Here is a 461,373-nt window from a genome sequence, read left to right as displayed (position 1 = left end):
TATGTTAAAAACTAATAAACATTGCTTTCAGTGAGGTTTGTCTTTTATTAGTAAATGTTGAGTTTATTAAAAGTAATAATTTGTTACTTATTGATGCTAAGTTAAAATAGGCGATTATACTAGCTTAGTCTTGCAATAGCGTATAGTATTAAGTCATTATAATTGACAAATATTATTATATTAGCTAACGTGTTCTTAATAATGTAATTATTAAAATACATGAAAAGTAAACCTGACTGGTTAAAAGTTAAGATGCCTCAAGGTGAGGTTTTTAATAAAATTAGCAGTTTAATGAAGCTTTATAAACTTAATACAGTGTGTGAAGAAGCTGCTTGCCCAAATATTGGTGAGTGTTGGAATAAGCGTCATGCTACAGTTATGATTTTAGGATCTGTATGTACTAGGGCATGTGCTTTTTGTAATGTTGCAACAGGTACTCCTGAGAAGTTAGATATTCATGAGCCTGAAAGATTAGCTAATGCTGTTAGTGCTCTTAAGCTTCAACATATTGTGATTACGTCTGTTGACAGAGATGATCTTCCTGATGGAGGTGCTGAGCATTTTGTTAAATGTATAGATGAAGTAAGAAAAAGAGATAGTAATATTACAATAGAGATTTTAACTCCAGATTTTTTAAATAAGCCACATGCAATAAATATTATCTCTTCATCTTTGCCTGATGTGTATAATCATAATATAGAAACAGTGCCTAGGTTATACGCTAAAGTTAGACCTAGAGCTAGATATTTTCACTCTTTGCATTTGCTGAAGATGATAAAGGAAAAAAATCCTATGGTATTTACTAAATCTGGATTGATGGTAGGGTTAGGAGAGTGTAAGGAAGAAGTATATCAAGTAATGGATGATCTAAGGGCAGCTAATGTTGATTTTATTACTATTGGTCAGTATTTACAACCTACTGCAAAGCATATCAAGGTAGATCGTTATGTTACACCTCAAGAATTTGATCACTATAAATATATGGCTTATGCCAAGGGATTTTCCATGGTTGCTTCAAGTCCATTAACTAGATCATCGTATCATGCTGAGGAAGATTTTGAGCAATTAAAAAAAAACAGGTTGAAGATAAAGCTTGCTAGTATGCAATAGTTATTTTTTGCACTTATAGCTCAGGTGGATAGAGCGTTACTTTCCGGAGGTAAAAGTCGCAGGTTCAAGTCCTGCTAAGTGCATTTTTGTTACATATTTATAAAATTATCAAGTTATATTAAGTGGATACCATAAATGAGTATAAGTGAATTTAATTTATAATTTACTTATAGATTATGTATTTTAAATAAGTGTTAGTTAATTAATTATTAAATAACTTAGTATAGCAGTTGCAAGTTCAAGTGTATAATTTAACTTTAATTATTTTTATTTGTCCATCTTTATGATTATATAATTTGTAAGATTTATTTTAATGTACAGATAATATTTATTGCAACTAAATTAAAAAAATTAACTTTTAAAAAATAAGAAATGATTAAGCATGGTACTAAAAAATAAAATGATCAAATTTTTTTTTGATAAAACTAGCTATTGAATTTAATATTAATAATATGAGTAGTAATGCTATAATTGCAATAGCAGATAATTTAACAAATTCTGTACTTGAATTATTAGACCAAGTATATATTTGTACAGGAAGGGTTGTTGTTGGATCAAGAAAGTTTTGCGGTAAATCAACTATAAAAGCCACCATTCCGATCATAATTAAAGGAGAAGATTCACCTATTATCCTTGCAATGCTTATTATAGTGCCTTGTATTATTGTAGGTAATGCAATAGGGAATAAATGATGCATTATTACTTGCATGTTTGATGACCCTAGTGAAAAAGCAGCATCTTTAACAGATGTAGGTATTGCTGTAAATGCTTGTTTTGTTGTTATAATCAAATTTGGTAACATCATTAATGATAATGTCATCCCTCCTGCAAGTGATGAAGCTCGTGGTATGTTGAAAATGTTAAGGTATACTGTAAGGCCTAGAACACCAAATATAATAGATGGTACTGATGCAAGGTTATTAATGCTGATCTCAATTATAGAAGAGATTTTATTCTGTGGTATTAATTCGTGTAAGCATATTCCGCTCATAATACCTACTGGTAAGGCAATTACTAAGCATACAATTATTGTGAATAATGATCCAATTAATGAGCCTATGATACCGGAATTTTCTGGTGATTTAGAATCAGCTTTGCTAAATAGAGCTAAGTTAAAGCTTTTTTTTATTTTGTTTTCGTTTGTTAATTTATCAAGAATTTTACTATATATTTTGTTATCTTTTGTGCTTTTATTAATAAAGTCACTAGACAGGTGAAGCCATATTTGAAAATTACTTTTGTGTGGATATTTGGTGATAAAATTTGCTAACTCATAATGTGCGGTATTACTAACGATATTATAAAGATCTTTTTTATTTTTTACGTTATTAAGGTCAATTATACTTGTAAACATTTTTTCTAAGGAATTATGGATGTATTTTATACAGTGACCCCTTAGTTGTGCCTTGTTTATATTATGATGACTTATATGAATTGGCAATAAAATTTTTGTTGTTATGAGAGCATTGTATCCATTGCTCACTATGCTACATATGATCAATACTAATATTCCTATAGATATCCCTAATGCAAACATGGATAGGAATGAAAGTAAATTATCTTTACGATTTTTTAAAGAGATACGAGAAGTAATATGGCGAGACTTTAACAGCTTACCTAATCTTTTCTGTACTTGAATGTTGTTATTTTTTATAAAAGTACCATGTTTATATATATTACGATTTATTATTTTACGCATTTAAAAAAATTTGTAAAAATAATTTATTTGATATAAATAATTTGTTACTTAATACAACTTTATTATTTTATTATGAGTAATTAGTTGAGATTTGAATTTGATGTCAGTGTGGTAAAGTACATAATATCAATAAATTATTAATTTAACTAATTTTTAGGTTTAATATACATAAGTTCATTATTGGTTATTAGATTATGATAGTAAATTTATTGGGGTCCTAAGCATTATTGATGATAGATATGATCTGTGTGTTGGTTTAAGTAGAGTAAATTTCGTTTTTATGCACTATTTAAGCAATATGTGGTATATATATTTTTAATGTACAAATAATTGCTTATATAATATATACATATTTTTAGTATATAAGTAAAATTATAATCTGTATTAGTAAAATTACTAAGGACAGTAATATGCATAGTAACATGTATTTAGTTCTTGTATATTATAAGAATAATTTTTTATTAGGAGGTTTTAATGTTTGATTTGATGCCACTACCTTATGATAATTTAGAACCTTATATTAGTGCTAAAATTTTAGATTATCACTATAATAAGCACCATAGAGGATATGTAAATAATTTAAATAAGTTGGTGCAAGGTACAGAGTTTAAGGATTTATCAAATGTAGATTTAGAGGATATTATAAAGCGTTCTTACAATAACGGTGCTAAAGCAATATTTAATAATGCTGGTCAAGTTTGGAATCATGATTTCTATTGGCAATCCATGAAAAAATGTGGCGGGGGAGAGCCAGTAAAAGAATTGTCAGATAAAATTAATGCTGATTTTGGTAACATTGAAGAGTTTATAAATATTTTTTCTATAAGTGGACAAAGTCAGTTTGGTAGTGGTTGGACGTGGTTAATATATGATATGAATGATGATAAATTAAAAGTTACAAGTACTTCTAATGCCGAATCTCCTTTATTATTTGATAATCAGTATCCATTAATTACTATGGACGTTTGGGAACATGCGTATTATTTAGATTATTTTAATGTTCGAGCAAATTATATAGAGGTTTTTTTAAGAAATCTTATTAATTGGGATTTTGCCTTACAAAGATTACAAAATTGTTTTGATAAAAAAAAGTAGGTAAGTAGTTTATTGTGTATTATTGTATTACCTGGATGAGTTAATATTTTGATAATTTTTTTTTGATAAGCTTGGGCTGTACATGTTGTAAGTTATGGTTTATGTATGTCAGGTAGTGTAAAAGCAGATCAGTTGTTTAAAGGTTTAACTAGGCCAACAATGCTTTTTGGTGTAAGCTACACATTTGCTATATTTAATTTTATGATTTGTATTATGATATTTATGTATAGTAATGATTTTAGAGTTCTGTTGATATTAGGGCCTAGTATACATGGTATAGGATATTTAGCTTCTTCAAGAGACCCGCTATTCTTAGATTTGTTTATGATTAAAATGCGCAAATGCAGCAAGTGTCTTAATCGCTTCTATCATAATGCAAACTCTTATGATGTAATATAAATGTTGAAATTGGGTGCAGTAAAGACAAGAAAAAAAAATGTTATATTAAGAGAGTATCACGCGTCTAATTTTATTCCTTATTTAGAATATTGGAATGATACGACCTTAGTAATGAAAGATGGATCAATGCTGAAAGTCATTAAATTATCGGGTTATGCATTTGAAACTGCTGACGATGATGATTTGTCAATCCAGAATTCGATTCGTAATCAAATGCTAAGAAGTATATCTTCGTCATCTTTTGGATTATATTTTCACATAATTAGACGAAGGAAGAGTGCGTTTATAGAGGAATTTGCGAAAAGTAAATTTTCTAATAATTTTGCTAATTATGTTAACTTAAAGTGGAGAGATAAGCATTCCACTAAGCAGTCTTTTACTAATGATTTATATATTACAATAATAAGGGAAGTAGGAAAAAAAGGTACAGAATTTATATCTTATTTACTGCAAAAATTTGGAAAAGTATCACAAGAAAATAGGGAAAATGATTTACGTGCTATTTATGAGGACTTAGATGAAGTTACGAATAGGATTGTAACAAGTTTACGTAATTATTTACCAAAGGTGTTAGGTATAAGAGAAAGTTCTATGGGTGCGTTTTCAGAAATAGCAGAGTTTTTGTTACAGATTGTAAATTGTGGTACTATACACAATGTTTCTGCTGTAGCAACTGATATTTCAAGATATTTGCCTATGCACAGGTTATATTTTGGCCATAAAATGATACAAATTATTACACATAATGAATCAAAATATGCAGGTTTAATTAGTTTAAAAGAATATGGTCAAACTACTTCAGCTGGAATGTTAGATGCATTTTTGCAATTGCCTTATGAATTTATTATTACGCAATCTTTTCAATTTACAAATAGGCAAAGCGCTATTACTAAAATGCAGATCCAACAAAATCGTATGATACAATCTGCAGATAAGGCGGTGTCTCAAGTTATGGAAATATCTCAGGCATTAGATGATGCTATGAGTGGTAGAATAGCATTTGGATTACATCATCTAACAATTTTATGTATAGAAAGAAATATCAAAAATCTTGAAAATGCACTTTCTTTAGTAGAAGCTGAATTGTTAAATTGTGGTGTATATCCTGTAAGAGAGAAGGTAAACTTAGAACCAGCATTTTGGGCACAGTTACCTGGTAATTTTGGGTATATAGTTCGTAAAGCGGTTATTAGTACATTAAATATGGCAGGTTTTGCATCTCAGCATAATTATCCTACTGGTCAGAAGTTTAATAATCACTGGGGAGAAGCGGTTACTGTATTTGATACAACTTCTGGAACTCCATTTTTCTTTAATTTTCATATTCGTGATGTGGGGCATACAGCAATTATTGGTCCTACAGGAGGTGGTAAGACAGTATTAATGAATTTTTTATGTGCTCAGGCGATGAAGTTTTCTCCTAGGATTTTCTTTTTTGATAAAGATCGTGGTGCTGAAATTTTTATTAGAGCGTTAAATGGAGTATATTCAGTCATAGAACCTAGAAGTGTTACGGGATTCAATCCTTTGCAAATGGATGATACTCCGGATAATAGAACATTTTTAATGGAGTGGATAAAATCTTTAGTTTCTGTATTTATGGATAAATTTACATCTGAAGATATAGAGCGTATTAATGATGTTATTGAAGGAAATTTTAGGCTTAGAAAAGAAGATCGATTATTGAGAAATTTAATTCCTTTTTTAGGATTGGAAGGTCCTGATACTTTAGCAGGGTGTATGTCAATGTGGCATACTAGAGGCTCTCATGCTGCAATTTTTGATAATTATGAGGATTCACTAGATTTTACAAAATCAAGAGTTTTTGGATTTGAAATGGGTAATTTATTAAAGGATCCTATAGCTCTTGCTCCAGTACTTTTGTATTTATTTCATAGAATCAGTATTTCCTTAGATGGCACGCCATCTATGATAATTTTAGATGAAGCATGGGCTTTAATTGATAATGAAGTATTTGCTCCTAAAATCAAAGATTGGTTAAAAGTATTAAGAAAGTTAAATACTTTTGTTATATTTGCTACTCAAAGTGTGGAAGATGCAAGTAAGAGTGCAATAAGTGATACTTTAGTCCAGCAAACAGCTACTCAAATTTTTTTACCAAATTTAAAAGCTACAAGTGCTTATAGAGATGTTTTTATGTTAACTGAGAGGGAATATACGTTAATAAAAAATACAGATCCTAGTACAAGGTTTTTTTTAGTTAAACAAGGAGTTAATGCAGTTGTTGCAAGGATCAATTTGAAAGGATTTGAAGATATAGTGAGTGTTTTATCAGGAAGAGCAGAAACAGTGTTAGTCTTGCATGAGATAATACAAGAAGTTGGTGATGATCCTAATGTTTGGTTACCTATTTTTTATGAAAAAGTCAAGAATGTTTGAAATTATACAATGTTATATTATGTTAAATATTAATAGTATTTATAGTATATGTTATCAATTTGTATACATTGTAATTATTAATAATCAAAAAAGAATATATATTTTATTAAATAATTCATACTATTTATCTATTTCTTATAGGAAGGTTAATAATGTTTAAAATCACACAATTAACCGGATTATTTATAATGATAATAATTATTATGGGGATATGTCAATATGTGTGTGCCAATGTTACAGATAGTAAAGAGGTAATTTATAGAGATACATTGGCAAGTAATCCATATTGTGGAGGTAGTCATACTTTTGCACGATATGGGCAATATGCAATGTTAGCTTCTATTGGTAGTGGTATAAGTGGAAAAGTATTAATAAATGCAGGTGCGGCAATATCAGCTACTGGTTTTGGAGCTGCGATTGGTGCAAAAATGATAGCATCAGGAAAAGCATTAATGGTAATAGGTGTTATAGGTATAAATGCTGCGTTTGCATCCCAAACGTCTTATTTTGTTTGTAATTGGAGTTTTGTACGTCATCCAGTACTGAGATTTGAAGAAGGGGATTTAGATGGGCCACCAGGGGGTTATAAGGAATGTATAGATCCTATGATTGATGGACATCGAGTATCATATAAGTCTGAATGTGATAGGGAATTTCGTAATAAGGATGAATATTTTCAATGTATTGCTCCAGGAAAAAGTGTAGAAGAAGGGTTAAAACATGAACCAATGTGTCCGAGTAAAAAATTTAAGAAAATAGATGGGTATTATTGGCCGAAAAACCGGATATCTAGCTCTCCTTATATAGAAGTTTGCTACCGATTGCCAATTGGTAATTTAAGATTAGATTATTTGTTAGTTAGCGATATTACTAAGGCAGTAATTGCGAGAGCGAATGGTACTTATTTAAGAGAGGCAGATTATGGAAGTGATGTTGTAAAACATGCAAAGCTTGTATATGGTGGTGGTGTACAATGTGCAACATTAAAGGCTGGTGAAGAACGATTACTTCATTCAATAGTTTTTAGAGCTATAGAAAAAGATGATAAAATTTGTGTATATGGTGTAAAAGCATCTGGAATACCATTGATACCGCAAGTAGAAATTGGTTGTCATATGCGTCCTAATTCTCCTCCAGCACCAATGTGTAAGGATTCAAAACCTAAATTTAATGCTGAAAGAAAAATTATAGGCTATGATAATTCAATGTGTTATAGTTGTTATATGGCAGATGTTTGCCGTGGAAAAGCTAGTGTTATATCTAAATCTCCTTTCCCTGTAACATCTGTAATTGTAAATTGTATAAAAGAATCATTAGATAATATATTAACAGGAAGATGTGCTACTTCTAATAACGTGCCTGCGTCTATAGTTAACTCAAAAGTTGGATTTTTAAAGGTTGCTCAAGATAAGTTGAAAAAGACAGTAATGGCAGCATTAGTATTAGCATTAATTTTATTTGCAATAAAAGCATCTTTAGGAGGTTTACAAAGTCCTGCTGAATTGTATATGTTAGGCATTAAATTTGCGCTTGTAGTTTATTTTACTCAGAGTAGTGCTATGTCGCATTATTATAATGAGTTAGTTAAGCTGTCTATTGGATTGTCAGATATAGTGTTACAAGCTGGAGGTAATCCTACTATATGTAATTACGATCAATCAGAATATCCTAAGAATTTTAGGTATCTTGTCCCATGGGATAGGTTGGATTGTAGAATGATGTTTTATTTTGGTAGTCAGCTTAATGGCGGAACAGGTACTGGTCTTATTTTAACATTGTTATTATCTGCCGGAATGCTAATTGTAGCAGCATTGATAAATGTAAAAATAATTGTATGTGTTGTAGCATTTTTTGCGATTATGATGATAATTTTTATTGTAATATGGGCGATATATGTATTTTTATTATCACTTATAGCGTTAACAATCTTGATATTAATTTCTCCTTTAATAATTCCCATGACTTTATTTCAGGCAACAAAAGGATTTTTTGATGGATGGATAAGACAATTAATGACTTATACATTATATCCTGTGATACTATTTGCATTTTTATCATTAATATTTACTGTTTTTGATAACTTATATTTTGAAGACTTACAATTTGAAAGATATGATGTAAAAATGCAGGATTTAAAGAAAGTTAGTTTTAAATTAAAAAATCCTAAAGCTTGCGATACAGAAGAGAATGAAACTAACTTAGCTTGTATATTATCAAATATGAAATTTATTACGCAGCCATTGTTATTTGGAATTAACGTTAATGTTCCTGATATTCCTGGTAGTACAAAAATGATATGGACTAAAATAGGAATGTTTGTACTTGTAGGATTTTTATTTTATCATTTCTTATCATCTATATCTTATATTGCAGCAGAGCTTGCAGGAGATCCAAGGGCAGGAATTACCGGCGCTTCTGCAAATCCAAAAGAAATGTTAAGTAAAGCTGCTACTCCAGTTAAGGCTATAAGTAGAATGGCATCTGATGCTCAGATGAAAGCTTTTAATAAGATTGGTAATGCAATGAGGAGACGAAGAATGGGAGGTGTTTCATCAAAAGGTGAAGATGAGGTATCAGGCGGCAGCTAAGGTACTTTGTAAAAATGTGTACAATAATTTATAAATATATTAACAAATGATTTTGTAATGTTATATTTAATAATTTTCTTAACTATGTCTGTTAAGAATTGATAATACTATGCCACAAGTTTTTAGTATTGTTTTGTTTAGTAATTTTTTTATATCGTAACTGGTAATATGTGTATAAGTGTTAAAAGCTAGTGGTATTATACAAAGTGGAGTTAATGTTTTGTTTAGTAGTTTTTTTTAATAGTGTAGTACCATATGTCTAAGCGTTAACTGATATGTGCCAGAAGTTTTTAATATTGTGTTTAGTAGTTTTTTTATATCGTAATTGATAATATGTGTATAAGCGTTAAGAGCTGGTGGTATTATGCCAAAAATTGTTATATTAGTGTTGGTTTTTTTGCTTTCAGGATGTGGATATCATGGCTGTATATCACAAAATGATGTGTTTTTTGATACAATAAAAACTATTATTCCTGCTAAGTTAAGAAAAAGTGATAATAATCAGTTAGGTTTATGGGTGAAAGCGGACGCGGCTGTAAAAGCAGGATCTAATATTGAGCTGAGAATTAGTCCAGTTGGATTAGATTTTTGTCAAGATGCGCATGCTTCTGTAAAAGTTATGCCTGATTACACAAGTAATGACAGTGAAGCTGCTGTATCAATAAATTTTCCATATAATATAATGAAAGGAGAAAAAATTTATTTTTTTTTACAACCTAATTTATCAGGAAATATTACAAAAGAAATATGTGAAGGTGGTTGTGATGGTGAAATATGTGTTTTAAATGAAAAATTATGCAAAGAACAGAAAATTAATACAGAATATTTTGTAAATATTGGTATAGAGAAAGGTAAAAATATAAAAAATAGTAGATTTACTAATATGCTATATCCTGTAGATGATAAAGGATCAGTACTTCCGGATTGGGTTGATAATTATCCACTATATATTCTTTATGATAATAGTTCTACTAGTACTATTCCGGATGATACAGATTATAGCAATACAAATTTGCACAGTGATGAATGGTATATTTGTAATAGTGCTGATGAATATGTAGAGAAGGAGAAGGATAGGTTAAATGCGTTAAAGAGCCAATTGACACAAGATGCATACAGTGTGTTAACAGGACGGTACAAAAAGGTATTTGAAAAATACAAAAAAATATATGATGCATATACTGTGAATGCAATGTGTGGCAATATATTCTCTTTAGAATATCCTTCTATAACAAAGCCGTACTATTTTATTACTTTAACGTCCAATACGAAGCAAGTTGTCCAAAATCATCAAAAATTTGATGTCTTACCACTTGTAAGATTGAAATTAAATGGTCAAGTTGTTAATAATGATAAGACTTTTGATTTTGAAGTTACCAATAAGTTTGCAAACGTAAAAGAATACTTGTTAGTAAATTATGGATATGAATTTAAAGATGATATAGTTTTTAATGTTGAGAATTATAATCATAGATATGATATTAATCGCAATATAAAAAATACAACATCGACAAATAATTCAGTAAATCCTCATACAATGTTGTTAACTGTAGAAAATCAGTACAACTTTACTAAAATATCAAAACTAGCAGGATCGTATGATATTCACATAGTTAAAGATTGTAGTGCTCATATAAAGGATAGTTTATATTATGTTATATCTAAAGATATACCTACAATGTATCCAGGTGATAAAGGTACTACAAAATTAGATTTTATTAATAATAATATTATCAATATTCCTATAAATCAATCGGGAGATTTATATTATGCGGTAAGGGATAATGGTGATGGGTATGATAATAATGTTGGGTATTTTGAAATTAGGACTGTTGTGCCTAAAAACATTCCACAAATTATTTCATATGTTATTAATTGGGTAAAAGATCAAGTTTACGTGGCACTATATTCTACTGATAAACACAATTCTCATAGTGCAATACGGGTAATATATGACAATATCACTCATAATGGTTCGTTTATAAAAATGGTAAATGCATTACTGACATTGTATCTATTAATTAGTGTGTTATTTTTCATTGTAGGATTTTCTAGACTTTCATTATTTGATATTTTAGTGTCAGTAGTAAAAATAAGCATAGTAATTTATGTTCTTCGTCCTAATAGTTGGGTTTTCTTTAAAGATCATTTGTTTGATTTATTTATTAATGCTCCTTTAGAGTTGATTCGCATTATGACGGGAAATCAAGGTGGAAGTTTTGAATTTTTAGATAGCTTATTATATAGGTTTTCATTCAGTCAAACATGGATGCAAATATTATCATTATTGTTTGCAGGTCCAGTAGGATGGTTATCATTATTTTTAGTTTTATGGGGATTAGTTACGTTAATATGGTGTATATTGATATCAGTGATTACATATTTAATTTCTATTGTAGCGATAGGATTATTATTATGTATAGCACCTTTTTTTATTATTTGTATTTTATTTAGGCGTACTAAGGCAATTTTTGATGCATGGATTAAGGCATTATTGCAAACATCTATGCAGCCTATTATTATATTTGCTTCTCTTGCATTATTAGTACAAGCAATACATAACATTATATATGGTATGTTGAATTTTCAAGTTTGTGATACATGTGTATTAGATATTTCATTATCTCATGGGGTACATTTTTGTTTAATTGAATTTTTGTTACCAATGGGATTTTCTCCAATATCTAGTTTTAACGAGAATATAAGAGATGTTGTAAATAATGGTAATGTACTGTTTATAGGGATACCGGCTGCATTTAGTAATATCATTATGTTTGTAATATTATCCCATGCAATGAAGAGCTTTATTGGTATTGCCGGAGAAATGTGTACTTCTATTTTTGGGTTATTTTCAAATTTGTCATCAGTTGCTGATGGAGCAACAGAGAATCTTTTGAGTTTTGTTGGGGGAGGTAGGCAATATAGTATGGATATAGCGAGATATAAAATGAGTAGTAAAATGTATAGTAGAGGAAGCGATGGTAGTCGTGATGATGGTCCTTTCTCACAGTTATCTCCAACTAGTTCAAATGTTAAGAGACCGCAATCGGCAGTACAAATACCACAAAGACCTCCATCTAGTTTTACAGACTAATAGGACAAAATATGAAGCAATTAATAAATTTATTGTTAATTTTTTTGTTAACTGGTTGTGGGGTGAACTGTATAGAAACGGGTCAAGGATTTAGCAATAGTTCTGTTGAAGTAAAAGTTCGAGTCCCTCCTGAGGGAGCAGATAGAAAAAATCCTTCTACTTATTGGATTAATACAGGTCGTACAATTTCTGCCTCAGAAAGGGTTGTACTTAATGTTACAAATACAATAAATTTATGTCCTTATGATACCAATGAATCAAAGGAAATGGATGTTTCTGTGTTATTAACATCAACTGGTAAAGCTATTCCTATTAAAGCAATGCAAGGTGACTATTTAAGATTTTCTTTGGGGAGTACAGATATAGATGTAAAGGATTGTAGCAAGGAATGGCTAGATAGCAAAAAAATAATATATTACTCTGATGATGAATTTTTTAGAGATAAAGAATGCAATACTCCTATTTTAGCTAAAGACATATGTAATAGTGGATTATCGTCTTATTTTATAAAAAATGAAAATCAATGTCAAGCTGTTGATAATATTATACCACGCTTAAAAGGTACTACAATAAAAATATATTCAGATAATAGAGTTTTGAATACAAAAAATAGTAATAAATATTCTCAGTTTAATGCTGATTATGATTTGTGGGTTAAACCAGGAGAGAAACTTGCTGCTGTAAAGATCAAAAAAATTAATGATTACCCAAATTGGATAATAAGTAAATATGCATATGATGCACGTTCTTTCTCTACAAAAAAATTATCATTAGATGAGTTAAAAAAAAGCTGTAGTTTGTTAAAAGGAGATTATACTAACTTCTTAAAGAGTAGTTATAAAGATGTATTTTTTCCTGGTCAGTTTACACAAGCAGTGATACCTCCACAATTGCAATATTCCAATAATATGTATAAATCAGATCCTTATGCTTATTATAATCATTTGCCTAATAGTAAAGGATTTTTTGTTAACGATGATGATTATGTTAAAAAATATGATGAGATAATTAAAAAATTCACTGATTATCAAAATAGTATAAAAAAAACAATAAAGCATGATACTGATTATCAAATAATTAAAAACATTATGAATAATTATACTGGTTATGATATTAACTGTAATTGTGGTATGATATGCAAACCATCAGATTCAATTAATAGTCCTAGTTGTGTTAGATCTGTATTAAAAGTGTTAAATGATAAGGTTATATGTCCTACTACTGAAGAAAAAATTTTAGATGATATTAGTCAAGGGAATGCTATACAAAATGTTAATCTGAGTAATAGCTATGACATTCTTGGGGGGTTTTTTGTAGTAATTTCAGCAGATGATAGTTTACGCTTTAATAAGGATGGTGGTTCTACTATTTCAAACACGTTTTATGAGAATACTAATGCTTCTGAGTCTATAAAGGATTATAGTTTAAAATTAAATCATAATTATAAAATTAAAAATCCAGTACCTGCACAATCGTATATTAAGGGTATTATGAGTGTACCCGGAAATAGCTTAATAGGTAATTATACAGTATTTTGGAATAGAATATGTACTGTTGAATCTGGGGAAAAATTATTTATGTATATAGGAGATAGCTCTCCTACAGAATTTCCTGGCAATTCTAATGAACATTTTGAGTTAAATACACAAAATACAAAGACTAAGGGAATATATGAAATTAATGTTGATAATCCACCAAAGTCTGGAACTATTTATTTAGGTGTGAAGATTGATCCGCATTATGATGATCAGTTTAAGGAACCGAAATATCTTCAGGATAATTATTATTCAGTAAGACTATTTTTTTCTACATGGGAACCACATTTATCTAATTTATTTTCTAAAATTAAAGGTGCACTTCTATATATATTGTATGGTGTAGATGGTAACGTTGATGATATACCTTCGGCAATACAAAATGCCAAAAAATTAAATAAATTTGGAGCTATTCAGCTTATATACAGTCATCATACAAAATCGTCTTCATTATGGGGAGCGATTCAAGCGTTAATTACCTTATATATAATGTTTTCAGTTTTTGGATATCTTATAGGTGTTATAAAGGTAACTAAGTATGATTTAGTTGTTAGAATAGTAAAAATGGCAGTGATTTTGATGTTATTTTCTCAAAATAGTTGGCAATTTTTTAGCGAACACTTTTTCTCATTATTTATTATAGGTGTTACAGATATTATAGGGGCATTTAATGGTTATTTAGATGGAGATAGCTCTTTTAAGTTTCTTGATTCAACAATGGGAGTATTGTTAACAGGGGAAACTTGGCTCAGATTTATTTCTTTACTTGTGGCAGGACCTGTAGGCTGGATGATATTTATTGGTATTATATGGGCATGTATTTCATTTTTTGTATGCATTATTGAAGCAATGATAATGTACTTATTTTCTATTGTTGCTGCTGCATTTTTAATTACATTGGCTCCATTGTTTTTTGCTTTTCTTTTGTTTCAGCTTACTAAAACTCTTTTTGATGCTTGGATAAAAATGTTAGTGAATTTTTCTTTACAACCTATAATTTTATTTGCTGCTTTGGCATTTTTAAATCAAGTATTACTAACCAGTTTATATAAAATTACTGATTTTTCTGCATGTAACAAATGTTTTTATGGAATAAAGTTTCCTTCAGATGATGCTGATGAAGCACCTATAGATATATGCTTAATATCTTTTATGTTACCTGTTGGTTATTCTAATGATTTATCTATTAATGAGAGAGTAAGAGAAGGACAATCTAGACATAATGTAGGGTTTTTAGGTCTTCCATTTGAACTGACATCGGTATTGATTTTAATAGTTATTGGTAATGCTATGAGAGCTTTTCGTGGCTTATCAGAGGCTATGGCACATTCAATTTCTGGTAGTATTTCTGGAATTAGTACCAGTGTTCACTGGGCTACTCAGTCTTTATTGTCTACAGTAGGATTGGATCAGGAGACACAGAATATTATTCATTCAGCTCGTCGAATGGTTAATAGTAACGTTGGGGCAGATCTTGATATTAGAAGAAAAAGTAGTGATAAGCCGTTACATTCTAGAGAAGCAGATAATGATAAAGAAAAATGTGATGTTGATGGGGAAGACACAGTATCTAGCAATGTAAGGAAAAACGATGCTACAAGTGGTAGAGAAGTGCCTGTTGATTCTGAAGATGCAATATCTAGTGATGTAGGAGATGCTAGTGGTAGAGCAATACCTGTTAATGGTGAAGATACAGTATCTAGTGGTGTAGGAGATGCTAGTGGTAGAGCAATACCTGTTAATGGTGAAGATACAGTATTCGGTGGTGTAGGAAATGTTAGTGGTAGAGCAATGCCTGTTGGTGGTGAAGACGCAGTATCTAGTGGTGTAGGAGATGCTAGTGGTAGAGCAATACCTGTAAATGGTGAAGACACAATATCCGGTGGTGTAGAAAATGTTAGTGATAGAGCAATGCCTGTTGATTGTGAAGATATAGTATCTAGTGATATAGGAGATGCTAGTGGTAGAGCAATACCTGTTAATGGTGAAGATACAGTATCTGGTGGTGTAGGAGATATAGATGGTGATGGTATATATGGTAAAGGTGAGGTTCACACACTTATGGAAAACGATGATGAGAACGATAACGAAAATGTAGGTGTAAATGGCGATAAAAGCAATGTTAATGTAGAATTGTTCAAGGAAGATAATAATAATTTAAGCCAATTAATTAATGATTATGAAGGTAAGGTAGAGAAATTGTCACGAAGTGATGATGCATCAAGAATTGATAAATTGAGTAAAGATGTTGATGAAGTTTTAAACAGTGATGGTAAAGATGATAAGTCTTGAGGCTAAAATTATTTATGATAAATAGTTTAAATATTGGCTATAAATTTATTTTTTTGAATTTAATATTATTATGCTTAATATTAGCTTCGTGTTCAAGTGGTGAATCTCCTACATATAAGTGTATTGCGGCCGATCATTTTAGCTCAGAAAAATCTCTTACTGTTAACGCTTATTATGATCCAAATGATGATGCAAGCTTTAAAGCTAATGATAACTCTTCAGGTAGAACAATATCTGTAAGAAATCCAAGTCATACAGTTAGATGGAAAGATACAGGATTTGTTACAGATGGTACGACAATTGTATTAAAAACATTGGGTATGTGGACTGCGTGGGATAAGGATTATAAGAAATTTACTCCTATAAAAAATATAACCGCGGGGTTGGTAGATGTTAATAAAGATAATCCGATATATGATTCTATTGTTCCTATGGATAGGATATGTGGTCCATATTATCCTATTACAAAGAAGTTTTTTAACAATAGTTGCACAATAACATGTGCGACATTTGATCAGAAAGGTACAGATGAACTTTCAGGGAAATATGGATCTCCTTGCTGGTTTAAAGATGGATATGGGGCATATTTACTTTTAAGACGAGATAACGATCCGGATCCTAATGAGACTCTTAATATTATGAGATATCCTATCTCTCCAATAGTTCATATAGGATATCAATCTTCAGATATTGGAGGTATTGGAAGTTATTCATCGGATGATAAAGGTATAATAGATAATAAGTGTAACAAAGTACATTTAGAAAAGGGGTGGAAAATATATGTAAAAATAATGGACACCTATTATTATGATAATGCGGGAGGATATGAAATAAATTTTATAAGCGGTGTTAAGAAAGCAAAAACTTGGTCAATATTTGAGAGTATACGTAAAGAAGTAAGACTACGATTAGATAAAACTGGAGAACAAATATTTAAAAAAATAATAAATAATGAAGTTTTTAAACATCTAGTTTTTAGTGTATTGACATTATTTTTAGTATGTTCAGCTTTGGCATATATATTTGGAATGGTACAAAGTCCTTTACCTGATGTAATAGTTAGAACATTGAAAATATCATTAGTAGTATTGTTAATCTCTCCTGGCAGTTGGGATTTTTTTTATAACCATTTGCTTGCTTTTTTTATAAAAGGTGTTGATGAGATTATTGCAATTATTAATAGTTATTCAGTTGCTTATAGGGAAGATGCTCCATTTGCATTTATTGATGAGATGATTAGGGATAAAATCTTTTCTGAAATTGTTTGGACAGTGAAAGTCAGGGCATTAATTATTGCAAATTTTGTATCAATATTCTTTGTAGTGATTGTTATATTTTCTGTGATATTTTATGTATTTTTATGCATGTATGCTTTTGTTATTTACATGACAGCATTTGTTGGCATTACATTTTTGATAGGGTTAATGCCAATTTTGTTTATAGGGATTCTTTTTTCACAATTGAAAAGTCTGTTTGATGGGTGGCTGACTCAGTGTATAAGTTTTGCGTTGCAATCGATATTAATGTTTACTTTGATTGCAATGTTTGGTGCGCTAATTATGAATTACTATTATCGTATTTTTGGGTTTACGGCTTGCTATAATGAATGGTTAAATTTTAGATTATGCTTTACAGAGAATAGCTGCATATTTGATGTTCATGTCTTTAATTGGACGCCTGGTCAAAAATATGATACAGTAGTTATTGGCTTACCGATAAAAGGTAGTTTTTCTCGAGATTATAAAGATAAAGATCAAGATTTCAGCGGGAATGCAAGATATGTATTTACAGGAGGAGGAGCAGTTATTAGGGTACCTCCTGATTATAGAACAACAGATTTTCGCTATGTAGATTATCCTTTTTTTGATCCAGATACTGAAAGTAAAGGTGTTCCTGGAGGAGTTACAGTTAGTGATAGTAGCGTTTTTGTGAAATTATCACAACTAATTAATTCTTTGGTTGTGGCGACGAGTAACTATTCAATATCTAGATTGTCGGTATTGATAGGAAATGAGCTTGATAAATTAGTAAATAAACAAGAAATTAGTAACGAGAGTAGGAATAAATACATGTCGTTACTTAATACACATGTAGTAAATGGTAGAATTGATAAAGATGCTATCATAGGGTATTTAATTTCTGAAATTATAGGTAGTTCAGCAATTACAGCTACTTCTCAAGAGAAACTTAATGAACAGTATGATTATAACATTATTAAAGGTATAAAAAATGGTGATTTATTAATATGGACTGAAATATTTGGTTTAATGATTGTATCATTTTTGATATGGCAAATGCGTGCTTTTATTCAAAGTTTAGCTGTTTCTTTATCAGGTGGTAGCATGATGTCTCAGACAATAGCTGGGATGTATGATAGTGGGTTTACAAAGATTTTTTCAGGTATTCCATTGATTGGGGGGGTAATTAGTAAAATTGATCAAAGTATTGATCAGTTGAGAATTATGGCAAGGATGAAGGTAGCTAGTCAAGTTAGTGATACAGTTAATAGAATACCTTTGATGATGAGATATGGTTTTGGTGATAAAGTAGGTACGGCGGTTGATGTAGTTGGTGGAGCAATTAAAGCAACTAAAGCTGTAGGTGATTTTTTAACTTCTGAACCACATTTAAAATTTGAGGCTTCAAGACTTAATTACATGCGTGCATTTGTTGGTGCTCATCTTGGGTTTTCACCATTGCAGGCGATGAAATATTTGGGTATGCATACTATAGGTAAGTTGGCTGGGTATAGAGAAGGTAATTTAATATATAATATTACTGAAGATCGTAGAGCATTTTTAGATAATTTAAGAACCTTAACAATGGGGGCACCAAAATATCAGCCTAGTCCTTATATCCCTGAGAAAAAAGATAATAATAATGAAAAACCTTCTAATCAAATAAAAAGGGATGATAGTGCTAATAATAACAATAATAACAATAATTGTAATGATTTAGAAGAGAGTGGACGTGATGAAGTAACAGGTGATAGAGCTAAAATTAATGAGCCATCACCAGATTATGATCAGGATACAGTAACCCAAGGTGAAAAACTTGATACTGTTAAAGATGTATTCCATAAACTTTCTCCTCAAGTAAAAAGGGATAAGGAGGTTAATGATTTTGTTGATGAGCATGGTAATATATATCTTAATGATAATAACATTAAGGATGCGTGTAAAGGACTCTCTGAACTAAAAAGGATGTTGGATAGTACCACGGATGCTGGGGCTAGAAGTTGTATACAAAGTGATATTTTTAAATTAGAAACAGCATTACGTGATAAATTAGGTAATGATTTTGATCAAGTGATTCGTGATTATGAAAGTGATGATAATATTAATTATAATGATATTAGAGATGAAATGCTATATGCAGTGAATCAGGCTGAAAGACTTGATACTGTTGAAGATAGATTTCATAATTATAGTGATTTAGAAGAGGGAGGACGTGATGAAGTAACAGGTGATATAACTAGAATTAATGAACTACCACCAGATTATTATGAACCATCACCAGATTATGATCAGGATGCAGTAACCCATATTGAAAGACTTGATACTGTTGAAGATGGGTTCCATAGTTATAATGATTTAGAAGGAGGTGGACGTGATGAAGTAACAGGTGATTTAACTAGAATTAATGAACCATCACCAGATTATGATCAGGATACAGTGACCCACATTGAAAGATTTAATACTACTGAAGATGGATTACATAGTTATAATGATTTAGAAGAGAGTGGACGTGATGAAGTAACAGGTGATAAAACTAAAATTAATGAGCCATTACCAGATTATGATCAAGATGTATTGACCCACATTGAAAGACTTAATACTACTGAAGATGGATTACATAGTTATAATGATTTAGAAGAGAGTGGACGTGATGAAGTAACAGGTGATAAAACTAAAATTAATGAGCCATTACCAGATTATGATCAAGATGCATTGACCCACATTGAAAGACTTAATACTGCTGAAGATGGATTACGTAGTTATAATGATTTAGAGGAGGATGGACATGATGAAGTAACAGGTGATAAAACTAAAATTAATGAGCCATTACCAGATTATGATCAGGATGCATTGATCCACATTGAAAGGCTTGATACTGTTGAAGATGGATTCCATAGTTATAATGATTTAGAAGAGGGTAGACGTAATGAAGTTACAGATGATGGAACCAAGATTCCATTAGATGGTGATTTAAAATCGGATTATGAAGGAGGGACTACTTTTGTAGACCAAGCTTATACTGATAAAAATGATGATGTACAAGTTAAAGAACATGATGAAGCGATAGGTGATGGAACCAGGATTCCATTACCAGATCATGATGCAGTAAGTCAAGATGAAAGACTAGGTAATGTTGAAGATAAGTCGAGTAGCTATAGTAGCATAGAAGATAATAGAGATGAAAATGTTGTTAGTGGTATGCCTTATAGTATGCCTGATAATAAAGGAGAGAGAGAGCATGATGAAGTATCAGATAATAGAAGTGAATTAGATGGCGATGTAAAATTAGATAGTGATGTAAAATATGAAGTAGCTGGTAGAGGTAAAATTGATGAATCAGATTATTATGGATCAGTACCTGATGATAGTTTTATAGAGCAAGCTTCTACTGATAAAGATGATGTACAAGTTAAAGAACATGATGAAGCGATAGATGATGGAACCAAGGTTCCATTACCAGATCATGATGCAGTAAGTCAAGATGAAAAACTAGGTAATGTTGAAGATAAATCGAGTGGTGATAGTAATCTAGAAGAGAATAAAGGTGAAGATGTTGTTGGTGATATGCATCATAGTATGCCTGATAATAAAGGAGAGAGAGAACATGATGAAGTATCAGATAATAGAAGTGAATTAGATGGCGATGTAAAATATGAATTAGCTGGTAGAGGTAAAATTGATGAATCAGATTATTATGGATCAGTACCTGATGATAGTTTTATAGAGCAAGCTTCTACTGATAAAGATGATGTACAAGTTAAAGAACATAATGAAGCGATAGATGATGGAACCAAGGTTACATTACCAGATCATGATGCAGTAAGTCAAGATGAAAGACTAGGTAATGTTGAAGATAAATCAAGTGATGATAGTAATCTAGAAGAGAATAAAGGTGAAGATGTTGTTGGTGATATGCATCATAGTATGCCTGATAATAAAGGAGAGAGAGAACATGATGAAGTATCAGATAATAGAAGTGAATTAGATGGCGATGTAAAATATGAATTAGCTGGTAGAGGTAAAATTGATGAATCAGATTATTATGGATCAGTACCGGATGATAGGGCTACTTTTATAGAGCAAGCTTCTACTCATGAAAATGATGTACAAGTTAAAGAACATGATGAAGTGACAGGTGATGGAACCAAGATTTCATTAGATGGTGATTTAAAATCGGATTATGAAGGAGGGACTGCTTTTGTAGGCCAAACTTCTACCGATAAAGATGATGTGCAAGTTAAAGAACATGATGAAGCGATAGATGATGGAACCAAGGTTACATTACCAGATCATGATGCAGTAAGTCAAGATGAAAGACTAGGTAATGTTGAAGATAAATCGAGTGGTGATAGTAATTTAGAAGAGAATAAAGGTGAAGATGTTGTTGGTGATATGCATCATAGTATGTCTGATAATAAAGGAGAGAGAGAGCATGATGAAGTATCAGATAATAGAAGTGAATTAGATGGCGATGTAAAATATGAATTAGCTGGTAGAGGTAAAATTGATGAATCAGATTATTATGGATCAGTACCTGATGATAGTTTTATAGAGCAAGCTTCTACTGATAAAGATGATGTACAAGTTAAAGAACATGATGAAGCGATAGATGATGGAACCAAGGTTCCATTACCAGATCATGATGCAGTAAGTCAAGATGAAAAACTAGGTAATGTTGAAGATAAATCGAGTGGTGATAGTAATCTAGAAGAGAATAAAGGTGAAGATGTTGTTGGTGATATGCATCATAGTATGCCTGATAATAAAGGAGAGAGAGAACATGATGAAGTATCAGATAATAGAAGTGAATTAGATGGCGATGTAAAATATGAATTAGCTGGTAGAGGTAAAATTGATGAATCAGATTATTATGGATCAGTACCTGATGATAGTTTTATAGAGCAAGCTTCTACTGATAAAGATGATGTACAAGTTAAAGAACATGATGAAGCGATAGATGATGGAACCAAGGTTCCATTACCAGATCATGATGCAGTAAGTCAAGATGAAAAACTAGGTAATGTTGAAGATAAATCGAGTGGTGATAGTAATCTAGAAGAGAATAAAGGTGAAGATGTTGTTGGTGATATGCATCATAGTATGCCTGATAATAAAGGAGAGAGAGAACATGATGAAGTATCAGATAATAGAAGTGAATTAGATGGCGATGTAAAATTAGATAGAGATGTAAAATATGAAGTAGCTGGTAGAGGTAAAATTGATGAATCAGATTATTATGGATCAGTACCGGATGATAGGGCTACTTTTATAGAGCAAGCTTCTACTCATGAAAATGATGTACAAGTTAAAGAACATGATGAAGTGACAGGTGATGGAACCAAGATTTCATTAGATGGTGATTTAAAATCGGATTATGAAGGAGGGACTGCTTTTGTAGGCCAAACTTCTACCGATAAAGATGATGTGCAAGTTAAAGAACATGATGAAGCGATAGATGATGGAACCAAGGTTACATTACCAGATCATGATGCAGTAAGTCAAGATGAAAGACTAGGTAATGTTGAAGATAAATCGAGTGGTGATAGTAATCTAGAAGAAAATAAAGGTGAAGATGTTGTTGGTGATATGCATCATAGTATGCCTGATAATAAAGGAGAGAGAGAACATGATGAAGTATCAGATAATAGAAGTGAATTAGATGGCGATGTAAAATTAGATAGAGATGTAAAATATGAATTAGCTGGTAGAGGTAAAATTGATGAATCAGATTATTATGGATCAGTACCGGATGATAGGGCTACTTTTATAGAGCAAGCTTCTACTCATGAAAATGATGTACAAGTTAAAGAACATGATGAAGTGACAGGTGATGGAACCAAGATTTCATTAGATGGTGATTTAAAATCGGATTATGAAGGAGGGACTGCTTTTGTAGGCCAAACTTCTACCGATAAAGATGATGTGCAAGTTAAAGAACATGATGAAGCGATAGATGATGGAACCAAGGTTACATTACCAGATCATGATGCAGTAAGTCAAGATGAAAGACTAGGTAATGTTGAAGATAAATCGAGTGGTGATAGTAATTTAGAAGAGAATAAAGGTGAAGATGTTGTTGGTGATATGCATCATAGTATGTCTGATAATAAAGGAGAGAGAGAGCATGATGAAGTATCAGATAATAGAAGTGAATTAGATGGCGATGTAAAATATGAATTAGCTGGTAGAGGTAAAATTGATGAATCAGATTATTATGGATCAGTACCTGATGATAGTTTTATAGAGCAAGCTTCTACTGATAAAGATGATGTACAAGTTAAAGAACATGATGAAGCGATAGATGATGGAACCAAGGTTCCATTACCAGATCATGATGCAGTAAGTCAAGATGAAAAACTAGGTAATGTTGAAGATAAATCGAGTGGTGATAGTAATCTAGAAGAGAATAAAGGTGAAGATGTTGTTGGTGATATGCATCATAGTATGCCTGATAATAAAGGAGAGAGAGAACATGATGAAGTATCAGATAATAGAAGTGAATTAGATGGCGATGTAAAATTAGATAGAGATGTAAAATATGAAGTAGCTGGTAGAGGTAAAATTGATGAATCAGATTATTATGGATCAGTACCTGATGATAGTTTTATAGAGCAAGCTTCTACTGATAAAGATGATGTACAAGTTAAAGAACATGATGAAGCGATAGATGATGGAACCAAGGTTCCATTACCAGATCATGATGCAGTAAGTCAAGATGAAAAACTAGGTAATGTTGAAGATAAATCGAGTGGTGATAGTAATCTAGAAGAGAATAAAGGTGAAGATGTTGTTGGTGATATGCATCATAGTATGCCTGATAATAAAGGAGAGAGAGAACATGATGAAGTATCAGATAATAGAAGTGAATTAGATGGCGATGTAAAATTAGATAGAGATGTAAAATATGAAGTAGCTGGTAGAGGTAAAATTGATGAATCAGATTATTATGGATCAGTACCGGATGATAGGGCTACTTTTATAGAGCAAGCTTCTACTCATGAAAATGATGTACAAGTTAAAGAACATGATGAAGTGACAGGTGATGGAACCAAGATTTCATTAGATGGTGATTTAAAATCGGATTATGAAGGAGGGACTGCTTTTGTAGGCCAAACTTCTACCGATAAAGATGATGTGCAAGTTAAAGAACATGATGAAGCGATAGATGATGGAACCAAGGTTACATTACCAGATCATGATGCAGTAAGTCAAGATGAAAGACTAGGTAATGTTGAAGATAAATCGAGTGGTGATAGTAATCTAGAAGAAAATAAAGGTGAAGATGTTGTTGGTGATATGCATCATAGTATGCCTGATAATAAAGGAGAGAGAGAACATGATGAAGTATCAGATAATAGAAGTGAATTAGATGGCGATGTAAAATTAGATAGAGATGTAAAATATGAATTAGCTGGTAGAGGTAAAATTGATGAATCAGATTATTATGGATCAGTACCGGATGATAGGGCTACTTTTATAGAGCAAGCTTCTACTCATGAAAATGATGTACAAGTTAAAGAACATGATGAAGTGACAGGTGATGGAACCAAGATTTCATTAGATGGTGATTTAAAATCGGATTATGAAGGAGGGACTGCTTTTGTAGGCCAAACTTCTACCGATAAAGATGATGTGCAAGTTAAAGAACATGATGAAGCGATAGATGATGGAACCAAGGTTACATTACCAGATCATGATGCAGTAAGTCAAGATGAAAGACTAGGTAATGTTGAAGATAAATCGAGTGGTGATAGTAATTTAGAAGAGAATAAAGGTGAAGATGTTGTTGGTGATATGCATCATAGTATGTCTGATAATAAAGGAGAGAGAGAGCATGATGAAGTATCAGATAATAGAAGTGAATTAGATGGCGATGTAAAATATGAATTAGCTGGTAGAGGTAAAATTGATGAATCAGATTATTATGGATCAGTACCTGATGATAGTTTTATAGAGCAAGCTTCTACTGATAAAGATGATGTACAAGTTAAAGAACATGATGAAGCGATAGATGATGGAACCAAGGTTCCATTACCAGATCATGATGCAGTAAGTCAAGATGAAAAACTAGGTAATGTTGAAGATAAATCGAGTGGTGATAGTAATCTAGAAGAGAATAAAGGTGAAGATGTTGTTGGTGATATGCATCATAGTATGCCTGATAATAAAGGAGAGAGAGAACATGATGAAGTATCAGATAATAGAAGTGAATTAGATGGCGATGTAAAATTAGATAGAGATGTAAAATATGAAGTAGCTGGTAGAGGTAAAATTGATGAATCAGATTATTATGGATCAGTACCGGATGATAGGGCTACTTTTATAGAGCAAGCTTCTACTCATGAAAATGATGTACAAGTTAAAGAACATGATGAAGTGACAGGTGATGGAACCAAGATTTCATTAGATGGTGATTTAAAATCGGATTATGAAGGAGGGACTGCTTTTGTAGGCCAAACTTCTACCGATAAAGATGATGTGCAAGTTAAAGAACATGATGAAGCGATAGATGATGGAACCAAGGTTACATTACCAGATCATGATGCAGTAAGTCAAGATGAAAGACTAGGTAATGTTGAAGATAAATCGAGTGGTGATAGTAATCTAGAAGAAAATAAAGGTGAAGATGTTGTTGGTGATATGCATCATAGTATGCCTGATAATAAAGGAGAGAGAGAACATGATGAAGTATCAGATAATAGAAGTGAATTAGATGGCGATGTAAAATTAGATAGAGATGTAAAATATGAAGTAGCTGGTAGAGGTAAAATTGATGAATCAGATTATTATGGATCAGTACCGGATGATAGTTTTATAGGACAAGCTTCTACTGATAAAGATGATCTACAAATTAAAGAACATGATGAAGCGATAGATGATGGAATCAGGATTCCATTACCAGATCATGATGCAGTAAGTCAAGATGAAAGACTAGGTAATGTTGAAGATAAATCGAGTGATGATAGTAATCTAGAAGAGAATAAAGGTGAAGATGTTGTTGGTGATATGCATTATAGTATGCCTGATAATAAAGGAGAGAGAGAACATGATGAAGTATCAGATAATAGAAGTGAATTAGATGGCGATGTAAAATATGAATTAGCTGGTAGAGGTAAAATTGATGAATCAGATTATTATGGATCAGTACCTGATGATAGTTTTATAGAGCAAGCTTCTACTGATAAAGATGATGTACAAGTTAAAGAACATGATGAAGCGATAGATGATGGAACCAAGGTTACATTACCAGATCATGATGCAGTAAGTCAAGATGAAAGACTAGGTAATGTTGAAGATAAATCGAGTGATGATAGTAATCTAGAAGAGAATAAAGGTGAAGATGTTGTTGGTGATATGTCTCATAGTATGCCTGATAATAAAGGAGAGAGAGAGCATGATGAAGCGATAGATGATGGAACCAAGGTTACATTACCAGATCATGATGCAGTAAGTCAAGATGAAAGACTAGGTAATGTTGAAGATAAATCGAGTGGTGATAGTAATTTAGAAGAGAATAAAGGTGAAGATGTTGTTGGTGATATGCATCATAGTATGTCTGATAATAAAGGAGAGAGAGAACATGATGAAGTATCAGATAATAGAAGTGAATTAGATGGCGATGTAAAATTAGATAGTGATGTAGAATATGAAGTAGCTGGTAGAGGTAAAATTGATGAATCAGATTATTATGGATCAGTACCGGATGATAGTTTTATAGAGCAAGCTTCTACTGATAAAGATGATGTACAAGTTAAAGAACATGATGAAGTGACAGGTGATGGAACCAAGATTCCATTAGATGATGATTTAAAATCAGAGTATGAAGAAGGGACTGCTTTTGTAGGCCAAGCTTCTACTAATGAAAATGATGATGTACAAGTTAAAGAACATAATGAAGCGATAGGTGATGGAACTAAGATTCCATTAGATGGTGATTTAAAATCGGATTATGAAGGAGGGACTACTTTTGTAGGCCAAGCTTCTACTGATAAAGATGATGTACAAGTTAAAGAACATGATGAAGCGATAGGTGATGGAACCAGGGTTCCATTACCAGATCATGATGCAGTAAATCAAGATGAAAGACTAAATAATGTTGAAGATAAATCGAGTAGTTATAGTAGCATAGAAGAGAATAGAGATGAAAATGTTATTAGTGGTATGCCTTATATTATGTCTGATAATAAAGGGGAGAGAGAACATGATGAAGTATTAGATAATAGAAGTGAATTAGATGGCGATGTAAAATTAGATAGAGATGTAAAATATGAAGTAGCTAGTAGAGGTAAAATTGATGAATCAGATTATTATGGATCAGTACCGGATGATAGGGCTACTTTTATAGAGCAAGTTTCTACTGATAAAGATGATGTACAAGTTAAAGAACATGATGAAGTGACAGGTGATGGAACCAAGGTTACATTACCAGATCATGATGCAGTAAGTCAAGATGAAAGACTAGGTAATGTTGAAGATAAATCGAGTGGTGATAGTAATTTAGAAAAGAATAAAGGTGAAGATGTTGTTGGTGATATGCATCATAGTATGTCTGATAATAAAGGAGAGAGAGAACATGATGAAGTATCAGATAATAGAAGTGAATTAGATGGCGATGTAAAATTAGATAGTGATGTAAAATATGAAGTAGTTGGTAGAGGTAAAATTGATGAATCAGATGATTATGGATCAGTACCAGATGATAGTTTTATAGAGCAAGCTTCTGCTGATAAAGATGATGTACAAGTTAAAGAACATGATGAAGCGATAGATGATGGAACCAAGGTTACATTACCAGATCATGATGCAGTAAGTCAAGATGAAAGACTAGGTAATGTTGAAGATAAATCGAGTAGTTATTATAGTAGCATAGAAGAGAATAGAGATGAAAATGTTGTTGGTGACATGCTTCATAGTATGCCTGATAATAAAGGAGAGAGAGAACATGATGAAGTATTAGATAATAGATTAGATAGTGATGTAAAATATGAAGTAGCTAGTAGAGGTAAAATTGATGAATCAGATTATTATGGATCAGTACCGGATGATAGTTTTATAGAGCAAGCTTCTACTGATAAAGATGATGTACAAGTTAAAGAACATGATGAAGTGACAGGTGATGGAACTAAGATTCCATTAGATGGTGATTTAAAATCGGATTATGAAGGAGGGACTACTTTTGTAGGCCAAGCTTCTACTAATAAAGATGATGTACAAGTTAAAGAACATGATGAAGCGATAGGTGATGGAACCAGGGTTCCATTACCAGATCATGATGCAGTAAATCAAGATGAAAGACTAAATAATGTTGAAGATAAATTGAATAGTTATAGTAGCATAGAAGAGAATAGAGATGAAAATGTTGTTAGTGGTATGCCTTATATTATGTCTGATAATAAAGGGGAGAGAGAACATGATGAAGTATTAGATAATAGAAGTGAATTAGATGGCGATGTAAAATTAGATAGAGATGTAAAATATGAAGTAGCTGGTAGAGGTAAAATTGATGAATCAGATGATTATGGATCAGTACCGGATGATAGGGCTACTTTTATAGAGCAAGTTTCTACTGATAAAGATGATGTACAAGTTAAAGAACATGATGAAGTGACAGGTGATGGAACCAAGGTTACATTACCAGATCATGATGCAGTAAGTCAAGATGAAAGACTAGGTAATGTTGAAGATAAATCGAGTAGCTATAGTAGCATAGAAGATAATAGAGATGAAAATGTTGTTGGTGACATGCATCATAGTATGCCTGATAATAAAGGAGAGAGGGAACATGATGAAGTATCAGATAATAGAAGTGAATTAGATGGCGATGTAAAATTAGATAGTGATGTAAAATATGAAGTAGCTGGTAGAGGTAAAATTGATGAATCAGATGATTATGGATCAGTACCAGATGATAGTTTTATAGAGCAAGCTTCTGCTGATAAAGATGATGTACAAGTTAAAGAACATGATGAAGCGATAGATGATGGAACCAAGGTTACATTACCAGATCATGATGCAGTAAGTCAAGATGAAAGACTAGGTAATGTTGAAGATAAATCGAGTAGTTATTATAGTAGCATAGAAGAGAATAGAGATGAAAATGTTGTTGGTGACATGCTTCATAGTATGCCTGATAATAAAGGAGAGAGAGAACATGATGAAGTATTAGATAATAGATTAGATAGTGATGTAAAATATGAAGTAGCTAGTAGAGGTAAAATTGATGAATCAGATTATTATGGATCAGTACCGGATGATAGTTTTATAGAGCAAGCTTCTACTGATAAAGATGATGTACAAGTTAAAGAACATGATGAAGCGATAGGTGATGGAACCAAGATTCCATTACCAGATCATGATGCAGTAAATCAAGATGAAAGACTAAATAATGTTGAAGATAAATCAAGTAGTTATAGTAGCATAGAAGAGAATAGAGATGAAAATGTTGTTAGTGGTATGCCTTATATTATGTCTGATAATAAAGGGGAGAGAGAATATGATGAAGTATTAGATAATAGAAGTGAATTAGATGGTGATGTAAAATTAGATAGAGATGTAAAATATGAAGTAGCTGGTAGAGGTAAAATTGATGAATCAGATGATTATGGATCAGTACCGGATGATAGGGCTACTTTTATAAAGCAAGTTTCTACTGATAAAGATGATGTACAAGTTAAAGAACATGATGAAGTGACAGATGATGGAACCAAGATTCCATTAGATGGTGATTTAAAATCGGATTATGAATTAGGGACTGCTTTTGTAGGCCAAGCTTCTACTAATGAAAATGATGATGTACAAGTTAAAGAACATGATGAAGTGACAGGTAATGGAACCAAGATTCCATTAGATGATGATTTAAAATCGGATTATGAATTAGGGACTGCTTTTGTAGGCCAAGCTTCTACTAATGAAAATGATGATGTACAAGTTAAAGAACATAATGAAGCGATAGGTGATGGAACCAAGATTCCATTAGATGGTGATTTAAAATCGGATTATGAAGGAGGGACTGCTTTTGTAGGCCAAGCTTCTACTAATGAAAATGATGATGTACAAGTTAAAGAACATAATGAAGCGATAGGTGATGGAACCAAGATTTCATTACCAGATCATGATGCAGTAAGTCAAGATGAAAGACTAGGTAATGTTGAAGATAAATCGAGTGGTTATAGTAGCATAGAAGATAATGGAGATGAAAATGTTGTTAGTGGTATGCCTGATAGTATAGGCAGTAATAATAAAGATAAAAAAATTAGTGAATTATTGAAAGTGCAAGAGCAATATAAAAATCAAGATGAGAAGCAAGAACAAGAGTATGATGAAAACTATAATAAGCAAGATTTTAATGTAAAAGATAATATGTTAAATTTTGAAAGACAACTTCAAGATTTACAAAAAGTAGATAATGTGTTTATTGATTTAGATTCAATGAAGAATTCTAAAGATATAAAAAGTACTTTTTCAGATGAGTATGACTTAAAAGGTAAAAATAAATCTGATTTAAAAAGTAAAAACGATTCTAACTTGAAAGGTAAAAATGAATCTGATTTAAAAAGTAAAAATGATTCTGACTTAAAAGATAAAAATGAATCTGATTTAAAAAGTAAAAATGATTCTGACTTGAAAGATAAAAATGAATCTGATTTAAAAAGTAAAAACGATTCTAACTTGAAAGGTAAAAATGAATCTGATTTAAAAAGTAAAAATGATTCTGACTTAAAAGATAAAAATGAATCTGATTTAAAAAGTAAAAATGATTCTGACTTAAAAGGTAAAAATGAATCTGATTTAAAAAGTAATAATAAATCTACTTTTGTGGAAAGTTCTAGCAAAAAAAGTAGTAGAGGAATACTAGAACAACAAAATATTTATAATATGCAACTTAATGATAATTTAGATGTATCTAAAAATTTAAATCTAAAAATTTATAAAGGATATAATAAAGATCATAAAAAAAATAATAAAAATAATATATCAGATAAAATTATTATGATTAATGAAAAGATAGAACACTTAAAGCAGAAAAAAGAAAGTATTGTAGACAGTAAAGAATTAAAAGTTATAGAAGAGGAAATAAATAGATTATTACAAGAAATTCATTTATTGTCAGGTGATAATATAAAAAATTAGTATTTAACTTCTATTAGTGGTATATTGTTACAGCTATAACTTTGATGATTATCAACAGAACATGGCAGGTAATCAGTGTTAAATCTTACTAGTACATCAAATTCATATTCAGCATGAATAGGGGCTTTATTATTTGGTGGTACTAAGAATTTTATTTGACCGTTATAAGAGTTTATTGTGTATTGGTCATTTTGTAAGATATTGTTAACATAAATTTTTACTGTGTTAATGATAGGTTTGTTTATGATACGTGTGTATGAGTTATTCCCTATGGTGTAAACTTTTATTAATTGAAAATCTTTTTGTGTTCCATTGCCTATACCTATACATTGATTAATGCCCTGATAATCTGACCAGTCTTTAAATCGGAAAGGGATTGCTTTACCTTTATGGGCATAAAAAAACTCAATTAAATTTGATAATTGTATATTTGATTTTATGCCATATACAACATTGTATTTGTTTCGTGGGTAACATCTATTTATTTTCCGTTGCTCATGTCCATTGTAACATTCTATAATACTTGTTGAAAATTCTGGTCCACCAATAGAACCATAAGATATATCTTCTGGGAATCTTGCTTCGCTAAATAACATTTGATTATAGTATAGGGAATGTAATGATTTTATATAATTTTTAATGTTAATGTAATCAATAAATACGATATATATATAATATTGTATTTAAGTAGTTAAAAATCATCCATTATGTAAAATGCATTTGTTGTTCAAATTATTTTCAGTAGTAATTAAACTGGCCTTATAAATTTTGCTATAATGAGAAAACTTGGTATAATTTGAAATTTTTAGAGCATTATTTGTTGATGTTTGAAGTAAAAATACATATTGTAGCTGTACGATTATAAATAGTATTGTTGATAGGTTAGTATTATTACAAAATCTGTGTAATTTATATATCTTAATTTCTGGTGATATATCTTTCAATATGTGTAAAACTGTTTTATATAAGAATTGTGATCTTTAACATAGTTATCATATGATATTTTTTGTTTTTGTACCAAATTTATATTGATTTCTACAGTTAGCATAATTGTATGATAATTGACTAGATTACTTCAATTTTACTATATTAACATTAAATGTCCTTAATTAATTTAACTAATAAATTATTCTTTTACATTTAATAAAGACTTCTTAGTAACTCTAACATCAGTTGATAAGTTAAATAGTCATTATTTGTGATAATAATTAAGTAAAGGTACGTGAAAAAAGTATCTTATGATTAAGATATATAATATATAAATATTAGTTTATTTGTGTATTATACTTTTTTATTGGTAGCATTGACATTAAGTGGTTTATGTTTTATTGGGATAATGAAAATATTATAAGTGCAGTTAATGGTAAAGCTATAGGTAACGGGTGGGTTTGTAAAGGGAAAATTTCAATTGATACTAGAACTTTAAAACCTGGAGATATATTTGTTGCTATAAGAGGTAAAAATTTTAATGGACATGATTTTGTTCATGAAGCTTTTTACAAAGGTGCTGTTGCAGCAATTGTAGACTGTAAATATATAATCTATGATACCAACTATTCACTAATAATAGTACATGATGTGTTGAAAGCTTTACACGATATGGCATCTTTTTATTTAAAAAATTTGGATGCTAAGATTATAGCGATTACCGGAAGTTTTGGTAAGACTACAACAAAGTGTATGTTACAGCAAGCATTATCGCACTATGGTAATACATATAGTGATAAAGGTAATTTTAATAATCATATAGGTATGCCGTTATGTGCACTAAATGCTCCTTATAATAGTGAATTTATTATTTTAGAAATGGGTATGAGTAATTTTGGAGAAATTAACTTATTATCTAAAATTACAAATCCTGATATTTCAATTATTACTCATATTTCACCTGCACATTTAGCAGCATTTTCTTCTGTTGATGATATTGCAGTTGCAAAATCTGAGATATTTTATCATACGAAGAGCAATGGTATTGTTATTTTGAACTATGATGATAATTATTATAGTAAATTATATAGTGCTGCAATTCAACATTGCAAAAATTTTAATATAGTAAGTTTTGGCAAAAATAAAAATGCAAATGTATTTTTATATACGATTAAAGATTTTAATAAAGGGCTTAAAGAAGTTGTTATTAATTGTAATGGCAATATAATTAAGTGTATTGTACAAGAGTGCATGTTGCGTTTTTTATATTCAATACTAATTGTAATAGCGGTAGTTAATAGTCTAAAATTAGATGTCTATAATATGTATAGTGCACTGAGCAATTTTCTTCCTATTAATGGAAGAGGAAGGGCGCATTCTCTTAATCTACAAGGAAAAAACTTTATTTTAATTGATGATGCATATAATGCGAATCCTGCTTCTATGATTGCTGCACTGCACAATTTATATAAATTGAATGGTATTACTAAAAAAATTGCAATTTTAGGTGATATGCTAGAACTTGGTAAGTATAGTGTGATGTATCATAAAGGATTGATAGATTCTATTATTAATAGCAAGGTTGATGTTGTCTATACAGTTGGTTTTTATATGCAATATTTACATGATATTTTACCTGCAAATATCAAAGGTATACACTTTCATGATTATAAAGCACTTATGAGAAAAGTATTACTTATTATTGGTGAGGGTAACGCTGTTCTAATTAAAGGATCTGCGAATACAAAGTTGTCTGTAGTTGTCCAATATCTATTGGAGATTTCAAGTATTGCTAATCTATAATAAGTTACATAAATATGTGGTTATCTTAATCTATATATTGTGTAAAAGTGGGTCTTTTTATAAAGTAGTAGTTTATATATTTTAGCTATATTAATGTGTTAAGAAATACGTTAATATAGTTGTATTTTAACGTTAATTCTCTTATTTGGTTAAATCTCTATTGATTTTAAAATTTTGTCAATATAGGTACTAAATAAGTATTCAGTTTTAATTTCAAGAAATTCCTAACTATTATGTAATGCATTATATTGTTTGCCAGTGTTAATTAAGATAGTTATATATTTTTTTATGTAAAATAACTGACGTTATGTAATAAATGAGAGGTTTTTACATGCTATGCTATAATGATTTATATTAATTTCTTATCTAATGAGATATATTTACTGCTATATGTGATAATAATTTTTGTATTCAACTACAAATAACAGAAGTTAGCTTATTTAAAGTATTTAATTTTGTTAACTATAATAACAAATTATAACATCTCTTTATAAAAGAACTATAGATGCTCATAGTTTTACAAATCAATATTTATTAACACTGTTTTTAAATATTAATAGCCTCGTCTATTTCTTTTTATGGTATTGTTAGTAGTGAAAGCATTCTTATAACATTATTACTTGCTACACATAATAACGCTTATGCTGTAAAGCTTTTTTTACTAAGGTGGCAACTGATGATATTTTGTAACTTTATTTCTAACATTATCAACATATATCTTTTACTTCTTCGAATTATGGAAACTGATTGAATAGGTGTATAAGTTTATTTTTAATAAATACCACTGTTATAACATAGAGGGATTACATAGTCACAATTTAATATACAAAAGATCTATTATCTAGCAGCTAAGGATTTCATAGTTTTAATAATTCATTTATAACTGAAATATGCAATCATAATATATCTATCGTTATAGTGATAAAAGTATATACTATAAACTAAACTTTACTATGCTGTGTTCAAGTTTACAGTGTACTATAAATTGGTAGGCATTATTTTTTATAGTTATATACCTGTAGAACCGAATCCATTACTACCACGATTAGTATTGCTGTCAAAGTTATCAACTTGTTCCCAAGTTACATGCATAACAGGAGATATTACCATTTGTGCAATTCTATCCATGTGATTTATTGTATATTCTGTATCGCTAAGATTAATTAATATAACCATTATTTCTCCGCGATAATCCGCGTCTATTGTACCAGGTGTATTTAGAATAGTAATACCAAATTTTAATGATAACCCTGATCTTGGTCTAATTTGTGCCTCATATCCGCTAGGAACTTCAATTGCTATACCAGTATTAATACATGCTCTTTGGCCTGGGCTGAGTGTTATAGGCTGCTTAATTGCGGCATATAAATCAACACCAGCACTATACTCTGTTGCATAAGAAGGCAAGGGCAATGTACATTTATTATTTAACTTAATAATTTTTATTTTGATCTTGTTAATAAGAGTACCGTTGTTTTGTTTTTAATGTAAGCTATTATATTATACTTAATGTACTGAGTCAATAAAGTGAAGAAGCATAAAAAATATTAAGTAAAATGTCTAGTACATAATATGCTATTAAAACGATAGATGATGTTATAATAGTTTTTAAATAGAAAGAAAGAGTATTTATTCTTAAGTTAGTAGATATATATATTTTTTTTTATGATGGCATTTATATTTTTATATAAAATGAAGTGTTAGAGTCTTGTATAAGATATGAACAATATTTAGGAATTTTTTGGTAACATTTGTAGTTATGTTTTAGCTATTGAGTTTATGTAATAATATATATAACTAGAGTTATAAGGTGAATATAAATTAATTTCAATGCTATAGTTTTATAATAAAGTAAATGTAATGTATATTTGTTACTTAGTTCTTTGTAAATTATAAGATAGTATATGAAATTATTTATTGTGGCGATAGCTTTAAATTTATTAATTGTTATTTTTGAATGTATTAGATTCAGTTGATGCGATGTGACCATATATAACAAGCTATGAATAACAAAAAAAGAACATTGTGTTAGATTAAGGATGTATGTTTTTTGGTAACTTAAAAATGATATTTTCTTGTATGCCACCCATTGTTGATACTTTAATGTGAAAGTTTAATTTAAGATAATTAATCACTTGCTTAATAAGAACATCTGGTGCAGAAGCTCCTGCGGTAATGCCAATTTTTTTGACGTGCTGAAACCAATCTAAATCTATATTATTGTACGAATCTATTAAAAATGACTTTACATTGTAAGATTTTGCTAAATCTAATAAACGATTTGAATTTGAACTGTTTTGACTTCCTATTATTATCATAAGATCAACATTTTGAGATAAATACCTTACTGCATTTTGTCTGTTTTGGGTAGCATAGCATATATCTTTTAAATTGGGTCCCTTAATGGTTGGAAATTTTTGTTTTAATGCTTCAATAATAGATTTAGTATCGTCTATACTAAGAGTTGTTTGAGTAACATATGCGACATTAGGGTCTGTTATTTGTATATTATGTACATCTTGAACATTTTGTACGATTGTTACATGATTGCTTATTTGTCCGCTAGTACCCTCAACTTCACGGTGCCCTTTATTTCCAATTAATATAACTTTATAACCTTCTTTGTCATATTTTTGTACTTCTAAGTGCACTTTTGTTACTAAAGGACAGGTTGCGTTTATAACATGGATTCTTTTTTGTTTTACTTCTTCTATAGTTTTCCTTGATACTCCGTGAGCACTAAAAATTAGTATTGAGTCTTGTTCGACTTGATCTATTGTATCGATAAATATTACTCCTTGTTTTTTGAAATTATTTACTATAAAAGAATTGTGCACAATTTCATGCAATACATAAATCTTTTTAGTATCCTTATAGTGGTTAATAACTAATTCTACAATTTCAATGGCTCTTCTTACTCCAGCACAGAATCCCATAGGTTGAGATAAAATTATTTCTATGTGATGGTTTTTGTTATTTATATGCATAAAACTAAATATCGTGTTTATTAGATAAGTATTATTTGATTCAATTATATTTAGTGCATGAAACCTTGATTGTATAGTACAATATTTTATTGCCTAAGAGTATTTTAATGTTTTATACTTGTTAATCAAAAATTTTCTTACTTGAAATTATTATAATGATTGTAATAGAAGTCACAGGTTAATTTTATGAATTTATGCAAACAGTAATTATAAGCTAAACTGCAAAAGGTGACTTTGTATTTATTTTAAACATAATAATATTGTAGTAAATTTGTCTTAAACATGTGAATGATTTTTAATGTACGTAGCGTATATGAAAGTAAAATTGTTACTTATATATTTACTTTTAATAAATGTAAATATTGATCTTGTAATATGTAATATTTTTTTTATCACTTATTAATACTATAATAAGTATATAGTTACTTTCACATATTACACATATTAAGATTGATTTAGTACAATTATCTGATAATTGTATCATGCTTTGATATTGGCTAGAAGTTGAAGAATAAAGCTCAACTTGTATTTTATGCTATTATAAAAAGCAAGTATTGACGTTTAATATAAACAGGTTATTTCTTTAAGTTATGTAAGTTATAAGAATTGATTTATATTTAATATCTAGATAATGTTGATTTAGTTGTATTTTATAGGTGTTACATTATTTTTAGAATTGGCTTTTAGCATATTTATGAATTTATGAAAGATATAATATGAATCATACGGGCCTGGTGCACCTTCAGGGTGATATTGTACTGAAAATACTGGATAATCAGTGAATTTCATTCCTGCTATTGTTTCATCAAATAATGAGATATGTGTAATTTTTATATTATTTGGAAGACTTGTTTTATCAACAGCAAATCCATGATTTTGACTTGTAATTTCAATACGATTATCTTCTATATTGTAAACTGGATGGTTAGTTCCTCTATGTCCGTATAGCATTTTTTTTGTTTTTGCCCCTGAAGCTATAGCAAGTAATTGGTGTCCTAAGCATATTCCTAGAATTGGTATATTAGATTTTATTAAAATATTGATTTGCTTAATAATATTTTGTGGAATATCAGCAGGATCTCCTGGACCATTTGATATGACTATACCTTGAGGAGATGATGATAGTACTTTATTAGCAAAGTCTCCTACAGCAGCTACTACCTTTAATTTACAATTTAGTTTTTCTAAATGCGATAATATCTTATTTTTTACTCCAAAATCTATTACTGATACATTGTGCAAGTTTTTTATACTTAGTGACTCGTTGTAGTTATTGTATACTAAGGATTGTTCTATTTTAGTAATAGCGTTTTTTGCTGTTTGTTGTAATTCTTTTATATTTAATAAGTTAATATCATTAAAGTGATGTATTATGCCATTTTGTGATCCGTGGTTGCGTATGTGTATAGTTAAAGCTCTGGTATCAATTCCAGATATTCCAGTAAGATTATTAATTTTCATCCATGAATTTAAATTAATGTAAGATGTTATGTGAGAGTGTTCTGATATCTCTCTCACAATGATTCCTTTTGCTAATATTGTACTATATTCATTATCTATATGATTAATACCTACATTACCAATATGAGGAAATGTAAATGTAATAATTTGATCTGTGAATGATGGATCAGTTATTGTATGCTGATATCCAGTAATTCCAGTAGTAAAGCATACTTCCCCAATAGTATCATTTTGTACCCCTATTGATTGACCACAAAAGTATCTTCCGTCAGATAATACTAGCACAGCATTGCGATAATTTTGCATCATATAAACATCATTAATATTCTAGATATAAGAATTATACTAGTGTAATACTTTTAAATCTATTATATATTTACTTATTATAATGATTTAAAGGCATAATTTATATATGTTATTATATATATGCATGGTAAAGTTGAGCAATATGCGAAATTATAATAATTAACATATCACACAAATTAGCATAATGCCATTGGTCTTTGTAGTATCAACAAATATGGAAGTAATAGATGTAACTTATTAAAAATATTTAGATGATAGCTTAGCACAATCTTTTTATGAAGTACCTATAAAATTTAATGTATTAAAAAAAAATCGTAACTTATGCATTATAATACTAAGTAATCAACTTTTAGTCATAGTATTTATTCTGTAATATACTTTATGATATATGTAAATAATAAGTTTATAGTTTATGTACTAATTATCTTAAGAGCAATATTTGGTTTGTAATGTGTTTTATATACTTAAGATAGTAATAAGATCAGTATATATTTTGTAAATACAATTTTCTTTCTTTATTATGTATCATTAAAAAAAATAATATGTAACAAAAGTATTTATTAATATATAATACATAATTGTATTATAAAAATTGATGTTAGAAATAGCAATTGTTGGATTACCAAACGCTGGTAAATCAACTTTATTTAATAGATTAGTTGGTAAAAAGCTTGCTATAGTGAGCAATATTCCCAATGTAACAAGGGATAGAAGGGAAAGCTATGTTGACTTATGTGGGTTAAGGTTTAAAATTATTGATACGGGTGGAGTTAATGGCAGTATTAAATTATCGCACTTAATTATTGAACAAGTTAAATTAGCAGTAGAGTCTGCTAATGTTATATTTTTTGTCGTTGATTCTAGGGTAAATTTTGATGAAAAAGTTACAATTTTTGCAAAGTGGTTACGAAAGTTAACAAGTAAGCCTATAATACTGATTGCTAATAAGTGTGAAAGTAATAAAAACTGTTATCCAGTAGACTATTTAGAATATTTGAATTTTATTGGTCCAGTGTATATATCAGCTGAACATGGTTTAGGTATGGCAGATTTATATGATGCTTTGACTTCATTATGTGAAGAAAGTGACTTTGAAGGTGAAAGAGTTAACACTATAAAAGTTTCTATAGTCGGTCAGCCAAATGTTGGTAAATCAACTTTAATAAATACTTTTTTAAATGATAATAGGTTAATTACAGATAGTGAAGCAGGTACTACTCGTGATTCTATAGATGTAGATTATGATTATAAAGGTAGAAGATTTACATTAGTTGATACTGCTGGAATGCGTAGAAAATCAAAAGTAGTAGAGAGTATAGAAACTTTTTCTAATAAGTTATCTATATCGTCAATTGCAAAATCAGATATTGTAATTTTAATAGTTGATTTTGTTTTTGGAATTAGTCAACAAGATTTATCGATTGCTGAAATAGCTATACGTAAAGGCAAAGGACTTATTGTAGCATTAAATAAATTGGATTTAATTGATACAAAAGTAGAAAGAGAAAGATTAAAAAATATTATTCAACAAAGTAATAAAATTGATTTTAAAGTTCCAATTATAGAAATTTCTGCTCTTAAAAATATTAATTGTAATAAAATACTTGATAAATGTTTAAATCTTTATAGTAGTCTTACTAAACGTATTAATACTGCAGATCTTAATAAATGGTTATCTATAGCAATAAACCACCATTCTCCGCCTTTGTATAAAGGAAAACAAGTTAAATTAAAATATATTACACAAATTAGCGTGATGCCATTGGTGTTTGTAGTATCAACAAATATGGGAGTCATAGATGTTACTTACCAAAAATATTTAAAGAATAGCTTAGCACAATCCTTTTTTTATGAAGTACCTATAAAAATTATATTTAAAAAAAATCATAACCCATACATTCATAATACTAAGTAATCTACAATAGATTTATATATTTGTGTAGTATGTATACTCAATTATATGTAAATGTATTAACTAAAAATAGGGTTATTTAAATATTTTTAAGGTATTTAGTTATGTGCTAGGCAATTGGTAACATGATGTTAGCGTATTGCTAATAGGAAACATGTGCAATGGAGATCAAAACGAAACTTTTTAAGAATCTTTTATGTAGGTAATATACATTTATATTTCTTGTATTAAAGATTTTCCTGTCATTTCTAGTGGTTGCTTAATTTGTAATAATTCTAGTATGGTAGGAGATACATCACATAATCTACCGTCTTTTAAAGCAATTTTTTTATTATAATTGCATATTATAAATGGTACACTATTGGTAGTATGTGCTGTATACGGCATTTTATTTTTTACGTCAAACATCTTTTCTGCATTTCCATGATCGGCAGTGATAACTAATATATAGTTATTATTTTTAACAGATTCTAATACTTTACCCAAGCACTTATCAACAGAAGCAACCGCTTTTCTTGTTGCTTCAATATTTCCAGTATGTCCTAACATGTCAGCATTTGCATAATTTACTATAATAAGAGAGTATTTTTTTAAGTGAATATTACTTATTAAATGATCTGTGACTTCGTATGCAGACATTTCTGGTTTCAAATCATATGTTGGTACTTGTGGTGATGGAATAATAATTCTTTCTTCATTTTTAAAAAATTCTTCTCTACCGCCATTAAAGAAGAAAGTTACATGTGCAAATTTTTCAGTTTCAGCAAGTCTTAGCTGAAATAAGTTATGATTTGATATTATTTCCCCTAGAGTATTTTTTATGTTGTATTTAGGAAATAAACAAGGAATATTAATATTTTTTGAGTATTCTATCATACCTAAGATATTATCTATATGAATGTGCTTGCGAGGTTTAATACTATTTGTGATCATGTTGATTATTTGTATTACTCTATCGCTACGAAAATTTGTTATTAATATGCCATCATTATGATTAAGACCACAGTAATCACCTATGATTGATGGTAATATGAATTCATCTGTGATTCCAGATGCATAGTGGCTATCTATTGCTAATATTGCATTATTATATTTTTTGCCTTCAGAAAAAGCTATAGCATTATAGACTTTTTCTGTTCTGTCAATACGATTATCTCTGTCCATTGCATAATAACGGCCGCTAATAGTAGCAATATATACATTATTATATTTGCAAATATGCTCATTTAATATGTTAATATATTTTTTTGCTGAGGATGGAGGAGTATCTCTTCCATCTAAAAATGCGTGTATAAATATTTTTACGTATGATTTTGTAAGTATTGTTATGAGGGTTAGCATGTGGCTTTGTAAGGAATGTACACCTCCATCAGACAATAGCCCGATAATATGGCAAGCACCTTTTTTACTTTGAATTTTTTGTATAAATGATAGTAAGCTACTATTTTGTGCAATGTTATGTATTTCAGTGTTAATTCTATGTAAGTCTTGTAATACAATTCTACCGCTACCTAAATTTATATGTCCAACTTCTGAATTTCCAATTTGTCCTTTTGGTAACCCGACATCTATACCACTTGTTATTAAATTGCTTTTAGGATATTGTGAAGTAATATAGTCCCAGCACGGCTTATTAGTGGTGCCAATAGCATCGTATTTGTTATTGTTTCCATTACCCCAACCATCCAATATACATAAAACCACGCTATTACTTACCATAATTATTTACTGATTTGAGTATATGATTATTTATATCATGTAAGAGTTTATAGAGTAAATATTTTTTATCTATAGTAAATTTTACTGTATTGTATAATATTTTATGCACCTTAGTTATGTATTATACATTTGTTTATAGCATTGTAATACTTAAGAAATTATTTATTACATTACATTGCATATAATTTATTATTAATTAGAACAATATACTAGTTATTTATTATATGCTTTAGTAGAACAAAATAATAATTTTTTTATTAATATTAATATGGAAATAACATTTCTAATTTAATATAAAAATATAGGAAGGTAGTGAAGGATGTATAAGTATTTATATATACAAAAAATGATATAATGCTAGTGATAAATTGTAGGTTAAAAATTAATTTTTTATCAAATTTCTAATATTTTATAGTATTCAATGGTTATTAAGTTGCTAATTTTATTAAGATTGATTTAGTACAATAAATTGTACACATTATTCATTTTAGGATGAAGTTATGCAAGCGTAAGATGTTTTTTTTTCAAAGAAATATATAAATAGTTCTTTATACTGTTGGTAAGTTTTTCTTATTAAAGGTTATATAAATAATTGATTATAGTTTATGATTAATTAAAATATATAGCAATATTTACAATAAAAACTTTAATATATTTTATTGTTATATAATGTATTTAATTTAAATCTACGTGGTGGTGTATACTTGTGCCTTTATCAAGTAAATAAAATAGTTTACGTTCCTTAAATATTAAGCAATTATCATTATTAATGATGTGAGATGTTATAAATAATGCTATTGAATTTATAGCGAAGCTTTTTTTTATTTAATAATTAGTTGATTTATTCAAATAAGTTAGTTAAGTATTATGAATTGAGTTTTTTATTGTAGCAAAGATGCGGTTCTTAGCAATATTATTTTTTATGTTTTTATATTTCATATTCAATGATGCATTTTGCAGGGAAGTTGGTAAAATGAATTCATCATTGCAATTAGAGAAAGATATTTCTTCTTTAGCCGTTGGAAAACCTGAGCATTTAAACCTAAGTTTTAATTTTAATAAGGTAAAAACATTTTTACTAAATGGTAAAAAAATTGCTTCTAGTATTGCTACTAGTAATGGGATTGTTATTTTAGAAAATACAGGTAAATTATATTATCTAAATGGTAAAAACCCAAATGATATTTTATGGAATGTCAGTTTAACAAATTCACAAAAAATATATGGAGGGGGGCTATCATATGCTTTTGATAAGTTATTATATCCTCAAGGAATTATATTATGTATAGTAGATAATGTGCTTTATGGTGTGGATGTTAGTACTTCAAAGATAATGTGGAAGCAAGTTTTAAGAAATATTGTTGATGGAAATCCTGTTGTAATTAATAATGGAAAAAATGTTGCTGTATTAACAGTGGATAATTACTTATTTATTTTTAATGTTAGTGATGGACAATTCTTATGGTCCTATCAAGGTGCTTTATCAGATATAAAAAAAATGAGTTCATTATCTCCAGCTTTTAATGTTAAAAATGATATTTTAACGTTATTATTACCTAATGGTAACGTTATAGCTTTGAATTCTTATAATGGAGATAAACTATGGGATTTAGTGTTGAATAAAGAGAGCTTTAGTCTTGTCGATGATATTTCAATTACACCAATCACTGAGGGAGATGAACTTTTTATTGTAAATTATGATCATGATTTAGTGAGTATTAATGTACTTTCTGGGCAAGTTAATTGGGTAGAAAAGTTGAATGTTAAGGTTGTTTCTCCAATAATTAATAGTAATATTTTTATTATTACTAGAGATAACATATTAGTTGCATTTAATGTTAAAAATAAAACTATTATGTGGAAGTGTAACTTATTAAATAAGGTAAGAAAAAATTCTGGGTTTAGGAAGCCGAATAAGTGGTTTTCACCTATTTTAACAGGTAATAAAATATGGGTGTTAAATGATAGTGGATACTTGTTAAAAATTGATTCTGCTTTAGGGGTTATAGAAAAAGTTAGTAATGTTCCTAAGCCATCCTATGAACCAATGATTTTAAATTTTTCAATGTATTTTATAACAAAAGGGCATGGTTTAGCAGTTATTTCTTAAGTAGTGGTGTAATGATATGGAAAAATATGATGTTATTGTAATTGGAGGCGGTCCTGGGGGTTATAAATGTGCAATTCGTGCAGCGCAATTAGGATTAAAAGTTGCATGCGTAGATAAAAATCGTTTATTAGGGGGTACATGCTTAAGAGTAGGATGTATACCTTCGAAAGCATTATTAGATTCTTCGTATAAATACTATAGTGCTAAGCATAATTTATCAAAATATGGAGTAGTTATTGACAATGTAAAATTTGATTTACATAAAGCAATGGAGATTAAAGATAAGGTAGTGCAGGATTTAAGTAATGGGATTGAGTTTTTACTTTCTTATAATAAAATTAAGAGGTTTTGCGGTACTGCAAAGATATCATTAATATCGGCAGATAGCTTTACTATAAAAGTGAATGATGAGAAAGGTGAATATCAAGAAATTACATCTAAAAATGTAGTCATTGCTACGGGGTCTCAGCCTTCTGCTTTGCCAAATGTTAATATTGATGAAAAAGATATTCTATCTTCTGATTCTATTTTAAGTCTTTCTAACCCACCAAAAAGATTAGCAGTTATCGGAGGAGGGGTGATAGGTATTGAAATGTCATCAGTATGGAGTAGGCTAGGTTCTGAAGTAACAATTATTGAGTGTTCAAGCCAAATTGCTGCGAGTATGGATAGTGATATTAGTAAGAGCTTGATGAATTCTTTGAAAAAATCAGGAATAAAATTTCAAATGTCGTCTAAAGTAACATCTGTGCATTATAAAGATAAAGGGCTTGTTGTAGAGTGCGAATCCTTAATAGATAATCAGGTTACTATTATAGAGGTTGATAAAGTACTTGTTGCTGTTGGAAGAAACCCATGTACTGAAAATTTGATAGAATTATATGATATAGTAAAGGATGATAAGGGGTTTATTGTAGTTAATGATAAATTTGAAACTAATGTTAAAGGAATATTTGCTATAGGGGATGTTATTGGCGGAGCAATGCTTGCTCATAAGGCAGAAAAAGAAGGACATGTTGTTGCTGAATTAATAGCGGGGTATTCTTCTTATATAGATTATGAAATTATACCTAATGTGATATATACACACCCTGCTGTAGCATCTGTAGGTAAAACCGAAGATTATCTCAAAAGTATAAAGTATGATTATAATGTTGGAAAAAGTAATTTTTCGGCTAATGGTAGAGCTAGAGCTACTGGTGAAGACGAAGGTTTTGTGAAAGTTTTAACGTGTAAGAAAACAGATGCTATTATAGGTGTGCATATTTTTGGAACATATGCTGATACCATGATTAATGAAGTAGTAGTTGCTATGACTTATAAGGCATCATCTGAAGATATTTATCATATTTGTCATTCTCATCCTGATGTAAACGAAGTATTTAAGGATGCGTGTGAAATAGCATTTTTAAAGTATAAAAAATAAAACGTTAATATTTTTTAATGTAAGATGTATTATTATTGGTATTTGTTGTCGTTACTGAATTACATTGTACTGTAGAATTTAGAAAAGCAATTTTATGTTATAACGGTGGCATTATATAGTGTTTAGGTATGTCTAAAGTTATATATGCAACAACGTTATGTGATTGTGAAATAGGGATAGTTTTGTTGCGAATTGCTATATTATGTGAAAAAAAATAGGTTTTTAATATAATATGTGAAGTGAGTATATGAGTATTTTAAAATGTATCTTAAAATTAAAGTTACAGTATAAGATTGTATTACTAGTATTAGCAGTGAGTATTTGCTGGGTTTGTAGTGGGATATTTGTATATCGAAGGCCTGAAATAATAAGCTTTTCTGAAAGTATTCCTTCCGTGCGTGTGAAAAAATATTATTCTCAAAATAAAGTAGTATATCGTTCTGTAGTAGGTGAGGTAAATGCATTACAGCTTGCAGAAATTACTTCAGAAGTTAGTGGAAAAGTTACAAGCCTTTTGATTAATAGTGGGGATGCAGTTAACAAAAATGCAGTAATATTAGCAGTAGAAGAAAATGATAAAGCAGAACAATTAAAGCAAGCACAGGCTATATTAAAACAAAGACAACTTGAGTATGAGGTTTCGCGGGCATTATATAAGAAGGGCTATAGATCAGAAGTGCAGGATAATGCAGCTTTTGCTGCTCTTCAATCAGCTTATGCAGATGTTAAAAAAGCACATATTAATTTTAATAATACGAAAATAAGGGCTCCCTTTACAGGTTATGTAGATAAGGTTAATGTCCAAGTTGGAAGTTTTGTTAATTTTGGGCAAGTGATTGCAAAAATAGTTAATTTTAATCAGTTTAAAGTTGTAGTAAATGTTTCTACTAAGGATGCAGAAATGTTACAACTTAATTCGTCATCTAATGTTATATTAAGTAATGGAAAAGTATTTAAAGGGATAGTAAGTTTTATTAGTAAAATTGCAAATCCACAAACTAAGACTTATACAGTTGAAGTTACAGTCAAGAATGATGAAAATCATTTTGTTACACAAGGAATGATGTCGAATGTTGAATTATTAGTAGGTCAATTTAAAGCTCAAAAAGTTTCATCCTCTTTATTAAGTTTGAATGATGCAGGAGAAATAGGATTAAAAATTGTTAATGATGATAATACAGTTGAATTTATTACAGTTGAAATTATTGATGATGATTCATATGGTAATGTGTGGGTTATAAATCTTCCAGAAGTTGTAAATTTAATTATTTTAGGACATGAATATTCTAAAGTTGGTACAAAAGTTCATGTTGTTACATAAAATATACTCTTAAATAAGTTTAATTTATGCTTATTATAGTAGGAAATTATTGCAATAAATTTAAATATTTTTTGTAAATAAATGTACACTAAAGTCATGGAAAATTACAAGTTTGTTTTGTAAGAATTATAAATATTATCTATGTAATTTATTTTAGAGTATCTGTTGCTATTTGATAAAATTAATATGACTATAAGTGAATAACTTATCTTTTTTAATAGCATATAATATCGAGATTTTAAAAGGTATTGATATTATTTAACGGTACAAAACAAAGTAATAAAACCGTATTGCGCTTTTGTAAATATTACTATATAATGATGCTATTAATTTTTTTGATAAAATGGTGGCTGTAAAAGAAGGAATTATAGAAGTTGAAGGTATAGTAGTTAAATTATTGCGTGATGCGACTTTTGTAGTAAAGCTAAGTGATGGGCACGAGATTATAGCTCATGCTTCTGGTAAAATACGTAAAAGTAAGATACGTATTTTAATGCATGATAAGGTGTTAATGGAAATAAGTTCTTATGGTATTGATAAGAGTGGAGTAGGTAAAGGTCGAATTATTAGGCGGCTTAAGGTTATAGATTAAACATTACAAATGATAAAAATTAAAAATTTAGTATTGGCATCTTCATCACATCAGCGCATTAACTTATTAAAAAAAATAGGTGTATTGCCTGAGGAGGTGATATCTTCAGAAATTGATGAATCTTACTATAATAAAGAACTTCCTAAGGATTATTCTATTCGTATCGCAAAAAATAAAGCTGAAAAAATTAAAGTGATACGTCCAGATAAATTTGTATTAAGTGCAGATACTATAGTATGTTGTGGGAGGAGAATATTGCTAAAAGCAGAAAATCAGGAACAAGCTATAAAATATATGAAATTGCTTTCTGGTCGTAGGCATCGCGTATATACTACAATTTGTTTGTATACGCCTGAAAATAAATTACATGTAAAAAATGTTGTAACAATTGTAAAATTTAAGCGTTTATCCATGAAGGAAATAGATTATTATATTCACTTAAAGCAATGGTACGGGAAAACAGGAGGATATAATATACAAGGTTATGCAAGTGCGTTGATTATGTGGATTAAAGGCTCGTATTCTGCAATTGTAGGTCTGCCTTTGCATGAGACTTATTGTCTTTTAAGTAATTATTTTGATTTAAAATATGCTTTTGATAACTAATAAAATAATAATGTGAGAAAACAGGTAGTACAATATACAAGTGCGTTGATTATGTGAGGTAAAGGATTATATTTTGCAGTGTATATGGGGGAGATTATGCGATTGCGCTATAGCCATGTACATATACGAAATAATATATATACTATAAAAAAATTAAAAGTGTAAAAACATATAATGATAGTTCATGTGCTTAATTATTATACTAGCTAATTTGTATAATATTATTGCCTTTGAGTGATTGTGTTACTTAAATCTTGATAATAAAAATATTACTTGTTAGTATGTAATAGTGTTGTAGTTATTATTGAACTATAGTGCTAATTCACACATGGCTGTAATAATGGTCCTGTTTACAGGGATAGCTATGGAGGTTTAACTATTATAAAATTAAAGGGAGTTATAGATGTTTGATTTGCCAGATTTTACTATACGAGATTTGATAGATGCTGGTGTTCATTTTGGGCATAAGACAGGCCGTTGGAATCCAAATATGGCACCTTATATATATGGTGTGCATAAATATAAAGATATTCATATAATTGATTTACAAAAAACTATAATTCTTTTTAAGAAGGCACTTGAGGTGTTGTATGATGTAGTGTTAAAAAGAGGTAGAGTGTTATTTGTGGGAACAAAAGTTCAGGCTTCTAATATTCTTGCTGAGGAGGCTGTACGTTGTGGGCAGTATTATGTTAATAATAGATGGTTAGGAGGCATGTTAACTAATTGGGAAACTGTTTCTTCATCAATTAAAAAGCTTGTTTATTATGATCAATTACTTAATAATCAAGATAATAAATTTACAAAAAAAGAAATTTTGCTTTTTGAAAAGGAAAAGGCAAAGCTACTTAAGTCTTTAGGTGGGATTCGTGAAATGGGTGGGTTACCACATATTTTATTTATTATTGATGCTAATAAGGAGCGCATAGCGATTAAGGAAGCGAATAAATTGAATATTCCTGTGGTAGCAGTCTTAGATACAAATTCTGATCCAAGAGGGATAGATTATCCAATTCCTGGTAATGATGATGCTGTAAGATCTATAGATTTTTTCTGTAGAATTGTTTCTGATACCATATTAAAAGCTATACATTCTGATTTAATTAATTCTGGCGTTAATGTTGATGATATAAAAGATTTTTCTGTAGAAAAAAGAGATACTTTATTGAAAAATAAGTTTAGATCTAATAAAGGTGCCAATGTCAACAAAAGCGATGACAGTTTAGTGCTAGAAGATAATAAGCGTGATGACATAAAGGAATAGGTAAAATTATGAAAATAGATATTAATATTGTGAAAAAACTGCGTGATATTACAGGTGCAGGATTGGGAGCTTGCAAGGAAGCATTGGTTGCGTGTTTAGGTGATATAGAAAAAGCTAAAAATTATTTAAGAGAGAAGGGAATATTAAAAGCTTATAAAAAAGCACATAGAGATGTAACTGATGGGTTAGTTGCAATTAATATTGATAATAAACAAGGATCTATAATACAATTGAATTCAGAAACAGATTTTGTAGCACGTAATCAAAAATTTCAAGACTTAGCATTGAAGCTTGTTGAGTTAGTAAGGATATATAAAGTAGAAGAAGTAACAGAATTTTTAGAGTGTGATTATAGTAATAATGTGAGTATTAACTCAGAAATTATGAATAGTATAGCTATTATTGGTGAAAATATTAACTTAGGTAGAATAGGTTATTTAAATGTAGAAAAAGGAGTAATAGGTGGATATGTACATAATTCTATCATGGGTAATGTTGGAAAAGCTGCAGCAATTGTAGCTTTAGATTCAGATGCAGATGAAGTAAAACTTAAGGATTTAGCCAAAAACATAGCTATGCATATTGTTGCGGCAAAGCCGGAAGCTCTGTCTATAGAACTTTTAGATAAACAAGTTATTGATCAAGAGTATGATATCATTGCTAAGCAAGTGGGTATGCTTGATAAACCTGAAAATGTAGTAAAAAAGATAATTGAAGGTAGAATGCAGAAATTTTTTGAAGAAGTAGTGTTATTAGAACAAATATTTGTAATAGATGGTAAAACTAAAATCAATGATCTTATAAAGAATAAGGAATTAGAGTTGAGATGTAAGATTAATATAGCAGGGTATAGATTTTTTGCTATTTAAGTTTATATTTATATAGAGTGTAATTAAAAAGATAATTAAGCATGGATATTACGTCTTCTATTTCACTAAATAAGAATGTAATAAATAGCTTTTCTAAAGGTAAGTTTGTAATTTCTAATAGAGTTTATTATAGTTCTTGTATTGTTTCTCAAGATGAGGTTGTTCTTTTAAAAGAGTTGAGTTTTGCGAATATAGGAGAAGTGATAAGTGGTATCAATAATAGTTTTAACGTGATATTAGTTGGGACTGGAAAAGAATGTATTTTTTTACCTAAAGAGCAGCACAATAGTTTTTATAATCTTGGATTAAATGTTGAGTACATGTCTACAGCAGCTGCTTGCCGCACATACAATGTTTTATTATATGATGGTAGAAAAGTGTGTACGGTGTTAATGGTGTTATAAATTATTATGTTAGAAGCCATATCTGAAAGATTTTTTGTTAATGCTTTTATAGCGATAATAATTATTAGTATGGTGACGGGACCTTTAGGGTCTTGTATGATTTGGCATAGGTTTTCTTATTTAGGTGATAGTATTGCGCACTCATCTTTTCTAGGGATAGCTTTGGCAACTATATTTCAAATAAACATACTGGTGAGTATTTTACTTGTAGCAATAGTATTAGCTATTTTAATGTCTCTAAATTTTGACAAAATATATTCTACTGATGCAATGTTAAATATTATCACGAATGTAGTGATGTCAGTAGGAATAGTATTACTATCATTTGTATCTTTTGTGAATGATGATATTATCCATTCATTGTTTGGTGATATATTGATGATTAGTAATAGTGATCTTAAAAAGATGTTTATTACTGCTATTGTAATTATATCGGCAGTAATATATAGATGGAGAAGTTGGCTTCTTGTTTCTGTTAGTCAAGATTTATCAATATCTAATGGAATAAATGTAAATATTGTCAGATTAGAATTTTTAATAGTATTATCCATATTTATTGCTTTTTATACTCAATTAGTGGGAATACTACTTATTACTGCATTTTTAGTGATTCCTGCAGCAGGAGCAAGGTTGATTACATCAACGCCTGTACAGATGATAATAGTTGCTACAGTTATTTCTATTGTATCAGGGATTGTAGGACTTTTATTGTCTGTAATACTTGATATTTTTCCAGGACCTTTGATTATTATAGTATCTTTTTTATTGTTAGTAGTTATGTTTTTTATTAGAAGATTAAATATCTTTAGAACGTGAGCTTTAAATTAAGAAAATAAGGTGTTTTTTGTTAATTTAAATATAAACAAGTGTTATTTATCTATAATGAAATAGTAATTAATAAACATTAATATCTTATAATTTTTGTTATTTATTAAATTTATAACTAGAAAGCAAATTATCAAATTGATTTAATTTAAATATAGTAGGTATATTAATCTAAGGATTAATTATATAGAAGTATTATTATATATAACTTGCGATTAATAAAAATGATAAAAGAGGACTATCAATACAATTAAAGTTAACTTATTAACAATGATTTTTTTTTATGTAGATGTTTTGCGTTGTACAATACAAGCTTGTATTAATATATGTTAATGGAATATTATACTTATTTTAGTATAAAACTTGCATTAATTCATCATAGGTGTAAGATGAAAGTAAATTAGAATTATAATATGTATGAAAAATTTTTTATGGAATAAACTTATAATAAGCATAATTTTTTATGTAATGTTGAGTATATTGCTTTATTGTATTTATAATACACAACGTTATGAGATTATTATAGTAAGTGTATTGCTTGGAATAGGTGTATTGCTTTTTGTTTTAAGTTGTTGTGCAAGGCAACGCAATAATACAGTAAAAAATAAGAAAAAATGTCAAGACACTATCTGTAAAATTAAGGATATGGAACTTAGGATTTTTTTTATTAAATCTCAAGTAGAAGATCACTTTACATTTTTTTCTTATTTATATAGTGCTATTCATGTAGATGAGTCATTATATATGACTAGGAAATGTGTGTTACAAAAAGATGTAAATTATATATTATTTAAACGAGTAATTATAATTAGTGTACTATTATTAATAGCATTATTAAAATATTTTATAGCGACTGAAATGTTGAAAAATTATATAAGAGAATTGTTTATAACTTATAATATTCTCCTTTTTATATGTATTATCATAGGATTAAGTGAGCTTGTTTTTAATTTAGATAATATTTTACGGACTAATTCAAAAGAGAAGAAAAAGTATGATGATCAATATAAATTACTATCTAAGCAGCTTTTGGTAATAGAGAAAGATTATAAAAGGTTAATGAGTAATATAAATTGTTATAATCAGGAGTTTAATAACTGTAAGAATAAATTGGGTTTTAGGTTAAATGGCAAACAAGATCAAATAAAACAAAATATTTTATTATATGAATTGCAGCATAGATAATAAGTTTTTTTACTTGCTGTATATAGAATAAAATATGTAAATGATGATAATATTCAATTACATATTTTTTAAGTGAAAAAATTAAAACTCATAAATATTTTATATTTGCTAATTTGTGAAGATATGTAAGGATATGATTAAAAAATTATTGGATTATGATAAAAAATTGATTTGTTGAAGAAATTTTTACTTAGGCGGTTACTATATAGTTTATGTGGTTTAATGTGAATATTTATGATATTTCTTTGATTAATGAGGAAATGATTAATTGTATATTTAACAATGTATTTGGATTGTAGAGGTAGAGGCATTGCTATGATAAAAAAGTTTTTTTTTATTTTTATAGCATGTTATTTAATATTGCAGCCTTTAGATAGGACTTTTGCAGATTTAGATGATAATGATTTTGATTGCGTATTAATAGATGAAATAGTTTCTAAAATTAAGGAAAAGTCAATTAGAAATGTTAATAATAAAATTTTATTGGAATATGCTATTAATGGTATGTTATCTAATTTAGATCCATATTCTGAATATTTAAATGCTGAAAAGTTTTCTGAAATGCAAATACATACTAAAGGTGAATTTGGAGGTATAGGAGTTGAAATTACAAAAGATAACAAAGGAATAAGGGTAGTTTCTGTACAAAATAATACACCAGCTTTTGACTTTAATATTAATACTAATGATGTGATTGTATTGATTAATGGCGAAGATACTAAACAAATGTCATTGCAAGAGGTTATTAGAAAAATTAGAGGACATGTTGGTACCTTTGTTAATTTAGGCATTAAAAAGTATAATAAAGTAATCAATTTATCTATTAAAAGAGCATTAATTAAAATACGTTCTGTAGATGCAAACATTATTAATGATGATATAGCTTATATAAAGATTTCTTGTTTTGATGAAAATGTTGCAGATGATGTACAGCGATATTGGAAATCTATGCAAAATAATAATATAAAAGGTGTATTGTTAGATTTGCGCAATAATCCCGGCGGACTTTTAAGTCAGGCAATAACCATATGTGATTATTTTTTAAGCGAAGGAAAGATTGTTTCAGTTCGTGGTCGTGATAAAGCAAAGGAAAAATATTATAACGCTAGTAAAGGTGGAATTTTTGAAAGTTTTCCTACAGTTGTACTGATAAATGAAAATTCGGCTTCTGCTTCAGAAATTATTGCTGGAGCTCTTCAAGATCATAAGAAAGCAATTATTGTTGGTAAAAAATCTTTTGGTAAAGGTTCTGTGCAAACAGTAATTCCTGTAAAAGGTGGAGGTGCAATTTGTATAACAAATGCCTTATATTATACTCCTCTGAATCATATAATTCAAGATAGAGGAATTATTCCTGATATACAAGTTAATAATATAGCAATGAAAAAAAATACAAAGATATTTGCACAAGTATATAGTGATACAGATTATCAATTGGCAAATGCAGTTAATATATTAAGAAAGATTATTATGCAAAAAAAATAATTTCTAATTATTGTATTAATATAATATTTCATGTAAGATTTTATATAGAGGTTAGTTTCATATTCTTGATTATAAGGTTATTTAATATGAATACTATAAAAAATGTACTTTAGTAATAAGTGTATGTTAACTAAGCAAATAATATTTTATAATAAATTTATAAAATAATGCATGATTTGAGTAAATTATCTTTTTTTTTATATCATTTACAGTACAATATAGTAAATATGATAAGTTGATAGTTAAAAGGGTTTCTATGGATGAGTGTGAAGGAATTAAGTAATGTTAGTATTGAGAATAAAGAATTAAAAAGGAGAGATTTTTTAGGATTAACTGCTCTTTTTATGTCTATAATGGGGCTATTTTCGTTTATTTATCCTTTAATTAAGTCGTTAAGTCCATCTGCTGAAGTTGTAGCGCAATCTACAGTTGAGGTGGATTTATTAGAAATTAAGGAGGGTAAGACAAAAGTTGTAAAATGGCAAGGCAAGCCAGTTTTTATACGAAGGCGTACTAAAGAAGAAATTAAAGAAGCACAGATGATTAATCTTAATGATCTACGTGATCCGCAAACAGATCAGCAGCGTACTCATGCAGGAAAAGAGGAATGGTTAATTATATTAGGAATTTGTACTCATCTTGGTTGTGTCCCTGTAGAGGTAGAAGGAGAAAAAAAAGGATGGTTTTGCCCTTGTCATGGATCAAAATATGATATATCTGGGAGAATTCTTAGTGGACCTGCTCCTATTAATTTACTTGTTCCTGATTATTATTTTTCCAGCAATAATACTGTTGTTATTGGTAAAAAAAGCGGTGATTTTGTGTGAAGGAAGTAATAAATGTCTAATATAAGTAATAAGGAAGACATTAAAGGAGAAGGAAAAGGGATATTGGCATGGATAGAGTACAGGTTGCCAGTAGTCTCTTTTTTAAGAGAACTTGCTACATATCAAGTACCTAAGAATCTTAACTATGCTTGGAATTTTGGCTCTTTAGCTGGGGTTGCATTAATTTTACAGATTATTACTGGCATATTTTTAGCTATGCATTATACACCTCATGTTGATCATGCTTTTGATAGTGTTGAGCATATTATGCGAGATGTGCATTATGGTTGGTTAATACGCTATACTCATGCTGTAGGGGCTTCTTTCTTTTTTATAGTGGTTTATATTCATATATTTCGTGGTTTATATTATGGGTCATATAAAAAGCCTAGGGAATTAGTATGGTTTATAGGTATTTTTATATTTTTTTCAATGATGGCAACTGCATTTATGGGATATGTTTTACCATGGGGGCAAATGAGTTTTTGGGGTGCAACAGTAATTACAAATTTATTTTCTGCAATTCCATTAGTTGGTGAAGAAGTAGTACAGTGGCTTTGGGGTGGTTTTTCTGTTGATAATCCTACACTTAACAGATTTTTTGCATTGCACTATTTAATGCCTTTTGTTATTGTAGCTCTTGCGGGGCTTCATGTTATTGCATTACATAGGTTTGGTTCAGGTAATCCTTCAGGGGTTGAGGTAAAATCAAAAAAGGATACAATACCTATTTATCCTTATTTTATTATAAAAGATGGTATAACTTTTGGGATATTTTTGATATTATTATATATGTTTATATTTTATGCTCCTAATTACTTAGGGCATCCGGATAATTATATTGAAGCTAATCCTATGGTTACTCCAGCTCATATAGTACCAGAGTGGTATTTTCTGCCTTTTTATGCAATGTTACGTTCTATCCCTAACAAGCTTATTGGCGTGATTACAATGTTTAGTTCTATTGTAGTGTGGTTTTTGCTTCCTGTGTTAGATACATTTCAAGTAAAGAGTGGTAAATATCGTCCTGTTTTTAAAGTGTTTTATTGGATTTTTGTGGTTAATTTTTGCTTTTTGGCGTGGTTAGGTGGGCAGGAAGTTAAAGATCCATTTATTACATTAAGTAGGGCTTCAACTTTATACTACTTTTCTTATTTTTTTATTATTCTGCCTGTGTTATCTAAGTATGAAATACGTAAAAAATTGCCTAATACATTAAGTGAATCTGTGCCGGAGATGAAGTAAATGTTTTTAAGGTTATTGTTGCTTTTTATGTTGTTATGTTGTCGTGCATATTCTGAGGAGTTTCATGCTGAGAATCCTACTTCACGTGTTTGGAAATTTAATGGTATGTTGGGATCATTTGATAAGCGTTCAATACAGCGTGGGTATCAAGTGTATAAAGAAGTTTGTTCAGCTTGTCATTCAATGAAAAGAATAGCATTTCGTAATTTGCAAGAGATAGGTTTTTCTGAAGAAGAGGTAAAATCAATTGCTAGTTCATATCAAATTAAAGATGGACCAAATGAAGTAGGAGAAATGTTTGAAAGATCTGGTGTGCCATCAGATTATTTTCCTGCTCCATTTCCTAATAAAGAAGCTGCAATGGCATCTAATAATGGTGCATATCCTACAGATTTATCTTTAATAATAAAGGCAAGGCATAATGGAGCTAATTATGTATATTCTTTATTAACAGGATATAAAAGCACTAAACCTGATGTGAATGGTTTATATGAGAATGTATATTTTGTTACAGGAAAAATATCAATGCCTCCTTCGCTTTTTGATAATGTAGTGAGGTATACTGATGGCACTGAATCTACAGTTAGTAATATGGCTCATGATGTAGTAAATTTTTTACAATGGGCAGCAGAGCCTGAAATGGAAATTAGAAAAAAATTAGGGTTAAAGGTTATTCTATGTTTAATTATTATTACTATATTTATAGTATTAATTAATAAAAAATTATGGAGTAAACTTTATAAGTAATAACATACTTGTGGATTATTATCCTATACAGTTAGCATGAGAAATCTTTTTATCAGTTAAATTAGATAGTAGGTAGGTTTTTTCATTAAGGAGTTTTATAAATAAATATCTACACTAGTCACTATAGATAAATAGAGTGTTTATCAAAATTGTTAACTTTATAATAATTATTAAAAGTAGTGAATTCAAGTTTAAGATATTGCTAATTTATTATTAGATAATTTTTAATTTAGTAGAGAATCTTAAGTTTTATTATTTGTGATTTTCTATTTTTACTTACTTTGGAATCATATACTAGTATTTGTTTATGTTATAAGATGATTTATATCTAAAAATCTTTTTATTATGTTTGTTTTACATGCAAAGTAGCTAAATATAAATTTTAGTTTCATAAAATTTAAAAAAATTAAAAAAGCGGTCTAAAACAAATTATTTTTACTTTTATCTTAAAAATATAGGATAAAAATTAAGAGTATTATTTAATTTGGAGTATCTATTTACCTTATTGTTTTTTATATGACGAAATATTTCATATTGTGTGTTGCTAATATATTATGTAGATTTTACATGTTATTTATTGATTGTGACATATATCTAGCGTTGGTGTACGGTCTGAATTTATAGTGAATTTATAGTGAAAAATTTAGAATTAATCTAGTGTAATTTATAATATTGATACTTAATGACTATGTTTTACATAGCTTCGATTATAATTAATAATTATAACATGATAAATATGTGATAAATTATTTTACGATATAGGGGAAGGGCATTATAGATTTATAGTACTAGTTGTTAATTAATGAGTTTTATCTTAAAAAATTTGTTAATGATGTTAATTTTATATATGAATTATTTTTATTAATTTATAGATTGACAATTATCAATTTATAGTATAGCACATTAGATATAATATATACTATTAGGTGTACATGAGATTACTTATATTAGTTTTTGTGTTATATAGTATTTTTTTAGGTGAAGTTTTAGCGGATAGTAATTTAGTTAGCAAGCTGAGCATTGCTCAAGAATCAGGTAAAAAAGTATATTATCCTAAAAGTAATTTTTTTATTAATGGTCAAGTATTGCTTTATAATTGGTTTTTAGGGGCACGTGATATACATAATAATGACATTCAAAGCTTAAAGGTAGATTGTGACGTTATAGCTCATTTAAAAATAGAACAAAGCAGTTTGTCTGGAGTACTGTATGGTGCTAATTTTCAAGTATTTGCTCCTGCAGCTAAAGATAGTATTTATGGAAAGAACAAAGCACTTGTAAATCAAGGTAGTGATATTTTTTTTATTACACCTTATGGAAAGTTTTCTATGGGATATCAACAAGGGGTAGAATCTATTATTAGTAGAGGTCAGGGTTTTGGTGATTATAACAAAGGTGAAGATAGTACGCTTATTAAGTACAAGTTAAATGAAATAAATGACTTGCTGAATGTAGGTATTAAGTCTTGTTATAATACTAGAGTAATAGTATATCCTATGTTGTATAGCGAAGGTCTTTTTTATATGAATCATGCTAGGTGTATGAGTAATAAACCTGGTATTTCCAGTGTTCATTATACATTTGAAGATGGTAAAAATTTTATTAATAATTTGCCTTTTAGATTATCCTATTATTCTCCGAATTTTATGGGATTGAAGTTTGGTTTCAGTTATTCTCCTACAGGATATAATAAAAATATTTTTAGTACTAAAGGAATGTTTTTGAGGAATATAACACTAAAAGGAGATAGTGATAAAGTAAATATAAAAAATATAAAATTGAAGACATTAAACATCGAAGAAGGAAATGGTGAAAAAAAGGAAGAATTACAATTACAAGAACAACAAGAAGTTAGCAATAACAAAAGAGGAGATGTTGTTACAAATCATGGGAAGGCAGTTATTACTGGTAATAAATCGGAATATATTGCAGTATATAATGATAATATAAGTTATATGGTTGGTGCTTACTATAATCATATTATAAGTGGAGTTGCATCGTATGATTTTATTTTTAATAATGATTTAAAATGTCAATTCGCTATTTCTGGCGAATATTCTAAAGGTGAAAATTTTCATAAAATGTCATTTAGTGACTTATTAAGCGTAAGTATTTCTAATAATATTAAGTTTTTTGACAAGTTAAAATTGTATGGAATATATGGGTATTTAGGTAATTCTGGTAATTTGTATTATAACAAAAAAAACAATCCTTTTTCTTATTATTGGCTAGTAGGAATAGGATACGAATATAATTCTTTATATATTAGTAGTTCTTATTTTAATAGTAGAAAATTTAATAGTAGTGTTAATACTATGGGAATGTTTAAGGATTTCAGTGTAGGTATAGATTACAAATTGCATCAAAATAATAAAGTAAGCTACAGTATATTTAGTTATTATCATCATATTATTTTAAATATTATGAACATTAATACTGCAGTTAATGATAATTTAATTAAAAATAATGTTGTTTTATTAGGTGTTAAGTTAATTTTTTAGTAATGGATAATATGTATTTTGATGTAATATGCTTAACAGATTTTTTATATGGATTAATGCCTGTTGTAATGTATTTTTTAGTGTGTTTATTTAGGTGGTTTAATTATGAGGGGTTATATAGCAGTTTTTTTTTTAGTTTTGTTGTTATGTTATAATGTTGTTTCTGCTAGGCAGATGGACTATGATAATGGGCTAAAAAATGCTAAAAATAATCAATGTGTTAATTTTCAAAAAATTAAAAAAGTAATAAAAAGTGATAAAGGGCGTGTTAATGCTCGTGGTCAAGTATTATCTTATGCCTGGATTAGAGATCAAAAAGCTTTAGGAGAAGAAGTTGAGGAGAATATAGCATTTTTTGATTGGGGAATAACTTATGATACCGTACTAAATTTAGATCTTGTATCAAAAAGAAGTAACTTTGGTGTTGTAGGTGCAAGTTTACAATTGTTAATGCCTATGTCTCAAGGTAGAACAGGCAGTCTCATTTTTATTAATAATGATTATGGAAAGTTATCATTTGGGTATCAAGCAGGTGTAGAATCGAATATAAAGGTGGATGCATTTAGTATAGCTGTAGGAGACACAAGTGATGCATGGGTAAAATATATAAAATATTTTGCACATCATTCTGAAGATATTCCTTTTTATTTGCCTTCAGGTTTGTATAGCGAGACTTTATCTTCTGATAATGAGAATGGTATTGTTAGGTTTTTAAGTACTACTAAAGGGTTTATGCATAGTTTACCATTTAGGATATCATACAGCTTTACAGGATTTTCTAATATGATATTTGGGGTAAGTTATATGCCGTTGGGCTATAAAATACAAAACAACTCAGGGTATGATATTACCAGTATTACTAATACTAGTAATATATTAATAGAAAATTTGCAACTTGGTTTATATAAATTTGTATCACAACAACAACCAAGCATATTACCAGCACGTCTTACAATTTTAGAGAAAATACAACTTAGAGGTGATGCTATTAATAAAGTTGATGTAGATAATGATGCAAATAGAATACAAAACGTACATGCTCTTACTACGAAATATATTGTAAGTCCATATAAAAATGTTATTAGTGGAGGTTTGTCATATACATATGACATTGCCAGTACAAAAATTGTTACTTCTCTTATAGGTGAATATGCAAAATCTGAAAAAGTTAGTGATAATTTAAATAGTGATATAATAGAATTAGAATATTACGACTTAACAGGAGTAGCGGCTGGGGTTAATGTTTTATATGATAAATTAAAATTGGGTTGTGCTTATGGATATTTGGGTAAATCTGGAATTATAAAATATAATTTTTTAGGAAAGAAATATTTAGATTTTATTAGTAGTGGCAATAATAGTTATTATTGGAATTTTGGTGGTAGCTACGAATATAATGATTTATCTTTAAGTGTAACTTATTTGTATTCTGTTACAAATAGTAATTATATTACTAATAAAATATTTGATGTATATTTTTTAAAGGATTTTACTGTAGGATTAGAATACATGTTGTATAACAATAATAAGGTGCATTGTAAATTGTTTAGTAACTATCATGTTTTTAATCTATTACAAAGTACTGAGATATTCTTTGATACTAATGCTGTTGATGATGTAGAAAAAGATGTGGTTAAATATAATGGAGTTGTTTTTCTATTAGGAGTTAAAGTTGAATTTTAGAATATTTGGGCTTGATGAAATCGGTGTATTTAACTTTTATAGGTAGTTGTATTTTTTAGTTTATAAAGTGATATTATGATTTATAGTTTTGCTTAACTTTTTTAATTATTTGATGTTATAAAGTGAAGTGTAATTTACTTTCGAATGGTGAATTATGATATATAATTTTTATTAGTAATAAAATACTTAATGAATTAAATGCTTTTTCAAAATTATTAGTGTATTTTTTTGCTATAAATTTGATATTTATCTATTAGAAAAAAAGTTTATTTAAAAATATCTTACTATATCTGAGAAATTATCGTGAATCTATCTCTTGATATAGTTTACAATAGGATGAATATGTATGCAGTTATTTAGATATGCTTATATTATATTATTTTAAGTTTAATAATAGATATTTTTATAAATTTATAGTTGCATATATTTTTAAATATTTATAATCTAACATTATATTATTGTTATAAATTAGCAATGACCCTTTTAAGGGGTAGAATTTTATAATGAGTTTGATGGTTTTGTTTATGAGAATTTTTTTTATTGTTTTTATGCTTATATTGCTATGTAAGGAGGGTATTCTTGCAAAGCAAAATTATGATAAAAATAGCGCTCGGGAGAATTATCAGCAATTGCGTAGTGCAGTGAAGAATCAGAATAGTAGGATTAGTGTTTATGGTAATGCTTTATCATATATTTGGGTTACAAATAATAAGGACTACAGCGTAAGTGATCGTGTAATTTCCTACTATAGCAAGTATCGTTATAACTCAAATGCTAGTTTAGATAGTTGGGGTATAAATAATGATGCTTTATTAAGCGTTAGTATTATATCGAAGGAAAATAATGATAGATTTGTATATGGAGCAATGTTTCAGCTATTAATGCCTGCAATGCGGGGTAGAGTTTTTTATAGTAAGTTATCTAATAAAGGAATTATAGGATTTATAAATTCTCCTCATGGTGACTTATCATTTGGTTATCAGGAGGGTATAGAATCTGAAATGAAGGTCGATGCTTTTAACATAGCTGCAGGTGATCAAAGTATAGGATGGTCAAGGTATGTAAGTGGATTTTTTGTTGTACATGATGTTTCCGTAGTAAATAATATTCCTTGCTATTGGTCTTCAGGATTATATAGTGAAAATTTATTTCGTAGTAATGGTAATTTTATTATGGAAGATGGTATGCTTGACGACAGGGATTTTATCAATAGCTTACCGTTTAGAATTTCTTATAAATCTGTAGATATTTTTGGTTTAAAATTTGGTATTAGTTATTCACCATTAGGATATAAGGAAGATTTGCTTTCACAAAGGAATTTGCGCATTGTTAGTGCTTATGATAACATTTCACTAGGAAGTCTTGCCAATAAAGATATGATTGTTAACACAGTAAATTCACAATCATCAAGACAAAACAATAAAAACAATAAACTAACAGTTACAAAAGGAGTAAATTATAATGTTACAGCTGATATAAAAGAAGTAGATTTGTTGAGTGCTGACACAAAAGAGATTGTTAGTGGATTAATTAATAAATCTGTAAGTTCTTATAAAAATATTATAAGTGGTGCTATATATTATGATTATAAAATCAATGATGTTAGGTTTATTACTTCTATTGTGGGTGAGTATGCAAAGTCTGATAATTCAAAATATTATGTTCTGCATGATTTAGTAGGGATTGCTTTAGGAACAAATATTGATTGTGGTAAGTTAAAGTTTGGAGCTGCTTATGGTTATTTAGGTAAATCTGGTATGATTAATTACTATTATTATGATAATCAATTATTAAAATATGTACCTAGTGGTCATTCTTATTATTGGGATGTGGGTATAAGTTATAAATATAATAACTTGTTAATGAGTGCTGTATACTTTAACTCTTCATATGGCGGCTACAATACTACAACAAATAATTTGTTATCATCAGAAGATAAACATTTTTTAAGAGATTTTAGTGTAGGATTTGATTATGCTGTATATAGTAATAATAAAACACATTATAAATTGTTTGCTAACTATCATTATTTTATTATAAATCAAAGTATTTCTGCAGCAGAATATGTTCTTCAAGGAGGTATTTTTTTATCAGGAATAAAGTTAGAATTTTAGATTGTTGGATGTAATTTGTTAATTGAGATATATATAATAATATTATAGTTTTTATTAGTTACATGAGGATAATGGTATTTAAATTAGAAAAATAATGTTATGTAGAGGAATAAGCTTTTCTTCTTATTATATGGTTTCATATGTAAGTATATATATTTTACCTCTCTGATAATTTTGTAAGTAGTTATTTTTTAAGCTTTTATGGTCCTTTTTATGCTTAGATGAATTGATGGTGAAAAATTATTTATTAGTATTAAAGCATAATAATATGCAATGTTTTTTACTTATAAATATTGCTAATTTATGAGACAACTTCTTTTATAATCATATACTTATAAGTTCATATTGTTAATAAAAATTCTAAGTTTTTGCTATATAGTAGTTTTATTTTTATGGTCTCTAATTTTATTAGAAAGTTTTTTGCAAAAGTTATTATATATCAATAATTGTATTTATCGTGATATATTTATATCACATAGTTGTTAAGTAAGTAACTATTGTATTTTTTTGTAACAATACTGCTAATATTTTTTAATAGGATATTACTATCTTTATTTATAAAAAAGTATTTAATATAACTGTTTGTGTAAAGCAAAAAACTATAACATATATTTCTTAATTATGAAATAAGATAATCTTAGTCTAAGAATTTTTTTTATATTAGGTTTATTTATAAAAATCTTTTTAAGATTTTTATGATGTTTTTTATTTTTATTAATGTGAGTTTGTATAAAATATATACTTTAAGTAGTAATTATGTAGTTAGAATACAATTTTTTTTATTTTATTTCATAATTTTTTATGTAATAAACAAAATTTATATTTACATTATTGTTTATATCCTATATATAATTTCATTAATATACTTTATAAAGTATATTTTTGTGTGTTATCTTGGGTATATTATGAAAAATCTCTTTACAATTTCTGCTTGTATGTGCATGTTTCTGTCAATATATGAATGTGCTTTTGCAAAACATAATGGTAATAATGAATGTATAAAGTGTCAGACATTACAGAATGTTTCTCAAGATTACATGAAATATATTACTATTAGCGGAAAATTAATGTCTTATAATTGGTTTATAAAAGATAATTTTAATAATAAAAATGTTTATGAATATAATTTTGATAGTAATTTTGAAAAATGGGGAATAGATAGTAATGGAATGTTAGAAGTAAACTTAAAAAAGTATGATACTAATATTCTTTATGGAGCAAAATTCCAAATATTAATGCCAATAACTAAAGGTAGGATTGTAGCATTTGCTGATACTCCCTATGGTTATATATCACTAGGATATCAAGAGGGTGTTGAATCTGAAATGAAGGTGGATGCATTTGATATTGCTGCAGGAGATGCAAGTAGTGAATGGACAAGATATATAAGGCATTTTTTTCCAGTACATAAAGGAGTAAATAATATTCCTTTTTATCGATCTTCAGGATTATATAGCGAAAATTTATTTCGTAATAATGGTAATTATTTTTCTACAGATTTTAATTTAAATGAGAACGATTTTTCTGGTTATTTGCCATTTCGATTTTCTTATAAATCTTTAAATTTTAATGGATTAACATTTGGTATAAGCTATTCTCCAAAAGGTTATAAAAGTGATTTTTTGCTGAATGATGTTATGGGTGTTATTAATGTAATGGGCGATGTAGATGATAGTAATAGTGATTATGGGATAGTATATCGCTATAGAGATGTTTTTGCTCCTTTAAATAATGTTGTTATTAGTCCATATACTCATATTATTAGTGGAGCAATATCTTATGGTTATAAAGTCAATGATATCAAGTTTAATGCTTCAATGATTGGTGAGTATGGAAAATCCATTACTGCAGATAATGCAAAGTTTATGGCTAGTAAATATGTAAACCTTTCTATTAATAGGGCTCATAATATGTACATTGATGAACCTGCAAGTAAACATGACCAACTTTTTAATGAACAATATATGGCTGAATATGTAAAGAAATTTCTGAATAAATATATGGATGAACGATACCATAAGTTGCATAATTTAACAGGAATAGCTTTAGGAATAAATGCTCAGTATAAAAATCTTAAATTAGGAGCTGCCTATGGTTATTTAGGTCAATCTGGTGTTATAGATTACAATGATAAATTTAAGGATTTAGTAGATGTAACGCAGTATTTCCCTAAAAACCATGCTTATTATTGGGATGTAGGTGCAAGTTATCAATATAATAACTTATTATTGAGTATAACTTACTTTAAATCTTTTTCTTATAATTATTATTATGATAATTTTAAACATATATTGTATAGGGGTAATAATTTCTTGAAAGATCTTGGTATTGGTATTGATTATACTCTTTATACTACAGATAAGTTAAATTGTAAAATTTTTACTAATTATCACTATTTTAATACAAATCAAGATTATCGTCTATATTATATAGATGATAGTAATATTGAAAAAGCTAATATTAATAAAGGCAGTATTATATTGTCGGGTATTAAAATTGAGTTTTGATAAAGTAGGTTTGTAGTATGGTAAATTATTAAGTGATATTATAGCAATATAATGATAATATTAGTTTATACTAATGCTTGGTAAGTAAGTTATATATTATGTAATAGTAAAATTTGTAAAGCATATCAGAATGCTTCAATAAATATTAATATTATATGTATTAATTGACTTATAGAATAAGCTGTAATTATGTTATAAATAATAAAAATTGTCATTATTAAAGAGTAAGTATAGGGTTTATTGCTTTTATGTTTTTGACTTATTGAAGAGGATGGATATTTAAATTTTTACTTTCATAATGATTTTTTAAGCTAATAAACTCTATACTTTATATTTGTAAAGTGCTTTAGCATATTAGAATTATCAGTATTTTATAATTTACTTTTTTTATAAAAATAAAAATAGCACTTTTGTTGCTGAATAATTGAGAAATGTAAAGATTTTACATTAGTATATTGAAGAATAATTAGAAACTCGATTCAACGAAAAATGTCATTTTAATTAGCACTATAACATATAATATAGTAGATATTATTTTATAATCTTATATTGCTAATAATAGCATGAATTATATATCCTAAAGAATATTAAGATATATCCTATAATAAGTATGTATTTTTAAATTATAATATATTTTTATTATCGTAAAATGTGATAATGATCTTGTTTAATATTGTGCTGAATAAGCATATTATTGAGAATATTTTTTATTATAACACAAATATTTTAATAAGACATATGTTATAGCTAATTTATCCATTATTTCCTTTATAAAATTATTCATTTATTGACATGTCATATTATTTATGATTTAACATAATAATTAATTTTAATATATTTAATTCACTTAGGTAAATGTATGAGGAAACTTTCTTTGTCTACTGCTTTAGTATCTTTATTAATGCTTTATAGCATCGAAGAGGTACTGGCGTGTTCTAACTGCACGAAAGAACATAAGAAAGGTTTAATACATAGTGAAAAAATACATAGCAATAAATACCCTTTTTTTAAGATAGGAGGAGATTTTTTATCTTATGGATGGGTTGTTAATCAAGAAGGTAATGATCCTGTAATATCACCTTTTCAAGATTATTCTCGTGGATATGGTGCAATGATAGATGGTACATTTAGTATAACAGCAGAAGGTCAAAATAATAATCTAGGAATTTCTTATGGATTTAATGTGGAGTTTGATACTCCTTATATTAAAAAAAGTGACTTTACTGCTTCAACTGCAATAAATAATAGGGGAACTAAATTATTTGTAAATACTGCTTATGGTAATTTTACTATCGGATATCAAAAGGGTGTCGATTCTATTATGAAAATAGATGCCTTTACTATAGGTACAGGAGATAATGGCAATTCTTGGCTTAAATATGTTAATCTAAGAAATGAATTTTTTGCTGGTTATAATTTTGGCGAGAAAAATACTGATGAATATATAAAAAATGCTTTTTATTTGCCTACAGGGTTATATATGGAAGGTTTATTTGATGGCATGAATAGATTTTCATATAATCATTATAAATATCAAAATAGTGGTACACTGATTAATTCTTTACCATTAAGAGTATCGTATATATCTCCAAATGTGTTAGGTTTTAGTGTTGGTATAAGTTATTCTCCTTTTGGGTATGATTATTCTTCTGTTCTTAGAGCTAATATTAATAATAATAGTTCATTATCTCGTAAAGCGAAGGATGATGTTGTAAAAGTACTTATTAATTATGATATCATGGAAAAGATTACTAATATGGTAAAAGATATAACAGACTATGAAGTACTTAATGTAATAGAGGGTAAACTTATGAATCTTGAAAAGTCAATACAGGATGTTAGCAGATATACTGTAACTCACCAAGACAAAATTGAATATGATGTTTTAAACATTATCAAAGATTCTTATGAACAAGATAGAAGATTATTGATACAAGATTTACATAATAAGGATTATGATTATGATTATAACTTAAGAGAAAGCATATCGAATATTATAGAAAATATTACTAGGAAGATGAAAATTCATCGTGGCTTTATAGCTCCTATATATGATAATATTGTAAATTTGGGGTTAACCTATAAAGTTAATTTACGCGATGTAAATATTCAAACATCTATTACAAGTGAATATGCACATTTTAAGAGTATACAAGAGCAAAATAATGAGTTTGTAATAATGCCTAACATAAAAAGTATAGCAGTTGGAGCAGTTGCTAATTATAAAACAGCCAAAATTGCTGCTTCTTATGGTTATTTAGGAGAGATTGATAGTATTGTTGGTAAATATGAATTTAATGCGATAGAGGAAAAATTTTTATACAATGATAACGGTGTTATTTTAGGTTCTTCGTACTTTTGGACTGTAGGAGCTAGTTATGGTTATAAAGGAACTACTGTAAGTACATCTTATCGTAAAAGTGTTTATGGCGCGGAGAATAGATTGTATGATATTGGTGCTGGAGTTGAATATACTTTTTCTGAAATTTTATCTAAACTTCAATATAAAATCTTTGCAAACTATCATTATTTCACAGCTCATCAAAAGTTGCATGATGATTATAAGCAAGGGTCAATCTTGCTTATAGGTATGAAGTGTGAATTTTAAATATAATTTAATAGATGAAATATCCTTTATTGTTTTTGATAGTGAAGGATATTTTTCTCTGGATTGATAAATTATATTTTTGCTGTGTTCAGAATTGTTAATTTAAAGTTACAATTTGGAAATAAAAATAAGGCTTTTTTACTAAGATCATTATTGGTAAAAATTAATGCTTTTATATTAACTATTATCACTAAATAGTATTAGTGTAATGTTATACAAAATTATTTATTGTATTATATTAGTATTTATAAACTTTGTAAGTATTTGTGTTTAACATCTTTACGTGTGCTATGATTGTAAAATTAAGAACATGTTTTATAAGTATTACATTTTTATATGTGCTAAAAATCTATAATAGTTAGTTATGTGTTTGATTTTTAGGTTAACTTCTTTACAGAGTTGTATCAATAAACGCTGTATATTGAATGGAATATATTGCATGTTACGTTGTTAATTATAAATTTAGATAATGAAATTATTTTAATACCTTATGTTAAGGACTTAAGTTTATATTTGATAATATAATTTAAGTTTTGAATTTTTGTTTTTTTAATATACATGTTTTTATATTAGTTTTTGTGTATTACATATAATATCTGATTCATTATTGCTATAAGTTTTTTTATTTTTATAAGCTTATACTTAATATAAAGCTTATTTAAATATTTTAAAATATGCATTATGTTTATTATTATAGATAATAGGTTCTTATTCCTGTGAAATAGCTTTATTATTTCTCTTATTATAAACTTGTATTTTCTTGATTTTACTACATTTATATTGATTTATTATACATTATAGTAAGAACTGTGTATATAACTAACTTTGCGCAAAAATTTAAAAGTTAATTTTTTACAGCTATATTGCATTTTTGTTCATAATAATAAGCTATCTTAATAGCATGTATCATGATATGTTAAAGGAGGAATCATAACAAAAGTGCTGAGTAAATAGTTTTTATATTACTTTTTTATTATGCATCTAATATTATTATTTGTTGATATTGTACTAATTTTGAATATGTAGGTAAGGTATAAAAATCTGAGCTGAACTAAATAATAAGAAGTACGATGATGTATCATGTCATAAAAAAAGAATTTTTTTATTTAAGATAAATCATATTTTTTAGCAAAGTAATAATCAAATCTACGGGTTTTATATGAGTTTGTCTGCAATTTATATAAATTTAGAAATCATGTAGTCTTATATTCTTTTGGTTATTTTAATACTATATGTAGTGATGCATAAAAATTTTGACTTTTTTTAAGAATTTATTGATATAAGTGAGTTTAATAGTAAAACACATTGTGTATGTAGGGGTTTATTATATATAAATTTACTATTTATATGATTTGTAGGCTTTTTGTATTTAATTTAATGCTTATTTTTGTGGATAATGAAGTAGGAAAACGGATTATTTGTAACAGTGAAAGATTTTTTACTATTTATAGTACTGATATAAAAAACTTAATATGTAAATCTATGTTACTTAACATATGTTTAATGCAGTTATGGCACTTATTATTTTCTTGCAATACAATATACCAATTAAGACAATATTTTTTTTAAATTTGACTAATGATTTTAAATTAGAATAGCTTATTTAGTAATAGAGGTCATTATTATTTCAATTGTAGGGTATTGTAATTTTAAAGTTTGTATATAAATAACTATCATGGGTTTAGTGAATAATTGTAAGTTATACCTTACGTGATAATATTTAATATTATAAATAGATGCTATTAAAAAACTTATATCAAGTGTTTTTATGCTACTTATCTTGAGTAAAATTACTATGATATCATTTTTGTTATAATGTGTTGGGGGGGGGGTGAGGTATCCATGGCCGTGGTTACATGTAAACATGTTGTAAAATTAGCACTAGGAGGCGTGCTTGCGGGTTTTTCAGTGTTACTATGACTATTTTGATTGTTTTCACTTGTGGCATATATACTGTTATGTTGTGGCATTAACCAAGTAAGATCTCGTGTAATTTTGAAAAAACCTTTACAATTAAAGTTATGCATTATACGTTCATTCTTATAATATGCATATATAATATTACTTTGCTGATTATTAGTTAGGATATATATTAATTTATTATATAAGCTTTCATTAGATTCTTGTAATTTTATTATTGTTTCATTGCAATTTTGTAAGTTTTTACACATAAGAGCAGGGATTGATATACATGCTAGCCATACTAGTTCTGGATATAAAACTTTTAGCCCTAATAATTCTAATACTTTATCTAACATTGTCGAATCATTTTTCACAATTGTACTACAAAAATGATTTGCAGCATCATATGCTGCACGTATAACAGAATTATTTTTTTCTGTAGAGACAATTACGGAAACATCTAGTAATTTATTGTCAGCAATATCTTGACCCATTGCATATCCGATATGATTATTTACAATAATTTTTCCAATTTGTTTATCTGTAGGTAAAATATCAAAATCAAAATAAATTGCTGGACCAGCCTCTATTAGCATAAGAAGGCGTGCCATATCTATTTTCCAAGCAAAAGGAATCTTTCTATTATGAAGATATTTAAGATCATATTTGTATGAAAATACTTGTATAAAATCTATTACTTCTATATTGTTTTTTCCACCTTTATTGGGATCGGAAAGGTGGTTTAACATTGCTATTTGTTGTCTATTTAATCCTGTTGATACATAATATAGTTTTATTTTTCTTTGTGGTTCTTTTATTGCCCAGTTTAGCAATCTTTGCTTGTAAGGATATTGCTGATTATTAGGTAAAGGAAGTTGATTTTCTTGTAATTCTGAAGGATTTCTTACCATCCAAAACATTAAAATTGGAGCATTTTCTGGTAAATACGTATGTAACATTTATTTTCACTTTATCTATTATAAGTATATAGTAATTATCCAATGTGTTAATGTAAATAAAATAATAAAAAAATTGTTTTTATAGTAAAATTTTGTTACATAGTAATATTACCATGTTTAGATCAGTTATTTTACTGCTTTTAATGTAAATACTTGATGGCAAATTTAGATGCTCTATGTATGCGGTAGGTAGAATAATCTTTATTCTAGAATATTTTATATATAAGCTCAGGTTATTTATAAATACTATTTGTGCTATAAGTATCCACTTAATATATATTTGATATTTATTAATTGTGAAGGCAGCTTATTTAATGTGTACTACTAACATATCATAATTAAGCTTATTATGCTATTCAAAGTTTTATATGAAAACTTGCATCTTTAACACTTTAATTATGTAAATTAGCCAAATAATATAATATTGTGTATATAGTTGCATATAAGGTAAGTAGATTAGAAATATCATTAAATTTTCTGCTTGCAGGAAATAAGTTTCAAACTTTTAATACTATCAAATTAGAACATCATACATATTCTAGCTTTATAAAGGAAAGCTAAGTGCTGTATATGCTATTATCTTATCTAGTTGTATTATTTTCATTTTACAATCTGATATTTTTGAAGCAGCAATAACGTTAATTCACACAGACCTGCTACGTTTTCTTACAAGGTGTAAGAATCTATCTTTGATATTACTGCATTATTGATTAAATCTATTACATATTGATATAAACGCGTATAAATCAGTTTTATTAGCAGATGTTGCTAGTGCTATTACATAACGTACTATATATATTATGTGTGTGTGGCATGTTTGTACTATTTGATAAAACTATGGAGTAAAATTTAGTGTATTATCGTGAATATATAAAAATGCTTGTTGAATAGTATTTTTAGTGGATATGTATTTATAATTTATACGTTAATATTTTTTATTATTAGTAATAGCTTATTGAATCATAGTTAGTAAATATCAATAAGTCTATAATGCAGTATTTTTATGAGTGTTTTAATTATTAATGTAAGCTTTAATAGCATTTTGTATCGAAAGTAATTTAAAAAATATGTAATAATACTGGATTATTATGGATATATGATAAATTAAAATAATTTTTGTATTATATTTTTAATAAATGCTTAAATAATGAAAAATTTGATCCTTTCTATACATTCATTTTTTTGAAGAATTACCATGATATCGAGTATGCTGGGAGCATTCATTTTTCCAGTGATTGTTGCACGTAATATATGATAAATATTTTTTAATTCAATATTTTTTGTATATGATAATTCTTTAATTGATGCGAGTATGTGGTTTTTTTGCCAGTCATCAATTTTTGATAAATGTTGGGCTATTAAAGGTATTATTTTGATATTTAAATGAATAATATTTTGTGCTTCTTGATTTATGGTAATAGGTATGTCCTCTATATAAAACAGTGAATCTTTAGCTAGGCTTACTAAGTCTTTTGCTCTTTTTTTAAGTTCAGTTAATCCCTTTAATAGGTAGTTTTCCTTGTGTAAAGAAAGATGTAGTTTAAATTTATTTTCTATGATTGGGGTAAGCATTTTTAATATTTTTTCATTATCTGTAACACAGATATAATGACTATTTAAAAATTGTAGCTTTTTATTATCTAATCGTGATGGGGATAATCCTATGTTTTTGATGGAAAACCATTTAATTGCTTGCTCAATGCTAATGATTTCATCATTTCCATGGCTCCATCCCATTTTTAGAAGATAATTACATATTGCTTCCGGTAATATTCCTAATTTTTTATATTCATGGATACCTAATGCCTGCTTTCTTTTTGAAAGTTTGTTACCATCTTCACTATGTATTAATGGGATATGAGAGAAGTGAGGAATATTCCATTTTAATGCGTTATATATTAATAATTGTCTTGATGTATTAGTGATATGATCAGCACCTCTTATCACATTAGTAATGTTCATATCATGGTCATCGACTACTGCTGCTAAAAGGTAAGTTGGAGTATTGTCAGATCGCAGGATAACCATATCATCCATTTGTTCATTATTAACAGTGATGGATCCATATACCCCATCAATGAAATTTGTTATGCCATCAATGGGGCTTTTGAGACGAATAACTTTTTGTATGTCTTGATGGTATTTTGTATTTTCTCTCCATGGGCAATTATGCCTATAATATAGGCCTTGTTGCTTAGATTGTTTTTTTTGTTGCATTATTTCATGTTTTGAGCAGTAGCAGTAATATGCTTTATTTAATGATACTAAATGCTGTGCTATATTAATATATCTATGTATATTTTGTGATTGGAATAGAATATTGCCATCGTGCTTTATATTTAGCCATAATAAGTCATCTAATATTGATTGCACTATAGATTGTGATGACCTTTTGGTGTCTGTATCTTCAATTCTTAATAAAAATTTTCCATGATAATGTTTAGCAAATAACCAATTAAAAAGAGCAGTACGAGCTCCTCCTAAATGTAAATACCCAGTAGGGGAGGGAGCAAATCTTGTAATTATTGTATTAGCCATAAAATTTTGTGATCATAATATAGGATTATTATAACACTAAAGAGACTAAATTTAAGATTATTTATATAACAGATTAAAATTAAAAATGATAACTACGATTTACATAAAATCTATAATTAATAAGCTAATTAATTATATAGAGTTTGTTAATGAAAATGATAATGTATATACTAATATTATCTATTGATAATAGTTTTTTATAATAAATCTTATAGTAACTCTAAAAAGTTTTATTAAATAACCGAATTTATTTTGATGATACCATCAAAATCAAAGTAATAGAAAATTATCTAGTATTAAATTTTGTAAACTTTATTATTGTATTAGGTGTTTTGTTTACTATTAGAGACAGGAATTAATATAAAATTATTTGTATTAACTACCTTATATTTTGTATTCAGATATATTAAGAGGAAAAAGTCATAAGGTAATATTTGTAATTGTGTATTTATGTCAATGCTTAATCGTGTTGTAATGGGGAGGAAGATAAGAGTTGAATTGTACACTATTATTTTAAATATTATTGCTATTTAGCTTGTAGCTTAAGTTTTGTAAAGTCAAGTAAGGCTCGTGTTATAGTAAAATTGTAGCAAACATAAAACTCTTGCATAATTATTGTACTATTACCATTATTATAATACATAAATAATATGTTATTGATATTGTTTTTTAGTTTTTAGAATATTTATAATTTCTTTTATGTAAGCTTTTTTTAGAGTGTTGAAGTATTTTTATTATTTCTTTTGTTTTTGTAGTTTAGTACATTTAAGAGCAAGGAGTTTACACACATGCTTATTTACGCTAATTAGGGGGTGTTTCTTTCTAGGGTTATAGTAGATATAGTTGATATCTTGTCATCTTACTAGATGTTTTTGCCATTAAAACATGAGTATGGGGATTTTCTATAGTATTTTGCAGTAACATGCTTAATTATTATTTATAAGTGCTACCTAATTGTATTATAAATACTGCGTTTATGTAATTATGGGGAGTGATTATACAGGTTATTGAAGCAATATTTGAGATTGTGCATTTACATGAAGACTTAAGCATGTTCTAAAATATGTAGGAGGAGAAGGGGACGACGTTGAATTTGTTGGCAAGTTAATTGATAATTTATTTGTGGTAGTGTGTTGTTCTGCATTATTATTCTCAATATTGTTGTTATTTATATCATATATATTAAGTTTTATATTAAGTATCTGATTAAGCCAAGTAAGATCTTGTGTTATAGTAAAATTACCACAAACACGAAACTCTTGTATGATTATTGTACTATAATCAGTATTATATATAGATAATGCATTATCTATATTTTTTTTAGTTTTTAGAATATTTATAATTTTTTTGTATAAGCTTTTTTTAGAGTATTGGAGTATTTTTATTTCTTTATTATATTTTTGTAGTTTATTACACTTAAGAGCAGATGTTAACATACATGTTGTCCATACTAGTTCATGGATTATGAACTCTTGAGCGTATAACTTTTTACTCAAGGTGTATATAATGGATTTATTTTCTTTATCGAGATATTTTTTGATAAAGTAGCTTACAGCTTTGTAAGCTGCTTGTATAGTAGGGTTGTTTTTTGTTGTAGATACGAGTATAGAAATATCTAGCCATGTTTTGCAATTAATGTGCTCACCCATTGCAAATCCTATGTTATTATTTAAAGTAATTTCTCCAATTTTTTGTTGTGTAGGTAAAATATCAAAGTCAAAGTAAATTGCTGGTCCTTCTTCCATAAGCATGATAAGACGTGATATATCTATTTTCCAAGTAAACAGAACTCTTGTATCATAAAAATATAGAGTATTGTATTTATGTGCAAATTTTTTCATGAAATCTATTATTTCTATATTGCTTTTACCGCCTCTATCAGGATTAGAAAGGTCATGTAACATTTTTATTTGCTGTGTATTTAACCCAATTGATATATAATATAATTTTATTTTTCTTTGAGGCTCTTTTGTTGCCCAATTTAGTAATCTTTGTTTATAAGGATATCTTTGATTGTTAGGTAGGGGTAGTTGGTTGTTTTGTAATTTTGAAGGATCATGTACCATCCAAAACATTAATATTGGAGCATCTTCCTTTAGTATTGGTAACATATTATCCTAACTGCTATGAATGAGTATCACCTAATTATATTAGAAATACTGCATTTATGCAAATGTAGGTAGTGATTTATGCTATTAAGGTAATTTTTGTGATTGTGTATTTACATAAAGACTTACGCATGTTATGACGCTAGTAGTAGGGGGGGGGTGGTAAATTTATCAATGGGTTCATTACTAATTTGTCTGTGATGTTCTTGCTCTGTATTACTAACTTTAATTGTTGTTTTATTATTATCGTTAGTGTATATATTTTTATTATTAAGTTCGCTTATCCAAGTAAAATCTCTTGTTATAATGAAGTTACCATATGCACAAAATTTTTGTGTAATTATTGAATCATTATCCTTATATACAGATAAAATACTTTTTCTATTATTTTTTGTGCTAAGAATATTTATAATTTTGTTGCATAAGCTTTCATTAGATTTTTGTAGTGTTGTTATTATTTGATTACAGTTTTTTAATTCGTTGCATGTAAAAATAGGAATTGACAAACAAGTTATCCATACTAGTTCTGGTGCCATATTTATTTCTATGAATTTTTTGTAATCTGAGATTTGATGTATTACTTGATTACAAATATAATTTGCAGCATGATAAGCTGTACGTGTAAAAGGATTATCTTTTATTGTTGATACAAGAACAGAAATGTCAAACCATTCATCTTTATAATAGTCATTAAGATTGTATTTACCCATTGCAAATCCTATGTTATTATTTACAGTAATTTCTCCAATTTTTTTATCTGTAGGTAAGATATCAAAATCAAAGTAAATTGCTGGTCCTTCTTCTGTGAGCATAATAAGGCGCGATATATCTATTTTCCAGGTAAAAAAAATGTTTTTATTATACAAATATTGAATATCATATTTATGTGCAAATTTTTTTATGAAATCTATTATTTCTATATTGCTTTGACCGCCTCTATCAGGATTAGAAAGGTCATGTAACATTTTTATTTGCTGTGTATTTAACCCAATTGATATATAATATAATTTTATTTTTCTTTGAGGCTCTTTTATTGCCCAGTTTAGTAATCTTTGCTTATAAGGATATCTCTGATTATTAGGTAGAGGCAGTTGATTATCTTGTAATTTTGAAGGATCTTTTACTATCCAAAACATTAGTATGGGAGCATCTTCACCTAATATTTGCGGTAACATATTATCTTAACTATTATTTATAAGTACTATATTAATAGTACAATAAATACTGTATTGATGTAAATATCAATATTAAAGTATAGTTTGTATATAATAAAAGTATATATGAGGCAGTATTAATAGCTGTAAACATAAAGGGAAAGAATAAAATATAATGCTATATTGCATTGAGATTTCTTAATGAAACGTATGGTAAAATACCTATGTGTAAAACTTATGCGCAAAAATTTTAAAAAGTAAAGAGGAATTATTTGTAGTTATATTGCTTTATTTTTGTCTGGTAAAATCAGTAAATATACTTATAAGCTCAATAATAGGATAAAGTACTAGTGAGATTATTATTAAATTTTAAGCTATAAGATGGATATTTACTACTTTATATTATGTAGCTTTTTAAGTATTATATATTAATACTTGATTTTGTATAGTATGTATATACACTATGTTTAAGTGCCGTTACCAAGAATTGAACTTGGGTTTCGTCATTACCAATGACGTGTTCTACCTCTGAACTATAACGGCAATAATTATAATTGTAGTTTTTTGCTATGAGTAAGTCAAAAAAAATAAAAACAAGTGATAGGAAAAAAAATTTATCATCTGCATTAAAGGCAAATATTACACGTCGTAAAAATAAAAAACGTAACATGCAGGATGCCTGAATTACCTGAAGTTGAGGTTATAACTCGTTTTTTTTGTGGTAAAATTTTAAATAAAAGTGTGCTTGATGTTATTATTCATAGAGCAGATTTACGTATACCTGTGGGAAAAAATTTTAGGGATTTAGTTCTTAATCAAAAAATTTTAAATATTTATAGAAAAGCTAAATATATTATTATTTTATTAAGTAATCATCAACGAATAATAATTCATTTAGGTATGAGTGGAAAGTTATTTTATACTAAAGATTATAAATTTAATACACATGATCATATTGTATTTGTGTTGAATGATAAATCTTATGTTACTTTTAATGATGCGCGTAGATTTGGATTAGTGGCAATTTTTGATGATATGCAATATGTAAATTTTTGTAAAAAATTTGGAATAGAGCCATTGTGTAAAGAATTTAATGCACATTATTTATCACATTATTTAACTAGATGTAGTATTAAGTCTTTGTTGATGAATAACAAAATTGTTGTTGGTATAGGTAATATATATGCTTCAGAAATCTTATTTAAGGCACGTATACTACCTTATAGGGTTGCAGATACTCTTTCTTTTAATGAGTGTATTCAAATCACACAGACTACTAAAGTAGTACTAGATTGTGCTATAAAAGCTGGAGGATCAACAATTAAAGATTATATTTCTCCTATAGGATTAAGAGGATATTTTCAAGAGAATTTTATGGTTTATGGAAGAATGGAGCAGCCGTGTTATTTATGTAAGTCTTCAATTCAAAAAATAAAGCAAAGTGGTAGAAGTACTTTTTTCTGTTATAAGTGTCAGTTTTAGCATGTTATTTTAATAAGTTTAAATTTAGTATTTAAATTGTATTAAGTACTATTGTCGCCTCTGTATTGTTATAAAAATGAATATATTTTTAAGTTTATTATTTTGATATTTTATAAAATTTTATGAGAAAAAACTATATCTTGTGAAAAAAAATTAATAAAGATCCAGTATGTATTAGCGATGGATGTTTAAATATGTGTAATAAATATTTGTAAGGTTTATTTAAGTTGATAGCTTGTTTTATCAAGGATGCCATGATAAGTTTACAGTAAAATTTTAACTTTTTATAAGCATTTATTGATGTAAATGAATTTATTAATTTAATATATAGTTAAATTAACTGTATAATTACACTTGTTTTGTTATTATTATAATTTTATTATCATAAACTTAATAATTAACTGGATTAGTTTTATGACTAACCGATTTATATTTAATTTGCTTTGTTATATTTAATGTATAATGAAAGATATTGTACTTAACTTAGTTGTATTACTATGTAAAATTTCTATAAATATTTGACTATAAAGTTATAAATTTTTATTTTTCTAGCATTTTATTTCTTAATAATTATATTGCAGGTTATTTGCTTGGTATTTATAGATTTTGAATATCACTTAATGATACTTAACTAGATAATTATAGTTTACTTTTATTAAGATACCAATGTGCTTATATTGATTATATTTTAATAATTTACTTGATGAAAGTTATACTTTCTTATTTAAGTTGTATTCTTAATTGTCGTTTTACTTTAGATATAGAAAATAATATTCTTCTATTATAAAGTAATAATTATTTTTTTTTATAATGACACTTAATTAAATAATAGTTTATTTGTTGTGTTAAAATGTGGTAAGATAAAGGTTAATATATATTAAATTTACATTATAAAATGCAATGGATGTTATAGTATTAAAAGAATTAGAAAATAAAAAGTTAAGTCTTAGAAAGGGTGGTGGGGAATCTAAAATTGAAAAACAGCATGGTAAAGGTAAATTAACTGCAAGAGAAAGGTTAGATATATTGCTTGATAAAGACTCATTTCAAGAGTATGGAGTTTTTGTTGAGCATAGGGCTGTAAATTTTGGCATGAGTAATGTTAAAACTTTTGGAGATGGAGTAGTTGTAGGTTGTGGAAAAATATACGGTAGAACAGTATGTGTTTATTCTCAGGATTTTACTGTATTTGGAGGTTCATTAAGTGAAGCAAATGCTAAAAAAATTTGTTATATAATGGATATCGCAGCAAAAATAAAAGTGCCAATTATTGGGATTAATGATTCAGGTGGTGCGCGTATACAGGAAGGTGTAGATTCTTTATCAGGGTATGGAGAAATTTTTCAGCGTAATGTTAATATGTCTGGAGTAGTGCCTCAAATCTCATTAATTATGGGGCCATGTGCTGGAGGGGCAGTATATTCTCCTGCTCTTACAGATTTTATATTTATGGTACGAAATAGTTCTTATATGTTTGTTACTGGTCCTGATGTTATAAAAAAAGTAACATATGAAGAGATAACACAGGAAGATTTAGGAGGAGCAAAAGTTCATACTTGTCAGACTGGTGTTGCAGATTTTGCTTTTGATAATGAAATTGATGCACTATTGCAAATACGAAAATTTATATCTTTTATACCTTCACATAATCAAGATTTTTCAAAATTTATTTCAACTACTGATTCTGTATTTAGAGATGATGATTCTTTGAATTACTTAATTCCTAAAGAAAGTAATATTTCATATGATATGTATGAATTAGTACAAAAGATATGTGATGAGGGTATATTTTTTGAAATAAAGCCTGATTTTGCAAAAAATATTATTGTGGGATTTGGTAGAATTGGTGGAAATGTTATTGGTATTGTTGCAAATCAACCTAAACACTTGGCTGGATGTTTAGATATTAATTCATCAAGAAAGGCTGCAAGGTTTATACGTTTTTGTGATGCTTTTAATATACCAATAGTAACATTAATTGATGTTCCTGGATTTATGCCTGGTTCTCATCAAGAGCATTCTGGAATTATAACACATGGTGCAAAATTATTATATGCATATGCAGAAGCTGTAGTGCCAAAAATTAGTGTGGTAGTACGTAAAGCCTATGGAGGTGCATATATAGTAATGAGCTCAAGGCATTTATGTGGTGACGTAAATTATTCTTGGCCTAGTGCTGAAATTGCAGTAATGGGTTCTGAAGGGGCTGTTGAGATAATATTTCGTTCTGAAAATGATCCAAATAAAATTGATAAGTTAGTAGAAGAATATCGTAACAAAGTTGTTAATCCTTATGTTGCAGCTTCACGAGGCTTTATAGATGATATTATTATGCCATCGAAAACAAGAAAGTATTTATATAATGCATTAGAATTATTAAAGAATAAGAAAGTAGATAGAGTTTTTCGAAAGCATGATAATTTACCATTATGATTACTTCTAATTGTAAAAAATAATATTTATATTTTAAAAATTTATAGCCAATTACATATACTTATTTTGTAGAAATGAAGAAATAATGGAAAAATAATTTTTTGATAAAGTTATACAGTATTTCTATTAGATTTTTTAATTTAAGTTGTCTAAATGTTATAGAAGTGTTTTTATTGCTATATGATGGTGATGAATATAGGAAATGATACATTTAAAGAGTTAAAGAGTAAAAATTTAAAGAGGTATTGTATTTGTAGAAAGATTGCAATGTTATAGTGAATAGAGTTTGTGGTAAAAAAACTTTATAGAATTTTTGTTATTGTATAGAAGCATAATTTATAATTATATAAGCTGAATTTATTTGAAGAGTAGCTATTATGATTTATTATTTGATTTAAGATAGATATTGTAATGATTTTGCTAATATAATGCAGTAATAACTATAAGCTCAAAGTATTTGTATGTTAAGTGACTGGTGTGCGTATCATTTATAAAATATTAACTAGCAGTATAGCATTCTTTTAATCTTCGAGCTTCATCTTCAGCAATTAAAGCGTTGATAAATTCATCAAGATCTCCTTCTTTGATTATATAGTCAAGTTTATATGAAGTTAAGTTTATTCTATGATCTGTAATTCTAGATTGAGGAAAATTGTATGTTCTAATACGTTCAGATCTATCACCAGAACCTATTTGGTTTTTACGCATTGCAGATACAGTATTAGTTATTTTTTGTTTTTCAATATCATATAATCTTGCTCTTAAAACTTTTAAAGCCTTACTTTTGTTTTTATGTTGGGATTTTTCATCTTGTTGAATTACTACAATTCCGGTTGGTATATGGGTAATTCGTACAGCGCTATCAGTAGTATTAACTGATTGTCCTCCAGGTCCACTGGAGCGATATACATCTATTCTTAAATCTTTCTCATCAATTTTTAAATCTATATCTTCAACTTCAGGCAGTACTGCAACTGTTGCTGCTGAGGTATGTAGTCTTCCTGAGGATTCAGTCTCTGGAATTCTTTGTACTCTATGAACTCCGGATTCAAATTTTAGCCTTGCAAATACATTATTTCCACTGATACACAAAGATACTTCTTTATAACCTCCTACACCAGTGGTTGATATATTTATTTGTTCAATTTTCCAATTTTTTTTTTCTGCATACTTTGTATACATGCGATATAAATTGCAAACAAATAGCGCAGCTTCTTCTCCTCCTGTACCTGCTCTAATTTCTAATATTGCATTGCGCGAATCATCTTTGTCTTTTGGCAATAATGATAATGTTAATTTATGTTTTAATTTAGGTAGTTGTTTTTGTTTATTTTGAGATTCTTCTTTTGCAAGAGCACGAAGCTCAGGATCGTTATTTGCTAGTTCTTCTAAATCTGAGATTTCTTTTTTTAAAGCATTATATTGATCTAAGACTTCAATTATGGATAATAAGTCTGAATATTCTTTTGATGCAGTAACAAACTCTTGAGCACTTAAAATGCTAGGATTGGCTAGCTTATTCTTTAGTTGATGGAACTTCTTTGATAATTCTTCTAGATTATGTTCAAAACTCATAGCTTTATGGACTAAAAAAGGTTATTATGTTATTAAAGTTATTATAATGCTAGCGCTTTATCTTAGCACTGATAAAGTTAATTGTAAAATCTTAATTATAGCAGTAATTATTTTGAATATAGTTAAAGTAAAATTTTAAATGTTAGATTGTAAATTTATTGTTGGGGCTACTAATAAAAGCTCTTTTCCTGATTCTTTAGTACCGGAGACTGCAATTGTTGGTAGGTCAAATGTTGGAAAATCTAGTTTAATTAATGCAATAACTAAAAATAAAAAAAGTGCAAGAGTATCATCATTACCTGGTTGTACAAGACAGCTTAATTTTTATTTAATTAATAAGGGATCTATGATGCTTGTTGATTTACCGGGATATGGTTATGCACGAGTAAGTAAAAACTTAATTATTAATTACATTAGTCTTATGGAGTATTACTTATTAAATAGGGAAACTTTACAAAAATTAATATTGCTTATAGATTCTAGAGTAGGAATGAAGGAAATAGACTTAGATTTCATTAATTGGTTAGAAGTTCATAAAATATTTTATTATGTAGTTTTGACAAAAATTGATAAAGTATCATGTAAGGAATTATCTGATGTTTTATGTGCTGTAAAAGATAGATTACTAGGATTAAGTTATGTTCTTGATCCAGTAATGGCTGTTAGTAGTAAAGATAGGAAGGGAATAAAAGAGTTAGTTTGTAACATGATAAAGTGATCTGAATAATCAATGTAAGTATTGGACAATGTTATATAAATAATAAAGGAGGTTAACGAATGGGAGTTAGTTTATGAAATTACAAAATATTTCAAATGATAAGTATAAAAGAGTAGAATTAAATGTTGAGCAATTTAATAAAAATGATGAGTGGTTAAGTAAAGCAAAAATTTTATCAGAATCTCTTCCATATATACAGCAGTTTTCAGGCGAAACGTTTGTCATTAAATATGGTGGGGCTGCTATGATAGATGAGAATTTATCAAAAAGTTTTGCTCATGATATAGTTTTGTTGAAACAATTGGGTATTAATCCAATAATAGTCCATGGAGGAGGTAATAAAATTAATGAGGTTTTAACAAAATTTGGTAAAGAAAGTACTTTTATTAATGGCTTAAGAGTTACAGATGCTGAGACATTAGAAATTGTTGAAATGGTATTATGTGGTTTGATAAATAAGAATATTACACAGTTGATAAGTCAATCAGGAGGTTACGCTATTGGGTTAAGTGGAAAAGATGCTAATTTAGTAGAAGCAAAAAAAATTTGTTGCACCTTTAAAGATAATCAGTCAAATAATATTGAAAAAATTTTAGATATAGGTTTTGTAGGAGAACCTAGTGAAGTAAATACAGATTTATTGTTTTTTATGGAAGAATCTGATTTTATACCTGTGATAGCACCTATATGTAGTGGTGAAAACGGTGCGACTTATAACGTAAATGCTGATTTAGTTGCTGGAGCGATTGCTAATGCATTATCTGCAGCAAAATTAATTATTTTAACAAATGTTAATGGTATAAATGATAATAATGGAAAATTGCTTTCTGAAGTTTCAGTAAATGAAGCTGAAAAGTTAATATACAATGGTGCTGCAAATGAAGGAATGGTTCCAAAATTACAAGCGTGTGTTAAATTTGTTAAAGAAACTTGTGGATTAGCTCATATTATTAATGGAACAATACCCCATGTGTTATTATTGGAGCTATTTACTATACATGGAACAGGTACTATGATACTAGACTGTGATTCACATAATGATTAAACTAAACCTAGGTGTTAATTAGTTGGTAATAATAAGTTTTTGAGGGTTGCTATTTTTTTGAAATGGATATTGCTTTGGTATTAAAAAATGTAATTTGTTTATATAAATCACGAAGGCAAATGTATTTTGCTAGAGCTTAAAATTATTATAGATGTTGACATCATAAGTTACCTAATGTTGGAAAATTAAGTTTTTTATTAAGGTCTAAGTTCTAAGCAAAAGTTGCTAATTATCTTTTTATAGTATTAACCACATTTGAGCAGCACATATAAATAGCAATAAATTAATACAAATACTATTATGTATTGAAAAAATTATGATATTGCTCCATTTAATGAATTGTCTTTAAAATAGCATTATGCTTATTAAGTGTACTTATGAGAGTTTAAAACTCTGTAATGATACGTTGCTTTTTAAGCAGTGATTTTTTAGTGCCTAATATAATGTGAAATTACAGATTAACTTATTATTATGATTTAAAAATTTCTATTATATATTATAACACATAAATATATTTTATAGATATGAAAGTAATTGTGCTGTAATAAGGAATTTTTTGATAAATAAAGGAGGTTGTATAACATAGAAGAAGACTAATTTTGGATGCTAAATCATTTGTCATTATATTAATAGTGTGTATTTTTTTGGATATTATTTAGAATTGGTATTCTAGTTAGTGTTCAATGTTATATAAAATTAGTATGCTTTAGTTATTATAGGCAGAATGTGAGTTTAATAATAGTCATACTGAATAATAATGCAAACGTATATTGGTTGTTAATTAGATTGTTGTAAGACATCGTTAGGATTAGATTTGATCTTAATAAATATATTCTTTTTATAAGGAAGGTTTAACTTATGATAACAAAGCAAGAAAAAGCTGCTTATTGGTTTGAAAAATTACAAGATAATATTATTAATAAATGTTTATCTATAGAGAAGGATTTTTCTGATTGTAAACCCATTGTTAGTACTAAGAAATGGGATAGAAATGGTGGTGGAGGTGGAAAATATATAAGAATTTATGGAAAAGTATTTGAAAAAATAGGTGTAAATTTTTCTAGAGTGCATGGTAAACTTGATGATATTTTTGCTGGTGAAATACCTGGAGCGCTAAGTAATGAATGTAATTTTTGGGCTAGTGGTATTTCTGTAGTAGCACATATGTGCTCTCCTTTTGTTCCTGCAATACATATGAATACTAGATTTATTTGTACTTCACAAAGTTGGTTTGGTGGGGGTATTGACCTTACTCCTACATATTACAATAAAGAAGATGAACTTTTTTTTCATGAAGCTTTACGTAAAGTATGTGACAACTTTGATTTAGAATATTACCCAAAATTTAAAAAACAGTGTGATGATTATTTTTTTTTACACCACAGGGAAGAGTCTAGAGGTATAGGAGGTATATTTTATGATTATCTTAATTCAGGAAATTGGGATCATGATTTTACTTATACTCAAGAAGTGGGTAAATGCTTTTTAGAAGTGTATCCAGTAATAGTGCGTAAAAATATGTACAAAAAATGGACAACAGCAGAGCGAGAATTTCAATTAATAAAGCGTGGTCGATATGTTGAATTTAATTTACTTTATGATCGTGGAACAAGATTTGGTATTATGACACATGGTAATCCTGACGCTATTATGATGTCAATGCCTCCTTTAGTAAAATGGGAATAAGGTATTTTGTAATGTTGAGATAATTTATATTAATAAGTAAAATTGGTTTTTTATGAAAGATGTATTGAATAAGTTAAAGATTCCTATAGCTATAGGATTTGCTGTATTAGCTTACTATGTTCATAGTGTATGGGTTTTTAACTGTGCAAAAGTGATAGGAGATATTTTTATTAATTTGTTGAAATTAGTTAGTTTACCTGTAGTATTTTTGTCTATTATTACTGCAATTTCCAGTTTAAAAAACGTAGTACAAATTAAAAAGCTGTTAAGAAAAATTGTTTTTTATACTCTTTTTACTACTATTTGTGCATCTACTACTGCTCTTATTATATATTTAATAGTAAATCCTTCAGAACAAAATAAAGCATTAAATTTGCTACATAGTGTAGAAATAAATAGTGAAGGTTATTTATCTTATTTAATATCAATAATGCCACATAATTTTGTTAAAATCTTTTTAGATAATAATATTGTTGGATGCATTATATTAGCATTTTTAATAGGAAGTGGAGTTATTGCAATTCCTAATGAAAAACGTGAAATTTTACATAAAATATTTTCTGCATTATTTGATACCTTGTTGGAGATTGCAAAATTAATATTAAAATTTATGCCGGTGGCAGTTTGGGCATTTATTACAACTTTTTTATTTTCCATAAAAAGTGCGTACGATTTTTCTAATATAGTAAGGTACATTATATGCATAGTGTCAGCAAATTTTATTCAAGCATTTATAACATTACCATTGCTAATGAGGCTTAAAAGTATACCTGTAGTTAGTACTGTAAAGGGCGTAATGCCAGCTTTAATTGTAGCATTTTTTTCTAAATCTTCTACTGCTACATTACCAACTACCATTGATTGTGTAAATAATAATCTTAAAGTTTCAAGCAAGTTGACGTCATTTGTGTTACCGATATGTACTACAATTAATATGAATGCTTGTGCAGCTTTTATACTGACTACAGTTTTTTTTGTATCTGAAATGAATCTACATAGTTTTTCTACGTGGGAAATGTTTTTATGGATATTTATTTCTACAGGTGCTGCTATTGGTAATGCTGGAATACCAATGGGGTGTTATTTTATTTCTATGAGTTGTCTGACATCAATGAAAATACCAATTAATTTAATGGGAGTAATATTGCCAATATATGCTATAATAGATATGTTTGAGACGGCATTAAATGTATGGTCAGATGTTTGTGTTACGAAAATTATTGATAAGGAATATAAAGGTGAATTATAGTTATTTTATCTCTATTATATTATTGGAAATAAACGTAAAATTCATACTAAGTCATTATAAATGAGCTATAACCATTTTAATAATAAACAGATAGATGATTGTATAAGAGTAATCAATAGTTTGTATTAATTGTATTATTGTGATTTAAGCAAGATGTTAACAATGGCTTGTAGTGTAATGTCTTACATTAACTATATAAATTTAGTTTAACTTTTTGTAATAGATAAATAAATAGATATATTGTAGAAATTGTATATCTAGTGCAAGTTTGATATCGAAAAAGTTATTGTATGATTTCTTGATTATGCATGTATTTTCTTAATACATATGGAATTGAAATAGAGCCATCTTTATTTTGATAGTGTTCTATAATAGCAGCAATTGTTCTACCTATTGCTAGTGCTGATCCATTTAAAGTATGTACAAATGTACTTACTTTATTATTATTACAAACTGTAACATATTTTGTATTCATTCTTCGTGCTTGAAAATCTTTGCAGTTAGAACAGCTAGAAATTTCTCTGTATTTATTTTGACATGACATCCAGACCTCTAGATCGTATGACATACTTGCAGAAAATCCCATATCTCCAGTACATAAAAGTACTACTCTATATGGTAGTTCTAATCTTTGTAAAATGGTTTCTGCAATTTTTACCATTCGTTCTAATTCTTCTTCTGATTTATCTTCAGCAACTATACTTACTAATTCTACTTTATTAAATTGATGTTGTCGTATTATCCCTTTGGTATCGCGTCCTGCACTTCCTGCTTCAGAGCGAAAACATTGAGAAGCAGCGGTAAATCTTAAAGGAAGATCATGTAACGGAATAACTGTATTTGATACTAAATTTGTTAATGCAACTTCACTGGTAGGTATTAATCTAAAATTATTTGTAGTTTTAAAAGAGTCTTTGGAGAATTTTGGTAATTGACCAACGTTATACATAGTAACTTCATTAACAAGTATAGGGTGAGATATTTCAGTATATCCAAATTCCTGAGTATGTGTATCTAACATAAAATTGACTAAAGCTCTGTCCAATTGTGCTAGTTGATTTTTTAAAATTACAAACCTTGAGCCGGATAGTTTAGCTGCTTGTTTAAAATCCATTAAATTTAATTTTTCTCCTATTTCATAATGAGTTTTGATTTGAAAATCAAAAATTTTCGGTTTACCATGTTTTCTAATTTCAATATTATGAGTCTCATCATTTCCGATAGGGACTTTAGTGTCTGGAATGTTTGGAAGATTGTTGAGAATGTTATTTAGTTCATTACTAGATTTTAGCTTATTATCTACTTCTTTAATTTTTGTTATAAGCTCTTTTGATAATTGTATTTGTGTTTCACAGTTAATATTATTACCTTTTAAAAGCGAAATTTCTTTTACAATTTTATTGTGCTCTCTTTGTAATTCATATAATTGGGTAAGTAATTGTTTTTTTATGAAATCTAGTGTAATAATTTTATGAGCAATTTTTGCAAGATTGCGGCTTTGCATTGCATTATCAAATTTTTCAGGATTACTTCTTATAAAGTTTATATTATGCATATTTTTTAAATGTTAGAATGATATAATTTTTTTATTTTGAGAAATTATTATAGCAACTTGCATTGCATTATCAAATTTTTCAGGATTACTTTTTATAAAGTTTATATTATGGCATACTTTTATGAAATTATAATGATATAATTTTTTTATTTTTAGATATTATTCTAGCAACTTGCATTGTATTATCAAATTTTTTAAAATTACAATTTATAATTGTTTATATACGCATACTTTGATAAGTATTAGAATGATATAATTTTTTATTTTATATTATAGCAGTTTGCATTGCATTATCAAATTTTTCGGGATTATTTTTATAATTGTTTATATATATGCATACTGATATTTAGGATAAATATTGGAGTTATATAAATAGATTTTTTATTTTTATAATATTATTTATAGTATTTTAGGGGCGTTTAAAGTAAGGTGTAATGAGTATTGTAGTAGCATTGCTTATAGAAGGGGCATTAATTATTGTTATTGCATATTTACTTGCTTTAAAAACCCGAATTTCTAAAGTTGATTATGAAGTTTTGAATACTAATAAAAAATTAATGGATGAGCAAATCAAAAGGATTGAAAGTGAAAATTTATGTTTAAAATGTGAAAATGATTCTTTGAAAAAAGAATTGCAAAGTGTTAATAATCAGTACATTGTAATGGAAATTGAAAAAAAGAATTTAGAGAGTAATTTTCATGCGTATAAAGTTGACTTTGTGCAAAAAATTGATGACAAATACAGATTACACTTTGAAAATTTAGCAAATCGCATTTTTGATGAAAAAACGGATAAGTTTAATAGAATATCACGAGAAAGTTTAAATAATATTCTTGATCCTCTTAGAGATAGTATACAAGCATTTAGGCAAAAAATAGAGACTACATTTATTGAACATAATAAAGATCAGTTTTTATTGAAAAATGAAATACAGCGTATTGTTTTGGCTAATGAAAAAATTACTTTACAGGCTGAAAATTTAGCTAATGCATTAAAAGGTGAAGTAAAAATTCAAGGTAATTGGGGTGAAGTAATATTAGAAAAAATGCTAGAAGATTCTGGATTGCGTAAAGATCAAGATTACAAACTACAAAGTTCAGGCATGAATTTGAGAGGAGAAGAAGGTAATAGGCAATATCCTGATGTTATTATTCTTTTGCCTGAAAATAAACATGTTATTGTAGATTCAAAAGTTTCTTTAACTCATTATGAGAGATATTGTGCTGAAAAAATAGAAGTATCAAAGGTAATGCACTTAAGGCAATTTACTGCATCTTTGAGATTTCACATTAATGCTCTTGCTGAAAAAAAATATCAAAATATTGATAATTGTAATACTCCAGATTTTGTATTGATGTTTATTCCTATAGAAGGAGCATATTTTCTTGCTATTCAAAAAGATATGACTTTACATGAATACTCTTGGAGCAAAAAAGTAGTTATAGTTTGTCCTTCAACTTTATTTGCAACTCTTAAGACAATAGAATCTGTATGGAGGTTGGAACGACAAAATCGTAACACTTTAGAAATAGCACGTCAGGGAGGCGCACTGTATGATAAAATAGTAGGATTTATTACTGATATGCAGAAACTTGGTAAGCAAATTGATGTTGTAAATAGTGTTTATAGTGATACTATGAAAAAATTATCAGAGGGACACGGTAATATTTTATCTCGTACTCAGAATTTAAAAACTCTTGGGGTAAAAGCTTCAAAGAAGCTGGAATGTATAGAGTAGAGATTATATAATTATGTTCAATGTATAAATTTAAGAATTTGAAAAGATATTTCTAAAGGATTTTTTGCTATAAAAAATTTATAGTTATGTAATACATATAATTATTAAAAATTTTACTTTTTTTTATAAGACAATTAAGATAACATTATGATATGCTAAAATAGCTTTTAGGTATTTTTTAAGTTAGCGCTATAAACAGTAGCCGTTATATTACTAAAATGATAAATTAATGCATTGAATTAATTACAAATGTTTATTTAAAATTATTTAATTTTTACAAATTATTAAAAATTATATTATGTAAAATATGTGTAGTGATTTTGATAGTAATAGCCTTATTGTTTATTAAAGGTGCTTATATTATTATGTCTAGCAAATGTTATTATCTGAAAAAGTGTAAGTAGTATATGAGTTTTTTAATAAGAAAACTTTTACTATTTCGTAACATGTAGTAAATTTAAGTGCTATTTTATAACTAAATTTTTATCATTATATATATAAATTATAAATAGCAAAAATTAGTAATAGCAAAGATTATATAGTTTGAAGCAATGAAGAAGCTATGTACGAAAATAAGGAGCTATAGGTATAAAATAGCATATTTATGCTGATAGTTTCAATATTGAAAAGGTAAAAAGGTTTATTATAATAATCTATTTTGTATGTTATTAAATAAATTGATGAAATTATAAGGAATTAATTCTGTAATATTTTTTGTATATTTTTAGAAGTATTTTACGTAATAATGGTAATATTATTATATAGTTAAAAGAAGTGTTAAATAAACAAACGTGTAGTTGTATGATAATATTGTGATGAATTATTAATAAATTTAATAAGGGGTTATGTTATATAAAGATTCTAATATGTAAATTCATACCATATAATGTATTTTATATAGCTTTCTGTATCTATATATAGATGCTAAGTTAAAAAAGGTTTTTACATTATAAATAAGTGCTTATACTTAATACAATTATAATTATTTATTATTATGATTTTACATGTTTAAAGTGTATGTTTAACGTTTTAATAAACGGAAAGGCTGTAAGTATATGCAAAAATTTAACAAGCAAAAATATTTTGATGATGCTCTAGATTGGTATTGTGATCAATATTTATTTTGTGCTACAGAAAGATCATGGTTATTTGGCATTGTATTAATCTTACTAGTATTTCTAGTTGCATTAATGATTAATATATATTCTTTGTTTCCAATAAAAAAAGATTTTACTTTTATAAAATATTCAGATCGTTATAGTGATGAATTTTCAAAAATAAAAAAGTTGAGCCATAACAATGAAGAAAGTGAAGAAGTACTTCTTGCAAATTATCTTGTTGGTCAATATGTTAAACGATATGAATCTTATTCTAACGTTGAGCTAGATAACCAGCTTAATTTTATAAAGAATAATTCTTCAAGGAAAGTATTTTTAGCATTTAAAGATGCTATAGAATTTAATATTATACAGAATTTGATTCCTAAATATCCATCTAAGGTTGTAGAAATAGAAACTAATATTAAAAATGTAACACTGTTAAAAAAGGGATCATCATCATTGAGTGGTGCTATAATTAAAGCTCATAAAAAATATTTTGTAAGTGGAGCTGTAGTGAAGTCACAAACTTTTACAGTACAAATTAATTTTTCTTTATCTAATATAAAAATGGCTGTATCAGGTGTTATGCCATTAGAATTTACTGTGCATAGTTATAGATATGTAGATTAAGTGATTATGGAGCTGACACATAACCTATATATAATTTTTAGATTATATATAATGTAATTATTTACTATGTAGATAGTTTTTTTATACAGGAACATAAGGCAAATTTTGTGTTAGATATTTATTTTGAATGCTAAGCCATTTATTTGGAGATCATTATAGAAATAATTTTAATGTTACCTATTTTTACATGACACATTATTATTTATTAAAAATTTATGTTATTAAGATGGCTTCTTTTATGTTGAAAAGATATACCTTAATATTTGATGATTAGTAAGTTAATTGCTTATAATTATTTAGGTCAATCTGGTGCGTAAATTTTTTGCATATTAGTTGTATTGAGCATAATATTTTGTAAATTTTCTAATTTAGGTTAGTATTAATATGTGTTTGGATATGTTCAATAAGTTTATTGCGGTTGTTAAAGAATGTAGCAGTAGAAAGTTGATTTTTAAACCAAGTGTATTGACGTTTTGCGTACTGACGAGTATTTTTTTGAGCAATTTCTATTGCTTGCAAAAGGCTTATATTACCGTTTAAGTATTGTATTATTTCTGGTACTCCATGAGCTTTCATAATTGGTAAATTATGGGATAGGTTAAGAGATAGTAAATATCTTACTTCTTCTATTGCAGAAGTATTTATCATATTTATAAAACGTTGATTAATTTTTTTATATAATTGTTCTCTATTAGGAAGTAATACATATACGTGATATTTATTAAATAAGGGATGACGTTTAGTTTTTTGCCAAGTAAATATTGATGTTCCAGTTTGTTCAATAACTTCAAAAGCTCGTAATATTTTATGAGTATTGTTTGGATGCAAATTATTTGCTAAATAATCTTTTTTTATGAGTAATTGATAAAATTCTTCTTTTCCTAAAGCTTCAAATAATTTTCTAGTTTTATGCCTAATTTTAGGGTTAATTGAAGGTATTAGTGATAGTCCATTAATTAAGCTGCTAATGTACATACCTGTACCACCTGTAATGATAGGAAGTAAGTTTTGATCCCATGCATGTAATACTTGTTTTTTTACATCTTGTAACCATAAACCAACAGAATAATTATATTCTGGAGAGACATATCCATATAATTTGTATTCAACATATTGATTTATAGTTGGTTGATCTGTTATAGTAGGTACTCCCTGATATATTTGTTTTGAATCGCAATTTATAATGACACAGCGATGATTATAAGCAATTTCTAAACAAATTTTAGATTTACCAGAAGCTGTTGGTCCAGTAATTACTAATATATTGTGCATTTTTTAATATTTGATTATGGATATAAATAATATATAACGTTATCTGTTTATAAGAAAAGCGTTTGTTATGATATTTTATATGATTATTCTTATGAAGTATAAAATAGGTTGTCAATATCATACATGTTATTTATAGAGTTGATTTATATTGTGTGTTATGTAATGTGAAGGCAATTTTTTTGAATTATGTTGTAATATTAGAGAATTGTTATTAGTAAATGTAGCTATCAGTTTGTTATTGTATTAAGACATATGTTGTTATTAAAGTTGATTTTTTAATGTTATATTTTAATAATTATTAATAAAATAATATATTATAGTTTAAGTAATGCTAATACAAATTGATAAACAATATTTTTTATGGTGAATTATTATAAAATAAGGAACATGATTATGAAGTAATTGTCATATATATGTAAAATATGAAAATTTAGCCTGTAGAGAATTTTTGTGTGTTATGGCATTTTTTTTATTATTAAAGGAGCATTTATAAGATGCTTCAGTTATATATTAGTTATAATATGGAGAATATATAAAGTTAATGATAACTTAACTAATAAAATCAATAATAAACATTTATCATTGTAAATTACATATATAAAAGATAAAACTTATCTTTCTTATAGTTATATTGTGCTTGCATAGTTATATGTCTTATTTTGCTGAGGTATGAGTAAAATATTTGTTGTGTAGCTTTAATTACTAATAAATTTTTTGAAATGTAGATATAATTTCAATTTGTGTTTAAAATTGTAGTAGTGTAAGTTATGAAAAGATTTTTTAATCTACTATAAATTATCAGCAGTTAGTAACTTTTAAGTTGTATCTGTTTTTATGTTATTCTTGGTATGATTAAGATAATGTTCACTCTTTAAATTTATAATTTAGGTAATAAGATTACTGAAATGTTATTGAACTCTATTGTAGCACGTGATATGGTAGTGGTGTGATAATTATTCTACAATAATAGCTAATTGTGATAGGTGATTAATGTCATGACAGATCAAAATGATACTTCTCGAGATAGCTTTATTTCAAAATTAAAAAAAATGGGTTCATTTACTGAAAAATTTAAAAATAGTGAAAATTCAGCTTCTAATAATCAGTTTTTAAATTTAGTAGAAAAAAACAAAAATGAAGGAGCATTTTCTGATAGAAAAAGTATTGTAAGAAAAAGTAAGGCAAATAGGGAGAGTTTTGCTGACTCTGCAAAAAAAAGTAGAATAGATTGTTTATTTCTTGTACGTGGTAAAGATAAAGGAAGATTTGCGTGGCATTATGTACTGGTTGATAAAAATAAGCGCGAAATGTTCCTTGCAAAAAGTAAAAGTGGTTCTATAGATGTTGCACTATATGGTCAGATACTATATTCTGGCTGGGGAGAAAATCCTCCAGAAGAGATTGTAAAGAAAATAGAAGATGAATATGGTGGTTCATAATTTAGTTTAATTTTTTATATTTTTTTGTTTTACAATAAACTATTAAGAAGTAGCTAATGTTTGGTGAAAACTGTATATTAAGAGGGTATTTGTGCAAATAAGAAGGGTAGCAATTTTAGGAATTGATCTTCCTAGTCAACATGTAGCAAAGTTTATGGCAAATATAGGTATATCAGTAGCACTTTATTATACAGATGATAAGGATGTATTATATCAAGATGTGGTAGATAATATAGGTTATCCCATTCAAATAAATACTTTGGAAAACAATATTGATAGCTTAAAATTTGCAGATTTGATAATTGATTCAATGACCAACTCTGTAAAGGATAAGTGTTTATTATATAATAAAATTGTTGAGTACATTAATATTGATACAATTATTGCTTTAAATAGTACAGTAATATCATTAAGTACGTTATGTGATAAGCTATCATCAAAAATCTCTAAAAGATTAATTGTAGCACATTTCTCTTACATGTTTAAAAATTCAAATTTAATAGAATATGTTGTGCACTCTGGAAATTCAGGAAATGTATTAGCAGTATTTCGGGAATTTTGCGAAGGTAAATTAAATAAAAAAGTGATACTTTGTAATGATATTGCTGGATTATTGATTGATAGAATGGGGTATTTTTGGATTATTATTTCTTTAATAAATTCTTATAATTTTAAAATAGATGTAGATATTGTAGATAGGATAATAAATGAACATATATGTAATTCAAAATTAGGAATTTTTAGATTATTAGATAGTATTGGATTAGATATATTTATATTAAAATTAAAAGAGTTAGTTAGTATTATATCAAAAGACGATCTATTGTTTGTAGCTTATACTCAAATACCTGAAATTATTTTTCAAATGATATCTGATAAAGTAACAGGGTACAATGGTCTTAATGGGGGGTTTTATCGTAAATATGATACATATAATGGTAATGTAAATCAGACTTTAGATTTATCAACAGGGCTGTATAAAGCAGAAAATGTAGATTATAATGTAGATATTTTGCGTAATAGCAAATATAAAAATTTTATATGTTCAATATTATCAAGCATTTCTACTTATGCAGTATACATTGCAGAAGTGACCAGAAGTGATATTTTAGTAATTGATGATATAGTTAAGTTAGGGTTTGCTTGGAAAAATGGATTGCTTGAGCTTTCTAATAGATTTGATATTTGAATGTATTTAAATTACGGTAAGTATGAATCACTGAAAAAGTTAATATTTTATAGCTATTAATAAATATTGTAAATTATTTGAGTTAAATCATTTTTAAGATAAAAAATTACTTTAGTATATATATATTACATGGTGATTATGTTAAATGTGGTTAATTGAGAGAGTAGGATTGTGATTTATTAAAATTTTCATCTATGTTAAAAATAATAAGCATTTGAGTATTATATTGTTAATTTATTAGGAAATATTTGATTAATGAGGTTGTTACATTATTTAAATAAGAATGATTGTAGGCTATTATTAATTCTGCTAAAGTTATAATATTTTTGTTTATAAGATATTTATGTAATAAAATATGCTAAAAGATAGTGATAAAATTTTTACAAATCTTAATGGTCATGACAGCCCTTATTTAAGTGCTGCCAAAAAGCGTGGTACTTGGAGTAATATAAAAAAAATATTATCATTAGGTTCAGAACGCATTATTCAAGAAGTAAAAGATTCAGGATTACGTGGAAGAGGTGGAGCAGGCTTTCCTACAGGTATGAAATGGAGCTTTATGCCAAAAGTTAGACCTAAAAATCAATGTGCATATTTAATAGTTAATGCTGATGAGTCAGAACCTGGAACATGTAAAGATCGTAACATAATTAGGTATGAACCTCATAAAATTATAGAGGGAATATTAATAGCAAGTTTTGCAATGAATGTGAATACTGCTTACATTTATATTAGAGGAGAGTTTTATAATGAATATTTAGTGTTATTTCATGCGTTAGAAGAAGCATATAATAATAATTTAGTTGGTAAAAATGCATGTGATTCAGGCTATGATTTAAATATTTTTATTCATAGAGGAGCGGGAGCATATATATGTGGGGAAGAAAGTGCACAATTAGAATCTTTAGAGGGACGGAAAGGAATGCCAAGATTGAAACCACCATTTCCTGCTGCTGTAGGATTATATGGATGTCCAACTACTATAAATAATGTTGAAACTATTGCTGTTATTGGAGATATTTTAAGGAGAGGTGGGAATTGGTTTGCTTCTCTTGGTAAGCCAAATAATACGGGAACAAAAATTTTTTGTATTTCTGGACATGTTAATAATCCTTGTAATGTTGAGGAAGAGTTAGGAATTAGCATGAGAGAATTAATAGAAAAGTATGCAGGTGGAGTACGAGGAGGATGGGATAATTTGTTGGCTGTAATTCCAGGTGGATCTTCTGTTCCTATGTTGCCAAAATCAATATGTGATGATGTTAATATGGATTTTGATTCTTTAAGGGCTGTGCAATCTGGCCTAGGAACTGCAGGATTAATTGTTATGGATAAATCTACAGATTTAGTTGAAGCTATAGAGAGATTATCTCATTTTTATATGCATGAATCTTGTGGACAATGTACGCCATGTAGAGAGGGTACTGGATGGATGTGGAAAATCATGAGAAGAATGGTTAATGGAAATGCTAATTATGAGGATATTGATTTATTACTTAATATTAGTACTCAAATAGAAGGGCATACTATATGCGCATTAGGTGATGCTGCTGCATGGCCTATTCAAGGATTGTTAAGACATTTTAGACATGTTGTTGAGCGTAGGGTTGCTAATTAGGTGGAAGTCTAAGTTTTTGGTATAGTTCTTGAGTTTTTTATTTTAAATGCGTAAAAATTTTGTTTGAGAGTTGTTAAACATAAATGATCATATAGCTTAAACCATTTTAAAAAATATTTATGCTGTGAAAATAGTGATATATAGAATTGTAATTCTATTAAAAAAAGACTAGGTTTATATAGAAAGAATTATATATTTAATTATATATCTTTAAAAAATTTAATAATTTGTATGTGTTAAATAAGTAATAAGAGGAAAGGCTAAAACTTATGCTTCTACTTAGGATTTATAAATATCAACGACCTATGAATACTTACTTTAAGTGATTTGATGATATTATAAATTTTATTAGTATCAAGTGTATTACTTAAATGTAAGAATAAAATTTAATGTTGCAATTATTAGATATACATGGATATTTGCTTTGTTATATTTATTTAAAAAAGAATAATAATTAAATATTATATATAAGAAATATTTTATACTAATTACTGGTAATATGTAAGTTATTTTAGGTTGGATTGTTTTATTTTATTTTATTTTATTTTATTTTATTTAATACTGCTTTAGTGTTATGCTTATTGAAATATCCTTGTCAATTGGTAATGTTTGATCTACTATTAGTGAGTAATATGTAGAGTGTGATGTATAAAATCATTATATAAGTGATACTTTATTATTGTTATTATTACAATTGCTAATATTTTTTCATATGTTATATTTTTTATTGGCAGTTTATCCGAGTCTCAGTACTCTAATGATTTATTTTTTGTTTTACTTCTTTTCATTTTTTTTAATCGCTTCTGCTATTACAGTAGTCATGTCTTCAAATCCTGTATATTCTGTATTGAGTTTGATTCTTACTTTTTTTATATCTAGTACATTATTTATATTACTAGGAGCAGAATTTATAGCAATGTTAGTTGTTATAGTATATGTCGGAGCAGTGGCAGTATTATTTTTATTTGTTGTTATGATGATAGATACTAATTATTCTAGAATTAGACAGGGATTTGTTAAGTATTTTATTATAAGTTTAATGTGTGGAGTAGTATTTTTTATTGATATGGTATTAGTTATTCAAAATTCTCATATAAGAAGTGATGTTGTTAAAAATCAAGATATTAACATGGAAAATATGTTTATTATAGGTAATGTGATATATACAGATTATATGTACGTATTTCACTTATCTGGTATTTTACTTTTAATTTCAGTCACTGCTGCATTAGTGTTAACACTTCATCATAAGGATGATGTATATAGGCAAGATGTGTATAAACAAGTATCTAGAGATTCATCTATCAGATTGGCAGATCCTGAGTTTTTACAAGGAGTTAAAGATGAAGATATTGATTGATGCTGGTATTACTTTAAATCATTTTCTTATTTTAGCGGCTATATTGTTTACTATAGGAATGTGCGGAATTTTTATTAATCGTAAAAGTATTATTACTATATTGTTGTCTATAGAACTGATGTTATTAGCTGTGAATATAAATTTTGTTGCTTTTTCTGTATATCAGGGCAATATTTTAGGGCAAGTATTTACTATATTTATTTTAACTGTTGCAGCAGCAGAATCTGCTGTAGGACTTGCAATAATTGTTGTGTACTTTAGGAGTTGTGGTAATATTGATATTGATAAAGTGAATACAATGAAAGGATAAGTTTGTACTTACTATGATATATATATAGTGTTGGCAAATTTGTTAAAATGCGTTATTTTTTGTTTAAGTAAATTTATCTTAAGAAAATTTTATGATTGCTATTGAACTGCTATGTGTATTTTTACCTTTAGCAGGTTCTGTTTTATGCAAATTAATAGATAATAGATTATTTGTCCAAATATCTTCTTCATGTTGTGTTATAATTTCTTCTATATTAGCGTGGTATTTGTTTTTAACTTTTCAAGAAAGTTATAATGTAGATATTATGACTTGGATTCATATAGATAAGCTACAGGTAAATTGGTCTATTTATATAGATCGGCTGACAGTAATGATGTTAATGATAGTGACCACAATATCTTCAGTTATACATTTATATTCAATTGAATATATGCATCATGACAAAAGTGCGGTTAGGTTCTTTTCTTATTTGTCATTATTTACTTTTTTTATGCTAATGTTGGTTAGTAGTAATAATTTTTTACAACTTTTTTTTGGTTGGGAGGGAGTAGGATTATGCTCTTACTTATTAATAGGATTTTGGTTTCATAGGGCATCTGCTACTAAGGCTGCAATGAAAGCATTTATTATTAATAGGATAGGTGATTTTTCCTTTATACTAGGAATTTTGTTAATTTTTATAGTCTTTAATACGTTAGATTTTGTAAAAATATTTAGTTATGTAAACTCACATACAATTGATTATATTATTAACATATTTGGTTATGAAGTTAATGCAATTCATATAATTTGTATATTGCTTTTTATTGGTTGTATGGGAAAGTCTGCACAAATTGGATTACATACTTGGCTTCCTGATGCAATGGAAGGTCCTACCCCAGCTTCTGCTCTTATTCATGCTGCAACAATGGTTACGGCTGGTGTATTTCTTGTTGTTAGATGTTTTCCTTTATTTGAGGTATCTCAGTTTTCTCGTGAGTTAATACTATTGGTAGGAATGGTTACATGTTTTTTTGCAGCTACTGTTGCTATTGTACAAGACGATATTAAGAAAATAATAGCTTATTCAACGTGTAGTCAATTAGGATATATGTTTATTGCATGTGGAGCATCGGCGTATAATATGGCTATGTTTCACTTAATGACTCATGCATTTTTTAAGTCTTTACTATTTTTATCTGCTGGAAATATTATTCATTCAATGAATGGTGAGCAAAAAGTGAGTAATATGAGTGGTAATAGTTGGAAGAAAGTGCCATTTACATATTTATTGACATGGATAGGTTCTTTGTCTCTTGCTGGAATATTTCCATTTGCGGGATTTTATTCTAAAGACTTAATTATTGAAAGTAGTTATCATGTGAATATTTTTAGCTTTATTATTGGAAATATAGTCGCATTTTTAACGTCTTATTATTCTTGGAAGCTAATTATTACAGTATTTCATGGATCAAAACCTGAAGATAATTCGGTTCATGAATCAAAGTATATGATGTTAATACCTTTATTGATTTTAGCTATAGGATCTATAAGTTCTGGTATATTAGCAAAAGATTTTATTAGTATGGGTGATTTTTGGAAAGATAGTATTATAATTTTTCACCATCAAAAAGTTGGATTATTTATAGAATATTTACCTGTTATTCTCAGTATTATGGGAATTGTAGCGTCATATTTAATTTACTATTTTCAGTATTGTAGGGACTTGAATTTAAAAGTATTATATAATTTTTTACATAATAAATGGTATTTTGATAAAATATACAATCACTTAATTGTGGTACCAATAGAAAGAATATCGGGTATCTTATGGATCAATATTGATAAAAAAGTTGTTGATTATTTTTGTTTAGGTGGTATTACTAAGGCGGTAGATTTTTGCGCAAAATGTGCTACCAAAATTCAAACAGGATATATTTTTGATTATGCTTTTATTATGCTAATAGGCTTAATAGGGATTGTAATGTACTTTATTTATAATAATATAGGGTTTTAAAAATAGTGATATTTTTAATGATTATTTTTCCTGTTGTAGGAGCAATATTTTTATCGATAGTAAGATTTAAAAATGATTCTTTATCCGTAAAGATAATACCTTTATTCATTTGCAGTATAGTGCTGGTTCTGAATATAGTATTACTTTTAAAATTTAATTATGATAAGTCAGGATTTCAGTTTACTCAACAGCTAATAGATAACCTAGCTGTAGGATTAGATGGGATATCTATAGTATTTGTCTCACTTACTACTTTTTTATTTTTTATATGTAGCATATTTATTTTAGATAGTAAATTTCAAAAATTACAACCATTTTTATCATTATTTTTGCTTCTTGAAGGATTAATTATATGTGTTTTTGTATCACTGAATATTATTATGTTTTATGTATTCTTTGAGGCTGTACTTATTCCTATATTTTTTATTATTGGAATTTGGGGTCATCAAGATAAAGTATATGCGGCTTTTAAGTTATTTCTTTATACTTTATTTGGATCATTATTATTTTTAGTAGCGATAATATACATATATGTATTTACTGACGGAGTTACTAGTATAGAAAAATTAAGTGTCATTCTTTCTCATAAACTTACTATAAATGAACAGAAGTGGTTGTGGTTAGCATTTTTTTCTTCTTTTTCAATAAAAATTCCAATGATTCCTTTTCATACTTGGCTTCCTAATGCTCATGTACAAGCTCCTACTATAGGGTCAGTAATACTTGCAGGTATACTTATAAAAATTGGTGGTTATGGATTTTTAAGATTTTCTTTGCCTATGTTACCGGAAGCTAGTATCTATTTCTCGAAATTTATTGTAATTTTAAGCATCATAGCATTGATTTATACTTCTTTAATAGCATTTGCTCAAAAAAATATAAAAAAACTTATAGCATATTCTTCAATAGCACATATGAGCTTTATGACAGCTGGCATATTTTCGTTTAGTGAATATGGAATTTTAGGTTCTATTTTTCAAATGGTTAGTCATGGACTGATTTCTTCTGCATTATTTTTATCTGTTGGTATGATATATGATAGAGCACATACTTTAGATATAGATAAATATGGTGGACTAGCATTATCGATGCCAAAGTTTTCTTTTATGTTTATAATTTTTAGTATGGCTTCGGTGGGTATACCAGGAACTTCTGGATTTATTGGTGAATTTTTATCTATTTTAGGTATTTTTCAGAGTCTAAGGTTTGTTACAGCATTTTTTGCAATAGGTATTATATTAAGTGCAGTTTATATGTTGTATTTATGCAAAAAAATAATATGGGGGCAGCATAGTAATGTTATGATAAATGATATAACTAAAATAGAGCTAACGCTTTTAAGTTTTTTAGCTATATTTATTGTATTCTTAGGATTGTGTCCTCACGTTGTTTTAGATTATTTAAGATTACCAGTTCAACAATTGTTAGTGGACAAATTTTTTTGATACCTTAATGGTAATAATATGTATTGGAATGATTTTTTGTATATTATACCTGAAATTTTTTTGATTAGCTCTTCTTTGATCTTGTTGCTATTAGGAATAAAATTTGACAAATTGCTAATACACGTATTCTCTATGGCGAGCATATTTATCACAATAGTTTTGTTAGTATATAAATTTCATATTTATGAAGTTGTAATTTTTAATTCACTATTAAAATCAAATTTATATATTTGGCTGTCTAAAATTGTAATTTTAGGCTTAAGTGCAGTTATTTTATTAATGTTTTTAGTATCAAAACAAGAATATTGTTATGAATTTTCAATAATGATTTTATTTGTAGTATTTGGATTTATAACACTTATTGATGCAAATAACTTACTGTCGTTTTATCTATCATTTGAAATTCAAAGCATATCTTTATATGCATTAACTTGCTTTAATAAGCACTTACCTAAATCGTCAGAAGCGGGTATAAAGTACTTTATATTAGGTGCATTGTCTTCTTGTATTATGTTGTATGGAATATCTATGATATATGGATATTCTGATAATATAGGTTTTAATGAATTATCAAAATATTTTTCTCAAAATGAGAATGTACCTTTAGGGGTAATATTAGGAATTATTTTTATCTTAATAAGTTTTTGCTTTAAATTATCTGTGGCACCATTTCATATCTGGACTCCAGATGTTTATCAAGGTAGTCCAACAATTGTTACAGCATTTTTATCAATAGTGCCAAAAGCAACATTTATTTTATTGTTTATTAGAATATTAAATGAGGTATTTTTTAAGTATGTTATTCATTGGCAACAAATATTGATTTGCGTATCAGCAATGTCTGTGTGTATTTCATCATTTGGTGCAATTAGGCAAAATAATCTAAAGAGGCTTTTTGCGTATGCAGCTATAGGACATGTAGGGTATATGCTGGTAGCAATATCTATGTTTACTAGTAGTAGCATGGTTGCATCTGTATTGTATTTAATATTGTATTTAATTATGAACATAGGGATATTTGCTGTGTTACTTCAATATAAGGATAATGATTGTGATATATCTTATATAACTAATTTATGCAGTAGAAACCCATTGATAGCTTTTTGTATGACAATCATTGTACTATCTATGGCTGGTATACCACCATTAGGTGGGTTCTTTATTAAGTATGATATATTATTAAGCTTAATTGAAAATGATTTTGTTGTACTGGCAGTGTTATTTGCATTAATGAGTGTTGTTGCGTGTTATTATTATTTGCGGATTGTAAGAGCTATGTATTTTGATTCAAGTAATAGCACATGTGTATATGATTTGCAAAATAATGGTTTTTTGGTCATTTTATTTATCTCTGCTGCAGCTAATTTGTTTTTTTATATATATATGAATTATCTGAAAGGTTTTTTAGGTTATTTGTTTGACTTTTATTTTTTTAAATAGATAATGCTTACACATGAGATTAATCATTAACATATAGTGAAAAAAGTTTCAATATTTGGTTCTACTGGTGTAATAGGTCAAAAAGCAGTGCAGATTTTATTTGATAATCCGAATGATTTTACAGTGGAGGTGTTAACGTCAAGAAAAAATGTACAGTTATTAGCTTTGCAAGCTAGATTAATCAATGCAAAAAAAGTTGTGATTGTTGATACTAATTTGTATAAGGAATTAAAGGACTTGTTATCTGGTACAAGTATTCAAATTGAGGCTGGAGAACAAGGATTAGAAATGGCTAGTTCTTTAAATGTAGATTGTGCAATAGTAGCAATTGTAGGTATTGCAGCATTATGTTCTGTAATGAATTTAATAAAATTTGGTGTAAATACTATAGCTTTAGCAAATAAGGAAAGTATAGTATGTGGAGGGCAGTTATTACTTAATGAAGCAAAAAGACAAAACATAAATATACTACCTATTGATTCAGAACATAATGCTATTTTTCAGATACTTCATAATAAAAATTATATAGATAAGGTTACGTTAACTGCTTCAGGTGGGCCATTTTTATTTTTAAATTATGATGAAATGAAGAATATTACTCCTAAGGATACGTTACATCATCCTACGTGGAAAATGGGTAAAAAAATTTCTGTTGATAGTGCTACCATGGTGAATAAGTCTCTTGAAGTAATAGAAGCTTATTATTTATTTTCTTTAAATCCTTGTAAAATCGATGTTATAATTCATCCTGAAGCAATAATACATGGAATGATTTCTTACGTAGATGGTTCATCAGTAGGATTAATGTCAGTACCTGATATGAATATTCCTATTCTTTATACATTATATTGGCCGGAAAGAAAATTTTATAGCAAAAAATTAAATTTGGCATCTCAGGGCAAATTAACATTTATAAAACCTAACATTCAGCAATTTCCAGCATTAAAATTAGGATTTGATGTTTTAAAGTCATCAAATTATCATGCAAATAGTATTATTATTAATGCAGCAAATGAAATTGCTGTTAATGCGTTTTTAAATTTTAAAATAGGATTTCTTGATATTGTTGATGTTATATACAAAACATTAGATAAGATAAGTTATGGCAGTGTAAATTCTTTATCATCAATTATTGAATGTGACTTATTTAGTAGAAGGGTTGTTGAAAATATTATTAATAACTTTAATAAATTGAGCTGATGTTTGTATGAAACTTTTTTTTAAAATTTGTGTACTAAATATGTATAATACGTTATATCTATTATTTAAAAATAATGTTGGTAAGGTATGCATGTATGATATTCTGTTATTGATAGTTTAAGTATATTTTAGTAGTGAGTATTTTGGGATGATCAGGATTTTTTTTACTCTTAATAATATAAATGGAAAAGAGAGGGATTTTTCTTTAAATTATATACTAAGTATAAATAATCTAGTATATAGAGTATGTGATAGTTAGGGTGCCGCATGTTTAAGTATAATACTTTATTGTTAATCATTATTATGATTTTTATGAGCTCTTGTTTTAAAAGCTCTATGTTACATTTTAGCAAAAAATATACTCCTATATATAATCCTGGTGGTGAATATTTTAGTGCTGATCAAGATTTTTTTAATTCTTATAGTGTGTATAAAAAGAGAAGAGAAGCTTTTTTGCAAAAGGATGTAGCTAATAAGAAGCAAGGTAATAAATTAAATGATAAATCGTCTCATGTAGTAATGGGTCGTTTACAGGAGTACGGATCTACTGACTTAAGGGATTCTATGATAAATAGTGGGGGCGTTGATTTATCTCAGGTCAGTGGTGCAAAGTTTATCGAAATTGATAATCAGAACGGTAAAATTGAGGGGGATAAAAGTCATTTGCATTCAGTGCAATTAAAAGATGACAAAACAATGAAAATTAGTAATGTTAAGCAGGAACATAATAAAGTAAAAAATGTTGTAAAGAAATCTAAAAATTTAAATACTAATAAGGTAACAAATGTTAATGATCAGAATAAAAAATTAAATAATATAGCTAAAAATACAAAAAAAGAATTAAAAATAATAGATCAGAAAGGTAAGTCTTCTGGTCAAAATTATGCTTATAAAAATGGTGTGAAAGGTATTAATTTAGATACAAATGAAGTACGTGATAGTAAGATTGCTAATTCTAAAATTCAACAACATACCAAAGTAGTAAAAAAGTTAAATAAAAGCGAGAATCATGATAAAAAGAAGGAACTTTTTGCCAATAATGCAGGTGATGATTTAAATATAAAATTTGAGAATTATAGTAAAAAGCAGGGGCTAAAAGAAAATTTTGATTATGTGGTACGCGGGAAGGAGTCTAGTCAGAAAAAAAATGTTACAGGTGATAAAAGCGTGCAAGGTAAACATAAAGTTAAAAATTTATCAAATAATTCATCTCAAATAGTTAATAATTTAGAAGTAAAGAGGAACCAATATGATAAAGATAAAAAAAATTCTGATAAGATGAAAAAAATTCAGTCTCATGTTAGTAGTAATAGAAAATTACATGATAATAATGACAATGTATTACCAGGACAACAAGGTAATAAGAGAAAGGTAAGTAATAATTCTGATAATCATAAAAATCAATCACTGAATAGTACTTCAGCAGAACAAAATAATAAGAAAAAGGTAAGTAACAATTTTGATAATTACAAAAATCAATTACTGAATAATAGTTCAGTAGAAAAGAATAATAAGAAAAAGGTAAGTAACAATTTTGATAATTACAAAAATCAATTACTTAATAATAGTTCAGTAGAAAAGAATAATAAGAAAAAGGTTAATAATTCTGATAATCACAAAAATCAATTACTTAATAGTACTCCACCGGAAAAGCAAAATAATAATGGAAAGGTAAGCAATACTGGTAATAACAAAAATCAATTACTTAATGAGAATTCTAATAGTAAAGATGCAAAAGATATGCTTAATAATGATAAATTTAGCACTTTGTATGATGATGCAACAGATGATAATGATGAGCTTTTTGATGTAGAAAATAACTATGATAATGATTATACTATTCAATATATAGATTAATATTTTTATAACTTATATAATGGCGAAGTTGTTTATCATAGACAATTATATAAGGAATTAATATGAAGTTTTCTTGTGAGAGTATCGATGATTTTTTAGATAAATTTTATGATAATAGTATTGTTGTAAGAAAAAAGACACATGAAGTAAAAGTAGGAAATGTATCTATAGGTGGAGAAAATCCTATAGTTGTACAGTCAATGGCATTAGGTGGTTCTGATGATGCTAATAATGCTCAAGAAGTTGTTGAGTTGGCAAAAGCAGGATCTGAGTTAGTTAGGGTAGCTATAAATTCTGATAAAGCTATAAAAGCTATACCTTATATCAGAGACCAGTTGGTAAAAAACGGTTTTGATAGCAAAATGATAGTTGGTTGTGGTCAATATGAAGTTGCAAGGCTTTTAAATGATTATCCAGAATGTGCTGCTGCCCTTGGAAAAATACGTATTAATCCGGGAAATATTGGATTTGGAGATAAAAGAGATAAAAATTTTGAGCAAGTTATAGAATATGCTATTAAATATGATATTCCTATTAGAATTGGAGTAAATTGGGGTAGCCTAGATAAGCACTTACTTTCGGAATTAATGGATAAGAATGCTGCTTTAAGTAATCCTAAACCTGACTATTTTATATTAAGAAAAGCATTAATTATTTCATCATTGTTTAGTGCTTATCGTGCTGAAAGTATTGGATTACCTGCAAATAAGATTGTGGTCTCTTGTAAGAGTAGTAGTATTAAGGATTTAATATATATATATACAGCTTTATCTCAATTATCTAACTATGCATTACATTTAGGGCTAACAGAAGCTGGTTCTGGGCTTAGTGGAATTGTTAGTAGTGTAGCAGGTATATCACCGCTTTTATTAAGAGGAATAGGTGATACAATTCGTGTATCGTTAACATCTACAGCTATAGAATCTCGAGTTAATGAGATTAAAGTCTGTCAAGAAATTTTGCAATCGATAGGATTGCGTTATTTTTCAGCTCGGGTAACTTCTTGTCCAGGATGTAATCGTACAAATCCTCTATATTTTCAAAAATTAGTGACTGAAGTTAATGATTATATATCTGAGCGTATGACGACTTGGAAAGCTAATTATCATGGAGTCGAACATATGATTGTAGCAGTTATGGGATGTATAGTTAATGGCCCAGGTGAAAGTAAGCATGCTAATTTAGGTATTAGTTTGCCTGGTAGTGGAGAAAGGCCTGTTGCTGTAGTATATGAAAATGGGAAGAAGCTTTGTACCATACAAGATAAAGAAAATATCTTTACTAAGTTTAAGGATATTATAGATAGTTATGTTGCAAGACATTATAATAATTAGTAGTATTTTTATATATATGATATCACATAATGCGTAAAAACGAGAAAGGTGAAATGCGTCTTTCAGAACATTTTGCAGAATTAAGAAAAAGAGTATTAGTTAGTTTTGCTTTTTTTTGTATTATGTTTTGTATTTGTTATTTTTTTTCTGATAAAATATATAATTTTTTATTAATTCCTTTGATAGAACTTGAAGGAGATAATAAAGATTTTTCATTAATATATACAGCTTTAACAGAAGCATTTTTTGTGTACTTAAAAGTAGCAGTAATGGCAGCATTATTTTTTTCTATTCCTGTTTTTATATGGCAGTTTTATATGTTTTTAGCTCCCGGATTGTATAAAAAAGAGAAATTTATATTATTACCGTATTTAATATCTGCACCTGTGCTTTTTACTGTTGGAGCAGCAATAGTATATTATTATATTTTTCCTCTAGCATGGAAGTTTTTTATTGCTTTTGAGAATCTTGATGCTTCAATAGGAGTTCCAATCGAATTTATGCCATCAGTGAGTGAATATTTAGATTTAGTACTACAGCTTATGTTTGCTTTTGGAATGGCATTTCAATTACCAGTTATTTTGACTTTGTTAAATAGGATGAAAATAGTATCTGTAAAAAGTTTAGTAAATAAGCGTAGATTTGCTATAGTTATAATATTTACTGTCGCTGCTATATTAACTCCTCCTGATGTTTTAAGTCAAGTGGGATTAGCTATACCTATGATTTTATTATATGAAGCTTCAATATTAGCGTGTAAATACATAGAAAGAAATTATTGATTTTCTATACTTACTGTAAATTACATAATTTGGTATTATTGATTTTATAAGAATATTTTTTGATACTTAGAATAAATGTAGCTGTGCACAAATAACAAAGGTATTTATGAGAACAATTTCAAGCTTTTTTTGGGAAAAAAATAGACTTACATTGCTTTTATTAATATTGTTTTTGTTTCTTGGATTATATTCTTATATTAAGATTCCTCGGGAAAAAATTCCTGAAATTAAAGTTCCTGTTATATCAGTTAGTACGTCATTACAAGGTATATCTCCAGAAGATGCTGAAAAATTGCTAATATTGCCTATTGAAAAAGAAGTTAAATCTATTGAAGGTGTAGAAAAGATGACTTCAATAGCACAAGATGGTGTAGCAAGTGTTATGTTAGAATTTGCTTCGGGATTTAATCATAAAAAAGCTATGGAAGATGTAAGAGCAACATTAGAAAATATACGAGCACGTCTGCCAATAGGAGCTACTTCTCCTCTGGTTCATGAGGTAGATTTGAGTTTATTTCCAGTATTAAGTATCGGTTTGGTAGGAGATATTCCGGAAAGAACACTATTAACAATAGCACGTGAATTACAGCATAAAATTGAACCATTAGATAATGTTTTAAGCTTAAAGATCATGGGAATGCGTAAAGATATACTTGAAGTTATTATTTCTCCCGATACAATTAACATGCATAATTTACATGTAGAAGAAGTTTTGCGCGCAATTGCGCGTAATAATGTATTGATACAATCAGGTAATTTAGAATCTAATATAGGGAAGTATACATTAAATATAGGAGGTTTATTAAAAAATTACCAGGATGTTATGAATATACCAATTAAAGTTCATGGTAATTCTGTTATAACAGTTAAAGATATTGCAACAGTACGTCCAACTTTTGAGAGTGTTAAGAGTTTTGCTAGAGTTAATGGTAAGCCATGCTTAGTATTAGAAATTTCAAAAAAAGCTGGAAAAAATACTATAGAAACAATACAGCAAGTTAAGAATCTTATTAATAATGTAAAGGATTTTTTTCCGAAAAATTTATCAATCATTTACTTACAAGATCAATCTTATGAAATATTAGATATTTTGAATGAATTACAGAATACTATAATTATTTCAATTTTACTTGTAGTAATTGTAATGATGATATTTATGGGTGTGAGAATTGCTATTTTAGTATCTTTGTCTATACCTATATCTTTTTTACTAGGCATTACAGTAATGTATTTTATGGGATGTACATTTAATGTAGTAATTTTATTTTCTCTTATAATGGCAGTTGGCATGCTTGTTGATGATGCAATAGTTATTAATGAATATGCTGATAGAAAAATGATAGGTGGATTATCCAAAAGAGAGGCTTTTCAAAGAGCAGCTTATGATATGTTTTGGCCAGTTGCATCTGCAACTTTAACAAAATTGGTAGTGTTTATTCCTTTATTATTTTGGCCAGGGGTAACTGGTGAATTTATGAAATATATTCCAATAGCTTTGATAACGACGCTAACAGGTTCTTGGATTATGGCTATGATATTTATGCCTGTTTTAGGATCTATTTTTAGTAAACCTTCCGTATCTAGTGTAAAAGATGTAGAAAAAATTAATGCGATAGAAAGTGGTAATATTGATAAATTAGGATTATTTTTTCAATGTTATGCATATATATTAGACAATGTACTTAATTATCCTAAAAAATTTATTTTTATAGTTACTACTGTGTTGTTGATGTCAACAATAGCATATTTTTATATTGGTCCAGGAGTAGAATTTTTTCCAAATATTGAGCCAAGTATGATTGCAATTAATGTTAAAACTGATAGCAATTTGTCTGTTTATGAAAAGTGTAATATAATTAAAGAAATAGAAGAAAAAATTTTGAATATTAATGGTGTCAAATTCTTTTACTCTAAGGTTGGTAACATTGGCTCTGGTGAGGAGAAAGTTATTGGAGCAATTCATATTGGATTGCAAGATTGGAAATTTCGTCGTAAATCAGCAAAGATATTAAAAGATATTCTTCATTTAATAAAGGATATAAAAGGTATTATTGTTGATATTGAAGAAGAAAAAATGGGTCCTAATCGTGGAAAGCCGATACAAATAAGCTTAAGTTCTTATAATACAGAATCTATAAATCCTGCAGTTACAAAAGTTACTTCTTTAATGACAAAATCTTCAGGATTTACTGATGTGTTAAGTGATAGTGATTCATTGGAAATAGAATGGAGAATTGATATTGATAGACATAAAGCTGCAATATTTGGAACAGATGTTGCTATGATAGGGGAATTTCTTAAAATGATTACTGATGGTGTAATACTTAGTAAATATTATCCAAATAATTCAAATGAAGGGGTAGATATCATTGCTAAATTTACTAAAGATTATCGACGCCTTAGCACTCTCAAGACGCTTTTGATTAATACAATATATGGACCTGTACCTATTGAAAATTTTATTATTAAGAAAGCTTTTTATAAAGTAAAAAAAATACAACGAGTTGATGGATTGAGAGCATTAAATATTTCTGCTAATTTAGAACCAGGATATTTTGTAAATGAAAGGATACAATACTTAAAAAATAAATTAAAGGAAAATTGGGATTCAAAAGTATTAGTTAATTTTACAGGAGAAATAAAAAATCAGAAAGATTCCGTGCTTTTTTTAATAAAGGCATTTATTGTTGTAATAGTATTAATTGCTATAATTTTAATTATTGAATTTAATAGTTTTTATTATGTATTTATCATCATGACAGCAATTTTCTTATCAACTACATGTGTGTTTTTTGGATTTTTATTAACTTACAAAGTTTTTGGGGTGGTAATGGGAGGAGTAGGAATTATTGTACTTGCAGGTGTGATAGTTAATAACAATATATTGTTGATAGATGCGTTTTGTGTAAATTTAAATAGTATTACAACAAAAAAAGAAGCTATAATAAAAGCAGCTTTATCAAGAATAAGACCAATTTTGTTAACTGTAATTACAGGAGTGTTAGGATTATTACCTATGATTTGTAAGGTTAGTATAGATTTTTTGCATCGTGATGTTTTATATGATTCACCATCAAGTCAGTTATGGGTTGAATTATCAACAACTATATCTGTAGGATTAATATTTGCTACGGTAATTACATTATTTTTTACGCCTTCACTTTTAATGATTAGTAAAATTAAGGAAAAATCTTGAGGTTATACGTATTAGTGTATTTATAAGATTAATTAAAAATTAAAGGTATTATGTATTAGATATTGTTTAATATTGATGTTTTTTTATGTGAAAAAACATCTCTGTATGGAGAAATATCTTGACTAAAATTGAAGTTATAATATAAACTGCTATGGCGGATTTATATGAGTATTATACTTTTAAGTAGGGTATCGTTACATTAGTGTTGCGAGTGGTTTTTAAGGATTATTATGGTTAATTTGTATAATTTTGATAATTTGGAGCTAGTAAAGGTAGCTAAAGATGTTGCTGAGCAGAAAGGTCTGGATTTAGATGTTATAATGAAGGCAATAGAAGAAGCTATACAGGTAGTTAGTCATAATAAATATGGTAATTGTAAAATTAAAGTAGTTGTTGATAGGAAAACAGGTGTAATATCAGTTTATAGACAAGGGTTAGTAGTTGATAGTAAAAACTTGCGTGATTTTAGTGAAAATTTTAATATTCCTTTAAATGAATTGACTAAATATAAGTTACTTGATTTATCGGAAGCGTTGTTGACAAAAAAAGATGCTAAAATAGGTGATGTTATATTAGAACCTTTACCTTTAGTAGACTTAGATTATAATTCTGCAAAGGTTGCAAGGCAAAAGATAGCACAAGTGATTTTAATGCAGGAGCGTAAAAAGCAATATGAGGAATTTAAAGATCGGGTTGGGGATTTAGTATATGGAATTGTAAAAAGGATAGAATATAATAATGTTATTGTAGATCTTAATGGGAATGAAGGTTATTTACCAGCTTATAATATGATTAAGGGTGAGGTATTTCGTCCAGGTGATAGATTGAAATCACATATTGAAAGTGTAAGGCAAGAAAGTGTAGGTCCACAAATTTTTTTATCTAGAATTAGTAAAGGGTTTATGGAGCAATTATTTAAGCAAGAAATACCTGAAGTATATGATGGAATTGTAGTAATCAAGTCAATAGCAAGGGATCCTGGGTCTAGAGCAAAGGTAGCTGTTTTTTCAAATGATAAAAATGTCGATCCAGTTGGTGCTTGTGTTGGTGCGCGAGGTGTAAGAATACAAAATATTATCTCTGAGTTACATGGAGAAAAAATAGATGTGGTGTTATATTCATCAGAGTTAGCAAAATTTGTAATTAATGCAATTGCTCCAGCAGAAGTAATTAAGGTTATTATTGATGAAGATGCTGAAAAAATAGAGCTTATAGTTCCTGAAAATCAAGTAAGTTTAGCAATTGGTAAGTATGGTCAAAACATTAAGTTAGCATCTGAATTAGTGGGATGGAAAATTGATGTTATAGGTGATGAAACAGAATCTACAAGAAAAGCGAAAGAGCTTAGTGTAGGTGCAAAGGTATTTATTGAAGGATTGGATGTTGAGGAAATTATAGGACAGTTGTTGGTTGCTGAAGGGTTTTTAAGTATAGAAGATATAGATCAGGCCTCAGTTGATGATATTGCAGCTATTGATGGATTTAATGATGAGATTGCGGTAGAGTTAAAAAAGAGAGCATCGGAATGTTTATTACGTAAGCGTGATAATATTACTAAAATATTGAAAGATTTATCTATTAGTGAAGATATTATGTTGTTACCATTTTTACAAATAGATGATATTATTAAGTTATCAGAAAATGGTATAGAAGATATGGAGGATATTGCAGGGTTATGTACGGATGAATTTTATGATATGATTCCTAATATTCAACTCAGCAAAGAACAAATTGATTCTATTATATTAGAGTCTCGTAAAAGAGTTGGGTGGGTTTAGTTTTTTTTCTAGGTATACATATGAATGATGTTAATAAAGTTGATAATAATGAATTACCTAGTAAAGAGCGTACTACATTAAAACTTAGTGATAAGCTTAAGATTAATGATCTAAGTAATAAGTTTTCATTAAAAAAATCTGTTACAACTATTGAGGTTCGTAAAAGTAGAAAAAAAGGTAATGTCATAACTGAAGGTTATTCTATAAATTTGCAAGATGGAGAGTCAAATTCTTTAACAGTACAAGAGCAAATTTCACGTATTAATGCAATTCATAATGCTACTATTTTCAATAGAGCTGATAATAAAAAAGCAAACGATAAAGAGTCAAATACTGTAATTGATGATCGTGATGTTTTTGATTTACAGGAAAATGAATTACAGCAAGATATAGGGAATAAGATAGGTGATATAAGTAGTGATGATAATATAGAAAGATTAGAAGAAAGCACTAATAATATAGTGCAAGAGAAGGATGTTAAGATTGAAAGTGAAGAAAAGAAATTAAAAAAATATGAAAAAGATTATGATGAGAAAAAAGGTGGAGTCAAAAAGTCTGATTCTGGTGATTTATATAGTAAACATACAAAGTTATTGATAGAAGAAGCTTTAGAAGAAGATAGTGAGAAAAATATTAATAAAGTACGTGTTAAATGTAAAAAAAATAAGTTTAATCAGTTATCTAAAAATAATAAGGTTCAACGTAAAGTTATAATTCCAAAAAAAGTCACAGTTCGAGAATTAGCGAAAGCTATGGCAGAGAAAAGTAAGGATGTTCTTCAAGTATTATCACAGATGGGTATGAGCTTAAAGTTAGATGATGAGTTGAATTCTGATCAAGCTTGTGATGTAGTATTAAAGTTTAATCATATATATAAATTATCTACTGATTCTTCTATTGAAGATAGTTTATGTGATAATTCTGATAATTTAGAGTTACAATCAAGACCTCCTGTTGTAGTTGTTATGGGCCATGTTGATCATGGAAAAACAACTTTATTAGATGCAATACGTAAATCAAATGTTGTACAAAAAGAATTTAAAGGTATAACACAACATATAGGGGCATATCAGATAGATGTTGATGGTAAGAAAATTACTTTTATTGATACTCCTGGGCATGAAGCATTTTGTTCTATGAGAGCTAGAGGAACTAATATTACAGATATTGTAATATTAGTTGTTGCAGCAGATGATGGTATTATGGTTCAGACTATAGAATCAATAAATCACGTAAAAGCAGCTAATGTTGCCATGATAGTTGCAATTAATAAAATTGATAAACACGATGCTGACATTAATAGAATTACGAATGATTTGTTACAGCACGGAATTATCCCTGAAGAATTGGGGGGTGATGTAATGCTTATTCCTGTATCAGCAAAGACAGGAGAAAATTTGGATAAATTAAAATCTAGTATATTATTAATAGCAGAGTTATTAGAATTAAAGGCAGCTTTTAATTGTAAAGCTCAAGGGGTTGTTATAGAGTCTAGAATTGATAAAAGTATGGGAATTATAGCTACTGTAATTGTTCAAAAGGGTACTTTGAAAAAAGGTGATATAGTTGTTGTTGGAAATAATTCTTATGGCAAAGTACGCGTTATTTTAAATGATAATAATGAATTACAAAAGGAGGCATTGCCTTCTATGCCAGTGCAAGTACTAGGGCTTAACAACGTACCTAATTCTGGGGATAGGTTTATTGTTGTGAATTCCGAAAAACAAGCAAAAGATTTGTTGAATTATAGACATAAGAATATGTTACAGGAGGAGAGTGTTAGGGAAACGTTGTCGCTTGAAATGTATCAGGATTTGCCTTTCAATAAGAAGGTAGAGGAATTTAATGTAATATTAAAATGTGATGTTATGGGTTCCATAGAAGCAATATCGTACTCTATTAACAGTATTGCTCATGAAGAGGTGAGACTTAATATTTTGCATAGTGGGGTAGGTAATGTTGTAAAGTCTGATATCATGTTAGCGGAAGCTTCTCGTTCATTAATTTTAGCTTTTAATGTAAACATGGACTCTCAGGCAAAAGAATTGGCAAAGCAAAAAGGTATTGAAATACGTTGCTATAAGGTCATTTATGATATAATAGATGATGTGAAATGTATATTAAATGGCATGCTTAAGCCATTACAACAAGAAGTTCAAGTAGGTACTCTAACAGTAAGACAGGTGTTTTCTTCTGGAAAAGGTGGAAGTGTTATTGGTTGTTATGTAACAAGTGGAATTGTTAAGAAAGGGTCAGCAATTAAGTTACTACGTGGTGGTAATGTAATTTATGAAGGTAAAGTCAAGGCTTTAAGAAGGTTTAAAGCTGATGCAAAAGAGGTAAGTTGTGGATTTGAATGTGGTATATTAATAGGTTATGCAGAAATTGCAGTAGGTGATATAATACATGTTTTAGAAATTATTGAAGAATTAAGGGAAGTAAAATAGTGTATCAGCCTATAAGTTATAGAAATTTAAAAGTTGCTTCAGTGTTAAGTAAAGCTATAATGCAGCTTTTTATAAAAGAATATAGCGACTTGGGTCGTATATTAAGTGTTTCTAAGGTTATAGTAAGTGAAAATACTAGGGATGCAACGGTATTGGTTGTTATTTCTGATAGTTATTATGGTGATATAGATGTCATAAAAGCATTAAATGCTGCTTCTCATATTATTAGAAAATCAATATTTAATTATGTGAAGTTGCGCTATGTACCTAGATTATATTTTAAGTTAGATTATAAATTTGATCATTTTACTAAAATAAATCAAATGTTTATAGGTGAAAATTTTAATACTAGTGATTTATCATTGTAATAATAGTATTAAAATATAATGCAGTACATAAATAGGATATAATTTAGTTTTATGTTAATAATAGAAGTTATTTTGTTAATGTTAGATTAATGTTGTCCATATGTGTTAAAAATTTATACTTATGTTCATATGTTATGATTGTTATCAAGTTATAAGGTATGTTATATTATATTTAAGTATAAATTTCATATATGACTATAGTAATTTGGAAGTTCGTTTTTTAAGAATACTAATAATTTCTATTGTTAATGAAAATGCAAGCATAGAATATAAATAATTATTAGATATTTTTATATTGAATCCATGTAATATTAAAATAATTCCAAGTGTTGCAATAAATGTAGTAGCTATAGTTTTGATGTTACTGTATGCATTAATGCATATTATTACTTGTTTTGATAAAAACACTATTATAATCATAGATAATATTAGTACAATTCCAATAAGAAAAATGTTATCTGTAATTCCTATAGCTGAGATTATAGAATCTACGGAAAATGTTAAGTCTAGCATAATAATTTGTAGAGTAGCAGTGAAAATGTTAAGTTTAATATTTGAAGGTTTTTTAATTATATTGCTGGAAAAGATATCCATATATATTTCTTTGATACTCTTATATAGTAAAAATGTTCCACCTATTATTATAAGTAAATTTGAATATGATATTTTGATACTAAATATAAGAATGAAACTTTTATTTTGTGATAATAGCAATGAAGCGCATAATAGCATAGCCATACGACAGATTAATGCAATGCTAAGTCCTAGGATTCGTATTTTATTTTGTAAATTGTTGGGTAATTTTGCTATTACTATAGAGATAAATATTATATTATCGACTCCCAAAATTACTTCTAAAGCAAGCAATGTTAGAAACTCAATTATATTATTATAAAGCATAGGAAAAAATAGATAATTACAATATTTTGTTAACTTACTATTTGTAAGCATGAGTATCAATTTTTATTTTCAATATATTTTAATTCTTCAATGCTAAATTATAATTTATGTATTTAATAGGTAGTATTAGTGTTATCAAAAAATCTTGAAGCTAGTTTACATAGAGCACTATCAATAGCATTAGATTTTCACCATGAGTATGCTACTCTAGAGCATCTATTATTGGCATTGATAGATGATGCGGATGTAAAACGTGTTTTATTTTCATGTCGTATTTCAATTGATAGATTAAAAACTACAATAATTAATTTTTTAAGATATGAAACTCTTAATGTGATTAACAAAAATATAGTAGAAGTTAAGACTACCTCTGTTTTTGAAAAGGTAATACATAGGGCAATTATACATGCTCATACTACTGGAAAAGGAGAGATTAATGGAGCTAATGTTTTAGCAGAAATATTTTCTGAAAGAGATTCTTATAGTGCATATTTTTTACATGAACATAATGTTAGATATTCAGATATAATGAATTGTATTTCTAATAATGTATATCTTGATAATTTAGATGATCATAATGAATTTATACGAGATTTTAATAATAATAATAAATTAACAAATACATTTTCTCATATAAGCAGAGAAAATGTAATTAAAGATAATGAAAGTTTGGAAGCATATTGTATTAATTTAAGTGATCTTGCTGCTAAAGGGAAGATAGATTATGTAATAGGTAGGCATTATGAATTAGAAAGAACTATAGAAGTGTTGTTACGGAGAAGAAAAAATAATCCATTATATGTAGGAGATCCCGGTGTAGGTAAAACTGCAATTGTTGAAGGACTTGCCTTAAAAATTATAGAGGGGAATGTTCCTCAACAGTTAAAATCTGTTAATATATATTCATTAGATATGGGTGCTTTGTTAGCAGGTACCCGTTATAGGGGTGATTTTGAAGAAAGAATTAAACAGGTTATTAAGGCAATAGAAAATAAAAAGGATGCAGTTTTATTTATTGATGAAATTCATACTATTATAGGCGCTGGATCTACAAGTGGAGGATCATTAGACGCTAGTAATCTACTTAAACCAGCTTTAGCACGTGGATTATTAAGATGCATCGGAGCTACTACTTATAAAGAATATAGTAATTTTGAAAAGGATAGATCATTAGCTAGACGTTATCAAAAAATTGATATAGAGGAATCTTCAATTGATGAAACTATAAAAATACTTGATGGTATAAAATCTTACTATGAATTATATCATAATGTGCGTTATACGAAACAGGCTATTACATCCGCTGCTGAATTGTCAAATAGGTATATAGCGGGAAGAATGCTTCCTGATAAAGCTGTTGATGTAATTGATGAAGCCGGAGTATATTGCAAGTTGAATAATTCTAACAATAAGCTTGTTACAAGTAGTGATATTGAAAACATTATTTCAAGGATTACAGATATTCCTTGTAATTATTTGTTTGACAATGATATTCAGAAAGTGAAAGATTTAGAAAAAAATTTAAAAGGTGTAATTTTTGGACAAGATAATGCGATTTCACAGCTTGTAGGTTCTATTAAAATAGCAAAAGCAGGATTAAAAAATCATAAAAAACCACTAGCTAGTTATTTATTTTCTGGTCCTACTGGAGTGGGAAAGACAGAATTGGCTAAGCAATTAGCAGAACATATGGGAATGAAGTTTATTAGATTTGATATGTCAGAGTATATGGAATCTCATACTGTTTCTAGAATTATTGGATCTCCTCCTGGGTATGTTGGATATGATCAAGGAGGATTATTGACAGATCTAGTTATGAGGCATCAGTATAGTGTTTTGTTACTTGATGAGATAGAAAAAGCTCATAAGGATATATATAATATATTGTTACAAATTATGGATTATGGATATCTAACTGATACGTATGGTAAAAAGGTAAGTTTTCGTAATACAGTAATTATTTTAACAACTAATGCTGGATCGGATGAATTTAGTAAGAATATTATTGGCTTTCATCGTGATAAAAGTTTTAATATCGGTAATGATAATAAAATTATAGAAAAGATTTTTTCTCCAGAATTTTGTAATCGACTAGATTCAGTTATATCGTTTTCATACTTAAGTTCGGATGTCATTGTTAAAATAGTTAATAAGTTTATTTTACAATTGAAGGAGCAATTACTAAGAAAGAAAGTAACTGTTAATATAGATGAAAAATCTTTATTATATTTGGCAACAGTTGGATGTAATAAAAATTATGGTGTAAGAAGTATTGAAAATATTATTTCACAAAAGATAAAAAAGTACTTAGCAGATGAAATATTATTTGGACGATTATCTTATGGAGGAAAAGTAAATATTATCTTTGATGCTAAAAATGAAAGCTTTATATATAATTTTCCTGATAAATATGATGAACCAGTAAACAATAGGTTAGCGTGAGTTATTATTATATAAAAAACTTTTTTATCAATAAGTTATTGATTATTTAGATATATGATTATAAATTTAATTGATATTCTTATTAAAAATTAAAGAAACTTTATGTTAAATAATTATAAGTCTGTTTGTAATTTAGCAATTATTGCTCATGTTGATCATGGTAAAACTACTCTCTTAGATAATATGTTAAAGCAAAGTGGTACATTTAGAGATAATCAAGAGGTTGCTGAACGTGTAATGGATAGTAATGACTTAGAGCGTGAAAGAGGAATTACTATATTGGCAAAGTGTACTGCAATTATGTGGAAAGATAATAAAATTAATATTATTGATACTCCAGGTCATGCAGATTTTGGAGGGGAAGTAGAAAGGGTATTATCTATGGCTGATGGCGTATTATTACTTGTTGACGCTGCAGAGGGGCCAATGCCACAAACTAAATTTGTACTTTCTAAGGCACTTAAAGCAAATTTATTACCAATTGTTATTATTAATAAAATAGATCGCCATGATAATAGAGTTAATGAAGTTTTGGATGAAATATATGAGTTATTTATTAATTTAAATGCAACAAGTGAGCAATTAGATTTTCCAATTTTATATGCATCAGGAAGAAATGGATGGTGCATTAAGGATTTATCAGATGAAAGAGAAAACTTAGTACCATTATTTGAAGCAATACTGCAACATGTTAAGCCTATGAAGTATGATTATAACGCTCCATTTAGTATGTTATTAACGTTATTAGAGTCTGATAAGTTTCTTGGTAGAGTGCTAACTGGTAAAGTATATCAAGGAGTTGCAAAAATTAATTCTCCAGTTAAGGTTTTAAATTTAAAAGGAGAGGTAATTGAATATGGTAAATTAACTAAGTTACTATCCTTTGCCGGTTTAAAGAGAATTCCTGTTGAAGAAGGGAAAGCTGGAGATATTATAGCAATTGCAGGACTTGAGAAAGCATCAGTTGCAGATAGTATTGTTGATAATGTTGTTACTATTCCTATTAAGTCTACTCCTGTTGATCCTCCAACAATGGCTGTAACTATTAGTGTAAATGATTCTCCTTTTGCTGGAACAGAAGGTACAAAATTGACTTCTACTGTAATAAAAAATAGATTATTAGCAGAAGCTGAAACTAACGTTGCAATTACTGTTAAAGAAACAGAAAAAGGTGATGCTTATGAAGTTGGAGGAAGGGGAGAGCTTCAATTAGGTGTTTTAGTGGAAACTATGAGAAGAGAAGGCTTTGAATTATCTGTATCTCGTCCTCGTGTATTAGTAAAGAAAGAAAATAATCAAATTCTTGAACCTGTTGAAGAGGTTGTAATAGATGTAGATGAGGAGTATAGCGGTGTTATTATGGAAAAGCTTAGTTTTCGTAAAGGGGATATGCAAGATATGCGCCCATCAGGCAAAAATAGAGTAAGAATGGTATTCTTAATTCCATCACGCAGTTTAATAGGTTATCAAGGAGAGTTTCTAACAGATTCACGTGGGACAGGTATTATAAATCGTTTGTTTTATGGTTATTGTCCTTATAAGGGTAATATTCCAGGTAGAAATAATGGTGTTTTGATTTCTACAGACAAGGGGGAAGCAGTTGCATATGCAATTTTTAACTTACAAGATAGAGGAATAATGTTTATTAAACCTCAAGATAAGGTCTATGCAGGTATGATAGTTGGATTGCATAATCGTGACAATGATATTGAAGTGAATGTTTTAAAAGGTAAGCATTTAACTAATGTTAGAGCTGCAGGTTCAGATGAAGCTGTAAGATTAATTCCTCCTAAATTGATGACTTTAGAAGAAATGATAGCATTTATTAATGATGATGAGCTTGTGGAATGTACACCAAAGTCTATTAGGATAAGGAAAAGATTTCTTGATTCTAATGATCGAAAACGTGCTGCTAGGATTAAAGGACAAAACTCATTTGTATAATATGACATATAATAAAATTAAATTTTTTTTTAGGCTTCTTAATTACCAAATTTTTTTAGGCTTAATTACCAATGCTCTAAAGAGTCTTGTTGTTTATAACATTTAGCTTTTTAAATAAATTTATTAACAAAATTCAACGTAAATTTGTTTGAAATATTTAATAATTCAATAAAAAACTAATAATCCTCTTAGGAAAAAACTTGTTATTGAATAAGGTAATAGTTATGTACATATATGTTACTTAAGAAAAAGTAGGTTAATATGCTGAGTGTGTTTTGATTTTTATACTCGTAATTTTCAATGTCAATATTAAAGTAAAATTAATATTTTATCGTAATTATATATGAAATACTTTAAAGAGGATTAAGTGTCTCAAATTTTAGAAGATATTATTGAACTAAAGATGCATATTATTTATATAATAACTAAAGAAATAGAGTACTTACGTACATTTAATTTTCATGAATTTAGAGCATTACAGGTTATAGAAGGAGATTTGCTTATTTTATTAAATAATAAATATAATAAAATTAGAAACAATAAGAACATTATATTATATTGTACAAATGAAAAAACTATAGAAATATTGAGTATGCTGTGCATAAAATTTGACAAATGTTTAATGGTAAAACATAATATTATAGATAAATATTGTTACGTTATTTAGTGTTTATAAATAAAAAGCTAATAATAAATCCGATTCTTTTTTATTCTTAAATCTATAGCTTTTTCCCATATTTGCCCATTATATAGTAGCTTTTTTTTATTGTACATAAGTTCTTCTCTTGTTTCTGTGGCATACTCAAAATTTGGTCCTTCTACAATAGCATCCACTGGACATGCTTCTTGACAAAAACCACAATATATGCATTTAGTCATATCTATATCATAACGTGTAGTACGGCGACTACCATCAGATCTTTCTTCTGCTTCTATAGTGATAGCTTGAGCGGGACATATAGCTTCACATAGCTTACATGCTATACAACGCTCTTCACCATTGTTATATGTACGTAATGCATGTTCTCCACGAAATCTAGTACTTAGTGGACCTTTTTCAAATGGATAATTTAAAGTGACTTTACGTTTAAAAATATATGTTAACGTAGATAACATTCCCTTGATATTAATAAGTAAACTATTTAATAATTCAACAAAAAAACTAATATAACGTTTATTATTCATAGTAATAAGCTTATTATATAAAAAAATATACTATTTAATTAAATGAAAAATCCTTTCTTTCCTAATAGTAAAAGGTAGCCAACTATAATCGCTTTTTTTAAATGAAAGTGCGACTATTAATGCTTTTCCTACAATATTCTCAATAGGAATGTACCCTACTTCTGTAATGAATCTACTATCTCTTGAGTTATCTCTATTATCACCTAAAACAAAAACATGTCCTTGTGGTACTGTGTACACGGGGGTGTTATCTAGTGAGCTATTTTTTACTTCATCTAAGATTTCATATGTTTTTCCGTTGTACAGAGTTTCAACATAACGACTTATTGCTTTATTATCATCACTATCATCTATAAAATCGCTTATTGCTTTATAGTGCATCTCAGAATCATTGATGTATAAGCGACCATTTGTAATTTGTATCTTATCTCCTGGTAATCCTATTACTCTTTTTATAAAGTTAATGCCTGTTTTATAAGGATTACGAAATACAATAACATCTCCGGCTTTTGGTGCATTATAAGCAATTCTTCCATCAAATATCGGAAGGGAGAAAGGAAATGAATACTTACTGTAACCATAACTGTACTTACTAACAAATATATAATCGCCCTCTAATAACGTACTTTTCATTGAGCCGGAAGGTATATGAAATGGCTCAAATGCTAAACTACGAAATATTAACGCTATTAACAAAGCAAAAAATAAAGTAGAGATAAACTTTAATATAGAAAAATCTTTTTTTGCCATTATATACCGGTAATTTTATTATTAAATATTATATAGAAAAACTATTTCCACAACCACATTTAGACTTTGTATTTGGATTATTTACTATAAACCCTGATCCATTTATATCTTCTACGTAATCTATTGTAGCATTTTTTAGAAACTTATTAGAATGATTATCTATTAGTACTAACGGATTTCCATAATTATCTGATATAACAACATTTGACTTGCTAGAACTTCCTCCATCAAGTTCATCAAACTCATCTTCATTTTCATCTTCATCATAATATTCGTCGTCATCTTCTTCTTCGATATCATCATCTGAGAAGTTATTATTAATTGAAAATTTATATTGGAACCCTGAACAGCCTCCACCTTCAACCGAAACTTTAAATATAGATGAACTATTCTCTTGGTGTATTAGTGATTTTATTTTGTTAATAGCATTGTCAGTTAAAGTGAGGCTATTATTTTTTAAATTTGACATAGTTATCACCTCAAGTTAAGTTTATATTTGGATTGTAGCATAAATTTTATATATGTCAAATAACATTGATATGATTTCTTATGCATCTCATCCACTATATACTAGGGGTAGAGTTTATAAAGAGTCAGAAGATAAATATCGGAGTTGTTATCAAAGAGATCGTGATAGAATAATCTATTCAACTGCATTTCGTAAATTGCAATATAAGACTCAGGTTTTTCTGAATTATCATATTGGTGATTATCATAGAACAAGATTAACACATAGCTTAGAAGTTGCTCAGATAGCAAGATCATTATCTAGGAGATTGAAGTTAAATGAAGATCTTGCAGAAGCAATATCGTTAGCCCATGATTTAGGACATGCTCCTTTTGGTCATACAGGAGAGGAAGCATTAAATTTTATAGAGGAAAATGACTTTAAATTTGATCATAACGTTCAGGCATTAAGAATATTAGTATTGTTAGAAAAGAAATATATAAAGTTTGATGGATTAAATTTGTCATGGGAGATGATTGAGGGATTAGTAAAGCATAATGGACCTTTGAATATTATAGATCAAAATAAAGACATTCATGAATTTATTATGGAGTGTGATAGCATTTATAATTTAGAACTAAACAAATTTCCTACTTTAGAGGCACAAATAGCGTCTATTTCAGATGATATTGCTTATATTATGCACGATATTGATGATGGATTAAGAGAAAATATTTTAATTATAGAAGAATTACTGACATTACCTTTGATAGGTAGAATATTAAAAAATAATATTGATGCTAATAAAGATTATCCTCGTAAATACATTATTCATGAGTCTTTACGTAAATTTTATAGTATGATGATAGATAATGTAGGTTTACAAGTGGAAAATAATCTTAAGAAGTATAATATTGTTGATCAACACGATATTAAAAATTCTGATATTCCATTGGTAAATTTTTCTTTAGAATTTGATTTATATGTAAAAGATATAAAGTCCTTTTTAAAAAGGAGGTTATATCGACATGATGAAGTAAATAAAGTAAGAGATAAAGTACAGTATATAATACAAAACTTGTTTAAGGCTTATTACCAAGAAATAAGCTATTTACCATTAGATTGGCAGGACAAGATATTAATGTATGGTGAATTAAAAAGGTATAAGTCTATGGTTCTTTGTGATTTTATATCTGGTATGACTGATCGATTTGCAATACAGGAGCATGAAAGAATTTATGGTAGTACTGTTATATAAATATGTAACTATATGCTTTAAGTAATATTATGAAATTTGACATATCAGCAAAATTGTAAGTGAGTTTATGATATTTAATATATATATGTTCTTTCAATATTATTTTTGATTTTATATAGGTAAAATACTAAAATATATGTGTGTGTATAATCATTATTGATTGTAGTATGTAGGTGGATATAGAGCACATTATTAAATTATTTATTATGTTATAATCGTAAATTTAGTGTTTATTTGTAAAATTAAAATTATACTTTGTAATTTTTTTTTTAGGGATAATAACTAGTGAGTGTGAATCTTTAAAAGAAAAATATTAGAGTTTTAAGAAATAGCTTTTACTTTTTTGTACAATGTGATTATTTATATTATGTTAGTGTTTTAACTAAAAAAGGATAAGGTTTTATTATCTGTTGATTTATGTAATAAAGGTTTATATACAGTATTATAAGAATTGAATATGAACTACTAAAAAGTTATTAGATGTTATTCCATTATATGAACTTTTGGGAAAAAGAGAAGTATTTATCCACATTCCTGATTGATGTGAAGTATAATTAATATCAGGGATGTCCATATGTTTTATTTGTACGTACAAGTTAAAGATTCTACATTGTAGTTAAACTTAACATTATTATTGTATTTCCTTCACTATAGTAAATTTTACACTTATCATTCTGTATTGAACAATCCTAGATTGTTAAACCATAATGTAGAAATTATGGGACAATGACATATGCCACTAGGATCAATCTTAAAAGCTATGTTTATACTTTCTGGAATATAGGGAGGGAAGTATTAGATTAATAAGTATTCTTTATAAGTTATGCCTCAGAAGATACAAAACAAAACTTTTGTGATGTTGATAATAATACAAATTGTTCTAATAATAGTGAAGTTAATCCTGGTGTAAAAAACTACATAAGCTTTTTAAGGAGGAAGTGATTTAATCATCAAAGAAATTAGAAAGATGGAAAAGGAAGCGAGATTAGATAAAAAGGTTGTGAAATTAAAGAAAAAGGTTGTGATATTAAGGGAATGTGGCATATTGAATAATGATGAAATTGCGATAATAATGCTCGACTATAATGATAAACATGTTATTAAATATGAAAAATCACATAGGAAAGCTAATTAATAGCTTTGCGAAGCTGTATGATAATGATAGGAAAGGAGATAAGATATATTAGTGAAGTAGAAGTTGTTATGCCAGAAGAAATTATCATGTGCTTATAATGTGAAAAATGGAGGATATAGTATTCTTCAGCTAGGATTAAAGCAAGTGTAAATGATCCAATAGAATTAATGCTAAAGGGATAGGTGAGGGGGAGATATTAGAGTTTTTTAATCCCTTATCTTAGATAAGTTAACATGCTGTTTATCTTATAATGTTAATAATATTTCATTTTTAACTAAATTTAATGATAATATTTATTTTTTGAAGATTAATTTATTAAATATAAAAAAACTACTACATCATCTATTATTAATGCATTATATTCAAAAATTTATTAAAAAACTTCGTAATGCTCTTTGATTACATATATACTTGAATATTATATTAAAAATAAGTTCTCTTGACAGATTATACATAATATATTACACTATAATTGTAAATTTGATAAGTGTGTGATAATGTCAGAAGCTATAGTAATTAAAATACAAAATACTTCAAGATCATGTAATGAAGTTATAACGTTACCTTTTCCAGTATATGATTCTGTTTATGACGATATAAATTTCGACGATATATACAATAGTCATTATAAGTATTTGTTTCGCATTAATAAAGTTGTCGCCAATAGCACGAGTAGTAATGCTCAAAATTATGACGACGTTGCAGATGATAGAATATGCTTTATGTGGAAGTGTAAATTAGTTAGTGATAAATTGACGATAAGGTACAGTGGTAGAATTTTGACTAGTGATAGTAATACTATAAATGCATTAAATGCATATATTGCAAACAAAAATACATCTTGTGTTAAGGTAAGTATAAAGCGTGAAAGTTGTTCTGCAGAAGATGTGCTTTCTGCTTATGAAAGCTTTGTAATTACGGAAAGCTCTTCTCAAAAAAATGAGGTGAACAACACATATCAGGGTAAATCTGATGTAGTGTGTGATATGTCAGAAGCTATAGTAATTAAAATACAAGATGTTTCAAGATTATGTAATGAAACTATAGCGTTACCTTTTCCACCTTATAGTGTATATGATTCTGTTTATGATAATATAAGTCTCAACGATATATACAATAATTGTTATAAGTATTTTTTTAACATTAATAGAAGTATCGGCAGTAGCAGTGCAACAAGTAATAGTACGCAAGCTGCTTATGACGACGTTGCAGATGATAAAACATGCTTTATGTGGAAGTGTAAATTAGTTAGTAATAAATTGACAATAAGGTACAGTGGTAGAATTTTGACTAGTAATAATAATACTATAAATGCATTAAATTCATATATTGTAGGCAGCAATGATTTTGGTGTTGAATTAAGTATGAAGCGTGAAAGTTGTGCAGAAGATGTGCTTTCTGCTTATGAAAGCTTTTCAATTGTAGAAAATGAGAATAAAAAAGCGAGCAACAACACGGCATCACAAAATAATAATGATCAGCAAGTGATTGTAATCAGCAGTAACTCCAGCAACATAGCAAAACAAAAAAAACAAGAAGTAATATCTCCTCCCCTCCCTTACATCTCTACTATGTCTAGGCTTAAACATATTTTATGTTCATGTGTGTATGGGGGGGGGGAAAAAGGTAACAGTCATAAAAGATAAAAATAATGTTGTATTAGAAGTATGATGAAAGTGTGAATATATGAAAATTGTAGGAATTATGATCTTAGGTCAATTATCTATCTAGTAATATCTCAGTTTAATGGGGCATTAGTGTCAGGTAATTTAATATTATTATGAAGCTTTGTAAGATTGTATATGATTGTAAGGCTGTATTTATATTAATAGTAAAATTAAAAAAAGTTAATCAAATTTAATTTTTAGCTGCATTTTATACAAGTATTTTGTATTTTTTTATATATTTAATAGTATATGATGCGTAAGGTTGTGTTATAATTATTACAAATTAAAGTGTTTATAGATTTAAGAATAATATCAGGTAATTCCTGTCAAAATTATATAAAAGTGAGAAAGGCGTGGATGTGATAGGTGATAAATATACTGAATTTGAAGTGTCTGCGGGTTCTAGAGCACAATTTTTTATGTATGATGGCGTTAATAGTACCTCAGTAATGTTTGGGGATATAAAACTATATGAAGAAGATGCAGAGTGTATTTATTATTATCAATCTGTTGATGATGGTATATTAACTACTCGTACGGTAAATTATAAAAATATGCGATTTTTTACCATTGAGCATGATCCTGTATACTTTACTGTAAAAAAATATGAGGAGTCATTGTCGGACTCACCAGATAGTTGTGGTAGTACTATTAATTATGGTAATGCCATGAAGCCCATGCCTATAAGGATTAGAAATCAACTTTTAAAGCTTTATAATTTTGACCGTAATACTGCTGTTCGGTTATTTGATGATGATGAATGGTTGAAAGAGCTTTATGTTTCTGAACTCTCTAATGATCTTGGAAAGTGCATAAAATCACTTAGGAAAACGGCGGATGACTTATTTAAGATTAATATGCAAGGTATAGCTAAAAAGGATTATTTGATGGATAATGGGTTTATTAGTTATAAAGCTGTGGATGTTGGATTATTAATATCACATGTGCCAGTATATTCTTTTATGAAAAATGATAGTATATCTTATACGAGTGCAAATATTTTGTATAAACCTGCATATTTTTATGCACCTATGACGCCACCTATGTATGCTACTATAAAAGTTACGTCTATTATTAAAAGTTATAGTGTTAGTATTTTTTATAGCCCTACACTTTATTATGAGTTTATATATGGAGAAAATGATATTGATGTTAAACAAAAACAGAATAATGCAAATATATTAAATAGTATTATTACGAACTTAAAGCTGATGATTCAATATGTAAAAAGCTTTATAAAGAGTATTATTAATAAGTTATGCGTTATGTTGAATTATGGCATAACTGTTATTGAGAAGCAATTGCTGAAGAGGAATGATAAATTGATTGTGAAAGGTTCTGATATATCAAATAAAAATGTTGAATTATTAAATGATACTATTAACAGTGAGAAGGTACAAAGTGCTAAAGTAGCACATAATATACATGATGTTGAAATACAATGTTGTCATAGCAATAAAACAATAGGAATTACTAAATATTAATCTAGAAAATGAATATCAATTAGGTTGAATTGGTATTTAGATATTGAAAAAAACTAATCATTATAGTTGATTGTTAATGTATAGGTATAGAATTTATTATTAAATTGTTATTAGGAGGTAGTAGAGTTAAATTATAAAGTAATAAGCAAATAGATATACAAGATGATTTATCAATTGATTTATCGTATGGAAGTCAAAAAATAAATTTTAATGGATTTGATTTAGTTTAATGTAAAAAATAAGTTTAATTATTATGTAATGTTAGCAAGAAATATGTAAGTATTAATCCTTATTTTTCTTGTTATTTTATGATACATGTTATTCTTAAGATGCTATGTAAATATGGTCTTTAATATTTATTTACACGAATTGATCTTTAACATTCTCATCTTTTTTTTTGTATAATTTTATTATTTTAAACTGTAATCGTAACATAACCTTACACATAATATACTATTAAGTATATAAAAAGAAAATATAAAATATTTGTATAAGATGTAGCTAAAAAATTAAATTTGATTAACTTTTTTTAATTTTACTATTAATATAAATAGGTACTTTTAATACTGGTAGAATGTTCTTTTTTCTTATAATCTATTACATTTTTATACTATTTTACAATGACCTTGTTGATAACTATTTATAAAAGAATTTTTAGAAATAATTTATTAATTTAAAACTCATTTATTTAATGAGAAGTCATAATATTGTTATACAATAAGTAAGATGTATATCCATGTTAAGTAATTATGTCATGATTGATTAGTAATATAATTATATAATAATTTTATATATATTATGTTTTTATTGATATTATAAGTATATTTTTTTAATACTAATTTAATATATTAGTATTATTATAGTAGTATAGATTAATATGTTTTTACAATTGAGTTGTTAATATAGTTATATTGTTTATGTTAAGATAATTTAGGTATCTTTTTTAAGTTTATTGCATATATTAATTGTGATTATTGATATTATATATAAAAAGTAAGTGTGTGTTTAGCAAGCGATTGAATTTACTTTAAAATAGATAAAATAAAAGAAAGTTACGAAATATTTTTTATAAAAATTAGTTTTTCTAATATTAACAATAAGTATTTGTTATTGTATAAGCATATATTTTAAGTAGTTGCTTATAATTTATAAGCGTTTTTATCAATAATGTTGTAGCGAGGAATTATTAATAGAAATTGTTAAATGCAAGAATTTGTATGAAATATTAGTATATTTAAGTACATAAGTGGGAATTTTACGATACAAGTGAAAAGTGTGTAATTTATACATGTAAATATCATTATTATTTTAAATATTTTAGTTTCTTATTGAAAGAGATGTACATTAGTTAAGATTGTTATTGGTATGCAATAACTAAATTACATGACTGTAATGTAAAAATTAACTATGGTAGCAAAGCTGCCATATATAAAATTTTTTTTCTATGATATGGTATTACTATGAGTATAAAGATAAAAATAGGCGCGAACAAGAAGTCTGTTCATGATAGATTAAAAATTAATAAGAATCGTAGGGTAAAAGATAATATTTATACTGATATCAAAAAAGGCAATGGAAATAAGGATGCTCAGAATGGTAGTAGTAAGGATGTTATCTATTCTAACCTTAGTTTTTTAAGTAAAGATAAAGGTGATAATAATGATAAATCTGTTAGCAGCAATGGTGTAATATATTCTGATGTAGCAAATACGCTACGTGGTGTACCTAAAAAAGGAAGCAACGAGCTCTTTACAAAAGAAGGAAGTAAAGAGGAGAATATTTATGATGATATAAGTATTAAAGAGAACATTGATGCTAATAATTTTAATGTTAATAAGAAAAAGAAAGCTGCTGAAAGTGTAAAAGGTAATACTCATAATGATAGTAGTAAAGATATTATCTATTCTAATCTTAGTTTTTCAAGTAAAGATAAAGGTGATAATAATGATAAATCTGTTAGCAGTAATGGTGTAATATATTCTGATGTAACAAATACGCTACGCGGTGTACCTAAAAAAGGAAGCAACGAGCTCTTTGCAAAGGAAGGAAGTAAAGAGGAGCATATTTATGATGATATAGGTATTAAAGAGGACATTAGCACTAATGTTAATAAGAAAGAGAAAGCTGCTAAAAATGTAAAAGGTAATACTCATAATGATAGTGGTAAAGATATTATCTATTCTAATCTTAGTTCTTTAAGTAAAGGTGATAATAATGATAAATCTGTTAGCAGCAATGGTGTAATATATTCTGATGTAGCAAATACGCTACGTGGTGTACCTAAAAAAGGAAGCAACGAGCTCTTTACAAAAGAAGGAAGTAAAGAGGAGAATATTTATGATGATATAGGTATTGGAGAAAATATTTACGTTAATAGTTTTGATATTGATAATAAGAATGCTGTTAAGAGTGATAAGAATTCTATTTATAATGCTTTATTAAAAGCAATGAACAAGTTATTTGTGAAGGAAGAAAGTAAAGAGGAGAATATTTATGATGATATAGGTATTGGAGAAAATATTTACGTTAATAGTTTTGATATTGATAATAAGAATGCTGTTAAGAGTGATAAGAATTCTATTTATAATGCTTTATTAAAAGCAATGAACAAGTTATTTGTGAAGGAAGAAAGTAAAGAGGAGCATATTTATGATAATATAGGTATTAAAGAGGATATTAGCACTAATGTTAATAAGAAAGAGAAAGCTGCTAAAAATGTAAAAGGTAATACTCATAATGATAGTGGTAAAGATATTATCTATTCTAATCTTAGTTCTTTAAGTAAAGGTGATAATAATGATAAATCTGTTAGCAGCAATGGTGTAATATATTCTGATGTAACAAATACGCTACGTGGTGTACCTAAAGGAAACAACGAGCTCTTTGCAAAGGAAGGAAGTAAAGAGGAGCATATTTATGATAATATAGATATTGAGGAGCATATTTATGATAGTATAGATATTGAGGAGCATATTTATGATGATATAGGTATTAAAGAGGACATTAGCACTAATGTTAATAAGAAAGAGAAAGCTGCTAAGAATGTAAAAGATAATACTCATAATGATAGTGGTAAAGATATTATCTATTCTAATCTTAGTTCTTTAAGTAAAGGTGATAATAATGATAAATCTGTTAGCAGCAATGGTGTAATATATTCTGATGTAACAAATACGCTACGTGGTGTACCTAAAGGAAGCAACGAGCTCTTTGCAAAGGAAGGAAGTAAAGAGGAGCATATTTATGATGATATAGATATTGAGGAACATATTTATGATGATATAGGTATTAAAGAGGACATTAGCACTAATGTTAATAAGAAAGAGAAAGCTGCTAAGAATGTAAAAGATAATACTCATAATGATAGTGGTAAAGATATTATCTATTCTAATCTTAGTTTTTTAAGTAAAGGTGATAATAATGATAAATCTGTTAGCAGCAATGGTGTAATATATTCTGATGTAACAAATACGCTACGTGGTGTACCTAAAGGAAGCAACGAGCTCTTTGCAAAGGAAGGGAGTAAAGAGGAGAATATTTATGATGATATAGGTATTAAAGAAGAAAATATTTACGTTAATAATCTTGATATTGACAATAATAAGAATGCTGTTAAGAGTGAGAAAAATTCTATTTATAGTGCTTTATTAAAAGCAGTGAGCAAGTTCTTTGCAAGGGAAGGGAGTAAAGAGGAGCATATTTATGATGATATAGGTACTAGAAATAATATTTATGCTAATAGTATTAATAATGATAATAAAGCTGTTAAAAATAATAATGTAAAAAAAGGTAGTAATGGAAAAATAAATACTGTTTACGCTACTTTAAATCTAGATAGTAATAAAGACTCTGTTTATAGCGTTCTTAATAAAGAAATAGCAAATAAATTTGCTAACAAAGAAGGCAATAAAATAGTGCAAAAGCTTTTTAAGAAGAAAGATAAGGAAAGTAAAGAGCATATTTATGATGATATAGGTATTAGAGAAAATATTTACGTTAATAATCTTGATATTGACAATAATAAGAATGCTGTTAAGAGTGAGAAAAATTCTATTTATAGTGCTTTATTAAAAGCAGTGAGCAAGTTCTTTGCAAGGGAAGGGAGTAAAGAGGAGCATATTTATGATGATATAGGTACTAGAAATAATATTTATGCTAATAGTATTAATAATGATAATAAAGCTGTTAAAAATAATAATGTAAAAAAAGGTAGTAATGGAAAAATAAATACTGTTTACGCTACTTTAAATCTAGATAGTAATAAAGACTCTGTTTATAGCGTTCTTAATAAAGAAATAGCAAATAAATTTGCTAACAAAGAAGGCAATAAAATAGTGCAAAAGCTTTTTAAGAAGAAAGATAAGGAAAGTAAAGAGCATATTTATGATGATATAGGTATTAGAGAAAATATTTACGTTAATAATCTTGATATTGACAATAATAAGAATGCTGTTAAGAGTGAGAAAAATTCTATTTATAGTGCTTTATTAAAAGCAGTGAGCAAGTTCTTTGCAAGGGAAGGGAGTAAAGAGGAGCATATTTATGATGATATAGGTACTAGAAATAATATTTATGCTAATAGTATTAATAATGATAATAAAGCTGTTAAAAATAATAATGTAAAAAAAGGTAGTAATGGAAAAATAAATACTGTTTACGCTACTTTAAATCTAGATAGTAATAAAGACTCTGTTTATAGCGTTCTTAATAAAGAAATAGCAAATAAATTTGCTAACAAAGAAGGCAATAAAATAGTGCAAAAGCTTTTTAAGAAGAAAGATAAGGAAAGTAAAGAGCATATTTATGATGATATAGGTATTAGAGAAAATATTTACGTTAATAATCTTGATATTGACAATAATAAGAATGCTGTTAAGAGTGAGAAAAATTCTATTTATAGTGCTTTATTAAAAGCAGTGAGCAAGTTCTTTGCAAGGGAAGGGAGTAAAGAGGAGCATATTTATGATGATATAGGTACTAGAAATAATATTTATGCTAATAGTATTAATAATGATAATAAAGCTGTTAAAAATAATAATGTAAAAAAAGGTAGTAATGGAAAAATAAATACTGTTTACGCTACTTTAAATCTAGATAGTAATAAAGACTCTGTTTATAGCGTTCTTAATAAAGAAATAGCAAATAAATTTGCTAACAAAGAAGGCAATAAAATAGTGCAAAAGCTTTTTAAGAAGAAAGATAAGGAAAGTAAAGAGCATATTTATGATGATATAGGTATTAGAGAAAATATTTACGTTAATAATCTTAATATTGACAATAATAAGAATGCTGTTAAGAGTGAGAAAAATTCTATTTATAGTGCTTTATTAAAAGCAGTGAGCAAGTTCTTTGCAAGGGAAGGGAGTAAAGAGGAGCATATTTATGATGATATAGGTACTAGAAATATTTATGCTAATAGTCTTAATATTGAAAAAGATAAGGATACTGACTTGAGTTTTATTGATAGGCTTAAAAAGCTTAATGGAAAAATGAATATGGGCAGTAAAGTCAAAAATAGTTTTAATTTTAATCCTGAAGAGAATAAACTTGGCAAATTAAATGAAGGCATGGGGCATGATATTACAGGAAATATCGATAACATTGATAATAATTCAAAAGATACTATGGAACTTGTAACTGGTAAACAATCTAATAAATTGAGTATAGATGACGATCTTGATCCAGATGATATAAGAAGTTTACATGATGCTATTGACAATAAAGATTTAGAGTCCATTAAGTTATTACTTAAAAATGAAGATCTTGCAAATGCAGTTAGGAATACTATATTAGATTATGCAACTTGTGATTATGATGATATCTGTAGTGATGAAATATTGAATGTATTGATTGAGAACGGTGCAAACTATAATGTTGTGTGTAATGATGGTAATACTTTATTAAGTCGTCTATTATTAATAAAGGAATATTCTTCTATAGGAAGAACGCTATTGAAAAATTCACAAACTGATCTTTCTATATGTAATGTACAAGGGAATAATATTTTACAGACGTTACTTGTTGCTGGAGATTATGAATCACTATCGTTAGTTATAAACACAACATCAAGTAGTACTTTGAAGAGTCTATTATTGCAAAAAGATTCTAGATCTGGAAATGAGAATTTTCTTTCACATGCAGTAGCAATACTTAATTCTGAGCCTAATAATGAGCAACTTAGATCAATAGTAAATCAAGTTATGGATTCTACTGGATTATCTGGTGCTATAAATGACGTACAAATAAATCATAAAGAGAATAAAATTGGCAAATTAAATGAAGGCATGGGGCATGATATTACAGGAAATATCGATAACATGGATAATGATTTAAAAGATACTACAGAACTTGTAACTGGTAAGCATAGTAAATCTTTATTGTTAAATATAATAAATGCTGTGAAGAATCTTGTTGAAGATGTGAAACTTGATGTATTTGCAATCTATGTTATGATAACACGGAGGATAGGATTACTTAGAACAAATGTTAGTCCAGTTGCTGTGGAAGAAAGAGGGTCTTATAATAAATTGAGTATAGATGACGATCTTGATCCAGATGATATAAGAAGTCTACATGATGCTATTGACAATAAAGATTTAGAGTCCATTAAGTTATTACTTAAAAATGAAGATCTTGCAAATGCAGTTAGGAATACTATATTAGATTATGCAACTTGTGATTATGATGATATCTGTAGTGATGAAATATTGAATGTATTGATTGAGAACGGTGCAAACTATAATGTTGTGTGTAATGATGGTAATACTTTATTAAGTCGTCTATTATTAATAAAGGAATATTCTTCTATAGGAAGAACGCTATTGAAAAATTCACAAACTGATCTTTCCATATGTAATGTACAAGGGAATAATATTTTACACACGTTACTTGTTGCTGGAGATTATGAATCACTATCGTTAGTTATAAACACAACATCAAGTAGTACTTTGAAGAGTCTATTATTGCAAAAAGATTCTAGATCTGGAAATGAGAATTTTCTTTCACATGCAGTAACAGCACTTAATTCTGAGCCTAATAATGAGCAACTTAGATCAATAGTAAATCAAGTTATGGATTTTACTGGATTATCTGGTGCTGTAAATGATGTACAAATAAATCTTAAAGAGAATAAACTTGGCAAATTAAATGAAGGCATGGGGCATGATATTATAGGAAATATCGATAACATGGATAATAATTCAAAAGATACTATGGAACTTGTAACTGGTAAACAATCTAATAAATTGAGTATAGATGACGATCTTGATCCAGATGATATAAGAAGTCTACATGATGCTATTGACAATAAAGATTTAGAGTCCATTAAGTTATTACTTAAAAATGAAGATCTTGCAAATGCAGTTAGGAATACTATATTAGATTATGCAACTTGTGATTATGATGATATCTGTAGTGATGAAATATTGAATGTATTGATTGAGAACGGTGCAAACTATAATGTTGTGTGTAATGATGGTAATACTTTATTAAGTCGTCTATTATTAATAAAGGAATATTCTTCTATAGGAAGAACGCTATTGAAAAATTCACAAACTGATCTTTCTATATGTAATGTACAAGGGAATAATATTTTACAGACGTTACTTGTTGCTGGAGATTATGAATCACTATCGTTAGTTATAAACACAACATCAAGTAGTACTTTGAAGAGTCTATTATTGCAAAAAGATTCTAGATCTGGAAATGAGAATTTTCTTTCACATGCAGTAGCAATACTTAATTCTGAGCCTAATAATGAGCAACTTAGATCAATAGTAAATCAAGTTATGGATTCTACTGGATTATCTGGTGCTATAAATGACGTACAAATAAATTCTAAAGAGAATAAACTTGGCAAATTAAATGAAGGCATGGGGCATGATATTACAGGAAATATCGATAACATGGATAATGATTTAAAAGATACTACAGAACTTGTAACTGGTAAGCATAGTAAATCTTTGTTGTTAAATATAATAAATGCTGTGAAGAATCTTGTTGAAGATGTGAAACTTGATGTATTTGCAATCTATGTTATGATAACACGGAGGATAGGATTACTTAGAACAAATGTTAGTCCAGTTGCTGTGGAAGAAAGAGGGTCTTATAATAAATTGAGTATAGATGACGATCTTGATCCAGATGATATAAGAAGTTTACATGATGCTATTGACAATAAAGATTTAGAGTCCATTAAGTTATTACTTAAAAATGAAGATCTTGCAAATGCAGTTAGGAATACTATATTAGATTATGCAACTTGTGATTATGATGATATCTGTAGTGATGAAATATTGAATGTATTGATTGAGAACGGTGCAAACTATAATGTTGTGTGTAATGATGGTAATACTTTATTAAGTCGTCTATTATTAATAAAGGAATATTCTTCTATAGGAAGAACGCTATTGAAAAATTCAAAAACTGATCTTTCTATATGTAATGTACAAGGGAATAATATTTTACATACGTTACTTGTTGCTGGAGATTATGAATCACTATCGTTGGTTATAAACAAAACATCAAGTAGTACTTTGAAGAGTCTATTATTGCAAAAAGATTCTAGATCTGGAAATGAGAATTTTCTTTCACATGCAGTAACAGCACTTAATTCTGAGCCTAATAATGAGCAACTTAGATCAATAGTAAATCAAGTTATGGATTTTACTGGATTATCTGGTGCTATAAATAATGTATTTGACATGGAATGTGACGTACAAAATATTGGTGTACAGAAAAGTTTATTGAGTGCAAATAGTAGTAGAGCGATGCAACGATAATTATTTATAAAAAAAACTTGCTAAAAAATATGGTTTAGTATAACGTTATAATACTACTTTTCGCGGGGTAGAGCAGTCTGGTAGCTCAACAGGCTCATAACCTGTAGGTCGCTGGTTCAAATCCAGTCCCCGCAACTTTTTATTGTTTAAATTTTCTTATTATATATTTATATATAAAAATTGATGATTTTATCATAATTCTATATATTTTTTGCTGCAATGTACGATTTATATATAAAAATTAAATAATGTTATTTAACATTATTGAGTTTATTATTTGTACATGAAAAATGTTTTTGCTTATAATGTTTATTAGCTTAGTGTTAAAAGAGAAAAGTATAATTTTTAATTGCTTAATTTAAGTGACATAATTTATTATGATGTGTTAAATTATATAATCTAAAGTATTATTGTTAATTGGTAACTCTTTTTATAAAAATACATGCACTATTATCTTTTGTAGTAGTAGAATAGTATTCTTTTGTATTTTGTTGCATTGATGTAACTAGTATGTTGTCAGTTAAAGTTTGCTGCTTTATATAATCTTCCCAATCTTCTATAGCTTGATATAATTTACTATTGTCGGTTTGTATAATAACGGAAATGTGGTCATTAATTGATAAATTGTTATCTTTTCTTAGTTGTTGTATGAATCTTATTATATCTCGCGCTAATCCTTCAATAATCAAATTATCAGTTAATTTACTATCTATCAACACAGCACCTATTAATGTATTGTTAAAAATAATAGGAGAAGCATAAGAATTATTGATAGTAAACTTTATTTCATATTCTTCTTGATTAAGAATATGATGATCATCATATTCATCTCCAATTAATAATTGTTTGTTTTTAAGTAATTTCCATTTTTTATTTTTTATTAATAATATAAGATCTTTTACTTTATTTGGCATTCGGGTTCCTAATAAAGGAAAATTTAACTTTATATTAAAAGTTGCAATGCTATCAATATTTGTATTACTTATGAAGGTTTTGATATTAGTTTCATCTAATATTAGATTTTGATATTCAGTAGGTAAATCTAGTAGCTTCTGACAATTATATGGAAATATAGTAATTTTGCTAAGAGGTTGCCTAATTCTAATATTGTGAGTATTTCTAAGTGATAATACGATATTGCATATTTCCATTGATAATTTCATATACTGCATATTATTTGAGTGTAATGCCGTAAATTTAAAAGGATTGCTATTAGGAAATTTTGATAAATGTATAGAAGCTTCTTGGTTGAAATTTAGCTTTTGCCAAATTGACTCTGTGATCATAGGTAAGAATGGTGCTGTAGATTTTAATATGTAAAATAATACGGTGTATAATGTATTATATGCATTTATCTTATCTGCATTTTTATGTGATGACCAAAATCTTTCACGACATCTACGTATATACCAATTATTTAATATGTCAAAAAATTTTTTAATATATTCGCATGATGATTTAGTATTATATCCGCACTGTGTATTGATTTTTTCCATAGAATCAAATATTGCTTGTACTGTATTGATACATTCATTTATTATATAAAGATCCATGATATTGTTTACTTGATCAATATGTTCTATGATACTTGCTTTAATTTTATCGGCATTAGCATACATTGTAAAAAAACTATAGCTATTCCACATAGGTTTAATAACATTTTTTAATACATCGCGTATCATTAATCCTTCTTTATCTAATAACATTTCACCTCCCATTGATACAGGGTGGGATAACATTAAAAACCTCATAGCATCTGCGCCATATTTTTCAAAAATTTCTAAAGGATTAGCATAGTTATTAAGTCTTTTTGAAAGCTTTTGACCTTTTATGTCTAGTATTACACCATGACATATACAATTATTAAATGGGTGAACATTGAATATGGCAGTGGAAAGAACAAATAAAGTATAGAACCATCCTCTAGTTTGGGCTATGTATTCAGTGATAAAGTCTGCAGGAAAGTTATTGTCAAACCAATCTTTATTTTCAAATGGGTAATGAACTTGTGCATACGGCATTGATCCTGATTCAAACCAGCAGTCAAATATATCAGGTATGCGTCTCATCATTGATTTTTGAGTTGGATCATCTGGATTAGGACGTGTAAGATTATCAATATATGGACGATGTAAATCTTCACAATTTAAATCAAAATCTTCTTCTAATGCTTTAACATTAGGGAGTATCTTTTTTATAGATCCATAAACATCTATTCTAGGGTATTTAGGATCATCAGATTTCCATACCGGTATAGGTGTTCCCCAAAATCTGTTGCGTGATATTGACCAATCTTTTATTCCTTCAAGCCATTTACCAAATTGTCCATCTTTTATATGACTGGGTATCCAATTAACATTTTTATTTAATTGAATCATTTTTTCTTTTATCTTTGTTACTTCTACATACCAAGATGACATGGCACGATATATTAAAGGCGTATCAGTGCGCCAGCAGTGTGGATAGCTATGTAAATATTGTTCAGTTTTAATCCATGATTTTTGTTCTTTTAATTTTTGAATAATGATATCATTTGTATCAAATACATGATAATCTGCTAAATCCTTCATTATTTTTGTAAATTTTCCATTATCTTGAATTGGGCAAATTGTGGATAATAACTCCGATACTTTACCACCAACATCTGGTATATTGTGTTTTTTACATAATATGAAATCTTCTTCTCCAAACCCCGGGGCAATGTGTACAATACCTGTTCCTTCTCCTTCAGTGACAAAGTCTGCATTTATAATATAAAAGGCGTTTTTAGAATTTTCAAAGTAAGGTAACAGTGGCTTATATGGTAAAAATACTAAATCATTACAATCAATATTATCATTATATAACTGATATTGTATATTATATTTTGTACAATAATTTTTAAAAGTATCAAGATAACTTTGAGCAAAAATATATACTTCTAGATCAATTATTATAGCTATATACTTGATATTTTGATTAATAGCAAGTGCAAAATTAGCAGGTAAAGTCCAAGGAGTAGTTGTCCATACTAGCATTTTACATGATGCTATATTATCGCTAATAAATTTTGGCTTTTGTAATAACTCAAATATTACAGTAGTAGCTTTACTTACTTTCTCTCTATATGCGTTATCAATTTTAGTTTCAAAGTTTGATAAAGGGGTTTGACATGCCCAACTATATGGTACTACCCTTATAGATTCATAAATTAAGCCTTTATTCCACAATTCATGAAAAGCCCACATGACAGATTCCATGAAAGACGTATCCATAGTTTTATAGTCATTATCAAAGTCAACCCATCGACCTTGTCTATTGACATATTTTTTCCACTCTTCAGAAAACTTCATGACTGATTTACAACAATATTGGTTAAATTTTTTTATACCAAATTTTTCAATTTCAGATTTGCCTGATATATTAAGCTCTTTTTCTGCTAGCATTTCAGCTGGTAAACCATGACAATCCCACCCAAATCTTCTTTCAACTCTAAATCCCATCATTGTTTTATATCGTGCTATAGTGTCTTTGATAAATCCTGTAAGCAGATGTCCATAATGAGGTAATCCATTTGCGAATGGAGGACCATCATAAAATACAAAGTGCTTACCTTTTGGACGATTATTTATTGATTGTTGAAAGGTTGCATTATCTTTCCAATATTGCAATATTTCTTTTTCTATAGTAGGAAAGTGTGGATTGTTATTGATGTCAGGATAGTGTTTGCTCATAAATAAGTACAATATAATGTGGTTATGATTATTATATACTTGTATTAAAAAATATTGTATAAATAAAAAGTTTGTAATAGCAAATATATTTATGTAAGATAGCAGGTTAGCTATATGTGTATGGTAAGTATATGAGTATACAAATAGGGGATATTGCTCCAATATTCCAAATATTATTGGATGATGGAAAGCGTATTACTTCTGATTTTTATAAAAATAATAAAAATATAATTTTATATTTTTATCCTAAAGATAATACTCCAGGATGTACAATGGAAGCGGAAAATTTTCGGGATGCTTATGAAGAAATTTCTTCATTAGATACTATAGTAATTGGTGTATCTAGAGATAGTATGAAGTCACATATGAATTTTAAAAAAAAGTATCAATTACCTTTTAACTTAATTGCTGATATAGAATCTGATGTAGTACAAAAATATAATGTTTTGATAGAAAAAAGTATGTTTAATAAAACATATATGGGAATAGATAGATCGACATTTTTAATTGATAAGGCAGGAATAGTAAGAAAAATATGGCGTAATGTTAAAGTTACTAATCATGTTTCTTCTGTTATTGAAGAGATAAAGCAATTAAAGTTATAATATTGCTTTATTTTCATGTGGATATAAGGTGTTGTTCTTATAATTAAATTACTTAATAAATTTGAACTATCAATTGATTATAGAATATTATAAATAAGTGTTGCTTATGTAATGTGTATGTAGTTAATATAGCTTTTATATGTTAGTAGTTTTTATAAATAGCTACAGAGATAGTATATTATTAATGCCCTTAACGTTGTATAAGCTTTTATTTATAGTATAATAAACAAAAAAAGGTTAGCATATATTAATTCTATCCTATTTTTGTGATATAAATTATATGACTATAAAAAATTACTTTTTCAATATTATTACTATGTAAATAATTTATAAAGCAACATTTATAATTTTAATTGTTTTAATATCTTCTGTATATAGGGTCGTTGTATCCTCCCCCCCCCCGCAGCCTCTTGGTTTTGTAACTCCAATGTTTGAATGTTTGTATTATCAAGTTTACTATTGATAATTTTGACAACATCTTTTGTAAATTTATAAGATATTATTGTATTATAGTTATGTTGCTTTGCTATAATATGAATTAATATTCCAACCATTATAATATACTTTTTATTGGTATTCATCTCAGTAAATTGCTTGTTGTTATTCATTTGAATAAATGATTGCTGTAACTTTGAGAAAAGTTTTTTAGATGCTTCCTTTAAAAATTTATTACTAGAAATTCTAGGTTTACGATAATGGTGTTCTGCTATATCATTTAGAAAGGTATGATTAATTAAAGGCCTACGTATATTAGAATTCATTGTAGCGAATTTAGTAGCTTCTTTAATTTTAAAAGATAATTTATCTAATTGATGAAGGGAATTATATATTACAGCAGCTGTAGCAGCATCTTTTACGATATCAGCAAATAATTGTTGATAATATATCTTTGAATGTGTTTTAATTATATGATCAATTGCTATGTGATTTTTCAACAGAACAAAGTATCCGTATAATATATTATTATTATTGATATAGTTAAAGGATGAGTTCTTATAATAAAAGAATTTATTGGTTATCAGACATGGTGGACTGAGGTTAACGTGTCTAGATATAGCATTACATATATTGGATTGAAGCTTAAGTGGCATATGAGCAATTTTGGTAGCATGACGTATAGAGATAAGCTTGTTATTTTTATTTAAAGTTTTGTAATGTGAATTAATACTAGCAGCAATGGCAGCTCTTTGTGCTATTAAGAAAAACTTATGTTTATAATATTCACCTGTAGCAAGTTTGTTAGCTTTTTTTATTGTAAGTGGGTTGTCATTTTTAGATTTATTATAAATTAAAGCAGCTGTAGAAGCTTGTTTTGCTATAGGTGTGAATTTTTCTGTGTATAATATATTAACTATAGCATTTCTAATATTAGGGTGCATATTAATAATTTTACAAGATTCGTTAATTGAAAATGTTCTCGATGAAATGGTAGTTCTATCATTTAATGTCTTGGCAAGATTGTAAATTTTAGCAGTTTCAGCAGCTTCCTGAGCAATCATCTTAAATTTTTGTTTCGTATTTTGATTATATTTTACTTTAAATGATACTTTATTTATAAAATCACTAAGAATATTAAGAAATATAATTCGAGAAATAACAAAAAACATTACAAGCAATTCTTTCATTTTTTATACCATATGCTAACACACACTATATTAGTTGTAACATATAAGGTAATATGATGCTACTAAAAAATTAACCTAATTTTTTATAAAGATATCTTTAAGAATATATTTTGCAGTAATAAGGAGCTTTTTATAAAGCTTTGTTAAGATTTGTGACAATTAACTTATTTTGTGATAAAGAAAAAAGCTTTTTTATAACTTTACTTATGGTGCAGTAACTTTTTTCTTGATTTAATTTATAGAGTTATTTTTTATAAAAAGAAAATAGTAGGTATTTGATGTGATACATGCTTTGGCGAAACTTTATTTAATGTTTTGCATAAAATGTTGTTTACTAAAATAGTTTTTTTAAAGAGATAATCATAATATAAATACTTTATAAAATTTATTTATATTTTTAGAAAATGATAAATATGATGCATCAAAATTAAGATGCAAAAGTGATATATATATATATTAGAACATAGATTTTACATCTTATTATTGTGACCATAATTGATTGCGGCTATAGAAATATAATTTATGATATGTATATAGGTGATAAAAATTATCAATGCACTGTATTAAACATTGCTTTTATTCTTAGTAAATATGTTATCTGGAAATATTGAAATTATCGCTTTTTAAAAAGAATAGATAATGTTACATAGTTGGCATATTTTTATATATTATTAATAATAATTTTTAGAAAGAAATGCCATCATTTCTATGACCATAAAATTTTTTTGATATTTATAGGTTAAGGAATATAGTTATTTTTTGTTAAAATAAAGCACTTATTTAAATGTAATTTATGTATAGTACTTAGTAATAGTAATCATATCAATACAGTTTTTAAAGTAGTGTAATTTGGACTTTATAAAATACTATGGTAGTTTTTTTATCAAAAACTACAGCAATGCTTATATAGTATTTTAAATATGTTTTTGGTAAAACTAAGTAATATTATACTTTATCAAAAAAGCTTAATTATGGTACTATTGCAAAGTAGTGTATTTAAATTTTTATAATGATGATAGTATGAATTGTAATAGAAGTAGGAATTTAAAGGAATTGATTTTATATAAAAATTATGTTGCTAGCATTTGTGCTATATTTAATATAGCTTATATGCTTTATGTTTAAATATATAAAAAAAAAGAGATTAAAAAATAAAGTTCTACATATTAAGTGCTGAAGTATTTTATATAATATAGTTATTTGCTTGTAATATTGTGTTATATAGCATTTATAAATGTTATAATATGTTTAATAATTGTGCTTTACGTTTTTAAGTATGGATAAAAAAAAAGAAATTAAAATTAGGTTATATACGCATTTTAAAATTTCACTTGGTATTAAAGTTATTCTTGAAAAATTTCAAATACACTATGTTTATTATGTTATGAGAGCTAAGCTTTTTGATAAAGTTAGGCTATTTAATGGAAAAGATGGTGAATGGATTGGGGAAATTACTTTAATTTCTTGCAATTTTATAGAGATTACTGCTGTACAATTAATAAAAAAACAATATGTAACTCGTGATTTAACTTTATATTTTGCTCCTGTTAAAAGTGTGGATATGAGTAATATAGTACGACAGGCAACAGAAATGGGTGTAACATCTATATGCCCAATTTATACAGAATATACGGTAGTAAAGAATGTTAACTTAGAAAAATTTAGAACGTGGGCTATTAAAGCATCAGAACAGTGCGAGCGACTTGATGTGCCAAAAATAATGCCTATGATTAGTTTTATAAAATTAAAAGAATTATGTTTACAAGGTAAAGAATATATAATTTGTGATGAAACAGGGCAAGGTAAGTCACCTAATGAGGTATTAATGGGAAAGAATAATGTTGCTGTAATCATAGGACCTGAAGGCGGATTTTCTCATTATGAATTGGAATTTGCGAAAAGCTTTTGTAATAGTATGTCCTTGGGTTTAAGAATTTTAAAAGTTGATACTGCAATTATATGTGCATTATCATATGTTAATGAATATTATAATTTAATATGATACGTGATATTGATCGCAAGAAAAATACTTTAAGACAAAAATATAGGTTGTTACGTAAAAGTATTAGTAATCCATTTGAATTATCATCTTGGTTTATGACTAATTATATTAATAACATACTTATGGATGATAATTTAATTATTGCAGCATATATTCCTATAGATGGTGAAATAGATGTATTACCTTTAATGAAGTATTTGCAAGAACGTGGACATATTATAGTAATACCAGTAATAAGTAGACAAAGTAAAGTATTAAAATTTCAGAAATGGAATATTGAAGATAATGTTGATTTAATTCCTGATATAATGATTGTGCCCATGATATCTTTTGATAAAAAATTGAATAGACTAGGTTTTGGAAAAGGGTATTATGACCGTACAATTAATTTTTTTAGATCACACTTTAAGTGTAGATTTATTGGTGTTGCTTATAATATACAGTATTGCTATGAAATTCCGATAAATAGTTATGATCAAGCATTAGATTGCATAGTGACAGAAAATAGGATTTACTCATTAATTTAAGAGTTATCCTAGGATGAGACAAATGCTTGGCACTTGTTAGTCTATGAATTTTGAACTACAATACTTAGGTATATGGAGATCATAGGGCGCATGGTAGATTATTAGTATACAAGCTACTTATCTGAACTTATGCTCAAATTGCATTTTTTACACATAATCCAAAACACTGAGAATAATTATTGCTAATGCTAATTGTTATTTTAGTGCTACTATTGAATTGTAGCTAGTATATAAAAATGCTTTAAGCTTTTTGTATTATTAAAGACTGTATCTGGATTGAATTAATGTTTAATTGTGAATAATATAATTAGCATCATGGCTTAACTAATTTGTGAACCAAATCTACATTGGGCTTGTAAATCTTGAACTTCAACATTTGAAGGGGGGGGGGAGTTAATATATAGGTATGGCTGATTTTGAGTATGCCAGCTATTATCTGAACCTATGTTCAAATTGCATTCTTTCGCATGTAATCCAAAACACTGCGAGTAATTATCTACTTTTAGCTGTGATTTTAGTGTTACTACTGAGCTACCATAACAATGTAAGAATCCTTTAAGCTTTTTTTGTAATTCTTTGATGTCAAAGACCTTATCAATAGGTAATTTAGTGTTTATATTGTCAAGAATGAATACCATTGTGGCTTCACTTAATGTATAGACTAAATTTACGTTATATCGTAGATTGTTTTTTAGCTTCTCAAACTTTAAGATATAATACCGCATCATAATATTATATATTGTACTAGCAACCATGTTATGAGTATGTGCTACTGCAATAACTGAATTTTCTAAACGTGAGTTTGTTATTCTTAACATAGAATATCCTAGGGAGCCAATTTCAATTTCCAGCCTTTTATTGTTAAGTGGTGTTATATCAAAATCACAATATAATGATGGTGCATCTTCAAGTAACATTATAAGCCTTAGCATATCTATTTTCCAAGCAAAAGGAATTTTTTGATTATTGAGGTATTGAAGATCATATTTTTGTGAAAATTTTGCATTTAAGTCTATGACTGCAATATTATTCCTTCCGCCTTGTTTTATATCTGTTAATGCATGCAATGCTTTGACATGCCCCTGTTTTAATCCTGTAGAAACATAATATAATTTTATCGTACGTTGAGGCTCACTATCTGCCCAATTTAGTAATCTTTGTTTATATGGATATTTATCATTATTTGGAAGAGGCAACTGATCATTTTGTAGTAATGTAGGATCTTTCACCATCCATAGCATTAATATTGGTTCATTATCAAGTATATACATTGTTTTATATAGCTTAGCTTTATACTTTATATGTTATATGTATTTATATTACATACATAAATACGTATATTATACAAGTTAAAATTGTATTAAAACAATGTAAAGAATGTATTTTTATTTATAGTTAGATACTTGTACATTATTGTGAATTTTACATTCAGAGTTATTAGAATTATTATGTATTTGATGCTAGTAAGTGACGCTTAAGCTATATCTGATTGAACTTAAATATTGAGAGTAATTTTTTATTTTTATAACTCTAGTGGTTTGTAGTAAAATCTTTTACTAGCTATATATACTAAATTTTCATTTGTGTATGGTTATCTAAATATAAAATGAATGCATCATGGTGTTGTGTATATTGTATGGAAAATTATGTTATGAGTATTTGCTACTTCAATAACTAAGTTTTCTAAACGTTTGTGTGTTATTTTAACATGGAATATCCTAAGAAGCCAATTTTGATGTTAAGTTTTTTATTGTTAAGTGGTATTATATCAAAATCACAATATAATGATGGTGTATCTTCAAGTAATATTATAAATCTTAGCATGTATATTTTTCAAGCAAAAGGAATATCCTCATTAAGTATTGAAGGTTTTTTTGTAAAAATTTTGCATTTAAGTCTATGACTATAATTATTACTTCTGCCTTTATCTATCTGTTGATGTATGCAATGCTTTGATATTGCCTTGTTTTAACCCTGTAGAAACATAGTATAATTATAATATGTTGAGGCTTAATATTTGCTCAATTTAGTAATCTTTGTTTATATAGATTTTATCATATTTGGATGGGAAGTTGATTTTTTTAAGTAAATGTAGGGATTTTTGATCATTTATAGCGTTAATAAGGTAAGTAGTGTATGCATGTTTGTATTTTATAAATAAATCAAAATGTAGCTAATTATGTATGTAGCTAATAAATTATATTGATAATGATGTAACTAGATAAAACGTGGTTATATAAATCTTATATGAACTGCTATAATAACTATTATATGAGCTTATGATGTAGTTTTATAGTGATTATAAATTACATATTAAACAAATTTTTATAAGAATAAGCATTATTACATATGTATCAAAGGCAGATTGACAGTTTTTTATATAGAGAATTTTCTGTTTATGATAGGATAATCTCAATTATTTTCGAAATAATAGATAGTAATATAAAGCTATATTATGATGTAGAATAAGCGATTAATAATCTTATGTTTTTCATATATTTTATAAAGAAGTGCTTTATATAATATCAACTAGGTATTTTTCTAATACAGTTAATTTAAATAAAATAATGTACTTTTAATAAAGATAGGATAGAAGATCCATATCTTTATTATGGCGTTATGAGAATAAGTATACTTATATTAAAGTGTTACTTTAAGTTTATTAACTTATATTACTGAGTAATTTGATTATTATATGCAAATACTTGAAGCAATAATATTTCAATATAAGACAAAAAATTTAATTGACTATTTTGTATGAATTTAGTTATTATTCCATAAATTCCCGTGTTAACCCATATTTTACCATATTAAGTGATAATATTTTATTATGAAATTATTTTTATCTACGTATTATAACAAAGTTGATCTTAAAGGTAGAGTATCAATACCTGCGTCGTTTAGATTAGTGTTAGAAAACGAAAATTCTGTATTATCAGGATTAATTCTAAATAAGTCTTATTTAAACGATTGTATTGAGGGTTCAAGTATAAAGCGTATGGAAATGTTAAATGTTAGTATTGAAAAAATGAATATATTACCTGAAATACAAGATGCACTTTTTACATTTTTATTGGGTAATAGTGTTAATGTATCATTTGACCCAGATGGAAGAGTAATAATACCTAAAAAGTTGCTTTCTGAAGTTGGAATTAAAGATCAAGCTATTTTTGTAGGGAAAGGAAGAATTTTTGAAATTTGGAACCCTGATAAATTTGAAAAATATAAAGAAAAAATGATAAAAATTGTTGAGTCTGAAAAAGATAAAATATTTTTGAACAAGTGGTAGATATGCATATTCCGGTTTTATTGAAAGAAATGATCAATATTTTATCTCCTCAAGATGGGAAAATATATGTGGATGCTACTTTTGGGGTAGGGGGATATAGTAGGAAAATATTACAATCTGCTAACTGTAAAGTATATGCTATTGATCAAGATGTGGCTGCGGAAATTTTTTATAATCAGTTGGCACAGGATTTCCCTGGGAGAATTAGTTTTTGTAGAGATAGATTTAGTAGAATTAAGAATATCATTTATGATTTTAATATTGATAAAGTTGATGGAGTTATTTTTGATTTAGGAATGTCTTCAGTTCAACTCGATGATAGTAGTAGAGGATTTTCTTTTATGAGAGATGGGCCTCTTGATATGAGAATGGATACTTCTTCTCCTGTAAATGCTGAAGTGCTGATTAATACAATGAGTGAAGAAGATATGGCAAATATTATTTATCTTTATGGAGGGGAAAAATATGCAAGGAAAGTTGCAAGAGCTATTGTCAGTGCTAGAAAAGAAAAATTGATAAAAAGTACAAGAGAACTTGCATCAATTATAAGTTCTGTTGTTCATCGTAGTAGATTTAATAATATTGATCCTGCTACTAGAACTTTTCAAGCAATAAGAATATCGGTTAACGATGAGTTAGAAGAATTAGAAAAAGGTTTAAAATCTGCATCTGAAATATTAAATTCTGATGGTAAGATAATAACAGTATCTTTTCACTCATTAGAAGATAGGATTACAAAAAGAGTTTTTCAATTTTTGTGCAATGATATTAAAACATTTAAATTACTCAATAAAAAAATTATCAGGCCTACATTAGAAGAACTTAATAATAATCCAAGATCAAGATCTGCAAAGTTACGTTCAATATTAAAGTTATAAGGTATATTATGAAATATAAATTAATATTGTTTATATTTATATTATGCTTAAGTGTTATTGGCTTATTTAAGATTAAGTTTTATGTTCAAGGTATGCAAAAATCTTTACTTAAAATTCAAAAAGATATTATAAAAGTGAATGCTGAAATTAATGCATTGCAAGCCGAATGGAATTATCTTAATCGTCCTGATAGATTGACAGAACTTGCAGCAAAATATTTAAAACGTAATAGCTATATTGTATTAGCAAAGCAAGTTAAAGGTAATTTTTTTAATGAAAGTGTAGTTGCAAGTGCTAAATTAAATAATAGAAAATAATAGTCTTTTAATATTCTTAACCATGTAGTTACTATTTATAAACTAGATTTTATATTATTAGATTGAAAATTATTAACCTTAATCTGATAGTGTTTGCCATATTTATGATGCGGTTTTATATTTTAAATGTTTTATGCATTTTTAATATTAAATAATTTTACTATTATATATTAAATTTAAAAATATTTTATAACATTATAACTATTAATAGTTAACCATTTTATGGTATATATTTATAACATGATTCACATTGTAAATAATTAATGTCATTATAATTGTATAGCTTCTTTCATTTTGTTGATAATTATGTACTTTATTACTTATATGAATTAGTATTATATGGATCAAAGGTACTAACAGAGTTAGGATTATTATCCTTTTTATGAATAAACTTATGCATTATATTTAATATAGGATTAATGTTATCATTAAAGGACAAAGTATAAACTTCCTTTTTAATGTGGTTTTGTAATATTTCTTGTTTTTTCTTTATTTCTTCTGTATTTAATAAATCGCATTTGTTAAGTATTACAAATTCTTGCTTAAGAAGCAATAAATTATTATAGAGTTTTAATTCTCTATTAGTACACCGATAAGCATCAATTATGTCATTCAAAGTACAATCTATTAAATGGAGCAATATTGTGCATCTTTCAATGTGTTTAAGAAATCTATCTCCTAATCCAGCACCTAAATGAGCATTTGCAATTAATCCAGGTATGTCTGCTAATGTTAATTTATCGTTGTTTATATGTGCTACTCCTAAATGTGGTTTTAATGTCGTAAAAGGATAATTCGCAACTTTTGTTTTGGAATTTGTACATCTTGATAAAAAACTTGATTTTCCAGCATTAGGTAAACCTATGATTCCTACATCTGAAATAATTTTAAGTTTTAGCAGAATGCATTTTTCTTCACCATGTGTTCCATAAGTAAAGTATGTAGGAGCTCTGTTAGTAGAACTTTTATAATGTGAATTACCTATCCCTCCTTTACCACCTTTTGCTATAATAAATTTTTGATTGTAATCTTTTAGATCCACAACAAGATTGTTACCGCTTTCATCATATACTTGGGTTCCTAGTGGTACTTTAATAATTGTGTGTTTACCTGATAATCCATACTTATTGTTACCAGAGCCATCTTTGCCATTTTCTGATTTTATATGCTGTTTATATTTTAAATGTAATAATGTATTGAGGTGGCTATCAGTTATTAGAATAATATCTCCTCCATTACCACCATTACCTCCATCGGGACCACCAAACTCAATAAATTTTTCTCTGCGAAAGCTACTACATCCGCTACCACCATTTCCAGCTTTTAGGTATACTTTTGTTTCGTCGATAAAGTTCATATTTGGTAATTATATATTGACGAAGTACCTAAATGCTCCTCTATACGTAATAATTCATTATATTTTGCTAAGCGCTCTGACCTAGATAAAGATCCAATTTTAATCTGACCGCAATTTGTTGCAACTGCTATATGTGCAATGGCAACATCCTCTGTTTCCCCTGATCTATGAGATATAATGACATTATAATTGTATTTTTGTGCAAGCGCGATTGCATTAAGAGTTTCAGTTAACGTGCCAATTTGATTAGGTTTTACTAAGACGGCATTTGCCATATTTTTTTTAATTCCATTTTTAATAAGATTACAATTAGTAACGAATAAATCATCTCCTACTAATTGAACTTTATCTCCTAATTCTTTAGTGATATTTTGCCATCCTTCAATGTCGTTTTCTGCCATTGCATCTTCTATTGATGTAATAGGATACTGAGTAATAACATCTTTATAGTAACTGATTAGCTCTTGACTAGTTGATGTGTGATTTGCAAAATTATAGGCATTATTATTATAGAATGTTGATGCTGCAATATCTAATCCTAATGTAAAATCTTGATAAAGTTTGTATCCAGATTTTTCTATAGAATCAATCATAATATCAAATACTTCTGCGTTTGTTTTAATATTAGGTGCAAATCCTCCTTCATCACCTACATTTGTATTATAATTTTTTTTACGTAGTATTTTTTTTAGATTGTAAAATACTTCTGCTGACATTTTGACGGCTTCTTTGAATTTTGCAGCGCCAGAAGGTATAATCATGAATTCTTGAAAATCTAAGTTGTTATCTGCATGTAATCCTCCATTTATTACATTAATTAATGGAATAGGCATTGTTTTTGCAATTTTTCCACCTAAGTATTGATATAAAGGAATATTTAAACTTGCTGCTGCAGCATTGGCAATTGCTATGGAAACACCAATAGTAGAATTAGCACCTATCCTAGATTTATTGCTAGTACCATCTATTTTAATTAAAAGTTTATCAATATCTTCTTGAGAGAAAGCATTCATTTGTAATATATGATTGGTAATTTCAGAGTTAATAATGTCTACGGATTTTGTTACTCCATACCCACAGTAGTAATTAGGATTACCATCTCTTAATTCTGTTGCTTCAAATTTTCCTACAGAAGCCCCAGATGGTACAGAGGACCTTCCTACTGCACCATTTGATAACATTACCTCTACTTCAACTGTTGGATATCCTCTACTGTCAAGAATTTCCCGTGCAAATATTTTTGTAATAGTAACCATAATTCTATAATTCTATTTGTATTTATTTTAATTATAGTAACTATAAGAAGTTTTTATAAAAAGTAAAATAATTAGTTTGTTATTATAAATATATAGTATATTGTACTATGAATCTTATAGCAATTGTTGAATATCTGCTTGATAATTAATTTTTAATAATACTATTGACAGATTGTTTCATATTGATCAAAATTCTTTAATAAACTTGAGAGATTTATATGTTTGCTATTATTGAAACTGGTGGAAAGCAGTACAAAGTAAAAGAGCAGGATGTTATTAAAGTTGAAAAAATTAATCATGATGTGGGTAATCTTATTACGTTAGATAATGTTATTGCTTTTAATAGTCAATGTAATCAACTTTCTTATGTAACAAAAGTTTCTGTAATTGCTGAAATTATTGAGCAATGTCGTAATAAAAAAATTATAGTTTTTAAGAAAAAACGTCGTAAAAATTATAGAAGAAAAAATGGTCATAGGCAGTATATGACAGTTTTACGTATTACTAAAATAGGTGATAATGTGGAGTAATATATGGCTACAAAAAAATCAGGTGGTAGTTCCTGTAATGGGAGAGATTCCAAGGGTAGAAGATTAGGGGTAAAAAAATTTGGTAGTGAAAAGGTTATACCTGGTAATATAATAGTACGTCAAAGAGGTACAAAATATCATCCTGGTAAAAATGTTGGTATAGGTAAGGATCATACCATTTTTTCTAAAGTATCAGGTTTTGTGTATTTTAGAAAAGGTGCTTTAAATAGAACTTTTATTGATGTTCTTGAAGAGAAAAATGCTGTTTAATTTTAAGTGGGTCTGTAGCTCAGGTGGTTAGAGCGCACGCCTGATAAGCGTGAGGTCGGAAGTTCAACTCTTCCCAGACCCACCAATTTTTAGTAGTTAATTTTTAGTAAATAAAGGTGTGTTATCCTTCGATAAGTAGTTTGATGGCAAGATATAAATTATTGATAGATATTATGTTATTATAAATACGTTCAATTTGATTTTATATGCTATAGCTAGTATATTGTTTTTTTATTAGTAATAAAAATGCCCATAATACATAGGTTTATAGTAAAATTACTCGATATTGATATCTTAAGGAAATAATTATGATTATTACTAAGAGATCACAATTATATAAAGTCTTGTTAAGAAATCTCATATATGAGATATGTAATTTTTTTAGTAGTATACGAATTCTTATTAATGATGTTAATAAGCGAGGATTATTGTTTTATGCAATGCTTATATACAAGATTATACTTAATATTAACAATGATCAGTGCGAAAGGTTTATATTTGATCACATAGTAATAAGTGATTTGAGAGTTTTTAGAGGCGTGGCTAAAGAAATAAATGTAAAATAATTTTTTTAAACTTTCAAGATATTAGCTTAGAGCAGAAAATATTAATAATAGGACGTATATTTTCAGTAATTGTTGATATAACAAGCAATCATATAACCCTTAAGAAAGTAAAAATACTACTTTTTTATAGTAATTTTTTTAAGCATCAAGTTATGCCAGAAGGACATTTACCTTTTATATATAAAATATATTTAAAAGAAGAATATTAATATGCAGGTAAAATGTGATATACATTATATGTATGGTATTTTTGATAAGCTAAAATAATATACGAATTATGAAAAATCATTGTCAAACTATTGGAATCAAGATTTTAGAATTTTAAAATATACAGTATTGTTATACTAGGTAACTAGTGTGAAATAATAAAAATACAAAAACAATTGGTGTTTTGCATATTAGACGATATACAGGTACAAAAAAAGCAATATTATCACTTCAATATGTATTATCTACTTGTATTTAAATGTTAATGATGCTTACTTATATCATCATAATCAAGTATTTTTTCTAATTTTACAGTAGGGTGACTAATAGTATAATAGTTTATAACAATAGGCATCAACAAGAAACTGCTAGTAAAAGAAAGGTCAGTATGCAACAAATTGCTGCTTTAAATACTGCACTTTTGAGATTGAATATTCAGAAAGTTTATGCAGTGATCTTGATTTAAAGAATAGTGATATAAAGAGGTAAAACCAAATACATTGCAATCAATAAAAATAGCTTGAATCATTTATTTGTATACTATGATGTGCTTTATTTGTTAATTATCCTAAAAAATATTATTATAATATCTTGTTTAAGTTATTGCATAATTATCTTATTTGTTTTATTAGCGTAATTACTTAGTTAATTATAAATAATTATTTTAAACATGATGTAAAATAATACAATTGGATAAAAGAATTCACTCTACTTTAGAAGAGTTTTTTGCAAATATAACATAAGTATATTGCTACGTTATGCAATAACAATACCAGGGCATGTTTTGTAATATACTACCTTTAGCTGTTTATGTGTTTTTATGTTGTGTAATATTATAAAAGGTATTACTGAAGATGCTGGGGGTATATTTTAATGTAAATAGTATACAGAAAGATTTTGTATGTTTGTTGCAGCTTATTATTAACCAATATTTATTGGGTAGTAAGCGAGTTCTATAGTTAAGTTACTTATGTTTTTTGACCAGCAAAAATATACAGCAATGCTTTTAAGAAAAATGGTTTTTGACAGATGTTATTAAAATAATTGATATTTTATAATATAACTAAACAATGAAATGGAGGCTTATTATTTTTTTATGTACTTGGGTGGATAATATATTAAAAATATAGATAATTTATTAAAATTTTAAAACTAAAAGTAAAAAAAAAGTACATTGAAAAATTTTCAAAATATGTAGAGCATAGAATTGTAAATTTGTAGTAAAGATTACTTGAAATGGTATAAATTTTAGTTACCTATATTAATAATATTTTAAGGCATGTAACATGTATTGTTACATTGTGAATGTATTAAGTAGAATGTTTTTAGTGCTTATTAACTTGACTGATATCTGAAAATATTGAATTACTATTATGTTTTTGCAATTCTGTATTAGGTGGGAGTAAATTAGTACTAAATGCATCTTTATACATTTCTTCACGTAGTTTTGATAGTGTACTTTGTGATACAAAGTGTGTTGTATGAAATACACTTTTTGTATTGCAATTTATATTGTTATATAAATTGTTTTGTAAGTTAACATTTGTATCTATAAAAGGTGTGTTATCGCATGATAGAAGTTCTCTATTACAAAATTGGGTATGCATTGTAATAAAAAGTAATATGTCAATATCGCGACAATCATGATAAAAGTATAAAATATCTTTTACTTCTTTGAATAATTCATCTTTACTTAAACGTATCATGAATTTATATGCATTATGGGCCACTATTATTGGCATTATAGTGCAAGCATATGTAAGATAAGAAAATGGATTAAAATTAATATTTTGTTGTGTATTTAAAAAAGAAAATATCATAATCTTTGTAAGTTGCTTTAATGCTGTATTATAAATATCTGTATTTTTTATTGATTGAGTACTTTTACTGGTTATTAATGAATATTGATCAAGAAAGTACTTTATTGAATGATATGCTGTTTCTATTATATAGTGATTTTTTGTGTTTACTACCATTACAGAAGTATCCATTATACTTGTGTTATTAAATTCACGTAGTATTATTTTGCATTCTACGTTATTATCGTATATTGGTACTTTTCCAATAGGAGTGTCACAAGGCTTAATATTAAAATCAATGTAAATTCCAGGTGCACATTCACGCAATATAATAAGACGTGTTATATCTCTTTTCCATATGAAAGGAAAAAGATCATTATCAAGATACGTAATATCATATTTAGCTGTAAATTGTGAGCAAAAATCTATAATCTCAATATTCTTTTGTCCGCCTTTATTTATGTCAGTTAATTCATGTAATTTTTGTATATGTGTTTCCTTTAACCCTGTTGAAATATAATATAGTTTTATTTTTCGCTGAGGTTCTTTTTGTGCCCAATCTAATAATACTTGTTTATGTGAACTTTGAATAGGGAATTGATCCTCTGATATGGATGATGGATCATTTATAGCCAATAACATAAATATTGGTACATCTTCTTGTAAATAATTTAAAATTTTAATAGGCATGTTTTTCTAAAGTTAACAAAATAAGTAGCATCATCAAAATTAAGGAAAGAATATTTATAAATAAAAAAGTGTTAAATATTTATATTATTATATATTATATATGTAATATTATCAATTTTATATTGTAGTGTAATTATAGGTATTTTTTTAATATCTAATAAAAAAAGATTAAATTATTTATTAAATATTTACATGTATTAAATTAATAGGTGAGTTTAGCTTTTTATATCATTATTTTGAAAAATAATAAATACATGATTAAATCTTTGGAAGCTTGGCATTTCCATTGAGTGATATGTCAGTTGTGTATTGAAATGAGTAGTATTATCAACTTAATTTTTATGTGCAAATATATAGCTTGCTATTTTATATACAATCATTTTTTATCTTCTTGATAGAAATGTATAGAAAAGATATTACAGAGGATGATTTATTATAAAGTTATATTTTTACATGTGCTAAGTTGTGTAGTATTTGATATATTATAATTAGTATTAGGGAGTGGTGAATCATTATTTTTATTATATAATAATTTATTGCAATTATTGATAATATAAGATTCATCTTTATTGAAAATATCGCTTTTTTTTGTATTGCATACTACACTATTAACAGTGTTGTATAAAGCATTATCACTTGCATTCCAACTAAGATCCATAGTTATATTAAACGATTTATTATTGCAAGAAAAATATTTTTCAAAATTTATATCGTTTATAACAGTTAATAATAACTCATTGTACTTATCAGTGTTACAATATAAGTATTCTTTTACTTTAGAAAATAATTTTATTATTTTGAATAATACATTTGGTTCTACTTTATGTTTTACATAATTGTATGCAAACATAAGCGCTATTACATTAGCAATATATACATGTTGAAGAAATGGGCGGCATTTTACATACTGACATTGATTTGTGAAAAATCTAATAAATTTTATTAATTGATAAAATAGATTACTATGAAGCTCTATGTTCTTTTTATAATATATCAAAGTGCTTGAGTTATAATCAAGAAAATCTCTGATAACTTCATGTACTACATGTAATATGTAGTGATCTTTACTGTCGATAATTATTATAGAATTTTCCATTTGTATTTTATTGAATAATATATCTTGACTAAAGGATGACATATATCCTATGTTATTCATTATAATATGTCCAATTTGGGTATCACTAGGTAAGATATCAAAATCGATATATATTGCTGGTGCATCTTCAATAAGCATAATAATTCGTGCAATATCTATTTTCCAGGTAAATGGAATTTTATTATTATGTAGGTATTCACAACCAAACTTTTTTGAAAATTTAGCATTAAAATCTATAACTTGAATATTTTGTTCTCCACCTTTATTTGGGTTTGTTAAATCGTACAATTTTTGTAAGTGTTGTTCTTTTAACCCTGTTGATACATAGTATAACTTTATTTGTCTTTGAGGCTCTTTTTTTGCCCAATTTAGTAATCTTTGTTTATATGGATATTTGTCATTATCTGGTAATGGAAGGTGATCATTTTTTAGTAGTGAAATGTTTTTAACCATCCAAAACATTAATATTGGTACATTATCAGGTATAATTTGATTTTTATTGTTTAATGGTCTTCGAGTAACGTGATTATAAATATATGCAATTTTAGCAACTTCTTTTGCTATAGAAGTTATTTTTTTCTTATATAATAATTTCATCATAGAATCTATTACTGCATTTCGTGCTCCAGGACTCATTTGAGAAATTCTATGGGCATCTTCTATAGATAAAAATGATACATTTTCATTTAATTGTTTAGTTAAATTACAAATATTAGCAATATTAGCAACTTCTTTTGCTATAGAAGTTATTTTTTTCTTATATAATAATTTCATCATAGAATCTATTACTGCATTTCGTGCTCCAGGACTCATTTGAGAAATTCTATGGGCATCTTCTATAGATAAAAATGATACATTTTCATTTAATTGTTTAGTTAAATTACAAATATTAGCAATATTAGCAACTTCTTTTGCTATAGAAGTTATTTTTTTCTTATATAATAATTTCATCGTAGAATCCGTTACTGCATTTTGTGTTCCCAGGAATCATTTCGGCAATTCTATGGGAGTATTGGATAAGTAAAAATAGTATGTTTTCATTTGATTATTTATTATATTTAAAAGTACTAATAAAGTGTGCATAGTATTTTCCTTTTTTCTTTTCTAGCATAGACTTGCAACTTTATACTTGACATATTTTTCTCCTCCATAAATATAAATAATATTTGCCATATCTTTGTATGAAAATTGCTTATGCACATACTTAATAAACGATATTATGTTTTTTAAATTATGCAAGATTGGCTATTGAAAAATTCATAGTACTTTAATATGCTAAAACATATAACAATAATAACTTTTAAGTATATATTAATTATAATTTATTATTGTATTATTTTTCTATATTTTTTTTATAAATTTATGATATAAGTAACTAATTTTGAATAATATTATGTATGCCTTGAAAACTTAGGCAGTCAGCTAGAGTTAATTTTATAATTACGAAATATAATTTAATTAGACATAACAATATAATGATATTATATAGTGGTGTGGATTATTTTGTAAAATACTACCTTTCAAAAAATATTACTTTACTTGAAGTTTTTATGGGGTTCTACTCCCTTTGTGTATATTATTAAATGCTTTTACTTCAGTTAAGGTTATATTATGCAATGCCTCCTCCCCCCCCCCGTTTTTAATATTGAATGTAACTTTGCAGATCTTGATCTTGGATTATTATTAAGTTCTTCTTTATGATTAGCAAGTCGTGAATTTATTATTTTACAGGCAGCATCAGCAGCTTGCCTTGTTATCATAGGAAAGCACTTTTTATAATATTGCTGATAAGCATATGTTAATAACGAATTATATTGTAGACTGATATCTTTATCGGCAATATCATAAGTAATAGCAAGGTTATTTATTTCATAGCTTATTATAATTGCTAGTGCATTTATATCATTTTTACATTTATGTAGCATTATATTAGTAAAATTTTTATCATTCATTTTTTTGTTATAAAACATATTTTCAATCTCATATTCTATTTGGAATATTTTAGCATGACTACGTATAATACTACGAAGGAGACAAATGGCAGTAGTCAATATTATAGTATTGCTAAATTTCATAATATGTAGGGTTTTTGCAATATCATCGGTAAAGTATTTAGCGTCACTTTTACGACAAAATGGCAATAAAGTATGATATACTTTACTAAGTTCACTGGCACTATATTTATTATTTGAATTAGACTTTAAATATGCAGCGTATAAAAATAATGATTTGACATATTTATATGATATTTGACATAGAGTTTGCATAATTTACCTAATTTTATCAATGCATTCCAATTATTATAAATAACTTTATTAATAGTATTTTAAATTATAGGGCAACATTTCATTTGATACTATCTTGTATTATTGTTTACAATATTTTTTTCAATGAACACAAATTTTTTTATGCAAAATTTATGCTATTTAATTTTTTATCTAATGATAAATCTACAATTTTTTTGAAAGTACATTGTTAATATAGAATTAATTTTTTAAAAGTTATACTTAAGTGTAGGATTATTGGTGCATCTTTATAAGATGCAGTACTATAAAATTTCAAAAATAGCTATAATTAAATATTAGGCGCATAAATTACAGAGAATAAAATTTACTTATTAATTTTAAACTTAATCTTTTATTTGTTTAATTTAGTGTTGTGTATTCATGTTTTCAGTTTATATATATGATATTTGAAGATGTAATAGCATTAATTAAGATTACTTATTTGTAACATAAAAAAGAATATTTTATTAATGTGTTCAGAAAAAAGGAACAGGATTGGTGAATTATCATCTATTTTATTTGTGGCAATAATAAAGCTTGGAATTATAGTTGTTTTATACTTAAGTATTATGCCATGTAATATGTTTATGAAATGTGATCTAAAAAGATGTATGATATTGAGAATTTATATTGAAGTATTATCTAAAATAGAACATAATTGTGAAATCTAAGTATGGAGAGGTGGCCGAGAGGCTGAAGGCGGCGGTTTGCTAAACCGTTATACAAATAAAATTGTATCGAGGGTTCGAATCCCTCTCTCTCCGCTCAAAAATAATTTTGTATTTTATAAATTTTTATAACAAAGTTATTTTGCTTGACGATGTGGGTCAAACATATAAAGATGTAATTTAATATTAGGAGAAAAAAATGAAAGTTGTAGGTTCTTTAAAATCTGCTAAAATACGTGATAAAGATTGTAAAGTAATACGTAGAAAGGGGCGTATATATGTTATAAATAAAAAAAATCCTAGATTTAAGGCACGTCAGGGATATTAGTTCATAACTGTTAAGTCTATATTAATATAAGTATGTTAATACTATATTAAGTGATAGTAGGGGTGTATTATCGTAAAGTTTTCTTTTATTACTATAAGAAATTATAGAAGTAGTAAATTTATTTATTATGCTGTGGTACTATTTATACTGGTCTTAATTTTTTATTTTAACATTCATGCTCTAATTGGTAATAGAGGTATTATTACTTTAATTAAATTATATAAAGATATTGATTATCATTCTTCTGTTTTAGAAAAAGCACTGAATTTAAAAAAACAACTAGAACATAAGAATAAGCTTTTACAAGAAAAAACATTAAACTTAGACTTACTAGATGAACAAACACGTAGTATACTAGGTTATGTTGCAAAAAATGAAATTGTTGTGATACTAAAACCTCAGTAATTACAAATTTGCCGCATTTTTTTATATGATTTATCAAATCCTAATAGAGAGTAAGAATCTTCTATTTTTTTATTTGACGCAGAAATTCCTTTTACAACTAATGATAATCCTTTTTTCATAGAATTTACAATTTTTGCATCAATGTTTATATTTTCTGCCCAGGCTACATCATTTTCAATTATTGATAAATAATATATTTTTTTATGATCTATTATTAACTTTATAGGATTTTGTTTATATTTTATACCTGAAGATACACTGACTTCATCAAGTATTTTACTAATATAAGTTATCATGAATACAGAATTACTTTTTTTACCGTTATTAATAGGATAAGAAAGCAAATAACACAATTTTTGTCCATCTTGTAAAGCTGTATACACACTCCAATCTTTGTTTTTTTCGATAAGTTTTATATTACTAGCACCTTGTAATACAGAAGCAAAACAGTGTGTATTAAAGGTAAGTAATATTATTATAATAAGGTATCTATTAATTAGCATGTAGTTTTTTTTTATTAGTTTGAATAAAAGATTTTATTTTATTAAATGAGTGTAATTCAATCTGTCTAATCCTTTCCTTTGATACATTATATTTTGTACTAAGTGCTTCTAAAGTTTCTGGCTTATCAATTAATCGTCTTCTTATGAAAATATCACGGTGTCTATCTTTTAATGATAATAAAGCTTTTTGTATTAGTGATTCTTTAATATAGTTTTCTTCATTAGTATGATACATAACCTCTTGATTTGGGCTATTAGATGGAATTATATCTTGAAGTTCAACTTTATTATTACCATCATGATTATCAGTAAAAACTAACCCATTGAGAGATACATCTCTATTATTAAAAAACCTATTCATATGCTCAACTTCTTGTTCTGAAGTGGAACACTCATTTGCTATAGCTTTTACTTCATCTAATGTCATATTATTACGGTATAGTAGCTTTTTCTTGAATTTTCTTAAACTAAAAAATAACTTTCTTTGTGCTTGGGTAGTGCCTATTTTAACATATGACCATGATTTTAATATATAGTCTTTTATAGAAGCTTTAATCCACCATATTGCATAAGTTGATAATCTAAATCCAAGGTCAGGATTAAATTTTTTTACAGCTTGCATTAAACCTATATTACCTTCCATAATCAGCTCTATAAGTGGTAGCCCATAGTTTTTAAATCCCATTGCGATTTTTATTACTAATCTTAAATGGCTAGTAACAAGCTTATGTGCATCAGCAACTGTGCCATTATTATACCAATTTCTTGCTAATCTTTCTTCTTCTTCAGCAGATAGCATGGGAAAAGATTGAACTTGACGAATATAATATAGAACATTTTCAGAATTAAGAGAAAAGAATACAGATGATGTTAGCATAAATTCTACCATTTAACTCCTACCATTAACATTAGCACATATTACACCGTACACTATAATAAGTATATAGGAAATTTTCAAGATGTGAATTCAAAATTATTGTGGTATAGGTTAATAAATTTTAAAAATTTAAGTGTATTATATATGGTAGAGATAATCGTGGTAATTAATTATGAGTATTGTAATTACATGTAGAGGATTTAATATTACTGATAGTATAAGGATCTATGTGGAAAGTGCTGTAAAAGATCATATTATAAAATATTTTCAAGATGAATTGATAATTAAAGTTAAGGTTGTGTTATCAAAAGAAGCATATTTTTTTAGTGCTAGTATAAATATTTATGATAACAATAATGAATTTATAAAAATATTAAAAAGTGCAGAAACAGCTTATAAGGCTATTGATAATGCTATTACACACTTAAGTAATAAGTTAAGTAAATATAAAAATGAAAAAATAAATAAATATCGTAAAAGTAAGTTACTAACTTGTAATCAAAAAAAATATCAAAGCTATTTATTTGATAATATTAAAAGTGGTAATAATGGTAATAATAAAAATGTAAAAGATTTTCCTTTGATTATTGAAGAAGATACAAATTTAAAAGCTATGTCTGTTGGTGAAGCAGTTGTAGAAATGGAAACAATGTCTATTCCAGCTTTGTTATTTATTAATGCACGCACCAATATGGTTAATATGATTTATATGAGAGATGATGGTAATATAACTTGGGTAAATACATTAAGATGTAATAAAATTTCTTAAAAGGTCATTAAAGGTCATTTGTAACGAATATAAATTATTAATAAAAATATTAAAAATTAGTTGTTATTATAGTAATTTAACGGTAAAAATATTATTAATATACATAAAAATAGAAAATTATTATGAGAGTATTATTATTTTTAACCATTGTTAAAATATTATTATTATTATTAAGTATACCACTAATTCGAAAATTATATTTAACTAATATATATAAAAAATTTTTATATTTTAATTATTGTATTAAGTTATATATTTATCAATATATAAAAATATTAAGAATTTTTTTTATAAATTAAGTTAATCAAATAGTATTTTTTAATTTACATAAGTTAAATTATTTGATTATTTTTTAATAAAATTTGATATATTATTAATAATGACAAATTATTTTTTAATAATATATTAATATATTTATTCTATAACTTGTGTGTACAAATGTAAATTTTTTTGGATATTTTAATGAATCAAGAGTTAAAAAACAGACTACATATAGCAATAAAAAATGATAATTGTGAAGAAGTTTGTAATATTTTTAGTACAATAAGTAAAAAAGATATTCCTGAACTTCTTTTTAGTACTATAGAAGGGAGTAGTATATTAGATTATATCTTAGATAATAAGCTGAGTGTAAAAATATTTCGTACTTTTGTTGGATACTATGATAACTTAAATTATGCTCATATAGAAGGAAAAGAAGACCATATAATTTTTTTGGCAATTAGAGCGGGATTAGATTACTTTGAAGTATTAGATGATCCAGAAATATCAAAGCAATTGCATTGGAATATTGAAAATAATCGTCATAGTAATCCGCTGTTATATGCTTTAAGTTTAGGTAAGCAAGGATCCGATATTACAAGTATGCTTGATATATTATATAATCGTAATCCATCATATATATATCATGTTAATAGTGATCAGCAAAATATGTTGCATGTGGCATCATTATTGGAAGGTAACTTTCAATGGTGTTTAAGCAAGTTAAACAAATTATCAACGTCTGAAGCTAACTTATTATTAAATGCTGTTGATACTCAAGGTAATGTTCCGTTAATGAATGTAATGAAAGATAAACCGTTATATGAAATATTTAAAAATATTCATCAAAAATTTCATGTAGATGCTTTGTTAGGACGTAATAAAGATGGTGTTTCTGTTATAAATTATGCAATAAAAAAAGGGGATCTTTCATTTTTAAATTTAAATAATATTGAATATTATGATAATAAAGAGATAAAAGATGAGATTTTAGCATCTATAATTCAATATGGTCGATTTGATGATGTGAATGCTAGTAATCATTCTGATATTGCATGTGAGTACGATAATTTTATAAAAGAATATTTTTGTAATAACATTGATTACAAATATAGTATCTTGTTAAAAGATATAAGCAAGGATGATGATAAGGTTTTTTGTTTTTTTAAAGAACAGTTAAACAAAGGTAATATATCACATAGAATTTTAGTAGATTATGCAGCTGAAGTGAATAATAGTAAATTCATTGAAGATTTGATAAGTGCTAATGGAAACTTTGAGGATTCTCTGGATATTTGGACTCCTCATATAATAAAATGCAATTTACAATTTGCTCAATCTGTAATTAGAAACAGTGGTAGAAACCTAAAAGATATATTTTTCTACCGTTCTAAGTTATCACCATATATTATGGAATGTTCTCCTGATATTTTGCTATACGTTATACAAAGCATTTGTACTTCAAATAATCAAAATGATATTTATGCGCTTAAAAAAGGGCTTAGAAGTTTATCACATGTACCGTTACTTGAAAACATAATCACTTCTAATTTAATAAATACAAAAAACCTTTTATTATTTTTGAAGGACATAGAGTCGAAAGAGATATTTTCTGATATGTCAGATAAAATAAAACATGCTATGCATCAAATAGTCTCACAAGGTAATATGGAAAAATTTAATACTCTGATAGATTATGATAATGATTTACTGTATATAGATAATCTCATAGATATTGCGTTAAATGCCGGGCATGTTAGCTTAGGCACTTATATAATTTCATTACATAAAAATAATGTTAATGAAATATTACAAAATGCACTTCGAAGTAATAATATTCTTAATCCTAAAGATTATGATCGTTTAAAAAAATCTGTGCTTAATGTGCTGTATTATGGTATGGAGTTTGAAAAATCAACTTTTCATAAAATTGTTAAGTTATTATCACAAGCAGATAGAGATATTGTATTAAAATATTCAAAAAATAATTCTAAGAAAATTGCAGAAAATACTCAAAAAATTAATTCAAGTATTCCTAAGAATAATACATCTATTCAAGTTTTTAAAGATAATATGAACAAGCTTTATAATCCAAGTAATAAATATACAGAACTAATTAATTTTAATGAACCTATAGAAGTATTTAAAGAAAAGTGTGAAAAGAATTTTAAATCACCGCAAGATTATACTTTATGTGATGATAATGGATTTGATATATTAAATTATGTTGCTACTTATGGAAATAAAGAACATTGGGATGTATTAGGAAAAATATATAAAAAGAATAATAAGTATAACTTCACATTTAAAAGCTGTTCTTATTTAGGAAATCCTTTTCAGTGTGCCATTATGAAAAATAATACTTCTATAATTGATCATATGCTATCGCAACATAAAAATGAGCATAAATTTTTGCAATATGGAAGAATGGAGAATAATATTCTTCATGCAGCTATTTTAGCTAAAAACTATAATTTTATTCACAATATATTTCAAATATATAATGATGAATTATTAAAAAATTATGTTTTGAAATTTTTTGGCAAAGATGCGACTAATAATTTTATTAAAGCTTTATTAAAGAATAACATTTATAATGATAGTCCTATTACTTTATTAATAGATAATAAATGTCACCATTTATATGGTGATTTATTTAATTATCTAAAAAAGGTAGATACACAGAATTTAAAGCAAGTTCTACTTGATTATAATTTTAAAAACGCAATAGTAAGATCACAGGATCCATATCTTATTACTCAATTATTTTATTTACAAGAGTGTTACAATAATCGTGCATTGGATAAAGTAAATTTATTAGGTAATGAAGCTGATTTATTAATTCAAGCATTTAAAGAAAAAAGAAAGGATTCTGCTTCTCATATTCTTTCTCAAGTTGAGCGCTATAGTAAAAGTGATAAAGAACTAGAAGGGCTATTATATAAATATTTAACAAAATTATTACAAGAAAATTTTTATGATCGAACTTTATTTGCTAAGTATATTAAAAGATTAAGCAGTACAAATATTCAAAATCTTGTACAAACATGTATGAAAACTGACAATTTGGAGATGTTAATTGATATAGACAAATCAAAATTAAGGCTTAATAAGAATATACCAATAGACCTATTACAATTAATCAATAATAACTGCATTAAAATTTTAAATTTTGCTATACAATCTAGTGATTATATGGCAGGTGTCGATTCTATTATTCAAAATGGTAATCTGGATATTAATAAGTTAATAAAAAACAAATATTCGGAAGTGTTAGAATTATTAATTAATCGAGGTTTAAAAGTAAGTTATACTCAATTTGCAAATATTGCTAAAGCAGGGATGAATGATGTATGCTATGCTATTTTGAGAAGGCATAAATATAAATTATCTGCAGGTACTTTATTACATGGCATAATTTTATCAAATAACTTTAGTGTGATAAAAGATATTGTGTCACATAATGAAAATCTTATAAATAATGGGTATAATGGTAATGATTTTAATTATACAAAAGAGTTAAATAAATTAAAAGAAATTAATAAAAATGTGAAATTTAATAGAGGATGGACATTATATAAATTTGCATTAGAGAATAAAATAGATGCCTCTATATGTAATTTTTTAAGTAAATATAAAATACGTAAATCTTTACAGCAAAATTCTTCTATTGATCAAGGTGAGTTTATAGATAGTAGTGCTATTGAAGAAGTTATAGAAAACATGCCAAGTGCTTCTGAAGTAGAAGCTATACAGCCAAATCCAGTAAGTATGGCTCAGCACACATTAGATGAAGGAGCTGCTAGTAATGGTGTAAGCGCTACACTTGATCCAGAGTTACCGCAATTAAATAATACAGCTCAGCATAAACTTAAAAGGGTAGCTAGTTCTTCTGATGTAGGGGCTACACAACCAAATAATCCAGTAAGTATGGCTCAGCACATATTAGATAAAGGAGCTGCTAGTAATGGTGTAAGCGTTACACTTGATCCAGAGTTGCCGCAATTAAATAATACAGCTCAGCACAAACTTAAAAGGGTAGCTAGTTCTTCTAATGTAGGGGCTACACAACCAAATCCAATAAGTATGGCTCAGCACATATTAGATGAAGGAGCTGCTAGCAATGGTGTAAGCGCTACACTTGATCCAGAGTTGCCGCAATTAAATAATACAGCTCAGCACAAACTTAAAAGGGTAGCTAGTTCTTCTAATGTAGGGGCTACACAACCAAATCCAATAAGTATGGCTCAGCACAAACTTAAAAAGGTAGCTAGTTCTTCTGATGTAGGCACTATACAGCCAGATCCAGTGTCGCTGAATCCAGGTGCTATAGCTCGGAGAATGATTGATAAGAGGTTTTATCTTATTGACGAACCTAAGGAAGAGATCTTCAAAGCTTTAAAAAAACTTGTAGAAGAAAACATAAATGCAGATGATATAAGGTTAAATTTAAATATAATCAATGTGTGTATGTCTAGGATGGAAGACATCGATAACATTACGTTTACTAAACTTAATGATAAACTTATACATATTTTGCAGTATATAGTAAATGATTTTGTAGATGTTAAGGATCAACTATTGTCTATCGATTATGGATATTTAAAATCTATAAATGGTAAATTATATCAGTATACTCCTTATATAATTCCATCATTAATTAATCATAACAAGAAGATAGACAAAGAATTAATAGATGGACAAGAAAACAACTTAGAATTATTACGACAAAGAAGAAAGCAACTACATAAAATCTTAGGACTAATTAATATACAAAATGAGGAAAGTAAAGAACTACTAAATATAGGAAAAGTTGTTTCTAATTTTCAAGTACAAGTGCTAAAAAGTTTATATAAACTTACACAAGAAGAAAGTGATATTAATATAAAGTTCCATTTAAATTTAATCTGCATGTATATGACTGTCATTAATAAGATGGATATTAATTTATTTAATAGTTTTAATGCAGAAGTTATAAAGATATTTTCTGTTATAAATAACATTCCGAATGTTAGAAATCAAATATTATCTGTTGATAGCGAATATTTTTCTTTATTAAATCTAAAAATGTTATTTGCAGACAAAAAAGATGTTAAAGCGCTATTATTTTGTAATGATAAAGTTGTGCTATCAGAATTACTGGAAATTTTTGAGGACTTCGAACATTCATACAGTGGTACCGATTTGAATGATTTAAAACGTTCATATATTGGTAAGAACTTCGAATATTTATATAATAATAACGATGCAAAGATTAATAAGAATTTTTATGATGCATATGCAGATCAATTTATAGCACTAATTGATGAATGTGTACGTGGATATAAAAAAGATAATTCTTTTAATGATGAAATAAATAATGAAATTGTATTTAGATTAAGAAACCTGATGGATAAATTTCCAATTGTAAGAGAGAAAGTATTATCCAGTGATAGCGCATATTTAAAGTCTATAAAACAAAAATTGACTGATTCTAAGTCAAAAATACCTGTAAGAATGTTTACAGGGGTATCGAAAATTTTCGGTGTTAAAAATTCACAAATACTAGGTAATATCAAAAATATTTATAAAATTTTTGATCAGATAATTACAAATTTACAAGATCTAGAAACAAATAATTTGGATAAAACAAAGGAATGCTTGCATAATATTATTACAGATATGAATACACTTAAAAAATTAGATAGTGATATTTTTTATACATTTTATACGCAAGCAGCTGCACCTAGGTTAATAGATATTGTAAGTAAATATCCAGAAGTAAAGAAACAAATGTTGTCATTTAATAGTAAGTATTTTGAAGTCATAAATCAAAAATTAAGTGATAACAAAAGGAGTAGTATATCTTCTAATATAGAAGAGTATCATAGAATAAGAGTACTAGTACTTAAGGATTTAAGTACACTAAAAACGTGTAATTATAACACTGGAAAGAAATATATTGATTTAATTAATGTATATATGACTGAATTAAAGGAATCAAATGGTACTTTATTTGATAAGTTTAATAAAGAAGTTGTGAATATTCTATATCATATGATAGATGACAATTTGGAGATTAAGCGTGCATTACATGATAGTAATAGCGAATATTATATATTAGTTAAGCAACAATTAGAATCTATCAATAATGTACAAAAAAACATACTCAGTAATATACGTAATTTAAAAATGCATCCTAATAATAATGAATATGTAGATAAATGTTTACATAATATTATTGTAAATGCAAATAAACTTAATAAGTTATTATTAAATGATAGTATTTTTTATACATATTATTGTCAAAAGGATATATTAGAGTTAAAAGGTATAGCAGAACAATATCCAAATCTAAGAAAACAAATATTGTCTAACAATAGTCAATATTTAAAACATATAAAGGACATTATTAAAGGTAATTTTTTTGTTATTACATCTTCTAATAAGCAAAATAGAGCACAAGATACTTCATTAAGTTCTTATGGTAATGCATCTTATAATCATCCTGCAAATACATTATCTGATATGTACGAAAAGACTCGTAAAATAAAAAAAGTAGTATTTAATAATTTAAGAACACTAAGAACGTGTAATAATGATCAAACAGTAAGGCAACATATTAGTGTAATTGCTTCATATATGACTGAATTAAAAAAATTAAACGCTAATTTATTTGGTAAGTTAAATAAAGAAGTTGTGAATATTCTAGATGATATTGAAAATAATAATTCAGGAATTATACGTGCATTACATGATAATAATAGCAAATATTGTATATTCATTGAGAAACAATTAAACTATATTAATAATATACGAAAAAACATACTCAGTAATATACGTAATTTAAAAATGCATCCTAATAATAATGAATATGTAGATGAATGTTTACATAATATTATTGTAAATGCAGTTATACTTAATCATTTTGTGTTAAATGATAAGTTGTTTTATGAATATGATTGTAAAGAAGATATATTAGAATTAAAGCGTGTAGCAGAGCAATATCCAAATCTAAAAAAACAAATATTGTCTCGCAATAGCTACTACTTAAGGCACATAAAGAACTGTATTAAAGGGGAATCTTCTGTTTCTCATGATCACAATAAAGTAAAAGATATTGCATTAAGTCCTTCTGACAATGGGGAATCTTCTGTTTCTCATGATCATAATAAAGTACAAGATAATGCATTAAGTCCTTCTGACAATAATGTAGATGCACAAAAAATAAAAGAATTTCTATTTGCTGATTTAAATGAATTACGCAGTATTGGTAGGATTAAGGATGATTATATAATGTCCAAACATATGTCAAAGATGAATATGTATATGGGTAAATTACATGGTCTGTTACGCAGTAATGAACTTAATCAGTTTAATAAGGAATTTGCGGGTGTACTATATATTATAGCAGATGAATTTCCAGAAATAAAAAACCAAATATTATCTAGTGATAAACAGAATGACTACGCTTTACTAACGCATGAGTTAAAGCATATTTATAAACTAGAAGGAGAAATGGTTCACTACATATCTATGTTACAAAAGCATCATGCAAACACTACATTTGTACAAAAATATTTAAATAGTATTGAGATAAATATAAATCAACTTGATGAGTATGGTGTACAATTAAGTAATGCATCATTTATGTATAAAGAAGTTATATTAAAATTAAGAAGTTTAATAATTAAGCATCCTCACATAAAAACACAAATATTATCTCATTATAATAAACATTTATCTTTTATAAGATCATACATTAGTAGTGATATGTATACCAGTGAATCTTTTCAAGTTGATGATGGACAAGCTCATGCTGAGTCATTGCCTTCTAGTTTACAAACATCTCAAGTTGGTGCACAACAAGTTGATGATGGACAAACTCATGCGGAACCATTATCTTCTAGTTTACAAACACCTTTACCAATAGATAGAACGACTGACCCTATTGCATTAGGTCCTTCCGCGAGTGATGAAGATAAAGCTTTTGAGTCGTCAAGAATAAAAGAATTGGTGTATGCTCATTTAAAAGAACTACGAAATAGTGATAGTAATAATATCATATACAAACATATGTTGAAAATGAATGTGCATATGATTAAATTGCATCTTATATTAGATAGTGATGAATTTATTCAATTTAATAAGAAAGTCACGAATACTCTATATACTATAGCAAATGCGTTTCCAAAAGTAAAAGAACAATTATCTAGTACTAGACAGGATGACCACAAGTTCTTAACACAGAATTTAAAGTATGCTTATAAATTGGAAGAAGAAATAACTAATTCTATATCTATGTTACAAAAGCATCATGAAGATGCTGAATCTGTACAAAAACATTTACATATAATTGAGGTTAATGTAGGGCTGCTTAATAAGCTTGGTATATCATTTGATGATAATAAATTTATTAGTAAAGAAGTGATATTAAAATTAAGTAACTTAATAATTACGCATCCTAACATAAAAACACAAATATTATCTCATGATGGTAACCATTGTAATGAAGATTTAAATTTCTTAAGATCATGCATTGGTAATGATACATTACCAAGAATGCAGGTTAATAATAGACAAGTTCATGCGGAGTCATTACCTGCTAGTGCACAAGCAGAATCACCAACAAGTAGGGTAGGGAATAATAAACGAAGCTCTATTGATAATGAAATAGTAGTAGGTGATTTAGCGGAAAAAATAGATCGTCATTTTTGTGATTTTATACATGATTTTAACAGCAATTATGCTAATAATCCTAGTGTAAGTGTTGATGTATGTAACTCATATCTAAAAAGATCTTTAATGTCAAGTTATCAAGATATGTGTGAGTTGGAACATTTAAATAATAAAGTATTTATAAAATTACAAAAGAAACTTTCAAAGATGTTATCTGACAATAACATACTTAACTATAATGGAAACTATATTAGGAAAAGTAAGGACTATCAATTATATGAATCTCTAATAAAATATGGAGTATTTGATAATTATCCTGGATTCATGGCAGCTATATGTATTGATGCAGGTATAAAAGATAATGCAGGTACCTATGAATTTATAAAGTTACTTGCAAGTATACATGAGTTGAGTGGTAATTCATTACTTAACGTGCCAAAAGCAACGTATTGTACAAGAGAAAATGTACAAGGATTATCAGTAAAAGAATTGATGAAGTACTTGTATTCTTCCTATTGCAATAATGCAGATGTAATGCAAATGTTGAAAATAATTCATAAAGAAAAACTTGATGATAATATTTTTAAATCTTCAAAAGAAGATAGAATTTTGCATTTAGCAGATTATGTTAAATCTATACTTGTTAATGTCAAAGATAATTATGTAGTATATGATTTCTTAGAAAAAAATTATATAGAAAATCAAGGTGATAAAGAAAAAATATTAAGTCATGTTTTAGATAAATTCAAGCAGGATAAAGACATAGACAATATTGGTAAATTTTCTTTATTTTTTGAAAGCAAAGTTAATGCTATTGACAGTGGTTGTTTCGCAAATCCAAATAGTGGATACGTTGCAGTAGCAAGACGTTTAATAAAGAAATATCTGAGTGAAGGATGTAGCGAAGATTTTATGCATGAACTCAGTGAGCATGATAATTTATTACAAGTGCAATGTATAAATGGCAAATCTATGTTTGAATATATATTATTGCGCAATGATAAAGAAACTCTTTTAAAACTTGTAGAAAAAAATATATTAAGTTCAAATGCTCACTCATTAAATACCTTAGTCAAATTTATTATTGAGTATGATTCATTATGTGATGACATGATGGTCAATTTATTTGAAAGTCTTTTGAAAAAATATCACAACAATGATATATCATACCTTTATGATATGATAAGTAATATAAGATCTGATAACGTAAACGTAGCACGAATAAAGAGTATTGCTGATGATAAACACGCATCAGATATTGCACATGCGCAAAAATTAAAAGAACATTGTGCTGATTATAAGTCAGTAATGAATTACGTAGACAACAACATTCTTCAGCACAATACTTTAGTTCTTAATAATATTTTTACAAATATTCTTCTTAATCAGGAAGATTCATTACGTTCTTTGCGTGAAATAATGAGTAATGATGAATATCATGTTATTGCTAAATCTTTATTAGTTACAGATATAGAAGGAAATAATATGTTACAGAAGCTATTTGCAGAAATTGCAGATAGTAATTCTACTGACCATGACCATAATAATAAGCTAAAAGCTCTAGAGAGTATTTGTAGTACAATAATTGACTGTTTATCTAATAGTTCTAGAAATAACAAGGAATTGTTGCAGGAAATTTTCTATAAGAATAGAAACTTACGTGGAGAAAATACTATAGAAAGTATTAGTAAGTTTTGTGACTGTTATGAAATTTTCTGTAAATTAGAAAGTAGATTAACACCAGATGTCATATCTAAAAATTGTAATCTTAACGCAATGTTTATCAATGCTTCAGGAACTGGTAATGATAAATTACAAACTCATATTTTAAATAAGTATGCTCTTGTTCCAATTATTCATAAAGATAAATCTTTTGGAATATCTTTGCATAATGCTGTTATGTCGGGAAATATTCAATGTGTTATCAATGTACTTAACACAGGACTAGATATTAATTGCCGTGATAATGATGGAAATACTGCATTGGAAGCGTTATTGATTAATATAAAAGATAAAAAACTTCCTTTAGATAGATATTATCACATGATAAAATTTTTGATATCTCATGGAATTGTTTTGCATACTAAAATGGATGATGACGATTTTTCTCCTCAATCTAAAGCATGTGATTTAATTGATAAAATCACAAAAGATAATGATTATATTTTGGATTATAGGAAGAAATATCACAATTTAAAGTTAGAAATTATTGATACAATAAAAGGTAGTATAAATCATGATAGAAGGAGTGAGTTAGATTATCATGTTGATTTTTGTGGTACAACAGTAAGTACATCAATAAAAAATGGTAAATTTAGAACTACTACAGCACTAAAAGATAAGGTTTTTACAGATAATCATCTTAATATTATTAAATTTAATTTTAATAAAGATAAAGGTTATGTACGTAAAATTGATGATAATAAGAGGGATTATGTTGTTACCAGTGGAGTAGTGAATTTAAAATTATTATGGCAACCAAAAGATCCTCAAAATGCAGGTGTTCAGAAAGTTAAAGTTATCATAAGAGAAGATGGAAGTATATCAGTAGATGAGAAATATTTAAAAAGTTGTGGATTTAATGGACAAAAGTTAAATTTTAACAATTGTAGAATATATGTTGGAGGTTTAAGTTTAAGTCAGGCTCTAAGTAGGGGTAGATGGAAAGAAGTTGATAATCCAGCTAAGAGTAAAGAACATGCTAAAGAATTGCTTATGGATAAAAATCTAGACACTGTTTTAGATGATATTGTTAATCAACCATCTGTGTTATCTGCACCTGCTAACAATGATAATCCATCAAATGTTAGACAACATGTTGATATAGGCTCTAATGGTGGTGATACAAGCACTTCTGATTTACCTATAATTACCAGGTTAAACAGTATTTCAGATAGTGAATCTTATATAACTGCAAGCAATAGTTTATCTGAACATGGTACCACTGCTTCTCACAGAGCAGGTGTATCCTTCGAAACTTTATCAGATAGATTAAGTATATTAAGCAGAATGCAAACTGACATTGAAAAATTGGAAGAGAGAAGTCCATTAAATACAGAGCAACCTTTTAAACATAATACTGACTTTCATAGTAATAGTGCAGCTACACCTGAGTTACCTGCAATAACAAGGTCAAGTAGTATTAAAAGTATTGATGATCTTTATCCTGGTAGTTTAAAAAGTGATAGTGTATTAGGTAAAAAACAAGATGGTGCAGCTGGTAAATCAGAAAATAGTAAAAATGTTGTATTAGATGTAAACAAAAAAACTAATACACAACCTAAGTCACCTGCAATACCACAAGATAGTAATATAACATCATCTGATAGAAGATTAGGTATATTAAGCGGAACACAAGCTGACATTGAAAAAGCTGACATTGAAAAATTGGAAGAGAAAAGTTTATTAAATACAGAGCAACCTTTTAAACATAATACTGACTTTCATGGTAATAGTGCAGCTGATAAATTAGGAGAGAGTACTGATACACCTGATTTACCTGTAATACCACAAGATGGTAATAGAATATCATCACTAGATGTTATAGGTGAAAAACAAGATGATGCAGCTGGTAAATCAGAAAATAGTAAAAATGTTGTATTAGATGTAAACAAAAAAACTAATACACAACCTAAGTCACCTGCAATACCACAAGATAGTAATATAACATCATCTGATAGAAGATTAGGTATATTAAGCGGAACACAAGCTGACATTGAAAAAGCTGACATTGAAAAATTGGAAGAGAAAAGTTTATTAAATACAGAGCAACCTTTTAAACATAATACTGACTTTCATAGTAATAGTGCAGCTGATAAATCAGGAGAAAGTACTGATACACCTGATTTACCTGTAATACCACAAGATGGTAATAGAATATCATCACTAGATGTTATAGGTGAAAAACAAGATGGTGCAGCAGCTGAGTTACCTGCAATAACAAGGTCAAGCAGTATTAAAAGTATTGATGATCTTTATCCTGGTAGTTTAACAGATGATAGTTCATTAAATACTGGACAATTTACTGCAAGTGATAATGATAGAACATTAAGTGATGTACAATCTCTTACATCTACAAATAGTATTAATGATTATTATGAAACTGCAAGTGATGATGATAGAACATTAAGTGATGTACAATCTCTTACATCTACAAATAGTATTAATGATTATTATGAAGATGAAATGAGCTTGAGAACAAGGTCAAGTAGTAATGTTTCCATGATAAATAATGCACTATTAAATATGTTATTAAGTGTAGATAATGCAAAAAATTACTATTATTTAGTCAGTAATGATGTACTACATAGTAGTGATGCTATATCCAAAATTATAAATAAAGAAGATATCGATTTAAAAAATATAATTGGTGCATTTGAAAGAAGTATTATAACATTAAGACAAGTAGAACGCGATACTAAAGTATGGCAAGATAGTCAAGAAAATATTACAATACATAAGCACAATGGAACAATATATAATGTTTATCATAAAATTTGGAGTACTATAGATCAAAGTCATAAGGAAATATTGAAAGAGTATGAAAATAATGTAAAACAGCTTTTTGAAGATGTTGTACTTATAACTCATTCTGATATTAAAATAAATTTACCGTTACTTTACAAAGCAGTTGAAAATTTGAGCAAAAATATAAATATAAGTAATTTAAACGCATATGAGAAATTGATGGCGTGTCAAGTATTGTTACAAGAAAGTGCTGAATTTCATGATATGAAGATAGTAAATCCAAAGTTAGATCATACCATTATAAAATCTTTGGTAGATAGTGTTTCTTCCATTTACGGTTATCGTGCACAATATAATTCACAGTATGAAGTTAATGACTTGACATTAAGAGAATTTATTTATAATTCTCAATTAAGAAAATATATTGTTGATGATAATGTTGTTCAAGATAAGTCTTACTTAGAGAATAGTAGCGATATTGAAAAATTTCTAAAAGATTTAAAACAACGCATGTTATTAGAAGATTTTACAAGAAATACATTTGTAACAATAGAAAAGGATGATAATAATAAGTTAAAAATAGATATTAATAACCTATCTGATTATGATGTACATGTTGTACAAGAGCTAAATGAATGCAAAAGTCTTGTAGAAAAGTTTTCTAGTGATATACATTATTCGCAATTAAAAAAGATAGAGATTCATCCGTATAATTTTATTAAAAGCGTCAATAATGTGTTAAAACATCATAAAATTGAAGAATGTGAAAATAGTCCGAAAGCGCGTTTAATATTAATTAAGCAGATAGTTAATACAATGTCTTTATATGAAAATCATGATATTATAGGTATAACAAAGCATAAGCCAGAAATTTTAAATGAATCATTTAATACTGTATCAAATGAAGATATTTTAAATAAGATCTCCTCAATTTATGGTTATAATGTTAATTTGCATATGCAGCATGATGCTAACAATTTACAATTAGCACAATGTATAGGTATGTATATCGATAATGATCCTATTATTAAAAATGATAGTTATTTAAAAGATAGTTTTTATGTTGAACAATATTTAAAAGCACAACATGTACACTTCAAAGATTTTACGCGAAAGGAAGAAATAACAATAGATGTTGATAATGATAATGTAAAAGTCAAGATGCATAACTTATCTGATTATGATGCTGCTATAACAGAAGAACTAAATAAATGTAAAGATACTGTAGAAAAGTTTTCTAGTGGTGTAGGCAATCTAAATTTATATAAAGTAAGTACTCATCCGTATTATTTTAAGAAAGTTGTTGACGCAATATTAAGAGATAAAAATTTAAAAAACTTTAAAAATGATACGGAAATACGTAAAAAATTAATTGAATGCGTATGTAATATTATTAGTGCTGATCAACAGCTATTACTTGATGATAGTACAATGCATGCTATAAAATTAATAACTGTTTTATCTCATAATTATGATTTAGGTGCTCAATTAAATTATAATGCTATTCTTGATAATAAAATTATCCCTAATGAGATAGTGCGTTCTATTAATGATTTACTCCCTAATAGACCTTTTGATCAAAAAGAGTCGGAAGTTAAGAATTTACAACGCCATTATGAGGCTACATCAGTACTATTACAACTTAAAAATTTAAATATAATAAGTGATTTTAGAAATAAGGAAGTTGTTTTACTTAGTAATAATACTAATGAAACTTTAAACGTGATATTTCCTAATTATAATGATAAAATATTACGTAATAATATGTTAACTTGTAAACGGATAATCTCTCAACTTTTAGAAAAAGTATACATAAACAACTTACATGGAGATATAAAAATCCATCCATATCTACTATATAAAGCAATTGACAAGCTAGTAATACAAAATAAAGATATAAATCTAAAAGATGTAGATGCAAAAAAATTATTAACTAATATTTTACTACACTGTAAAGTATATCCTGAAAGTTATCGTATATGTAATAAAGAAGTTGATTTTATCCAAAATATAAGTTCCACTGTTGTTACTAAGGTGAAAAATTTTGCCATGCTAATGTTTAATCCACAAGCTAAACTTGCAAGCACAACTGAGAAAGCAAAAGTAGATGCAAAGTTAAAAACAAAGACATGTGCAGAAACAAGAGAAGAAGCAGAGGTAAATGCGCAAATAGGTAACGCAGAAACAAGTACAAAGTTAAAAACAAAAACATGTGCAGAAGCAAGAGAAGAGACAGGGGTAGATGTACAACAAAAAGATAAAACACAAAAAGTAGTGGAATTAAATAAAGCAATGTCACAATTTTCTAGATCTGTATCTGTAGATGGACAAACAACAGATAAAAATGATAGTATTTATACCAGAGGTAGTAGGTCTTCTAGTGTAAGAAGCAAGTAGATCACAAATAGTATATAATGGTGAATTTATAGTAGAAATATACTAGGAAATAGTTAATCTGATTTAGGTAGTTAATGAATAAGAGATAATATTGTTATCTGTATAACTACCTTTATCATAAATCTTCGTTTCTCCTAAGCAATATACACAAGTCTACAGTTTTTTCTTGTAAAGAAAGGATATTATTTCTGTGGTGCGGATAATACTAATTTAAACTTAATTTTCAGTAAAAACAAGTAGTACATATAACAATGGTAAGTTTATATTTTTTAAAAACTATTATATTAATAAAAAATGCCAATTAATTTTGAATAATATTAAAATCTCATAAAAGCCATTGTTATTTTTTAAAAATTCCGCTATATAAACTATTATATGGTAAGTAATATTTATATATCACTTAGGAATTTAATTGAGTTGATTTTGTAATAATTTATGGCGAATTTAAAGGCTCTTACTTTACGTATAAAAAGTGTAAAATCTATACAAAAAACTACAAAGATAATGCAGACAATATCTGCATCAAAATTTCATCGTGCTCAGCAAAAACTTAACGTTGCTAAAAATTATAATAACGAATTATCAAAATTAATAACTGCTGGATATACTAATAAAATTCAATCTTATAATAAACAAGCAAGTACTTTAATAATAATATTATCTTCTGATAGAGGGTTATGCGGTAATTTTAATTATGTAATAGTACAATTTGCTAGTAACTATATTAATGATCTAATTAAAAAGGAACAAAATATAAAATTGATATTTATTGGAAAAAAAGCATATGAAATCATGCAGAAAACTTATGCTGATAATATAATAAAAGTTTTACCTCAAGTGAATAGTACATCAGATTTTTACTTTTTTAAAAACTTTTTATATCGCGCAAATGTAAATATCTCACAATTTGATTATGTTGAAATAATTTATAGCAAATTTTATAATGTAATGTTACAAAAGCCTGTTTTACAAAAAGTGCTACCTTTTACAAATGATAATAAAGACCATGGTTCGTATGAATATAACTACGACCCTGATCATATGACAGTTATTAATAAACTACACAGAAATTATATTATGAGTTTACTTTATGTGGCATTTTGTGAAAGTATTACTAGCGAAAATTGCGCTCGTATGATAGCCATGGAATCAGCAAATTCAAATACAAAAAATATGTTAGATAAATTGGTTTTACAGTATAATTGTTTAAGACAAGCTTCCATCACAACTGATTTAATAGAGATTATTAGTGGTTCTGAAGCGTTGAATTAAGCAATTTGGTATATAATATGACAAATAAACCTTCTGATTATGATGCAGAAATGGCAGTAAAAATGTTAATTTCATGGATAGGTGACGATCCAAATAGAGAAGGGTTACTCAATACTCCTAAAAGAGTATTAAATTTTTATAAAAAAATGTTTAAAGGCTATAAATGTAACTTAGAAAATGTAAGTGTTACTAGTAAATTACTTAACAGCTGTTACAGTGATCTTATCATATTAAAAAATATAGATTTTACATCTTATTGTGAGCATCATATTGTACCTATAAAAGGTAAAATCAGTATAGGATATTTACCAGATAAACTTATATGTGGTATAGGTAAAATTATAGAATTGCTAAACATTTTTACTAAAAGATTACAAATACAAGAAAATTTAACTATGCAAATAGCTGAATATTTAAATAAATTGTTACTTCCTAAAGGGATAGCAGTTCTTATTGAAGCAACACATGAATGTATTGCTTGTTGTGAAGAATATGATAAAAATAATTTAACGTTACAAACAAATTATATGTTAGGTATTTTTCAAGATGATCTTAATATAAGAAAAGAGTTTTTTAATCGAATAAAAATATAATAAAATATGGTAAAAATATTGAATAATTACTTAAATATTGCAGAAGATGCTATAAAAATTATCAAAAATAAAGGTGTGGATGGTGATATTATTATATATGATAATAATTCATTAAATGTATCACAGAGATTACTGAAACTTGAAGAAATTTCTTATTCTAATAATACACAAATTGGTATTAGGGTTATTGATAAAAAAAAAGTATCATGCGTATCATCAAATGATATGAATAAAATTGACGAGCTGATAGATATGGCCATAGTCATGGCTAATTCTGCTCCAGAGGATCCTCATGTTTCTATTGCTTCTTTAAATAATGATGATTCTTTAGAAATAGAAAATTTAATGTTGTATGATGATATAAATGTAAACGTTGATCAAATAAACTCTTTATTATACAAAATGGAAGATGCTGCCTTGTCTTACGATAAAAAAATTGTTAATTCCGAGGGTGCATCTTTTTCAAAAGTTAATAGTAATGTTATACTAGCTACTTCAAATGGATTTATGAAATCGTATAAAAAATCCTATACTTCTGTTTATATATCTGTAATTGCTGCAGAAAACAATAAAATGGAGGTAGATTATAATTATTTAGTGAAGTGTCATTTTTGTGATATTCAAAATCCATATAAATTAGGTAAAGAATCTGCAATGCGTGCATTAAGAAAATTAAATGCTAGAAAAATCAAAACTTGTAAATTACCTGTTATTATTGAAAATAGGGTAGCAAGTACATTATTACAAAGTTTTGCTTCTGCAATTACAGGAGATTCTATAGCAAATAAAACATCTTTTTTATCTAATAGTATGCATACTAAAGTTTTTTCGAGCAATATTAATATTATTGATGATCCATTAATAAAAAAGGGGCTTTCTTCTTATCCATTTGATGGGGAAGGAATATGTGGTTATAGAAAAGAGATAGTAAAAAATGGAATAATCAATAGCTGGATTTTAGATATGTATACAGCAAATCAATTAAATTTAGTTACTACAGGAAATGCCATTAAGCGTAGCAATGCTGCAGTAATACCAGGGGTAAGTAATTTTTATATTCAAAACGGAAATGTTTCTGTAGATGATTTAATATCAGATGTTAGTAAAGGAATTTACGTTACTGATCTTTTTGGATTTGGTATTAACTTGACAACAGGAGATTATAGCCAAGGTGCTTTTGGGTTTATGATAGAAAATGGAAAAATTACATATCCAGTAAATGAGATTACTATTGCTGGAAATTTAAATAATATATTTCAAAATATGTCAGTAGCAAATGATTTAGTTTTTTTTAAATCTATAAATTCTCCTACATTAAAAATTCATGAAATGACAGTTGCTGGAAGAGAATAAACAATTGTAATAATATACATTAATAGTTATGGAAAAATTAAAAACATTTTATAGTGTTGATATAGCAATAATTGGTGCAGGTCCTGTAGGGTTATTTACTGTGTTTCAAGCGGGTATGCTTAAAATGAGTTGTTGTGTCATTGACGCTTTAAAAGAAGTAGGAGGGCAATGTACAGCTTTATATGCGGAAAAACCAATATATGATATACCAGCTTATCCTATTATTACGGCACAAAAATTAATTCATAATTTAGTTAAACAGTCAAATCCATTTAGACCCGTATACCTATTAGGAGATATTGCAGAAAACATAATTGAGAACGCTGATCATTTTTTAGTGGTAACTCATAATAATGTTGAGATAAAGTGTAAAGTTATTATCATTGCTGCTGGAGCTGGAAGATTTGGACCAAATCGTCCCCCCTTAAATAATATTTTAAAATATGAAAATAAATCTGTGTTTTATCACGTAGATAAGTTATCAGATTTTTACAATAAAAACATTATAATTGCAGGAGGAGGAGATTCAGCTGCTGATTGGGCCGTAGAACTAGCAAAAGTTGCCAAAAAATTATATATAGTACATAGAAGAAAAGTATTCCGCTGTTCTCCAAATACTATGTCATATTTAGAAAATTTATCACAAATTAAAAAAATAGAAATAATTACACCTTATCAACTTAGCGGTATATTTGGGGATCAAGGAATACTAAGTCATGTAACAGTAAAAAATATTATTACAAATGAAGAAAAAATTATTTATGCAGATGTATTATTACCATTTTTTGGTATATCTGCTAATCTTGGACCAGTACTTAACTGGGGTATTAATATTGAAAATTTTCATATACCAGTTACTCCTTCAACATGTAGAACAAATCGTGATAGGATATATGCAATAGGAGATATAGCTTCATATCCAGGAAAATTGAAATTAATATTAACAGGATTTTCAGAATCTGCAATTGCATGTCACGACATATATCGTGTTATATTCAATACTCCTCTAAATTTTCAATATTCTACTTCTAAAGGAATCCCTAATAATATCTAATATAAATTCTAGAATATTATATTTCAGAATTTGCACATGATACGTACTAAAAAATACATAATATATATTATGGAAAATATACTTAATGCGCTTGCAGCCATGCGCTCATGCGCTAAATATATTTATATATAAACAGCTATTATTTAATCTTTTGTGCAGCTAATATATAATTAACTGATATGTCTTTTGATAAATACCATTTATTATTTATTACGTTAAAATTTATTCCTGTGATATCTTGTACTATAATATTATATTGTAATAATATATTTGCTATTTCTGAAGGTTTAACAAATTTTGTCCATTGGTGCATATTTTTAGGCAACCAACGTAAAATATATTCTGCAGCTATTATAGCAAGTAACATTGATTTGATAGTTCTATTTAATGTAGATAAGAACAATATACCATTATTTTTTAGCAATTTGCATGCGCTTTGCATAAAAACAGGTAAATTATTTACATGTTCTACTACCTCCATTATGGTAATTATATCATAACACTCATTAGTCTTTGCTAAATCTTGAATATCAATACATCGATAATTTATTTGTAGATTATTTTTCACAGCATGATTTCTTGCAATATTGATATTATTTTCGCTTGGGTCTATACCAAATATATTATTAATACCTAACCTTGACATTGATTCTGAAAATATACCACCACCACAACCAACATCTAATAAAGAAAGTGATGATAATTGACAGAAAATATTATTAAGATGATTTGTTACATAATATACCCTTAAAGAATTTATTTTATGTAATAATGAAAAACTACCATTTTCGTCCCACCATTGATCAGAAATTTTAGAAAATTTTTCTACTTCAGATTCATTAATTGTTGTCATAATTTTCTAACTTTTTTATTCTTTCTGCATGCCTACCCGAAGAAAATTCAGTAATTAGAAATTGATAGGTAATTGCTTTTGCATCATCATCATTAGTATATCTTGATCCCAGGCACAGTACATTTGCATTGTTATGCTCTCTTGCTAATTTTGCAAACATTATGCTATGACATAAAGCTGCTCTTATTTTTTTATAACGATTTGCAGCAATACTCATTCCTATACCTGTTCCGCAAATTAGTATACCACAACTTTGTTCATCATGAGAAACATAATATACCACATCTTTAACATAATCTGGATAATCAACTATAGCATCATGGATAACACACCCATAATCTTTAACTGCACAACCTAAGCTTTGTAAATAAGAATTGATTACAAGTCTTAATTTTACACCTGCATGGTCAGAAGAAATAAAAACTTTTTTTAATATTAGCATTATAACTCCATATATAAAAACCAAGCATAACAACATACTTTTTTTATATTTTTAAGTCAAATAAATATAAGATAAGTAATTTTTAAGTTAAATTACTATAATATTTTCAATTTTAACGATAAATTTTCTCTTTACAACTAAACTTTAAACTGTAATACTTGCATTAGTTACTTATAATTAATTGTATTACAGTTATCAATGAAAAATGCAAAAAATATCATACGTTATACGTTAAGTTATCTAAATAACAATAAAGCTTATGTTGCAGCTTTTAAAAAAAATGTTGTAAAAGCTTTTGAGTTAAATCTTATAAAAGAAGATCAGTTTAATTATATGAATAATTATGCAGCGCAATTAATTATGCAAATTGAATTATATGAAAATTTATTTTCAGATATAAAAAAGAACTATCATTTAAATTAAAATGAAATTTTGTTTTTAGTACAATATTTTTACTTTCACTTATTAAATAACTTTTGTATTATTACATACATCAAAATGTCAAAAATTTAGTTTAACAGTTGTAAAAGATTTTTTATTAACTTTATAGAATTATTAAAAGTTTCTTTTTCACTTTGTAATAAATCTAATTCTATAACCTTCTCAATACCATTTTTTCCTATTATAACAGGTACCCCAACAAATAAATCATAAACTCCATATTCTCCATTTAAATATGCAGCACATGATAGTATACGTTTTTTATCATAAAGGTATGATTCAAGCATATATATTGCAGAAGTAGCAGGAGCATAATAAGCTGAACCATTTTGTAATAACTTAACAATCTCTTCTCCACCTTTACGTGTTCTTTGAATAATATCATCAACGTCAGACTGTGTAATTATATTAAGCTTTATCAAATCAGTAATAGGTATTCCTCCAACTGTTGAGTACCTAATTAAAGGTAACATAAGATCCCCATGACTTCCTAATACTAAAGATGATACATTTTCTACAGAAATATTTAAATGTTGAGCAATAAAGTAAGAAAATCTAGCAGAATCTAGTACTCCTGCCATACCAACAACCATATTAGAAGGCAAATTAGACTTTTTATATAAGTGCCATACCATAGCATCAAGCGGATTTGTGATAATTATGACAAAAGCATTAGGAGAATACTTTTGAATCTGTTTTGCTATATCTTCAATAATGCGTGCATTAATATTTAGTAAATCATCGCGGCTCATGCCGGGCTTTCTTGCAATTCCGGCAGTAACAATAATAGCATCAGAATCTCTAATTTCTTGATAATCGCTCGTACCTAGAATATCAAAACAAAATCCATTAACTGCAGAAGACTCAGATATATCTAACGACTTTCCTCTTGATAATCCTTCATTTATGTCCAACATAACTATATCACCTAATTTTTTTTGATTTATTAAATAAGCAAGAATCCCACCAATATTACCTGATCCTATAAGAGAAATTTTTCTACGACTTATCATTTTAATACCTAATAATGAAAAAATATTTGTTAAAAAAAAATTGTACTTTAGTTTATATAATGTATATTTTAGCTCCTAAGCCAAATAGTGCAAGAGGCTTATGAATTTTTATATGGCATTTAATAACATTAGGTTCTTTTTCAAGGAATTTTTTTACTTCTTGTGCCATGTCTTCCAATAGATCATAGTGATGAATATTGATAAAATTTATAATATTATTTACAATTGTTTTATAATTGACAAAGTTATCATTCGTATAATTGACAGATAATTTAACATCCATAATTATTTGCTGCTTAACAACTTTTTCCCATGATGAAAATCCTACTTTTGCATAGATCTTCAAGTTTTTAATGTAAATCATTGCGCTATTCACTATTTTTTACCTGGTAAGATAAACAACATAAGTATTATACATTATATCAATTTATGATAATGCTAATTAATACAAACTATAATGATTTTTTTACTTCCTTGCTCAATATTTAAATATTTCTATAGAGACTTATATATATATTATTATGTAATAAAGGGGTTTATTACGCTAATAATGTACATACAACTGGAGCATGATCAGATGGACACTCTAAATTCCTAATTTGATCATTTATATCACAATGTAACAATTTATCAGCTGCTTGAGGAGATAAAAGTAAATGATCTATTCTCATGCCTTTATTTTCATTCCACGCATTGTTTTTATAATTCCACCAGCTAAATTTTTGATTATCATTTATAATGCGAAATGCATCAAAAAATCCTAGATTAAGTATTGAACGAAATTTAGCTCTTTCATTCTCATGAAAACATAATTTCCCGTTTAGTATTTTAGTACAATATACATCTATCTCTTCAGGTGCTACATTATAATCTCCGCCAATTATTATAATTTTTTCTTTATTTAACAAATTTAACATACGAAACTTTAACTGATCAAAAAAATTCAGCTTATATGTGAACATTTCAGAATTAACATCTTGTCCATTAGGAATATATACACTTGCTACTACAATTTGCATATCGTTGTAGCTAATAATGGATTCTATATAACGAGCTTCATCACAACTATATGAACCAATACTTTCCACAAATGTATTATTAATTGTAAAAATATTACTTTTTATATCAATTGCCTTATGTTTTGTAATAATTGCAACACCATTTCGTGCTTTTTGTCCATGTATATAACATTGATACCCTATAGACTCCAATTCTCTATAAGGAAATAATTCATTTATACATCTCAACTCTTGCAATAGAATCACATCTATATTATTTGCAATTAAATAAGAACATAAGTGGTTAACCCTTTTTCTAATAGAATTAACATTCCATGTTGCTATTTTAAACATTTTGATAAATACCATTTATTATTTAATTACGTTAAAATTTATTCCTGTGATATCTTGTACTTATAATTATAGTTATATACTATGTTGAATATAAAGAATTTATATCAATAAACGTATGAGTCAAGTCACAAGTCCAAACAACTGCCTTTTTATTTCCATAATTCATATCAATTAAAATACTAATTTCACTATTTTGCATATGATTTTTAATATAATTTATATTGCAATTTTCACATAATATGCCATGCTTTAATATAAATTCACCTCCTATTTTAATAGATATTTGCTTCTGATCAAATTTTTCGCCAGCTTTACCTAAAGCCATAATTATTCTTCCCCAGTTAGGATCCTCACCTGCTATAGCAGTCTTTACTAACGGAGAATTTGCAACAGAAAATGCTAATTTTTTAGCTGCTTTTTCTGATGTCATATTCTCAACACTTATTGTTATAAATTTGTGTGCACCTTCTCCATCTTTTACAATTAAATGCGCCATTTCTACCATTAAATCTTTGAGCGCTACTTTAAAATCATAAATGATACTGTCATTATAAGAAGTCACCTGAGGATTTTTTACAACATTGGTTGCAAACATTAATACCGTATCACTTGTTGACATATCTCCCTCAACAGTGATACTATTGAAAGATACATCTGTATATTCATTTAACAATTTTTGTAAAATTTTCGGACTAATACTTGCATCAGTAAATATATAACCTAACATAGTGGCCATATTTGGTGCAATCATACCTGATCCTTTACAGATACCATTAATTGTAACACTTACACCTCCAATATTTGTTTGTTTAGTCACCATTTTAGGATAAGTATCTGTAGTCATAATTGCTATTGCAGCTTCTTTCCAAGTTGTAGAAGTCATTTTTTTTTCTGAATTTATAATAACAGATTTTATATTTTCAGTTGGCAGAACGCGTCCTATGATTCCAGTTGAAGAAAAATATACTTCTTGTGGTAGACAAGAAAATTCTTTTGAACATGCATTTACAATTTCATGCACTGCTTGATCTCCTTTATCTCCTACTGCAACATTAGCATTTCCAGAATTCACTATAAGAACACTTGCGTATCCATGTGGAATTATACTTTTACAATATTTTATATTACTACCTGCAGTGTAGGAAGTAGTAAAAACCCCTGCAACACTACTACCAGGTTGTAATCTTACGATTAAAACATCATCTTTACCAGAAGCCTTAATGTTCGCACAGATAGATAGCATTTTTACACCCTTAATTTCAGGCATTTGCGGAAAAACCTTTGGTGCAAGCGGAGAAATAAACGTCATAACTTTACTAATTATTTAGTGATTTATTGTAGAAAAGTAATGGTGTCATATTTTTATAACTTAATCAAATACAATCTTTGATTAAAAATATTCTTAATTTAAATTTCTTATACTTTATAAAGAAGGATAATTTGGTCATTATCTCAATTTTATTATGAGTCATCACTTATTATGTTTTTTGTGCTTGTATAATTTTCCCTAATAAATGAAATACAAGTAAGTATCATTTGAAAAAATATTTTTTTACTTGGGAATATAAAAATAACCTTACAGACTATTAAAGTATAAACACTAAGCCCATATCTAATCCGTATGACCTTAATTCAAAATTTAAAAAGTGATATAATACACTATTGCCATATTCATCATATATAGAATTTGTTTGATATTTCCAATAATTCTTAGAAAAATTATACCCTAAATAAACTTTAAGCTTTCTGTTTAAAAGATATGAAACACCTGCATTATATTGCATGACGATGCCATAGTGATTACCAATTTTACTTTTTAGGCCATAATATTTTAATACTTCAATAACACCAATACCACATCCCAAATAAACACTGACCTTATCATTAACAGGATATAAACTATATATATTATATATTAAAGAGATCTTGTTAATTGTTAACATATCTTTAATTTTAAAAAGAGAAAGCTTTTTACTATTAATATTAGTCATAATACGTATTATATTACTTTTTTCTTCATCAGATATAGAATATAATTCTGGAAAAGTGCTTGTGTAATGCAGACCTAATTCATGATAAAAATTATTTTTAAAATTAGTTCCTATTATTATATAAAAATCTTTACCACCCTTTTCGTAGCGAAAATATTGTGACTTTAAAGAATCCTGATAATTAAAATTATATACATAACCTAGTTTATAATATACTTTTGAGGGCAAATAACCAAAAGCTTTATTGTAAAATATAGCAATAAAATAGATTAAATATACGAAAAAATACATAAATATAGTTAATAAATTAATAATTTATTAACTATCATAGATTTAATACTGATTCAATAGAAAATATAAATTTCATGTTTTGAATTAAAGCATTATAAAATCAATTCAATTCCTATAACGGATGATATAAATTTGGGAAAATCTTGTTTTAAAATTTTAAAATTTTCCAAAGTAAATTTATATTCTATATATATATTAATACTATTAGTTATTTTATAAATAATACCTGCAGAAGCATATGATGTTAGTACATTATTTTCCGTATTATGTAATATTACATCTACAATCTTATTAAGATAAGTTCCTACACCTACATATAAGTTTAAATTGTGAATATATAGGAGGTTATTTAAATTCCAATATATATTCAAATATGTATTATATTTATAATTTAAATTTAATTGCAATAAATCAGTGGAATTAACAATATATAAACACCCTAAATCAATTCTCAAAAAATTAAAACTCTTTATTGCATGCATATGCCTTAAACCAAAATGAATATTGTATTTTGTTTTGTCATTTTGTTGTATATCTTCTATGTTAAATATATCATTGTTCTGTCTGCTACTACTGATATATAAATTACTAAAGCTATTCATATACGAGTCATCTTGTATACTTAAGTCTTTTGCTAGTGATACAGAGTGATACATTAATATTAATAATACTACTGTTATATATAAATAATTACTCATCCTCATACAATCAATCCAATATATAATACTGATATTATATTCTAAAATCGGTATTATTTTATTAAACTTATGGTATTTTTATTAAGATTATTTAATGCTTGTGGTAGTATTATAAATGTATTATAAGTTATAAAAAACTTATTTAATATTTATGAAAAAAATAGTATTAGCATATTCTGGAGGTTTAGACACTTCAGTTGCTTTAAAGTGGCTACAAGAGACCTATAATTGTGAAGTTGCTGTTTTCACAGCGGATATAGGACAAAATGATGATTTTTCTTCTGTATATAAAAAAGCATCTTCCTTAAATGTTAAAGAAATTTTTATAGAAGATCTCAAAGAAGAATTTGTACGTGATTTTGTGTTTCCGATGTTTAGGGCAAATACTGTATATGAAGGATATTATTTATTAGGAACAGCAATTGCAAGACCCCTTATTGCAAAACGTCAAATTGAAATAGCAAATTTAATAGGCGCTAATGCTGTTGCACATGGTGCTACTGGTAAAGGAAATGATCAAATAAGATTTGAATTAGGATATTATTGTCTTAATCCATCAATAAAAATTATTGCACCATGGAGAGAATGGAAATTTTTATCAAGAACTGATTTAATACAGTATGCAGAGAAACATAATATAGAAGTTCCTTTAGATAAATTAAACGAGCCTCCCTACTCTATTGATGCAAATCTATTACATACCTCATATGAAGGAAAATTATTAGAAGATCCAAATATCTCGCCAAATTATAGTATGTTAACCCGTTCGGTCATTCCAGAGTTAGCACCAGATATACCAGAATATCTAGATATTACCTTTAAAAAAGGTGATCCAGTTGCTATAAATAATATTTCTTTATCTCCAGCAGCTTTATTAGATCAGTTAAATAAAATAGGGGGCAAGCATGGTATTGGCATTATTGATATAGTAGAAAACCGCCACATAGGAGTAAAATCACGTGGTGTATATGAAACACCTGGAGGAACAATATTACTTCATGCGCATCGTGCAATAGAAAGCATCACCTTAGATAAAGAGGCAGCTCATTTAAAGGATGAAATTATGCCTAAATACGCAAAACTAATATATAACGGCTATTGGTGGACAATTGAGCGTAAAATGCTTCAAGCATTGATTGACAAATCTCAAGAAAACGTTAATGGTACTGTATGTCTTAAATTATATAAAGGATCAGTTTTAGTTGTAAAAAGGCAATCAAGTAATAGTTTATACTTTCAAAATTTAGTAAGTTTTGATAATAATAGTAACTATAACCACAAGCAAGCAGAAGGCTTTATAAAAATAAGTGCTTTAAGATTTACTTCAAACGATAATATATAATTAACTTATATTTATACAAAATATTTAATAGTATTAATTGATTAAATTAGTGCTGATATTTACCTATAAATCTTATATATTAAAATAATAAACATTTAAATATTTAAATCATAATTAAAAATCTATTAATACATAAGTATTACTTACCTTAATAAAAAAGCGTTTTAATTTTAAAATGTCTAATATTATCAAAAATTTACTAATAAATCTATATAAATGTACACAATAAAATATTCAAAAATAGTAAATATATATTTTATAATATCGTTTATAGAATATTCTATCACTAATAGTTATATTAAAAAATAATGATTATGAAATTCAATTTACATGAAAAGTTTATAAAATTAAATTTTAATAACAATCCTTGATTATTAGTTATTATAATTAAATTCATATGATACTCTTTGCTGCACTTAATATCTTAATAAAACTTTAATAGAAAAATATGCGATAATATGTATGTAATATCTCATATAAAAATTTTTAAATAATTTAATTAACTTCAAATCTGAAAAAGATAATAAATTGCTACAAATATATTGAATTATAGAGAGATATAAATATACCTTGTTGATAATGAACTTAATTTATATTAAGATTTTATTAAATAAGAGCTTGATTTAGAAAGAATTAACAGATACCTTATATTGAGACAATATTATTTTATATATTAACTAATAAAGCTATAAAATAAGAATTTTAAAAAAAATATTAATATTTATGAAATAATAAAGTTAAAAATACAGTACAAACTAAAGTAAAAATGCCTAATGTTTTTACTAAACAAAAATTTTTCAACATAAATATTAATAGTAGTAAGAACGTTTACATTTTTTTTATTGATTTAACACACAATAAGTATTTATCTTCTCTATAAAAATTCAGCATATACAACATATTTTTTTCTTTGTATAAACAGCAAGTATATTTATAAATACAACAAAATACTAAAAATTATAGGAAGTACTTTTATTAATTTTTGTGTTTAGTACGTTCGCCTTATATACGCGAATATATACCAAAACTACTAGATAAACTTTTGTATAACCTATTAATTTACGCCTATAATTTCGCATTAGTTATTGTTGGATTGTTAGTAAATTAAAATTTGTTTTATAAAATACAAAAAGTCACTTAATACATTAATCTCTAATAATAATTTTAAAAATATTAGTATATCTGAATCAAAACGTTGCATAACCTACATATTTGAAAAAAATAAGCCGCAAAATATATGCATCATCCAAATATGATAAAACATCTTCAATTACCAATATATATTATAAACTCACAGCGTTGCAAATCCTAAATATAATCTCATAACATTGTATAATTTTTACTTGAAATATTTCATCATCAAGGGTAAGTTATAACCTATAATTTCTTCGTTCCATAGACTACTAACAGTTTTTTTATAATTCCACTTCACGTTTTTTTTTATGTTGCGCTAAAAAACATTACATAATTATATATTTTTTTTCTATTGATTTTTTATATAATTAATATATTAATTTATTTACTATTTAATAAGGAGAAATTATTTATGTACCCATCGTTACCGTCAGATAATAAGCTGGAATCCTTGGTATATAAGATATGCAGTTTATGTAACATGTCATGTAGTAACTTAATAATTAAAAACTCTAATAGTCTTGATTTCACCCTTAAACTAATTATCAAAATAGAGCACGAAATTAAAAAACATGAACATCTTATAACAACCCTGCATCAAGAGATTATAAATAATAATAAACTTAACTCAGAAGATGTTAAGACTTTCCTTTATTTAAGAAGGCACTTTTTATCAATTTTAAGAAACATGGCTGATCATGGTATAGAAATAAGCTTATCAATTAATTATCAACAAGACATTTGTAAATTTTTACAGACAAAAAAAGCTATACATGAAGGCAAATTTCGGTATAACAGATTGTTAAAGCATTGTATTCCATATTTATCAATATATGATTATAATACGAAACACTATCTTTTTTGCAAAGATCTTCATAATGATTCTATTATAGGCAATAATAGAAGTTTTATCAAAAATAATATTGATGTGATGCGTAATGAATTAGACATAATATCATTCACATGTGGTAAACTTGTAATAGAAAAAGATAAAGATAATGATTTGATAGAAAAACAAAACTTCACACACGCAATGTATCATACATTAAAAGTATTAGATGCAGATATTAAATATATTTATAAAAGTAGAATATTAAGAAATGCCAGTATTGTTTTATTAACAATTTTTATATGTAGCACATCTATTTTATCATATTTATATATAAGTTATGATGCAAAAAAAGTTGTGTTGCATGCATTTGCTTTATCATCTTTAATATTGCTATCAGTTCTTATTGCACTACCTATATATTACATTACTATAGAACGTCACCAGCGTAAAAAATCACTTGATGGAATAAAAGAATACCTAAAAGATAATGAAAAAGATTTAACACCGTTAAGTGATTTAATAAATGATCATGAACCTAGTGAAACTATATCTTTTAATACTACAACATCTTTTGATGCTACAATATCTCCTGATACAACGTCTCTTGATACTACAATACCTCTTGATGTTGCATCTACTACAGCTGTAAAGTCTCTTGCTGCTGAAGCATTAACTACTGCCGAAACATCTCTTGCTGCTGAAGCATTAACTACTGCTGAAACATCTCTTGCTACAATATCTACTGCTACTACAACATCTCCTACTGTTACAACATTTCCTGCTGCCACAACATCTCCTACTACAACATCTACTGCTACTATAACAGCTCCTACTAATACATCTACTGCTACTACAACAATATCTCGACTGCTTTAACATCTTGCTACTGGAACATCCTACATGTTGGACCACAAATATATTTTCGTGGAAAACTACGTTCAATTAAGACGAAAAAAAAGATATAAATTCAATAATATAACTGCATTGTTGTATTTATTACTATAAAAACTAATCGCAGGTTATAATACCTATTACTACAAATAACACTATATAAAATAAGTTATAAATCCTTATACAATCCATCTTTTTAACAAAACATTAAAAACCAGTTAATATTAAATAAAAAAATTATGATATTTAATAAGGCTGAAATACAGTAGTAATGCCTCTACTATAAATAATCAAACAGATAATTAATTTAAAAAATAATAAATTACTAATAAAGTATAAAAAAACTGTTAATATTTGTTACACATAATTATTTACCATTAAGAAAATAGTATTTAAATCATATAATGTAAATTACTATTGTATTAAAATTTTAACATAATAATAAATTACAAAAGCTATATACTAATTCTCACTACAAATAAAGTATTACTTGTAGTTAATGAAAAAAAATATTTTAAAATACTTGGTACCATAATAGTAAATATATTATATCATCTTATATATTAAATAATATTTATAATTTATATATTTGACTTTTTTTAATAATTTTTTATAATTAATTTAGATTTTGTATATATTATACTCGTGGATTTACAAGAACAAAATTGCAAAAAATTAAAATGTGTAATTAAAAATATATGTGACTTATGCCATATTAATATAATCAAATGTGAAGTAATTCATCACTCCCCCTATATTAATGAGCATAATAAAATATTAGAAAAAATAGAAAAACTTATTATAGCTAATCAATATAAGTTACGTATGTTACATGATCGTTTTAAAGGAAATGACTTACATGAATTGAAAGAAGTTGATGAATTTTTCAAGTTAAGAAGATATTTTTTATTCTTATTAGAAAATGCAATTACCTATAAAGGTACTAAATTAGAATTTAATATAATCCATAATCATATATTCAAGCACTATTTAAGTGCCAATACTCTCAACACAAACCTAAATCAAGTACAAAGTGTAAAAAGGCTTCAAGTATTTAATCATTATCTATGCTGTAAAGACTTTGATAATGATCATATGAGTAATCACAGTATTTTCATGCTTAATGAAATGAACTTAATATATAATAAATACTCAGAATTAATTAATAATGAAGCAGAAAGCAAAAAAAACATATATAAGAGCTTAATGTATGCTGCTTATAATACATTAAAAGTATTTCATGCAAATATTAAATTTGTTTATAATGATACATTAAAAAATATTGGATTTATTTCAATACCATGTGCATTATGCATTATGGCTATAGCTGGAACTTATACATTCAAAACACATTTTTATGCATCCGTTATATCCACTATATTTATATTTTGTGCATCATTTTGCATACTATTCCTTGCACTTTATTTAACATCGCTTAGTGCAGTAAAAAAATTTTGTAAAAGTAATATTGATACTGACTTGCAAAGTAACATATCTTCCATATCATGTAGTACAGAAAATTTAAATCATCAAACTTCTAAATGATCTAATACATTAATAATTTTAATTATTATATCATTGCTTGCTATGAATTTTTATTAGTAACAAGTAATAAATTCAAAAAAAAATAATGTTAACACTCAAAAATAAAATACTATTTTGTTCTTGATTGTACTATAACTATATGAAGCATTCTATAAAATATCCAAACTAGATTAATCTTTCTATATATCTATTGCAATTGCATCTACTATGTATATCTGTAAATTAATAAATGCATATAGTAAGTGTACATTATCGAATTAATAAAGCTGGCAAATTTCTTTAAGAATTTAAAGTCATCAACATGATGGCATGATAAAATATACACAATTCAAGACTTTGATGATTTTATATTAGCAAGTATAATGCTTTGTGATACAAAAAATAAATTAATATATTTAATTATATCTATAATATTAGACTTAATTTTTTTTGACACATTAGAATATATATTATATACTACTTTAAATATAAAAATATAAGTAATTTAAAGATAAAAAATTTATTTGAATCAAGAAATTCTTTTATTTTTATGTCAGATTGCCAAATACTATTACTTTAAAATATTAAGTTGATTTTTTTAAGGTACTTTGATAAGCCCATAATTTATATAATACAAAAGATTATACAATAAAAGTTTTTATCTGTAAATTACTAAAATTTAAAATTGATATAAACATAATTCTTATTCTTATGTTAATCACATCAACATGATACATAAATCATAAAATCACTTATAAAGTGTTAAAAAGTTATTCTTAAACATTTTATGTATATAATAATACCTTACCTCTATTATCTTTTTCAATAAGTAATTTTAAAACTACATCTCAATTTTTATACATAATTAATATTTCTATTATCTATTTTAATATTAATAATTAATTATATAGATTGGTATTTTTATATATAATTAATATTTTTATTATGTATTTAATTATTATAGATAATCAGGTAAATAATATAATATTATTATAGATTAGCTTTATAAAGTAACTATATCTTGATATTTAACACAATTAATTACTTCTATTATTATGTATTTAATTATTATAGATAATTAGGTAAATAACCTAATATTATTATAGATTAGCTTTATAAAGCAACCATATCTTGATATTTAACATAATTAATTACTTCTATTATTATGTATTTAAATTATTATAATAATCAGGTAAATAACTTATATTATTATAGATTAGCTTTATAAAGCAACTATATCTTAATATTTAACATAATTAATTACTTCTATTATTATGTTATTTAATTATTATCGATAATTAGGTTAATAACTTATATTATTATAAACTGACTTTATTAAGCAACTATATCTTAATTTTTGTATAATTAACATTTTTATTCCCTATCAAATTATAAGAATAATAAAATACTTTTTTACACCTTAATTACATTACAGGTTACTATACTTGAAACACTATTATAATTTTCTCATTTGTTGTATGCACCTTTGCATATTATTTTCAACATTAGAAGCCCAATATAGGTATTGTGTCACACTATCTAGTTGATCATCGTAGCATGTGTTTGGAAATGATAAAATTTCTTGTTCAAAATCATCTAACCATACTGCATTATATGGTAAAAAAACACGTCTAGATTCTATGATAGGAATTACTTTATATAGTCTTATTATTTTACTGTCAACAGGATTAACTTGTATAATTGATAATGTTGTGTTGCTTAATTCTTGTATTAATTGTATTCCACTTGCTTTTCCTTCTATAAGAATCACATTTGGATGCCAGTATTCCGCTAGTTGAACTACTTGCTTTTTTAATAAAGGATATTCTATCTTTGCTCTGTATACATCTAATAAAAAAAAAGATCCTTTAACTTGAGACCACGTTGTACAAACACTAAAATTACTACTTTTATTTAATGAGGTTGCAGTATCCCAACTTTGAATAATACAAGACTCATACCTATAATCATATTTATATCTTTGTATCCACTTATATTTTATTATTCCATGTGACAAATTAAGTGGACGCTGTTGATATTGAGCGGAAAAAGCATATGTTCCTAAATCAAATTTAAGATCTTCAATATATCTTTTATTTTTCCTCTTATAAAGAAATTCTCCTTCTTGTCTAACATATAAAATATTTCTTTTCCTTTGATTTTTTTTTATTACCCATGGCAGCATTAAAGAATAAATTTTAGTTTTCTTCTCTGATAAAACTGGTATAGATAAATGATGCCATTTTTTATGATTTGGCTTCGATAAAACATGATAAGTTAAATCCTCATTATGTAATCTATGCATAACAATAACAATAATGCCATTTTTTCGATCATTCATTCTTGTAATAAAGCTCTGATCAAACCAATGACATACCTTTTGCCTATATATTTTACTAGCTGATTGTACTAAATTCATAGGATCATCTAATATCAAAATATTTCCTCCTTCTCCTGTTATTGATCCACCTATTGATGTTGCAAATCTATACCCATACTGTGTTGTCTGAAACTTTGATTTAGTATTTTGATCATTTGACAATACAACATATGGAAATAATTTTTGATACCACTTAGATTGCAATATATATCGGGTGTCTAAAGATAGCTTCTCACTTAAAATCTGCGAATAACTTGCAACTATAATTTTCGATGAAGGATTAAGTCCCAATATCCAAGCTGGCCATGCAATACTAATACAAATTGATTTCATTGATCGTGGAGGCATATTAATTAACAAGTAATTAATTTTACCGGTGAGTGCTGCATCTAGTCTATCTGCTATTACCTTAACATGCCAATTATTGATAAATATACTATTAGGAGATATTGTTTCAAAACATAATTTTAAAAATTCTAAAAATTTCATATCACAAAAAATATTTAATATATATAAATAATTTATAAAAAAAAATTTACTATAAAGTTTTATTATAGTACTGCAAGCTACATATCTTAACAAGATATGCACCTCATAATAGAATTCCCTAAAATAATGTTTCCCTATTTTATGCGATCTTTTAAAATTAAATTTTTAATATAAAGTCATAACAGAATAATAAAATAACTTTTTTACTATACATTTAACGTATTGGTATATATACAATATTATATGATTGAGATTTTAAAGTTATTTTCTAGTATTTACATTATCAAATAACTAAAATCTAAGTAGTATAAATTATTTAATTTTAATAGTTAAAATGTGTATTATTTAAATATATGGATATTATCAAATAACATCTTTCCACTACCTTAAAAAGACCTTTGGCAATGTTTATTTATATTTTTCTCTGTCTTAGATTTTACATTACTTAATGTACTAATAATATTAATATTATATTTAAGCATAATAGGAAATATTGAATAAAAAATAATATTCATTAATATTTTTAAATTAGATTTTTTGTTCAATTTACTTTCTCTACGATATTTTTTCGCTGATATCATATTTGACTGTGCTGTTTCCCCTGACCTTTGTATCGGATCCATTGCATGAGCAATACTCACTTTTATAAGTCTAAAAATTGTTTCTTTAATATCATTTTGTAAACTTACTACTTTATTTGTTTTCACAATTTGCAAAACTTTCATTGTATAATCTTTATGTACTTTCTTTAACTGCCATACTTTTTGACAAGAATGTGCTTTATTAAAAAAATTTACTTTACTTTTACCACTAAGCTGCATTATCTTTAATGAAGATTTCTTTTTAGATACATCACAAGTATATCCACTAATCCTATTAGCTACTCTTTGAATATCCTTTAACACATTAACATCATAACACCTATTAACACATCTAAAGATTAACCTTGCAACTAACTTAGTAGGTAATAACATATTTAATATTTTAATAATATAAAAATATTAATTCTATTATTAAAAATTAAAAAAAATATTAAATTAAGATTAATATTCCTATATATAAGTTACTTTACCAGTACTAACAAGAGTTATATAAAAATCATCAAATCTACTTACTTCATAATATCGCTCATACAATTCAATAACACATTTTATCAATACCTTCTCTTTATTATAAAATATTAATTCACATTCCATCATACTATTATTAAAAGAATATTGCCTTAAAAGCCGATCAGCAATCTCATAATCTAGTATTCCATTTATTTTGATGACAATATGTTTATCACCTGAATTTTCTAGTATATTTTTCCATCCTAAAGAATATATACTTTTTATATCATCATTTTTATTTCGTAATGTAAAACGTATATTTTTTATGTTATGTAAGAAAATAAAATTTCCCTCTAAATCCTTAAACTTAAAAAGAATTGTCATATCTTATTATTGAATTAAAAGTAAAAATTCTATAGAAGAATACAAAGTACTATCATTATGATACGTATTATGATAACGCTTAAAAATTAGCCTATACATCATAGAAAACTTATTAAAAATATATCCGTCAAGTAATCTTTTTATATAATCAATAATTATAAACGTATCATCAATAGAATAACTATAAACATTACAAGTCAAATAAACTTCTAATGCTACATTACTAAAAGTATTAACCATTTTACAAGAATTCACATGTAAACATATACAAGGCAAAGAAGATTTTTTTGGCAATTGAGCATAAACTTCTGTTACAATACTACTTATATTTTTGTCAGATTTTAATAAATTTAAAATTAATTGATATGCTTCATTTATTAAAATCATAAAACTAACTTTAATTCTCGAAAAGGAGAATACATATCCTTAATAAAATTTAAACTATTAATAGTTTCTGATTCTCTATTTTTATAAGATATTGCAACATGATGCAATATACCATGTTTAATTTGCATTGGTATTATATCAGTACTATATCCAGCTTCATAAATAATATCTATTCTATTAACATACATTATACTATTAAAGGTAATAGAAGACTGGTAAAGATCTATATAGTAGTTTCTCGTAGGCACTATAGTTTCACTGTGATCACTATTTATAATTTTTACTGATAGTATATTAATAATAGGGTTAAAGGGTAATTGCAATTTCTGCGGAATACTCCCATAGCAAGATAATTGCCATTGCTGTTTCATCAGAGATTTCTCCATATACCATTGTGCATATTCAGAAGATATAGCAATCAAATTCATAATTAAATCATCATCTGTATTATGCCTAATACGTAAAAAAGATTTTGCTTCTAATAATGTTATAGGAAAAACCTTTGGTAAAGTTTTTCGAATTATGTGTAACATTGAATTTTGTAACATATAAATCTCAATTATATTAAAGTAATATAGTGCAAAAAATATACCTCATTAATATTAATTTCTAATATTTTTACTAAGTACATAATAATGTATATCTATTTTTCCATGTTTATTTTGTATATTATATAATTAAAGAATTTAGCACGTAACCTCAATATGACACAAAACTATAAACACAAATTTTATGGTAATAATATTGCATCACTGAAAATAAATATTCAACTTTATTAATATCAAAATTATATAAAGTACATATTCCTTATATTTATATTATGCATTATAAAAACGTGCACCTAGAATTCTACTTGAAGCTTGAGACAATATTTTGTCAACAATTTCTTGACCTTGTAAGCTATCAAACATTTGTAAATTACTACCAGAAATATCCCCATAAAGCTTATGTAACTCTATCTGCAATAACATTATTAATTCTTTTTTTAGAATATGTTGAAAGTAATTTAAAAGACTAGATATAGAATTTTCAAGTAAAGCTTCAAATTCCAATTTTTTAACATGAATCAATTCATCAATAATGCTTGTAAAAGTTTTAATTCTATCATCATGAATTAACATTTGATTATCAAAATTAAACATAAGAACTAATAAAATACTAATATTAATATATTAAATTACAAATTCATTTATAGGAAGCACTTATATATCTTTTATTATCATTCAATTATGTTTTTACTAAAATAATTCAATTAAGAAAAATAATATCAGTAGTAAAATTTTACGTTGCTAAAAAAATATTTCTATTTTTATGCATCATCATCTAAACACATAAGAGAAATATTACCTCCAACAATAGTGGTATTAATAGTTATAACCTTTTCTGTTAAAAATCTACGTAAGTAATATGGGCCACCTGCCTTAGGCCCTGTACCAGATAACCCTTGTCCACCAAAAGGTTGTACTCCTACCACTGATTCTATTTGACGTCTATTAACATAAATGTTTCCAGCATTAATTTTATCAGTAATATCATTAATATTGCTTTGTATTCTACTTTGTACAGAAAAAGTTAAACCATATTTAGTATCATTAATATCATTTAAAATCTTAGGCAAATCTGATTTTTTATATCTAATAACATGTAATATAGGGCCAAATACCTCCTTTTCTAATTGTGAAATTGCTTCTATTTCATAAATATGCGGCGGGAAAAAATATCCTTTATTGTGGATATTATTAACCTCACTTTTATAAAGTAACTTAAAATTAGATGCAATTTTCTGTGAATAATCAACCAATGCTTCATATGACACTTTATCAATCACTGGACCCAAATCTGTCTCTAAAAGCATAGGGTCACCTATTCGTAACTCTTTTATTGCACCGCATATCATTTCAATTTGTTTATCGGCAATTTCTTCCTGTACAAATAAAATCCTTAACGCAGAGCACCTTTGACCAGTACTTCTAAATGCAGATATAATAACATCATTAGTTACCTGTTCAATTAATGCTGAACTATCAACTATCATTGTATTTAACCCACCGGTCTCTGCAATAAATGGTATTATTCCACCGTTCCTTTTAGCAATGTTCTTATTAATAATATTAGCTGTTTCAATCGACCCGGTAAACGCAACACCTGATATTTTACTATTACTCAATAAAGTATCACCCAAAATTTTTCCTTTTCCAGGAATAAAATGCAATACATCCTTTGGTATCCCAGACCTATGTAGTAATTTTACCGCTTCATAAGCTATTATAGAAGTTTGTTCGGCAGGTTTAGCTAACACAGTATTACCAGTAACAAGAGCAGCTGCTATAGGTCCTAAAAATATTGATAGTGGAAAATTATATGGAGATATACATAAAAAAACGCCTCTACCATCAAAGTAAATATAATTTTCCTCTCCCACAGGTCCAGGTAATTTTTGCCATTCACTTAACTCCTTTTTAGCATTCATTGAATAGTAACGTAAAAAATCTATAGCCTCTCTCACTTCTGAAATTGCATCATATAAAACTTTTCCACATTCTCTTATTAATAAATTTATAAATTTTAATTTATCATTTTCTAATTCATTAGCTACTTTATCTAGTATGGCAGCACGTTCCATTACATTAACATTTTTCCAAGCTATACTAGATTGATGGGCTATATCAAGGGCTTGTATTGCTTGTTCAGGAGTTGTAAAAGATACTTCCCCTATAACATTATCCAAATTTGAAGGAGAAAATACTTGTTGAAAATCGTTAAAAATTTCTTCACCGTTAATAATAGGACATGATTTCCATAATGTATCCTTATAATCTTCCATCTTTAACTTTATCGATGAAACTACTATTGAATCAGTAATATCAATGCCAGAAGAATTAATTCTATCATTGCCAAACAAGTTTTTAGGTAAAGGAATACTAGGATGCGGTAAGTATTCTAACAATTTTGCTTTTTCCAACGGATCTTCTAATAATTTGTCAATTGATATACTACTATCATTAACTTTATTAATAAAAGAGTTATTAGCTCCTTGCTCTAGTAACATTCTGATAAGATATGGTAATAAATCTTGATAATCACCGATTGGTGCACAAATTCGACATTTAATATTATCAGCTAATTCTTGAGTAATATAATCATGTAAGTTTTGAGCTACACCATATAATCGTTGAAATTCAAATCCTGGATGATCTTTATCGGCTATTTCTAAAATAGTAGCAAGCGTGTATGCGTTATGAGTTGCAAAACACGGATAAAAAGTATTTGGTTTATTTAAAATTTTCTGAGCACAAGCTAAATAAGATACATCTGCATATGCCTTTCTTGTAAATACAGGATAATCAATTAACCCAAGTTCTTGAGTGTTTTTTATTTCATAATCCCAATAAGCACCTTTAACAAGTTGTAACAATATTTTTCGATTTGATCTTATAGCTATATCCTCTAAAAAGTCTATAACAGCTAAAGCTCTTTTTTGATATGATTGCACTGTAAAACCTAATCCATTCCATCCTGCTAGTAATTGGTCAAGACATAATTTTTCAAAAATAATCAATGATATTTCTAATCTACTTGCCTCCTCTGCAACTATATATACACTAATATTATATTGTTTTGCTAACTTACATATTTCTAATAGCTTAAACATTAAATCATCTATAATAAGGTGTATTTGAGAAAATTCATATCTTGGATGCAATGTAGAAAGTTTTACTGATATTCCATGTGAATCTAATAAATCTTGTGAATTTTTATAAGCACCTATTACATTGATAGTATGCACATAAGATTTGAAATACCTTTCAGCGCTTTCCATGGTTCTAGCCGACTCACCAAGTACATTAAAGGAATAGAGCTGATTCATATTCTTATCATTATCTAAAACATCTTCTATGCTTGTTCCTATAATAAAATTTTTACCTAAAGTATACATTGCTTTAGTAACTGCTTTTCGAATTATAGGTTCTCCCATATTTTTTATTAAGTTACTAATAGTATTATACCATTTGGAATTATCACCCTTATCCTTTAAAACATGCCCACCTATTAATAATCCCCACGTTGATGCATTAATAAAGATAGATGAAGATCTTCCTATATGCTTACTCCAGGCAGTATTTACCAATATATCTTTTATTAGATCATTAATAGTACAATTATCAGGAATTCTTAATAAAGATTCTGCTAAACACATTAAAGCAATGCCCTCGTCATTAGATAGACCATATTCCTGTATAAATGCATCTACTATACTTGAATTTTTACTCAATTTTATTTTTTCAATAATTTGCTTGGCTGTATTATAAATGCGTACTTTAGAATCTTGTAAAATTTCTGTTTTTTCTGTCAAATATCTAACATAGCTTTTTTCATCAGTGCGATTTAAACCTTGTAAACGCTTACGAAGCTCATCAGGTTCCTGTAAAGAACTTATCATATACATCAATCCTCAAATATTTAATGACTAATTAGTTAACAACATTAATTCATAACATAATAGATTATGTTAACTAGAATATCACACAATATTCTTATATCAAGATTTCTACTATTTAAGTTTAAGCCATAATTATACAAAAAATCATTTGTCATAAAACGTAAATTAATATAGTGTTATAACATAATTAATATATTTAATCCGATGTTTAGTTTATTAGGAAAAAAATTTTTAATTACCGGAGCTTCAGGTGGTATAGGAAAAGCTATTGCAGTACTATTTTCTGATGCAGGTGCAGAAATTTGTTTATCTGGCACAAGGGTAAATGCTTTACAGGATTTATCAAAGGAATGCAAAAATAAAACACATGTTATAGCTTGTAATTTATCAATTAACGAAGAAATTGAAAGTTTAGTTAATAGTGCTGTAAGCGCTATGTCTGGGCTCGATGGTATTGTATGTAATGCAGGTATTACATTAGATAAGTTAACTTTACGTATGTCTAATGAAGACTGGGATAAAGTCATCAATTTTAACCTAAGTACAACATTTAAGTTAAATCGCAATGCATGCAAGGCATTATTAAAAAATAATAGTGGTAGAATCATTAATATTTCATCAGTCGTTGGAATAACTGGAAACATTGGTCAGGTAAACTATGCTGCCTCTAAAGCAGGAATAATTGCCATGAGTAAGTCCATAGCACTAGAATTTGCTAATCGTAACATTACCGTAAATTGTATTGCACCAGGTTTTATCGATACTCCTATGACATCCATATTATCAGAAAAACAAAAAAACTACATTCTTGAGAAAATTCCAATGAAAAGAATGGGTACCCCTAAAGAAGTAGCTGCAGTAGCCCTATTTTTAGCAAGTGATGTAAGTCAATATATTACCGGTCAAACAATCCATGTTAATGGAGGTATGATTTAATATAGCTAATAATGTATAATAAAATCATACTTCGCCTAGATGCATGTCAAAAATTTATTATTGCTCGCTTTTTGCGGCTGTTTTATGCTAGATATCATAATCTTATATTTATACTTTCCTTAATATCATATATCATCTATAGTATAGCTTTTCTTTTGACAATACTAATACAACTTGCAAAGATAAATTTACCCATTAGTATAAAATCTTTCATATTATTAAATACTTCTCTTGTATTATTTTCACGTATAATACTTGCATTAATTGCATATATTCAGGTTTTCCATTGCATAACAAACACATCACTTACACTAGCTTCATATAGCATACTATATAATAAGTTAAGAAGAAATAGCAACCCAAATAAATTACAAACTACAGCATATATTATAGACGCAATAGCTACTACAATAGCAGTAATAATACAAATATTAGCTATTATTCAAATAATAATCGGTAACTTCAAAATAATAAATGATAACACTGTCACAATACATTTAAAGGGAAAAATAGACTTAATGTGCTTATTTACTAAATTAATAATTACTTCTCCTTTACTAATTTATGACTCCTATTATCAATTGCAAGGCAATCACATAAATAAAAAAATCCATAACCAGCTTAAAACGCTATTATATTTACGCATTGCAATGTTTATTATTAGCGTAATAGGAACTATCGGTAAAATAATTAATATATTGGAACAAACTGAACATTTTTACTTATATAAAATCAGCAATATAAATAATATTACTAGTATTTTTCCTCTAGGTCCAATTATTAGGATAATTTGTACAATAGCTAGTATAGGATTAACCTCAGCTACTTATATTACAGAAGTATCTGTAGCAAAACAAAAACATATACAAAAAAATAATACTCTATCTACTAATACCATCTTATCTTACTAAAAAGTGGCTAGGGAGGGATTCGAACCCACGACCAAAAGATTATGATTCTTCTGCTCTGGCCAACTGAGCTACCTAGCCATATTGCACTCTAATAGCACATGATAATAATCACTATGAAGTAAATAAAACTTACTTTTCATATATAATTTTCTTATCATTATAACTATCGTACATATCATCATGAAGCTTTTGATAAAAAAAAACATATATAATAAAATATTATATATCAGTTAATTTATATATATACAATACATATTATCTTTAAAAAGCAATCTAACATTACGCAATCCCTGACTTCTTAATTTTGATACTATATTTTTAGCATGATTCACATCTTGAATCTTGGAAAGATACCCAACATTAACATCAGTTACCGATCTATTTTTTCTATAATCTTCTATAGTTTTTTCGTAATGCTTCCTATAAGATGGAACACTATGAACCAAATCTTGTGACATTTTTTTTAAGTAAGTAATTTTAACCTTAGCTATACCTTTATCACGAAACCCTAGTATTATAGCAGCTTGCTCTGAAAGATCAATAATTCTATTATTCACAAATGGTCCACGATCATTTACCTTTACTACAACTTTCTTCCCATTTTCTAAATTAGTAACTTCCACAAAACTAGGTAATGGCAGAGTTTTGTGCGCTGCAGTTAACAAAAATCTATTAAATTTGTCACCATTTGCAGTAGTTTTATTATGCGATTCAGCACCATACCAAGATGCAATACCTACTTCCTCATAATAATCATAATACTGCGGCTTATAAGAAATTCCATTAATCATATAACTATTACCTATCTTATAATGACCCACATGAGATTTATTAGCAAAATAAAACTTATTATTATAAGGACTAAGGTAACACCCACTTAATAAGGTAAATACATAAATAAAAAAAAACTTAAATATCATGCTTCAAAACAAAAAATAAACACACAAAAAATTCTAAGATAGTGTACAAAATCATAAAAATATATCAACTTAATTTTAAGATTAATGTTCACAATATAAACTACTATTATAATATAATTTACATATCCTCTAATTCCCATCTAGATTTTGGCACAAAATTTAAATCGCTTATGTTTCCAACAAAGAAATTTTCAATACCGGCCCATCCAACCATAATAGCATTATCTGTACATAAATTTTGTGGAGGAAACAATACTTCAAAATTATGATCCCTTGCACATGACAAAATTTTACTACGTAGAAAATTATTTGCAGCTACTCCTCCAGTAACAACCATTTGCTTTATATTAAAATTTATATCATTAGTTACCTTTATAGCATTACAAATACGATTCACTAAAATATCACTAACACACTCTTGAAAAGATGCTGATATATCACATATCACTTGATCATCAATAACTTTTTCCTTATGTATAATATTCTTTACAGCTGTTTTAATACCAGAAAATGAAAAATCACATCCTGCACGATTCAGCAATGCTCTAGGCAAAACAAACCTACTATTACCATTAATAGACTTTTCTTCAATTGATGACCCTCCAGGATAACCCAAATTCAACATTTTAGCTATTTTATCAAATGCTTCACCTAATGAATCATCTATAGAAGATCCTAATTTTTTATATTTTCCTACATTATAAGCTATTAAAAATTGACAATGACCTCCTGAAATTATTAATAATAAAAAAGGAAAATTTACCTTATCAAACATACGCACAACCAAAGCATGTGCTTCTAAATGGTTAATAGCAATAATAGGCTTTTGCATGACACTGGCAATCGCCTTTGCAATCATAACCCCTACTATCAAACCTCCAATTAACCCAGGACCTGAAGTTACAGCAACCGCATCAATATTTTCAAAATCTACTACATTTGATACAGCTTGGTAGACTAAATCACTTAAAAATCTTAAATGAGCACGCGACGCAATTTCCGGAACAACACCTCCATAATCTTGATGCTCTTTTTGAGATATCATTTTATGTGATAAAACTTTTCCATGACTACTTACAACTGAAACAGCACTCTCATCACAACTTGATTCTATTCCTAATACTGTAACTTCTGCCTCATGTAAAAAATACATATAAACTATTTAAGAATACCTATTTCTTTATAATACTTTTCTGCTCCTTTATGAATAGGCGCAGAGCTTGATTGCGATAAATCACTAATTGTTAAATTTTTCAATGCACCACTTAATCTTTGAAAATCAGATAAATGTAAAGCAATATATTTTACTATTAAATACGCTATATCATCAGACAAATTTGTTGTTGCTAGCAAAGAAGCTCTTACTGCTAATGTCTGTATATCTTGTGGATCATTCTTATATATTGCACCTGATATTATACTTTTTTGATAATAAGGATACTTAACATTAAATTTAGATATTAGCTCATCATCTAAAGGAATAAAAATAGCATCACAAGTTACAACTGCTTCCTGCATTGCAGCATTAGGATGACCTACTAAATCTGCAATTACATCAACTTTACCATCACACAACGCTTGTACTTGTTCTGATGCTTTTAACTCTGAAATCACAGAAAAATCTTTTTTTGACCATCCTTTTTCTTTAAACAATTTTAACATCATAACCTTAATTCCACTTCCAGGAGCGCCAATATTAACTTTTTTTCCTTTTATATCATTAACTGAATGTATACCAGAATCTCTACGAGTTACTAAAGTAAAATACTCCCGATGCAAAGAAGCTAATAATCTTAAATTTTTCATAGGAGGCATTTTCTTATAAAGATTTAGTCCATTATATGCATAGTATTCTAAATCTGATTGTACTATACCAACATCCATATTATTCATACGCATGGAGTTTAAGTTATAAATACTACCAGTAGTTGAAGAAATAGAGCAAATAATTTTTTTTAAAGATTGTTTATTACTATATGACGCAAATTTACAAACATTACTACCAACCGGATAGTAAACACCTGTCATAGATCCTGTACCAATTAAAACAAATTCCTTCTTTAAATCTACTGCATTAGCTTTAAAAGATAAAAAAATAACAAGTATTATAATAAATTTTTTCATTAAAGATATCCTTAACAATCAATATTACATATTATTTTATAAAAACTATCTATATTTAGGCTTGCATTACCAACTACAACGCCATCTAATTTTTGAATTTTTCTTATATTGTGTATATTGTGATAATTAACTGAGCCACCATATACTAATTTACAAGAATTAATATATGACCTAATAATTTCAAAAGATGCATTGATTACTTCAATAGATGGTAAAGTATTATTACCTATAGCCCATACTGGCTCATAAGCTATTATAAAATCACCATTTTTAGGTAAACACTTTTCGCACTGGCTTAGCAATACATCTCGTGTTATACCATTATTTCTATCAATTAAAGTTTCACCTATACAAATAATAGGAATTAACCCTGCATCTATTACGCTCTGAGCCTTAAGCCTAATTTCATCATCAGATTCATAAAAAAGCTGACGCCTTTCATAATGTCCTACAATAACATACTCACAATTACATTTTTTCAGCATGTCTGCACTAATTTCACCTGTATACTGGCCACTTTTTTCATAATAACAATTTTGTGCTCCAAGTTTCACCATGAAATTAGATTTTATAAAACTAGACATAGCAATAAATGGGGGACATAACACTATTGTTAAATTTTGTTTATTAGTATAATCATCTGCTAAATATGAATTCAAGCTTTCACTAAATTCCATAAATGTTAATGGACAACCATTCATTTTCCAGTTAGCAACGATAATAAACGACATTACAACAACACTCAAACCGCATGTGCCGACTGTCAGAATCGAACTGACAACCTACTGATTACAAGTCAATTGCTCTACCAAATTGAGCTAAGTCGGCTAATTGAATAAAATAAATATAATTACCGAAATTCTCTAACATAATTATATATCATATAATAAAAGTCAACCCCTTTTATTAATAATTAAGTAAATACTTTTATTAACTACCATTATATAGGTAATTGTATTATAATACATAAACTGTATAAAAAATTTATAAAAAATTTTATGAAGAATAAACAACTTTATAAAATCAAAGCAAATAAATCACTTGGCCAAAATTTTATTACGTCAAGTGATATTACTGATAAAATTGTATCATATTCAAAAAATATTAACAATTATTCCATTATTGAAATCGGTGCAGGATTAGGAATTTTAACGGAATCTATATTAAAAAATAACCCTAAAAAACTCATTTCTATAGAAAAAGACCATCGTTTTACAGATATATATGCTAAACTAGCTAGGAATTATCATGGTAAATATGAATTTAAAATTGCTGATGCTCTTGACATAAATTTCACAACATTAGCTAAACCTCCTGTTAAAATCATAGCAAACTTACCATATAACATTTCAACTGCTATATTACTAAAATTGCTTAATAATATAAGTTATTTTAGTAGCTTAACATTAATGTTTCAAAAAGAAGTTGCAAATCGCATATTAGCACAACCAAATAGCAAATCTTATGGTACTTTATCAGTATTAGTACAGTTGTTATGTAATGTTGAGAAAATGGAAGATTTAACTCCTGAAATGTTCCACCCATTACCTAAAGTACACTCTTCTATTCTTTATATAACACCGCTATTAACTCCTAAAATTCAAACTGATTATCATAAAGTTGCAAATGTAGTAAATGCTACATTTAATTATAGACGTAAAATGATACACAAAAGTCTAAAGAACATTACCAATAATGTAGAAAGTATTCTTAAATTAGCTAATATTAACAGAACTTTACGTCCAGAAAATATCTCTATAGAACAATTTTGTAAAATAGCAAATCTTCTTTAAGAATTTACAACTCATTTATATATCACAATAAAGAAATTATTCTATATTTTACTTATACTACTCTTATACCAACATCAGAATATAAAATTCTACTTTTTTTACATAAATTAACGCAACTCTAAATTTTTTTATAAATAAATTTGATAAATAAAATAGCTATGTTCATCATTATAAACATAATCTTCAGCTATATAATTAACGACTACATATTACAAAACTTACTTTTTACCATATGTATCAATTACATAGCCATAATTTTCATGAATATATCCTTTAAGTTTTTTTCTATTTTACCAAACAATATTTGAGTATGTCCTAAACTAGATCTGTTAACAATCCCCTCCCCCCCCCTACACACACATAAAATATATATCCAGGAAAAAATATAATAGCTCTAGAAATAAGTATAAGATTTCATATGCTCTAACATATCAAATCTCACAAATTCCATTTCCATACTTTTCAACAATTGCTTATTAAAAAAAAACTACTAAGTGCACTTCACCATAAACCTTTTAAGATAGAAAAACTAATATATTAAGAATATCCTATGACATCTCTTCTATTGGAGAAATAGAAAATATTGTTAAACCTGAGGCTATGACATAAGATACAGCTTTAGCTAAATACATTCTTGCAGAAGTAATATGTATATCATCATCAATAATAAATCTCATATTAACATTATTATTACCATATCCCCAAAGTACGTGAAATGCTTCTGCAACCTCTATTAAATAAAAAGCAATACGATGTGGTTCAAAAGTTTTTGCAGATAATTCTATAATATCTGGCCACCTTGCAAGTAATTTAATTAAAAATAACTCTTCATTAGAAGAAAGAACATTAAAATTTACATCATCCAATACTAATAAATTAGGACAACGACGTATTAAAGAGCAAACCCTTGCATGAGCATATTGTACATAAAATATAGGATTATCTCTTGATTTTTCTACTACTTTTGCAAAATCAAAATCTAACACCATATCACTTCTTCTAGTCAGCATAATAAATCTTGTAATATCTCTTCCAACTTTTTCCACTACATCTTTAACAGTTAAAAATTCTCCCTTTCTTTTCGACATCTTAATTGGTTCTCCATTTTCAAGAAAGTTAACTATGTTATGTAATTTTATATCTATTGTAGCTTTGCCGTCACTTAAAGCTTTTACTGCAGATTTTAACCTTGTAACATATCCTGCATGATCAGACCCTAATTCTAGTATCATGCGATAAAATCCACGAGATATTTTATCAAAATGATACGCTATATCATTGGCAAAATATGTCCAACTTCCATCCTTTTTTTTAAGAGCTCTATCTACATCATCGCCAAACTTTGTTGATCGAAATAACATTTGTTCCCTTGAAGACCAATCAGATTGTTCTTTACCTTTTGGTTTATCAAGAACACCATAATATATTAACCCTTTTTTTTGCAATTTTGTTATACAATTATCAATAAAAAAATTACTATGTAATTGCTTTTCTGATGTAAAAATATCATACTTAATCCCTAAACAATGCATGTCATTCTTAATAAGATTCATAATATAATTTAAAGTAAAATCTTGAATTATACTCATCTTCTCATCTTTATCCATATTCAGTAAGTTGTTTTGATATAAATCAAACAATCCCTGTGCTACAGCTTTTAAATATTCTCCTGGATATAATCCATCCTCTATAATTATATTTTCCCCTAGAATCTCTTTATACCTTAAGTATACAGATTGAGTTAATATATCTATTTGATTACCTGCATCGTTAATATAATATTCCCTAGTAACCTGATAGCCTACCCACTCAAGTAAATTCGATAAAACATCACCGAAAATTGCACCACGAGCATGCCCTATATGTAATGGTCCTGTAGGGTTTGCAGATGCGAATTCAATATTAATTTTTTCACCCTTTCCTAAATTAACCTTACCATATTCTGACTTTAATACGTTAATACTAAACAACACTTTATACAAAAATTTCATTTCTAATTTAAGATTAATAAATCCAGGAGGTGCAACTTCTATAGATGATATTTCTTTTATCAGACGTAATTCTTTAATTAATATTTGAGATACTTCTAATGGATTTTTTTTTTCAAATTTACCAATAATTAATGCAGCATTAGTATATATGTCACCATATTCATTATTAGAAGGTGGTCCTATTATCAATTTATTAATTAAACTATCATCAAATCTAATCAAATTTTTTTTTACTAAAGAATAAATCCTCTGTAGTATAAGATCTCTAATGTAACTAAATAAATTCATTAATATGGCTTTAACTTAATTTGATATATATTATTATATGGACTTATCACTCTCATAGAAAGTACAAAAAATGAAAAAAGTTATACTATTATTATTATTATCATTTGCGCACAATACATTAGCAGATGTTTGCAATTGCAGTCATAATATCTCTACTAAAAATGATATCATTTTTAGTGGTAGGGTAGAAGATATTATCTATATCACGCCTGTAGAATATATAGCAAAGTTTCTAGTATATGATGCATGGAAAAATGTTAATAACAATAACATATTTATATTTTCTACATACAGTCAAAGTTGTAATATAAACTTAAATATAGGTAATGAGTACTTAGTATATGCAAATAAAATCTTAACACCAGATTCAGATATTGGATTTATTCAGTACTGTAGTCATACAAAAAAGCTTAATGATGTTCATGAAGATGAATTAAAAAAACTAGGAACTTCTAAACATTATTATATAGGAACGCAAAAGGATAACATAAATAATACATAAAGCTATATTATTGTCATGAGATGGCAGGATAAAGGAATAATCGTAGGAATACGTAAGTACGGTGACCAACATTTAATAATTTCTTTGTTAACTAAACAGCATGGTTTATCAAAAGGTTTAACAAAAAATGCTATTAAAAAAACATCTATTTTACAAGTAGGCGATTATATTAATGTTATGTGGTCTGCAAAATCAATAAGTAATTTAGGATATCTTAAGTGTGAGTTAATTTCATCAACTTTACACTACTTCTATGACAGTATAAAACTAATGTGCATGGCATCAATTACATCGCTCATAGATAAAGTTCTACCAGAGAATGAAGCACAACCAGTTATATATCAATCTTTTATTAATTTTATTAAAGCCACAAAAAGTAATTTTAACTGGTACAATCAATATTTAAAATTAGAGTTAAATATATTATCACAATTAGGATTTGCACTAGACCTATCAAAATGTGCTGTTAATAACTCAAATCATAATTTAAAATTTATATCCCCTAAAACAGGAAAAGCTATATCCCAGGATGTAGGATTACAATATAAAAAAAAATTATTCCCACTACCTAAAATTCTACAAGATATATACAACAATGATGATACATATCAATGCTCTAATAAAGAATTTAAATTAAGTTTAAAAATTTTAGGATATTTCTTACAAAAAAACCTCTCCATTAATAACACAGCTTTATCAAGCTACAGAAATGAACTAATCAATCAATTATAATTTATGTCTTTAAAAAATTTTCATACTCCATTAATATCATATTATATATATAACTATATAACATAAATTTATGTCTAGCGAACAATCAAAAGGAATAAATGTAGCTGCAATGCAATCTGCTCTTCACTATCACGAACAACAATCAGGAGATCATTCTGAAGGTGATAATGCAACTATTTTTGCATCAATTTCCGGAATGATATTACACTATATTGAGCAATCTTTAAAAGGCAATGTTACTGATAGTCTTACTGCAAATTTAATACAGGCTTGCTCTGTATATTCATCATTTGCAGGATTAGAAATATCATTAAAAATAATGAGTACATCTGATAAAAATTTATTTGGACTAAAAGTATTATTTGATCATATACAAGGTAATCATGCTGATGAATCTGGTAGTAATGATGATGATCATAATGAACAACTATTAAACCCGCATGATAACCCTGAACTTTATGATCCTCATCATTTTGATGAATATCCACATGCTGATAAAGACATTATGCAAGCTTCCCATGGAATGCAAGGCATGCAACATGATCCAACAGAACATGAACATTATCACTCTCCTTCACACTCTCCTTCGCAACATGAACAAAACCATGCTCATGAAATATGATATAAAGCATAAACTTTAATAATAAAGCATAATTGATCACATATAAGGTTATGATGTTGATAAATTTAATATTAATGAACAATTCTTAAACTCATGTATTATCAAACTTTATGATCATTATCATTTTCAATAAATATCCACATATAACAAGATATTATTACAACTTCCTATAATTCAATCAAAACATATAATATATGCAATCCAAACAACTAATACTCTTATACATAACATAAATAAAATCGTACCCTTAGCATATAATATAAAATCTAAACTTTACATAACTATACAAATTTAACTACATCGTTCATTAGTTTATGTGAATAAATAAAAATTATATAACATTTATGAGCACAGTCTTATACCTATAATAGATGTTATACATAATAATTTACCATTCTTAAAATATATGGCACAAACTATAATTTTAAAACAGAATTATTCAACAAAACAGAAATATAATATCTATTAAATAAAAAGTGGTCGGGGTGGAGAGATTTGAACTCCCGACCCCTTGGTCCCAAACCAAGTGCGCTACCAAGCTGCGCTACACCCCGTATACTATATATATATTTAAGTAAACTACAAGATATTATATCAGCTGTCAATAACACATACTCTATTAATTAGAAATAATTCTTTTCAAAAAAAAAAAAATCTTTATCATAGTAAATTAGTTAATATTAGCTAATGAGGTTATAGTATAACTATTATTTTAAAAACTGCAAAAGGTCGAAAAATATCATCAACAAAATGGTTACAACGGCAAATTAACGACCCTTACGTTCTACTAGCAAAAAAGCAAGGATATAAATCTAGATCAGCCTATAAATTAATAGAAATAGATAATAAGTTTAAGGTTTTTAAAAAAGGTTATTATATATTAGATCTTGGATCATTTCCCGGAGGATGGTCACAAGTAGCTGCACACAAAGTAACAAGTGATAATAAATTTTATGTTACAGCTATAGATATCAAGAATATGAGTCCTATACCTAATGTGAAGTTTATCAATTGTGATATCATTGGTAATACTCAATTATTATACGATACTCTACAAAATGTAAAATTTAACATAGTACTATCTGATTTATCTCCTCAATCCTGTGGGCATAAGTATGTAGACCATGCTAATATTATGAATTTATGTGAAATTTCATTAAACATAGCAAATGACTTCTTACTAAGTGAAGGCACATTTGTAACTAAAATCTTTCAAGGGGAATATGAAAAAGAATTTTATCAAAAAATGAAGAATTCGTTTAAAAAAATAAAATATTTTAAGCCCCGTGCAAGTAGAAAAAACTCTTCTGAAATGTATTTGATAGGTCTGGGATACTATAGTAATTATAGTATAAAACCTTATGATTCTGAATGATACTTAAATCAAGATGAATATTAAAAATTTTAATAAATTTATTAAATCTTAAACCTAATATACTAATACAAACTCCTAAAATAGATTAACATTATTTTAACTTAGTAATATATATCCTATCCTTTAGAACTACTACTTATACTTATAATCACATAAATATTTTTAATTTAAGAATATAAATCTAAAATGGCATTAATAAAAATAGACTAAATTAATTTTATAAAATTTTTTACATATTACTAATCAACATATTATCACACTTAGTAGATCTACTTAAGTACTATAATTACTTAAAATATAATTTTACTAAATTACGTTATATTACGTAATTATATTAATAAAAAAGAAATATTTCTCCTATAGGTTTAATTATTACTAGAAAGCTAAAATAAGGTTTTTCACTTATTTTACAGTAATACTAAGTAATAAATCAATCTATCACTATACAAAAAGAAACATACCCAATAATAAAAATATATACACTTAAATTCTAATAATCAAAAAATAACTTATTATTACACATCTCAATTAATTTATAGGATGAACCAAAACACTAAACATAATACACTATTCATGTAATTAACACTGTTACTTAAATTTTATACATATAAACAAAAAAAGAATTTTTAAAACACCAAATACCAGCATCATCTTCAGTAAATTAATAATTCTAATCATCATATTTCTAATATATTTTAATATTTATAATTTATTAGTAAATTATTTAAAAATTTTACTAGAATAACTTAAATAATTTATCTATATTATTAAAAAATTAATAAAAATATTATGACAATCAATATTCATACTATAGCATTTCATGGAATTCAAACTTTAAACGTAGTTGTTCAAATACACCTTGCAAAGGGAATTCCTGCGTTTAACATAGTTGGATTACCAGATAAAGCCATAGCCGAATCTAAAGAAAGAATAAGAGCATCTCTTACTTCTATTAATCTAGTGCTACCTATACATAGAATTACAGTAAATCTATCTCCAGCAAATTTATTCAAGGAAGGAAGTCATTATGATTTACCTATAGTAATCGGCTTACTAACAATTATGAATGTTATTCCCAAAGTTAATAATTTATCATCTTATATTATACTAGGAGAAATTTCACTTGATGGTAGTATTATCTCTGTACCTGGAGTATTACCTAGTGCTATTAGTGCATATAAACAAAAGAAAGGTATAATATGTCCTTATGATAATGGACCAGAAGCAGCATTAATTAATAATATTACAATACTACCAGTAAAACATTTAATATCACTAATCAATCATTTTAATCATAATGAAAAAATTCCTCCTCCTACAAAAAAAAGTATAACTAATAATACATCTATCATGAATATGAAAGATGTAAAAGGTCAATTAATCGCAAAAAGGGCCATAGAAATTGCTGCCGCAGGAGGCCATAATTTATTAATGATAGGACCACCAGGAACTGGTAAATCAATGCTAGCAAAAAGATTATTAAGTATATTACCAGACTTAAATGATGATGAATTAATTGACATTAGTGTTATTGCAAGTATTTACCAAAAATGTAGCAAATTATTAACATCTAGACCATTTCGAGAACCACATAGCTCATCATCTCTTGCTGCAATGATTGGAGGAGGACGTAATGCATATCCTGGAGAAGTAACTTTAGCTCATAATGGTGTATTATTTTTAGATGAATTACCAGAATTTTCACGATATGTTTTAGATGCTTTACGACAGCCCTTAGAAAATAAAAATATTCTTATACCAAGATTAAAATCCCACGTAACCTACCCTGCAAATTTTCAACTAGTTGCTGCTATGAACCCTTGCAGATGTGGATATTTTGACAATCCCAACCATTACTGTCCTCGCATCCCAAAATGCGCCATTGAATATCAAAGCAAAATTTCTGGTCCTATAATGAGCAGAATAGATATACATATTGCTGTACCAAACATTAACATATTTTCACATGAATGTCACAACAATTCAGAAGATTCACAATCAATAAAAAAAAGGGTAATAAATGCAAGAAAAATTCAAGAAAATCGTTACGCTAATTTATCATTAAAATGTAATGCACTTCTATCAGAAAATGACATAGAAAAGTTCTTTCTATTAAATAAAAATGCTTTAAAATTACTAAAAAATGCAATACATAACTTTCATTTATCAATAAGAGAGTATACAAAAATATTTAAAGTAGCACGAACAATAGCTGATTTAGCTTCAAAAGATATAATAGAAGAAGATCACATCGCAGAAGCTTTAACTTACTTAAATAAAAATTGTCAAAAATAAAGTTTTATTTTATCTTCCATTTAGATACTTTCTATACCATCAGTAACATAAGAAATTTTTTGTAATTTCTATAAAAAAATATAAACTACATAAAAATATTTTAAATTAGCCAAAAAATACTCTAATTTTGCACTTTAACAAAAATAAAATTATCATTTTCCAGAAAACTATTTCTAAAATAAAAATCTTTTTATGGTAAGACTATAAAATATAATACCATATATGAAGAGTTTTGCTCATTATCTATAAAAATATTTATCATAACTTATATGAATACTTATAAAAAAATTTTCTTAATATTAATCAACTATAAAAATAATTATATTAATAACTCATCATAAAAATAGATAACATAATTACCAATTAATATATTTCTTCATATACATGATAAGTGCTACCTCACTTAATTATATATTATTAAAAATACTCTTAATATCTTTAAATATATATCATAAAATTTAAGCAGAATTACAAATACAGATTTACATAAAATTAGCAGCATATACTAATGTGCTATCTTATATATAATTTTGTGGTCATTATTACAAAATAATTAAAGTTAATATACAATTTCTATGAGTAAATTTATATAAATTAGTACAAAATACGCTATTCTAAAAACACCTTCTCTATCTTTTTAACCTAAAATACATAATATATCTATTATCTCAAAAATTTAATATACATCATTCATTTACATCTACTTAACCTATAATTTAACTCTGCTCCATAAATAAAAAATATACTTAATATATAGAAAAATAATAAAGAGACAATAATACCTGCTAAACTTCCATATATTATACTTAATGAATGAAAATTCTTGATATACCAAGCAAATATAAATGAAGATATTGTCCACAATATAGTTACTATAGCCGCACCAGGTACAACATTAATCAATTTCTGTTTCGTATTAGGTATAATAAAATATAAACATGTAATAGATATTAGCAAGATTAACTCACTTACAGTATATCTCACATATCCCCAATGTTTATTGAGTAAATCAAAAATCATTGGGACTAAAATAATGCATATCATTGTAATTGTCATTATAAAAGTAATAACTAAAAATTGTACTATACTTAATAACCTTCTAAGAATATAAGGTGGAGGAGCTGAAACTCTTAATGCTCTATTAAGTATCGTCCTCATTCCCTCAACAGCAGACGAAGCAGTCCAAACTGTTCCTATAGCTGCCAACGTTAATAAGCTATGTGGAGGGCCTGAAACTATTTCATTAATTCTTGGTATTAATCCTGATATTAGATTATGTGGAACATTATCGGTAATCAACATAAAAAACTTTGTGGTCAAATTATACTGATCTAAAATTACAGCAAAATTTGATACTACCGCAGTTAAAAATACTAAAAAAGGAAATATAGACAATAATATAATGAATGATAAATATCCAGCATGTTCTATACCATCGTGATTTATAAAGTCATTTAATGCTAAATAAATACATCTAATAAAAAATTTCATTTTTTTATGTATCATATTATACCTATTATTAATATACAATACACAAATTCACACTTAAATTATACAAAAATACTATGAATGAGTTTAGTTATATAAAAAAATATATACACCCTTTGGATCATAATTCATTAATAGGTAATGATGCTGCGCAAATAGCAAATTTACAAGACAAATTAATAATAACAAAAGACATTCTAGTTGAAGGAGTTCATTTTTTAGATAACAATGACCCAAAATTACTAGCAAAGAAATCTTTAAGAGTAAATCTTTCTGATATAGCATCTATGGGGATAAAGCCATATGGTTATCTTCTGGGGTTAATCTTACCCAATAATATTACTAATAAATGGTGGAAAGAATTTACTAGTGGATTAAAAGAAGATAATGACCAATTCAATATTAAACTAATAGGCGGAGATACAACACAAAACAATAATAATAGTATAATTATTAGCATAACTGCCTTTGGCTTTACCAATAATACATCACTAACACGATCTAAAGCAAATGTAGGAGATTATATATATGTAAGTGGTAATATTGGTGATGCTGCCCTAGGATTATTAGCTTATCGTAATATTATCAACAATAAACATTGCAGTTACTTTAAAAATAAATTTGATTTACCAAATCCAAGAATTAACCTGGGATTACTCATTAATGACTATAATATAGCTTCATCATGCATAGATATATCAGACGGATTAATACAAGATATAGAACATATTTGTCAATCATCATATGTAGAAGCTAATATATATATAGATAAAATACCGCTATCAAAAGAAGCAAAAATTATACTCAATAATAATCCGCAACTTCTGGAAACAATTTTAACAGGGGGTGACGATTATGAACTTGTATTTACTTCACATCCTAAAAATCACATAAAAATAAAGGATTTATCTTCTAAAATAGGAGTTAAGGTTACACAAGTAGGATACTTATCTATTGGAAATAATGTAAATATTTACAATCATAATAATCAGAAAATCTTATTTACAAAAAAAGGATTCCAGCATTTTTCTAATTAAATATTTCCCTATACAATACTTGTCTATTTGTACTAATAAATATATCCATTCAAACTATAATAAAACAGAAATGGTTAATACGTAAAACTCAAAAATAATTATACCTTTTATAAAAAATTATAGTATATTAAAAAACATCAAAATTTTTTATTAAAGAATCATCTTAGCAACCTAAAAAAAGCTAATTGCCTGTCCAGTATAAGATAAAACATATAAAATTAAGTAAAAGTACATAATTTAAAATATTTTGCGATTTATATTTAAAGTTACATAAAAATTTTTTCAAATAAGCTCATAAAAACCATCATTACAAGTAATACATATCAGCAAAACATAAGATATCAAAGACATCATTCAAATTTAGCCCATATAGAATTTTTAATTTTTTTTAATAATTCCTTATGTTTCTTATAATCATCTTGATTTATTTTAAAATTACGATTACATAAATAATGCGATTCAACAAATTGCTGATCAATATTATTCTTATCTATATCATTAAAATTTAATGATCTTTGCAATCCCCCTTTAAGTTCAATGTATACCTTAGACAATAAAGTAGCATCTAATAATGCTCCATGAAACTTTCTATCTTGCAAAGAAATATTAAACCTTTTACATAGAGCATCAAGTGTAACAGGCATACCAGGAAATTTTTTCCTCGCTAATATAAGTGTATCAATAACTTTACTAAAACTATACTCTTTATTAATTCTATTTAACTCCATTTCTATAAATGATACATCGAATTTCGCATTATGTATAACTAATGTCCCATCAGAAATAAAATCCAAAAACTCATCTGCAATATCTGCAAATTTTGGCTTATCTTTTACCATATCTATAGTGATACCATGAATTTTAGTTGCATAGTAAGGTACTTCACGTTCAGGATTTACATAATGATGAAATATATGCCCCGTAAAAATACAATCTATCAATTCTACACATCCTATTTCAACAATTCTATCGCCTCCATTAACATCAAGTCCGGTTGTTTCCGTATCTAAAACTATTTCTCTAATTTTCATTTTTTAGGTTGTAAATAATTTTTTCCATTGCTTTAACAGTCAATCTTTCATAATAATCATTATTAATCTGCACAACAGGAGCATCAATACAAGCACCTAAACATTCTGTTTCTTTTAAAGTAAAGAGGTTATCTTTTGTTGTTTCTCCAAAGTCTATATTTAAAATTCTTCTACAAGTATCTAATATATCATTACTCCCGCACAACCAGCAAGGGGTTGTTCTACACACTTGTATTAAATATTGTCCTACGGGAGATAAATTATACATAGAATAAAACTTTGCTACCTCATATACATGCATTAAACGCATGTTTAACATCTTAGCAATATAATCCATTGCAGACAACGAAATATACCCTTTGCATTGTTTTTGAGCTATATATAATAATGACATTACTGCACTAGATTCCCTACCTTTTGGATAATTACCAATCAGCTTCTTTGCTTTCTGTAAGTTATCACTAGTAAATTGAAACTTTTCATCATCTTTTTGATCGATTTTCGCATTATTCATTTATTTCACCTATCTATTTCCCCAAATACTATATCCAACGAACCTATAATTGCTGTGAGATCTGCCAACATATGACCTCTTGCCATAGCATTTATAGCTTGTAAATGAGCAAATCCTGGCGCTCTTATACGACATCTATAAGGTTTATTTGTTCCATCTGATACTATATACACTCCAAATTCCCCTTTAGGAGATTCAACAGCTGCATATGCTTCACCTTGTGACACTTTGTACCCTTCAGAATACAATTTAAAATGATGAATTAAAGCTTCCATCGACTTCTTCATCTCTTCTCTTTTAGGAGGAGCAATTTTTCTATCATTAGTTTTAACATCTCCTACTGGTATTTCATTTATACACTGTTTTACTAAACCTATTGATTCCCTTATCTCTGCCATTCTTACTAAATATCGATCATAACAATCACCATTTGTCCCTACAGGAACTTTAAAATTTAATTTTTCATAAATTTCATACGGATTACTTTTTCTCAAATCCCAAGCAAATCCACAAGCTCTCAGCATGGGTCCTGAAAATCCCCAATCTAACGCTTGTTTTTTAGAAATTTTACCAATATCAACATTACGTTGCTTCCAAATTCTATTTTCGGTCAGTAAATCATCAACATCATCTATCAATTTAGGAAATGTCTCAGTAAAAGCACCTATATCATCTAAAAGATCATCTGGTATATCGGCTGCAACACCACCTGGCCTAATATAGGCTGCATGAAACCTTGCACCAGAAGCTCTTTCATAAAAATTAAGTATCTTTTCTCTTTCTTCAAACATCCATAAAAGAGGTGTCATTGCACCTGTATCTAGCGCTTGACTAGCAATATTTAATAAATGATTGAGTATTCTAGTTAACTCACAAAAAATTACTCTTAAGTATTGAGCTCTAATAGGAACATTACAATTTAGTAATTTTTCTACACATAAAGAGTATGCATGTTCTTGAGCTATTGGAGATACATAATCCAGCCGATCAAAATACGGCAATGCTTGAAGATAAGTCTTATACTCAATAAGCTTTTCTGTACCCCTATGTAATAACCCTATATGAGGATCTATTCTTTCAATGACCTCACCCTGCATTTCCAATACAAGACGCATAACACCATGTGCAGCAGGATGCTGTGGTCCAAAATTTAAAGTCATTGGTTTAATATACAATTCTTTAGACATAAGTTATAAACTCAAATGATATAACCTCTTTTTTTTTAGGTATCTTTATCACATAAAGACCAATATCAAGGTGAAAAATATTACTTTGTATAATAGCATAATTATATAATAACATAAAGTACGTTATAGTATAATAATATAAAAAAACCTACAGTCTTACAGTAAGAAAATTTATAATTTTATAATAGTTAAGAACAAATTATTGTCTAGAATACTAGTTATTCTATTACTATATAATTATATCAACACATATCCATAGCATTTCTACCCAAATATACTTTAAAATTATTTATAACATAAATTAACAATAAATTTACTTCTTTACAAATAAACTTTCAATAATTTGGGCTTTAATTTTAAATATAAGATACAAAATATTTATGTATTAAATAAGTCACAATACAAGATATTACAAAATATTTAATCTACAATTGTAACCAATAACCTAATATGGCTTAATAAAAAGTATTCATTAGATTTTAAAAGGCATTTATTACATATACACTTTGTATTAGATCAGTACACAAAAAAGCAATATAAATCATAAAAACTAATCATTATAATTATTAATTACCTTATCTGTAGTCTTTATTTTCTTATGCGGTAATGAATCTGTATATAATAAAACTCCAGAAACTACTACAACCCATATCAATGATATTGGCAAAAATATTTTCCATCCTAAACGCATAAGCTGATCATATCGATATCTAGGAATTGTACCCCTAACCCATATAAAACAAAATAATATAAATATCACCTTTAAAATCAACCATACCAATCCAGATATTTTATATAAAAAACCAATATTAAGTGGAGGATACCAACCTCCAAAAAATAAAATCACCATCATTACACTAATTAATATCATATTAGCATATTCACCTAGAAAAAATAGTGCAAACGGCATAGATGAATACTCTACATTATACCCAGAAACTAGTTCTGATTCTGCTTCTGGAAGATCAAAAGGATGACGATTAGTTTCAGCTAAAGCAGAAATAAAAAACACTAAAGCCATTGGAGATAACAATAAATCAATCCAATATGGCATATTGTGTCGAAATACAACAATTTCTCCTAGCTTTAATGATCCAGTTGTTATTAGCACCGTAGTAACCACAAGTCCTATAGATATTTCATAGGATATCATTTGAGATGCAGATCTAATAGCACCTAAAAAAGCATAATTAGAATTACTTGACCATCCAGCTATCACAATACCATATACACCCAATGAAGATACTGCTAAAATATATAATACACCTACATTAATATTAGAAATTACATTAGGAATAACTAACTCTTGTCCATGACTTATCACAATATCTGCACCAAATGGAATTACAGCCCATCCTAATAAAGCAACAGTAAAAGTAATAATAGGAGCAATAAAGAAAGTTAATTTATTAGATTTAAAAGGAACAATATGTTCTTTTGTAATAAGTTTTATTGCATCTGCAAATGGCTGTAATATTCCAAAAGGACCTACAATATTAGGACCTTGCCGTAATTGTATAGCAGCAAGAACTTTCCGTTCCATATATACTAAATATGCAACAAAAACCATTACTATTAAGATAGTAAAAATAATTCTTAATAGTAAAAACCCTCCATAATCACTAATCCAATCATATAAATCCAGTAAAAAACTCATATTATCCTAACTTATTAATAAAATATTTAGCACAATTAGCCATAATACTGGATGATCTACTAATAGGATCAGTCATATAAAAATTATATTTTTTTGTAGTCAATTTCCCACTAATATTAAAATCAACTTCTTCATTAATAGATAGCCATTCATTTTTAACTAATTTACCAATATTTTCTTCTTTAAATTGATCACCTAAAATCGAAAGTTTTTTTTGTACATCATACAAACTATTATAAGGTAGCTCCTTATGTAAATATTGAGATAACTCCTTAATAATTAACCAATCTTCTTTAGCTATACCAGGAGGGTATACAGCTATGGTTGTTCTTTGAGCTCTACCTTCTGTATTTACGTAAGTTGCCATTTTCTCTGTATATGCCGCACCTGGTAATATAACATCTGCATTTTGTGCCCCATTATCACAATGATGTCCCTGATATATAATAAACGATGATTCAGTGTTTAAAACATCAATTTCATCGGCTCCTAAAAGATACAATACATCTATATCACCACATTCTGCTTTATGTAGTATTTTTAAAACATCAATATTATAATAATCTTTAGGAATGAATCCTACATCCAAACCTCCAACCCTAGCAGCAGCTTTATGTAATATGTTAAACCCATTCCATTGTTTTTGTATCATATTAAACTTTTCTGCAATTTTACTTGCCAAAACTAAAACAAAATAAGCATTTTCACCAATCAATCCATCTTGTCCTATAATAAGCATAGGTTTTTTTGCTTTCTTTAATAATTTACAAAAATCATGTTCATTATTAAGAATTTCTTGTAATATTGCACAATCATCACCTAAACATTCTACTTTATAGTTATAATTAAATTCAGGACCTATAGTTGCAATAATAAAATCTCCTTGAAGATAGCGCTTACGTAGCCTAGTATTAATTAAAGGAGCATCAAATCTTATATTAGCATTAATTAGTATACATAAATCTGCTTCTTCTATTCTAGATATGCTAGTATTTAATAAATATAAAGCCCTATTATCTGTTAGTAGTTTAGCACAATCTTGCCTACAGTCAATATTATCACTTCCTAATTCATGCATTAATTCTTTCAATAAAAGCATTGATTCACAATCTACCAAATCTCCTGCAATTGCAGCAATTCTGTCTCCTGGTACATTTTTTAACCTATTAGCGATGACACAAAATGCTTCTTCCCAAGTCGAAGCTACCAATTTTCCACTATTTCTAATATATGGTTTATCAAGTCTTTGAATTTTTAATCCATCATACGAAAAGCGTGCCTTATCTGATATCCATTCTTCATTAATTTCTTCATTGATGCGAGGTAAAATTCGCATTACCTCAAGACCTCTACAATCTACACGAATATTACTGCCAACAGCATCCAATACATCTATTGTTTCATAATGAGATAGCTCCCAAGACCTAGCCTTAAAAGAATACGGCTTTGATGTCAAAGCACCAACAGGACATAGATCTATTATATTGCCAGAAAGCTCTGAAGTAATACCTTTAGTAATACAGGTATCTATTTCCATTAATTCTCCTCTACCTATAGTACCCAAATCATAAGTTCCTGCAATATCTGATAAAAACCTTATACATCTAGTACAATGTATACACCTAGTCATTACATTTTCAATTAATGGACCAAAATTCTTTTTAGACACAGCCCTTTTTTCTTCACTATATCTACTAACACCGCACCCATAAGCCATAACTTGATCTTGAAGATCACACTCTCCGCCCTGATCACAAATTGGACAATCTAAAGGATGATTTATTAATAAAAACTCAAGTACACCTTCTCTTGCTTTTCTTATTTTTTCAGTATTAGTATTTACTATCATACCATCAGCAACAGGCATTGCACATGAAGCTGCAAGCTTTGGAGGACCGTTTACAATTTCAACTAAACACATACGACAATTTCCTGCAATGGCAAGACGCTCATGATAACAAAACCTTGGCACTTCAACACCTGCAATTTCACATGCTTGAAGAACTGTCATTCCAGAATCAACTTCTATTTCTTGTGAGTTAATAGTTAACTTAACCACGCATTATCCTTACTTATATATTAGACCATTTTATTGGATACTTATTATTATCTTCCACAAGACTACCATTTTCAAACTGACCTGCCATAAATACCTGTCCAAGCTCTCTATTTATATATTTTACAGGTTTAACAGGCTTACCATCATAAATTTTCTGTACAGCATTTTTATTACGTTGCATTGGGTTATTCTTACTCGCTGTTTTTGCAACCTTTCCTCCTTTAGCCATAACACTCCTATAAACTTACCAAACTAGTTTTATTGTATCATCTAAACACACAACGTCAACATATTCACAAACGTGCCTTAATAAAATTACATTACAAAAATAATAAATCCCTTTATTATTAATCGTTCCCTTTACATTAATATATAGATAATACTTATGTATAATAAAGCAATTATCTTAACTTATTAATATGTATAAGCAATTTTAAATATTTTTTATGCATCTATATTCTGTACATTTAGGGCATTATTATTTATAAAATCACGTCTTGGTTCCACAAAATCTCCCATTAATATTGAAAAAATAGAATCTGCAGCTTCACAATCAGAAATTTTTACTTTTAACAAAGTTCTTGTTTCGGGATTTAGCGTAGTATCCCATAATTGATCAGCATTCATTTCCCCTAATCCTTTAAATCTTTGTAGCATCATATCTTTTTTTCCAAAGTCAATAATATTATTCACTAAAGATGTTGGAGAGCTAACCCTTATATTATTATCTTGCGATGATAAAACTGATACATTATTAAAAATACCATTTACATCACTAATCATATCTATAGCTTTTTGAATATCCTTTGATTGAATTAAATCATTACTTATATAATATTTATCACGCATACCTTGCGATAATTTACAAATTACTAACTCATTATTTTTATCAACTTCAATGTCCCATTTATACTCACTAAATAACTTATTCAAATTATAAGACATTTTATCAGTAATACTAAATCTATGATCATTATAAGATAATAACAGTGATTCAAAAATATCTTGAGGTATAATTTTCTTACAACATTTCGTTAAATTACTAATCTTTATACATTTTTGTAGAATAAGTCGTAAATCATCGCCAAGGTAATTTTTATCACTATTTAAAGTAAGGTCCTTTATTGCATAATCTATAATGTAACTATGCAACATATCATCATTCTTAATATAAATCTCCTTTTTATGTTTTGTTACTTTATATAACGGAGGCTGAGCTATATATAAATAACCTTTATCAATAATATCTCTCATATAACGAAAAAAAAAAGTAAGTAATAAAGTCCTAATATGAGAGCCATCAACATCTGCATCTGTCATAATAATAATCTTATGATATCTGACTTTTTCAACATTAAAATTATCATTACCTATATTACTTCCTATAGCAGAAATTAATGAAGATATTTCTGTAGATGAAAAAATACGATCTAGCCCTACTCTTTCTACATTTAATATTTTACCTTTTAAAGACAAAACTGCCTGATATCTTCTATCTCGTCCTTGTTTTGCAGATCCACCCGCAGAATTACCTTCAACTATAAATAACTCTGATAACTCAGGAGATTTTTCTTGACAGTCAGCCAACTTTCCTGGCAAAGATGTAAACTCTAAAGCATTTTTATTTTTAATCGCATCTCTAGCTTTTCTTGCAGCTTCTCTTCCTTTAGCAGATTTAATCACTCTTTCTACAACAGATGTTGCTAATTTAGGATTAAGTTCAAAAAGAGAAGTAAGCTTTTCAAATACTATACTTTCCACAACAGTTCTCGCTTCTGCACTTACAAGCTTATCTTTAGTTTGTGAAGAAAATTTTGGATCAGGTATTTTTATTGACAACACACATGTTAATCCTTCCCTCATATCTTCGCCAACAAGAGTAACTTTTGCTTTTTTTAAAAACCCCTCATTCGTTGCATAATTATTTACACATCTAGTCAACGCAGAGCGAAATCCTGCTAGGTGCGTTCCTCCATCTCTTTGTCTAATATTATTAGTAAAACATAACATATTTTCATAATAAGAATCATTCCAATGCATTGAAAGCTCTACAGCAATGCCAGTATCATCAGAAATTCCACTAATATGAATAATTTTTGTAGCTTCTGTTTTATTACGATCAAGATATTTTACAAATCCCGATGTCCCACTACTATTTTCATCTTCTTGCACAATACTGTTTTTTATACCAAAAGAAGATTGTACTATTGGTTTCTCACGTAAATCTTTTAAGTTAATATTAATATTAGAATTAAGAAAGGATAACTCTCTAATACGATTCTCTAATATTGCATAACTAAATTTTACAGAAGAAAAAATTTCACTTGAAGGCATAAAAGTAATTTTTGTACCTTTTTTTACTACATTTTCATTCACCACCTTCAACGGTGATACTGCTTTTCCATCTTCAAATCTTATAAAATATTCTTTATTATTCCTCCATATAGTAAGCTCTAGCCAATAAGACAAAGCATTTACTACTGAAACACCTACACCGTGAAGCCCACCTGATACTTTATAGCTATTATGATCAAATTTTCCCCCAGCATGCAATTGAGTCATTATAACTTCCGCAGCAGAAACACCTTCCTCATGAAGATCTACAGGAATGCCTCTACCATTATCAATAACAGATACTGATTCATCATCATTTATAATAACATCTATTCTATTACAAAAACCAGCAAGTGCTTCATCTATTGAATTATCAATAACTTCGTATACCATATGGTGTAACCCAGAGCCATCATCAGTATCACCGATATACATGCCTGGGCGTTTCTTGACCGCATCAAGCCCCTTTAATATAGTAATCGAATTAGCATTATAATTACCCATAAAATATCTTCTTATAAATTTCTAACTTTAAAATTATTTATACAGAAAAATTTATATAAATCAAAAAAATCTTTTTTACTTATCATTCCATATATAACTATTCCACAGTAGTGCAATAATAATTACATAACAACAAATTATGTATATAATTAATAATAATTAACATAAAATTGTTATCCAAGAATAAACAATATTTTTAAATACGCGCTGCATAACATTTATATTACACTGAATATACTACATAAAATAAGAATATTAGTTGAGAAATAAAATAAATAGATAACGCAAACACTCTCAAAAGACTACTAAAAGATTTCTTTTTTGAACTTAATCCTAAATTAGCAACAGCTGTTGTAGAAAGAGTGATTAAATCTGCTAAAGGAAGAGAAGCTATAAGAAAAGCTAAAGTACAATTAACAAGTTATACTTAAGTGTATTATATCCACATCTAGAATAGCAACAACTCTCATTCTATAGCTAATAGAATTAAGAAAAAACAATGTAAGTTCAAACATAGTATATATAGGTAATGAACTCACAATCAATTTATTTTTTAATATATTGCTAAAAACGATATTATTAATAAATCTAATAAGAAAAATATTAAATTTATAACAATGTCAACATAAAAAAGCACTTAATACTGCAAATTACATTGATCTTTTTAAAAGTTAACCATTAAAGGTAGCTACACCATATACTTTAATATATTATACTGCCAATCAAAATTTCAAAAAATCAACATATTCTGTCTATAAAACAATTTCAAATATTATTCTCCATAAATTAGAAAAATTTCCTTACAAACACAATACATAAATAATTATATATTTTTCTCAAAAAATTTCATTCTACACATATTGTAAACATAAAAGTATATATTTTGGTTAAGAATCTCTTATATATATTTAGTATTAGTGCTAGATCTTAAGAATTAGCTTTTTTAATATTTGTATTTGGTAATATAGACATTCTTGAGATAAACTTACTGTTTGATTTATCATTTTATTTTGTGTATCGTATATGAGTATTGGTATGGTATAATAACATTTCTACTATGAGAAAATAGAATATGCATTTACGCATGATATATAGTTTCAAATATATTGTTTTCCATCTGGTTCAAAAAAAGGTTATTATGTATTTTTACTAATATTTTAACTTAATACTTTTATTAGCATAATAATATATTGTTATTAGATAAACATGCTATTCATTTCTACTGCTTTTTTTTGCTGTATATAAATTGGTCGCAGTATTAAAGTGTTTTAACAGTATCATTAGGGGATATTTCTGATATACCAATACTTATAGTTTTGAATATACTACCTGTACTAATATTAAAAGGTTATTCAGCAATTTTATTTAGTCTTTTAGCATCTTCTATAGCGCTTTTAATATTCGTATCCGGAAGTATATTATTACAAATTCTTTTCCCCCAAATTTTGCAAGAAGGTTTGTTACTCGTATATTTGATTTAAGTCTTTGTTTGAATTATTGTAATAATGTGTTTCCTATTATGTCCTAAATTATCATTTACTTCTTTAAAATGACCAATATCAATAATTATAAGAAATAAGCTTTTATCTTTTTATATGATTCATTTACAATATTTTGAAAATGAATGTCAAAATATCTTCTATAATATAGTATCATGTTATATGACAATGATGGACATCTACTTTATTATCAAGATGCCTTCTTAATGCATCACTGATATCTATTTCTTTTTTATTTGTAAATTTACTTTTGTATTAATTCACTGTTGCCTATAGGTATCCCTATATAATCACTTATGCAATATCAAAATCCTTTGTTATTAAATGTTTATTGTCATTTTCATCTATTAAATTAAAAAATGATATACTTAACCTTAATTCCGAATCACAAAATAATATTTATCAAAATATTCACATACTTACAACAAATTTATAACATTTTATAAAAACCAAATGATAATTGATAAAAAATAAGCTATATTAGGTAAAAAAATAAGTTACTAATATTTTTTAAATGAAAAAAATCTCACATTTACTACAAATATCTAACTTAACAATCAATGATATTGACATAATATTCAACCTATCTATGCAATATTTAAATAGCACTAACATCAATAATAATATACTACAAAATAAAATTATTATTAATTTATTTTTTGAGCACTCTACTAGAACATTGTCATCTTTTGAAATCGCAGAAAAATCATTAGGAGCTACTACAATTACAATAAATGTCGCAACTTCTTCCATGAGTAAGGGTGAAAGTATAATTGATACCATATTAACACTACAAGCAATGAACCCTGATCTAATCATTATACGATCTCAATACAGCACTTTTATACATACAATTGCAAAAATAGTAAAAAACTGTTGCATAATAAATGCCGGAGACGGAAATCATGAACACCCTACACAAGCTTTAATAGATTACTGTACAATACGATACATAAAAGGCAATTTACAAAACTTAAATATATCAATATGTGGAGATATATTACATAGTAGGGTTGCAAGATCAAATATTAAATTATTATCTCAATTTAACACTAATATTACATTAGTAGGGCCACCAAATATGATATGTAAATTACAAGGTGCCTCACATACAACACACAATCTAATAGAAGGTATTCAAAATGCAGACGTAATAATGTTGTTAAGAATACAAAAAGAACGTATTACAACTAGTACCATTTCATCATTTAAAGAGTACGCTCACTTGTATTCATTAAATGAAGAAAAGCTCATGTATACAAAACCTAATTCCATTATTATGCATCCAGGACCAATAAATAAGGGAATTGAAATTTCCCATCATGTTGCAGAGCAACATTCAGTAATTTTACTACAAGTTAAAATGGGTGTAGCTGTAAGAAAAGCAATTTTACATTATTTGCTAAATTACTAATATGAGATATAAAATTACTATAGAATATGACGGATCAGGCTTTTCTGGGTGGCAGCGTCAAAAATATACTAATAACTCTATACAAGAAACAATTGAAAATGCCATCTTTAGTTTTTCACAGCAGCGTATTACAGTATACGCAGGAGGAAGAACAGATGCTGGAGTACATGCACTGGAACAAGTAGCACATTTTGATTTAATAACACACTTAGATGATTATGTAATTAGAAATGCTATTAATTATCACTTACGTCCTAACGCAATATCTATATTATCTGTCAAAAAAGTAAGTAATGAATTTCATGCTAGATTTTCTGCAAAAAAAAGACATTACCTATACAAAATAACTAACAGGTATTCTCCAGTAGCAATAGATTATAAAAGAACATGGCATATACCTAAACCGTTAAATGTTGACAATATGGTACAAGCTGCTTCTTATATAATAGGAAAAAATAATTTATCTAGCTTTAGATCAAAAACCTGCCAATCAAAATCACCAATCAAAACTATAGATAACATTATTGTTACTAAAAATAATCAATATATATATATATATATATCCGCATTATCTTTTCTATATAAACAGGTACGTATTATTACTGGAACATTAGTTAGTTGCGGAAAAGAACTATTTTTACCAGCACATATGTTAGATATATTAAACAAAAAGAATAGAGCTGCTGCTGGAGAAACTGCACCACCATATGGGCTGTACTTAATAAAAATAGATTATTAACTTACTAGTAATTAAGATTGATAAAATAATTAATTCTTAAACTAACCTTTAAAATTATATGACGCTATATATCTTACAACAATTACTGCTTATACCTTTGTCCAAACAAAAAAATTAATAAACATGTATTAAACTTGCAACTTTTCAATAATAATAAAAAACTAAGATATAATTCTATGCTTAATCTGTAAAATATCATTATTTATACACAACATAAATATATTACTGTCTTCCCATATTTTATATACAAAAACTACAGTACATGAATTTAAATTATCAATTATGTAACTTTAATTGCATACGTCTTAAAAAGCTATCATTAATGCCACCCACTAAGCTACTTTTTTTATATATTTCATATAACTTTCTCTTGCTTATCTTTATTTCTTCCAATTTTAAAACTTTGTTATTATCAAAGGTTAATTTTAACAAATCAGAACTATATTGCCTTTTTGCAAAAGTATTGTTAGTATATATTTTATAAGAAACATAAAACCACGTATTTCCTTCTTTAAGAATTGGATTACCTAGAATTCTTATAATTGTGTCAGAAGAGTCGCCAACTTTAATATTTTTCCATAAGATAACACTAGATGATGGATAACCATGATAAAATGTATATGAATTACATCCACTAAACATTATAACACAGAATATAACAAAAACCCTAAATAACATAGTAATCCACTATAACGGTAAACAGTATATTATCACACCTTGTTAATATGTCAATCACTACCATTAATGCTTCTCTATAATTTTTTCTATTAATGCTATAGTATTTTCTATTCCATACAATTTAATAAAGGACCCTAATTTTGGTCCTTGACTTTGTCCAAGTAAAACTTCATACAACATTTTAAACCACTGTTTTAGGTCATTATTATAATATTTCTTTCCTAAAAGAAAAATCTGATTTTGTATACTACTAAAAGAATCATCATTTTTTAATAGGAGTAATGTACTAATCAAATCATTAAGCATTATTTTTTCATCATCAGTCGGAATCCTATATACTTTATAAAGCTTTACAAAATTATGATAATATTTAACAGCAAAAACTACCAGCTTATCTAAAAATTCTCTTTCCCCTGGAAAAATATCACTTTTATAATTATTTATAAATCCCCAAAGTATATCACTATTCTCAGCATTACAAGCAGATGCTAAATTTAATAACAAGGAAAAATTTAACCCCAACATATCTAATTCAGGAACTTTACCATTATGTATATGCCACACTGGGTTATCATAATTTCGGTCTTGATTATAATCTTTTACTAACCCTAAATAATCATCCACAGATTTTGGAATAACATCAAAATATAAACGTTTAGCTCTTTTTGGATTTTGAAAAAGGTATAAAGCTAAACTCTCACGAGGAGCATAAAGTAACCAATCTTCTATTGATATTCCATTTCCCTTTGACTTTGATATCTTCTTTCCATCTTTATCAAGAAATAATTCATAACAAAATAATATTGGAGGTTCATTCCCCAATATTTTGCATATTTTACTAGATAATTCTGCAGAAGGTGTAAGATCTTTACCATGAGTTTCATAATCAACATTAAATGCAGCCCAACGCATACCCCAATCTGGTTTCCATTGTAGTTTACAATTTCCTCCTGTTACAAGAACTTCTATTATACCATCTTCTGGATCTTTATAAGAAATAGTTCCTAACTTAGTATCAACCCTTATTACAGGAACTTGTAATACCTTAAATGTTTTAGGACATATAGGTAAAAAAGGACTATATGTTTTTTTTCTTTCATCTCCTAAAGTAGGAAGCATTACATCCATTACTTTATCATAATATTTTAATAACAATAACAACTTTTCATCATAAATACCAGATTTATAAGACTCAGTTGCACTTCTAAACTCATATTCAAAATTAAAAAAATCAAGAAACTTACATAATAAGGCATTCATATAATGTCCATAACTTTCGTATAATCCAAACGGATCTGGAACAACAGTAAGTGGCTTATTTAAATGCTCTACTAACATTTCTTTATTTGGAACATTATCAGGAATTTTTCTTAATCCATCCATATCATCTGAAACAACTATCAATTTTATGTTAACATTTTTTGGTGATATTTCCTGTAACGCATTCATGATAAACGTTGTTCTTAACACTTCACTAAAAGTGCCAATATGAGGTAATCCTGAAGGACCATATCCTGTTTCAAAAATTATCTCTTTTTTGTTATGACACTTTTGTAAAATTTTTTCTGCTTCCTTAAATGGCCATGAATTATACCGCATATTTTAATTCAAACTATTTTAATTGTAATCTTATATAGCACAAAAAACTTTTTATCAATTTCTTAATAACAAAAACTACAAAATAAGCACATTAAAAATATAACTACAATAATTAAATTACAAAAACATTATCATGCAAATATACTAACCTATCAATTACGATTTATCTAAGTAAAAAACTTTCCAATAATATTTTACACTATATTTTTCAAAACAATCAAAATAGCCATATAAAAAGCATCATCACGTTCTTTATAACTCAAAATACCCATTATTAGCTTCTAAATTAAAAATTATATATGCTTAATCATAATAATCACATCTAATAGTAATTTAGCATTACAATTCATAAATACCTTTCTAGTAACAAAGTATGTAAAAAATTAATTTAAAAAAACAAACACATAAATCAATATTAATAACACATAAAAAATCTTCTCATAGCTATCACTATTCCCCACTTCCAATAAAATAACAAGCCTAACACATATAAAACTATGGAAAAAAGCTAAATCTCAAACTTATATCTAGAAATGTTCTACATTGTACATTAATTACCTGTCATAACTGTTTATATATTTTACAATAATTAAAACTATACAACATGATACTTAAAGTCATAAATCAACATATACATTTATGATACAGGCTCATCTTGCATTATTATACGATGCTTTATTTTTTTATTAGTAACACTATTAGACTGACTACTCTCAAATAAAAGCCTAGACTTCATATATGAATCCACAACTTGATTAAAGGTATCTATATGGTCACGAAAAAAGTGATCTGCCTTTTCTATAACAGAATATTGCATATACTCACTTCTAATAGAACTTTTTAACTTAGAAGCTAATTGAGAAACTACACTTTCATCTGATATACTATCATTATCACCCTGCACTATTAACCCAGGTATGGGGCAAGGAGATAAAAATGAAAAATCATACTTATTTACTGGAGGAGAAATTGCAACAAATCCCTCAATTTCTGGCCTTCTCATAACTAACTGCATGGCAATCCAAGCACCAAATGAGACACCTGCTACCCAAAAAGGAACTACTGAAGGATTATTATTTTGTAACCAATCCGCTGCTGTTGCACCATCATTTAATTCCCCCACTCCTTTATCAAAGCTACCCGCAGATTTTCCTACACCACGAAAATTAATCCTCAATGCAGAAAACCCATTATTTATAAAAATATTATACAAATTATATACAATTTTATTATCCATACTCCCTCCATATTGTGGATGAGGATGAAGAATAAGTACAAGAGGAGCTTTTATATCCTTGTTGTGATAATATTTCCCCTCAATTTTACCAGCTGATCCATTTAAAAAAACCTCACGCATTGACCAATGCTCCATAATTAATTATAAAAAAACCTACTTGACATAAGGTATATTATGATACATATAATTCCAGAGTAATTAAAAAACTTAACTTAATAAAGATATTTTTTTTAATGCCCTAATCAAAAATTAGTCAGTTATACATAAAGGTTCAGCATGTTAATGGCAACTAGGCTTCGTTACGCTGTAATGTTTATCGTAAATTTAGCACATGCTGATACAATTAAACATAAAACATCCACCATTATACAAAATCAATCTTTATCCAAAGGGTATCTCGAACAAATAATAGTAAAGCTAAAAAAAACAGGGCTAATACGTGCAACTAAAGGCCCAGGAGGTAAATATAGTTTAAATATCGCACCAAATTTAATAACAATCAATTTAATATTAGAAGCAATAGGAGAAAAAATAAAAATCACAAGATGCGAAGGCGATGCATCATCAAAAAGTTGCTTAGCAAACCATTCACAACAATGTAATACTCATAACCTTTGGAGTAACATAGAATATTGTATCAGAAATTACTTAAGCAATATTTCTATAAAAGATATACTTTCCAACAACTTTAAATTCAATGCCAATAATCATAACTATATTTATGCTGATTATAATGCAACTTCTTCGATAAATCCAATTATCAAGCAACAATTAAGTAATATGTTATTATTTGATAATATATATAATCCTTCATCTATGCATCACTTAGGGCAAAAAACAAGAAAAATTATTGAGGACACTAGAGAAATAATATCTAAAAAACTAAATGCTCAAAAACATCATGTAGTTTTTACATCCTCTGGTACAGAAGCAAATAATCTAGTATTTAGTAGTACACGAAATTATCGCCATATAATTTCTGCAACTGAACATCTATCAGTCATGAACAGTGCTATTTCTCCTATAATAATTCCTGTAAATCAAGATGGTATAGTATCTTTAAGTGAGCTAGTTAATATTTTACAAAAATTTAAAAATGAAAAAATATTAGTCTCAGTAATGCTTGCAAATAATGAAACTGGTGTAATTCAACCAGTTAAAGAGATTGTCAAAATATCTCATGAATTTGGAGCAATTGTTCATACAGATGCTATACAAGCATGTGGAAAAATACAAATAGATGTATCAGAATTGGGAGTCGATTTACTAACCATTTCATCACATAAAATTGGAGGATTATCAGGAGCAGGAGTATTATTATATAATAATTCAGTTAGTATTTATCCTACAATATTAGGTGGCTCTCAAGAAAGAGGTTTACGCGCAGGTACTGAAAATGTAGCATCCATATATTCCTTACTACTATCATTAAATAATATTGATGATTATGTACAAAAAATGAACTATATAAAAAATTTACGTAATAAGCTTGAATGTGATATAATGAAGCTTGTACCTTCATGTAAGATATTTGGTAAAAACGTTGATAGATTACCTAACACTACTTGCATAGCAATGCCAGGTGTTAGTAGTGAAGTTCAATTAATGAAGTTTGATCAAAATAATATTGCTGTAGGTATAGGTTCGGCTTGTTCTTCTGGTAAAGTTGATACTTCACATGTTTTATCTGCAATGAATGTTAATGAACAACTTTCAAAGAATGCTATAAGGATTAGCTTAGGATTTGAAATAGAAGATAAACATATAAAAAAAATTGTGGATTGCTGGTATAAAATTTATCTGCATTCTCAAATGTTAAATAAAAGTTCATTAGCTACTGTAGTATAAATAATGGAGCAAAATATGAGTACAGAGCAAAAGAAAAAAAATATTAATTTTCCTATATTTTTTGATTATCAATCTACTACTAAAACAGATAACAGAGTTATAGATGCAATGATACCATATTTTAAACAATTTTCTAACCCTCATTCTCGAAGCCACTGTTTTGGATGGAAAGCTGAATCTGCAGTAGAAAACGCTAGAGCACAAATCTCTGATCTCATTAAAGCAGAAGCTAAAGAAATAATATTTACATCTGGAGCAACAGAATCCAATAATTTAGCAATCAAAGGAATAGCTCATTTCTATAAAAATAAAGGGAATCACATAATTACAGCAAGAACAGAACATAAGTGTGTACTAGATTCTTGTCGTCATTTAGAGACAGAAGGATTTCAAGTAACATATTTAGATGTACAAAAAAACGGAATTTTAGATTTAAATGTACTAAAAGATACTATCAATGAAAAAACTATTTTAGTATCAATAATGATGGTGAATAATGAAATAGGGGTTATTCAGCCCATTAAAGAAATAGGTGCAATATGTCGTCAAAATGGTATCTTTTTTCACACCGATGCAGCACAAGCTTTTGGTAAAATACCAATAGATGTTAATGATATGAACATAGATCTATTAAGTATATCAGGGCATAAAATATATGGTCCTATGGGTATAGGTGCTCTTTATATTCGGAAACGTCAACCAAGAGTGCGTATAGTACCTATTATTAGCGGAGGAGGTCAAGAACGTGGTATGAGATCAGGTACTGTACCTACTCCACTTGCTGTAGGGTTAGGTGAAGCAGCAAGAATTGCTCAACAAGAAATGCAAGAGGAAAGTATTAGATTAAAAAAATTAAGAGATATTTTGTATAATAAAATTGTAAATAATATACCATATGTTGTGTTAAACGGTGATTATGATCAAAGAATACCTGGCAACCTTAATCTCAGTTTTCCATATGTTGAAGGAGAGTCTATCATAATGGCAATTAATAATTTAGCAGTAAGTTCAGGATCAGCATGTACCTCATCATCTTTAGAAGCATCATATGTGTTACGTGCACTAAATATAGATCAAGATCTAGAACATTCTTCTATTAGATTTGGAATAGGAAGGTTTACTACTGAGGAGGAAGTAATATATGCTGCAAATCTTATTATAGAAAGCATACAGAAATTACGTGAAATTAGTCCTTTATGGGAAATGGTACAGGAAGGAATAGATCTTAAAACTATAAAATGGACACATTAACTAATACAAAACTTATGTATACAAGAAATATTTAAATAAAGGAGTCAAATATATGAGCTATAGCAATAATGTACTGGAACATTACAATAACCCTAAAAATGTTGGAGCACTTTCAAAAGAAGATGATAATGTTGGAACAGGATTAGTAGGAGCTCCAAGTTGTGGAGATGTAATGAAATTACAAATTAAAGTTGATAATAATGGTATAATTACTGACGCAAAATTTAAAACTTTTGGTTGTGGAGCTGCAATTGCGTCTAGTTCATTAGCAACAGAGTGGATAAAGGGGAAAACTATTGATGAAGCAATACAATTAAAAAATACCGTTTTAGCAAAAGAATTATCTTTACCTCCAGTTAAAATACATTGTTCTTTACTTGCAGAAGATGCTGTTAAAGCTGCAATTGATGATTATAAACATAAGCAAGCAAAAAAAAAGCTTAATATGCATAATCATAAAAATGACAATGTTGGCTAAGGTTATAACTTATGAGCAAAGAAAATCTTATAACAAATAATATAAAAAACAACCTGTTTTCTGGCCATAAAGAAAGCAATAATAATATTCCTATTGCTGTTACAGATAAAGCTTTAAATAGAATTAAAAACCTTATTACACAAAAACAAGAAAACCAAGATAATTGTATTGGCATTAGAATTATAGTAAAACAAAAAGGTTGCTTTGGATTTAAATATAATATCGAATATGCTTATGACATTAGACCTTTTGAGGTAAAAATTGAAAAAACATATAATAATACTAGTTTTGTAATACTAATTGAACCAAAAGCAATGATGTTTATTTCTGGCACAGTTATAGATTATTATGAAGATATGTTATCATCAGGTTTTACATTTAAAAATCCAAATGAAAAAGGGCGATGTGGATGTGGGGAAAGTTTTTATGTCTGAAAACTATTTTTCATTACTACAACTTAACATATGTTTTTCTATTGATTTAAAGCTCCTAGAGCAAAATTATATAACTATACAAAGAGCTTATCATCCTGATTGTTTCAGCTCACAAAGTGATAAAAAATTAGCTTTAGAATACATTTCAAAAATAAACAAGGCTTACCAAGTACTCAAGTCCCCATTAAGTAGAGCAGAATATATACTACAACTCAAAAATATAAAGTTAAGTAGCTATGATGATCAATGTATTATAAAAGAAGTATTTCAAGTTCAAGAATCAAGTACAAATCTTCACAATGAAATACTTGCGTGTATACAGAATATAGAAAATTTTTTCTCAAAAAATGATCTTTATGAAGCTGCAAAACAGACAAATAAATTAAAATACCTCAGTAAAGGCAAAACCTATGCAGCTCATTGATATTACAGACTCTAAAGACACTCATCATCATATATCTTTTGGTATTGATTTAGGAACTACAAACTCCCTTATTGCAATGGTTGATAATAATGGGCACACAATAATTTTTGAAGATAAAAACAACCAGTCATTAATTCCATCAATTGTCAATTATAATAATAATTGCATTACAGTTGGATGTGATGCTGATAAAAATCATACATCAACACTATATTCAATAAAGCGCCTTATGGGCAAAAATATAAGTGATATTCAAAACTCTAAACTACCATTTAAGATAGTAGAAAGTAATAATGATCTTCACTTAATAGTTGATAATCGCACAGTTACCCCTGTAGAAGTATCTTCAGAAATTTTAAAAAAACTATGTAATATTGTTAAAAATAAAATAGGAGTTACAGTAAAAAAAGCAGTGATTACTGTCCCTGCATATTTTGATGACATAGCAAGAAAAGCAACAAAAGACGCAGCTAGAATTGCTGGTATCGAAATATTACGATTACTAAATGAACCTACAGCTTCAGCTCTTGCATATAGTATTCAGCAGACAGATACTCAAGGTATATATGTAGTTTATGATTTAGGAGGAGGAACTTTTGATATTTCAGTACTTAAATTACATAAAGGAGTTTTTCAAGTACTAGCTACAGGTGGAGACACAAATTTAGGGGGTGATGATATTGATTATAGCTTAGCTGAGTTTATCTTTCATAAATATCAAAACACTTATTCAACAAATATTATCTTAGATAAAAAATCATTTAGCAATCTAGTCTTAGAAGCACAAAAAGTCAAAATATTTCTCAGTGAAAATGATTATGGTCATTTTGTATTTAATATACAAGACAAGTTGTTTAAGTGTAAAATTACTCAACAAGAATTCAATAGTATAATTACACCATTAATAAATAAAACTTTACAAATAGTTAAAGATACTCTTGCAAGTGCTGATATAAATTGTAATAATATATCTAAAGTACTTTTAGTTGGAGGATCAACAAAAAGCCCTATTATAAAGAATATGCTAAATGATCTTTTTCCTAATAAAGTATTTGATAATGTTAATCCAGACAAGGTTGTTGTCTCTGGTGCTGCACTTCAAGCATATTATCTTTCTAATCCACATATAAATAATAAAAATATACTAATAGACGTACTACCTTTGTCTTTAGGACTTGAAACAATGGGAGGAATTGTTGAAAAAATTATACCACGCAACACACCAATTCCTACATCTGCTACTCAAGAATTCACTACTTATGTAGATGGGCAAACTTCTATGCAAATACATATATGTCAAGGTGAACGCGAAATGATATTTCAGAATAAGTCTTTAGCAAAATTCAATTTACAAAATATACCTCCACTTCCAGCAGGACAAGCCAAAATTAAAGTAGAATTTTCTGTTGATGCAGATGGTTTACTCACCGTTTTAGCACAGGAAAAATCTACAGGAGTTAGTAAACATATCGAAATTCAATCAACATATGACCTAACAAATCAAGAAATAGAGCAGTGTATATCAGAATCTTTAGAAAACTTTGATCAAGATATGCAGTTACGATATTTATCTGAAGTAAAAATTAAAGGAGAAAATATAATAAGAATAATAGAAAATACTTTAACAAAGAACAAAGACTTAGCAGAAACATCAGAAATAAAGCTAATTAGCGATGCAATAAAAGATTTACAGCATGCATTACTAAGCAATAATATAAATAATATAGAAAATGCTATTAATAATCTCGAATTAAAATCTTCAAATCTTATTCAAAAAAAAAATGACTTTTTATTCAAAAAATTCTATTAATCATTAACAAATAGGAGAATACTTTCATGCCATCAGTAACTTTTACTTTCCCAGATGGAACTAAGCACACTTATGAAGCTTATGAGGGAGAAACTTTACTAACATTAGCACACAGAAATAAGGTTAATTTAGAAGGTGCTTGTGAGGGGTCTTTAGCATGCTCTACTTGTCACCTAATTATTGATCCATCATGGTATGATGCAGTAGAAAAGTGCAACGAACTATCAGATGAAGAAAATGACATGCTTGACCTTGCATTTGGATTAACAGAAACTTCAAGACTTGGCTGCCAAATTATGATTACTCAAGCACTTGACGGATTATGTGTTACGCTTCCAAGTGAAACTAGAAATATTTCCTTTACTAATAATGATGAAAAATAAACAAAATGAAAAAGCCTGTACACAAACAAGTAAAAGCATAATTTAATGTATTATATAGCTAAATAAATATCAATAACAAAGGTTATATAATATTGTTCAATAACACACATGCTTATAAAAAATATAAAATACACTAATAAAAATTAAAACTTTATTTTTCAAGTTATGTATATCACTTTTTATTATAATAGAAAGTAATTGTACACTAATAAAAAGTTATTTTTTTTATAAAAGTACCATTACTTAAAAGTATGCCACCCACAATTAACGCTATTAGTAGCCTAACCAACAAAAACTTAATAATAAAGTAAGCAACATACTAGTAAAGGTATAAAATATGCACAAGCATTTCTTCTATTTTAAAGTAAGCAATTTATATAATTATTATCCAAATTTATCTCAATTTTTAGTATTAAAATATAAACATCACAATATTACGCAAAAATTTCATAGCAAAGCATAAATTAAAATATACTTAATATAAAAAACTCACTATATACTTCATAAAATAAATAATATCTTCAATTTGTCACGTATATATAATATAAAAATTATTTGCAACAATCTTTATAAATAATGATATATTAATGCAAAGTCATAAGGAAAAACTATATAGTATCTATAAAAACAAAGCTATCAAACTTAACAATAGGATATAAATGAAAAAAAAAGTACTTAACATAGCTGCATTAATATTAGCACTTTTTTCTATATATTTATTAGTACGTTTCTTTATAAAATCACAATTTCAACAACAATTAGATAACTTTAAGTTATATATAAATCCTTACACGCAGTTTACTTATGATAACATATCATTAAAAGGATTTTCTACACAAAATATTTATATCAAAAATGTCAAAATCAAAATTCAGTCACTAGATATAATATTCTCTATTTTATTAACATATGATATACTCAATAATTCAATCAATATAAAAATTATAGATAACCTTTTAACAATACAGGACTCAAGCAATGTTACTATTGCATGTAACGTTGACGCACAATACTATATGAAACTTTCTCATAATTTATTACTTCAACTTTTAAAACTTAATAATTTTTTTGGATTAATAAAAATACCACAAAAACATGATAACTATCCTATCAATATTACATATAAAGATAATGGTATAGTTTGTAACAATACTTTAATCATGAAAAAAAATTTCTTTCAAATAATAACCAATAGACAAAAATCTAACACTAACTTCAAAGTAAATACTGATATAAATGATAACATAAACCAAAGTTTTATAATAAAAGATCTTGATATTAACACAAACAATAACTTCGCTATCAAGGATCATTACTTAAAAGTCAATATTCCTAACATTACATTATATACTCAATATTTTAGTATATTCGTTAATGGCAATGTGTCATTTCCTCAATTTGATTTGTTAATAAATAATAAATTCTTTATATACGATGGACAAATAACTTTTACATTAAAAAATTACAAAAACGCACTAAAGTTTTTATTTGAGCAAATAAACAGCACTATTTTACATAACAGCAATACACCACTCTTACCATATCATCTAGAAAATACATATAAAATATTATACGAAGCTGCTAATATAAAAGATAACAATAATATTACCATTACATTGAAAGGAGATACTAATAACAATAGCCTTCTCATTGGATTAATCCCTTATGAGAAATTTTTAGAAAAAGTATTAACCAATATATCTAATAATAATATATTAGAGCATAATAAATCTTAACAAGTATATATATTTTAGATGTTTTTTCCCAACAATTGTTAAGTCAAAGTAGTATTTTAAAAGTTACAAAACACACTATAAATGAGTTAACTAACAATTTAGATGATTTTTTTTGTGCTTTAGCATGTACTATCTCTTATATATTACTCATTTTTTTACTTTTTAGCGTATAAACAAGTTTAAATTAAAACATTTCTGATAATCACTTAATACATTGATTACAAACCAATTGTTAATTTATGTAAATATAATCAAACCATAAAATATAGAACTCTCTTTTTACTATTTATCTTCTAACGTTCTATGTGCCATCTTCCTTTAAGAATCACAATACAAAATAATCTATCAACAATTTATTTCTATCAAACATTTACCAATATAGCAGTGAATCAATAGTATAAAAAAATATAATAAATATCTTTAAGACACAAACAGACATATAAGTAACATAAAAAATACGTTTTTATCTTTATAAATAACTATATAATATACTAGTACAGATTATATATTATTATTATCACAAATTCGTAACATAATAAAAGCATATGGTACAAAAAATTTTTATATTATCGCTTCTATTATATATTACCCTACCCTATTACGTCTTTTCTTTTTCATTAGATAATACATTACCAGAACATCATATGGAATTACGTGCAACAAAATTATTTCGAATAATAAAATGTCTTGTATGTTCAGGTGAGTCAATTCATGATTCCCAATCACAATTTGCTCATTACATGCGTACAGCAATAAGAAATTATATTAATAATGGATATACAGACCAACAAATTATAATTGAATTAAGAAATCTATACGGGAATAAAATTTCCAGCACACCACCTTATAATAGTAATACCTATTTACTATGGATTATACCAGAATTAGCAATAATTTTTTCTATAATCATAATAATAATAAAAATTAAATTACTTAATAAGTAAGCTATTATATAATAGCATATAAGTATATCTTTATTAGCAGTATAAATAAAAACTTAATATAATGTTACTTATATAAATTGAGTATCTATTTTATCTCAATAAAAACTTCTGCTAAAAATCTTCACAATAAAAATAACACAAGCATACTGGAGTAAAGTCATATTAATAGAAGACATAAATATGAATATTCTTTATCATGCTTTTATGTTACTAATTTGTAAATATATATTAACTATATTATCTAATGCATTCTTTTTCTATAAGTAAAAAAGTAATAAAATAACCTATTAAAGTTTGCATCACAAACTAATAAAGCTATACAAAAATGATTTTCCATAACTTTCACATAATAAAACCCAATATTAAGTTTTATATTTATAAATTATAGGCAACATACTAAATGAAGCATATACATCAAATACCTTTCCAAGCAATATCTTTACTACTTTCAATATCAAATAAATTTAACACTTTTCTTACAGAATGATCAATTATGTCATCTATTGTAGTTGGCAAATTATAAAATGACGGTATAGGAGGAGCAATAATAGCTCCCATTTCACTTAAAGTGCTCATATTTCTTAAATGTCCTAAATGTAAAGGAGTTTCTCTAACCATTAGAATAAGTTTTTTTCTTTCTTTAAGCATAACATCAGCAGATCTTGTCAATAAATTAGATGAAAGACTACAAGCAATTTCAGACATAGTGTTTACTGAGCAAGGCACAATTATCATACCTTCTACTTTAAAAGAACCACTAGCTATAGTTGCTCCAATATCATTAATATTATGATAGAATTTACATAATTTTTGCAGATGATTGATAACTTCTTGCCCCTGCTCATATGCCAAAGTTACTTTAGCAGCATCAGTAACAACAAGATGTACTTCATAATGTGTTTCTGTAAGGATAGCTAACAAGCGTACTGCATAAATAGATCCAGATGCACCAGTAATACCAACTATAATACGTTTATTCATCTAAATTTACAAGCATACCCAAAGCTTTTTTATAAGTTAGTAATAACATTTCATGTTCTGCAAAATCACTATTATCCATCTTCCTTAATTTTACTATCTGTCTCATTACTTTAGGATGGAAACCTTCATTTTCTGCTTCACTATATACATTACGAATAGATTCACCTATTTCTGATCTTTCTAATTCTAACCTTTCAATTCTTTCAATGTATTGCTTTAAACTTTGATCTACTCTTATATCATTATCTGGTAATATACCAACTTCCATGAATCCTCCTATTACAACGTAACTTTATAGTAGTATATCAATAATCTTTTTTTAATCAACACATCAACCTCAAAACTAGTTTTAATGATACAAGAAATCATTTTCTACCATTTCACATACGTTGTTAATAGGAAATAATTATTTCTCAAGTTAAATTATTATAAAGATTACATAATCGCAAGCACTGCAATAATTTGTCAAAATATCACTTATATTATACTCATCAGTTATTATATAATAATATCACATACTCAAAATTGTAAGGTATTGATAAAATATAAAAATTATATAAGGAATAAACCATATACAAAATTTATAATATCAATGTTTTTACTTTTTATAAGATACAACATTTATAGCACTAAAAATATCTTATTTATTTATAAGTTAAATAAGGGAATTATTTTTCCATTTCCTTCTCTATAATATTTTAAGGAATTATTAGGTTTTTTTATAAAAATCATAGTAACTTATTTTAAAATAATAATATTATTAATTATTACCTATTAAAAAATTTTTTCACATTATGAAAGCATTTTATATAACTTAGCTTATGAGCAGGTTATCAAGTTAGTTATAAACAATTATTCAAAACATGATATAAAATATAAACGCTACTAAGATTAACAAAATTCACAATACTTTAAGGAAGTTCCTTTGTAAAAGTGATGCTGATGAATATGTTACTACGTACATTACAAAAGCAATACATAAACACATGTTTAGTGATACACTAGCCTTAGTTATTTATAGCTACATGTACAATAGAATAAAAAATGCTACTGAAATATTGATAATGAATTACAAGCAGCTTATTATGCAAGCAATAATATGCGGAAATATATTCAAAGCTTTCACTTATTTGTTTCACTATACACATTATCCATAATGATAAATCTTAACATTTGTCCAAAGGACAATTACACTAAAAAAATTAGAAATGAACTCTCTAATCAATTAATTACGTTTGCTTATCGGCAACTTACATAAACAATATTTCCGTAAAATAACTCTAAAAGACACTATTACAGCTACTCATATTATAATACAAAACTAAACAATTAAATGAAAATTTAGCCCTCCTTTCTATAAAAGAGGCATGTAAAATTGCTAACATAATGGATCATAAAGTACAAAATGCAATCATTAACTCTTTATGGAAACATTTACACATAGCCAAAAATTTTCTATTATTGCACAAGAGGCCACCAAAATTGCTAACAACAAATATAACACACCATTACCTTTCACTCGCCTTGCTCACGTTAAAATGTATAGCATCACTGAAGCAAATGCCAAGGTACAACAGATGCATTCTATTTAATGAATAATTTTTAACTACTTAAATACTAATTTATATATTCTATTATTACTATTACAAAGTAATTAAATTTAAGTCATAATGAATGCCCATGGACACGATTATTTTATAGGTTGTAGTCACAATAAAAGATTCTTGAAATACTCTTGTAAGTTGTTACTTATTCTTTATACAAATAATATTTACATAATACCATAAAAATATGTTATTATTATTAAGTTACTTAATTTTTTAAAGGTACATGAAAGCACTACGTTATTTAGCTTACGAATATGTTATTGAGTTAATTATAAATAATTATTTTCAATGTGAATACAAATATAACACGACTAAAATTAACAAAATTTACAACACTTTAATAGGATTTCTCTACAAAAGTAATGTTGAAGATACCACTATATACATTGCAAAGAAGATACACAAGCATATATTTGGGGATATACTAGCTTTAGTTGCTTATAGTTCTTCTATCCGTAACGAAATACAAATTAGTATTAATAGTTTTGGTAATTCACTACAAAACATTATGAGAAACAACAACCGTCTAGTAGCTTTATCAATAATTTCAAGAACTATAAGAGATTATAAATCCGTTATAGCAGAAAATATTGAAAATCATATAACTAACCAATCACACCACATTGAAGACATCGACAAGGAATGCTATAATAAGTTAATTATTTTTCTTCATAAGCAAATACGTAAACAGTACTTTCATAAAGTAATTCTAAAAGATGCTATTGCAGCTGCTCATCTTTATAATGAAATTAAACAATTAAATGAAAACTTACCATTAATTTCTATAAACAAGGTATGTAATATTATTAACGTAACGAATAATAAAGCACAATGTAAAATCATAAATCAATGTAAAATCATAAATCATTTATTAAAAATCTCAAAATATAAAACTCACCATAAGGCAAGGTTTTATACTACTATCAGGGAAGCTGTTCAAGTTGATCATTTCAAAATAGAGAGCCATTCTCCCTCCAACTCCTCCCCCCCCCCAACACACACGCATATTACAAATGTACCAGAACAAGTTCCTATGGCACAACAAATGTATTCTATGTAATAGATAATTTTTTTACTACTTAAATACTGATAATATATATTCTGTAAAACCGTTAAAAAGCAATCAAATAATCTTTTATACAAAAATATCTATATAAACCTCAAAAATATATTATTACTAATTAAGTTACCTAATTTTTAAATATATGATGAAGTATTATGTAATTTAGCTCACAAACATATCATTGAGTTAATTAACTAAATAATTATCTTAAGAACAAATTGCATAAATATCTAATTAAGTAAAATTATTTGATTTTAATATATGATAACTTTATCTAATTTAACTTATAAGCGCATGTTGCGTAATCATACAAGTCATGATATACTGTATAAGTATATAATTTAAGAAAATTATTTGGTGTTTAATATGATGGCGTTATCTAATTTAGCTTATGAGCGTATTATTGAGTTAATTATAAATAACTATTTTAAATATGATGTAACATATAATACGACCAAACTTCAAGAAGTGCATAATACTCTAAGAAAATTTTTTAGTAAAATTGATGCTGAACACATTACCACACATATTGCAAAAACAGTACATAAACGTGTATTTTTTAATACTCTAAACTTGGTTGCCTATAGTGCTAAATTTTTTAACATAATAAAAGAATCTCTTGAATATATTGGCAGTAGATTAAGAGGAATTTATTACACAAGTAACAACTTACAAGAGTATTTACAAAGATCTTTTATTGTGACTACATCCTATAAAATAGTCGTGCGCATAGGCATTTATCATGACTTAAAAGATAAATACAATAAAGAAACTATAAATGCACTTTCTAAAAAGTTACTTACATTTTTCGATAAGCAAGTTTATACTCAACACTTTCATCATGTAGTTCTCCAAGATGTCATTCAAGTTATTAACATTTTCAATACAACTAGACAATCAAATGAAGGATTAATTTCTATAAAAGAAGCCTGTAGAATTGTTAATAATAAAACACAATCCCCTCCTACTCATTAACATTAGTGTAAAGCACAAGTTTCTAAAGTATAAACGTACTGTAGTAATGTTAATTTGTACTTCGTTATGTTAATAGCTCTACATGTTGTTTTATAGAAATTAATCCTTCATTTGATTGTCTACTTGTATTGAAAATATCAATAGCATTTCTTACTTTACAAAGATATTGATAACGCATTTTATATGAGTATCATCTTTATCAATATTATAGAAGAATACTATCAAGAATTTTGCATATTTATCATAATTTACACACATTAATCTTATGTTCGGATATTAATCCCTTGCCTAAAATATAATCATACTCAAAAAGTTATAAATAAATTCTACAATAAGCTACTTATGTATGCTTATCAGAAAATATAAAAGCAACATCTTAAATAAAATAGTTCTCAAAGATGCTATTCAAGCATTAACATCTGCAATATAACTAAACAATTAATAGAAGCTTATCATTTCTATAATGGATCATAAAACAATATAAAGCCCTGAATTCTTTATTAGAAAGCTTATAATATAAAACTTTTACATAGGTTAAGGTTTTTTGCTATTGTACAAGAAGCTACTCAAGTTGCAAACTATATATAGTGCATTCTTACCCTCTACGCATACTACACAAATGTCACTGGAACAACTTCTATAGCATAACAAATACATTTTATGTAATGGATAATTTTTACTACTTAAATACCGATAATATATATTCTGTAAAACCGTTAAAAAGCAATCAAATGATTTTTTATACAAAAATATCTATATAAACCTCAAAAATATATTATTACTCATTAAGTTACCTAATTTTTAAATATACGAAGTATTACGTAATTTAGCTTACAAACATATCATTGAGTTAATTAACAAATAATCATCTTAAGAACAAATTGCATAAATATCTAATTAAGTAAAATTATTTGATTTTAATATATGATAACTTTATCTAATTTAACTTATAAGCGCATGTTGTGTAATTATACAAGTAATGATATACTGTATAAGTATATAATTTAAGAAAATTATTTGGTGTTTAATATGATGGCGTTATCTAATTTAGCTTATGAGCGTGTTATTGAGTTAATTATAAATAACTATTTTAAATATGATGTAACATATAATACGACCAAACTTCAAGAAGTGCATAATACTCTAAGAAAATTTTTTAGTAAAATTGATGCTGAACACATTACCACACATATTGCAAAAACAGTACATAAACGTATATTTTTTAATACTCTAAACTTGATTGCCTATAGTGCTGACTTTTTTAACATAATAAAAGAATCTCTTGAATATATTGGCAGTAGATTAAGAGGAATTTATTACACAAGTAACAACTTACAAGAGTATTTACAAAGATCTTTTATTGTGACTACATCCTATAAACTAGTCGTGTACAAGGGCATTCATTATAACTTAAAAAATAAATACACTAAAGAAACTATAAACAAACTTTCTAAAAAGTTACTTGCATTTCTCGATAAGCAAGTTTATACACAACACTTTCGTCATATAGTTCTCCAAGATGCCATTCAAGCTACTAACATTTTCAATACAACTAGGCAATCAAATGAAGGATTCATTTCTATAAAAGAAGCCTGTAGCATTGTTAATAATAAAACGCAATCCCCCCCCCCTACTCATTAACATTAGTGTACAGCACAAATTTCTAAGTATAAACGTACTGTAGTAATGTTACTTTGTACTTCGTTATGTTAATAGCTCTACATGTTGTTTTATAGAAATTAATCCTTCATTTGATTGCCTAGTTGTATTGAAAATATCAATAGCATTTCTTACCTTGCAAAATCAATATTATAGAAGAATACTATCAAGAATTTTGCATATTTATCATAATTTACACACATTAATCTTATGTTCGGATATTAATCCCTTATCTAAAATATAATCATACTCAAAAAGTTATAAATAAATTCTACAATAAGCTACTTATGTGTGCTTATCAGAAAATATAAAAGTAACATCTTAAATCAAATAGTTCTCAAAGATGCTATTCAAGCATTAACATCTGCAATATAACTAAACAATTAATGGAAGCTTATCATTTCTATAATGGATCATAAAACAATATAAAGCCCTGAATTCTTTATTAGAAAGCTTATAATATAAAACTTACATAGGTTAAGGTTTTTTGCTATTGTACAAGAAGCTACTCAAGTTGCAAACTATATATAGTGCATTCTTACCCTCTACGCATACTACACAAATGTCACTGGAACAACTTCTATAGCATAACAAATACATTTTATGTAATGGATAATTTTTACTACTTAAATACCGATAATATATATTCTGTAAAACCGTTAAAAAGCAATCAAATGATCTTTTATACAAAAATATCTATATAAACCTCAAAAATATATTATTACTCATTAAGTTACCTAATTTTTAAATATACGAAGTATTACGTAATTTAGCTCACAAACATATCATTGAGTTAATTAACAAATAATTATCTTAAGAACAAATTGCATAAATATCTAATTAAGTAAAATTATTTGATTTTAATATATATAACTTTATCTAAGTTAACTTATAAGCGCATGTTGTGTAATTATACAAGTAATGATATACTGTATAAGTATATAATTTAAGAAAATTATTTGGTGTTTAATATGATGGCGTTATCTAATTTAGCTTATGAGCGTATTATTGAGTTAATTATAAATAACTATTTTAAATATGATGTAACATATAATACGACCAAACTTCAAGAAGTGCATAATACTCTAAGAAAATTTTTTAGTAAAATTGATGCTGAACACATTACCACACATATTGCAAAAACAGTACATAAACGTATATTTTTTAATACTCTAAACTTGATTGCCTATAGTGCTGACTTTTTTAACATAATAAAAGAATCCCTTGAATATATTGGCAGTAGATTAAGAGGAATTTATGCTACAAGTAACAACTTACAAGAGTATTTTAAAAGATCTTTTATTGTGACTACAACCTATAAACTAGTCGTATACGTGGGCATTCATTATGACTTAAAAGATAAATACAGTAAAGAAATTATAAATGAACTTTCTAAAAAGTTACTTACATTTCTCGATAAGCAAGTTTATACACAACACTTTCGTTATATAGTTCTCCAAGATGCCATTCAAGCTACTAACATTTTCAATACAACTAGACAATCAAATGAAGGTTTAATTTCTATAAAAGAAGCCTGTAGCATTGTTAATAATAAAACGCAATCCCCCCCCCCTACTCATTAACATTAGTGTAAAGCACAAATTTCTAAAGTATAAACGTACTGTAGTAATGTTAATTTGTACTTCGTTATGTTAATAGCTCTACACGTTGTTTTATAGAAATGAATCCTTCATTTGATTGTCTAGTTGTATTGAAAATATCAATAGCATTTCTTACCTTGTAAAGATATTGATAACGCATTTTTATGAGTATCATCAATATCTAATTAAGTAAAATTATTTGATTTTATATATGATAACTTTATCTAATTTAACTTATAAGCGCATGTTGTGTAATTATACAAGTAACTATATACTGTATAAGTATATAATTTAAGAAAATTATTTGGTGTTTAATATGATGTCGTTATCTAATTTAGCTTATGAGCGTATTATTGAGTTAATTATAAATAACTATTTTAAATATGATGTGACATATAATACGACCAAACTTCAAGAAGTGCATAATACTCTAAGAAAATTTTTTAGTAAAATTGACACTGAACACATTACCACACATATTGCAAAAACAGTACATAAGCGTATATTTTTTAATACTCTAAACTTGGTTGCCTATAGTGCTAAATTTTTTAACATAATAAAAGAATCTCTTAAATATATGGGCAGTAGATTAAGAGAAATTTATTACACAAGTAACAACTTACAAGAGTATTTACAAAGATCTTTTATTGTGACTACATCCTATAAAATAATCGTGCGCATAGGCATTTATAATGACTTAAAAGATAAATACAATAAAGAAACTATAAATGCACTTTCTAAAAAGTTACTTACATTTTTCGATAAGCAAGTTTATACACAACACTTTCATCATATAGTTCTCCAAGATGCCATTCAAGCTATTAACATTTTCAATACAACTAGACAATCAAATGAAGGTTTAATTTCTATAAAAGAAGCCTGTAGCATTGTTAATAATAAAACGCAATCCCCCCCCCCTACTCATTAACATTAGTGTACGCATTTTATATAAGTATCATCTTTATCAATATTATAGAAGAATACTATCAAGAATTTTGCATATTTATCATAATTTACACACATTAATCTTATGTTCGGATATTAATCCCTTATCTAAAATATAATCATACTCAAAAAGTTATAAATAAATTCTACAATAAGCTACTTATGTGTGCTTATCAGAAAATATAAAAGCAACATCTTAAATAAAATAGTTCTCAAAGATGCTATTCAAGCATTAACATCTGCAATATAATTAACAATTAATGGAAGCTTATCATTTCTATAAATAAAGTATGTAAAATTGTTAACATAATGGATCATAAAACAATATAAATAAAGCCTGAATTCTTTATTAGAAAGCTTATAATATAAAACTTTTACATAGGTTAAGGTTTTTTGCTATTGTACAAGAAGCTACTCAAGTTGCATAACTATATATAGTGCATTCTCACCCTATACGCATACTACACAAATATCACCGGAACAACTTCTATAGCATAACAAATGCATTTTATGTAATGGATAATTTTTACTACTTAAATACCGATAATATATATTCTGCAAAACCGTTAAAAAGCAATCAAAATAAACCTCAAAAATATATTATTACTAATTAAGTTACCTAATTTTTCAATATACGGAAGTATTACGTAATTTAGCTCACAAACAGATCATTGAGTTAATTAACAAATAATTATCTTAAGAACAAATTACATAAATATCTAATTAAGTAAAATTATTTGATTTTAATATGTGATAACTTTATCTAAGTTAACTTATAAGCGCATGTTGCGTAATTATACAAGTAATGATATACTGTATAAGTATATAATTTAAGAAAATTATTTGGTGTTTAATATGATGGCGTTATCTAATTTAGCTTATGAGCGTATTATTGAGTTAATTATAAATAACTATTTTAAATATGATATAACATATAATACGACCAAACTTCAAGAAGTGCATAATACTCTAAGAAAATGTTTTAGTAAAATTGATGCTGAACACATTACCACACATATTGCAAAAACAGTACATAAACGTGTATTTTTTAACACTCTAAACTTGGTTGCCTATAGTGCTAAATTTTTTAATATAATAAAAGAATCTCTTGAATATATGGGCAGTAGATTAAGAGGAATTTATTACACAAGTAACAACTTACAAGAGTATTTACAAAGATCTTTTATTGAGACTACATCCTATAAAATAATCGTGCGCATAGGCATTTATAATGACTTAAAAGATAAATACAATAAAGAAACTATAAATGAACTTTCTAAAAAGTTACTTACATTTTTCGATAAGCAAGTTTATACACAACACTTTCATCATATAGTTCTCCAAGATGCCATTCAAGCTATTAACATTTTCAATACAACTAGACAATCAAATGAAGGTTTAATTTCTATAAAAGAAGCCTGTAGCATTGTTAATAATAAAACGCAATCCCCCCCCCCTACTCATTAACATTAGTGTACGCATTTTATATAAGTATCATCTTTATCAATATTATAGAAGAATACTATCAAGAATTTTGCATATTTATCATAATTTACACACATTAATCTTATGTTCGGATATTAATCCCTTATCTAAAATATAATCATACTCAAAAAGTTATAAATAAATTCTACAATAAGCTACTTATGTGTGCTTATCAGAAAATATAAAAGCAACATCTTAAATAAAATAGTTCTCAAAGATGCTATTCAAGCATTAACATCTGCAATATAACTAAACAATTAATGGAAGCTTATCATTTCTATAGAAGTATGTAAAATTGTTAACATAATGGATCATAAAACAATATAAAGCCCTGAATTCTTTATTAGAAAGCTTATAATATAAAACTTTTACATAGGTTAAGGTTTTTTGCTATTGTACAAGAAGCTACTCAAGTTGCATAACTATATATAGTGCATTCTCACCCTCTACGCATACTACACAAATGTCACTGGAACAACTTCTATAGCATAACAAATACATTTTATGTAATGGATAATTTTTACTACTTAAATACCGATAATATATATTCTGTAAAACCGTTAAAAAGCAATCAAATGATCTTTTATACAAAAATATCTATATAAACCTCAAAAATATATTATTACTCATTAAGTTACCTAATTTTTAAATATACGAAGTATTACGTAATTTAGCTCACAAACATATCATTGAGTTAATTAACAAATAATTATCTTAAGAACAAATTGCATAAATATCTAATTAAGTAAAATTATTTGATTTTAATATATGATAACTTTATCTAATTTAACTTATAAGCGCATGTTGTGTAATTATACAAGTAATGATATACTGTATAAGTATATAATTTAAGAAAATTATTTGGTGTTTAATATGATGGCGTTATCTAATTTAGCTTATGAGCGTGTTATTGAGTTAATTATAAATAACTATTTTAAATATGATGTAACATATAATACGACCAAACTTCAAGAAGTGCATAATACTCTAAGAAAATTTTTTAGTAAAATTAATGCTGAACACATTACCACACATATTGCAAAAACAGTACATAAACGTATATTTTTTAATACTCTAAACTTGATTGCCTATAGTGCTGACCTTTTTAACATAATAAAAGAATCTCTTGAATATATGGACAGTAGATTAAGAGGAATTTATGCTACAAGTAACAACTTACAAGAGTATTTACAAGAATTTTTTATTGTGACTACAACCTATAAAATAGTCGTGTCCATGGGCATTCATTATGACTTAAAAGATAAATACACTCAAGAAACTATAAACGAACTTTCTAAAAAGTTACTTGCATTTCTCGATAAGCAAGTTTATACACAACACTTTCGTCATATAGTTCTCCAAGATGCCATTCAAGCTACTAACATTTTCAATACCACTAGGCAATCAAATGAAGGATTCATTTCTATAAAAGAAGCCTGTAGAATTGTTAATAATAAAACGCAATCCCCCCCCCCTAATCATTAACATTAGTGTACGCATTTTATATGCGTATCATCTTATCAATATTATAGAAGAATACTATTAAGAATTTTGCATATTTATCATAATTTATACACATTAATCTTATGTTCGGATATTAATCCCTTATCTAAAATATAATCATACTCAAAAAGTTATAAATAAATTCTACAATAAGCTACTTATGTGTGCTTATCAAAAAATATAAAAGCAACATCTTAAATCAAATAGTTCTCAAAGATGCTATTCAAGCATTAACATCTGCAATATAACTAAACAATTAATGGAAGCTTATCATTTCTATAAATAAAGTATGTAAAATTGTTAACATAATGGATCATAAAACAATATAAAGCCCTGAATTCTTTATTAGAAAGCTTATAATATAAAACTTACATAGGTTTAAGGTTTTTTGCTATTGTACAAATTGTACAAGAAGCTACTCAAGTTGCAAACTATATTGCATTCTCACACTCTACGCATACTACACAAATGTCACTGGAACAACTTCTATAGCATAACAAATGCATTTTATGTAATGGATAATTTTTACTACTTAAATACCGATAATATATATTCTGTAAAACCGTTAAAAAGCAATCAAATGATCTTTTATACAAAAATATCTACATAAACCTCAAAAATATATTATTACTCATTAAGTTACCTAATTTTTAAATATACGAAGTATTACGTAATTTAGCTTACAAACATATCAATTATTTGATTTTAATATATGATAACTTTATCTAATGTAACTTATAAGCGCATGTTGTGTAATTATACAAGTAATGATATACTGTATAAGTATATAATTAAGAAAATTATTTGGTGTTTAATATGATGGCGTTATCTAATTTAGCTTATGAGCGTACTATTGAGTTAATTATAAATAACTATTTTAAATATGATGTAACATATAATACAACCAAACTTCAAGAAGTGCATAATACTCTAAGAAAATTTTTTAGTAAAATTAATGCTGAACACATTACCACACATATTGCAAAAACAGTACATAAACGTGTATTTTTCAATACTTTAAACTTGATTGCCTATAGTGCTGAATTTTTTAACATAATAAAAGAATTTGATATTGGCAGTAGATTAAGAGAAATTTATGCTACAAGTAACAACTTACAAGAGTATTTTCAAAGATCTTTTATTTTGACTATAAACTATAAACTAGTCGTGTACGTGGGCATTCATTATGACTTAAAAGATAAATACAGTAAAGAAATTATAAGTGAACTTTCTAAAAAGTTACTTGCATTTCTCGATAAGCAAGTTTATACACAACACTTTCGTCATATAGTTCTCCAAGATGCCATTCAAGCTACTAACATTTTCAATACAACTAGACAATCAAATGAAGGATTCATTTCTATAAAAGAAGCCTGTAGAATTGTTAATAATAAAACGCAATCCCCCCCCCCTACTCATTAACATTAGTGTACGCATTTTATATAAGTATCATCTTTATCAATATTATAGAAGAATACTATCAAGAATTTTGCATATTTATCATAATTTACACACATTAATCTTATGTTCGGATATTAATCCCTTATCTAAAATATAATCATACTCAAAAAGTTATAAATAAATTCTACAATAAGCTACTTATGTGTGCTTATCAGAAAATATAAAAGCAACATCTTAAACAAATAGTCCTCAAAGATGCTATTCAAGCATTAACATCTGCAATATAACTAAACAATTAATGGAAGCTTATCATTTCTATAGAAGTATGTAAAATTGTTAACATAATGGATCATAAAACAATATAAAGCCCTTGAATTTACCTAATTTTTAAATATACGAAGTATTACGTAATTTAGCTCACAAACATATCATTGAATTAATTAACAAATAATTATCTTAAGAACAAATTGCATAAATATCTAATTAAGTAAAATTATTTGATTTTAATATATGATAACTTTATCTAAGTTAACTTATAAGCGCATGTTGCGTAATTATACAAGTAATGATATACTGTATAAGCATATAATTTAAGAAAATTATTTGGTGTTTTAATATGATGGCGTTATCTAATTTAGCTTATGAGCGTATTATTGAGTTAATTATAAATAACTATTTTAAATATGATATAACATATAATACGACCAAACTTCAAGAAGTGCATAATACTCTAAGAAAATTTTTTAGTAAAATTGATGCTGAACACATTACCACACATATTGCAAAAACAGTACATAAACGTGTATTTTTTAACACTCTAAACTTGATTGCCTATAGTGCTGACTTTTTTAACATAATAAAAGAATCTCTTGAATATATGGGCAGTAGATTAAGAGGAATTTATGCTACAAGTAACAACTTACAAGAGTATTTACAAAGATCTTTTATTGTGACTACATCCTATAAAATAGTCGTATACGCAAGCATTCATTATGACTTAAAAGATAAATACACTAAAGAAGCTATAAATGAACTTTCTAAAAAGTTACTTACATTTCTCGATAAGCAAGTTTATACACAACACTTTCGTCATATAGTTCTCCAAGATGCCATTCAAGCTATTAACATTTTCAATACAACTAGACAATCAAATGAAGGATTCATTTCTATAAAAGAAGCCTGTAGAATTGTTAATAATAAAACGCAATCCCCCCCCCCTACTCATTAACATTAGTGTACGCATTTTAATGCGTATCATCTTTATCAATATTATAGAAGAATACTATCAAGAATTTTGCATATTTATCATAATTTACACACATTAATCTTATGTTCGGATATTAATCCCTTGCCTAAAATATAATCATACTCAAAAAGTTATAAATAAATTCTACAATAAGCTACTTATGTGTGCTTATCAGAAAATATAAAAGTAACATCTTAAATCAAATAGTTCTCAAAGATGCTATTCAAGCATTAACATCTGCAATATAACTAAACAATTAATGGAAGCTTATCATTTCTATAAATAAAGTATGTAAAATTGTTAACATAATGGATCATAAAACAATATAAATAAAGCCTGAATTCTTTATTAGAAAGCTTATAATATAAAACTTTTACATAGGTTAAGGTTTTTTGCTATTGTACAAGAAGCTACTCAAGTTGCAAACTATATATAGTGCATTCTTACCCTCTACGCATACTACACAAATGTCACTGGAACAACTTCTATAGCATAACAAATACATTTTATGTAATGGATAATTTTTACTACTTAAATACCGATAATATATATTCTGTAAAACCGTTAAAAAGCAATCAAATGATCTTTTATACAAAAATATCTATATAAACCTCAAAAATATATTATTACTCATTAAGTTACCTAATTTTTAAATATACGAAGTATTACGTAATTTAGCTCACAAACATATCATTGAGTTAATTAACAAATAATTATCTTAAGAACAAATTGCATAAATATCTAATTAAGTAAAATTATTTGATTTTAATATATATAACTTTATCTAAGTTAACTTATAAGCGCATGTTGTGTAATTATACAAGTAATGATATACTGTATAAGTATATAATTTAAGAAAATTATTTGGTGTTTAATATGATGGCGTTATCTAATTTAGCTTATGAGCGTATTATTGAGTTAATTATAAATAACTATTTTAAATATGATGTAACATATAATACGACCAAACTTCAAGAAGTGCATAATACTTTAAGAAAATTTTTTAGTAAAATTAATGCTGAACACATTACCACACATATTGCAAAAACAGTACATAAACGTATATTTTTTAATACTCTAAACTTGATTGCCTATAGTGCTGACTTTTTTAACATAATAAAAGAATCTCTTGAATATATGGACAGTAGATTAAGAGGAATTTATGCTACAAGTAACAACTTACAAGAGTATTTACAAGAATCTTTTATTGTGACTACAACCTATAAAATAGTCGTGTCCATGGGCATTCATTATGACTTAAAAGATAAATACACTCAAGAAACTATAAACGAACTTTCTAAAAAGTTACTTGCATTTCTCGATAAGCAAGTTTATACACAACACTTTCGTCATATAGTTCTCCAAGATGCCATTCAAGCTACTAACATTTTCAATACCACTAGGCAATCAAATGAAGGATTCATTTCTATAAAAGAAGCCTGTAGAATTGTTAATAATAAAACGCAATCCCCCCCCCCTACTCATTAACATTAGTGTACGCATTTTATATAAGTATCATCTTTATCAATATTATAGAAGAATACTATCAAGAATTTTGCATATTTATCATAATTTACACACATTAATCTTATGTTCGGATATTAATCCCTTATCTAAAATATAATCATACTCAAAAAGTTATAAATAAATTCTACAATAAGCTACTTATGTGTGCTTATCAGAAAATATAAAAGCAACATCTTAAACAAATAGTCCTCAAAGATGCTATTCAAGCATTAACATCTGCAATATAACTAAACAATTAATGGAAGCTTATAATATAAAACTTTTACATAGGTTAAGGTTTTTTGCTATTGTACAAGAAGCTACTCAAGTTGCATAACTATATATAGTGCATTCTCACCCTCTACGCATACTACACAAATGTCACTGGAACAATTTCTATAGCATAACAAATGCATTTTATGTAATGGATAATTTTTACTACTTAAATACCGATAATATATATTCTATAAAACCGTTAAAAAGCAATCAAATGATCTTTTATACAAAAATATCTACATAAGCCTCAAAAATATATTATTACTCATTAAGTTACCTAATTTTTAAATATACGGCGAAGTATTACGTAATTTAGCTTACAAACTATCAATTATTTGATTTTAATATATGATAACTTTATCTAATTTAACTTATAAGCGCATGTTGCGTAATTATACAAGTAATGATATACTGTATAAGTATATAATTTAAGAAAATTATTTGGTGTTTAATATGATGGCATTATCTAATTTAGCTTATGAGCGTATTATTGAGTTAATTATAAATAACTATTTTAAATATGATGTAACATATAATACGACCAAACTTCAAGAAGTGCATAATACTCTAAGAAAATTTTTTAGTAAAATTGATGCTGAACACATTACCACACATATTGCAAAAACAGTACATAAACGTGTATTTTTTAATACTCTAAACTTGGTTGCCTATAGTGCTGAATTTTTTAATATAATAAAAGAATCTCTTGAATATATTGGCAGTAGATTAAGAGGAATTTATGCTACAAGTAACAACTTACAAGAGTATTTACAAAGATCTTTTATTGTGACTACAAACTATAAACTAGTCGTGTACGCGAGCATTTATTATGACTTAAAAGATAAATACAATAAAGAAACTATAAATGAACTTTCTAAAAAGTTACTTACATTTCTCGATAAGCAAGTTTATACACAACACTTTCATCATATAGTTCTCCAAGATGCCATTCAAGCTACTAACATTTTCAATACCACTAAGCAATCAAATGAAGGTTTAATTTCTATAAAAGAAGCCTGTAGAATTGTTAATAATAAAACGCAATCCCCCCCCCCTACTCATTAACATTAGTGTACGCATTTTATATAAGTATCATCTTTATCAATATTATAGAAGAATACTATCAAGAATTTTGCATATTTATCATAATTTACACACATTAATCTTATGTTCGGATATTAATCCCTTATCTAAAATATAACCATACTCAAAAAGTTATAAATAAATTATACAATACGCTACTTATGTGTGCTTATCAGAAAATATAAAGGCAACATCTTAAATCAAATAGTTCTCAAAGATGCTATTCAAGCATTAACATCTGCAATATAACTAAACAATTAATGGAAGCTATTTCTATAGAAGTATGTAAAATTGTTAACATAATGGATCATAAAACAATATAAAGCCCTGAATTCTTTATTAGAAATCTTTATTAGAAAGCTTATAATATAAAACTTACATAGGTTAAGGTTTTTTGCTATTGTACAAGAAGCTACTCAAGTTGAAAACTATAGTGCATTCTCACCCTCTACGCATACTACACAAATGTCACTGGAACAACTTCTATAGCATAACAAATACATTTTATGTAATGGATAATTTTTACTACTTAAATACCGATAATATATATTCTGTAAAACCGTTAAAAAGCAATCAAATGATCTTTTATACAAAAATATCTATATAAACCTCAAAAATATATTATTACTCATTAAGTTACCTAATTTTAAATATACGAAGTATTACGTAATTTAGCTTACAAACTATCAATTATTTGATTTTAATATATGATAACTTTATCTAATTTAACTTATAAGCGCATGTTGCGTAATTATACAAGTAATGATATACTGTATAGGTATATAATTTAAGAAAATTATTTGGTGTTTAATATGATGACGTTATCTAATTTAGCTTATGAGCGTATTATTGAGTTAATTATAAATAACTATTTTAAATATGATGTAACATATAATGCAAACAAACTTCAAGAAGTGCATAATACTCTAAGAAAATTTTTTAGTAAAATTGATGCTGAACACATTACCACACATATTGCAAAAACAGTACATAAACGTGTATTTTTTAATACTCTAAACTTGATTGCCTATAGTGCTAACTTTTTTAACATAATAAAAGACTATCTTGAATATATTGGCAGTAGATTAAGAGGAATTTATTATATAAATAACAACTTACAAGAGTATTTACAAAGATCTTTTATTGTGACTACATCCTATAAAATAGTCGTGCGCATAGGCATTTATAATGACTTAAAAGATAAATACAATAAAGAAACTATAAATGAACTTTCTAAAAAGTTACTTACATTTCTCGATAAGCAAGTTTATACACAACACTTTCGTCATATAGTTCTCAAAGATGCCATTCAAGCTACTAACATTTTCAATACAACTAGGCAATCAAATGAAGGATTTATTTCTATAAAAGAAGTCTGTAGCATTGTTAATAATAAAACGCAATCCCCCCCCCCCTCTACTCATTAACATTAGTGTAAAGCACAAATTTCTAAGTATAAACGTACTGTAGTAATGTTAATTTGTACTTCGTTATGTTAATAGCTCTACATGTTGTTTTATAGAAATGAATCCTTCATTTGATTGCCAGTTGTATTGAAAATATCAATAGCATTTCTTACAACGGTGAGGTCAAAATACTACATATTTGCATAAGCAAACATAAGTTACTTATTAAAATAACTTATCTATAATTTTAAAATATAAAGCTATTAAATTACTATTTATACAAGTATTATCATATAATAATTGTAAATATCTTAAATAATTGTTATTAATACTATTAATAATCAAATATATTGGTTTTAAATATATGATAACATTATCTAATTTAGCTTATAAACACATTACCGAGTTAATTATAAATAATTATTTCAAACATGATGTAAAATATAATACAACTAAGATTATAAAAATTCATGATACTTTAAGAGAATTTCTTTGCAAAGATGACGCTGAGTATATTGCTACGTTTATTGCAAAAACAATACATAAACGCATATTTGGTAGTACAATAGCTGCAACTGCTTATTTAGCTTATATTTGCAATACAATAAAACACTCCGCTAAAGATATTGGCGATGGAATACGGGCATCTTATGATTTAAGTAGTAACATGCAAGAATATTATCAACAAATTAACACATTTCTTGTATTTTATTCATTAGCCATATTGAACAATATTAATACTTATCTACAAAATAATTATACTCAAGAAATTTCGACAGTTAACATCAAAAATGAACTCTCCAATAAGTTATTTAATTTCGTTCATAAACAAATATACAAACAATGCTTTCTCAAAATAGTTCTAACAGATGCTATTAAAGCTACTAATATTTTTAATACAACTAAACAATTAAATGGGGGTTTACCTTTCATTTCCATAAAAAAGATCTGTAAAATTGTTAGCATTATGGATATTTACGTACAAGATATAGCCATTAACTCTATATGGGAGCATTTACATAGGAAAAAATTTATTACTATTGCACAAGATGCCGCTAAAATTGCTCATAGCAAATATAATGCATTCTCACCTTCTACTCATGTTACAATGCATAACGTCACCAAAGCAAGTTCTAAGGGACAAATGCATTTTAATAGTACACAATTGTAACTAAACTCTCTTTTAAATACACTTATATTATATATTTCTATTATTAATGTAAAAAGCTATCACATAGCTTGTGATACAAATGAATTATTACACCATCAAATAAAGATGTGAACTCAATTAGTAATAAAAAAAGTTTATCACTTTTCTTAGAAATTGCTCTTCATTATAATATTTCTCATGCAAATATCATGCTGTTGCTAATGTAACTACATTTTCTATATAAGATTTTTGAATGATACTTGCAACGTTTAATATACCACCCTCATCATAATAATTACCAATTATTTGTAAAGCTAAAGGCAGCTTATTTTTAGATAACCCAGCTGGTACAGATATTGCAGGAAGTCCTGCTAAGTTTACGGATACAGTGAAAATATCACTTGCATACATATCTAAAATATCAGGTTTATCATCAATTTCAAAAGCTTCATTTGGAGTAGTAGGAGTAAGTATATAATCCACTTTTTCAAATGCTTTTACAAAATCTTGCATAATTAAATATCGAATACGCTGTGCTTTGTCATAGTAAGCATCATAATACCCAGAAGATAATACATAAGCTCCCATTAATATTCGTGTTTTAACTTCTTGCCCCATATTTAAACTCCTAGTAAGTTCATACATGTCATTCAAATTATTAGATAATACTCTAGTACCATATTTGACCCCATCATAGCGTGCAAGATTTGACGATGCTTCTGATGACGATATAATATAGTACACAGGTAATGAATACTGAGAGTGAGGTAAACTAATGTCAATAATTTCAGCTCCACAATTTTGTAAATATTGTATATTTTGCTGCCATATTTTTATAATATCTTCATGGTGCTGAAAAATCTGATATTCTGCAGGAATACCTATACGTTTTCCTTGTACATTATTAGTAATTTGATTTACAAAATTTGGAACCGGTACTTTGGAAGAAGTGGAATCTTTGTAATCATATCCACACACTGTTTCCAACATTAAAGCCGCGTCTTCTACAGTACGAGTTAATACACCAGCCTGATCAAGAGAACTGGCAAACGAAATCATACCCCATCTAGAACATCTCCCATAAGTTGGTTTTATTCCTACTATTCCACAAAAGGCTGCGGGTTGACGAATTGACCCACCAGTATCACTACCAAGAGCCCCAGCACATAAAAACCCAGCTACTGCTGCACTTGATCCACCTGAAGATCCTCCTGGTACTAAATCTTTTTGATCTGATTTTTTCCATGGATTTTTTACTGGGCCAAAACAACTATTAATATTTGCAGAGCCCATTGCAAATTCATCCATGTTTAACTTTCCTAGCATTACAGCTCCATGCTGTAATAATCGATGAGAAACTGTTGATTCATACATAGGAATAAATTCTCGTAAAATATTAGAACAAGCAGTAGTTTTAATATTCTTTGTGCAAAATAAATCTTTAATTCCAACCGGAATACCTGCCATTGGACTTATAGTAGAACTATTACGCAACAAAGTATCGACTTTCTGTGCTGCTTCTAGCGCTATTTCAGGAGTTTTTGTAACAAATGCATTTAAATTATCATTTTCAACAGAATTAATATGTGCTTGTGTTAATTCCACAGCAGAAAAATCTTTATTTTTTAATCCCTGATGCATTTCTACAATAGATAACTTAAGTAGTTCTTTCATTTCAGCTTAAACATAATATACATTTAAGCAGGTTATCATACTTTGCTAGTAAGGCAATCGAATATTATAAGTTTATATATCAAGATGCTATTTTATAACTTATTAAATATATTAAGATAATAATTCACTTATTTAACATCAAGGATAAACATACTAAAAAAATTATGAATGAATTTCCTTATAATTTACTTGCGTTCTTGATCAGCAAATATACGAGCAGTTCTAAAATATATACTAAAGCCATTAATACTTGTAATACAACTAACAATTAATGAATAGTTACCTTTCCTTAAATAAACCAGCAAAATTGTTACAATATAGACAGTGAGCCATAAAGTGCAAACAGTTATTTAATGCAAATGTGATAAAAAATGATATAGAATTATTTAGATAATCAATATAAGTATTTCATCATCTAGATATTTAAAATATACAACTACTAACTAAATAGTGTTTAATTATTTAAGAAAAAATTCTTTCTGACAATGATGATAAGCACTTAACTATCCTTATTATAAACAAGCATATGGATAAGAAAATAATCCTAGTCACGTAAATACTACCTTACATCATTATATAAAGTTTTAATCATATTGAAATATTATTTATAATCAACTTGGTAATGTGTTTATAAGCTAAATTAGATAGTATTTCATATATTCAATCATTAATAATTAGTAATAACAATTTAGGATAATTAACAAATACTACATAATATCACTTTATTTGTATAAATAGTAATTTAATAGCTTTATATTTTAAAAATTATAGATAAATTATTCTAATAGGTAACTTATGTTTGCCTATAGCAAATATATAAAAAAAATACTTTAATCTCACCGTTGTAAGAAATGCATTAATATTTGCATACAACTAAATAATTAAATGAAGGATTTTTTCTATAAAAGAAACCTGTAGATCTGTTAACAGAATATATCATGAAGTATAAATTAATATTACTAATAGAAGTGCAGATAACTTTTAACCTAATGAATAGACAAATTCGTACTTCTATAGAGTAATGATACAGCAATCATATTCACAATTTTTCAAAAAATATTCTCATATTTTAACTTCACCATATCCACTTTAAAAGCAGCAAATATTCAGTATGTATAACGCTTACATATCAATTATGTTTCCGATATTCTCATAGTAGATAAGTTATATAAAAACCAACAATCTAAATAAATTATTTATTGCTACTACTTATTAAGGAGGTTTTACGACAAAATTAAAAAGAAAATCATATATTCCTTTTATACAATATATTTTACATTAACAATATAAGTACAAAAATGTATAAAATACATCCCCCATATTTTTTACAAGTAATATGAGTAAGTTTACATAAAAGATATTAAAACTAAAAACAAAATATTACGTACAACATACTAAAAAATAGCACTTAATCACTAAAACCATCTCTTATATAAATACCTAAATCACACTATTGCCTTACCAGACTTCTGCCAACTTTGCAGAAAGCTTTCTAGTCCAATATTTGTCAGGGGATGCATAAAAAGCTGCTTAAATATTACAGGAGGCATTGTAACTATATCAACACCTACCTTTGCAGCATTAACAACATGTAAAGGATTTCTTACAGACGCTGCTAAAACTTTCGTAGTAAAATTACTATATAGTGAATACACATTGCATATATCTTTAATTATAGCTAGTCCATCATAACTCAAATCATCTAACCTACCTATAAATGGAGAAACAAAATAAGCTCCAGCCTTTGCAGCTAATATCGCCTGTGCTACAGAAAAACATAATGTAACATTTACTTTTATATTATACTCACGAGATAAAATCTGACATGCACAAATACCATCATATGTCATTGGCAATTTTACTACTATATTACAGGAAATCTTTGCTAGTTTTAATCCTTCCTGTATCATACCTTTACAATGTGTTGAAATAACTTCAACACTTACAGGACCTTTTACTATATCGCATATCTTTGATATTAAATCACTGCACATTTCGCTACTTGACCTAGACAAAAGCATTGGATTTGTTGTAATACCATCTATTAACCCAGTTTTACTACACTCTTCGATACAATCTATATCAGCAGTATCAAGAAATATTTTCATTGTAATACCTACTCATAAACTTCAAGTCCTGATCTAAAATATCATATAAAAACTTATCATGAATAACATTAGAAATATTTTTCTCAAAAAGCTTCTGTACTTCTTTCAATTGTTTAATCTTATCTTTATTAAAAATAAATGCAATATCTGCTATAATATTACATTTATTATCACATATACTCAAAACAGCATTTGCAACTACAATAATAGTAGTAACACTAGATATATCTTTAAGCACTACATCCCCTGAGCATAAGCTCATAATAAATTTTTCATGATTCGGCATAATAACAAAATGTCCACCTTCAGTAGATGCAGCAATTGAGTAAATATCATTAAATATCATTTCATAATCTGGTGTTGTAAATTTCACAGTAACATTTTGCACACTTATACCACTCTATTCATTGATTCTGCTTTCTTAATAGCATCATCTATGCTACCTACCATATAAAATGCTGATTCAGGTAAATCATCATACTTCCCTTCCGCTAGCCCTTTAAACCCCTTAACTGTATCTTCTAGAGATACAAACTTACCAGGAGAGCCAGTAAACACTTCAGCAACATGAAAAGGCTGTGACAAAAACTTCTGTATTTTCCTTGCTCTTGCAACTAACAACTTATCATCCTCTGAAAGTTCATCCATACCAAGAATTGCTATTATATCCTGCAAAGATTTATAAGTCTGCAATATACACTGTATATCTTTTGCTACTTTATAATGCTCTTCTCCTACTACCTCTACAGAAAGAGCTTGAGATGTAGAATCCAATGGATCTACAGCAGGATATATACCAAGTTCAGAAATTTGCCTAGAAAGAACAGTAGTTGAATCAAGATGAGCAAAAGAAGTTGCAGGAGCTGGATCCGTTAAATCATCTGCAGGAACATATATTGCCTGTACTGATGTAATAGATCCTTTATAAGTTGAAGTAATTCTTTCTTGCATTGCACCCATTTCAGAAGCTAAAGTTGGTTGATATCCAACAGCAGAAGGAATTCTTCCCAATAAAGCTGATACTTCAGATCCAGATTGAGTAAACCTAAATATATTATCAATAAAAAATAAAACGTCTTGACCTTCGCTATCCCTAAAATACTCAGCCATTGTTAAAGCAGTTAAAGCAACTCTCATTCTAGCACCAGGTGGCTCATTCATTTGACCATATACCAATACTGCTTGAGATTTGTCAGGTTCATTGATATCTATTACTCCTGATTCTATCATTTCACGATACAAATCATTACCTTCACGAGTACGCTCACCAACTCCAGCAAAAACAGAAAACCCCTTATGAGCTTTTGCAATATTGTGAATAAGCTCCATAATTAATACCGTTTTTCCAACCCCAGCCCCACCAAATAATCCAACCTTTCCACCTTTTAAATAAGGAGCCAATAAATCTATAACTTTAATTCCGGTTGTTAGCACTTCTGTCGCAACTTTTTGATCAACTAATGCAGGAGGAGGCGAATATATAGAACGAGTAGAAGAATCTTGTGATGAAGAAAGATCACCATTACCGTCTATTGTATTACCTAATACATCAAAAACTCTACCTAAAACTTGCTTCCCAACAGGTACTGATATAGGATAACCTGTATCAAAAAATTCATCACCTCTAGATAATCCATCAGTACTTTCAATTGCTATACATCTTACCATGCATCCACTAATATGCTGTGCAACTTCTAATGTAATTTTTTTTCCATTATAATCTAGCTTACTCTTTAAAGCATTTAGTATTGCCGGAATTTGACCATCTTTAAATTTCAAATCTACAATTGCAGGCATAACCCTCACTACTACCCCAATAGCATTGGCCATATTTTGTTTTCGTACTTTTTTTTTCTCACTCATCAATACCCCACTAACCTATATTTAGTACAATACATAAAGCCCGAGATACTAAAAAATCTCAAAAAAATTATACCTAAAATTATAAAACTTACAACCATTAAGAACCTAATATTAGAATGTGCCCCTGGCCGGACTTGAACCAGCATATCTTTGCAGATAATAGATTTTGAGTCTACCGCGTCTACCATTTCGCCACAAGGGCTATTGAGATAATTACAAACAATTTTCATAAAGTCAATTTTAAATTCACAATCTTATATCAATAATATTATTTATACAGGCGTAAACTTATCTTTATAAATTTAAGTTTATCACTACTACTACAAATTACTAAGATTATAATTTACTGAAATACACCTATCATATTTTACTAAAATATAAATAAGTTAAGTCAGTATAAAATAAATTCCATCTATTAATTTTATTGAAATTAAATTCTGTTAAGTATAAATATGATAGCTACCAGTGTAATAAATATTTAAGAGTTATGTCAGACTATTTGTTAGAAGAAAAAATTAGCAACTCGCTAACTAAAGCACTCGAAGATAAGAATTCCATTGCTATAAAAAATATTATTGATAAAGTTGACAATGTTCAAATTGCCTATTTCTTAATTACCTCAACATATCAGTATCGTAAAGAATTATTACTTAATATTAATGATAAGTTACTATCAGAAACTTTTATACATCTTGTTCCTGAGTTACATCAAGAAATAATAGATATTATAAAAATAGAAAAATTCACTTCTTTAATTTCAGATCTTGATACAGAAGATATCATTACAATTATCGAAGGATTACACCAAGAAGAACAAACTCAAATTCTTAACTTACTCCCACACGATAAAGCTTTATTTATAAAAGAATTACTATCGTACCCTGAACAAAGTGCTGGAAGATTAATACATAAAGATATAACAATAGTTCCAGAACATTGGACCATTAGCCAATTAATAGATTTCTTATGCAATAGTGGAAAATCACATCATACATTTTATGAAATTTTTGTAATCAATTCTAAATTACAACCTATAGGAATCATAAGCCTAGATGTTATAATCCGTGCAAATAAACATCAACTTGTACAACAACTTATGAATACCGATATAAAAATTATAAAACCAGGTACAAAACAAGAAGAAGTATCAGAAATATTTAGAAAATACTCATTACTGTCTGCACCAGTAGTCAATAAAAAAGGTCATATTATTGGTTCAATCTTAATACATGATATTGTTAATGTTATACACCAAGAGGCTGAACAAGACGTATTACATCTTGGCATGGTTTCAAACAATGACATAAACTCTCCTTTATTTAAAACTGTTATTAAAAGACTGCCCTGGCTAGCTATTAACTTACTTACCTCCACTGTAAGCTCAATGGTAATCAATCTATTCAGTGAAACAATTAAACAGTTTGTAGTATTATCTGTAATTATGCCAATAATTGCATCAATGAGCGGCAACGCAGGGTTACAAGCATTAACTGTCACAATAAGAGCCTTAGCAACAAAACAACTAAATTATAGAAATTCTCATAGACTATTAATGAAAGAATTATGTGTAGGATTTTTTAATGGACTCGTATTAGCATCAATAGCATCAATCATCATAGTAATAAGGTTTCATAATATAACAATGGAAGTGTTATTTAGCATTTCAATGATAATTACATTTTCTATCGCTACTTTTTTAGGGGCAGCAATACCCATAGTTCTTAATTTTTTTAAATCCGACCCAACAGTATCATCATCTATAATAATATGTGCTGCCAGTGACACCATATCCTTTTTAATATTTTTAGGATTATCAACTGTATTTCTAATGTAAGACTAGCAACATTTTTACATAATTCACAGCTTTCTACTTTATTCCCAAGCATAAAATTCAGCATAACCATCTTAAACTTTTAATACTTACCATTGAAAATATTTTTTAAATTCATAATTAATAATATAATACAATACAAAAATAGCGTTTCAAACTAATAGCCATTCCTTTCTTTTTCTAATAATCGATGTAATTAATGTTTTTTTTAATAGCTATATATTTTACCAAGTCTATTTTACAGTCCTAATTAATTTCTTATAAAAATTTACACATATTAATTATATTCCTTAAGCTATTTATTCACAACATGTTATACACCATATTTACTACATAAAAACACATTATATAATAAGTAACAAAATATTTCACACACTCACTCAGTAATATAATCACAAGTTTTTAGATAATTCCCAATATAATTATTAAAAATCAACAATAATTACTAAAAATAATATATAACCTATCCTATAAATAGAACATTAATCTCTTAAAATAGTTAATATAATGTCATATATTTTATTATTATGAAGTTCATTTAATATTAAACGTTAGCATAAATATAAAGTTATTATTTTTTACATCTTAAATGCAACTATATATCATAGTTAAATAATTCCATGTATTTTATTAATTAAGTTCATTTAATACTAAACGTTAGCACAAGCACAAAGTTATTTTTATATCTTAAATAGCAACTATATATCAATCAAATAATTACTTATAGTAGTTATACATAATAAAATACTTTAACATATAAAATAACAATCCTTTTAGTAAAATACTATATATATACACAATTTTTATATTTATACATCTTAAAAAAATAGCTTATAACATCCATATTCATTAATACTAATATTTTATTACATAATCTTTCACCCTAAAAATTTGATCTCCCACTCAAGATCAATATTAAACTTATTTTTCACCTTAAGCCTAACTTCATTTCCAAGATTTTCTAAATCTTCAGCAGTAGAGTTATTATAATTTACCAAAAAATTACAGTGCTTTTCGGATACTATAGCTCCACCAATTTTCATTCCTCTGCAACCAGCAGCATCTATTAATTCCCATGCTTTATACCCTATGGGGTTCTTAAAAGTTGAACCTCCCGTTTTTGCTCCAGTAGGTTGATCATTATTTCTTTTAGAAATAAATTTATTCATTGTTTTTTCAATAATATCTTTTTGCAATTTTTTCCCAACAAATGTTGCTTCTGTAAATATCCAGTTACTTTTTAATGCATTTCCACGATAAAAATATCCTATATCATTCTTTAACAGAACATGAATATTACCATTTTCATCAACTGCTTTAACAGACTGTAAAACTGAAGAAATATCACTACCATAGGCTCCAGCATTCATAGCAATTGCCCCTCCTACTGTACCAGGTATTCCTATCATAAATTCAAATCCAGAAAGACTATTATTCTTTGCAAAAATTGCAAGATTAGCAAGCAGAACAGCACACCCAACAGTAATAGTATCATTATTACAAGACATATCTGTAAACCCCTTTCCCAGTTTCACTATTGCACCTTTAATTAATCCATCTCTTATAATAAGATTAGATGCCACTCCCACTACATTCACTGGAAAGTTCACATTTTTTATAAAATAAGACAAATCATTAATATCTGCTGGCTTAAATAAAATTTCAACAGTACCTCCAACATTAAACCAAGTCATATTTTTCATTTGAGCTCCTGCACGATATCTTCCCAACACAGAAGGTAATTTCTCATATATCATAAAATTATGTAAATAATTTACTTTTGAATCTCAAACTTATTTCAAGCACTTATTCCACGTCTCCACTTATAAAATTAACATATTAAAAAATATACATATTATAACAACATGTTAATATACTTTCCAAGACAGATAATAACATATAAAAAACCATTATATCACTATTGAAAAACATACAAAATTTAAACTTGCATTTTAACAGTACCTTCTTTACACAAGATTTATTATCTAAATTTCTACATAAACAATCATTTTTTTATAAACTATATATATAATGTTTTGCAAATATAAATTTTTCATATATTTTATTACATAAATAACCTACTTTTTAATTCCAAACCCATTTCAAATCCCACATTTTCTGCATCACTTTCTAAAAATGTACGTTCTAAGAACAACATATCATTACCATTAGAAAGCATACATTTCATATGTAAAGTATTACAATTAATATACTGAGCAAGAGCAGCTAATGGTGTATTACAAGATCCATTCACTGCTTTCATAAACCCCCTTTCTGCCATGATAGCTACATAAGACTTATGATCATTTAACAATCTTATCATAGATATAATCTTGTCATCATCCTCTCTACACTGAATACATATCGCACCTTGACCAACAGCACTTAACATCTTATTTGGGTGAATAACTTCACTAATAAATTCCTGTTTTCCTATCCTATTTAATCCAGCTTCAGCAAGTATAATAGCATCAAATTCTTTAGATTTTTTTATTCTTGTATCAATATTACCTCTAATAGGAACAATATGTAAATCAGGCCTTAAAGCAAGAAGCTGTACCTTTCTTCTAATTGAAGATGTACCTACTGTAGCATTCAAGGGAAGCGATTCTATATGTTTATATTTTAACGAGATTAAAACATCATATGGTGTATTTCTTTTAATAATACATGGAATGATTAACTTATTAGAAAAAAAAGCAGGAACATCCTTAGTTGAATGCACAGCTATGTCAATTGTCTTCATTAACATTGCCTCTTCTATTTCCTTTATAAATAGTGCTTTTCCTCCTATCGTATGTAAAGGTACATTAACAATACTATCTCCTGAAGTTTTTATTTCAACAATCTGAATGGAAAGCTTAGGAAACCTTTGTTTTAATAATGATTCCACCTCACGTACTTGTACCATTGCAAGTAAACTACCTCTTGTTCCTATTCTTATTACCATCTTTTACTTATAATTCATTAGCATTAATAATATTTATTTCACTAAAAATTTCCAGAAACTGGCATTAACTCGTCTTATATTCATTAAATGCAAAAATAGAAACCAACATATATGCTTAAAACATTTACTAAATATACATTATAATAGTTCTAATACACGTATAACTATATTACAACTACATTAGTCAATGCAACTTACCAGCAAAAAAGTATTTGTAATTATATTTAATAAGTCAACTATGTAATAAGGCTATTATACATATTACTAAAAAATAAACATTCAATATTTTTTCATACCATAATTAATACAAGTAACTATTTGATGTTCAAAAAATTTGACTAGTACTACATGACATGACAAGTTATTAGAAATTTTTGTATAAAAGCTATATTAACAATAGAATTGCATACACGTTACAAATTACATAGCAATCTTAATTAATCAAATTTATATTATACATAGTTGAAGCATTTTTATAATTACAAAATCCTACTTATATAAAATCAATACTATAATTAATTTTTTATTACAATCTTATTATTTTAATAACTATATACTTTCCAATAAAATAACCTTACTCACAATCTATCACATATATAATTATAATATATATTCTATGTAATTTTATATGTAATCAATTAAAAACCTACAGGTAAAGTAATGTATATAAAAATCTTTATACACAAACAAGACCAAATAATCCTATTCAATACTATCAAACAATTAAAAAATAACTTATAATTAGTAAATATTAAATAATATTACCTACTATAAAATACAAAATCATAAGTATTTGTAGTTGTAATATATGATTCTTTGTCTTCGCCATCAAAATCATTACTTCGTACTAAATCTTTTATTGAAAAATTATCTACATTAATATCACTTAATTGATAATTTTCAATTTTCATATTTAAATTATCCTCAACACCAACACAATCAAACAAAAAAGCCAACATAAATGCTATAACAAATATAATAGAAGATATAACAAAGGCATTTTGTATTACATTACTTGATAGATAATTAAACATTTTATAATACAAAAAAATAGTAGCTGCGGCACATACTATTCCACTTATAGTAGCAATTGCTGTAGACTTTATAATGCTACGCTTTAAAAATTTCATTTTTACTTATTAATATACTATTAATACCAATAAAATTATTATACAGATAAAAAATTAAAATAATAATATAATAATCTAAATCATATATAGAAAAATTCTATAAAATAAACTCACACTCTGCTTATTTATTTTTATTAAAATTTCCCTAATACATTAATAATACATCATTAATCATGCTACTTCGTTACCAGTTAAACTTAACATATACACATATGTAATCAAAAATTTTTAATTTATAAAAGGTTCAATGCACAATAAATAATCCTTAATAATTTATAATTAAAAAAACTAAACCTTGTAGCTTTATAGCATCATAAAATTACAAATACCAATAAAAATTTTTTCATCTAAGATCATTTATAAGTATTTTATGTTCACAAAGTAAGCAATACTCTTATACAAGAAAATAATCCACACCATATTATTAAAAATCTTTTCTTGTCACGTCACATACAAACAACACTAAAAACAAAAATTTATACAAAATGCAACACCTATTCCACCCTATTTAGACAACAGTTCACATAACACTAAATTCGTATACACGCTTTCTTATATCAAAAAAACAATAAATGTTGCAGCAATTATTTATATTAATAAATATTAAAATAATATTAATTATACTTAAAATTTAATTTTCACGTATCAATAATTATGCACTTACTTAATACAGTAAAACTAAATACCAAATGCTCACATAAATAAGCTTATGCTTACACAAATGACACCCACAAAGCTTATTTATATTATAAATATTAATTAATGCTAATATATAAGATAATAAACTATACTACTATTATATGATCTTATTACTATAGAAGTATTACTATACTAAGTAAGAGCTTTTAATACATAAACTCTTACTTAATAAATAAGTTTAATACACATAAATATTTTGCATAAACTTTGTTATAAAGTTACAATTGCAATAAGGATTACACAAAAACTAGCATTTTACTTATAAAATCAAAACTACAAGCATATTTTGCTAAAAATAACTTCTTCTCTTTTACTGGCAAGCAGGTAACTTTTTACCAAAATTTCTTTCAAAGAACAACCTATTGCTTTAATATCAAAAATAAAAAATCAAGAGCACACAATACCGAAAATAATGCTAGCACATGTAGTACAATTTTTAGTTTATCATACAAATAACATTCTAACCATTAAATGGTAAACTTTTTCTTCCCCTTATTAGCAGATATAACTTTCTAACAAATTTCCTTTAAAAAAAATTATTACTTTCACATCTTCCTCGTTTTTATCTTCACTTACAAACATAAGAAATAAAAAACTTTCTAAAAAAGCATGTAATACCCTAAATAATACTTCAAAAATAATTCCCCTAAATCTACAAATAGTGTATACAAAGTCACTAGTCCAATTAAAATAAAAATTGCAAATGTTTAATACTTTGGTTTTACAAACTTTTTTATTTATTTATATTAGAGATCCCTACCTACATTATTAGTAAGTATTAGAGTATTTTCTACCACAACAATTCCTGTTAAAGAGCAATCTCTTGCAACAAACTTTCTCATCATTCCCCCTTATATTACTAGTAGGTGCTAGGGAATTCTTTTCAAAAACTTCCATTTTTTTACTATATAATTCTTTACTATATACTGATAATACAGCCCATGAGGTTACAATACCATATAAAGTAATACCCCAGCATTTAATCATACTACTATCTAGCATATCTTTATCTATTTTATTTGTACTGCAATAATATATCGCTACATATAGTGCAGCAAAAATTGGTATCCCTATAACTAATCCCTTTAAAACAGAACATGCCATAATCTTTGCTATTCCTTCATCATATGGCAACAAACTTCTTTCCTTTGCTTCAAAAGCTTTCTCGTTTTTATTTTCAGTCACTTTATTTTTAATCATTTTTTCTTTACCCATTTTATCTTTAATCACTTTTTATCTTCATACAAACATAAGAGATAAAAAACTTCCTAGAAAAGCATATAATACCTAAAATAATACTTCAACAATAATTCCCCTAAACCTACAAATAGTGTATAAAGTCACTAATTCAATGAAAGTAAAAATTGCAAATGATTTAATATTTTATTTACAAACTTTTTTATATATTAAATAGACCTCCCTACATCACTAACAGATAGTAGGGAACCTTTTACCAAACTTCCCATTAAAGAACGATCTCTTGCAACAGCTTCCTCATTGTTCAATTCCTTACTATATATCCATAACGCAACACATGAGATCGCAATAACATTGAAAATAATACTAAGGCATATAATAATATTATTATCTACTTTATTATTCTTACAATAATATATTCCTACATATAATACAGCAGAAATTGGTCCCCCTATAATCACTCCCTTTAAAAAAGAATATGTAATATCCTTTGCTGTATCTAAAATATTATAATATGTAAATAATTTAATATTTTTTTTGCAGATTTTTTTTTCATCAAATACTGGCAATAAACTTCCTTCTTTTGCGTCAAAAACTTTCTCGTTTTCATTTTTATTCACTTTATTTTTAATCATTCACCCTCACTTATTTTATCTTCATTTATAAACAATAAGAGATAAAAAACTTCCTAGAAAAGCATGTAATACCTAAAATAATACTTCTCACAATAATTCTCCTAAACCTATACAATAGTGTATACAAAACACTAATCCAATTAAGGTAAAAATTGCAAATGAATTCTTTCTTTTTTATTAAGCAGAATTTCTATCTCATCTTCTTTTAAAAGACAATCACTTATTTCGATAGTGTTATTATAACAATCGAGTTTTGCAATAGCTTTCTTATTTTTATTTGTACTCATAAGCACAAGAGGTAAAAAGCTTCCTAGAAAGGATGCAACACCTAAACCAATAGCAGAATATATAACATTATTATGTATTGTATGATTCTTCAAAGAAGACATACTTATAAATGTTGCAGCAGTCACTAATCCTATTGAAATAGAACTTATAAATAATTTAATATTTTGTCTTAAAAACTTTACTTTCATATACTTAACCTTTTTTATATACTAGCATAGGTAACTTTCTACCAAATTTCCTATTAAACGATCTCTTGTTCAAAAAGCTCTTTCATTTTTATATTTACTCATTTAATATTAAAAATAATAATATTTATTAATAAATAAAGAACTATCTGTTACTTTAACAGGCTTCCTTGTTTTTATATTTATCCATAATATATAAGAGAAAAAGCCTACTAAAAAGAATATAATACCTTCAATAACACAGCATATATAACATTATCATGTACCCTATAATCCTTTAAATAACATGTCCCCATAAACAGCAAAGTAACCGCTAATCAAATTAAAGTAGAACATGTCACAGTACAACATGCTAATGGTATAACACTTGATTTTAATTTTTCTTTCTTCATATCAATAAATATTTTAATATAAAATTAATTATTATTGATTAATAAAGTAAAGTAAATATTTTTTTTATTAAAATTTAATTAAAATATAAAAAAATATTAATATATAACCCATATTGAGGTTAAGTATACTTTTGTATACAATAGTGAATACTAACGTAAATATTTATTAAATATATTTAATAATACTAATTACTAAGCTACAATTTCTTAAAAAAATTGTCTTTTTATTAGTTTTTTTTACAGGCCATAATACACAATAGAAAATATGTAATAAAACCAGTACTTAAATAACCGCACCACCTATCGTTAACTACAATAATTACCATACATATCAAGAATATTCCTCTTCCACAAAAACATATACTTGCTATAAAGCACACATAATACTTTAAACAATATATCCCTATACAAATATTGAAGTCACTAATCACATGAATTAAAATAAAACTTGTAATTTAATACTTTATTAAAAATTTTTGTACTAGTAATGAACTTTTTCTTTTTTATTAAGCAAACCTTCTACCAAAGTTTCTTCAAAAGAACAATCGCTTGCTTCAAGAGTTTCATAACAATAGCGGTTTTCACCATATTCCTTATCTTTACTCACAAGCATAAGAGACAAAAAACTTCCTAGAAAGCACGTAATACCTAAAATGATAGCAGCGTATATAACATCATTATGTATCGCATGATCCTTAAAATAATACGCCCCTACAAATATTGCAGAAAGCGTTAATCCAATTAAAATAGAACTTGTAGTATAATATACACATGTTTTAATACTTTGTTTTAAAAACTCTTTTTCCATATTTTTAACCTTTTTTTTCTATATACTATAGCGACGACTTATTTTACTTTTACTAAGTAGAAAACTTTCTATCAAATTTCCTGTTAAACGATCTCTTGTCTCAAAAGCTTTCTCGTTTTCATCTTTATTCACTACAGCTCCATCTTTTTCATCTTTATTCACTACAGCTCCATCTTTTTCATCTTTATTCACTACAGTTCCATCTTTTTCATCTTTATTCACTACAGTTCCATCTTTTTCATCTTTATTAGCTACAGTTCCATCTTTTTCATCTTTATTCGCTACAGTTCCATCTTTTTCATCTTTATTCACTACAGTTCCATCTTTTTCATTTACATTCACTACAGTTGTATCTTTTTGATATTGACTCATATGTAAAAGACAAAAAATCATTAGAAAAGACACAATACCTAAAACAACAGCAATATATATAACAGAATTAGGTATCATATTATACTCTAAATAACACATCCATACAAATACTGAAACAGCAGCTGATCCAACCAAAGTAGCACATGTCATATTACAACATGTTAATAGTATAACATTTTGTTTTAATTTTTTTTTCATATCAATAAATATTTTAATAATAAGATTAAATATTATTGATTAATAAAGTAAAGTAAATATTTTTTTCTTAAAATTTAATAAAAATATAAGAAAAAAATATTAACATAGAATCCATATTGAGGTTCAATATACTTTATATACAATAGTGAATACTATTCAAGCAGTTCTTAAATATATTTAATAATACTAATTACAAGCTACAATTTCTAAAAAAATTGCCATTTTTATTAATTTTTTATAGATCAAATACACACTATAAAAAAAATATGTAATAAAACCAATACTTAAATAACCATACCACCTCTCAATAAAGTACTAACTATAACAATTACCTACATACAAAGAATACTCCTTCTCTACAAACATATACTTGCTAGAAAGCACTAATACCTATATATATACCTTCCCAAACAATACACCTTCCCGTCAACATGGCAACATACACTCTAATCCAATTAAAGTAGCACTTGCAAAAATGATTTAATACTTTGTCTTAAGAGCTTTTTTTACTAACATTAATGAACTTTTCTTCCCTTACTAAGTAAGGAACTTTCTACCAAATTTCCTGTTACAAGATCTCTCGTTTCAAAAGCTTTCTCGTTTTTATCTTCTCTCATTAAAGAACAATCTTTTGCTTTCATAGCTTCTTCGTTTTTATTTTTACCCATAAGTATAATAGGTAAAAAACCTGCTAGAAAGTACGTAATACCTAAAATAATAGCAGCACACATAACATCTTTAGGTACTATATGATTCTTAAAATAACACATTCCTATAAGTAGTGAAGTAAACGCTGATCCAATTAAAGTAGAACATGTCACAGTATAACATATTAATGGTATAATATTTTGTTTTAAATTTTTTCTTTCCATATAAATAAATATTTTAATAATTAAATTAAGTATTATTGATTAATAAAGTAAAGTAAATATTTTTTATTAAAATTTTATGATATTAACATAAAATCCATATTGAAGTTAGTATACTTTTATATACAATAGTGAACACTATTTAAGCAGTTCTTAAATATGTTATAATTACAAGCTACAATTTCGTAAAAAAAAAGTATATATTTCTCCCCTTCCTCCACAACATATATTCGAACTTATACTTTCTCAAGTTAACATTTATAAAACTTTCTTACTATATTAAAATTAATATATTATTATATTAATAATATCATTAACAAGAATTTTAACTTATAAAAAATTCACTTAAATAAACAGAAATTATACAATAAATATTCTTATAATGCTTAGTATAATTTTTAAAACTAGATACTAAGACTTACGAAAAAATCAACAAAGTTTATTTATTACAATCATAAACATATTCTACATAGTGACTTTTGACACTACTAATACATCATTTTACATAAAATACTTATAAAAAAAAAGACGACTATTTGTTCAATGCAAGCATAGTATAGTAATAATAAGAGAAAAACAAGTTTAACAGATTACAACTGCATAATAGTATAAAACACATACCATTCATACTTTGTACACGTATTAATAATTATCATAGGTTAGCAAAATACCTAATTATTGTACTAACATCAGACATTCCTGATAAATCACACATATCGTTTTTAAAACTCTGATTTAAAAAACTTCCTTTCGTATAATAAATAATGTCAATAACATAAATATTATTAATTAATAGAATAAAGTAAATGCACCTTAGCTAACAACTTAAACATGCTTACAATGCATTTTATTTTGAATATCAAATACGTTTTATAATACTATACAAGTTATATTACAAAAAAAAGTATATTTAATATTTTTAAAAAAATATTAAAAACTACAATTATACACATTTAATTCCTTTACAAAGAATTTTGTAACCAATCTGCTACTGTAACATCATCACCTGATTCCCCTACCTTCCTAAAGCTACTTTACAGACTTTTCTACACTACAAAAAATTAATCCCTTAGTAAAGAAATAATAAAATACTAACTATTCAAATACGTATACATATATACCTAGTCACATATATAATCTATAAATTTTCTGATAGTACATCTCCTGCTAAAAATAGAGATCCACAAATTAAAATAATAGAATTTAGATTATGATCTCCGATATCTAATATTGCTTTTAAAGAAGTATATAAAGAATCATGAGCAGATGCACTTATACTTAAATATAATGCCGTTTGTAAGATTTCTTCTGCAGTTTGAGCACGTGGTTCATATTTTACACATACAGAACATAAATGCTTAATATACGGCTTTAAATATTTTAAAAAAGTAATACTATCTTTATCTCTTGTCATACCACAAATAACATATACTTCTCTATTATTTTGCTGTTTTATCCAATCAGATAATACTTTTGCACCTGAAGGATTATGTGCACCATCCAAAAACAAACTCCATAATTTAGGTAACATATCAAATAAAATACCTTTCGTGATTTTTTCTAACCTTGCAGGCCAATATACCTCAGATAGCCCTCGTACAATATCATTATAGCCAATTTTATAATTAAATTTACCTGATAAAATACTACACGCAGATATTGCATTTCCTGCATTTGCAATTTGATGATCACCTTGCAAAGCAGGCATAGGAAACGATAATGTTTCTATACTATTCTCAAAAATCATCATATTTTTACTTTTACTGCAAAACCAATCAATATTACCTCTACAAACAGCAGATTGTTTCTGAATCGCACACTTCTCAAGCACCTTCATAACTGATTGAAACTCTTGAGGAGCAATAACACATGTAACGTTATGTTTCATAATACCGGCTTTCTCTATAGCAATTAATTCTACTGTTTCGCCTAATGATTCTGTATGCTCAAGTGATATCGAAGTAATTATTGTTAAAATTGGATGTACAACATTTGTCGCATCTAACCTTCCACCCATACCTGTTTCTATCAATATAATATCTGCATCAACTCGTGAAAAAGCAAGTAAAGCCGCAGCTGTAGTGCCTTCAAAAAAAGTCAAAGGGATATTTTTACTTGCTTCTCTACATTCTTCTAATATCTCATATAGGTATTTATCACAAATTTTCTGACCATTCAAAACTATCCTTTCATTAAAATTCACTAAATGAGGAGATGTATATACGTGAACTTTTAATCCTGCAGCACGTAAAATACTATTAATTAAAGCAATAGTTGACCCCTTACCATTAGTACCAGCAACATGTATTACAGAAGGTAGCTTTTTCTCAGGATTACCCAAATTATTGAGTACCTGAATCATCCTATCAAGTAATAGATCAGAGGGCCTAAAACCTAAAGGCTTAGGCCAATGTGGCATATACACCATAGAAGCATTCTCATTAATAACACAAGCACATAGTTTTCTTCCATATATAAATTATATCTATATATCATAACTAAATAACTGTAATTTACATCAACGCATTAAGTGCTATTAAATAATATACAAATTATTTATCAAAAATACACAACAAGTTACTATTAAGTGCATAGTAACATTAGAAACCATTACATTTATTAGAGTACACAGTTTAATTAAAATCCAGTAAATATTAATTAAAATAAGTCACTAAATATTATAAATTTATTTACACAAAAATAGTTATAATATTATTAAGCATATATCTTTATGACATATTTATGAGTTATTTAATAACATTATAATAAGTAATTGACACATAAATTTTTTTCAGCTTACATTTATATATAAAAATAATAAAAGATATTTAATAACTTTAATAAACAAAGCATTGCGGATATATCATACTCTACATCTCAAATAATATTATAAAGCACCAGTCATAGCTTTTTTTTAATTAGAATTTCACTATTATAACTAAGCCTAACTAAAAAAAATTATAAAAATCTGTAGTTTTTTATGATTTAAATTAGTCAAGTTCATATTTTCATTATTGTTTATATGCATAAAAAGAGCAATTTTATAGCTCTTTTTAATATTATTAACTTAGTATAAATATTGTACAAAATGCATTTATTGTATTTCAGAACTTGTGTCAGTAATGTTAGATACTCTAAAATCTAGAAGAAGACAGTACATTATATTTTCTTTAGCAACATTAACAGCTTTTTATGCAATAGTAAAAAACCTTTGCCTCTATGTAAGTTTTTATATTTTAAGCTTTCTAATGAAGAATCTAGAGCTTCATATAGTAATGTATTATCCATTATATTAACAATTTTACTGATTTACTTTATAGAAATAAATGATACACCTTGATTTACTAGTTTAGTTGCACTACAAATCTTCATAGCTCTAACGGTATTTTTTGAAACCACATAACAAAAGTACTGTTATATATTTTTGCTCACTAAGAAATGCATATAACCTATCGTAGACATCTTTCTTGATATTTTTCAGTGAATAATAACATATAGATAACTATTAGTATTACATATGTGTGCTTTATATCGTGCAATAAAACTGCTAACTGTTTCAAGATACTCTTACATATTAGACTGTCACAATAACAACATCCTCAATACATGACTATCCAGTCTAGAAAAATATTATTTTATTATAACACGAACACTAACAATAAAAGCAACTATAGTTGGGATATTACTTACAGTTGGTATATTACTAAATACACGCCTATGTATTTGCAATACATGTAGTAATGTACTCGACATCATTTTTGTCAGAAAAATCTCTTAAAGTATTATATTTTACATTATATTTGAAATAATTATTTATAACTAATTCAATAATTCGCCTATAAGCTAAATTAAATAATGATATCATAATTTAAACCGATAACATTATTAAGATAATGAACAAATTATATAGTTTGCATAAAAAAATAGTTTAATAGCTTTTTAACATTTTAATATTACCAATAGGGAACTACACATTACATAAAATATGTTTGTTGTACATCAACACATGCTTCAGTTAAATTAACTTAAACATTAGCAGAGGGAGATAATACATTATATTTTTTTCGTAGTAACCTTAGCATCTTATTGCACAAGAGCAACAAATTTTTGGCCATGCAAGTATTTCATAAATAATCAACAGCTCTATTTTGTACTTCACGATTCATAATGTTAACAATTTTACAGGTATTTTTTATAGAAAGGTATGATACACCTCCATTTAATGCCTAATTATTATTGTAAATATTAATAGCTTTAATAGCATCTGTTAAAACCATTTTACTAAAGTATTGTCTGTATATTTGCTTGTCAAAGAACACAGGTGACTTATTTAAAAATTTATCCATAATCTTTCCAGTGAATTATCCTTTAACTTGCCATTATTAATATTATCTAATATGGCTAATTTATAGTCTGTAACAAGCATGTACAATTTTCTAAAACCCCCTGTATATTATTTGCTTCTACAATAACTTCTTTACAATAAATAACCAACATATTCTGTAGTACTTTCTATTGTCCTAAACACATAAGCAGTATAAGCAGCTAAGCTAATGCTCTACTAAATATGCGTTATGTATTATTCTTGCAATACATATAGTAATATTCAGCATCATTTTGCTAGAACATTCTCTTAAAGTATTATATACCTTTTGAATCTTAGCCGTATTATATTTTACATTATACTAATAATTATTTATAATTAACTCATAACTCGCTCATAAGCTAAATTAGATAGTGCTATCACATATCAAAACAATTATTGTTATAAAACATAATAACATTTTTATTTGTAATAATTCATAAATTATATATGATTTAATTTGTATAAAGAATATTGTTATTGAGAAAACAAGTAACATATAATCAATAACAAACATCAGCGTAATTATATTAAATTATGCAAAATCATATATTAATTCATTGTATTACATAAATCGTACCTAAAAAAATTAAATAATTTACATTTAAAATACTAAACTCAATTACATATCATAACTCACAGCTACACTACTACTAAAAATATTTTATATAATCAAATATCTCTTTTAGTTAATGTTGCCATTACAAAAGCATCTAAGTCTCCATCTAATATTGCATTTACATTACCACTTTCATATCCCGTTCTTAAATCCTTTACCATTTGATATGGATGCATAACATACGATCTAATTTGATTACCCCATCCTATATTACATTTTTTGTTATGTATTTCAGCCATTTTCCTCTCTTTTTCTTGTAATTGCATTTCATATAAACGGCTTTTTAGCAAATTATAAGCCTCAGCACGATTTTGATGTTGAGATCTGTTATTTTGACATTGCACCACTATTCCTAACGGAATATGTGTAATACGTACCGCACTTTCAGTTTTATTAATATGTTGACCACCAGCTCCTGAAGCTCTATAAGTATCTATACGTAAATCTTTCTCATTAATTTCTATAGCAATACTCTGATCTACTACTGGTGATACTTCTACGCTAGCAAAACTTGTGTGACGTTTAGCATTAGAATCAAAAGGAGATATACGTACCAATCTATGAATACCACTTTCAGTTTTTGCCCAACCATAAGCATTATCTCCTTTGATTTTAATAATCACAGATTTAATACCAACTTCTTCACCGTTAAGCTTATTTATTACTTCAATAGTAAACTTACGATATAACTCTGCCCATCGTATATACATACGAAGTAACATATCAGTCCAATCATTACTTTCAGTACCACCTGCGCCAGAACGAATTTCTAAAAAACAATCATTATAATCTGCCTCTCCAGAAAATAAGCACTCGACTCTCTTTTGGTAAACTCGCTTTTTAAATTTTATAAGGCTTTTCTCAATATCACAAAGAAAATCAACATCATCATCACTAGCAATTTCTAAAATTTCAATATAATCATTATATTCTTTTTCAAGATCATAGAAAGTACTTAAAGTTCTTTGAATCTTTGACTTATTTTGTAAAACATTACGTGCAACAACACTATCACTCCATAAAGAATTACTAACACATTGTTGTTCAAGTATTTCTAAAGATTTTTCAAGGTTATCAGTATCAAAGATAACCCTTAATTAACTGTAAAATTCTTCCTAACTGTAAAACATTCTCCAAAATATCTGATTTTGTGCTCATATATTTAGCTACTCAGCCTTTGACATAAACTTACTACAAATAATATACAATAAAAATAGGCATAATAAAACCTTTAACATAAAAACCATTGTCGTACTATGCATTAATGCTATCAAATTACAAATACAAAATCAAGCCGTTAAAAAAACACATAATTACCTAACATTAAAAATTAGTTAGTATACTTAAAAAATAAAATTTCCTTTTACATATTGAACATCGTCATTATCTTCTAATGTACAAATTAGATTTTTAATTTTTACCTGTAAATCTAAATCTTGTATTTTAATTATTTCTTTAGGCTTCCACGATAGCATTGCAGTTTCAGCATCAAAGAATTTTTGAGATAAATTATCCCTAATACTTCCAAAATCATTAACATCACAAATAACGTGATACAGTTTTTCTTGTGTTTGACCATTATCTACTACATGATCTTCTATGTCACGAGCTCTCAATTCAAGTGCAATATTAAAAAAATTATTAAAATCATTAATAGCTTCAGCTCTATAAACAATAACACCAATACGATCAAATAAAAAATTTACACTACCACTTTCTCCTAATTTACCACTATGTTTTGAAAAAATATACCTTAATTCAGATGCAGTACGATTACGATTATTAGTAACAGCATGAACAATAACTGCAACTCCACCTGGCCCATAACCTTCATATGTAACTTCTTCATAACTATCATCAGCTGCATTTCCAGAAGCACTTTTTATTGCTGATTCAATCCTATCTTTAGGCAAATTTTCTTTTCTTGCAGCAGCAATTGCTGATCTTAACCTTGGATTAAACTCTGGATCAGGTAATCCCACTCTAGCCGCTACAATTATTTCTCGTATTAACTTCGTAAATTTCTTAGCACGTTTTACATCCTGCACACCTTTTCTATATTTTATATTTGCAAATTGTGAATGACCAGCCATATAACCCTACAACTAACTATTAAACTACCCCCTGCTTTTTAGCCTTTATAATAAAATATATTTGCATTTACTACAATACTATTTTCATAGTATCAATACTAAAGCCTTGCAATATACAAGATAAATAAGTATGTACTTTTTAAAATTGACATACAACTCTCTGTACTAATAGATTATTACAAGTACAACACTTTCTACTATAATTAACTTTATAGATTTACCATATTATAAGATCTCCATACACTACATTTCACATCTTATTACAATAATTCACTTTTTTTTTGTATAGCACAATCAACTACAATCTCATTTAAATCTCATAATTCTTACCGCTATATATTATAATATAAAAAAGTGCCTCTCATAACTAATAAAAACCTCTTTATAGATAAAACACATAATATCAAAAAACATCAAAATGTATAACTATATACAATGCGAAATATAATTAGAACTCAATTTCTGCACATTAAATGCCTTTCCTTTACTTAATTTTAATCTACTAATACTAGCTGTTTCCTCTTTTACAAGTCCTATAATACAATTATTCAACAACTTGCTATATTTCTTACTAACCTCACTCCTTGCAACATAAATAATATGATCAATATTATCACTCAAATTATGCTCATTTATAAAATTACTTAAAATTTCATAACCTATTTTTATTTCATCAGTAAAATACAATGTCCTCAAATCTTTAAATCTGTTTTCGTTACATTCCTTACACTTTGTAATATAAGAATGTAACGCTGATATAATCTTTATCTGACTATTATTACATAATAAATATTTCTTTATTAAGTTACTTGTCACATTATTCAAAGCATCAAAATAACATGCTATTATATCCTCATTACCAATTTGCAAATTAAATTCTTTAATATATTCTTCCTTATATAATACTTCATGTAAATTTTTATACTCATGTGCTCTTTTTATCATTAAATCCATAATATCTTCTGTTAGTATCTCTAAATCATCTTTTGTTAATTTGATAGCATTATACTTGCGCAAATATTTTAAAGCATTACATAAATTACTTTCTAATTCATTAGATAATAGACTTTGATAATAGTTACTGCATGGAAAATTCTTTAATATATACAGTAATTTATTATTTATATGATCATTATCATAATTCTCTGACAAATACTTTTCTAATAAAAGTAAATATATCGACTTTCCACATACACACAAATTCAATATCTTTTCTAAATCATTCACTGATAAAATTACAGACTGTAAATGTAATATGCTATATTTTGTATATTTTTTTTCCTTAACATTTATTACTATATTAGGTTTTACATCTAAAGAAGTAAGTGGTATAATTCTTATCTTTACACTTCCTGGTTTATTAATAAAACATATTTTAATTTGTGCGTTAATACTATTTAATGGATTACTCGTACACTTTTGAATGAGTATCTGCCTCTCAGCATTATTTGTTGAATACCCATCAATTAACTTTTTATCTAATGTTACTTGTAGTGTTGAACAAGCATTATGAGAATGTTTCGTACTATAAACCTCAATTTTTAACAAAGGAGCATCTAATATAAATAATTCTTTTTTATTTTTTAAAACAATATAAACTTTCCTATGAAAAAACATATAATAAATTTGAAGTAGCACTAGTGCTAAAACACTTGTAGAAAAAGTACATATTAACACAGCACATTTATTATCGCGTACTTTTCTAGACGCAACAAAAATTTCAGATCCCATTATTATAGTTAATAAATTACTTACGTAAATAACACCTTGCTTGTTAATCGTTCTCATTGCTTTATACCTCAAGATAATTACAAGCACAGTAAGTTAACGACTAATTATAAAATATATATTAAAAAAAAGATTATTTATTACAACAATAAGCAATATTTCCAATAATAGAAGATTATAAAATTTCACAAAAAAAATATTAACACCTACTAATATATTATAAGCCATAAATACATAATAAATCATTTTACTACAAGACTCTCTCTTCCACTATCAACTATATAAAATTGAATAAAGTTGCCCATATATTAAACTTCTGTTTACAACACTAAAAAACATTTACTTATACAAGTTCCTCTATTTTATAGAAAACAGATGGTATATATTTATAAGTTATTAGAATATTAACTGATTATACAATTACCTAGTTCAACTAAAAACCGTACTAATAGTACACAAGTCATAAAGTAAGCTTATATATATTTCATAAGCCACATCTATAAATGTATTACCTTACAGCAAAATAATTTACATTTACAAATTTATAAATAAGAGTAAATAGATTAAATTTTTTATTTTATTATCCTATCTTAATATAAATGCATGCCTAAATTAATAAATAATGCCACATTGCAAAAAAAAATATAGCTACTTATATATTAACAATCTATATAGTATGTAAAAATCTATAATAGCAATAATATATAAGTAATAATTACACACTAATATTATACGCATTTACCTTTAAAATAAATAATCTTCAACTTGCGTAAAAATATACTTTTAAGTTAAAATATCATTTAAATAGGTAATTTTTTCTCATAAGATCTATCAATCACATTAAGAAATTTTATAAAAAAGTAAATTAAATAAGCCATAAAATGGCTACGTAAAACTATTACCTTTCACACACAATTTTCAATTGTAAATAGTATTATCAATAGCAACCTTATTTATGAACTCTATTTTATCAACATGCAACAACAAATTCACAAGAAAAGACTTTATATTATGTATAAAAAAACATGTATATCCTGAAAGTTAAGATCACTATAATTAAAAAATCTTTTAAATTAGAAATTTTTCTTTCGTCAATCCCCCATTAAATTTCTTTAACGTTTAAAGAAGATGCCTTTTTAATAATATAGATATCAACAGTAATTGTATTTAAGTTGCATTCATTTTAAAAATTAATTAAAATAACCTAGTGTTATCTTGCATTGGTTTGATATGTTGCCTTATTCATTAGTAATGGGACTTTTAAAATATTCCACTTTTACGTTATGCATTGCTACTGCATATATAACAGGTTCTCGTAGCTGTAATAAGCATCATCTAATCTTAACTGCTACCTTACTATTTGCTTCCTTAGCTATAGTATACGCACTTACTACTATGTGTTACAAACTATTAAAACTAGGATCTAATAACATGCCAAATGTACAAAACAATAAACAGAATAATTTACTTCTCGTAAGTACATTAAATTCAACATTTGCAAAGTTGCAAGAAGACTTCTTTATAGTTGTAATAAGTTCATTGTGCTCAGAACAAATTAGTATCAACAAGCTACGTACAAAGTCAGACACTAAATGCAAAATCAAAATAATAAAAAATGGACAAAATTATAACCTAACCGTTTATTCCAAAAAAAGCGTATGGAAATCACATTGCACTATAAGTCTTAAAGATGTGTCTGATTTTAACACTTTAGAAGAGCTAGAATCATATATAAAAGATGAAAAACTTTTTATTTTAGTACAAAAAAGACTCCTCAAAGAAAATAATATCACAAGTGCTGACACAATATCAAAATTAAAAGTTAGTTTCACAAACAAATCATTAAATTATCATAATTACCTATTACGTAATACTTTCATAGCTAACAATGAAAATGTAATCAACATTACATCTCTACCATTAAGCATAACAAAACCTTTTAATTCTTCTTATGCCTTATACATGTATAATCGTTACAACACACAAAGCCACTCGCATCTACATAATATTTTATCACAGTATGCTAGTAGTGATTCATTAAGCACCAGCAGTAATATTGCTTCTATGCTGTTAGCTAAATACATAAAAGAAGAAAACAAGGCAGCACATTTTATATATAAAAACTTTGATTACCTCATATTAAACAACACAGAAGCAACACAAAAATTAAAAACACTACATCCTTCCATTGCGCAACATATGTTAGACATAGAATATCAGCATGTATTTATAGATGCAGTAAATTTACTCTTATCTCAATATCTACGTTTATATGGTAAGTTGCACTATATAATGCAGTACAGCATAAATATAAATAATCAAACACTACGCATATATGACCTTATAAGGCAAGAATTACAAAGTAATAAAGAGTTTGTTTTAGCAATCATAATTGCTACTCATGGTTATCGTCTGCCTAAAAATGCAGCTCTTTATAGAACAAATACTGTATTACTAACGTTACTTGACAATAGCCAAAAAGAACTATTATCACAAATTCAGAAATTTTTAGAGTCTCACCCTACATTACCTGATAATAATTCTCAGGAAAGTAACATAATTAATTGCTTTATTAAAGGAAAATTCGTACAACAATATTGTCACAAAGCACCTGTATTTTCACAAATGCCAACACATTATTTCATATTAGAAATGCAAGCTGCAATATTAAATTGTTTTAAACAAATTCTGTATAATAAAGTAGAAAAAATCAAAGCTACCTTCGACTCATCATATAACAATATCACTACAATTGTACCATATACGCAAAGTTTAATTAATACATCTTGTAATTTATAATTATCTCATTTATATAGAAATGTAATTTTCAATAACGTGCATACATTATATTATACAACTTTTAACGTTTCACTCTACATTACCTGATAATAATTCTTCTCAAGAAGTAATATAATGAATCGCTTTATTAAAGGAAAATTCGTACAACAATATTATCCAAAGCACCAATATTTATACAAATGCTAACACATTATTTCATATTAGAAATGCAAATTATAATATTAAATTATTTTAAGCAAATCCTACCTAGTAAAATAATAAACTTAAAAACTAACTGAATAAACATCTGTACCAGCTATACTAAATAAATCCTTTTGGCAAGGAAATTACTTAAACAATAATTATGTATCTTATAAAAAAGCTATGTACTACTTTACATTTAATATATCATAAAGATAGAAAGTGAAGTAATATAAAAAAGTACTAATATTAATTTATATGCAGTTTTACAAAAAAGGATCAAGTTATAAAAAACTCAAAATTACAGTTGAAAGCTTTATCCTAAAAAAATGCAATGAGTATAATATCAGTAAAACAGAAATGCGAATTTTACTTAATTGGAACGATATTGTAGGCAAAGATATAGCACAAATTTCTCGTCCGGAAAAATTATCATTTTTAAATAACAGCAACTCTGGAATTTTATATTTAGCTGTAAATAACGGAGGCCACGCTATTTACATACAATATGCAATACCAACAATTATAGAAAAAATATCAGTATATTTTGGATTCAAAGCTGTTCACGATATAAAAATAAAACAAAAAAATCTAATATAAATATACAGCTATTAACTATTTTAATGAAATTTTTTTCCGTATAAAACATACGCATAAACAAAAACATTAGATATACAAAAAAAATTGTATAACATTATTTAATAAATAAATGTAAATTATTTTATAAAATACATTATTTTAGAAATATACTTCTTCTACTATCATAACAGCACATCATCTTTATTATTAATAAATTAGAATAGTATAAAGACAACCTTATTAGATATTTTTCACTAAATTAATAAATATTACTTAACATATGCAGTAAATTAATGAACTCACAAGAAACTTGCCTATAAATTAAATACCTAAAATAGCAACACTATAAAAATAATAAACTCTATATACTCTTTTACAGAACAGCAAAAAATTATTAATCCTGTATTTTTAATGCTTGAATAAATGCATTTTGTGGAATGTTAATGTTTCCAATAGATTTCAATCTTTTTTTCCCTTTTTTTTGTTTTTCCAATAATTTCATTTTTCTGGTAACATCACGTCCATAAACTTTTGCAGTAACATCTTTTCTATATGGTGCTATAGTTTCACGAGCAATAACCTTACCTCCTATTGCTGCTTGTATAGCAATTTTATATTGTTGTCTAGGAATTAATTCCTTTAATCTATTGCATATTTCACGACCCCTTATTTCTGCTTTTGTTTTGTGAATAATACAAGATAGAGCATCAACAGGCTCAGAGTTTATTAAAATATTTAATTTAGCAATATCGGTATCTAAGTACTTATCCATCTCCCAATCTAAACTTGCATAACCTTTAGATACAGACTTTAATCTGTCATAGAAGTCAAATACCATTTCAGCTAGTGGAAGTTTATATTCTAATAGTGCTATATTCCCTGTATAAGACAAATCGTTTCTTTCTCCTCTTTTATTATTACACAATAAAAGTACAGCACCTAAATATTTATCAGGAACCATAATAGTTGCCAAAACCCAAGGTTCTTTAATATTTACAATATCATGCATTTCAGGTAAATCATTAGGGTTACAGATATCTTTTACTTCACAATTTCTAGTAATAACCTGATAAACTACACTCGGAGCTGTAGCTATCAAATCTAAATCAAACTCCCTTTCAAGCCTTTCTTGAATTACTTCTAAGTGCAACATACCTAAAAATCCACAACGAAACCCATATCCAAGAGCATTAGAAGATTCTATAGTAAATGTAAAACTTGCATCATTAAGATGCAATTTTTTTAGTGCTTCACGCAAACACTCAAAATCTCCTGCTTCACTAGGGAATAAACTACAAAACACTACAGGATGTATACTACGAAACCCAGAAAAAATATCTTTGCACCTTCTACCTTCTTCAGTTATAGTATCACCAACTTTGCAATCTGCTACTTCTTTAATAGAAGCAGTAATAAAGCCAATTTCACCAACAGATAACTGGTCAACCATTTGCTTACGAGGTGTAAAAACTCCAACATTATCAACTTGATATACTGCATTACTACACATCATAACTATCTTCATTCCTTTTCTTATAATTCCATCTTTGACACGAAGTAATATCACAACACCAAGATATACATCATACCAACTATCAATTAAAATAGCTTTTAATGGATCACTTAAACTCCCATTAGGAGCAGGAAGTTTATTGATAATTGCTTCTAATACATCATGAATACCTATTCCTACCTTTGCAGACGTAAGAATTGCATCATTTGTATCAATACCTATCATCTCTTCAATTTGCAACTTAACCCTTTCTGGCTCAGAGGCAGGCAAATCAATTTTATTTAATACAACAACAATTTCATGATTACTATCTATAGCCTTATATACATTTGCTAAAGTTTGCGCTTCAACTCCTTGACTACTATCTACTATAAGTAATGAACCCTCACAAGCTGCTAAGCTTCTACTCACTTCATATGAAAAGTCCACATGACCAGGCGTATCTATTAAATTTAAACAATAAACTTTTCCATCCTTGGATTTATAATTCAACCTTACAGTTTGAGCCTTAATGGTAATACCACGTTCCCTTTCAATATCCATAGAATCAAGCACCTGATTCTTCATATCTCTTTGTTCTAATCCATTACATTCCTCTATTAATCGATCAGCCAAAGTAGATTTACCATGATCAATATGAGCAATTATTGCAAAATTTCTTATTTTATCCATTACTGATTAGCCTAAAAAAAAAATAAGTATTCATTAATATCTATTGATTTACTCCTTTTAATATAATCACTTCAAATATTGCTGAAACATTTATCCCATCACTTGAAAAAAATTTTTTATATATATGCCATGCTTTATCAATGATTCCTCGAGTAAGTGATTTACTATCTCTAACACTCAAAACATTACCTTCTCCCATGTTTTTCAAATCATGCAATAAAACATATATATTATTATATTGTAACTCAATAGTATTAACATCTACCACTAAATCTTTATAACCACTCTTTTGCATTAACAATATTGCTTCTCTAGGATTAATAAATGGAAGTATTCTAGGGGCAGCTCCATAATCCATTTCTGCCTTAATAAAAGACATTTTTAAATCAAGCAATGTTTTACTTCCAAATAATGTAGCAATCAATACACCTTTTTTCTTTAATAATGCACGTATATTGTTTAGCACATCTACCAAATGATTAACATTGTGTAAGGCCATACTACTAACCACAACATCAAAAATATTATTTTTAAAAGGTAAAGCTTCATCATCAGCTACCACTTTATATCCAGACTTTACCTTTGACAAAAAACCATAAGAAACATCAGATTGTAATACTTGATTAACATTAGATATTATCTTTTTTTGCAATAAACTCCTTAATAATATACCATTCCTACATCCTAGATTTAACAAAAAACACCCCAAATCAAGACGTAAAAAAAGTAACCTATCTACTATAATATTTATTATTTCATCAAATAAGAAATTAGAATAAAGACCATTCTCAATAGCTCTATCTTTATAACATCTTACAAGATTTCTATCAAATATAGGCATACCCACATATTAAAAAAACCTTGGCTTCTTTGGTATAGAATCATTACCATTACGATTATTATAACGACTATTCCCTGACTCTCCATAATAATTAGAAGATCTACGAGAAGAAGAGCGGCTATTATTTCTTCTTTTATCTATACGATTACTACTATAATCTTTAAAACCTCCACCCGTATTATGAAAATCATCAGAAAAGCCTTTTTTTGAAGGGTTATATAATTCACCTTCAATCACATCTCCAGTATCTTGATCAACCCTACGTATAGAGAGCTGAATATATTCCCGATCAATATCTATTACCAGAACTTTCACTTTATCACTTAAAGATAATACCTCTTCTACTGAATTTATATGTTCATTTCTTATTTCACTAATATGAACTAATCCTTTTTTACTTCCTAAGATATTTACAAATGCACCAAATTTCACAATTTCAACAACTATCCCATCAAAAACTTTACCTATTTCTGGTTCTGTTACAGATTCAAGAATCATATCCTTTGCTTTTTCAACAGCCACGTTATTAACAGCATAGATCATAACTACACCACTTTGCAAAATTTCAATTTTTGCACCTGTTTTTTCACAAATATCTCTTATATTTTTTCCCCCAGTACCTATGAGATTTCTTATCTTATTTTTATCAATAATTATAGATTCTATCCTAGGAGCGTGCTCCTTTATAGATTCACGAGCTTTATCAATAACCTCATTCATTTTATTAAGAATATTAATTCTACCTGCACGTGCCTGAAGTAAAGATTGATTTATAATTTCAAAACTTATACCACAAACCTTCATATCCATTTGTAAAGCAGTAATACCTTCAGATGTACCTGCAACCTTAAAATCCATATCACCTAAATAATCTTCATCTCCTAGTATATCAGATAATATAATACATTGATCCTGCTCCTTAATAAGACCCATAGCAACCCCAGCTACAGGAGATTTTATAGGAACACCTGTATCCATTAGTGCAAGAGAAGTACCACACACTGTAGCCATAGAAGACGATCCATCTGACTCTGTAATTTCAGAAACCACCCTAATAGTATATGGAAAGTCTACTTTATCAGGCAATACAGAGTGAATAGCTTTCCAAGCAAGCTTACCATGACCTATTTCCCTTCTACCAGGAGGACGCAAAGCAGAAGCTTCACCCACTGCATATGGTGGAAAATTATAATGCAATAAAAAATTTTCTCTTCTATCACCGTCAAAATCATCAACTATCTGCTCATCTTGAGGGGTACCTAAAGCAGTCACAACTAGTGCTTGCGTATTACCACGTGTAAATAAAGCAGATCCATGAGCCTTAGGCACAACATCTATTTCTATTTCTATCTGACGTATTTCATCAAACGATCTACCATCAATTCTTTTTTGATTATCAATAATATATCTTCTAATCAAAGATTTTTCAACTACTTTAGTAGCATACACAATATCTTGTTCTACATATTTAGTACCCTTTGCTTCGCAATCTTCTTTTAAATTACTAAGTACTTTAACTCGTAAATCATCTAGTGCTAATGCCCTTAATTTTTTATCCTGCTCAGAATATGCAGCAGTAAAATCATCTTTATAAAGATCACCAATAACTGATACATAATCACTAATATCATGAGGTATAAATTCTTCACAAGACTTACCAACTGCATCAGAAAACTCTTTTATCAAACTTATAATTGGCTGACAATTCTTATGTGCAAAGGTCATTGCATCTAACATTTGATCTTCCGATAACTCAGATGATGAAGACTCCACCATTAAAACAGAATCTTCATTACCAGATAAAAATAAATCCAAACAACTATTAGTCATGTCATCTACTGAAGCATTTAATAAATATTTATTTTCTTGCTTCAAATATCCAACCCTTGCTCCAACAACAGGACCATTAAAAGGAACACCAGATATTGATAAAGCTGCGGATACACCAATTAGTGCAGCAGTTTCCGGAGGACTTACTGTATCATATGAAAGTAAATTACAAACAACACTCACTTCATCACAAAAACCTGATGGAAATAATGGCCGTATACTTCTATCAATTAACCTTGAAACTAACATTTCTCTATCAGAAGGCTTACCTTCCCTTTTTAAAAAACCACCTGGTATTTTACCTATCGCATAACTTTTTGCAATAAACTGTACGGTTAACGGTAAAAAATCTACAGGCTCTTTAGATTTTCCTACTACTATAGTTGCTAATACTGAAGTACCACCATAATCAACAACAACAGCACCACTTGCTTGACGAGCGATTTTACCACTTTCTAAAACTAAAGTTTGCCCTCCCCATTCTATAGACTTCTTTATTATATTAAACATAGCACCAATTCCTACAACAAAACTTAATTAATAATCAATGAAAAATATCTCTAATACCTAATTTTTTTATTAAATTCAAATATGCTTCATTCCCATATTTTTTCTTAAGATATCGTAATTCTTTACGCCTTTTACATACCAAAACTATTAATCCACGTCTACAATGAAAATCCTTTTTATGAATTTTTAGGTGCTCAGTTAAATTACGTATCCTTTCCGACAAAAGTGCACACTGTACATAGGAAGAACCTGTATCATTCTCTGTAACACGATATTCAGCAATTAACTCGCTTTTTTTTTTAGATGTAATTGACATAAATAAAAAACCAAATTTACCAATTTTAGATATTAAAAACACGTACTGGCTTTATAACCTTATCTATTATATTACAAACGGCTACCGGCACATTACCCGTACTAACATAACACATACCATACTTCTCCTGTACATACAAGTCATTTAACTGAACATTTTGACCATTTTTTATCTTTTTTACATCCTCACAACCTATGTATATGTGCGGTACATTACCCATTACACAATGTAATGGTAATATAATATCATGATGCTTATTAATACTATATAAGTGCTCAAGACTATCAAGAGTAATAGAATTTTGTTCAAAAAAACATCCAACCCTTAATCTTCGTAAACTCAAAATATATCCAAAACATCCCAATTCTATTCCTAAATCTCTTGCAAGAGATCTTACATACAACCCTTTACCACAAGTAATGATAAAATCTGACGTATTATTTCCTTTATTTACAGAAATTAGTTTAATATCCATTATACGTACAGATCTAGGTTGTAAAGTAATACTACTAAAATCTTTTCTGGCCAACTTATATGCTTTAATCCCACCAACATTAATTGCAGAAAATTTTGGAGGAATCTGTTTAATAATTCCTTGAAACTTTTCCATAACTTTTACTATATCAATATAATCAGGTCTCAGGGAGCTTTGTTTAATAATATTCCCTTCTGCATCATCTGTTGATCGTTGATATCCCCATTGTACAGTAAATGCATAAGATTTTACAGCATTCACAGCATAATTAATAACTTTCGTAGCTTCACCAATAGCTATAGGAAGTACTCCTGTAGCTAATGGATCTAAAGTACCAGCATGTCCAGCTTTTTTTATATTAAAAATCCTTTTTACTTTATGAACAGCAAGTGCTGCACTCATTCCGTAAGGTTTATCTAAATTTATCCACCCATACATAAAATATTATAAAACTATGTCAAATTCTTAATTGCAAACAATAACATTATCAAATATAATGCTATGTTGCTTATAATTAGATATAATTATTATATATAACATAAAAAAACACTATAAAAAATGCAAATAATAATATTAAAGCACTCTCAGTTAATAACTAACACTCCTAAACTACAATATATATTCTTGGCACATATATTATGACAAATTTATCAAAATTTTCCAAAATACAGACAAGTCACTTCTTACAAAAATGTAATGATATTTTAATGCTTAAACACCTATTTGCAAACGATCTTGCAATAGATCTAGGTACAGCAAATACTCTAGTATATGCAAAAAACAAGGGTATAGTATTAAATGAGCCATCCGTTGTTGCGCTATTAAAAGAAAAAGGAAGTTATACACCTTATGCTTTTGGTGCAAAAGCAAAAATGATGCTAGGAAAGACTCCTGGTGGCATCGCAGCAATTAGACCACTAAAAGATGGTGTAATTGCTGACTTTAAAGGTGCAGAAGAAATGATAAAATTCTTTATTAAAAGCGTAAATAAACGCAAAACCATTAATAGTCCAAATATTATTATCTGTGTACCATCAGGATCAACTCCTGTTGAAAGACGTGCCATACAAGATGCTGCAGAAAGTGCAGGAGCACACGAAGTATTCTTAATAGAAGAACCTATGGCCGCAGCTATAGGAGCAAATTTACCAGTTATCCAACCTGAAGGATCAATGATTATTGATATTGGAGGTGGAACAACTGAAGTAGCAGTTATTTCACTAGGCGGAATTGTATATTCACGATCAATACGTGTAGGAGGAGATCTTATGGATGAAGCAATAATTTCATATATAAGAAAACATCATAACCTCCTTATTGGAGAAGCAACTGCTGAAAAAATTAAAAAAAGCATTGGGTCAGCTACTCCTCCTACAGAAGGTGATGGTGATGTAATTACAATTAAAGGAAGAGATCTAATTAATGGTATACCAAAAGAAATGATACTATCTGAAAAACAGGTTGCTGAAAGTTTAATAGACCCTATTAGCCAGATTATATCAGCAATTAAAGTAGCTTTAGAGTGTACCCCACCAGAATTATCATCTGATATTGTAGATAAAGGCATTACAGTATCAGGCGGCGGAGCAATGTTACGAAACTTAGATAAAGTTATTAGTCAAGCAACAAGTTTATCTGTCTTTATTGCTAAAAACCCTTTATGTTGTGTTGCATTAGGCACTGGTAAAGTACTTGAAGAAATGCATGATTTTTCTCATGTATTATTTAAACAAAATTAAAGGCTAATTAAGCAATAATAAATAAGAAAATAGATCAAATTATAAGGCAACTTCTGTAAAAATTTATCAATAAGTAACCTTTTAAACTGTATCAACACACAAAAATCCTCCTCTACCTTATAACATAGTTATAGCATTTAGCTATGTGATGGGTTCATTGCTTATAGTAGATAGTAGTCAAGAAGTTAAAGCAAAACTCTAGCAGTGTATATAAAGCTATATATAGTAATTATGAAATTATTGTTATATTAAATAAATATAATCTAACGTTAATAATACTAATAACTACATAAATACATTACCCAAATTGTATCAAGTATGCACATACTATCATATTAATAACATATAAGCTCTATCAAAAAAGTGCTTACGCATCAATACAGTAATATACTTATTAAGCTTTATCAAAATATCATAATTATCTGATTAATAAGTAATCAAAGACATATCAATAGTACATATTTTACTCTTTTATGTATCACACCATAAATAACTACTAAAAGCACATTATTTATAATATTTCTTTTAGATCTGTAGTAGATTAACTTATTGCAAAAATAACGTACTACTTAAATTTAAAAATTGTAATCATTTTTAGCAAATTTCTTTTTATTATAAAGATTGACAAGATAATTTATAAAATAATCAAATTACAGATAATTATCAATACAAATAAGTTAATACTTCATAAATATTGAATTCTTACAAAAACATAATCTACCAACCCTATAAACCTATTTTATAGCATGATAAATTTATTGCAAAATACTACTTTATATTTCATAGACAAAACACTTATTTAAATTTTTTTAAATTGATTAAACATACGCTTTTTTATATAGCTTAAAAAATGGATTTAAAAAATTAATTTTTACAACTATATTTATGTAAGCATATAAAATGCTCTAATATCTATTAAAAGATCTTTACTGTATACTTAAAACACTAACAAAATTTAACTCTTGTAAATTCACATTCGTAATTACATTATTACTAAATACATTACCTACATATATACCATAAGGAAAATCCTCATTATCACCAATTGTTATTACAATTTCTCCATTTTTAACATCTTTATTAGAAGAAAAATGTGTTAATTTCAGCCTTTTATCAAGAGAACCAGTCATAATAGCATGTACCCCACTCTCAACTATCATAACCGGTACATGAAAATTTCTATCTGTAATAAGTAATATACGTGAAACACGCTTTCCTACATCTACAACTTTACCAACTAATCCATATTCATTTACTACTGCTTGATTAACCCTTATACCACTTTCATTCCCAAGAGGAATAAAAGCAAAGTTACTGACCCCATTATATACTACACTACTTATAACATGAGTCGTAATATATTTAATATTCCCATAATATGATACAAAATTTAATAATTGTTTAAGTTTTAAATTTTCTTCATACAAAGCCCTCATTAATAATATATTTTTATTTAAAATATCATTGTGAAATTTATAAGGCTTCTCTGTATTTATAAATATATTAAATTTTTTTTTAAAAAAGAGATCAATATTATTAATAATAATTAAGCCTTTATCTACAATAGTAGTACGTATATATTCTGTCATACTTCTATATGTAAAATTAGTAATAAGTAAAATTACACTAACAATAATAAATAAATATACTCGAAATCTAAAAATAAAACCTAAATACTTACGAATAACACTACTTAAATTATTTTTTTGTTTAATATTTAAATATCCCATTACATTACAATATCTTTTATCTATATCATTTTAACAAAAAATTTTATTTACATAAACTAAATTAAATTATATAGCTATTATCAACCAGCACCCTTAGCTCAGCTGGATAGAGTTTTTGACTACGGATCAAAAGGTCGGGCGTTCGAATCGCTCAGGGTGCATTTTTTTATTGTACGTATAAATTACTCGTAAATGCCACTATTAATAATACTACTAGCAATCTGTACTTTTATATTTGCAGATTTCGTACCATACTTTATCAGATCACTTGCATATACATTAAGTTTATCTATAAAAGAAGTACTAATATTTATATTACCATTCATTATTTTTTCCCTCATTTTTCATTCAATTAATCAATTACAAAATAGTAATGCTTTTAAAATTATAGTTTTATTAGTGTTTACAATTATAATCTCTAATATAACATCTGTTACAATTGCTTCTTTTATCGGCATAAAGGCTAGTGCCCTACTTTCTAATAATAATATTATACTTCCCACAGTAAATCGCAAAATATTGGAGCCTTTATATCAATTTCACCTACCAACAATTATTAACAATAGTTATGCTTTAATATCAGGATTCTTTGTTAGTATCATCTTATCAAAAATTATGAAAGACAAAGCAACCAAAATAGCAAATACATTACTATATATAAGCACATTTATTCTAAAAAAAATATTTATAACAATAATACCAATATTCATTATTGGTTTTATATTTAAAATGCATGATGATAAAATTCTCATTTCTTTACCATTAGAATATATAGCAGTATTATTTTTGCTTTTTACTTGTGCTTATGTCTATGTAATTCTTTTATATATTATTAGTAATAATTTTATTTTACATAAAACAATACTATCTATAAAAAATATGATCCCTGCACTTATATTAGCATTTAGCACAATGTCAAGTTTAATTACAATGCCTGTTACTTTATCTGCAAGTCAAAAAAATTCTAATAATTATATTGCAAATATAGTAATACCAAGCGTTACAAATATACATCTAATTGGAGATTGTTTTTTTATTATTATTTTATCATTAATAATATCTTCAACTTTTCAACAACCCATTAACAGTACTGAATATTTACTTTTTACAATTTATTTTGTAATACTAAAGTTTGCTGATGCTGCGGTACCTGGCACAGGAATAGTAGTTATGATTCCTATACTACAACAATATTTACACTTTTCCCCTACAATGATTTCGTTAATGGCAATATTGTACATAATTTTTGAGCCCATAATTACTTCAATAAATGTTTTTGGTAATGGTGCATTTGCAATAATATTTTTTCAAATCTATAAATGTATATTTTTACGAAAAAAAGGAAATCTTCCGTGAACATCATGAGCATAGATACATCCGGACATATATGCTCTGTAGCTATTCTAGACGAAAAAAATAATATATTTTATAAAGAAAATTCTTCACATAATCAACATACTAAAGACTTATTCTTATTAATTCATTCAATATTTGATGAATCTCAAAATAGCTATAACAGTATTACAGATATAGCAGTAGTTATAGGACCAGGAAGTTTTACAGGTATTAGAGCAGGAATAGCTGCTGCTCAAGGAATTCAATTAACAACAAATATTACAGTTCACGGTATTAGCACATTAGAAATGCAAGCTTATTCCATACGTCAATACATAGAAAATATAAATAACCCTATAAAATCTGTAATAAATACACATAATAATACAGTTTTTACTCAAGTATTTTCATCAAATATCCTTCCACTAAGTGACATAAGTATAGTAAATCATAATAGCATACATTATGATGATAATTATATTACGTATAAAAATATTCCCAAGTTTACAATAAATGCCAAAACTGCAGCTATGCTGCTGTTACATAAAATTAAAAATAAATTACCTCAACTTAGTTTAAATCCTATATATGAAAATACAAATTTTAAGAAAATGTAAAATATATATTTCCCATAATCTACCTACCATAACCTTTTAACCAATCTATAGCTAATTTAATTATGTAAAGCAGCAACAAACTATTTAGTAAGTTTTTCTCTTATTAAAATATTAATAAATATACAAATCACAACCACTATCCTTCCACTAAGTGGTATAAGTATAGTAAATCATAATAGCATACGTTATGATGATAATTATATTACGTATAAAAATATTCCTAAGTTTACAATAAATGCCAAAACTGCAGTTATGATGCTGTTACACAAAATTAACAATACATTACCTCAACTTAGTTTAAATCCTATATATGAAAATACAAATTTTAAGAAAATGTAAAATATATATTTCTCATAATCTACCTACCATAACCTTTTAACCAATCTATAGCTAGTTTAATTATGTAAAGCAGCAACAAACTATTTAATAAGTTTTTCTCTTACTAAAACATTAGTAAATATACAAATCACAACTACATAATAACTTAAAAATATCAATAAGTAATACTTATAGTGTTATCTAATTTTATAAAATCAATTGTTTATGAAAATTTTGGCACAATCATTAAAGCAATTTAAGCATAAAACAATACTAGCCAGAAAGAATAATACCATACAATCCCAAGATAGAATCTTACATAACTACCTTCATAATAATAATTATCATAACATTCATCATTCGTTAGTACTTACTAAATCTTGGACATCAGCACACCCAATAATTTTGCAAATTATTTTTTTGTAATTATCAAAGTTCAATGCTTTTACGTTAACTACTAATTTCTTTTGTTTTATTACCACATAAATATTTAAATTTGATATATGCCATAAAAAAATATTACAAGTAAATTATACGTATGAAAATAAATTATAAAACCAAATTTATATCAAAATTCATATAAAAATATATAAAATTTATTATTAATTTTATAAGACGAAATTAATTTATAATGCAGCTTCTTTAATAAAGCAATATAAATTATAAAAATATTAAAATATTTTTTCTAAAAAAATAACAACAAATAAATATTGAACACAAAACAAGTAAAAACTTTAATGTATAACCCATACCTGAACATTTTTCCAAAAATAATATAAAAAAAATGCATTACAAATACAAAATAAACAATAAAGATATAATTCAAAAAAATTTAACCATTATTGAAATAGCTAACAATAATTAGCCTTTATTAATCATCATAACATTAAAAAATATAAATTAGTGTATTTCTAATATAGAATAATAATATACTAAGAATATATTTGAACTATATTACAGTTACTTAGCATCCGAAATTAGCAACTACACATCTTAACATTACAAAAAAGTATAATTTAATAGCCTTGCTTATCACATTATATGAATAGCATATTAAAATATGTTAACATTTATACTTATTTTAAACATACTAAAATTAAAAAAATATCATTACCGTAAAAATTACTTTATCATAAAAATCCACATTTATATTTGACAGATTTCTTGCCAGTAAGTTTTTTTCAATATAGCAGTTATTTTTCAATAAATTAGTATTCATTATACTTAAATACTACAAAACTATAACACTAGTAATTAAACACAAAAACATAAATTCAATTTAAACTTTTTTATATATTTTTTTTTACATTAATTATAAAACAAGTGTAAGTCTTAATCATAGATTATTCATATTTTTAGTAGCTATTATCTCAACATTATAGAAATAAAAATTAACTATTAATTAGGAAAACATTTGCACATATAATTTTGTTTGCTATATTAGTGAGCAAATGTTCAATTATGTTTTATAATTATTATGAAGTTAAAAGGTGTTTTTATTAAGTTACTATTAGTAACGTTAATATGCTCTCTAGTGTTTATTGCATTTGGAAATTATTTCCTATCCAATTATAACAATGAAAAATATGTAGCAACCATTGGAAGTAATAAAATATCTTTACAAGAATTTCAAGCCGCTTATCACAATGAAATAATGTATATACAGCAGCTCATTAATCATCAACTATCTGATGAGCAGATTAATCAGTTTCATATTAAATCTTCTGTATTACATAGACTAATAGAAGAAAAAGTTTTACAAAAGTTAAGCCAAGAACTTAATTTAAGAGTGGGAAAAGAAAGCATATTAGAATATATTAAAAGCATAAAATATTTTCACAATAATGACGGAAAGTTTAGCAAAGAAAAATTCCAGCAAGCACTTTCAAGTGCCGGTATAAGTGAAAATTCATATGTAAGCAGTTTACACAATTCGTTTCCCATTGCAATATTAATGAGTTGTTTATTTAATAACTCTGTAAACATTTATGTACAATATAATGATGATATTCTTAAAAAAATGTTTAAAGACTTACATCAGTCACGTGTAGTAGATATTATTGAAATTTCTAATAAAGCAATTAAAAATATTCCTATTCCTCATGATAAAGATCTGAAAGATCTTTACAATAAAAATCGTAAAGAATTATCTTTTCCAGAGTATAGAACTGTTCAATATATAGCAGTAAGTGAAGAAGATTTTATTAACAAAGTTACCGCTTCGTCAGAAGAGATAAAAAATGATATTAAAAATAACGAGTTAGATAACCAAGTAGATATTTTTAACCTTGTATTTTTAAATCAAAAAGATGCTGAATCTGCTTATAAATTACTTAATGACGGAAAAAGTTTTGATTCAATTGTTAGTGATGTCGCAAAGACTACGTTAGAAAACATAACTTTAAAAAATGTTACAAAAAATATGCTACCAGAAAATATTAGAGGTATTGTTTTTAAATTAAAAGAAGGAGAAATGAGTAATGTTTTACATAGTGTGTTTGGATGGCACATTATAAAAATGAAAAGTATACATAAAATTTCTGATGACAATTTAAAAGAATTAAGTGCAAAAGTATCACTAAGCATTAGAAAACAAAAAGCTGCTGATGCATTAGCAAAATTTGTAAAGACAATGAACAATCAAATTCACCAAGGAATATCTTTGCAAAAGTTAGCGGATTCACATGCATTAAAAATTCATTCTATAGTAAATTTTGATATTAGCGGTACTGACTCAAATGGCAACAGTATTAATGCTCCTAGTTTTTTAGAAAAACAAGATGATTTTACAGTAGCGGCATTTTCATCACAAATAAACAAACCTTCTAATTTTGTAAGCAGCGGTAGTGGATATTTCAGTATAAACGTAACAGAAATTACACCTCCTCGTAGTAAAACCTTTGAAGAAAGCAAAGATGTCTTAATAAATAAATGGCAAAATAATTTCAAAATAAGTGAAATGTATAAACTAAGTAAAGATTTAACAATAAAAGTTAAATCTGGAGGTAGTATTGAAGAAATAGACGGCGTTTTATTAAAGAAAGATCAAAAAGTAAGTAAAATAGATGTTGCATCCACTGATAATCCCGGGCAAGATTATCCCTATGGGTTAGTCAATGAAATTTTTAGTATAAACATAGGTAATTCTACTATTGGGTTTATAAATGCTAATAATGATAAGATCCTAGTAGCAATTTTAAGAAGTATTAACACCCCACAAGAAATTAAAGAATTAGATTTCATAAAATTCAAGTCACAAACCAATAATAGTAATATCGATTCATTAAAGGATCAACTAATTAAGTATTTAATGAAAAAATATTCTGTAAAAGTAAATCAGGAGCTAGTAAATACAATAAAATGATATGTTACACACTTATAAGAAACTTGATTAACAGTATTATGGCAAGTATGTAAATATTTACATTATAAAATAATATACAAAGTATACTTATGTTAAAGTAGTAATAATGCCATATTTAATGCTTAGTATAATTACTATAATTTACTATGTCACATTTATACTGATTAGCTGATTAGTTTTATCACACTATAAAATCCTTAACTTTCTGGACTAGATGAATGGTGTATTTTTACAAAAGTAACTTTATAGTTTTTAATACTATTGATAATTATGTTAAAAATACATAAAGCTTCATGGTCTCAAAATTTTTAAAAAATAAAAATACTTATTTAAGTAGTGTGTTTTTTTATAAAAAACTACTCAACTCTGCACAAGCTTTGTTAATCCTTTCACATGCTATTAATAATTGTTCACTCGATGTTGCATATGATATTCTAAAAAAATTTGCAGCACCAAAAGCATCTCCTGGAACAACAGCAACATTATAATCCTGCAGTAAATATTTAGAAAAATCCGTACCATCTCGTATTATTAGATCATTCTTAGTTTTCATTCCTATCATTTTTTCACACGATATAAAAACGTAAAATGCTCCTTGAGGGAGAATAGCGGATAATCCAGGAGTATTACTTACCATATTCATTACTATATCGCGCCTCTCAGAAAATAGTTTTAATCTTTCTTTTAAAAAATCCTGATCTCCCATTAAAGCCTCAACTGCTGCAGCTTGAGCGATAGAATTAGGATTAGTTGTACTTTGAGATTGTATAATTGAAATCGCTTTAATTATTTTTTCATCACCAGTAATATAACCTATTCTCCACCCTGTCATTGCATATGCTTTAGATACTCCATTAACTATAAATACTCTATCATACAAAGCAGATTCAGCTTGTATAATATTAACAAACTTTACACCATAAACTAATTTTGCGTATATATCATCCGTCATAACATACACATGTGGGTACCTTAGCAATACTTGAGCAATATCTTTTAACTCTTTTTTTGTATATACCATACCTGTAGGGTTATTTGGAGAATTAATAACTAACCACTTAGTATTCTTAGTAATTGATTGTTCAAGCAATTCTGCACTTAATTTAAAAGTTTCATTACAATTAATAATAACAGGTTTCCCTCCTGCAATTTTAACAATATCTGTATAAGAAACCCAATAAGGAGATGGTATTAATACTTCATTGCCAGGATTTAATGTTGCCATAAACAAATTATATATACACTGTTTAGCTCCTGCTCCAACAGAAATTTGCTGAATATTATATCTTATCCCATAATCTGCATATATCTTATAAGATATTGCTTCCTTTAATTCTATAGTTCCATCAACAAGTGTATATTTAGTCTTTCCAGCATTAATTGCTTTAATAGCAGCATCCTTAACACTATTTGGCGTATCAAAATCTGGTTCACCTGCACTTAATGATATAACATCAAATCCCATTGCCTTTAATTGCATAGCTTTACCTGCAATTTCTAAGGTAGGAGATGGCTTAATAATATTCATCTTATCAGCTATAATTGACATGTTCATCTAACTATAATTAAATAATCTTAATAATATGTTTGTTTTTATAAATATTCAATACTATTAATAAAACTATTGTGACAATCTTAGAATTTATATATTATGATTTCTAATAACTATTATTTTTTATAGGTTTTTTTTATGAATCTTGTAACAAAACAAGCTATTGATTTTACAGCAAAAGCTGTGATGCCTAATGATAAAATTTGTGACTTTAATTTAAAGCAATATATTTCAGGAAAGTGTGCTATTTTGTTCTTTTATCCTCGTGACTTTACATTTGTATGTCCTACAGAAATTATATCTTTGCATAACAGAATACCTAACTTTACTGCGCAAAATACTGAAATTATTGGTATTAGTACAGATTCAGAATTTTGTCACAATCACTGGCGTAATGTTAGTGTTAACAAGGGCGGCATAGACAAAATCAGTTTTCCTTTGATTGCAGATGATTCACATTATATATCCCAAAGTTATGGTGTTCTTCATAACAATAAGGTTGCTTTAAGAGCAACGTTTATTATTGACAATGATTTTATAATTAGACACCAATCAATTAATGATTTATCTATAGGACGTAACATAGATGAACTTATCCGTATAATAGATGCTATATATCATCATAAAAAATATGGAGAAGTATGCCCAGCAGGATGGTCAAAAGGAGAAGCAGCTATGGAAGCTTCACAAAATGGTGTTGAGCATTATTTTAAATCACACCTTGATAACCTTGAAAAAAATTAGAGACCATAATGTCTAAAACCTATACAACAAAAGTTCTAATCATAGGATCAGGTGCAGCAGGATATACTGCTGCTATATATGCTGCTAGAGCAAATTTACAACCTATTCTAGTTACGGGTATGCAGCCAGGAGGACAATTAACTATAACTACAGACGTTGAAAACTATCCTGGCTTTGCAAACACAGTACAAGGTCCAGAATTAATGGAACAAATGAAACAACAAGCCGAAAAAGTGGGTACTAATATAATACTTGATGAAATTAGTAATATCAATACAAATAAATATCCTTTTGAGTGTACTAGTGCTTTCAATGATAAGTATATCGCCTATAGTATTATCGTTGCAACTGGAGCACAGGCAAAATGGTTAGGAATAGAGAGTGAAGAATTTTTTAAAGGGAAAGGCGTTTCTGCATGCGCTACTTGCGATGGAGCATTTTTTAAAGATAAGCATGTTGCTGTAGTAGGAGGAGGTAATACGGCTGTAGAAGAAGCAATATATTTAACTAAATATTCACAAAAAGTACTTCTTATACATAGAAGGGATACTTTAAAAGCTGAGGCAATAATACAAGATCGACTATTTAATAATAAAAAAATTGAAGTTGTATGGAATAGCACATTAGAAGAAATATTAGGTGATAAAAACGTTAATGCTATAAAAATTAAATCCGTTAAAACTGGTAACATAAAAACTATTAATGTACAGGGAGTATTTATAGCAATTGGTCATACTCCAAATACAAGAATACTTCATAATACAAAAATAAACTTAGATAATGATGGATATGTTATCACTTACCATCCAAGCACTGCAACAAGTTGTCCTGGAATTTTTGCTGCTGGTGACGTTCAGGATAAAATATATCAACAAGCTATTGTTGCAGCAGGTACAGGATGTATGGCTGCAATTGATGCAGAAAAATTTTTATCTAACAAAAACTCAGGAATATAATTTTATTATTGCTCAAATAACTTTATATAATTGATATATTAGTAATCTTTTTTTGTATTTTTGAATTTGTACTCTTTTATTAATCTCTACTTTTACTCGATTAATATGTTACTAAATATGATATTTACTATAAATACAGTGTATAATTATATTTAATAATATTTAACTATTACATATCTAATATTAAACATTAACTTTATGTAAAACACTATTTAAAATAATCAAGCTATTTTTTGCATATATCATGATTAAATTTCACTTCTTTTTCTTACTTTATCTATATAGTTTCAAATAAAATACTTTAACATAATTTGCTGGGAAACTACATACCTAATAATAAATTACTAGCTTAATTCGCTAAAAACATTATAATAAATGTGCATATACGAAAATTTTATTAATAATGTAAAAACACATAATTAATTATATTCTACCAATAACTAAATTTAGATCACTTAAAAAGGATTCTACTACGTAAAAACATAATTGTAAAAAAATAATCCTTATAAAATAATAAGTAATTTATCATGACATAAGATATGATTTACTACATAATTAAAAATGTTATATAAAACATATAATATTTATAAATAAAAAATTTTAGCATAAGAACAACAAATTTATAATACTAAATGAATCTCATTAAATAACTTTAAAATACACAATTTGCTAAATCATCACAATTACTTATTATTAAATTTAAATACACATTATAAACAAATAATAATGCTGTTAGTTTTACGTTAAAAGTAAATTTACTGCCTCAGCTCTTATATATTAATTTTAAAATACATACTAATATAAAGTACAAAACTATAATCAGCTATAGCAATACAAAATATTTAAGTAAAGCTAGTAGCAAATTGGATATTACTTTAAAATAAATGTAATATTTTGCTACTTGTTAATTTATGCACAAAGGTTTATACATAATGTTGTATAAAATAAAGTGTTATTTTATTATATAAACTTTAAAAAAAATTTATCTAAATTTCTTCTTTATATAAAGTATAATTAATATTATGAATACCAATATGCTTTAATTTGTACGTGCAAATTAAAAAATCTTTCAATAATTAACTTAATATCTATATAATAAACATCACACTTATTTCTTTGGTAACATAATACCAAATTGCTAAACTATCAGGTAAACTTGTAATACAATAAACATATAAATCACTATAATAAACCTTAAGAAGCTATCTAGTTTTTAATATTACCGAAAACTGGTAAAATGCCGCCTTAAAGTTTTCACCATAACCTTCTCTTCTTAGATATATTAATAAAACTTATACCTTTATGCTTATTTTTAATTTACATTAAAAAAAATTTATCATTTGTTATGTTAATGCTTGAAGCAAAGATAAAGCTTCACTCTGCTGATCTATTAGATAAAGATTTACATGCAATGTTTACATAACATTGAAGATGGGATAAGACTATTTTCTTACACACCTTTAATATATTTATTCACTTTCACACATGCAACATTCACATTAGTTAATCCTACATGTAATATACTTCTTTTAAAGTCAAATGATTGCTTTTTGTCACAACCATTATTATACCTTTGCATAACATCTTTTCGAGTTAAGTCACTGTTTTTCCTTATATTGAAACAAAACATGTCATCCTGTACTAATAATGTATGTTCATTTAAATTATACCCATACACCCGATTATTTCTTACACATGAATTATAACATAACATAACATCTCTTGTTGTGTTGCATGAACTACTTACAATACTTCCATATTCATTTGCCATAGAAGCAGAACCCCGATTAGCTCCCTCTAATTTTCCTTTTATAGCTACCATATTTAACCCCTTTATATTAAAAAATATACTTTCTACTGCTAATATACTTTAAAAGTTATTGCAGTAACACTGCATACAGTAATAAGTGTATATAAATTATATATTTATTAAAAGTTTTTTGTATAATTATATTTGTTAAATCCACAGATTTTATTCACACTTTACTACTTACCTCTGAAACTTATTTTTTCCCCCCCCCCATATTGAAAGCAATATTTCCTCTGAACTTACAACTTCTACTTCACTTACCAATGAAGAAACATTCTCTTCTTTTCCACCGTTATTACCTATTTCTATACAGTCATCTTGCTGTTCATTAAATGAATTTTTCCTTTGTTTCGCAATGAGTAATAATATTTTTATAAAATCATTATCGCTAATCATTATTGCAATTTCATCATTATCTAATACGCCGAAATCCCTTAACTCCTTCAATATTTTACCTAACTCTTCTTTATTTTGTCTCAATTTTATTTTTTGTTGCTCCAACTTTTCTTTCTGTTCTTTATGACACTTCGCAAATTCTAACAAATAATCAAAATAAGAATTATTACGATCATAATCCATAACTTCATCAATAGTAAGTAAAATGCCGCACTCTTTTAATAGTGTAACTTTTGCATTTAAGGCATCTTTTTTTTTATCTCTTAATTGATTGCTATGATTTACTTGTATGTTGTTTAGTTGGCCAAGGTCTTTTTTCCTTTTATGCATAATGTCTAATAATATATCCAGCAGATCTCTATACATAGAGACCACAATTTCATCATTATCTATTACACCACATTCCCTCAGCTGCATCACTTTTTTACTTCGCAGTTTTTTCTTTTGCTCAAACTCTTCTTTCTTTTGTTTTAACTTTTCTTTCTCTTCCACCCACAAATTTACTGCTGCTAATACTTTAGCAATAATTTTACCATCTATACTAGAGACTTCATTATCACTTAATAAAATGCCACTCTTTTTTAATAGTGCAACTTTTTTATTGAGTTCCTCTACTCTTTTATCTAATCTCTTTTTATGTTGTTTTTCCCCCCCCCCTCTGATATACAACTACATATGTTGCGCAATTTGCTACTTGCTTTAGTAGCAGATATACTCTTATCTTCTTGTTTGTTTTCTACATCTGACATTCACACACCTTATCAAATTTATATGTTAATAATGTATACACAAAAATTATAGAATATTATAGGTTTTTTATTAGATTTTTACATATAATACTGTATTAAAAATAAAGATTTACTAACTTATTAATAAATAAGAGCTATAGTAAACTTAACTCCACCTACCTCTACTTATTAATATTTATTTACTCAATACTTACTTTTTTAGAAATTGAAACACTCCTGTGTACTACTACCTACTGTCCCCTGTTACTTCAGAGATTATAAATATTACTATAAATTTTATACCTAGGTAGCTTCTTTAATATTGATCCAGCAGCATATACTATTGTTATGCACACTATATAATATATTATAGTTGCTAATTTAGAAGTGTAATAAATACAGAACAGCAAGGTTATCATTTGTTATAGTGAAAAAATGAGCAATATAAATATTAATCTTAGAAGATTTGATAATGGCCCATATTCCACAAATTACATAACTTTTCACTTGTATGTACAAATTACAGAATATTGGCACCCATGATATTAACTATACTTTATGTAAATCAGAAATTGTGATAAATGATTCATTTATTTTCAAAAATTTATACAGTTCTCTTAATCTTAAACTACCTTCAATATTACGTAGTGTTACATATAAATCTTTATCATATAAATTAATAGATGATGAAGCATCACGAGTAAAGAAACTCAATAAAAAAGTTGCACTATTAAAAAAGAGTGGCATTTTATTAAGTGATAATGAAGTCTCTAGTATAGATGGTAAAATTATTGCTAAAGTATTAGCAGCAGTAAATTTGTGGGTGGAAAAGAAAGAAAAGTTGGAGCAACAAAAAATAAAATTGAGACAAAAGAAAGAAGAGTTAGGTAAAATATTGAAGGAGTTAAGGGATTTCGGCGTATTAGATAATGATGAAATTGCAATAATGATTAACAATAATGATTTTATAAAAATATTATTACGCATTGCGAAACAAAGGAAAAATTCATTTAATGAACAGCAAGATGACTGTACAGAAATAGGTGATAATGATGGAAAAGAGGAGAAAGTTTCTTCATTGGTAAGTGAAGTGGAAGTTGTGAGTTCAGAAGAAATATTGCTTTCAATATGGGAAAAAGGATAGTGTATCAGTATTAAAAAACTTTATAAATTAACTTACCAAAATCCAAAGTGACAACACATACCACAGTTATAATCTGTAAACATAGAACCAATTATAACAAGTTCATTTTATAATTTTCTTAAACATTATATATAATTCCAATACCAATCAAAAATCTATGTGCATATAAGTACCGTATCAAACTGAAAATAGATTCAAAGTACGGGATATTATTGCATTGTATACACTTTTGAAAGTAAAATCATTTATCTACATTATTTTAGACAACCTTTAATTTGATACAGTGTTATTACATATACATCAATAGATAACGAAGCCTTACCTTTATCACGTAAATAATTAGGTATAGCCATAAACAGCACCTAGATAGCTTATAAAGAATTATACAATTAGTATACCTTAGGAATAATTACAACTTAACTTTAATGTTACAAATAAAATGTCAATTATTTATATTGTAATGATTATTATATATACCGATACAGTAATTATTGTATATATCTTAAATTCCTTTTAAATTTAAGATATATTATTTGTAGAGCAAGAGCAACATGACAAAAGTTTTATTAATTAATTTAAATAATGAAAAATATAATGAAACTTTAACATTACCTTTCCCCCCTCCCTATTACTATCAGAATTACAAATATTACTATAAACATTATAAACAACACCTAAGTAGCTTCTTTAATATTAATTACAGCGACATATGTTATGTTTATGTAACACTACATAATACTTTTTCAATTTGGAATTGTATAATAAAGAATAACAAGAATGTTGTTATTTATTATAATGGAAAAATGAACAATAAAAATTATTATGCGGCAAAACATAATAATTACCTTATACCATCAGGTACAGAACTTTTAATTTGTAAGTACAAATTACAGAATATGGGCACTCATGATATTAACTATACTTTATGTAAATCAGAAATTGTAATAAATGCTTCATTTATTTTCAAAAATTTATACAGTTCTCTTAATCTTAAACCACCTTCAATATTACATAATGCTATTATATATAAATCTTTATTACGTAACTCAAAAAATGATGAAGCATCACCTTTACTACGCAAATAATTAAGTATACCCATAAATGATTGTTATATATATCACCAATACAACAATTATATTGTATATATATCTTAAATTCCTTATAATTTAGATATATTCTCAAATCAATAATGCAAGTTATACTAACATAATTATATTAATGATAATACTAAAATTTAAACTTTATATAATATATTCAAATTCTATATACTTAACTAAGTTAATTAAAGTGTAAGTTATAATGACAAAAATTTTATCAATACACCTAAAATGTAAATTCCACAGTGAAACACTTTCACTTTCCCACTTTTCAATGTAATGAAAAGAATATTACAAGATTTCATTCCATATTAATTACATAATAAAAAGTCAAGTTATTACTCACAAGGTATAAATTCATTTTTTACATCATCACCAAATATAGAATCATATTCTACGCTACACAGTTTTCCTTCAGCAAAAATTGAATATACAAATTCTTGTACCTGGAAACTCATAGTACAGAACAACAAATTATTAACAGAATATTCCGGCAATTTACATCCTAATAATCCTCATGCTACACAATGTACAGCTAGTATAAAAAATGTAGAAAACCGATAAAATACTTTACACTACACATAGTGAAGTAGTTACATTATTTAAAACATCACAACAAATTAGTGAACCTACATAAGCGCACATGCCTATATCTCTACTATAAGACTAAATATTTCATAAAAGTATAATTCTATGTATTAAGTAATAGGTATGTTGTTGCTAGTCTTTAATATGTTATATTTTAATTTTGTTAATTGCAAATTCTTACTCCTTTAGGGATATAGAATAGGAATTTGACATACCAATGCATGGTAATTACAGAAAATAAATTTGCAATTTTTTTTCTAAGGTAACATATACAATATGAACTTATCAATCTAAAGTGGTAAAACATACCACAGTTACAATCTGTGAACATAGAACCAATTATAACAAGTTCATTTTATAATTTCCTTAAAACATTATATATAATTCCAATACCAATAAAAAATATATGTGGCATATATGTAGTACCGTATAAAACTGAAAATGGATTCAAAACGGAATATTATTGCATTGTATACACCTTTGAAAAGAAAATCATTTATCTACATTTCTAATCTACATAAAGTACAGTTAATATCATAAGTGTCTATATGCTGTAACTCGTATGTACTAGTTAAATTATCCACACCACAAATAAACTTAACGTTGGGTAATACCCCAGTATAATAAATACCACACGTATCATTATAAAGGTTTCGCCATCTGTTTAGTTGATATCTAATAGTTAATGTGTAGATTAAAGCATAAAGTAATGCGACTTACACTAATATATAGAAATTGCAATATTTGACAATATATTCATTAAGATAGTGCATGTACGTCAATTTTCAAAATAAATTCTATTAAATTTAATTACCGTTTGCATAATTCATGTAAAAATATGGCGTTTACAAACGCAGAATAAAAATAATATCATAACCATAAGCCTATATTAAATAGTGGCCTTAATAAAATAACACAAAAATTATTAAAAGATCTCCAAAGTAATTATCAAAATAAATTTTACTCTACCTTTTTCTACAAAATATTATAAGCAACAACCTGAACCTGGTGATTGCGAGTAGTAATTCAAATAATTAATAGTAAGTTGTCACTTAAATATTAATACTATAATAGTATTGTAGCTCTGCTAACATTAAGTAAGCAATTATAAATAATAATCATATTATTTTTATAAAACCAAAATTTACAAACTTATGCTACAAATTAAAAACTTTCTGGTCAGTACATTAATAAATTTACACCAGCATCACTAATTTCGTTTCAAAACGTCAAATAATATTTACATAATAATTTTATTTGGAAATTCATGCTGTCATAATGAATGATAAGTTAATGCTTGAATATCTCTCTAACAAGATATGAACTAATAATGCACATACTATAAATTCAACACAAATTTCTTAAAGAATATAATAAATTAGGAAATATGAATGTTACTAATGCTAATATTCCACATAAAACAATAGTAAGCATTACACAATCAAAACATAAGTGCAGACACACAAATAATCTTTCACAAAATAATAACCTATAATAGTACAATTTAGCCATAATAAAAACATATTATCAATATGTTATACACTTAACACCTTATTACATAACTATCTATATAAATAATGCACACTAATATGCTTTTTATATTTTAGCGATTTTCTAAAATAGATAAATTGCTTTTTATAATTTTCTTCAACAACTAGCTTTAGCTCACTAATAAAAAAATATTAATATATACAAAATTAAATAATAAACCCACTTTTCCTCAATATATTCTATTAAAATATATACCTATAGTTGCCATAATACTTTAGAAGACTTGATATAGATGCTTTTATATTTTATAATTAAGTAGCTACATTATAAATGTGTATAATATGCAATTACATAAATATTTAAGAATTTACAACATATTAAATCGTGCATATCATACTTATATGATACATAAACTCAATATGTCATATAAAAAATTATATCACACAGGCTTTCTTACTAACTTAGCACATATTCATAATGGCCTTACACAAAAAATTAGCAATACTTCACAAGTATTAAAGTATAGCAACAATTGCCAAATTACTACAAATGTTTTATCAATAAATCTTCAAAGTGGTAAATACAATAGAGTCTTAATATTAGATTTCCCAACATACTACAACAACTCATTAAACTATAAATTTTATTTTTATATGAATAATATAACACAACAAAATTATTGGGAATGGAATTGTAATGTAATTAGTAATGAGTTTTCACTTACCTACCGTGGAATGGTATATATCAATAACGATAATATCAAAGAAATAACTCAAAATTATTCTATTATTCAAGTAACCATTCAATATAAAAATATTAGTGATATTAGTAATATATATCATCATCCGTATACAATATCTACTAATATTCGCCCTTTAACACAATTAAGCGCCGTACAATTAAACAAGGTATATCTACTCCCATTACGATTACCTAATAATTAATGTAAAACTCTTTATCATTATGGATGTTCTTTCCTAAAAATTGGATTATTCTTTTATGTGTGGCAGTATTTTATTACTATCTATATTTTTCATGGTATTACCGTATACAAATTCATTTATATCACTCAATAATAAAGTTATTGATACTTTCGCTCAATATATAACAAAAATTACATAGCCTAAACTTAATTCCTATTATATTTCATATAAAAAAAATACATATATGCTTAACAAATATAATTATTTAAAATTTACTTAATATAACACTTACGATTATATATAAATTTTATTAGCGTATTATATATTATTAAAAGTACACTTCAATAAGTAAGAAAGCTTTCAATTACAATAATTAATATTTTTTAATTTAATAACACTATATAAATTACAACAACATTGCCCTTTCCTATCTCCGCAAGGAAGCACATAATATAGAAAATAATCTATATAAAAGTAACTTTCACGGTTAAAAAACTATCATACTGTAAAAAATTTTATTAATAGCAAATTTGCTAGCTATATCAAGAAAAGCTTAAGTTCTTGATCATATCCTCTGCTAAAAAGCTAAAGCCCTCTTTTGTGTATAATTTTCAGCTAAGAAGCTAAGATAAAATGAGATTTATATAATGAAAAATTTATCAATAAAATTATATCCATATTTTTATGTTATAATCAATGGTCAAATTGCATGATATACTAATGTTATATATAAAATAATAAGGTTTTATATAAAAATAACACAAGGCTCTATTAATAAACACTCAATCCCAACTTGGAGATAGTTTTCATTTGTCACAACACAATAACACAGAAGTTATCATTCAAAATATTATTGTACACAATACATAATTGTATTGATAATTCAGAAAATAACAAATCTTCTAAAAATAAATAATCGTAAAAATAAATTGATATATATATAAACATATGTATACAACATCATTCAATACAGAAAAGCATATCAAAATTATTATAGAAGTAATCTATATTACAAAAATATACGCAAGTAACTCATAATCTTAATTATGGATCAAAAGAAGGTAAAAAATATATTAAAAATTAACCTACCACACAATTAAGTTCTACCAAATTAGGACAATAAATGTTTCTTCTAGTAGTCTATAAAACTTTTTACTATCATATTAACTACAAATAATTAGGCATTAATATTGCTTTAATTTTTGCCTAAATACTGTTTTCTACCATAAAACAACCACATACACAGTAATCTTATAATCTTTCATTAACATCAATTATGCTTTCTTATACTTTATTAATAATATATTTCCTTAAAAAGCAACAAAGTAGTACAACTACTGCCATAAAAGTTTATAAAATAAAATTACAAAACATTACATATATTCAGTAACCTTTAAAAATTACTGCAAATACAAAAAAAGAATAATGATACTCTAAATATCATATATACTATAATAAAACATAATCTATAACTAAGTTATTCCCTAAGCTTTAAATATACTTACACTGATAAGTCATACAGATATTTAACTGCCATTACAAAAAAATCTATTTCATGTATTGTAAATTTTCTTTAAATATTTATGAACATTGTCAGGTACAAACATACTAACATTTCCTCCTAATCTAGCAATTTCTTTAACAAAATTAGATGAGATGAACTGTGTATCCTCAGAAGCAGGTAAAAAAATTGTTTCTACTTTTGACGTAAGCTTATAATTTATCCAACTCATTTGAAACTCATAATCAAAGTCAGATATAGCCCTCAAGCCCCTAATAATTACAGACGCCTTTTTTTCTTGTGCAAAACAAGTCAATAATCCACCAAAAATTACAGTTTCTACATCAATATTTAAATCTTGCATTTCATGTACTATCATATTTGCACGCTCCTCTGCTGAAAAAATAGTACTTTTATTACCATTTTTTGCTATTCCGATAATTAATTTATCAACTAATTTACAGGCTCTTTTTATAATATCTATATGGCCAAAAGTAACAGGGTCAAAAGTTCCTGGGTATATTCCTATTCGCATAACTATTTATTTCCTTATCGAGCTAATACGCTGTAATACTTATAAGAAAATTGTAACACATTATTTTTACTTGAATATAGTAATTTACATTATATAATCATTACAATACAGCTTAATGCAAACACTTTTTCAAAAAATGCTTGCATACTTCATAGAATACTTGGCTTGATAGCTCAGTTGGTAGAGCAAAGGACTGAAAATCCTTGTGTCGTTGGTTCAATTCCAACTCAGGCCACACTTATTAATTAATTATTTACCAGGCATTTATATATATGAAAAATTATTTTCAGCTTTTTTCACTAATTTTAATACTGATGATAACTACTATATGTTATAATTCCACAAATGCAGATAACATTAACCACAATACCCAAGCAATAGTAGGCTTCATGCAAACCAAAAATGAAACTTATCCTGAAGAGTTAATGTTCTCTCATAATATTAGTGAAATGCTTACAGCATTAGGAGCAACCGTTATACGCATTGATTATAATACATTAGTAGATTTTACACAAATTAAAAGTTTAAAATTCAATACTGCAATAAAAAATACACTTATTAACATATCAAAAGAAGATTCTAATAAAATTAAAAATATTATATTAAAATTTTTACAAGATAATTCAATTAATAGAATTTTCATTCCAGGAAATTATTATAATGTAGATACCGATCCCTATCCACCCACTCCTAATCGACAATTAATTACTAATGCGTTAATTGAAATTGCAAATGAAAACCCTAAAATACATATTATAGGAATATGTGGCGGTCTTCAAGGTATAATGCATGCACTTGGAGTAGAAATAATTAGAATACATAAAATTACATCATCAAAAAGTTCTGTTGATACTCACTCCATATCAATGCCAGATCCACATAGAAAAGACGTTGGACTACACAGACTCTATATTGTACCAAATAGCAAATTAGCGTCTATTATTTCAAAATATGTAACTCCTGATGAAAACGGATGGTTATCGCTATACTTTCCAGATGCCCATGGAGGAGTAATAAATAATAACAAAGAAAACATTGATAAATTAAGATCATTAGGTTATGAGGTAGTAGGTTTTTCTGATAATGGCATCATAGAAGCAATCGAAGACAAAAATGGAAATATTCATTTTCAAGATCACCCAGAAGCTCTTGCTATTAATGCATTTCTAGATCTCAGTATACTAAGTGCTGAAAAAACAAATGATAGCATTAGTCAAGAGCATCACAACAAGCGTCGTGAAGCAGCATTATCAGCTATTGCCGTTATGAATGACTTTTTATACCGTAAATAAATACTATAATTATTAAAAAAGTCATATACAAATATAGCATTGGCTAATATTTATTATCAATTTCTTAGCCTAATGCTATAAAGTATATTATTATCGGCCTAATCCATTGCCAGGAAGTATTACATTAATTTGAGAATTCTTTTCTCAGCTTAATAATTAAATTAAAAATTTGATTATAAACAATATATTTTCAAAAGCAAATTTCACAAATTATATATACCTAATACAAAAAATGTTCTAATTATCCATACAATTTTTAATCAAGAAATATACAAAGCTAATTAGAAAATCCCATTACTTACTTAAATGCTTCCTTCTAAAAAAATATAATTTTTTTATATAGTACATGTTAATTACAAAAAACACATTATGTAAATTAAGATTTTACTAAAACAAAAGCACATATTAAAACTATGTCCTTTAATATTATAGTTAATTATAATACACTACAAATCATAAAAACAATAATCTTTCTCCTCCCATAAATACCCTTTATATTTATGCAACATGTAATATTTGCTTGTTCTTGACTATATGAGCTTTCCATGTTATTACTCTTAAAATTTTCTTTATCTAGTAATGCGCTTATCAAATTATTACATGCCAACTTTGAAAGAAGTATCTTTAGATATTACTGCAGCTTCACATAAATATTCTCTTAGAGCTGGCTTAGTAAAACAAGTAATTTCTGGTATTTACTCCTGGTTACCACTAGGATTAAAAGTTTTACAAAATATAGAAAATATAATTAGAGATGAAATTAAACAATCAAAATACCTAGAAATACTTATGCCTTCTATACAACCTGCAGACTTATGGAAAGAATCAGGGCGATATAATGACTACGGATTAGAAATGCTGCACATAAAAGACCGCAATAATAGAGAAATGGTATTTGGACCTACACATGAAGAAATTGTTACTGATATTGCAAGATCAACTTTAAAAAGTTATAAAAGCCTTCCTTGTTATTTATATCAAATTCAATGGAAATTTCGTGATGAATTACGTCCAAGATATGGAGTAATGCGCAGTAGAGAATTTTTAATGAAAGATGCATATAGCTTTGATAAGGATGTCAGCAGTGCTATAAAGTCTTATAATACTATGTTTAAAATATATATAAATATCTTTAAAAAAATAGGATTAGTCCCTATTGCAGTTAAAGCTGATAGTGGATCTATAGGTGGTACATTAAGTCATGAATTTCACGTATTAGCAAACACCGGAGAAAGTACTCTTTACTACGATAAGCAAATATTAGATCTAATAAACAGTGATAATATTGACATAGATCATATCAAAAATATATATACTGCAGCAGATGGAATGCACGACGAAAAATCATGTAATGTACTGCCAGACAACTTAAAAGTTAATAAAGGTATAGAAATTGGTCATATTTTCTATCTTGGAGATAAATATTCATCACAAATGAATGCTACATTCTATGATAATAATACAAACAATCATTATATTCAGATGGGATGTTATGGTATAGGAATATCAAGACTAGTAGGAGCTATAATTGAAGCAAATCATGATGATAAAGGTATAAAATGGCCGCAATCAGTAGCACCATTTAAATTTGGATTAATTAACTTATGTATAGAAAATAACGGTCAGCTTATTTCTGAACATATATATAAATTATATAAAGAGAATATATTATATGATGATACAAACGATAGCGCTGGTGTAAAACTTTCAAGAATGGATTTAATAGGGTTACCATGGCAGATCATTATTGGTAAGTCAACTATAACTAATAATACTGTGGAATTAAAAAATCGAGCAAACGGGGCTATAATAAAAATTCACATAGATCAAATAACACAAGAATTTTTACGTAACAAACAATGATAGTAGGGATAGGAACAGACATAGTTTATATACCTAGAATTTTCACTTTATGGCAGAAATTTGGTAATAAATTTATTAATAAAGTATTTTCTCATCAAGAAATACAGGATAGCTATAATTATAGTAATAACATAGCAAAAATAAATCATTTTGCAAAAAGATTTGCTGCAAAAGAAGCATATATCAAAGCTATAGGCACAGGATTTAATAAGCAAATAAAAATGCGAAATATAACTGTATATAATAACAATTACGGAAAACCATATATTAAAGCACCTTGCAGTTGTAACTATGTAATAGAATTATCAATAAGCGATGATAACGATTATGCTATTGCTTTTGTAATATTATATGCTAATCAATAATACATCTAAATAACTAGCCATATCTTTTATTTTTCTATAATAAGCATTTATATCAGATCATTAGCATCTCATAATTAATCATAGTTAGTAATAATTCTTTTATATAATAATTGTTTAAAAATATTATTTTCATAGTTATAAATATGAATAAAAAATTAATTGACAAGACCATTATTTTGGACAATTACATAATAATTATTAAACCTCTTATATAAAAAACATACATGCTTATAAATTAATACCCCTGTAACTTAGTAATATAGTATAATACAATACTAAACATGCCATGGTAATTCTATATAATTCATAATGTTAATAATATATTACATTATTATAATAAATAGCAAATACATCATACTATTTATATAACACACATAAGTTTTTGTTGCATATGCAAAATATAAAATGTATATTACGTACAGTATATTTTCCTCGGTAGCTCAGTGGTAGAGCAGTTGGCTGTTAACCAATTGGTCGCTGGTTCGAATCCGGCCCGGGGAGCTTTATTTTTCTATTAGTGTAAAATTATATTGACACTTTTAAAATTTTCTTGTATAATTTAAGCGTGGTTTTTTTTATCCGCTATGGCAATAAAAACTTCTCAGAATAGGTGTATTGGACCCGAGGGCAGTGCTCGGCATCTCCACTTTTTTAAGGGGATGAAACAGGATTGACAGGCATAGTAAAGGAGACAGTTGTTGCTCGGTGAGAATGCAGCCGTAAATGCGCAAAATGATAAGTGCAAACGACAATCTCGTTGCCGCTAATGATAACTATGGATATGCTAATTTAGCAGCTGCTTAGTTTATCTTGTAGCGCGGTTTTTTGCGAAAGTTTACCGGGCAACAGAAAAACTTTCGTATAGGTTATTTGTTACAATATAAGGCTTACATGAATGAAATAATAAATTACCGTCTTTTAATATACAACTCTATGTGTAATGTTATAAAGGAAGTTTTCAGTACTTTTGCATACAAAGAGCCATATAAGCAAGTTCATGTTGCTGTAACTTTACTTACTCAATATAAAGGAGTCGTTTTACCTGAATATATAAAAGAAAGTTATCCTGAAAATGTTACTATAATCATACAACACCAATTTCGTAACCTCCAAGTCACTAGTAATGATTTTAGTGTTATATTAAGTTTCAAAGGAAAAGAAGAAAACGTTATTGTACCTTTTAAATCTATAACAAAATATGTGGATCTATTGGCAAATTTTTCGTTAGATTTAAGCCAATATGAAGATATTCATTCACAAATTAATGAAGAAAATAAAAAAAATACAAATAATACTGATAACAACAAGTATCCTACCATCTCGCATACTCTACAAAATAATATAATATTCATAGACAGCTTCCGTAAAAATTAATTGGGTTTCATTTTTTTATTACCATTTGGTAAAGCTGTGCTTGATTTTTTAAATAATTTAATGACTGCTGTGATAAGTCTTTCTCACTAACTAAATTGTATTTAAATTTGACCAACTCTTCCTTAGAATGATGTGATAAACGCATATAATACTGCTGTTTTATTAAAACAATATGTTTCAAGTTTTTCATATAATAATCATACTGTATTGGAAAAGCACGAATTCTTGCATCAAAGTTTGAAATTTGCAATCTATAGGGTAACATTTTGTATTTTATTTCATTTACTCTATTATAAGCAATAGTGCGCAATTCACTACTATATCTATGGTAATTACGCTTAATAACTTGTAATTCATACTTTTCTTCTTGAGTAAGTTGACCATTTGTCAATAATAAATTTGCAAAAGAAGAAGTTGAACATAATAAAACAATAAAAAATACAATACATTTCATATCTAAGTCTACATTGTTATTTACACAAAATAATACAACAATAAAGTTAACTTTATATAAGGTATATATGCAATATTCAACAAACTTAAAATTTAATTTAGTACTACAAAATCAATCCCAAAAAGAAATTACTGTTAACGAAGCGCTTATTAAGATTGATGCTTTAATGAACAACTGTATTTTAAAATTATATTCTAATAATTACATTGATCCTCCAAAATCAGGTGATATGTATATTATTGGTAATAACCCAATTATTACAGAGTGGCTTAATAAGACACATTATGTTACCTATTACTATATAAATCATTGGTACTTTATTAAACCTAAAACAGGATTAACCTTATGGATAAAAGAAAAAAATCAATTATATACTTACATAGAAAATCAATGGATCCCTAATATAAACAAAGCCGATTAGCAATTAAATGATCTCACTGTAAGATATAAAAAATAAGCTATTAAAATTTATTATTCAGTTATTTTTATTAAAAAAACTCATGTACAAAAATATTCTTAGATTTACAAAAAAATAACTTCATTATAGTACAATTCAAACCTGTATCTTCATTATAATTTTTGACTAATTAATTTTATAGCATCTGATAAAGCTATATTCTCAGCACCTTTTTTAAGCGCCACATTTATTTTATCACATTTTAAATAAAATCCATATCTACCTTTACATACATATATTTCATGACCTGTTTTTTTATATATTCCTATAAACCTTGCCTTTTTACCTGAATCTGCATCAATTATAGCAATAGCCTCTTCAAGAGTAATATTAAAAAGATCTTCCTTGTTTTTGATTGAAAAATATTTATTTTGATATAGAACATACGCACCAAATTTTCCAATTCCTACCTTTATCTCCTGTTGCGTTTCTGGATAAAATCCTAAGTTGATAGGCAATGATATAATTTTTTTCGCTATATCAAAACTTATTTCTTGTATATTTTTTGGTACAGCAACACGTTTACTATCTTTCTTATTACCTAATTGCAAATACATCCCATAAGGACCTTTCTTAAGATATATTTCATCACCTGTTACATCATCAATACCCAACATTTTAGGTGTTGCCTCTATTTCATCATTACACTGATCTCCTATCCCTTTAGTATATTTACATTCTGGATACCGAGAACAACCTAAAAACACACCATTTCTATTAAGATTTAGTTTTAATTCTCCGCTAGCACATGTAGGACATTGTTTATTAATAATACCATTTTCATCATAAGTAAAAATATAATTTTCTATACCTTTTGTTATAGATTTTAGTATTTCACTAAATTCTATATTTTTTACTAGATTAACATTCTCTATAAATGCACCCCAAAATTGCTTTAATACTTCCTTCCAATTCATTCTTCCATTAGAAATTAAATCTAATTCTTCTTCAAGATTAGCAGTAAAATCATATCTTACGTAACGACTAAAAAAATTCACCAAAAAAACATTAACAATTCTTCCACGTTCACTGGGAACAAATTTCTTACGCTTTAAAGAAGCATATCCTCGATCTTGTAATACAGAAATAATTGACGCATAAGTTGAAGGCCTACCAATACCTATCTCTTCCATTTTTTTTACCAAACTTGCTTCAGTATATCTAGGGGGAGGTTGAGTAAAATGCTGAACAGGAATAACAGTTAACAATTTACAATCATCACCTACTTCTAAAAGTGGTAAAACCTTCTTTGTATCTTCATTATCACTATACTGATACGCTCTATAATATCCATCAAAATATAAAGTTGAACCTACTGTATGAAGAATTACCATCTCATCTTTTGATTGTACATCAACTACAACTTGATTAACAACAGCAGATTCCATTTGACTAGCAATAGCTCGTCTCCAAATAAGCTCATATAGCTTAAATTGCTCATTTGTTAAATATTTTTCTATATCACTTGGAAGAATAGCAATATTTGTAGGTCTTATTGCCTCATGAGCTTCTTGAGCATTTTTAACCTTTTTAATATATTGACGTACAGATTTTGATAAATATTTCTCCCCAAAATATGACACTATCATATCTCTAATACTATTCACTGCCTCATCTGCAATATAGAACCCATCTGTACGCATATAAGTAATTAATCCTACTATTTCACCTCCTATATCTATCCCCTCGTATAATTTCTGAGCTATCATCATAGTACTCTTCGCAGAAAATCCAAGCTTTGTTGATGCTTCCTGTTGTAAGCTTGATGTAATAAATGGAGGATAAGGATTACGTTTAACTTGTTTCTTTTCAACATTTGATACATAATAATCTTTTTCTTTTACAATATTAGATAATTCCTGTGCTTTTTCAGAATTTGGAATATCAAATTTTTCAAATTTATGACTATCATAATATTTTAAAAACATAGAAAATTCTTCTCCATGCTTATTTTGAAGATCTACATCAATATTCCAATACTCTTGTGTAACAAATTTTTCTATTTCATCTTCCTTATCACAAACAAGCCTTAATGCTACTGATTGTACACGTCCAGCAGACTTACTTCCCGGTAACTTACGCCATAATATAGGAGACAATGTGAATCCTACCAAATAATCTAATGCCCTACGAGCTTGTTGTGCATATACAAGGTCCATATTTATATCTCTAGCACTATCCATGGCAGAAGTTACCGCTTTCTTAGTTACTTCATTAAAAATCATTCTACTAACAGATACATTATCATTAATAGCATTTTTCTCTTTTAATACTTCTATAATATGCCAAGCTATTGCTTCTCCTTCACGATCTGGATCTGTTGCAAGATATATTTCTTGTGTCTCATTACTCACAACCTGTACAATTTTATTAACATATTTTTCTGATTTCTTGATAATTTCATAAACCATAGCAAAATCCTTGTTAGGGTTTACAGAGCCATTTTTTGCAGGAAAATCCCTTATATGTCCAAATGAAGCTATTACTTTAACTTTATTTCCTAAATATTTACTAATAGTTTTCGCCTTAGAAGGAGATTCTACAATAATAACACTCATTTTATACCTAATTGCAACCCTAACTAAAATAGAGTTAATATTATAAAATAACAGTTTTGAAAAGAATTTTTACCAAAAATTACATTTAGTATATACAATAAAATTTTACATAAGATACATAAAATATACCCTAAATACTAACCCATCACTAATGAACATCAATTTACTAAACATTAAAGATTATAAATTACACATTAAATATTACTCAATTGTTTAAACACTATAACAATATAGCTACCTATATTTAATGCTATAACATTTCTTGTTAGATATAGCAGTCATACAGTAACACTGTAACTCATAAATTATTACTAGCAATACTAAATTAAAATATATTTTACAGCTAAATCAAACTTAATAAAAAAAACGGCACACAATACTATTAAACATACTTAATAAGTTAAATATACTTGTACATAGAAATACTAGATGCTTTAGCTATAAGCTTATTTGTAAAAAACAACCTTTGAAGCAAAAAAAAATTACACTTAACCATAAAAAACTTTTTATCCATACAACAAAAATATACCTAAAAATTTTATAAAAAATTAACTTTTTTTTAAATACAACATACTTTTCTAGCTTTTTTAATTCAACCGATAACAATCATAAAATATAACTCATTTTATAATCAAAAATAATAATTAATAAAATATATAAACACTTTCTAGAAAATTAATTTTTCATAAACAATATATATTTTATACTTTACAAACATAACAGGCTCACTTCTTATATTGCTATCAATTAGCAATATAGAATTAATAAAAAGCACTCAAAACAACAGGAATTTGCATTACAATATCATCTGCAATAAGCCCATAAGTATATTTTTTGCCACATTCACTATGTACCCATACCCCACAGCAAGCAGCAAAAAAAGGATCCATTCCACAAGAAACAAAACCTGTTATTATTCCTGATAATACATCACCACTACCCATTGTCGCCAAAGTACTATAAGAACTATTATTAATTGATACTCTTCCATCAGGCGAAGCAATTATCGTATCATGACCTTTAAGCACAATTACTGCTTTTGATATTAAAGATGCCTTTTTCGCTCTTTCCAATGCACTACCAGTTAAATATGGAAATATACGCTTAAATTCTCCTTCATGAGGTGTCATAATTACATTATTTTTAATATATGAAAAAAGTATTTCATGGCTACCATAAAAAACCGATATTGAATCTGCATCTATAATACAATTTTTTTTACTTAATGCTTTTATAGTACGCTCTTTCACACACTCACTTATCCCACAACCTGGGCCTATTAACACTGCTGTTATTCTATGATCATCTATTACATCATCATACAGTTTATACATTATTGCCGTTAGAGAACTAGCATATATTGACATTGCATTTTTATCACATGCAATTGTTACAACACCTGCTCCTGCTCTTAACGCAGATGTAGCTGCAAGCTTACTAGCTCCTACAGATTTATTACCTACAGAACATACTACAGCATAACCTCTACTATACTTATTAGATTGATAATTAAACTTTGGAAGATGCTCTCTCCATAATAACGGACTATTATGATATACTGTTGATTCATTATATTTTAACCCAATATCCGCAATATAAACTTCCCCTGAACAGTACCTACCCGGAGATATAACATGTCCCAATTTAAGATACGAAAAAGTAACTGTTAAGTGAGAAACCAGTGCAATGCCCATAATCTCTCCAGTATCGCTATTTATACCACTTGGTATGTCAATAGACACTACTGTCTTATTACTGTTATTAATATAATTAATCGCATTTAATAAGCTTCCATAAATTGGACGAGTTAACCCTGTACCAAAAATTGCATCCACAATTAATAGTGAATCATCTTGCTTTAAGTTTTCCTCAGATATTACATCACAACCGTCCACAGTGCTGCTATAGTGCATAACCTTTACATGCCACCCTTCTGATTGAAGCAAATTAGCTACAACATATCCATCTTTCCCATTATTTCCCGGACCACATAGTACTAATACTTTCTGCTTTAAAAAGCGACTTATAATTTCCTTAGCTACCGCTGCCCCAGCTCTTTTAATTAATGTATCAACACATATCCCAGAACAACTTTCTGCCATAATACATTGCTGAGCATTTAACACTAACATCTAAGTATTAAACCTCTTATTCGTAAATAGATTATGCCTTTAATATATTATTAATAACCGTAGCGCAATATAATCTCACACAAACTCTGGCTCCTTTTGATAATTTACATGGGAATTATCAATTTTTTCTGCAACAGAACTTTCTTGTAATACTTGGGATTTACGCCTTCTTTTTGACTCATTACCAAACTTAATGCGCTCAAAGTCCCTTTTCTTTTTATGCCATCCGTACGGATACATCGTGATTTTGTTTTCTATAAGAGCTATAGTGCCATCATAATACACTACCATATCCATACCTTTTTTTTGTGCTTCAAGAAATTTTTCCTTATATTTATCACGATATGCAGGATCACTTAAAACAGAATTACCATAATTATTCGATTTCATCATTTCACCATCTACTTGCTTCCGTATTATCTCATGCGTATAGAAACTCATTATATTTACCTCTTCTCAACTCTAAAAAACCCCTTTATAATGTCAGTTATAACATAAAATTAAGATCGATAAACAATATAAATATTATTATGTCACACTTTTACTTATCTTATGTGATAATTTTACCATTTTTATTGATTCACATCAAATATAAAAACTAATTTTTTTACAACTTGACAAAAAATATATATAATATATCCAAAGAACATCTTCTTAATAGATGATTACTTATACATGAGAGAGAAAGTTTTAGATAAAAAATCACAATACATAAACAGTTTTTTTGCTATAACTGATCAGGATATTGTTAACGTACACTCTTCTGTTTTAGATCAGCGTCAATCAATGCAACTCAGCCTTGTAGAAGGACAAATGTTGCAATTATTAATACAAATGAATAATATAAAATCCATAGTTGAAATAGGAACTTTCATAGGATATTCTGCCATATGCATGGCTACAGCTTTACCAAAAGACGGTCACATATATACAATAGAGAAAAAATTACAATACGTTCATCAAGCAAAAACAAACATACAAAAATGTCGCTTATCAAATAAAATCACAATTATTCATGGAGATGCACAAAAACAGCTAGCTACTTTAACACAACTTGCACCTTTTGACATGATATTTATTGATGCGAATAAATCACAATACCATTATTACTTGGACTGGGCAGAAGTATATATTAAAAAAAATGGGCTCATTATTGCTGATAATGCATTTCTGTTCAATAGCATGTTTGATAATACAATACAGTATAACATTTCTAAAAATTCTTATAAATCTATGGCAAATTTTACTCAAAGAATAGCAAATAAAAGCAAATTTTTATCAACTTTAATACCTACACAAGAAGGCATGATTATAGCTTTAAAATTATAAAATAATAGTCATTACCTTAACAAATATAGAAAATCTTCTTTTTGAAGAATGTAGAACAGAAAGAAATATTTCCAGAAGTCCAAGTAAAATAAAATATGCTACACGTCAAGTATTACATTGAATATGGAAAATTTTAATGCTTTATGCATTATAATACAAATAATTTCATAAATATTGCATAAAATGCTAAACATGTTAGCTTAGGTACTTATATAAGTTTATTACATAAAAATAATGTTGATAAAATACTAAAAAAGCACTTCAGAGTAATAATGTTCCTAATCCTAAAATTAGATCATTTTATAAAATCTTGCGCCTAATGTGCTATACTATGGTATGATGCTTAAAATCAACTACGTTTTCATAATAACATGTAATAAACATCACCATATAAGGCAAGTTATCACACATAAATTAGCAGGATATAAACAACCAATATTTCACTTACTTAAAAATAAATGCAATGTTGACAATTTGCTAAAACCAAAATCTGAAGTTAACATATTGATATTAACCATAAAATTACCAATAATAAATCATAAAAAATTGTATTATTAATGCACTTACAAAACATAAATTGGCAAGCAAAATAACTTATCATTTCTACTGGTGTTCTCATTAGATGAAGATGTTAAACTTAACACAGTATATTTTACTAATAAAAGCTAAGTTAAACTTACAAATAATAATAATTTATCAACTTAATATCATCAAAACTGTCACTAGCTAAAAAATTATTAATCATATTACCTTTATTATATAGTTTTATGTTTATAACATATATTATATATAAAATACGCTTATACTGATTATTTAAAAAAAAACTATGAAAGTGAACAAAAGATATATTGATAATATACAGAATAAAGTAGATTTTGTAACACGAGATTATGGTATATCCATTACAAAAATAATAATACTTTTAGTTTTTCCTTTATTAGTTCTTTCGAGCTTACATTTGCTTGATATAGATAACAAATTCCTTAATATATTCATTAATTTTACTGTTAGCGGCATAGCAATAGTAATAATTTTCAAAAAGCTATCATGCTACCTAAATGTTATTGCATCTATTGAATACCAAAATATGATTTTTGCCAATGCTTTAAATCATAATACAGAATTTTGCTTAATAATAAAAGATGATGGAACAATAATATATTCTGATGCTAGATTCAATACAAGATTCAAAAATTACTCACACAAAGACAAACTCAATATATTCAGTATATTAAAATTAGGTAATATAAGTGATCAAGAGATTAAAAATTTTCAAAATGCCCTTACAAGTAAATCATCTTTACAAACATATTTTTCCATTAATAAGCAAAACAATATCCTCAATTTTTCACTTATACTTGATCCAATAACAAATAATCCACAAATCAATACTAGTAGTACTTTTAGTTTATCCCTTAATCCATTATCAAGAACACAAGAGTACTTCGTAGTAAAAGCTATCAAAATTACTAAAGAGCAAGTATATGAAAGACTGATTCAAAGACATTGTATAGGGTCATATGTACTAAATTCAAGTGGTATTATATTATCTACAAATGAAGCTTTTCTACAAATGTTCGAATTAGATTATTTAAAGAAAGGCACATTATTTAATGATTTACTAGCTAAAAATCATTTAGAGAACAATAACAATACTAATAAAGTATTTTTATCAACTTCTACTGGAATTATATTTAAAGCACATATTACACAATCGGTATTCTATGATAAAAATAATCACAGTTACATTTACGGTCTTATAACTCCACAAAAATATGATTTTATAAGTTATCAGCTACACCCATGTTTTGCTGATGCACCAATAGCTATAGTTCAATGTGATGTAAATGGTAAAATTATAAAATACAATAAATTTTTTCAAGTATTAACACATAATGAAAATCAAGATTATATATTTTCTTACATTGAAGATTCTTATAACAAAAAAATAAAAAAATATTTAGAAAACACTGCTATTAACAATATGTCAATAGAAGCACAATTATGTAATAAAGCATATGTCAAAATATACTTCAATAAATTCATACATAACAATGATATTTTTATTATATGCTACATTACTGATAGTGCAGAAAGAAAAAATCTAGAAATACAACTTGAACAATCTCAAAAGATGCAAGCTGTTGGACAACTAGCTGGAGGTATTGCTCATGATTTTAATAATATTTTAACAGCAATTATAGGATTTTGTGATCTACTTTTAATAAAACATCCCTCAACAGATCAATCATTTACAGATATTATGCAAATCAAGCAAAATGCTAACAGAGCAGCAAATCTAATTAAACAGTTATTAGCTTTTTCACGCAAACAAACACTACAGCCTAAAATTCTAGACGTAAATAATATCATTGCAGACCTTTCACATATGATTAAAAGACTTATTAATGAAAATATTAATCTGCAAATACAATATGATAATAATATAGGATTTGTAAAAGCAGACTTATGTCAACTAGAGCAAGTAATCATAAATTTAGCAGTGAATGCAAGGGCTGCTATGGAATCAGGAGGTACTTTAACAATTCAAACTTTGAACTTAAAAATAGACTCCTCAATAATGTTTAAAGATATGTTTTCACCAGATAAGGATCATGCTGAACATGGGGAATATGTTGCTATAAAAATCACTGATACCGGATGCGGTATTAATAAACAAATAATGAAAAAAATATTTGACCCCTTTTTTTCTACTAGGGACCCAGCACATAGTACCGGTCTAGGATTATCAACAGTTTATGGCATTATTAAACAAACAGGTGGTTATATATACGTAACCAGTAAAATTAATGCAGGAACACAATTTCTCATCTTATTACCTAAAATACATGTAACAAATTACAACTTTACCCAAGAACACATTCAATTATATAGCAATGATACTTTTAAAGTGAATCCAAAAATACAATTTCCTGTCAACATATTACTCATTGAAGATGAGGATCCAGTTAGAACACTAACATCAAAAGCATTAATAAAAAAAGGATTTAATGTCATAGATATAAACTCTGGAAAAAAGGCTTTGGATATTATAAAAAATAACACAATTAACGTAGTAATTAGCGATGTAGTTATGCCAGAAATCAGTGGCCCAGAAATCATACTAGATATACTTAAAATACAACAAAATATTAAAGTGATTTTTATGTCTGGGTACGCTGAAGAAGTATTTAATAAACATAAAAACATTGATTTTAGTAAAGTTAAATTTTTATCAAAACCTTTCACTATTAAACAATTAGTAGACACAGTACAAGAAGTTCTTACGTTATAAATTTTGTATCAATAAAAGTATATGATATATTTCTCTATCAAAATAAATGTCATTTTTTTATGAAAGATAATCTTGTTTTAATTTATACAACAATATCAAATAATGAAGATGCTTACCACATAGTTAATATTCTATTACAGGAAAAACTGGTTATATGTGCAAATATATTTCATAGCATAACATCTATGTATTATTGGGAAAATACAATACAAAATAACAAAGAATGTGTAATAATTATGAAAACTTCAAAATATTTATACAAAAAAGCATTACAAAAAATTAAAAATATTCACCCATATAAAATACCATTAATAACTACCATTCACCCGGATAAAACCAATAACGAATTCTTGCACTGGATGAATAGTTACTTTACTCAACAACATTACAGTAATAAAAAATAGAGTAATTATCAAATCATTGAATACATTATAATTTTAGTTACAAAAAACGTATTGATAGTATAAGCTACTAATAATTTATGCTTATTAATACAATAATATTATAATTATCAGTACCTATATCAATATTATATATATAAAATATCTCTAAGTACTTACATTATTATTTCAGTATTATATATCCACCATTCTGGATATTTTAACTGAAGATTTTTTTCAGCACATTTAGCTTTGTGTACATCTTCAAACAACCCAAAACATGTTGATCCACTACCTGTCATTCTAGATACTAAACAGCCGCTATTTTTTTCTAAAGCTAATAACATTTCAGTAATATCAGGAACAAATTGTAAAGCAGTACTTGTTAAATCATTACGCGATGTATATATTAAATCCATCCAACCTTTTTGATCTGTAGGTAAATTATTAGCCATAGATTCAGAAAAATTTAATTGCTGATAAGCATGATAAACTTTTTTACTACTTAAAGCTTTTCCCTTAGGAGTAACAAGAATAATATATTTAGGCAAACATAAATCCGGTAATGGTAATACATTCTCTCCTATACCTGTTACAAAAGATGTTTTTGATTCCAAACATGCGCATACATCAGTACCTATATTTAATGCTATATCTTTAAGAGTACTTATATCAATATTCCATAATTTTCCCAACAACCTAATAATAGCAGCTGCATCAGCTGATCCTCCGGCCAATCCTGCAGAAATCAATATATTTTTAAGAATGTTTACATGTACATTAACATTACAAGAAGCCTTTACTAAGTAATCTATAGCTTTTTGAACAGTGTTATTGTATCTACTAACCCTAGCAAATTTTGAGAAGTATACTCCTTTTTTATGTGTACCTAATTCTATTTCTAATAAATCATAAATTTTTACAAAAACAAATAGAGACTCTAATAAATGGTAATCATCTTGCTTTCCAATAATATGCAAAAATAAATTAATTTTTGCAGGAGCTTTTATTAAAAATTTTGACATAAATACCTAATTCAATATACCATTTAGCCTGCTATTCTTGTAACCTTACTGCATATCATATAAGGCATAACCGGTCAACTATAAAATAGTAATTTATTCTTTTTGTTAATACAAAAAACTTTGTTATAGTTTTTACTAAACATAAACTATTATCAGTATAACAAGTAAAATGAATCTTAGTCAATTTATCTATGACTATCCTGTAATACTAGCACCAATGTCTGGTGTCACAGATATGCCATTTCGCTCAATAGTTCAAGATCTTGGTGCTGGCTTAGTGGTATCAGAAATGATAGCAAGTCGCGCTATGATTATACAAACACGTCAAAGTTTACAAAAAGCACAAATAACTAGAAATACATCTGTACAGCTAGCAGGGTGCGTCCCAGAAATTATGGCTGAAGCTGCTAAGTTAAATGAAGATATGGGAGCAAAAATAATTGACATAAATTTTGGATGTCCTGTAAAAAAAGTTGTTAATAATTATGCAGGAGCAGCATTAATGAAAAATGAAGTGACTGCAGCAAAAATTCTAGAAAGTGTTGTTAAAGCTGTAAGAATCCCTGTAACATTAAAAATGCGATTAGGTTGGGACTCATCTAATTTAAATGCACCAAAAATTGCAAAAATAGCAGAAGAAGTTGGTATTCAAATGATTACTATTCATGGAAGAACAAGAGCACAAATGTTTAACGGAAAAGCTGACTGGCAATTTATCAGTAATATAAAAAAAGAAACTAATATACCAATAATTGTAAATGGAGATATCAATACTTTTGAGGATATAAATGAATCTTTAATACAATCAAAAGCTGATGGTATAATGATAGGAAGAAGTGTATATGGAAAACCATGGGTTATAAATCAAGCATTACATTTTCTTAAGACAAAAGAAAAACTTCCCGACCCTTCTGCTTCTTCAAAACTTAACATTATCATGAATCATTATGATCGCACGCTAAAATACTACGATACAGAAATTGGAATAAAACTATTTAGAAAACATTTAGGATGGTATAGCAACTCCTACAAAAATTCTGCAAGTTTTAGGGCACAAATTAATATAATAAATGACCATGTACTAATAAAAAATAAACTATTAGAATTTTTTTCAAGTGAAAACACAATTTAAATGTTTACATATTAGTTTAGATATAACAACACAAATAAATTTTTCTATGCATTGGTTACCATGTTACTTTCTATTCTATTTTTATTATCAATAAATACAATTTAGATAGAATTGCTTTTTATCAATAAATTAATTTAACGTAAATTTATGAACAAGCTTTTTTCTTGTAAAAATAAATAAATTAGATTTTTTACTATATTAAAACATAATAAAAAAAATCATTTAGCACTTTTTTACATAAACAACATATTAATTTATACTAAATGATAAGTTTTTTATATAAAGGTAATAGACATATTATAAATACTATGATATGATTTGTGCTTTATTTTCTCCATATATTTATATTAGTTTTTCCTTATGAAAGATTTGCAAACAGACAAAGAATTTATTAAAAACCTCATTAGTAAGGGTATTAAAAAAGGCGGTTTTGTTACTTTTAATGATATTAATGATTCATTCTCCGATGGTATATTATCATCAACCGATATTATAGATGAAACTATCTCTTTGCTCCAAGATTCTGGTATCAGTGTACTTGAACAAAGTGATGAGGATGAAGCAAATAGCATTGCTGAAGAAAGCAGAGCTAAAGATGATGAAGATGATCTTGGTACAAAATCTTGGGATTTTGGACAAACTGATGATCCTATACGTATGTATTTATGTGAAATGAGCTCAGTAGAGTTATTATCACGTGAAGGAGAAATTGAAATTGCTAAAAAAATAAAATCAGAAAAAGTAAACATGCTAAGATCTTTAATTGAAGCACCATTAGTTTTACGAACATTTATGTCATGGAGAGATGATTTAGTAAATGAACAAATTATGCTCCGTGAATTAATAGATTTGGATGCTAATTACAAATGTGAATTTCCTGAAGGTGAATTTTCCGAAACTGATGACACAGATTACCATCATAAAAATAATAGTAATGATATTGATAGTGGTGAAGATATTACTGACGACCATGATGATGAGGATGATGAATCAACGTTTGTTAATGCATCGATTATTGAAATGGAAAATGCTTTATTGCCTAAAGTTATCAATATCTTAGATTCAATAATTACATCAGCTGAACAAATTTTAAAATTGAAAAAAAATAGAAATGCACGTAACGAAGAATGTAATGATGAATTATATAACAAAATACATGATGATATTTGGGAAATGGTTTCGCAAATAAAATTAAGTGATTCAGCTGTTTTATCTATTACTCAACAAATTTATAACCTCAATAAATCAATATCCATGGAAGAAGCAAATATTATTTCACTAGCTGAAGCTTATGGAATAAATCGTAAAGAGTTCTTAAATGCGTACAACAGCAATACTGTTTTTGAAAAAAGTAATACATCACCCCAATGGAAAAAACTTCTAGAAAATGAAGAAAAAACTCTAGTCAATATATATAATAAAATTAAGTTATTATCAGGTGAAAATAGTCTAAGTGAGTTTAAGGAATTAGTAGCAAAAATCCAAAAACATGAAAGAGCATCAAATCATGCAAAACAAGAAATGATAAAAGCTAATCTAAGATTAGTTGTTTCAATTGCAAAAAAATACTCTAATCGTGGATTACAATTTCTTGACTTAGTTCAAGAAGGAAATATAGGATTAATGAAAGCTGTTGACAAGTTTGATTATAAGCGTGGTTATAAATTTTCAACTTATGCTACATGGTGGGTAAGGCAAGCTATTACTAGAGCTATTGCTGATCAAGCAAGAACTATAAGAATTCCTGTACACATGATTGAAACTGTAAATAAAATTAACCGTACATTAAGACAGATGCTTCATGAAATGGGGCGCGAACCTACATTAGAAGAATTATCAGCAAAGTTAAATATTAATGTCGACAAAATTCGTAAAGTGATGAAGATAGTTAAGGATCCAGTTAGTCTAGAAAGTCCCATTGGAGATGATGATAGTAGTACATTTGGTGATTGTATAGAAGATAAAAAAGCAGTAAAACCTGAAAATGCAGCTGTATTAGCAGATTTGCGAGAAATTACTACAAAGGTTTTATCAACACTGACACCAAAAGAAGAAAGGATTTTACGTATGCGGTTTGGTATAGGTAAAGGAGGAAAAGATCATACATTGGAAGAAGTAGGAAAGTTATTTAATGTAACAAGAGAACGTATACGTCAAATTGAAGCAAAAGCTTTAAGAAAATTACGTCATCCAAGTCGCGCTAGAAAACTTAGAGGATTCTTTTAAGAATACAAATTGTCTTATAGTATAGCAATGACTATCTAATATCCTATTATTACATAGCCTTTATAAAGGTAACATTATATAGTAAAAGTTACTGATTTTATCTATAGTTTTAATTTATTGAATTTACACTTTATTAAACTAATTGAATAAATGTATTAAACTTAATTTTTATTTATACACATTTCTGCATAACATAAATAAGAATTATAATCTAAAATAACAAAAAACATGGCAAATTATAATGTCAAATAAAGTTAAGCTTTAAAAAAAATACTATACATAATTATAAAGTATAGAATATTTTAAATTAACGAACACTTACCTTAAATAATAAACAGTAACATTTATAAAGTACTACTATACATAAAAAATTATAATAATTGATATTATAACACAAATCCATTCTCATCACAGGAGACAACATAATTTGTAACTTTATTAAAATAAATATATTAAATACAATAAACGCTATAACTACCACCACCACTAATATGTGGTAATAATTTTGTATTTAATATTTCCACTATAAATCCTTAATTTTATAAATGAAAAAATTACCAACAGTATTTTTTCTCGTAAAAACTACTTTTTATTATTAGTTTAATTTACTACAAACTTAAATACTATACAATTAATTCTTGTAGCATAACCTTTTCCCCCATACATGTCATCCTCATTTAATAGAGTTTTCTTCTTTATAATAGTTTAATATTGCCATAGCTCCCTCAATTTACTGTCTATAATTTGTGCTTGATCAGAAAGTCTTTCCGCAACCTCATCTTTTCCATCTAATCTTAATCTTAATATTTCCGACTGAATATCTTGTAATTGTTTTAAAAGTATTATTTTTTCCCATTCTTGTTTTGCCAAATGTATATTATAGCTAGTAAAAATGCATCCAGAACTTTCAATAGTATTTAATATAAGTGTTAAAACTGCATCCAATTTATCATTCTTTAATTCCATAATTAATATACTTTTAGATAACCGCTCAAGATATACACTATGTATATTAACAATATGTTGTTGCAGCATATAATAATCTTTATTATCAACTTTAAACCTAGCAAACTGTTCAAAAATAACAGGATCATTTAATAATTCTGGATATTCCACTATAATGTATATAGCTTTTATCTGATTAAACTCTTCAACACATGATTGAAAAGTAGTATTCCTAAATTTATGCACAATAAAACCACCAATAGCAGATGCATTGTTTCTTAATTCAAACTTTGAGTAGCTATTTTGTAAATTTTTAATTTGCTGATAAAAAAAACTTTTATAATACCTTGCAATATGTGCATCATTTATATTTTTAATATAAGAATTGATTTTACCTTCAATAATAGCACACTGCTCAGGCTTTATATGATTATCAATATTCAAGCAAGATAACTCATAATCCCAAATAAAATCCGAAGGTAGTTTTGCATTATCAATTAAAAATCTTACATCATCAATACAACCATCCATACAAATATCACATGGATCTTTACTTGATTGACTAGTAATAAACCTAACATTATATCCAGGTTTCATAAGAGAGAGAGCAAGATGTAATATTTTTAACGATGATAAAAATCCCGCGTTATCTCCATCCATCCATATAATAATTTCTGAAGTAATAGCCCACATATTATCAAAATGTTCTTTGGTCATTGATGTACCTAATAACCCAACTACATTTTCTATTCCTAATTGGTGTAATGCTAAAACATCAATATATCCTTCTACGACTATAATTTGATTCTGTTTACGAGCACAAGCAGCTGCAAAATGCATCCCATAAAGACTACTTCTTTTTTTAAAAAATGGATTTTCTGCAGAATTTAAATACTTAGGGTTATATTTACTATTAATCACCCTACCTCCAAAAGCAACAATTTTTCCAGAATAATTAAATATAGGAAATATTATTCTATCGTAAAAATATTCCCGCCCTCCTCTATTTAATAAACCCATCTTTTGCATACTTTTAATCTTTACATTACGGGATAGTAAATGGGCTTTTAATCCGTCACTTGGAGCATATCCTATTTTAAATTTTTGTATTATATCACGAGAGATCTTACGTTCTTTCAAATATTCACATGCTAATTTGTTACAGTGTAATTGGTTAACAAACCACTCACTAACCATATGCATTATTGTATAAAAACTATCACTACTACCGCTACTCTTCGATATATCAATATTATAAATCTGCGCTAAGTATTCAAGTGATTGTTTAAAATCTATCTTTTTAATATCACAAACAAATTGTATAACATCACCACATGCACCACAACCAAAACAATAATACAACCCTTTACTATCATTTACCGTAAATGATGGTGTTTTCTCATTATGAAATGGGCATAACCCAATAAAATTATTGCCCCTTTTTAATAATTTTACTTTTCTAGCAACAATATCTGATAATTTAGCTCTATTTTTTATTAATTCTGCATATTCCATTATATATAATAAAGATTTTTATTTATGGAATAATTATATACTTAAGATATTGCTTTTCAGTATTTAATTTTATAAAAAGTTATTTCCAGCACTTAACCTAACAATTAATACCCTTATTTTGCCAATTACTTAGAAGATTACTATATATTTTAATCACACTATATACACTTCAACACATAATTAGTAACCTAATTCTATATAGGTCTTAAGTACTTTAATCCTACAAAAAATATATTTATTACCAACTCTACTTTTCACCAATAAGACAATCAATTATATTTAAATGTTTAATGTATTATCAGTTTCTTCAATGACGTAATTCATCATTAATATTTTAAAAAGCGTTCCCATATTTTCTGTAAGTCGTAAAAACGCACTTTTCAAACCTTGCCGTTGTTTTCTTGTAGCATTACTCATTAGGATCTCTAACCTTTTTTTAATCCCAAAATAATACAAAAACTTTCTTTGACTAATGACTAAAGATTTTATTCTTTGCAAATTATTTTGTAAAAAAGCAAAATCTACATAAGCTGAGATATCGCATTCACCTATATTTTCTAAAAAGGAATGATATTGATGATATTTTACAGATTGTATAGTACTTACGTATGGAGGAGGATATACATATCCATAGTCAATAATTATTCCTGTTCCGCCACATCGTACAATTCTATCTTCCATTAACTTTAATAAAGCCCTTGCGTCATCACATATTTCAACAACTGATCCTTCCATCATAGAAGTAATGTTTAATACAAAATCTGTATCTTTTTTTACAATTTGTAATATGTCATTTTTTAGTTGAACATAATTTTCTTTCCACATTCCTGAACTATATACAAATTGCTTAATTGGTAATGCATCAAATACTTCATTTGCTATAAATATTACAGGCAACTCGGGAATTGTGGTAATATCTTGATGCCAAAATACTTGATAATCCTTTAAAGTATTTTTTTGCACTTGACACAATATGGGACTTATTTCAACCAAATGAATACTTAATGATTTAAAACATCTATCAAACTGTTTCAATATCCTAATAACATCACTCATTAAAGTTCCCCTTCCTGGACCAAGCTCTACTAAAGCAAATTTTGATGGTGATCCAATTTGTTCCCAAGAATATAATACCCAAACTGCTATTATTTCCCCAAATAACTGACTTATTTCTGAAGCAGTTATAAAATCTCCGGTTAATCCAAAAGGTATTTTATTCATATAATAACCATATTCACAATCATATAATGCGCTTCTCATAAACTCATCGATTGAAACATAATTTGTATTCTTAAATATTTTGTGTACTAAATTAGCATGCATAACAGATTAATTTTTTATTTATAATTACATGATATAAGTATTTAGTTAGTATTTAGCACTATAAACATTAAGGCTGTCATAATATGGTTTATACTGTGTACTTTAATCACTATCTTAGTAAAAATATAATATACTTAAAATACTAGTTATTTATATAAAAAACTGATAAAAAAGTAGCAATATGGTAAACTTTTTACTAGTATATTTATTAAAAAATTTCAATAAGGTAATAATAAGATGCCTGGAGTAAAAAAGTTTATGGTTCCATGTGATTTCGGAGGACAAGTTTCACCATTTACTATATATATAGGAGAACCAAAAACAGAATCTCACCCTATACACCACCAAAGCACTTGGTTATCAAAAGAGCGTGGCGGAAATGTTCCAAAAGACATAATCAATAGTTTAGAAAAATTATATGATTTATCCAAAAAAAATGGTATTTGCTTTGCCGATCTTTGCGTATATGCATTAAAAATTGCATCCCATAATAAAAAGAAGGATTAACTATTTATAAATTCCTATCATATAATATATGGTTAAGTACTTTTTAATTATTAGTATATTAAGCAGTACGTACTTAAAAAGAAATATTAGCAACTTGCATTTCAATAACACTGCAATATAGAATGAATGCTATTTATCATATTACAGTATTACAGTTGACAATATAGATAGTTGCAAAATATATTTACACTTATTCTATTTATATAGAACTACATTAATAAAAAATATATTGCATAAATTAACATTTACTAAGTAAATACATACAAAAGATTTGCTTTTCTTAATTACTTACATTCTTAGTGGTAACACAACAACATATTTACAATAAATATATAGCTCCTTAATAATTAAGGCCTATTACAGTACTATTTACAATAATGATAATTACTTAACACTAATTATCCCTTTTAATTAAAAAAATTAAAGCATTCACTATATCAATATTATACCACTTTATATAATTACTAACTTTACTAATAATAAGTCCATTCTTATTAACAATTAAGGTAAATGGTATATTTTTAATATTAAAATGTTCATATAATTGACGATCACGATCAAAATAAATATTAAACTTTATGTCATAAGTTTTATAAAAAGATTTAACATACGATATATCTTCAACATTAATTAAAATTGGAATAAAAGTTATCTCAAATATTTCACGCTGCTGCAAGTATTGATTAATTTTATACAACTCTTCCACTAATATTGATGATTCAGTACTCCAAGGTGCCCAAAATGTTATAACTAACAGTTTTTCATGAAAATCTTTAACAAAAACCTCTTTTCCATCCTCTGTAAAAAATGGTAAATTTACCATTTTTACTCTCTCCATTAACATAGAATTAATAAATACGCTGGGTAATCCTAAACTTTTCAATTCATTATCTAATAATAGGTCCTCACTCGCAATAGAACTATTAGTTAATAATAAGATACATATTATTATAATACTTAATATCTTCATGAATGCACTACTTTACTAAATAATTTCCTAATTAATATAGCTTACTTACTGTAACATAATAAATGCATTTATCAATTCTACTTCAAAAAAAAAACACCTTAATCTTACTAATAACCATTACTGTATATTAACATAAATCTTACTAGCGTATTGTATATTTAAAGTAATCTTTAATACCTTTTTATCTAACTTCACAATAGTATAATAAATAATTAAGTACATTTATAAAACAAATTACCGATAAAAATACAAGTACTAATAATCTTGAAATGCTTCTTCCCATGTACCTTCTGTGGCAGCACGCGTATATTCAGTAACTCTATTCTCAAAAAAGTTTGTATGCTCAACCCCATTTAAAATTTCATCCAACCAAGGAAGAGGATTAACACTTATATCATAAATAGACTCTAAATTTAGCTGCATTAATCTACGATTTGCAATATAACGTATATAGTTTTTTACTTGCTCAGAAGATAGCCCTTCTACATCACCACAAGCAAAAGCTAAGTTAATAAATTCATCCTCTAAAGCAACAATAATCCTACATGCATCATATAGTTCTTGTTTTAAATTATGATCCCATATTTCTCGGTTTTCTTGAATAAAAGTATTAAATAATTTAATAATTGATTCAGTATGTAAAGTCTCATCTCTAGCGGACCAAGCAATAATTTGGCCCATACCTTTCATTTTACCAAATCGCTGAAAATTTAATAAAATTGCAAAAGATGCAAAAAGTTGTAATCCTTCTGTAAATGCACCAAAAACTGCTAAGGTTTTTGCAATATGCCTTTTATCATCTTTTTTACATTCTTCAAATCTTTGCATGTAATCGTATTTCTTTTTCATAACTTCAAATTTTAAAAACGCTTGATATTCAATTTCCGGCATCCCTATTGTATCCAGTAAATAAGAATATGCAGCAATATGAATTGTTTCTATATTTGAGAATGCTGATAACATCATACATATTTCTGTAGGTTTAAAAATATTAGAGTAATGCTTCATATAGCAATTATTTACTTCTATATCAGCTTGCGTAAAAAATCGGAATATCTGCACCAAAAGATTTTTTTCTTTTTCAGAAAGCATAGTTTTCCAATCTTGCACATCATCAGCAAGAGGAACTTCCTCTGGAAGCCAATGTATTCTCTGTTGACATAACCAAGCATCATAAGCCCACGGATAATTAAAAGGTTTATAGATAGGTTTAGCATCCAATAACGACATTTTTCAGATTACCTTTACAAAATACATATACCTCCTAACCATACAAAGAACTAACAAATTGTCAATCAACTATATATTAACTACTAATAATATTACATATAATAAAAAAACTATTGCTTATATTACATAATTAAACTATTTTATAAAAAAATTTATATTTTTCTAGTTTTTATGCATAGCACAAGTAAAAATGATTACTGCAGTACTTTAGTCGTTAATAACGTTAAAATTGATCAGCAAGTAATCAAGTCGCTAATTAGTGAATCTATAGATAATTTAATGTTAAAAAGCTTATCAGACCCTTTTAATATAATACCAGCATCTATAATGACACTAATTTATGCTAATAGTAACTTTACAGACCTTCAAATGACAGCACTAGAATTACTTATAGAGTATCGTAACTGGTGGGCAAGCCTTTTACATTTATCAGGTCATAATATAGCAAATCTTTCGTTTTTTGATCATAGAACACAGTCGTCTACATGGAAAGAGATACACAATATTCACACAATATATCATGATGCAGTATTTACTTATTTAGTAGATAAAGACAATAATATTATAACTTGGAATTGCACATCTTATAAAAATGTAAAGGAACACACCTCTAAAGTTAATAAATATTTAAATTTATATTCTAAGTATACAATGTTACAAATATTACAATTAAATTACCATGATGAAATTAATATGTCTTTAAACTTACCTTTTTTGCAGCGTATATCACATGCAGAATATAAAAAAAATATAAAAATATATAATACAATAAGAAACAACATTATAAAAAAGCTTCATGACAACTTCACTAGTTATGGAAGATATGTAACTATAAGTATTAGATCTCATTATTTAAATAATTTTTTTTCAGACAGCTTTGCTAATCCTGCCATAAAAAAAGAAAAAGATATATACCTTCATGCTAACATAATATTTATTGGTACACAACCTTTCAATGGAAAACGATCTTTCATCATGGATCCTGGATGTGATATATGCTTTGTTGGCGATGTATTGCCAAATTATGATATTTTTTTATACAGCAGTAATATTACTGTAAGAGGGAAAGTGGATGGACGTATATTTAATTTATATGGTAACATTAAAATTCACACCCCTCAAAGTCATGTTTCTAATGTATTTTCTGCTTTTGGCACTGTTTCAGTAAATAATAAAATTATCTTAAATCCACGTGAAATTACACATTTTTCCACAGAAAAAATATCTGATCTCATTTACACTCCAAGTTTTCATCAAATAATTAAAGGAAATGTTAATAATTCTTGTAATAAAAATTCACCATCTATTTATGCTATAAAAATATACGAAAAATATTTCAGTAATTTACCATCACATCCAATAAATAGCCCATCTACAAGTTTACTATCTACTATAGAAGAAATAACTTCTGAAATTCATAAAAAAACCACACCTCTTACAACATCTCAAGCAGTAGCATCATCATCTAACGCATCATCATCTAACGCTCCATCATCTAACGCTCCATCATCTAACGCTCCATCATCTAACGCTCCATCATCTAACGCTCCATCATCTAACGCTCCATCATCCAACGCACCATCATCTAACGCACCATCATCCAACGCACCATCATCTAACGCACCATCATCTAATGCACCATCATCTAACGCACCATCATCTAACGCACCATCATCTAATGCACCATCATCTAACGCACCATCATCTAATGCACCATCATCCAACGCACCGTCATCTAACGCACCATCATCTAACGCACCATCATCTAACGCACCATCATCCAACACACCATCATCTAACGCACCATCATCTAACGCACCATCATCTAACGCACCATCATCTAACGCACCATCATCTAACGCTCCATCATCTAATGCACCATCATCTAACGCACCATCATCTAACACACCATCATCTAACACACCACCTTTAAGTACAGTTTTAGTTAATACTATAACTCATATCAACACATTAAAATATATCAAAAGCACACAAACCCTCCACAAATAAATACACACATATATATAATTAATATATTATACCCTAAAAGTATTTTAGAACTTTTATTTATCTGATTTAACTTTAATATTTTGATATACCAAAATATTGAGAGCAATTTTTTATCTGTAATAACTTTGAAAGGATATCAAAGTTCATTCAAAAAAAACTTAAGACTTCTTTATTTTGTGCTTAATTTCGTATCAATGTTATATTTGAGGATATATAAAAATATTCACATTATTATTTTGCTATTTATTATATACTATTATTATATACTAAACTCTCATTTACTTTTTTTTACGTTGAATTATAATTATATAATGTGTTATATATTGCATGAATAAGCTTATATTACAAGTGTTTGCTATTAAACGACTGAACTTCCTAAGCATAATTTCAATCTAAAAATAAAAATTTGATACCAAAATAAATATTAACAACAATTATCAAAATTTATAATACTAATACCCTTATTATATCCTATAACAATCAACTACCACATTTATCTCAAAAAACACTAACGTATATTTAAACAAGATTGATTACCTAATGTAAAAATTACCCGCACTTTATTATAATACTAATTCATTAGATATGTTATACAAAGTTTAAAATCTAGTAAAATATAGACAAAATTATTAGTATTCAACAATAACAATATATACTTTACAACTAAAGTCACTTACATAATGAACTATATTAAATTAATATTCATGCTTTTCACACAAAATGAATTTGGTCATATATCAATTACTAATCAAAAAATACCAATTATTCTATAAAAGTAATATAGCTTTAACACTTTATATTTTATCATCATACATATATTACGAGTAAAAATGCATTCAAAACTTGAACATATTACATACTGATAGTTAAGCTAACAATCGCTTAATAATTACTTCTTATACCATCTTGTTGATCCATCTTTATTATCAGATAAAACTATACCTTTTTCTGATAAGATTTTTCTAATGTTATCTGCCGTTTCAAAATCTTTTTTTTGCTTTGCTACACTTCTTCTTTGGATTAATGTTTCTATATCATCATCATAAGAAACATTAAACCATCTTTCCCAAGAATTTTGCATAACACCTAAAAAACTAGCGCTCTTTTTTAAAGTTTTTATTAAGAAACATTTATGATATAAGTCTTGTGTTTTGTTAATTTGAGTTACAATATCATGTAATATTGAAAGAGCTTTAGGAGTATTCATATCATCTTTTAAAGATTCAAGAATTTCATCATGTACTTCTACATCATTAACTAATTGTGTATGCTTATCATATGAAACGCAAAACATAGCGTTATATATTCTATTTAATGCTTTACTAGCATTTAAAACAGCTGTTTCACTCCAATCAAGTGGCTTTCTATAATGTGTACTTAGAAATATGTATCTTATTATCTCACCCCTTACACAATTATCAAGCAACCCTCTAACAGTAATAATATTACCCAACGACTTGCTCATTTTTTCACCATTTACTGTTAAAAATCCATTATGAACCCAATACATAGCGTATTTACTATCAGGAAAAACACAGCAACTTTGTGCTATTTCGTTCTCATGATGTGGAAATTGTAAATCAGCCCCTCCACCATGAATATCAAAATTTTCACCTAAATAATCATAACTCATTGCAGAACATTCTATATGCCAACCAGGCCTACCTAATCCCCATGGACTTTCCCAATAACTCATTAAGCGAAAATCTAATTCTGTAGCAGGTTTCCATAACACAAAATCGCCTGGATGACTTTTATCAACATTAATACCTATTCGATTGCCATAAATCATGTCATTTACGTTGCGCTTAGACAATTGTCCATATGGCTTATAGGATTGAATATTAAAATATACAACACCATTTTTCACATATGCATGTTTATTAGCAATCAATTTTTCAATTAACTGAATCATAACTTGCACTTTTTCTGTTGCTTTTGGCTCAAATGTTGGTGGCAAACAATTAAGATAATCCATATCTTCATGAAACAACCTAGTATAATAACTAGTAATATCTTGTATTGTTTTATTGCTATTTCTTGCAGCATTAACAATCTTATCATCAATATCGGTAATATTTCTAACGTAAGTAACCTTAGGATATATAGTATTCAATATTCTAAATAATACATCATATACTACTATAGATCTAGCATTACCTATATGAGCATAATCATATACTGTAGGACCACAAACATAAAGTTTTATGTGATTCTCATCAATAGGAGTAAATTGTACTTTTGCTGACCTTAAGGTATCATATATTTTAATCATGCAAATCTAGATAGAAAAGAAAACATTTCCAACACAATTTTAGGTCCAGCTATAAGAATAACAAAAGTAATAAACAAACCAAAAAATGCTAATAACATTCCTAAAATTACCAAAATACCATCCTTATTTAGCATACCAAGAGACATAAGAGATATCCCTCCAGCCGGAATAAAATTTGTTAATGGAAGAGGTATAGCAATTGAAAGAGCACACAGAAAAGAAACTAGCGCTATAACTTTATCACCAGCATTATTAAAAATAAACATAATTCTGGGTTTAGTAAATTTTTCCATTTTCTTTAAAATAGGAGCAGTTTTTTCAATAACCATAGCCAAAGTTGTACGTTTAAATGATTTTTTTTCTAACCACTTTGGTAACCATGGTGATCTTAATCCCATAAGTAACTGTAATGAAAATAAAATCAATGGTAAAGATAAAATAGTTGTATAACCAGGAATAGTTGGTAAAGGTATTGATAGTGGTAAAGCAAACAATAACATTAACACACCAAAACCTCTTCCATGTAATGCTTCTTTAAGTTCAAATAATGTAATTTTATCTACATTAGCAGAGTTATTAGCACTTACCTCCTCCAATAAATCTGATACAGCTTTTTTATCTTCACGTAACATATTTTTATTTATTTTTTACAACATCAATAATGTATAAAATGCATAACACAATAGGTACATTATGTATAGTAATTTTTAAGATTAAAACAAATCTCTTATATAGCCACAAATGTACACTTATAGTATCCAACTCAAGCTTATAATTAAATATTTCAATTATGAACTTATAGAAACATTTAACATAGCAATTCCTTAAAATAAGAAAGTAACTATTTATCAATATAGTAATTACTAATATTTATTAACACATATGCACATGACAAATATATAGCAACTATCTATAACTTAACTTTAAAATACAGCAAATTCAAATAAACTCAATATAACCTATTCCCAAATGTTAGAGCCTTTACTACAAACTATGTTAATAATGTTCTTGTTTCAAGTAAAATACTAATCATTACTTTTGGTCTACTATTATCTAACACCAAAGTATTAATACTAAAACTAGTTTTTAGCGGTTTTATTCACAATACATTATTATCGTCCACATTCTATCTCTTTAAAAAACATATACCACTAGCTACCCAACAAACTTATACATACCCTTGTTATGCACAAACTATCACTTTACCATAAATTAAAAAAATATATCCTTCTATAACTTATAAAATATAATGTATATATAAATTCAACATTAACAACTATACTATATTAGTAATAATTTTATTATAAATTAAATTATTAAGATAAAGTAAATACTACACAACCTTCAACTGTAATATCATCACTTACAATATTAAATGCTTGACACTATATAACACTATGAGAAGTAGTTATCTATCATCCCCATCAGCATTTAATTATTGACAAAAAAGCACATGATAAACATAACTCTTAGTTTTCTAGCAATCCTCTATCAATGATATTATTCATTAAATTCTTTACAAACTCATAAACATTTACTCTTACATCATATTCTACACAAACAGCAGATTATTTGTTGATAAACTTTAAAATTTATACCAATTTTATGAACATCACTAATATATAAATTATCTACAACAATACTTCTATATTAGATTTTCATAACATTTATTAAATCATGCAAAAAACTACTTCCCTATATAAGAATATAAATGTCACATAAATAATTAATTGTGTTTTAAATAGTATATAGTATCTTAATATTTATAACATATAATTACTTAAGCAATTGAGATAATAATGTACATAAATAACTACGGCTTCAACAATAAAGTAATTGACTCTATATTATTATCATTAGAGCAAGATAAAGGTAATAAAAATAACTTATTAAAAAATTTTATTAAAAAATTTTATAATTTTTCATATAGTAGCGATGTTAAATTAAGTAGTAAGTTTCTACTATATTTAGCACAAGATCTTCTTAATTTTATCAGCAAAAGAACACTCAATGAAAGCAAAGTCAAAATATTTAACATCAACAACAAAGACATAATTCAAGAAAATTTAACTATTATTGAAACAGTTACCAACAATTTACCGTTTATTATTGACTCAATTAACATAACATTAAAAAAGCACAATTTATCAATATATCATTGCACTAACGCTGTTTTAAATATTGAAAGATCAAATAATACAATAGTAAACATATTGCAAACTCAACCTTACGCGAATGATACAACAAATGAATCAGTAGCATACTTTATCGTAAATAACATTGATGAAAACACCCAGGTAATATTAAAATCAGATATCGAAAAAACCCTTAAAGCAGTAAATCACTGTGTTAAGGATTGGCATTTAATGCTAAATCGCTTAAATACAATACTCAATAATTTAAAAATAAATAATTCTCATCAGGAAATATGCAAATTTCTAGAATGGGCACAAAGCGATAATTTTGTGTTTTTAGGATACGAAGAATATATTGAAAATAATGGAAAATTAGTCATAAATAATTCCAGTAACTTAGGATTGCAAAGAATTAATGTTACTGCTCAAGTAAATAAAGATATTTCTGATTCTAAAAATCATCTGTATATTATGCAGTCTGATATTATATCCAACGTTCATAGACACGAATACATGATTTGTATTGGTATTAGAACATTTAATAATGGAGTATTGCAAAAAGAAGAGTGTTTTTATGGATTTTTTGCATCTGTTGTTTCTTTTCAAGATGCTACACACATACCTATAATACGTGAAAAAATAAAAGCTGTTGAACTAAAATCAGGATTTATACAAAAAGGACATAATAACAAAGCATTAGTTGCTATATTACAAAGATTTTCCAGAGAAGAATTATTTCAGTTTTCTGTAGAAGAACTATTTCAAATTTCAATGGGCATTTTATTTTTGTCTAGTAATCCAAAAGTAAAATTGTTTCTAAGAAGAGATATGAATAATAGTTTTATAAACTGTATTATTTTTATTCCAAAAAATCTTGCAAGTACAGAATTAGCAACAAAAATAAGTATTATTTTAGAAAACATGCTACTAGGAAAAGTTGTTATCCAATACTACAGTATGTGTAATGAATCTGATTTAGTTAAATTACAATTTATGTTAAAGACTAGTAATAATTCCTCTAATATTTCAGAACAGGAAATAGAAACTCAGATTATAGAATCAACTAAAAAATGGGAAGATAGATTATATAATGCTCTACAAAGTAAATTAAACTATGATTTTTCACCGTATTTAAATGCATTCCCTATAAGTTATCAAGAGTACTTTGATCCTGAAAGTGCATACCATGACATAGTAAAAATTAACACAGCACTTCAAAATAATACTAGCGAAGTAGACTTATATTTAACAGAAAACAATAATCACTACCAATTAAAGATATATATTCCAGAACAAAAAAATCTAAAATTTTCACAAGTGTTCAATATTGTCAAAAAAATGGGTGTAAATATACTATTACACTATAGTTATAATATTGTAATTCAAAGTAACTCCATATGTTTACATCACTTTATACTGTCCCATACTAAAGCTTCTTTTAACTATAACAGCATTAAACAACAATTTGAAATTACGCTTAAAAAGATTTTTTCTAAAGAAATTGAAAATGATCTTTTTAATAATCTAGTAATTTCAGCAAATTTAAATTGGAAAGAAGTACTACTTATAAGAGCATTAAGTGGATACTTAAAGCAAATCTCATTCAGTTACAGTCAATCATATATACGCAAAATTGTTATAAAATATCCAAATATAATATACTTATTTATCAGATTATTTGAAGCAAGATTTGATCCAGCTTTGAATGTATCGCGTAAAGAACATGAAGCAGCAATAAAAGAAAAAATTGATCAACTTCTTACAACTGTCATTGATATTATACACGACTATATTTTACGATGTATTTATTCTCTTATTTTAGCAATATTACGCACTAATTATTATCAAGGAAACAAAAGCTATTTATCAATAAAAATAAGTTCTGACAAGGTACCAAATATACCTTTGCCGTGTCCTTTTAGAGAAATTTACGTATATTCAAGTCTATTTGAAGCAATTCATTTGCGTGGGGGAAAAGTTGCTAGAGGAGGTATCAGATGGTCTGATAGAACAGAAGATTTTCGCACAGAAATATTAGGGCTCATGAAAGCACAAATGACAAAAAATTCTGTTATTGTACCTGTAGGATCCAAAGGAGGATTTATACTTAAGAATTCAATAAAAGATAAGCCTTTAATTGAACATGCAGTTGAATGTTATAAAAATATTCTCCGCGGTATTCTAGATATTACAGATAATATTATTGATGATAATTATGTCACTCCAAAGAATGTTATTAAATACGATGAATATGACCCATATTTAGTAGTAGCCGCAGATAAAGGTACTGCATCTTTTTCTGATTACGCTAACCAAATTTCACAAGAATACAATTTCTGGCTTGGAGATGCATTTGCATCTGGAGGGTCAATTGGATTTGATCACAAGAAAATGGGTATCACAGCTAAAGGGGCTTGGGTTGCTGCTAATCGACATTTCTGGGCAATTAATAAAAATATTCAAGAAGAAACATTTACGGTTATTGGAATTGGCGATATGTCCGGTGATGTTTTCGGTAACGGGATGCTATTGTCAAATAAAATATGCTTATTAGGAGCATTTAATCACCTTTATATTTTCATCGATCCATCCCCTAATCCAGAAACAAGCTTTTTAGAGCGTAAGCGTCTTTTTTTAATGCATGGTTCATCTTGGAAAGATTATAATAAAAGTTTAATTTCAAAAGGTGGCGGTATTTTTTGTAGAAAATCAAAATCTATAACACTTACTCCAGAAATGAAAAAATGTCTTCACATTAATACAGATCAAAAAGAAATTTCACCTGATACTTTAATTGCTTATCTATTAAAAGCCCCTGTAGATATGATCTGGAACGGAGGAATAGGTACATATATTAAATCCTCAAAAGAAAGTAATGCAGTTGTCGCAGACAAAGCTAATGATAATTTGCGAGTCAATGGTTGTGATGTTAAAGCTTCAATGATTATCGAAGGTGGAAATTTAGGATGTACACAACTTGGAAGAATAGAATATTCTAATACAGGAGGAAAAATTAATACGGACTTTATAGATAATGCAGGTGGGGTTATTTGCTCAGATTTTGAAACTAATATTAAAATATGTTTAGAATTAGCTATAAAGGATAAATTTATTTCTCTCGATAAGCGTAACGCAATATTGGATTCTATGATGGATGACATTCCAACAATTGTGCTAAATAATCATAGTCAATTAGAAACAAAAGCTTTGATGCTGGAATGTATACAATCCCAAGACAGAATAGAACAACATCACAAACTCTTACAACATTTAGAAAAGGTAAAAATGCTTGATCGTAATATAGAATTTTTACCTAGTGATGAAGAAATTGCAAAAATGAGTTCTGAAATGAGAGGTTTTAATGCTCCTCAAATTGCAGTTTTAATAGCTTATACTAGAATGTCTATTAAAAATGAAATTATGGCATCCAATTTACTTCAACATTCCGCAAGTTTTATTAATTTATATGAATCCCTATATCTTTTATCTTATTTTCCATTGTATATAAGGAATAATTTTGAAAAGTATATCAAACAGCATATACTCAAAAAAGAAATATTAGCAACTTGCATTTCTAACGATATTGTAAATAGAATGGGGTGCGTATTTGTTCATCATATTAAAAGTATGGGTATTACAGTTGACAATATAGTTAGAGCATATGTAATCATAACATATATATATAATTTACGTAAAATATGGGCTGAATTAGATAAAATAGACAGCAGCATCCCAATTAACTCTTATGTTACAATTATTAGGGAAGTACAAAAATTTATAGGACAAGCTGCTTTTTGGTTTTTTAGAAATTTACATAAATTTGTAGACATTGAAAAAAGATTAGATGACTTATCATCAAAAATTATACTATTAGAAAAAAATATGGAAAATATTTTATGCGATACCTTAGAAACAGACAATAATAATACATTAAGCAATATACCGAATGATATCAGTTGTAATATTATCAAAAAAATTAATAGCTTAAAGTTTTTAATCTCCGGATTAGATATAATTTATCTAGCAGACAATACTAATATACCTATTGTTATAGTTGGGAAAATATATTTCCATCTTAGATCTGTTTTAAATTTTAATCACATACGTGAGCTTGCATTACAAATGGATTCAAACTCTTCCTATTGGCAACGCATAGCAATTAGAAATCTACTAGATGATTTAAGTGACTACCAATCTATTATTACAAGTAACATTATAAAACATATAGAGCCATTAATAGCCTCTACTGATCAAAATAACATTGAAGCAACAGTTGCTAATTCCATTACATCATGGTGTGTTAAACATCAAAATAAGCTTAATAGATACTACAGCTTTCTTAATGAAATTAATACAACACAACTTGAATTAAGTAAGCTTATGCTTATAATTAAATCTCTTAGTGTTTTCACGTTAGAAAAAGATTATAGTGTTTAGCATTGGATTATCAGAAATAATGGTCATTATTATAGTAGGTTGTCTAGTAATTGATCCTAAAAAATTACCTCATATAATTAAAGATGTGCAAACATTATATAAAAAAATTTTTATTATAAAACAAGAATTAATAAATACAGCTAAAAGCATTGACATAGATATCAATACAGAAAAAAAAGAGGTTGCCATTAAAAAAAATATAATTGGTGATGATGGAAACACATATGAAGCATATGAAATACAAAATTTAATAAAAAAGGAAAAAAAAGAAAGCTATGACAGCAAGAATACTAATAGTTGATGATTTAATAGCAAATGTTAAGTTATTACAAGCAAAGCTAACACAAGAATATTATGATGTTATTGTTGCAATGAGCGGGTTAGAAGCTATAGAGATTGCTGAAAAAAAGCATCCAGATCTGATACTCCTCGATGTAATGATGCCAGATATAGATGGATATGAAACATGTAAAAGACTAAAAGCTAATCCTTCCACAACATATATTCCTATTGTAATGATTACAGCACTTGATAATACATCTGAAAATAGAGTCAATGGTATTAATGCAGGAGCCGATGATTTCCTTACAAAACCAATTAATGACCTAGCATTATTTGCTAGAATTAGATCATTAACAAGATTCAAAGTACTTGTAGATGAGCTCAGACTCAGAGGAAAAACTAGTACTGAAATGAATGCACTAGATGATAATATCATGAATTACGCAAATCAAATTTCTAATGGTAAAATTTTAATTATAGATGAAGATAAGGTAAGAACTGAGTATATTAATGTTATATTACAAAAATCCTTCCAAGAAACTGTAATATCACATAATACCGACCAAGCAACTAATATTGCTAATACATCAGATTATGATCTTATAATAATAGATGCGCAATTTTCTGGAGATGGATTAAGATTATGTTCACATTTTCGCAACAACAATAAAACCCGTTATACACCTATCTTAACCTTATTTGATGAAAGTAACGATACACATTTAATAACAAAGGCTTTTGATATTGGCATAAGTGATTATATAACGACACCTATAGACAGCAATGAACTAATTGCAAGAGTAAATATACAAATAAAAAGAAAAAGATATCAAGATGCATTAAGAAATCACCTTGATAATAACGTAGCAATGTCTATCATCGATCCTCTAACAGGATGCTATAATAGAAGATATTTTGACATTCATTTTCAAAATATTGTAAACGAATCAATACAAAAAGATAAAAGCTTATCTCTTATGATTATTGATATTGATCATTTTAAAGAAATAAATGATAATTTAGGACATATTGTAGGAGACGAATTACTACAACAATTCAAACAAAGACTTGAGTCAAATATACGAGTGACAGACCTTCTTGCAAGATTTGGGGGAGAAGAATTTGTAATAATACTTCCGGATACAAATCTTAAAAGCGCCATAGAAGCTGCTGAAAGACTAAAAAATAAAATTGCTGAAGAACCTTTCAATATTAGTACAGGTAGTATATTCAAAACTATAAGTATTGGTATATCAGAAATATCCCCTAATGATACTGTCAAAACACTTATTAATACTGCAGACCAATGTCTATATATAGCAAAAAAAAGCGGTAGAAATAAAATAGCATGTTTATCTAATAACAATATAGTATTATACTAATAAAAGTCTTTTTAAGCTTAAATATAGTGAAGATACTCAATAACCTTTTCTCTGAGGCCCAATGGAATAATATATCTAAAACTAGACATCATGGTGCAAACACAGAGTCTATGTTAATATATGGTATTGATATTATTATACCATACCAATACTAAATACATGATACACAAAGCAAATGATACAAATAAAACAGTAAGTTTATCTCAAGCTAATCCTTATTATATATTACCAAACACAAATATTAAAATTAAACAGTTTATCTTAAATTATGAAAATTTAGATAGTACAACAGTTATAATCTTTATTGTATAAAAAACAAGGTCAACTATACTACATAATAGATAATTTATCTATCACTGCTTGCATTGAATAAGGCATGGGAGAGGTAAAAACAAATTCTTTATTACATAACGTAATAGATAAAAAATGTGCATGTAGCTGCAAAGTATTACTTAATATATTACTACTTTTTATATTTTTTTTGTCACCAATAATTGGACAATTTATATAAGATAGATGATTTCTTAATTGATGTTTTCTTCCTGTTATTGGCTGCAATTCTAATAATGCAACATCTCCATTAAATCGTTTTATTATATGAAATAATGTTTTTGCAGATTTTTTATACATTATCAATTGACCTCCCATGTATTTTTTGTGTTCTATAGGATAATTTATTTCACCACTATCACTATGTGGAATTCCATAAGTTAAGGCAAAATATCTTTTATGTACCCTATGCTTTCTAAATTCCTCTGCAATAATCCTAGATGCTCTTAAGTTGCGTGCTAATAGTAATACTCCGCTTGTATCTTTATCTAACCTATGCACTATTCTTAAATTTTCTCCATTTTTTACTTTGTGCAATACATCATTAATACTTACTTTAACATTGCTACCACCTTGCACAGGAATACCGGATGGTTTATTAACAGCAATTAAATAATCATTTTCATCTATAATGTTATCTAATATCAACTGTAATACTGAAGAACAATACTTATTTTCATAATGAACACTGCTAGTTGCATTATGGTTAACGTCGCTTACATAAATTACCTCTCCTCCTTTTACTCTCATATTAGCTTTTACCTTCTTATCATTAAGTAAAATTTTACCCTTACGTAACAATTTCTCTATTAACGATTGAGGAACATCAGAAATAATTTTACGTATATATTTATCTAACCTTACAGTATCTTCTGTTTCAACAATATATTTATTCATAATTTCATCTTACTACTTAATAACTTACACAAGAAAATACATAGTACTCTCTTACATTACATTAATTTCTTAAAGAATACTTTTGATGTACAACTATATAAGTAAAAAATTATACAATAATTACCTATATATCTAATTTTACATCATTTTTTATTTTATTAATCAACACATTTATGTTATTTGATCTTATCATTTAATAATTCACATAGAGCAAAATTACTTGCAATAAATATACCATCTTTTATCAATGAACTACCTTTGCTTTCCTTAATAAAAAGTTCTCCTATAGCGGTTTTATATTTATGAACATGGGAATAAATAAGTATGTCATAACATGCTGTACATAAGCTTGCAAATCCCATTGTGACTGACCCCATAGATCGTAAAATTAACCCATAGTTACTCAACTGTGCAAGTAGCATGTTAATGCTAGGATTATTAGTTGTAAAATCAACTACTGCCCTAGTAATACTTTGCTTGTTTCCTATATGCATTTTTACATATCTCGAATGTCCATTTTCTGCAAAGGCACCAGAACCTTTTTCAGCATAATATGTCTCTTGTAAAATTGGCACATCAACAATTGCTGCTACTACTTCTTCATTTTTTACAAGTGCAACTGATGTAGTAAAATAAGGTATGTAGTTCATAAAATTGGTTCTACTATCCATTGGACTAACAAACCAAAAAATATCGCCAACACCTGATAAATCTCTATAATTTTCAAAAATAACTTTGTAATCCTGTCTATAATTATAAAGTTCTTCCGCAATAATCTTACTTGATCTTGCATATGCTGCTCTTGTAAAATCACTTGCAGCTGAATAGGAAAGCTGTAAGTATCTAATTTCATTAAAATCCCTAATTAATATTTTTGACGATTTACGTACTACTCTTAGCATCATATTAATTACTGGTGAAAAAATTACAGACATTTATTATCCCTTTGCTCTTTCATAATACTTATCTTCCGGAGTATGAACAACTATTTCATCACCAACCTTAATAAATGTAGGCACATTAATACGCTGTTGATTTTCTAATATAGCAACCTTATAAGAAGAAGAAGAAACTGTCTGCCCCTTAATAACGGCTTCAGTTTCTATGACTTTAAGTACAACATAATCTGGTACTTTCGCATATAATACTTCATTATTATAAAGTACTACTGTAATAATTAAATCATCTTTCAAATATTTCTTTTTATCCCCTAGTATATCCTTATTCACAGTAATTTGCTCATAGGTTTTAGTATGCATAAGTGTCATTTCATGGTCATTATCAAAAATGTAATGAAAATCAACTTCATCAATAATAGCTCTTTTAATATCACCATCTGTACGAAATCTTTCATAATACTTTGCGCCCGTTTTCAAATTCTTAAGTTCAGCTTGTATATAAGCACCACCTTTACCAGGCTGAGTATGCATTACTTTTACCACCAAATATAGCGAACCATTATGATCAAGTACATATCCAGGCTTTATATTATTTCCTTTTTGAGCCATTCTTTTACTTTTATATAACTAATCTAATAAGTGTAATATTAAATCACATATAGCTCAAGTAAAAACAGGTATTCCTAAATCTATCTTTCGTATTATATTATATAATCGTTCAGATGCATCTGAAATTGCATACTGTCTTGCATTTCTAGCCATAGTATACAGTTTTATTTTATTATTAAATAAATCCAATAATGTATCTTTCATCAATAAATAATTTAAATCTTTTTCTTCTATACATAAAGCTGCATTCAAACTTTCCAGAAACTTTGCATTATAAAGCTGATGATTATCTGCAGAATACTTATAAGGTATATATATAGCTGGCTTACCATTAAGCATAACTTCTGCAATTGTAGTTGCACCTGCTCTACTAATTATTAAATGTGCATTATTTAAAATATTCTTTATATCAATAAAAAACGTACTTAACCTACATTTTACATAGTGCATATCATATTGCTTTCTTATAACTTCAATATTTTTTTCGTTACATTGTTGAACTACAAAAACCTTATTTCTAATATTTTTTGGCAAATGTACAATTGCTTCAGCAACTACGTTACCAAATGAACACAATCCTTGACTTCCTCCTAATACTAAAATATTAAGTCTATCTTTAATTTCAAAATCATTATTTGTTATAACATCTACAGGGTTACCTGTTCTTATAGATTTTTTATTTATATCTTCATTAACATATTGTATTAATGGTAAACATGTAGCTATTACTGTTGCATACTTTACAAAAAATCTGTTTACTTTTCCCAATACAGAATTTTGCTCATGTAAAATCACATTAATAGATTTATGTTGTGCTGCTAAAATTACGGGAAAAGATGTATACCCACCAAACCCTACAATAAGAAATGGCCTTACTCTATACATGTATATGTAAGATAACACATAACTATATATCATTAATATATAAAAAAATAATTTGTTAATTATGCCTTTCCTTCTATATATAGGTAAAATATATACTTCAAGGTATTTATACATATCCTTATACAATTGAAATTTTACATCAGTAAATAAAATACAATTATATCCTTTTTGAACTAGAGTTTTATACAACTCTATAGCAGGAAATATATGCCCACCAGTACCTCCTGCAACCAAAACAATTAATTTACTCATTAAGATTAACTTACCATACAAGTAACTTACTTATATACCATATAAGAATAATATCAGCATTTTTTTTATTATAACTCATGTTTTTTACGAATATATATTACAAAAACTATCAATTCTCCAATTGATTTAACTTTTATCATCTAATAGAATTAGGAATTTTTAAATATTTTATAAGTTATTAAAATATTTTAATATTTAAAATAAAATAATTTTAGCATTATCCAAAGCAAGTAAATAATACACTATTACCAAGCCATATCTATTAAAACACACCCAATATTGTGAAAACAATTTTTAAGCTCTATAAACGTAATAGTATATCAGTAAATCTAATGCTCAAAAAGAGCTTTAAACATCTTTTACTATCCTATAAAGATATTTCCAAAAAATTTAAAATTCCTAACACAAATAATGTAACATTGAATGTCAATTATAAAAAACTTAAAAACATTTTTTACCAACCCATATAAAAAGAATATATTAGAAAATACTTAAAAATCCAATATTAATGCATCAACAATAAGTCACAATTATGGGCATAGAGATACAAAAAATACATTGTAACTTATATGCGGCTTTATAACTATACACATAATTCTACAATTAGATTTATAATAAATTACTAAAGCAATATTTTGCTCATAACATAGCAAATTCAAGCAGACAAGTAAGATCCGACTTTAACTAGAAATATTTATAATAATATACCATATCACCTAACCAGTAATCTATAAACAAACGTTGTTTAAAGTACTATGTGCTTCATTCATAAAAACAGATTCAACTTATTCACTTTTAAAAAACATCATACGCTTAACAACTCACATATTATGTAAAAGAATTTTATGCAATAATACTTTGACAAATGTGTATTAACTTTAAAAAATAACGTATTATTTTGCTGAAACTATATTACAAATTTATATTTCATTATATACGTATAAAATATTTAAAAAGCACTAATATTACTTCATGCGATGTTTATCAAAAATTACGATCTCTATCTTTGATACATCAACAAATATAAAAAATAACTTTTAGCATTATTTATATAGCTAAACATTAGCTAAAGCACTATTATATTACAATAATAACAAAAATTTAAATTAAACTTTTATGCATTTTATTAACTTAATACCCCATTTAAAAAATACTATTTTACAAATATTATTATATAATGTATTGCATCTTAAATTTTTTTAATTTATATATTTAAATAATTAACTCTTAATATAAAAAAAATGCCAGCTAACTTTTTCTGTTGTTACAGAAAGAAAAATAATGATAGTGAAAACTCATCTCAAACAGATTACCCAAACTTTTCAAATAATGATTCCACCCCTAAAATAAAATTTATTAAGTTACACTTACCACACAAAAAAGATTTATACATTAACATTTCTAATTATATTGCTTATAAAAATATAAACGACAATACAATAAAAGATTCTAGTATTATTTTTATAATATTTTATAAAAACGTACAATATTATTACAGTGGTATTATAGATAAAGCGTTAAAATCACATATAAAATTAGAACATCTTAACTCAATCTATGCATATAATATTCCTGAAGAATATGAAAATAACATTCTGAGATGGTGTATAAAAATACGAATTAGTGAATCAATGTTTTACTATTCTGGTATAGAATTTCATGGCAGTATCGAACAAACATTAAATGATAGGCCCTGCCATATCAGTATGGCATTAGACACAATAATAGATTTACCACAAGAAGAATCATTGAGTAAAATTAATACAAAAGTTGAAGGTGTGTCCATACAAACATTTTCTCTGCAAGAAAATACTGTACATTAAATTAGACAACATAGTAAAATAATCGCTAAGCTTAATTCAAAAAATATCACTATTAATATATATCTGTATTAGAATCAGTAGTTGCACCTTAATAACATAATTATAATATTATGTAAAAAGAGTAACACACAATACAAATACTCAACTATAATTTATTGGGAACAATCAACACCACCCTCGATAATTTTTATATAAACAATAAATATGTTATATTAACACAATAATTTTTCTCTTTTATGTTTTTCATAAGAATCTTATATTCAAGAAATGAATATCGACTATTTTTCAAAGAGATTTTACACTAGAATTATTTATTACTATATAATAATAAGTGTTTTTTTTTAACCACTTCATTAAATCATTTTGCTTATTTCTAATTGTTAATGTAACATACATTAACAATTTTAATATGCTACCAAATAAATTTATAAATTTCACATTTGTTTATCATGTTTAATGTCCAGCCAGAAGAATTATATTCCAATACAAAACTAATAGAGCTAGACTGCTTGTTCTTACACTATGTTCAGTCACATAATACTACTCTATATAATACGTTACTAGATGCACGAAATAATAAATTTGCCGACTCCGATACAATAATCGAACTATCATATATACTTGAAAAGTTTATAGCTAAACTATTTCATATTCAAAATGAACTTAATATTAACAAAAAGCAACACGAAGAGTTTTCAATAATATACAAATGTAAAAGAATATTTGTACAGCGCTATGCACTAAAAAAATACAAAACTATAGATAATTTAAATATAAAGCATATCATACAAAATATGAAAAATATTTTTCATTTTCCTATACAAGATTACGATTTTGCTCAAAAAACAATATTATGGTTAGAAGAACAAGAACTATATTCACATCATCTTGATATTGTAGCACAATACGCAGCTTATATGGTATACTCTAATTCAAGTAATAGCATATTATTTCAAGTACCTAAAAAAATAAATTTCGCAAATTTAATACCTGTAGTAAAAGATAGTATCAACACCATTGACATATTAAAATTACAAAACATTAATCAAAGACTAGGTTTTAACTCAACACATACACCTACATTACATCAATCTTTAAATAATGTCCACTATTGCATATTTTGTCATAAACAAAATAAAGACAGTTGCTCTAAAGGATTATTACAAGATAATCAATTCAAATACTCTCCTTTAGGCACTGAGCTACATGGTTGCCCTGTAGAAGAAAAAATTTCAGAAATGAATTTTGTCAGAAGTCAAGGATTTATTATTGCTCCTCTAGCTATTGCAATAATAGATAATCCTTTATGTGTTTTAACAGGACATCGCATATGTAACGACTGCATGAAATCATGTATATATCAAAAACAGGATCCTGTCGATATTCCTGCAATTGAAACACACATCTTAGATAGCGTATTAAACCTAAGCTATGGATTTGAAATATACTCTTTACTTACTAAATGGAATCCTTTAAATATTCGCTCTCCTCTACCACAACCTAATACGAATAAAAATGTACTTATAGTAGGTCTAGGACCTGCAGGCATTAGCTTAGCACATTACTTATTAAATGATGGACATAATGTTATAGCAATAGATGGCTTAAAAATAGAACCCCTTCCTGAACATATATCTGGTGTTACGCCTTTAGGTAAAAAAGTTAAATTTCAACTTATTAAAAACACCAAAACTGAGTTATACGAAGACCTAAATAACCGTATTGCCTATGGGTTTGGTGGAGTATCCGAATATGGAATTACTGCTAGATGGAATAAAAACTACTTGAAAATCGCAAGATTACTGTTAGAAAGAAGAGAAAATTTTGCAATGTACGGAGGTATAAGATTCGGTAGTAACATAACAATAGATAATGCCTTTGATATAGGATTTCACCATATTGCGCTTGCAGCAGGATCAGGTAACCCGCATATTATACAAATAAAAAACTCACTTGCACGAGGTGTACGAATAGCATCTGATTTTTTAATGTCATTACAACTTACCGGTGCTGCAAGAGATGACTCTATTGCAAATTTACAAATTAGGTTACCTGCAGTTATTATTGGAGGAGGGCTTACAGCTGTTGATACAGCAACTGAATTATTAGCATATTACCCTATTCAAGTAGAAAAATTTCTTTTAAGATATGAGACTCTAGTAAAAAAATACGGCAAACAATCCATTGAAGAAAATTGGAATCAAGAAGAAAAAATTATTGCAAATGAATTTATAAACCATGCATATAAAATCAAATATGAAAAAGCTGCTGCTCAAAGGGAAAAAAGGACTCCAAGAATCATAAAATTGCTACAAAATTGGGGAGGCGTAACAATTATTTATAGAGGTAACCTATGCAAATCTCAAAGCTATAAATTAAACAGTCAAGAATTGCAACATGCATTATCAGAAGGAATATATTTTGCTGAAAATTTACAACCCATTGAAATAATTACAGACAAATACAACCACGCTAGCAAAGTCAAAGTTATTGATACACAAGGTAATCATAAATATATAATTGCAAAAAATGTTATTATAGCTACAGGTACTAGTCCTAATCTTACAACTTTAAAGGAAAGTGGAGTATACCTTAATAACAACTTAAACTTATTCAATTTAAATAAAATACTTACTACAAATATAAACCTCTCTCCTAAAAATCAAGATAAGGACAATATCTTTTTATCGCAAAATCAAAATATAAGCATCTTTGGAGATCTTCATCCATCATATAGGGGCAGCGTAGTTAAAGCAATTGCAAGTGCAAAAAATGGGTACCAAGCAATCACACAAGTACTTAAAAATCACCATCCCTGTAAAAATAGTCATAAATTTTTCCATAAAATCAGCACTTTATTCATATCTCGTATTGTAAAAATAGAGCACTTAACATCCAAAGTTATAAAATTAACTATTAGATCTCCTACTGCATCCTATAATTTTGAACCAGGTCAATTTTATCGGTTACAAAATTTCGAATATCAAAGTATCAACATACATCATGATAAAAAATTCAGAACCAAATTATCAATGGAAGGACTAGCATTAACAGGTGTATCTGTAGACAAAAAAAATGGTCTCATTTCTACAATAGTATTAAAAACAGGAGGATCAGCAGATTTATGTTACTATCTTAAAAAAAAACAACCAGTAATTTTAATGGGACCAACTGGATCTCCAACACAAGTACCCATCAAGGAACAAGTTATGCTAATAGGCGGAGGAGTAGGAAATGCTGTTCTTTTATCTGTCGGAAAAGCACTTATTTCCAATGGATGCAAAGTTTTATATTTTGCAGGATATAAAAATGCTAATGATACATTTTATACATCTGATATAGAGGAAGCATCTAATATTGTAATATGGTGTTGTGAAAATGGACATATCATCCCAAAAAGATCTCAAGATACTTTCTACTCTTCCAACATAATCCAAGGTATTATAAATTATCAAAAGCATTACCCAAAATTACAAAAAATTCAACTAAATACAATTAACAGAGCTATAATTATCGGCTCACATCACATGATGAAAGCAGTATCACATGCAATCAATAATGTACTTAAACCTCTTTTTCATCCAAATATCAACATCATTACATCTATTAATTCACCAATGCAGTGCATGATGAAGGGAATATGTGCACAATGCCTACAAAAACATATTAATCCTTTGACAAAAGAAGAATTTTTTGTGTATAGCTGTATTAATCAAGATCAGAAAGCTAATTATGTGGATTTTGAATTTTTAGATGAAAGACTTAAACAAAATAGTTTACAGGAAAAATGCACATCAAAATGGATTGATTATTGTTTAAATAGCAAGCACTCACAAGTCTAATATAAAAAAGCAAAAACTTAAACATAAATCTTCAAAAAAATATGATAACATATGCAATTTACAAACAAAAAGTAGTTCTCAACACAATACAACATAAATTATTTAAGAATAAAACACACACTTTAATGCTTTAACATAAACCCCAATAAAATAGCTTATAAAAATATATAATAGCTTATCATTATCTAACCTAAAAATTATAACTTTAAAACAACACTTTCACCCACAAAATATAAAATAATTCATATAAATTTAAAATGAAGAATATAAGTAGCAATACTATATCATAATAAAAACCTTTCTACATACAGTTACAATACTTATATATTAAAGTTATTATTACGTGATAAATTTATACATAGACAACCATAAAAACATAAGTATAACTTCATAAATGCTATAGATTAACTATGAATAATTACTTCATAAAACGTTATAAATATATCCTAAAAATGGACTATTTATATTCAATAAAACATACTAATGTATAGCTTCTTTATAGACATTTATTATAACAATATTTTTTAAATTTCGTATTAAAACAATTACTCCCCCTCTATGAGTAATAGTAAGTATTAATTGCAATAAGTGTAATATTTTTTATAATAAGAAAGTAAAAATATTATTTAAGGTATATAAGAATGCATATTAATTTAATTCCTAATATTCACAAAGAAGGATACATGTTTATTATCATTTCTTTCTTCTTATCATGTGCCGGATTTTCTATTTCTTGTGGATTAGGTATGATATTCTTATTTGTAACATTACTGTGTATATATTTTTTCCGTGATCCTATACGTGCTGTACCACAAAACAATAGATATGTTGTTAGCCCTGGAGATGGTACAATTTTAAAAATTAAGCAAGTAAGTTCTCCTATAGATCAGTCAACAGTAACTTGTATAAGTATATTTTTAAATGCTTTAAATGTACACGTTAACAGAATTCCTGTATCCGGTACTATTATATCAAAAGAATATAAGCCTGGAAGGTTTATTTCAGCAACATTTGATAAATCAAGTGAAGAAAATGAAAGACAAAGACTTGTCATAAAATCTACAGTAAACGATCATGTAGTTATCGTTGAGCAAATCGCAGGGTTAATAGCACGTCGAATAATATGTAACGTACAAGAAAATCAAGAAGTATTATTAGGAGAAAGATTCGGCATAATAAAATTTGGTAGTCGCGTAAATTTATACTTACCTTCTGACATTACAATACTAGTTACTGAAGGACAAACTGTAATTGGAGGAGAAACCATAATTGCTGACCTTGAAAAAGAATTATCAACACCGCATAACACCACTTTTAAACATATTTAACACCTGTTATTATGTATGAAGATAAGAATAATAAGCTTTACCCAATTGCAAAATTATTTCCTAATCTCATAACTTTGTTAGGATTATGTGCAGGGTTAACATCCATAAAGTTTACTTTCATCGGAAAATGGGAATTTGCTGTTATTTTTGTAATTATTGCAGCAATTGTAGATGGTATGGACGGTAGAATTGCACGACTACTAAACTCTACTAGCGGATTTGGAGCACATTTAGATTCTTTTGCAGATTTTCTTAACTTTGGAGTAGCACCAGCATTTCTACTATATTTTTGGCTACTTCAACAAATTAAAGTAATAGGATGGATGCTAGTAATGATGTTCATTATTTGTATGTCTATCAGGCTTGCAAGATTTAATGTTTCATTATATGAAGAAAATAAAATTGACTGGCATAAATTCTTTTTTGTTGGAATACCTGCCCCCATAGGAGCAATACTTTCATTAATACCGTTAATGCTTTCTTTTAATAGTGAAAGTCATCATTGGATTATAGACATTATACTCAACAAAAATGTAGTTGCTATATACTTTATGATTATTGCTTTTTGCTCAGTAAGTAACATTCCAACTTTTTCTGCAAAACATTGCTATATACCAAAAAATTTGTCATACATCTTTATCCTATTTTTAGGGGTATTTATTGTGTTCTCTATCACAAATCCTTGGGTTACATTTCCAGTTTCAGGATTAATTTATATACTGTCTATCCCATGTAGTAGCATATTTTATGCATATATATCTTACAAGAAGCGAAATATAACAAACAGTTAAGCTCACACTATCAGAAAAAAAATAATAATTTTATAAGTAAACTAACAACCAGCGGCAAAAAATTCATTACAAACAACCCCATTAGGTTATTAATAAGTAACTACTCCTAAAACATAATCCGTAATGTAATCAAAGAATATCACTATTATCATAAAGCAATTATTATAACCTCTAGCAATAAGCATAATACAAAACATTTATTATAAAATAGTGCTCTTCACATTAAATACATAAATATACTTTAAAAAATAATCTCCTTTTTACATGATAATCGTATAAAATTTATAAAATAACATTAAATAGTAAAAAACTTTCTCTTTTCTAAATAAAAAGATATGCTAACAATTAACAAAATCTCTTTAATATATATTATTTATGATAGTTAATAATTTCTTTAACTTTATTTAACGTATTTTTCTATATATTTAATGTGTTCATACTACATTTAATTACAAAATTTATAGTCATTTACCTTCAGTACAAACATACATTCAAGTTCTGCGCTAACTAACTGTATATCAGTTATTTATAAATAAACCATTAAAAGAATTATTATTAATAGAAGCTTTATATAATAAAACTACAGTTTTACTTCATTAGATATTTTAAAGCATAATGCATCGTAGAATATAACTCAAAGATCAATAAAATTTACTTAATACTTACAATATATTTATTAATAATATAACTAAATATACAATATTTATAAATATAACAGCATTTATATCTCATATGAATACATAATATACAAAAAATATTTTTGTAATCAAAAGTGCATATTAAAAAATATAAAACAAACTTATCATAAAATCTAACATAATTTAACAATTAACATTGTAATAACACATTAACTACCCAATAATTACACCGCTCACAAAATACTTAATTACTATACAGATTTATCTTATATTTTTAATGCTTTATTTTTCTCTAACAAATTAGAAATTTACTGTATATTTTAACAGAGAAATATATGCATAACTTTAAAACAACTTAATTCTATAAGAATAAATAAAAAATTTGATATATAATTTACAAATTTTCAGTTAAACATTAACAATACTATTTTTTGACAAAAACTTTGTAAAATTAATATGCACAAGTTACTAAAAATTATTTAATAATACATTATTGCTCTAAAAAACTTTATATGTTAAAATAAAATTTGCTTAGAGCTACCAAAATTAATTAATCTTATGTCTGATATTCGTAATCTTATACTTGCAGTTATCATATCTATTATATTAGTAATGGGGTGGCGGTTCATATATGAAAAAGTTTTTATACAACATGATAATATACGCAAAAACATTAGTGCAGACTCTATGCTTCCAGAAGTTGATAATGAACTTTTTGAATATAAATCAAAAAGTGAAATTGTAAATCAAGGTTCACGTATAAAAGTGTACAATAAAGAAATAAATGGCTCTATTGCATTAAAAGGTGGGATAATAGATGACATCACATTAGCAAATTATCACATAAGTACAGATAAAAAATCTAACGGTATAACTTTATTATCTCCTCATGGTACAGAAAAAGCATATTTCGCCGAGTTTGGATGGATAGATCCAAGTCATACAATAAAATTACCAGATAAAAATACGGTATGGAAATATGATAATGATGAGCTCACAAGTAATAGTTCCATCAGTCTATACTGGGATAATACGCAAGGTATTATTTTTAAACTAAAAATCCATTTAGATGATGACTATATGTTTACTGTAGAACAAATTATTAAAAATAATACAAATTCAATAGTCAACTTAATCCCTTATGGACGCATTAATAGATTACATAATTCCAATGATCAATCACATTGGATATCGCATGAAGGTGCCGTTGGTGGTTTTAGAAGCACAATAAAAGAGTGGACTTATAAAGAACTAATAAGCAAAGAAAATATCAAATATATACCTGAACCTTTACACAAAGAAAATGCCTGGATTGGATTAACTGATAAATATTGGTTTGTAGCTTTAATCCCTGCCAACATTGGTAATAATAAAATCACTTTTCATGCAAAACATGCAACTCATAATCACGAGCACTATTTTCAAGTTGATTTCAGTAGATCATATCAAAAAACCTTACCTTATGCTTCTTCTCATATAGAGAGTTATTTATTTGTTGGTGCAAAAAAATTAAGTATACTTGATAAGTATAAAGATACATTAAGTATACCTTTATTTGATAAAGCTGTAGACTTTGGCATTTTATATTTCATAACTAAACCAGTATTTTTATTACTTGAATATTTTCATAAAATAATAGGAAATTTTGGGCTTTCAATACTTATGTTAACTGTATTAATAAAGTTAATAATGTTACCACTATCAAATAGATCATACATTTCTATGTTTAAACTTAAGCAAATCCAACCACAAATTTCAAAGATCAAAGAGTTATATAAAAATGATACTCTCAAAACAAATAAAGAAATTGCTTTGTTATTTAAAAAATACGATGTGAGCCCTATTTCTAGTTTTTTACCAATATTAATACAAATTCCCGTATTTTTCGCCTTATATAAAGTGCTATTTATAACAATAGAAATGAGACATGCACCTTTTTTTCTATGGATAAAAGATTTATCAAGTGCTGATACAGCAAATATATTAACCTTATTTGGAATAATAAAATTTACTCCACCTATATGTGTTGGTATACTACCAGTTATTTTGGGAATTACTATGATAATACAGCAGAAAATTAGTGATCATTCTCATGACCAGGCACATTATAGCATTATGAAATATTTACCATACATATTTATATTTATTTTTTCTTCTTTCCCTGCTGGCTTAATAATTTACTGGATATGTAGTAATACCATTACTATTTTACAGCAATTAATCATAAAGCATTTTATATTAAAGAAAAAGCAATTTACTACAAAAATTGTTACAGGATCATAGGTATATATATGGATAATATAAAATTATTAATTGTTGTTGCAGACTGTTACCCAGAAATTTCAGATTATATGTTAGATGGTGCAATTACACAAATTAACCTTCATCATACTAGCGTGACCTACGATATAATTCACGTACCTGGATCGTTTGAAATACCTGCAGCAATTATATTTGCTATTATGAGTGATCGATACAAATATGACGGATATATAGCTTTAGGATGCATTATTAAAGGATCTACAGATCATCATCACTATATATCAAATAGTGTATCTATGTCACTTGGTGAAATTGCTATACAACATGCAGTACCTTTAGGATTTGGAATCATTACTACTAACACATTAGACTTAGCAATAGAAAGAGCTGATAAAAACAAAATAAATATTGGTGGAAAAGCAGCAGCAGCAGCATTAAGAATGACAGAATTACACAAAAAATTTTTAAGTTAAAACCATGCAAAAGGATAAAATATCATGGCACTCTCAAAAAACTGCAGCCAGATTTCTTGCAGTACAGGGAGTATATTCCATGATGTTTATTAACTACTCTCATATAGATATCAAAAACTTAATTGACTATTTGAATGAAATGCAAGAAGTACTAAATTTAGTAAAAGCAGACAATAAACTCTTATTAAAAATATTAGAAATGACCATCGATCACTCTTCTAGCATAGATAACATAATATCAAAATATCTTAACGAAAAATGGTCTATGGAAAGGTTAAATTTAATTAGTTTAGCTATTATAAAAGCTGCCATATGTGAATTAATATGCTGCAACATTGATACAGGAATTATAATTAATGAATATGTAAATATTGCTTCGTGTATACTTGATGATGCAGAAGTTAACTTTGTTAATGCCATGCTAAACAAAATAAAACTAATACGATCAACTAATAGTCTCAATATACACAATAATGATATATTAAATAACAATTTAGCTAATCAATCTATACATATTAACCCGCTATAGGCATTTTTTTATGGTAATTTTATAAATGAATAATTTTATATGTATACGCAATGCAAAAGAGCATAATCTTGATAACATTAATTTAGATTTACCTAAAAATAGTTTAATTGTTATAACTGGAGTTAGTGGTTCTGGTAAATCCAGTCTTGCATTTGATACAATATATGCTGAAGGACAAAGAAAATACGTAGAGGGTTTATCCTCATATGCACGACAATTTTTAGACTTATGCCCAAAGCCAGATGTAGAATCAATAACCGGTCTTTCACCCGCAATATCAATAAATCAAAAATCATCTTCCAAAAACCCACGTTCAACCGTATCAACAATTACTGAAATTTACGATTACTTACGTTTAATGTACGCTAAAATAGGTATTCCATATTCCCCAATAACTGGAAAGTCTATATCTAAACAATCAGTTTCTCAAATTATAGATCATATTCTTAACTTACCTACAGGAACACAAATTTATATATTAGGAATGATTGTAAAAGATAAAAAGGGAGAATATTTTAAGGAAATATACTATGCAAAAAAGCAGGGATATAACCTATTAAAAATCAAAAATAAAATATATGATATTAACAATATCCCACAATTAGATAAAAATAAAAAAAACACCATTTATGTAGTTGTTGATGAAATATCAATTACAGAAAACAGGATTAACCGTATTTCTAGTAGTGTTGAAAGTGCATTAAAAATTGGCAAAGGGGTAATATATATTGAAATAGTAAGTTTACCAAAAGATTATTCTGATACAAAGTATAGTAATAATCAAATTTTAGTTTTTTCAGAATATTTTGCATGTCCTGAAACAGGATTTTCTATTAATGAAATAGAACCAAGATTATTTTCGTTTAACACCATTCATGGATCTTGTAAATATTGTTCTGGATTAGGTAAAAATTTTACTACCGATATCAATCTTGTTATACCTAATGAACATCTTTCTATATCTCAAGGTGCTATACACCCTATAGGACCTATAAACCCATCAAGTATATATTACAAATCTCAGAATACCATAAATTTCAGCAGTTACTATGCATCAATAATTATATCATTATCAAAATTACTAAAATTTGATCTTTCAGTTCCATGGAAACAATTACCAGATTCAATTAAAAATATTATATTATATGGTAGAGAAAACACTAATAATGCAGCAATAAATAACAACTCTGACTTTAAAGGAATAATAAATATTATAAATAATAAATCGGATCTCTCAACTGAAAAAATATATGAAAAATATTCTACTATTAACACATGTAGTCATTGTAATGGACTTAGATTATCACCAGAAGCATTATCAGTAAAAATAGATAATAAGAATATTGGTGAATTATCTTTATTATCAATTGATGAAGCAATATTATGGTGCACAAACCTCCCATCTAAGCTTACTAATCAACATAAATCTATTGCTTGTAAATTATTAGACGAAATAATAAAAAGACTTACTTTCCTACAAAACGTAGGATTAGGATACCTTACTCTTGATCGCGAAGCCAAAACTCTATCTGGAGGAGAAAGTCAAAGAATAAAATTAGCATCACAAATTGGTTCCGGATTAACAGGAGTTTTATATGTATTAGATGAGCCATCCATAGGACTACATCAGCGCGATAATATGCTGCTAATTAACACATTAAAAAGTCTTAGAGATTTAGGTAATACAGTAATAGTAGTTGAGCATGATGACGAAACTATGCTAAATGCAGATTACATTGTAGATATAGGCCCTGGAGCAGGGCCACATGGAGGAAAATTAATAGCCCAAGGAACTCTAAGCGATATCATTCATAGTCCTAATAGTATCACAGGACAATATCTAAGTCACAAAAAAGTGATACCCCTGTTCAAAAAAAATAAAACTTTTCATCAATGGATTGAAATCAATGAAGCTTGCCAAAATAATTTACGTAATATTAATGTAAAAATTCCCGTTGGTGCATTCACATGTGTTACTGGAGTATCAGGTAGTGGAAAATCAAGTTTAATAACTAATACCCTATACAAGTATGCTATGAATAAATTACACAATACACATTACTATGATACAGGATGTAAATCAATATTAGGGCTAGAAAATATAGATAAAGTAATAGAAATTAATCAATCACCCATTGGAAAAACCCCTTTATCAAATCCTGCAACCTACATAGGTCTTTTTACACATATTAGAACATGGTTTGCAGGATTACCATTATCTAAGGCAAGAGGATATAATATCAGTAGGTTTTCCTTCAATACAAAAGGTGGAAGATGTGAAGCATGTAAAGGAGATGGGTACATAAAAATAGAAATGCACTTTTTACCAGATATATACGTTAAATGTGATGAATGTAAAGGATTAAGGTATAACAGAGAAACTTTAGAAGTTACATATAAAAACAAGTCTATAGCTGATGTATTAAATATGACAGTTGATCAGTCAGCAGAATTTTTCAGTAATTTACCCATAATAAAAGAAAAACTTACATCTTTACAAAGTGTAGGGATGGGATACATTAAAATAGGACAATCTTCTACTACACTTTCAGGCGGAGAAGCACAACGTATCAAACTGTCTAAAGAACTATCTAAACGATCAACAGGTAGCACCTTATATATATTAGATGAACCAACTACTGGATTACATCTCGACGATATAAAAAATCTATTACATGTTTTACATAAATTATCTGACTTAGGAAATACTGTAATAGTAATCGAGCATAATTTACATGTCATCAAGACTGCTGAATACATAATTGACATAGGCCCAGGTAGTGGAAAAAATGGAGGAGAAGTAGTAGCTTATGGATCTCCAGAAGAAATTGTAACAAAATTTCCCCAAAGTTTTACAAGTCAGTACCTTAAACCTTATCTTAAAATATAGCCAAGCTATAATTTTTTGATTATGTTTTAATGTATAAAATTTTTACTACTTTATATAGTACTTAGTTAATACAAAAGAAATTTTTTTTGTGTTTATGTTATCAATATAAGAAAAATAAAAGGCTAGTATTTATTAATGCTAATAATAAAAAACATAGGCTCTATACCTAAAGTTAATAAGTATATTATATTATTTATAGTATATAAATATCTCAAGTAATAAAAAACTACTTTTTATCTGTATTACTCATTTATACTTAACATTTATTATGACAAACTAGATTTACACACGATACATAGCCTTTTACAATTTTATATAAAATTATTAATAATTGACATATAAAAAAAAATTTGTAAAATTACCCTTAGCTTTTAACACTAAGAAGTACAAGTAAATGCTTACAGTTCATGAGTACTTGCCTTTGCTAATTTTTCTACTTATTGCTGGCTTTATATCGTGCTTATTTACAGTATTACCAATGTTCTTAGCAAGCAGTAGTTTTACTTTTGAAAAGTTATCTCCCTATGAATGCGGATTTAATCCTGCTGGAAGCTCAAGAAAAATATTTAATGTTAGATTTTATCTAGTTGCAATATTGTTTGTTATATTTGATCTTGAAGTTGCATTTCTATTCCCTTGGTCTGTATGCTTATCTAGTATTGGAGAAAATGGATTTTGGTCCATGATTATCTTCCTATCTATACTTACAGTTGGATTTATTTATGAATGGAATAAGGGTGCATTAGAGTGGGAATAAACTAATGAAAAAACAATATATAAACTTGCAAGAAGAGTTTTGGAAAAATTATAATAATCAAGGATTTATAATAACAAAATTTTCTGACTTAACACAATACATAGTAAAGTGGGCACGTTCTGGTTCATTATGGCCAATGACCTTCGGCCTTGCTTGCTGCGCTGTTGAAATGATGCATACAGCTGCAAGTCGTTACGACTTAGATAGGTATGGTGTTATGTTTAGAGCAAGTCCAAGACAAGCAGATGTTATGATTGTAGCAGGAACTCTTACTAATAAAATGGCTCCTGCCTTACGTAAAGTATATGATCAAATGACGGATCCAAAATATGTCATCTCAATGGGAAGCTGTGCCAATGGAGGAGGATATTATCATTATTCATATTCCGTAGTGAGAGGATGCGATAGAATTGTACCTGTAGATATATATGTACCAGGGTGTCCCCCAACAGCAGAAGCACTGTTATATGGAATTCTATGTTTACAACGTAAGATCATTCGTAAAAAATAAGAAGCAGTTTTTACTCACTACCACCAAATACTATACCATAAATATTTTATTTCATAGGTTTTTGCAAAATTCACTATAAATTAAAATAATAATCACTATTTAACAATAAAATTTAGTATTATAATGTGCATAAATAATATAAAATTTAAAATTACAAGGTACAACAATGTCCATCATTAACGAGTTTCTTAATTATATTAATACATCCTTAAATCAGGACTGTAAGTTAAGAAATGATGGTATATTAGAAATACAATTAACTAACAAATCACTATATGATAATATTTTATTGTTACGTGATGACCATAAAACTAGGTGTAAGATCTTAACAGATGTTTTCGCTGTTGATTATCCAGATAGAGACTTAAGATTTGAGTTGCTATATATGCTTATAAGTATTTATTACAACATTAGAATTTGTTGTAAAGTGTCACTAAACAAAGGTGATCATGTTCCATCAATCACTCAAATTTTCAGTACTGCAGAATGGTTTGAAAGAGAGGTATTTGATATGTATGGTATCATTTTTGATAATCATCCTGATTTACGTAGAATACTAACAGATTATGGGTTTCATGGACATCCTATGTTAAAAGACTTTCCATTAAGTGGGTACACAGAAGTAAAGTATGATGTAGCTACACAATCTGTTATATATCAACCTGTAAACTTATCTCAAGATTTTCGTAACTTTGATTTTTTATCCCCGTGGAAAGGACAAAAATAATTTTCATATAATATAGCTATTCAAAATAAATTTTAAATCACATATAAAATTAATCATTTTATAACTTATTAAATCCCTAAGCGGAGTTTACTATTAATAACAAATATATTTCTGGCCAATATCCTGAAAAGTACATTAACAAGATACAATGTTTTCCTATTTACAGATATTCCTGTAAATGCCTTGCAATTAGAAGCAAACTTTATTACTATGTTTTTATAGTTTATAAGAAATCATCTAATACATTACATTATTAGCCAGTGATTTTTTTAAGGATGTAAATATGAAGATATTACTAACAAATGATGATGGATTTTATGCCGAGGGAATTAAGGTTTTACAAGAAATTGTTTCAAATATTGCATCAAAAATATGGATAATTGCTCCTGCTGAGAATTATAGTAGAGCAAGCAGGTCCATAAGTTTAAATATACCAATAAACACACAGAAAATCAGAGAAAATGAGTTCATAGTGCACGGGACTCCTGCAGAAAGTGTTTTTATAGGCCTACGAAAAATTATAAATGAAACACCAGACCTTATTCTGTCAGGTATCAATCATGGATCAAATGTTGGCAATGATATAATGTATTCTGGTACAATAGGCGCAGCAATAGAAGGAGCTGTAATGAATATCCCCTCAATTGCCATTAGCCAAGAATATCAAGATCAAACTATCAAATGGGACAATTCAAGAAAATTTTTACCAGGTATTATTAATCAGTTAATGCATTCTCCTCATTGGACACAATCGACTACTATCAGCATCAATATACCATGTGGAAATGTAAAAGGTATTCAATTCGTTAAGCAAGGAGCATATTTTTCATGTAATAAAATAGATACTACACAAAATGCTAATAATAGCCAGTCGTATATCATACGTGAAATTTCACCAAAAAATCAACATGATAAGCTCAATAATGGAAGTGCTGTATCACTATATAATGGTTATATAGCTATAACACCTATTAATACCGATATGACAGATTATAAAGTATTAGATTCTTTAACCAAACTTAATGGTAATCAATTATGTATATAACGTACTTAATTCTTGCTTATTCCATAAGCTTATTAACACTTTTTTGCCTCAGTATTATTATAGTTACGGGTTATTTAAGTAGTAAAAAAACACTAGATAAAATTACCAAAAATGAAACAAAAATATAAAAGATTACTATTTACAATAACATCTTTTACTACTTTTGGAATTGTAATATTAGTAATCTTAGCTCAACTTAAAGGTAATATTTCTTTTTTTTATACAATAGATGAAGCATTATCTCAAAAAATGATCAATAATAAAAATAACTTTCGTATTGGCGGGTTAGTTGTAAAAGGTAGCGTGAAAAAAAATAATGATACTATTACATTTAATATAACAGACTCAAAAAGAGAGCTTACAGTAATATATCAAGGAATATTACCACCATTATTTCTAGAAGGAAGCGGTATTGTTGCAAAAGGGTATATAAACAATGGTATATTTATAGCTCAAGAAATACTAGCAAAACATGATGAAAATTATATGCCAAAAAAATATAAACTTTCAACTAACAATAAAAAAAGCTAAACATATTAAAAATGTACATTTTTTTTATATTTATAAATTAACAACAAACTTATAATTTTCAAAAGTTTTTAATTTCAAAACAATATATAATCACAGCTTTTCTCAAAAAAAAGATGTAAAAATATTCCCTTAAAAATATAAACAATAAATCTACACTTTATATTGTGTAATTTATTAAAAAAAATTACACATATTACTATAAATTATATAAAACGATAATACAAAAAGTATTTCTCTCTTTACTAAATCAGTATTTCATAAAATACTAAATCATATTGAATACTTCACTAAGTATAATATATAAATACGCAGTCATCTTATTACTAAACATACAATATAACCTTACTAAAAATAGTATTGTTCTTCTTTATATTTACCCATACATACTTAAAAAAGTTTTTAAGCAGATCAAGTAACTTACTATTCAGATTATTTAATAATAAACATCATGATATTCTACCATTCAAGTAGATATAAATTATTATTACTAAAATTCATAGCAATACATTCTTTAATTATAAAAAATATAAATTTTTACTTTAAACAGTAACCACAACATAAAAAATGTAATATTACAGTATATATATCATAAGATATTTGATTACAAATACTTACAATTAAGTTAGCTATATATATTGTTTAATATACTTTCTATAGCATAGACCGGATTATTACTTTGAGTAATTGGACGGCCTATTACTAAATAATTCGCACCATCCAACATTACTGTTTTAGGAATGCTAACTCTCTTTTGATCACCACTGTCCCCTGTCATACGAATACCAGGTACTATTAACTTTAAATCGCAATATTTTTGACGTATCTTTTTAACTTCATGAGCGGAGCAAACTACTCCTTTTAATCCAGAATCAACTGCTAGCTTTACCAAAGAACTTACATGTGCTCTCGTACTTTGATAAATCCCTATATCCTTTAAATCATTGTCATTCATACTTGTTAATACAGTTACACCGATTAATAAAATATTGCTATCAATTAATACATCGATCGATCTAACTATCATCTCTTTTCCGCCACTAATATGTATAGTTATCATTTTTATATTAAGATCTTTTAGTACATAAATAGCTTTCGAAACAGTATTTGGAATATCATGAAGTTTCAAATCTAAAAATATAGGAATATCCAACTGTGAAAGCACTTTTATACCCGATATTCCATGAGCAATAAAAAACTCTAATCCCAACTTTATCATAGATACTTTATCTTTTATCAATTTTGCTAATTGAATTGCATAGTCTATATTTGCTGTATCTAAAGCACATATAATAGGATTATCAAGCATTATAATCTAATAAACATTTGTGAAATAATCTAAAAAAGTTTTCAGTAGTAATCCTACTAACATCATCAGCACTTTTATTATAAAGCTTGGATAGACACTCAACAACAAGCTTTGTCATTGCAGGATGATTTTTTTGACCTCTATAAGGTTCAGGACATAAAAATGGAGAATCTGTTTCAACTAACACTTGTTTTAAAGGTACAATTTTTGCTATTTCTTGTAATTCTGCAGCGTTTTTAAAGGTTAATATACCTGAAAAAGAAATATACAATCCTAAATCTATAGCTCGCATAGCAAGATCTTTTGATGATGCAAAACAGTGCATGACTCCTTTAAATTCTTTTAATTTCATTTCTGATGTTAAAACTTCTTTCATTCTTATATCAGCATTTCTTGAATGAATAATAACCGGTAAATCTGTTGTACGAGCAGCATTAATATGCACTATAAAGTTTTCTTCTTGTTTATCAGCTGCACTATACTTATAAAAATCTAATCCTGTTTCACCTATCCCTATAACTTTTTTATGACTTGTTAAATCAACTAATTTTTCTACAGAAATATATTCTCCTTCTGCGCTATTAGAAGGATGTACACCAACGGAAGCATATACCTGCCTATACTTATTTGCAATATCTAGCAAGTCAGGAAACTCACTAATAGTAGTACAAACCGTCTGCATTAATAAAACATTATTTTTCTCTGCTTTATCTATAATGCATTGAATTTCATCACAGGAAAAATAATTCAAATGACAATGTGAATCTACTATCATAATACTAAATTTAAAAAAATATCACAGTTGTTACTAATTGTATACTGTTTATACAGTAAATAACTAACTATTAGGTAAAATAGTAAATAAATTCACTACATCATTTATATGAAGTATACAAGCTTTATATGTAAATCAATCATAAATAACATAAAAAAACTAGCTAAAGTATTAAAAATTTCTCAAAATTCAACAAAAAAGCATTTCATTACTCAAATACTATTGTACGTAATAAATATTCTTATTCAAGATTATAATCTCTCCCTATATTTGAATCATTGATGTAACACGTTATAATCTTCATCATTTTAATATAATCATAATATAAATACTATATATCGCATACATATATTCCACTATACTTATTACAGTACTACTAATACACTCTAAAATTGACACATAACCTCTATAAGTGCTTATATAAATATATTATTTAGTTATAATATTGACTACTTTGTTAGGTATTACATAAACATTTTTTATTTCTTTATTGACAATTTTATATTTAGCTGCATTCAAAGAAATTTCTTTTAACGTTTCGTGGTCAGTATTGGAAGTAACTGTTAATGCTTTACAGAACTTTCCGTCTACTTGAACAACAATTGTTATATTATCATTTATCAATAACTTCATGTTAACAGTAGGCCACTTTTGATTACACAACATTTCACCTCCACCTATTACTTCCCATAATTTTTCTGAAACATGAGGAATAAATGGTTCTATTACCCTTAGTAAAATACATACCCCTTCATTTATTACTGAATAAGAAATAGATTTTTCTTCTATCATAGAGAAAACAACATTTGTCATTTCTCTGCACCTTGCAATAACACAGTTTAACCGGTAATGCTGAAAGTCATTATTAATGTCATACAGTATTTTATGTATACGAGAAAGATACTCTAATTCTTGATTTTCAACCGCACTATTATCAAATTTAGTATTAATTTTATCATTAGTGCTTATAACATCCCATAAACGATTAATATATTTCCAACTTCCCTTTATTCCTTCATCTGACCATTCAATATCACGTTCAATAGGAGTATCTGATAAAACAAAAAGCCGCGCTGCATCGGCCCCATATTTTTTGATAATTTCGTAAGGATCAATAATATTTTTTTTAGATTTGCTCATTTTCTCTGATCTTCCAGTCAAAACATATTCACCTTTGCGAATCATTTCTTTAGCTTCTTCAGGGAATAAATAATTACCATTTTTATCTTGATAAGTAGCATGACATACCATACCTTGAGTAATTAAAGTAGAAAATGGCTCTTTAATATTAAAGTATCCACATTGAGTCAATATTCTACAAAAAAATCTTGAATACAATAAATGTAAAATTGCATGTTCTATTCCACCTATATAACAATTTACTGGCAATATCTTATTACATGCTTCGTTGTCTATTTTATGATTAGTTCCACAAAATGCAGCAAAGTACCAAGAAGACTCAAAGAAAGTATCAAAAGTGTCTGTTTCACGTTCAGCATTTGCCCCACATGTAGGACATTTAACATATTTCCATGTAGGATGATTGGCTATAGGGTTTCCTGTTTTACTAAAATCTACATCCTCTGGCAATGTAACCGGTAAATCTTTTTTATCTACCGGAACTATACCACACTGCTCACAGTATATAATAGGAATAGGACATCCCCAATAACGCTGTCTAGATATCCCCCAATCATGTAACTTATAATTCACAGTATATTTGCATTTACCCATCGATTCAAGCCTTGTAATAATACTTTCTCTTGCATTATTAACCGTCATCCCATTTAAAAATTCAGAATTACCTAAAATTCCACTTCCTACATAAGCTTCTTTCTCAACATCAACAATATTATTATCAATAGGAAAAATAACCTGAATAATTGGCAAGTTATATTTTACAGCAAATTCAAAATCTCTCCTATCATGAGCTGGACACCCAAATATTGCTCCAGTCCCATAATCTGACAGCACAAAATTAACAGCATAAACAGGTAACAATTTATCTAATAAAGGATGTTTAACTAATAATCCCGTATTAACCCCTATTTTATCTTCCTTATCTAAGATTTTACATGAAATCTGAGTAATATTACGAATATTTTTAATAACATTTAAATCTTTTACCAACTCTAAAATATTATGATCAACTGACACTGCACAAAATGATGCTCCAAATAGTGTATGTGGCATAGTAGTAAAAATTTCTAGGTCTGTATTATAATCCATTACCTCAAATTTTATTGTAACACCTTCAGATTTACCAATCCACCTTTCTTGCATTAATTTTACTTTTTCTGGCCATTCTTTCAAATTTTTAAGGTCATTTAACAGTTCTTCTGCATAATCAGTAATTCTTAAAAACCATTGCGATAATTTACGCTTTTCAACTAAAGCCCCAGATCTCCATCCTTTACCGTCTATAACCTGTTCATTAGCCAAAGTAGTTTTATCTATAGGATCCCAATTCACCCATGATTCTTTACGATAAGCCAACCCAGAATGTAAAAAATCAAGAAAAAATTCTTGTTCATACTTATAATATTCTTGATTACAAGTTGACAATTCCCTATCCCAATTATAAGACAATCCTATAGATTTCAGTTGCTTACGCATGTTATTAATATTACCTTCAGTCCATTCTCTAGGATGAATGCCATAAGAGAGAGCTGCATTCTCTGCTGGTAGTCCAAATGCATCCCATCCTATAGGATGTAAAACATTAAACCCACAAGCATTCTTATACCTAGAAATAACATCACCAATTGTATAATTACGTAGATGTCCCATATGTATATTACCTGAAGGATAAGGAAACATTTCTAAAATATAATAATCAATTTCCTGATTTTTAATGTCAAAATTCCATTTATTCTGAATCTCTTTTTCAGTTGTCTCAAAATCATAATTCATTATCAATCTCGCATCATTTTTATACCTTATTATACATAAATAGTGTAGCTATTTTAATATACTACACGCAACATATACTTATAATATAACTTGTAAAAAATATATTTTATAAAAAAATAAAAAAAATTTATCTAAAATTATAGTCAAGCATATTACAACAATAATAATAAAAGTCCGCATCAATATTCACAAAAAAACCATTCTCATAAATTATGAATAACATATTTATACTCAGAATATAGTATATTCTCTTTTATAATTATTAAATTATTAATATAATGAATATAAAAATATATCTATTCTATAAAAATTATACATATATATTTTATATAAATAAATAATCAACTTACTTTATATAAAGTAACTTAATATAATTTGCTAATAACATAATAAAAAATATGAATTTTCTAATTATTTTCACTAAATGAGGAATTATATATGAGAAATAACGAATACAATGGACAAAAAATTAAGTATCAAATATTAAATATCATAAAAGAAATTATATACCGCAATCATTGGAATCAAATTACTGCTGCAAAAATTTTAGGTGTAGATCAACCAAAAATTTCTCAGATTATTAATGGAAAAACATCAGGATTTTCACTAGAAAGACTGTTAACTTTCTTGTTAAAGCTAAATTGTAAAATTGATTTATCAATATCAACCCAAAATATAGAATATGTTAACGAAAATCAAATGAAAGATAACTTAGACTACATAAACTTAATTATAATACCACAAGATAATTATTAAAAAAAAAGAGCATATTGCACAATATTTATTAGAACGATATAATACCATGTATAAACATTTATATAATACTACATATGAAAAAAAACACAATTGAAGATTGCATTGATCATTCTAATAATCGCTTTAAGTTAGTTATACTAGCAAGTCAGAGAGCACATGAATTAAGTTCCGGATCTCACTCAACAACAGATAATAAAAGTAGTAAAAATACCGTTATTGCTTTACACGAAATAGCGGAACACAAGTTAGATTCTCACTCTCTTTTTAATTTGGCAGTGCAAAGATGTAAAAAATATCTAGAAGGCTTTATAAACACTGACAATATTTCACTTAGTAATAAGCAAGGTAATACCATGAATATTTTTCACAGCAAATCCATCAATAAATACTCAGTAAATAATCAACACAATATTGAATCTTCTTTTTTAAGCCAAGACCAGTTCTTATCAGGAAAAAAAGATGATTTTAACAACTTATAAAATGCATAAAACAACGAATTTACATTAGTAATTTTGTCTACATGTTTACTACATTAAGTTAAAATATTATGTCAAATAGTCATGATGATAATCTATGGAAAAACATAACAAAGGTTCGCCCCTTAATAAGTAATAAGGTATCATACCATAAGCATAATAACAATTCCGTTAATATCACTCATGAAAAGCATCTTAATAAGAATTTAACTTTTCACAACTATAATATACCACTAAATATTAACAAAACATCATATAAAAAACCAATTCACCATAATGATGAAACAACATTGCCATATTATGACTATAAAAATAAATTACATATCAACACTCAAAACAAAATTTATAATATAGAATCCGGTATTATTAATAGCATTAGTAACAGTACAAAAGCAAAAATCGATCAAGGAAAATATCGTATAAATAGTATAATTGATCTGCACGGATATACCATCGATGAAGCATATTATCAGCTATTTAATTGTATTATAAAAAACTACAATTTAGGTAATAAGTGCTTACTAATTATTACTGGATGGGGAAGCAAAAACTCTTGTCATAGTATTAGAAACAATTTACACAAGTGGCTACAAAATGAAAAAATTTCCAACTTAATACTATATTACAAACAAGCTATTTCTTCTCATGGAGGAAAAGGAGCTTTTTATTTATTACTTAAAACTAAAGATAAATGTCTTTAATATTAAAATATTTATAAATATAATTAAAAATGCTATGTACTTAAGTAATAGTGATAACATAACAAACAGTTACTAAACTATACATACTATTAAACTGTAAGTATTAATCTTAATTACATTGCAGAATCTATAAAAAATCGTGCTAAAACACATAGAACAATGGATATTTAAATAATTATAAATTTATACTTATTACCTATACCAAATTAACATATCAATATTTCATATACAATTACAAACTAAAAAACTAGATATTCACAAAGACGCATTATATAATGATAATAAGTACATAGCATTGGATTTATTCATGAAAGTAGAATACAGTAATATATTTCCTTCATCTTGCAAAATATATGTCACGGGAAGCATTTTTAATAATATTAGAGTAGGAATGCGCCAAATTAATATTAAAAACAATACTGATAGCATACTAGTATATGACACCTCCGGACCTTACAGTGATAATCCTAACACTAAAATTTACCACGGAATTAACAAAATAAGAGAAGGTTGGAGGGAAACTCACCCCTACAAGCAGAACATTATAGAGTACCCAAAGAAAAAACAATATGATAATTCATGTACACAATTTCCACAAACAAATAATAACGCTTTCAAAAAAAAAGATGCTCCCATAACTCAATTATTTTATGCAAAGAATAATATCATAACTCCAGAAATGGAATACGTTGCTATTAGAGAAAATAAACTACGCACACAACATTTATGTCAAAAGCTCAACATTAATCACTTTGACATTACACCAGAATTTGTTAGACAAGAAATCGCTTCTGGTAGAGCAATAATTCCATCTAATATAAATCATCCTGAGTTAGAGCCAATGATCATAGGCAAAAACTTTCTAGTAAAAATTAATGCAAATATTGGAAATTCAGTAATTAGTTCAGGCATAAAAGAAGAAGTAGAAAAAATGATAAATGCCATTACATATGGAGCCGATACAATAATGGATTTATCAACAGGTAAAGATATTCATAATGTTAGAGAATGGATTATTAGAAACAGTCCAGTACCCGTAGGAACAGTACCAATATATCAAGCATTAAGTAAAGTAAATGGAGTTGTAGAAGACCTCAATTTTGATATTTTTAAAGAAACATTAATTGAACAGGCTGAACAAGGAGTAGACTATTTTACAATACATGCAGGAGTATTAAAAAACTATATCCAATATATAAATAATAGAGTAACAGGTATAGTGTCACGAGGTGGGGCTATAATGGCACAATGGTCTAGTTTTCATAACAAAGAAAATTTTCTTTATTCTAACTTTGAAGAAATATGTGACATCATGAATAGCTATGATGTAACTTTTTCGTTAGGTGATGGGCTACGTCCTGGATCTATAGCTGATGCAAATGACAAGGCACAATTCTTAGAGTTGGAAACTTTAGGAGAACTAACACAAGTAGCATGGAAACATAATTGTCAGGTAATGATTGAAGGCCCAGGACATGTACCTCTTCACTTAATTAAAGAAAATGTTACAAAACAATTTTGCCTCTGTAGTGAAGCTCCTTTTTATACTCTAGGACCATTAACCACAGATATCGCACCTGGATATGATCACATAACTAGCGCAATTGGAGCAGCAATGATAGGGTGGTATGGTACTTCTATGTTATGTTATGTTACACCTAAAGAACACTTAGGATTACCTAATAGCAAAGATGTAAAAGATGGTGTTATTGCATATAAGATAGCTGCACATGCAGCAGATCTAGCAAAAGGTAATCCTGCTGCATATATAAGAGATTATGCCTTAAGCCAAGCTAGGTTTGATTTTAGATGGTATGATCAATTCAATCTATCAATTGATCCTGCCACAGCAAAATCTTTTCACGATGAGTCCCTGCCTGCCGAAGGAGCAAAAATTGCTAATTTTTGTTCAATGTGTGGACCAAAATTTTGTTCAATGAAATTAAGTAAACAACTAACCAAAGATATAGCTCTAAATAATTAGGATTATTTATTATATTTATAATAATAAAAAAGTTAAAGGTACTGCAACTTTCTTTAATTTACAAACTCAAATTTTACTAATACTAACAAGTAGTTAATAATAAAAGTTATATTAGTACTAAACCCTAAAGTACAAAAATATTTATTAATATTTAACTAATAGTATAACAGTGTTAACATAAGCAAATAGTTTACTCATTATATATATAAAATATATCACACACATTCTATCAATTGTATTAACCAATACTTTTCTTCTATAGATAACTTTCCAAAATATCTCGCATACGACAAGTTAATACATACTTATTTATAACAAATAATTTATTTTAGAACTAAAACTGTCATAAAATAATAATCAGTACAATTTCAACCAACTATACACAACAAATTGCTTCCCTAAATTATGATTAGTACTAACTAATATTAATACTTACGTATGCTATATAAATATCAAATGACAAGATCCATAATTATTACCTTAGTTACAAATAACAGAAAATCAAACTTAATATAAAAGACAAAAATCTCCTGTTTATAAAACAAGATTCAGTATTTTATTTAAGTGTTATTCTTATAATACAGAATTATAAAATCTATAGCCATTATCTTTTATTTAATGATACACAATAGAAAATCAAATGTAATTTTAATACAATCTCTCACTTACAAAACAAGTTCAGCACTTTATTTAAGTATAATTTTTTTTTATAAACATAAAATTACAAGTACATATAATACTATCTTACTTTAGCTACAAACAACAAAGTTTAAGCCATATTTATCATCTTAAATGCTTTTCAATATAAAATTTTATATTTCTTCTCTAGGTAAGCAAAATTTATAAAACAAACTTAAGAAAGCTCACTCAATATTACTTCCATATAATGTATGTATATTACATGTAACATAATTCTTATGCATGCATTTTCTTAGAAGAGAAAATCTATACCTATCCATTATAGTTGTATTCTATCTTTTTTAAACTCCTTTAACAAAAGTATACTTTTTAAGTCTTTGTTACCACACATAAAAAAATATCATAAAACATAACTTCAATTCAACCACAAGTAGCATAATGTAGTATTTTTGTTATCTGATAAAATATACCCTTTTTGTTTATTCCTGAATTAATACTAAAATGAGATTTCTTTTTTCGCGTACTCTCAGATACTTGTAGTTCACGTATAAATTTAAGCTGTGCCTCAAGCATATTTCTGCTCTTAAGCCTTTGCTTACGTATAAAGTCACTAACATATACATGAATAATAAAATCACAATAACAATAAAATTTAGCCTCTATTAACAATGGAACATCAAGTACTAAGTATTTATGAGACCGATATCTATTATGTAAAAAAATAAACTCCTTCTGCTTTTGCAAAACTCTAAGATGCATCATTTGCTGAAATTCTTTCCATAAATTATCATAACTATAAAAATGCTTAGCAAGTGCTTTTTTATTAACAACGTTATTATGTATAGAATCTGAAAAGTATTTTTTTACAAAACTTATAACTTGACTGTCATATTTATATAAATGATGTACTACCTTATCAGCATCAAATACTTCAGCATTAACAAGATGTGCAAAACAATCAGCAACTAAACTTTTCCCAGAACCTATACTACCAGTTAACCCAAAAATTATCATTTACTATATCACTACAAAATTACTTGTTCATAACATACAAAAATATATTGTACAAATTAATCTTATAATACAGAAACCAATTCCTACACATAAAATACTATACGTTCTTCTATAGTTAAACTTTGCGTCATCATATTATCAAATAGCAAAAAAATTTCCCCCTAAATTTGGATTAACAATACAAAAAATAGTTAACCACCTGTACAAATTGCATTTAATTTACAATTTATAATCAAACTAAAGCTTTTTAGCTAATACACTCACATGTAAATACCTACATTTATATAGCTAAATTTTGCGTTATTAAATTATTTTAAATAAAAACAATTTCTAAATTACGCATTAACATACAAAAAACATTTACCCCACTAGCATAAATCACATTTAACTTACAATCTATATCTTTTATCACAAAGTATTTTTTATTTAAAACTCATATAATTAAGTATCTACCTATCATCTTGGATGTTGTTAATGAATGAATACTATATCTCGCTACAGCTTAAAAGTTAGCATTTCTACTACATACATCAAAAGAAATAACTATACATAAATACTATAAACTTAATTATGTTAATACCCTTTTCCTTACATCCTATAAAAATATATTGGCATAAATCATGCTTATAATTTTTTATTTAAAGTAAACTAACACATTATAAATAATATACAAAAATCACTCAAATTTACTTTAAATTTGCTATATATAATATAAAATTAAGTATTCTTTTATTAATCTTTAAAAATTCATAATATTTTATAACACAAGATTATTACACCATTATCAGGAAAAAAACTGTCAACAATCAAACAAATCACTATAATAAATACCATAATTAACTATTGATCTACAAATCAAGCTAACATAAGTTAAAACATTTTTTAAAGGCCTGTTACCTAATTATTATGTTCATATAAATTATGCTCACACTACGTCCAAAAACTACAATATATACAAGCTTACATACAATATACTTAATATGTTTTGCAAGCTATATACTAAAAGTATTTTTTGATACAATTAATAACTTTATTATTATGAATACGTTAATTGTAATTTATACTGTATTTTATAAACAAGCATACACTATTATAACTTCCTCTATGATATTACAAGTTGTTAATCTATTAAAAAAAAACGAAATAGTTTGTTTTCCTACAGACACAGTATATGCATTAGCCTGCTCTGCGCAAAGCGAAGCTGCCATTAATAAAATATATCATATTAAAAATCGCCCCTCTAATAAACCAATATCACTACTCATGCAAGATATCAAACAAGTAAATATGTTCTCACGCCTTGAAGAACAAAACCTAAAAATTATACAACATCTTCCTCCAGGTAAGGTAACATTTGTATTACCAATACATAATCATCATTATTTACCAAAAAGTTTCTTCAAAAATACCATAGGCATTAGAATACCTACTCATCCTATTACATTAGCAATATTACATTCAATAGGTACCCCTATTATTGCAACAAGCGTGAATACAGCTGGTGCACATAGTGTATCAAAGGCAAGCAATATTCCAGATGCAATAAAAAAAAATATTTCAATAATAGTAAAAGATGATACGCTAGTAAGTGGTCTAGAATCAACTGTAATTGATTTAACATCATACAAAATATTACGACAAGGAATCGTTTCAGATCAAGAAATTTATAACATATTTCAAAGTGTACTATAAGTAATGAAGAGCATAATAGGACATAAAACAGCAAAAAAAACTCTTATCAATAACACTAATATAAATTCATGGTTAATATATGGTAAAAGAGGAATAGGAAAAGCCACTTTATTACACGCCTTTGCAAAACATCTAACGCAACACACAAACTTAGAAACACACCCAGATGTTATGATCATTAACAAAGGTGATGAACCTATCGGAATCGATGTAATAAGAAAAATGAAACAGTTCTTAAATCTTAGCTCTATATTATCTAATCACAAAATCGCAATTATTGATAGTATTGATGACTTAACTATCAACGCCATGAATGCTATGCTTAAAATTTTAGAAGAACCTCCAAATAATTCAATTATGCTTCTAATTAGTCATAATTTGTACAATATTCCAGTAACTATTAGATCTCGTTGTTTTATAATACATTTACATGATTTAAGTTACGATGAGACAGAACAGGTTATCAGCATCAATTTTCCTGGCATACAACTTAGTAATGAAATTATATACTTATATCTAGGCACCCCAGGAATGGTTACAAACAATATTAATGATGAAATCAACTTATATTATAATCTTATAGCAGTAATAAATAACAAAAATCTAAACCTTATAAACGATATTATTGAAACAACTGTGCCTTTACATAAAATAGAGCATATCCTACTCACTATAATTTCAGAAATAATAAAAAAAACAATAGGTATTACAACTGAATTAAATACCAAATTATTAAATCTCCCTACTCAACAAAATATCAGTTCTTTACTTAACGGGTACTCAAAAATACAAAACATAATATCTACATCAAAAAATATGTATCTAGAGAAAAAAGCTATTATGATTAATGTTATCAACATCATTACCAATATTATATCATAATAAAAAATATTCTACGTATATAATAAAAAGAAATATTTATACATTATAATAAAATATATTAACATCATTAATAATTTGACATCAAATTAGTACATTTATAGAAAAAAAAACACTACTTTTAATAATGCTTTAAATAATAACAATAAATTTAGTTGACTATACACAACAACTTAATATCCTAGGTCTATATTTACTTATATCAAAGTAGGAGTTTTAGCTATGAGCAAAGAGATGATAGTTAGAGCATTGATGTCAGGTCTAAACTTAACAAAAAAAGACTCAAGTAATGCTTACGATATTGTCATGTCAACAATAAAAAGTACGTTAGAGACAAGTCAGTCTATTCGCTTACATAATGTTGGTACATTGCACGTAATTCAATGTGCAGAAAAAAAATATCATAACCCAAAAACTGGAGATCTAGAAACACTTCCACCAAAGAAAAGAGTAAGGTTTAGATCTAGCAAAAAGTTACTCAGTATAATAAACAGTTGATAAATAAGTTTTACATTATCGTGTAATAATTTTTTTCATCTCCTGAACTGAATACCCAATGCCATGTATAATAGATTCAGAAATTAAGAAGTGCCCTATATTAAGTGCCGATATGTATGGTATCTGTGCTATTATAGCAGCACTTTCATAATTTAATCCATGGCCTGCATGGCATTCTATGCCTTGATTGTAGCTATAATAAGCAGCTTGCTCTATTTGGTGTAAATTTTTTGTTGTCATGTCATTACAATACAGTCCAGTATGTAGTTCAATAGTGCTTATAGATAGCTTTTTTGCATAGTCAATTTGTTCTATATCAGGTTCAATAAAAAGAGTAATTTGTATATTAATTGCATGCAATTTATCAATTATAGGTTTTATAATGTGATACACCTCTTTAAGATTTATTCCGCCCTCTGTTGTCATTTCTTCCCTCTTTTCAGGTACTAAACATACAGATTTTGGACGTACTAATTCTGCTATTCTTAACATTTCATTAGTTGCTGCTATTTCTAAATTTAAAGGAGCATTTAAGTTATTTTTTAATCTGAAAACATCTTTATCATTTATATGCCTACGATCTTCCCTTAAATGAACAGTTATAAAATCTGCTCCATGTTTTATAGCCAAATTAGCAACTTCTAAGACATCAGGGTAAATAGTGTTTCTAGTATTACGTAAAGTTGCTACATGATCAACATTAACCCCTAAAATAATATTTTTCATAATGCCTCAATTAATATTATACGTAATCTTATTAGACAGATTTTTATTATATAGTATACATAATTGTATTAAGTATAATAGCAATTAAATCAACTTTTCATTATATAGAAAACATTGTTATGCATATACTGCAATATTACACTTTTTAATTCTTGTTTAAATCATATCCCCTTATTTCAGTTGAGGATATATCATAGGTGACAGATCTCACAAAGCTCCATCCATAATGTAATTCTTTTAGTAATAAACTAACGTTTACATAACATCTACGCTGAGAATAAGCAAAATGAGATCTTAACGCATTATAAACATAATTTTTGCGCTCAAAAATTACTATCGGAATAAGCTGACAAAAATCCTTCCATCTATACCAATTATGAAAAGATAACAAATTATCTGACCCCATTAACCACACAAAACTCATATTATTGTATCTTCTTTTTAAATACGTCACTACATGATAGCTATAACAACTATCTACATAGATTACTTTTACTTTCTTACATTTATAAATAATTTTATTAATCAACAGTAACCGTTCTTCTAAACAATGTTTACTATTAAATTTTAACGGATTTTGCTTTGTTAATACCCACCATATTTCATTTAACTGCAAAATTCTAAGTAGCTTATTAGTAATATGCAAATGACCATAATGAGGAGGATCAAAGGAACCACCTAATATTCCTATTATCATACCTAATTCCTAAAATATATACTTTTACAGTAAATGTATTATACATATATACTTTTTACAGTAAATGTGTTACAATATTTATCATATAGGCACACAATATTTCAGGTATTAATTATGGCTATTAACAGTAGTGTAAAACCAAAAGCAATATTTATTCCACAAGAACAAGTATTTTCAATAATTAATGCAAAACAAGATACTGTCAGTAGGCAGATTCAGTATGTCACAAACAAACACATAACCCGGCAAATACAGACTTTAGAACAAACACTACAGCATAAACCTACAAATCAAGAAATCGACCAATATTTACAACAAAATAATGAAAAAATACGTAACAATATTAATCTATATTTTGAAAAGTACATTTATAAATTTTTAAAAGAAAATATAGGTTCGGAAAAAACAAATATACTTTTTACACATGCAAATAAAAATACCTGTATTAAAAAAAAGCCCCATATGATTTATGGACTATATAGACTTACATTAACAAATTCAACATTGGAAACAATATCAGCAATGGATAATCAAAATTTTACAAAGCTAGTTAAAACAATTGAATTTTACTCACATACAAAATCAGATTTTACTGAACAAGATGTACATAACATCAAAAGAAAAATATTTCAATATCAGGTAGATCATGCTAGTACACTTATAAAATGCAAAAACAAATTTCATGATATTACAGGAATAGATGTGTCAGATCTTCTAGGTTCATTAAAGAAAAAAATGAATTTTGGCCAACATGATGATATACACACTGATTTTCATTTTCTAAATATTATAAACACACCTTGTGATGCAGCAAAAACTCTATTTTTTGTATGTGTTTTTAGCGGCCTTCCAACTGTTGCAGCAGTTATATTTCCTTTATTATGCGTTGGGAAATTGGGTTATACGTTCGCAAAATATACAAAGGAAGATCCACAACAAGCAAGCATCCATAATTCCGCTAATATTAAACAAACATCTTATAATCACGTAGATCGCTTAACAAATAAAGAACGACAAAATACTGGTTCAAGATATATATAAAAATAAGACTATTTATATAGTAGTTGCTATAATATACCAACCTATCATTCTTTTTTTGTTATTAATAATATTCAAAAAGAATTTTACGTATCTTATAATTATTGAAGCAAACTATCATTTTGCTTGTTAAATAAATATTAGATATTGTAATTTTATTGAAATAGTAGTTAATGTAACACATAATTTTCACATATAGGAATTGAAATAAGATACTTAAAAATACTTTTTACCACCAATACATCTATAGTACAAAATTAACTATTTTAAAGTAAATGCTAAAATAGTAATTTCAACCCCTTAAAATAACCAGTAACATTTCTTATCACATATTACAAATACTAATGCCCTTTTTTTCAGAATCGTTAGCATATACTATGCTAACATAATTAATTGCAGTTTTTTTCCATACACATAATTTCAGATCAGAAATTGTCTTTATCTAAGCAATTTGGCTATCATATAACAATGTAAAATAAGATAACACAAAATATACGCATAAATTTATGCACAACATAATATATGCAAATACTACAAAGTTTTTTATTATCTTAACATTCTTATTAATAAATTAATATCATCATTTAATCTACTGTCAATACTTATAAGCTTTTCTATTTGCTTAACTGCATGAATCACAGTTGCATGATCTCTTCCACCAAAACTTTTACCTATATCTGGTAAACTTTTTTGTGTTAGCTTTTTTGCTAAATACATTGCAACTTGTCTTGGTCTTGCAAGAGTTCGTAATCTTCTTGTTGAATACATATCCGATATTTTTATATTAAAATATTCAGCAACTTTCTTTTGTATAGTATCAATTGTTATTGATCTATGATTTGCTCTTAAAAGATCCGATAAAATATCACTAGCTGACTCTAAAGTCACACTCCCACCTACTAACGAAGAATGTGCTACCACCTTATTTAACGCACCTTCTAATTCTCTAATATTAGATTTTATATTTTTTGCCAAAAATTCTAGCACTTGATTTGGAATACTAATCCCCATCTTTTCAATTTTTAATTGTAAAATTCCCAACCTTAATTCAAAAGTTGTTTCATTAATGTCAGCAACAAGACCCCATCCCAACCGAGATTTTATTCTATCTTCAACTCCATCCAAATCACTAGGAGACCTATCTGCAGATATAACTAACTGCTTATTTTGGTCTATTAATGCATTAAAAGTATGAAAAAATTCTTCTTGAGTACTATCTTTACCACTAATAAACTGCACATCATCAACCATTAGAATATCAACTGAACGAAATTGCTCTTTAAAAAGCATTATATCCTTACTTCTTAATGCAGTTACATATTGATACATAAACTTTTCTGCAGAAAGATATGCTATCTTTCTTTTAGAAGACAAACCTAAAACATACCAAGCAATAGCATGCATTAAATGTGTTTTTCCCAAACCTACGCCTCCATATAGAAAAAGTGGATTACTCCCAGGGATAGGAGCAGATGACTCGGCAACTCTCCTAGCAGCTGCAAATGCTAGTTCATTAGGCTTTCCAACAACAAAATTATCAAATGTAAACCTCGGATCTAATGGAGAGCTAAGATGATCATAGTTACTGTTAACTTCATGATCAGCTAACCCCTTATCTTGAGATTCACTAACTGAATGAGTAATACGACTACTATTATAGACATATATATCTATGGAGTAAACATTATGATTTTCTGCTTGCCAGTACTTTAAAATTTGATCTATATAGTGCACTAATATCCACTCCTTAATAAATCTAGTAGATACAGATAGTATTATTTTACCATTATCACTCCCAGAATATGTTAATGTACTCAGCCAACTATCATATACAGCGTTACCATATAAATGGCGTAACTTTCTCTGAATATTTTTCCAAATTATTTGGTTATCACTTTGTAGCTTTTCACTTACACAATCATAAATAACCCCAGCACTACCATCACTCATAACGCTAACCCAGAAAAAAAACTACAGTAAAAATACATTTAAAGTTATTAAAAATAACAAAAAGCTAAAGATAGAGTCCTTATTATATTACATAAATAACAAATCATCTATCAATTTTGCTATAGATTTTATAAAAAATAACATTTTCATAAAAATATACTTTATTACTACACCTATAACATATCTATATAATAATATATACGACATATTATTAATACAACTTTAAATTGTAAAAGGTGACACTCAAATAACTTAATAAACTAAATTATAATTAGACCTGTGTTTAAAATAACACACTACAGGTACTTCATATTTTATGTATACAAAGGAAATTTGCCTAAGATTCTCATTACACAGTAACTGCAATGATTATTTACTATATATTCTTATACTAGTATTCTAAATAACAGACAATCACTTATAGACTTACTCTTTAAACTTTTAAAACACCACTGTCCATATATCCTTACAAATAAGGATAAATTTTTTTAAATTATTTAGCATTATAATGGATATCAGGAGCATCTATCATTTTCATTCCTACAACATGATAACCACTATCAACATATAGGATTGCACCTGTAGTACCCCTTCCTAAATCACTTAATAAATATAAAGCTGCTCCTCCAACATCATCAAGCGTAGTATTACGCCTTAATGGCGAATTAAGTTTATTCCATGTTAAAATATAGTGAAAATCTCCTATCCCTGCAGAAGCTAAAGTTCTAACAGGACCTGCAGAAATTGCATTTACTCTTACCTGTCGTTTTCCTAAGTCAACTGCTAAATACTTTACGCTTGTCTCAAGAGCCGCTTTGCACACTCCCATAACATTATAGTGTGGAACAACTTTCTGAGAACCATAATAAGATAAAGTTAATATGCTACCACCATTAGGATTCATTAACTCTTCAACCTGCTTAGCAATAGCAGTTAATGAATAACAAGAAATGTGCATTGACATTAAAAAATTATCAAGTGAAGTATCTATATACCTACCTTTTAATTCATTCTTATCAGAAAAAGCCACAGCATGCACTACAAAATCTATGGTCCCCCAATTGTCTTTAAGCTCATTAAACATATTACACACTGAATCCATATCTCCAACATCACAAGGAAGTAACAACTCAGCCCCTATAGATTCAGCTAAAGGCTCTACTCTTTTTTTGAAGGTTTCAGATAAATACGTTAATGCTAACTTAGCTCCATGAGTAGATAAAGTCCTAGCTATACCCCAAGCTAAAGATTTATTATTAGCAATACCAATAACTAATCCTCTTTTACCTCTCATTAGATCACTAAGCACTAATTTCTCCTATAATGCATGTCTATCATATGACCTTAATTATATATGCGGGAGTGACGAGACTCGAACTCGCGACCTCAAGCGTGACAGGCTTGCGCTCTAACCAACTGAGCTACACCCCCTTTCATACCATATGACAAATCTATTAAGTAGCATGGTAATAACTTATAAAAATATTGTCAATAATGTTTTAAAACTATTTATATCTATAATATATACGTTAAATATTAACATCTAAGCTACATAAGTAATTGCTTTATCATGAGTCACTAATACCTTGCTGATACTAAATCAGCAATACATCAAAGATAAAAACAATCTTATATATTAACAATAAATATGCTGTTAATTTTAATTTCATATATTAATTTTTTAACACTTAATTATTGCAAGTTAATTACTACTTAACTCCCTAGCAACTAGCTTAGATATAAAATCAATATTTTTACATATAGAGAATCTACATTAAAACTTTCTCTTATACATAAAGCTAATTATATAAAAAAATCCCCACAAAAATAACTCATAATTGCATTTGTATTAAATTATACCCCGATATATAAGCCTATATATTACTCACACTAAGGTTATACCTTTATAACACACACTACCATATACTATATTAATTTCTTCTTAATAAGTGAATTTACTAACTGTGGATTAGCCTTACCCTTAGTTTCTTTCATAACCTGACCTACAAAATAACTAAATAACTTATGCTTACCTTGTTTATATTCATCAACCTTATCTAAATTATTTTTTAGTATGTTATCTATAATAGAAGAAATTATATCTTCATTTTTAATTTCCTGTAAACCTTGTTCCTCAATTATTAAAGATGGATCTTTACCTGTATCAAACATCAAGTTAAAAACTTGTTTTGCTATTTTCCCGGAAATAACATTATTTGATATTAGATGTAATAATTTAACTAAATCTTCAGCTTTTACTGGAGATGACTTAATAGGAATATTTGCCTTATTTAATTTACTAAAAAGCTCACCCATTATCCAAGAAGCAGCTAGCTTAAAATCTTGCTCTTCTTCTACTACTTTTTCAAAGTATTCAGCAGTATCTTTATCTGAAGATAAGATTTCCGCATCATAAAGTGATAAATCAAAATCTTTCATGTATCGAGCTTTTTTTTTATCTGGCAACTCCGGTAAAGATAATTTTATATTATTAATAAATTCATCACTAAGTTCTACAGGCAAAAGATCAGGCTCTGGAAAGTACCTATAGTCATGCGCATCTTCTTTATTTCTAATAACTTTTGTTTCTCCAGAATTTATATCAAACAACATAGTACTCTGTGTTATAATTCCTCCCGCATCCAAAATTTTTACTTGTCTATTACTTTCATACTCTATAGCCTGCATAACATAACGTATAGAATTCAAGTTTTTTATTTCAGACCTTACACCAAGGTTTTCTTCACCTACAGGACGAACTGACACATTAGCATCACAACGTAAAGAACCTTTTTCCATATCACCATCACAACTATCAATAAACCTTAAAATTAGACGTAATTTTTTCAAATACTCTGCTACTTCTTTTGAAGATCTAAAATCAGGTTCTGAAACAATCTCCATAAGAGCTATTCCAGCTCTGTTAAAATCTATATATGTATTATTTTGTTCATGTATACTTTTTCCTGCATCCTGCTCAAGGTGAATTCTAGATATCCTTATCTCCTTTTTTGCAGATTCTTCCAAAACAACTTTACCATTACTTACAATAGGATAATAAAATTGAGTAATTTGATACCCTGATGGCAAATCAGGATAAAAATAATTTTTTCTATCAAAAACTGAATATTTATTAATCTGGCATGATAGCGCAATACCCGTCTTAACTGCTTGTTCTATACAATAAGCATTAACTACAGGTAACATACCAGGCATCGCCACATCAAATAATGACACTTGAATATTTGGATCTTCGCAAAACTTTGTTGATGCCCCAGAAAACAATTTACTATTAGAGGTAACTTGAGCATGAACTTCAAGACCTATAATAACTTCCCAATTACAACTTTTTCCACGTATTATCATATATTTTCCTAATTATGTTAGTTTACAACTTTAACAAGGACAATATTTCTTTTGAGCAATTAATCCTCTTTTTGATTACGTAATTTTCATAATTATCATCTATTTTAGACAAGTCATAAATATAATTTACCATAATTCCCATAGAACTTTTTAAACCCTTCTCTGAATTATCAGCCATCCAATGCAATTTTTTAATTGATGCTCCGTTACTTAAATGGAAATGAGCCACAGGATCAGCAGCTTTGTTTTGATTCTTAATAACTATTAAATAATAAGCACATAACTTAAGAAACAGATTTTGTACTTCTACTGAAAATTCACTATAATCAGCATGAATATATGACATAACTTTTTCACTCTGAAGTGTAATATTCAATTTTTTAAAACATTCCTCAAGCTCAGTAACCTTGGTTAGCCACTGCAAAAAACCTGGTATAGGGGATAATGTTGCATAAGTTTTAATATTATGAAGTTCGCTAAGTAACTTACTAACAACACGTTTAATCAAAAAATTACCTAAATTAATACCTGATAATCCTACTTGAGTATTAGATATAGAATAAAAGATAGCAACCTTAGCATTATTTATATCTATTGCCGGAGCTGTCTCATCTAATAACATCTGTATATTACCTACTATATGATCAACAAGAGCTACTTCTACAAAAATTAAAGGCTCATCCGGCATTTTATAATGAAAAAAAGCAAAACACCTACGATCTGAATCTAGCCTATGACGTAAATCTTCCCAAGAGGAAATCGCATGCACTGCTTCATACATAATAAGCTTTTCCAACAAAGATGCAGGAGAATCCCACGTAATTTGACGCAAATCTAATAGCCCTACATCAAACCACGAAGATAATATATTTCTTAAATCTTTATCTAATGCAAAAAATGAATATCCTTGTTTTTTAAAAGCTATAACATCAGCTCTCATATCTACAAGAAATTTTAACCCCTCTGGTAAAGATATGAATTGTTTTAATATGCGAAACCTTGGAGACTGCAAAGCATTTAACAGCCAAAACTCTAACTCTTCTTTCAAATTATTATCAGTATTATTTCTATAAGCATCAATTTTTAAATCTATGTCCTCTTTACTAGAACTAAATTTATCATTTAATAACGTAAGAAATTTAGCCTTCCCAATTTTAGATAAATTAAGATACAAATTGCCAAGAGATATAGTATTATAACGAGCCTTAACCTCACCACCCTTTGGATTAACACACTCATTCATTTTAGTATAAAGATTATCCATATCTTGGATTTTTGTTAAATCTCTACCTATACTATTAACCCAAGATAAAACAGCATCTGCTACCTCACCCATTACTTTAAAAACACCGGTAATCGCTTTAGACTTTATTCTTTTAAAAGAGTACTCCATAAACTAACTTACAACCAAAAAATCATCTTCAACAAAATAAATATTGACTAGTAGATATTGACCTATTATATTGCAAAGTATTATATTGTAAACTCTTAAATAATCTATTATGTCCTCTATAGGTGTTAATAAAGTAATATTAATTGGTCATTTAGGAAAAGATCCTGATATAAGAGTAATGCAAAACGGCAAAGAAATGGCTAGTTTTTCCCTTGCAACATCTGAAACCTGGGTTGATAAGTCTACTGGTACTAGAACGGACAAAACCGAATGGCATAATATTGTAGTATTTAATGAAGGGCTAGTAAAAATTATAAAAAATTGTGTACGCAAAGGTTCTAAGGTATACATAGAAGGTTCATTAAAAACCAGGAAGTGGGTCGATCAAAGTAACGTAGATCGCTATACTACAGAAGTAGTGCTCCAAGGATTCAACTCTGCGTTTTACATGCTTGACTATAAAAACAGCTCTCAAGAAGGGTCTAATATCCCTAGCGAAAAGCAAAATAGCAGTGACTTGCAAAATGATGATTTTAGCAGTATTGAAGTTGATATGGATGACGAAATACCTTTTTAAAAAACAGCTTTTTTTACAATAAATAAAATAAAAAAGTTTAAATCTTTGCTATAAAAGTAAGTTTTTAATAGGTATCTTATGCACATTATATCATAAAAACCATTATTATTAAAATTAAACTTACCTAAATGCATAATTCAAGATAATAATATTTTGTTTATCACAAAAAACTTAGCACATTTTATACCATGCATTTCATAAAATGATAAAATACTACAATGTATAATAGCAACGATAAATAACTAAAAATCAAAAAAACACTTTATTATTTCTGAGAAAAATATCTCTTTTACAAAATCTAGAATTTAAACGTACTTAATTAACTAGGAGTACCATACTTACATAAGCATTACAACATATAAATTCTTAACTTTCTAAACAAGCATATATTACAAATATTCACAACTAAATTATAATCATTTTATAAATTTTACTTAAATCTAACCAATACCAGCCTGATATTTTAAAATTAATAACTTAGTCTTTGACTTGCACATTCAAGCTTTCCTTACAAGCAAACATACAAATAAACACCACAACAACCCAAAACATAATATAAAAAGCAGGAGCTGCCTGTACTTTTATCACATTCGATAACCATAAACAAATTGCCGGTGCAATCCCACCACTAATATGTGAAATATTATACACTACTGAAAAGCAAGTCTGCCTAACATTAACAGGAAATATAAAAATTACAATAGGAAATACTATTCCAAAATATACAGCATTCAAAAGCATAGCTGCAATACATGCAAAGAAAAAATTGTAAGACATTAAGTAAAAAGTTGGATATACAAATACCATGACTATCAATAGCGTTAATAATTGCAATGACCTGCTATTTTTAGTACCAATAAAATATGCAGCACAATAATTACCAATCATAAAAATGCCCATTAGTATAATGTAATACATAGTACTAACATTACGTGGAATATCTATATACACAAAAACTAAATAAAAGAGTGCTGAAGCTAAAGAAATAATACTATAAGCTAATAAACAACTTCTCTTATGAGAAATAAATGTTTCTATAATAGAAAAAGATTCAGGCTTTTCCGCTTTTGTATATTCTAAATATTGATAACTCTCCCGCATTAATTTACGTAAATATGGAATTAATAAACTTATTAAAAATGCGACAAAAAACGGTATCCTCCATCCATAAGATAGCATTTCATATTCCGTAAGAAAGTTCTTACATAAACTAATAACAAAATATGCTAACACACCTCCACACACTATAGCAATACCATGTAGAGCAGCTGCTATCGAAACTTTATCACGTTTCACATTTTCTGCAATAAGCACTAATCCTCCTACTTCTCCAGACATAGCTAATCCCTGAAGTAAACGTATTATTACAAGAATTACGGGAGAAATAATACCTATATTTTTAGGAGTTGGTAAAAGAATCATACAAATCATAGAAAACAAGAATAACCTCATTGACAACATCAAGGCAACTTTTCGCCCTTTTAAATCACCAATGTAACCAAATAACAGGGCACCAAAAGGCCTGACAACAAATGATATAGCAAAAGTTCCCAGAACCGCTAATAAATTCAAGTAATAACTGTGTGTATAGAAAAACACCTGCGCAAGAATTGTACTCAGCTGAGCATATACTATAAAGTCATAGCTTTCAATTATAGCACATAATAATACGGATATTGTAACTCTATTTCTTAACATTAAGCATAAAATAATAAAGAACTACTACAGCCTAACATAATCAAAAAAAGCTATCAAATCAACAATAAAATACATTTATGGTCTCCTATTTGCTAAAAACTTAGATATAACCCCCTTAAATTGATGGCATACTTTAAGTTATCTGTATTATTTTCATAATCCATTAACTAACAATATTTAAATTACATAATAATAATTACATTTAAACACTTATTTCCAAAATTAGAATATTAAATCAAAATTTAACAAGAAGCATGTAATCAAATTTGCCATGTTTCTTTTTATGAAAGTTCATAGTTTTTTTACTACCAAATCACTATGCTTAAAAAACTCTTTCATTGCTAAAATTTCATAAATAGCCCATTTGCAATAACACACTAATAATGCAAAACTTATTTTAAAGAAATCCCCCAATAATATCTAATATAAATTCTAAAATATATTTTCAGAATTTGCACATGATACGTACTAAAAAATACATAGATGATGTTTTTTTGTACTTTAAAATTCTGTTCTATTTATAAATAAGCACCAAAAAAGCTAATAATAACCCATAATACAAAATAGGAGTTGTTTGTATTTTTGTACATTTGATAACTACAAGCACCACAATATAAGTACTTCACCAATATTTCATAATATTACAAGTCATGAAGAAAACTTTCTAATATTTGTAAAAAATATAAAAAGCAGCAGAAAAAACTACATAATACATAAGCAATAAAAATTATAACTATAATACAATAACAGAAAAATTTATAAAACATTAAATAAAAGTTGAATATACAAATATTAATTATCGCTAATTAATTAACAATTGTGCTATTTTGCAGTTCTTAGTTCCAATTAAAATATGCATAACTATACAATACTTATCATTATAGTATATTAGTTCATTACTTTATTATAGCATTATATGTAAAAGTCTATATAACCAAATTTAATAAACTTAAACAATATTAAAAACTAGCAAAAACTTCCCTTATTACAAATAAGCATTCTTAAAATTAAACTAATAGGATAGTCCTATGATTATTTTGCTTTTATAATTATAAATTTTGACAAACTTTCTTTCATTAACTTACGAAACATGAAAGTAATAAACTAATTAAAAACACTATAAAAACAGTACTCTCCATCTATAGAAAAGCATTAGAAATGTATTTCATGTTCTGGCAGAAAGCTCCTATACAATATACTAACAACATTAACACATTATTTCTCCATACCAAGTAAAAGCTATGCATAGCGATATTACCAGAACTGTATTTTACTTTATACTTTCATAAAATAAATCCATCCATTCTTCCAGATATAATTAATCCTCTCCATACTACTAGAGTAGTAGTACCCTATATTTTTAGAGTTCTGTAAAGAAAGCTATGCAAAAAACAAATATCATACAATATAAAAAATACTCTCCTGCCATTTATATGGCTAATATAATAAAAATAGCATGACACCCAAATCTTACAAAACGATACAGAAAAAGTTTTAAAGCTATAAAATTCAGATAATTACTTATTTAGTAAAAAACACTTGTCCAATAATATCAAGATAAGCACATAATAATACATATACTATAACCTTATTTAATACGAATGTATAATTTCATTCCCTACATAATAAATACAAGCATCAATTACAATGTAAATAAACATACGCATAGCAGATAAGAAAAATATGTAGAATAAACTTAATAGCATATTCTAATACTTATATAAAAGTTAAACAATTGCCTATAAACATACTTTATAACCATATTATTGATAGTTCACTGATAATGCTTACCATCAAATATGCTAGCAATCAAACAAGTCCATATATAAAAACATATTAGTTTTTTATAATACAGCACCATATACCTGTATGAACTCACCAAATTTATTTAAACCTTTTACCGTAAGTTCATTAATGTTAAACTTTTTTTTAATTATTAATATTCGTTTTACATCTATCAAATATGATAAAAATTTCACTAATCGCTATCTGCAACGCTTACATTAAGCTTATTATCTTAACTTTATATTACACCTTCTCATTAAAAGCTCATAATCCTTATATCTTGATAAGTTACTGTTGCTTATAGCAGGAAAGAACGGTATTTCATCATGTAAATATGAATTCAAAAATTTGTTTAAATTTTCCGCTGTAGAATTCATTATGCTATAAAAATTTTTTATAGGAACTATCAGCATTTGTTCTGCGTCTATTTTCCAATACGCTAAATTAGAAATCTGTTTATTTGTACTATGCATTACAGACAATGCTTGTATTATTACTTGTGGAGCAAAACCATGTTGTATATCAACTTGTAAAGGAATACTTCCAGTTTTGTAATCAACAATTGCAATTCTTCCATCTTTTAAATATTCAACTCTATCGCATTTAGCAACTATACTAATATTAGAATTTATATTCCAAAAAAATTTTTTTTCTACTTCAATAAATTTAATTTTACTTTTCCTTTTAATATCAATATTAAAAAAATGATCAGCAATTTTTTTAAATTTTGGCCACCATATACTTTCAACATATATACAATTTCTATATAAACTTGCAAATTCGCACTCTGCAATCTTTAAAAGCAAATTATAATTACTATCAATACCAACTTGTGATAAATATTTCTGAAATATTACATGTACAACAGTACCAAAATCTTTAGATGATAATTGAACATTAATTTCCCGTATAGGAATAATATTCAAAATATTACGAACATAAAAAACATAAGGATTATGTATTAAATCATCTATAGATGTGGAAGTAATAACATTAAAAGTTTTTAACCTTACTTCTAGATTTGGATTATAGATAGAATTATTGCATGATTCGGTTTTTATGCTACAAAATGTATCACAATGTTTTTTATTATCGTTTATATAACAATCATACTCTTTAAGTAAGATCTTTAAGTATTTGATTAACAAAGGCTCTTCAGTAACCTTACCAAAAGATCTTACTGATCTAGTAATATAAACTTTTTTTGTGTATAATATGCTGTACAAAATATAATTAAAATATCCATCTTGTTCATCAGTTGATAATAGCCCCAATTTCCGACGCATAGAAGCATTTAAAAATGTACTATAGTTATAACAATATTCCCCTTCATTAAATCCTGCTAAAATTACTATTTTTTCACTCACCATATTAACATTAGATAATTTATTAAAAATATCACAAGAAAAATAATTACCTAAAATTAACTTTAAAACTTCCCTATATCTTTCCAAAGAATAGATTTTTATATCTTTTAGTACACTTTTAAAATAAACAAAAAATTCTTCTATCATAGCAATAGCACACCCTTTATTCTCACTTACCAAACAACGAACACATAGCATATGTGCAGCCAGTATATTATCAAGTGACTGATTACTCACTGTAACTAAAGGTAATAGTGCTACTGTAATTTTGCTACAAAAAGGGCTTAAAAAATCACAAACCTTCCCCATATTGTCAAAATTTACATCCATATTCTGTCTTACTACCTGTAACTCAAACTCTTCCAGAAACATATTATATTTATCTACTGTATAACCTAGCCTTACAAAAGGATGTTTAAGTAACGACAACAATGATAATGAATTATTAAATAAAACAGCATCTACTACATAAAGCAAAAACATAGGTATTAAATAACCATTATTGTTACCAACTTGTATATTATCAATATTTAATATTGAACTTATTCTTCTTGTTAAAGAATCGTTACTAACAAAAATTTGAGCATTTTCGTGTAATTTAATAAGATCATAAACTATATACGCTTCTTCTTCTTCCGATACACAAGTTATCAATTCAATATTACTAGAACTGGTACTGTGATTGTAATTTAATTCGTAAAATGCCATATTATAATTAAATAACTTTTCAATAATAATATTATCATTTCTATGTCCTAACTGTTTTATATCTTTTCTTGCAATTTTTAATTCATCAATTACGTTTTTTATAATATACTGATAGTGCTTTTTATCCAAAACTTGCCAGTTTTCTTCTGAAATATCAAGATTCACATACGGTAATATAATATCATTATCTATAAGTGTCCGTATCGCACATATAAAATATAAAAATAATTTACTACAATCTACTCCAGCCAAAATAACCTTACAATTTGAATCACGATTTTTCCACTGACATATTAATTCACTAATATAAAAGTTTATACTGCTTACAAAATCTACATCAACACTACATTCCAATTCCAACTTATGTGCTAAATAACAAAGAAACTTTGAAGCTTTTTGCCAATATTCTGAACTCTCTATAGCAAACAAATCTTTTAAAGACTCAAGTCGTACGCAATTAACTTGCATCTCATTCAATAAAGACAACAACTCATTACTTAAAGACACCGAATAATTATCATTATTTTCCTTGTTCCATAATTCTATAAATTGCATCAAAAGCAGTAATTTTCTCATTGGATCAATAGTACTTCCATATAGCATAATCAGCTTATTCTGAATTTCAGCAAATGACATAATAATAGTATTACTCATGTCATAATTTAATTTTAATAGTACAGCAGTAATAAATTCTACATCATATTCGTCTGGTACGATAATTATTGCATTATGTTGAGTTAAAATATGATGAGCTACCACATCTAAAAACGACTCGCTACAATGAACTGTAAATACTTGCGAATTAACCATTTTAAATACTTTGATTATAACTATGATATGTTCACTACTTAAGATCAACAACCTCATAAATCTATTTTACATATTTATCTCAAGTAAAAAATCAAAAACTATTTGCATAAATGATTTATATCATCATATTAAATTTTTTGGCACTAATAGCTCATCAATATATATCACTACTGGTGGCAGTTAAGTGTGAAATGCATTAATTATAAACTCAAGAAAAGTTAATGATGTCCCGTATATCTTAAATATATATATAAATATCTGGAAAAACAATATTACTTCATGCTCACCATGTAATAGAAAGCATTACCTATATATAGGAAAGCAACTAATTTAAAGAATGAAATTCTGCCTCAATACGCAATGTAATAGTAACAATTATGTTTTAAGTAAATTGATAATCTACTAAAATACTACAGAAAAATAATTATTTAAAATTAACTTTAAAACTTCCCTATATCTTTCCAATAACGTTTCTTAATTATAGTTCTAATTACAAATAAGTTATTAACAATTATTTAGTAATAAGCAAAAAATACAATACATTCGATAAATTTAGATAAAATCACACTATACCTTTTAATCTTAAGCTTAATAATTAAATAATATAATTATTTATAGTCTTAAAACATAATGCTCCAATACTATAACTATTAATATCTACAAGAAAATTAATAATTAGTGAACTCTCATTTCAAAACATCACAAATAATTCTTATAATATCATTGTAAATAAACAAGTTAAGCTTGTAACATAGCATAGATAATTATAAATAATTCATAAATACCTTTTAAACATATAGTATATTCAATAATTGCTTCGTTATCTTAATGTTATCATATGTGATACATTCACATCTTCTAGTACCAACATAACACAGCAAAAATAAAAGCATTTATAAATACCATATAGCTACTACTCTAGTATAAGATTAACTTTATTAAAAATAAATACTACTCAAAAATATTGTAACACCACACAAATCTTAAAAATCACTATGCTATTCATCAACAAATAAATCTAATTAATAAACATTATAGCTATTACTATAATTACATATTTGGGGCTATATCTAAAATATGAGCTGTCCTGTTAATAATACTACTCACTACAGGTGCTGCTACTACACCACCTGTTACTTTAGACCCATGAGGCTCGTCAATTAATACCATTATCATATACTTAGGATACGTTATTGGAAATGTTGCTATAAAAGAAGATATATTAACATCCCTTCTATATTTACCATCAATAATCTTTTCTGCAGACCCTGTTTTTCCCCCAACTAAATACCCATGAACATCTGCTTTTGCTCCTGTACCATGTTTAACTGCAAATCTTAGCAATTTTCTAAGTTCATGTGAAGTTTCTTGACTAACAATTCTCTTTTTGTTACCATTTGTTTTATTAAAAAGTAACGTTGCTTGGCTCATAATACCATTATTTACTAGTCCAGCAGCAGCTTGTATAATATGCAATGGTGTTACAGCAATGCCATACCCATAAGATACAGTTATCATTGTACTGTCATACCACTTTTTTGGAACTATAGGCATAGCTTTCTCCGGTATTTCTATACTTAAATTAGAAAACAAATGTAGCTTCTTTAGATACTCAATTTGAATATCTTTCCCCAATTGTGTAACAATTTTAGCCATACCTATATTTGAAGACTTAGCAAAAATTTCCTTAACAGTTAATATAGATTTATTAGATCGATACAAATCTTTAATCTTATATTTTCCAACACGAAAAGGATTTGATATGTCATATGTGTCATCCACTTTTATTTTTTTTGAATCTAGAGCACTGGCTATAGTAAATAATTTAAATATTGAACCTACTTCATATACTCCAACACTAACCCGATTAAATTTTTGAGTATTAACAGCTTTTGATTGATTATTAAGATCAAAATCAGGTAAACTTACCATAGATATAATTTCACCATTTCTAACATCCATAACAATTCCCAATCCACCTAAAGCTTGATATCTATTTATTTGACGAATCACTTCCTCTCTAACAATATTTTGCACTCTCATATCTACTGACAATTTCAGTTCACGACTATTTAAGTTAGTATTATCAATATAGTGTTCAATACCGGAAATTCCTTTGTTATCTGTATCAACATATCCTAATACATGAGAAAATAAATTACCTTGAGGATAAATACGTTTTTCTTCATAAATTAAATGAATCCCTGGAATTCCCAAAGATTTAATTTCCAATTCTTCCGCAGTACTAATATTACGATCTATCCACACAAATTTCTTTTTTGAAGTTAAAAGACGATATATACGTGAATACGTAGCATTTTTTAAAATTTTCACTATTTTTTGAGCAGTATTTTCAGGATCATAAATCTGACTTGCATTAGCAAATACTGATGCTGTCAGTAAATTAGTTGCTAAAATATTTCCGTTTCTATCTAATATTATAGGTCTACTATAAGTTTTTGTATTCTTTATATTATCACTAACACTTTCTTCATGTACTAACGCTAGACTTAGCATACGGATAATGATCATTATATAAAAAACAATAAACGGTATAGCAGAGTAAATTAAACGTGCCTTGCTTTTACATAACACCTTTTTCTTAATGTCAAAATTATCAAAAATATCCCTTTTTACCATAAATTTAAACGCTATCCTACAGTTCACAATTCAAGTATTACAAGAAAATATTGTAAAAAATAAAATTTGTCATTATATAAAAAATGTGTAATATAAATGTTATGCTATATAATACTAACATATGACATTTCCAAGTATTAGGTTACGACGTAAACGTCTACATAGGTGGTTACGTAATTTACTACAAGAAAATTCATTATCTATCAATGATTTAATATTTCCATTATTCGTGCATGATGAAGATAAGGAAGTAATACCAATAGAAGGATTAAATCAAATAAAGCGCTATTCTATTTCACAAATTATCAATATTGTACAAGAGGCTAAAAATTTAGGCATTAACGCTATTGCATTATTTCCTGTAGTGAATAATCAGCTAAAATGTGAAGAAGCACAAGAAGCATATAACCCAAATAACTTAATATGTAATACAATAAAAGCTATCAAAGACGTAGTTCCAAATATTGGTATCATTGCTGATGTCGCACTTGATCCTTATACTCCTTCCGGGCATGATGGAATTTTTATTAATGGAAAAGTAGACAACGATGCAACTATACCGGTTTTATGTAAGCAAGCTGCAATGTTAGCTGCAGCAGGATGTGATATAGTGGCACCATCAGATATGATGGATGGAAGAATTAAAGCAATAAGAGAGTTTTTGGATAATTGTTCCTTTCAAGATACATGCATTCTATCTTACGCTGTAAAATATTGTTCCAGTTTTTATAACCCTTTTCGTTATGCTGTAGGTTCTCGTAACACATCACAAACCATAGATAAAAGTACATACCAAGTAAATATAGCAAATGTTAACGAAGCACTTATCGAAATTCAAACGGACATTGATGAAGGTGCTGATATAATAATGATTAAACCAGGAATGCCATATTTAGATATTATTAATTCTGCTAGTAATTTATTTAAAGTACCAGTTTTCGCATATCAAGTTAGTGGAGAATATGCAATGATAAAAGCTGCAGCACAAAATGGATGGTTAGATTACGATCAAGCAATATATGAATCATTAATAGGCTTTAAACGTGCAGGAGCAAAAAGCATAATTACTTATGCTGCTCTAGAGTTAGCTAATATTATAAATTCTTAAAAGACTTATGGCTAAAATATCAGTTCTAATAGCACAGTTAAATTATAACCCAGAAGATTTAGATTACAATTATAAAAAAATACTAAATACATATATAGAAGCTCAACAATCTGCAGACCTAATATTATTTTCTCGATATGCAATGTCAGGATATATAGAAAATGAACCAATTTTGTCCGGTAATTTTCTTTACAATTGTACTCAATATATACAAAATTTAGCTTTACAAACAAAAAATCAAAAAGCATCTATAATTATCGGTAGTGTTATCAATAGGAATAACTTTTTACATGAAATTATCTATTTTATTCAAAATGGTAACATTAAGGAACTTACTTGTACCCCTATTCACTATCAAAATACTAACAATAATGTAATACTATACGTAAAGCAAATACGTGTATTACTATCATTCAATTGTAAAATAGATGATGATTTAAATGCACAGTTACTTCTAATTATGGATAACACTCCTTATAGACAATCACTTCATAAAAACTACAACGATATTTCTAGTAACAAACCTATAATATATATAAATTTAGTAGGAGGTTATGGGAATCGTGTATTTTATGGAGGATCATTTATTTATAATAAAAAATTTTTTTTTTCTTTAGGACTATGGAAAGAAAATAAACAACTCATTTACATACCTAACCTGCAAAGTAATGGCATAACCCACACAATTAGCAATAATTCTTCTTCACATTATCAAGCACTCATGCTTTCACTTAAAGATTATACATACAAAAATCACTTTACCAATGTGTTACTAGGTATGTCTGGTGGCATAGATTCATCATTAGTAGCTTCTATTGCATCAGATGCGCTAGGACCTAATAAAGTATATGGATTTATGTTACCCACACAATATACATCTAATAGTAGCATATATGCTGCTAAAGAATGTTCTGTCAATCTTGCAATAAATTACAAGACATTATATATAGAAAACATTTTTAAAAGTTCACTGATAAGTTTACAGGATATTTTTATAAATTTACAACAAGACATTACTGAAGAAAATCTTCAATCCAGAATTAGAGGATTAATCTTAATGGCAATTAGTAATAAATTCAAATTCTTATTACTTTCAACAGGTAATAAGTCCGAATTATTAACAGGCTACACAACTTTATATGGAGACATGTGTGGAGGATTTGCACCTATTAAAGATTTATATAAAACTCAGATTTACAAACTAGTTCATTGGCGAAATAACAATATTCCTGAAAATAGTTTATGTCAAAAAATTAACATAATTCCTAATATAATAATAAATAAACCTCCCTCTGCTGAGCTTAATTACAACCAAAAAGATCAAGATACACTACCTGAGTATTCTGTTTTAGATTCAATACTTGAGTTATTAGTTAATAAAAATTATTCTAAAGAAGAAGTCATAAATCAAGGATATAAAGAACAAGTTGTAAATTACATAATATCACTGGTACAAAAATCTTCTTTTAAGCATAAATTATCGGCAGTTGGTCCTTTAATATCATAATAAAACCTTATATTTCCTTAATAACTATCTAAAAATTTAGTATAAAGCCATAAATAATTAACTATTAGACTTAAACATGCTTTATATATCACTTATAATACAATTTAATATAAATAAGCTAAACCTTATGTTTATATTGGTAAATTACCCAATAAATTATATAATTAGCACTCTATTTACTCTCGTAACAGAAGATACATTTACACACATTAACTATGCAACAACTTATTCTAATAGTATTATTTTATGCATAGTATTGCATATTTCTCAAGAATATGCTATATTAATTTTTAAAAAATTAATCTTTTACAAAGAATAAGTAATATTACCTAATTCTCTCAAAGGATTCACCTTATGCACTTTTTATAACTAATAAATAATCCTCTCCCCCCCCCTATACAGATAACCAATAATTTATCAATTAGTATTAATAAATACTTAACAAAAAACAAATCCATGCATAAAAAAGTATTTAATAGTTCAAAAATAAACTTATCTCCTAATAATTTAGCATATTTCCTGACAAATAATGATTATATATAGATAGGTATTATTCTTCTATACGTATATTAACTTAACATATAATAAGTATTAATGCATTATATTATACATCTGTATGATAATTCATAAAACATCTTCTAAAATTAGATCTTTGTTTTTAGTAAGCTTTTGCATTAAATACTCTGCCCTATTTAAAATAGATTTTGGAAATCCTGCAAGTTTTGCAATATGTATACCATAAGATCTATTTGTAGATCCAGAAACAATCTCATGAAAAAATATTACCTTTCCTTCCCATTCTTCAACTCTCATACAAAAACACTGAAGGTTTTGTAAATAGCAATTTAACTTAGAAAGCTCATGATAATGTGTAGCAAAAATAGCCCTACTTTTATTAATATCATGTATATGTTCTGTAACTGCCCATGCTATTGACAATCCATCATATACTCCTGTACCACGACCTATTTCATCTAAGATCACTAGGGATTTATCTGTTGCTTGGTTCACTATTGATGCAGTTTCTGCCATCTCTACCATAAAAGTAGAATATCCAAGAGCAATATTATCAGAAGCACCAACCCTACTAAAAATCTTATCAATAATACCTATATGAGCATAATCAGCAGGTACAAATGAACCCATATGAGACAAAATTGCAATCAACGCATTTTGCCGTAAAAATGTACTTTTACCAGCCATATTAGGTCCTGTAATTAAGCACATTCTTCCTTCTCTTTTAAGGTTAATATCATTAGCTATAAAATGACTATTAACTTCAACTACAGGATGACGGCCTTTCCTTATATTAAATTCATAACTATCATCAATAATTGGCCTAACATAATTATTTTGTATAGCTAATTCTGAAAATGATGACAATAAATCTAGTTCTGCAATAACATAAGCAATAGAACTAATAACATGGGATTTTTCAACAACTTGTATACATATTTCACTAAAAATTTGAATTTCTAAATTTACTGCCTCATCATGAGCCATTGTTATTTTATACTCTAACTCTTTTAATTCATTAGTTATATACCTTATTCCACTAACCAAGCTTTGTTTATGTATAAATAATTCATCTTTTATATTATAAGTAGGAGAAACTTCTACATAATAACCTATTACATTGTTATGCAATATTTTTAAAGTATTAATTCCAGTTATTTTACGATATTTATCACACAATTTTTTAATCAACTCATTGCTATTATTTTCAATATATACTAATTCTAATAAACGCGAATTATAATTTGGATTAATAAATCCTCCATCTTTAACATTATTTACACTATTTTCAATCAAAGCTTCTGTCATTAACTTTAATAAATCTTCATATCCACTTAACTCATGAACGAACCTTTTAAACAAATTATTGTCTATCTTCTCTACTAATTTTGACAATTCATTAGCCGCACATAATGTTCTCTGCAAATTATATATATCTCTTGGCGAGCACTTAGAAAGCTTAACTCTAGTTAATATACGTTCTAAATCTGACACATAATGTAAAATCTTTCTTATACTTTTATTTAACTCTTGATTATTAACAAAAATTTCAACTACATCTAATCTTTGATTAATTGTATGTGAACATATCATTGGCGATGATAAATACCTTCTTAATAATCTACTACCAGATGAAGTAATTGTATAATCTATTACTGACAATAAAGATCCTTTCTTTTCACCAGATTGCGTACAAAATAACTCTAAATTCTGTAAAGCAGCGCCATCAATAAACATAAAATTTTGCCTTACATAAGCTTTAGGATATTCAAGTTTTGGTAAATTATTTTTCTGCGTTATTTTGACATATTCTAATAATGATCCACAAGCAGAAATTTCTTCTTCCAAAAAATTACCCAATCCTTTTAAAGTTTTGATCTCATATACATCACATAAAACACTACAAGCCTTATTAACACTGAAAAAGCTATTTGAATGACGAGTTAATAAAAACTTATGTTTCTTCAATATCTTTAATATATCTTCTGTAAGTGCCAATTGATCAGAAATCAAAAGCTCTTTTGGATTAATACGCATTAAATCACTTTCAAGGTTATCTAAGTTTGTAGCATGGAAGTAAAATAACCCTGTAGATAATTCCATCCAAGCAATAGCATATGCACTATTTACACAAACAACACAAGCTAAATAATTATTTTCATTAGCTTCCAACAATGAATCTTCTAGCACAGTACCAGGAGTTATTATTCTCACAACGTCACGCTTAACGAGTTCCTTATATCCCCTCCTTTTAGCTTCTTCTGCAGTCTCCAATTGTTCGCAAATAGCAACTTTATATCCTAATTTTACCAATTTACTTAAATAAGACTCACTACTATGAAATGGAACACCACACATTGGAACACTTGTACCCTTTTTTGTTAAAACTATATTAAGTACCTTTGATGCTTCTATTGCATCATCAAAAAATAGTTCATAAAAATCTCCTAATCGATAAAATAATAAACATTCTTGATACTGAGCCTTTAAAGCAATATACTGCTTTATTGTTGGAGTTGCATTTTTATAATCAATCACTGTTTACCTATAATTAATACTTTTCATGATATTGTATTAGTATGCTATGTGTTATAACACAAAGAGCAATGCATTTATAATGAATGATAGCCTACTTATTTTCATTGCATTTTAAATGCTTAATATTATAATCTAGTAGTTAATTAGGTATAATTATAATGGCTATAAATTTAAAAACAATGACAAAAAAGGTAAGTAGTACTTTAGGTTCTGTATTAAATGCTACGGGAGCAGTTATTGGCTCTTTGGGAACTCCTATTTATAGTAAAAAAAATATTGCAACAGTAGTGAATTATATAAGGCAAGTTCTTCCTGAACCTTTAAAATCTTATAACAAATATTTTGATGTACAAATTTTAAGTAGTCTTCATAAGAGAGGTTTTGCTCAAAACCAAGCAACTTTTCAAAATAAGGATGTAATATCTTTTAAAATACCTGAACATGCATTATCAAATCAAGGTGTACAGTTATTTGCTACTATTTTACAAAGCGATACAAAAAAAGCGACCCGCGCCCCATATGAATCATTCGATCCATTATATGCCGCATTAGAACGTATAGATGATAAAACAACAAGGGATGATTGCAGTAAATTACTACAAATTAAAACCATACTTGAAAATAAAGGTGGTTCAATAGATGTTGAACAAAACGGCACTTACAAGCAACATATTACCATGTATATAAATGTAGCAGGTAAAACAGAAAAAAATATAGAGGACGAATTATCACAAATTTTTGCCATACTTAGAATTAAAGATAAAAAGTTAGTTAAAAGTGTAGCTAAAAGATTATATCAAGAAGAACAACAACGCATAAGCTCACCAAGCAATAATAATACTTTATCTGAAAAAAAGCAATCTGATGAAGAACAGGATTCACTAAGTACAAAAAAGGATTCACAACAGCAAAGTTCAGAACAAGATGTAGTTTCTGGTGCATATCAGTCAAAAACTCATAGTCTATCACAGCAAGCCCCAGAAAATAATAATGCTGTATCAAATAGTTTAGAGCAGGATGTAGTTTCTGGTACACATCAGTCAAGAACTCATAGTCTACCACAACAAGCATCAGAAAATAATAATGCTTTATCAAATAGGGATTTCTGCTTGGCAAATCAAAGTAATTTATTTGCAAATACTTCTCAGTCACGCAGTATACCAGAATTGTGCAGCCGGCAGGAAGAATACCTGCATCATACCCGGGAAGATTTTTCACATCTTCACAAGCAGATATTACCTCTTACGCAAGGGCTTACGGGAATCTCTGAAGATACTAAAAGTTGCTCAACAGGTTTGTTAACTCCATCACCTGGCTCTACATCTAAGTTATCTTCTTCTCATAGTTTAAGTTAAAAGGTTATACCTCAGTGCAAAACATCAATTATAATAATAATAATGTTTTTGCAAAAATTATTAGAGGAGAGCTTCCTTGTAAAAAAGTTTATGAAGATGAATTTATATTATCATTTCATGATATAAATCCTGAAGCACCTATTCATATTTTAATAATTCCAAAAATCCAATGTATATCTTATGACGATTTTATGGAATCCTCTCCTGAAAATATTCTACATTTATTCAAAATAGTAAAAAAAATTACACATCAGTATAATTTACATAAAACTGGCTATAAATTAATTACAAATCATGGAAAAAAAAGTGGACAAATTATACCTCATTTTCACATACATCTATTAGGATATAAGTAAATCTGTTTATAAAAGTCCCTTTCTATAAAGCTTTTTTTTAGTTTATAGCATAAACTTAATATAGTAAATGCAACATAACTTATCTAAAAAATATTATTATTACAATAGCCAGTATTTCCTTATTGCGTTTTAATTTTTAATATAACATCATATGTTTAGTTTTTATATGTAACTACTAATAAATACACAAATAAAGTATATTACTTTAATATAAAGTATCAATTTCTTATCAAAAAAAAGAACCTTGTAAAAGTACTATAAGTATTAATTTCTAAAATAATTGCACATATTTCACCAATTTATACTTTATCTTATAAATTTCAACAATTTATGTATGTAATTTTTATATTAAAAAACATTCAATACAATATTAAGAAAAGTTATATATTCAAATGTAATAATATTAGTATTTCACTATCATAACTTTAAAGCATATATAACAATAATATGCTTTCAAATTACGATTTTTTTATTAACTTTTCATCCTATTATCTAACGCATCAAATATAAACCTAATAATATCTATATCAACATACACATAAATAACAGCCTAATATATTATAAAACATAGTAAATTAAGCACTATAATACTTTTAAGAGTTACATATAAAGATAACTCACTAAATCTCAAATTCATTACTCATAAAATTTATATATACATAATTAAACAATTTTTAATACTACAATTAATTAACTTAATTAGTTAAAAAAATATCAATTCCTTTTTATTAACTTAATAACTAATAATAATTTATAGCAAAAATTGCATAAATACAGGTTACACAACTTAACACCAAGCACTTAACCATACATCTAATAAATAGTGAATATCTCTTATTAAAGCTTTATAGCAAACTAGCTTAAAACAAAAAATTAACTCCATTGACAGCTATATTGATATGTAATAGGCTTGTGCTTAATAATAAATGTTTAGATAAGTATGAAATTACATGGTGTATTTACAGCACTAGTTACTCCTTTCAAAGAGGACCTATCTTTTGATGAAGAAAAATTTTCCAGTCTTATTGAATGGCAAATTAATGAAGGTGTTCATGGCCTTGTTCCATGCGGTACAACTGGTGAATATCCAACCTTAAGCTTTAAAGAATATTGTAATGTTATAACATTATGTATTGCAGTCACTAACAAACGAGTTCCTGTTATAGTAGGTACAAGTTCAAATTGTACACGTCAAGCAATCAAAAGAACTTTATTTGCGCAGTCGGTAAAAGCAGATGCTGCATTGGTAGTTATTCCATATTATAATAAACCTACTGAAGAAGGGGTGTATCAGCATTTTAAAGCAATACATGATGCAACTAATATTCCTATAGTTATTTATAATATACCAAAAAGGTCAGCTATTGATGTATCAGATTTTACACTTTCAAAAATTATAAATTTATCAAGAGTAATTGCAATCAAGGATGCAACAGGAGATATGAATAAGCCACTAAGTTTAAAGTCATTAATTAATAAAAAAGAGTTTTATTTTCTATCGGGTGATGATAGTACAGCATTAACTTTTAACGTTCATGGAGGTTCTGGATGTATATCTGTTATCTCGAATGTTGTTCCTAAATTATGCTCAAAAATGCAAAATGCTTTTTTATCTGGCAATTTTCATACAGCATCTCAAATTAATAATCAACTATTCAGCTTATCACAAGTATTGTTTTGCGAATCTAACCCTGTACCAACAAAATATGCCTTAAGTCTTATGAATAAAGTATTACCACAAGTACGTTTACCACTAGTAATGTTACAAGATGTAAACAAACTTAAAGTTAGTAATACACTCAAAGATTTAAAAGTAATAACTTAAGCTTATTAGCTTTAAAATATACTTACAACACAACATTCAAAATACATATAAGCTGAGCACAATGTTCAAGAAAATTGATGCTGCCAAATATACAATCTTGTGTATAAAATTATAGTAAATATTATCTTAAACAGATTTTACAATATATAAACACATTCTTACTATAGTAGATAGCACATAAAATATAAAAACAATCTATAATTTATAATAATTCAAACCTTATACTCTACATTTAATTAAAATTAAACACATGCTTTAACACAATAATTAAATATAATATCATTACAATATCAAAAATAATATTTTTTGCTTTACATAACCATGTAATAATCCTTATATTATAGGAGGCATAGCATTCTTGGCACTGCTAAAGGCACTTTTTAATACCCAAAAATCTTAACTCAATTCATACATACTCTCAAAGGACTTAAATATGGAAATACTAGAAATTCAAAACAATGTTAATACCCTTATATCTTCATGGCAAGAATTTCAAAAATCAACACAAGATAAAATGTCAGAGCTTGACAAAAAATATATTACAAATTCAGTACTAACTAAAAAATTAGAAATAATTGATAATGAATTTAACGAACAAAAAGATCGATTAGATAAGTTAGAAGTTATATCAAATCGCATAAATATTAATGATAAAAATCAAGAAAGTTTCGAATACAAGTCACTAAAAGAATATATCCATAAAGGACATACTACTACATTAACACAAAAAAACATTAATCATTCAGATTATGCATATTTTGTACCACGTGAAATTTCAATGCAAATTGATAACAATTTAGCTAAAAACTCAATCATGAGACAATTATGCTCTGTTGAAAAAATATCTAGCGATAGCTTAGAATGCTTCATTACAAACAATCAAGATACCTTTGTTGGCTGGAGAGATGATACTAAAGAAGAATCTATAAAAACAAACACACAAGCTCCTAAAATTAATAAGAAAGTTATATATTTATATGAATTATATGCTCAACCACAAATTACAAAAAAGCTTTTAGAAGATTCATCACTTGACATAGGAAGTTGGTTAATTAATTATCTAGTTGACGCCTTTAGCAGAACAGAAAATAAAGCCTTTATATCTGGAGATGGAATTCAAAAACCTTCTGGAATTATATCTTCAATATCTGATGAAGATAATGAAGATGCAGTACAATGCATTACATCTAATAAATTAGATAGTGAAGCAATTATTAAACTATACTATTCCTTAGATGAATACTTTGCTGCAAAAGCAACATTCATAATGCACCGAAGTGTTATACAAGAAATTAGATCCCTAAAGTCTTCTTCTGGTCAATATATATGGCAACCAGGATTATCTGCTAGTCACCCCGAAACTTTAATGGGTATCCCTATATATCAAACATCAGATATGCCATTAGTCACCTCAGAATTTCCAATAATTGCTATTGCTGATTTTAAAAGTGCTTACAAAATTGTAGAAAATCAAGATATTAAGATTTTACGTGATCCTTTTACTAATAAATCATGTGTAACATTTTACACAACAAAACGCGTAGGGGGAGATATAGTTAACAATGATGCTATTAAATTATTAAAAATTAAAAAAACAACATCATAAATATTCGTTATTCTCTTAATTAATAACAAATAAATTAACTTCATATTGTAATTTTAATTGCATATTCTCCTAATTACTTTTATAACACCAATTTTATTATTTAGATTATTATAAAACATGAGAGTACATTGTATATGCAAAAAATACTTTGTACTTACCATATCACTCTGTCAAATAAGTACTCACTATATGCTCATTCCAAATACGAAAGAAATGCATTTACTAACTTTATCAATAAAAATTTATTTACAAAATTCTTTAAATAAATTTTCAATACCATATTATATTTGCTTTAGTGAGTACTGTAAAAATTCGTAAATTTTTGTAAAAACACGCCATACATTAAACTAGCTAAGAATTCCTCATCAATTACCTATAATATTATTGTATTTCTTTACTATTATGAATTGTATCGGGTACAAACATAAAATATTATTATCACTTATGCTTAAGCATTGTTTTTAGTTATTAAATTAGCAAATTGCTTATATAAATTTTATAGATTCATAAAGCATACAAATTGACTCTTAAAAAAATAAGCTAATTTCATAATAAGTTATTCATCTAACAAAAGTGTCAAAATATGCTATACTACAAACAGCAAATATTTGCTTTCAAAAGAAGCCATTATACAATAAATTTACACGATTAAATCCACTTTTTTTCTTTAAATAAACTATCTCCACTCTATTATCATACTAAATACACACTTACATCCGATACCATAAGTAAAAATATAATACAACTATATAGTTAACTTACAAAATCGTAACAAGATAAACAAAAATATTAAATATTATAACTAAGTGTTATATTTACTCCTAACAAATTAACTCAATACTTTAGAAATGATATCCTGCTGTTGCTTTAAGTGAACATTTATGTAACCAGAAGCTGGGGCTGCTGATAAAGGACGTGCTATACATTCAGGACGATTATAACTAGCTTTCATATTTACTAAAATTCTTTCAAGATACGAATTAACAAAATTCCATCCTCCCATATTTACAGGCTCTTCCTGACACCATATTACCTTTACATTAGGATATTTTTTTAACTCTTCAGCAACCTGCTGTTCAGGAAAAGGATAATATTGTTCTAATCTAATTAAAACTATATCATTAATATTGCTTGTGTTTCTAGCATCATAAAGATCATAGTATATTTTACCACTGCAGATTATAACTTTTCGAACATTACTTACTTGACTAACTTCACCAATCACTGTACGAAACTTACCTTCAAAATCAGACAATCTAGAAACAGCCATTTTATGACGTAATAGAGATTTTGGAGTAAAAACAACAAGCGGTTTACGAAAATTTCTATGTAATTGTCTACGTAATACATGAAAATAGTTTGCAGGAGTTGTACAGTTTACAACCTGCATATTATCCTCTGCACATAACTGCAAATATCTTTCTATTCTTGCTGAACTATGTTCTGGCCCTTGTCCTTCATAGCCATGTGGTAATAATAGCACTAAACCACTTGACCTTAACCATTTAGTTTCGGCAGAAGAAATAAACTGATCAATAATAACCTGAGCTCCATTAGCAAAATCTCCAAACTGTCCTTCCCATAATACTAGCGTATGTGGAGAATCTAAGCTATAACCATAGTCAAACCCCATCACTGCAAATTCTGAAAGAGGACTATTAATAACTTCAAAATTTCCTTGCTCCATTCCTAAGTGATTTAAAGGAATATACTGTTCTTCTGTAACTTGATCAACTAACACTGCGTGTCTATGTGAAAAAGTACCACGCTCACAATCTTCCCCTGATAATCGAATATTAAAATTTTCTCCTAATAATGAAGCATATGCTAATATTTCACCCATGCCCCAATCTATATTATTACCTAATTCTACTGCGTGAAGACGGGCTGATAATAATCTTGATACTTTCGTATTAACTTGAAACCCACTAGGAATATTACTTAACGCTTGAGCAAGCAATAATAACTTATCTTTGCTCACCCCTGTATTTGCAGAAAACATACTATCATCATAATTGCAAGGAACAGGCCGATACAAATTATTCCAACAACCTTTAAACCAATCAGCTTCTTTAGGCGTATAATTCGCAACATTGTTAAAATCTTCGTCAAGCTTATCACGAAACTCCTTTTGTAATGAAGTCACATCTTCTACAGTTACAATATTACTACTTATTAATTTTTCAGAATAAACTTTCCCTACAGTTTTATGCCTAGAAATGAGGTTATACATCAATGGTTGAGTAAACATAGGCTCATCTCCCTCGTTATGTCCATAACGTCGATAGCAAACTATATCTATAACCACGTCTTTCTTAAAATTATTTCTATATTCCATAGCTAAATCTGTAACTAAATAAACTAGCTCTGGATCATCACCATTAACATGAAAAATAGGTATATTAATCATTTTTGCTATATCTGAACAGTAGCGAGAAGACCTAGCATTTTTAGGGCTTGTAGTAAACCCTACTTGATTATTCACTATAATGTGTATAGTACCCTGTATATCATAACCAGATAACTTACTTAAAGTACAACTTTCAGCAACTACACCCTGCCCAATAAAGGAAGCATCTCCATGCATTAAAACAGCCATTACAGATGATTTATTATTAATTTTATCCTGCTTTGCTTTAACTCTTCCCATAACAACAGGATTTACTGACTCCAAATGTGAAGGATTAGGAGACAATGATAAATGAATCGATTCATTACCCACTTTACGATCACAAGAGTATCCCATATGATATTTTACATCACCAGATACTTCTAAGTCACTAGGATAAGCAAAACCTCCATTAAACTCGTGCATCACAGCAATATAAGGCTTTTGCATTACCTTCGTTAATACAGTCAACCTACCCCGATGAGGCATACCTAATACAATTTCAGAAATGCCAAATCCTGCAGCTAAGCTAATAATTTTTTCAATAGCAGTAATTAAAACATCCCCTCCTTCTATAGAAAATCTCTTATATCCTGGATGCTTTACATGAAGAAATTGTTCAAAAACTTCTGCCTCAAGCAAATCCTTCAGTATCTTTCTTTTTTCCTGTGCTGTTATTAATTTTTTTTGTAAATTTTCAATTTTACCCTGAAGCCAATATCGCTCTTCATGATTCTCAACATGCATGAATTCAAATCCAATTTTATTGCAATAAATATTTGTAAGCTCATTAAGTATATCATTAAGTGAAGGATTGCTTAGTCCAAGAACATCATGAAAAACTTCATTCTTTACATTGCTTAAATCAATATATGTACTATAATCAAGGCTATGTTGAGTATTCATCCTTAAAGGGTCAAGATCCGCAGCAGTGTGACCATAAGTTCTAAAAAAATTTAATAATTCTAAAATTTTATAATAGCATTCTGTCGCTCTATCGCTTTCCTTAGTTTTGTAAGCAGGCTCCTTACTATCATTTTGTTTTAACATTAAATTAAAAGATGCTTTCCAATGTTGAGAAAGAGACTCATCACCTTGTTGATAACGTTGATACAATTCTTCAATAAAATCCACACTATCACTAAATAAATAACTTAAATCATTTTTTTTATTGTCTAACATGCATTAACCTTTTTTCATCGTTTAACATGCATTAACCTTTCAATATCAATATCACTCATACAAGATTTAATGCTATAATAATATTGTATTTTATAAAAATCAATTCTTTTAACTTACAAAAGATACAATGAAATACTAAATACACTACCTATCCATAATATATAAAACTACTATAATTAGAATATAATATACGCTAATACTTATTATAAGCATTGTAAATGCTACATCAACCCACAATACACAAATAATCCTATAATCTACAAAAGAAAACGCTTTATAAAGAACCTATCATAATTGAAAATACACATAGATATCTACAACCACATCAATATCATATAATTTTAAACACCCCAGTATCCTTCCTAGCAAAATCTTCAATAGCAATTTTGCAAACTTTAATTTCCTAGCAAAAAAACTTTCTCATATCCATTCAACATTACAGACTATCCATTTTTTTCCCTAAAAAATACTTTTTGTATTATATTAAACATTATAAAAATATTAAAAAGCTCTTACAATAATTCACATCAAAATATATAAATACACATTAAAATACATAATATATTACGCATATACTTTTATAATTATTAAAGCATACAATTCATTTATCAATATTATATATAATGCGTAGCTATAAAATATAATGCTTCCTCAATAAACTTTATATTAATATAATGACATAATAAACTTTGTATTAAAAAAAAGCTTTACAACATAATTTTATACCAACCAAACATATTATCTATACCTACTATCTATTTACATGAAGATCATAAGTAAAAAACTCAAATCACATCTTGCACAAAACATTATCACCATTGCACACTGCTGGCAAATCATACTAAAAGATAACTCAATCATAGGATTTACAGATCATGATAAAAGTTTAACTATTAACAATATCACATATCATGCAAAATCAGGAACACACATACATCCAATAAATTTTAACATTATATCTGAAGGACAAACTAAAATAGAAAGTGTAATTGATAGTGCTCTTATTAATGAATTAGATGTTATACACGGAAAATATAATTCATCAAAAGTAACAATATTTATTGTAAATTATGAAGATATATCCCAAGGCACTTTAATATTATTTACTGGAATGATACATAAAGTTATATTAAATAATGGAAAATTTATTGCAGAATTAAAAGGATTATCCGATATTTTATCACAAAATATTGTAGATGTATTTTCTCCACAATGCAGGGCACAATTTTGTGACAATCAATGCAAGATGAAAGAAGAAAAATTTACTATTACTAGTTCAATAACAAATATAATTCATAGCAATATGTTTGAAGATATAAATCTTCCATATAATGACAATTACTATAAATATGGATCTGTAACATTCTTAACTGGAAAAAACTCCAACATATCAATAGTAGTAATAAATAATAAAAATAAATATATTCAATTAGTAAAATCACCTCCATATTCCATGCACATAAGTGATACATACTCTATTATTGCAGGATGTGATAAAAACTATACAACATGTCATAATAAGTTTAACAATAGCAAAAACTTTCGTGGTGAACCACATATTCCAGATGTTAATACAATATACTAAGCTAGACTATAAAAACGTACCATCACATACATAAAAATCAACTACATAATAAACTTTGTAAAATGATGAATTTTATCACCCGCAAACATATTATCAAAACAGCACGAAAATGGATTGGTACACAATTTCATCATCAAGGAAGACTTAAAAAAAATGCTAAATGTCAAGGAGGATGTGATTGTTTAGGATTAATAATAGGAATTGCAAAAGAACTAAACATACAATCCAAAACTAATTTACCTTTACACTACTTTGATCAAGTAAATTATAGTTTGACCATAGAAGAAGATCTAGAAAAAAATACTATATATAATAAAATACAACATTTGCTAGTACACAAAGAAACATTATCTGCATTACCAGGCGACATATTATTAATAAAAATACACCACAATATTTGGCATTTTGCAATATTGAGTTATCATCATAAAATAATTCATACATCTACAACAATACAACAAGTAACAGAACACAAGCTGTTTCCTAAGTGGTATCACATGATTGCATACGTATTTTCATTTCCCTTTATTTATGAAGATCACACTAATTATCCAACACTTTATTATTATAACACTAAACATTAAGCAAATTAATAGGCTATAAAAGTCCTTTATTCTGCACAACAATAAGTTTCTTTTGTAGTTCGTATTGGACCTAGTTCTGAGTATAACTTTTCTGAGGCTTTTTCTCTAATATGACAAGTATTAAGGATAATGACATTTTATTATAAATAAATTTAATTATCTTCTCCTTACAAAACAAAACTAATTACCCTCAATACATAACACTAACACACTTCAATGCTACAATAGAACGTAAATTCTTTTCTTTTAATAAGATCATACAATTACAATACTAATATTTATATTACTACCCATTATATTTTAGTATCACATTAAAATAATTAACTTTATACTTATATTATAATAAAGCCTACATTCATTATTTAGTCATACTAAAAAATAGGTATACTACCAAAGTCAATATTATGTACTTATATAATCTACTTTAATCTATTTATAACAACATTTACATAAAATAATATGGATATATAATTCATATAAATATGTACACAATTGCTATGTCTTAACAAAGATAGTTAATACTTACTTAAACGTATTAAATTTTCACACATAACTATTTGCTACAACTTAAAATATTACCTATAAATATATCAATAGTGCATAACATAACATTTAGCTCTATAGCTATTATTTTAGTAACAATCTTTATTATAACGCTACCAACATAATTAATATTTGACTCACAAAAAGAGCATTTATGTTTAGTTTCATAGAACAAACATGCTAAAATAAAGCATTATGATAAACATTTAATCCTTAGCAATCTATCTTATATTAAATAAAATATCATAGTAAATAGCATTACATGTAAATCATAATATTTATTATAAAAAATAAAAATTTGTAACTAGTATATAATAATACTCATCACAAATAGTACAATTATTACTTTTATCTACTCTTCACGCATACATTTCCCAAGTCAAACAGGAGCTTTATGTCCACACTAGTATTATCTACTATTGAAAAAAACTTCGATAGCAACACAACAGGCACAATTGGCTCCTTTATAGGAGAAGCAATAGGTAACATTATAGGTGCAAATATAGATGCAGAAGCATTTCAATTTACAAAAGAATCCTATACCCAATCTGCTACACTAAAAAATTTAAATATTCAAACATCTGTATATGGAAAAATAATACCTATAATATATGGTACAATGCGCATAGCTGGTAATATAATATGGGCACAACCCATAAAAGAAGTTAGCCATGATGATATATACATAACAAATAATCCTACCTCTACTACTTCTTCTCATCATCTAATAAATTACAGTTATTATGCAACCTTAGCAATTGCTATATGTTCTGGTCCAGTAAAAAAAATATTAAAAATATGGGCTAATACAAAGCTACTAAATATTGATGAGATAAATTATCGATTTTATCATGGCACTGAAATACAAGAACCAGACCCTTTAATACTGTCTATTCAAAAGCATGCACCAGCATACCGAGGAATATCTTATATAGTAATAGAAGATTTTCCTCTAAAAAATTACAATAATTCAATTCCTAACTTTACATTTGAAATAATGTCATATCCCAATAATTTTTTCAATACAAATCATGTTACACAAAAAATTGAAAACATACATATTATTCCAGGATCTGGAGAATTTATATACGATACAAAAATACAAATGAAAATCCCTGTAGAAAAAATTGGAGAAGAATATATACCATATGGGATTGCTAATAGAATAAATCATAACAACAATTTTGGACAATCAGATGCTCTTACATCTTTAGATCAACTTAAAGAAGATCTACCAAATATAAAATGGGTATCCGTAGTAGTTAATTGGTATACAGATAGCCTAGATATAAAAAATTGCAATATATATCCTGCTGTAGAATTCAAAAACGATGCCAAAACAATCCCTGATGATTGGAACGTAGCTAACATTACTAGAAATAATGCAAAAATTATTTCTAAAAATGATGATAATTTAACATATGGAGGTACCGTCAATGATGCTTCATTAATAAGGTATATACATGAACTTAAAAAACGCGGATATAAAATATTATTATATCCTCTATTACTGATAGATACAAAAGAAAAAACTTCACGTAGTAGCCTAGGCGGCAACATCGAATATATTAATAATTTTTTTAAAAATCAATATAATCCCTTTATTATGCACTATTGTACACTAACTAAAGGCCTAATAGATGCCTTCATAATCGGATCAGAACTTGTTAATATTACTCAAATTGCAGATACAAACAACCTTTATCCAGGAATTGATGAGCTAATAGCACTAGCAAAATACGCTAAAAATATTCTAGGAGACTCAACAATAATAACTTATGCAGCAAATTATAATGAGTATCATTCGCATAATAAGTACTACAACATGGATAAACTATGGGCATCTCAATACATAGATGTAGTAGGGATAAATGCATATTTCCCTTTAACTGATGCTCCACAACCAATACAAGGATTTACTGTAAATGATATAATTCACGCTTGGAAAAGCGGTGAAGGATACGACTACTTCTATTTAAATAAGAAAAAAAAAATTTATACAAATAGTGAATTTAGCTGGAAAAACATTCTCTACTGGTGGAGTAATAATCATACTAACCCCAACGGTAATAAAACTTTATGGATTCCTAAAATGAAGAAAATATGGTTTACTGAATATGGATTTCCAAGCATAGATAATTGTACAAATCAACCAAATATTATACGTGATTATAATATCATTAACTATCATTACCCTACTATTTCAAATAAACATGTTGATTTTTCTGCTCAAAAAATTGCTATACAAGGTACTCTAGAAACTTGGAAATCATCTGAAATGATAGAAAAAATGTTTCTTTGGGGATGGGACGCAAGACCATATCCTAGTTTTCCTAATATGCAAGACAATTGGCATGATACAAAAAATTGGGAAACAGGATATTGGATAGAAGGGAAAATCACACTAATAACACTTGCAGATATTATACAAGATATACTATACAAAGTTAACTTAAGCAATGATTCATTCACTATTACAAATTTACACAATACTGTAGAAGGATATACTATTGCTTCATACCAATCAGTACAATCAATTCTTAAAGATTTACAAGATATTTATCGTTTTAACATTATAGAAGAAAACAATAAGCTCATTATTGCACAAGATAACCATCAGAATATAACAAAAATCCCCTTAGAAGATATTATACCTAATAAAAATAATTCTCAAAATGTTATCAGCATAATAAATAACACTGAGTTCATCAATAAAATAAACCTACTATATATTAGCAAGCAACCAAATTACCAAATAAAATTAAAATACTCTGAATTACAAAATAATTCCACAAATGCTACAAAAACCTTACACACCACATTAGTACTAGAAGACACCTATGCTCAAAGCATTACCGATAATATCTTGTATAGCATAGTCAATAAAAAGTGTATATTTAAATTTACATTACCTATAAAATATATTTTTTTAAGCACATCAGATATAATAGAAATTACAATAAACGACATATTATACTTGCTAAAAATCACAAATATTGAACTTAATAATTTATCCATATTTATTGAAGGATATACACCATACCTTATCAATAATAACATTTACTTAAAAACACACCTATCAATACTAACATCACATACTATTAATCACATCAGCAATATTGACCTAATGGTTCTAGACTTACCATGCATTAATAATACTACAGAAAACTCCTTATATTTTGCAGTTAATAGAACTGAACTTCATTGGAAAGGAGGTATCATCTATGCCAATAATTATAAAAATCAATATAATCCCATACTACACATAGTACATGAAACAATAACGGGAATTTCATTAAATACATTAGAAGTAGGCCCAGAAGCAATACCGGATGAACAAAACATTATAATTATATTACTTAAAACAGGAAATTTATATAATATAAGCAATTTATCATTACTAGATGGTAATAATACTGCATTACTTGGACAAGAAATAATACAATTCAAAAACGCACAATTAATAGAAACTAATAAATATAAACTTACTTATTTACTAAGAGGAAGATATGGTACAGAAAAGTATATATATCAACATAAAAGCGGTGAACATTTCATTCTCCTTCATAACCTTATTCATTTAAAAATGAACATGTCATTAATCAATAAACTATTATCATATAAGGCTGTATCATATGGACAAACAATTAGCGATGCAAAAGCAGTACAACATTTATATAATGCAAAAAGCTTAAAGCCTTTATCAGTAGTTCACGTAAACACATTCTTTGACGCAAACAAAAATTTACACATTAGTTGGATACGAAGAGCCCGCATTAATGCACAGTGGCTAGACAATATAGATGTGCCATTAGATGAACAATATGAAAAGTATGATATAGAAATTATCAACAATATAGGGAAAATTATACGTACATTTACAATAACAAATAAAACAACTTTTACATATGCTATATCACAAAAAATAAAAGATTTTGGGCATTCAAAATTCCAAATACAAATTAATATTTACCAATTATCAGCAATAGTAGGAAAAGGAGAAAGTAGCACTATACAATTATACTACTAACAACAAAGTTGTTACCAAAATTACAATCATTTAATATATGAACTATAAATATATTAAAATATAAAAACAAAATATTCAGTAATAGACAACACCAAAACTCTTAAAATTTCACTTAACATTTATACATACTATGGGTATTAATTACACTGCTACAGTATGTTACTGCCTTACTATCTTAATTTTATAAAATAGGAAATACAGCCAAAAATAATACAGCATTACAAAATCAATGATACTTATAAACAGTCATTGTATTTAATGTGAAGATATATATAATCATAATAAATTTTACATTAACAAGCAGTAACTTTAAAATATGCAAGGTTTATACATAAAATCGTATGGGTGTCAAATGAATGTATATGACTCCCTAATAATGCAAAACATTGTTAAACCTCTTGGCTTTACAGTAGTAACACAACCATTAGATGCAGATATCATTATCCTTAATACTTGCCATATTAGAGAAAAAGCCTCAGAAAAATTATACTCAGAACTAGGTCAAATACGAAAATTACAAAAGAAACCTATTATTGTTGTTGCCGGATGTGTAGCACAAGCTGAAGGAAAAGAAATTTTCGAAAGAGCACCATTCATTGATATAATAGTTGGCCCACAAAGCTTACATACACTTCCTGAGCTAATTATAAAAATTCAAAGAAGTAAAGGCCGTTACATCAATATAGAATTTCCTGTTATTTCTAAATTTGACTCACTACCAGTAAGTCAATACACAAAGGATCAAGGAATTTCTGCATTTATATCAGTGCAGGAAGGATGCGATAAATTTTGTACATTTTGTGTTGTACCTTATACGCGAGGTGCAGAATATTCCCGTACAGTAGAAGAAATACTGCAAGAAACAGAAGTTCTAGCTGATAATGGTGCACAAGAAATCACTTTAATAGGACAAAACGTCAATGCATATCATGGAACACACAAAGGTAACCCATGTGATTTAGGCATGCTTATTCAGCATATTGCAAAAATAAAAAATATCAAAAGAATAAGATACACAACATCTCATCCACGTGATATGCATACATCACTTTATGATGCACATAAATATGAACCAAAACTAATGCCTTTTGTCCATCTGCCAATACAATCTGGATCTAATAAAGTGCTACGCAAAATGAATAGAAAGCATACTTATGAAGAATACATTGATATTATAGAAACCTTAAAAAATTGTCGTAAAGATATTGCTTTTTCATCCGACTTTATAGTTGGTTTCCCAGAAGAAACAGAACAAGATTTTGAAGAAACAATAAAGCTAGTAAAAACAGTAACATTTGCACAAGCTTATAGCTTTAAGTATAGTCCAAGACCAGGTACACCTGGAGCAGAATATATAAATCAAGTACCAGAAAGTGAAAAAAGTAAGCGCTTATCAAGACTACAAAAATTACTTTTTCAACAACAATTATCTTTTAACAAGGAAACCGTTGGAAAAACTATTTCTGTACTTTTTGGCCAAAGAAAAGGTAAATTTAACAATCAAATAATAGGTAAAACTCCACATATGCAGTCTGTATATATTACAACAGAAACACCAGAATACTACTATAATAAGATCATTAATGTAAAAATACTAAATGGATATCAAAATAGCCTTGAAGGAGAAATTGTAAAATAACAGCATACTTATATTAATTGTAACATCGCATAACTTAATATAATATTAAACAGTCATGTACATAAATTAGCATTTTGGTTCCTAGCTAAAAATGAAGTACTAGCACTAGTTTATAAATATAATTATTAATATCAGATCCTTATTCAAAATATCTTTATCTACATTCAAACAACAAACACAAATAAGTAAATTTCTTAAATTGATTATTTTTAACATTTAATTTTTTTATTATACGTCATCACATAATCTGCATGATTTAAAATACACAACAGCTATGGTACGATTCAAACAACTACAAAACATAAAAAAAGCACCACAAAATAAATCAATGGTACCTTAAATAAGGTATTAAAAGATCACTTTTTAATATTATAAATAATATTGAATAAAGCACCTATAGCTTACTACTTTGTTCTTTTTAAAGATAACCTTAAATATATCATTAAATATCATAGTAAAATGCTTCAACATTCTCTTTATATTAATGAAAGCATTTAAATAAATGCTCAGTGTATATTTGATACTTAATATAAGTTACCTACTTAAAGATTATTTTATAATTATCTCGTAATCAATAATGTTCAAATTATCATTAACCCTTAATATAACTTATGTTAAGTAAATATAAATTTTAATGTTCTGCATGATATAAGCAATACTTTTGACTATATGAAATACTTAATCAATTTTTATGATAAAGTATACAATAACAAAAAAAATTACGTAACTAAAAAGAACTTCTTATATTTAGTGAAGTATTACGTATAGAAAAAAATGCTGCTATAATATATAATAATAATGATAATATTGAAAATATTAATATAATTAAAGATATATCATAATAAATAGCTAACATCATCACTACTAATATTATTAAACCACTCATTATACACATACATCCATTAATAATAGCGCAAGCAGTTGATATCTTATATAAACTTACAGCATTTGATCCAATAACAAATGCGATCATATGTCCACCCGAAGCAAATCCAAATAACCACGCAATACTATAATATATATATATTAAATATTGATTTTCAATTTTATAATTAATCATTAATAAAAAAATTAAGCTACAGCACTGTATTACACTAAATACTAAAAAGGTAAATTTTTTATCACGAAAATAATTAGAAATCCAACAAGAAACGGGGGATCCTATAGAAAACCCTACCCACATATATGATAAAGTAATTGCTAAAAATTCATTAGAATAAATATTAATCTTATACCACAAAAACGTACTACATGAAAAAAACATACCAAAAGAAATACTTCCTAATGCAGATATTAACCATATTGCTTTCACTATTGATACATCATAAATATTACATAAACATTGCCTAACAACATCATATAATATAACATTACGTTGACAATTATATCCTCTTGGATTACTTACCACACACAATGTTAAAATACACACTATGCCTTGCAATACTATATTACAAGTAGTCAGCAACCTAAAATTACTTATAGAGACCCAATGTAAAAACACAATAGCATTAAACATCGCATATGATAAACTATAAATCATTTGTGCTAAACCAAACATTACTCCATAATATGATGAAAAGAATCTTCTACTGACATAGCCGATACCAATAAAAGTAAAGGATGCACCAAAAGTTAAAAAAAATTGAGATAAAAACAGCATAACAAAAAATAAATTAGTACTGATAAATACTTGTAAAATCATTCCTATCAAAGAACAAAATGATGCTAATGCTATAGTAATTTTTATACCAAAATAATCTATCAATGATCCAGAAAAGAGCTGAAATATGGAAAAAAAAAGCATATGCACAAATAATAAATATGCAACTTTTAAATCACTGTAAAACACTACTTTTCCAAAGACAGCATAAAGCCACTCAAAACTACCTATGCAAACAAAGAATAATACTATTACTAACCAATTTACTAAAGATTTATTCATATAAACAATTTTTTCAAAATCGAAATAGAACTTCCTACTGTAAATATACTTTTATATATTAAAAATATTATCCAATAATAATCTTCATAATAAGTACAATTATTATAAAAATATATACAAAACTTATATTACGTTTTTTAGCATCATTGTATTTCAAATCCTGATAACTAATAATTACATCTAAGCTTCTATCTATTTTCTGAATCAATAGTGGAATATCTTGTACTGTTTTATATAAGCAGGAACTCTTCAACTTTTTTATGCATTTATTGCTATTATATTCACTACAATCTTTCATCCACAACTCAACTATCTGCCACACATTAACATGTGGAGACAATTGTCGACATAATCCCTCTACTAACACCATAGTTTTCTGTAACAATAAAAGTTGTGGTTGTACTTTCATATTAAAATCAGAAGTTACTTTAAATAGCTGAGCTAACAATTTAGCCATCGATATACTTTGTACATTTTTTCCAGCTATTGGCTCCCCTATTGCACAACAAGCAGTCACAAAGTTATCATATCTTTCAGAAACATATCCAGCTTTATAATGAATGTCAGCTACATATTTATAATCTCTACGCAAAAACCCCAATAATATTTCTGACACATACATACATGTCATTTCATCAAGTCTACCCATAATACCAAAATCTACAGCAATAATATTATTATTTTCATCTACCATTAGATTACCTGGATGCATATCAGCATGAAAAAACTTATCCCTATATACTTGATTACAAAAACAAAAAATTAAATTCTTGACAACATCATTATGGTTTTTTATTTTATCTACTTCATATATAGAGGTAGCATCTATCCACTCGGACGTTAAAACATGCTTCGTAGTTCTGCTCCAATCTATCTCTGGAACATAAAAATTATCACCACTTCTAATGTTTCTTTTCAGCTCTTCTGCGTTAGCTGCCTCAAAACGTAAATCTAGTTCTAATTTACAAATTTCAGAAAACATTTTCACAAGTTCTAAAATTTGAAATCTACGCAAACTTTTAAAATTATAAGTTAGATTTGCTAACCAAAACATTAATTTAATATCTGTATCAAACACTTTATCAATATTTGGTCTCAAAATCTTAACTGCTTTTATCTTACCGTCCGCAGTTATAGCTTTATGAACTTGAGCTATAGATGCTGCAGCTATTGGACTTCTACTTAAACTACAGAATATATTTTCTACTTTACAACAAAAATCATTTTCTATAACACTAACAGCTTCATAATATGAAAATGATGGTAACTTATCACATAAAAATAATAAATTTGACGCTATATCTTCTCCTACTATATCTACTCTAGCAGATAGTGACTGTCCAAATTTAATAAATACGGGTCCTAACTTCTGTAATACAATTTTAATCTTTTGACCTTGAGTTTTGCAGCGTATTGACTTTTTTGATAAAAAATAAGTGTAAGGCAATATATTATATCGCACTAATAAGATAAGTATCTTAAACAATCGTATTATGTTAACAACACTACTAAACATATGTTGGAAATAAATTTAGAAAATTTTTATTGCTAGTAATTTCACTAGGATAACCATCACAATAAATTTTATGATTAATACATATAACACGATTTGAATGCGACATGATACTACGTAAGTCATGAGATGTCATAATAATACTTAAATGATACATATCAACTAAATTATAAATTAATTTATAAAAAACATCTTTTGCATTTACATCCATACAACTCACTGGCTCGTCTAAAATTATTAAATCAGGTTCCATCATTAAACACCTTGCTAAAAGCACTAATTGTAATTCTCCTGTAGATATCTCAGATATTTGCCGTTTTAATATCTTTGCAATATTAACATGTTCTAAAATATTGTCTAAATTTTGTGTTTGCACCTTTTTAGAATAACTATTAAGCAAAAAGTATTCTATTGTCATCGGTATTAAATAGTTCATACTAAAGTGTTGTGGTAAATATCCTATTGTTAATTTCTTGCTATATTGCACTGAGCCATAATAATTCTTATATATTCCTATTAAAATACGAACCAATGAGGTCTTTCCTCCTCCATTAGGGCCTAATATAGTAACTATTTCACCTGATTTTATGGAAAAACTCACATCATCAATAACTTTTTCTTGTCCATAAAAAAATAACAAATTGTTAACAGTTAGGATATATTGATTGACTTGCATTTTGCTATATGTAACTTATTATAACATTTATAAATTTTTTATTAAATTTATGCATCATATATTTTTTTTTATTATTGCTTTATTACTACCTGTTACAGGATATACCACACATAAAATCACAGCAACTATAAATCCCATACATTCCCTAGTAAGTGCTGTTAGTTATGGAATTACAAAGCCTGCTTTGTTAATACAAAATGCCACACAAATACATAATTACATATTAAAACCATCAGATATATTAAAAATAAACTCTAGTGATATCATATTTTATATAGATGATAAGCTTGAACATTTTATACCAAAAATAAAAAACAAAATTCTTATTAAACTTTCAAGTTGCGTACCACTACTACCCGTACGAAATGTACCACATGTGTCAAACTATAATAAAGACCTACATATATGGTTAAGTCCTAGTAATGCAAAAAAAATAGTAAAAAGAATTTGTGATGTATTAACAGAATATGATCCACAAAATGCTTTTACGTATGCAAATAATACTAGTATAGTACTATCAAAAATTGATCAATTAAGTCACAACATTAATAATATACTCCGTAATGTAAAAGATCTTCCTTACGTTACCACACACGATGCATATCAATATTTTGAAAAGTACTTTGAGTTAAATTTTGCTGGATCTTTATCACCAAGTGATTCAACAAATATTAGTGCAAAAACATTAAGCAATATTACAAAGACAATTATCAAACATAATATCAAATGCATTTTTACTGAATCACAAACCAGCAAAAATAAGTATAAGATACTCAGTAAACATGCAAGTATACAAATACTTGATCTTCTAGGAAACAATAAGTATCAAGGAAAAGATGCATACTTTAAAATGATGCATAATCTTGCAATTACATTCAAACAATGCTTCCTGAAAAACAGCAATAATAGAATTTAAACTCTTTCTATTCTTCATATTAGCATTATAATACATAAAATAACCAAATACCATCTTATACCTAACTATATACAAAACTTTTAAATTCATATTACATACAAACAATCACTAATAAGCATTTCAAAACTTACTCCCAATACAATTAAACATAAATAATCATTCTTCAATCTATAGTATATCCTCAACATATTGCAACAATACATCCTATAATATAATTATAGTATTCCTAGTATTCACACTATTTATGGATATTAGAAAATCTAGATTCAGATCTGTTATGTGGAAAAATGATATAATTCACTATCTTCCTACTACATAATATTACTCAACGCTTTATATATATCTACTACTTTTATTTTTATTAAAAAATATTATGTATGAAATCTTAATATAATATTCTCAAAAGCATATGAATCATTTGATACTATGATATCACATATCTTGATGATAATGCTGCACTCAATGTTCCTTCATCAAGGTAGTCTATTTCTCCTCCAGCAGGAATACCGCATGCAAGTCTAGTAACCTTCACTCCAGAATCTTTAACAATTTGAGTTATATAATGAGATGTCACTTGCCCATCCATAGTATTACTAGTTGCAATTATTACTTCTCTAATATTATACTTTTTTATTCTATATATAATATTACCAAAATTTAAATTCTCAGGACCAACACCATAAAGAGCCGAAAGCACTCCCCCTAAAACATGGTACGTACCAAAGTATATTTTACCCTTTTCAAATGCCCAAAGATCATCTAATTCTTCTACAATACATAAAACCTGTTTATCACGTTTTACATCAGAGCAAATCGCACATGGTGATGCAACATCCATATTAAAACATATTTCACATTCCTTTATTTGCATTGCCAATTTCTCTATACTACGGGCCAAAGGCAACATTATATCCTTTTTATTTCTCAACAAATACAACACAAGCCTTCTAGAAGATGAAGGACCAAGGTTTGGTAACTTTGCAAATAAATAAATTAATTTATGAATATCCATATTATTAAAATAATACTCTACCTTTAGTATTTTCAGTGCTATTAATAATAAACAACCACATAAATCTATATTAATACACTCTTCAAAAACTTCAACGTAAGATTTATGCAGTACTCTCACCAATTCATTTTTATACATTAATTAAATGACTACTATTAAAGAAAAACATATTCTTTTGTAAGTCATTAATATTCTTATAATAAACACATAACAGCTATTCAAAAACTCAATTGCACATAACTATTAAAATAATAAGTAAGCACTACTTATTAATAATATAACATCCAAATACAAAACAGAGGCATCTTCTCCAATATTTTATAATTACAAATATTAACAATATTAGCAAATCACTAAAGAAAAAATATATAAATAAAGCTAATGATCTGATTCATCGTTTGTAGTAGATGTAATCTTAGGATCTTTTAGTTCACTTTTTAAATTACGAATGCCCTTTCCTAACTCACCCATAACTTGAGGTAACTTCCCTGCCCCAAAGAGTACTAAAATTATTATTAATATTAAAAAAATTTGCCATGGACCTAAAGTCATAAAAATTCCCTCCCTATAAACTACAACTTGAACAATAAAACTTGATCTATATTCAACGATACAAAAATATTATCACCTATTTTTGGTAATACTGCACCTGAAAATCTCATCCAATAAAGATTATCTTTACTGCCAACACACAGCATATTACAAAAAAATTTTACGAATTTTACGATTACTTTTACGCCAACACCATACTGCTGAGGAATTATTGCTTCAGGTCTAATACAAACCATAACATTATCTCCTTCATTAAAAGTAGTCGGGATTTTCCCTATTGATAAATGTACACTTTTGTTAACTACTTTAGAATAAAAGCAATTAACTTCACCAAAAAATTGAGCAAGTATATGATTTTTAGGGTTATAATAAACTTCACTAGCTGTACCAGATTGAACTATATATCCATCAGACATTACATAAATTTTATCAGCAACTTCTAATGCTTCCTCTGGATCATGCGTTACAAGTACAACAGTAATATTATGCTGCTTTAAAATTAATAATATATGCTTTCTGATCTTTAATTTCAACATTGTATCAAGATTTGAAAAAGGCTCATCAAATAACATAATATCTGGCTGCTGAGCAATTGCTCTGATTATAGTGATAAGCTGTTGTTGACCTCCAGATAACATATGCGGATATACATCTTTATAATGTTCCATATTTATAGATGCTAGCATTTCTAAAGCAATACTCACTTTTTGTGATCCTGAAACATCTCTAATAGCAAACATTACATTTTCAATAACAGTTTGATGAGGAAAAAGTGATGGATGTTGAAAAATTAAACCAATATTCCTATTCTCTGTTGGTACAAAAACTTTTTCATTTGCTATCACCTTATTATTAATACATATTGAACCACTTTGTAATTTCTCTAAACCCGATATTAACCTTAAAATTGTTGATTTTCCACAACCAGAAGGTCCAAGCAAGCAAATAACGTCTCCTTTTTTACAAGAAATATTAATGTTATCTAATAAAAATTTACTTTTCCTATATCTATGAGAAACATCACTTAATTGCAATCCAACCATCTATTACCATTTCAATTAATATGAACAATCAGCTATTTATTATAGCAAAAAATGCACACACTTTCAAAAAAGTTATAAACTACAAAAACACTATAAATAACAATAAACAACTTTCCAGCATAGAAAACAATTAAAGCTTAAAATATTTTAATACAATACCATTTAATCACTTTATTTGTTACTGTTACCTGCACTACTGATATTGGTGTAATAAAGTTACAAAAATGCTTTTAAGGTAGCGGATATACCAAAAACAAATCTTATCTTTAGATGAAACTATCATAATATTAAACGTAAAAAATACACACTTAATGAAAATCTACAGCATAACAAACACAAAAATCATAATATACACAACAATAATTCTAATCAAATCATTTAAATAATAACTAGCTATAACTAATATCTTAATTGTAACACATTTTTGCATAAGGCTAATACAATTAGCCTGAAATATATAATACTGTTTTTTCCTATAAATGCATTAGTAGTATTACCATCAAGTTTATATTGTATTTACATTTCAGCATTTTGATAGACATGTACCATAAGCGCTTTGCAAAATTTAGGCCATACTATCTTCAAATTAAGCTATTTAAAGCTAAACAAAGAAAACATAATTATATTTTTGGTCAATTTTTTCAAAACTTGTAATAATACCACCTTTATAAAGCTATAATAATATCAAACTAACTATATTAAATTAGCTGATTAATAATAACCCCAATATAAATCTTTTACAAGAATCATAAATATTTAGTTTATTATGTATTTTATAGTATACTTTACATTTTTATCACATAGTAGACATACTAAGCTTTTTTTTAGTAATACTAGTATTATTGATGCTTCATTAAAAAAAATGGCTTCCTCATCACCTTTATGAGAAAGGAATACGTAGTTATATAAAAGAGATAGTAAATAATGGAATAATTAATAGTTGGATTATATATATACAGCAAGTCAATTCTATAATAAATACAATTTTACACTATTCAGTTTACAAACTATAATATTATAAATATAAAATGTTCTTGGTACTTTATAATAAGCGTATAAGTAATGAAAAAACTTTTCCTTACATTGATAATAATTCTTATGCTACATGAAAATTCTTATGCACAAGATTACGGTAATTTAGTAAATGTTAACTTTATTCTAGGCTCTGTAAAAAAATCAAATATCGTTGCTGGAATAAAATTCACAATTAAAAAAGGATGGCATATTTATTATAAAGATCCGGGAGATATAGGATTACCAACAACATTTACTTGGACAAATAATATAAAAACCTTTAACTTACATTGGCCTAACCCTTCACAGCACATAGATAAAATTAATAATCAGAATTTTTACAGCAATATTTATACTGGAACTATAATATTTCCTATATCATTCACAACTCAAGATAATCAAATTATAGAATTAAAAATTAGTTATGCAGTATGCAAAAGTATATGTATACCTAAAAGTCATACATTAACACTTAACAAACTTCCAAAAGATTTTTCAGATCAAAAAACCCTCAACTTGATTAACAAATGGAAAAATCAGTAAATTAAAAACCAATTGTATCATCTACTTAAATATGATATAAGCTTACCACAGATGCATAAACTCACCATATGGATATATTATATCATTTTCCTTTGTGCCCTTTTTCAAGAAAGGTTCGTGTTTTTTTAAAAGAAAAAAAAATTAATTTTAGTCTTATTGAAGAAAATCCATGGAAAAAAAGAGAAGAATTTATAAAAATTAACCCTGTATGTCAAGTACCAGTACTTATTAATAACCAAAATATAATCATAGATAGTCAAGCAATATGCGAGTATATTGAAGAAACACATGATAATTCCGCACTACTTGGTGGGTCACCATATAAAAAGTCAGAGGTACGCAAATTAATTTCTTGGATTGACTACAAATTCTATCATGAAGTAACAAAATATGTAATTAGTGAAAAAATTGCCAAGTATTATATACAAAATAAAAGTCCAGATTCCAGATTTTTAAGAGCAGCTATGTACAATTTACAATCTCATATTAAATATATAGAACATTTAATTCACACAAATGGCTGGCTAGTATCACACGAATTTACACTTGCAGATATTACTTTATCTGCACATATTTCAGTATTAGATTACATTGATACCTTTCCATGGAATATTAGTAATACAGTTAAAGAATGGTACTCTTTAATAAAGTCCAGGTCATCATTTGCACCAATACTACATGATAAAATTTCAGGATTTACTCCACCTATGCATTATCCTCAATTAGATTTCTGACATTTATAATAACCTATTTTTACTAAAATTAAAATACATCTCCATTTATATCTTTAATAAATTTAAATTAATAACAGGACTTTTTTAGAAAAGCTATTATTTGTAAATAATACAAAAAACTCTTTTGAGAGATATTACCTAGAACACTACAAATCACTAATTTTTGCTATTCAATTATTAAGAATTTACTATAATATAGATAATGTATCAATCACTAATTATGCACAATAACAATATACCAGATGGATATTATATATATCATTACGATATTTTATACAGTACTAATGAAGAAGCAATTATTTTAGCAGAACGAGGAGCACATGATGGTACAGTAATTATTTCTGATGAACAAATTGCAGGAACTGGAAAATACGGAAGAAAGTGGCACTCTCCTAAAGGCAATTTTTATTGCAGTATTGTCATAACACAAAACATTGAACTTGCCCCACTACAGTTTATTACATCAATTGCTATCGAAAAAACTTTAAATCAAGTACTCAATCAAAAAATATGTCCTGACATAAGTTATAAATGGCCAAATGACATCTTAGTTAATAAAAAAAAGATATCCGGAACATTGATACATAAGAAAACTCCTTCCACAGGCTGGTCAATAGTAGGTATAGGAATAAATATGTATAATTCCCCGTCTTATGCAACTTCAATTATTGATCACAATCCTAATTATAGACTATCAAATTTACAATTTTTAAAACTATTTCTTAAACATTTTCACGCTTTAAGACAAAATTTTCTAAAAAACGGGTTTCAAAATATAAGAAAATTGTGGCTTAAAAAAGCTTATTTACTAGATCTTCCTATACAGATTAAGACATATGATCAAAAAATCTACAGTGGTATATTTTCAACAATAGATAAAGAAGGAAACATTATTATAAAAAATGATAGCGAAACCTTAAAAATTGGATATGGAGAAATCTTTTAAGTTACAAATATATAAAATTCATGAAAAGCATTTTACATTTATTATCCATTTCCTTCTATATAACAATATAAAAACTTAACTACACTCAAAATCATCATAATTATCATGATGTATTAACATGCATTATATAACTTTCTCAATGAATAAACTTACATAAAGCAAATCTTTTAACTTAATAATACAACAAAATTTGAGCAGCACTTAAAAGTTGATAAGCATAGCTATTTAATTTAATATTTTCATCTATAAATAATAAGTGCTATGCTATACACATCAAAAAAACTAACAAATCTATTTAGCTTTTTAGTAAAACATTAACTAAAAATAACAACCTTCATAAATAAAAAATAATTCCCAAAATTAGTAAGTTCTAGCTAAACAATAACACAATATAAATCCTAATATTTTTTCTACTGTTGTTTAATATCTTAATATATGTTACTATATACAATATAAAGTGTGTTTCCAAAATATATGCGAAAAAGATTTAACCCCCTTGAAGAAAAAATATTTAACGCTATAGAAGCAATTATCAATAAACAATTAGATCATGGCTTTTTTATAAACATGCTTGAAAAGTTAGTAACAAACAAGCCAAGAGATAGTCATAATATTGCTATATTGATTACAGATCAAGTATTAAGTATCGTAATTAACGAAAAATATGGGTACATACCTACTGAGACTTTTTCAAGTGTAACTAACTATTTAGACAAATTATTTATTGATAAACTTAGTTCCGGTATGCATCATGAACTAGTTAATTTATTTAAAGAGCTAGATAGACACGTAACCTTACATCCAACAGAATTTCAACTAAATAGCCTTAATGCATACATTAATTTTATTAATCAACATACAGATCCTACACAAATTAATGCATTAATTCGTTCTTCAGCAAAATTATTAAGAAAAAACAACCTTTGCATATTAACAAAAAAGTGGTTCTTAATGCGAGCATTGGCAAGAGCTATTATGAATGAACATGTTCTATATAATAATAATAAAGCACAACAAGAACTTACAGATGAATTTCATGCATATGACAACTTAGTATTTTATTTTCAACATCGTGATAAGATTCTAGATGAACAGTTAAAAGCTGAACAAAGTTTTAAAGAACATTATTCTATTCTTAATAAATTCTTAAAATTTACCACAAATGCTTTAAAAAAGTTTTCATATATGTTATCAATACATGCTGCATGTACACTTTCAATATTCATGGTACGTATTGTTTCCACAGCAAAATTCAATGATTTTTTAGAAAGAAATTCTTTATCACAATCTTGCCTAACTCACATTAGTTTTACTACCATTTCTTGCGCAGATTTTGATCTTGAAGCATATCCACAACATGGGACAGATACATCACTTACTATTATTCCTAGAATAATAGCATCAATATATTTTTTTTTCTCTATACCAAAAATTTTGTTCTTTCTTAGCAAAATACGTATAGCACCATTTTATAAACCTATCATCACACCTTATTCTGTTGCAGTTGGAATAAGACTGGTATCAAACATTGCACTCCAATGCATTGATACATTTCCTAGTCAAGGTTTTATAAAATGGTATGTACTCAGATCTTATACACCATCAGAAATAATAGAAAATTCTCAAAAAATAAAAATAGTCCATATTATGGCATTGCAATCAGGCTCAAAGCATTATAATACACAATTTATTTTACATCGGAAATATATTATCTCTGCGTTTATATGTTCAATTATATTTGAATATGTAAGCGCATCTATTTTTCCAAGCCTAAACATACTAACAAAATATATACGTTTATTAGCTACCATATTGCCATATATACATAATATAAATTCATATGGTGCTCCATATCATCCCTCAGTTTCAAAATATATAGCATTTGACATGATAAGATGCATGTCTTCTACTATTGCATTATCACTATTGGAAGTCATAGACAATGTAAAGTACTCAAATTTAATGTTAGCATGCCACGTTCTAGCTACACTATATTCGGACATAAAATGCGGCACAATAATGGAAGAATTATTTAATAATCAAGTCACAGTAACTTGTTTACAACATCTAAGAAATTCTAGAGAACTAGTAAATTATTATAGTACGTCTTTAAAATATGAAAATGAAACAGAAGAACAGCACGGCAATTCTGTAATAAATTATATTAATATACCAAATTCAACACAATGCAGCACAATAATGGAAGAGTTATCTAATAATCAAGTCATAGTAACTTGTTTACAACATCTAAAACATTCTAGAGAACCAGTAAATTATTATAGTACGTCTTTAAAATATGAAAATGAAACAGAAAAACAGCACACCAATTCTGTGATAAATTGTATTAATATATCAGATTCAGCACAAATACTACCACACAATACAGAAGAAGAACAGTATAATATACCCACATTATGTAGCACAAACATCACCATACAATCAAGATACCAATATCACAGATGATGATTGTGCTTTAATATTTGATGATATACATTATGCTAATACATTAGCTCCTCAAAACATGTACTATGATCATTTATATACTCTAGATACACCACTATAATATCCATTACACAAATTAACTTACAATCATATCGTCACATAACAACAATTACAGAATATAAAACTTTCAATATCCAAAATAGTAGCAAATTTAGATCACTTACAAAAATTATAAAACTTTCTTTTTCTATTGTAAAAAATTTAACATATGTTATTATTTAGTTAAAGTGTGTATATTTTAACCTTATGATAAAAAAGTTTAATCCCCTTGACAAAAAAGCATATAGTACCATACGCAATGTTATCAAACAAAAAATAAACCACGGCATTTTCATTAACACTTTTGAAAAAATATTTACAAATAAGCCAAAAGATAGTCATAGTATTGCTGTACTAATTACAGAAAAAGTATTAAATATTGCAATCAACGATACATATGGATACATACCTACTCAAAACTTTTTGAACGCATTAGAACATTTAGAAAGTGATTTCATTGCTCAACTTAGATCCGAAATGCAGCATGAGCTGGTTGAATTATTTTATGCGTTAGATCAATATGTTACATTACATCCATCCGAATTTAGATTAAATCAACTTAGCGAATATATGGACTTTGTTACAGAAAATGTACATCCTATGAATATTAATACATTAATTATATCTGCAAAAAAGTTATTAAAAAAAGATAATCTTTGTATATTAACAAAAAAATGGTTCTTAATGCGAGCATTAGCAACAGCTATTGTAAATTCCTATGACAACAATAATTACATTACCGAACAACAAAAGCTTTTTATTGAATTTAATGCATACAATAACTTAACAACTTATTTCCAGCAACGCGATAAAATTTTAGATGTACAGTTAAAAGCAAAAGAAGATTTTAAAGAAACACATCCCATAATAAATAAATTATTAGATGTAACTCAAAGCTTTTTTAATAAATTCCCATATATGCCACAAATGTACTCTATATGCATATTTACAATATTCACAATACGTGCTACTACTATAGCAAAATTTCAAGATTTTATCACAAGAAATAATAAAACAACCTGCTTTCTTCCAAACGCTAACTCTGAGTCTTATCAACGAAATGCATGTGAGAGTTTTGATTTTGATGAATACTTTCCAATGTACAGCGGCATAATTAATTCATCATCTGTTATTGTAACTACATCACTAGCAGTATTGTGTTTGTTTTTTAGTGTACCACAAATGTTGTTTGCTAAATCCTACTATAATTTTATAAAAGATAAAGTATCCAGAACAAGAACCAATGAGTCATCATACAATCCTTTTTTTATTACACTAATGCTAAGATGGGCTTCAAATGTTGTAATACAACTTGCTGCCTTAATACATAACAAATATTTTAATATGGTAGTGGTTTGGTATATAGTAAGAACTTTCGTACCATTAGGAATAATGGAAAATTCTCAAAAAACAAAAGAACTTTATGATACTCTACTTATAAGTAGCACAAAAACAAATAATCCACAATTTATTTTGCGTTGGAAATATGTAGTTCTATCATCTGCTGCTACGGTTATACTTGAATATACATCACAAGTTTGCAAATCTTTCGGGTATCAAGCAATATATTACATGATTGGAATGCCATTAAAATTTGCACGTGCACTTGCTATTGTAGTACCTTACTTAGTAAATAGACACTACAATAAGATTGAATACAACCCTTCAATGTCAAGGTATATGGCGCTAGACTTGATAAGAAGCCTATCTAGCCCTATAGTATTACCGTTGTTGGATAATATACAAACAACAAGGTATATCAGTTTAGTATCAGCATACGATATTCTATCTACAGTATATTCAGATACACAGTGTAGCATAATAATAAAAGAGGCACACAATAGTAAAGTTATAATGTATCATATAAAAAGCTTAACGACTAATAATACACCTATTTCTCCGAATACTCCTGCTCATGTACCTTCAGAGTTATTTTATATTAATCACCAACCATATAATTATCAAGAATTACCCCAAGATGAACACACAGTTGCTGATGAAAATACTAATAGTAATGCTCTTAACAGCAACAGAAAGCCCATTTATACAAAAAGCTGTCATTTACGTCATCATGGATCCCCCCCCCCTCTATCTTCTTTTTTAGAAAACACATACATCATGCATCCTGCATTAATGCATTATAACCCTGCAATAAATAATCGCTAAAACTTAATTATGTACTAAAGTTACAAATAATAAACTCATGCTAGTTCTTTAGTACAGAAAATTATATACACTCATTGCTTTACCTAAAATTATAAATTAGGAATAATATGTATAAAATTAAGAAATAGTTAATAATACTTATATTAAAACTCTTCCTATTACCAAGTAAGAAAATTGTGGCTTAAAAAAGCTTATTTACTAGATCTTCCTATACAGATTAAGACATATGATCAAAAAATCTACAGCGGTATATTTTCAATAATAGATAAAGAAGGAAACATTATTATAAAAAATGATAGCGAAACCTTAAAAATTGGATATGGAGAAATCTTTTAAGTTA

General features: G+C 27.1%; 310 protein-coding genes, 13 tRNA genes and 1 other RNA gene. 189 read left to right on the top strand and 135 right to left on the bottom strand.

The genetic code is table 11. The features are described from left to right. Window positions 1-219 precede the first annotated feature (219 nt). Together lipA and NLO413_RS01595 are read left to right on the top strand one after the other, a co-directional pair. A complete protein-coding gene (lipA, locus tag NLO413_RS01600) occupies window positions 220-1,110 on the top strand; it encodes a lipoyl synthase (RefSeq protein ID WP_045808802.1) in 891 nt (296 codons plus the stop codon). A gap of 9 nt (window positions 1,111-1,119) precedes the next feature. Continuing rightward, window positions 1,120-1,193 (top strand) — tRNA-Arg (locus NLO413_RS01595). A gap of 305 nt (window positions 1,194-1,498) precedes the next feature. Here the strand turns inward: NLO413_RS01595 and pstA are convergent. Then, window positions 1,499-2,749: a phosphate ABC transporter permease PstA gene (gene pstA, locus NLO413_RS01590; protein ID WP_045809347.1), complete on the bottom strand. Its 1,251-nt coding sequence runs from the start codon at window positions 2,747-2,749 to the stop codon at window positions 1,499-1,501. 534 nt (window positions 2,750-3,283) lie between these two features. Between pstA and NLO413_RS01585 the strand changes: the two genes are divergently transcribed. From NLO413_RS01585 to NLO413_RS01550, 7 genes are all read left to right on the top strand, one after another. Next, the gene (locus tag NLO413_RS01585; RefSeq protein ID WP_045808801.1) at window positions 3,284-3,904 is read left to right on the top strand and encodes a superoxide dismutase; all 621 of its coding nucleotides are present in this window, start codon (window positions 3,284-3,286) and stop codon (window positions 3,902-3,904) included. A gap of 105 nt (window positions 3,905-4,009) precedes the next feature. Then, window positions 4,010-4,303 carry a type IV secretion system protein VirB3 gene (locus NLO413_RS01580; RefSeq protein ID WP_045808800.1) on the top strand — a complete coding sequence of 98 codons (294 nt, stop codon included), beginning with the start codon at window positions 4,010-4,012 and terminating at the stop codon, window positions 4,301-4,303. Continuing rightward, on the top strand, window positions 4,304-6,703 hold the full coding sequence (locus NLO413_RS01575; protein WP_045808799.1) for a VirB4 family type IV secretion/conjugal transfer ATPase: 2,400 nt from the start codon (window positions 4,304-4,306) through the stop codon (window positions 6,701-6,703). It abuts the gene before it with no gap. Between the two features lie 152 nt (window positions 6,704-6,855). Beyond that, window positions 6,856-9,291: a TrbL/VirB6 family protein gene (locus tag NLO413_RS01565; protein ID WP_045808797.1), complete on the top strand. Its 2,436-nt coding sequence runs from the start codon at window positions 6,856-6,858 to the stop codon at window positions 9,289-9,291. A gap of 364 nt (window positions 9,292-9,655) precedes the next feature. Beyond that, window positions 9,656-12,385 (top strand): TrbL/VirB6 family protein, encoded by a 2,730-nt coding sequence (locus NLO413_RS01560; protein ID WP_045808796.1) that lies wholly within the window; start codon window positions 9,656-9,658, stop codon window positions 12,383-12,385. An 11-nt stretch (window positions 12,386-12,396) separates the two neighbouring features. Then, a complete protein-coding gene (locus tag NLO413_RS04765) occupies window positions 12,397-16,212 on the top strand; it encodes a TrbL/VirB6 family protein (RefSeq protein ID WP_052690365.1) in 3,816 nt (1,271 codons plus the stop codon). A 14-nt stretch (window positions 16,213-16,226) separates the two neighbouring features. After that, complete coding sequence (locus NLO413_RS01550) at window positions 16,227-31,580, top strand: type IV secretion system protein (RefSeq protein ID WP_045808795.1); 15,354 nt, start codon at window positions 16,227-16,229, stop codon at window positions 31,578-31,580. Here the strand turns inward: NLO413_RS01550 and NLO413_RS01545 are convergent. Next, a complete protein-coding gene (locus tag NLO413_RS01545) occupies window positions 31,577-32,176 on the bottom strand; it encodes a DUF2460 domain-containing protein (protein ID WP_045808794.1) in 600 nt (199 codons plus the stop codon). The genes NLO413_RS01550 and NLO413_RS01545 overlap by 4 nt on opposite strands. 724 nt (window positions 32,177-32,900) lie before the next feature. Between NLO413_RS01545 and NLO413_RS01540 the strand changes: the two genes are divergently transcribed. Next, a complete protein-coding gene (locus tag NLO413_RS01540) occupies window positions 32,901-34,310 on the top strand; it encodes a UDP-N-acetylmuramoyl-tripeptide--D-alanyl-D-alanine ligase (RefSeq protein ID WP_045808793.1) in 1,410 nt (469 codons plus the stop codon). A gap of 1,008 nt (window positions 34,311-35,318) precedes the next feature. On the opposite strand, the gene dut is transcribed toward NLO413_RS01540, so the two are convergent. The 3 genes from dut to carA form a co-directional block, all read right to left on the bottom strand. Further along, on the bottom strand, window positions 35,319-35,762 hold the full coding sequence (dut, locus tag NLO413_RS01535; protein ID WP_045808792.1) for a dUTP diphosphatase: 444 nt from the start codon (window positions 35,760-35,762) through the stop codon (window positions 35,319-35,321). Window positions 35,763-36,343: 581 nt separating this feature from the next. Continuing rightward, on the bottom strand, window positions 36,344-37,270 hold the full coding sequence (gene ispH / locus NLO413_RS01530; RefSeq protein WP_045809345.1) for a 4-hydroxy-3-methylbut-2-enyl diphosphate reductase: 927 nt from the start codon (window positions 37,268-37,270) through the stop codon (window positions 36,344-36,346). Window positions 37,271-37,936: 666 nt separating this feature from the next. Beyond that, window positions 37,937-39,067, bottom strand: a complete 1,131-nt coding sequence (gene carA, locus NLO413_RS01525; RefSeq protein ID WP_045808791.1) for a glutamine-hydrolyzing carbamoyl-phosphate synthase small subunit — start codon at window positions 39,065-39,067, stop codon at window positions 37,937-37,939. A 592-nt stretch (window positions 39,068-39,659) separates the two neighbouring features. On the opposite strand from carA, the gene der reads away from it, so the two are divergent. Next, window positions 39,660-40,979, top strand: a complete 1,320-nt coding sequence (gene der / locus NLO413_RS01520) for a ribosome biogenesis GTPase Der (protein WP_045808790.1) — start codon at window positions 39,660-39,662, stop codon at window positions 40,977-40,979. 210 nt (window positions 40,980-41,189) lie between these two features. On the opposite strand, the gene gpmI is transcribed toward der, so the two are convergent. Then, window positions 41,190-42,695 (bottom strand): 2,3-bisphosphoglycerate-independent phosphoglycerate mutase, encoded by a 1,506-nt coding sequence (gene gpmI / locus NLO413_RS01515; RefSeq protein WP_045808789.1) that lies wholly within the window; start codon window positions 42,693-42,695, stop codon window positions 41,190-41,192. Window positions 42,696-43,617: 922 nt separating this feature from the next. Between gpmI and NLO413_RS01510 the strand changes: the two genes are divergently transcribed. From NLO413_RS01510 to NLO413_RS04755, 19 genes are all read left to right on the top strand, one after another. After that, window positions 43,618-44,805 (top strand): PQQ-binding-like beta-propeller repeat protein, encoded by a 1,188-nt coding sequence (locus NLO413_RS01510; protein WP_198138891.1) that lies wholly within the window; start codon window positions 43,618-43,620, stop codon window positions 44,803-44,805. A 16-nt stretch (window positions 44,806-44,821) separates the two neighbouring features. Further along, on the top strand, window positions 44,822-46,231 hold the full coding sequence (lpdA, locus tag NLO413_RS01505; RefSeq protein WP_045808787.1) for a dihydrolipoyl dehydrogenase: 1,410 nt from the start codon (window positions 44,822-44,824) through the stop codon (window positions 46,229-46,231). 247 nt (window positions 46,232-46,478) lie between these two features. Then, window positions 46,479-47,552 carry an efflux RND transporter periplasmic adaptor subunit gene (locus NLO413_RS01500; protein WP_045808786.1) on the top strand — a complete coding sequence of 358 codons (1,074 nt, stop codon included), beginning with the start codon at window positions 46,479-46,481 and terminating at the stop codon, window positions 47,550-47,552. 346 nt (window positions 47,553-47,898) lie between these two features. Continuing rightward, window positions 47,899-48,144, top strand: a complete 246-nt coding sequence (infA, locus tag NLO413_RS01495) for a translation initiation factor IF-1 (protein ID WP_156965582.1) — start codon at window positions 47,899-47,901, stop codon at window positions 48,142-48,144. A gap of 9 nt (window positions 48,145-48,153) precedes the next feature. After that, window positions 48,154-48,750, top strand: a complete 597-nt coding sequence (locus NLO413_RS01490) for a Maf family nucleotide pyrophosphatase (RefSeq protein ID WP_045808784.1) — start codon at window positions 48,154-48,156, stop codon at window positions 48,748-48,750. A 403-nt stretch (window positions 48,751-49,153) separates the two neighbouring features. Then, on the top strand, window positions 49,154-50,014 hold the full coding sequence (gene rpsB / locus NLO413_RS01485) for a 30S ribosomal protein S2 (protein ID WP_045808783.1): 861 nt from the start codon (window positions 49,154-49,156) through the stop codon (window positions 50,012-50,014). Window positions 50,015-50,022: 8 nt separating this feature from the next. Then, entirely contained in the window at window positions 50,023-50,883 is an 861-nt protein-coding gene (gene tsf / locus NLO413_RS01480; protein ID WP_045808782.1) for a translation elongation factor Ts, read from the top strand. Window positions 50,884-50,924: 41 nt separating this feature from the next. Continuing rightward, window positions 50,925-51,287 carry an Mth938-like domain-containing protein gene (locus NLO413_RS01475; RefSeq protein WP_045808781.1) on the top strand — a complete coding sequence of 121 codons (363 nt, stop codon included), beginning with the start codon at window positions 50,925-50,927 and terminating at the stop codon, window positions 51,285-51,287. Between the two features lie 6 nt (window positions 51,288-51,293). Continuing rightward, window positions 51,294-52,103: a metal ABC transporter permease gene (locus tag NLO413_RS01470; RefSeq protein WP_045808780.1), complete on the top strand. Its 810-nt coding sequence runs from the start codon at window positions 51,294-51,296 to the stop codon at window positions 52,101-52,103. Between the two features lie 477 nt (window positions 52,104-52,580). Continuing rightward, window positions 52,581-53,297 (top strand): hypothetical protein, encoded by a 717-nt coding sequence (locus NLO413_RS01465; protein WP_198138890.1) that lies wholly within the window; start codon window positions 52,581-52,583, stop codon window positions 53,295-53,297. A 315-nt stretch (window positions 53,298-53,612) separates the two neighbouring features. Beyond that, entirely contained in the window at window positions 53,613-54,782 is a 1,170-nt protein-coding gene (locus tag NLO413_RS01460) for a S41 family peptidase (protein ID WP_045809344.1), read from the top strand. A 260-nt stretch (window positions 54,783-55,042) separates the two neighbouring features. Further along, window positions 55,043-55,609 (top strand): ubiquinol-cytochrome c reductase iron-sulfur subunit, encoded by a 567-nt coding sequence (gene petA / locus NLO413_RS01455; RefSeq protein WP_045808778.1) that lies wholly within the window; start codon window positions 55,043-55,045, stop codon window positions 55,607-55,609. A 12-nt stretch (window positions 55,610-55,621) separates the two neighbouring features. Beyond that, complete coding sequence (locus NLO413_RS01450; protein ID WP_045808777.1) at window positions 55,622-56,854, top strand: cytochrome b; 1,233 nt, start codon at window positions 55,622-55,624, stop codon at window positions 56,852-56,854. Continuing rightward, window positions 56,855-57,601, top strand: a complete 747-nt coding sequence (locus tag NLO413_RS01445) for a cytochrome c1 (RefSeq protein ID WP_052690363.1) — start codon at window positions 56,855-56,857, stop codon at window positions 57,599-57,601. It begins immediately after the preceding gene. A gap of 932 nt (window positions 57,602-58,533) precedes the next feature. Next, window positions 58,534-60,102 (top strand): porin, encoded by a 1,569-nt coding sequence (locus NLO413_RS04760; RefSeq protein ID WP_052690362.1) that lies wholly within the window; start codon window positions 58,534-58,536, stop codon window positions 60,100-60,102. Window positions 60,103-60,207: 105 nt separating this feature from the next. Next, window positions 60,208-61,785 (top strand): hypothetical protein, encoded by a 1,578-nt coding sequence (locus tag NLO413_RS01435; protein WP_045808776.1) that lies wholly within the window; start codon window positions 60,208-60,210, stop codon window positions 61,783-61,785. A gap of 548 nt (window positions 61,786-62,333) precedes the next feature. Continuing rightward, window positions 62,334-63,899: a hypothetical protein gene (locus tag NLO413_RS01430; RefSeq protein WP_198138889.1), complete on the top strand. Its 1,566-nt coding sequence runs from the start codon at window positions 62,334-62,336 to the stop codon at window positions 63,897-63,899. A gap of 905 nt (window positions 63,900-64,804) precedes the next feature. Beyond that, window positions 64,805-66,406 carry a hypothetical protein gene (locus NLO413_RS01425; protein ID WP_156965554.1) on the top strand — a complete coding sequence of 534 codons (1,602 nt, stop codon included), beginning with the start codon at window positions 64,805-64,807 and terminating at the stop codon, window positions 66,404-66,406. A gap of 859 nt (window positions 66,407-67,265) precedes the next feature. Then, window positions 67,266-69,014, top strand: a complete 1,749-nt coding sequence (locus tag NLO413_RS04755) for a hypothetical protein (RefSeq protein WP_052690361.1) — start codon at window positions 67,266-67,268, stop codon at window positions 69,012-69,014. 1,793 nt (window positions 69,015-70,807) lie between these two features. Here the strand turns inward: NLO413_RS04755 and NLO413_RS01410 are convergent. The 5 genes from NLO413_RS01410 to NLO413_RS01390 all read right to left on the bottom strand — a co-directional run bounded on the left by NLO413_RS01410 (window position 70,808) and on the right by NLO413_RS01390 (window position 78,218). Then, window positions 70,808-71,875, bottom strand: coding sequence for a hypothetical protein (locus NLO413_RS01410; protein WP_045808772.1), 1,068 nt, complete (start codon window positions 71,873-71,875; stop codon window positions 70,808-70,810). A 1,140-nt stretch (window positions 71,876-73,015) separates the two neighbouring features. After that, the gene (gltX, locus tag NLO413_RS01405) at window positions 73,016-74,413 is read right to left on the bottom strand and encodes a glutamate--tRNA ligase (RefSeq protein WP_045808771.1); all 1,398 of its coding nucleotides are present in this window, start codon (window positions 74,411-74,413) and stop codon (window positions 73,016-73,018) included. A gap of 1,004 nt (window positions 74,414-75,417) precedes the next feature. Next, the gene (locus NLO413_RS01400; RefSeq protein ID WP_045808770.1) at window positions 75,418-76,524 is read right to left on the bottom strand and encodes a hypothetical protein; all 1,107 of its coding nucleotides are present in this window, start codon (window positions 76,522-76,524) and stop codon (window positions 75,418-75,420) included. A gap of 131 nt (window positions 76,525-76,655) precedes the next feature. Continuing rightward, a complete protein-coding gene (locus NLO413_RS01395; protein WP_045808769.1) occupies window positions 76,656-77,696 on the bottom strand; it encodes a hypothetical protein in 1,041 nt (346 codons plus the stop codon). Between the two features lie 451 nt (window positions 77,697-78,147). Then, window positions 78,148-78,218 (bottom strand) — tRNA-Thr (locus NLO413_RS01390). A gap of 132 nt (window positions 78,219-78,350) precedes the next feature. Between NLO413_RS01390 and mutM the strand changes: the two genes are divergently transcribed. Both mutM and NLO413_RS01380 read left to right on the top strand, forming a co-directional pair. Then, complete coding sequence (mutM, locus tag NLO413_RS01385) at window positions 78,351-79,157, top strand: bifunctional DNA-formamidopyrimidine glycosylase/DNA-(apurinic or apyrimidinic site) lyase (RefSeq protein WP_045808768.1); 807 nt, start codon at window positions 78,351-78,353, stop codon at window positions 79,155-79,157. A 900-nt stretch (window positions 79,158-80,057) separates the two neighbouring features. Continuing rightward, on the top strand, window positions 80,058-81,590 hold the full coding sequence (locus NLO413_RS01380; RefSeq protein WP_045808767.1) for an acyl-CoA carboxylase subunit beta: 1,533 nt from the start codon (window positions 80,058-80,060) through the stop codon (window positions 81,588-81,590). Between the two features lie 498 nt (window positions 81,591-82,088). Here the strand turns inward: NLO413_RS01380 and prfA are convergent, their stop codons facing one another. Then, on the bottom strand, window positions 82,089-83,165 hold the full coding sequence (gene prfA / locus NLO413_RS01375; protein ID WP_045808766.1) for a peptide chain release factor 1: 1,077 nt from the start codon (window positions 83,163-83,165) through the stop codon (window positions 82,089-82,091). A 139-nt stretch (window positions 83,166-83,304) separates the two neighbouring features. On the opposite strand from prfA, the gene yihA reads away from it, so the two are divergent. The 4 genes from yihA (at window position 83,305) to NLO413_RS01355 (ending at window position 87,863) form a co-directional block, all read left to right on the top strand. After that, window positions 83,305-83,883, top strand: a complete 579-nt coding sequence (gene yihA / locus NLO413_RS01370; RefSeq protein WP_045808765.1) for a ribosome biogenesis GTP-binding protein YihA/YsxC — start codon at window positions 83,305-83,307, stop codon at window positions 83,881-83,883. Between the two features lie 73 nt (window positions 83,884-83,956). Beyond that, complete coding sequence (argB, locus tag NLO413_RS01365) at window positions 83,957-84,928, top strand: acetylglutamate kinase (RefSeq protein WP_045808764.1); 972 nt, start codon at window positions 83,957-83,959, stop codon at window positions 84,926-84,928. An 858-nt stretch (window positions 84,929-85,786) separates the two neighbouring features. Next, complete coding sequence (hemF, locus tag NLO413_RS01360; RefSeq protein WP_045808763.1) at window positions 85,787-86,614, top strand: oxygen-dependent coproporphyrinogen oxidase; 828 nt, start codon at window positions 85,787-85,789, stop codon at window positions 86,612-86,614. Between the two features lie 64 nt (window positions 86,615-86,678). After that, entirely contained in the window at window positions 86,679-87,863 is a 1,185-nt protein-coding gene (locus NLO413_RS01355) for a dicarboxylate/amino acid:cation symporter (protein ID WP_045809340.1), read from the top strand. 283 nt (window positions 87,864-88,146) lie between these two features. On the opposite strand, the gene serS is transcribed toward NLO413_RS01355, so the two are convergent. Next, window positions 88,147-89,418: a serine--tRNA ligase gene (gene serS, locus NLO413_RS01350; RefSeq protein ID WP_045808762.1), complete on the bottom strand. Its 1,272-nt coding sequence runs from the start codon at window positions 89,416-89,418 to the stop codon at window positions 88,147-88,149. 434 nt (window positions 89,419-89,852) lie between these two features. On the opposite strand from serS, the gene NLO413_RS01345 reads away from it, so the two are divergent. Both NLO413_RS01345 and NLO413_RS01340 read left to right on the top strand, forming a co-directional pair. After that, complete coding sequence (locus NLO413_RS01345) at window positions 89,853-91,157, top strand: DNA recombination protein RmuC (RefSeq protein ID WP_045808761.1); 1,305 nt, start codon at window positions 89,853-89,855, stop codon at window positions 91,155-91,157. Window positions 91,158-92,212: 1,055 nt separating this feature from the next. After that, window positions 92,213-92,887, top strand: coding sequence for a VirB8/TrbF family protein (locus NLO413_RS01340; protein WP_045808760.1), 675 nt, complete (start codon window positions 92,213-92,215; stop codon window positions 92,885-92,887). A gap of 363 nt (window positions 92,888-93,250) precedes the next feature. Here NLO413_RS01340 and miaA read toward each other — a convergent pair whose 3' ends face one another. Then, complete coding sequence (gene miaA / locus NLO413_RS01335; protein ID WP_045808759.1) at window positions 93,251-94,159, bottom strand: tRNA (adenosine(37)-N6)-dimethylallyltransferase MiaA; 909 nt, start codon at window positions 94,157-94,159, stop codon at window positions 93,251-93,253. A gap of 995 nt (window positions 94,160-95,154) precedes the next feature. Between miaA and NLO413_RS01330 the strand changes: the two genes are divergently transcribed. The 16 genes from NLO413_RS01330 (at window position 95,155) to NLO413_RS01255 (ending at window position 117,879) form a co-directional block, all read left to right on the top strand. Continuing rightward, window positions 95,155-95,598: a hypothetical protein gene (locus NLO413_RS01330; RefSeq protein ID WP_045808758.1), complete on the top strand. Its 444-nt coding sequence runs from the start codon at window positions 95,155-95,157 to the stop codon at window positions 95,596-95,598. A 91-nt stretch (window positions 95,599-95,689) separates the two neighbouring features. Then, window positions 95,690-96,787, top strand: coding sequence for a 3-hydroxyacyl-CoA dehydrogenase NAD-binding domain-containing protein (locus NLO413_RS01325; protein ID WP_045808757.1), 1,098 nt, complete (start codon window positions 95,690-95,692; stop codon window positions 96,785-96,787). 355 nt (window positions 96,788-97,142) lie between these two features. Further along, a complete protein-coding gene (gene nuoF / locus NLO413_RS01320) occupies window positions 97,143-98,405 on the top strand; it encodes an NADH-quinone oxidoreductase subunit NuoF (RefSeq protein WP_045808756.1) in 1,263 nt (420 codons plus the stop codon). A gap of 757 nt (window positions 98,406-99,162) precedes the next feature. Beyond that, entirely contained in the window at window positions 99,163-99,765 is a 603-nt protein-coding gene (locus NLO413_RS01315) for an NADH-quinone oxidoreductase subunit J (protein WP_045808755.1), read from the top strand. Beyond that, complete coding sequence (gene nuoK, locus NLO413_RS01310) at window positions 99,749-100,075, top strand: NADH-quinone oxidoreductase subunit NuoK (RefSeq protein WP_045808754.1); 327 nt, start codon at window positions 99,749-99,751, stop codon at window positions 100,073-100,075. Before NLO413_RS01315 ends, nuoK begins: the two co-directional genes overlap by 17 nt. Before the next feature lie 91 nt (window positions 100,076-100,166). Continuing rightward, window positions 100,167-102,032, top strand: coding sequence for an NADH-quinone oxidoreductase subunit L (gene nuoL / locus NLO413_RS01305; protein ID WP_045808753.1), 1,866 nt, complete (start codon window positions 100,167-100,169; stop codon window positions 102,030-102,032). Window positions 102,033-102,034: 2 nt separating this feature from the next. Continuing rightward, complete coding sequence (locus NLO413_RS01300; RefSeq protein WP_410517981.1) at window positions 102,035-103,477, top strand: complex I subunit 4 family protein; 1,443 nt, start codon at window positions 102,035-102,037, stop codon at window positions 103,475-103,477. 18 nt (window positions 103,478-103,495) lie between these two features. Next, window positions 103,496-104,917 (top strand): NADH-quinone oxidoreductase subunit N, encoded by a 1,422-nt coding sequence (locus tag NLO413_RS01295; RefSeq protein ID WP_045808751.1) that lies wholly within the window; start codon window positions 103,496-103,498, stop codon window positions 104,915-104,917. 36 nt (window positions 104,918-104,953) lie between these two features. Beyond that, window positions 104,954-106,117 carry a 1-deoxy-D-xylulose-5-phosphate reductoisomerase gene (dxr, locus tag NLO413_RS01290; protein ID WP_045808750.1) on the top strand — a complete coding sequence of 388 codons (1,164 nt, stop codon included), beginning with the start codon at window positions 104,954-104,956 and terminating at the stop codon, window positions 106,115-106,117. Window positions 106,118-106,384: 267 nt separating this feature from the next. Beyond that, window positions 106,385-107,974, top strand: coding sequence for a TRP75-related protein (locus NLO413_RS01285; protein ID WP_045808749.1), 1,590 nt, complete (start codon window positions 106,385-106,387; stop codon window positions 107,972-107,974). A gap of 62 nt (window positions 107,975-108,036) precedes the next feature. Continuing rightward, window positions 108,037-109,308: a flavodoxin-dependent (E)-4-hydroxy-3-methylbut-2-enyl-diphosphate synthase gene (ispG, locus tag NLO413_RS01280; RefSeq protein ID WP_045808748.1), complete on the top strand. Its 1,272-nt coding sequence runs from the start codon at window positions 108,037-108,039 to the stop codon at window positions 109,306-109,308. A 29-nt stretch (window positions 109,309-109,337) separates the two neighbouring features. Next, the gene (gene tatC, locus NLO413_RS01275; protein WP_045808747.1) at window positions 109,338-110,090 is read left to right on the top strand and encodes a twin-arginine translocase subunit TatC; all 753 of its coding nucleotides are present in this window, start codon (window positions 109,338-109,340) and stop codon (window positions 110,088-110,090) included. 106 nt (window positions 110,091-110,196) lie between these two features. Continuing rightward, window positions 110,197-113,286 (top strand): efflux RND transporter permease subunit, encoded by a 3,090-nt coding sequence (locus NLO413_RS01270; RefSeq protein ID WP_045808746.1) that lies wholly within the window; start codon window positions 110,197-110,199, stop codon window positions 113,284-113,286. Between the two features lie 230 nt (window positions 113,287-113,516). Beyond that, window positions 113,517-115,064, top strand: a complete 1,548-nt coding sequence (nusA, locus tag NLO413_RS01265; RefSeq protein ID WP_045808745.1) for a transcription termination factor NusA — start codon at window positions 113,517-113,519, stop codon at window positions 115,062-115,064. Window positions 115,065-115,084: 20 nt separating this feature from the next. After that, window positions 115,085-117,511, top strand: a complete 2,427-nt coding sequence (gene infB / locus NLO413_RS01260) for a translation initiation factor IF-2 (RefSeq protein ID WP_045808744.1) — start codon at window positions 115,085-115,087, stop codon at window positions 117,509-117,511. Continuing rightward, window positions 117,508-117,879 (top strand): ribosome-binding factor A, encoded by a 372-nt coding sequence (locus tag NLO413_RS01255; protein WP_045808743.1) that lies wholly within the window; start codon window positions 117,508-117,510, stop codon window positions 117,877-117,879. The genes infB and NLO413_RS01255 overlap by 4 nt, the downstream gene beginning before the upstream one ends. A 195-nt stretch (window positions 117,880-118,074) precedes the next feature. Here NLO413_RS01255 and NLO413_RS01250 read toward each other — a convergent pair whose 3' ends face one another. After that, complete coding sequence (locus NLO413_RS01250; protein ID WP_045809339.1) at window positions 118,075-118,779, bottom strand: TerC family protein; 705 nt, start codon at window positions 118,777-118,779, stop codon at window positions 118,075-118,077. A 129-nt stretch (window positions 118,780-118,908) separates the two neighbouring features. Here NLO413_RS01250 and NLO413_RS01245 point away from each other — a divergent pair, with 129 nt between their 5' ends. From NLO413_RS01245 to NLO413_RS01235, 3 genes are all read left to right on the top strand, one after another. Then, window positions 118,909-121,221: an AAA family ATPase gene (locus NLO413_RS01245; RefSeq protein WP_045808742.1), complete on the top strand. Its 2,313-nt coding sequence runs from the start codon at window positions 118,909-118,911 to the stop codon at window positions 121,219-121,221. Between the two features lie 102 nt (window positions 121,222-121,323). Next, complete coding sequence (gene typA, locus NLO413_RS01240; RefSeq protein WP_045808741.1) at window positions 121,324-123,165, top strand: translational GTPase TypA; 1,842 nt, start codon at window positions 121,324-121,326, stop codon at window positions 123,163-123,165. Between the two features lie 367 nt (window positions 123,166-123,532). After that, window positions 123,533-123,832: a hypothetical protein gene (locus NLO413_RS01235; RefSeq protein WP_045808740.1), complete on the top strand. Its 300-nt coding sequence runs from the start codon at window positions 123,533-123,535 to the stop codon at window positions 123,830-123,832. A gap of 17 nt (window positions 123,833-123,849) precedes the next feature. On the opposite strand, the gene nuoI is transcribed toward NLO413_RS01235, so the two are convergent. Genes nuoI through NLO413_RS01220 form a run of 3 tightly spaced genes read right to left on the bottom strand, consistent with a single transcriptional unit; the run spans window position 123,850 to window position 125,569 of the window. Beyond that, window positions 123,850-124,350 carry an NADH-quinone oxidoreductase subunit NuoI gene (gene nuoI / locus NLO413_RS01230; RefSeq protein WP_045808739.1) on the bottom strand — a complete coding sequence of 167 codons (501 nt, stop codon included), beginning with the start codon at window positions 124,348-124,350 and terminating at the stop codon, window positions 123,850-123,852. 30 nt (window positions 124,351-124,380) lie between these two features. Then, on the bottom strand, window positions 124,381-125,100 hold the full coding sequence (gene lepB / locus NLO413_RS01225; protein ID WP_045808738.1) for a signal peptidase I: 720 nt from the start codon (window positions 125,098-125,100) through the stop codon (window positions 124,381-124,383). A 28-nt stretch (window positions 125,101-125,128) separates the two neighbouring features. Next, window positions 125,129-125,569 carry a HesB/IscA family protein gene (locus NLO413_RS01220; RefSeq protein WP_045808737.1) on the bottom strand — a complete coding sequence of 147 codons (441 nt, stop codon included), beginning with the start codon at window positions 125,567-125,569 and terminating at the stop codon, window positions 125,129-125,131. A 52-nt stretch (window positions 125,570-125,621) separates the two neighbouring features. On the opposite strand from NLO413_RS01220, the gene NLO413_RS01215 reads away from it, so the two are divergent. From NLO413_RS01215 to NLO413_RS01195, 6 genes are all read left to right on the top strand, one after another. Further along, window positions 125,622-126,806 carry a deoxyguanosinetriphosphate triphosphohydrolase gene (locus NLO413_RS01215; protein WP_045808736.1) on the top strand — a complete coding sequence of 395 codons (1,185 nt, stop codon included), beginning with the start codon at window positions 125,622-125,624 and terminating at the stop codon, window positions 126,804-126,806. 967 nt (window positions 126,807-127,773) lie between these two features. Then, complete coding sequence (locus tag NLO413_RS04855) at window positions 127,774-127,941, top strand: hypothetical protein (protein ID WP_156965552.1); 168 nt, start codon at window positions 127,774-127,776, stop codon at window positions 127,939-127,941. Window positions 127,942-128,438: 497 nt separating this feature from the next. Beyond that, window positions 128,439-129,587: a hypothetical protein gene (locus NLO413_RS01210; protein WP_045808735.1), complete on the top strand. Its 1,149-nt coding sequence runs from the start codon at window positions 128,439-128,441 to the stop codon at window positions 129,585-129,587. 380 nt (window positions 129,588-129,967) lie between these two features. Next, the gene (locus tag NLO413_RS01205; protein WP_198138888.1) at window positions 129,968-131,092 is read left to right on the top strand and encodes a hypothetical protein; all 1,125 of its coding nucleotides are present in this window, start codon (window positions 129,968-129,970) and stop codon (window positions 131,090-131,092) included. A 1,460-nt stretch (window positions 131,093-132,552) separates the two neighbouring features. After that, the gene (locus NLO413_RS01200; RefSeq protein WP_045808733.1) at window positions 132,553-139,872 is read left to right on the top strand and encodes an ankyrin repeat domain-containing protein; all 7,320 of its coding nucleotides are present in this window, start codon (window positions 132,553-132,555) and stop codon (window positions 139,870-139,872) included. 61 nt (window positions 139,873-139,933) lie between these two features. Continuing rightward, window positions 139,934-140,007, top strand: a tRNA-Met gene (locus tag NLO413_RS01195). Between the two features lie 278 nt (window positions 140,008-140,285). On the opposite strand, the gene ileS is transcribed toward NLO413_RS01195, so the two are convergent. Beyond that, complete coding sequence (ileS, locus tag NLO413_RS01190) at window positions 140,286-143,585, bottom strand: isoleucine--tRNA ligase (protein ID WP_045808732.1); 3,300 nt, start codon at window positions 143,583-143,585, stop codon at window positions 140,286-140,288. Window positions 143,586-143,716: 131 nt separating this feature from the next. Here ileS and NLO413_RS01185 point away from each other — a divergent pair, with 131 nt between their 5' ends. Further along, window positions 143,717-144,190, top strand: coding sequence for a peroxiredoxin (locus NLO413_RS01185; protein WP_045808731.1), 474 nt, complete (start codon window positions 143,717-143,719; stop codon window positions 144,188-144,190). Window positions 144,191-144,531: 341 nt separating this feature from the next. Here the strand turns inward: NLO413_RS01185 and NLO413_RS01180 are convergent, their stop codons facing one another. After that, window positions 144,532-145,815, bottom strand: a complete 1,284-nt coding sequence (locus tag NLO413_RS01180; protein ID WP_045808730.1) for a hypothetical protein — start codon at window positions 145,813-145,815, stop codon at window positions 144,532-144,534. Between the two features lie 1,276 nt (window positions 145,816-147,091). On the opposite strand from NLO413_RS01180, the gene NLO413_RS01175 reads away from it, so the two are divergent. Next, a complete protein-coding gene (locus tag NLO413_RS01175; RefSeq protein WP_045808729.1) occupies window positions 147,092-147,817 on the top strand; it encodes a 16S rRNA (uracil(1498)-N(3))-methyltransferase in 726 nt (241 codons plus the stop codon). Beyond that, entirely contained in the window at window positions 147,814-148,344 is a 531-nt protein-coding gene (locus tag NLO413_RS01170) for a 5-formyltetrahydrofolate cyclo-ligase (RefSeq protein ID WP_045808728.1), read from the top strand. The genes NLO413_RS01175 and NLO413_RS01170 overlap by 4 nt, the downstream gene beginning before the upstream one ends. A gap of 320 nt (window positions 148,345-148,664) precedes the next feature. Here the strand turns inward: NLO413_RS01170 and NLO413_RS01165 are convergent, their stop codons facing one another. Further along, a complete protein-coding gene (locus NLO413_RS01165; protein ID WP_045808727.1) occupies window positions 148,665-149,615 on the bottom strand; it encodes a hypothetical protein in 951 nt (316 codons plus the stop codon). Between the two features lie 437 nt (window positions 149,616-150,052). Here NLO413_RS01165 and NLO413_RS01160 point away from each other — a divergent pair, with 437 nt between their 5' ends. From NLO413_RS01160 to ftsL, 4 genes are all read left to right on the top strand, one after another. Beyond that, window positions 150,053-150,247 (top strand): hypothetical protein, encoded by a 195-nt coding sequence (locus NLO413_RS01160; RefSeq protein ID WP_045808726.1) that lies wholly within the window; start codon window positions 150,053-150,055, stop codon window positions 150,245-150,247. Between the two features lie 927 nt (window positions 150,248-151,174). Beyond that, window positions 151,175-151,633 (top strand): division/cell wall cluster transcriptional repressor MraZ, encoded by a 459-nt coding sequence (locus NLO413_RS01155; RefSeq protein WP_045808725.1) that lies wholly within the window; start codon window positions 151,175-151,177, stop codon window positions 151,631-151,633. Window positions 151,634-151,635: 2 nt separating this feature from the next. Then, the gene (gene rsmH, locus NLO413_RS01150) at window positions 151,636-152,511 is read left to right on the top strand and encodes a 16S rRNA (cytosine(1402)-N(4))-methyltransferase RsmH (protein ID WP_045808724.1); all 876 of its coding nucleotides are present in this window, start codon (window positions 151,636-151,638) and stop codon (window positions 152,509-152,511) included. An 8-nt stretch (window positions 152,512-152,519) separates the two neighbouring features. Beyond that, window positions 152,520-152,828, top strand: a complete 309-nt coding sequence (gene ftsL / locus NLO413_RS01145; protein WP_045808723.1) for a cell division protein FtsL — start codon at window positions 152,520-152,522, stop codon at window positions 152,826-152,828. A gap of 316 nt (window positions 152,829-153,144) precedes the next feature. On the opposite strand, the gene cgtA is transcribed toward ftsL, so the two are convergent. Both cgtA and eno read right to left on the bottom strand, forming a co-directional pair. Further along, a complete protein-coding gene (cgtA, locus tag NLO413_RS01140; protein WP_045808722.1) occupies window positions 153,145-154,185 on the bottom strand; it encodes an Obg family GTPase CgtA in 1,041 nt (346 codons plus the stop codon). Beyond that, a complete protein-coding gene (eno, locus tag NLO413_RS01135; protein WP_045808721.1) occupies window positions 154,182-155,441 on the bottom strand; it encodes a phosphopyruvate hydratase in 1,260 nt (419 codons plus the stop codon). Before eno ends, cgtA begins: the two co-directional genes overlap by 4 nt. Before the next feature lie 218 nt (window positions 155,442-155,659). Between eno and rplU the strand changes: the two genes are divergently transcribed. From rplU to NLO413_RS01115, 4 genes are all read left to right on the top strand, one after another. Continuing rightward, a complete protein-coding gene (gene rplU, locus NLO413_RS01130) occupies window positions 155,660-155,971 on the top strand; it encodes a 50S ribosomal protein L21 (protein ID WP_045808720.1) in 312 nt (103 codons plus the stop codon). A 3-nt stretch (window positions 155,972-155,974) separates the two neighbouring features. Continuing rightward, window positions 155,975-156,241 carry a 50S ribosomal protein L27 gene (gene rpmA, locus NLO413_RS01125; RefSeq protein WP_045808719.1) on the top strand — a complete coding sequence of 89 codons (267 nt, stop codon included), beginning with the start codon at window positions 155,975-155,977 and terminating at the stop codon, window positions 156,239-156,241. 8 nt (window positions 156,242-156,249) lie between these two features. Next, window positions 156,250-156,326 (top strand) — tRNA-Ile (locus NLO413_RS01120). Window positions 156,327-156,549: 223 nt separating this feature from the next. Next, on the top strand, window positions 156,550-156,807 hold the full coding sequence (locus tag NLO413_RS01115; RefSeq protein WP_045808718.1) for a hypothetical protein: 258 nt from the start codon (window positions 156,550-156,552) through the stop codon (window positions 156,805-156,807). A gap of 1,532 nt (window positions 156,808-158,339) precedes the next feature. On the opposite strand, the gene NLO413_RS01110 is transcribed toward NLO413_RS01115, so the two are convergent. The 3 genes from NLO413_RS01110 to NLO413_RS01100 all read right to left on the bottom strand — a co-directional run bounded on the left by NLO413_RS01110 (window position 158,340) and on the right by NLO413_RS01100 (window position 162,866). After that, window positions 158,340-159,503, bottom strand: a complete 1,164-nt coding sequence (locus tag NLO413_RS01110) for a hypothetical protein (RefSeq protein WP_045808717.1) — start codon at window positions 159,501-159,503, stop codon at window positions 158,340-158,342. A gap of 433 nt (window positions 159,504-159,936) precedes the next feature. Next, window positions 159,937-161,550 (bottom strand): hypothetical protein, encoded by a 1,614-nt coding sequence (locus tag NLO413_RS01105; protein WP_045808716.1) that lies wholly within the window; start codon window positions 161,548-161,550, stop codon window positions 159,937-159,939. Window positions 161,551-162,203: 653 nt separating this feature from the next. Then, window positions 162,204-162,866, bottom strand: a complete 663-nt coding sequence (locus NLO413_RS01100; protein WP_045808715.1) for a hypothetical protein — start codon at window positions 162,864-162,866, stop codon at window positions 162,204-162,206. A 693-nt stretch (window positions 162,867-163,559) separates the two neighbouring features. On the opposite strand from NLO413_RS01100, the gene NLO413_RS01090 reads away from it, so the two are divergent. From NLO413_RS01090 to NLO413_RS01080, 3 genes are all read left to right on the top strand, one after another. Beyond that, window positions 163,560-163,648, top strand: a tRNA-Ser gene (locus NLO413_RS01090). Between the two features lie 103 nt (window positions 163,649-163,751). Next, complete coding sequence (gene ykgO, locus NLO413_RS01085) at window positions 163,752-163,880, top strand: type B 50S ribosomal protein L36 (RefSeq protein ID WP_045808713.1); 129 nt, start codon at window positions 163,752-163,754, stop codon at window positions 163,878-163,880. A 132-nt stretch (window positions 163,881-164,012) separates the two neighbouring features. After that, window positions 164,013-164,285, top strand: a complete 273-nt coding sequence (locus NLO413_RS01080) for an FtsB family cell division protein (RefSeq protein ID WP_052690360.1) — start codon at window positions 164,013-164,015, stop codon at window positions 164,283-164,285. Here NLO413_RS01080 and NLO413_RS01075 read toward each other — a convergent pair. Beyond that, window positions 164,279-164,788 carry an invasion associated locus B family protein gene (locus NLO413_RS01075; RefSeq protein ID WP_045808711.1) on the bottom strand — a complete coding sequence of 170 codons (510 nt, stop codon included), beginning with the start codon at window positions 164,786-164,788 and terminating at the stop codon, window positions 164,279-164,281. The genes NLO413_RS01080 and NLO413_RS01075 overlap by 7 nt on opposite strands. Then, complete coding sequence (locus NLO413_RS01070) at window positions 164,778-165,677, bottom strand: RNA polymerase factor sigma-32 (RefSeq protein ID WP_232295894.1); 900 nt, start codon at window positions 165,675-165,677, stop codon at window positions 164,778-164,780. The genes NLO413_RS01075 and NLO413_RS01070 overlap by 11 nt, the downstream gene beginning before the upstream one ends. A gap of 160 nt (window positions 165,678-165,837) precedes the next feature. Here NLO413_RS01070 and hpf point away from each other — a divergent pair, with 160 nt between their 5' ends. The 6 genes from hpf (at window position 165,838) to NLO413_RS01040 (ending at window position 186,489) form a co-directional block, all read left to right on the top strand. Further along, window positions 165,838-166,434: a ribosome hibernation-promoting factor, HPF/YfiA family gene (gene hpf, locus NLO413_RS01065; RefSeq protein ID WP_045808710.1), complete on the top strand. Its 597-nt coding sequence runs from the start codon at window positions 165,838-165,840 to the stop codon at window positions 166,432-166,434. Between the two features lie 462 nt (window positions 166,435-166,896). After that, complete coding sequence (locus NLO413_RS01060) at window positions 166,897-182,217, top strand: ankyrin repeat domain-containing protein (protein ID WP_045808709.1); 15,321 nt, start codon at window positions 166,897-166,899, stop codon at window positions 182,215-182,217. 435 nt (window positions 182,218-182,652) lie between these two features. Beyond that, a complete protein-coding gene (gene atpG, locus NLO413_RS01055; protein WP_045808708.1) occupies window positions 182,653-183,489 on the top strand; it encodes an ATP synthase F1 subunit gamma in 837 nt (278 codons plus the stop codon). A gap of 17 nt (window positions 183,490-183,506) precedes the next feature. After that, window positions 183,507-184,082, top strand: a complete 576-nt coding sequence (gene folE / locus NLO413_RS04850; protein ID WP_045808707.1) for a GTP cyclohydrolase I — start codon at window positions 183,507-183,509, stop codon at window positions 184,080-184,082. Between the two features lie 18 nt (window positions 184,083-184,100). Further along, a complete protein-coding gene (locus NLO413_RS01045) occupies window positions 184,101-185,435 on the top strand; it encodes a TldD/PmbA family protein (RefSeq protein ID WP_232295893.1) in 1,335 nt (444 codons plus the stop codon). Between the two features lie 28 nt (window positions 185,436-185,463). Further along, a complete protein-coding gene (locus tag NLO413_RS01040) occupies window positions 185,464-186,489 on the top strand; it encodes an NAD(P)/FAD-dependent oxidoreductase (RefSeq protein WP_045808705.1) in 1,026 nt (341 codons plus the stop codon). A 139-nt stretch (window positions 186,490-186,628) separates the two neighbouring features. Here the strand turns inward: NLO413_RS01040 and ubiG are convergent, their stop codons facing one another. Further along, complete coding sequence (gene ubiG, locus NLO413_RS01035) at window positions 186,629-187,342, bottom strand: bifunctional 2-polyprenyl-6-hydroxyphenol methylase/3-demethylubiquinol 3-O-methyltransferase UbiG (RefSeq protein WP_232295892.1); 714 nt, start codon at window positions 187,340-187,342, stop codon at window positions 186,629-186,631. After that, a complete protein-coding gene (gene rpiB / locus NLO413_RS01030; protein WP_045808703.1) occupies window positions 187,329-187,784 on the bottom strand; it encodes a ribose 5-phosphate isomerase B in 456 nt (151 codons plus the stop codon). Before rpiB ends, ubiG begins: the two co-directional genes overlap by 14 nt. A gap of 198 nt (window positions 187,785-187,982) precedes the next feature. Between rpiB and NLO413_RS01025 the strand changes: the two genes are divergently transcribed. Beyond that, window positions 187,983-188,207 carry a hypothetical protein gene (locus NLO413_RS01025; RefSeq protein WP_045808702.1) on the top strand — a complete coding sequence of 75 codons (225 nt, stop codon included), beginning with the start codon at window positions 187,983-187,985 and terminating at the stop codon, window positions 188,205-188,207. A gap of 86 nt (window positions 188,208-188,293) precedes the next feature. Here the strand turns inward: NLO413_RS01025 and mdh are convergent, their stop codons facing one another. From mdh to NLO413_RS00995, 6 genes are all read right to left on the bottom strand, one after another. Further along, window positions 188,294-189,238, bottom strand: coding sequence for a malate dehydrogenase (mdh, locus tag NLO413_RS01020; RefSeq protein WP_045808701.1), 945 nt, complete (start codon window positions 189,236-189,238; stop codon window positions 188,294-188,296). 52 nt (window positions 189,239-189,290) lie between these two features. Then, the gene (locus NLO413_RS01015) at window positions 189,291-189,614 is read right to left on the bottom strand and encodes a dihydroneopterin aldolase (RefSeq protein ID WP_045808700.1); all 324 of its coding nucleotides are present in this window, start codon (window positions 189,612-189,614) and stop codon (window positions 189,291-189,293) included. Window positions 189,615-189,777: 163 nt separating this feature from the next. Beyond that, window positions 189,778-190,590 (bottom strand): exodeoxyribonuclease III, encoded by an 813-nt coding sequence (xth, locus tag NLO413_RS01010; RefSeq protein ID WP_045808699.1) that lies wholly within the window; start codon window positions 190,588-190,590, stop codon window positions 189,778-189,780. A gap of 79 nt (window positions 190,591-190,669) precedes the next feature. After that, window positions 190,670-191,899, bottom strand: coding sequence for a bifunctional glutamate N-acetyltransferase/amino-acid acetyltransferase ArgJ (gene argJ, locus NLO413_RS01005; RefSeq protein WP_045808698.1), 1,230 nt, complete (start codon window positions 191,897-191,899; stop codon window positions 190,670-190,672). A 277-nt stretch (window positions 191,900-192,176) separates the two neighbouring features. Next, window positions 192,177-192,809, bottom strand: coding sequence for a hypothetical protein (locus NLO413_RS01000; protein WP_156965551.1), 633 nt, complete (start codon window positions 192,807-192,809; stop codon window positions 192,177-192,179). 155 nt (window positions 192,810-192,964) lie between these two features. Beyond that, entirely contained in the window at window positions 192,965-193,570 is a 606-nt protein-coding gene (locus NLO413_RS00995; protein ID WP_045808697.1) for a hypothetical protein, read from the bottom strand. Between the two features lie 151 nt (window positions 193,571-193,721). On the opposite strand from NLO413_RS00995, the gene NLO413_RS00990 reads away from it, so the two are divergent. The 3 genes from NLO413_RS00990 (at window position 193,722) to NLO413_RS00980 (ending at window position 199,314) form a co-directional block, all read left to right on the top strand. Continuing rightward, entirely contained in the window at window positions 193,722-194,912 is a 1,191-nt protein-coding gene (locus NLO413_RS00990; protein WP_045808696.1) for an argininosuccinate synthase, read from the top strand. A 1,546-nt stretch (window positions 194,913-196,458) separates the two neighbouring features. Further along, window positions 196,459-197,754: a hypothetical protein gene (locus NLO413_RS00985; RefSeq protein WP_156965550.1), complete on the top strand. Its 1,296-nt coding sequence runs from the start codon at window positions 196,459-196,461 to the stop codon at window positions 197,752-197,754. 660 nt (window positions 197,755-198,414) lie between these two features. Beyond that, window positions 198,415-199,314 (top strand): hypothetical protein, encoded by a 900-nt coding sequence (locus NLO413_RS00980; protein WP_045808694.1) that lies wholly within the window; start codon window positions 198,415-198,417, stop codon window positions 199,312-199,314. Between the two features lie 1,435 nt (window positions 199,315-200,749). Here NLO413_RS00980 and terL read toward each other — a convergent pair. From terL to putA, 7 genes are all read right to left on the bottom strand, one after another. Further along, window positions 200,750-202,162 carry a phage terminase large subunit gene (gene terL / locus NLO413_RS00975; RefSeq protein ID WP_045809336.1) on the bottom strand — a complete coding sequence of 471 codons (1,413 nt, stop codon included), beginning with the start codon at window positions 202,160-202,162 and terminating at the stop codon, window positions 200,750-200,752. Window positions 202,163-202,548: 386 nt separating this feature from the next. Continuing rightward, entirely contained in the window at window positions 202,549-203,136 is a 588-nt protein-coding gene (locus NLO413_RS00970) for a hypothetical protein (protein ID WP_045808693.1), read from the bottom strand. Window positions 203,137-203,214: 78 nt separating this feature from the next. After that, the gene (locus NLO413_RS00965; RefSeq protein WP_045808692.1) at window positions 203,215-203,598 is read right to left on the bottom strand and encodes a phage tail tube protein; all 384 of its coding nucleotides are present in this window, start codon (window positions 203,596-203,598) and stop codon (window positions 203,215-203,217) included. Between the two features lie 6 nt (window positions 203,599-203,604). Further along, window positions 203,605-203,985 (bottom strand): hypothetical protein, encoded by a 381-nt coding sequence (locus NLO413_RS00960; RefSeq protein ID WP_045808691.1) that lies wholly within the window; start codon window positions 203,983-203,985, stop codon window positions 203,605-203,607. Beyond that, a complete protein-coding gene (locus NLO413_RS00955) occupies window positions 203,982-204,533 on the bottom strand; it encodes a head-tail connector protein (protein WP_045808690.1) in 552 nt (183 codons plus the stop codon). The genes NLO413_RS00960 and NLO413_RS00955 overlap by 4 nt, the downstream gene beginning before the upstream one ends. Window positions 204,534-204,803: 270 nt before the next feature. Further along, window positions 204,804-205,127 carry a hypothetical protein gene (locus NLO413_RS00950; protein WP_045808689.1) on the bottom strand — a complete coding sequence of 108 codons (324 nt, stop codon included), beginning with the start codon at window positions 205,125-205,127 and terminating at the stop codon, window positions 204,804-204,806. 167 nt (window positions 205,128-205,294) lie between these two features. Then, the gene (gene putA / locus NLO413_RS00945; protein WP_045808688.1) at window positions 205,295-208,426 is read right to left on the bottom strand and encodes a bifunctional proline dehydrogenase/L-glutamate gamma-semialdehyde dehydrogenase PutA; all 3,132 of its coding nucleotides are present in this window, start codon (window positions 208,424-208,426) and stop codon (window positions 205,295-205,297) included. A gap of 204 nt (window positions 208,427-208,630) precedes the next feature. Here putA and fabG point away from each other — a divergent pair, with 204 nt between their 5' ends. Together fabG and NLO413_RS00935 are read left to right on the top strand one after the other, a co-directional pair. Next, window positions 208,631-209,362, top strand: coding sequence for a 3-oxoacyl-[acyl-carrier-protein] reductase (gene fabG / locus NLO413_RS00940; RefSeq protein WP_045808687.1), 732 nt, complete (start codon window positions 208,631-208,633; stop codon window positions 209,360-209,362). A gap of 155 nt (window positions 209,363-209,517) precedes the next feature. Next, window positions 209,518-210,273 carry a hypothetical protein gene (locus NLO413_RS00935; protein WP_198138887.1) on the top strand — a complete coding sequence of 252 codons (756 nt, stop codon included), beginning with the start codon at window positions 209,518-209,520 and terminating at the stop codon, window positions 210,271-210,273. A 4-nt stretch (window positions 210,274-210,277) separates the two neighbouring features. Here the strand turns inward: NLO413_RS00935 and NLO413_RS00930 are convergent. The 6 genes from NLO413_RS00930 to NLO413_RS00905 form a co-directional block, all read right to left on the bottom strand. Next, window positions 210,278-210,351 (bottom strand) — tRNA-Met (locus NLO413_RS00930). A 152-nt stretch (window positions 210,352-210,503) separates the two neighbouring features. After that, the gene (locus tag NLO413_RS00925) at window positions 210,504-211,064 is read right to left on the bottom strand and encodes a septal ring lytic transglycosylase RlpA family protein (RefSeq protein WP_232295891.1); all 561 of its coding nucleotides are present in this window, start codon (window positions 211,062-211,064) and stop codon (window positions 210,504-210,506) included. A 247-nt stretch (window positions 211,065-211,311) separates the two neighbouring features. Continuing rightward, window positions 211,312-212,346, bottom strand: coding sequence for a tRNA (adenosine(37)-N6)-threonylcarbamoyltransferase complex transferase subunit TsaD (tsaD, locus tag NLO413_RS00920; protein ID WP_045808684.1), 1,035 nt, complete (start codon window positions 212,344-212,346; stop codon window positions 211,312-211,314). Between the two features lie 5 nt (window positions 212,347-212,351). Continuing rightward, window positions 212,352-213,317 carry a TAXI family TRAP transporter solute-binding subunit gene (locus NLO413_RS00915; protein ID WP_045808683.1) on the bottom strand — a complete coding sequence of 322 codons (966 nt, stop codon included), beginning with the start codon at window positions 213,315-213,317 and terminating at the stop codon, window positions 212,352-212,354. Window positions 213,318-213,328: 11 nt separating this feature from the next. Beyond that, window positions 213,329-214,048: a triosephosphate isomerase gene (locus NLO413_RS00910; RefSeq protein ID WP_045809335.1), complete on the bottom strand. Its 720-nt coding sequence runs from the start codon at window positions 214,046-214,048 to the stop codon at window positions 213,329-213,331. A 23-nt stretch (window positions 214,049-214,071) separates the two neighbouring features. Continuing rightward, window positions 214,072-214,145, bottom strand: a tRNA-Thr gene (locus NLO413_RS00905). A gap of 170 nt (window positions 214,146-214,315) precedes the next feature. Here NLO413_RS00905 and rsmA point away from each other — a divergent pair. Beyond that, window positions 214,316-215,110 (top strand): 16S rRNA (adenine(1518)-N(6)/adenine(1519)-N(6))-dimethyltransferase RsmA, encoded by a 795-nt coding sequence (gene rsmA / locus NLO413_RS00900; RefSeq protein WP_045808682.1) that lies wholly within the window; start codon window positions 214,316-214,318, stop codon window positions 215,108-215,110. 548 nt (window positions 215,111-215,658) lie between these two features. Here rsmA and argS read toward each other — a convergent pair. After that, the gene (gene argS, locus NLO413_RS00895; protein ID WP_045808681.1) at window positions 215,659-217,389 is read right to left on the bottom strand and encodes an arginine--tRNA ligase; all 1,731 of its coding nucleotides are present in this window, start codon (window positions 217,387-217,389) and stop codon (window positions 215,659-215,661) included. Window positions 217,390-217,459: 70 nt separating this feature from the next. Between argS and NLO413_RS00890 the strand changes: the two genes are divergently transcribed. The 3 genes from NLO413_RS00890 (at window position 217,460) to NLO413_RS04750 (ending at window position 219,245) form a co-directional block, all read left to right on the top strand. After that, window positions 217,460-217,891 (top strand): hypothetical protein, encoded by a 432-nt coding sequence (locus NLO413_RS00890; RefSeq protein WP_045808680.1) that lies wholly within the window; start codon window positions 217,460-217,462, stop codon window positions 217,889-217,891. A 15-nt stretch (window positions 217,892-217,906) separates the two neighbouring features. After that, a complete protein-coding gene (recO, locus tag NLO413_RS00885) occupies window positions 217,907-218,623 on the top strand; it encodes a DNA repair protein RecO (protein ID WP_045808679.1) in 717 nt (238 codons plus the stop codon). Window positions 218,624-218,693: 70 nt separating this feature from the next. Beyond that, a complete protein-coding gene (locus tag NLO413_RS04750) occupies window positions 218,694-219,245 on the top strand; it encodes a hypothetical protein (protein WP_052690358.1) in 552 nt (183 codons plus the stop codon). Window positions 219,246-219,722: 477 nt separating this feature from the next. Here the strand turns inward: NLO413_RS04750 and NLO413_RS00875 are convergent. Then, a tRNA-Pro gene (locus NLO413_RS00875) sits at window positions 219,723-219,799 on the bottom strand. 212 nt (window positions 219,800-220,011) lie between these two features. On the opposite strand from NLO413_RS00875, the gene NLO413_RS00870 reads away from it, so the two are divergent. After that, a complete protein-coding gene (locus NLO413_RS00870; RefSeq protein WP_045808678.1) occupies window positions 220,012-220,620 on the top strand; it encodes an RlmE family RNA methyltransferase in 609 nt (202 codons plus the stop codon). 789 nt (window positions 220,621-221,409) lie between these two features. Further along, window positions 221,410-222,915, top strand: coding sequence for a YifB family Mg chelatase-like AAA ATPase (locus tag NLO413_RS00865; RefSeq protein ID WP_045808677.1), 1,506 nt, complete (start codon window positions 221,410-221,412; stop codon window positions 222,913-222,915). Between the two features lie 690 nt (window positions 222,916-223,605). On the opposite strand, the gene NLO413_RS00860 is transcribed toward NLO413_RS00865, so the two are convergent. Next, complete coding sequence (locus tag NLO413_RS00860) at window positions 223,606-224,421, bottom strand: YihY/virulence factor BrkB family protein (RefSeq protein ID WP_045808676.1); 816 nt, start codon at window positions 224,419-224,421, stop codon at window positions 223,606-223,608. Between the two features lie 59 nt (window positions 224,422-224,480). Between NLO413_RS00860 and thiL the strand changes: the two genes are divergently transcribed. Beyond that, on the top strand, window positions 224,481-225,440 hold the full coding sequence (gene thiL, locus NLO413_RS00855; protein WP_045808675.1) for a thiamine-phosphate kinase: 960 nt from the start codon (window positions 224,481-224,483) through the stop codon (window positions 225,438-225,440). A 350-nt stretch (window positions 225,441-225,790) separates the two neighbouring features. On the opposite strand, the gene dnaQ is transcribed toward thiL, so the two are convergent. The 7 genes from dnaQ to gyrB all read right to left on the bottom strand — a co-directional run bounded on the left by dnaQ (window position 225,791) and on the right by gyrB (window position 234,726). Beyond that, entirely contained in the window at window positions 225,791-226,471 is a 681-nt protein-coding gene (gene dnaQ / locus NLO413_RS00850) for a DNA polymerase III subunit epsilon (RefSeq protein WP_045808674.1), read from the bottom strand. Beyond that, window positions 226,461-226,985: an NADH-quinone oxidoreductase subunit NuoE gene (gene nuoE / locus NLO413_RS00845; RefSeq protein WP_045808673.1), complete on the bottom strand. Its 525-nt coding sequence runs from the start codon at window positions 226,983-226,985 to the stop codon at window positions 226,461-226,463. The genes dnaQ and nuoE overlap by 11 nt, the downstream gene beginning before the upstream one ends. A 5-nt stretch (window positions 226,986-226,990) precedes the next feature. Further along, window positions 226,991-228,172, bottom strand: a complete 1,182-nt coding sequence (locus tag NLO413_RS00840; protein WP_045808672.1) for an NADH-quinone oxidoreductase subunit D — start codon at window positions 228,170-228,172, stop codon at window positions 226,991-226,993. 550 nt (window positions 228,173-228,722) lie between these two features. Then, window positions 228,723-229,829, bottom strand: a complete 1,107-nt coding sequence (gene nuoH, locus NLO413_RS00835) for an NADH-quinone oxidoreductase subunit NuoH (RefSeq protein ID WP_045808671.1) — start codon at window positions 229,827-229,829, stop codon at window positions 228,723-228,725. 1 nt (window position 229,830) lies between these two features. Then, window positions 229,831-231,888 (bottom strand): NADH-quinone oxidoreductase subunit NuoG, encoded by a 2,058-nt coding sequence (gene nuoG, locus NLO413_RS00830; RefSeq protein ID WP_045808670.1) that lies wholly within the window; start codon window positions 231,886-231,888, stop codon window positions 229,831-229,833. 13 nt (window positions 231,889-231,901) lie between these two features. After that, window positions 231,902-232,117: a hypothetical protein gene (locus tag NLO413_RS00825; RefSeq protein ID WP_045808669.1), complete on the bottom strand. Its 216-nt coding sequence runs from the start codon at window positions 232,115-232,117 to the stop codon at window positions 231,902-231,904. Between the two features lie 215 nt (window positions 232,118-232,332). Continuing rightward, window positions 232,333-234,726, bottom strand: coding sequence for a DNA topoisomerase (ATP-hydrolyzing) subunit B (gene gyrB / locus NLO413_RS00820; protein WP_045808668.1), 2,394 nt, complete (start codon window positions 234,724-234,726; stop codon window positions 232,333-232,335). Between the two features lie 2,013 nt (window positions 234,727-236,739). Here gyrB and NLO413_RS00815 point away from each other — a divergent pair. Together NLO413_RS00815 and truA are read left to right on the top strand one after the other, a co-directional pair. Further along, window positions 236,740-237,639, top strand: coding sequence for an aspartate carbamoyltransferase catalytic subunit (locus tag NLO413_RS00815; RefSeq protein ID WP_045808667.1), 900 nt, complete (start codon window positions 236,740-236,742; stop codon window positions 237,637-237,639). A gap of 1 nt (window position 237,640) precedes the next feature. Continuing rightward, window positions 237,641-238,378, top strand: a complete 738-nt coding sequence (gene truA, locus NLO413_RS00810; protein ID WP_045808666.1) for a tRNA pseudouridine(38-40) synthase TruA — start codon at window positions 237,641-237,643, stop codon at window positions 238,376-238,378. 276 nt (window positions 238,379-238,654) lie between these two features. Here the strand turns inward: truA and bamE are convergent, their stop codons facing one another. The 3 genes from bamE to NLO413_RS00795 form a co-directional block, all read right to left on the bottom strand. Then, a complete protein-coding gene (gene bamE, locus NLO413_RS00805; protein WP_052690357.1) occupies window positions 238,655-239,020 on the bottom strand; it encodes an outer membrane protein assembly factor BamE domain-containing protein in 366 nt (121 codons plus the stop codon). 99 nt (window positions 239,021-239,119) lie between these two features. Further along, a complete protein-coding gene (locus NLO413_RS00800) occupies window positions 239,120-240,655 on the bottom strand; it encodes a lysine--tRNA ligase (RefSeq protein WP_045808664.1) in 1,536 nt (511 codons plus the stop codon). Between the two features lie 637 nt (window positions 240,656-241,292). Beyond that, on the bottom strand, window positions 241,293-242,012 hold the full coding sequence (locus NLO413_RS00795; RefSeq protein WP_045809333.1) for an alpha/beta hydrolase: 720 nt from the start codon (window positions 242,010-242,012) through the stop codon (window positions 241,293-241,295). Window positions 242,013-242,168: 156 nt separating this feature from the next. Here NLO413_RS00795 and NLO413_RS00790 point away from each other — a divergent pair, with 156 nt between their 5' ends. The 9 genes from NLO413_RS00790 (at window position 242,169) to NLO413_RS00750 (ending at window position 251,200) form a co-directional block, all read left to right on the top strand. Beyond that, window positions 242,169-243,740, top strand: a complete 1,572-nt coding sequence (locus NLO413_RS00790) for an aminotransferase class V-fold PLP-dependent enzyme (protein WP_045808663.1) — start codon at window positions 242,169-242,171, stop codon at window positions 243,738-243,740. A 15-nt stretch (window positions 243,741-243,755) separates the two neighbouring features. Further along, window positions 243,756-244,991, top strand: a complete 1,236-nt coding sequence (locus NLO413_RS00785; protein WP_156965549.1) for an IscS subfamily cysteine desulfurase — start codon at window positions 243,756-243,758, stop codon at window positions 244,989-244,991. Between the two features lie 52 nt (window positions 244,992-245,043). After that, window positions 245,044-245,469, top strand: a complete 426-nt coding sequence (gene iscU / locus NLO413_RS00780) for a Fe-S cluster assembly scaffold IscU (protein ID WP_045808661.1) — start codon at window positions 245,044-245,046, stop codon at window positions 245,467-245,469. 11 nt (window positions 245,470-245,480) lie between these two features. Next, window positions 245,481-245,903, top strand: a complete 423-nt coding sequence (locus tag NLO413_RS00775) for a HesB/IscA family protein (protein ID WP_045808660.1) — start codon at window positions 245,481-245,483, stop codon at window positions 245,901-245,903. Further along, on the top strand, window positions 245,860-246,327 hold the full coding sequence (gene hscB / locus NLO413_RS00770) for a Fe-S protein assembly co-chaperone HscB (protein ID WP_232295890.1): 468 nt from the start codon (window positions 245,860-245,862) through the stop codon (window positions 246,325-246,327). Before NLO413_RS00775 ends, hscB begins: the two co-directional genes overlap by 44 nt. Next, on the top strand, window positions 246,314-248,137 hold the full coding sequence (gene hscA, locus NLO413_RS00765) for a Fe-S protein assembly chaperone HscA (protein ID WP_045808658.1): 1,824 nt from the start codon (window positions 246,314-246,316) through the stop codon (window positions 248,135-248,137). The genes hscB and hscA overlap by 14 nt, the downstream gene beginning before the upstream one ends. Window positions 248,138-248,163: 26 nt before the next feature. Beyond that, window positions 248,164-248,520, top strand: a complete 357-nt coding sequence (locus NLO413_RS00760) for a ferredoxin family 2Fe-2S iron-sulfur cluster binding protein (RefSeq protein ID WP_045808657.1) — start codon at window positions 248,164-248,166, stop codon at window positions 248,518-248,520. A 659-nt stretch (window positions 248,521-249,179) separates the two neighbouring features. After that, entirely contained in the window at window positions 249,180-250,256 is a 1,077-nt protein-coding gene (locus NLO413_RS00755; protein WP_045808656.1) for a hypothetical protein, read from the top strand. Between the two features lie 545 nt (window positions 250,257-250,801). After that, the gene (locus NLO413_RS00750) at window positions 250,802-251,200 is read left to right on the top strand and encodes a cytochrome c-type biogenesis protein (protein WP_045808655.1); all 399 of its coding nucleotides are present in this window, start codon (window positions 250,802-250,804) and stop codon (window positions 251,198-251,200) included. A gap of 414 nt (window positions 251,201-251,614) precedes the next feature. Here the strand turns inward: NLO413_RS00750 and NLO413_RS00745 are convergent, their stop codons facing one another. Beyond that, entirely contained in the window at window positions 251,615-252,181 is a 567-nt protein-coding gene (locus NLO413_RS00745; protein WP_045808654.1) for a UbiX family flavin prenyltransferase, read from the bottom strand. Then, window positions 252,174-252,449, bottom strand: a complete 276-nt coding sequence (locus NLO413_RS00740; RefSeq protein WP_045808653.1) for a DUF2312 domain-containing protein — start codon at window positions 252,447-252,449, stop codon at window positions 252,174-252,176. Before NLO413_RS00740 ends, NLO413_RS00745 begins: the two co-directional genes overlap by 8 nt. 1,562 nt (window positions 252,450-254,011) lie before the next feature. Here NLO413_RS00740 and NLO413_RS00735 point away from each other — a divergent pair. The 4 genes from NLO413_RS00735 to NLO413_RS00720 all read left to right on the top strand — a co-directional run bounded on the left by NLO413_RS00735 (window position 254,012) and on the right by NLO413_RS00720 (window position 259,068). Further along, window positions 254,012-254,848 carry a hypothetical protein gene (locus tag NLO413_RS00735; RefSeq protein ID WP_045808652.1) on the top strand — a complete coding sequence of 279 codons (837 nt, stop codon included), beginning with the start codon at window positions 254,012-254,014 and terminating at the stop codon, window positions 254,846-254,848. Window positions 254,849-255,217: 369 nt separating this feature from the next. Further along, window positions 255,218-255,826 (top strand): hypothetical protein, encoded by a 609-nt coding sequence (locus tag NLO413_RS00730; RefSeq protein WP_045808651.1) that lies wholly within the window; start codon window positions 255,218-255,220, stop codon window positions 255,824-255,826. Window positions 255,827-256,855: 1,029 nt separating this feature from the next. After that, complete coding sequence (locus NLO413_RS00725) at window positions 256,856-257,467, top strand: hypothetical protein (RefSeq protein WP_045808650.1); 612 nt, start codon at window positions 256,856-256,858, stop codon at window positions 257,465-257,467. Between the two features lie 989 nt (window positions 257,468-258,456). Continuing rightward, window positions 258,457-259,068, top strand: coding sequence for a hypothetical protein (locus NLO413_RS00720; protein ID WP_045808649.1), 612 nt, complete (start codon window positions 258,457-258,459; stop codon window positions 259,066-259,068). Between the two features lie 64 nt (window positions 259,069-259,132). Here NLO413_RS00720 and NLO413_RS04950 read toward each other — a convergent pair whose 3' ends face one another. Beyond that, the gene (locus NLO413_RS04950) at window positions 259,133-259,261 is read right to left on the bottom strand and encodes a hypothetical protein (RefSeq protein ID WP_269744820.1); all 129 of its coding nucleotides are present in this window, start codon (window positions 259,259-259,261) and stop codon (window positions 259,133-259,135) included. A gap of 141 nt (window positions 259,262-259,402) precedes the next feature. Here NLO413_RS04950 and NLO413_RS00715 point away from each other — a divergent pair, with 141 nt between their 5' ends. From NLO413_RS00715 to NLO413_RS00675, 9 genes are all read left to right on the top strand, one after another. Further along, complete coding sequence (locus NLO413_RS00715) at window positions 259,403-260,014, top strand: hypothetical protein (protein ID WP_045808648.1); 612 nt, start codon at window positions 259,403-259,405, stop codon at window positions 260,012-260,014. Between the two features lie 872 nt (window positions 260,015-260,886). Continuing rightward, window positions 260,887-261,498, top strand: coding sequence for a hypothetical protein (locus NLO413_RS00710; protein WP_045808647.1), 612 nt, complete (start codon window positions 260,887-260,889; stop codon window positions 261,496-261,498). An 891-nt stretch (window positions 261,499-262,389) separates the two neighbouring features. Beyond that, window positions 262,390-263,001 (top strand): hypothetical protein, encoded by a 612-nt coding sequence (locus NLO413_RS00705; protein WP_045808646.1) that lies wholly within the window; start codon window positions 262,390-262,392, stop codon window positions 262,999-263,001. Window positions 263,002-263,835: 834 nt separating this feature from the next. After that, a complete protein-coding gene (locus NLO413_RS00700; protein WP_045808645.1) occupies window positions 263,836-264,441 on the top strand; it encodes a hypothetical protein in 606 nt (201 codons plus the stop codon). Window positions 264,442-265,036: 595 nt separating this feature from the next. Continuing rightward, the gene (locus tag NLO413_RS00695; RefSeq protein ID WP_045808644.1) at window positions 265,037-265,648 is read left to right on the top strand and encodes a hypothetical protein; all 612 of its coding nucleotides are present in this window, start codon (window positions 265,037-265,039) and stop codon (window positions 265,646-265,648) included. Between the two features lie 894 nt (window positions 265,649-266,542). Continuing rightward, entirely contained in the window at window positions 266,543-267,154 is a 612-nt protein-coding gene (locus NLO413_RS00690; RefSeq protein WP_045808643.1) for a hypothetical protein, read from the top strand. Window positions 267,155-267,901: 747 nt separating this feature from the next. Beyond that, window positions 267,902-268,513, top strand: a complete 612-nt coding sequence (locus tag NLO413_RS00685; protein ID WP_045808642.1) for a hypothetical protein — start codon at window positions 267,902-267,904, stop codon at window positions 268,511-268,513. 830 nt (window positions 268,514-269,343) lie between these two features. Further along, window positions 269,344-269,958 carry a hypothetical protein gene (locus NLO413_RS00680; protein ID WP_045808641.1) on the top strand — a complete coding sequence of 205 codons (615 nt, stop codon included), beginning with the start codon at window positions 269,344-269,346 and terminating at the stop codon, window positions 269,956-269,958. A gap of 343 nt (window positions 269,959-270,301) precedes the next feature. After that, entirely contained in the window at window positions 270,302-271,108 is an 807-nt protein-coding gene (locus NLO413_RS00675; protein ID WP_045808640.1) for a hypothetical protein, read from the top strand. Between the two features lie 186 nt (window positions 271,109-271,294). Here NLO413_RS00675 and gatA read toward each other — a convergent pair whose 3' ends face one another. The 5 genes from gatA to NLO413_RS00650 form a co-directional block, all read right to left on the bottom strand. After that, on the bottom strand, window positions 271,295-272,761 hold the full coding sequence (gene gatA / locus NLO413_RS00670) for an Asp-tRNA(Asn)/Glu-tRNA(Gln) amidotransferase subunit GatA (protein WP_045808639.1): 1,467 nt from the start codon (window positions 272,759-272,761) through the stop codon (window positions 271,295-271,297). A gap of 1,445 nt (window positions 272,762-274,206) precedes the next feature. Beyond that, on the bottom strand, window positions 274,207-274,869 hold the full coding sequence (gene fsa / locus NLO413_RS00665; protein ID WP_045808638.1) for a fructose-6-phosphate aldolase: 663 nt from the start codon (window positions 274,867-274,869) through the stop codon (window positions 274,207-274,209). Continuing rightward, the gene (locus tag NLO413_RS00660; protein ID WP_045808637.1) at window positions 274,853-275,257 is read right to left on the bottom strand and encodes a hypothetical protein; all 405 of its coding nucleotides are present in this window, start codon (window positions 275,255-275,257) and stop codon (window positions 274,853-274,855) included. The genes fsa and NLO413_RS00660 overlap by 17 nt, the downstream gene beginning before the upstream one ends. A gap of 2 nt (window positions 275,258-275,259) precedes the next feature. Beyond that, a complete protein-coding gene (gene atpD / locus NLO413_RS00655; protein WP_458692771.1) occupies window positions 275,260-276,699 on the bottom strand; it encodes a F0F1 ATP synthase subunit beta in 1,440 nt (479 codons plus the stop codon). 152 nt (window positions 276,700-276,851) lie between these two features. Further along, a tRNA-Leu gene (locus NLO413_RS00650) sits at window positions 276,852-276,934 on the bottom strand. A 285-nt stretch (window positions 276,935-277,219) separates the two neighbouring features. Between NLO413_RS00650 and mgtE the strand changes: the two genes are divergently transcribed. Beyond that, on the top strand, window positions 277,220-278,566 hold the full coding sequence (mgtE, locus tag NLO413_RS00645; RefSeq protein ID WP_045808635.1) for a magnesium transporter: 1,347 nt from the start codon (window positions 277,220-277,222) through the stop codon (window positions 278,564-278,566). Between the two features lie 875 nt (window positions 278,567-279,441). Here mgtE and murB read toward each other — a convergent pair. The 14 genes from murB to NLO413_RS00580 form a co-directional block, all read right to left on the bottom strand. Beyond that, a complete protein-coding gene (murB, locus tag NLO413_RS00640) occupies window positions 279,442-280,320 on the bottom strand; it encodes a UDP-N-acetylmuramate dehydrogenase (protein WP_045808634.1) in 879 nt (292 codons plus the stop codon). A gap of 308 nt (window positions 280,321-280,628) precedes the next feature. Further along, window positions 280,629-281,513, bottom strand: a complete 885-nt coding sequence (gene hemC, locus NLO413_RS00635) for a hydroxymethylbilane synthase (RefSeq protein WP_045808633.1) — start codon at window positions 281,511-281,513, stop codon at window positions 280,629-280,631. Window positions 281,514-282,274: 761 nt separating this feature from the next. Further along, a complete protein-coding gene (locus NLO413_RS00630) occupies window positions 282,275-282,643 on the bottom strand; it encodes a hypothetical protein (protein ID WP_045808632.1) in 369 nt (122 codons plus the stop codon). A gap of 1,467 nt (window positions 282,644-284,110) precedes the next feature. Beyond that, window positions 284,111-284,542, bottom strand: coding sequence for a hypothetical protein (locus tag NLO413_RS00625; RefSeq protein ID WP_198138886.1), 432 nt, complete (start codon window positions 284,540-284,542; stop codon window positions 284,111-284,113). Window positions 284,543-284,748: 206 nt separating this feature from the next. Beyond that, entirely contained in the window at window positions 284,749-285,174 is a 426-nt protein-coding gene (locus NLO413_RS00620) for a hypothetical protein (RefSeq protein WP_045808630.1), read from the bottom strand. Between the two features lie 140 nt (window positions 285,175-285,314). Then, window positions 285,315-285,650, bottom strand: coding sequence for a hypothetical protein (locus NLO413_RS00615; RefSeq protein ID WP_045808629.1), 336 nt, complete (start codon window positions 285,648-285,650; stop codon window positions 285,315-285,317). Between the two features lie 870 nt (window positions 285,651-286,520). Beyond that, complete coding sequence (locus NLO413_RS00610) at window positions 286,521-286,847, bottom strand: hypothetical protein (RefSeq protein ID WP_045808628.1); 327 nt, start codon at window positions 286,845-286,847, stop codon at window positions 286,521-286,523. A gap of 18 nt (window positions 286,848-286,865) precedes the next feature. Beyond that, entirely contained in the window at window positions 286,866-287,417 is a 552-nt protein-coding gene (locus NLO413_RS00605; RefSeq protein WP_045808627.1) for a hypothetical protein, read from the bottom strand. Window positions 287,418-287,932: 515 nt separating this feature from the next. Then, window positions 287,933-288,289: a hypothetical protein gene (locus tag NLO413_RS00600; RefSeq protein WP_045808626.1), complete on the bottom strand. Its 357-nt coding sequence runs from the start codon at window positions 288,287-288,289 to the stop codon at window positions 287,933-287,935. A gap of 1,135 nt (window positions 288,290-289,424) precedes the next feature. Further along, complete coding sequence (locus NLO413_RS00595) at window positions 289,425-290,714, bottom strand: bifunctional folylpolyglutamate synthase/dihydrofolate synthase (RefSeq protein ID WP_045808625.1); 1,290 nt, start codon at window positions 290,712-290,714, stop codon at window positions 289,425-289,427. A gap of 1,202 nt (window positions 290,715-291,916) precedes the next feature. Then, window positions 291,917-292,042 (bottom strand): hypothetical protein, encoded by a 126-nt coding sequence (locus NLO413_RS04945; protein WP_269744819.1) that lies wholly within the window; start codon window positions 292,040-292,042, stop codon window positions 291,917-291,919. A gap of 1,279 nt (window positions 292,043-293,321) precedes the next feature. After that, window positions 293,322-294,426 (bottom strand): peptide chain release factor 2 gene (gene prfB / locus NLO413_RS00590; RefSeq protein ID WP_232295889.1). Its coding sequence is split into 2 segments (ribosomal slippage): window positions 293,322-294,350 and window positions 294,352-294,426, totalling 1,104 coding nucleotides; the frame shifts between segments, so codons are not numbered across the junction. Window positions 294,427-294,611: 185 nt separating this feature from the next. Next, entirely contained in the window at window positions 294,612-295,361 is a 750-nt protein-coding gene (locus tag NLO413_RS00585) for a YebC/PmpR family DNA-binding transcriptional regulator (protein WP_045808623.1), read from the bottom strand. Window positions 295,362-295,787: 426 nt separating this feature from the next. Next, window positions 295,788-297,149 carry a hypothetical protein gene (locus NLO413_RS00580; protein ID WP_045808622.1) on the bottom strand — a complete coding sequence of 454 codons (1,362 nt, stop codon included), beginning with the start codon at window positions 297,147-297,149 and terminating at the stop codon, window positions 295,788-295,790. A gap of 1,170 nt (window positions 297,150-298,319) precedes the next feature. Here NLO413_RS00580 and NLO413_RS00575 point away from each other — a divergent pair. Further along, on the top strand, window positions 298,320-299,888 hold the full coding sequence (locus NLO413_RS00575; RefSeq protein ID WP_045808621.1) for a hypothetical protein: 1,569 nt from the start codon (window positions 298,320-298,322) through the stop codon (window positions 299,886-299,888). A gap of 438 nt (window positions 299,889-300,326) precedes the next feature. Further along, window positions 300,327-300,668: a DUF721 domain-containing protein gene (locus NLO413_RS00570; RefSeq protein ID WP_045808620.1), complete on the top strand. Its 342-nt coding sequence runs from the start codon at window positions 300,327-300,329 to the stop codon at window positions 300,666-300,668. A 373-nt stretch (window positions 300,669-301,041) separates the two neighbouring features. Here the strand turns inward: NLO413_RS00570 and lepA are convergent, their stop codons facing one another. The 5 genes from lepA to truB are packed head-to-tail and all read right to left on the bottom strand — an operon-like array spanning window position 301,042 to window position 307,242. Continuing rightward, the gene (lepA, locus tag NLO413_RS00565) at window positions 301,042-302,832 is read right to left on the bottom strand and encodes a translation elongation factor 4 (protein WP_045808619.1); all 1,791 of its coding nucleotides are present in this window, start codon (window positions 302,830-302,832) and stop codon (window positions 301,042-301,044) included. Window positions 302,833-302,872: 40 nt separating this feature from the next. Next, complete coding sequence (locus NLO413_RS00560; protein ID WP_045809332.1) at window positions 302,873-303,673, bottom strand: class I SAM-dependent methyltransferase; 801 nt, start codon at window positions 303,671-303,673, stop codon at window positions 302,873-302,875. A 9-nt stretch (window positions 303,674-303,682) separates the two neighbouring features. Further along, window positions 303,683-306,013: a polyribonucleotide nucleotidyltransferase gene (gene pnp / locus NLO413_RS00555; RefSeq protein WP_045808618.1), complete on the bottom strand. Its 2,331-nt coding sequence runs from the start codon at window positions 306,011-306,013 to the stop codon at window positions 303,683-303,685. Window positions 306,014-306,047: 34 nt separating this feature from the next. Further along, entirely contained in the window at window positions 306,048-306,329 is a 282-nt protein-coding gene (gene rpsO / locus NLO413_RS00550) for a 30S ribosomal protein S15 (RefSeq protein ID WP_045809331.1), read from the bottom strand. A 25-nt stretch (window positions 306,330-306,354) separates the two neighbouring features. Then, entirely contained in the window at window positions 306,355-307,242 is an 888-nt protein-coding gene (gene truB / locus NLO413_RS00545) for a tRNA pseudouridine(55) synthase TruB (protein ID WP_045808617.1), read from the bottom strand. A 269-nt stretch (window positions 307,243-307,511) separates the two neighbouring features. On the opposite strand from truB, the gene NLO413_RS00540 reads away from it, so the two are divergent. Continuing rightward, complete coding sequence (locus tag NLO413_RS00540; protein ID WP_045809330.1) at window positions 307,512-308,543, top strand: rod shape-determining protein; 1,032 nt, start codon at window positions 307,512-307,514, stop codon at window positions 308,541-308,543. 926 nt (window positions 308,544-309,469) lie between these two features. Here NLO413_RS00540 and mreC read toward each other — a convergent pair. Beyond that, window positions 309,470-310,273, bottom strand: a complete 804-nt coding sequence (gene mreC, locus NLO413_RS04745) for a rod shape-determining protein MreC (RefSeq protein WP_052690356.1) — start codon at window positions 310,271-310,273, stop codon at window positions 309,470-309,472. An 87-nt stretch (window positions 310,274-310,360) separates the two neighbouring features. Here mreC and NLO413_RS00530 point away from each other — a divergent pair. Further along, window positions 310,361-310,434 (top strand) — tRNA-Arg (locus NLO413_RS00530). Window positions 310,435-310,455: 21 nt separating this feature from the next. Here the strand turns inward: NLO413_RS00530 and NLO413_RS04920 are convergent. Further along, window positions 310,456-310,599 (bottom strand): hypothetical protein, encoded by a 144-nt coding sequence (locus NLO413_RS04920; RefSeq protein ID WP_232295931.1) that lies wholly within the window; start codon window positions 310,597-310,599, stop codon window positions 310,456-310,458. Between NLO413_RS04920 and NLO413_RS00525 the strand changes: the two genes are divergently transcribed. From NLO413_RS00525 to NLO413_RS00515, 4 genes are all read left to right on the top strand, one after another. After that, window positions 310,532-311,629, top strand: coding sequence for a cation:dicarboxylate symporter family transporter (locus NLO413_RS00525; RefSeq protein ID WP_232295924.1), 1,098 nt, complete (start codon window positions 310,532-310,534; stop codon window positions 311,627-311,629). The two genes, NLO413_RS04920 and NLO413_RS00525, sit on opposite strands and share 68 nt — an antisense overlap. A gap of 5 nt (window positions 311,630-311,634) precedes the next feature. Continuing rightward, entirely contained in the window at window positions 311,635-312,225 is a 591-nt protein-coding gene (gene tsaB, locus NLO413_RS00520; RefSeq protein ID WP_232295923.1) for a tRNA (adenosine(37)-N6)-threonylcarbamoyltransferase complex dimerization subunit type 1 TsaB, read from the top strand. A gap of 543 nt (window positions 312,226-312,768) precedes the next feature. Then, on the top strand, window positions 312,769-312,969 hold the full coding sequence (locus NLO413_RS04900) for a hypothetical protein (protein ID WP_198138885.1): 201 nt from the start codon (window positions 312,769-312,771) through the stop codon (window positions 312,967-312,969). 1,051 nt (window positions 312,970-314,020) lie between these two features. Then, on the top strand, window positions 314,021-315,907 hold the full coding sequence (locus NLO413_RS00515; RefSeq protein ID WP_045808615.1) for a peptidylprolyl isomerase: 1,887 nt from the start codon (window positions 314,021-314,023) through the stop codon (window positions 315,905-315,907). A 346-nt stretch (window positions 315,908-316,253) separates the two neighbouring features. On the opposite strand, the gene NLO413_RS00510 is transcribed toward NLO413_RS00515, so the two are convergent. Then, the gene (locus tag NLO413_RS00510; protein WP_045808614.1) at window positions 316,254-317,456 is read right to left on the bottom strand and encodes a pyridoxal phosphate-dependent aminotransferase; all 1,203 of its coding nucleotides are present in this window, start codon (window positions 317,454-317,456) and stop codon (window positions 316,254-316,256) included. 141 nt (window positions 317,457-317,597) lie between these two features. Here NLO413_RS00510 and NLO413_RS00505 point away from each other — a divergent pair, with 141 nt between their 5' ends. Both NLO413_RS00505 and trxB read left to right on the top strand, forming a co-directional pair. After that, complete coding sequence (locus NLO413_RS00505) at window positions 317,598-318,203, top strand: peroxiredoxin (protein WP_045808613.1); 606 nt, start codon at window positions 317,598-317,600, stop codon at window positions 318,201-318,203. 8 nt (window positions 318,204-318,211) lie between these two features. After that, window positions 318,212-319,159 carry a thioredoxin-disulfide reductase gene (gene trxB, locus NLO413_RS00500; RefSeq protein ID WP_045808612.1) on the top strand — a complete coding sequence of 316 codons (948 nt, stop codon included), beginning with the start codon at window positions 318,212-318,214 and terminating at the stop codon, window positions 319,157-319,159. A 1,450-nt stretch (window positions 319,160-320,609) separates the two neighbouring features. Here the strand turns inward: trxB and NLO413_RS00495 are convergent. From NLO413_RS00495 to NLO413_RS04940, 3 genes are all read right to left on the bottom strand, one after another. After that, entirely contained in the window at window positions 320,610-320,981 is a 372-nt protein-coding gene (locus NLO413_RS00495; protein ID WP_045808611.1) for a hypothetical protein, read from the bottom strand. A 168-nt stretch (window positions 320,982-321,149) separates the two neighbouring features. Next, a complete protein-coding gene (locus tag NLO413_RS00490; RefSeq protein WP_045808610.1) occupies window positions 321,150-322,034 on the bottom strand; it encodes a hypothetical protein in 885 nt (294 codons plus the stop codon). After that, window positions 321,989-322,114 carry a hypothetical protein gene (locus NLO413_RS04940; protein WP_269744818.1) on the bottom strand — a complete coding sequence of 42 codons (126 nt, stop codon included), beginning with the start codon at window positions 322,112-322,114 and terminating at the stop codon, window positions 321,989-321,991. The genes NLO413_RS00490 and NLO413_RS04940 overlap by 46 nt, the downstream gene beginning before the upstream one ends. 490 nt (window positions 322,115-322,604) lie before the next feature. Between NLO413_RS04940 and NLO413_RS00485 the strand changes: the two genes are divergently transcribed. Next, window positions 322,605-323,237, top strand: coding sequence for a hypothetical protein (locus NLO413_RS00485; RefSeq protein ID WP_045808609.1), 633 nt, complete (start codon window positions 322,605-322,607; stop codon window positions 323,235-323,237). Window positions 323,238-324,153: 916 nt separating this feature from the next. Here NLO413_RS00485 and NLO413_RS04835 read toward each other — a convergent pair. Continuing rightward, a complete protein-coding gene (locus NLO413_RS04835) occupies window positions 324,154-324,336 on the bottom strand; it encodes a hypothetical protein (RefSeq protein WP_156965546.1) in 183 nt (60 codons plus the stop codon). 2,496 nt (window positions 324,337-326,832) lie between these two features. Here NLO413_RS04835 and NLO413_RS00475 point away from each other — a divergent pair. After that, on the top strand, window positions 326,833-327,357 hold the full coding sequence (locus tag NLO413_RS00475) for a hypothetical protein (protein ID WP_156965545.1): 525 nt from the start codon (window positions 326,833-326,835) through the stop codon (window positions 327,355-327,357). 1,532 nt (window positions 327,358-328,889) lie between these two features. Here the strand turns inward: NLO413_RS00475 and coaD are convergent. Next, on the bottom strand, window positions 328,890-329,372 hold the full coding sequence (coaD, locus tag NLO413_RS00470) for a pantetheine-phosphate adenylyltransferase (protein WP_045808606.1): 483 nt from the start codon (window positions 329,370-329,372) through the stop codon (window positions 328,890-328,892). Between the two features lie 162 nt (window positions 329,373-329,534). Between coaD and NLO413_RS00465 the strand changes: the two genes are divergently transcribed. The 7 genes from NLO413_RS00465 (at window position 329,535) to NLO413_RS00440 (ending at window position 334,266) form a co-directional block, all read left to right on the top strand. Beyond that, window positions 329,535-329,607, top strand: a tRNA-Phe gene (locus NLO413_RS00465). 37 nt (window positions 329,608-329,644) lie between these two features. Then, the gene (locus tag NLO413_RS00460) at window positions 329,645-330,664 is read left to right on the top strand and encodes a gamma-glutamyl-gamma-aminobutyrate hydrolase family protein (RefSeq protein WP_052690355.1); all 1,020 of its coding nucleotides are present in this window, start codon (window positions 329,645-329,647) and stop codon (window positions 330,662-330,664) included. A 579-nt stretch (window positions 330,665-331,243) separates the two neighbouring features. Then, window positions 331,244-332,527 carry a proline--tRNA ligase gene (gene proS, locus NLO413_RS00455; RefSeq protein WP_045808605.1) on the top strand — a complete coding sequence of 428 codons (1,284 nt, stop codon included), beginning with the start codon at window positions 331,244-331,246 and terminating at the stop codon, window positions 332,525-332,527. Further along, on the top strand, window positions 332,524-332,892 hold the full coding sequence (locus NLO413_RS00450; protein WP_045808604.1) for a holo-[acyl-carrier-protein] synthase: 369 nt from the start codon (window positions 332,524-332,526) through the stop codon (window positions 332,890-332,892). The genes proS and NLO413_RS00450 overlap by 4 nt, the downstream gene beginning before the upstream one ends. A gap of 429 nt (window positions 332,893-333,321) precedes the next feature. After that, window positions 333,322-333,393: transfer RNA gene (locus tag NLO413_RS00445), tRNA-Asn, on the top strand. A gap of 25 nt (window positions 333,394-333,418) precedes the next feature. Beyond that, window positions 333,419-333,753, top strand: a transfer-messenger RNA (tmRNA) gene (ssrA, locus tag NLO413_RS04790). A 30-nt stretch (window positions 333,754-333,783) separates the two neighbouring features. Beyond that, window positions 333,784-334,266: a ClpXP protease specificity-enhancing factor SspB gene (locus NLO413_RS00440; RefSeq protein WP_045808603.1), complete on the top strand. Its 483-nt coding sequence runs from the start codon at window positions 333,784-333,786 to the stop codon at window positions 334,264-334,266. A 7-nt stretch (window positions 334,267-334,273) separates the two neighbouring features. Here the strand turns inward: NLO413_RS00440 and NLO413_RS00435 are convergent, their stop codons facing one another. Then, complete coding sequence (locus NLO413_RS00435) at window positions 334,274-334,720, bottom strand: hypothetical protein (RefSeq protein WP_045808602.1); 447 nt, start codon at window positions 334,718-334,720, stop codon at window positions 334,274-334,276. A gap of 67 nt (window positions 334,721-334,787) precedes the next feature. On the opposite strand from NLO413_RS00435, the gene NLO413_RS00430 reads away from it, so the two are divergent. Further along, entirely contained in the window at window positions 334,788-335,141 is a 354-nt protein-coding gene (locus NLO413_RS00430) for a DUF2793 domain-containing protein (protein WP_045808601.1), read from the top strand. Between the two features lie 149 nt (window positions 335,142-335,290). Here the strand turns inward: NLO413_RS00430 and topA are convergent, their stop codons facing one another. The 3 genes from topA to NLO413_RS00415 form a co-directional block, all read right to left on the bottom strand. Continuing rightward, window positions 335,291-337,735 carry a type I DNA topoisomerase gene (topA, locus tag NLO413_RS00425; protein WP_045808600.1) on the bottom strand — a complete coding sequence of 815 codons (2,445 nt, stop codon included), beginning with the start codon at window positions 337,733-337,735 and terminating at the stop codon, window positions 335,291-335,293. A 761-nt stretch (window positions 337,736-338,496) separates the two neighbouring features. Further along, on the bottom strand, window positions 338,497-339,867 hold the full coding sequence (locus tag NLO413_RS00420; protein WP_045808599.1) for a bifunctional ADP-dependent NAD(P)H-hydrate dehydratase/NAD(P)H-hydrate epimerase: 1,371 nt from the start codon (window positions 339,865-339,867) through the stop codon (window positions 338,497-338,499). 75 nt (window positions 339,868-339,942) lie between these two features. Beyond that, complete coding sequence (locus NLO413_RS00415) at window positions 339,943-340,260, bottom strand: hypothetical protein (protein ID WP_320408737.1); 318 nt, start codon at window positions 340,258-340,260, stop codon at window positions 339,943-339,945. A 282-nt stretch (window positions 340,261-340,542) separates the two neighbouring features. On the opposite strand from NLO413_RS00415, the gene NLO413_RS00410 reads away from it, so the two are divergent. The 3 genes from NLO413_RS00410 (at window position 340,543) to cutA (ending at window position 344,895) form a co-directional block, all read left to right on the top strand. Then, window positions 340,543-341,196 (top strand): O-methyltransferase, encoded by a 654-nt coding sequence (locus tag NLO413_RS00410; protein ID WP_045808598.1) that lies wholly within the window; start codon window positions 340,543-340,545, stop codon window positions 341,194-341,196. An 832-nt stretch (window positions 341,197-342,028) separates the two neighbouring features. Then, window positions 342,029-344,491: a hybrid sensor histidine kinase/response regulator gene (locus NLO413_RS00405; RefSeq protein WP_045808597.1), complete on the top strand. Its 2,463-nt coding sequence runs from the start codon at window positions 342,029-342,031 to the stop codon at window positions 344,489-344,491. A 59-nt stretch (window positions 344,492-344,550) separates the two neighbouring features. Next, on the top strand, window positions 344,551-344,895 hold the full coding sequence (cutA, locus tag NLO413_RS00400; RefSeq protein ID WP_045808596.1) for a divalent-cation tolerance protein CutA: 345 nt from the start codon (window positions 344,551-344,553) through the stop codon (window positions 344,893-344,895). Between the two features lie 152 nt (window positions 344,896-345,047). Here cutA and NLO413_RS00395 read toward each other — a convergent pair whose 3' ends face one another. Further along, a complete protein-coding gene (locus NLO413_RS00395) occupies window positions 345,048-345,896 on the bottom strand; it encodes a 4-(cytidine 5'-diphospho)-2-C-methyl-D-erythritol kinase (protein WP_045808595.1) in 849 nt (282 codons plus the stop codon). Between the two features lie 169 nt (window positions 345,897-346,065). Between NLO413_RS00395 and dusB the strand changes: the two genes are divergently transcribed. After that, the gene (gene dusB, locus NLO413_RS00390) at window positions 346,066-347,028 is read left to right on the top strand and encodes a tRNA dihydrouridine synthase DusB (RefSeq protein ID WP_045808594.1); all 963 of its coding nucleotides are present in this window, start codon (window positions 346,066-346,068) and stop codon (window positions 347,026-347,028) included. Between the two features lie 360 nt (window positions 347,029-347,388). After that, a complete protein-coding gene (gene rpoD / locus NLO413_RS00385) occupies window positions 347,389-349,254 on the top strand; it encodes an RNA polymerase sigma factor RpoD (RefSeq protein ID WP_045808593.1) in 1,866 nt (621 codons plus the stop codon). 705 nt (window positions 349,255-349,959) lie between these two features. Here the strand turns inward: rpoD and dnaG are convergent. After that, the gene (dnaG, locus tag NLO413_RS00380; RefSeq protein ID WP_045808592.1) at window positions 349,960-351,714 is read right to left on the bottom strand and encodes a DNA primase; all 1,755 of its coding nucleotides are present in this window, start codon (window positions 351,712-351,714) and stop codon (window positions 349,960-349,962) included. A 279-nt stretch (window positions 351,715-351,993) separates the two neighbouring features. Continuing rightward, entirely contained in the window at window positions 351,994-352,974 is a 981-nt protein-coding gene (locus NLO413_RS00375; protein WP_232295888.1) for a class I SAM-dependent methyltransferase, read from the bottom strand. A 300-nt stretch (window positions 352,975-353,274) separates the two neighbouring features. Between NLO413_RS00375 and NLO413_RS00370 the strand changes: the two genes are divergently transcribed. Then, window positions 353,275-353,544, top strand: coding sequence for a DUF2610 domain-containing protein (locus tag NLO413_RS00370; RefSeq protein ID WP_045808590.1), 270 nt, complete (start codon window positions 353,275-353,277; stop codon window positions 353,542-353,544). A gap of 394 nt (window positions 353,545-353,938) precedes the next feature. Here the strand turns inward: NLO413_RS00370 and NLO413_RS00365 are convergent, their stop codons facing one another. From NLO413_RS00365 to NLO413_RS00345, 5 genes are all read right to left on the bottom strand, one after another. Next, window positions 353,939-354,514, bottom strand: coding sequence for a TlpA family protein disulfide reductase (locus NLO413_RS00365; protein ID WP_045808589.1), 576 nt, complete (start codon window positions 354,512-354,514; stop codon window positions 353,939-353,941). A 255-nt stretch (window positions 354,515-354,769) separates the two neighbouring features. Next, entirely contained in the window at window positions 354,770-355,744 is a 975-nt protein-coding gene (locus NLO413_RS00360; RefSeq protein ID WP_045808588.1) for a ribonucleotide-diphosphate reductase subunit beta, read from the bottom strand. 1,445 nt (window positions 355,745-357,189) lie between these two features. Then, a complete protein-coding gene (locus tag NLO413_RS00355) occupies window positions 357,190-357,666 on the bottom strand; it encodes a hypothetical protein (protein WP_045808587.1) in 477 nt (158 codons plus the stop codon). Between the two features lie 977 nt (window positions 357,667-358,643). Next, window positions 358,644-360,026 carry a cysteine--tRNA ligase gene (cysS, locus tag NLO413_RS00350; protein ID WP_045809325.1) on the bottom strand — a complete coding sequence of 461 codons (1,383 nt, stop codon included), beginning with the start codon at window positions 360,024-360,026 and terminating at the stop codon, window positions 358,644-358,646. Then, the gene (locus NLO413_RS00345) at window positions 360,026-360,661 is read right to left on the bottom strand and encodes an exopolysaccharide biosynthesis protein (protein ID WP_045808586.1); all 636 of its coding nucleotides are present in this window, start codon (window positions 360,659-360,661) and stop codon (window positions 360,026-360,028) included. Before NLO413_RS00345 ends, cysS begins: the two co-directional genes overlap by 1 nt. Window positions 360,662-361,828: 1,167 nt before the next feature. Between NLO413_RS00345 and NLO413_RS00340 the strand changes: the two genes are divergently transcribed. Genes NLO413_RS00340 through NLO413_RS00330 form a run of 3 tightly spaced genes read left to right on the top strand, consistent with a single transcriptional unit; the run spans window position 361,829 to window position 368,265 of the window. Beyond that, complete coding sequence (locus NLO413_RS00340) at window positions 361,829-366,601, top strand: NAD-glutamate dehydrogenase (protein ID WP_045808585.1); 4,773 nt, start codon at window positions 361,829-361,831, stop codon at window positions 366,599-366,601. After that, a complete protein-coding gene (gene tatB / locus NLO413_RS00335) occupies window positions 366,594-366,902 on the top strand; it encodes a Sec-independent protein translocase subunit TatB (RefSeq protein ID WP_045808584.1) in 309 nt (102 codons plus the stop codon). The genes NLO413_RS00340 and tatB overlap by 8 nt, the downstream gene beginning before the upstream one ends. Then, a complete protein-coding gene (locus NLO413_RS00330; protein ID WP_045808583.1) occupies window positions 366,877-368,265 on the top strand; it encodes a PleD family two-component system response regulator in 1,389 nt (462 codons plus the stop codon). Before tatB ends, NLO413_RS00330 begins: the two co-directional genes overlap by 26 nt. A 330-nt stretch (window positions 368,266-368,595) precedes the next feature. Here NLO413_RS00330 and NLO413_RS00325 read toward each other — a convergent pair whose 3' ends face one another. From NLO413_RS00325 to NLO413_RS00310, 4 genes are all read right to left on the bottom strand, one after another. Then, the gene (locus NLO413_RS00325; RefSeq protein ID WP_045808582.1) at window positions 368,596-369,492 is read right to left on the bottom strand and encodes an RluA family pseudouridine synthase; all 897 of its coding nucleotides are present in this window, start codon (window positions 369,490-369,492) and stop codon (window positions 368,596-368,598) included. 176 nt (window positions 369,493-369,668) lie between these two features. Further along, complete coding sequence (locus NLO413_RS00320) at window positions 369,669-370,427, bottom strand: inositol monophosphatase family protein (RefSeq protein WP_045808581.1); 759 nt, start codon at window positions 370,425-370,427, stop codon at window positions 369,669-369,671. Window positions 370,428-370,430: 3 nt separating this feature from the next. Beyond that, the gene (efp, locus tag NLO413_RS00315; RefSeq protein WP_045808580.1) at window positions 370,431-371,000 is read right to left on the bottom strand and encodes an elongation factor P; all 570 of its coding nucleotides are present in this window, start codon (window positions 370,998-371,000) and stop codon (window positions 370,431-370,433) included. Window positions 371,001-371,054: 54 nt separating this feature from the next. After that, window positions 371,055-372,137 carry a UDP-N-acetylglucosamine--N-acetylmuramyl-(pentapeptide) pyrophosphoryl-undecaprenol N-acetylglucosamine transferase gene (locus NLO413_RS00310; RefSeq protein ID WP_045808579.1) on the bottom strand — a complete coding sequence of 361 codons (1,083 nt, stop codon included), beginning with the start codon at window positions 372,135-372,137 and terminating at the stop codon, window positions 371,055-371,057. A gap of 1,241 nt (window positions 372,138-373,378) precedes the next feature. Between NLO413_RS00310 and NLO413_RS00305 the strand changes: the two genes are divergently transcribed. The 13 genes from NLO413_RS00305 (at window position 373,379) to ccmE (ending at window position 390,284) form a co-directional block, all read left to right on the top strand. After that, window positions 373,379-373,960 (top strand): hypothetical protein, encoded by a 582-nt coding sequence (locus NLO413_RS00305; protein WP_045808578.1) that lies wholly within the window; start codon window positions 373,379-373,381, stop codon window positions 373,958-373,960. Window positions 373,961-374,409: 449 nt separating this feature from the next. Next, window positions 374,410-377,802: an FAD-dependent oxidoreductase gene (locus tag NLO413_RS00300; RefSeq protein ID WP_045808577.1), complete on the top strand. Its 3,393-nt coding sequence runs from the start codon at window positions 374,410-374,412 to the stop codon at window positions 377,800-377,802. Window positions 377,803-378,443: 641 nt separating this feature from the next. Beyond that, window positions 378,444-379,130 carry a phosphatidylserine decarboxylase gene (locus NLO413_RS00295; protein WP_045808576.1) on the top strand — a complete coding sequence of 229 codons (687 nt, stop codon included), beginning with the start codon at window positions 378,444-378,446 and terminating at the stop codon, window positions 379,128-379,130. Window positions 379,131-379,141: 11 nt separating this feature from the next. After that, complete coding sequence (locus tag NLO413_RS00290) at window positions 379,142-379,921, top strand: CDP-alcohol phosphatidyltransferase family protein (protein WP_045808575.1); 780 nt, start codon at window positions 379,142-379,144, stop codon at window positions 379,919-379,921. Window positions 379,922-381,117: 1,196 nt separating this feature from the next. Continuing rightward, window positions 381,118-382,842 carry a membrane protein insertase YidC gene (gene yidC, locus NLO413_RS00285; RefSeq protein ID WP_045808574.1) on the top strand — a complete coding sequence of 575 codons (1,725 nt, stop codon included), beginning with the start codon at window positions 381,118-381,120 and terminating at the stop codon, window positions 382,840-382,842. Between the two features lie 8 nt (window positions 382,843-382,850). Beyond that, window positions 382,851-383,294, top strand: coding sequence for a 6,7-dimethyl-8-ribityllumazine synthase (locus NLO413_RS00280; RefSeq protein WP_045808573.1), 444 nt, complete (start codon window positions 382,851-382,853; stop codon window positions 383,292-383,294). Between the two features lie 4 nt (window positions 383,295-383,298). Then, entirely contained in the window at window positions 383,299-383,823 is a 525-nt protein-coding gene (gene nusB, locus NLO413_RS00275; protein WP_045808572.1) for a transcription antitermination factor NusB, read from the top strand. Between the two features lie 25 nt (window positions 383,824-383,848). Then, complete coding sequence (uvrA, locus tag NLO413_RS00270) at window positions 383,849-386,713, top strand: excinuclease ABC subunit UvrA (protein ID WP_045808571.1); 2,865 nt, start codon at window positions 383,849-383,851, stop codon at window positions 386,711-386,713. A gap of 394 nt (window positions 386,714-387,107) precedes the next feature. Further along, on the top strand, window positions 387,108-387,470 hold the full coding sequence (ndhC, locus tag NLO413_RS00265; protein ID WP_045808570.1) for an NADH-quinone oxidoreductase subunit A: 363 nt from the start codon (window positions 387,108-387,110) through the stop codon (window positions 387,468-387,470). Window positions 387,471-387,474: 4 nt separating this feature from the next. Next, window positions 387,475-387,981 carry a NuoB/complex I 20 kDa subunit family protein gene (locus tag NLO413_RS00260; protein ID WP_045808569.1) on the top strand — a complete coding sequence of 169 codons (507 nt, stop codon included), beginning with the start codon at window positions 387,475-387,477 and terminating at the stop codon, window positions 387,979-387,981. A gap of 175 nt (window positions 387,982-388,156) precedes the next feature. Then, window positions 388,157-388,708 carry an NADH-quinone oxidoreductase subunit C gene (locus NLO413_RS00255; protein WP_410517980.1) on the top strand — a complete coding sequence of 184 codons (552 nt, stop codon included), beginning with the start codon at window positions 388,157-388,159 and terminating at the stop codon, window positions 388,706-388,708. A gap of 283 nt (window positions 388,709-388,991) precedes the next feature. After that, window positions 388,992-389,753 (top strand): 5'/3'-nucleotidase SurE, encoded by a 762-nt coding sequence (surE, locus tag NLO413_RS00250; RefSeq protein ID WP_045808567.1) that lies wholly within the window; start codon window positions 388,992-388,994, stop codon window positions 389,751-389,753. A gap of 111 nt (window positions 389,754-389,864) precedes the next feature. After that, a complete protein-coding gene (ccmE, locus tag NLO413_RS00245) occupies window positions 389,865-390,284 on the top strand; it encodes a cytochrome c maturation protein CcmE (protein WP_045808566.1) in 420 nt (139 codons plus the stop codon). 622 nt (window positions 390,285-390,906) lie between these two features. On the opposite strand, the gene pyrF is transcribed toward ccmE, so the two are convergent. The 3 genes from pyrF to leuS form a co-directional block, all read right to left on the bottom strand. Then, window positions 390,907-391,590, bottom strand: a complete 684-nt coding sequence (pyrF, locus tag NLO413_RS00240) for an orotidine-5'-phosphate decarboxylase (RefSeq protein ID WP_045808565.1) — start codon at window positions 391,588-391,590, stop codon at window positions 390,907-390,909. Further along, window positions 391,583-392,365, bottom strand: coding sequence for a TatD family hydrolase (locus tag NLO413_RS00235; RefSeq protein ID WP_045808564.1), 783 nt, complete (start codon window positions 392,363-392,365; stop codon window positions 391,583-391,585). The genes pyrF and NLO413_RS00235 overlap by 8 nt, the downstream gene beginning before the upstream one ends. Window positions 392,366-392,794: 429 nt before the next feature. Further along, the gene (gene leuS / locus NLO413_RS00230) at window positions 392,795-395,278 is read right to left on the bottom strand and encodes a leucine--tRNA ligase (RefSeq protein WP_045808563.1); all 2,484 of its coding nucleotides are present in this window, start codon (window positions 395,276-395,278) and stop codon (window positions 392,795-392,797) included. A 438-nt stretch (window positions 395,279-395,716) separates the two neighbouring features. On the opposite strand from leuS, the gene NLO413_RS00225 reads away from it, so the two are divergent. The 4 genes from NLO413_RS00225 (at window position 395,717) to thiC (ending at window position 399,195) form a co-directional block, all read left to right on the top strand. Next, entirely contained in the window at window positions 395,717-396,034 is a 318-nt protein-coding gene (locus NLO413_RS00225; RefSeq protein ID WP_045808562.1) for a helix-turn-helix domain-containing protein, read from the top strand. A gap of 74 nt (window positions 396,035-396,108) precedes the next feature. Then, window positions 396,109-396,513 carry a DNA-directed RNA polymerase subunit omega gene (gene rpoZ / locus NLO413_RS00220; protein ID WP_045808561.1) on the top strand — a complete coding sequence of 135 codons (405 nt, stop codon included), beginning with the start codon at window positions 396,109-396,111 and terminating at the stop codon, window positions 396,511-396,513. 68 nt (window positions 396,514-396,581) lie between these two features. After that, on the top strand, window positions 396,582-397,211 hold the full coding sequence (locus NLO413_RS00215; protein ID WP_052690354.1) for a Smr/MutS family protein: 630 nt from the start codon (window positions 396,582-396,584) through the stop codon (window positions 397,209-397,211). Window positions 397,212-397,518: 307 nt separating this feature from the next. Next, a complete protein-coding gene (gene thiC, locus NLO413_RS00210) occupies window positions 397,519-399,195 on the top strand; it encodes a phosphomethylpyrimidine synthase ThiC (protein ID WP_045808560.1) in 1,677 nt (558 codons plus the stop codon). Window positions 399,196-400,254: 1,059 nt separating this feature from the next. Here thiC and coaE read toward each other — a convergent pair. Further along, window positions 400,255-400,848 (bottom strand): dephospho-CoA kinase, encoded by a 594-nt coding sequence (gene coaE, locus NLO413_RS00205; RefSeq protein ID WP_045808559.1) that lies wholly within the window; start codon window positions 400,846-400,848, stop codon window positions 400,255-400,257. 1,038 nt (window positions 400,849-401,886) lie between these two features. Here coaE and NLO413_RS00200 point away from each other — a divergent pair. From NLO413_RS00200 to NLO413_RS00190, 3 genes are all read left to right on the top strand, one after another. Next, window positions 401,887-402,540 (top strand): L-threonylcarbamoyladenylate synthase, encoded by a 654-nt coding sequence (locus tag NLO413_RS00200; RefSeq protein WP_232295887.1) that lies wholly within the window; start codon window positions 401,887-401,889, stop codon window positions 402,538-402,540. 3 nt (window positions 402,541-402,543) lie between these two features. Continuing rightward, entirely contained in the window at window positions 402,544-403,422 is an 879-nt protein-coding gene (locus NLO413_RS00195) for an AAA family ATPase (protein ID WP_045808558.1), read from the top strand. Between the two features lie 219 nt (window positions 403,423-403,641). After that, a complete protein-coding gene (locus NLO413_RS00190) occupies window positions 403,642-403,917 on the top strand; it encodes an HU family DNA-binding protein (protein WP_045808557.1) in 276 nt (91 codons plus the stop codon). Window positions 403,918-403,932: 15 nt separating this feature from the next. Here the strand turns inward: NLO413_RS00190 and NLO413_RS00185 are convergent, their stop codons facing one another. Then, entirely contained in the window at window positions 403,933-404,643 is a 711-nt protein-coding gene (locus NLO413_RS00185; protein WP_045808556.1) for a pyridoxine 5'-phosphate synthase, read from the bottom strand. A 145-nt stretch (window positions 404,644-404,788) separates the two neighbouring features. After that, the gene (locus NLO413_RS00180) at window positions 404,789-405,340 is read right to left on the bottom strand and encodes a nicotinate-nucleotide adenylyltransferase (RefSeq protein WP_045808555.1); all 552 of its coding nucleotides are present in this window, start codon (window positions 405,338-405,340) and stop codon (window positions 404,789-404,791) included. A gap of 114 nt (window positions 405,341-405,454) precedes the next feature. Here NLO413_RS00180 and NLO413_RS00175 point away from each other — a divergent pair, with 114 nt between their 5' ends. Then, the gene (locus tag NLO413_RS00175; RefSeq protein WP_045808554.1) at window positions 405,455-406,381 is read left to right on the top strand and encodes a hypothetical protein; all 927 of its coding nucleotides are present in this window, start codon (window positions 405,455-405,457) and stop codon (window positions 406,379-406,381) included. A 543-nt stretch (window positions 406,382-406,924) separates the two neighbouring features. Here NLO413_RS00175 and dnaA read toward each other — a convergent pair. From dnaA to NLO413_RS00150, 5 genes are all read right to left on the bottom strand, one after another. Next, on the bottom strand, window positions 406,925-408,328 hold the full coding sequence (dnaA, locus tag NLO413_RS00170; protein ID WP_045808553.1) for a chromosomal replication initiator protein DnaA: 1,404 nt from the start codon (window positions 408,326-408,328) through the stop codon (window positions 406,925-406,927). A 493-nt stretch (window positions 408,329-408,821) separates the two neighbouring features. Then, window positions 408,822-409,622 carry an SDR family oxidoreductase gene (locus tag NLO413_RS00165; protein WP_045809322.1) on the bottom strand — a complete coding sequence of 267 codons (801 nt, stop codon included), beginning with the start codon at window positions 409,620-409,622 and terminating at the stop codon, window positions 408,822-408,824. 63 nt (window positions 409,623-409,685) lie between these two features. Continuing rightward, window positions 409,686-409,759 (bottom strand) — tRNA-Asp (locus NLO413_RS00160). A gap of 495 nt (window positions 409,760-410,254) precedes the next feature. Then, window positions 410,255-411,694, bottom strand: coding sequence for an Asp-tRNA(Asn)/Glu-tRNA(Gln) amidotransferase subunit GatB (gatB, locus tag NLO413_RS00155; protein WP_045808552.1), 1,440 nt, complete (start codon window positions 411,692-411,694; stop codon window positions 410,255-410,257). Window positions 411,695-411,716: 22 nt separating this feature from the next. Further along, a complete protein-coding gene (locus tag NLO413_RS00150; protein ID WP_045808551.1) occupies window positions 411,717-413,087 on the bottom strand; it encodes a malonyl-CoA decarboxylase in 1,371 nt (456 codons plus the stop codon). A gap of 109 nt (window positions 413,088-413,196) precedes the next feature. On the opposite strand from NLO413_RS00150, the gene ssb reads away from it, so the two are divergent. Continuing rightward, window positions 413,197-413,664, top strand: a complete 468-nt coding sequence (gene ssb, locus NLO413_RS00145; RefSeq protein WP_045808550.1) for a single-stranded DNA-binding protein — start codon at window positions 413,197-413,199, stop codon at window positions 413,662-413,664. Between the two features lie 477 nt (window positions 413,665-414,141). Here the strand turns inward: ssb and NLO413_RS00140 are convergent, their stop codons facing one another. The 3 genes from NLO413_RS00140 to NLO413_RS00130 form a co-directional block, all read right to left on the bottom strand. Continuing rightward, entirely contained in the window at window positions 414,142-415,362 is a 1,221-nt protein-coding gene (locus NLO413_RS00140; RefSeq protein WP_045808549.1) for an MFS transporter, read from the bottom strand. Between the two features lie 2,012 nt (window positions 415,363-417,374). Further along, window positions 417,375-420,032, bottom strand: coding sequence for a PD-(D/E)XK nuclease family protein (locus NLO413_RS00135; protein WP_045808548.1), 2,658 nt, complete (start codon window positions 420,030-420,032; stop codon window positions 417,375-417,377). 1,050 nt (window positions 420,033-421,082) lie between these two features. Beyond that, window positions 421,083-422,672 carry a peptidoglycan D,D-transpeptidase FtsI family protein gene (locus NLO413_RS00130; protein WP_045808547.1) on the bottom strand — a complete coding sequence of 530 codons (1,590 nt, stop codon included), beginning with the start codon at window positions 422,670-422,672 and terminating at the stop codon, window positions 421,083-421,085. 121 nt (window positions 422,673-422,793) lie between these two features. Here NLO413_RS00130 and hemB point away from each other — a divergent pair, with 121 nt between their 5' ends. Together hemB and nadE are read left to right on the top strand one after the other, a co-directional pair. Continuing rightward, window positions 422,794-423,780: a porphobilinogen synthase gene (hemB, locus tag NLO413_RS00125; protein ID WP_045808546.1), complete on the top strand. Its 987-nt coding sequence runs from the start codon at window positions 422,794-422,796 to the stop codon at window positions 423,778-423,780. Between the two features lie 7 nt (window positions 423,781-423,787). After that, window positions 423,788-425,287, top strand: coding sequence for an NAD(+) synthase (nadE, locus tag NLO413_RS00120; RefSeq protein ID WP_045808545.1), 1,500 nt, complete (start codon window positions 423,788-423,790; stop codon window positions 425,285-425,287). A gap of 624 nt (window positions 425,288-425,911) precedes the next feature. Here the strand turns inward: nadE and mutS are convergent. Continuing rightward, window positions 425,912-428,341: a DNA mismatch repair protein MutS gene (gene mutS, locus NLO413_RS00110; RefSeq protein WP_045808543.1), complete on the bottom strand. Its 2,430-nt coding sequence runs from the start codon at window positions 428,339-428,341 to the stop codon at window positions 425,912-425,914. Between the two features lie 158 nt (window positions 428,342-428,499). Between mutS and NLO413_RS00105 the strand changes: the two genes are divergently transcribed. From NLO413_RS00105 to NLO413_RS00090, 4 genes are all read left to right on the top strand, one after another. After that, a complete protein-coding gene (locus tag NLO413_RS00105; protein WP_045808542.1) occupies window positions 428,500-429,696 on the top strand; it encodes a hypothetical protein in 1,197 nt (398 codons plus the stop codon). Window positions 429,697-429,710: 14 nt separating this feature from the next. Further along, on the top strand, window positions 429,711-430,052 hold the full coding sequence (locus tag NLO413_RS00100) for an HIT domain-containing protein (protein WP_045808541.1): 342 nt from the start codon (window positions 429,711-429,713) through the stop codon (window positions 430,050-430,052). A 940-nt stretch (window positions 430,053-430,992) separates the two neighbouring features. Beyond that, window positions 430,993-431,877, top strand: a complete 885-nt coding sequence (dapA, locus tag NLO413_RS00095) for a 4-hydroxy-tetrahydrodipicolinate synthase (RefSeq protein WP_045808540.1) — start codon at window positions 430,993-430,995, stop codon at window positions 431,875-431,877. A gap of 433 nt (window positions 431,878-432,310) precedes the next feature. After that, on the top strand, window positions 432,311-433,483 hold the full coding sequence (locus NLO413_RS00090) for a phage major capsid protein (protein ID WP_045808539.1): 1,173 nt from the start codon (window positions 432,311-432,313) through the stop codon (window positions 433,481-433,483). Between the two features lie 829 nt (window positions 433,484-434,312). On the opposite strand, the gene NLO413_RS00085 is transcribed toward NLO413_RS00090, so the two are convergent. Next, the gene (locus NLO413_RS00085) at window positions 434,313-437,054 is read right to left on the bottom strand and encodes a 2-oxoglutarate dehydrogenase E1 component (protein WP_045808538.1); all 2,742 of its coding nucleotides are present in this window, start codon (window positions 437,052-437,054) and stop codon (window positions 434,313-434,315) included. A 763-nt stretch (window positions 437,055-437,817) separates the two neighbouring features. Here NLO413_RS00085 and NLO413_RS00080 point away from each other — a divergent pair. The 4 genes from NLO413_RS00080 (at window position 437,818) to miaB (ending at window position 445,435) form a co-directional block, all read left to right on the top strand. Continuing rightward, window positions 437,818-438,639, top strand: a complete 822-nt coding sequence (locus NLO413_RS00080) for a DUF2163 domain-containing protein (protein ID WP_045808537.1) — start codon at window positions 437,818-437,820, stop codon at window positions 438,637-438,639. A 62-nt stretch (window positions 438,640-438,701) separates the two neighbouring features. Next, the gene (locus NLO413_RS04740; RefSeq protein ID WP_052690353.1) at window positions 438,702-439,223 is read left to right on the top strand and encodes a C40 family peptidase; all 522 of its coding nucleotides are present in this window, start codon (window positions 438,702-438,704) and stop codon (window positions 439,221-439,223) included. A 937-nt stretch (window positions 439,224-440,160) separates the two neighbouring features. Further along, complete coding sequence (locus NLO413_RS00070) at window positions 440,161-443,796, top strand: glycoside hydrolase/phage tail family protein (protein WP_045808536.1); 3,636 nt, start codon at window positions 440,161-440,163, stop codon at window positions 443,794-443,796. 316 nt (window positions 443,797-444,112) lie between these two features. After that, window positions 444,113-445,435: a tRNA (N6-isopentenyl adenosine(37)-C2)-methylthiotransferase MiaB gene (miaB, locus tag NLO413_RS00065; RefSeq protein ID WP_045808535.1), complete on the top strand. Its 1,323-nt coding sequence runs from the start codon at window positions 444,113-444,115 to the stop codon at window positions 445,433-445,435. Between the two features lie 727 nt (window positions 445,436-446,162). On the opposite strand, the gene NLO413_RS00060 is transcribed toward miaB, so the two are convergent. The 3 genes from NLO413_RS00060 to NLO413_RS00050 form a co-directional block, all read right to left on the bottom strand. Beyond that, window positions 446,163-447,377, bottom strand: a complete 1,215-nt coding sequence (locus tag NLO413_RS00060; RefSeq protein ID WP_045808534.1) for an MFS transporter — start codon at window positions 447,375-447,377, stop codon at window positions 446,163-446,165. Between the two features lie 67 nt (window positions 447,378-447,444). Beyond that, window positions 447,445-448,893 carry a 2-polyprenylphenol 6-hydroxylase gene (gene ubiB / locus NLO413_RS00055; RefSeq protein ID WP_045808533.1) on the bottom strand — a complete coding sequence of 483 codons (1,449 nt, stop codon included), beginning with the start codon at window positions 448,891-448,893 and terminating at the stop codon, window positions 447,445-447,447. Further along, window positions 448,886-449,566 (bottom strand): metal ABC transporter ATP-binding protein, encoded by a 681-nt coding sequence (locus NLO413_RS00050; protein WP_045808532.1) that lies wholly within the window; start codon window positions 449,564-449,566, stop codon window positions 448,886-448,888. The genes ubiB and NLO413_RS00050 overlap by 8 nt, the downstream gene beginning before the upstream one ends. 49 nt (window positions 449,567-449,615) lie before the next feature. Between NLO413_RS00050 and NLO413_RS00045 the strand changes: the two genes are divergently transcribed. After that, window positions 449,616-450,482 (top strand): metal ABC transporter substrate-binding protein, encoded by an 867-nt coding sequence (locus NLO413_RS00045; RefSeq protein ID WP_045808531.1) that lies wholly within the window; start codon window positions 449,616-449,618, stop codon window positions 450,480-450,482. Window positions 450,483-450,906: 424 nt separating this feature from the next. Here NLO413_RS00045 and recR read toward each other — a convergent pair whose 3' ends face one another. The 3 genes from recR to NLO413_RS00030 form a co-directional block, all read right to left on the bottom strand. Continuing rightward, entirely contained in the window at window positions 450,907-451,494 is a 588-nt protein-coding gene (recR, locus tag NLO413_RS00040) for a recombination mediator RecR (RefSeq protein ID WP_045809320.1), read from the bottom strand. 378 nt (window positions 451,495-451,872) lie between these two features. Next, a complete protein-coding gene (gene tatA, locus NLO413_RS00035) occupies window positions 451,873-452,046 on the bottom strand; it encodes a twin-arginine translocase TatA (protein WP_045808530.1) in 174 nt (57 codons plus the stop codon). A gap of 20 nt (window positions 452,047-452,066) precedes the next feature. Next, on the bottom strand, window positions 452,067-453,089 hold the full coding sequence (locus NLO413_RS00030; protein WP_045808529.1) for an ABC transporter ATP-binding protein: 1,023 nt from the start codon (window positions 453,087-453,089) through the stop codon (window positions 452,067-452,069). 1,098 nt (window positions 453,090-454,187) lie between these two features. On the opposite strand from NLO413_RS00030, the gene NLO413_RS00025 reads away from it, so the two are divergent. From NLO413_RS00025 to NLO413_RS04825, 6 genes are all read left to right on the top strand, one after another. Next, window positions 454,188-454,646: a protein-disulfide reductase DsbD domain-containing protein gene (locus NLO413_RS00025; RefSeq protein WP_198138883.1), complete on the top strand. Its 459-nt coding sequence runs from the start codon at window positions 454,188-454,190 to the stop codon at window positions 454,644-454,646. Between the two features lie 68 nt (window positions 454,647-454,714). Continuing rightward, window positions 454,715-455,380: a glutathione S-transferase family protein gene (locus tag NLO413_RS00020; RefSeq protein ID WP_045808527.1), complete on the top strand. Its 666-nt coding sequence runs from the start codon at window positions 454,715-454,717 to the stop codon at window positions 455,378-455,380. Window positions 455,381-455,600: 220 nt separating this feature from the next. Next, the gene (locus NLO413_RS00015; RefSeq protein WP_045809319.1) at window positions 455,601-456,326 is read left to right on the top strand and encodes a biotin--[acetyl-CoA-carboxylase] ligase; all 726 of its coding nucleotides are present in this window, start codon (window positions 455,601-455,603) and stop codon (window positions 456,324-456,326) included. A gap of 474 nt (window positions 456,327-456,800) precedes the next feature. Next, window positions 456,801-458,789: a Cpg1 family polymorphic protein gene (cpg1, locus tag NLO413_RS00010; protein WP_045808526.1), complete on the top strand. Its 1,989-nt coding sequence runs from the start codon at window positions 456,801-456,803 to the stop codon at window positions 458,787-458,789. 285 nt (window positions 458,790-459,074) lie between these two features. Beyond that, the gene (gene cpg1, locus NLO413_RS00005; protein ID WP_045808525.1) at window positions 459,075-461,033 is read left to right on the top strand and encodes a Cpg1 family polymorphic protein; all 1,959 of its coding nucleotides are present in this window, start codon (window positions 459,075-459,077) and stop codon (window positions 461,031-461,033) included. Between the two features lie 174 nt (window positions 461,034-461,207). Further along, window positions 461,208-461,369: a hypothetical protein gene (locus NLO413_RS04825; protein WP_156965543.1), complete on the top strand. Its 162-nt coding sequence runs from the start codon at window positions 461,208-461,210 to the stop codon at window positions 461,367-461,369. Window positions 461,370-461,373: the final 4 nt, after the last annotated feature.

The sequence above is a fragment of the Candidatus Neoehrlichia procyonis str. RAC413 genome (assembly GCF_000964795.1).
Taxonomy (GTDB): Bacteria; Pseudomonadota; Alphaproteobacteria; order Rickettsiales; family Anaplasmataceae; genus Neoehrlichia; species Neoehrlichia procyonis.
Note: the sequence above shows the minus strand (reverse complement) of the source record. Positions and strands in the feature narration are given on the sequence as shown.

What these genes read in the sequence shown, in the direction of transcription:
- NLO413_RS00685 (WP_045808642.1), top strand. Translation starts at nt 267,902, where the DNA reads ATGATGGCATTATCTAATTTAGCTTATGAGCGTATTATTGAGTTAATT.
- nuoL (WP_045808753.1), top strand. Translation starts at nt 100,167, where the DNA reads ATGATTGCTATTGAACTGCTATGTGTATTTTTACCTTTAGCAGGTTCT.
- NLO413_RS00365 (WP_045808589.1), bottom strand. Translation starts at nt 354,514, where the DNA reads ATGAAGATATTAAGTATTATAATAATATGTATCTTATTATTAACTAAT.
- NLO413_RS04900 (WP_198138885.1), top strand. Translation starts at nt 312,769, where the DNA reads ATGAAAATTTTGGCACAATCATTAAAGCAATTTAAGCATAAAACAATA.
- rpoZ (WP_045808561.1), top strand. Translation starts at nt 396,109, where the DNA reads ATGAAAAAAAACACAATTGAAGATTGCATTGATCATTCTAATAATCGC.
- dapA (WP_045808540.1), top strand. Translation starts at nt 430,993, where the DNA reads ATGAAATTACATGGTGTATTTACAGCACTAGTTACTCCTTTCAAAGAG.
- coaE (WP_045808559.1), bottom strand. Translation starts at nt 400,848, where the DNA reads ATGATAATTTTTGGGTTAACTGGTAGTATAGGTTCTGGGAAAAGTTTA.
- NLO413_RS01105 (WP_045808716.1), bottom strand. Translation starts at nt 161,550, where the DNA reads ATGAAATTATTATATAAGAAAAAAATAACTTCTATAGCAAAAGAAGTT.
- NLO413_RS00630 (WP_045808632.1), bottom strand. Translation starts at nt 282,643, where the DNA reads ATGAAATTTTTAAAGCGTAGCATTATAAAGTCTACAGCAATTGCTACT.
- NLO413_RS01575 (WP_045808799.1), top strand. Translation starts at nt 4,304, where the DNA reads ATGTTGAAATTGGGTGCAGTAAAGACAAGAAAAAAAAATGTTATATTA.
- hscB (WP_232295890.1), top strand. Translation starts at nt 245,860, where the DNA reads ATGAAAAAGGGCGATGTGGATGTGGGGAAAGTTTTTATGTCTGAAAAC.
- NLO413_RS01185 (WP_045808731.1), top strand. Translation starts at nt 143,717, where the DNA reads ATGAGTATACAAATAGGGGATATTGCTCCAATATTCCAAATATTATTG.
- NLO413_RS00450 (WP_045808604.1), top strand. Translation starts at nt 332,524, where the DNA reads ATGATAGTAGGGATAGGAACAGACATAGTTTATATACCTAGAATTTTC.
- NLO413_RS01435 (WP_045808776.1), top strand. Translation starts at nt 60,208, where the DNA reads ATGAGGGGTTATATAGCAGTTTTTTTTTTAGTTTTGTTGTTATGTTAT.
- efp (WP_045808580.1), bottom strand. Translation starts at nt 371,000, where the DNA reads ATGGCTCAAAAAGGAAATAATATAAAGCCTGGATATGTACTTGATCAT.
- thiC (WP_045808560.1), top strand. Translation starts at nt 397,519, where the DNA reads ATGAAAGTAGAATACAGTAATATATTTCCTTCATCTTGCAAAATATAT.
- NLO413_RS00440 (WP_045808603.1), top strand. Translation starts at nt 333,784, where the DNA reads ATGAATGAAATAATAAATTACCGTCTTTTAATATACAACTCTATGTGT.
- nusA (WP_045808745.1), top strand. Translation starts at nt 113,517, where the DNA reads ATGGTTAATTTGTATAATTTTGATAATTTGGAGCTAGTAAAGGTAGCT.
- NLO413_RS01285 (WP_045808749.1), top strand. Translation starts at nt 106,385, where the DNA reads ATGTTTAAGTATAATACTTTATTGTTAATCATTATTATGATTTTTATG.
- NLO413_RS00725 (WP_045808650.1), top strand. Translation starts at nt 256,856, where the DNA reads ATGATGGCGTTATCTAATTTAGCTTATGAGCGTGTTATTGAGTTAATT.
- infB (WP_045808744.1), top strand. Translation starts at nt 115,085, where the DNA reads ATGAATGATGTTAATAAAGTTGATAATAATGAATTACCTAGTAAAGAG.
- argS (WP_045808681.1), bottom strand. Translation starts at nt 217,389, where the DNA reads ATGAATTTATTTAGTTACATTAGAGATCTTATACTACAGAGGATTTAT.
- NLO413_RS01560 (WP_045808796.1), top strand. Translation starts at nt 9,656, where the DNA reads ATGCCAAAAATTGTTATATTAGTGTTGGTTTTTTTGCTTTCAGGATGT.
- NLO413_RS00280 (WP_045808573.1), top strand. Translation starts at nt 382,851, where the DNA reads ATGGATAATATAAAATTATTAATTGTTGTTGCAGACTGTTACCCAGAA.
- NLO413_RS01400 (WP_045808770.1), bottom strand. Translation starts at nt 76,524, where the DNA reads ATGTTACCAATACTAAAGGAAGATGCTCCAATATTAATGTTTTGGATG.
- NLO413_RS00020 (WP_045808527.1), top strand. Translation starts at nt 454,715, where the DNA reads ATGGATATATTATATCATTTTCCTTTGTGCCCTTTTTCAAGAAAGGTT.
- nuoI (WP_045808739.1), bottom strand. Translation starts at nt 124,350, where the DNA reads ATGAATAATAAACGTTATATTAGTTTTTTTGTTGAATTATTAAATAGT.
- nuoE (WP_045808673.1), bottom strand. Translation starts at nt 226,985, where the DNA reads ATGAATAATGCGAAAATCGATCAAAAAGATGATGAAAAGTTTCAATTT.
- NLO413_RS00330 (WP_045808583.1), top strand. Translation starts at nt 366,877, where the DNA reads ATGACAGCAAGAATACTAATAGTTGATGATTTAATAGCAAATGTTAAG.
- NLO413_RS00295 (WP_045808576.1), top strand. Translation starts at nt 378,444, where the DNA reads ATGCATATTAATTTAATTCCTAATATTCACAAAGAAGGATACATGTTT.
- ftsL (WP_045808723.1), top strand. Translation starts at nt 152,520, where the DNA reads ATGAAATATAAATTAATATTGTTTATATTTATATTATGCTTAAGTGTT.
- serS (WP_045808762.1), bottom strand. Translation starts at nt 89,418, where the DNA reads ATGCATAATATAAACTTTATAAGAAGTAATCCTGAAAAATTTGATAAT.
- NLO413_RS00195 (WP_045808558.1), top strand. Translation starts at nt 402,544, where the DNA reads ATGAAGAGCATAATAGGACATAAAACAGCAAAAAAAACTCTTATCAAT.
- NLO413_RS04750 (WP_052690358.1), top strand. Translation starts at nt 218,694, where the DNA reads ATGTCTAGCGAACAATCAAAAGGAATAAATGTAGCTGCAATGCAATCT.
- cutA (WP_045808596.1), top strand. Translation starts at nt 344,551, where the DNA reads ATGAAAGATAATCTTGTTTTAATTTATACAACAATATCAAATAATGAA.
- NLO413_RS00740 (WP_045808653.1), bottom strand. Translation starts at nt 252,449, where the DNA reads ATGGAAGTTGGTATATTACCAGATAATGATATAAGAGTAGATCAAAGT.
- NLO413_RS00785 (WP_156965549.1), top strand. Translation starts at nt 243,756, where the DNA reads ATGAGTACAGAGCAAAAGAAAAAAAATATTAATTTTCCTATATTTTTT.
- cpg1 (WP_045808525.1), top strand. Translation starts at nt 459,075, where the DNA reads ATGATAAAAAAGTTTAATCCCCTTGACAAAAAAGCATATAGTACCATA.
- NLO413_RS01170 (WP_045808728.1), top strand. Translation starts at nt 147,814, where the DNA reads ATGATACGTGATATTGATCGCAAGAAAAATACTTTAAGACAAAAATAT.
- NLO413_RS00050 (WP_045808532.1), bottom strand. Translation starts at nt 449,566, where the DNA reads ATGCAAGTCAATCAATATATCCTAACTGTTAACAATTTGTTATTTTTT.
- NLO413_RS00960 (WP_045808691.1), bottom strand. Translation starts at nt 203,985, where the DNA reads ATGATTTTAATAAATGAAGCATATCAATTAATTTTAAATTTATTAAAA.
- NLO413_RS00585 (WP_045808623.1), bottom strand. Translation starts at nt 295,361, where the DNA reads ATGGCTGGTCATTCACAATTTGCAAATATAAAATATAGAAAAGGTGTG.
- NLO413_RS00790 (WP_045808663.1), top strand. Translation starts at nt 242,169, where the DNA reads ATGTTAATGGCAACTAGGCTTCGTTACGCTGTAATGTTTATCGTAAAT.
- xth (WP_045808699.1), bottom strand. Translation starts at nt 190,590, where the DNA reads ATGTTTAAAATAGCAACATGGAATGTTAATTCTATTAGAAAAAGGGTT.
- NLO413_RS01345 (WP_045808761.1), top strand. Translation starts at nt 89,853, where the DNA reads ATGAGTATTGTAGTAGCATTGCTTATAGAAGGGGCATTAATTATTGTT.
- nadE (WP_045808545.1), top strand. Translation starts at nt 423,788, where the DNA reads ATGGCTAAAATATCAGTTCTAATAGCACAGTTAAATTATAACCCAGAA.
- NLO413_RS01250 (WP_045809339.1), bottom strand. Translation starts at nt 118,779, where the DNA reads ATGCTTTATAATAATATAATTGAGTTTCTAACATTGCTTGCTTTAGAA.
- NLO413_RS00370 (WP_045808590.1), top strand. Translation starts at nt 353,275, where the DNA reads ATGCCTGGAGTAAAAAAGTTTATGGTTCCATGTGATTTCGGAGGACAA.
- NLO413_RS01510 (WP_198138891.1), top strand. Translation starts at nt 43,618, where the DNA reads ATGTTTTTATATTTCATATTCAATGATGCATTTTGCAGGGAAGTTGGT.
- tsaD (WP_045808684.1), bottom strand. Translation starts at nt 212,346, where the DNA reads ATGTATTTTTTACATGAGGCAGAAGTTACAGTATTAGGAATAGAATCA.
- NLO413_RS04855 (WP_156965552.1), top strand. Translation starts at nt 127,774, where the DNA reads ATGGAAAAGGAAGCGAGATTAGATAAAAAGGTTGTGAAATTAAAGAAA.
- proS (WP_045808605.1), top strand. Translation starts at nt 331,244, where the DNA reads ATGCGCTTATCAAATTATTACATGCCAACTTTGAAAGAAGTATCTTTA.
- NLO413_RS00485 (WP_045808609.1), top strand. Translation starts at nt 322,605, where the DNA reads ATGTACAAATTACAGAATATTGGCACCCATGATATTAACTATACTTTA.
- nuoK (WP_045808754.1), top strand. Translation starts at nt 99,749, where the DNA reads ATGAAGATATTGATTGATGCTGGTATTACTTTAAATCATTTTCTTATT.
- NLO413_RS01395 (WP_045808769.1), bottom strand. Translation starts at nt 77,696, where the DNA reads ATGTTACCGCAAATATTAGGTGAAGATGCTCCCATACTAATGTTTTGG.
- nuoH (WP_045808671.1), bottom strand. Translation starts at nt 229,829, where the DNA reads ATGAGTTTTTTACTGGATTTATATGATTGGATTAGTGATTATGGAGGG.
- NLO413_RS00915 (WP_045808683.1), bottom strand. Translation starts at nt 213,317, where the DNA reads ATGAAAAAATTTATTATAATACTTGTTATTTTTTTATCTTTTAAAGCT.
- cpg1 (WP_045808526.1), top strand. Translation starts at nt 456,801, where the DNA reads ATGCGAAAAAGATTTAACCCCCTTGAAGAAAAAATATTTAACGCTATA.
- rpsB (WP_045808783.1), top strand. Translation starts at nt 49,154, where the DNA reads ATGTTTGATTTGCCAGATTTTACTATACGAGATTTGATAGATGCTGGT.
- NLO413_RS00460 (WP_052690355.1), top strand. Translation starts at nt 329,645, where the DNA reads ATGAAAAATTATTTTCAGCTTTTTTCACTAATTTTAATACTGATGATA.
- NLO413_RS01160 (WP_045808726.1), top strand. Translation starts at nt 150,053, where the DNA reads ATGGAATATCCTAAGAAGCCAATTTTGATGTTAAGTTTTTTATTGTTA.
- mgtE (WP_045808635.1), top strand. Translation starts at nt 277,220, where the DNA reads ATGTCAGACTATTTGTTAGAAGAAAAAATTAGCAACTCGCTAACTAAA.
- mreC (WP_052690356.1), bottom strand. Translation starts at nt 310,273, where the DNA reads ATGGGATATTTAAATATTAAACAAAAAAATAATTTAAGTAGTGTTATT.
- yihA (WP_045808765.1), top strand. Translation starts at nt 83,305, where the DNA reads ATGTTAGATTGTAAATTTATTGTTGGGGCTACTAATAAAAGCTCTTTT.
- NLO413_RS00715 (WP_045808648.1), top strand. Translation starts at nt 259,403, where the DNA reads ATGATGTCGTTATCTAATTTAGCTTATGAGCGTATTATTGAGTTAATT.
- iscU (WP_045808661.1), top strand. Translation starts at nt 245,044, where the DNA reads ATGAGCTATAGCAATAATGTACTGGAACATTACAATAACCCTAAAAAT.
- thiL (WP_045808675.1), top strand. Translation starts at nt 224,481, where the DNA reads ATGAATGAGTTTAGTTATATAAAAAAATATATACACCCTTTGGATCAT.
- rpsO (WP_045809331.1), bottom strand. Translation starts at nt 306,329, where the DNA reads ATGTCAATTACATCTAAAAAAAAAAGCGAGTTAATTGCTGAATATCGT.
- NLO413_RS00755 (WP_045808656.1), top strand. Translation starts at nt 249,180, where the DNA reads ATGAAAAAAAAAGTACTTAACATAGCTGCATTAATATTAGCACTTTTT.
- NLO413_RS00505 (WP_045808613.1), top strand. Translation starts at nt 317,598, where the DNA reads ATGAATCTTGTAACAAAACAAGCTATTGATTTTACAGCAAAAGCTGTG.
- NLO413_RS00310 (WP_045808579.1), bottom strand. Translation starts at nt 372,137, where the DNA reads ATGAGTAAATTAATTGTTTTGGTTGCAGGAGGTACTGGTGGGCATATA.
- yidC (WP_045808574.1), top strand. Translation starts at nt 381,118, where the DNA reads ATGTCTGATATTCGTAATCTTATACTTGCAGTTATCATATCTATTATA.
- NLO413_RS00615 (WP_045808629.1), bottom strand. Translation starts at nt 285,650, where the DNA reads ATGAAAGTAAAGTTTTTAAGACAAAATATTAAATTATTTATAAGTTCT.
- NLO413_RS00105 (WP_045808542.1), top strand. Translation starts at nt 428,500, where the DNA reads ATGGCTATAAATTTAAAAACAATGACAAAAAAGGTAAGTAGTACTTTA.
- terL (WP_045809336.1), bottom strand. Translation starts at nt 202,162, where the DNA reads ATGAAATTTTTAGAATTTTTAAAATTATGTTTTGAAACAATATCTCCT.
- der (WP_045808790.1), top strand. Translation starts at nt 39,660, where the DNA reads ATGTTAGAAATAGCAATTGTTGGATTACCAAACGCTGGTAAATCAACT.
- pyrF (WP_045808565.1), bottom strand. Translation starts at nt 391,590, where the DNA reads ATGCTTGATAATCCTATTATATGTGCTTTAGATACAGCAAATATAGAC.
- NLO413_RS01425 (WP_156965554.1), top strand. Translation starts at nt 64,805, where the DNA reads ATGAAAAATCTCTTTACAATTTCTGCTTGTATGTGCATGTTTCTGTCA.
- NLO413_RS00700 (WP_045808645.1), top strand. Translation starts at nt 263,836, where the DNA reads ATGATGGCGTTATCTAATTTAGCTTATGAGCGTACTATTGAGTTAATT.
- NLO413_RS00060 (WP_045808534.1), bottom strand. Translation starts at nt 447,377, where the DNA reads ATGAATAAATCTTTAGTAAATTGGTTAGTAATAGTATTATTCTTTGTT.
- truB (WP_045808617.1), bottom strand. Translation starts at nt 307,242, where the DNA reads ATGTATGGGTGGATAAATTTAGATAAACCTTACGGAATGAGTGCAGCA.
- NLO413_RS01500 (WP_045808786.1), top strand. Translation starts at nt 46,479, where the DNA reads ATGAGTATTTTAAAATGTATCTTAAAATTAAAGTTACAGTATAAGATT.
- putA (WP_045808688.1), bottom strand. Translation starts at nt 208,426, where the DNA reads ATGATAAGTTCTTTACAGGAACCTGATGAGCTTCGTAAGCGTTTACAA.
- NLO413_RS00605 (WP_045808627.1), bottom strand. Translation starts at nt 287,417, where the DNA reads ATGAAAAAAAAATTAAAACAAAATGTTATACTATTAACATGTTGTAAT.
- NLO413_RS00570 (WP_045808620.1), top strand. Translation starts at nt 300,327, where the DNA reads ATGCAGTTTTACAAAAAAGGATCAAGTTATAAAAAACTCAAAATTACA.
- hemF (WP_045808763.1), top strand. Translation starts at nt 85,787, where the DNA reads ATGATAACAAAGCAAGAAAAAGCTGCTTATTGGTTTGAAAAATTACAA.
- atpD (WP_458692771.1), bottom strand. Translation starts at nt 276,699, where the DNA reads ATGGCCAATGCTATTGGGGTAGTAGTGAGGGTTATGCCTGCAATTGTA.
- fsa (WP_045808638.1), bottom strand. Translation starts at nt 274,869, where the DNA reads ATGAAAATATTTCTTGATACTGCTGATATAGATTGTATCGAAGAGTGT.
- NLO413_RS01040 (WP_045808705.1), top strand. Translation starts at nt 185,464, where the DNA reads ATGGAAAAATTAAAAACATTTTATAGTGTTGATATAGCAATAATTGGT.
- NLO413_RS00760 (WP_045808657.1), top strand. Translation starts at nt 248,164, where the DNA reads ATGCCATCAGTAACTTTTACTTTCCCAGATGGAACTAAGCACACTTAT.
- NLO413_RS01115 (WP_045808718.1), top strand. Translation starts at nt 156,550, where the DNA reads ATGATTATTACTAAGAGATCACAATTATATAAAGTCTTGTTAAGAAAT.
- gatB (WP_045808552.1), bottom strand. Translation starts at nt 411,694, where the DNA reads ATGATAATACGTGGAAAAAGTTGTAATTGGGAAGTTATTATAGGTCTT.
- NLO413_RS00730 (WP_045808651.1), top strand. Translation starts at nt 255,218, where the DNA reads ATGATGGCGTTATCTAATTTAGCTTATGAGCGTATTATTGAGTTAATT.
- NLO413_RS00090 (WP_045808539.1), top strand. Translation starts at nt 432,311, where the DNA reads ATGGAAATACTAGAAATTCAAAACAATGTTAATACCCTTATATCTTCA.
- NLO413_RS00025 (WP_198138883.1), top strand. Translation starts at nt 454,188, where the DNA reads ATGCTACATGAAAATTCTTATGCACAAGATTACGGTAATTTAGTAAAT.
- argB (WP_045808764.1), top strand. Translation starts at nt 83,957, where the DNA reads ATGAAATTACAAAATATTTCAAATGATAAGTATAAAAGAGTAGAATTA.
- NLO413_RS00475 (WP_156965545.1), top strand. Translation starts at nt 326,833, where the DNA reads ATGTCATATAAAAAATTATATCACACAGGCTTTCTTACTAACTTAGCA.
- NLO413_RS00320 (WP_045808581.1), bottom strand. Translation starts at nt 370,427, where the DNA reads ATGTCTGTAATTTTTTCACCAGTAATTAATATGATGCTAAGAGTAGTA.
- NLO413_RS00420 (WP_045808599.1), bottom strand. Translation starts at nt 339,867, where the DNA reads ATGTTAGTGTTAAATGCTCAGCAATGTATTATGGCAGAAAGTTGTTCT.
- ileS (WP_045808732.1), bottom strand. Translation starts at nt 143,585, where the DNA reads ATGAGCAAACACTATCCTGACATCAATAACAATCCACACTTTCCTACT.
- NLO413_RS01155 (WP_045808725.1), top strand. Translation starts at nt 151,175, where the DNA reads ATGAAATTATTTTTATCTACGTATTATAACAAAGTTGATCTTAAAGGT.
- NLO413_RS01540 (WP_045808793.1), top strand. Translation starts at nt 32,901, where the DNA reads ATGTTTTATTGGGATAATGAAAATATTATAAGTGCAGTTAATGGTAAA.
- tsaB (WP_232295923.1), top strand. Translation starts at nt 311,635, where the DNA reads ATGAGCATAGATACATCCGGACATATATGCTCTGTAGCTATTCTAGAC.
- NLO413_RS00620 (WP_045808630.1), bottom strand. Translation starts at nt 285,174, where the DNA reads ATGATTAAAAATAAAGTGAATAAAAATGAAAACGAGAAAGTTTTTGAC.
- NLO413_RS00745 (WP_045808654.1), bottom strand. Translation starts at nt 252,181, where the DNA reads ATGAATAAACGTATTATAGTTGGTATTACTGGTGCATCTGGATCTATT.
- ubiB (WP_045808533.1), bottom strand. Translation starts at nt 448,893, where the DNA reads ATGTTTAGTAGTGTTGTTAACATAATACGATTGTTTAAGATACTTATC.
- NLO413_RS00990 (WP_045808696.1), top strand. Translation starts at nt 193,722, where the DNA reads ATGAAAAAAATAGTATTAGCATATTCTGGAGGTTTAGACACTTCAGTT.
- NLO413_RS00070 (WP_045808536.1), top strand. Translation starts at nt 440,161, where the DNA reads ATGTCCACACTAGTATTATCTACTATTGAAAAAAACTTCGATAGCAAC.
- tatA (WP_045808530.1), bottom strand. Translation starts at nt 452,046, where the DNA reads ATGACTTTAGGTCCATGGCAAATTTTTTTAATATTAATAATAATTTTA.
- NLO413_RS00140 (WP_045808549.1), bottom strand. Translation starts at nt 415,362, where the DNA reads ATGTTAAGAAATAGAGTTACAATATCCGTATTATTATGTGCTATAATT.
- NLO413_RS01465 (WP_198138890.1), top strand. Translation starts at nt 52,581, where the DNA reads ATGTTGAGTATATTGCTTTATTGTATTTATAATACACAACGTTATGAG.
- NLO413_RS01545 (WP_045808794.1), bottom strand. Translation starts at nt 32,176, where the DNA reads ATGTTATTTAGCGAAGCAAGATTCCCAGAAGATATATCTTATGGTTCT.
- NLO413_RS00430 (WP_045808601.1), top strand. Translation starts at nt 334,788, where the DNA reads ATGCAATATTCAACAAACTTAAAATTTAATTTAGTACTACAAAATCAA.
- NLO413_RS04740 (WP_052690353.1), top strand. Translation starts at nt 438,702, where the DNA reads ATGATGAATTTTATCACCCGCAAACATATTATCAAAACAGCACGAAAA.
- NLO413_RS04940 (WP_269744818.1), bottom strand. Translation starts at nt 322,114, where the DNA reads ATGTCAGATGTAGAAAACAAACAAGAAGATAAGAGTATATCTGCTACT.
- eno (WP_045808721.1), bottom strand. Translation starts at nt 155,441, where the DNA reads ATGGTTACTATTACAAAAATATTTGCACGGGAAATTCTTGACAGTAGA.
- NLO413_RS00680 (WP_045808641.1), top strand. Translation starts at nt 269,344, where the DNA reads ATGATGACGTTATCTAATTTAGCTTATGAGCGTATTATTGAGTTAATT.
- NLO413_RS00305 (WP_045808578.1), top strand. Translation starts at nt 373,379, where the DNA reads ATGCCAGCTAACTTTTTCTGTTGTTACAGAAAGAAAAATAATGATAGT.
- NLO413_RS01450 (WP_045808777.1), top strand. Translation starts at nt 55,622, where the DNA reads ATGTCTAATATAAGTAATAAGGAAGACATTAAAGGAGAAGGAAAAGGG.
- NLO413_RS01380 (WP_045808767.1), top strand. Translation starts at nt 80,058, where the DNA reads ATGGATGTTATAGTATTAAAAGAATTAGAAAATAAAAAGTTAAGTCTT.
- dusB (WP_045808594.1), top strand. Translation starts at nt 346,066, where the DNA reads ATGAATCTTAGTCAATTTATCTATGACTATCCTGTAATACTAGCACCA.
- NLO413_RS00415 (WP_320408737.1), bottom strand. Translation starts at nt 340,260, where the DNA reads ATGATGAAATCGAATAATTATGGTAATTCTGTTTTAAGTGATCCTGCA.
- NLO413_RS00595 (WP_045808625.1), bottom strand. Translation starts at nt 290,714, where the DNA reads ATGGTGTATATGCCACATTGGCCTAAGCCTTTAGGTTTTAGGCCCTCT.
- NLO413_RS00510 (WP_045808614.1), bottom strand. Translation starts at nt 317,456, where the DNA reads ATGTCAATTATAGCTGATAAGATGAATATTATTAAGCCATCTCCTACC.
- NLO413_RS01470 (WP_045808780.1), top strand. Translation starts at nt 51,294, where the DNA reads ATGTTAGAAGCCATATCTGAAAGATTTTTTGTTAATGCTTTTATAGCG.
- NLO413_RS01200 (WP_045808733.1), top strand. Translation starts at nt 132,553, where the DNA reads ATGAGTATAAAGATAAAAATAGGCGCGAACAAGAAGTCTGTTCATGAT.
- NLO413_RS00675 (WP_045808640.1), top strand. Translation starts at nt 270,302, where the DNA reads ATGATAACATTATCTAATTTAGCTTATAAACACATTACCGAGTTAATT.
- NLO413_RS01475 (WP_045808781.1), top strand. Translation starts at nt 50,925, where the DNA reads ATGGATATTACGTCTTCTATTTCACTAAATAAGAATGTAATAAATAGC.
- NLO413_RS01165 (WP_045808727.1), bottom strand. Translation starts at nt 149,615, where the DNA reads ATGTATATACTTGATAATGAACCAATATTAATGCTATGGATGGTGAAA.
- NLO413_RS01460 (WP_045809344.1), top strand. Translation starts at nt 53,613, where the DNA reads ATGATAAAAAAGTTTTTTTTTATTTTTATAGCATGTTATTTAATATTG.
- NLO413_RS01270 (WP_045808746.1), top strand. Translation starts at nt 110,197, where the DNA reads ATGAGAACAATTTCAAGCTTTTTTTGGGAAAAAAATAGACTTACATTG.
- ykgO (WP_045808713.1), top strand. Translation starts at nt 163,752, where the DNA reads ATGAAAGTTGTAGGTTCTTTAAAATCTGCTAAAATACGTGATAAAGAT.
- NLO413_RS00165 (WP_045809322.1), bottom strand. Translation starts at nt 409,622, where the DNA reads ATGAGAGGTAAAAGAGGATTAGTTATTGGTATTGCTAATAATAAATCT.
- NLO413_RS00925 (WP_232295891.1), bottom strand. Translation starts at nt 211,064, where the DNA reads ATGATTAATGGAATTTCTTATAAGCCGCAGTATTATGATTATTATGAG.
- NLO413_RS00705 (WP_045808646.1), top strand. Translation starts at nt 262,390, where the DNA reads ATGATGGCGTTATCTAATTTAGCTTATGAGCGTGTTATTGAGTTAATT.
- NLO413_RS00795 (WP_045809333.1), bottom strand. Translation starts at nt 242,012, where the DNA reads ATGCGTGAGGTTTTTTTAAATGGATCAGCTGGTAAAATTGAGGGGAAA.
- dnaG (WP_045808592.1), bottom strand. Translation starts at nt 351,714, where the DNA reads ATGGAATATGCAGAATTAATAAAAAATAGAGCTAAATTATCAGATATT.
- surE (WP_045808567.1), top strand. Translation starts at nt 388,992, where the DNA reads ATGAAGATATTACTAACAAATGATGATGGATTTTATGCCGAGGGAATT.
- NLO413_RS04760 (WP_052690362.1), top strand. Translation starts at nt 58,534, where the DNA reads ATGAGATTACTTATATTAGTTTTTGTGTTATATAGTATTTTTTTAGGT.
- NLO413_RS01565 (WP_045808797.1), top strand. Translation starts at nt 6,856, where the DNA reads ATGTTTAAAATCACACAATTAACCGGATTATTTATAATGATAATAATT.
- NLO413_RS00080 (WP_045808537.1), top strand. Translation starts at nt 437,818, where the DNA reads ATGAAGATCATAAGTAAAAAACTCAAATCACATCTTGCACAAAACATT.
- rpmA (WP_045808719.1), top strand. Translation starts at nt 155,975, where the DNA reads ATGGCTACAAAAAAATCAGGTGGTAGTTCCTGTAATGGGAGAGATTCC.
- NLO413_RS00260 (WP_045808569.1), top strand. Translation starts at nt 387,475, where the DNA reads ATGAAAAAACAATATATAAACTTGCAAGAAGAGTTTTGGAAAAATTAT.
- tsf (WP_045808782.1), top strand. Translation starts at nt 50,023, where the DNA reads ATGAAAATAGATATTAATATTGTGAAAAAACTGCGTGATATTACAGGT.
- rpiB (WP_045808703.1), bottom strand. Translation starts at nt 187,784, where the DNA reads ATGCTAATATTAAAAAAAGTTTTTATTTCTTCTGACCATGCAGGTGTA.
- NLO413_RS00015 (WP_045809319.1), top strand. Translation starts at nt 455,601, where the DNA reads ATGCACAATAACAATATACCAGATGGATATTATATATATCATTACGAT.
- tatC (WP_045808747.1), top strand. Translation starts at nt 109,338, where the DNA reads ATGCGTAAAAACGAGAAAGGTGAAATGCGTCTTTCAGAACATTTTGCA.
- NLO413_RS00995 (WP_045808697.1), bottom strand. Translation starts at nt 193,570, where the DNA reads ATGAGTAATTATTTATATATAACAGTAGTATTATTAATATTAATGTAT.
- NLO413_RS01315 (WP_045808755.1), top strand. Translation starts at nt 99,163, where the DNA reads ATGATTTATTTTTTGTTTTACTTCTTTTCATTTTTTTTAATCGCTTCT.
- typA (WP_045808741.1), top strand. Translation starts at nt 121,324, where the DNA reads ATGTTAAATAATTATAAGTCTGTTTGTAATTTAGCAATTATTGCTCAT.
- NLO413_RS00180 (WP_045808555.1), bottom strand. Translation starts at nt 405,340, where the DNA reads ATGATAATAGGAATATTAGGTGGTTCCTTTGATCCTCCTCATTATGGT.
- trxB (WP_045808612.1), top strand. Translation starts at nt 318,212, where the DNA reads ATGTCTAAAACCTATACAACAAAAGTTCTAATCATAGGATCAGGTGCA.
- NLO413_RS00865 (WP_045808677.1), top strand. Translation starts at nt 221,410, where the DNA reads ATGACAATCAATATTCATACTATAGCATTTCATGGAATTCAAACTTTA.
- hemC (WP_045808633.1), bottom strand. Translation starts at nt 281,513, where the DNA reads ATGGTAATAAGAATAGGAACAAGAGGTAGTTTACTTGCAATGGTACAA.
- argJ (WP_045808698.1), bottom strand. Translation starts at nt 191,899, where the DNA reads ATGACGTTTATTTCTCCGCTTGCACCAAAGGTTTTTCCGCAAATGCCT.
- mutM (WP_045808768.1), top strand. Translation starts at nt 78,351, where the DNA reads ATGCCTGAATTACCTGAAGTTGAGGTTATAACTCGTTTTTTTTGTGGT.
- NLO413_RS01215 (WP_045808736.1), top strand. Translation starts at nt 125,622, where the DNA reads ATGTCAAATAACATTGATATGATTTCTTATGCATCTCATCCACTATAT.
- NLO413_RS01220 (WP_045808737.1), bottom strand. Translation starts at nt 125,569, where the DNA reads ATGTCAAATTTAAAAAATAATAGCCTCACTTTAACTGACAATGCTATT.
- NLO413_RS01180 (WP_045808730.1), bottom strand. Translation starts at nt 145,815, where the DNA reads ATGAAAGAATTGCTTGTAATGTTTTTTGTTATTTCTCGAATTATATTT.
- NLO413_RS00540 (WP_045809330.1), top strand. Translation starts at nt 307,512, where the DNA reads ATGCTTAAACACCTATTTGCAAACGATCTTGCAATAGATCTAGGTACA.
- bamE (WP_052690357.1), bottom strand. Translation starts at nt 239,020, where the DNA reads ATGTTTAGTGGATGTAATTCATATACATTTTATCATGGTTATCCATCA.
- NLO413_RS01330 (WP_045808758.1), top strand. Translation starts at nt 95,155, where the DNA reads ATGACAGATCAAAATGATACTTCTCGAGATAGCTTTATTTCAAAATTA.
- NLO413_RS00840 (WP_045808672.1), bottom strand. Translation starts at nt 228,172, where the DNA reads ATGTCTAAAGAATTGTATATTAAACCAATGACTTTAAATTTTGGACCA.
- pnp (WP_045808618.1), bottom strand. Translation starts at nt 306,013, where the DNA reads ATGTTTAATATAATAAAGAAGTCTATAGAATGGGGAGGGCAAACTTTA.
- NLO413_RS00200 (WP_232295887.1), top strand. Translation starts at nt 401,887, where the DNA reads ATGAATACGTTAATTGTAATTTATACTGTATTTTATAAACAAGCATAC.
- NLO413_RS01175 (WP_045808729.1), top strand. Translation starts at nt 147,092, where the DNA reads ATGGATAAAAAAAAAGAAATTAAAATTAGGTTATATACGCATTTTAAA.
- NLO413_RS01110 (WP_045808717.1), bottom strand. Translation starts at nt 159,503, where the DNA reads ATGCCTATTAAAATTTTAAATTATTTACAAGAAGATGTACCAATATTT.
- NLO413_RS00625 (WP_198138886.1), bottom strand. Translation starts at nt 284,542, where the DNA reads ATGATTAAAAATAAAGTGACTGAAAATAAAAACGAGAAAGCTTTTGAA.
- NLO413_RS00575 (WP_045808621.1), top strand. Translation starts at nt 298,320, where the DNA reads ATGTTGCCTTATTCATTAGTAATGGGACTTTTAAAATATTCCACTTTT.
- NLO413_RS00175 (WP_045808554.1), top strand. Translation starts at nt 405,455, where the DNA reads ATGGCTATTAACAGTAGTGTAAAACCAAAAGCAATATTTATTCCACAA.
- NLO413_RS00970 (WP_045808693.1), bottom strand. Translation starts at nt 203,136, where the DNA reads ATGTTATTACCTACTAAGTTAGTTGCAAGGTTAATCTTTAGATGTGTT.
- folE (WP_045808707.1), top strand. Translation starts at nt 183,507, where the DNA reads ATGACAAATAAACCTTCTGATTATGATGCAGAAATGGCAGTAAAAATG.
- NLO413_RS01060 (WP_045808709.1), top strand. Translation starts at nt 166,897, where the DNA reads ATGAATCAAGAGTTAAAAAACAGACTACATATAGCAATAAAAAATGAT.
- miaB (WP_045808535.1), top strand. Translation starts at nt 444,113, where the DNA reads ATGCAAGGTTTATACATAAAATCGTATGGGTGTCAAATGAATGTATAT.
- NLO413_RS00345 (WP_045808586.1), bottom strand. Translation starts at nt 360,661, where the DNA reads ATGTTACGTGAAGATAAAAAAGCTGTATCAGATTTATTGGAGGAGGTA.
- NLO413_RS00225 (WP_045808562.1), top strand. Translation starts at nt 395,717, where the DNA reads ATGAGAAATAACGAATACAATGGACAAAAAATTAAGTATCAAATATTA.
- NLO413_RS01075 (WP_045808711.1), bottom strand. Translation starts at nt 164,788, where the DNA reads ATGCTAATTAATAGATACCTTATTATAATAATATTACTTACCTTTAAT.
- rplU (WP_045808720.1), top strand. Translation starts at nt 155,660, where the DNA reads ATGTTTGCTATTATTGAAACTGGTGGAAAGCAGTACAAAGTAAAAGAG.
- prfA (WP_045808766.1), bottom strand. Translation starts at nt 83,165, where the DNA reads ATGAGTTTTGAACATAATCTAGAAGAATTATCAAAGAAGTTCCATCAA.
- NLO413_RS00580 (WP_045808622.1), bottom strand. Translation starts at nt 297,149, where the DNA reads ATGAGAACGATTAACAAGCAAGGTGTTATTTACGTAAGTAATTTATTA.
- NLO413_RS00085 (WP_045808538.1), bottom strand. Translation starts at nt 437,054, where the DNA reads ATGTTAGACAATAAAAAAAATGATTTAAGTTATTTATTTAGTGATAGT.
- NLO413_RS00600 (WP_045808626.1), bottom strand. Translation starts at nt 288,289, where the DNA reads ATGGAAAGAAAAAATTTAAAACAAAATATTATACCATTAATATGTTAT.
- NLO413_RS00045 (WP_045808531.1), top strand. Translation starts at nt 449,616, where the DNA reads ATGCATCATATATTTTTTTTTATTATTGCTTTATTACTACCTGTTACA.
- hpf (WP_045808710.1), top strand. Translation starts at nt 165,838, where the DNA reads ATGAGTATTGTAATTACATGTAGAGGATTTAATATTACTGATAGTATA.
- NLO413_RS00300 (WP_045808577.1), top strand. Translation starts at nt 374,410, where the DNA reads ATGTTTAATGTCCAGCCAGAAGAATTATATTCCAATACAAAACTAATA.
- lipA (WP_045808802.1), top strand. Translation starts at nt 220, where the DNA reads ATGAAAAGTAAACCTGACTGGTTAAAAGTTAAGATGCCTCAAGGTGAG.
- gltX (WP_045808771.1), bottom strand. Translation starts at nt 74,413, where the DNA reads ATGGCTAATACAATAATTACAAGATTTGCTCCCTCCCCTACTGGGTAT.
- NLO413_RS00190 (WP_045808557.1), top strand. Translation starts at nt 403,642, where the DNA reads ATGAGCAAAGAGATGATAGTTAGAGCATTGATGTCAGGTCTAAACTTA.
- NLO413_RS00135 (WP_045808548.1), bottom strand. Translation starts at nt 420,032, where the DNA reads ATGGTTAATTCGCAAGTATTTACAGTTCATTGTAGCGAGTCGTTTTTA.
- NLO413_RS00560 (WP_045809332.1), bottom strand. Translation starts at nt 303,673, where the DNA reads ATGCCTATATTTGATAGAAATCTTGTAAGATGTTATAAAGATAGAGCT.
- mdh (WP_045808701.1), bottom strand. Translation starts at nt 189,238, where the DNA reads ATGATAAGTCGTAGAAAAATTTCTCTTATAGGATCAGGTAATATTGGT.
- hemB (WP_045808546.1), top strand. Translation starts at nt 422,794, where the DNA reads ATGACATTTCCAAGTATTAGGTTACGACGTAAACGTCTACATAGGTGG.
- ccmE (WP_045808566.1), top strand. Translation starts at nt 389,865, where the DNA reads ATGAAACAAAAATATAAAAGATTACTATTTACAATAACATCTTTTACT.
- lepA (WP_045808619.1), bottom strand. Translation starts at nt 302,832, where the DNA reads ATGGATAAAATAAGAAATTTTGCAATAATTGCTCATATTGATCATGGT.
- gyrB (WP_045808668.1), bottom strand. Translation starts at nt 234,726, where the DNA reads ATGGGTAATTATAATGCTAATTCGATTACTATATTAAAGGGGCTTGAT.
- NLO413_RS00710 (WP_045808647.1), top strand. Translation starts at nt 260,887, where the DNA reads ATGATGGCGTTATCTAATTTAGCTTATGAGCGTATTATTGAGTTAATT.
- NLO413_RS04950 (WP_269744820.1), bottom strand. Translation starts at nt 259,261, where the DNA reads ATGATACTCATAAAAATGCGTTATCAATATCTTTACAAGGTAAGAAAT.
- fabG (WP_045808687.1), top strand. Translation starts at nt 208,631, where the DNA reads ATGTTTAGTTTATTAGGAAAAAAATTTTTAATTACCGGAGCTTCAGGT.
- NLO413_RS01585 (WP_045808801.1), top strand. Translation starts at nt 3,284, where the DNA reads ATGTTTGATTTGATGCCACTACCTTATGATAATTTAGAACCTTATATT.
- truA (WP_045808666.1), top strand. Translation starts at nt 237,641, where the DNA reads ATGAGATATAAAATTACTATAGAATATGACGGATCAGGCTTTTCTGGG.
- NLO413_RS00215 (WP_052690354.1), top strand. Translation starts at nt 396,582, where the DNA reads ATGTCAAATAGTCATGATGATAATCTATGGAAAAACATAACAAAGGTT.
- cgtA (WP_045808722.1), bottom strand. Translation starts at nt 154,185, where the DNA reads ATGAACTTTATCGACGAAACAAAAGTATACCTAAAAGCTGGAAATGGT.
- NLO413_RS00495 (WP_045808611.1), bottom strand. Translation starts at nt 320,981, where the DNA reads ATGGTAGCTATAAAAGGAAAATTAGAGGGAGCTAATCGGGGTTCTGCT.
- NLO413_RS00985 (WP_156965550.1), top strand. Translation starts at nt 196,459, where the DNA reads ATGTACCCATCGTTACCGTCAGATAATAAGCTGGAATCCTTGGTATAT.
- NLO413_RS00965 (WP_045808692.1), bottom strand. Translation starts at nt 203,598, where the DNA reads ATGACAATTCTTTTTAAGTTTAAGGATTTAGAGGGAAATTTTATTTTC.
- NLO413_RS00235 (WP_045808564.1), bottom strand. Translation starts at nt 392,365, where the DNA reads ATGATAGTAGATTCACATTGTCATTTGAATTATTTTTCCTGTGATGAA.
- petA (WP_045808778.1), top strand. Translation starts at nt 55,043, where the DNA reads ATGAGTGTGAAGGAATTAAGTAATGTTAGTATTGAGAATAAAGAATTA.
- ndhC (WP_045808570.1), top strand. Translation starts at nt 387,108, where the DNA reads ATGCTTACAGTTCATGAGTACTTGCCTTTGCTAATTTTTCTACTTATT.
- NLO413_RS00030 (WP_045808529.1), bottom strand. Translation starts at nt 453,089, where the DNA reads ATGGTTGGATTGCAATTAAGTGATGTTTCTCATAGATATAGGAAAAGT.
- NLO413_RS01550 (WP_045808795.1), top strand. Translation starts at nt 16,227, where the DNA reads ATGATAAATAGTTTAAATATTGGCTATAAATTTATTTTTTTGAATTTA.
- miaA (WP_045808759.1), bottom strand. Translation starts at nt 94,159, where the DNA reads ATGCACAATATATTAGTAATTACTGGACCAACAGCTTCTGGTAAATCT.
- recR (WP_045809320.1), bottom strand. Translation starts at nt 451,494, where the DNA reads ATGGATATTCATAAATTAATTTATTTATTTGCAAAGTTACCAAACCTT.
- rsmA (WP_045808682.1), top strand. Translation starts at nt 214,316, where the DNA reads ATGAAGAATAAACAACTTTATAAAATCAAAGCAAATAAATCACTTGGC.
- NLO413_RS00815 (WP_045808667.1), top strand. Translation starts at nt 236,740, where the DNA reads ATGAAAAAAATCTCACATTTACTACAAATATCTAACTTAACAATCAAT.
- NLO413_RS01025 (WP_045808702.1), top strand. Translation starts at nt 187,983, where the DNA reads ATGAAAAATGCAAAAAATATCATACGTTATACGTTAAGTTATCTAAAT.
- atpG (WP_045808708.1), top strand. Translation starts at nt 182,653, where the DNA reads ATGGCGAATTTAAAGGCTCTTACTTTACGTATAAAAAGTGTAAAATCT.
- NLO413_RS04765 (WP_052690365.1), top strand. Translation starts at nt 12,397, where the DNA reads ATGAAGCAATTAATAAATTTATTGTTAATTTTTTTGTTAACTGGTTGT.
- nuoF (WP_045808756.1), top strand. Translation starts at nt 97,143, where the DNA reads ATGCTAAAAGATAGTGATAAAATTTTTACAAATCTTAATGGTCATGAC.
- NLO413_RS00910 (WP_045809335.1), bottom strand. Translation starts at nt 214,048, where the DNA reads ATGTCGTTTATTATCGTTGCTAACTGGAAAATGAATGGTTGTCCATTA.
- NLO413_RS00950 (WP_045808689.1), bottom strand. Translation starts at nt 205,127, where the DNA reads ATGTTTAATTTTGATAATCAAATGTTAATTCATGATGATAGAATTAAA.
- NLO413_RS00720 (WP_045808649.1), top strand. Translation starts at nt 258,457, where the DNA reads ATGATGGCGTTATCTAATTTAGCTTATGAGCGTATTATTGAGTTAATT.
- nusB (WP_045808572.1), top strand. Translation starts at nt 383,299, where the DNA reads ATGCAAAAGGATAAAATATCATGGCACTCTCAAAAAACTGCAGCCAGA.
- NLO413_RS00860 (WP_045808676.1), bottom strand. Translation starts at nt 224,421, where the DNA reads ATGATACATAAAAAAATGAAATTTTTTATTAGATGTATTTATTTAGCA.
- NLO413_RS00395 (WP_045808595.1), bottom strand. Translation starts at nt 345,896, where the DNA reads ATGTCAAAATTTTTAATAAAAGCTCCTGCAAAAATTAATTTATTTTTG.
- NLO413_RS01430 (WP_198138889.1), top strand. Translation starts at nt 62,334, where the DNA reads ATGCTTATATTGCTATGTAAGGAGGGTATTCTTGCAAAGCAAAATTAT.
- NLO413_RS00955 (WP_045808690.1), bottom strand. Translation starts at nt 204,533, where the DNA reads ATGTTACAAAATTCAATGTTACACATAATTCGAAAAACTTTACCAAAG.
- rpoD (WP_045808593.1), top strand. Translation starts at nt 347,389, where the DNA reads ATGAAAGATTTGCAAACAGACAAAGAATTTATTAAAAACCTCATTAGT.
- NLO413_RS00800 (WP_045808664.1), bottom strand. Translation starts at nt 240,655, where the DNA reads ATGCGGTATAATTCATGGCCATTTAAGGAAGCAGAAAAAATTTTACAA.
- NLO413_RS00775 (WP_045808660.1), top strand. Translation starts at nt 245,481, where the DNA reads ATGAGCAAAGAAAATCTTATAACAAATAATATAAAAAACAACCTGTTT.
- dnaQ (WP_045808674.1), bottom strand. Translation starts at nt 226,471, where the DNA reads ATGAAAATTAGAGAAATAGTTTTAGATACGGAAACAACCGGACTTGAT.
- NLO413_RS00150 (WP_045808551.1), bottom strand. Translation starts at nt 413,087, where the DNA reads ATGGAGTACTCTTTTAAAAGAATAAAGTCTAAAGCGATTACCGGTGTT.
- NLO413_RS01210 (WP_045808735.1), top strand. Translation starts at nt 128,439, where the DNA reads ATGTCAGAAGCTATAGTAATTAAAATACAAAATACTTCAAGATCATGT.
- NLO413_RS00290 (WP_045808575.1), top strand. Translation starts at nt 379,142, where the DNA reads ATGTATGAAGATAAGAATAATAAGCTTTACCCAATTGCAAAATTATTT.
- dnaA (WP_045808553.1), bottom strand. Translation starts at nt 408,328, where the DNA reads ATGAGTGATGGTAGTGCTGGGGTTATTTATGATTGTGTAAGTGAAAAG.
- NLO413_RS00325 (WP_045808582.1), bottom strand. Translation starts at nt 369,492, where the DNA reads ATGAATAAATATATTGTTGAAACAGAAGATACTGTAAGGTTAGATAAA.
- NLO413_RS00375 (WP_232295888.1), bottom strand. Translation starts at nt 352,974, where the DNA reads ATGAGAAGCGCATTATATGATTGTGAATATGGTTATTATATGAATAAA.
- ssb (WP_045808550.1), top strand. Translation starts at nt 413,197, where the DNA reads ATGTCCTCTATAGGTGTTAATAAAGTAATATTAATTGGTCATTTAGGA.
- NLO413_RS00825 (WP_045808669.1), bottom strand. Translation starts at nt 232,117, where the DNA reads ATGGCTAAAGGAGGAAAGGTTGCAAAAACAGCGAGTAAGAATAACCCA.
- NLO413_RS01490 (WP_045808784.1), top strand. Translation starts at nt 48,154, where the DNA reads ATGATAAAAATTAAAAATTTAGTATTGGCATCTTCATCACATCAGCGC.
- NLO413_RS00690 (WP_045808643.1), top strand. Translation starts at nt 266,543, where the DNA reads ATGATGGCGTTATCTAATTTAGCTTATGAGCGTATTATTGAGTTAATT.
- carA (WP_045808791.1), bottom strand. Translation starts at nt 39,067, where the DNA reads ATGATGCAAAATTATCGCAATGCTGTGCTAGTATTATCTGACGGAAGA.
- NLO413_RS01445 (WP_052690363.1), top strand. Translation starts at nt 56,855, where the DNA reads ATGTTTTTAAGGTTATTGTTGCTTTTTATGTTGTTATGTTGTCGTGCA.
- NLO413_RS00360 (WP_045808588.1), bottom strand. Translation starts at nt 355,744, where the DNA reads ATGTCGTTATTGGATGCTAAACCTATCTATAAACCTTTTAATTATCCG.
- NLO413_RS00750 (WP_045808655.1), top strand. Translation starts at nt 250,802, where the DNA reads ATGGTACAAAAAATTTTTATATTATCGCTTCTATTATATATTACCCTA.
- NLO413_RS00130 (WP_045808547.1), bottom strand. Translation starts at nt 422,672, where the DNA reads ATGGTAAAAAGGGATATTTTTGATAATTTTGACATTAAGAAAAAGGTG.
- murB (WP_045808634.1), bottom strand. Translation starts at nt 280,320, where the DNA reads ATGATATATGAGAAATTACCTTCTGTGTTGGGAAGATATCGTGCAGGA.
- gatA (WP_045808639.1), bottom strand. Translation starts at nt 272,761, where the DNA reads ATGAAAGAACTACTTAAGTTATCTATTGTAGAAATGCATCAGGGATTA.
- uvrA (WP_045808571.1), top strand. Translation starts at nt 383,849, where the DNA reads ATGAATAATTTTATATGTATACGCAATGCAAAAGAGCATAATCTTGAT.
- NLO413_RS04755 (WP_052690361.1), top strand. Translation starts at nt 67,266, where the DNA reads ATGAGGAAACTTTCTTTGTCTACTGCTTTAGTATCTTTATTAATGCTT.
- NLO413_RS01410 (WP_045808772.1), bottom strand. Translation starts at nt 71,875, where the DNA reads ATGTTACATACGTATTTACCAGAAAATGCTCCAATTTTAATGTTTTGG.
- NLO413_RS04920 (WP_232295931.1), bottom strand. Translation starts at nt 310,599, where the DNA reads ATGAATGGTAATATAAATATTAGTACTTCTTTTATAGATAAACTTAAT.
- ubiG (WP_232295892.1), bottom strand. Translation starts at nt 187,342, where the DNA reads ATGACAACAATTAATGAATCTGAAGTAGAAAAATTTTCTAAAATTTCT.
- rsmH (WP_045808724.1), top strand. Translation starts at nt 151,636, where the DNA reads ATGCATATTCCGGTTTTATTGAAAGAAATGATCAATATTTTATCTCCT.
- NLO413_RS00435 (WP_045808602.1), bottom strand. Translation starts at nt 334,720, where the DNA reads ATGAAATGTATTGTATTTTTTATTGTTTTATTATGTTCAACTTCTTCT.
- NLO413_RS04835 (WP_156965546.1), bottom strand. Translation starts at nt 324,336, where the DNA reads ATGGGTATACTTAATTATTTGCGTAGTAAAGGTGATGCTTCATCATTT.
- ispG (WP_045808748.1), top strand. Translation starts at nt 108,037, where the DNA reads ATGAAGTTTTCTTGTGAGAGTATCGATGATTTTTTAGATAAATTTTAT.
- NLO413_RS00695 (WP_045808644.1), top strand. Translation starts at nt 265,037, where the DNA reads ATGATGGCGTTATCTAATTTAGCTTATGAGCGTATTATTGAGTTAATT.
- NLO413_RS04945 (WP_269744819.1), bottom strand. Translation starts at nt 292,042, where the DNA reads ATGATGTCGAGTACATTACTACATGTATTGCAAATACATAGGCGTGTA.
- NLO413_RS00515 (WP_045808615.1), top strand. Translation starts at nt 314,021, where the DNA reads ATGAAGTTAAAAGGTGTTTTTATTAAGTTACTATTAGTAACGTTAATA.
- NLO413_RS00890 (WP_045808680.1), top strand. Translation starts at nt 217,460, where the DNA reads ATGAAAAAAGTTATACTATTATTATTATTATCATTTGCGCACAATACA.
- NLO413_RS01580 (WP_045808800.1), top strand. Translation starts at nt 4,010, where the DNA reads ATGTCAGGTAGTGTAAAAGCAGATCAGTTGTTTAAAGGTTTAACTAGG.
- lpdA (WP_045808787.1), top strand. Translation starts at nt 44,822, where the DNA reads ATGGAAAAATATGATGTTATTGTAATTGGAGGCGGTCCTGGGGGTTAT.
- recO (WP_045808679.1), top strand. Translation starts at nt 217,907, where the DNA reads ATGAGATGGCAGGATAAAGGAATAATCGTAGGAATACGTAAGTACGGT.
- NLO413_RS01070 (WP_232295894.1), bottom strand. Translation starts at nt 165,677, where the DNA reads ATGGTAGAATTTATGCTAACATCATCTGTATTCTTTTCTCTTAATTCT.
- topA (WP_045808600.1), bottom strand. Translation starts at nt 337,735, where the DNA reads ATGAGTGTTATTATTGTAGAATCTCCTTCTAAGGCGAAAACTATTAGT.
- gpmI (WP_045808789.1), bottom strand. Translation starts at nt 42,695, where the DNA reads ATGGTAAGTAATAGCGTGGTTTTATGTATATTGGATGGTTGGGGTAAT.
- coaD (WP_045808606.1), bottom strand. Translation starts at nt 329,372, where the DNA reads ATGCGAATAGGAATATACCCAGGAACTTTTGACCCTGTTACTTTTGGC.
- hscA (WP_045808658.1), top strand. Translation starts at nt 246,314, where the DNA reads ATGCAGCTCATTGATATTACAGACTCTAAAGACACTCATCATCATATA.
- NLO413_RS00185 (WP_045808556.1), bottom strand. Translation starts at nt 404,643, where the DNA reads ATGAAAAATATTATTTTAGGGGTTAATGTTGATCATGTAGCAACTTTA.
- NLO413_RS00610 (WP_045808628.1), bottom strand. Translation starts at nt 286,847, where the DNA reads ATGGAAAAAGAGTTTTTAAAACAAAGTATTAAAACATGTGTATATTAT.
- NLO413_RS01340 (WP_045808760.1), top strand. Translation starts at nt 92,213, where the DNA reads ATGCAAAAATTTAACAAGCAAAAATATTTTGATGATGCTCTAGATTGG.
- NLO413_RS01295 (WP_045808751.1), top strand. Translation starts at nt 103,496, where the DNA reads ATGTATTGGAATGATTTTTTGTATATTATACCTGAAATTTTTTTGATT.
- NLO413_RS01100 (WP_045808715.1), bottom strand. Translation starts at nt 162,866, where the DNA reads ATGCAAACTCTATGTCAAATATCATATAAATATGTCAAATCATTATTT.
- NLO413_RS00735 (WP_045808652.1), top strand. Translation starts at nt 254,012, where the DNA reads ATGAAAGCACTACGTTATTTAGCTTACGAATATGTTATTGAGTTAATT.
- NLO413_RS00340 (WP_045808585.1), top strand. Translation starts at nt 361,829, where the DNA reads ATGTACATAAATAACTACGGCTTCAACAATAAAGTAATTGACTCTATA.
- leuS (WP_045808563.1), bottom strand. Translation starts at nt 395,278, where the DNA reads ATGAATTATGATTTTGAGACAACTGAAAAAGAGATTCAGAATAAATGG.
- lepB (WP_045808738.1), bottom strand. Translation starts at nt 125,100, where the DNA reads ATGGCAAAAAAAGATTTTTCTATATTAAAGTTTATCTCTACTTTATTT.
- NLO413_RS00410 (WP_045808598.1), top strand. Translation starts at nt 340,543, where the DNA reads ATGAGAGAGAAAGTTTTAGATAAAAAATCACAATACATAAACAGTTTT.